Origin of the sequence: Burkholderia pyrrocinia (assembly GCF_022809715.1) — a bacterium.
GTDB lineage: Bacteria > Pseudomonadota > Gammaproteobacteria > Burkholderiales > Burkholderiaceae > Burkholderia > Burkholderia pyrrocinia_C.
This window is the reverse complement of the sequence record NZ_CP094460.1, coordinates 1,705,831-2,166,149: the sequence shown is the minus strand read 5'-3', so window position 1 is coordinate 2,166,149 and position 460,319 is coordinate 1,705,831. Positions and strand designations below refer to the sequence as shown.

398 protein-coding genes, 2 tRNA genes, 3 rRNA genes, 9 pseudogenes and 1 riboswitch (2 of these 413 only partly in view) are annotated in these 460,319 nt (G+C 66.9%); of the genes and pseudogenes, 219 read left to right on the top strand and 193 right to left on the bottom strand.

Features of this window, described 5'->3' with window-relative positions; all coding sequences use genetic code 11:
- The 4 genes from MRS60_RS26585 to MRS60_RS26570 form a co-directional block, all read left to right on the top strand.
- Positions 1–1,177, top strand: partial view of an MFS transporter gene (locus MRS60_RS26585; protein ID WP_034181474.1) — the 3' portion only. The gene continues 128 nt to the left of window position 1, outside the view; the window shows 1,177 of its 1,305 coding nt (coding positions 129–1,305); its start codon lies beyond the left edge, outside the window; the stop codon is at positions 1,175–1,177.
- Position 1,178: 1 nt separating this feature from the next.
- Complete coding sequence (locus MRS60_RS26580; protein WP_243565854.1) at positions 1,179–2,300, top strand: 2,3-butanediol dehydrogenase; 1,122 nt, start codon at positions 1,179–1,181, stop codon at positions 2,298–2,300.
- Entirely contained in the window at positions 2,278–3,000 is a 723-nt protein-coding gene (locus MRS60_RS26575) for an SDR family NAD(P)-dependent oxidoreductase (protein ID WP_243565853.1), read from the top strand. Before MRS60_RS26580 ends, MRS60_RS26575 begins: the two co-directional genes overlap by 23 nt.
- Positions 3,001–3,176: 176 nt before the next feature.
- Positions 3,177–4,268 carry a porin gene (locus MRS60_RS26570; RefSeq protein WP_217590349.1) on the top strand — a complete coding sequence of 364 codons (1,092 nt, stop codon included), beginning with the start codon at positions 3,177–3,179 and terminating at the stop codon, positions 4,266–4,268.
- A gap of 164 nt (positions 4,269–4,432) precedes the next feature.
- On the opposite strand, the gene MRS60_RS26565 is transcribed toward MRS60_RS26570, so the two are convergent.
- The 5 genes from MRS60_RS26565 to MRS60_RS26545 all read right to left on the bottom strand — a co-directional run bounded on the left by MRS60_RS26565 (position 4,433) and on the right by MRS60_RS26545 (position 10,339).
- Entirely contained in the window at positions 4,433–5,350 is a 918-nt protein-coding gene (locus MRS60_RS26565; protein WP_034181478.1) for a LysR family transcriptional regulator, read from the bottom strand.
- Positions 5,351–5,478: 128 nt separating this feature from the next.
- Positions 5,479–6,441 (bottom strand): porin, encoded by a 963-nt coding sequence (locus MRS60_RS26560; RefSeq protein ID WP_243565852.1) that lies wholly within the window; start codon positions 6,439–6,441, stop codon positions 5,479–5,481.
- Positions 6,442–7,081: 640 nt separating this feature from the next.
- On the bottom strand, positions 7,082–7,417 hold the full coding sequence (locus MRS60_RS26555; protein ID WP_081938459.1) for a DUF485 domain-containing protein: 336 nt from the start codon (positions 7,415–7,417) through the stop codon (positions 7,082–7,084).
- A gap of 14 nt (positions 7,418–7,431) precedes the next feature.
- On the bottom strand, positions 7,432–9,111 hold the full coding sequence (locus MRS60_RS26550; RefSeq protein WP_243565851.1) for a sodium:solute symporter family transporter: 1,680 nt from the start codon (positions 9,109–9,111) through the stop codon (positions 7,432–7,434).
- 70 nt (positions 9,112–9,181) lie between these two features.
- A complete protein-coding gene (locus MRS60_RS26545; protein WP_131946238.1) occupies positions 9,182–10,339 on the bottom strand; it encodes an amidohydrolase in 1,158 nt (385 codons plus the stop codon).
- 448 nt (positions 10,340–10,787) lie between these two features.
- On the opposite strand from MRS60_RS26545, the gene MRS60_RS26540 reads away from it, so the two are divergent.
- Complete coding sequence (locus MRS60_RS26540; RefSeq protein WP_034181481.1) at positions 10,788–11,360, top strand: AidA/PixA family protein; 573 nt, start codon at positions 10,788–10,790, stop codon at positions 11,358–11,360.
- Between the two features lie 137 nt (positions 11,361–11,497).
- On the opposite strand, the gene MRS60_RS26535 is transcribed toward MRS60_RS26540, so the two are convergent.
- The 5 genes from MRS60_RS26535 to MRS60_RS26515 all read right to left on the bottom strand — a co-directional run bounded on the left by MRS60_RS26535 (position 11,498) and on the right by MRS60_RS26515 (position 19,629).
- Positions 11,498–13,735 (bottom strand): TOMM precursor leader peptide-binding protein, encoded by a 2,238-nt coding sequence (locus MRS60_RS26535; RefSeq protein ID WP_243565850.1) that lies wholly within the window; start codon positions 13,733–13,735, stop codon positions 11,498–11,500.
- An 88-nt stretch (positions 13,736–13,823) separates the two neighbouring features.
- On the bottom strand, positions 13,824–14,186 hold the full coding sequence (locus tag MRS60_RS26530; protein WP_034181483.1) for a BMA_0021/BMA_0022 family TOMM bacteriocin: 363 nt from the start codon (positions 14,184–14,186) through the stop codon (positions 13,824–13,826).
- 17 nt (positions 14,187–14,203) lie between these two features.
- Positions 14,204–14,548, bottom strand: a complete 345-nt coding sequence (locus MRS60_RS26525) for a BMA_0021/BMA_0022 family TOMM bacteriocin (protein ID WP_243565849.1) — start codon at positions 14,546–14,548, stop codon at positions 14,204–14,206.
- Between the two features lie 33 nt (positions 14,549–14,581).
- Positions 14,582–18,631: a TOMM system kinase/cyclase fusion protein gene (locus MRS60_RS26520; RefSeq protein WP_243565848.1), complete on the bottom strand. Its 4,050-nt coding sequence runs from the start codon at positions 18,629–18,631 to the stop codon at positions 14,582–14,584.
- Entirely contained in the window at positions 18,628–19,629 is a 1,002-nt protein-coding gene (locus MRS60_RS26515; RefSeq protein WP_034181485.1) for an FHA domain-containing protein, read from the bottom strand. Before MRS60_RS26515 ends, MRS60_RS26520 begins: the two co-directional genes overlap by 4 nt.
- 806 nt (positions 19,630–20,435) lie before the next feature.
- Between MRS60_RS26515 and MRS60_RS26510 the strand changes: the two genes are divergently transcribed.
- The 3 genes from MRS60_RS26510 (at position 20,436) to MRS60_RS26500 (ending at position 22,450) form a co-directional block, all read left to right on the top strand.
- Complete coding sequence (locus tag MRS60_RS26510; RefSeq protein WP_034181810.1) at positions 20,436–21,146, top strand: PadR family transcriptional regulator; 711 nt, start codon at positions 20,436–20,438, stop codon at positions 21,144–21,146.
- A gap of 37 nt (positions 21,147–21,183) precedes the next feature.
- On the top strand, positions 21,184–22,005 hold the full coding sequence (locus MRS60_RS26505; protein ID WP_034181486.1) for a siderophore-interacting protein: 822 nt from the start codon (positions 21,184–21,186) through the stop codon (positions 22,003–22,005).
- Positions 22,006–22,216: 211 nt separating this feature from the next.
- Positions 22,217–22,450 (top strand): hypothetical protein, encoded by a 234-nt coding sequence (locus MRS60_RS26500; protein WP_034181811.1) that lies wholly within the window; start codon positions 22,217–22,219, stop codon positions 22,448–22,450.
- Between the two features lie 26 nt (positions 22,451–22,476).
- Here the strand turns inward: MRS60_RS26500 and MRS60_RS26495 are convergent, their stop codons facing one another.
- Positions 22,477–23,058, bottom strand: a complete 582-nt coding sequence (locus tag MRS60_RS26495; RefSeq protein WP_034181812.1) for an undecaprenyl-diphosphatase — start codon at positions 23,056–23,058, stop codon at positions 22,477–22,479.
- 438 nt (positions 23,059–23,496) lie between these two features.
- On the opposite strand from MRS60_RS26495, the gene MRS60_RS26490 reads away from it, so the two are divergent.
- Both MRS60_RS26490 and MRS60_RS26485 read left to right on the top strand, forming a co-directional pair.
- The gene (locus tag MRS60_RS26490; protein ID WP_034181487.1) at positions 23,497–24,237 is read left to right on the top strand and encodes an acetoacetate decarboxylase; all 741 of its coding nucleotides are present in this window, start codon (positions 23,497–23,499) and stop codon (positions 24,235–24,237) included.
- A gap of 50 nt (positions 24,238–24,287) precedes the next feature.
- Positions 24,288–25,073 carry a 3-hydroxybutyrate dehydrogenase gene (locus MRS60_RS26485; protein WP_105391308.1) on the top strand — a complete coding sequence of 262 codons (786 nt, stop codon included), beginning with the start codon at positions 24,288–24,290 and terminating at the stop codon, positions 25,071–25,073.
- A 49-nt stretch (positions 25,074–25,122) separates the two neighbouring features.
- Here the strand turns inward: MRS60_RS26485 and MRS60_RS26480 are convergent.
- Positions 25,123–25,263, bottom strand: a pseudogene (locus tag MRS60_RS26480) (RNA-guided endonuclease InsQ/TnpB family protein); the annotation flags it as partial.
- Positions 25,264–25,349: 86 nt separating this feature from the next.
- On the opposite strand from MRS60_RS26480, the gene MRS60_RS26475 reads away from it, so the two are divergent.
- Both MRS60_RS26475 and MRS60_RS26470 read left to right on the top strand, forming a co-directional pair.
- Entirely contained in the window at positions 25,350–26,567 is a 1,218-nt protein-coding gene (locus MRS60_RS26475) for a patatin-like phospholipase family protein (RefSeq protein WP_034181489.1), read from the top strand.
- 67 nt (positions 26,568–26,634) lie between these two features.
- On the top strand, positions 26,635–27,099 hold the full coding sequence (locus MRS60_RS26470) for a hypothetical protein (RefSeq protein ID WP_243565847.1): 465 nt from the start codon (positions 26,635–26,637) through the stop codon (positions 27,097–27,099).
- 141 nt (positions 27,100–27,240) lie between these two features.
- Here the strand turns inward: MRS60_RS26470 and MRS60_RS26465 are convergent, their stop codons facing one another.
- The gene (locus MRS60_RS26465) at positions 27,241–28,125 is read right to left on the bottom strand and encodes a LysR family transcriptional regulator (RefSeq protein ID WP_243565846.1); all 885 of its coding nucleotides are present in this window, start codon (positions 28,123–28,125) and stop codon (positions 27,241–27,243) included.
- A gap of 121 nt (positions 28,126–28,246) precedes the next feature.
- On the opposite strand from MRS60_RS26465, the gene argC reads away from it, so the two are divergent.
- Positions 28,247–29,185: an N-acetyl-gamma-glutamyl-phosphate reductase gene (gene argC, locus MRS60_RS26460; protein WP_243565845.1), complete on the top strand. Its 939-nt coding sequence runs from the start codon at positions 28,247–28,249 to the stop codon at positions 29,183–29,185.
- A gap of 174 nt (positions 29,186–29,359) precedes the next feature.
- Here argC and MRS60_RS26455 read toward each other — a convergent pair whose 3' ends face one another.
- On the bottom strand, positions 29,360–30,283 hold the full coding sequence (locus tag MRS60_RS26455; RefSeq protein ID WP_175749674.1) for a LysR substrate-binding domain-containing protein: 924 nt from the start codon (positions 30,281–30,283) through the stop codon (positions 29,360–29,362).
- Positions 30,284–30,399: 116 nt separating this feature from the next.
- Here MRS60_RS26455 and MRS60_RS26450 point away from each other — a divergent pair, with 116 nt between their 5' ends.
- Complete coding sequence (locus MRS60_RS26450) at positions 30,400–31,485, top strand: tartrate dehydrogenase (protein ID WP_072444984.1); 1,086 nt, start codon at positions 30,400–30,402, stop codon at positions 31,483–31,485.
- Positions 31,486–31,981: 496 nt separating this feature from the next.
- On the opposite strand, the gene MRS60_RS26445 is transcribed toward MRS60_RS26450, so the two are convergent.
- Both MRS60_RS26445 and MRS60_RS26440 read right to left on the bottom strand, forming a co-directional pair.
- Positions 31,982–32,461 (bottom strand): DUF1348 family protein, encoded by a 480-nt coding sequence (locus MRS60_RS26445; protein ID WP_105391305.1) that lies wholly within the window; start codon positions 32,459–32,461, stop codon positions 31,982–31,984.
- A gap of 65 nt (positions 32,462–32,526) precedes the next feature.
- On the bottom strand, positions 32,527–33,132 hold the full coding sequence (locus MRS60_RS26440; RefSeq protein WP_217590341.1) for a TetR/AcrR family transcriptional regulator: 606 nt from the start codon (positions 33,130–33,132) through the stop codon (positions 32,527–32,529).
- A 192-nt stretch (positions 33,133–33,324) separates the two neighbouring features.
- Here MRS60_RS26440 and MRS60_RS26435 point away from each other — a divergent pair, with 192 nt between their 5' ends.
- Positions 33,325–33,963: a GNAT family N-acetyltransferase gene (locus tag MRS60_RS26435; RefSeq protein ID WP_243565844.1), complete on the top strand. Its 639-nt coding sequence runs from the start codon at positions 33,325–33,327 to the stop codon at positions 33,961–33,963.
- The gene (locus MRS60_RS26430; protein WP_243565843.1) at positions 33,960–34,376 is read left to right on the top strand and encodes a hypothetical protein; all 417 of its coding nucleotides are present in this window, start codon (positions 33,960–33,962) and stop codon (positions 34,374–34,376) included. Before MRS60_RS26435 ends, MRS60_RS26430 begins: the two co-directional genes overlap by 4 nt.
- Positions 34,377–34,765: 389 nt before the next feature.
- Here MRS60_RS26430 and tdh read toward each other — a convergent pair whose 3' ends face one another.
- Together tdh and MRS60_RS26420 are read right to left on the bottom strand one after the other, a co-directional pair.
- Complete coding sequence (gene tdh / locus MRS60_RS26425; RefSeq protein WP_105391301.1) at positions 34,766–35,794, bottom strand: L-threonine 3-dehydrogenase; 1,029 nt, start codon at positions 35,792–35,794, stop codon at positions 34,766–34,768.
- 13 nt (positions 35,795–35,807) lie between these two features.
- The gene (locus tag MRS60_RS26420; protein ID WP_243565842.1) at positions 35,808–37,007 is read right to left on the bottom strand and encodes a glycine C-acetyltransferase; all 1,200 of its coding nucleotides are present in this window, start codon (positions 37,005–37,007) and stop codon (positions 35,808–35,810) included.
- A 161-nt stretch (positions 37,008–37,168) separates the two neighbouring features.
- On the opposite strand from MRS60_RS26420, the gene MRS60_RS26415 reads away from it, so the two are divergent.
- The 3 genes from MRS60_RS26415 (at position 37,169) to MRS60_RS26405 (ending at position 39,415) form a co-directional block, all read left to right on the top strand.
- The gene (locus MRS60_RS26415) at positions 37,169–37,780 is read left to right on the top strand and encodes a helix-turn-helix domain-containing protein (RefSeq protein WP_105391300.1); all 612 of its coding nucleotides are present in this window, start codon (positions 37,169–37,171) and stop codon (positions 37,778–37,780) included.
- Positions 37,781–37,910: 130 nt separating this feature from the next.
- Positions 37,911–38,288 carry a DUF2471 family protein gene (locus MRS60_RS26410; protein ID WP_034181502.1) on the top strand — a complete coding sequence of 126 codons (378 nt, stop codon included), beginning with the start codon at positions 37,911–37,913 and terminating at the stop codon, positions 38,286–38,288.
- A gap of 101 nt (positions 38,289–38,389) precedes the next feature.
- Positions 38,390–39,415, top strand: coding sequence for a tyrosine-type recombinase/integrase (locus tag MRS60_RS26405; protein ID WP_217590338.1), 1,026 nt, complete (start codon positions 38,390–38,392; stop codon positions 39,413–39,415).
- 138 nt (positions 39,416–39,553) lie between these two features.
- On the opposite strand, the gene MRS60_RS26400 is transcribed toward MRS60_RS26405, so the two are convergent.
- The gene (locus MRS60_RS26400; RefSeq protein ID WP_243566825.1) at positions 39,554–40,735 is read right to left on the bottom strand and encodes a DNA-binding protein; all 1,182 of its coding nucleotides are present in this window, start codon (positions 40,733–40,735) and stop codon (positions 39,554–39,556) included.
- Between the two features lie 1,822 nt (positions 40,736–42,557).
- Here MRS60_RS26400 and MRS60_RS26395 point away from each other — a divergent pair.
- On the top strand, positions 42,558–43,925 hold the full coding sequence (locus MRS60_RS26395) for a replication initiation protein (protein WP_243565841.1): 1,368 nt from the start codon (positions 42,558–42,560) through the stop codon (positions 43,923–43,925).
- Between the two features lie 105 nt (positions 43,926–44,030).
- Here the strand turns inward: MRS60_RS26395 and MRS60_RS26390 are convergent, their stop codons facing one another.
- Positions 44,031–45,092: a ParB/RepB/Spo0J family partition protein gene (locus MRS60_RS26390; protein ID WP_243565840.1), complete on the bottom strand. Its 1,062-nt coding sequence runs from the start codon at positions 45,090–45,092 to the stop codon at positions 44,031–44,033.
- Between the two features lie 23 nt (positions 45,093–45,115).
- The gene (gene parA, locus MRS60_RS26385; RefSeq protein WP_034181507.1) at positions 45,116–45,778 is read right to left on the bottom strand and encodes a ParA family partition ATPase; all 663 of its coding nucleotides are present in this window, start codon (positions 45,776–45,778) and stop codon (positions 45,116–45,118) included.
- Positions 45,779–46,757: 979 nt separating this feature from the next.
- On the opposite strand from parA, the gene arsC reads away from it, so the two are divergent.
- The gene (arsC, locus tag MRS60_RS26380) at positions 46,758–47,117 is read left to right on the top strand and encodes an arsenate reductase (glutaredoxin) (RefSeq protein ID WP_105391297.1); all 360 of its coding nucleotides are present in this window, start codon (positions 46,758–46,760) and stop codon (positions 47,115–47,117) included.
- 123 nt (positions 47,118–47,240) lie between these two features.
- Here arsC and MRS60_RS26375 read toward each other — a convergent pair whose 3' ends face one another.
- Positions 47,241–47,456 carry a zf-HC2 domain-containing protein gene (locus MRS60_RS26375; protein ID WP_034181509.1) on the bottom strand — a complete coding sequence of 72 codons (216 nt, stop codon included), beginning with the start codon at positions 47,454–47,456 and terminating at the stop codon, positions 47,241–47,243.
- Positions 47,434–48,033 (bottom strand): RNA polymerase factor sigma-70, encoded by a 600-nt coding sequence (locus MRS60_RS26370; protein ID WP_034181510.1) that lies wholly within the window; start codon positions 48,031–48,033, stop codon positions 47,434–47,436. Before MRS60_RS26370 ends, MRS60_RS26375 begins: the two co-directional genes overlap by 23 nt.
- A gap of 372 nt (positions 48,034–48,405) precedes the next feature.
- Here MRS60_RS26370 and MRS60_RS26365 point away from each other — a divergent pair, with 372 nt between their 5' ends.
- A complete protein-coding gene (locus tag MRS60_RS26365; RefSeq protein WP_243565839.1) occupies positions 48,406–48,960 on the top strand; it encodes an NADPH-dependent FMN reductase in 555 nt (184 codons plus the stop codon).
- A 66-nt stretch (positions 48,961–49,026) separates the two neighbouring features.
- Here MRS60_RS26365 and MRS60_RS26360 read toward each other — a convergent pair whose 3' ends face one another.
- Positions 49,027–51,270 carry a hybrid sensor histidine kinase/response regulator gene (locus MRS60_RS26360; protein ID WP_034181512.1) on the bottom strand — a complete coding sequence of 748 codons (2,244 nt, stop codon included), beginning with the start codon at positions 51,268–51,270 and terminating at the stop codon, positions 49,027–49,029.
- A gap of 470 nt (positions 51,271–51,740) precedes the next feature.
- Between MRS60_RS26360 and MRS60_RS26355 the strand changes: the two genes are divergently transcribed.
- From MRS60_RS26355 to MRS60_RS26345, 3 genes are read left to right on the top strand one after another with little or no spacing between them, the layout of a single operon-like run.
- The gene (locus MRS60_RS26355) at positions 51,741–52,109 is read left to right on the top strand and encodes a response regulator (protein WP_034181513.1); all 369 of its coding nucleotides are present in this window, start codon (positions 51,741–51,743) and stop codon (positions 52,107–52,109) included.
- Positions 52,102–52,728: a chemotaxis protein CheC gene (locus MRS60_RS26350; protein WP_034181514.1), complete on the top strand. Its 627-nt coding sequence runs from the start codon at positions 52,102–52,104 to the stop codon at positions 52,726–52,728. The genes MRS60_RS26355 and MRS60_RS26350 overlap by 8 nt, the downstream gene beginning before the upstream one ends.
- Positions 52,725–53,663, top strand: coding sequence for a GGDEF domain-containing protein (locus tag MRS60_RS26345; protein WP_034181515.1), 939 nt, complete (start codon positions 52,725–52,727; stop codon positions 53,661–53,663). The genes MRS60_RS26350 and MRS60_RS26345 overlap by 4 nt, the downstream gene beginning before the upstream one ends.
- 51 nt (positions 53,664–53,714) lie before the next feature.
- Here the strand turns inward: MRS60_RS26345 and MRS60_RS26340 are convergent, their stop codons facing one another.
- Positions 53,715–54,599, bottom strand: coding sequence for an alpha/beta fold hydrolase (locus MRS60_RS26340; protein WP_175749666.1), 885 nt, complete (start codon positions 54,597–54,599; stop codon positions 53,715–53,717).
- Between the two features lie 192 nt (positions 54,600–54,791).
- Between MRS60_RS26340 and MRS60_RS26335 the strand changes: the two genes are divergently transcribed.
- The 5 genes from MRS60_RS26335 to MRS60_RS26315 all read left to right on the top strand — a co-directional run bounded on the left by MRS60_RS26335 (position 54,792) and on the right by MRS60_RS26315 (position 60,215).
- Positions 54,792–55,124, top strand: a complete 333-nt coding sequence (locus tag MRS60_RS26335) for a hypothetical protein (protein ID WP_034181517.1) — start codon at positions 54,792–54,794, stop codon at positions 55,122–55,124.
- A 279-nt stretch (positions 55,125–55,403) separates the two neighbouring features.
- Entirely contained in the window at positions 55,404–56,252 is an 849-nt protein-coding gene (hpnD, locus tag MRS60_RS26330; RefSeq protein ID WP_034181518.1) for a presqualene diphosphate synthase HpnD, read from the top strand.
- Between the two features lie 13 nt (positions 56,253–56,265).
- Positions 56,266–57,519: a hydroxysqualene dehydroxylase HpnE gene (hpnE, locus tag MRS60_RS26325; RefSeq protein WP_243565838.1), complete on the top strand. Its 1,254-nt coding sequence runs from the start codon at positions 56,266–56,268 to the stop codon at positions 57,517–57,519.
- 11 nt (positions 57,520–57,530) lie between these two features.
- Positions 57,531–59,504 carry a squalene--hopene cyclase gene (gene shc / locus MRS60_RS26320; protein WP_034181520.1) on the top strand — a complete coding sequence of 658 codons (1,974 nt, stop codon included), beginning with the start codon at positions 57,531–57,533 and terminating at the stop codon, positions 59,502–59,504.
- Positions 59,505–59,558: 54 nt separating this feature from the next.
- Positions 59,559–60,215, top strand: a complete 657-nt coding sequence (locus tag MRS60_RS26315) for a phosphorylase (protein ID WP_432207851.1) — start codon at positions 59,559–59,561, stop codon at positions 60,213–60,215.
- Between the two features lie 111 nt (positions 60,216–60,326).
- Here the strand turns inward: MRS60_RS26315 and MRS60_RS26310 are convergent, their stop codons facing one another.
- Complete coding sequence (locus MRS60_RS26310; RefSeq protein WP_243565836.1) at positions 60,327–61,328, bottom strand: MlaA family lipoprotein; 1,002 nt, start codon at positions 61,326–61,328, stop codon at positions 60,327–60,329.
- Positions 61,321–63,954, bottom strand: coding sequence for an MMPL family transporter (locus MRS60_RS26305; RefSeq protein ID WP_243565835.1), 2,634 nt, complete (start codon positions 63,952–63,954; stop codon positions 61,321–61,323). The genes MRS60_RS26310 and MRS60_RS26305 overlap by 8 nt, the downstream gene beginning before the upstream one ends.
- A gap of 319 nt (positions 63,955–64,273) precedes the next feature.
- On the opposite strand from MRS60_RS26305, the gene MRS60_RS26300 reads away from it, so the two are divergent.
- Entirely contained in the window at positions 64,274–64,870 is a 597-nt protein-coding gene (locus tag MRS60_RS26300; RefSeq protein ID WP_034181524.1) for an MlaC/ttg2D family ABC transporter substrate-binding protein, read from the top strand.
- Positions 64,871–64,955: 85 nt separating this feature from the next.
- Here MRS60_RS26300 and MRS60_RS26295 read toward each other — a convergent pair whose 3' ends face one another.
- The 8 genes from MRS60_RS26295 to glcD all read right to left on the bottom strand — a co-directional run bounded on the left by MRS60_RS26295 (position 64,956) and on the right by glcD (position 76,064).
- Positions 64,956–65,600: a response regulator gene (locus MRS60_RS26295; RefSeq protein WP_034181525.1), complete on the bottom strand. Its 645-nt coding sequence runs from the start codon at positions 65,598–65,600 to the stop codon at positions 64,956–64,958.
- A 32-nt stretch (positions 65,601–65,632) separates the two neighbouring features.
- Positions 65,633–67,015 (bottom strand): cache domain-containing protein, encoded by a 1,383-nt coding sequence (locus MRS60_RS26290; RefSeq protein ID WP_034181526.1) that lies wholly within the window; start codon positions 67,013–67,015, stop codon positions 65,633–65,635.
- 174 nt (positions 67,016–67,189) lie between these two features.
- On the bottom strand, positions 67,190–68,755 hold the full coding sequence (locus tag MRS60_RS26285) for a sensor domain-containing diguanylate cyclase (RefSeq protein ID WP_243565834.1): 1,566 nt from the start codon (positions 68,753–68,755) through the stop codon (positions 67,190–67,192).
- Positions 68,756–69,320: 565 nt separating this feature from the next.
- Positions 69,321–71,495 (bottom strand): malate synthase G, encoded by a 2,175-nt coding sequence (locus MRS60_RS26280; protein WP_217590332.1) that lies wholly within the window; start codon positions 71,493–71,495, stop codon positions 69,321–69,323.
- 328 nt (positions 71,496–71,823) lie between these two features.
- Complete coding sequence (locus tag MRS60_RS26275; protein WP_105390632.1) at positions 71,824–72,228, bottom strand: GlcG/HbpS family heme-binding protein; 405 nt, start codon at positions 72,226–72,228, stop codon at positions 71,824–71,826.
- Positions 72,229–72,248: 20 nt separating this feature from the next.
- Positions 72,249–73,469 carry a glycolate oxidase subunit GlcF gene (glcF, locus tag MRS60_RS26270; RefSeq protein WP_243565833.1) on the bottom strand — a complete coding sequence of 407 codons (1,221 nt, stop codon included), beginning with the start codon at positions 73,467–73,469 and terminating at the stop codon, positions 72,249–72,251.
- Between the two features lie 19 nt (positions 73,470–73,488).
- The gene (glcE, locus tag MRS60_RS26265; protein WP_243565832.1) at positions 73,489–74,565 is read right to left on the bottom strand and encodes a glycolate oxidase subunit GlcE; all 1,077 of its coding nucleotides are present in this window, start codon (positions 74,563–74,565) and stop codon (positions 73,489–73,491) included.
- Positions 74,565–76,064 (bottom strand): glycolate oxidase subunit GlcD, encoded by a 1,500-nt coding sequence (gene glcD / locus MRS60_RS26260; RefSeq protein ID WP_034181532.1) that lies wholly within the window; start codon positions 76,062–76,064, stop codon positions 74,565–74,567. Before glcD ends, glcE begins: the two co-directional genes overlap by 1 nt.
- A 224-nt stretch (positions 76,065–76,288) precedes the next feature.
- Between glcD and glcC the strand changes: the two genes are divergently transcribed.
- Complete coding sequence (gene glcC, locus MRS60_RS26255) at positions 76,289–77,059, top strand: transcriptional regulator GlcC (protein WP_034181533.1); 771 nt, start codon at positions 76,289–76,291, stop codon at positions 77,057–77,059.
- A gap of 23 nt (positions 77,060–77,082) precedes the next feature.
- On the opposite strand, the gene MRS60_RS26250 is transcribed toward glcC, so the two are convergent.
- From MRS60_RS26250 to MRS60_RS26220, 7 genes are all read right to left on the bottom strand, one after another.
- Complete coding sequence (locus MRS60_RS26250) at positions 77,083–77,553, bottom strand: hypothetical protein (protein ID WP_131946696.1); 471 nt, start codon at positions 77,551–77,553, stop codon at positions 77,083–77,085.
- A gap of 22 nt (positions 77,554–77,575) precedes the next feature.
- Positions 77,576–77,884 carry a DUF4258 domain-containing protein gene (locus MRS60_RS26245; protein ID WP_165948068.1) on the bottom strand — a complete coding sequence of 103 codons (309 nt, stop codon included), beginning with the start codon at positions 77,882–77,884 and terminating at the stop codon, positions 77,576–77,578.
- 173 nt (positions 77,885–78,057) lie between these two features.
- Positions 78,058–78,909 carry a carbohydrate ABC transporter permease gene (locus MRS60_RS26240; RefSeq protein WP_034181814.1) on the bottom strand — a complete coding sequence of 284 codons (852 nt, stop codon included), beginning with the start codon at positions 78,907–78,909 and terminating at the stop codon, positions 78,058–78,060.
- A gap of 17 nt (positions 78,910–78,926) precedes the next feature.
- Complete coding sequence (locus tag MRS60_RS26235; protein ID WP_243565831.1) at positions 78,927–79,871, bottom strand: carbohydrate ABC transporter permease; 945 nt, start codon at positions 79,869–79,871, stop codon at positions 78,927–78,929.
- A gap of 54 nt (positions 79,872–79,925) precedes the next feature.
- On the bottom strand, positions 79,926–81,185 hold the full coding sequence (locus MRS60_RS26230; RefSeq protein WP_131946693.1) for an ABC transporter substrate-binding protein: 1,260 nt from the start codon (positions 81,183–81,185) through the stop codon (positions 79,926–79,928).
- A 63-nt stretch (positions 81,186–81,248) separates the two neighbouring features.
- Positions 81,249–83,234: a beta-galactosidase gene (locus MRS60_RS26225; RefSeq protein WP_243565830.1), complete on the bottom strand. Its 1,986-nt coding sequence runs from the start codon at positions 83,232–83,234 to the stop codon at positions 81,249–81,251.
- 9 nt (positions 83,235–83,243) lie between these two features.
- Positions 83,244–84,392 (bottom strand): ABC transporter ATP-binding protein, encoded by a 1,149-nt coding sequence (locus tag MRS60_RS26220; protein ID WP_243565829.1) that lies wholly within the window; start codon positions 84,390–84,392, stop codon positions 83,244–83,246.
- A gap of 189 nt (positions 84,393–84,581) precedes the next feature.
- On the opposite strand from MRS60_RS26220, the gene MRS60_RS26215 reads away from it, so the two are divergent.
- Positions 84,582–85,616 carry a LacI family DNA-binding transcriptional regulator gene (locus MRS60_RS26215; RefSeq protein ID WP_175749653.1) on the top strand — a complete coding sequence of 345 codons (1,035 nt, stop codon included), beginning with the start codon at positions 84,582–84,584 and terminating at the stop codon, positions 85,614–85,616.
- Between the two features lie 105 nt (positions 85,617–85,721).
- Here MRS60_RS26215 and MRS60_RS26210 read toward each other — a convergent pair whose 3' ends face one another.
- On the bottom strand, positions 85,722–86,363 hold the full coding sequence (locus MRS60_RS26210) for a GntR family transcriptional regulator (RefSeq protein WP_175749652.1): 642 nt from the start codon (positions 86,361–86,363) through the stop codon (positions 85,722–85,724).
- Between the two features lie 135 nt (positions 86,364–86,498).
- On the opposite strand from MRS60_RS26210, the gene MRS60_RS26205 reads away from it, so the two are divergent.
- Positions 86,499–86,975, top strand: coding sequence for an OsmC family protein (locus MRS60_RS26205; RefSeq protein ID WP_243565828.1), 477 nt, complete (start codon positions 86,499–86,501; stop codon positions 86,973–86,975).
- A gap of 120 nt (positions 86,976–87,095) precedes the next feature.
- Here the strand turns inward: MRS60_RS26205 and MRS60_RS26200 are convergent, their stop codons facing one another.
- Positions 87,096–88,046, bottom strand: a complete 951-nt coding sequence (locus MRS60_RS26200; RefSeq protein WP_034181545.1) for a LysR substrate-binding domain-containing protein — start codon at positions 88,044–88,046, stop codon at positions 87,096–87,098.
- Between the two features lie 114 nt (positions 88,047–88,160).
- Here MRS60_RS26200 and MRS60_RS26195 point away from each other — a divergent pair, with 114 nt between their 5' ends.
- The 8 genes from MRS60_RS26195 (at position 88,161) to MRS60_RS26160 (ending at position 97,955) form a co-directional block, all read left to right on the top strand.
- On the top strand, positions 88,161–89,912 hold the full coding sequence (locus MRS60_RS26195) for an IlvD/Edd family dehydratase (RefSeq protein WP_034181546.1): 1,752 nt from the start codon (positions 88,161–88,163) through the stop codon (positions 89,910–89,912).
- 79 nt (positions 89,913–89,991) lie between these two features.
- The gene (locus MRS60_RS26190; RefSeq protein ID WP_034181815.1) at positions 89,992–91,353 is read left to right on the top strand and encodes an MFS transporter; all 1,362 of its coding nucleotides are present in this window, start codon (positions 89,992–89,994) and stop codon (positions 91,351–91,353) included.
- A 50-nt stretch (positions 91,354–91,403) separates the two neighbouring features.
- A complete protein-coding gene (locus tag MRS60_RS26185) occupies positions 91,404–92,333 on the top strand; it encodes a dihydrodipicolinate synthase family protein (RefSeq protein WP_152855798.1) in 930 nt (309 codons plus the stop codon).
- Between the two features lie 25 nt (positions 92,334–92,358).
- On the top strand, positions 92,359–93,288 hold the full coding sequence (locus tag MRS60_RS26180) for a Gfo/Idh/MocA family protein (protein WP_105390617.1): 930 nt from the start codon (positions 92,359–92,361) through the stop codon (positions 93,286–93,288).
- Between the two features lie 73 nt (positions 93,289–93,361).
- Positions 93,362–94,375 carry an arabinose ABC transporter substrate-binding protein gene (locus MRS60_RS26175; protein ID WP_243565827.1) on the top strand — a complete coding sequence of 338 codons (1,014 nt, stop codon included), beginning with the start codon at positions 93,362–93,364 and terminating at the stop codon, positions 94,373–94,375.
- Between the two features lie 20 nt (positions 94,376–94,395).
- A complete protein-coding gene (gene araG, locus MRS60_RS26170; RefSeq protein WP_243565826.1) occupies positions 94,396–95,943 on the top strand; it encodes an L-arabinose ABC transporter ATP-binding protein AraG in 1,548 nt (515 codons plus the stop codon).
- Between the two features lie 31 nt (positions 95,944–95,974).
- Positions 95,975–96,994, top strand: coding sequence for an L-arabinose ABC transporter permease AraH (gene araH / locus MRS60_RS26165; protein WP_105390615.1), 1,020 nt, complete (start codon positions 95,975–95,977; stop codon positions 96,992–96,994).
- A 58-nt stretch (positions 96,995–97,052) separates the two neighbouring features.
- Entirely contained in the window at positions 97,053–97,955 is a 903-nt protein-coding gene (locus MRS60_RS26160) for an SMP-30/gluconolactonase/LRE family protein (protein WP_131946680.1), read from the top strand.
- An 87-nt stretch (positions 97,956–98,042) separates the two neighbouring features.
- On the opposite strand, the gene MRS60_RS26155 is transcribed toward MRS60_RS26160, so the two are convergent.
- Complete coding sequence (locus MRS60_RS26155) at positions 98,043–98,936, bottom strand: amidohydrolase family protein (RefSeq protein ID WP_243565825.1); 894 nt, start codon at positions 98,934–98,936, stop codon at positions 98,043–98,045.
- 170 nt (positions 98,937–99,106) lie between these two features.
- On the opposite strand from MRS60_RS26155, the gene MRS60_RS26150 reads away from it, so the two are divergent.
- The 7 genes from MRS60_RS26150 to MRS60_RS26120 all read left to right on the top strand — a co-directional run bounded on the left by MRS60_RS26150 (position 99,107) and on the right by MRS60_RS26120 (position 108,591).
- A complete protein-coding gene (locus MRS60_RS26150; protein ID WP_131946678.1) occupies positions 99,107–99,934 on the top strand; it encodes a p-hydroxycinnamoyl CoA hydratase/lyase in 828 nt (275 codons plus the stop codon).
- A gap of 42 nt (positions 99,935–99,976) precedes the next feature.
- The gene (locus MRS60_RS26145; RefSeq protein WP_243565824.1) at positions 99,977–101,428 is read left to right on the top strand and encodes an aldehyde dehydrogenase; all 1,452 of its coding nucleotides are present in this window, start codon (positions 99,977–99,979) and stop codon (positions 101,426–101,428) included.
- A gap of 91 nt (positions 101,429–101,519) precedes the next feature.
- Positions 101,520–103,418, top strand: a complete 1,899-nt coding sequence (locus MRS60_RS26140) for a feruloyl-CoA synthase (RefSeq protein ID WP_175749645.1) — start codon at positions 101,520–101,522, stop codon at positions 103,416–103,418.
- Positions 103,419–103,647: 229 nt separating this feature from the next.
- Entirely contained in the window at positions 103,648–104,142 is a 495-nt protein-coding gene (locus MRS60_RS26135) for a MarR family winged helix-turn-helix transcriptional regulator (RefSeq protein WP_034181557.1), read from the top strand.
- 286 nt (positions 104,143–104,428) lie between these two features.
- A complete protein-coding gene (gene mhpT / locus MRS60_RS26130) occupies positions 104,429–105,634 on the top strand; it encodes a 3-(3-hydroxy-phenyl)propionate transporter MhpT (protein WP_131946675.1) in 1,206 nt (401 codons plus the stop codon).
- Between the two features lie 67 nt (positions 105,635–105,701).
- A complete protein-coding gene (locus tag MRS60_RS26125; protein WP_243565823.1) occupies positions 105,702–106,841 on the top strand; it encodes a porin in 1,140 nt (379 codons plus the stop codon).
- Positions 106,842–106,869: 28 nt separating this feature from the next.
- Positions 106,870–108,591 carry a tannase/feruloyl esterase family alpha/beta hydrolase gene (locus tag MRS60_RS26120; RefSeq protein ID WP_243565822.1) on the top strand — a complete coding sequence of 574 codons (1,722 nt, stop codon included), beginning with the start codon at positions 106,870–106,872 and terminating at the stop codon, positions 108,589–108,591.
- A 198-nt stretch (positions 108,592–108,789) separates the two neighbouring features.
- Here MRS60_RS26120 and MRS60_RS26115 read toward each other — a convergent pair whose 3' ends face one another.
- Complete coding sequence (locus tag MRS60_RS26115; RefSeq protein WP_175749642.1) at positions 108,790–109,266, bottom strand: Lrp/AsnC family transcriptional regulator; 477 nt, start codon at positions 109,264–109,266, stop codon at positions 108,790–108,792.
- Positions 109,267–109,446: 180 nt separating this feature from the next.
- On the opposite strand from MRS60_RS26115, the gene MRS60_RS26110 reads away from it, so the two are divergent.
- Both MRS60_RS26110 and MRS60_RS26105 read left to right on the top strand, forming a co-directional pair.
- Complete coding sequence (locus MRS60_RS26110; RefSeq protein ID WP_034181562.1) at positions 109,447–110,679, top strand: diaminopropionate ammonia-lyase; 1,233 nt, start codon at positions 109,447–109,449, stop codon at positions 110,677–110,679.
- A gap of 29 nt (positions 110,680–110,708) precedes the next feature.
- Positions 110,709–111,890, top strand: a complete 1,182-nt coding sequence (locus tag MRS60_RS26105) for a M20 aminoacylase family protein (RefSeq protein WP_243565821.1) — start codon at positions 110,709–110,711, stop codon at positions 111,888–111,890.
- A gap of 20 nt (positions 111,891–111,910) precedes the next feature.
- On the opposite strand, the gene MRS60_RS26100 is transcribed toward MRS60_RS26105, so the two are convergent.
- Entirely contained in the window at positions 111,911–113,317 is a 1,407-nt protein-coding gene (locus MRS60_RS26100; RefSeq protein WP_051983730.1) for an amino acid permease, read from the bottom strand.
- Between the two features lie 606 nt (positions 113,318–113,923).
- Positions 113,924–115,282, bottom strand: coding sequence for an aspartate aminotransferase family protein (locus tag MRS60_RS26095; protein ID WP_243565820.1), 1,359 nt, complete (start codon positions 115,280–115,282; stop codon positions 113,924–113,926).
- A 508-nt stretch (positions 115,283–115,790) separates the two neighbouring features.
- On the opposite strand from MRS60_RS26095, the gene MRS60_RS26090 reads away from it, so the two are divergent.
- Positions 115,791–116,369: a CS1 type fimbrial major subunit gene (locus tag MRS60_RS26090; RefSeq protein WP_034181565.1), complete on the top strand. Its 579-nt coding sequence runs from the start codon at positions 115,791–115,793 to the stop codon at positions 116,367–116,369.
- Positions 116,370–116,631: 262 nt separating this feature from the next.
- Positions 116,632–118,632, top strand: coding sequence for a glycoside hydrolase family 28 protein (locus tag MRS60_RS26085; protein WP_243565819.1), 2,001 nt, complete (start codon positions 116,632–116,634; stop codon positions 118,630–118,632).
- A gap of 75 nt (positions 118,633–118,707) precedes the next feature.
- Here the strand turns inward: MRS60_RS26085 and MRS60_RS26080 are convergent, their stop codons facing one another.
- Together MRS60_RS26080 and MRS60_RS26075 are read right to left on the bottom strand one after the other, a co-directional pair.
- Positions 118,708–119,217, bottom strand: a complete 510-nt coding sequence (locus MRS60_RS26080; RefSeq protein WP_034181567.1) for a GNAT family N-acetyltransferase — start codon at positions 119,215–119,217, stop codon at positions 118,708–118,710.
- Positions 119,218–119,545: 328 nt separating this feature from the next.
- Entirely contained in the window at positions 119,546–120,178 is a 633-nt protein-coding gene (locus MRS60_RS26075; RefSeq protein ID WP_034181568.1) for a glycine zipper 2TM domain-containing protein, read from the bottom strand.
- 539 nt (positions 120,179–120,717) lie between these two features.
- On the opposite strand from MRS60_RS26075, the gene MRS60_RS26070 reads away from it, so the two are divergent.
- The 3 genes from MRS60_RS26070 to MRS60_RS26060 all read left to right on the top strand — a co-directional run bounded on the left by MRS60_RS26070 (position 120,718) and on the right by MRS60_RS26060 (position 123,702).
- Positions 120,718–121,917 (top strand): amidohydrolase family protein, encoded by a 1,200-nt coding sequence (locus MRS60_RS26070; RefSeq protein WP_243565818.1) that lies wholly within the window; start codon positions 120,718–120,720, stop codon positions 121,915–121,917.
- 70 nt (positions 121,918–121,987) lie between these two features.
- The gene (locus MRS60_RS26065) at positions 121,988–123,172 is read left to right on the top strand and encodes an amidohydrolase family protein (RefSeq protein ID WP_243565817.1); all 1,185 of its coding nucleotides are present in this window, start codon (positions 121,988–121,990) and stop codon (positions 123,170–123,172) included.
- 56 nt (positions 123,173–123,228) lie between these two features.
- The gene (locus MRS60_RS26060) at positions 123,229–123,702 is read left to right on the top strand and encodes a nuclear transport factor 2 family protein (RefSeq protein WP_243565816.1); all 474 of its coding nucleotides are present in this window, start codon (positions 123,229–123,231) and stop codon (positions 123,700–123,702) included.
- Between the two features lie 54 nt (positions 123,703–123,756).
- Here MRS60_RS26060 and MRS60_RS26055 read toward each other — a convergent pair whose 3' ends face one another.
- Positions 123,757–124,617, bottom strand: coding sequence for a LysR family transcriptional regulator (locus tag MRS60_RS26055; RefSeq protein WP_034181572.1), 861 nt, complete (start codon positions 124,615–124,617; stop codon positions 123,757–123,759).
- A 596-nt stretch (positions 124,618–125,213) separates the two neighbouring features.
- Between MRS60_RS26055 and MRS60_RS26050 the strand changes: the two genes are divergently transcribed.
- Positions 125,214–125,999, top strand: coding sequence for an ABC transporter substrate-binding protein (locus MRS60_RS26050; RefSeq protein ID WP_105390599.1), 786 nt, complete (start codon positions 125,214–125,216; stop codon positions 125,997–125,999).
- A 45-nt stretch (positions 126,000–126,044) separates the two neighbouring features.
- On the top strand, positions 126,045–126,893 hold the full coding sequence (locus tag MRS60_RS26045; RefSeq protein WP_131946603.1) for a phytanoyl-CoA dioxygenase family protein: 849 nt from the start codon (positions 126,045–126,047) through the stop codon (positions 126,891–126,893).
- A 92-nt stretch (positions 126,894–126,985) separates the two neighbouring features.
- Here MRS60_RS26045 and hutC read toward each other — a convergent pair whose 3' ends face one another.
- Complete coding sequence (gene hutC / locus MRS60_RS26040; protein ID WP_243565815.1) at positions 126,986–127,723, bottom strand: histidine utilization repressor; 738 nt, start codon at positions 127,721–127,723, stop codon at positions 126,986–126,988.
- 31 nt (positions 127,724–127,754) lie between these two features.
- Positions 127,755–128,297, bottom strand: a complete 543-nt coding sequence (locus MRS60_RS26035) for a helix-turn-helix domain-containing protein (protein WP_021158662.1) — start codon at positions 128,295–128,297, stop codon at positions 127,755–127,757.
- A gap of 134 nt (positions 128,298–128,431) precedes the next feature.
- Here MRS60_RS26035 and MRS60_RS26030 point away from each other — a divergent pair, with 134 nt between their 5' ends.
- From MRS60_RS26030 to MRS60_RS26020, 3 genes are read left to right on the top strand one after another with little or no spacing between them, the layout of a single operon-like run.
- Positions 128,432–129,211 (top strand): aldolase, encoded by a 780-nt coding sequence (locus MRS60_RS26030; protein WP_034181577.1) that lies wholly within the window; start codon positions 128,432–128,434, stop codon positions 129,209–129,211.
- A gap of 50 nt (positions 129,212–129,261) precedes the next feature.
- Positions 129,262–130,158, top strand: a complete 897-nt coding sequence (locus MRS60_RS26025; protein WP_034181578.1) for a dihydrodipicolinate synthase family protein — start codon at positions 129,262–129,264, stop codon at positions 130,156–130,158.
- Positions 130,155–130,859, top strand: coding sequence for an MOSC domain-containing protein (locus tag MRS60_RS26020; RefSeq protein ID WP_034181579.1), 705 nt, complete (start codon positions 130,155–130,157; stop codon positions 130,857–130,859). Before MRS60_RS26025 ends, MRS60_RS26020 begins: the two co-directional genes overlap by 4 nt.
- 25 nt (positions 130,860–130,884) lie before the next feature.
- Here MRS60_RS26020 and MRS60_RS26015 read toward each other — a convergent pair whose 3' ends face one another.
- Positions 130,885–131,649: an SDR family oxidoreductase gene (locus tag MRS60_RS26015; RefSeq protein ID WP_034181580.1), complete on the bottom strand. Its 765-nt coding sequence runs from the start codon at positions 131,647–131,649 to the stop codon at positions 130,885–130,887.
- 431 nt (positions 131,650–132,080) lie between these two features.
- Here MRS60_RS26015 and MRS60_RS26010 point away from each other — a divergent pair, with 431 nt between their 5' ends.
- Positions 132,081–132,788 (top strand): YceH family protein, encoded by a 708-nt coding sequence (locus MRS60_RS26010; RefSeq protein WP_243565814.1) that lies wholly within the window; start codon positions 132,081–132,083, stop codon positions 132,786–132,788.
- A 77-nt stretch (positions 132,789–132,865) separates the two neighbouring features.
- Here the strand turns inward: MRS60_RS26010 and MRS60_RS26005 are convergent, their stop codons facing one another.
- Both MRS60_RS26005 and MRS60_RS26000 read right to left on the bottom strand, forming a co-directional pair.
- The gene (locus MRS60_RS26005) at positions 132,866–133,303 is read right to left on the bottom strand and encodes a hypothetical protein (RefSeq protein ID WP_243565813.1); all 438 of its coding nucleotides are present in this window, start codon (positions 133,301–133,303) and stop codon (positions 132,866–132,868) included.
- Between the two features lie 16 nt (positions 133,304–133,319).
- The gene (locus MRS60_RS26000) at positions 133,320–133,874 is read right to left on the bottom strand and encodes a hypothetical protein (protein ID WP_243565812.1); all 555 of its coding nucleotides are present in this window, start codon (positions 133,872–133,874) and stop codon (positions 133,320–133,322) included.
- A 404-nt stretch (positions 133,875–134,278) separates the two neighbouring features.
- Here MRS60_RS26000 and MRS60_RS25995 point away from each other — a divergent pair, with 404 nt between their 5' ends.
- The 3 genes from MRS60_RS25995 (at position 134,279) to MRS60_RS25985 (ending at position 137,494) form a co-directional block, all read left to right on the top strand.
- Entirely contained in the window at positions 134,279–135,595 is a 1,317-nt protein-coding gene (locus MRS60_RS25995; RefSeq protein WP_243565811.1) for a lipase family protein, read from the top strand.
- Positions 135,596–135,785: 190 nt separating this feature from the next.
- Entirely contained in the window at positions 135,786–136,916 is a 1,131-nt protein-coding gene (locus MRS60_RS25990; RefSeq protein WP_105390591.1) for a 3-deoxy-7-phosphoheptulonate synthase, read from the top strand.
- Between the two features lie 149 nt (positions 136,917–137,065).
- Positions 137,066–137,494: a PRC-barrel domain-containing protein gene (locus tag MRS60_RS25985; RefSeq protein WP_034181586.1), complete on the top strand. Its 429-nt coding sequence runs from the start codon at positions 137,066–137,068 to the stop codon at positions 137,492–137,494.
- A gap of 208 nt (positions 137,495–137,702) precedes the next feature.
- Here MRS60_RS25985 and dapF read toward each other — a convergent pair whose 3' ends face one another.
- On the bottom strand, positions 137,703–138,533 hold the full coding sequence (dapF, locus tag MRS60_RS25980) for a diaminopimelate epimerase (protein ID WP_243565810.1): 831 nt from the start codon (positions 138,531–138,533) through the stop codon (positions 137,703–137,705).
- A gap of 269 nt (positions 138,534–138,802) precedes the next feature.
- Here dapF and MRS60_RS25975 point away from each other — a divergent pair, with 269 nt between their 5' ends.
- The 3 genes from MRS60_RS25975 (at position 138,803) to trhA (ending at position 141,917) form a co-directional block, all read left to right on the top strand.
- On the top strand, positions 138,803–140,881 hold the full coding sequence (locus MRS60_RS25975) for a carbon starvation CstA family protein (protein ID WP_034181588.1): 2,079 nt from the start codon (positions 138,803–138,805) through the stop codon (positions 140,879–140,881).
- 12 nt (positions 140,882–140,893) lie between these two features.
- Positions 140,894–141,100: a YbdD/YjiX family protein gene (locus tag MRS60_RS25970; RefSeq protein WP_006480280.1), complete on the top strand. Its 207-nt coding sequence runs from the start codon at positions 140,894–140,896 to the stop codon at positions 141,098–141,100.
- A 196-nt stretch (positions 141,101–141,296) separates the two neighbouring features.
- Positions 141,297–141,917 (top strand): PAQR family membrane homeostasis protein TrhA, encoded by a 621-nt coding sequence (gene trhA, locus MRS60_RS25965; RefSeq protein WP_034181589.1) that lies wholly within the window; start codon positions 141,297–141,299, stop codon positions 141,915–141,917.
- A gap of 106 nt (positions 141,918–142,023) precedes the next feature.
- Here trhA and MRS60_RS25960 read toward each other — a convergent pair whose 3' ends face one another.
- Positions 142,024–142,455 (bottom strand): nuclear transport factor 2 family protein, encoded by a 432-nt coding sequence (locus MRS60_RS25960; protein ID WP_131946596.1) that lies wholly within the window; start codon positions 142,453–142,455, stop codon positions 142,024–142,026.
- A 119-nt stretch (positions 142,456–142,574) separates the two neighbouring features.
- Positions 142,575–142,928: a DOPA 4,5-dioxygenase family protein gene (locus MRS60_RS25955; protein ID WP_131946595.1), complete on the bottom strand. Its 354-nt coding sequence runs from the start codon at positions 142,926–142,928 to the stop codon at positions 142,575–142,577.
- Positions 142,929–143,418: 490 nt separating this feature from the next.
- Between MRS60_RS25955 and MRS60_RS25950 the strand changes: the two genes are divergently transcribed.
- Both MRS60_RS25950 and MRS60_RS25945 read left to right on the top strand, forming a co-directional pair.
- On the top strand, positions 143,419–143,796 hold the full coding sequence (locus MRS60_RS25950) for a hypothetical protein (RefSeq protein WP_243565809.1): 378 nt from the start codon (positions 143,419–143,421) through the stop codon (positions 143,794–143,796).
- 214 nt (positions 143,797–144,010) lie between these two features.
- Positions 144,011–144,499, top strand: coding sequence for a hypothetical protein (locus MRS60_RS25945; RefSeq protein WP_105390579.1), 489 nt, complete (start codon positions 144,011–144,013; stop codon positions 144,497–144,499).
- A gap of 222 nt (positions 144,500–144,721) precedes the next feature.
- Here the strand turns inward: MRS60_RS25945 and hpnH are convergent, their stop codons facing one another.
- Both hpnH and ispH read right to left on the bottom strand, forming a co-directional pair.
- A complete protein-coding gene (gene hpnH, locus MRS60_RS25940; RefSeq protein WP_034181593.1) occupies positions 144,722–145,882 on the bottom strand; it encodes an adenosyl-hopene transferase HpnH in 1,161 nt (386 codons plus the stop codon).
- Between the two features lie 12 nt (positions 145,883–145,894).
- Positions 145,895–146,836 carry a 4-hydroxy-3-methylbut-2-enyl diphosphate reductase gene (gene ispH / locus MRS60_RS25935; protein ID WP_034181594.1) on the bottom strand — a complete coding sequence of 314 codons (942 nt, stop codon included), beginning with the start codon at positions 146,834–146,836 and terminating at the stop codon, positions 145,895–145,897.
- A 397-nt stretch (positions 146,837–147,233) separates the two neighbouring features.
- Between ispH and MRS60_RS25930 the strand changes: the two genes are divergently transcribed.
- The gene (locus tag MRS60_RS25930; RefSeq protein ID WP_034181595.1) at positions 147,234–148,421 is read left to right on the top strand and encodes a glycosyltransferase; all 1,188 of its coding nucleotides are present in this window, start codon (positions 147,234–147,236) and stop codon (positions 148,419–148,421) included.
- Positions 148,422–148,541: 120 nt separating this feature from the next.
- Here the strand turns inward: MRS60_RS25930 and MRS60_RS25925 are convergent, their stop codons facing one another.
- Together MRS60_RS25925 and hpnA are read right to left on the bottom strand one after the other, a co-directional pair.
- Positions 148,542–149,933 carry a phage tail protein gene (locus MRS60_RS25925; RefSeq protein ID WP_105390577.1) on the bottom strand — a complete coding sequence of 464 codons (1,392 nt, stop codon included), beginning with the start codon at positions 149,931–149,933 and terminating at the stop codon, positions 148,542–148,544.
- 108 nt (positions 149,934–150,041) lie between these two features.
- Positions 150,042–151,049: a hopanoid-associated sugar epimerase gene (gene hpnA / locus MRS60_RS25920; protein ID WP_034181597.1), complete on the bottom strand. Its 1,008-nt coding sequence runs from the start codon at positions 151,047–151,049 to the stop codon at positions 150,042–150,044.
- A 213-nt stretch (positions 151,050–151,262) separates the two neighbouring features.
- Here hpnA and MRS60_RS25915 point away from each other — a divergent pair, with 213 nt between their 5' ends.
- The 3 genes from MRS60_RS25915 to MRS60_RS25905 all read left to right on the top strand — a co-directional run bounded on the left by MRS60_RS25915 (position 151,263) and on the right by MRS60_RS25905 (position 154,019).
- Entirely contained in the window at positions 151,263–151,559 is a 297-nt protein-coding gene (locus MRS60_RS25915; RefSeq protein ID WP_034181598.1) for an acylphosphatase, read from the top strand.
- Between the two features lie 16 nt (positions 151,560–151,575).
- Entirely contained in the window at positions 151,576–152,475 is a 900-nt protein-coding gene (gene rarD / locus MRS60_RS25910) for an EamA family transporter RarD (RefSeq protein ID WP_131947986.1), read from the top strand.
- Positions 152,476–152,894: 419 nt separating this feature from the next.
- A complete protein-coding gene (locus MRS60_RS25905) occupies positions 152,895–154,019 on the top strand; it encodes an OpgC domain-containing protein (RefSeq protein WP_105390575.1) in 1,125 nt (374 codons plus the stop codon).
- 34 nt (positions 154,020–154,053) lie between these two features.
- Here the strand turns inward: MRS60_RS25905 and MRS60_RS25900 are convergent, their stop codons facing one another.
- Together MRS60_RS25900 and MRS60_RS25895 are read right to left on the bottom strand one after the other, a co-directional pair.
- Positions 154,054–154,260, bottom strand: a complete 207-nt coding sequence (locus MRS60_RS25900; RefSeq protein WP_105390636.1) for a hypothetical protein — start codon at positions 154,258–154,260, stop codon at positions 154,054–154,056.
- A 117-nt stretch (positions 154,261–154,377) separates the two neighbouring features.
- Positions 154,378–155,898 (bottom strand): peptide MFS transporter, encoded by a 1,521-nt coding sequence (locus MRS60_RS25895; RefSeq protein WP_243565808.1) that lies wholly within the window; start codon positions 155,896–155,898, stop codon positions 154,378–154,380.
- 789 nt (positions 155,899–156,687) lie between these two features.
- On the opposite strand from MRS60_RS25895, the gene MRS60_RS25890 reads away from it, so the two are divergent.
- The 7 genes from MRS60_RS25890 to MRS60_RS25860 all read left to right on the top strand — a co-directional run bounded on the left by MRS60_RS25890 (position 156,688) and on the right by MRS60_RS25860 (position 164,575).
- Positions 156,688–157,269: a cupin domain-containing protein gene (locus MRS60_RS25890; protein ID WP_034181602.1), complete on the top strand. Its 582-nt coding sequence runs from the start codon at positions 156,688–156,690 to the stop codon at positions 157,267–157,269.
- Between the two features lie 179 nt (positions 157,270–157,448).
- Entirely contained in the window at positions 157,449–159,062 is a 1,614-nt protein-coding gene (locus MRS60_RS25885; RefSeq protein ID WP_034181603.1) for a peptide ABC transporter substrate-binding protein, read from the top strand.
- Between the two features lie 11 nt (positions 159,063–159,073).
- Entirely contained in the window at positions 159,074–160,012 is a 939-nt protein-coding gene (locus MRS60_RS25880) for an ABC transporter permease subunit (RefSeq protein WP_034181604.1), read from the top strand.
- Between the two features lie 13 nt (positions 160,013–160,025).
- Complete coding sequence (locus MRS60_RS25875; RefSeq protein ID WP_034181605.1) at positions 160,026–160,928, top strand: ABC transporter permease; 903 nt, start codon at positions 160,026–160,028, stop codon at positions 160,926–160,928.
- A gap of 1 nt (position 160,929) precedes the next feature.
- Positions 160,930–161,922 (top strand): ABC transporter ATP-binding protein, encoded by a 993-nt coding sequence (locus MRS60_RS25870; RefSeq protein ID WP_034181606.1) that lies wholly within the window; start codon positions 160,930–160,932, stop codon positions 161,920–161,922.
- Positions 161,919–162,938 carry an ABC transporter ATP-binding protein gene (locus tag MRS60_RS25865; protein WP_243565807.1) on the top strand — a complete coding sequence of 340 codons (1,020 nt, stop codon included), beginning with the start codon at positions 161,919–161,921 and terminating at the stop codon, positions 162,936–162,938. Before MRS60_RS25870 ends, MRS60_RS25865 begins: the two co-directional genes overlap by 4 nt.
- 164 nt (positions 162,939–163,102) lie before the next feature.
- Positions 163,103–164,575: an OprD family porin gene (locus MRS60_RS25860; RefSeq protein ID WP_034181608.1), complete on the top strand. Its 1,473-nt coding sequence runs from the start codon at positions 163,103–163,105 to the stop codon at positions 164,573–164,575.
- Between the two features lie 54 nt (positions 164,576–164,629).
- On the opposite strand, the gene MRS60_RS25855 is transcribed toward MRS60_RS25860, so the two are convergent.
- From MRS60_RS25855 to MRS60_RS25845, 3 genes are all read right to left on the bottom strand, one after another.
- Entirely contained in the window at positions 164,630–165,625 is a 996-nt protein-coding gene (locus MRS60_RS25855; RefSeq protein ID WP_034181609.1) for a DedA family protein/thiosulfate sulfurtransferase GlpE, read from the bottom strand.
- Positions 165,626–165,779: 154 nt separating this feature from the next.
- Positions 165,780–166,049, bottom strand: coding sequence for a hypothetical protein (locus tag MRS60_RS25850; RefSeq protein ID WP_034181610.1), 270 nt, complete (start codon positions 166,047–166,049; stop codon positions 165,780–165,782).
- 278 nt (positions 166,050–166,327) lie between these two features.
- Positions 166,328–168,685 carry a phosphocholine-specific phospholipase C gene (locus tag MRS60_RS25845; RefSeq protein WP_243565806.1) on the bottom strand — a complete coding sequence of 786 codons (2,358 nt, stop codon included), beginning with the start codon at positions 168,683–168,685 and terminating at the stop codon, positions 166,328–166,330.
- Positions 168,686–169,271: 586 nt separating this feature from the next.
- On the opposite strand from MRS60_RS25845, the gene MRS60_RS25840 reads away from it, so the two are divergent.
- Positions 169,272–169,772, top strand: coding sequence for a GNAT family N-acetyltransferase (locus MRS60_RS25840; RefSeq protein WP_243565805.1), 501 nt, complete (start codon positions 169,272–169,274; stop codon positions 169,770–169,772).
- Here MRS60_RS25840 and MRS60_RS25835 read toward each other — a convergent pair.
- Entirely contained in the window at positions 169,756–169,986 is a 231-nt protein-coding gene (locus tag MRS60_RS25835; protein ID WP_243565804.1) for a hypothetical protein, read from the bottom strand. The two genes, MRS60_RS25840 and MRS60_RS25835, sit on opposite strands and share 17 nt — an antisense overlap.
- 82 nt (positions 169,987–170,068) lie before the next feature.
- On the opposite strand from MRS60_RS25835, the gene MRS60_RS25830 reads away from it, so the two are divergent.
- Positions 170,069–171,664: a thioredoxin family protein gene (locus MRS60_RS25830; RefSeq protein WP_243565803.1), complete on the top strand. Its 1,596-nt coding sequence runs from the start codon at positions 170,069–170,071 to the stop codon at positions 171,662–171,664.
- Between the two features lie 39 nt (positions 171,665–171,703).
- Here the strand turns inward: MRS60_RS25830 and MRS60_RS25825 are convergent, their stop codons facing one another.
- Together MRS60_RS25825 and MRS60_RS25820 are read right to left on the bottom strand one after the other, a co-directional pair.
- The gene (locus tag MRS60_RS25825) at positions 171,704–171,955 is read right to left on the bottom strand and encodes a DUF4148 domain-containing protein (protein WP_105390566.1); all 252 of its coding nucleotides are present in this window, start codon (positions 171,953–171,955) and stop codon (positions 171,704–171,706) included.
- Positions 171,956–172,352: 397 nt separating this feature from the next.
- Positions 172,353–173,756: a GntP family permease gene (locus MRS60_RS25820; protein ID WP_034181616.1), complete on the bottom strand. Its 1,404-nt coding sequence runs from the start codon at positions 173,754–173,756 to the stop codon at positions 172,353–172,355.
- A 317-nt stretch (positions 173,757–174,073) separates the two neighbouring features.
- Here MRS60_RS25820 and MRS60_RS25815 point away from each other — a divergent pair, with 317 nt between their 5' ends.
- The 4 genes from MRS60_RS25815 (at position 174,074) to MRS60_RS25800 (ending at position 176,874) form a co-directional block, all read left to right on the top strand.
- Positions 174,074–175,552, top strand: a complete 1,479-nt coding sequence (locus MRS60_RS25815) for a sigma-54 interaction domain-containing protein (protein ID WP_034181617.1) — start codon at positions 174,074–174,076, stop codon at positions 175,550–175,552.
- Positions 175,553–175,606: 54 nt separating this feature from the next.
- On the top strand, positions 175,607–176,134 hold the full coding sequence (locus tag MRS60_RS25810) for a BON domain-containing protein (RefSeq protein WP_034181618.1): 528 nt from the start codon (positions 175,607–175,609) through the stop codon (positions 176,132–176,134).
- Positions 176,135–176,195: 61 nt separating this feature from the next.
- Entirely contained in the window at positions 176,196–176,468 is a 273-nt protein-coding gene (locus tag MRS60_RS25805) for a hypothetical protein (RefSeq protein ID WP_081938468.1), read from the top strand.
- A 103-nt stretch (positions 176,469–176,571) separates the two neighbouring features.
- Positions 176,572–176,874 carry an H-NS family nucleoid-associated regulatory protein gene (locus MRS60_RS25800; RefSeq protein ID WP_131947988.1) on the top strand — a complete coding sequence of 101 codons (303 nt, stop codon included), beginning with the start codon at positions 176,572–176,574 and terminating at the stop codon, positions 176,872–176,874.
- Between the two features lie 314 nt (positions 176,875–177,188).
- Here the strand turns inward: MRS60_RS25800 and MRS60_RS25795 are convergent, their stop codons facing one another.
- Entirely contained in the window at positions 177,189–177,350 is a 162-nt protein-coding gene (locus MRS60_RS25795; protein WP_181152217.1) for a hypothetical protein, read from the bottom strand.
- Positions 177,351–177,446: 96 nt separating this feature from the next.
- Between MRS60_RS25795 and MRS60_RS25790 the strand changes: the two genes are divergently transcribed.
- Positions 177,447–179,804 carry a GNAT family N-acetyltransferase gene (locus MRS60_RS25790; RefSeq protein WP_243565802.1) on the top strand — a complete coding sequence of 786 codons (2,358 nt, stop codon included), beginning with the start codon at positions 177,447–177,449 and terminating at the stop codon, positions 179,802–179,804.
- Between the two features lie 652 nt (positions 179,805–180,456).
- Here MRS60_RS25790 and MRS60_RS25785 read toward each other — a convergent pair.
- Both MRS60_RS25785 and MRS60_RS25780 read right to left on the bottom strand, forming a co-directional pair.
- A complete protein-coding gene (locus tag MRS60_RS25785; protein WP_034181621.1) occupies positions 180,457–181,008 on the bottom strand; it encodes a hypothetical protein in 552 nt (183 codons plus the stop codon).
- 171 nt (positions 181,009–181,179) lie between these two features.
- Positions 181,180–182,001, bottom strand: coding sequence for an IclR family transcriptional regulator (locus tag MRS60_RS25780; RefSeq protein WP_105390563.1), 822 nt, complete (start codon positions 181,999–182,001; stop codon positions 181,180–181,182).
- Positions 182,002–182,665: 664 nt separating this feature from the next.
- Here MRS60_RS25780 and MRS60_RS25775 point away from each other — a divergent pair.
- Positions 182,666–183,514 (top strand): ureidoglycolate lyase, encoded by an 849-nt coding sequence (locus MRS60_RS25775; protein WP_131947976.1) that lies wholly within the window; start codon positions 182,666–182,668, stop codon positions 183,512–183,514.
- A 146-nt stretch (positions 183,515–183,660) separates the two neighbouring features.
- On the opposite strand, the gene MRS60_RS25770 is transcribed toward MRS60_RS25775, so the two are convergent.
- Positions 183,661–184,044 (bottom strand): VOC family protein, encoded by a 384-nt coding sequence (locus MRS60_RS25770; RefSeq protein WP_034181624.1) that lies wholly within the window; start codon positions 184,042–184,044, stop codon positions 183,661–183,663.
- A 254-nt stretch (positions 184,045–184,298) separates the two neighbouring features.
- On the opposite strand from MRS60_RS25770, the gene MRS60_RS25765 reads away from it, so the two are divergent.
- Positions 184,299–184,943, top strand: coding sequence for a CGNR zinc finger domain-containing protein (locus MRS60_RS25765; RefSeq protein WP_131947975.1), 645 nt, complete (start codon positions 184,299–184,301; stop codon positions 184,941–184,943).
- A 48-nt stretch (positions 184,944–184,991) separates the two neighbouring features.
- Here MRS60_RS25765 and prpR read toward each other — a convergent pair whose 3' ends face one another.
- On the bottom strand, positions 184,992–186,974 hold the full coding sequence (gene prpR / locus MRS60_RS25760; RefSeq protein WP_034181626.1) for a propionate catabolism operon regulatory protein PrpR: 1,983 nt from the start codon (positions 186,972–186,974) through the stop codon (positions 184,992–184,994).
- A 170-nt stretch (positions 186,975–187,144) separates the two neighbouring features.
- Here prpR and prpB point away from each other — a divergent pair, with 170 nt between their 5' ends.
- The 4 genes from prpB to prpF all read left to right on the top strand — a co-directional run bounded on the left by prpB (position 187,145) and on the right by prpF (position 193,415).
- The gene (gene prpB / locus MRS60_RS25755; protein ID WP_105390560.1) at positions 187,145–188,038 is read left to right on the top strand and encodes a methylisocitrate lyase; all 894 of its coding nucleotides are present in this window, start codon (positions 187,145–187,147) and stop codon (positions 188,036–188,038) included.
- Between the two features lie 156 nt (positions 188,039–188,194).
- A complete protein-coding gene (prpC, locus tag MRS60_RS25750) occupies positions 188,195–189,367 on the top strand; it encodes a bifunctional 2-methylcitrate synthase/citrate synthase (protein WP_034181628.1) in 1,173 nt (390 codons plus the stop codon).
- A 65-nt stretch (positions 189,368–189,432) separates the two neighbouring features.
- On the top strand, positions 189,433–192,027 hold the full coding sequence (acnD, locus tag MRS60_RS25745; RefSeq protein WP_175749615.1) for a Fe/S-dependent 2-methylisocitrate dehydratase AcnD: 2,595 nt from the start codon (positions 189,433–189,435) through the stop codon (positions 192,025–192,027).
- Positions 192,028–192,221: 194 nt separating this feature from the next.
- Complete coding sequence (gene prpF / locus MRS60_RS25740; protein ID WP_105390635.1) at positions 192,222–193,415, top strand: 2-methylaconitate cis-trans isomerase PrpF; 1,194 nt, start codon at positions 192,222–192,224, stop codon at positions 193,413–193,415.
- A 58-nt stretch (positions 193,416–193,473) separates the two neighbouring features.
- Here prpF and MRS60_RS25735 read toward each other — a convergent pair whose 3' ends face one another.
- The 7 genes from MRS60_RS25735 to MRS60_RS25705 all read right to left on the bottom strand — a co-directional run bounded on the left by MRS60_RS25735 (position 193,474) and on the right by MRS60_RS25705 (position 201,218).
- Entirely contained in the window at positions 193,474–194,412 is a 939-nt protein-coding gene (locus tag MRS60_RS25735) for an alpha/beta hydrolase (RefSeq protein WP_243565801.1), read from the bottom strand.
- Positions 194,413–194,667: 255 nt separating this feature from the next.
- On the bottom strand, positions 194,668–195,822 hold the full coding sequence (locus MRS60_RS25730; protein WP_105390556.1) for an acyl-CoA dehydrogenase family protein: 1,155 nt from the start codon (positions 195,820–195,822) through the stop codon (positions 194,668–194,670).
- 37 nt (positions 195,823–195,859) lie between these two features.
- A complete protein-coding gene (locus MRS60_RS25725; RefSeq protein WP_243565800.1) occupies positions 195,860–197,182 on the bottom strand; it encodes an MFS transporter in 1,323 nt (440 codons plus the stop codon).
- Positions 197,183–197,192: 10 nt separating this feature from the next.
- The gene (locus tag MRS60_RS25720; protein ID WP_034181634.1) at positions 197,193–198,245 is read right to left on the bottom strand and encodes a porin; all 1,053 of its coding nucleotides are present in this window, start codon (positions 198,243–198,245) and stop codon (positions 197,193–197,195) included.
- 90 nt (positions 198,246–198,335) lie between these two features.
- A complete protein-coding gene (locus MRS60_RS25715; protein ID WP_243565799.1) occupies positions 198,336–199,136 on the bottom strand; it encodes an enoyl-CoA hydratase/isomerase family protein in 801 nt (266 codons plus the stop codon).
- Positions 199,133–200,353 (bottom strand): CaiB/BaiF CoA transferase family protein, encoded by a 1,221-nt coding sequence (locus tag MRS60_RS25710; protein ID WP_034181635.1) that lies wholly within the window; start codon positions 200,351–200,353, stop codon positions 199,133–199,135. Before MRS60_RS25710 ends, MRS60_RS25715 begins: the two co-directional genes overlap by 4 nt.
- Positions 200,354–200,435: 82 nt before the next feature.
- Positions 200,436–201,218, bottom strand: coding sequence for a crotonase/enoyl-CoA hydratase family protein (locus tag MRS60_RS25705; RefSeq protein WP_034181636.1), 783 nt, complete (start codon positions 201,216–201,218; stop codon positions 200,436–200,438).
- 135 nt (positions 201,219–201,353) lie between these two features.
- On the opposite strand from MRS60_RS25705, the gene MRS60_RS25700 reads away from it, so the two are divergent.
- Positions 201,354–202,118 (top strand): IclR family transcriptional regulator, encoded by a 765-nt coding sequence (locus tag MRS60_RS25700; protein ID WP_034181637.1) that lies wholly within the window; start codon positions 201,354–201,356, stop codon positions 202,116–202,118.
- Between the two features lie 211 nt (positions 202,119–202,329).
- Positions 202,330–203,382: a CaiB/BaiF CoA transferase family protein gene (locus tag MRS60_RS25695; protein WP_034181822.1), complete on the top strand. Its 1,053-nt coding sequence runs from the start codon at positions 202,330–202,332 to the stop codon at positions 203,380–203,382.
- A gap of 67 nt (positions 203,383–203,449) precedes the next feature.
- Here the strand turns inward: MRS60_RS25695 and MRS60_RS25690 are convergent, their stop codons facing one another.
- A complete protein-coding gene (locus MRS60_RS25690) occupies positions 203,450–203,893 on the bottom strand; it encodes a PaaI family thioesterase (protein WP_034181638.1) in 444 nt (147 codons plus the stop codon).
- A 305-nt stretch (positions 203,894–204,198) separates the two neighbouring features.
- Between MRS60_RS25690 and MRS60_RS25685 the strand changes: the two genes are divergently transcribed.
- Positions 204,199–205,827 (top strand): methyl-accepting chemotaxis protein, encoded by a 1,629-nt coding sequence (locus MRS60_RS25685; protein WP_034181639.1) that lies wholly within the window; start codon positions 204,199–204,201, stop codon positions 205,825–205,827.
- On the opposite strand, the gene MRS60_RS25680 is transcribed toward MRS60_RS25685, so the two are convergent.
- Positions 205,800–206,909 carry an AGE family epimerase/isomerase gene (locus MRS60_RS25680; protein ID WP_243565798.1) on the bottom strand — a complete coding sequence of 370 codons (1,110 nt, stop codon included), beginning with the start codon at positions 206,907–206,909 and terminating at the stop codon, positions 205,800–205,802. The two genes, MRS60_RS25685 and MRS60_RS25680, sit on opposite strands and share 28 nt — an antisense overlap.
- 112 nt (positions 206,910–207,021) lie before the next feature.
- On the opposite strand from MRS60_RS25680, the gene MRS60_RS25675 reads away from it, so the two are divergent.
- The 4 genes from MRS60_RS25675 to MRS60_RS25660 all read left to right on the top strand — a co-directional run bounded on the left by MRS60_RS25675 (position 207,022) and on the right by MRS60_RS25660 (position 210,186).
- The gene (locus MRS60_RS25675) at positions 207,022–207,720 is read left to right on the top strand and encodes an MgtC/SapB family protein (protein ID WP_034181641.1); all 699 of its coding nucleotides are present in this window, start codon (positions 207,022–207,024) and stop codon (positions 207,718–207,720) included.
- A 92-nt stretch (positions 207,721–207,812) separates the two neighbouring features.
- Positions 207,813–209,240, top strand: coding sequence for a flagellar hook-length control protein FliK (locus tag MRS60_RS25670; protein ID WP_243565797.1), 1,428 nt, complete (start codon positions 207,813–207,815; stop codon positions 209,238–209,240).
- Positions 209,241–209,415: 175 nt separating this feature from the next.
- Positions 209,416–209,571, top strand: a complete 156-nt coding sequence (locus MRS60_RS25665) for a hypothetical protein (RefSeq protein WP_165948122.1) — start codon at positions 209,416–209,418, stop codon at positions 209,569–209,571.
- Positions 209,572–209,706: 135 nt separating this feature from the next.
- On the top strand, positions 209,707–210,186 hold the full coding sequence (locus MRS60_RS25660) for a GNAT family N-acetyltransferase (RefSeq protein ID WP_105390546.1): 480 nt from the start codon (positions 209,707–209,709) through the stop codon (positions 210,184–210,186).
- A 190-nt stretch (positions 210,187–210,376) separates the two neighbouring features.
- Here the strand turns inward: MRS60_RS25660 and MRS60_RS25655 are convergent, their stop codons facing one another.
- Both MRS60_RS25655 and MRS60_RS25650 read right to left on the bottom strand, forming a co-directional pair.
- The gene (locus tag MRS60_RS25655) at positions 210,377–213,205 is read right to left on the bottom strand and encodes a heavy metal translocating P-type ATPase (protein WP_243565796.1); all 2,829 of its coding nucleotides are present in this window, start codon (positions 213,203–213,205) and stop codon (positions 210,377–210,379) included.
- 179 nt (positions 213,206–213,384) lie between these two features.
- The gene (locus MRS60_RS25650) at positions 213,385–213,708 is read right to left on the bottom strand and encodes a type II toxin-antitoxin system HicB family antitoxin (protein ID WP_131947964.1); all 324 of its coding nucleotides are present in this window, start codon (positions 213,706–213,708) and stop codon (positions 213,385–213,387) included.
- Between the two features lie 516 nt (positions 213,709–214,224).
- Between MRS60_RS25650 and MRS60_RS25645 the strand changes: the two genes are divergently transcribed.
- Entirely contained in the window at positions 214,225–215,661 is a 1,437-nt protein-coding gene (locus tag MRS60_RS25645; protein ID WP_243565795.1) for a DUF1254 domain-containing protein, read from the top strand.
- A gap of 151 nt (positions 215,662–215,812) precedes the next feature.
- Complete coding sequence (locus MRS60_RS25640) at positions 215,813–219,640, top strand: DUF748 domain-containing protein (RefSeq protein ID WP_243565794.1); 3,828 nt, start codon at positions 215,813–215,815, stop codon at positions 219,638–219,640.
- Positions 219,641–219,697: 57 nt separating this feature from the next.
- Here MRS60_RS25640 and MRS60_RS25635 read toward each other — a convergent pair whose 3' ends face one another.
- Complete coding sequence (locus MRS60_RS25635) at positions 219,698–219,919, bottom strand: hypothetical protein (protein ID WP_034181647.1); 222 nt, start codon at positions 219,917–219,919, stop codon at positions 219,698–219,700.
- Positions 219,920–220,190: 271 nt separating this feature from the next.
- Here MRS60_RS25635 and MRS60_RS25630 point away from each other — a divergent pair, with 271 nt between their 5' ends.
- Entirely contained in the window at positions 220,191–221,867 is a 1,677-nt protein-coding gene (locus MRS60_RS25630; protein ID WP_175749604.1) for an alkaline phosphatase family protein, read from the top strand.
- 226 nt (positions 221,868–222,093) lie between these two features.
- Here the strand turns inward: MRS60_RS25630 and MRS60_RS25625 are convergent, their stop codons facing one another.
- Positions 222,094–222,990 (bottom strand): LysR family transcriptional regulator, encoded by an 897-nt coding sequence (locus MRS60_RS25625; protein WP_243565793.1) that lies wholly within the window; start codon positions 222,988–222,990, stop codon positions 222,094–222,096.
- A 162-nt stretch (positions 222,991–223,152) separates the two neighbouring features.
- Here MRS60_RS25625 and MRS60_RS25620 point away from each other — a divergent pair, with 162 nt between their 5' ends.
- The 8 genes from MRS60_RS25620 (at position 223,153) to MRS60_RS25585 (ending at position 229,610) form a co-directional block, all read left to right on the top strand.
- The gene (locus MRS60_RS25620; protein WP_034181650.1) at positions 223,153–224,004 is read left to right on the top strand and encodes an ABC transporter permease; all 852 of its coding nucleotides are present in this window, start codon (positions 223,153–223,155) and stop codon (positions 224,002–224,004) included.
- A gap of 7 nt (positions 224,005–224,011) precedes the next feature.
- Positions 224,012–225,043, top strand: a complete 1,032-nt coding sequence (locus MRS60_RS25615; protein ID WP_175749602.1) for an ABC transporter ATP-binding protein — start codon at positions 224,012–224,014, stop codon at positions 225,041–225,043.
- Between the two features lie 36 nt (positions 225,044–225,079).
- A complete protein-coding gene (locus MRS60_RS25610; RefSeq protein ID WP_243565792.1) occupies positions 225,080–226,168 on the top strand; it encodes an extracellular solute-binding protein in 1,089 nt (362 codons plus the stop codon).
- Between the two features lie 10 nt (positions 226,169–226,178).
- Positions 226,179–227,009, top strand: coding sequence for an ABC transporter permease (locus tag MRS60_RS25605; RefSeq protein WP_034181653.1), 831 nt, complete (start codon positions 226,179–226,181; stop codon positions 227,007–227,009).
- Positions 226,987–227,535, top strand: a complete 549-nt coding sequence (locus MRS60_RS25600) for an LOG family protein (RefSeq protein ID WP_175749600.1) — start codon at positions 226,987–226,989, stop codon at positions 227,533–227,535. Before MRS60_RS25605 ends, MRS60_RS25600 begins: the two co-directional genes overlap by 23 nt.
- A 68-nt stretch (positions 227,536–227,603) precedes the next feature.
- Positions 227,604–228,803 carry a porin gene (locus MRS60_RS25595; RefSeq protein ID WP_175749599.1) on the top strand — a complete coding sequence of 400 codons (1,200 nt, stop codon included), beginning with the start codon at positions 227,604–227,606 and terminating at the stop codon, positions 228,801–228,803.
- Positions 228,804–228,973: 170 nt separating this feature from the next.
- On the top strand, positions 228,974–229,168 hold the full coding sequence (locus tag MRS60_RS25590; protein WP_243565791.1) for a YqaE/Pmp3 family membrane protein: 195 nt from the start codon (positions 228,974–228,976) through the stop codon (positions 229,166–229,168).
- Positions 229,169–229,322: 154 nt separating this feature from the next.
- Positions 229,323–229,610: a helix-turn-helix domain-containing protein gene (locus MRS60_RS25585; RefSeq protein WP_034181657.1), complete on the top strand. Its 288-nt coding sequence runs from the start codon at positions 229,323–229,325 to the stop codon at positions 229,608–229,610.
- Positions 229,611–229,714: 104 nt separating this feature from the next.
- Here the strand turns inward: MRS60_RS25585 and MRS60_RS25580 are convergent, their stop codons facing one another.
- From MRS60_RS25580 to MRS60_RS25570, 3 genes are read right to left on the bottom strand one after another with little or no spacing between them, the layout of a single operon-like run.
- Positions 229,715–229,894 (bottom strand): hypothetical protein, encoded by a 180-nt coding sequence (locus tag MRS60_RS25580; protein ID WP_034181658.1) that lies wholly within the window; start codon positions 229,892–229,894, stop codon positions 229,715–229,717.
- Positions 229,866–230,873, bottom strand: coding sequence for a cytochrome d ubiquinol oxidase subunit II (gene cydB, locus MRS60_RS25575; protein ID WP_243565790.1), 1,008 nt, complete (start codon positions 230,871–230,873; stop codon positions 229,866–229,868). Before cydB ends, MRS60_RS25580 begins: the two co-directional genes overlap by 29 nt.
- Before the next feature lie 29 nt (positions 230,874–230,902).
- Positions 230,903–232,315 carry a cytochrome ubiquinol oxidase subunit I gene (locus MRS60_RS25570; RefSeq protein ID WP_243565789.1) on the bottom strand — a complete coding sequence of 471 codons (1,413 nt, stop codon included), beginning with the start codon at positions 232,313–232,315 and terminating at the stop codon, positions 230,903–230,905.
- 484 nt (positions 232,316–232,799) lie between these two features.
- On the opposite strand from MRS60_RS25570, the gene ltaE reads away from it, so the two are divergent.
- The gene (gene ltaE / locus MRS60_RS25565) at positions 232,800–233,813 is read left to right on the top strand and encodes a low-specificity L-threonine aldolase (RefSeq protein ID WP_243565788.1); all 1,014 of its coding nucleotides are present in this window, start codon (positions 232,800–232,802) and stop codon (positions 233,811–233,813) included.
- Positions 233,814–233,845: 32 nt separating this feature from the next.
- Here ltaE and MRS60_RS25560 read toward each other — a convergent pair whose 3' ends face one another.
- The 7 genes from MRS60_RS25560 to MRS60_RS25530 form a co-directional block, all read right to left on the bottom strand.
- Positions 233,846–234,754 (bottom strand): HTH-type transcriptional regulator ArgP, encoded by a 909-nt coding sequence (locus tag MRS60_RS25560; RefSeq protein ID WP_243565787.1) that lies wholly within the window; start codon positions 234,752–234,754, stop codon positions 233,846–233,848.
- Positions 234,755–235,008: 254 nt separating this feature from the next.
- Positions 235,009–235,743, bottom strand: a complete 735-nt coding sequence (locus tag MRS60_RS25555) for an immunity 52 family protein (protein WP_414857202.1) — start codon at positions 235,741–235,743, stop codon at positions 235,009–235,011.
- Positions 235,744–235,748: 5 nt separating this feature from the next.
- Entirely contained in the window at positions 235,749–236,327 is a 579-nt protein-coding gene (locus tag MRS60_RS25550) for a restriction endonuclease fold toxin 5 domain-containing protein (protein ID WP_243566824.1), read from the bottom strand.
- Positions 236,212–236,691 carry a hypothetical protein gene (locus MRS60_RS25545; RefSeq protein WP_243565785.1) on the bottom strand — a complete coding sequence of 160 codons (480 nt, stop codon included), beginning with the start codon at positions 236,689–236,691 and terminating at the stop codon, positions 236,212–236,214. The genes MRS60_RS25550 and MRS60_RS25545 overlap by 116 nt, the downstream gene beginning before the upstream one ends.
- On the bottom strand, positions 236,684–237,187 hold the full coding sequence (locus MRS60_RS25540) for a DUF4123 domain-containing protein (protein ID WP_243565784.1): 504 nt from the start codon (positions 237,185–237,187) through the stop codon (positions 236,684–236,686). The genes MRS60_RS25545 and MRS60_RS25540 overlap by 8 nt, the downstream gene beginning before the upstream one ends.
- 3 nt (positions 237,188–237,190) lie before the next feature.
- Positions 237,191–237,607, bottom strand: coding sequence for a PAAR domain-containing protein (locus tag MRS60_RS25535; protein ID WP_243565783.1), 417 nt, complete (start codon positions 237,605–237,607; stop codon positions 237,191–237,193).
- A 91-nt stretch (positions 237,608–237,698) separates the two neighbouring features.
- Positions 237,699–237,989, bottom strand: a complete 291-nt coding sequence (locus tag MRS60_RS25530) for a hypothetical protein (RefSeq protein ID WP_243565782.1) — start codon at positions 237,987–237,989, stop codon at positions 237,699–237,701.
- 413 nt (positions 237,990–238,402) lie between these two features.
- On the opposite strand from MRS60_RS25530, the gene MRS60_RS25525 reads away from it, so the two are divergent.
- Positions 238,403–239,473, top strand: a complete 1,071-nt coding sequence (locus MRS60_RS25525) for a rhodanese-like domain-containing protein (protein WP_105391115.1) — start codon at positions 238,403–238,405, stop codon at positions 239,471–239,473.
- Between the two features lie 126 nt (positions 239,474–239,599).
- Positions 239,600–240,259: a glutathione S-transferase family protein gene (locus MRS60_RS25520; protein WP_243565781.1), complete on the top strand. Its 660-nt coding sequence runs from the start codon at positions 239,600–239,602 to the stop codon at positions 240,257–240,259.
- Positions 240,260–240,359: 100 nt separating this feature from the next.
- Here MRS60_RS25520 and MRS60_RS25515 read toward each other — a convergent pair whose 3' ends face one another.
- The gene (locus tag MRS60_RS25515; protein ID WP_034181667.1) at positions 240,360–241,052 is read right to left on the bottom strand and encodes a phosphatase PAP2 family protein; all 693 of its coding nucleotides are present in this window, start codon (positions 241,050–241,052) and stop codon (positions 240,360–240,362) included.
- 29 nt (positions 241,053–241,081) lie between these two features.
- Here MRS60_RS25515 and MRS60_RS25510 point away from each other — a divergent pair, with 29 nt between their 5' ends.
- Positions 241,082–241,537 (top strand): hypothetical protein, encoded by a 456-nt coding sequence (locus MRS60_RS25510; RefSeq protein WP_243565780.1) that lies wholly within the window; start codon positions 241,082–241,084, stop codon positions 241,535–241,537.
- A gap of 24 nt (positions 241,538–241,561) precedes the next feature.
- Here MRS60_RS25510 and MRS60_RS25505 read toward each other — a convergent pair whose 3' ends face one another.
- Entirely contained in the window at positions 241,562–242,200 is a 639-nt protein-coding gene (locus MRS60_RS25505) for a 2-hydroxychromene-2-carboxylate isomerase (protein WP_243565779.1), read from the bottom strand.
- 143 nt (positions 242,201–242,343) lie between these two features.
- The gene (locus tag MRS60_RS25500; protein WP_243565778.1) at positions 242,344–243,162 is read right to left on the bottom strand and encodes an IclR family transcriptional regulator; all 819 of its coding nucleotides are present in this window, start codon (positions 243,160–243,162) and stop codon (positions 242,344–242,346) included.
- A gap of 172 nt (positions 243,163–243,334) precedes the next feature.
- Here MRS60_RS25500 and MRS60_RS25495 point away from each other — a divergent pair, with 172 nt between their 5' ends.
- From MRS60_RS25495 to MRS60_RS25480, 4 genes are all read left to right on the top strand, one after another.
- Positions 243,335–244,321 (top strand): hydroxymethylglutaryl-CoA lyase, encoded by a 987-nt coding sequence (locus MRS60_RS25495; protein WP_034181675.1) that lies wholly within the window; start codon positions 243,335–243,337, stop codon positions 244,319–244,321.
- On the top strand, positions 244,318–245,610 hold the full coding sequence (locus MRS60_RS25490; RefSeq protein WP_131946001.1) for a CaiB/BaiF CoA transferase family protein: 1,293 nt from the start codon (positions 244,318–244,320) through the stop codon (positions 245,608–245,610). The genes MRS60_RS25495 and MRS60_RS25490 overlap by 4 nt, the downstream gene beginning before the upstream one ends.
- Positions 245,611–245,692: 82 nt before the next feature.
- On the top strand, positions 245,693–247,000 hold the full coding sequence (locus MRS60_RS25485) for an MFS transporter (RefSeq protein ID WP_243565777.1): 1,308 nt from the start codon (positions 245,693–245,695) through the stop codon (positions 246,998–247,000).
- 1 nt (position 247,001) lies between these two features.
- Positions 247,002–248,132: an amidohydrolase family protein gene (locus tag MRS60_RS25480; RefSeq protein ID WP_243565776.1), complete on the top strand. Its 1,131-nt coding sequence runs from the start codon at positions 247,002–247,004 to the stop codon at positions 248,130–248,132.
- Positions 248,133–248,159: 27 nt separating this feature from the next.
- On the opposite strand, the gene MRS60_RS25475 is transcribed toward MRS60_RS25480, so the two are convergent.
- The 5 genes and pseudogenes from MRS60_RS25475 to MRS60_RS25455 all read right to left on the bottom strand — a co-directional run.
- Positions 248,160–248,636, bottom strand: coding sequence for an SRPBCC family protein (locus MRS60_RS25475; protein WP_034181826.1), 477 nt, complete (start codon positions 248,634–248,636; stop codon positions 248,160–248,162).
- A gap of 127 nt (positions 248,637–248,763) precedes the next feature.
- A complete protein-coding gene (locus tag MRS60_RS25470) occupies positions 248,764–249,249 on the bottom strand; it encodes an SRPBCC family protein (RefSeq protein WP_243565775.1) in 486 nt (161 codons plus the stop codon).
- Positions 249,221–249,439: pseudogene (locus tag MRS60_RS25465) on the bottom strand (transcriptional regulator); the annotation flags it as partial. The gene MRS60_RS25470 and the pseudogene MRS60_RS25465, both read right to left, overlap by 29 nt.
- A gap of 18 nt (positions 249,440–249,457) precedes the next feature.
- Positions 249,458–250,510: an RNA-guided endonuclease InsQ/TnpB family protein gene (locus MRS60_RS25460; RefSeq protein ID WP_243565774.1), complete on the bottom strand. Its 1,053-nt coding sequence runs from the start codon at positions 250,508–250,510 to the stop codon at positions 249,458–249,460.
- Between the two features lie 88 nt (positions 250,511–250,598).
- A pseudogene (locus MRS60_RS25455) lies at positions 250,599–250,748 on the bottom strand (ArsR/SmtB family transcription factor); the annotation flags it as partial.
- Between the two features lie 193 nt (positions 250,749–250,941).
- Here MRS60_RS25455 and MRS60_RS25450 point away from each other — a divergent pair.
- The 3 genes from MRS60_RS25450 to MRS60_RS25440 all read left to right on the top strand — a co-directional run bounded on the left by MRS60_RS25450 (position 250,942) and on the right by MRS60_RS25440 (position 253,144).
- On the top strand, positions 250,942–251,472 hold the full coding sequence (locus MRS60_RS25450) for a GNAT family N-acetyltransferase (RefSeq protein WP_243565773.1): 531 nt from the start codon (positions 250,942–250,944) through the stop codon (positions 251,470–251,472).
- 34 nt (positions 251,473–251,506) lie between these two features.
- Positions 251,507–252,292, top strand: a complete 786-nt coding sequence (locus tag MRS60_RS25445) for a YhfC family intramembrane metalloprotease (RefSeq protein ID WP_243565772.1) — start codon at positions 251,507–251,509, stop codon at positions 252,290–252,292.
- Positions 252,293–252,565: 273 nt separating this feature from the next.
- Positions 252,566–253,144 (top strand): hypothetical protein, encoded by a 579-nt coding sequence (locus tag MRS60_RS25440; protein ID WP_243565771.1) that lies wholly within the window; start codon positions 252,566–252,568, stop codon positions 253,142–253,144.
- Positions 253,145–253,162: 18 nt separating this feature from the next.
- Here the strand turns inward: MRS60_RS25440 and MRS60_RS25435 are convergent, their stop codons facing one another.
- The gene (locus MRS60_RS25435) at positions 253,163–253,747 is read right to left on the bottom strand and encodes a TetR/AcrR family transcriptional regulator (RefSeq protein ID WP_243565770.1); all 585 of its coding nucleotides are present in this window, start codon (positions 253,745–253,747) and stop codon (positions 253,163–253,165) included.
- A 340-nt stretch (positions 253,748–254,087) separates the two neighbouring features.
- On the opposite strand from MRS60_RS25435, the gene MRS60_RS25430 reads away from it, so the two are divergent.
- The gene (locus MRS60_RS25430) at positions 254,088–254,792 is read left to right on the top strand and encodes an SDR family oxidoreductase (protein ID WP_034181684.1); all 705 of its coding nucleotides are present in this window, start codon (positions 254,088–254,090) and stop codon (positions 254,790–254,792) included.
- Between the two features lie 46 nt (positions 254,793–254,838).
- Here MRS60_RS25430 and fabV read toward each other — a convergent pair whose 3' ends face one another.
- On the bottom strand, positions 254,839–256,041 hold the full coding sequence (gene fabV / locus MRS60_RS25425) for an enoyl-ACP reductase FabV (protein ID WP_243565769.1): 1,203 nt from the start codon (positions 256,039–256,041) through the stop codon (positions 254,839–254,841).
- Positions 256,042–256,201: 160 nt separating this feature from the next.
- Here fabV and MRS60_RS25420 point away from each other — a divergent pair, with 160 nt between their 5' ends.
- From MRS60_RS25420 to MRS60_RS25395, 6 genes and pseudogenes are all read left to right on the top strand, one after another.
- Positions 256,202–256,735, top strand: coding sequence for a GbsR/MarR family transcriptional regulator (locus MRS60_RS25420; RefSeq protein ID WP_034181686.1), 534 nt, complete (start codon positions 256,202–256,204; stop codon positions 256,733–256,735).
- An 88-nt stretch (positions 256,736–256,823) separates the two neighbouring features.
- Positions 256,824–258,143 (top strand): SDR family oxidoreductase, encoded by a 1,320-nt coding sequence (locus MRS60_RS25415; RefSeq protein WP_034181827.1) that lies wholly within the window; start codon positions 256,824–256,826, stop codon positions 258,141–258,143.
- Positions 258,140–258,610: a DUF2269 family protein gene (locus MRS60_RS25410; RefSeq protein WP_243565768.1), complete on the top strand. Its 471-nt coding sequence runs from the start codon at positions 258,140–258,142 to the stop codon at positions 258,608–258,610. The genes MRS60_RS25415 and MRS60_RS25410 overlap by 4 nt, the downstream gene beginning before the upstream one ends.
- An 81-nt stretch (positions 258,611–258,691) precedes the next feature.
- Positions 258,692–259,177 (top strand): annotated as a pseudogene (locus MRS60_RS25405) (DUF393 domain-containing protein); the annotation flags it as partial.
- Positions 259,174–260,673 (top strand): TIGR01777 family oxidoreductase, encoded by a 1,500-nt coding sequence (locus MRS60_RS25400; protein ID WP_243565767.1) that lies wholly within the window; start codon positions 259,174–259,176, stop codon positions 260,671–260,673. The pseudogene MRS60_RS25405 and the gene MRS60_RS25400, both read left to right, overlap by 4 nt.
- Positions 260,674–260,745: 72 nt before the next feature.
- Positions 260,746–261,369 carry a glutathione S-transferase family protein gene (locus MRS60_RS25395; protein ID WP_034181690.1) on the top strand — a complete coding sequence of 208 codons (624 nt, stop codon included), beginning with the start codon at positions 260,746–260,748 and terminating at the stop codon, positions 261,367–261,369.
- Between the two features lie 91 nt (positions 261,370–261,460).
- On the opposite strand, the gene MRS60_RS25390 is transcribed toward MRS60_RS25395, so the two are convergent.
- Both MRS60_RS25390 and MRS60_RS25385 read right to left on the bottom strand, forming a co-directional pair.
- A complete protein-coding gene (locus MRS60_RS25390) occupies positions 261,461–262,861 on the bottom strand; it encodes a serine hydrolase domain-containing protein (RefSeq protein WP_243565766.1) in 1,401 nt (466 codons plus the stop codon).
- A 191-nt stretch (positions 262,862–263,052) separates the two neighbouring features.
- Positions 263,053–264,234: a hypothetical protein gene (locus MRS60_RS25385; protein WP_175749573.1), complete on the bottom strand. Its 1,182-nt coding sequence runs from the start codon at positions 264,232–264,234 to the stop codon at positions 263,053–263,055.
- A gap of 285 nt (positions 264,235–264,519) precedes the next feature.
- Here MRS60_RS25385 and MRS60_RS25380 point away from each other — a divergent pair, with 285 nt between their 5' ends.
- The 5 genes from MRS60_RS25380 (at position 264,520) to MRS60_RS25360 (ending at position 268,721) form a co-directional block, all read left to right on the top strand.
- Positions 264,520–264,939 (top strand): HIT family protein, encoded by a 420-nt coding sequence (locus MRS60_RS25380; RefSeq protein WP_034181692.1) that lies wholly within the window; start codon positions 264,520–264,522, stop codon positions 264,937–264,939.
- 258 nt (positions 264,940–265,197) lie between these two features.
- On the top strand, positions 265,198–265,362 hold the full coding sequence (locus MRS60_RS25375) for a hypothetical protein (RefSeq protein WP_162836114.1): 165 nt from the start codon (positions 265,198–265,200) through the stop codon (positions 265,360–265,362).
- Between the two features lie 150 nt (positions 265,363–265,512).
- Positions 265,513–266,172: a methyltransferase family protein gene (locus MRS60_RS25370; RefSeq protein ID WP_243565765.1), complete on the top strand. Its 660-nt coding sequence runs from the start codon at positions 265,513–265,515 to the stop codon at positions 266,170–266,172.
- A gap of 379 nt (positions 266,173–266,551) precedes the next feature.
- Positions 266,552–267,007: a hypothetical protein gene (locus tag MRS60_RS25365; RefSeq protein ID WP_034181694.1), complete on the top strand. Its 456-nt coding sequence runs from the start codon at positions 266,552–266,554 to the stop codon at positions 267,005–267,007.
- Positions 267,008–267,884: 877 nt separating this feature from the next.
- A complete protein-coding gene (locus MRS60_RS25360; protein ID WP_243565764.1) occupies positions 267,885–268,721 on the top strand; it encodes a bifunctional allantoicase/(S)-ureidoglycine aminohydrolase in 837 nt (278 codons plus the stop codon).
- Positions 268,722–269,307: 586 nt separating this feature from the next.
- On the opposite strand, the gene MRS60_RS25350 is transcribed toward MRS60_RS25360, so the two are convergent.
- Entirely contained in the window at positions 269,308–269,877 is a 570-nt protein-coding gene (locus MRS60_RS25350; protein ID WP_243565763.1) for an AidA/PixA family protein, read from the bottom strand.
- Positions 269,878–270,170: 293 nt separating this feature from the next.
- Positions 270,171–270,931 (bottom strand): annotated as a pseudogene (locus tag MRS60_RS25345) (aminoglycoside phosphotransferase family protein).
- A gap of 237 nt (positions 270,932–271,168) precedes the next feature.
- On the opposite strand from MRS60_RS25345, the gene MRS60_RS25340 reads away from it, so the two are divergent.
- Together MRS60_RS25340 and MRS60_RS25335 are read left to right on the top strand one after the other, a co-directional pair.
- Positions 271,169–273,286, top strand: a complete 2,118-nt coding sequence (locus tag MRS60_RS25340) for a penicillin-binding protein 1A (protein ID WP_243565762.1) — start codon at positions 271,169–271,171, stop codon at positions 273,284–273,286.
- A gap of 8 nt (positions 273,287–273,294) precedes the next feature.
- The gene (locus MRS60_RS25335) at positions 273,295–273,906 is read left to right on the top strand and encodes a trimeric intracellular cation channel family protein (RefSeq protein WP_243565761.1); all 612 of its coding nucleotides are present in this window, start codon (positions 273,295–273,297) and stop codon (positions 273,904–273,906) included.
- A 21-nt stretch (positions 273,907–273,927) separates the two neighbouring features.
- Here MRS60_RS25335 and MRS60_RS25330 read toward each other — a convergent pair whose 3' ends face one another.
- From MRS60_RS25330 to MRS60_RS25285, 10 genes are all read right to left on the bottom strand, one after another.
- Positions 273,928–274,311: a VOC family protein gene (locus MRS60_RS25330; RefSeq protein ID WP_243565760.1), complete on the bottom strand. Its 384-nt coding sequence runs from the start codon at positions 274,309–274,311 to the stop codon at positions 273,928–273,930.
- A 105-nt stretch (positions 274,312–274,416) separates the two neighbouring features.
- Positions 274,417–275,247 (bottom strand): heme ABC transporter ATP-binding protein, encoded by an 831-nt coding sequence (locus MRS60_RS25325; RefSeq protein ID WP_243565759.1) that lies wholly within the window; start codon positions 275,245–275,247, stop codon positions 274,417–274,419.
- A 19-nt stretch (positions 275,248–275,266) separates the two neighbouring features.
- Positions 275,267–276,355 (bottom strand): FecCD family ABC transporter permease, encoded by a 1,089-nt coding sequence (locus MRS60_RS25320; protein WP_243565758.1) that lies wholly within the window; start codon positions 276,353–276,355, stop codon positions 275,267–275,269.
- A gap of 15 nt (positions 276,356–276,370) precedes the next feature.
- A complete protein-coding gene (locus MRS60_RS25315) occupies positions 276,371–277,303 on the bottom strand; it encodes a heme/hemin ABC transporter substrate-binding protein (RefSeq protein ID WP_432207838.1) in 933 nt (310 codons plus the stop codon).
- Positions 277,285–278,376 (bottom strand): hemin-degrading factor, encoded by a 1,092-nt coding sequence (locus MRS60_RS25310; RefSeq protein ID WP_105391078.1) that lies wholly within the window; start codon positions 278,374–278,376, stop codon positions 277,285–277,287. The genes MRS60_RS25315 and MRS60_RS25310 overlap by 19 nt, the downstream gene beginning before the upstream one ends.
- A gap of 49 nt (positions 278,377–278,425) precedes the next feature.
- Positions 278,426–280,696 (bottom strand): TonB-dependent hemoglobin/transferrin/lactoferrin family receptor, encoded by a 2,271-nt coding sequence (locus MRS60_RS25305; RefSeq protein ID WP_243565756.1) that lies wholly within the window; start codon positions 280,694–280,696, stop codon positions 278,426–278,428.
- A gap of 247 nt (positions 280,697–280,943) precedes the next feature.
- Positions 280,944–281,171, bottom strand: a complete 228-nt coding sequence (locus MRS60_RS25300) for a hypothetical protein (protein WP_034181704.1) — start codon at positions 281,169–281,171, stop codon at positions 280,944–280,946.
- Between the two features lie 210 nt (positions 281,172–281,381).
- Complete coding sequence (locus MRS60_RS25295; protein WP_243565755.1) at positions 281,382–281,765, bottom strand: DUF6232 family protein; 384 nt, start codon at positions 281,763–281,765, stop codon at positions 281,382–281,384.
- Between the two features lie 124 nt (positions 281,766–281,889).
- The gene (locus MRS60_RS25290; protein WP_011548992.1) at positions 281,890–282,150 is read right to left on the bottom strand and encodes a DUF2866 domain-containing protein; all 261 of its coding nucleotides are present in this window, start codon (positions 282,148–282,150) and stop codon (positions 281,890–281,892) included.
- 206 nt (positions 282,151–282,356) lie between these two features.
- Entirely contained in the window at positions 282,357–283,517 is a 1,161-nt protein-coding gene (locus MRS60_RS25285; protein WP_034181707.1) for a porin, read from the bottom strand.
- Positions 283,518–283,824: 307 nt separating this feature from the next.
- Between MRS60_RS25285 and MRS60_RS25280 the strand changes: the two genes are divergently transcribed.
- On the top strand, positions 283,825–284,631 hold the full coding sequence (locus MRS60_RS25280; RefSeq protein WP_105391074.1) for a MetQ/NlpA family ABC transporter substrate-binding protein: 807 nt from the start codon (positions 283,825–283,827) through the stop codon (positions 284,629–284,631).
- A 135-nt stretch (positions 284,632–284,766) separates the two neighbouring features.
- On the opposite strand, the gene MRS60_RS25275 is transcribed toward MRS60_RS25280, so the two are convergent.
- The 4 genes from MRS60_RS25275 to MRS60_RS25260 all read right to left on the bottom strand — a co-directional run bounded on the left by MRS60_RS25275 (position 284,767) and on the right by MRS60_RS25260 (position 289,096).
- Positions 284,767–285,882 carry a succinylglutamate desuccinylase/aspartoacylase family protein gene (locus MRS60_RS25275; RefSeq protein ID WP_034181709.1) on the bottom strand — a complete coding sequence of 372 codons (1,116 nt, stop codon included), beginning with the start codon at positions 285,880–285,882 and terminating at the stop codon, positions 284,767–284,769.
- A 197-nt stretch (positions 285,883–286,079) separates the two neighbouring features.
- A complete protein-coding gene (locus MRS60_RS25270; RefSeq protein WP_111019021.1) occupies positions 286,080–286,862 on the bottom strand; it encodes an ABC transporter substrate-binding protein in 783 nt (260 codons plus the stop codon).
- 226 nt (positions 286,863–287,088) lie between these two features.
- A complete protein-coding gene (locus MRS60_RS25265; protein ID WP_165948156.1) occupies positions 287,089–288,009 on the bottom strand; it encodes a LysR substrate-binding domain-containing protein in 921 nt (306 codons plus the stop codon).
- A gap of 139 nt (positions 288,010–288,148) precedes the next feature.
- Positions 288,149–289,096 (bottom strand): GlxA family transcriptional regulator, encoded by a 948-nt coding sequence (locus MRS60_RS25260; protein WP_131949152.1) that lies wholly within the window; start codon positions 289,094–289,096, stop codon positions 288,149–288,151.
- Between the two features lie 108 nt (positions 289,097–289,204).
- Here MRS60_RS25260 and MRS60_RS25255 point away from each other — a divergent pair, with 108 nt between their 5' ends.
- Both MRS60_RS25255 and MRS60_RS25250 read left to right on the top strand, forming a co-directional pair.
- Positions 289,205–289,513, top strand: coding sequence for a DUF3817 domain-containing protein (locus MRS60_RS25255; RefSeq protein WP_111019019.1), 309 nt, complete (start codon positions 289,205–289,207; stop codon positions 289,511–289,513).
- Complete coding sequence (locus MRS60_RS25250; RefSeq protein WP_243565754.1) at positions 289,510–289,911, top strand: CopD family protein; 402 nt, start codon at positions 289,510–289,512, stop codon at positions 289,909–289,911. The genes MRS60_RS25255 and MRS60_RS25250 overlap by 4 nt, the downstream gene beginning before the upstream one ends.
- Before the next feature lie 9 nt (positions 289,912–289,920).
- Here MRS60_RS25250 and MRS60_RS25245 read toward each other — a convergent pair whose 3' ends face one another.
- The 3 genes from MRS60_RS25245 to MRS60_RS25235 all read right to left on the bottom strand — a co-directional run bounded on the left by MRS60_RS25245 (position 289,921) and on the right by MRS60_RS25235 (position 293,323).
- Positions 289,921–290,514 (bottom strand): hypothetical protein, encoded by a 594-nt coding sequence (locus MRS60_RS25245; protein WP_034181714.1) that lies wholly within the window; start codon positions 290,512–290,514, stop codon positions 289,921–289,923.
- 213 nt (positions 290,515–290,727) lie between these two features.
- The gene (locus tag MRS60_RS25240; RefSeq protein ID WP_243565753.1) at positions 290,728–292,116 is read right to left on the bottom strand and encodes an NCS2 family permease; all 1,389 of its coding nucleotides are present in this window, start codon (positions 292,114–292,116) and stop codon (positions 290,728–290,730) included.
- 529 nt (positions 292,117–292,645) lie between these two features.
- Positions 292,646–293,323, bottom strand: a complete 678-nt coding sequence (locus MRS60_RS25235) for a TetR family transcriptional regulator (protein WP_243565752.1) — start codon at positions 293,321–293,323, stop codon at positions 292,646–292,648.
- A 48-nt stretch (positions 293,324–293,371) separates the two neighbouring features.
- On the opposite strand from MRS60_RS25235, the gene MRS60_RS25230 reads away from it, so the two are divergent.
- Positions 293,372–294,037, top strand: coding sequence for an O-methyltransferase (locus tag MRS60_RS25230; RefSeq protein ID WP_243565751.1), 666 nt, complete (start codon positions 293,372–293,374; stop codon positions 294,035–294,037).
- A 129-nt stretch (positions 294,038–294,166) separates the two neighbouring features.
- Here MRS60_RS25230 and MRS60_RS25225 read toward each other — a convergent pair whose 3' ends face one another.
- The 7 genes from MRS60_RS25225 to MRS60_RS25195 form a co-directional block, all read right to left on the bottom strand.
- Positions 294,167–294,685, bottom strand: coding sequence for a DUF3455 domain-containing protein (locus tag MRS60_RS25225; RefSeq protein ID WP_131949156.1), 519 nt, complete (start codon positions 294,683–294,685; stop codon positions 294,167–294,169).
- Between the two features lie 171 nt (positions 294,686–294,856).
- Complete coding sequence (locus MRS60_RS25220) at positions 294,857–295,861, bottom strand: aldo/keto reductase (RefSeq protein ID WP_175749557.1); 1,005 nt, start codon at positions 295,859–295,861, stop codon at positions 294,857–294,859.
- A 20-nt stretch (positions 295,862–295,881) separates the two neighbouring features.
- Positions 295,882–296,997, bottom strand: a complete 1,116-nt coding sequence (locus tag MRS60_RS25215) for an alkene reductase (RefSeq protein ID WP_243565750.1) — start codon at positions 296,995–296,997, stop codon at positions 295,882–295,884.
- A gap of 64 nt (positions 296,998–297,061) precedes the next feature.
- Positions 297,062–297,868, bottom strand: coding sequence for a 2,5-didehydrogluconate reductase DkgB (gene dkgB / locus MRS60_RS25210; protein WP_243565749.1), 807 nt, complete (start codon positions 297,866–297,868; stop codon positions 297,062–297,064).
- A gap of 150 nt (positions 297,869–298,018) precedes the next feature.
- Positions 298,019–298,981 (bottom strand): LLM class oxidoreductase, encoded by a 963-nt coding sequence (locus MRS60_RS25205; protein ID WP_243565748.1) that lies wholly within the window; start codon positions 298,979–298,981, stop codon positions 298,019–298,021.
- Between the two features lie 13 nt (positions 298,982–298,994).
- Entirely contained in the window at positions 298,995–299,318 is a 324-nt protein-coding gene (locus MRS60_RS25200; protein ID WP_034181830.1) for a MoaF-related domain-containing protein, read from the bottom strand.
- Between the two features lie 32 nt (positions 299,319–299,350).
- Positions 299,351–300,553 carry an MFS transporter gene (locus tag MRS60_RS25195; protein WP_034181723.1) on the bottom strand — a complete coding sequence of 401 codons (1,203 nt, stop codon included), beginning with the start codon at positions 300,551–300,553 and terminating at the stop codon, positions 299,351–299,353.
- A 101-nt stretch (positions 300,554–300,654) separates the two neighbouring features.
- On the opposite strand from MRS60_RS25195, the gene MRS60_RS25190 reads away from it, so the two are divergent.
- Positions 300,655–301,599, top strand: coding sequence for a LysR family transcriptional regulator (locus MRS60_RS25190; RefSeq protein WP_243565747.1), 945 nt, complete (start codon positions 300,655–300,657; stop codon positions 301,597–301,599).
- A 99-nt stretch (positions 301,600–301,698) separates the two neighbouring features.
- Here the strand turns inward: MRS60_RS25190 and zwf are convergent, their stop codons facing one another.
- Positions 301,699–303,174, bottom strand: a complete 1,476-nt coding sequence (gene zwf, locus MRS60_RS25185) for a glucose-6-phosphate dehydrogenase (RefSeq protein WP_034181725.1) — start codon at positions 303,172–303,174, stop codon at positions 301,699–301,701.
- A gap of 202 nt (positions 303,175–303,376) precedes the next feature.
- Between zwf and MRS60_RS25180 the strand changes: the two genes are divergently transcribed.
- Both MRS60_RS25180 and MRS60_RS25175 read left to right on the top strand, forming a co-directional pair.
- Positions 303,377–303,955 (top strand): TetR/AcrR family transcriptional regulator, encoded by a 579-nt coding sequence (locus tag MRS60_RS25180; RefSeq protein WP_105391060.1) that lies wholly within the window; start codon positions 303,377–303,379, stop codon positions 303,953–303,955.
- A 188-nt stretch (positions 303,956–304,143) separates the two neighbouring features.
- A complete protein-coding gene (locus MRS60_RS25175) occupies positions 304,144–305,019 on the top strand; it encodes an SDR family NAD(P)-dependent oxidoreductase (protein ID WP_243565746.1) in 876 nt (291 codons plus the stop codon).
- 36 nt (positions 305,020–305,055) lie between these two features.
- On the opposite strand, the pseudogene MRS60_RS35065 reads toward MRS60_RS25175, so the two are convergent.
- The 4 genes and pseudogenes from MRS60_RS35065 to MRS60_RS25160 all read right to left on the bottom strand — a co-directional run.
- A pseudogene (locus MRS60_RS35065) lies at positions 305,056–305,172 on the bottom strand (peroxidase-related enzyme); the annotation flags it as partial.
- A gap of 142 nt (positions 305,173–305,314) precedes the next feature.
- Positions 305,315–306,184 (bottom strand): NmrA/HSCARG family protein, encoded by an 870-nt coding sequence (locus tag MRS60_RS25170; protein ID WP_034181728.1) that lies wholly within the window; start codon positions 306,182–306,184, stop codon positions 305,315–305,317.
- A gap of 45 nt (positions 306,185–306,229) precedes the next feature.
- Positions 306,230–306,433: a hypothetical protein gene (locus tag MRS60_RS25165; RefSeq protein ID WP_432207837.1), complete on the bottom strand. Its 204-nt coding sequence runs from the start codon at positions 306,431–306,433 to the stop codon at positions 306,230–306,232.
- Between the two features lie 67 nt (positions 306,434–306,500).
- Positions 306,501–307,406 (bottom strand): alpha/beta hydrolase family protein, encoded by a 906-nt coding sequence (locus MRS60_RS25160; protein WP_243565745.1) that lies wholly within the window; start codon positions 307,404–307,406, stop codon positions 306,501–306,503.
- Between the two features lie 104 nt (positions 307,407–307,510).
- Between MRS60_RS25160 and MRS60_RS25155 the strand changes: the two genes are divergently transcribed.
- The 3 genes from MRS60_RS25155 (at position 307,511) to MRS60_RS25145 (ending at position 311,313) form a co-directional block, all read left to right on the top strand.
- Positions 307,511–308,431 carry a LysR family transcriptional regulator gene (locus MRS60_RS25155; RefSeq protein ID WP_243565744.1) on the top strand — a complete coding sequence of 307 codons (921 nt, stop codon included), beginning with the start codon at positions 307,511–307,513 and terminating at the stop codon, positions 308,429–308,431.
- 314 nt (positions 308,432–308,745) lie between these two features.
- Positions 308,746–309,936, top strand: a complete 1,191-nt coding sequence (locus MRS60_RS25150) for a M20 aminoacylase family protein (RefSeq protein ID WP_034181731.1) — start codon at positions 308,746–308,748, stop codon at positions 309,934–309,936.
- 54 nt (positions 309,937–309,990) lie between these two features.
- A complete protein-coding gene (locus MRS60_RS25145) occupies positions 309,991–311,313 on the top strand; it encodes an MFS transporter (protein ID WP_105391110.1) in 1,323 nt (440 codons plus the stop codon).
- A gap of 339 nt (positions 311,314–311,652) precedes the next feature.
- On the opposite strand, the gene MRS60_RS25140 is transcribed toward MRS60_RS25145, so the two are convergent.
- Positions 311,653–312,438 carry an IclR family transcriptional regulator gene (locus MRS60_RS25140; RefSeq protein ID WP_034181732.1) on the bottom strand — a complete coding sequence of 262 codons (786 nt, stop codon included), beginning with the start codon at positions 312,436–312,438 and terminating at the stop codon, positions 311,653–311,655.
- Positions 312,439–312,975: 537 nt separating this feature from the next.
- Here MRS60_RS25140 and pcaF point away from each other — a divergent pair.
- Positions 312,976–314,178, top strand: a complete 1,203-nt coding sequence (gene pcaF, locus MRS60_RS25135) for a 3-oxoadipyl-CoA thiolase (protein WP_131949166.1) — start codon at positions 312,976–312,978, stop codon at positions 314,176–314,178.
- A gap of 92 nt (positions 314,179–314,270) precedes the next feature.
- Here the strand turns inward: pcaF and MRS60_RS25130 are convergent, their stop codons facing one another.
- From MRS60_RS25130 to MRS60_RS25120, 3 genes and pseudogenes are all read right to left on the bottom strand, one after another.
- Positions 314,271–314,771, bottom strand: a complete 501-nt coding sequence (locus MRS60_RS25130; RefSeq protein WP_432207850.1) for a DUF523 domain-containing protein — start codon at positions 314,769–314,771, stop codon at positions 314,271–314,273.
- A 101-nt stretch (positions 314,772–314,872) separates the two neighbouring features.
- Positions 314,873–315,433: a GNAT family N-acetyltransferase gene (locus tag MRS60_RS25125; RefSeq protein ID WP_243565742.1), complete on the bottom strand. Its 561-nt coding sequence runs from the start codon at positions 315,431–315,433 to the stop codon at positions 314,873–314,875.
- A gap of 17 nt (positions 315,434–315,450) precedes the next feature.
- A pseudogene (locus MRS60_RS25120) lies at positions 315,451–315,813 on the bottom strand (class I SAM-dependent methyltransferase); the annotation flags it as partial.
- Positions 315,814–316,125: 312 nt separating this feature from the next.
- Between MRS60_RS25120 and MRS60_RS25115 the strand changes: the two are divergent.
- Both MRS60_RS25115 and MRS60_RS25110 read left to right on the top strand, forming a co-directional pair.
- A complete protein-coding gene (locus MRS60_RS25115) occupies positions 316,126–317,670 on the top strand; it encodes a methyl-accepting chemotaxis protein (RefSeq protein ID WP_243565741.1) in 1,545 nt (514 codons plus the stop codon).
- Positions 317,671–318,082: 412 nt separating this feature from the next.
- Positions 318,083–319,627, top strand: a complete 1,545-nt coding sequence (locus MRS60_RS25110) for a methyl-accepting chemotaxis protein (protein WP_243565740.1) — start codon at positions 318,083–318,085, stop codon at positions 319,625–319,627.
- 115 nt (positions 319,628–319,742) lie between these two features.
- Here the strand turns inward: MRS60_RS25110 and gabD are convergent, their stop codons facing one another.
- Positions 319,743–321,212 carry an NADP-dependent succinate-semialdehyde dehydrogenase gene (gene gabD / locus MRS60_RS25105; protein WP_243565739.1) on the bottom strand — a complete coding sequence of 490 codons (1,470 nt, stop codon included), beginning with the start codon at positions 321,210–321,212 and terminating at the stop codon, positions 319,743–319,745.
- Between the two features lie 85 nt (positions 321,213–321,297).
- On the bottom strand, positions 321,298–322,581 hold the full coding sequence (locus tag MRS60_RS25100) for a 4-aminobutyrate--2-oxoglutarate transaminase (protein ID WP_105391109.1): 1,284 nt from the start codon (positions 322,579–322,581) through the stop codon (positions 321,298–321,300).
- A gap of 126 nt (positions 322,582–322,707) precedes the next feature.
- Here MRS60_RS25100 and MRS60_RS25095 point away from each other — a divergent pair, with 126 nt between their 5' ends.
- Positions 322,708–324,216 (top strand): PLP-dependent aminotransferase family protein, encoded by a 1,509-nt coding sequence (locus MRS60_RS25095; RefSeq protein WP_243565738.1) that lies wholly within the window; start codon positions 322,708–322,710, stop codon positions 324,214–324,216.
- Positions 324,217–324,378: 162 nt separating this feature from the next.
- Here MRS60_RS25095 and MRS60_RS25090 read toward each other — a convergent pair whose 3' ends face one another.
- The gene (locus MRS60_RS25090; RefSeq protein WP_175749547.1) at positions 324,379–325,215 is read right to left on the bottom strand and encodes a DMT family transporter; all 837 of its coding nucleotides are present in this window, start codon (positions 325,213–325,215) and stop codon (positions 324,379–324,381) included.
- A gap of 105 nt (positions 325,216–325,320) precedes the next feature.
- On the opposite strand from MRS60_RS25090, the gene selD reads away from it, so the two are divergent.
- From selD to MRS60_RS25075, 3 genes are all read left to right on the top strand, one after another.
- The gene (gene selD, locus MRS60_RS25085) at positions 325,321–326,385 is read left to right on the top strand and encodes a selenide, water dikinase SelD (RefSeq protein WP_105391049.1); all 1,065 of its coding nucleotides are present in this window, start codon (positions 325,321–325,323) and stop codon (positions 326,383–326,385) included.
- Between the two features lie 70 nt (positions 326,386–326,455).
- Positions 326,456–327,046 carry a LysE family translocator gene (locus MRS60_RS25080; protein WP_243565737.1) on the top strand — a complete coding sequence of 197 codons (591 nt, stop codon included), beginning with the start codon at positions 326,456–326,458 and terminating at the stop codon, positions 327,044–327,046.
- Between the two features lie 282 nt (positions 327,047–327,328).
- Positions 327,329–328,408: a purine-nucleoside phosphorylase gene (locus MRS60_RS25075; protein WP_034181744.1), complete on the top strand. Its 1,080-nt coding sequence runs from the start codon at positions 327,329–327,331 to the stop codon at positions 328,406–328,408.
- A gap of 114 nt (positions 328,409–328,522) precedes the next feature.
- Here MRS60_RS25075 and MRS60_RS25070 read toward each other — a convergent pair whose 3' ends face one another.
- The 4 genes from MRS60_RS25070 to MRS60_RS25050 form a co-directional block, all read right to left on the bottom strand.
- On the bottom strand, positions 328,523–329,281 hold the full coding sequence (locus MRS60_RS25070) for a hypothetical protein (protein ID WP_034181745.1): 759 nt from the start codon (positions 329,279–329,281) through the stop codon (positions 328,523–328,525).
- Between the two features lie 13 nt (positions 329,282–329,294).
- Positions 329,295–329,906 carry a M35 family metallo-endopeptidase gene (locus MRS60_RS25065; RefSeq protein WP_243565736.1) on the bottom strand — a complete coding sequence of 204 codons (612 nt, stop codon included), beginning with the start codon at positions 329,904–329,906 and terminating at the stop codon, positions 329,295–329,297.
- Between the two features lie 715 nt (positions 329,907–330,621).
- A complete protein-coding gene (locus MRS60_RS25055; RefSeq protein ID WP_175749545.1) occupies positions 330,622–330,915 on the bottom strand; it encodes a DUF4148 domain-containing protein in 294 nt (97 codons plus the stop codon).
- A gap of 419 nt (positions 330,916–331,334) precedes the next feature.
- Positions 331,335–332,021 (bottom strand): response regulator transcription factor, encoded by a 687-nt coding sequence (locus tag MRS60_RS25050; protein WP_034181747.1) that lies wholly within the window; start codon positions 332,019–332,021, stop codon positions 331,335–331,337.
- A gap of 348 nt (positions 332,022–332,369) precedes the next feature.
- Between MRS60_RS25050 and MRS60_RS25045 the strand changes: the two genes are divergently transcribed.
- Positions 332,370–332,657: an H-NS family nucleoid-associated regulatory protein gene (locus tag MRS60_RS25045; RefSeq protein ID WP_243565735.1), complete on the top strand. Its 288-nt coding sequence runs from the start codon at positions 332,370–332,372 to the stop codon at positions 332,655–332,657.
- A 243-nt stretch (positions 332,658–332,900) separates the two neighbouring features.
- On the top strand, positions 332,901–333,608 hold the full coding sequence (locus MRS60_RS25040) for a hypothetical protein (protein ID WP_243565734.1): 708 nt from the start codon (positions 332,901–332,903) through the stop codon (positions 333,606–333,608).
- A gap of 24 nt (positions 333,609–333,632) precedes the next feature.
- On the opposite strand, the gene ceoR is transcribed toward MRS60_RS25040, so the two are convergent.
- The gene (gene ceoR, locus MRS60_RS25035) at positions 333,633–334,637 is read right to left on the bottom strand and encodes a putative multidrug efflux transcriptional regulator CeoR (RefSeq protein WP_096473390.1); all 1,005 of its coding nucleotides are present in this window, start codon (positions 334,635–334,637) and stop codon (positions 333,633–333,635) included.
- 457 nt (positions 334,638–335,094) lie between these two features.
- Between ceoR and MRS60_RS25030 the strand changes: the two genes are divergently transcribed.
- Genes MRS60_RS25030 through opcM form a run of 4 tightly spaced genes read left to right on the top strand, consistent with a single transcriptional unit; the run spans position 335,095 to position 342,003 of the window.
- Positions 335,095–335,955 (top strand): alpha/beta hydrolase, encoded by an 861-nt coding sequence (locus MRS60_RS25030; RefSeq protein ID WP_034181749.1) that lies wholly within the window; start codon positions 335,095–335,097, stop codon positions 335,953–335,955.
- Between the two features lie 32 nt (positions 335,956–335,987).
- Entirely contained in the window at positions 335,988–337,211 is a 1,224-nt protein-coding gene (ceoA, locus tag MRS60_RS25025) for a multidrug efflux RND transporter periplasmic adaptor subunit CeoA (RefSeq protein ID WP_243565733.1), read from the top strand.
- A gap of 45 nt (positions 337,212–337,256) precedes the next feature.
- Complete coding sequence (ceoB, locus tag MRS60_RS25020; protein ID WP_034181751.1) at positions 337,257–340,457, top strand: multidrug efflux RND transporter permease subunit CeoB; 3,201 nt, start codon at positions 337,257–337,259, stop codon at positions 340,455–340,457.
- A gap of 10 nt (positions 340,458–340,467) precedes the next feature.
- The gene (gene opcM, locus MRS60_RS25015; RefSeq protein WP_034181752.1) at positions 340,468–342,003 is read left to right on the top strand and encodes a multidrug efflux transporter outer membrane subunit OpcM; all 1,536 of its coding nucleotides are present in this window, start codon (positions 340,468–340,470) and stop codon (positions 342,001–342,003) included.
- Between the two features lie 93 nt (positions 342,004–342,096).
- On the opposite strand, the gene MRS60_RS25010 is transcribed toward opcM, so the two are convergent.
- From MRS60_RS25010 to MRS60_RS25000, 3 genes are read right to left on the bottom strand one after another with little or no spacing between them, the layout of a single operon-like run.
- Positions 342,097–343,092, bottom strand: a complete 996-nt coding sequence (locus MRS60_RS25010) for an NAD(P)H-quinone oxidoreductase (RefSeq protein WP_034181753.1) — start codon at positions 343,090–343,092, stop codon at positions 342,097–342,099.
- The gene (locus tag MRS60_RS25005) at positions 343,089–343,466 is read right to left on the bottom strand and encodes a carboxymuconolactone decarboxylase family protein (RefSeq protein ID WP_034181754.1); all 378 of its coding nucleotides are present in this window, start codon (positions 343,464–343,466) and stop codon (positions 343,089–343,091) included. The genes MRS60_RS25010 and MRS60_RS25005 overlap by 4 nt, the downstream gene beginning before the upstream one ends.
- Before the next feature lie 12 nt (positions 343,467–343,478).
- Positions 343,479–344,915: an NAD-dependent succinate-semialdehyde dehydrogenase gene (locus MRS60_RS25000; protein ID WP_059695390.1), complete on the bottom strand. Its 1,437-nt coding sequence runs from the start codon at positions 344,913–344,915 to the stop codon at positions 343,479–343,481.
- A 378-nt stretch (positions 344,916–345,293) separates the two neighbouring features.
- On the opposite strand from MRS60_RS25000, the gene MRS60_RS24995 reads away from it, so the two are divergent.
- Positions 345,294–346,229 carry a LysR family transcriptional regulator gene (locus MRS60_RS24995; protein WP_243565732.1) on the top strand — a complete coding sequence of 312 codons (936 nt, stop codon included), beginning with the start codon at positions 345,294–345,296 and terminating at the stop codon, positions 346,227–346,229.
- Between the two features lie 153 nt (positions 346,230–346,382).
- Here MRS60_RS24995 and MRS60_RS24990 read toward each other — a convergent pair.
- Positions 346,383–347,271 (bottom strand): annotated as a pseudogene (locus MRS60_RS24990) (LysR family transcriptional regulator).
- Between the two features lie 98 nt (positions 347,272–347,369).
- On the opposite strand from MRS60_RS24990, the gene MRS60_RS24985 reads away from it, so the two are divergent.
- Positions 347,370–347,810, top strand: a complete 441-nt coding sequence (locus MRS60_RS24985; protein WP_034181836.1) for a PACE efflux transporter — start codon at positions 347,370–347,372, stop codon at positions 347,808–347,810.
- A gap of 177 nt (positions 347,811–347,987) precedes the next feature.
- On the opposite strand, the gene MRS60_RS24980 is transcribed toward MRS60_RS24985, so the two are convergent.
- From MRS60_RS24980 to MRS60_RS24960, 5 genes are all read right to left on the bottom strand, one after another.
- Positions 347,988–348,839: an alpha/beta fold hydrolase gene (locus tag MRS60_RS24980; protein WP_243565731.1), complete on the bottom strand. Its 852-nt coding sequence runs from the start codon at positions 348,837–348,839 to the stop codon at positions 347,988–347,990.
- Positions 348,840–349,085: 246 nt separating this feature from the next.
- Positions 349,086–349,427, bottom strand: a complete 342-nt coding sequence (locus MRS60_RS24975) for a DUF3579 domain-containing protein (RefSeq protein WP_243565730.1) — start codon at positions 349,425–349,427, stop codon at positions 349,086–349,088.
- Positions 349,428–349,452: 25 nt separating this feature from the next.
- Positions 349,453–350,814 (bottom strand): sigma-54-dependent transcriptional regulator, encoded by a 1,362-nt coding sequence (locus MRS60_RS24970; RefSeq protein WP_175749538.1) that lies wholly within the window; start codon positions 350,812–350,814, stop codon positions 349,453–349,455.
- Complete coding sequence (locus MRS60_RS24965) at positions 350,804–352,687, bottom strand: sensor histidine kinase (RefSeq protein WP_243565729.1); 1,884 nt, start codon at positions 352,685–352,687, stop codon at positions 350,804–350,806. The genes MRS60_RS24970 and MRS60_RS24965 overlap by 11 nt, the downstream gene beginning before the upstream one ends.
- Positions 352,688–352,818: 131 nt before the next feature.
- Positions 352,819–354,183: a 2-hydroxycarboxylate transporter family protein gene (locus MRS60_RS24960; RefSeq protein ID WP_034181762.1), complete on the bottom strand. Its 1,365-nt coding sequence runs from the start codon at positions 354,181–354,183 to the stop codon at positions 352,819–352,821.
- Positions 354,184–354,592: 409 nt separating this feature from the next.
- Between MRS60_RS24960 and MRS60_RS24955 the strand changes: the two genes are divergently transcribed.
- Genes MRS60_RS24955 through MRS60_RS24930 form a run of 6 tightly spaced genes read left to right on the top strand, consistent with a single transcriptional unit; the run spans position 354,593 to position 360,825 of the window.
- A complete protein-coding gene (locus tag MRS60_RS24955) occupies positions 354,593–355,444 on the top strand; it encodes a MetQ/NlpA family ABC transporter substrate-binding protein (protein WP_111018977.1) in 852 nt (283 codons plus the stop codon).
- Between the two features lie 11 nt (positions 355,445–355,455).
- A complete protein-coding gene (locus MRS60_RS24950; RefSeq protein ID WP_175749536.1) occupies positions 355,456–356,868 on the top strand; it encodes an LLM class flavin-dependent oxidoreductase in 1,413 nt (470 codons plus the stop codon).
- 18 nt (positions 356,869–356,886) lie between these two features.
- Positions 356,887–358,062, top strand: coding sequence for a methionine ABC transporter ATP-binding protein (locus MRS60_RS24945; protein WP_243565728.1), 1,176 nt, complete (start codon positions 356,887–356,889; stop codon positions 358,060–358,062).
- Positions 358,055–358,711: a methionine ABC transporter permease gene (locus MRS60_RS24940; RefSeq protein WP_243565727.1), complete on the top strand. Its 657-nt coding sequence runs from the start codon at positions 358,055–358,057 to the stop codon at positions 358,709–358,711. The genes MRS60_RS24945 and MRS60_RS24940 overlap by 8 nt, the downstream gene beginning before the upstream one ends.
- A 54-nt stretch (positions 358,712–358,765) precedes the next feature.
- Positions 358,766–359,617 (top strand): hypothetical protein, encoded by an 852-nt coding sequence (locus MRS60_RS24935; protein WP_243565726.1) that lies wholly within the window; start codon positions 358,766–358,768, stop codon positions 359,615–359,617.
- Positions 359,614–360,825 carry an acyl-CoA dehydrogenase family protein gene (locus tag MRS60_RS24930; RefSeq protein WP_243565725.1) on the top strand — a complete coding sequence of 404 codons (1,212 nt, stop codon included), beginning with the start codon at positions 359,614–359,616 and terminating at the stop codon, positions 360,823–360,825. The genes MRS60_RS24935 and MRS60_RS24930 overlap by 4 nt, the downstream gene beginning before the upstream one ends.
- Positions 360,826–361,001: 176 nt before the next feature.
- Here the strand turns inward: MRS60_RS24930 and MRS60_RS24925 are convergent, their stop codons facing one another.
- Positions 361,002–361,466 carry an Lrp/AsnC family transcriptional regulator gene (locus MRS60_RS24925; protein ID WP_105391033.1) on the bottom strand — a complete coding sequence of 155 codons (465 nt, stop codon included), beginning with the start codon at positions 361,464–361,466 and terminating at the stop codon, positions 361,002–361,004.
- A 189-nt stretch (positions 361,467–361,655) separates the two neighbouring features.
- Here MRS60_RS24925 and MRS60_RS24920 point away from each other — a divergent pair, with 189 nt between their 5' ends.
- On the top strand, positions 361,656–362,282 hold the full coding sequence (locus MRS60_RS24920) for a LysE family translocator (RefSeq protein WP_105391032.1): 627 nt from the start codon (positions 361,656–361,658) through the stop codon (positions 362,280–362,282).
- A gap of 6 nt (positions 362,283–362,288) precedes the next feature.
- On the opposite strand, the gene MRS60_RS24915 is transcribed toward MRS60_RS24920, so the two are convergent.
- Complete coding sequence (locus tag MRS60_RS24915) at positions 362,289–363,137, bottom strand: helix-turn-helix domain-containing protein (protein WP_175749532.1); 849 nt, start codon at positions 363,135–363,137, stop codon at positions 362,289–362,291.
- Positions 363,138–363,339: 202 nt separating this feature from the next.
- Here MRS60_RS24915 and MRS60_RS24910 point away from each other — a divergent pair, with 202 nt between their 5' ends.
- Together MRS60_RS24910 and MRS60_RS24905 are read left to right on the top strand one after the other, a co-directional pair.
- A complete protein-coding gene (locus MRS60_RS24910) occupies positions 363,340–364,293 on the top strand; it encodes a DUF2167 domain-containing protein (RefSeq protein ID WP_243566823.1) in 954 nt (317 codons plus the stop codon).
- Positions 364,290–365,015, top strand: a complete 726-nt coding sequence (locus tag MRS60_RS24905) for a site-2 protease family protein (protein ID WP_072444600.1) — start codon at positions 364,290–364,292, stop codon at positions 365,013–365,015. Before MRS60_RS24910 ends, MRS60_RS24905 begins: the two co-directional genes overlap by 4 nt.
- Positions 365,016–365,089: 74 nt before the next feature.
- On the opposite strand, the gene MRS60_RS24900 is transcribed toward MRS60_RS24905, so the two are convergent.
- Complete coding sequence (locus tag MRS60_RS24900) at positions 365,090–366,466, bottom strand: MFS transporter (RefSeq protein ID WP_034181771.1); 1,377 nt, start codon at positions 366,464–366,466, stop codon at positions 365,090–365,092.
- 251 nt (positions 366,467–366,717) lie between these two features.
- Here MRS60_RS24900 and MRS60_RS24895 point away from each other — a divergent pair, with 251 nt between their 5' ends.
- Positions 366,718–368,295, top strand: coding sequence for an aldehyde dehydrogenase (NADP(+)) (locus MRS60_RS24895; RefSeq protein WP_131949191.1), 1,578 nt, complete (start codon positions 366,718–366,720; stop codon positions 368,293–368,295).
- 133 nt (positions 368,296–368,428) lie between these two features.
- Here MRS60_RS24895 and MRS60_RS24890 read toward each other — a convergent pair whose 3' ends face one another.
- Both MRS60_RS24890 and MRS60_RS24885 read right to left on the bottom strand, forming a co-directional pair.
- Positions 368,429–368,800 carry a type II toxin-antitoxin system VapC family toxin gene (locus tag MRS60_RS24890; protein WP_131949192.1) on the bottom strand — a complete coding sequence of 124 codons (372 nt, stop codon included), beginning with the start codon at positions 368,798–368,800 and terminating at the stop codon, positions 368,429–368,431.
- Positions 368,797–368,994, bottom strand: a complete 198-nt coding sequence (locus tag MRS60_RS24885) for a type II toxin-antitoxin system VapB family antitoxin (RefSeq protein WP_072444647.1) — start codon at positions 368,992–368,994, stop codon at positions 368,797–368,799. Before MRS60_RS24885 ends, MRS60_RS24890 begins: the two co-directional genes overlap by 4 nt.
- Before the next feature lie 262 nt (positions 368,995–369,256).
- On the opposite strand from MRS60_RS24885, the gene MRS60_RS24880 reads away from it, so the two are divergent.
- Complete coding sequence (locus MRS60_RS24880; protein WP_243565724.1) at positions 369,257–369,808, top strand: hypothetical protein; 552 nt, start codon at positions 369,257–369,259, stop codon at positions 369,806–369,808.
- A 199-nt stretch (positions 369,809–370,007) separates the two neighbouring features.
- Here MRS60_RS24880 and kdgD read toward each other — a convergent pair whose 3' ends face one another.
- The gene (gene kdgD, locus MRS60_RS24875) at positions 370,008–370,922 is read right to left on the bottom strand and encodes a 5-dehydro-4-deoxyglucarate dehydratase (RefSeq protein WP_034181775.1); all 915 of its coding nucleotides are present in this window, start codon (positions 370,920–370,922) and stop codon (positions 370,008–370,010) included.
- Positions 370,923–371,152: 230 nt separating this feature from the next.
- Here kdgD and garD point away from each other — a divergent pair, with 230 nt between their 5' ends.
- The 4 genes from garD (at position 371,153) to MRS60_RS24855 (ending at position 374,483) form a co-directional block, all read left to right on the top strand.
- On the top strand, positions 371,153–372,706 hold the full coding sequence (garD, locus tag MRS60_RS24870) for a galactarate dehydratase (protein ID WP_105391105.1): 1,554 nt from the start codon (positions 371,153–371,155) through the stop codon (positions 372,704–372,706).
- Positions 372,707–372,924: 218 nt separating this feature from the next.
- A complete protein-coding gene (locus MRS60_RS24865) occupies positions 372,925–373,317 on the top strand; it encodes a nuclear transport factor 2 family protein (RefSeq protein WP_105391026.1) in 393 nt (130 codons plus the stop codon).
- A 77-nt stretch (positions 373,318–373,394) separates the two neighbouring features.
- The gene (locus tag MRS60_RS24860; RefSeq protein WP_034181777.1) at positions 373,395–373,850 is read left to right on the top strand and encodes an RbsD/FucU family protein; all 456 of its coding nucleotides are present in this window, start codon (positions 373,395–373,397) and stop codon (positions 373,848–373,850) included.
- A gap of 195 nt (positions 373,851–374,045) precedes the next feature.
- Positions 374,046–374,483 (top strand): DoxX family protein, encoded by a 438-nt coding sequence (locus MRS60_RS24855; RefSeq protein WP_034181778.1) that lies wholly within the window; start codon positions 374,046–374,048, stop codon positions 374,481–374,483.
- Positions 374,484–374,582: 99 nt separating this feature from the next.
- On the opposite strand, the gene MRS60_RS24850 is transcribed toward MRS60_RS24855, so the two are convergent.
- Positions 374,583–375,893: an MFS transporter gene (locus MRS60_RS24850; RefSeq protein WP_243565723.1), complete on the bottom strand. Its 1,311-nt coding sequence runs from the start codon at positions 375,891–375,893 to the stop codon at positions 374,583–374,585.
- A 479-nt stretch (positions 375,894–376,372) separates the two neighbouring features.
- Entirely contained in the window at positions 376,373–377,509 is a 1,137-nt protein-coding gene (locus tag MRS60_RS24845) for a branched-chain amino acid ABC transporter substrate-binding protein (RefSeq protein ID WP_081938475.1), read from the bottom strand.
- A 648-nt stretch (positions 377,510–378,157) separates the two neighbouring features.
- Between MRS60_RS24845 and MRS60_RS24840 the strand changes: the two genes are divergently transcribed.
- Positions 378,158–378,952, top strand: a complete 795-nt coding sequence (locus MRS60_RS24840) for an AraC family transcriptional regulator (protein ID WP_034181780.1) — start codon at positions 378,158–378,160, stop codon at positions 378,950–378,952.
- A 69-nt stretch (positions 378,953–379,021) separates the two neighbouring features.
- Here the strand turns inward: MRS60_RS24840 and MRS60_RS24835 are convergent, their stop codons facing one another.
- Together MRS60_RS24835 and MRS60_RS24830 are read right to left on the bottom strand one after the other, a co-directional pair.
- Positions 379,022–379,285 carry a hypothetical protein gene (locus MRS60_RS24835; RefSeq protein WP_034181781.1) on the bottom strand — a complete coding sequence of 88 codons (264 nt, stop codon included), beginning with the start codon at positions 379,283–379,285 and terminating at the stop codon, positions 379,022–379,024.
- 288 nt (positions 379,286–379,573) lie between these two features.
- Positions 379,574–381,466 carry a bifunctional sugar phosphate isomerase/epimerase/4-hydroxyphenylpyruvate dioxygenase family protein gene (locus MRS60_RS24830; protein ID WP_243565722.1) on the bottom strand — a complete coding sequence of 631 codons (1,893 nt, stop codon included), beginning with the start codon at positions 381,464–381,466 and terminating at the stop codon, positions 379,574–379,576.
- A gap of 257 nt (positions 381,467–381,723) precedes the next feature.
- Here MRS60_RS24830 and aroQ point away from each other — a divergent pair, with 257 nt between their 5' ends.
- From aroQ to MRS60_RS24815, 3 genes are read left to right on the top strand one after another with little or no spacing between them, the layout of a single operon-like run.
- Positions 381,724–382,179 (top strand): type II 3-dehydroquinate dehydratase, encoded by a 456-nt coding sequence (gene aroQ, locus MRS60_RS24825; protein ID WP_034181783.1) that lies wholly within the window; start codon positions 381,724–381,726, stop codon positions 382,177–382,179.
- Positions 382,176–383,030 carry a shikimate dehydrogenase gene (locus MRS60_RS24820; protein ID WP_243565721.1) on the top strand — a complete coding sequence of 285 codons (855 nt, stop codon included), beginning with the start codon at positions 382,176–382,178 and terminating at the stop codon, positions 383,028–383,030. The genes aroQ and MRS60_RS24820 overlap by 4 nt, the downstream gene beginning before the upstream one ends.
- A 41-nt stretch (positions 383,031–383,071) precedes the next feature.
- A complete protein-coding gene (locus MRS60_RS24815; RefSeq protein ID WP_152859511.1) occupies positions 383,072–384,412 on the top strand; it encodes an MFS transporter in 1,341 nt (446 codons plus the stop codon).
- 112 nt (positions 384,413–384,524) lie between these two features.
- Here MRS60_RS24815 and MRS60_RS24810 read toward each other — a convergent pair whose 3' ends face one another.
- On the bottom strand, positions 384,525–385,634 hold the full coding sequence (locus MRS60_RS24810) for a 2-aminoethylphosphonate--pyruvate transaminase (protein WP_175749524.1): 1,110 nt from the start codon (positions 385,632–385,634) through the stop codon (positions 384,525–384,527).
- A 304-nt stretch (positions 385,635–385,938) separates the two neighbouring features.
- Between MRS60_RS24810 and phnS the strand changes: the two genes are divergently transcribed.
- From phnS to MRS60_RS24745, 13 genes are all read left to right on the top strand, one after another.
- Positions 385,939–387,030 (top strand): 2-aminoethylphosphonate ABC transporter substrate-binding protein, encoded by a 1,092-nt coding sequence (phnS, locus tag MRS60_RS24805; protein WP_243565720.1) that lies wholly within the window; start codon positions 385,939–385,941, stop codon positions 387,028–387,030.
- Positions 387,031–387,064: 34 nt separating this feature from the next.
- Positions 387,065–388,168, top strand: coding sequence for a 2-aminoethylphosphonate ABC transport system ATP-binding subunit PhnT (gene phnT / locus MRS60_RS24800; protein ID WP_243565719.1), 1,104 nt, complete (start codon positions 387,065–387,067; stop codon positions 388,166–388,168).
- Entirely contained in the window at positions 388,146–389,066 is a 921-nt protein-coding gene (gene phnU, locus MRS60_RS24795) for a 2-aminoethylphosphonate ABC transporter permease subunit (protein WP_034181789.1), read from the top strand. Before phnT ends, phnU begins: the two co-directional genes overlap by 23 nt.
- Positions 389,056–389,916, top strand: coding sequence for a 2-aminoethylphosphonate ABC transport system, membrane component PhnV (phnV, locus tag MRS60_RS24790; protein ID WP_217590878.1), 861 nt, complete (start codon positions 389,056–389,058; stop codon positions 389,914–389,916). Before phnU ends, phnV begins: the two co-directional genes overlap by 11 nt.
- On the top strand, positions 389,913–391,220 hold the full coding sequence (phnA, locus tag MRS60_RS24785; RefSeq protein ID WP_165948159.1) for a phosphonoacetate hydrolase: 1,308 nt from the start codon (positions 389,913–389,915) through the stop codon (positions 391,218–391,220). Before phnV ends, phnA begins: the two co-directional genes overlap by 4 nt.
- Positions 391,217–392,671, top strand: coding sequence for a phosphonoacetaldehyde dehydrogenase (gene phnY / locus MRS60_RS24780; protein WP_034181792.1), 1,455 nt, complete (start codon positions 391,217–391,219; stop codon positions 392,669–392,671). Before phnA ends, phnY begins: the two co-directional genes overlap by 4 nt.
- Positions 392,672–392,675: 4 nt before the next feature.
- Positions 392,676–393,227, top strand: coding sequence for a phosphonate degradation HD-domain oxygenase (locus MRS60_RS24775; RefSeq protein WP_243565718.1), 552 nt, complete (start codon positions 392,676–392,678; stop codon positions 393,225–393,227).
- Between the two features lie 506 nt (positions 393,228–393,733).
- Positions 393,734–395,266: ribosomal RNA gene (locus MRS60_RS24770) — 16S ribosomal RNA — on the top strand.
- A 62-nt stretch (positions 395,267–395,328) separates the two neighbouring features.
- Positions 395,329–395,405 (top strand) — tRNA-Ile (locus MRS60_RS24765).
- A gap of 88 nt (positions 395,406–395,493) precedes the next feature.
- Positions 395,494–395,569, top strand: a tRNA-Ala gene (locus MRS60_RS24760).
- Between the two features lie 282 nt (positions 395,570–395,851).
- Positions 395,852–398,726 (top strand): 23S ribosomal RNA (locus tag MRS60_RS24755).
- A gap of 120 nt (positions 398,727–398,846) precedes the next feature.
- Positions 398,847–398,959, top strand: a 5S ribosomal RNA gene (gene rrf / locus MRS60_RS24750).
- The 16S, 23S and 5S rRNA genes sit together here with 2 tRNA genes alongside, the layout of an rRNA operon.
- 547 nt (positions 398,960–399,506) lie before the next feature.
- On the top strand, positions 399,507–400,931 hold the full coding sequence (locus MRS60_RS24745; protein WP_243565717.1) for a DHA2 family efflux MFS transporter permease subunit: 1,425 nt from the start codon (positions 399,507–399,509) through the stop codon (positions 400,929–400,931).
- A gap of 276 nt (positions 400,932–401,207) precedes the next feature.
- Here the strand turns inward: MRS60_RS24745 and MRS60_RS24740 are convergent, their stop codons facing one another.
- From MRS60_RS24740 to MRS60_RS24730, 3 genes are all read right to left on the bottom strand, one after another.
- Positions 401,208–401,951 (bottom strand): 2OG-Fe(II) oxygenase, encoded by a 744-nt coding sequence (locus MRS60_RS24740; protein WP_034184978.1) that lies wholly within the window; start codon positions 401,949–401,951, stop codon positions 401,208–401,210.
- A 295-nt stretch (positions 401,952–402,246) separates the two neighbouring features.
- The gene (locus tag MRS60_RS24735) at positions 402,247–403,839 is read right to left on the bottom strand and encodes an inorganic phosphate transporter (protein WP_105393479.1); all 1,593 of its coding nucleotides are present in this window, start codon (positions 403,837–403,839) and stop codon (positions 402,247–402,249) included.
- Between the two features lie 222 nt (positions 403,840–404,061).
- Positions 404,062–404,607, bottom strand: coding sequence for a histidine phosphatase family protein (locus tag MRS60_RS24730; protein ID WP_243565716.1), 546 nt, complete (start codon positions 404,605–404,607; stop codon positions 404,062–404,064).
- Positions 404,608–404,657: 50 nt separating this feature from the next.
- A riboswitch (cobalamin riboswitch) is annotated at positions 404,658–404,795 on the top strand.
- A 33-nt stretch (positions 404,796–404,828) separates the two neighbouring features.
- Between MRS60_RS24730 and MRS60_RS24725 the strand changes: the two genes are divergently transcribed.
- Both MRS60_RS24725 and MRS60_RS24720 read left to right on the top strand, forming a co-directional pair.
- Positions 404,829–405,038, top strand: coding sequence for a CbtB domain-containing protein (locus tag MRS60_RS24725; protein ID WP_034184976.1), 210 nt, complete (start codon positions 404,829–404,831; stop codon positions 405,036–405,038).
- 13 nt (positions 405,039–405,051) lie between these two features.
- Positions 405,052–405,780 (top strand): CbtA family protein, encoded by a 729-nt coding sequence (locus MRS60_RS24720; RefSeq protein WP_034184975.1) that lies wholly within the window; start codon positions 405,052–405,054, stop codon positions 405,778–405,780.
- A gap of 22 nt (positions 405,781–405,802) precedes the next feature.
- On the opposite strand, the gene MRS60_RS24715 is transcribed toward MRS60_RS24720, so the two are convergent.
- Complete coding sequence (locus tag MRS60_RS24715; RefSeq protein WP_034184974.1) at positions 405,803–406,711, bottom strand: LysR family transcriptional regulator; 909 nt, start codon at positions 406,709–406,711, stop codon at positions 405,803–405,805.
- Positions 406,712–406,838: 127 nt separating this feature from the next.
- On the opposite strand from MRS60_RS24715, the gene metE reads away from it, so the two are divergent.
- A complete protein-coding gene (metE, locus tag MRS60_RS24710) occupies positions 406,839–409,133 on the top strand; it encodes a 5-methyltetrahydropteroyltriglutamate--homocysteine S-methyltransferase (protein WP_243565715.1) in 2,295 nt (764 codons plus the stop codon).
- A gap of 195 nt (positions 409,134–409,328) precedes the next feature.
- Here metE and MRS60_RS24705 read toward each other — a convergent pair whose 3' ends face one another.
- The gene (locus MRS60_RS24705; RefSeq protein ID WP_217591253.1) at positions 409,329–410,654 is read right to left on the bottom strand and encodes an MFS transporter; all 1,326 of its coding nucleotides are present in this window, start codon (positions 410,652–410,654) and stop codon (positions 409,329–409,331) included.
- A gap of 54 nt (positions 410,655–410,708) precedes the next feature.
- A complete protein-coding gene (speB, locus tag MRS60_RS24700; RefSeq protein ID WP_034180920.1) occupies positions 410,709–411,665 on the bottom strand; it encodes an agmatinase in 957 nt (318 codons plus the stop codon).
- Between the two features lie 139 nt (positions 411,666–411,804).
- Here speB and MRS60_RS24695 point away from each other — a divergent pair, with 139 nt between their 5' ends.
- Positions 411,805–412,716 carry a LysR family transcriptional regulator gene (locus tag MRS60_RS24695; RefSeq protein WP_034180919.1) on the top strand — a complete coding sequence of 304 codons (912 nt, stop codon included), beginning with the start codon at positions 411,805–411,807 and terminating at the stop codon, positions 412,714–412,716.
- A gap of 57 nt (positions 412,717–412,773) precedes the next feature.
- Here the strand turns inward: MRS60_RS24695 and MRS60_RS24690 are convergent, their stop codons facing one another.
- A complete protein-coding gene (locus MRS60_RS24690) occupies positions 412,774–413,238 on the bottom strand; it encodes an Lrp/AsnC family transcriptional regulator (RefSeq protein ID WP_131948150.1) in 465 nt (154 codons plus the stop codon).
- A gap of 133 nt (positions 413,239–413,371) precedes the next feature.
- Between MRS60_RS24690 and MRS60_RS24685 the strand changes: the two genes are divergently transcribed.
- The 3 genes from MRS60_RS24685 to MRS60_RS24675 all read left to right on the top strand — a co-directional run bounded on the left by MRS60_RS24685 (position 413,372) and on the right by MRS60_RS24675 (position 417,590).
- Complete coding sequence (locus MRS60_RS24685; RefSeq protein WP_034180917.1) at positions 413,372–413,992, top strand: LysE family translocator; 621 nt, start codon at positions 413,372–413,374, stop codon at positions 413,990–413,992.
- A 255-nt stretch (positions 413,993–414,247) separates the two neighbouring features.
- A complete protein-coding gene (locus MRS60_RS24680) occupies positions 414,248–415,840 on the top strand; it encodes a S53 family peptidase (protein WP_243565714.1) in 1,593 nt (530 codons plus the stop codon).
- Between the two features lie 73 nt (positions 415,841–415,913).
- Positions 415,914–417,590: a S10 family peptidase gene (locus MRS60_RS24675; RefSeq protein WP_243565713.1), complete on the top strand. Its 1,677-nt coding sequence runs from the start codon at positions 415,914–415,916 to the stop codon at positions 417,588–417,590.
- Between the two features lie 77 nt (positions 417,591–417,667).
- Here the strand turns inward: MRS60_RS24675 and nadE are convergent, their stop codons facing one another.
- From nadE to MRS60_RS24660, 3 genes are all read right to left on the bottom strand, one after another.
- Entirely contained in the window at positions 417,668–418,573 is a 906-nt protein-coding gene (nadE, locus tag MRS60_RS24670; protein ID WP_051983694.1) for an ammonia-dependent NAD(+) synthetase, read from the bottom strand.
- A gap of 247 nt (positions 418,574–418,820) precedes the next feature.
- Entirely contained in the window at positions 418,821–419,690 is an 870-nt protein-coding gene (locus MRS60_RS24665) for a DMT family transporter (protein ID WP_065501128.1), read from the bottom strand.
- Between the two features lie 239 nt (positions 419,691–419,929).
- The gene (locus MRS60_RS24660) at positions 419,930–420,115 is read right to left on the bottom strand and encodes a hypothetical protein (RefSeq protein WP_006480515.1); all 186 of its coding nucleotides are present in this window, start codon (positions 420,113–420,115) and stop codon (positions 419,930–419,932) included.
- Between the two features lie 216 nt (positions 420,116–420,331).
- Here MRS60_RS24660 and MRS60_RS24655 point away from each other — a divergent pair, with 216 nt between their 5' ends.
- Complete coding sequence (locus MRS60_RS24655; protein WP_034180913.1) at positions 420,332–421,090, top strand: DeoR/GlpR family DNA-binding transcription regulator; 759 nt, start codon at positions 420,332–420,334, stop codon at positions 421,088–421,090.
- Positions 421,091–421,195: 105 nt separating this feature from the next.
- Entirely contained in the window at positions 421,196–422,983 is a 1,788-nt protein-coding gene (locus MRS60_RS24650) for a phospholipase D-like domain-containing protein (RefSeq protein WP_105393487.1), read from the top strand.
- Between the two features lie 64 nt (positions 422,984–423,047).
- Here MRS60_RS24650 and MRS60_RS24645 read toward each other — a convergent pair whose 3' ends face one another.
- The 3 genes from MRS60_RS24645 to MRS60_RS24635 all read right to left on the bottom strand — a co-directional run bounded on the left by MRS60_RS24645 (position 423,048) and on the right by MRS60_RS24635 (position 426,821).
- Positions 423,048–423,722, bottom strand: coding sequence for a TetR family transcriptional regulator (locus MRS60_RS24645; protein WP_111018932.1), 675 nt, complete (start codon positions 423,720–423,722; stop codon positions 423,048–423,050).
- 115 nt (positions 423,723–423,837) lie between these two features.
- On the bottom strand, positions 423,838–425,106 hold the full coding sequence (locus MRS60_RS24640; protein ID WP_034180910.1) for an NAD(P)/FAD-dependent oxidoreductase: 1,269 nt from the start codon (positions 425,104–425,106) through the stop codon (positions 423,838–423,840).
- Positions 425,107–425,240: 134 nt separating this feature from the next.
- Positions 425,241–426,821 (bottom strand): amino acid permease, encoded by a 1,581-nt coding sequence (locus MRS60_RS24635; protein WP_243565712.1) that lies wholly within the window; start codon positions 426,819–426,821, stop codon positions 425,241–425,243.
- Positions 426,822–427,449: 628 nt separating this feature from the next.
- On the opposite strand from MRS60_RS24635, the gene amaB reads away from it, so the two are divergent.
- The 7 genes and pseudogenes from amaB (at position 427,450) to MRS60_RS24600 (ending at position 440,309) form a co-directional block, all read left to right on the top strand.
- On the top strand, positions 427,450–428,961 hold the full coding sequence (gene amaB / locus MRS60_RS24630; protein ID WP_034180907.1) for an L-piperidine-6-carboxylate dehydrogenase: 1,512 nt from the start codon (positions 427,450–427,452) through the stop codon (positions 428,959–428,961).
- A gap of 351 nt (positions 428,962–429,312) precedes the next feature.
- A pseudogene (locus MRS60_RS24625) lies at positions 429,313–429,633 on the top strand (aldehyde dehydrogenase family protein); the annotation flags it as partial.
- A 411-nt stretch (positions 429,634–430,044) separates the two neighbouring features.
- Entirely contained in the window at positions 430,045–430,641 is a 597-nt protein-coding gene (locus MRS60_RS24620) for a hypothetical protein (protein ID WP_243565711.1), read from the top strand.
- Positions 430,642–430,649: 8 nt separating this feature from the next.
- Positions 430,650–435,251 (top strand): calcium-binding protein, encoded by a 4,602-nt coding sequence (locus MRS60_RS24615; protein ID WP_243565710.1) that lies wholly within the window; start codon positions 430,650–430,652, stop codon positions 435,249–435,251.
- 102 nt (positions 435,252–435,353) lie between these two features.
- Positions 435,354–437,540, top strand: a complete 2,187-nt coding sequence (locus tag MRS60_RS24610) for a type I secretion system permease/ATPase (RefSeq protein WP_243565709.1) — start codon at positions 435,354–435,356, stop codon at positions 437,538–437,540.
- Complete coding sequence (locus MRS60_RS24605; protein WP_105390227.1) at positions 437,537–438,880, top strand: HlyD family type I secretion periplasmic adaptor subunit; 1,344 nt, start codon at positions 437,537–437,539, stop codon at positions 438,878–438,880. The genes MRS60_RS24610 and MRS60_RS24605 overlap by 4 nt, the downstream gene beginning before the upstream one ends.
- Positions 438,852–440,309, top strand: coding sequence for a TolC family protein (locus tag MRS60_RS24600; RefSeq protein WP_243565708.1), 1,458 nt, complete (start codon positions 438,852–438,854; stop codon positions 440,307–440,309). The genes MRS60_RS24605 and MRS60_RS24600 overlap by 29 nt, the downstream gene beginning before the upstream one ends.
- A 51-nt stretch (positions 440,310–440,360) precedes the next feature.
- On the opposite strand, the gene MRS60_RS24595 is transcribed toward MRS60_RS24600, so the two are convergent.
- On the bottom strand, positions 440,361–442,805 hold the full coding sequence (locus MRS60_RS24595; protein WP_243565707.1) for a DUF3772 domain-containing protein: 2,445 nt from the start codon (positions 442,803–442,805) through the stop codon (positions 440,361–440,363).
- 431 nt (positions 442,806–443,236) lie between these two features.
- Here MRS60_RS24595 and MRS60_RS24590 point away from each other — a divergent pair, with 431 nt between their 5' ends.
- The 4 genes from MRS60_RS24590 (at position 443,237) to MRS60_RS24575 (ending at position 448,851) form a co-directional block, all read left to right on the top strand.
- A complete protein-coding gene (locus MRS60_RS24590) occupies positions 443,237–444,655 on the top strand; it encodes an MFS transporter (protein WP_217590179.1) in 1,419 nt (472 codons plus the stop codon).
- A gap of 389 nt (positions 444,656–445,044) precedes the next feature.
- Positions 445,045–446,382, top strand: coding sequence for a hypothetical protein (locus tag MRS60_RS24585; protein ID WP_243565706.1), 1,338 nt, complete (start codon positions 445,045–445,047; stop codon positions 446,380–446,382).
- A gap of 215 nt (positions 446,383–446,597) precedes the next feature.
- Positions 446,598–447,710, top strand: coding sequence for a porin (locus MRS60_RS24580; protein WP_243565705.1), 1,113 nt, complete (start codon positions 446,598–446,600; stop codon positions 447,708–447,710).
- Between the two features lie 88 nt (positions 447,711–447,798).
- Positions 447,799–448,851, top strand: coding sequence for a nucleoside hydrolase (locus tag MRS60_RS24575; protein WP_243565704.1), 1,053 nt, complete (start codon positions 447,799–447,801; stop codon positions 448,849–448,851).
- Between the two features lie 27 nt (positions 448,852–448,878).
- Here the strand turns inward: MRS60_RS24575 and MRS60_RS24570 are convergent, their stop codons facing one another.
- Positions 448,879–449,790 carry a LysR family transcriptional regulator gene (locus tag MRS60_RS24570; RefSeq protein WP_034180899.1) on the bottom strand — a complete coding sequence of 304 codons (912 nt, stop codon included), beginning with the start codon at positions 449,788–449,790 and terminating at the stop codon, positions 448,879–448,881.
- Positions 449,791–449,884: 94 nt separating this feature from the next.
- On the opposite strand from MRS60_RS24570, the gene MRS60_RS24565 reads away from it, so the two are divergent.
- Together MRS60_RS24565 and add are read left to right on the top strand one after the other, a co-directional pair.
- Positions 449,885–451,234, top strand: coding sequence for an NCS2 family permease (locus MRS60_RS24565; RefSeq protein WP_034180898.1), 1,350 nt, complete (start codon positions 449,885–449,887; stop codon positions 451,232–451,234).
- Between the two features lie 44 nt (positions 451,235–451,278).
- On the top strand, positions 451,279–452,379 hold the full coding sequence (gene add, locus MRS60_RS24560) for an adenosine deaminase (RefSeq protein ID WP_243565703.1): 1,101 nt from the start codon (positions 451,279–451,281) through the stop codon (positions 452,377–452,379).
- A gap of 36 nt (positions 452,380–452,415) precedes the next feature.
- On the opposite strand, the gene MRS60_RS24555 is transcribed toward add, so the two are convergent.
- Both MRS60_RS24555 and MRS60_RS24550 read right to left on the bottom strand, forming a co-directional pair.
- On the bottom strand, positions 452,416–454,647 hold the full coding sequence (locus MRS60_RS24555) for a penicillin-binding protein 1A (RefSeq protein WP_243565702.1): 2,232 nt from the start codon (positions 454,645–454,647) through the stop codon (positions 452,416–452,418).
- 97 nt (positions 454,648–454,744) lie between these two features.
- Entirely contained in the window at positions 454,745–456,280 is a 1,536-nt protein-coding gene (locus tag MRS60_RS24550) for a PLP-dependent aminotransferase family protein (protein WP_243565701.1), read from the bottom strand.
- Positions 456,281–456,403: 123 nt separating this feature from the next.
- Between MRS60_RS24550 and MRS60_RS24545 the strand changes: the two genes are divergently transcribed.
- Positions 456,404–457,042, top strand: a complete 639-nt coding sequence (locus tag MRS60_RS24545) for an FMN-binding negative transcriptional regulator (RefSeq protein ID WP_131948135.1) — start codon at positions 456,404–456,406, stop codon at positions 457,040–457,042.
- A gap of 49 nt (positions 457,043–457,091) precedes the next feature.
- Here MRS60_RS24545 and MRS60_RS24540 read toward each other — a convergent pair whose 3' ends face one another.
- Positions 457,092–457,673: a thioredoxin family protein gene (locus MRS60_RS24540; RefSeq protein WP_243565700.1), complete on the bottom strand. Its 582-nt coding sequence runs from the start codon at positions 457,671–457,673 to the stop codon at positions 457,092–457,094.
- Positions 457,674–457,892: 219 nt separating this feature from the next.
- Here MRS60_RS24540 and MRS60_RS24535 point away from each other — a divergent pair, with 219 nt between their 5' ends.
- Together MRS60_RS24535 and MRS60_RS24530 are read left to right on the top strand one after the other, a co-directional pair.
- Entirely contained in the window at positions 457,893–458,633 is a 741-nt protein-coding gene (locus tag MRS60_RS24535) for a response regulator (RefSeq protein WP_217590186.1), read from the top strand.
- A complete protein-coding gene (locus MRS60_RS24530; protein ID WP_243565699.1) occupies positions 458,630–459,952 on the top strand; it encodes an ATP-binding protein in 1,323 nt (440 codons plus the stop codon). Before MRS60_RS24535 ends, MRS60_RS24530 begins: the two co-directional genes overlap by 4 nt.
- A gap of 20 nt (positions 459,953–459,972) precedes the next feature.
- Here MRS60_RS24530 and MRS60_RS24525 read toward each other — a convergent pair whose 3' ends face one another.
- Positions 459,973–460,319, bottom strand: the final stretch of a protein-coding gene (locus MRS60_RS24525; protein WP_243565698.1) for a metallophosphoesterase family protein. It continues 388 nt past the right edge of the window; the window shows 347 of its 735 coding nt (coding positions 389–735); the start codon falls outside the window, past its right edge — the gene reads right to left on this strand; its stop codon occupies positions 459,973–459,975.

Sequence of the window (460,319 nt, the reverse complement as noted above, 5' to 3'; positions counted from 1 at the left end):
GGCCGAACTGCACCTGACGAATGCGCAGCTCGGCATGGTGTCGTCCGCGCTCGCGCTCACGTGGGCGCTGTCCGGTGCCGCGACCGGTGCGTGGTCCGACGCGCGCGGCACGCGCAAGCCGCTGCTGATCGCGGCCGTGCTTGGCTTTTCCGTGTGCTCGGCGCTGTCGGGGTTCGTCGGCGGCTTCGCGAGCCTGATCGCATTCCGTGCGCTGATGGGCATCGCCGAAGGCCCCGTGCTGCCGCTGTCGCAGTCGCTGATGGTCGAGAGTTCGACGCCGAGCCGCCGCGGGCTGAACATGGGCCTTCTGCAAGGCTCGGCCGCCGGCCTGCTCGGCGCGATGATCGGCCCGCCGGTCGTGATCGGCATCGCAACCGCGTACGGCTGGCGCGAGGCGTTCTACGTATCGTGTATTCCGGGCTTCCTGATCGCCTTCTGCATCTGGCGCTGGGTTCGCGAAATGCCGCCCGGCGGCGCACGGCATGCGCAGGCCGACACCGTCGGCGCGGCAGCGGCGGGCGGCGCGGCCGTCAGCCGCTGGGCGCTGCTGAAGGAACGCAACATCCTGCTCTGCGTGTTGATCAGTTGCTTCTTCCTCACGTGGTTCGTCGTGATCATCTCGTTCGCGCCGGTCTTCCTCGTCGACAGCCGCCATCTTTCGCCGTCCGACATGGGCGTCGTGATGACCTGCCTCGGCGCCGCATGGGTGTTCTGGGGCTTCGCGGTGCCGGCGATCTCCGACCGGATCGGCCGCAGGCCGACGATGATCGTGTTCGCGCTGGTCGCCGCCGCGTGCCCGGTCGCGATGATTCACGCGAATTCGCTGTGGGCGCTCTGCGCGCTCGTGCTCGCGACCTACACGGGCCTTGGCTGCTTCACGCTGTTCATGGCGACGATCCCGGCCGAAACGGTGCCACCGCGCGCGATCGCCAGCGCGCTCGGGCTGATCATGGGCGCCGGCGAGCTGATCGGCGGCTTCGTCGCGCCGACCGTCGCCGGCTTCGCGGCCGACCGCTACGGCCTGCAGTTCGCGATGTGGACGTCGGCAACCGGCGCGATTCTCGCGTGCGTGCTGTCGTTCGGCCTCGTCGAAACCGCGCCCGCCGTGCTGCGCAAGCGCGCACCCGCCGGCGCCGCCGCGAACCGTCTCGATACGCAGAACCTCGGAGGACGCTGACATGCGTGCACTTCAATGGCATGGCCCGCGCGACGTCCGTCTCGTGGAAATCGACACGCCGCGCACGGGGCCGGGCGAGGTGCGCATCGCGGTCGCGTATTGCGGCATCTGCGGCAGCGACCTGCACGAATACGCGGACGGCCCGCACGCGATTCCGGTCGACACGCCGCACCCGCTGTCGCGGCGCACCGCGCCGCTGACGCTCGGCCACGAGTTCTGCGGCACCGTCGTCGAAGTCGGCGAGGGCGTGACGACACTGAACCCGGGCGACTGCGTCGCCGTCGAGCCCGAATATCGCTGCCACCAATGCGCATATTGCCGCTCGGGGTCGTACAACCTGTGCGTGTCGATGGGCTTCGCAGGCCTGATGGGCGACGGCGGGATGGCCGATTTCGCGGTCGTGCCGGCCTACATGCTGCATCGGCTGCCCGACGGCGTCAGTCTCGAACAGGCCGCCGTGATGGAACCCGCCGCCGTCGCGCTGCATGCGTTGCGCCGCGCCGAGCTCCGGCTCGGCGACACCTGCGCGGTATTCGGGCTCGGGCCGATCGGCCTGCTGCTGATCCAGCTCGCGAAGCTGCAGGGCGCGACGACCATCGTCGCGGTCGACGTGTCGCCCGAGCGCCTCGCGGCCGCCGCGCGTCTCGGTGCGACGCACACGTTCAACGCGCGCTCGCTCGACGCGTCCGTGCTGCGCGACGCGATCCGCGAGGCATCGGGCGGGCTCGGCGTCGATGCGAGCTTCGAGGCGGCCGGGTTGCCCGCCACGTTCGAAGCGGCGATGCAGGCGCTGCGCAAGGGCGGCCGCGTCGTAATGGTCGGCCTGATGCCGCATGCGGGCTTCGATGCGTTCCGCGCGGTCAACGACGAACTGACCTTCACGGCGAGCGTCGGCTACCGGCACGCATACGAAGACCTGCTGCGCATCGTCGCGTCGGGCGCGCTCGACCTCACGTCGATCGTCACGCGCACCGTGTCGCTCGAAGATGCCGTCGCCGACGGCTTCGACGCGCTGCTCGCCGATCGCACGCAGATCAAGATCCTGGTTTCCCCCGCGCAGCGGTGCGCCCGCCGCGCACACACCGTCGGGAGCATCGAGCATGAGTCGTCCGTTGGCGTTTGAAGGCAAGACCGTCGTCGTGACGGGCGGCACATCGGGCATCGGCGCGCGCACCGCATGGCGGTTCGCGCAAGCCGGCGCATCGGTCGTCGCGCTCGGGCTCGACGCCACCGGCCCGCATGCGCCCGTGCACGAGCGCATGCGGTGCATCGAACTGAACGTGACCGACAGCGATACGCTGACGCGCAAGATCGCCGCGCTGCCGCGGCTCGACGTGCTCGTCAACGGCGTCGGCATCAGCCGGCACGCGGACGAATACCGGATGGACCAGTTCGAGCTCGTGCTGAACGTGAACCTGACGTCGGTGATGCGTGCATCCGACGCCGCGCTGCCGGCGCTGTCGGCGCACGGCGGCAGCATCGTCAACATCGCGTCGATGTACACGTACTTCGGCAGCAAGGACCGGCCCGCGTACAGCGCGAGCAAGGGCGGCATCGCGCAGCTCACGCGCTCGCTCGCGCAGGCGTGGGCCGAGCGCGGCATCCGCGTGAACGCGGTTGCGCCCGGCTGGATCGACACGCCGCTCAGCAGCGGGCTGATGGCCGACAGTCAGGCCTCGCGACAGATCCTCGATCGCACGCCGCTCGGGCGCTGGGGTACGGCCGACGAAGTCGCGGAAGTGATCCTGTTCCTGTGCTCGCCCGGCGCGTCGTTCGTGACCGGCGCGGTCGTGCCGGTGGACGGCGGGTATTCGACGGTATAGCGCCCGGCGCACGGCGTGTCGGCGGGCAGGCAGTCGCTCCCGATGCGCCGTGCGCAGGCCATTCCCCTTCGGTTGCACCTGAATCGGAATCATCCCGGTTCAGGCTTATTCATATCAATCAGTAGTCCAATCAAAAATATCCGACTCGATCGGAAACATGTGAGGAGCATCGGGAGATGACGAAAAAGACCCTTCTGGCACTCGTGGCCTGTGCGATTCCGGCCGCGTCGTTCGCACAGAGCAGCGTGACGATGTTCGGGCTGATGGATGCCGGCATCAGCTATGTCAGCAACGAAGGCGGCCACGGAAACGCGAAATTCGACGACAACATCTTCTTTCCGAACCTGCTCGGTTTCGAAGGCAAGGAGGATCTCGGCGCTGGCACGCGCGCGATCTTCCGGCTCGTCAACCAGTATTCGCTCGGCAATGGGTCAATCATCGGCGGCGGGTTGTTCGCGCGGCAAGCCTACGTCGGGCTCGAAAACGATCGCTACGGCAAGCTCACGCTCGGCAACCAGTACGAGTTCATGGTCGATGCGCTGGCCGCCAGCGGCAACGAGATCGCGCAGGATCTCGTCGGCCTGTACGGTTTTCGCAACGGGCCGTTCGACCAGCTCGCGCTGCCGAACAACCCGACCGGCGCGTTCGACTGGGATCGCGTCGCAGGCAGCAATCGCGTCGCGAATTCCGTCAAATACACGAGCCCGTCGCTGTCGGGTCTGATCTTCGGCGCGCTGTACGGCTTCGGCAACGTCGCGGGGTCGATCGGCGCGAACAACACGGTCAGCGTCGGCGCGAGCTACGACAACGGCCCGTTCGGCGCGGGCGCGGCCTATACGAACCAGAAATACGGCGCGGCGGCCGGGATGACGCCGACCAGCGTGCGCAACTGGGGCGCGGGCGTGCACTACACGCTCGGCACGGTCACGGGGAAGGCGCTCTTCACAACCGTACGCAACGCGCAGAACGGCGCGGGCGTCTGGTCGGCGGAAGCGGGCGCGGCGTGGCATCCGTCGCCTGCGTGGGTGGTCGGCGCGTCGTACACGTACATGAAGGGCAACGACACGCTCGACAACGCGCATGCGCATCAGATCCTGGCGGCCGTTCAGTACTGGCTGTCGAAGCGCACGATGGTGTACGTGGCGGGCGTGCATCAGCGCGCAAGCCGCGGCAGCAACGCGCAGATCAACGGCGTGATGGATGCGAACGGCGCGTCGAGCGGCGCGCTGCAGTCGATCGCGCGGATTGGGTTCAGTACGCGGTTCTGAGAGGTTCATGGCCCGTACCCTGCGAAGCCGGCCGACTCGTGCTCCACCACCCACGTGTTCCCCCGGGCGGCGGCGATTGCCTGAACGTCGTCGTCCCCTGGGTCTCGCTTTCGGAAGCGCATGGCGACCGGCTTGGCTCCATGCGTGCGCACGCTCTCACGACGTCAGTTGGTCGCCGATTCTTCCGAGAATTTCTTGAACACGTCCCGCACCAACGCATTGATTCTGCCCATCGTGACCGACGGGGTCCTGCCCGCGAGCGCCACGATCCCTAAACGAGCCGAACCGGCCAGCGGCGGATTGAGCGGTATCTGATGCAGCCGGTTCGCCCGGACCGCTTCGTCGAAAACCGGAAGGCTGCCGAGAATGACGACTTCGCTCACCGCGGCCGCCGCTTCCAGTTCGCCGAAATCGTCGCTCTGGAGCTTGATGCGGTCTGCAATCGAAAATCCGAGATGCTGATGAAGGTCGTCGAGCGCATATCTCGACAGGTGCGTGCTGCCGATCGGATATTTCAGCAGCGCCTCCGGCGATACGCACGCCATGCCGCCAAGGGGATGCGTACGGCTGCAAAAGAACGCGGCCCGCCATCGCGGTAGCGGCATGATCTCGATTTCCGGCTGCTCCGTGAGTGACGCGATATCGCCGACGAACATGTCGATGCGCTCCGCCATCAACATGCCGAGCAGATCCGCGGTATTGCCTCGCTTGAGCACCACTCGTACGTTCGGCGCATTGACGGCCCCGAACGTCAGAATGGGTTGTCTGAGCAAAGCGGCCGGCGTCGCGCCCAAGCCAATGCAGATTTCGCCGAACTCCCCGCGCTCGAGCAGCGCGAGATCGCGCACGAGTTCCCGCATCTCGAAATCGATCCGACGTGCGCGATCGACGAATACCTTGCCGTACGGTGTCAGCGCGATGCCTTGTGCGCTACGGTCGAACAACGGAAATCCGAACTCCGATTCGATCGACTGGATGCTGCGGGACAACGCGGATTGACTCAGATGCACTTCCGCGCAGGCGCGACTGAAGGTCTGATATCGAGCGAGTGCAATGACATGTTGCAGTTTGCGAAGATTCATTGGAAACCCAGGACAGGAAACCCGGCATTCGAGGACAGCGGCCGCGCCCACGTGCGGCAAGTATAGTCGCCCCCTGCCCCTGTCCGATGCGAACGCGCAGACCTGACGCTCGGCAAACGGCGCCCACGTCAGAACTTGTGGTGAATGCCGACGCTCGCGCCGACCTGACTCTTGCCGGGCTGGCCCACGTTCGAATAGCTGTTGACACCGAATGCGCTGTCGCCGGAATTCAACATCGTGCCGACATGCGCATACAGAAACGTCGCCTTCGACAGCAGATACTCGGCCCCGCCGACGAACAGCGTCGGGTGTTCCGGTGCGCGCTGGAAGTCGTAACGGCCGCCCAGCACGTACCATTGAATCGTCGGCGTCGCGAATCCTTTCGCACTGCCCCAGTAAGCCGTACCGCGCGGCGTCAACTGCAGGTCGCCCAGCACGCGCGTGACGCCCGCGGAAAGCGTCACGCCGCCGACCGTACAGCGGAGCGCCGCGCTGTAGCGCTCATCGCTCCGCCCGGACGAATCGATGCCGCCGGTGCTCGTCCCCCGGCTCTGTTCGTACAGCACGCGCGCGGCAAACGTTCCGTGAACATATTCGAGCGCCGTGCCAACGTAACGGCCGGCCAGCATGTTGCCGGGCAGCTGTTGACCAAAACCGTACTCGGCCTCGACATTGAGGCCATGAAATGACTCCGACTGAAACTTCACCGCATTGTTAAGCCGCAGCGTCCCGAGCGGGATCAGATTCAGCGACAGCGTGGAATCGTTGGCGAAATACGTCGGGTCGTAGAGAACCGCCTTGTCGAACTGCACACTGTATTGGCGCCCGAACGTCAGCCGGCCATAGGGCGATCGAATCCCGACGCTCGACAGCCGGTTGAACAGCGTGCCCGGCGTCACGAGCGTCCCCTTGCCGAGGTCAAAGCCGTTCTCGATCTGGAAGACCGCGCCGTAGCCGCCGCCGAGGTCCTCGTCGCCCTTGAACCCGAACCGTGAAGGCAAAAATGCGCTGCCCAGCATGCCGAACGATGACTTACCCTCCCTTCCGGCATTGGTCAGGCTCTGCATGCCGATATCCAGAATGCCGTACATGACCACCGAACCCTGCGCGCGAACGTGACTCCCGCACGTTGCGCACACAAGCGTCAGCAAAGCCGCCGCCGATCTCCTCATCGATTTTTTCCGATTCATCTCGTTCCATCGCTTGATTTTGATTTCGTCCTGATCCGGGCAAGCTGACCTTCGGCACGGCCCATGCGCAATGCGTTTTTATTCGTATAACGAATTATCTGAAAGTCGAATTCGCCGTCGGGTACAGCGGGAAGCGCTAAAAGCCGGGAAGCTTGCAGGATCGCCTCAGACGGCTTCAATCCCGCGATGCATCGTAAGCAGCTAAAAAATCGCTATCCAATGAGATTCTTGTCGCCGGGCGATGCAGGATTTGCATGGCCGCCGGGCAACCGGGTGGCGATCTGCGCCGTAAAAAAACGCGTATCGGCTGTATCGCCGACACGCGCTCAAGGAGACACGGTTCTGATGCAGAGTGCGCGAATCACCCGGGAAAACCTCGGACTACCGGGAAGCACGACGGTCCAGAAGCCGATTCGGCCGGGCTGCTTCCGCTGGACAGCGCCGCGGAACCGCCTTCGCGCGGCGCATCCATCGGCACCGGTCGCCACACGTTGGCGCGCCGCGTGCCATCGTCGCGCATCCGGACGTGCGGGCTTCTCGCTCAGCCGGCAATCCGGCGAACGAGCGGGTCGATCCAGCGGCCGGCTATCCACACGTACGCTCCCGTCGCGATCGTGCAGAACCAGTACAGCCCGACGCCGACGACGATCCCGAACGTCATCGGCGAATCGGCGGACAAGGGCCGTGTCAGCACGCCCGGCACGAATGCGACGATCAGGATGTACGTAAAGTAGGCGCCCAGCACGAGCAGGCTCATGCCGAAGCTCAAGCGGGCGCGGCGCCGGATCAGACGGGTTACGTCGGGCGCATGCGCGTCGGCGCCTGCATTCGCGCCGGCGCCGGCCGCAATGGCCGTCGGGTGATTGACGTTCGACATGGTTGCTCCAGTGGTCAGTGAGTGTGGGCGGCGCTGATGCCAATCCCTGTCGCACTGCGGAACGTCTGCGCATCGAATCGCGTACGCTCCGCCGCCGCGCGAGCGGACGAATCGGTGATCGACGCGAGCCATGCGACCCCGAACGCCAGCGTCATCGAGAACAAGGCCGGGTTCGCATACGGGAAGAGCGCGACGTCGTGCTTCAGAATGCCCACCCAGATCGTCGGCCCGGTGACGAGGAGCCCGACCGACGACGACAGTCCGACCATCCCGCCGGCCAGCACGCCGCGCGTCGTCAATCCCCGCCAGAACATCGACAGCATCAGAATCGGGAAGTTGGTACTCGCCGAAATGGAGAACGCGAGTCCGACCAGGAAGCTGATGTTGAGGTTCTGCACGAGATGCGACAGGAGCAATGCGACCGCCACCAGCACGAACGTCGCCCAGCGAGACACCTTCAGTTCGCGCGCCGGATCAGCTTGTCCCCTGCACACGATTCGCTTGTACAGATCGTGCCCGACCGCCGACGCGCCCGAAATCGCGAGTCCCGCGACGACAGCCAGGATCGTTGCGAACGCCACCGCGGACATGATGCCGAGGAACACATCGCCGCCGAAGTAGTGGCTCAAATGCATCGCCGCCATGTTCCCGCCGCCGATCAGCGTGTGCGTCGCCGGGTCCACGAACGCCGGATTACGGAGCACGAACACGATCGCACCTGCGCCGATCACGACGACCGCGGTATAGAACCATGCGATGAGCCCGGTCGCGTAGAACGCCGATTGCCGGGCCGCTGCGCCATCGCGGACGGTGAACAGGCGGCTCAGAATATGCGGCAGGCCCACCATGCCGAAGATCAACGACATGCCGAGCGAAATCGCGTCGACGGGATTCGTGACAAGCCGGCTCGGCGCCAGCACGGCTACACCGGCCGGATGGGCTTGCACGACCGCGCTCATCAGCCGGTTCGCGCTGAAGCCGGTCGCCTGCAGCACCTTGAACGACAGATACGTGCCGATCGCGAGCATCAGCGCCGCTTTCACGATCTGCACCCACGTGGTGGCCAGCATGCCGCCGATCAGCACGTAGACCAGCACCAGCGCGCCGACCGCCAGCATCGCGACCATGTACGGCACGCCGAACAGCAACTGGATCAGCTTGCCGGCGCCGACCAACTGGATCACGAGGTAGAAAAGCACGATCACCAGTGAATTCACCGCGGCCAGGATGCGCACCGGTCGCTCTTCGAGACGGAACGCGACGACGTCGGCGAGCGTGAAGCGTCCGAGATTTCGCAATGGTTCCGCGACGAGAAACAACAGGATCGGCCAGCCGACCAGCGTGCCGACGCCGTAGATGATCGCGTCGTAGCCTGAACCGGCCATCATGCCCACCGCGCCGAGGAACGACGACGCGGACATGTAGTCGCCGGCGAGCGCGAAGCCGTTCTGTAACGGCGTCACGCCACCGCCCGCCGTATAGAATTGCGACACCGAGCGGTTACGGCGCGAAGCCCAGTACGTGATGCCGAGCGTCGACGCGACGAAAATCAGAAACGGCGCAAGCGTATACGCGCTCGCAACGCCCTGCGAGTGCGCACCGGCCGCGCACGCCGTGCCCGATGCGAGCACGGCGCACACGCCTGCCGACAGGACGGCCAGCATCCGCCGGGCACGGAACGTTGCGTGTCCCATGATGTTCTCCTCCAGTTTTTTTATGAATGTCCGGATCGCGCGACGTCGATGCAGTCGCACGGTCGTTTTGTCAGGCGGCGAGACGACGCCGCACGACTTCGTCGAATATCGCGACGCCGATCGGCGCCACGTCGTCGTTGAAGTCGTATTCGGGGTGATGGCACATATGCCCGCCCTGCCCGAGGAAGAAGTAACAGCCGGGCCTCGCCTCGAGAAAGCGCGCGACGTCGTCGCCGGCCATCAGCGGCGCCACGTCGGTCAACACGTTCGCGGCGCCGACCACCGCGGCCGCCGCATCCATGACGCACCGCGCCGGAGCTTCGGCGTTGATCGTCGGCGGCGTGCCGTGCGAAATATCGAGATCGATCGTGCAATCGTGCGACAGCGCGACGCCCGCGCAGATGTCGCGCAAGCGGCGATGCACGCGTTCACGCGCCGTCGGCGACAGCGCGCGCGTGGTGCCTTGCAGCGACGCGCGATCCGGAATGACGTTCGCCGTCGCACCCGCGACGAACTGGCAGATACTCAGGACCGCGCTGTCCAGCGGGTCGATCGAACGGCTGACGACGGTCTGCAATGCGGTCACCAGCAGCGCGCCGATGGCGATCGGATCGACGCTGCGATGCGGTGTCCCGCCATGACTGCCGGTCCCGCGAATCTCGATCGTGAAGAAGTCCACAGCGGCTAGTTGCGACCCCACGCGCACGCCGATTTTTCCGGGCTGGAGCTGCGGATGATTGTGCAGCCCGTAGATTTCGTCGAACGGGAACCGCTCCAGCAACTGATCGTCGAGCATCGCCTGGCTACCTTTGACGATTTCCTCGGCCGGCTGGAATACCAGCACGACCCGGCCCCTGAACTGGCGATGGTCGGCAATCCGCTTCGCGGCGCCGAGCAGGATCGCGGTGTGTCCATCGTGACCGCAGCCATGAAACAGCCCGTGATGGACCGAACGATAAAACGGTCGACCCTCTTCCTGGATCGGCAACGCGTCCATGTCTGCGCGCAACGCGATCGTGGGGCCCGGCCCACCTGTGCCGTCGATCACGCCGACCACGCCGGTGCGGCCGATGCCGGTATGCGTGTCGATGCCGAACGAGCGCAGCAAATCCGCGACGAACGCAGCCGTGCCGGTTTCCTGAAACGCGATTTCCGGGCGACTGTGGATCTGTCGGCGCCAGGCTTTCATGTCTTCGGACAGCGCGGCAATGGGCGAACTGATCTGCATGTAGCGACTCCTTGTATTGCTGACGCGCGGCAAGCGCGGCGGGGAAACGAACCCTTCGAGCAAGGTTCGACGTCCGGCCGATTCTAGAAATCGCAAAATGCGCAGTCCAATGCAAAGTTCCGGCACTTTCCATGCAGAGACTGCATAGGGCCGCGTCACCGGCGTCGGCGATATTTCGGTGACGGTGCATGCGGGCGGAGTTCCGGCGACGCTGACACAGCCGTACACCGGGTGCAGGATTCACATGCACGCGCCGCACGCCTCGCCATACGCGCACTGTAACCACGTGTAATCGATTTGCAGATCAATCCTCCGTACGCTGTCGATACTCTTCCGCCCGCCCGATTTCTGCACAGGCGCTGCTTCGCAGGATGGGAGAGATACCGGTGCCACGGGCGTCGTCGCTCAGCAGCGTGTTCTTCAACGATAAAACGTGAAAGGAACTGCCATGTCTCATAGCTTGGATACCTTCAAATTCATCGATGTCCTGATTGCGTTCGATGTCGATGAGATTCTGAAAAAGAACAACAACTCGCTCGGCACGGAGCCGGATAAGGCGACCTCGCTCGGAAACGACCCCGATTCCGTCTACATGATCACCCCGCTGGCGGATGCGGCGGATGGCTATAGCCAAGGCTCGGTGCAAGGCGTGTACCAGGGGGAGGCCGGCAGCAACTTGCTGCTCAAGGCCAATGCCGACGACGTGATTTACTGGCGCACCGTGTCTCTGACGTACACGGAAAGCTACAAGTGCTTCCTGTATCGCTTCAAAGCGATCACCCGCAACCTTCTGGGCGAAGTTTCGTACCACACCGAGAACGTCAACGAGCCTTACCCGGTACAGGGCTGGCCCGACAACAACAGTGTGAAAGCGGAGCAGCGCGCGGACTACTGGGCGCAAGCCACCGTGCTCGCTCCCGGCCAAGAGACCTATGCGTTCGTCGTCGCCATTTACGACCGGCGCGCGCAACTGAAGGGCTACGTCACCTGGGATGCCTACCTCACCATCAACAACCGGTGATCTCGAACCGGCGCCTCGACAAGACCGAAACGTGATCGGCGCGAGGCGCCCGGCAGCACCGGGCGGGAGCAATCGGCCCGCCCGCCGCTTTCCGCCGGCGAATCCATCCCGCCGCCATGAAAGGACAACCGGCCAAGTCAAAGAAACAGCAGTGCCGGATTCAGTTCCTGTTCGTCGCACGGCTGCGCGCGCCATCCCAATTCCACTGGAACCGAGTAAAGCCGTCGCGCACCAAACCGCGGCCAGAAATGGCACAACCCCGGCGCGATGACTTGCACCACGGACAAGCCGATGTCGGGCCGCGTCTTGTCGACGACGAGCACGTCGATGCCGGCCGCCACGATGCGCCCGACGCAATGCGCGAGCGCCGCCGGCAACGATGCAGCGTCGCTCGGCCGCCACGTCGAGTGCGCCGTGCAGCGCACGCCGTTCGCCGGATACAGGAATCCGGTTTCCGACAGTTTGTCGCGATCCCACGGGTGCGGCGCCTCCGCCGCGACATCGAGCAACTGGTTGACTTCGGTCAGCGCGCGCTGCACCGCGATTCGGCCGTCCGGATGGCAGCCGAAGCCGATCGAGAAGTGCCCGTCCTGCGGATTTTCCGCCAGCGCGGCCACGGTCGGCACCCCGAGATCGGTGGTGATGTCGAGCGCCCACAAACGCCACCCGAACGTCGCGTATTCACGCACGAGCGCATCGAAATACGGATCGTCGAAACTCGCGAGATCGACGCCGGGGCGCGGAATCCGGTTGTACCACCAGATCGCGACTGCATCGCGCTCGATCAATTCGAGCATGCCTTGCAAAATCGCCTCGTCGACGCTCGATCCCGCCGCGCAGCCGTTGGGATTGTGCACGCATGCGGCGGGCGCCCGCGCGCTGTCGGGCGTTTCCGCATAACAGTAGCTCAGCGGCACGAGGTGGCGCCTGCCATTCACGAGCGACCAGGCCGGCGTCCAGTCGATGACGTCGCGCGCGGTGAAACGCGGCGGCACCTGCTTTCGAACATCGCGCGTCAATGCATTGATCGCATCGCGCGTGTCGAATTGCCGTTCGCTGAACTGCTGAAGATCGTTCACGTGAATCGGCACGGCATCGCATGCCGGATCGGCGAGCAGGCTTTCGATGCTTCCGGTCAGTGTCGCCTCGTCGCCTTGATACACGCTGCTGTATCGTTCGAGCGCCTCGCATAGCGCGCTCACCCGGGCTTGTTCGTCGGTGCGGCCTTTGCCGGAGCAGATCCTGTCGAACCGGTTGCTGCCCGGTACGTCGGCCGGGCACACGAGAAAACCCGACGCATAGACCTTGCGCAGGCCCGCGTGTCGCTTCGGCATCGGGTGCAGATACGCGATCGCGCCGCTGACCGGCGATATCAGATGGGCGTAACGCTCGAACACCTGTTGCGGATCGGCGGTACGGTAGCCGCCGTCGGCACGCGCCAACGGCGCATGATCGGCGAGTTGCGGCGCCCGCGCCGCCTGCTCGCGCATCCACGCGGGATTGCCGCAGCACGGGCATTGCGGACGCTTCAGCACGCGGTGCCGCTCGGCGGCCAACGTGTCGATGCGCTGCGCCACGATATGCGTTTGCGACCGTTCCGAAACCGTGCGGTTGACCGCGATCTGCTCGACCGTCGCCGCCACGAGCGCCGCCGCTGCTGCTGCCCCGGCACGCGAGGCGGCCGGCGGCAGACGCGTCGCGTCGCTGCCGTGATGGCGCGCAAGCAGCGCCTCGACAGGCCGGTTGATGCGAATCCAGTAGCGCACGCATTCGATGCACGGCGCGTCGGCCAGCGCACCTCCGCCGGCCAGCAGCGGCCCGATCAGCGTCTGCACGCCACCGGCCGCCACGACGAGCAATGCCCCGCCGCGCGCCGCCACGCGGGCGGCGCACGCGGCGAGATCGTCGCGGTCGTGCGTATCGGTGATCGCGACGGTCAATTCGGCGTCCTGCACGACGTCGATGCCGGCCGTGTCGAGCGCGCGCCTGAGCGCCGCATCGTCGGCGCCGAACGCCTCGACCGCGACGCGCAGTTGCACGACGCGCGCGCAGGCCGCGTCGCCGTCGAGTCCGGTGCGCTCGAAGAAGCCGCGCGCCGCATCGTCGTCGTGCGGCGTGTCGGCGCGCACGTAGCCGCGACGCACCAGATGATCGAGCCGCGCGAGCACGTCCCATTCTCCGAACGTGCCGGCAAGCGATGTGACGATCTCGGCGATCGTCATCCGCGCCCGCAGGCAGGCGGCGATCCGCACGAAGATCGCGCCCGACAGCATCGCGCGTTTGAATTCGTCGACGACGAACAGCGTCTCGGGGCCCGCATCGAGCACGAGCAAATGCGGTTTGAAGCGCAACACGCGCGAAAGGTCATCAAGCATCGTCGGGTTCCGTGCGGCGGGTAAGCAAACATCGCGGCCCGGGCAGCCGGCCCGGGCACGCGACGGTGCGCGGCGCGACCGCGCCGGATCAGCAGCAGGTGAACAGGTAAGTCGACCCGGCGTCGCTGTACGCCGCGAGTGCAACGGCCTCTTCGTCCCGGCTCAACGGCTGTTCCGGTATGCCGACCGTCATCACGTTGCGCGGCAGGTGCCAGCTCCCGCCGTCCTTCCCGTTGTCCCTCCAGCCATGATCGCCGTCCGGTTCGACGACCTCGATGTCGATGATCCACGGACACTGGTAACCGAAGTATTTCGCGAGCGTGTCCAGCGGCTTCTCCAGCAGCTCGCCCTTGAAGTCCGGGTTTCGCCATGAAAGCGCGATCGCACGCAGATAGACCTTCTGAAACTCCAGCATCGATTCGAGCGTCGGATTAGCGTTTTCCTTTGCCATATCGGTTTCCCCTGAAGTCATTCCATGATGGTGATGTGGTTCGCGTTGTAGGCGGCCAGCGCCTGCGCGAATTGCTTCTCGTTCGCCGGCGCGGGCGGCAGAAACAACGTGAGCTTGTTTTTCTGGCCGGCCGTCCAGTCGCCGTTGACGCCCGGTGTCCAGGCCGACGACTTGGTCTGCACCTTCAGGTCGAGCTTGAACGGAAAGTGATAGCCGAAATGCTCGCGCAGTGCGTGGACCGGATCGGCCTCGAGTTCTTCGAGAAACGCCGGGGAATGCCACGCGAGGGCGATCGCCCGAATGACGGTTGCCCGGTATTCGAGAAACTGTTCGTACGTCGGTAATCGCAGATCCTTGCTCATCGGTATGTTCTCCTGATTGACGAATGGAACGACTTACGGCAACGACTGCAACATCGCTCCGGCGAGCCTGGCAATGCGGCCCATGCCCGCCGTTGTTGCAACTTCGCATGCGCGCCGGCACGCGGCCAGCGCGGCCACGCCGCCGCATCGCGGGTCGGCCTGGCGCAGGTACTCGCACTTCTTCAGCAACAGCTGTGCTTCGTAATACCGTTCTCCGGTCGACTCGCACCATGCGAGGCACTGCTCGATCTGCGCGAGCGCGGCGCGGTAGTCGCCGTGCTCGGCATCCAGCTCGGCAAGCAGCGACGCGTAGTAGGTCAGCCCGAGCAGGCCGCCCGACTGCCGCTGCGCATCGAGATGCGCGACGACGCCCGCGCGATCGCCTTGCGCCCACGCATGAATGATCGCGGCGTAGTGCCCGACCGCGCGCAGCCGATGCACGTCCGACAGACGCAGAATCGCTTCCGACAGCGTGCGGGCCGCGTCGCGATCGCCCGCCAGCTGGTACGTGCGTGCGAGGTACATCATCGTGACGCCGAGCGTCGGCAGATGGTCGAGGCAGGTCGCGCAATACACAGCGTTGCGCGCCATCGCGAGCGCGGCCTGCGGATCGTCGTCCATGCACCAGCGCACGCTCGCGAGCGACGCCATCGTCCACGCGCGCGTATCGAGCCCCAGGATGCGCCGATGGTCCGCGTCGCGCCGCACGTCGTAGCCGGCCAGCACCGCGTCGAACGCGGCGCGGGCGCGCGCATAGTCGCCGTCGACCCACAGGCTCATGCCGCGCATCGCGTCCGCCGCGACCTGGACGCCGGCATCGCCGCGCTCGGTCGCGAGCGCGTCGAGCCGCATGCCGATCCCGCGCACGGTGGGACGATCGCCGGCGACGTGATAGTAGGTCGACAGCGTCCATAGCGCGCTGATCTCGAGCTCCGGGTCGTCGAGCGTCTGCATCTGCCGCAACAGTTGCTCCGCATGCTCGCGCACCTGCGGGTCCGCCCAGCCGAACCGTGCCATCGTCGCGTGCGTCAACGTGGCGCGAATCCGCGCGCTGTCGTGCTCGCGTTGCGCGTAGTCGGCGTTGCCGAGCCAGTCGAACACGGTCTGCCCGTAGCGGATCGCGTCGTCGTACCGGGAACGTTCGAGTGCGCGGCGCGCCGCGTCGATGCCGTGAGCAACCGCGTCGGTGAAGGCACCGGCGCGCGCGAAATGCCCGGCGACACCGAACGCATGCGCACCGGCGCCGCGGTCGGCTTGCACGACCAGCGCGCGGCCGACGCGTGCGTGGTTGCCGCGCCGCACGGCGGGCGGCATCGATTCATAGGCCGCATCGCGAATCAGCGCGTGGCGGAACGAATAGAACACGCGATCGCGCCGATGTTGCGCGTACACGATCCGCTCTTCGAGCAGCAGCCGCAGATGCGCGTCGAGCGTGGTGCGATCGTGCGGCGATGCGTCGGCGAGCAATTGCGCATCCACCTCGAGCCCGATGGTCGCGGCGAGCTGCGCGGTGTCGCGCGCGTCGTCGATCCGGTCGAACGCGAGACCGAGCATGCCGCCCAGGCTGAGCGGAAGCGGATAAGGGTCCGTTGCCCGCAGCCCCGCGAGCGAGCCGTCCACGCCGTCCGCGCCGTTCATCGTCAGCTCGCGCGCGACGGCCTCGATGAACAGCGGGATGCCCGCCGTGCGATGGGCGAGCTGGTCGAGCCAGGCCGGATCGAGCACGCCCCGGCCCAGACACGCCGACATCAGGCGCTGCGCGTCGTCGCGCGGCAGGCGGCGCAGCACCACGCGTTCGGTCGCGCCGCGCCAGCGCCCGAGCTTGTCGGGGCGCGACGTAAACACGATGCCGAGCGCCGCCGCGTGCGGCGAGCGCTGCAGGTACGCAAGAAAGTCCTCGGTCGAGCGATCGATCCACTGGACGTCCTCGACAACGAGCAGTACCGGCGCACCGTTGCCGAGCGACACGATCAGTTGCCCGAGGACATCGAACAGCGCGTGCTGTTCGCGCGCACTCGACCACAGGAACCCCTTCGCATCGCAGGGCAGCCCCAGCCAGGTCGCGAGCGCGACACGGGCCGCCGCGTGATCGCATTCGAGCGGCGCGATCATCGCGTCGATCGCAGCGAGCGCGGGACCGGCCGGGCTGTCGGCGTCGATATGCCAATGCGCGCCGATGAATCGCAGGATCGGAAACAGCGCATGATTCTCCCGCTCGGGCAGGCACCCGCAATGCGCGAAGGCGTGGCCCTGAATCCGGACCGTGTCGCACAACTCGTGCACGAGGCGCGACTTGCCGATTCCGGCGTCGCCGACGACGAGCCGCGGCACACCGTGCGGCGCAGGCTCGCCGCGCATCACGCGACGATGCCGTGCAAGCATCTCCTGCCACGCGCGCAACAGCGCGTCGAGTTCGCGCGCGCGGCCGACCATCGGCGCCCGCATGCCGGCGTCGAGCGAATCGAACGGCGTATCGGCGCGACGCTCGCCGAGCAATTCATGAACCGGCTGCGGCACGAGGCCCGCCCGCGCCAGCCGCAACGAGGTCGGCCGATAGTCGGCATGCCGTTCGAGCGCAAGCCGCGCATCGTCGCTGATCAGGATCTGCCCGGGCCCGGCAAGCCGCAGCAGCCGCGCCGCCGCGGCGGGCGTCGAGATGCCCGACATGCGCGACGCATGAGCGAGAACCTGCCCGACGTGAATCGCGGCGGCCACTTCGACGCGCCAGCCTTCGCCGCCGGCCGTCGCCGGTACCGACAGCCGTGCACGCTCGGCCACCCGCACCATGTCGAGCGCCGCGCGCGCCGCACGGCGCGCCGGCCGGTCGATGTCGCCGTGCAGGCCGAAATGGAACAGCAGCGTGTCGCCGAGCCGTCCGTCGACCTGCGCGCCATAACCGACGGCGATGTCGGCGCACTTCGTCAGCCATTGCTCCTCGTAGCCGTCGAGCAAGTCGCCGTGATCGGTTCCGGCGTGGCGCCGCCGCCCCTCTCCGGAGATCGTCACGCAACAGCACAGCGTGGTGATCTGACGGTACTCGCCCACCGTTGCGATCGTCTCGCCGCGCGGCGCGAACGGGCGCGGACGCGTCTGCCCGCTTGCGCGGCCGGCATCGAACTGGCCGACGAGCGCGGCGAAGTTGAGCGCGCGAAACGGCTCCGCGAGTTCGTCGGCCGACGCGGCGCGCTGTTCCGGATTCTTGCTCAGCGCGCGCCGCAGTACCGAGCCGAGCGGATGCGACGCGATCGACCGAGGGAGCGCGACATCCACCGGGCTGAGCTGCTGATAGAGAATGTCGGCCACGCTCGCGCCGTGCATGACGACATCGCCCGTCAGGCATTCGATCACGATCAGACCCCACGCATACAGATCGCTCCTGGGCGTCGGCGGCTCGTTGCGCAATTGCTCGGGCGCGCAGTAGGGCGGCGAGCCGAGCACCTCGGTCGCCAGCGTCGAAGTCTGACGCGCGATGTCTTCCGTGCCGGGCAGCAACGCGCCGATGCCGAAATCGAGAAGCATCGCGTGCGGCCCGTCGTCGGCCATCGTGATCGCGATGTTCTGCGGCTTCAGGTCCCGATGCACGATGCCCCGCCGATGCGCGGCCGCGAGCGCGTCGAGCACCTCCGTCATCAGCCGGCCCGTGTCGACGGCCGACAGCGGCCCCTGCGCTGTGAGCCGATCGCGCAAGGTCCGGCCCTGTACCAGCTCGAATACGGCGAACAGCCGGCCGTCAGGCGCTACCCCCTTGTCCAGCAACGCCACGATGTTCGGGTGCCGCAGCGCTTCGCACAGGCTCGTCTCGCGCTGAAAGCGCACACGCCGGCGCGCGCGCTCTGTCGCGGTATGCGCGGCGTCGTCCCGCATCAGCTTGATCGCGACGTCCTGCCCCGTCTCGCCGCAGGTCGCGCGAAACACCACGCCATTGCCGCCTTCGCCGAGCAGCGAGCCGAGCCGGTAATGCCACTTGCCGGCAAGTTCCGCGAAAGGCGCGGCGGGCTGGCGCGGTTGTCGGGGTTCAAGTGCTTCCGGCACGACGGACGCGCGGGACGCGGTCGGCAACACGGCCGGTTCTCCCGTGCTCACGAGTAGTGGGCGACCGGGTCCGGCGCCGGACGATGCACGCCGATACGCGGCAGGGCGGCCGGCACCGACTGGCATTCGAGATGCTCGCCGCGCATGACGCGGAACGGAAAATCGCCGAACCGGACGCTGCCGCGCCGGCGCTCGACGAGCTGGCTCGCGTCCAGCCCCGGCAGGGCCGCGAACTGGCTCCGGGCGCGGTGAATCTGCACGTTGACATGGGACGTATCGATGCCGAGCATGCGCGCCAGCCGGTCGAGTTCGATCCAGCCTTGCGTGGCGGCGTCGTAGCCGGCCTGCATGTCGGCCGCGCGCGCCCGGGCGAGCGTGACGAGACTGTAGTGATGGGCGCGCTCGCCGAGATCGACCACGCCGCCGCGGACATGCAGCAGCATGCGCACGTGCTCTTCGTCGCGGCTGACGAAGAATTCGAGCAGTTGCGCCGGCGCGGCCGTATCCGCGGGCGCGGCGAGCATCATCGTCGAGCCGTTGCGCACGACCGCCAGGCGCCACGTGACGTCGCCGGTCGATACTTCATCGCCGTCATGAAGCGCGCGCGGCGGCAACGTGTCGTCGCACAGCCATTCGCCGGCCGGCGACCGGACGATCGTGACCGGCTGCGCGGCGCGTGCAGCCAGGATCTGGCGCGGCGCGAGCACGATCGGATGCGCGGCGCCTCGTATCGGCCACAGCGTATCGGCCGGATCGTCGAGCGCATCGACGCGCCACGGCGCGATACCCGCCCTGCCGAACCGGATCACGTCGCCTGGCTGAAGCACCGCGTGCTCGCCGTGGCGCAACGGCACGCCCGAAACCGACGTGCCGTTGCTGCTGTGATCGTGGAGCTCCCACCGCCCGCCGATCCAGCGGATAAGAGCGTGGACTCGGGACACCGATGCGTCCCGGATGACCGTGTCGCAGCGCGCGGCATCGCGGCCGAACACGTGATAGGCGCGGAGCAGGCACGCTTCTCCGGATGAATCGTTCTTGAGTATCGCCATGGTCGCCCCGCGTCGGATTCGCCCGGATCGCTCGAGTGACGCATCGGCGCTGCCGGGCGAGCAATTGATTCGATGATCGCGAACAATGTCGACTGTTCGCCGCTTCGTTACCTGATTTCTCGTCAGCTTCCTTTCGAATCGTTGCTCATCCGGCACCTGTTATTTCGGTCAATTGAATGGTCGACTGTTTTGTTGTTTTAAAATCGAGCAACTTGTTGAAAATCCTGCCAAATAAAATCACGCGCCGCAACCGGAATACTCAATCCCGGGTTTTATATTGCAATGCTTTACATTTTCGACGAATTATCGGGTTGCAAATAAAGGGTCGAAAATCTTCATCGGCGTGCAAGCCGCGACCGACATGCGTTGCCTGGATGAGATCACATTGAATGACGGGCCGGATTCAAACACCTTTGCCGCCGCGGAAATTTTGTTTGATGAATCGGAAATAAATTAAACCATTTCGGGAATTTAAATAATTACCGCCGACGTTTTTAAAATCAGCATTGCTTCATTTATTCCGACAGGCCGTTTCACCACGGCGAGTTTCTCGCAGTGTCATCGGTAGGCGAATGAGGCGGCATGGTTGTGCCTCACGATCAATGGCTCACGGCAACCGAGAAATCAGACCTTACGGCGATCGTCCGATCGGCTCGCCAAAGGGGTTGAGGGAACGCATCGACGAGAGCCCTCATCGCAAGCAGACGGACACGGTCGCCCCTCCATCCAACCCCAATAAATCCCCTTGACGCCCTATCTTTCGATATATATCTTTAGATATGTTTTACGACACACAGGACACGATCATGCGACACAACCCCTCCCGCGGCCATGCCCGATGCGACGGTCATGGTGCGCATGCCCGCCCTGACTGGTTCGCCGGTCTCTGGTACGCGATCGGCCGGCACCGTCGCGGCCACGATCCGTTCGGCGGCGGCCCGTTCGGCGGCCGTGGCGGGCGCGGCGGCTTTGGCGATTTCGGCGACGACGGCATGCCGCGCGGCCGCCAGTTCACGTCCGACGATCTCCAGCTGCTGCTGCTCGCGCTGGTCGCCGAGCAACCGAGCCACGGTTACGAGCTGATCAAGGCGCTCGACACGCGTTCGAACGGTTTCTACAGCCCGAGCCCCGGCATGGTGTATCCGGCGCTCACGTATCTCGAGGAAGTCGGCTTCGTCGCATCGCAGGCGGAAGGCAATCGCAAGCGCTATGCGCTGACCGAAGCCGGCCGCGCGCATCTCGACGCGCAACGCGAACGCGTCGACACGCTGTTCGCGCGCCTCACGCACCTCGCACGCAAGATGGAATTCATGCGTCGTGCGTTCGCCGGGGAATCGGCGGGCAACGACGCGCAGGACGAATCGCAGGCCGGCTGGCTGCCGGAGTTCGTCGAGGCGCGCGTCGCGCTCAAGCGGGCGCTGCTGCACAAGAGCGCAGCCGGCCCCGACGAACAGCGCCGCATCGCGGCAATCATGCGCCGCGCGACGGCCGAAATCGAAGGCGGCACCGGCGCGTAATCCGCGCCGCGCCGCCAAACCGAAGGAGAATGGATTGATGCAGAGCACATCCGAGCGCACCGTGACCCGCGTGCGCCATACCCTCAAATTCCGCCTGCTGCAGGTACTGCGCGTGCATGCCGTGACGCCGCATCTGCTGCGCGTCACGCTCGGCGGCTCCGATCTCGCGGATTTCGAATCCGCATCGTTCGATGATCACGTGAAGGTGTTTTTCCCGCCGCCCGGCGCCGAACGGCCCGCGATGCCGACGCTCGGCGCAAACGGCCCCGAGTTTCCCGAAGGCGAACCGAAGCCGGTCGCGCGCGACTTCACGCCGCGCCGCTTCGACCGCGCCGCGTGCGAACTGGATCTGGAATTCGTGCTGAACCATCCCGGCCCCGCATCGCAGTGGGCTGCGCAGGCGCGCGTCGGCCAATGGCTGGGTATCGGCGGGCCGCGCGGTTCGTTCGTCGTCCCGACCGGTTTCGACTGGCACCTGCTGATCGGCGACGATACGGCGCTGCCGGCTGTCGCACGGCGTCTCGAGGAACTGCCGGCCGGCGCGCGCGCGGCGGTCGTGCTGGAAGTCGCGGATCGCACCGCGCAGATTGCGTTCGATACGCGCGCCGACGTGCATGAAATCTGGCGCTTCCGCGCGGAAGCCGACGCGGCGAACGGCGACGTGCTGCTGAATGCGGTTCGCGACCTGCCGCTGCCGCCGTCCGGCGACGGCTACGTGTGGGCGGCCGGCGAAGCGCTGTCGATGCGCGCGGTGCGTCAGCACCTGACCGGCGAGCGCGGCGTCGACAAGTCGCGCATCCGTGCGGCGGCCTACTGGAAGCGCGGCGCCGCGGCCGTGCACGAAACGCTGGAAGATTGACGCGACGGGCACCCGGCATACGGGCACCCGGCATACGGGCTCCCGGCCACGGGCATCCGGCAGACAGGCTCCCCGGCCGGCGAACGGGTGATGCGACCGTGGCGCCGGCGCACCAACGGGCTTGGCATCGGCATCGCGGCTGGTATATATGTACGTCTGCGTCGCCGCTGTCACGCGACAGCCGCCGCAGCCCGTCCAGGAGCGCCCGGTCATGACAAAAGAAAGCCACGCTTCGCCTTTCCTTCGCAACCTGAAGATCGCCGGCTATTGCGGCCTCGCCGCGGTCGTACTCGCGCTGTTCGTCGCGATGTGCGCGATCCTGAAGGAAAGCGCCCTTGAGCGCGACGCCGCGCAGCATCCGGCCGATACGCCCGAACTGCACGATGCGGGCGGCGGCCCGTCCGCATCGGCCGAATCGGCCCACACGCCGGGCTCGCCCGGCTGACGGCGTCCTGCCCGACTTCCTTCCGCTTACGGCGCGTGCCGGCGCCCCATCACGACCGCGTGCACCGAATCGCCGAACCGTTCGAGCAGCGCGGTCACACGTTGCCCGTACAGGTGCGCAGCCAGCGCGCCGGCCGTGCCGACCAGCACGCCGCCCGCCATGTCGAACGGCCAGTGCACGCCCGCATAGATACGCCCCCACGCAATCGCCGCGGCCATCGCGGCCATCACGAACCCGGTGAGCCGGGTCGTGCCGCCGAGCATCAGGCCGACCGCCATGCTCCACGCGAACGTCATGTGATCGCTCGGAAACGAGCTGTCCGGCGCATGCGGAATCAGCTGCGCGCCGACGCCGGCCATGAACGGCCGCGGCGAGAACCAGAAATGCCCGAGCAGCTGCGCGAGTATGAGTGCCGCGCATACGCCGACGCCGGCTTCAATCGCCTGGCGCCGCGTCGGGCGCGCGCCGAAGATCCAGGTCAGCAGCAGCATCGCGGGCAGCGCATAGACGAGCCAGTCGGCGGCGAAGATCGCAACGCGGGCCACGCCCGGCTGCGGCGCATGCCCGGCGTTGATGGCGGAAAAGAGGGCGAGATTGAGGTTCTGCATGAATCCGGTTGCGTGGAGCGAAAGATTCGACCGGTTGCCCGGTCGGACACGAACGATGCTAGGGCGCGCCCGCTTAAGCGATGCTTAATGCGGCAGGCATGCGGGCCAGCGCGCGACCGCCGTGGCGAACGCACTTAGAGCGTGCAGTGCAATACAAGTTCACGAAATTGTCATATTCACGCGCGACCGTCTCCCGGAAAGGCTCACCTGACATCCCGTAAAGGCTCACCTTTTTCACATCGTGGCGTCATCGACGTGTGCGAGCATCGGGGCGCCGGGCGCCATCCACGCCGTTTGCGTCGTTCGTCTCAATATTTGCGCGGTAAATCCGTCGAAATCGGCAACAATTAATTCCAAATGCGGCATCGCACAACGGCAACGCACAGGCATACGATTACGAGCACTCATCCACGAAGCGATCAACAACAAGGAGTCCGCATGAAACCCAGCGATGTCCGATCGAAAGCGTTTGCGATGCCGTTGACCAGCCCTGCCTTCCCGATGGGCCCGTACCGTTTCGTCGACCGTGAGTTTCTGATCATCACGTATCGCACCGATCCGGACCGTCTCCGTGAAATTGTCCCCGAGCCGCTGCAGATCACCGAGCCGCTCGTGCATTACGAATTCATCCGCATGGCCGATTCGACCGGCTTCGGCGACTACACCGAAAGCGGCCAGGTGATTCCCGTCGAATACAACGGCCAGCCGGGCGGCTACACGCTCGCGATGTATCTCGACGATCACCCGCCGATCGCCGGCGGCCGCGAGCTATGGGGCTTCCCGAAGAAGCTCGCGTCGCCCACCCTGCACGTGAACACCGATCACCTGCTCGGCACGCTCGACTACGGCAAGGTGCGCGTCGCGACCGGCACGATGGGCTACAAGCACAAGGAACTCGACATCGACGAGCAGACGAAGCGTCTCGCCGGCCCCAATTTCCTGCTGAAGATCATTCCGCACGTCGACGGCACCGCGCGCGTATGCGAACTGGTGCGCTACTACATGCAGGACATCAAGATGAAGGGCGCGTGGACGGGCCCCGCATCGCTCGAGCTGGCGCCGCACGCGCTCGCGCCGGTAGCCGACCTGCCCGTGCTCGAGATCGTCGAAGCCCGGCACCTCGTCGCAGATTTGACACTCGGTCTCGGCGAAGTCGTCTACGATTACCTGGCTCAGTAACACGTCCGCAGTCCTTCTCCCTGTCAATCCTTTCACCACGGGAATTCGAAATGAGCAACCTGAATGGCAAGACCGCAGTCGTCACGGGTGCCGCGAGCGGCATCGGCAAGGAAATTGCGCTGGAACTCGCGAAAGCGGGCGCGGCCGTCGCGATCGCCGACCTGAACCAGGACGGCGCAAATGCGGTCGCCGACGAGATCAACAAGGCAGGCGGCAAGGCGATCGGCGTCGCGATGGACGTGACGAACGAGGAAGCCGTGAACAGCGGCATCGACAAGGTTGCCGAAACGTTCGGCTCGGTCGACATCCTCGTGTCGAACGCGGGCATCCAGATCGTCAACCCGATCGAGAACTACGCGTTCTCCGACTGGAAGAAGATGCAGGCGATCCACGTCGACGGCGCATTCCTGACGACGAAGGCCGCGCTCAAGCACATGTACAAGGACGATCGCGGCGGCGTCGTGATCTACATGGGCTCGGTGCACTCGCACGAAGCGTCGCCGCTGAAGTCGGCGTACGTGACGGCCAAGCACGGGCTGCTCGGCCTCGCACGCGTGCTCGCGAAGGAAGGCGCGAAGCACAACGTGCGCTCGCACGTCGTGTGTCCGGGCTTCGTGCGCACGCCGCTGGTCGACAAGCAGATTCCGGAGCAGGCGAAGGAGCTCGGGATCAGCGAAGAGGAAGTGGTGAAGAAGGTGATGCTCGGCAACACGGTCGACGGCGTGTTCACGACGGTGCAGGACGTCGCGCAGACGGTGCTGTTCCTGTCGGCGTTCCCGAGCGCCGCGCTCACCGGCCAGTCGTTCATCGTCAGCCACGGCTGGTTCATGCAGTAACGTCCTCGCCTCCCTGACGGGAGGCGATTCCCGCACCCGGCGGCGCACGTCCGCACCGGAACTTCCTGTTCCGCTCGAGCGTGTGCTTCCGCGTGTCGTTGCAGAAGTTCCAGACGTAGTTCACCGCACGGCTCCGTTTGTTCAGGAGTCCGTCGGGCGACTTCACGCGATAGCGGTAGACAAGGATCATACCGATCATTCCAACGATGGAATGCCGTCTGTCGACGTCACTCCTTTCCTCTCCGCCATCGATGGCGGGATTTCTCGGAGCAACTGATGAAACCGCATGCCCGTACAGAAAAGCAGGCCGTCGATGCGACGGACTTGCATCACGAAGCCGGCCCGCCGGCCACTGCGCGGTCATTGCCGTACGAAACGATCGCGCTCGTCCTGCAGGGCGGCGGCGCGCTCGGCGCGTATCAGGCCGGCGTGTTCGAAGGGCTGCACGAGGCGGGCATTCCGCTCGACTGGATCGCGGGCATCTCGATCGGCGCGCTCAACACCGCGCTGATCGCCGGCAATGCGCCCGAGCATCGCGTCGAGCGGCTGCGCGAGTTCTGGGAAACGATCTGCCAGCCGGCGTTCTTTCCGGCGATTCCGGCCGCGTTCGAATTCGCGCTGTTCAACAGCATCGACCAGATCCGCACGTTCTTCACCGCGTCGCAGGCTGCGAGCGCGATGATGCAGGGCCAGCAGGGCTTCTTCTCGCCGCGCTTCCCGCCGCCGCTGCCGGGCGTGTCCGACCATCCGGAAAAGATCAGTTGGTACGACACGTCGGCGCTGCGCACGACGCTGCTGAAGCTGTGCGACTTCGACCGGATCAATTCGGGCGAGACGCGCATATCGGTCGGCGCGGTCAATGTCGGCACCGGCAACTTCGTGTACTTCGACAACTCGCGCATCCGTCTCGCACCCGAGCATTTCATGGCGTCCGGCGCGCTGCCGCCCGCGTTCCCGCCGGTCGAGATCGACGGCGAGTATTACTGGGACGGCGGTGTCGTGTCGAACACGCCGCTGATGGAAGTGCTCCGCGCACGGCCGCGCAGCGACACGCTCGCGTTCCAGGTCGATCTGTGGAGCGCGCGCGGGCCGCTGCCGCGCACGATGGCCGACGTCGCCGAACGCACGAAGGACGTGCAGTATTCGAGCCGCACGCGTTTCGTCACCGATACGCTGCAGCGCGAACAGCGCTACCGCAACGTGCTGCGCCACGTGCTCGAGCAGGTGCCGGAAGAGCAGCGCAAGAACGACCCGTGGTGCGTCGAGGCCGACGCGATGTCGAGCGGGAAGAAGTACAACATCCAGCACCTGATCTATCAGCAGAAGGCGTACGAGCATCACTACAAGGACTATCAGTTCGGTCTGTCGACGATGCGCGACCACTGGTCCGCGGGTCTCGACGACATCCGCAAGACGCTCGCGGTGAAGGACGGCCTCGCGCTGCCCAACAACGACGCGGGCTTCGTGACGCACGACATTCACCGCCGCCGGTGATGCCGTGTGCGACGGATCGGTGCGATGCATGCACCGGTCCGTCCTCTTCTCCAATCTCCGATTCGACATGCCGATTTTCATCGCACTGTTCGCGCTCATCGCTTTGGGATGGGGCGCGGTTCACCTGTTTCACGTCATCGCCGCGCAGTTCGGCCAGCCGGTTGCAATCGTGGCCGCGGTGCTCGCTGGCGCGATCCTGATCGCGCTGGTCGCGTGGTGGATCAAGCGTCGCCGCGACATCGCACCGAATACCAGGGAAGAAGGCTGGACGCATATCGTGCATCGCGCGTGGGGCGAGTTGCGTGTGTCTGCGACGCAAGGGCTGCTGTGGCTGTCGCACGACGGCGCGGACGGTCGTTATACGCTGTCGCAGGTCGACGGCTGCCAGGCCGCGCCGATCGGCGGCCGCTGGCATCTCGTCGTGCACGTGCGCGACGCGGCGCGCAGCGAATGGAAGCTGCCGATGACGGACAAGCGCGATGCGCAGCGCTGGGCGCGTGTGCTGACGCTGGCGAAGGACAACCGGCTGTAACGGGCCACGGCCGCGAGCGGGCGCCGGCACGGGCTGCCCGCACGTAGACGCACTGGGCGACATGCCGAAGCAATCGGCGTGGCGCATGTTGCGTCCGACCGGTTCGCACCTGCGGCGCGCGTCCTGAACGGCGCTGCCTTCCTATCGTGCGCCGAGCGCCCATAACGCATCGAGCACGTGCTGCGTCGGCCGCTCGACCGGGCCGGCCCGATGGGCGATCCCTAGTTCGCGCCACAACGTCGGGCGCAACGGCCGCATGACGATACGTGCGTCGGGCAAAGGGGCACCCGCCTCGTGCGGCAGCAGCGTCGCGCCGTAGCCGGCGGCGACCAGGCTCTTGATCGCATCGTTGTAGTTGAGTTCGATGCGCGGCTCGGGCCGGTGGCCGCCGAGCGCGAACCATTCCGTCGTGAGCCGCGACAGACGCGTGGTCGCATCGTTGAGAATCAGCGGACGCGCGGCCAGATAGGCCGGCGTCACGCGAGCCGGGAGCCGCCAGTCCGCGGGCAGGAAAGCCATCACCGGATCACGCCGCCACGCGCGGATCGACAGCCCCGCGACCGACGCCTGCGGCAGCGCCACCAGCCCGACGTCGAGCGCGCCCTGCGCAATCCGCGCCAGGGTTTCCTGCGACGTGAGCACCGCAATCTGGACATCGATGTCCGGATGTTGCTCGCGCAGCCGGGCCACTGCCTGCGGCAGCAGGTGCGCGATCGCCCCGGTCGACGCACCCAGACGCACCCGTCCGGTCAGCCCCTGCACCTGACGCTGCACGTCGTCGAGTGTCGACTCGACCTCGGCCAGCAGACGGCGCGCCCGCTCCACCAGCACTTCACCGATGGTCGACGGCCGCACGTTTCCGCGCGTGCGGGACAGCAGCGGCACGCCGATGCGGCTTTCCAGTTCGGCTATGTGAAGACTGACGGTCGGCGGCGCGAGATGAAGCAGTTGCGCCGCGGCCGCGAAGGATCCCTGGTCGGCGATCGCGACCAGCGTGCGCAGGCGGTCCAGACTGATCTCCCGCATTTCCCACCTCTCGTTCAGGAAAACTGAATCCAACAATCAGTAAATTCAACTTTTCCTATTCTAGGCGTTCGGTGGACGATACGGTTTCTCCCGACGACCGAACGCAAGGAACGCGACCATCATGAGCCTCCCCACTGTCTATATCGACGGCGATCAAGGCACGACCGGACTGCAGATCCACGAGCGCCTGCGCGAGCGCAACGATTTGCAGCTGCTCACGCTGCCGGCGGCCGAACGCAAGGATCCCGTACGGCGCGCCGAGGCAATCAACGCGTGCGATATCGCAATTCTGTGCCTGCCCGACGCAGCCGCGCGCGAAGCGGTCGGCTTCATCCGGAATCCTGAGGTACGCGTGATCGACGCGAGTTCGGCCCATCGCACGCAGCCGGAATGGGTCTACGGCTTTCCCGAGATGGTCGATGGGCACGCGCAGAAAATTGCGCATGCGCGGCGCGTCACCAATCCGGGCTGCTACCCGACAGGCGCGATCGGCTTGCTTCGGCCGCTGCAACAGGGTGGCCTGCTGCCGCGCGACTATCCGGTGAGCATCCATGCCGTCTCCGGTTACTCCGGCGGCGGGCGGACCGCCATCGACGAATTCGAATCGGACGGGGCTTCGCGCGCGAAACCGCTGCAGGTCTATGGCCTCGCACTCGCGCACAAGCACGTGCCCGAGATCCAGCTGCATGCCGGGCTCGCGCACCGTCCGTTGTTCGTGCCGGCTTACGGCGCCTATCGGCAAGGCATCGTGCTGACCGTGCCGATCGAGTTGCGCCTGCTCCCGGCCGGCGTGACCGGCGAGCGGCTGCACGCGTGTCTCGCGCATCACTACGCGGACGCGCGTCACGTCGATGTCACTCCGCTCGCGGACACGCGCGCGATCACGCATCTCGATCCGCAAGCGCTGAACGGCACCAACGACCTGCGGCTCGGCGTGTTCGTCAATGCCGATCACGGTCAGGTGCTGCTGTCCGCCGTGTTCGACAATCTCGGCAAAGGGGCATCCGGCGCAGCCGTGCAGAATCTCGACCTGATGCTCGGTGCGTCGAGTGCGGCATGACCCGCCCGCCGGCACCGTCGAAAGCCGGCCCGGCGAGCGGATCGACAGCGCGGCGCAGCCGGCAATGCTTCTGTACGCGCTGCACGCTGCATGCTCGCGACGCCGTTCGCGAGCTGCGAAAGGGCGTCTGCCGATGCCCGCACACGCCCCCGTAAAAGCTCACCTTTGGCCGATTCAGGCCATATCGTCACCCGCAGCGGCATTCAGCCCGGCCAGCGTCTCCGCCAGAAAATCCACGCACACGCGCACTTTCGCCGATGCCGCGACGCGTTCCGGATAAACCGCCCAGATGTTCGCGGGCTGGATCGCGTCCGGCAGCACGCGGCACAACGCGCCGCGTTCGATCAGCGGCCCGGCTTCCCAGATCGAGCGCAACACGATCCCGCGCCCGGCCAGCGCCCATTGCACGGCCACCTCGCCGTGGTTCGTCGACAGTGCGCCGCCGACCTTCACCGTGGCCATTTCGCCGCGCACGTTCAGCCGCCAGACGCCGAGCGGGTGATCGCGCTCCTTGATCGCGAGACAGTCGTGCGACGCGAGATCCGCGAGCGAACGCGGCGTGCCGCGTCGTGCGAGATAGTCGGGCGACGCGCACAGCACGCGGTAGTTCGCGGCAAGGCGGCGCGCGATCAGGTGATCGGAGATTTCGTCGCCGATACGCACGTCGAGGTCATAGCCTTCGCCCGCGACGTCGACGAGCCGGTCGAACAGATCGAGCCGCACGTTCAGTTGCGGATAGCGTGCGGAGAAATCGAGCAGCGCCGGCGCGACGACGTGCCGGCCGAAGCCGAAGCTGCTCGAAATGCGCAGCGTGCCGCGCGGCACCGTGCGCGTCGTCGACACGTCCTCGACGAGATGATCGACGTCGTCGAGAATCTTCTCGGCGCGCGCGAACACGCGTTCGCCGGCTTCCGTGACCGTCACGCGGCGCGTCGACCGATGCAGCAGGCGCGTGCCGAGTTGCGCCTCGAGCAGCGCGATGCGCTTGCTGACGTAGGCGGGCGACACCGCGAGCTGCTCGGCGGCCGCGCTGAAGCTCGTCAGGCGGACGACCAGGCTGAACACGCGCAGGTCGTCGAGGTTCGGTGATTTATTCACGATTCGTGGAAAGTCGATTAACCTTTCGTGCGATTTTAATCCGAATGGAAATAAATAAAATGGCGTGACGTGCCACTGCATCCCCGGCAGCAGGCCGACCAGCCAAGGAGCTTTGCATGACCGACAGGACTTACAGAATTGCCGTGATCCCCGGCGACGGCATCGGCCGTGAAGTGATGCCCGAGGGCCTGCGCGCGCTCGACGCCGTGACCGCGCGCTTCGGCATCCGCTTCGACTTCGTGCAGATCGACTGGGCAAGCTGCGACTACTATGCGCAGCACGGCCAGATGATGCCGGACGACTGGAAGGCGCAACTGTCGGGCATGGACGCGATCCTGTTCGGCGCGGTCGGCTGGCCCGCAACGGTGCCCGATCACATTTCGCTGTGGGGCTCGCTGCTGAAATTCCGCCGCGAGTTCGACCAGTACATCAACCTGCGGCCTGCGCGCCTGTTCGACGGCGTACCGTCGCCGCTCGCCGGCCGCCGCCCGGGCGACATCGATTTCATGATCGTGCGCGAGAACACCGAGGGCGAATATTCGTCGGTCGGCGGCACGATGTTCGAAGGCACCGACCGCGAAGTCGTGATGCAGCAGTCGATCTTCACGCGTCACGGCACCGAGCGCGTGCTGAAATTCGCGTTCGAGCTCGCGCAGCGGCGCGCGAAGCGTCTCACCGTCGCGACGAAAAGCAACGGCATCGCGATCAGCATGCCGTGGTGGGACGCGCGCGCGGCCGAGATGGCCGAACGCTATCCCGAAATCGCCGTCGACAAGCAGCACATCGACATCCTGTGCGCGCGCTTCGTGCTGCAGCCGGACCGCTTCGACGTCGTCGTCGCGTCGAACCTGTTCGGCGACATCCTGTCGGATCTCGGGCCGGCCTGTACGGGCACGATCGGCATCGCGCCGTCTGCGAACCTCAACCCGGACCGCACGTTTCCGTCGCTGTTCGAACCCGTGCACGGTTCCGCGCCCGACATCGCGGGGCAGTACATCGCGAATCCGGTCGCGATGATCTGGTCGGCGGCGATGATGCTCGACTTCCTCGGCAACGGTGCGGGCCGCGAACGCGAAGCACACGATGCGATCGTCGCCGCGATCGAGGACGTGCTGCGCGCCGGGCCGCATACGCGCGATCTCGGCGGCAATGCGGGCACGCAGGAAGTGGGCGAGGCGATCGCCGCGCGGATCGCAGGCTGACGGTCAGGCCCGGCGCGAGCGATCGCGCCGGGCAGCGGCTTCACGAATCATCCGGCGGTGAGTAACACGCGATACGGTTGCGCACCCGTGCGGGTTCCGATGCGTGCACGCTGACGTCGAGCGGTGAGCAACGACACACTGCAACGCGCACTGCTTGCAGTGTCTTTCGTTGAAATCGATCCGATCGGTGAGTTGCACATCATGTTCACGCACACCGATCGCCAACAGACCGTCGATCCGGTTCGATCGGTGAGATGCATTACGTGGTGAAGCACACCGCTGCGCATCGATAGGTGCATCACGCGATATCGACATGAGCGACATGTCCGCTTCATCCGGAGCGATGCCGCTTCGATCTGCACGAAGCACACGGTCCGACGCGACATTTCACCTGGTCCCGAAAAATCTCACCTTCAGCGCACCGGCTCCCGAATTTCCTCACCATTGAGCACAGCCGATGCGTTAACCGATCCGCTGAACCGGCGCGGCGAGAACGTCACAGCCCGAGATCGGACAGCCCCGGATGATCGTCCGGACGGCGGCCGAGCGGCCAGTGATAGAGACGGTCCGCCTCGCGAATCGGCCGATCGTTGATGCTCGCGTGACGATGCGCCATCAGGCCGTTTTCGTCGAACTCCCAGTTTTCGTTGCCGTACGAGCGGAACCAGTTGCCGGCGTCGTCATGCCATTCGTACGCAAAGCGCACCGCGATGCGATTGCCGCCGAACGCCCACAGCTCCTTGATCAACCGGTAGTCGAGCTCGCGCGCCCATTTCCGCTGCAGCAGCCCGACGATCTCGTCGCGGCCGGTCACGAATTCCGCGCGATTGCGCCATTGGCTTTGCGGCGTGTAGGCGAGCGCCACGCGCTGCGGATCGCGCGTGTTCCATCCATCCTCGGCGGCGCGCACCTTCTGGCGTGCCGATTCGAGCGTAAAGGGCGGGACGGGCGGACGGACTTCGGGGGAAGCGGACATGGATTTGCTCCTGTTCAGGGTTCTGGCCGCGGACACCCGCGGCCGGTTCGGATTCGCTGCATCGACTACCGCGAAACGGTGTCGAGCAGCAGTTCGGCCGTCGCGCGCGCATCGCGCGCGGCATTGGTATCGCCGCTGACGAGCGCCACGCCGATCGCGCCGTCGATCAGCACGAGCCACTGACGCGCAAGGCGCGCGAGCCCGCGGCGCTCGATGCCCGTTGCGTCGGCATACGCGTCGAACCGCTCGCGCACGAATGCCAGCAGGCGCGCCTTGTGCATACGCGCGACGACGCGCACGGGATCGTCGGCATCGGGAATCTCGCCCGATGCGTTCAGGAACGCGCAGCCATGAAAGTCGGGCTGCCCGAACCAGTCGCGCAGCACGTCGAACATGCCGAGCAACTGCGTGCGCGGCGCGTTGCCGCGCGCACGGGTTGCATCGACGAACCAGCGCATCCAGCGCTCGTCGCGGCGTTCGAGCGCGGCGACCACCAGCGCCTCTTTCGATTCGAACTGCGAATAAAAGCTTTTTCGTGCCGCACCGGACCGCTTCACGATCGCGTCGACACCCGTTGCGTGGATGCCGCCCGAATAGATCAGCGCTTCGGCCGCATCGAGCAGCCGGTCGCGAACGCCCGGTTCGCCGGAAGTGTCGTGTCGTGTGTTCATGCGTTTACGGTAGAACGATCGTTCTCCGCCGTCAACTCCTGTGTGAAATGGCCATATCGGCGAAAGGGCTGAATCGTGGCCTGGCTGCACAGCGGCCTGCGACGCGACCCGCCGCGTTTACGACATTTTTTCTTGAAGTAGATGCGTGACGCTCACTACACTTCGGTCACCCTGTCTGGGCGAAAGGACATCATGCAGCGACCGGAATCCGCGCGCCCCGCGCGCGCCTATGCGGCTTATGCCAAGCGGCTCGATGGCCGCGTCGTCGTGCGGCGCTTCGATCCGCGCAGCGATTCGTACGACGCGCTGACCGCGCTGCTGCATCGCGCGTTCGCGCCGCTCGGCGCGCTGGGCTTCAACTGCCCGTGCGTCGACCAGCCGGCATCGGCGACACGCGAACGCGTGCTCACCGGCGAATGTTTCGTCGCGCTCGGCAACGCGCATCTGGTCGCGACGATGACGATGCATTCGCACGATCCCGATTCGCGCTGCGATCCGTATCGCAGCCGGCACGTCGCGACGCTCGGCCAGCTGGCCGTCGACCCCGTCTGGCAGCAACGCGGCATCGGCCGCTCGCTGCTCGCGTTCGCGCAACGGCGGGCGGCCGCGCGCGGCGCGACGCACCTCGCGCTCGACGCGCCGTCCGCAGCGGTCCGGCTCATCGATTTCTATCGTCGCGAAGGATTTCAACCGGTCGACGTGATGCGCTTCCCGGGACACAACTACGACAGCGCGATCCTGTGCAAATCCGTCGGCGTCGCGGGCGACCGCATGCGTGCCTGCGACACGGCGCAGATCGACGTTGCGCGGCAAGCCGGTGCGGCATCATGAAACACGAAGTGCAGAAGCATGATGGCGATGACGATCGCGCGCAGCTCGCTGTCCGGCAGGCACGCGTGCGTGCGGCGCTGCGGCTGCGCGGCGTGATGAAGCTGACGATCGTCACGATCGCGGCCGCGCATGCGCTGACGTTCGCGTTCGAAGGCCTGCTCGTCGCGGCCGGTTTCGCGCCCGAAACCGCGACGTTGCTGCTGTTCCGCTTCATGACCTGCGCACTCGTCAGCTTCTGGCTGCAAGCCGATGCGCTGCGCGCCTATCGGTATGCGGCGCAGCATGGGTTCGTCACGGTTTCGGGCACGCACGGCGACCTGATCGGCGTTGCACCGCAGTGCCCGAAGCGCTGGCTCGTCGTGTTGAATCTCCAGCTCGAGCCGCGATGGTTGAAGGGTGAACAAACCAGGTAGCGGTCCGCGCACCGCTCGAGGCAGATTGCGTTGCGTATGAGTGAGTCGTAACGAGGTTCACCGACTCACGGTTGACGTCCCGTTTCGGCACGGCATTGCATGCGGTGCGCAGGCAGCGATCGCTCGACAAGCGAAGCAGGGAAGCGTGCGGAAGAGGAAGAACAGGCGCCGATTGGCGTGATGGGGTGAAGCGAGGCGGGGGCTGACAGGTGAAGCGAACGCGCGATTGCAAGTCACCGATGATGCGCGATCGCGTCGCGATTCGACGCGCAAACACAGCTCCCGAATAATCTCACCTCAAGCCCGGATTCGCGCGTTCCGATCTCGACGACGCACGCGCAAACGAAAGCGGGGCAGGCGACAAACAAGCCGCGCTGCCCCTTCGGCACTCAGACCGTCCAGTCGAGAATCACCTTGCCGCTTTCGCCGGACAGCATCGCGGCGAAGCCTTGCTCGTAATCGTCGGCCTTGAAGCGATGCGTGATGATCGGCGACAGGTCGAGGCCGCTCTGCAGCATCGCGACCATCTTGTACCAGGTCTCGAACATCTCGCGGCCATAGATGCCCTTGATCTCGAGCCCCTTGAAGATCACCTGGTTCCAGTCGATCGCCGTCTGCGCGGGCGGGATACCGAGCAGCGCGACCTTGCCGCCGTGGTTCATCGCCTCGAGCATGCTCGTAAACGCGCTCGGCACGCCCGACATCTCGAGGCCGACGTCGAAGCCTTCGGTCATGTGCAGGTCGGCCATCACATCGCGCAGCGACTCGCGTGCGACGTTGACCGCGCGCGTCGCGCCCATCTTGCGCGCGAGTTCCAGCCGGTAGTCGTTGATGTCGGTGATGACGACGTTGCGCGCGCCGACGTGCTTCGCGATCGCAACGGCCATGATGCCGATCGGGCCCGCGCCGGTGATCAGCACGTCTTCGCCGACGAGGTTGAACGACAGCGCCGTGTGCGTCGCATTGCCGAACGGATCGAAGATCGACGCGAGATCGTCGGAGATCTCGGGCGGAATCTTGAACGCGTTGAACGCCGGAATCGCCAGATACTCGGCGAATGCGCCTTCGCGGTTCACGCCGACGCCGACCGTGTTGCGGCACAGATGCCGGCGCCCAGCGCGACAGTTGCGGCAGAAACCGCACGTGATGTGGCCTTCGCCCGACACGCGATCGCCGATCGCGAAACCGCGCACTTCCTGCCCCATCTCGACGATCTCGCCGACATATTCGTGACCGACATGCATCGGCACGGGGATCGTCTTCTGCGCCCAGTCGTCCCACTTCCAGATATGGATGTCGGTGCCGCAGATCGCCGTGCGGCGAATCTTGATCAGCACGTCGTTGTGGCCGACTTCGGGGCGCTTCACGCGCGTGAGCGTGAGGCCGGGGCCGCGCTCGAGCTTTGCCAGTGCTTTCATGGTCGCGCCTCCGTCAGACGATGCCGAGCGACTTGCCGACGCGCACGAACGCGGCAACCGCCTGGTCGATCTGTTCGGGCGTATGCGCGGCGCTCATCTGCGTGCGGATGCGTGCGCGGCCGCGCGGCACGACGGGGAACGAGAAGCCGATCACGTAGACGCCTTCGCCGAGCAGCTTGTCGGCCATGTTGGTCGCGAGCTGCGCGTCGCCGAGCATCACCGGGATGATCGGATGCGCGCCGGGCACGAGCGTGAAGCCCGCTTCGGTCATCTGCTCGCGAAAACGCGCGCCGTTCTCGCGCACGCGCTCGCGCAGCTTCGCGCCTTCGTCGCTGCCGAGCAGTTCGAGCACCTTCAACGATGCTGCGGCGATGCTCGGCGTGAGCGTGTTCGAGAACAGATACGGGCGCGAGCGCTGGCGCAGCAGTTCGACGACCTCGCGGCGCGCAGCGACATAGCCGCCCGATGCGCCGCCGAGCGCCTTGCCGAGCGTGCCCGTGATGATGTCGACGCGGCCTTCGACGCCGCAATGCTCGGGCGTGCCGCGGCCGTGCGCGCCGATGAAGCCGACCGCGTGCGAATCGTCGACCATCACGAGCGCGCCGTAACGATCGGCGAGATCGCAGATGCCTTTCAGGTCGGCGATGATGCCGTCCATCGAGAACACGCCGTCGGTCGCGATCAGCTTGTGGCGCGCGCCCGCCGCATCGGCTTCCTTGAGCTTCGCCTCGAGATCGGACAGGTCGTTGTTCCGGTAGCGGAAGCGCTTCGCCTTGCACAGGCGGATGCCGTCGATGATGCTCGCGTGGTTCAGCTCGTCGCTGATCACCGCGTCGTTCTCGTCGAGCAGCGTCTCGAACAGCCCGCCGTTCGCATCGAAGCAGCTCGAGTAAAGAATGCTGTCCTCGGTGCCGAGAAACGTGGCCAGCGCGCTTTCCAGTTGCTTGTGCACGGTTTGCGTGCCGCAGATGAAGCGCACCGATGCCATGCCGAAGCCGTCCTGGTCGAGGCCGGCTTTCGCCGCGTCGATCAGGCGCGGATCGTTCGCCAGACCCAGATAGTTGTTCGCGCAGAAATTGAGCACGCCGGCACCGCCGGCAAGCCGCACGGCCGCCGCCTGGGGACTCGCGATCTCGCGCTCGGTCTTGTAAAAACCGTCCGCGCGGATCTGGTCGAGCGTCCCGCGCACCTGGGCGAGAAAGGCATCACGCATCGCAAAGCTCCTGACAGGGATTCGCATTCCGCGGCGCGCCGTTCGTGGCGGCGGCGCAACGGCCTGCTACTGTTATAGTCGGTCGTTCGGTTGACCGCATTTATCCGATATTCCGAACTAGAATTCGAAATACCGAACAACTCTAAGCGAACGGAATCCAAATGGCAAGTTCCTCCGGATCGCGGCGCACGCCTGCCGGCGCCGCATCGCAGCCGCCGGCCGCCACGCCGCCGCGTGTCGGCGAGCAGATCCAGCGGCTGCGCAACGAGCGCAAGCTGACGCTCGACGACCTGTCGCGCGCGGCCGGCGTATCGAAATCGATGCTCTCCGAGATCGAGCGCGACAAGGCCAACCCGACGATCGCCGTCGCCTGGCGGCTGACCAACGCGCTCGGCATCACGCTCGACGAGCTGTTCTCGCAACCGAAAGCGCCGGAGACGATCCGTGTAGACGGCCCGCACGACATTCCGACGCTCGCCGGGCACGACGGCCGGTACCAGTTGCGTGTGTGGGGCCCGATCGACCTCGCCGGCAAGTTCGAGTGGTACGAGCTGACGCTGCCTGGCGGCGGCGCACTCGTATCGAATGCGCACGAACCCGGCACGCGCGAACACCTCACCGTGCTGCAGGGCGCGATGGAAATCGAAGCCGCGGCGGCCAGCCGGCGCCTGAAGGCCGGCGACACCGCGCGCTACCCTGCCGACGAGCCGCACGCAATCCGCAATCCCGGCAAGGCCGAAGCGCGGGCACTGCTGATCGTGATACATCGCTGACGGCGCGTATAGCTGGCCAAAGGGCCTGTTGCGGAAAATACTGTATGTTTGTACAGTATACGGACATTCCGCCATGCATGGGCCGGAGCCGGCGCACGGAGGCGCCCGCCCCGGTCGACAGGAGCCTGCGATGACAGAAGAACAAGATTTGGCCGCGCTCAGCTTCAAGGCTGCCGCACACGACCTCGAGCTGATCGTTCGCCATATTGCCGGGCGCTATATCCGCCAGCGCGTCCCGCTGACGTGGCGCCTGCTGCACGCGATCGAAGCCGAGGCGCTCGCCGATCTCGGCTTTGCCAGCCGGCACGAAGCCGGTATGCGTCAACTGTTCGAACGGCCGTCGGACATGGCGTTTCCCGAAACGGACGATCCGATCGACTTCGGGCGCTCGAATGCGCTGCCCGCCGTCTTTTCGTTCGCGGTTCTCGCATACGAAGCGGCGGCAACGTCGCATGACACGGCGCCCCGCGAGCGTGCTCACCGTCCGTCCAAGGCGTGGGGCGACTGACTGCCAACCCGGGCCGCCGCGCATGGCGGCCTGTCCAGCCTCTTGCTGCCCGAGACGTTGCGAAAAGGGCTACCATATACGCAACTAACGGAATAAATAACATGTCCCTTCCCGCCTCTCCCGACACTCCGGCACGCCCGGAAGAAAAGGATCTGTTCGACCGCGGTGCATCCGACTGGATCGTATCGCCCGAAGCCGCATTCGATGCGTGGCTGGCCATGCAGGACTATCGCCGCTCGTCGGCCGACGTCTATCGCACGCAATGGGGCGCGTTTCTCGCGTGGATGCGTTCGCATCAGAAAAATCTGGCAACGGTCGATACGGCCACGATCGCGAACTTCGTCGGCGAATTGCCGATCCGGAAAACCCAGCGATTGCGCTATCTGCGGCTGATCGAGCGTGTGCTCGACCACATCCGGCGCACCGAGTACGCATCGACCAACCCGGCCCGTTTCATTGCTCAGGATGGCGAAGCGAACTGGCGCAAGGCGCGCGACAACGAGCCGACCGGTTTCCTGACGCCGGCCGAACGCGCGACGTTGCTCGCGTATCTGTTTTCGCCGATCGGCGTATCCGGTTCCGCGTACTGGAAAGAGCGACGCGACCGCGCGCTCGTGGCCGCGTTTCTTGGCGCCGGCATTAAAACCGGCGAAGCGCGTGCGCTTACGATTAGTTGCGTCAATACGAGCGGAACGTCGCTGCAGATCCAGTCGGCGCACCCGGCTTACGCGCGCGAAACCCATCTGGCGTCGTTCGCGATCGCGCTGCTCGAAGCGTGGCTCACGGAGCGCAAGCGCCAGGACATCCCGGGCGAGCTCGTGTTCCCTGCGTCGCATGCCGGGCGGCCGATGCACAAGGCGACGATGCTGCGCGCCATCGATGCGATCGTCGAATCGGCCGGACTCACGTCGTCGCGCACCGCGCGCGCGAGCCCGCAGACGCTACGCAATACCTATGCGGCCGAACTGTTCGAAAACGACGTGCCGCCCGAACGGGTCGGCAAATGGCTGGGCTTCATGCGGCCGATCTCGTCGAACCGCCTGCATCGCGCATGGAAAAACTGGCGCGATGGCCTGACCGACAACAACGGTGACGGTGACGCGTCCGACAGCGACGAAACTCACTGATCCGGAAACGGCTGCTTACGCGACACGATCCGTGAGCAGCCTTGCCCGGCACAGCCTCACCGTTTCACGGCTCCCGAAAAACCTCACCTCAAGCGTCCCGGATCGTCTCACCTGTGCAGGTGCCGCCAGATCTTCTGGTCAGGTGTGCGCAAAACGCGCGATAGCTTCGAATCGGGACGGCCATGCGCCCGAAGCGTGCTCGCATTCCGGGCACGCCACTTCAAAACCCTCTTCGCTCTGCGACAGCTCCGGTTCGCCGTCGCAACGCGGGCACTGGGCCGGTACCGGAATCTCTTGATCCAGCGACGTGCCGATCGCGGCAAACGCGTCCGCATCCAGTTGCCCGGCATCGGCCAGGCGCCGGATCAGCGCGGCAATTTCCGGATTCATCCCGCGGCTCGCGCGCAACGAACTCGCGTCGCGCGTCGCACGTTCCAGTTCGTCGCTCTGGCTGCGCAACTGTTCTTCGAGCCGGTCGGCGCGGGCCTTGGCCGAGCTCAGTTGCTGCAGGAAATCGAATTCCTTCCGCTGGACGTCGCGCAAACCGCTCTGGTAGGTCGACGCCATGCTGCGCAGCGAGTCCAGCTCGACCAGCATCGGCTTGACGCGGCGTTCTGCGTCGGCCACCGCGTCCTTGATTTGCTGAGCGTAGTGCTCGGTGCGCTGCTGCAATTCGGCTTGCAGCGCATCGATGCGGTCGCGCAGTACGGCGTTTTGCGCCTGTTCGGCGTCGACGCGGCCGGCTGCGGCGGCCAGTTCCTTCTCCAGTCGGGCGACTGTGGTGAGCAACGTCGCTTCGCTTGCCGAACCGTGCGTTGTCTGTGATGCGAGCTGAACCTCGAGTTCGGTCACGCGCGCCTGCAGTTGCTCGTTCCGGGCTTCGCCGCGCGCGAGCGCGCTTTCGAGCGTCTCGTGGCGGACGGTTGCATCGCGCAACCGCTGTTCGGCGTCGGCAATGCCGGCGCGAACCTGTTCGCGGTCGCCATCGAGACTGTCGCGGGCCGCTTTCAACGCTTCTTCATAGAGTGCACCGAGCAGCGCGCCGGCTTTTTCCTCGACGGCCTTCGGAATTGCCGCACCGTCGAGCCGGATCTTGGATGCAGAACGGATGCGCTCCCAGAAATGATCGATGTCTTTCGGGATGTCGCTTGCGCTGCCGGTTTGGGTGAGATCGCGGACGTTGGCCGCCGACGGCCGGATGCCGAGATCGAAGAACAGGCGCTTGCACGCATGCAATGACAATTCCTGGCGCCGCGCACCGCTTGCACGCAGCGATTCCAGTTCGTCCCGAATGACTTGGCGCATTTCGTCCAGGGTCATGACAGAGCTCGTAAACATTGAAATGTGGCAATCATAACGAAATACGTATCTATTGATACCTGTTTCGGGTCGACGTTGCGAATTTACGTCGCTTCGCACAGAAATCAGGTCTGTGAGCTTATCTGGACGAACGTGGTCCAGAATTCCGTGAAACAAAGCGAAGAAAGTCAGCCAAGTCTTTGTAATGCAAGCGTTTTTCAGCAGACCCCGAAAATCGGCATTTGTTTCACATGACGGCGGATCCGATTCCCTGTGGGTGTTCAGGGTTTGGGGTCTCTGTGGAAAACTCGTCAGCCGATGCCTTGAGAGTATTAGAAGTAAACACCCTTGAACCCTTAGTTAAAAACGTTAACGCCATGGCACAGCCTTATGTAGCAAGGCTTTCCGGCCGGCAAGGTGAAGTTTTACGGGAGCCAAGGTGATCTTCTGCGGGAGCTGACGTGATGGGGTTCAGGGAGCTGCGTGAGCCCTTGCAGGAAAGGTCGTGAGCGGATTCGGGATCACAGTGAAACACGAGATTTCCCAAAGGTGAGGGTTTTCGGGGCCTCACAGCCACAGAACCCGTGCTGTGCCTGACTGCACAGTTTTCTGCCTGTGCAGACATAGGTGAGAATTTGCGGGACCCTCTTCGCGCCCCTATTCTGCCCATCTTTTAGGCAATTTTGGCGAAAGGTGAGGTTTCACGGGACTCCGCGGGAATTTGGTGTGAGGATTTCCGGGAAACGAACGCCATTTTGCACAGCAAAAGTGCTCTCCGGGGCCTGTGATGCACTAAAGGTGAGGCTTTTCGGGAGGGAAATCCGGGTTTTCCTGCCCTGGTCTCGCTGAGGTGAGCTTTTTCGGGGCATGGATCACAGGCTGTGATCGTGGTCACGGGTGAGCATTTTCGGGAACGGTATTTGCTCGAAAAATGGTCAAAGGTGAGGCTTTTCGGGACCTGTGAGCGGTCGGATTCGCCGAAAAGCCCGCCAGGACTGGAAGAAATCTCGTTTTTGCTGTGCCCCTTTTTGGCACAGGTGAGAATTTTCGGGAGCTGACATACGGTCGTCGTATGAAGGACTCCCGTCGAAAGGTGAGGTTTTTCGGGGGATGTCTGTCGGGCACAGCCAAATGCCTTCTGTGCATAAGTATCGGAAGGCATTGGAGTTTTTGATACCGCGACAGTTACGGTGAGGTTTTTCGGGAGCTCTTTCCGTGCCCGTTGCTGTGCCGCATTTTTTCAATGAGGTGAGCGTTTTCGGGAGACTCCGGTAGCCAATCCCACGTGTGCCGGACATTCGACGGCATCGAGATGAAAGGACAAGCTGTGCTCAAGGTGAGCATTTTCGGGACCCGGCTCGATTTGGGCGCTGTACAATGCGCGCCCGGGCCGGCAAAGCAGGTCCGATCGGGAGGCGCGGACCGGTTCCGACGGCGCGTTTCCGGGTGCTGGATGCGATCACGATCTCTCTGCGAGCCGTGCCTGTACATGCATACAGCCCGATGCGGCGCGGTCGGGGACGTCCCGTGAGGTGCGATCGCGACCCTGTGGCGAACTCACGGACGTGCAGTCGCAAAATTACGACAAATCGAAAGGTGAGCCGATACGGGAGCGAGTTTCGCACGTGTCATGCACAGGGGAAATTCTGTGAATCGGCGCATCCCGCGGCACGTCTGGACGAGTCCGGAACGCCGCAATTCCGGACCGGTGAGCGTTTTCGGGAGCGGTTGGGGTGAGTGCCATTTTGCACGCGCGCTTCACCGGCTATGGTGAGCATGTCGTTCTGGACGCACATCACCGCAGGCGCTATCCTTCCGGAAAACTTCTCCTCCGACCCGACGTATGGCCACGACGAAGCGCGCCAAGAAAACCGATGTGGATGTGGTGAGTGCCAGTTCAGCCGAGTTGCGCAAGGCCGTCGAGGCGATCGCAATTCAGCCGAAGAGCGGCAAGATCACGCTCCTGACCCGCAAGCTGTTCAACGTCCTGCTGGCCGTCGCGCAGCAGGCCGACGACTCGGGCGATACGTATCGCGCGCTGCTGTCGGATATCGTCGCAAACTCCGCCTTCGATTCGAACGACACCGCCCTGGTGAAGGAACACCTGCGCCGCATGGTGTCGGTGCAGGTCGAATGGAGTACGGGGACGTCGAGCCAGAAGCCGGGCCGCAAGTGGGGGATCTCGACGCTGATCGCCGACGCGGAAATTCTCGAGGATCCGGCGACCCGCCGCGTGTGGGTCGAATTCTCGTTCGCACCGAAGATTAAGAAAAAGCTGCTCGACCCAGTCCAGTATGCGCGCCTGAGCCTGCAGTTCCAGAGCCAGCTGCGCAGCAGCGCCGGCCTCGCACTGTACGAGATCTGCGTGCGCTATCTGACGAACCCGAGCCACCTGACGATGCGCGAGCCGTGGGAATGGTGGCGGCCGATCCTGTCGGGTACGCCCGACACCGAAGCCGGCGACGAGGCGAAGCGCGAGTACAAGTACTTCAAGCGCGACTATCTGCGTCCGGCGATCGCGGAAGTCAACGCGGTCACCAACATCTTCGTCGAGCTGATCGAGCACCGTGAAGGGCGCCGGGTCGCGGAGATCCAGTTCCGCGTGACCGAGCGCAAGCAGCCGATGCTCGCGCTCGACGAACACCCGAACGTGTTCGACAGCACGCTGGTCGACCGGATGGTGAAACTCGGGATCCCGCTGAAGGAAGCGCAGACGCTCTACGCGGACAGCGAAGAGAACCGGATTCGCGCCGCACTGCAAATGACCGAGCAGCGGCTGCGCAGCACGACGCTGCCGCCGGTGCGCAGCGCGCCGGCGCTGTTCAAGGATGCGTTGAAGAAGGGTTACGCGCCGCCGGTCGAGTCGGTCGACGCGCTGCCTGCCGGCACGCCGTCCGCGAAGGTTGCCGCGGCGCAGCCGGACGACCTGAAGGCACGCCTGCTGAGTGAATTCTCGGCGTTCCGCCGCAAGGAAGCGAAGGTGCTGTACGAGGAGCAGGGTGACGCCGAGCGCGAAGTGGCGCGCGAGTCGTTCGAGTCGGAGGCGCTGCCGACGATGGGCACGCATTTGCGCGACGACTGGCGCAAGCGCGGCCTCGATTCCAAGCTGGCCGAGACGGCCTTTTTCGACTGGCTGGCCCAGAAGACCTGGGGCGAGCCGACGGACGGCGACCTGCTGTCGTTCACGCTGAACCAGTCGCGGGCCGCCTGAAGCCCGCTCAGCAGGCCCGCTCAGGCTCGCTGACGGGCCTGCCGCCGGCCGTCTGCTCGGCCGGGCGGGCCCGGCGTCTTCACCAGGCCTTGCCGGCCGCTTCCATCACTCCGACAACAGCATCCGCTCGAGCTGCTCGAGGATCGCGTCGCGCTTGTCCTTCGGGAGGCCGCGCAGGCGCAATTCGATGCGGTCTTCGCCATACGACTTCAGGTCGCCGACCGACTTGCCGCCGAGCTTGATCTCGAGACGCTGCGCGTAGCGCTGACGGCCCGCGGCCTTCGGCGTCTCCTGCGCAGCGACGCGGCCCTTGACGATGTCCGACACCTGGCGCGTGCTGAGATCGTCCGACACGATCTTGTTGATCAGCCGCAGCGTGGCCTCGGTGCCGCGCGCATTGTGATAGCGGCCGACCTGATACGCCATGTTCGAACCGAAGCGATCGGGACGCGCGACCATTTCCTGCATGATGGCTTCCGGCAACTTGCCGATCGACAGCGCGACGGCCACCGTCGACTCGTCGAGGCCGAGATGCTCGGAGAGCTCCTTCTGGCTCTGGAAATGCTTGTCGTCGAGGAAGCGGCGCCACACGACGGCGTTGTCGAACACCGTCTGCGAATCGCGCTGGACGTTCAGATCGTAGCCGAGCTTGTAGCTCTGGATACCGATCGGCACGTCGATCACGATTGCCTTCACCGATTCCTTGTTTGCTTCCTTCAGCGCCCGCACGCGACGGCCGCCGTCGCTGACGAAATACGTGCCTGGATTGTCGTAATCCGGAATCACGTGGATCGCCTGCTGCTGCCCCTGCTTCGCGAGATTGACCGCGAGTTCGGCAATCGACGACTTCAGATAGAAGTGCCGCGGATTGAACGGGCTATGCTTGATCGCCTTCAGCGACAGCTCGATCACCTGCCCGGGGGCATAGCGGTTCTCGAGGCGCCATGCGCGATATTGCTGCGATTCGTCGATCGACGGATCGAGCGTGAGTTCGGGAGCGGGCGGCACCGCGATGTCTTTCTTCGCGGATTTGGTCGGTGCCGCGGCGGGCGTCTCGGACTTGACGATGCCGTCAATCGCATTGAGCCGATCGAGCGCCGTGCGCTTCTCGCTCGTCGTGATATCCGGGCGCGCTTGGAATCCTTTTGCAAATTGGGAAGGTTTCATGTGACTCCTTTGTGCGCATAAAGTCAGGGCAGCATGGCGACGATTTCGTCGGCACATGCGCGAATTTCGGCGGCGGCGAGCTTGCCGCCGCGATCGTTCATCTGCAGCACGGTCTGACCGAGCGCCATCGCCTGCTTGTACGCTTCCCGCGTCGGGATCTGCGTCTTCAGCAACGGGAAGCCGAGCTCCTCGAGTGCGCGCTTGAGCTCGCGGGTCAGCATGCGCTTCTCTTCGGTCTTGTTCAGCAGGAAAACCGCGCGGAGGTCTTCGTTCATGACCTGCGCCTGCTGGATCAGTTTGACCAGCCCGACGCTCGACCAGTAATCGGCCGGCGACGACGAAGTCGGGATCACCGCAATCGATGCGGCCAGCAGGACAACGCCGGATACCTTCTCGGTGATCGACGGCGGACAGTCGACGACGATGATGTCGTAGTCGTTGATGAACTTCTTGATCTCGCGATGGATCTGGCCGTCGGCTTCGGCAAGGTTGACGACCGGAAACGGAATGCCGGTGTCGCTGTCGCCGGATGCACTCGACCAGTGAACCAGGGTGTTTTGACGGTCTGCGTCGATAACGAGGATGCGCTTCCCTTTTTCATGGAACGCGGCGCCGAGGTGCATGGCAATCGTGCTTTTGCCTACGCCACCTTTTTGTTGAGTGACTGCAATGATTTCCGCGGCCAATTTTCACTCCTATTTTGGTCGTTGGAATTCTACAGGACGATATTTATATTTCAATGAAATTGTCGTTCGACAACTACGCGTTAGCCATTCGGGCTATCGGTTTATGCGCATAAACGGACCGGTGATGATCGGCGACGTATCGGATGGCGTGGATGATGTCTGCGGACGTTGACGAGCCACATGACGGTTGCGTCATCACGACGTGCGTCGTTGGTACGCGCAGTGAGTGCTGGCGAGATCGAAGTGCGCTGCTCTTTCGCGTGACGGTGGTGGGTGGTTGTGCCTGCGAGCGGGTGAGTTTGTGCGCATAAACTCTGCGGCGACCGCGGCAGACCAACCGTGCGGCAGGACAGCGAGGCATTCCCGAGCGCGGGCGTGATCTTGTCCGCCCCGGTCAGATATGCAACTCGGGAGGTGTGCCATTGAGCCTATGAGCATCGGCGTCGCGTCATACTGAGCCGCAACGTTTATGCGCATAAACCGCGGTCGATGGATGGCGAGTACCGTGCGATCACGTGCCTACCCCGCATCAATTCGGCAAGCCGGGATGCCCTGACACGGCAGTACATCGATGCGACCGATCGCTCCGGTGCAGTGACTGTCGACGCTCGTCGGCGCGATGAACTCCGATACCCTGCCGAGCGATCACGGGCTTTATGCGCATAAACCAATCGACGTACCACGCTATACCCTGCGCTCTTTGCCACCCGAAACACCCATCATGATGCGCCGGCTTGCGAATCCTTATCCTTGCCGCGAGATAGCGGGCCGCACGACTTTATGCGCATAAACACGTCACCCCGTTGAAGCCCACCCCCGACGCATCGCTTCGCCCGAGGCCCGTGTCGCTGGCAGCACCTTCCCGCCAACCAGCCTCTCCAAAGTATCGAGTCCCCACACCGCTACCCCCACTTGCCGCCCACGCCGAAACCCCCGATCCAGACTGGCTACAATACAGCCCTCTCCCATCCAGGCCTGAATGATGATCACGATCTACCACAACCCCCGATGCTCTAAATCGCGCGAGACGCTTGCGTTGGTCGAGACGCTGAACACGACCGGCACGCCGGTGAACGTCGTCGAGTACCTGAAGACGCCGCTGACGGTCGAGGAACTGGAAGCGCTGCATCGGCAACTCGGCCGCCCGGTTCGCGACATGCTGCGCGACGGCGAGGAGCCGTACAAGACACTGGATCTGGCACGTGCGGATTTGACCGATGCGCAAGCCTACGAGGCAATCGCCGCTCATCCGGTTTTGCTGCAGCGTCCTATCGTCGTTTATCGCGGGAAGGCAGCCATCGGCCGGCCGCCCGAATCGGTGCAGGCGCTGTTCGAATAATTCTTGTCCGGCGTATTTTTCTTATTGCATCATCCCGGCGTGCACGCCAGCAATCGAAGCAGGTCGGATCGCCGGGCAGCGCGCCACCCGCCGCCCGGACAATAGCGGCAACGCGGCCCGGATCTAGCCTGCCCCGGACGACGTGTCGTCGTCGCCCGGTTCCCGCCCCGCCGCCGCTTTCGCGGCCGTCCGCAGCAGTGCGATCTGCCCGCGATAGGCTCTGCAGCCACTGCAGGTCGGCAGGTGCACGCGCACCTGCAGGCGTTCATGCAAGGTCAGATGCCGGTCCAGCGCATCCGACAGCAATCGCGTCACGTCAGTACATTTCCCCGGCAGCATCTTCGGTCGTCAGTCCTTTTTCACTCAGGCAGGTTCGCAGGCGCGTGCGCGCCCGATACAGCAGCACGCTGCAATGATTCGTCGTCAGCGTCAATTCGCTGCAGATGTCCGTCATCTCGACGTCGAGGAATTCGCGCATCATGAACACCCGCCCGATCTGTTCCGGAAGGTGATCGAGGCAGGCCTGGAACAGCGCCCAGAACTGCTGCTGCTGCAACAGCGTTTCGGGGCGCGGCCATGGCCGCGGCTTCGCATGCGCGGCCCAGTGCCCGTTTTCCTTGAACAGCTCGCGATCGAGCACGGATTCGCCATCGAGCTCGGCGTCGAGTGCGGACAGGCTCACCGTCCGCTGCCGCGCACGCAGCACGTCGATCAGCTTGTTGCGCAGGATGCCGAACACCCAGGTCTTGTGGGCCGACAGCCCCGCAAAATCGCTCGCATGCGACCACGCGGCGGTCAGCGCTTCCTGCACGGCGTCTTCGGCCGCGTCGGCATCGCGGAGCTGGAGTCGCGCGAAGCGCAGCAGGTCGCGCCGCAGTTGCGCGAGATAAACGGGGTCGTCGTACGCGGACGGCATGTCGGGGTGGCAATGTCTCGAGGCGATCGCGCTTGCGCCACAGCACAGGGCGGGCGCATCGCGGTGCAAGCAGCTTACTGGGCGCGCTGCCGGCCTGCAACGTATGTTCCGTCACGAATTCGCGAAACCGGCCGGCGCGCTGCGCTATGCTTGCCGAAACCCGTGTCGCGCGTCGACGACGCCGCGCGGCGGGTGGTTTGTAACATCAGAACATAACGGTCGAGTTATCCACAATTTCTGTGGAAAACCTTGTGGAAAGTCGGCCGGACGGCCCCGTCGGGCGGTTCGCGGGCTGGCTTGCCTATAAACAGACCTTTGTCACCTGTTCGGAAGCAATCGAACCGATTCCTCACTCACCGGAAGGAGAACGTCATGTCCTATCGTATTGCGGTCGTCGTCGGCAGCCTGCGCCGCGCTTCGTCGAACCGCGCACTCGCGCACGCGGTGATCTCGCTCGCCCCCGCCGATTTTTCGTTCGAGTTCGTCGAGATCGGCGAACTGCCGCTGTACAGCCAGGACTACGACGCGGATTTCCCGGACGTCGCGAAGCGCTTCAAGCAGTCGATCGAAGCCGCCGATGCGCTGCTGTTCGTCACGCCCGAGTACAACCGGTCGATGCCGGGCGTGCTGAAGAATGCGCTCGACTGGGGCTCGCGCCCGTGGGGTTCCAACTCGTGGTCGGGCAAGCCGGGCGCGGTGCTCGGCACGTCGCCGGGCGCGACGGGCACGGCGCTCGCGCAGCAGCACCTGCGCAACGTGCTCGCGTACCTCGACGTGAAGACGCTCGGGCAGCCCGAGATGTTCATCAAGCACGACCCGGCGCGCATCGACGAGCAGGGGCAGATCGTCAGCGAGGACACCCGCAAGTTCCTGCAGGGCTTCGTCGACCGCTACGCGGGCTGGGTGCGCCTGCTGAAGGCGGCCTGACGACTTCGGCCCGATCGCGGCGGCCGTTCAGGCCGCCGACGCCGGCGCCGGCCCGCACGCAGCGGGTCACGTGCCGGTGTGCCGCGCGTCGCGCGCTTCGCGGATGCCCAGCAGGATCTCGTCGAGCAGCGCGATGTCGAACGGCTTCGACAGCACGCGGACGTTGACGGTGCGCGTGCGGTCGAGCTCCTCGGCATAACCCGTGACGAGAATCACGGGCAGCTTCCCCGGCCGCTTGTCGACCGCTTCGGCGAGGTCGATGCCGTTCAGGCGGCCCGGCATGTGGATATCCGAAATCACGAGGTCGAACGCGTCGTTCGCGGCCGCGCCTTCGATCAGGCGCAACGCGTCGTCGGCGGTGGGCGCATAGGTCACGCGGTGCCCGAGCAGCGAAAGCAGCGCTTCGGTGCCGGCCGCGACTTCGCTGTTGTCCTCGACGAGCAGCACGTGCAGCCCGGCGAGCGCGCTTGCGTCTTGCACGACGGCCTGCGGCCGCACGACGACGTCCTCGGCGCGCGCGCGCGGCAGGTAGAGGCGCACCGACGTGCCGGCGCCAACCGCGCTGTCGATCGTCGCGAGGCCGCCCGAGCGTTCGCAGAACGCGAACACCTGCGGCAGCCCGAGCCCCGTCCCCATCCCCTGCGCCTTCGTCGTGAACAGCGGTTCGAACGCGCGCGCAAGCACGTCGGGCGCCATGCCCGAACCCGTATCGTCGAGCGAGATCTGCACGAAATCACCGGTCAGCGGAAAGCCGTCCTCGCGGCGCAGCGTCACGTTGCGCGCGCCGACCGTGAAGCGCCCGCCGGTCGCCATCGCGTCGCGCGCATTGACCGCGAGGTTGATCACCGCGAGCTCGAGTTCCGCAACGTCGACGCGAATCGGCCAGACGCCGGGCTCGATCGCGACGACCAGCGACGATTTCGAACCGAGCGATGTCTTCAGCAGCTCGCGGCACGTGCCGACCCATTGCCCGATGTCGATCGTCTCGTTGTGCAGCGGCTGCTTGCGCGCGACGCCGAGGAGCTGGCGCGTGAGCGACTGCCCGTTCTTCAGCGCGCGTTCGATCGCGCCGAGTTCCTTGTCGAGATGCTGGACGCCGCGCCGCCGCGCGATCTGCACGTTGCTAGAGATGATCATCAGCAGGTTGTTGAAGTCGTGCGCGACGCTGCCGACGAGGTTGCCGAGCGCCTGCATCTTGCGCGACTGCCGGTACGCCGATTCGATCGAGCGCCGCATCGACGCTTCCGCCTGCCAGCGGTCCCACGCCTCCTCTTCCGCCTTCAGCCGCTTGAGCGACAGCCAGATCACGGACCACAGCGCGATCGACGGCGCGAACATCGAGATGAACAGCACGCTCAGGTGTTCGTACCATTCATGCCAGATCGCCGACGTGCGGTAGGCGCACGACACATAGACGGGATAGCTGCCGACCTGGCGGTACGCGACGATCTCGCTGCTTGCGCCGTCGTGGCGCACGCGCACGACGCCCGCGCGCGGATCGTTGCGCGCGTCGCCGAACGTGGCCGTGCGATCGGTATGCGCGAGCGACGGCGGCGGCGGATACGATGCGATCACCGCGCCGTCCGAGCGCGCGAGCGCCATCGTCATCGGCGTGCTCGCGCCGCCGAGCAGGTCGCGGTAGAACGCGTTGAAATACGACGATTTCAGCGCGATCGACACCATCCCGGCGAACGAACCGTCGCTATGGCGCCGCGCGACGCCCGTGTTGAACACGGGAATGTTCTCGAGCTTGAGCGGCCCCATCATCAGCCGCGAGATGTGTTCGATGACCTTGCCGTCGCGGATGCCGGCGAAGTCGTCGCGGTTCGCGATCGACGCATAGGGCGCCGGATAGTAGAGGCTGTTGGCGAGCAGCATCCCGCTCGCGCCGAAGATCGACACGGCGGCCACCTGCGGGTAGCCGCCGCCGATCGTGTTCAGCGCTTCGTGGATGTCGGATTCCCTGTTGCGTACGGTCGCGTCGTCCATGTCCTGCACGAGATCGACGATGCGCGCATCGAGGGTTTCGCTCAGGTCGAACACCTTGAGCGCGTGCTCTTCGGCGACGCGCACGGTGCGCATCGTCACGTCGCTCGCGGCGGCCTCGCGCGCCTTCAGATCGTTGTACGCCATCACCACCACGTAGATGCACGGCAGCACGATCGCCGCGACGAGCAGCACGATCAGCGTCACGCGGCGAACTGCGAAATCGTGCTCGGGCGCACCGGACGCGTAGGTGCCGTCGTCCTGCCAGTCGTCGGCGGGAGCGGAGGCGGGGGCGTGGGAGTCGGCAGGCCGGTCGGACGTCATCGAAGCAGCGGGTGAGGCAGAGGTGCCTGCCATCATAAACGAGTTGCGACGGCCCGCCGCACCGCGCCGTACGAGCACGATCCCGTCGATTCCAACAGGGGGAAATTGTCGGATTGAAAACGCGACGAATCCGGCAGCGCAAACGTACACAAGGAAAAATTTTGCGTACTTATCTCAAAAATGGTTGCGGCTGTTTTCGGAATGACGCGCGATCGGATCGATTCTGTTCGAAATGGTGAAAATGGCGAGTTGCACCGACTTCGGTTTACTCCGAGAATCGCGCCTTGCTTTCCCTATGACAGATATATGCGCCCGCCGGCGTTCGCCGCGCGGTGCGTCGCGCGCACCTGCGTCGCGGCGCCCGTGCACGGCCGCCAGGCGGTTGCCTGCGCCCGAACGCATGGCGCCTCAAGAAGTGCGCCGCGCGGCCGTTAACGCGAGAGAGACCACTCCGTATACCGCATCGCCCCATGCCTTTGCCGATTGTAATTGCCGACGATTCGCTGCTCGCTCGCAAACTTCTGACAAAGGCGTTGCCGGGAGACTGGGACGTTGACGTCGCGTATGCAGCGAATGGTCGCGAGGCCCTGGCGCTCTATCGTGACGGCAAAGCTTCCGTGATGTTTCTGGACCTGACGATGCCCGACATGAGCGGATATCAGGTCCTGGAGACACTGCGCCACGAAGATCTGAACACGTTCGTGATCGTGGTATCCGCCGATATCCAGCCGCAGGCGCAAGCACGCGTGCGCGAATTGGGCGCGATCGCATTCGTTGCCAAGCCCGTGACGTCGGACGCATTGCTGCCCATTCTCAAGGAGTATGGGTTGTATGCCTGAATCGGTGTTCACGGCGGAGCAACGCGACGCGTTGCAGGAAATCGCCAACCTTGCAATGGGCCGCGCCGCCGCGCGGCTTGCGTTGCTGCTCGGGCGCTTCATCGAGCTGTCGGTGCCGCGCGTGCGCGTCGTGAAAGCGGCCGACGCGGGCGACGCGCTGCGCGAGATGACGGGCATTCACGATAACGTGACCGCCGTGCGCCAGGGCTTCCGCTCCGACATCAAGGGCGAGGCGATCGTGCTGTGCCGCAGCGCGGGCGTCGCGCGGCTCATGACGATCGTCGACCGCACGTTCGGCGACGGCGTGTACGGCGGGATGGCGACGCCGGACGAGCTCATGTTCGACGTCGCGAACGTGCTGATGGGCGCATGCGTCGCGTCGATCCTCGACGAGCTCGGCCGCAAGCCCGTGTTCTTTCCGCCGGGGCTGCTCGGTTCGAACGTGTCGTTCGACGACGTATTCCAGCCGCCCGAGCTCGCGTGGAGCGTCGCGCTGCTGCTCGAGGTGAACTTCGGGCTCGAGGATCATGCGTTCCGTGCCCACTTCGTGATGCTGATGGCCGAGGATTCGATCCGGCTGATGGGCGACGCGCTCGACGCGTTGCTGTCCGCGCTATGACGGCCGCCGCGCCGTCGCTGAGCGACCTCGTGATCGAGCGGGTGGGCTTCGGCCTGTTCGTGCTCGACCGTTCGATGAGCGTGCTGATGTGGAATCGCTTCATGCAGGACCACAGCGGCATCCCGGCCGCCGACGTGATCGGCCGCAACCTGTTCGACTGCTTTCCGGACCTGCCGCGCGCATGGCTGTCGCGCAAACTCGAGAGCGTGTTCCAGCTCGGCAGCTTCGCGTTCAGCTCGTGGGAGCAGCGGCCCTACCTGTTCCGCTTCGAGCACGACCGGCCGATCACCGGCGGCGTCGACTACATGCAGCAGGACTGCACGTTCATGCCGCTCACGCGCGGCCGCGAGGTCGAGGCCGTGTGCGTGACGATCTCCGACGTCACGCATGTGAGCGTGATGCAGCGCGAGCGCGAGGAAGCGGTCGCGAAGCTGCGCGAACACGCGAATCGCGACGGCCTGACCGGCATCGCGAACCGGCGCTTCTTCGAGGCGCGGCTCGGCGACGAATTCGCGCGCTGGCAGCGCTACGGCGGCGACATGTCGGTGCTGCTGTTCGACCTCGATCACTTCAAGACGATCAACGACCGCTTCGGGCATGCGGCCGGCGACGCCGTGCTGCGCGAGACGGCGCGCCGCGTCGCGTCGATCGTGCGCGCGCAGGATACGTTCGGCCGTTTCGGCGGAGAGGAATTCGCGCTGCTGCTGCCGTGCACGAATCTCGACGAGGCGATGCTGGTGGCCGACAAGGTGCGCGACGCGATCGGCAGCTCGCCGGTCGATGCCGAGGGCGTCAGCGTGCCGGTGACGGCGAGCGTCGGCGGCGCGTGCGCGAGAACGGGCGCGCCGACCAGCGACGTGCTCGTCAGCGAGGCCGACGCCGCGCTCTATCGCGCGAAGCGGCTCGGGCGCGATCGTTCGGTCGCCTACGCGTAGGCGCGCCCGCCCCGCATCGCGCGAAGCGGCTTCGCCCCGCGCGTGCCGCGCTCAGCTTTTCGCGATGTCGGCCAGCACGCCGGCCAGCACGGCCGCCTCCGACACGAACGGCGAATGGCTGCTGTCGAGCTGGTGCACGTGGGTCGGGTTGCCGGGCGCGAACGCGTCGGCTTCGTCGATGAAGCGCTGCTGCAGCGCGGGCAGGATCACGCGATCCTGCAGGCACTTGATGTAGTGACGGTCGATCGCGCCCCAGCGCACGGCGGTCGTCGGGATCGCGGTCGCGAACGGCGCGGCCGGCACGTCGCAGGTCATCAGGTTCGCGACGGCCTCGAAATCGGCCTGCGGTGCGTCGTCGTACAGCGCGCGCTTCATCGTGTCGCGATACGCGGCGTCGCCGCTGCGCGGATCGATGCGCAGCGCACCGGCGACGCGCGGGCTCGCGAGCATCAGCGCGCCGAGCATCTCGCCCTTGTTCTCGGGCGCGCGCACGTAGTCGAGGCCCGGCACGCCCGAGGCCGGCATGAACGCCGCGAGATAGACGATCTTCGCGATCTTTTCCGGCGCGCGCTCGGCGGCCGCCGTGATCGCGAGGCCGCCCATGCTGTGCCCGACCAGCACGACCTTGCCGCGGCCGAGCGCATACGCGTCGTCGACGGCCTGCATCACCTGCGTCGCGTAATCGTCGAGCGTCGTGTTCGCGACCGGCGATGGCTCGGCGCCGAACGCGTCCTTGTCGAGCGGCCGTTCGAGATAAGACGCGGGGAAGCGGGCGTTGATGCCGTGCGCGGGCAGGTCGCGCGCGATCGACAGGTAGCCGCGCGCGGCCAGCGCGGTAGCGACGTGCGCGTAGCACCACGCGCCGTGCCAGGCGCCATGCACGAGCACGAACACGGGATGGTCGGCCTGCTGGGGGGCGGTTATGTTCGTCTCCATGGTGTTCGTGTTTTTTCGGGAAAGCTGTCATCTTAGACGAACCCGTGCGTATCCAAGCGCGAACGCATGGCACGATTGCGCGGTAACCGGCGATCCGTCCCTCTTGTCTCGCGCAGGCCACATTTCGTCCGGATCCGATATGAATTTGAGCCGAAGCGCGCTAATTTGTTGCTTTGCTCGCGATTGCGCCCCATGAACGTCGACTATCTCTTCTACCGGAAGCCGGACAAACCCGGCCCCTATTCGCTCGACGACCTGGGCGACATCGCGCCGCCGATCGGCCCTGGCGACCTGGTGCGCGCGGGGATCGCGCGCGTGTTCGAGCAGATCGACTGGCAGGAGTCGCCCGACGTGCCGGGCGCGTGGTTCGGCACGGGCGGCGCGGTATTCCAGTTCACCGTGGAGCCCGACGGTCGCGTGACGAGCTTCATGGGCTCGCGCCTCGAACGCCGCTCGATGCTGCAGCTCACCCGCGAAATGGGGCTCATTGCGCTCGACCTGCAGCGCGATATCGTTTACGGCTGACGGGCCGCTGGTGCCCGCTGATGCCATGTGGTGCCCGTTCCCGCCGAGGCCGGCCGCGCCGGCCCGCCAACGGCTCCCGGCGCCCCGCCGGGCATGGCGCGTGTCCGCCATCGAACTTCAAAGATTGCTATACTTTCGCCCAATTCCGGCTTCCGGCCGGTAATTTGTGCCTGTCTGTGTCGATCGTTCGCATATCTCGCACGCATTTGACACCCTGACCATCCCAGCCGGGCATGGCTTCTTCAATCGCCCCGCATGGGTGTCTCCGTGGAGCTTGTCTTGGCCGTTTCCAATTCCGTCGTGGACGAACAAGAAACCGACGCCGCTGCCGTCACATCGGGCAGCTCTTTCTATCTTGCGATGCGCATCCTGCCGGCCGTGCAGCGCGATGCGATGTTCCAGGTCTACGCGTTCTGCCGCGCTGTCGACGACATCGCCGACAGCGACCTGCCGCGCGCCGAGCGCACCGCGGGCCTCGATCGCTGGCGCGCCGACATCGACGCGTGCTTCGCGGGCCGCCCGCCGCGCCATCTGGCCGCGCTCGATCGCGAGATCCGCGCATTCAACCTGCAGCGCGACGACTTCCACGCGATGATCGACGGGATGGCGATGGACGCGGTAGAAGACATCTGCGCACCCGACGAGCCGACGCTCGACCTCTTTTGCGATCGCGTGGCGAGCGCGGCCGGCCGGCTGTCGGTGAGGATTTTCGGGATGCCGGAAGCCGAAGGGATCGAGCTGTCGCACCACCTCGGTCGTGCGCTGCAACTGACGAACATCCTGCGCGACATCGACGACGACGCGGCGATCAACCGCTGCTACCTGCCGCGCGAGCTGCTTGCGCGCGAAGGCATCGCGATCGCCGATCCGGCGACGATCGTGCGCGATCCGGCGCTGCCGCGCGTGTGCGCGACGCTCGTCGAGCGCGCGCTCGAGCATTTCCGCCAGGCCGACGCGGTGATGGATACCTGCCCGCGTGCGCAGGTGAAGGCGCCGCGCATCATGTCGGGCGCGTATCGCTGCATTCTCGAAGCCGCGGTCGCACGCGGCTTTGCCGCCCCGCGCGCGCCGCTGCGCAAGCCGAAAGCGCGCATGCTGATGATCGCCGCGCGCTACGCGCTGTTCTGAGTCGACCGAGTCGATGCCCAGAACCGTCCACGTGATCGGTGCCGGACTCGCGGGCCTGTCGGCCGCGGTCGAGCTGCAACGCCGAGGGCGGCACATCGTGCTGCACGATGCGCACGCGCATGCGGGCGGCCGCTGCCGATCGTGGTTCGACGGGACGCTGAACACGACGCTCGACAGCGGGCTGCATGTGGTCTTCGCGGGGCAGGCGGCCACGCAGCGCTACCTGCGCGCGATCGGCGCGGCCGATCAGCTGGTCGGGCCCGCGCTGCCTGAATTCCCGGTCGTCGACGTCGCGTCGCAGCAGCGCTGGACGCTGCGCTTCGGCAACGGGCGCTGGCCGTCGTGGCTGTTCGATGCCGCGTCGCGCGCGCCGGGCACGACACCGCTCGACTACCTCGCGCTCGCCCCGCTCGCGTTCGCGCGCACGGGCCGCTCGCTCGCACAGACGATGCGATGCGACGGCGTGCTGTGGGATCGTTGGCTGCGGCCGTATTGGCTCGGGATACTGAACGTCGAGCCGCGCCACGCGAGTGCCGAGCTCGCGCGCGCAGTGCTGTGCAGCACGTTTGCCGCGGGCGGCCCCGGCTGCCGTCCGCTCGTCGCGCGCCACGGGCTCGGCAGCGCATTCGTCGAACCGGCGCTGCGGATGCTGCAGCACGGCGGCGCGCAGATCCGGCTGAACTCGCGGCTCGACGCGTTCGAGTTCGGCGCGCACGGCAATGCGGTCGACGCGGCCGTGATCGGCGGCGAGCGCGTCGATCTCGCGCCGGGCGACGCGGTCGTGCTGGCCGTGCCGCCCGAGGTCGCGCTGCCGCTCGTGCCCGAACTCACCGCGCCGGATACATTCAGCGCGGTCGTGACCGCGTATTTCGCGGTCGAGCCGCCGGCCGGCAGCTCGCTGCAGACGACCGTCGTCAACGGCGTCGTCGATGCGGTGCGCGCCGGCGGCGGCCAGCTCGCGGCGACGATCCGCGATGCGGGCCGCTGGCTCGACATGCCGCACGACACGCTTGCGCGGCGGATCTGGGAAGACGTCGCGCGCGTGACCGGCGCGAACCCGGAAACCATCCCCGCGTGGCAGCTCGTCGTCGAGCCGCGCGCGGGCTTTGCGGCGGTGCCGTCGCAGGAAATGAAGCGTCCGGCCGTGCGTACGCGCTGGACCAATCTTGTGCTGGCGGGCGACTGGATTGCCACCGACTTGCCCGCCACGATCGAGGGCGCGATCCGTTCCGGCCAACTGGCCGCGGACGTGCTCCAGACGCAATAACAGAGGGACCGATGAACGATCTCACCGAAATGGCTACCCTGTCCGCCGGCATCGCGCCGGCCGGCGTCGACGCGGCCGTCGCGCGTGCGACCGACGCGCTGCTGGCCGCGCAGAACCCGGACGGACACTGGGTCTACGAACTCGAAGCCGATTCGACGATTCCCGCCGAATACGTGCTGCTCGTCCACTATCTCGGCGAGACGCCGAACCTCGAGCTCGAACAGAAGATCGGCCGGTATCTGCGCCGCATCCAGCAGGCGGACGGCGGCTGGCCGCTGTTTACCGACGGCGCGCCGAACATCAGCGCGAGCGTGAAGGCGTATTTCGCGCTGAAGGTGATCGGCGACGACGAGAACGCCGAGCACATGCAGCGCGCGCGCAAGGCGATCCACGCGATGGGCGGCGCCGAGATGTCGAACGTGTTCACGCGCATCCAGCTCGCGCTGTACGGCGCGATTCCGTGGCGCGCGGTGCCGATGATGCCGGTCGAGATCATGCTGCTGCCGCAGTGGTTCCCGTTCCACCTGTCGAAGGTATCGTACTGGGCGCGTACCGTGATCGTGCCGCTGCTCGTGCTGAACGCGAAGCGCCCGCTCGCGAAGAACCCGCGCGGCGTGCGCATCGACGAGCTGTTCATCGATCCGCCCGTCAACGCCGGGCTGCTGCCGCGCCAGGGCCATCAGAGCGCCGGCTGGTTCGCGTTCTTCCGCGTGGTCGACCATGCGCTGCGCGCGGTCGACGGCCTGTTCCCGAGCTATACGCGCGAACGCGCGATCCGCCAGGCCGTGTCGTTCGTCGACGAGCGCCTGAACGGCGAGGACGGCCTCGGCGCGATCTATCCGGCGATGGCCAACGCAGTGATGATGTACGACGTGCTCGGCTACGCGGAGGATCATCCGAATCGCGCGATCGCGCGCAAGGCGCTCGACAAGCTGCTCGTCGTGCAGGAGGACGAAGCGTATTGCCAGCCGTGCCTGTCGCCGGTGTGGGACACGTCGCTCGCGGCGCACGCGCTGCTCGAAACCGGCGATGCGCGCGCCGAGGAAGCCGTGCTGCGCGGCCTCGACTGGCTGCGTCCGCTGCAGATCCTCGACGTGCGCGGCGACTGGATCTCGCGCCGCCCGAACGTGCGGCCCGGCGGCTGGGCATTCCAGTACGCGAACGCTCACTACCCGGACGTCGACGATACGGCCGTGGTCGTGATGGCGATGGACCGCGCGCAGAAGCTCAGGCAGTCGGACGCGTACCGCGAATCGATGGCGCGCGCACGCGAATGGGTCGTCGGAATGCAGAGCAGCGACGGCGGCTGGGGCGCGTTCGAGCCGGAAAACACGCAGTACTACCTGAACAACATCCCGTTCTCCGATCACGGCGCGCTGCTCGACCCGCCGACCTCCGATGTGTCGGGCCGCTGCCTGTCGATGCTGTCGCAGCTCGGCGAGACGGCCGCGAACAGCGAGCCGGCCCGCCGCGCGCTCGACTACATGCTGAAGGAGCAGGAGCCGGACGGCAGCTGGTACGGCCGCTGGGGGATGAACTACGTGTACGGCACGTGGACCGCGCTGTGCTCGCTGAACGCGGCCGGCCTCGGGCCGGAAGATCCGCGCATGAAGCGCGGCGCGCAGTGGCTGCTGTCGATCCAGAACAAGGACGGCGGCTGGGGCGAGGACGGCGACAGCTACAAACTGAACTACCGCGGTTTCGAGCAGGCGCCGAGCACGGCGTCGCAGACGGCCTGGGCGCTGCTCGGCCTGATGGCGGCCGGCGAGGTGAACAACCCGGCCGTTGCGCGCGGCGTCGACTACCTGATCGCCGAGCAGAACGAAGAGGGTCTGTGGGACGAGACGCGCTTCACGGCGACCGGCTTCCCGCGCGTGTTCTACCTGCGCTACCACGGCTATCGCAAGTTCTTCCCGCTGTGGGCGCTTGCGCGCTACCGCAACCTGAAGCGCGACAACGCGACGCGCGTCACGGTCGGGATGTAACGCGTGGGCGCATCACGGCACAACGGCGCATTGCCCGTCATCGCGGTGACGGGGATGGCGTTCGAGGCACGCATCGCGCGCGGCGACGGCGTAGAGGCCGTGTTCGCCGCGCGGGCCGACCGGCTCGAGCGCGCGCTGGCCGACGCGACCGCGCACGGTTGCGCGGGCATCGTGAGTTTCGGCACGGCGGGCGGGCTTGCGCCCGACCTGGAACCCGGCGCGCTCGTGATCGCGAATGCGATCGACGGGCCGTTCGGCCGCGTCGAGACCGATGCGGGCTGGAGCGCGCGGCTCGTCGCCGCGCTGCACGACACGCCGGTATGGGCGCGCGTCACGCGCGGCACGATCGCGGCCGTCGGCGCGCCGGTCGTCAGCGCACAGGAAAAGGCGTCGCTGCACCATGCGAAGGGCGCGCTCGCGGTCGACATGGAGTCGCACATCGCGGCGGCCTTCGCGGCTGCGCGCGGCGTGCCGTTCGCGGTGTGCCGCGCGATTGTCGATCCGGCGTGGCGCACGCTGCCGAGCGCGGCGACGGCCGGCCTGCGCGACGACGGCAGCACGGCGATCCTGCCGATCCTGCGCGAATTGCTGAAGCAGCCGTCGCAGCTCGGCCCGCTGCTGCAGGTTGCGAGCGATGCGCGTGCGGCGCGCACGACGCTGATCCAGGCGCGGCACGCATTCGAGCGTGCGGGTGCGATGCGGATCGTCTGAGCGGCGCGCGCCGCATTTCTCTTTCCCTTCTCTCTCTCGTTTTTAGCGAACAAAAAAAGGGCGCTGCATGATGCAGCGCCCTTTGTCTTTGCGGCGGTCGCCGTTGCAGCGTTACTGCGCGGCCGGACTGCTCGCGGGCATTGCCGGCGCGGCCGGCGTGACGTCGGCGGCCGGCGCCGGCGTCGACGCGGAGCTCGACGATGCCGCTGCCGGCGCCGCAGCAGGTGCACTCGCGGGCATCGCATTGTCCGCACCCGGATCGTCGTACTGCGGCAACCCCGGCGCGGCCGGCGCGTTGTTCGGCGCGGCGCCCGATGCGCCATCCGATGCGCCCGGATCCTCGTAGTTCGGCAGCCCCGGCACGGCCGGCGTCGCGGCCGGCACGGCGCCCGATTCGCCCGGCTCGCTGTAGTTCGGCAGTGTGGCCGACGACGACTGGCTGCGATACGTCAGCGACTTGCGCTGCTGCAGGTACGCGTCGCGCACGAACGAATACGGATCGAGCGCGGCCTGCTTCAGCAGGTCGGTCGCGCCGAGCAGGTCCGAACGCGCGCTGATGAACTGCGCGATGTACATCGGGTTGCGCGCGGCCGGCTCGATGTAGTTGAGCAGGTTGAAGCGCACGTCCACCGCACGGCCGACGCCGTCGCGGATCGTGCTCGGCCCGAACACGGGCAGCACGAGGTACGGGCCGGACGGCACGCCCCAGCGCGCGAGCGTCAGGCCGAAATCCTGGTGATGCTTCGGCAGCCCGGCCGGCGTCGCGATGTCGATCAGGCCGGCGACGCCGAACAGCGAGTTCATCGTCACGCGCATCAGATCCTGCGTCGCATCAGTGATGCGCAACTGCAGCAGGTTGTTCGCCATGTTGCCGAGATCGCCGAGGTTCGAGAAGAAGTTGCTGATCGCGGTGCGCACGGGCGTCGGCGTGATCTTCTGGTAACCCTTCGCGATCGGCACGGCGATGTTGGAATCGACGGTGTCGTTGATCTTGTACATCGTCCGGTTCATCGGCTCGAACGGGTCGTTGGGATTGCGGTTCGGTCCCGTCGCGCAGCCGGTCAGCATCGCGCTGGCGGCGACGGTCGCCGCGATGATTCGCACCTTATTCATTGATTCCTTGCGATTGGTTCTTGGCGCGTTTGACGCGCGGTTTGCCCATCAGGACGGGCTGGAACACCACGGCGCCGATCAGCGTGCAGGTCAGTGCCAGCGCGAGCAGCTTGCCCATGCTCGACGTGCCCGGGTGGTGCGACAGCCACAGGCTGCCGAATGCGGTCGCCGTCGTCGCGGCGCTGAACAGCACCGCATGCGTGAGGCTCGAGTGCAGCAATCCCGTCTGCCCCGCGCGCCACGCCATCACGAAATACACCTTGAACGCGACGCCGACGCCGAGCATCAGCGGCAGCGCGATGATGTTCGCGAAGTTGAGCGACATGCCGAGCACGACGCACATCTCGAGCGTCACGACACCCGACACGAGCAGCGGCACCAGCGTGCGCAGCACGTCGCCGAAGCGGCGCAGCGTGACCCACAGCAGGATCGTGATCGAAATGATCGACCACAGCGCCGCATGCAGGAACGCGTTGATGATCGTGTCGGCCGAATGCAGGATCGAGATCGGCCCGCCGGTCGCGCCCGGTTCCGCGGCCTTCACGGTCTGCGCGAAACGGCGCAGCATCGTGTCGTCGTTCGGGTCGACGCCCTTCGGCACCTTCGGCGAGATCTGCACGAGCGCGTGGCCGTCCGGCGCGACCCAGTCGCGCACGAGCGGCGGCGGCAGTGATTCGCGCGTGATGTCCTGCGGCTGCAGCAGCGCGGCGAGCTGGTTCAGCGCGATGCGCAGCGTATCGGAGAATGCGCGCTCGGCGCGGTCGCGCGTCGCGCTGTCGGCGGCGGCAAGCTTCGCGAGCGACGCGGACAGGTGTTGCGCGGCGGCCGCGCCCGGGCCCGGGTGATCTTCCGCCGCATAGCCGAGCAGATCCGACACGCGCTTGAGCGCGGCGACGCGCTGCGCGTCGGTCGCGGGCGGCGCGGCCGGCTGCGTCAGCGCAGGCAGCAGGTCGCTCGCGGCCGCGGCGATCGCTGCGCGCTTGGCCGGCTGGTCGGCGGGAATGAAGGTCGACAGCGTGGTGGTGCGGCGGACTTCGGGCAGCGCGTCGAGACGCTTCGCGGCCGCATCGGCTTCGGCGAGCGACGGCGCGAGCAGCGTGACGTCGTTGACGGCCGCTTCGGGCGAATCCTTCAGCGCGAGCAGCGTCGCCATCGATTCGCTGTTCGGATCCTTCAGGTGCAGCGGGTTGAAGTCGAAGCGCAGGAACGCGAGCAGCGGCAGCGCGCCGATCACGACCGCGAGCGTGCCGATCAGGATCGGCTTGCGATGGCGATCGAGGAAATCGTCGACCGGCGCGAGCCACGGGAAGCCCGGCGTCTTCGATTCGCCCGGCGGCGCGAACAGGCGCAGCAGCGCGGGCAGCAGCGTGAGCGTGGTCAGCAGTGCGACGAACATCCCGACGCCCGCGATCAGGCCGAGTTCGGACACGCCGCGATAGGCGGTGGGGATGAACGAGAAGAAGCTCGCCGCGACGGCCGCCGTGGCCAGCGCGAGCGGCATGCCCATCGAGTGCGCGGCGCCGATCAGCGCGTGATCGATGCGCTGGTCGCGGAAGCGTTCCTCGCGGTACTTCACGCCGTACTGGATCGAGAAATCGACGCCGAGGCCGACGAACAGCACCATGAACGCGACCGAGATCATGTTCAGCGAGCCGACCATCGCGAGGCCGAGCGCGGCGGTTACGACGAGGCCGACGAACAGCGTGACGAGCACCGAGCCGATCATCCGCTTCGAGCGCAGCGCAAGCCACAGGATGACGAGCACGGCGAGCAGCGTGAGCACGCCGTTGAGCGCCGCGCCGTCCTCGACCGATGCGAATTCGTCGTCGGCGAGCGGCTGTTCGCCGGTCAGGCGCACGGCCGCGCCGTAGCGCTTTTCGAGGTCGAGCGAACGGGCAGCTTCGCGAATCACCTGGCTGGTTTCCGCGCCGGCCTTCAGCGCGCCGTAGTTGACCACGGGCTGCACGGTGACGAATGCACGCGCGGGCTGCCGCGCCGAATCGCTGTCGACCAGCGCGCGCCACGAGAACGCGGCCGGCTTGCCGGCCAGCACGTCGTCGACCGTCGCGGCGCTGCGCGCGAGCAGCTTCGCCATCGCCGGCAGTTTCACCTGGCCGGTCAGGAGCGGCTGGCCGAGCGTGGTGGCCAGCGTCGTCGCGAGCCCGGTGAGGCTCGGGTTCTTCGCGAGTTCGTTGACGAGCGGGCGCGCGCTCGCGAGCTGCGACGTCGTATCGGAGACTTCCTGCGGCGACAGGAACAGCAGCCCGTTATGCTCGAAGAACGGCCCGCCGCCGGGCTCGGCGACCTGGCCGATGCGGCCGGCTTCGGCCTGCTTCTGCAGCGCTTCGGTCAGCGCATGCGCGGCGGCATTCGCGAATTCGGGCGCGGGCGCTTCGACGACCGCGAGGATCGTGCCGTTGCGTTGCGGGAACGCTTTATCGACGGCCTGGCCGAGCGCAGCCCATTGCGGTTCCGCATCGACGAGCTTGCTGATGTCGGTGTTGATCTTGAAATGCTGCGCGACGTAGACACCGCTGAGGACAGCGATGACGAGCGATAGGACGACGACCCAGACGGGACGGCGCACCGACCACGCAACGAGTCGGACGATGAGATTTGTCACCATGTGGCGGTGGGGAGCGGCTGGCAAGGGCAAAGTAGCCAAGTATACCGGCGCGGCGTGGCGACTGACGTGACGTTGCGGGTTTCGGGGCGGGAAGGAGATTTGTTCGCGGCGGCGGAATCGGCGCGGGCGGCCGGCCGGTTTGTCGGTAGGCATTTACATAATCGGTGCTGCGCCGCCTGTTGCCCGTGCCTGTGACAAATGCCGCTGAAAGGTAACAGTCGGTCACGGCGCGGCAGCCGGGCGTCAGGCCCGGTATACTTTGCTGCACCGGCCGATGCAAGGAGCCGGTCGTTTTTTCCCATCGAGTGCGAATAATCGTATGAAACGTCATCTGTTTGCTTTCGTCGCGGCCGCCGCCGTGTCGGTTTCCGCTTTCGCGCAGAGCGCGCCGGTCGATATCGTCCGCAATGCGGTCGAGGGCACCGTTACCGCGATGAAGGCCGATCCGGCCGCACGCGGCGGCGACATGGCGAAGGTCACGCAGGTCGTCGAGCAGCGCTTCCTGCCCGCGACCAACTTCGAGCGCACGACCCGCATCGCCGTCGGCGACGCATGGAAGCAGGCGACGCCGCAACAGCAGCAGGAGCTGTACAAGCAGTTCAGGCTGCTGATGACGCGCACCTACGCTGCGTCGCTCGCGCAGCTCGGCAGCCAGGACGCGAAGTTCTCGTTCAAGGCCGGCGGCGCGTCGGGCGCCGACGCGCTCGTGCAGTCGACGGTGACGACGCCGGGCGACAGCCAGTCGGTCGGCTATCGGCTCGGCAAGGTCGGCAACGACTGGAAGATCTACGACATCGACATGTCGGGCGCGTGGCTGATCCAGGTCTACCAGGGCCAGTTCAAGAGCCAGCTCGCGTCGGGCGGGATCGACGGGCTGATCGCGTATCTGCAGAAGCACAATTCGCGGACGAACTGACGGCCGCTGCGCGGTCCGCAGTCCGGATGCATGAAGGGCGCCCTCGGGCGCCCTTTTTCGTTGCGGATCGCGGTGTCGCGCTACCCTACCGCCGCCGATGCTCGACCGCGAACTTGATCAGCTCGGCCTGCCCTTCGATCTCGAGCTTGCGCTTCAGATTGAGCCGGTGCGTTTCGACCGTGCGCACCGACAGCCCCGTCTGCTGCGCGATCTGCTTGCTCGACAGTCCCTCGGCCAGCGCATCGAGAATGTCGCGTTCGCGCGGCGTCAGGCGATCGAGCGGCGACGCGGTCGCGCTCGCGTGGATCATCCGCGCGGCGAGCCCTTCGCTGAAGAACGTCTGCCCGGCCAGCACCGCGCCGATCGCGCGGACGATCTCGCTCGCGGGCGAATCCTTCAGCAGGTAGCCGCTCGCGCCGGCACGCACGGCCTGCGTCACGTATTCGAGGTTGTCGTGCATCGACAGCATCAGCACGCGGATGCCGGGAAAGCGCTCGTGGAACACGCCCGCGAGCGTGATGCCGTTCATCCCGTTCATGCCGACGTCCATCAGCGCGAGATCGGGTTCGAGCGACGCGGCGAGCGCGAGCGCCTCGTCGGCGTTGCCGGCCTCGCCGACCACGGACAGGTCGGCCGCTTCGAGCCGCATCCGCAAGCCGTCGCGCACGAGCGGGTGATCGTCGACGAGCAGCAGTCGGGCGGCGGGCCGGGCGGTGTCGGGGGCGCTCATGCGTGAAAGGTCTCCTGTTATGGGGCGCGTCGTCACGCGGCGCTGCGCAGCGGCACGCGCGCGGCGACGATCGTGTGGCCGACCTGCGACGTGATCGTCAGCATGCCGCCGAGCGCGTCGAGGCGTTCGCGCATGTTGCGCAGGCCGATGCCGCGGCGCGCGTCGGCCTGCGAGCGTTCGGCGTCGAAGCCGCAGCCGTTGTCGGCGATGGTCAGCGTGACGGATTGGGCGCCGACGTCGAGCGTGACGGCCGCGCGCGACGCCTGCGCATGATGCACGATGTTGCTGAGCGCTTCCTGTGCGATCCGGAACAGCGCGGTGTTGACGGCCTCGGGCAGCGGCCGCGTGCCGCTGTGCGCGACCTGCGTATAGCCGATGTCGATGCCGCTTTCGGCGCCGAGTTCGCGGACCAGCTGCTCGAGCGCGGCCGCGAGACCGAGATCGTCGAGCATCGACGGACGCAGCGCATGCGAGATGCGCCGCACTTCGCGCAGCGTATCGCCGAGCCGCCCGACGCCCGACACGAGCGCCTGCTCGGCCTCGGGCACGCGCGACGTGCCGCGTTCGAAGCGCGCGAGCGCGGATTCGAGCATCAGCTTCGCGGACACCATCATCTGGCTGATCCCGTCGTGCAGTTCGCGCGACAGTCGTGCGCGCTCCTGCTCCTGCGATTCGACGACGCGCTGGGCGAGCAGCTTGAGCTTCGCGTCGGCGCTGCGCGACTCGCTGACGTTCAGCACCAGCGCGCACACGGCGATCGCCGCCGCGCCGGTGAGCGCGATCGCGGTGAGCCAGCTCATCGTGCGCTCGATATTGGCGGACGCGCGCGCGTCGATGCGCTGCAGCGCGGTGTCGACGTCGTCGAGATAGATGCCCGTGCCGACCATCCAGCCCCAGCGTTCGAGCGCGACGACGTAGCCGAGCTTCGGCGCGACGCGGCCCGTCGACGGCCGCTGCCATGCGTAGCGCACGTAGCCGCCGCCGTGCGACGCCGCGCCGATCAGCTTCTGGATCGTCAGTGCGCCCTGCGGATCGCGCATCGACCAGAAGTTGTGACCGACGCGCTCGGGCTCGCGCGGATGCATCAGCGAATTGCCGTGCAGGTCGTACACGAAGAAATAGCCGTCGGGCCCGAAATCCATCTTCTGCAGCATCGCGAGCGCCTGCGTGCGCAGCAGCGCGTCGTCGCGCGCATTGCGGCCGCTCGCGTCGTAGAGCGGCATGATCGCGCTCGTCGCGAGCTCGACGTAGTGCTTCAGCTCGACTTCCTTGCTCGACAGGTATGCGGCCTGGATCGTCGCGTGCTGCGTGCGCGCGAGCGAGGTCGCCTGCTGGCGCACGCCGAAGCCGATGCCGGCGATCGCGAGCAGGAACGGCACGATGGCCAGAAGGAAGATCTTTGCCTTGAGTCTCATGGTGGTGCGAAGCGGCCGCGAACCGGTGTGGCCGGCCAGGTGCGGCCGGCCAGGTGCGGGCCGGCCGGGCGCGTCAGCCGCGCGGCGGCGTATCGAGCCGACATTGTCGACGATTTTGCACGCGGGCGGCTGCGACCGGGCGGCCGCCCCGCCGCGGCTCGGGTGTCCGGGCGCTCAGGCCCGCCGCGACTCGAGATTGTCGGGAGACGCGGCCGTCAGGACGACGATGCGGTTGCGCCCGCCTTCCTTCGCGCGATAGAGCGCATCGTCGGCGAGCTTCAGCGCGGCCTGCATGTCGTCGTCGAGTTCGGGATAGCTCGTCGTCACGCCGATGCTCACCGTCAGGCGGCCGGCCGTGCCGGCGTCGTGCCGGATGCCGAGATCGAGGATGCCCGTGCGGATCGTCTCGGCGATCGTCACCGCGCCGTCGGTGTCGACGTCGGGCAGCACCACGACGAACTCCTCGCCGCCGTAGCGCGCCGCATAGTCGGCCGGGCGGCGCAGGCAGCCGCCGATGCAATGGCCGACCGCGGCGAGCGCGTCGTCGCCGGCCTGGTGGCCCTGCGTGTCGTTGTAGTGCTTGAAGTAATCGACGTCGATGAACAGCAGCGACAGCGCATGCTGCGAGCGCGCGGCGCGGCGCCATTCGCGCGCGAGCGTGACGTCGAGCATCCGGCGGTTGTCGAGGCCCGTGAGGCCGTCGGTGCGCGCGAGCGCCTGCAGCTCGGTTTCCGCGCGATGGCGCTTGCGCAGCTGCACGTCGAGCAGCAGCGACAGGCCGACGAAGCCGATCGCGAGCGCGACCATCGCGGAGCCGATCGGAATCGCACGGTCGTACCACGCGGCGTAGGTGTCCGCTTCCGAGCGCGCGACCATGACGATGAGCGGCAGGTGATCGAGGTGCCGGAACACGTACAGGCGCCGCACGCCGTCGATCGTCGCGGTGTCGGCGAAGCTGCCTTCGCTGGCGGTCATGAAATGCCGGAACGTGCTGGCGCGGCTGATGTCGCGGCCGACGATCTTCGGGTCGTACGGTTCGCGCGCGAGCATCAGGCCGCGCGTGTTGATCAGCGCGACCGAGCCGCGGTCGCCGAGCGACAGGCGCGAGAACAGGTTCTGGAAATATTCGAGCCGGATCGACATCACCGCGACGCCGCCGAACGACCCGTCGGGCTTCGTGATTCGCCGGCTGAGCGCGATGCTCGGCGAGCCGCCGCGCAGCCGCGAATGGTACGGGTTGCTCACGTACAGGCCGACGTCGGGGTGGTCGCGGTGGATGGTGAAATACGGCTCGTCGCCGAAGTTGACCTTGCGCGGCACGTCGCTCATGCCGTCGACCTCGATGTCGCCCTTTGCGTCGAGCACGTAGATGCCGCCGAGGTACTTGGCCGTCGTCGCGCGGTCGAACAGCACCTGGCGGCGCAGCGGCATCGGCAGCGCAGTGACCGCGGGGTCGTTCGCGCCGTCGACGACGGCCTGCAGCGACAGCGAATAGATCTCGATGTTGCGCTCGATGTCCCACGACGCCATCAGCGCGAGGTTCTGCTGCATCGTGCGCGAGCGGTCGCGCGCGTCGATGCGGCCTTCGTACAGCAGGATCCCGCACAGGAGCAGCAGGACCAGCGCGATCAGCAGCCCCGTGTAGAAGATCAGGTGCGGCAGCAGGAACCGGCGCAGATGAGCGGCGACACGGCTTGTCCGGCCGGATTCGCTGGGCATTGCGTAGTCGGTTTCTGCCATGGTCCGTGGATCGATGGGCATCGTCGCCAGGCGGCGGGCCGATGCGATTGTTCGTATGACGTGTCGGCAGCGATCCGATGCGCGGCCCTTCCGGCGCCTCTTTCTCTCCCGGCGGAGAAAATGGACACCGATTATCGGTAATCGCAGCCAGATATACCGGTAAATCCTGAATTCATTGGTGGCATCTGCCGCGATTCGACGATCCGACGAATCGGGCGGCGCGGATTCAACGGAGTATAACGCGCGCATTCGCGTGCGCGGAAAATGTTGCGACCCGTTGATCAGGGTCAAATTACCGTGAGATCCCGGGCTTGCAAATATTGGGCAGAGCGTTACTGCGCAAGGTTTTGGCGCGTGGCGGGTGCAAGCGTGCGGCGTACGGCCGCTGATTCAGGTGGATTAACGGCCGGCGCACGCGAAACTTGAAAGCGCGCGATATGTTCCGATTATCGGTTTCAACATACGGTTTCAACGGTCGCGCGAACGTAAAAATGAAAAAACGGGCGGCGATGAGGGCCGCCCGTTTCGCGGAGCCGGCATGCGGGACGGGCCCGCATGCGCATGCTCAGGCGCCGTGCTGTTGCGCCTTGAACGCGAGCCGGAACCGGTGCAGCAGCGGCTCGGTATAGCCGCTCGGCTGCGACGTGCCCTGCAGCGCGAGCGCGCACGCGGCCTTGAACGCGGTCGACTGGTCGTAGCCGGGCGCCATCGGGCGATAGTTCGGGTCGCCGGCGTTCTGCTGGTCGACGACGCGCGCCATCCGCTTGAACACGTCGAGCACGAAGGCCTCGGTGATCACGCCGTGGCGCAGCCAGTTCGCGATGTGCTGGCTCGAAATGCGCAGCGTCGCGCGGTCTTCCATCAGGCCGACGTCGTGGATGTCGGGCACCTTCGAGCAGCCGACGCCCTGTTCGACCCAGCGCACGACGTAGCCGAGGATGCCCTGCGCGTTGTTCTCGACCTCGCTCAGGATCTCGTCTTCGCTCCATTCGGCACGCTCGACGACCGGCACGGTCAGCAAGCCTTCGAGCAGCGCGTCGCGCTCGCTCGCGTACGGCGTCTTTTCGAGCGCCTGCTGGACGGCCTGCACGTCGACGAGGTGGTAGTGCAGCGCGTGCAGCGTCGCGGCGGTCGGCGACGGCACCCACGCGGTGTTCGCACCCGCGCGCGGATGCGCGATCTTCTGCTCGAGCATCGCGTGCATCAGGTCCGGCATCGCCCACATGCCCTTGCCGATCTGCGCGCGGCCGCGCAGGCCGGCCGACAGGCCCGCGAGCACGTTGTTGCGCTCGTACGACGTGATCCAGGCCGATGACTTCATGTCGCCCTTGCGGATCATCGGGCCTGCTTCCATCGCGCTGTGCATCTCGTCGCCGGTGCGGTCGAGGAAGCCGGTGTTGATGAATGCGACCCGCGCGGCGGCCGCCGCGATGCACGCGGCGAGGTTCACGCTGGTGCGGCGCTCCTCGTCCATGATGCCCATCTTCAGCGTGTTGCGCGGCAGGCCGTACAGATCCTCGATGCGCGCGAACAGCGTATCGGCGAACGCGACTTCGACCGGGCCGTGCATCTTCGGCTTCACGATGTAGATCGAACCCGTGCGCGAGTTGCGCTTCGCCTTCAGGTCGTGCAGCGCGCACAGCGTCGTGACGACGCCGTCGAGGATCCCTTCCGGAATCTCGTTGCCGTCGCGGTCGAGCACCGCGCCGTTGGTCATCAGGTGGCCGACGTTGCGCACGAACAGCAGCGAGCGGCCGTGCAGCGACAGCGTGCCGCCGTCGGGCGTCGTGTAGTCGCGGTCGGCGTTCAGGCGGCGCGTGAAACTCTTGCCGCCCTTCGCGACTTCCTCGACCAGCGTGCCCTGCATCAGGCCGAGCCAGTTGCGGTAGAGCTGGACCTTGTCGTCGGCGTCGACCGCCGCGACCGAATCCTCGCAGTCGATGATCGTGCTGACTGCCGCTTCGAGCACCACGTCCTTCACGTTCGCGAGATCGGCGCGGCCGATCGGCGTCGACGCGTCGATCTGGATCTCGATGTGCAGGCCGTTGTGCTTCAGCAGGATCGCGGACGGTGCGCCGGCTGCGCCCTGGTAGCCGACGAACAGCGCCGGCTGTGCGAGATGCACGACACCCTTCGCGGTTTCGACGGCGAGCTGGCCGTCCTGCACGCGATAGCGCAGCGCGTCGCCGTGCGAGCCGCTCGCGAGCGGCGCCGCGTTGTCGAGCACGTTGCGCGCGTAGTCGATCACACGCTGGCCGCGCGTCGGGTTGTAGGTCGCGGTGCGTTCGGCGCCGCCGTCCTCGGGCAGCGCGTCGGTGCCGTACAGCGCGTCGTACAGGCTGCCCCAGCGGGCGTTCGCGGCGTTCAGTGCGTAGCGCGCGTTCGACAGCGGCACGACGAGCTGCGGGCCGGCCTGCGTGGCGATCTCGCTGTCGACGTTCGCGGTGGCTGCCGCGACGTTCGACGGGACCGGCACGAGGTAGCCGATTTTTTCGAGGAACGCGCGATAAGCGGCGTGGTCGCGCACGGGGCCGGGGTGCGCGCGGTGCCAGGTGTCGAGTTCCTGCTGCAGGCGGTCGCGTTCCGCGAGCAGTTCGCGGTTGCGCGGCGCCAGATCGTGCACCAGGGCCGAGAAACCGCTCCAGAATGCGGCCTTGTCGATGCCGGTGCCCGGCAGTGCTTCGTTTTCAATGAACTGGCTCAGCGCTGGCGCGACTTGCAGTCCTGCTTGGTCGATCATCGTTATCCTCCCGGGGAAAAATGCGCGCGCGGCTAGAGGGCCTGCTCACGCTAATAACGGGCTTGCGAACGAGCCTTGCCGGTCGTAGTGCAAGGAGCAAGGAGCGCCGTTTGGCCGAGCCAAACAAGCGACGCGCGACGCCGCAATGCGGCCGGCAAGGCTCGTTCCCGTGATTTAAAAAAACCATTTGTGGGGCTGGCCACCAGAAGGGCCGATCGCTGCGTCATGCTCCTTGCGAATACGTCGAGTATTCGCTTCGTCGCAGTCCTTGCGCTCGGCCCTTCTGGTGGCCAGCGCAAGCCCGTTATTAGCGTGAGCAGGCCCTCCTTTATGTCGCGACGCTTTGTGTGCCGACGCGGGCGATCTGCGCGTCCTGCTCGGACTTTACGCCAGACACGCCGATCGCGCCCGCAATCCGGCCGCCGACCGTGACCGGCACGCCGCCTTCGAGCAACCCCGTCAGCGGCACGCTGAGAAACGCGGTGCGGCCACCGTTGATCATATCCTCATAAGCCTTCGTCTCGCGACGGCCGAGCGCCGCTGCGCGCGCCTTGTCCTGCGCGATGGTCGCGCTGGCCGGCGATGCGCCGTTCAGCCGCGCGAACGCGAGCAGGTGGCCGCCGTCGTCGACGACGGCGATCGACACGGCCCAGCCGTGGCGTTCCGCTTCCGCGCGGGCGGCGGCGAGCATGCGGTCGGCATCGGCGAGTTCGAGTTCGGGTTTCGTCTGCATGGATGTCCTCCGGAACCAGGTCAGTTGATCAGTCGGTTGTCGACGAGCTCGATCCAGTGGCGCACGGGCGTGCGGCCCGCGCTGTTCAAGTGAGTCTGGCAGCCGACGTTGGCCGTGACAATCAGGTCCGGCCGCACGGCTTCCAGCGCATCGAGCCTGTTGTCGCGCAGTTTCGTCGCGAGTTCGGGCTGCGTCAGCGAATACGTGCCGGCCGAGCCGCAGCACAGGTGGCCGTCGGCGACATTCGTCAGATCGAAGCCGAGCCGCGTCAGGATGCTTTCGACCGCGCCGCCGAGACGCTGCGCGTGCTGCAGCGTGCACGGGCAATGGACCGCGACGCGGCGTGGCGTCGCATCGGCCAGCGCATCGAGCGGCTCGGCCGCGATCACCTCGGCGAGATCGTGCGCGAGCGCGCTGACGCGGCGCGCCTTCTCCGCATAGACGGGGTCGGAGCGCAGCAGGTCGCCGTATTCCTTGACGAACGCGCCGCAGCCGCTCGCCGTCAGCACGATCGCTTCGGCGCCGGCTTCGATCGCGGGCCACCACGCGTCGATGTTGCGGCGTGCGCGGGCGAGGCCGGCGTCCTGCGCGTTCAGGTGATATTCGGTCGCGCCGCAGCAGCCGGCCTCGCGCGCCGGGCTCACGCTGATGCCGAGCCGGTCGAGCACGCGCGCGGCGGCCGCATTGGTGTTCGGCGACAGCGCGGGCTGCACGCAGCCTTCGAGCATCAGCACGCGCCGCGCATGACGCACGGCCGGGCGCGGCGCGGCCGCGGGCACGGCGGCCGGGATCTTGTCCTGCAGCGCGCCGGGCAGCAGCGGGCGCAGCGCGCGGCCGGCCTTCAATAATGCGGCGAACGTCGCCGGGCGCGGTACCACGTGACGCAGCCCCGCGCGCAGCAGGCGCTCGCGCGCGGGCCGCTGCGAGCGCTTCTCGGCTTCCGCGCGGCCGATGTCGAGCAGCGTGTGATAGCGCACGCCGGACGGGCAGGTCGTCTCGCAGTTGCGGCAGGTCAGGCAGCGGTCGAGATGCCGCTGCGTGCGCTCGCCGCACGGCTCGCCTTCAAGCAGTTGCTTGATCAGGTAGATGCGGCCGCGCGGCCCGTCGAGCTCGTTGCCGAGCACCTGGTAGGTCGGGCAGGTCGCATTGCAGAAGCCGCAGTGCACGCACGCGCGCAGGATCGCTTCCGCTTCGTCGGCCCGGGCGAGGGTCTTGCTTGCTTCGCTGAGATTGGTTTGCATCGGCGGGTCGCTTCGAAGGTCAGAGGTCGGCGTACAGGCGCCCGGGATTGAAAATCGCGTGCGGGTCGAGTTGCGCCTTGAGCCGCCGGTGCACGCGCAGCAGTGCGCTCGGCAGCGGCTGGAACGGCTCGTGTGTCGTGCCCGGCGTGAAGCAGGTCGCGTGGCCGCCCCATTGCGCGGCGAGCCGCTGCACGTCGGCCGGCGCGGCGTCGCTCTTCAGCCAGCGCTGCGCGCCGCCCCAGTCGGCGAGCAATGCGCCGGGCAACGCGTCGAGCGGTGCGGCGGCCGGCACCGACACGCGCCACAGCGGGCGCGGATCGTCGAAGAACGGCAGCGCGAGATCGCGCAGCCGTGCCCAGAACGCGTCGTCGATGTCGTCCATCCGGTCGCCGCCGATCGTGTCGCGCGCGGCCTTCACCGAGCCCTCGCCGCCTTCGATCCGCACGCGCAGCACGCCGTCCGCGTGGCACGCGCCCGCGAGCGGCAGCCCCGCGCGCCGCCACGCGGCGACGCGCTGCATGGCCTCGCCAGCGGCGAGCGGCAACGCGAGATCGCACGTCGCACGCGGCTTCGGCAGCACCTTCATCGATACCTCGGTCACGACGCCGAGGCAGCCGAAGCTGCCGGCGAGCAGACGCGACACGTCGTAGCCCGCGACGTTCTTCATCACCTCGCCGCCGAAGCGCAGGTGCTTCGCGTGGCCGGTGATCACGCGGCAGCCGAGCACGAAGTCGCGCACCGCGCCGGCCCACGGACGGCGCGGCCCCGACAGCGCCGCCGCGAACATCCCGCCGACCGTTGCCGCGCCGCCGAACGCGGGCGGCTCGCACGGCAGCATCTGGCCGGCCGAGTCGAGCATCGCTTCGAGATCGGCGAGCGGCGTGCCCGCGCGCGCGGTGACGACGAGCTCGGTCGGGTCGTACGCGACGACGCCACGATGCGTGCGCACGTCGAGCGTGCGGCCTTCGACGGGGCGGCCGAGGAACGCCTTCGTGCCGGCGCCGCGGATGTGCAGCGGCTGGCGGTCGTGGATCGCGGCGTCGACCTGGGCGACGAGCGCTGCGCTGTCGTCGATCGATTCGATTTCGCGTCGCATCAGAAGCGCTCCAGTTCGGGAAACGGCAGCTTGCCGTGATGGACGTGCATCGCGCCGAATTCGGCGCAGCGGTGCAGCGTCGGGATGTTCTTGCCGGGATTGAGCAGCCCCTGCGGATCGAATGCGGCCTTCACCGCGTGGAAGAACGTGATTTCGTCGGCGTTGAACTGCACGCACATCTGGTTGATCTTCTCGCGTCCGACGCCGTGCTCGCCGGTGATGCTGCCGCCCGCCGCGACGCACAGCTCGAGGATCCGGCCGCCGAGCGCTTCCGCGCGGTCGAGCTCGCCGGGCCGGTTCGCGTCGAACAGGATCAGCGGGTGCATGTTGCCGTCGCCCGCGTGGAACACGTTCGCGACCGGCAGCCCGTATTCGGCAGACAGCGCGGCGATCCCTTCGAGCACGCGCGGCAGCTCGCGGCGCGGGATCGTGCCGTCCATGCAGTAGTAGTCGGGCGACATGCGGCCGACCGCGGGGAACGCGTTCTTGCGGCCGGCCCAGAAGCGCTGCCGCTCGGCCTCGTCGCGCGCGACGCGGATCTCGGTTGCGCCCGCGTCGCGCAGCAGCGCGGCGACGCGTTCTGCATCCTCGTCGACGTCGCTCGCCGCCCCGTCGAGCTCGCACAGCAGGATCGCCTGCGCATCGACCGGGTAGCCCGCGTGGATGAAATCCTCGGCCGCGCGGATCGCGAGGTTGTCCATCATCTCGAGGCCGCCGGGAATCACGCCCGCGCCGATGATCCGCGCGACCGCCGCGCCCGCCTCGGCGACGTCGTCGAAGCTCGCCATCAGCACCTTCACGCACGGCGGTTTCGGCAGCAGCTTCACGGTCACTTCCGTGACGATGCCGAGCATGCCTTCGGAGCCGGTGAACAGCGCAAGCAGGTCGAAGCCCGGTGCGTCGAGCGCGTCGGCGCCGAGCGTGAGCGTGTCGCCGTCGATCGTCAGGATCTCGACCTTCAGGATGTTGTGCACCGTGAGCCCGTATTTCAGGCAGTGCACGCCGCCCGCGTTTTCGGCGACGTTGCCGCCGATCGAGCACGCGATCTGCGACGACGGATCGGGCGCGTAGTAGAGGCCGTGCGGCGCGGCCGCCTGCGAGATCGCGAGGTTGCGCACGCCGGGCTGCACGCGCGCGGTGCCGGCGTCGGGGTCGATGTCGAGAATCCGGTTGAACTTCGCCATCACGAGCAGGATGCCTTTTTCGAGCGGCATCGCGCCGCCCGACAGCCCCGTGCCCGCACCGCGCGCCACCACCGGCACGCCGTGCGCGGCCGCGACGCGCAGCACCGCGCGCACCTGCTCGACCGTGTCGGGCAGCACGACCGCGAGCGGCACCGTGCGGTACGCGGCGAGGCCGTCGCATTCGAACGGCTTGAGCGCCTCGCGTTCGTGCAGCACGTCGAGGCCGGGCGCCGCCGCATGCAGCGCGGCGACGAGCGTGTCGCGGCCGACGGTCGCCAGCGGGCCGTCGATCCGTTCGTCGTAGATGAAACTCATCGGTCTGTCTCCGTCTCCACCATGCGGGCGGCCGCGCGATGCGCGACACGCCGGATGGACGGGATTCTTGGCGGGCCAGGCGCGCCTGTCCAGACGTCTTCCAGGTGGTCGTACCAGTTTTTGTGAAGGCATTCGAATGCCGCCATGCGGAGAACCAGAAAACCGAATCAGGACAAGGGTTCGTGCGAAAATCGGGGATATTCGTCCAAAGTGGTCGTACCAGTATGGAAATGCAGGATCGAGAGGGGCCGGCGCGGCGCGTGGCCGACGTCGTCGCCGAGCGGATCGAGAAGCTGATCGTCGACGGCGTGCTGAAGGCCGGGCAGGCGCTGCCGTCCGAACGGCGGCTGACCGAGAAGCTCGGCGTATCGCGCACGGCCGTGCGCGAAGGAATGAAGCTGCTGCACGCGCGCGGGATCATCGACACGATGCACGGCAAGGGTTCGTTCGTCGCGAGCCTGACCCCGCAGCGCGAAATCACGCCGATGATGCATCTGCTCGGCTCGCAGCCGCGCACGCTGTACGACCTGTTCGAGGTGCGCGGGATGCTCGAGGCCGAGGCCGCGCGGCTCGCCGCGTTGCGCGGCACGTCGGCCGACTTCATCCTGATCAAGCGCCGCTACGACGAAATGACGGCGGCCGACGCGCAGGATCTCGACCCCGCCGCGCGCGCGAAGCTCGATCACGCGTTCCATCTCGCGATCTGCGAGGCGTCGCACAACCCCGTGCTCGTCAACACGCTGCAGTCGCTGACCGACCTGCTGCTCAGTTCGGTGTTCGCGTCGGTGAACAACCTCTATCACCGCGAGCCGCTGAAGAAGCAGATCGATCGGCAGCATGCGCGGCTCTACAACGCGGTGACGGGGCGGCTGCCCGAGCAGGCGCGCAAGGCCGCGAGCGAACATATCCGCCAGTGCGTCGAGTATCTGCGCGAGATCGAGCAGGAGGAGCAGCGGCTCGTGCGTTCGACGTTGCGGCTTGAAGGGTGGACTTAGGCGCGTTGGTTCTTGTCCGGCGATCAGGTTGCCGTGCAGTCGGCATCGTCCTGAGCTTCGAGCCTGGATGCCCAGCCTGACTTGGCTTCTTTCAGCACGATTCGCTGCTTTTCAGCGCGCTCGATCGCGTTGATGCGCTCGATTGCCGATGCGATAGGAACATTGCCGTCCGCGTGTGCGAGGTACAGCAGGCGAACCAGTTTGTCGGCCCAGCGCGGCACTTTGCCCGACTTCTCCCAGCGGGCGACCGCCTGCTCGTTGTTGCCGAGCAGCTTGGCCAGTCCGCTCTGCGATTGCATCAGGCCGGCACTGCGCACATACCGAAACTCGACGCCGGTGAGCGGAGCGGGTTTTTTCGCGAGCGCGAGACAGATCGCGGTGCAGAGTCCGTCCAGATCGTTGATGGACACGCCATCGCCATAGGGTGTCTTGTGCAGCGTATATCCGTTCGCCAGCCATACATTTTTCAGGCCACCGTCGGTGTAGTGATACATATCAGCCCCTTGGTGCGTCAATTCAGCGTTTGGTGACTTCCATCACGGTGATCACCGTGAGGTGAGGAGCGGGATGATCCACGAGTACGGCCACGCCGACATTGACGCCCGATACATATCGCTCCATCACACAGCGCAGGCCCGATGCCCGCATGTCCGGTTCAGGCTCGTTCACGATGACGCCCTTGCGCAACGTTTCCAGCACCATCGGATCGTTGATCTTCCGCTGCCGCATCCGGTCGCGTGCATGGCCGACGAACACGATGTTCGCTGAAACGGCCGCACATACCCGGATGTGCTTCTCGAGCTGTCGTTTGGATGGTTGCCCCAATCGCACACCTATCATTTTGATAGGTTGGAGTTTACGCTGTCTGATGCGTGTTGGGGATAAATTTTGGCTATTGGGCTCAGTCCGCCTGGCGTCACGCAGTCGAAAAAAAGCCCGCCGAAGCGGGCAACCTCACGATGCGGAGGGGGAGATACGAAAACGCGAGCGGCGCGCGTTCAGCCTTTCGTCGCGCCGAACGTGAGCCCCGCGACGAAATGCTTCTGCATCGCGAAGAACATCGCGACGGAAGGCAGCGCGGCGAGGATCGAGCCGGCCGACACGAGGTTCCACGACGTCGTCCACTGCCCCTTCAGCGCCGCGACGCCCGCGGTGATCGGTGCGGCTTCATCACCTTGCGTGAGGCACAGCGCCCAGAAGTAGTCATTCCACACGAACGTAAAAACGAGAATCGCCAGCGCAGCCAACGCAGGCCGGATCAGCGGTAGCACGATCCGCCAGAACACCGTCCATTCGCCCGCGCCCTCGATGCGCGCGGCCTCGATCAGCTCGAACGGCAGCTGCTTGATGAAGTTGCGCAGGAACAGCGTGCAGAAGCCGGTCTGGAACGCGACGTGGAACAGGATCAGCGCTTCGACGGTATTGAACACGCCGAGCCGGAGCGACAGGTCGCGCACCGGAATCATCAGCACCTGCACCGGCACGAAGTTGCCGGCGACGAACGTGCCGAACAGCGCGGCATTGCCGCGAAACCGGTAGGTCGCGAGCGCGAAGCCGGCCATCGACGCGAGCGCGATCGAGCCGAGCACGGACGGCACGGTGATCTGCACGCTGTTCCAGAAGTAATGCAGCATCGGCGACGTCGTCAGCGCGTCGCGATAGTTCTCGACCATCGCGAAGTGTCGCGGCCAGCCCCAGTAGTGCCCTTCGACCAGTTCCTCGGTCGAGCGCACCGACGTGACGAACACCGCAATCATCGGCAGCAGCCAGATCAGCAGCGCGACGGGCAGCGACAGCTTGTACAGCCGGCGCGAGACGGGCTTCCATTGGGCAACGGGAGTCGGAAACATGATGGCCACCGGTCGGGTTATTGCTCGTTGCGCAGCATGCGGCGCAACTGGAACACGATGTAGACGAGCATGATCGCGAACAGCACGACCGCGATCGACGCGGAATAACCGAGCCGGTAGTACTTGATCGCCTGGTCGTACATGTAATACGCAAGCACGGTCGAGCTCTCGAACGGGCCGCCGCTCGTCATTACCGAGATCAGGTCGAAGCTGCGCAGCGCGCCGATCACCGTGACGACGATCGCCATGAAGGTGGTCGGCCGCAGTTGCGGCAGCACGACGTGCCACAGCAGCGCGAAGCCGCGCGCGCCTTCCATCCGCGCCGCCTCGATCTGTTCCGGGTTGACCGACGTGAGGCCGGTCAGGTACAGGATCATGCAGTACGCCGTTTGCGGCCACAGCGCGGCGAATACGATGCCGAGCGTCGCGTAGCGCGCATCCCCGAGCACCGGGATGCCGTGCCCGGCGAGCAGCGCGAGCAGCCCGAAGGTCGGATCGTAGAACCACGAGAAGATCAGGCCGACGACCACGCCGGATAGCACGAACGGCGCGAAGAACAGCGATTTCACGAGCCGGATGCCGCCGACCGCCTGGTTCAAATACAGCGCGAGCGCGAGGCCGAGCGGCGGCGCGAGCATGAACAGCGCGAGCCAGATCACGTTGTTGCGCAGCGCGGTGTAGAACGTCGGCGCGTGCAGCAGTTCGACGTAGTTCGCGAGCCCGACGAAGCTGCGCTCGGTCATCCCGTCCCAGTTGTACAGGCTCAGCGACAGCGTCGACATGATCGGCCAGATCACATAGACGGCAACCATTGCGCAGGCCGGCGCGAGAAAGAGCCACGCGGCGCGCCGTTGCCGCCGCACGGCAGGCGACGGGCGGCGCGCGGGCAGCGCGGCGGCGGATGCTCCGCGCGGCGGCGGCGCGGCGCCGGCGGGCTGGGTGGACGTGATCGGACTGGACACGGCAAGCCTCCTATACTGACGCGGCGGCACAGGGCCGCCGGCTGGGTCACGCGGTCACTTCTTGTAGATCCGCTTGCGGGTCTGTTCGAGCTGCGCAAGCACCGTATCGAGCTGCGCGGGATCGGCCAGGAACTGCTGCATGCCCTTCATCCCCTCGTCGGCCATTTCCTTCGTCATGTCGCGATCGTAGAACTGCGCGACGCCGCCCTTCGTGTCGGCAAGAATCCGGAAGCCGATGCGCGAGATCGGATCGGCCGGCTCGGGCGACTTGCTGTTGGCCGACAGCGAGCCGAGGCCCTCCGCGAGCTTCGCGCCCATCTCGGGCGTTTCCACGAAGGCGAGGAACGTGTGCGCGTCGGCCTTGTTCTTCGCTTTCGTCGGGATGTGCAGCGATTCGACCGGACCGTCCTCGGCGGTCGGCACCTTCGGGTCGATGATCGGGAAGCGGTAGTAGCCCATTTCCTGTTTCACGTTCGGCGGGAAACCCGCCGCGATGAAGGTGCCCATCAGCATCATCGCGGCCTTGCCCTGGAACAGGAACGGCTGCGCGCCGTCGAGATCGTAGGACAGCGCGTTGTCGATGAAGTAGCCGGCATCGATCAGCGATTTCCACGTCGTGTAGACCTTCTTCACGCGCGGGTCGGTGTACGGCACGTCGCCGGCCATCAACTGCTGGTGGAACGCGTTGCCGTTCACGCGCAGGTCGAGATAGTCGAACCAGCCGGCGAGCGTCCACGCGTCGCGGCCGCCGAGCGCGACCGGTGTGATGCCGGCCGCCTTCAGCTTCTTGCACGCATCGAGAAACTGGTCCCAGGTCTTCGGCTCGTCGGCGATGCCGACCTTGCGGAACAGGTCCTTGCGGTAGAACAGCCCCCACGAGTAATAGACGGTCGGCGCCGCGTACTGCTTGCCGTTATACGACGATGCGTCGCGCGTCGACGCATACATCGCACCCCAGCCGTTCTTCGTCCAGTCGCCGCTCAGGTCCTCGAACAGCCCGCGTTTCGCGTAGTACGCCATCCGCTCGCCCGCGTGCCAGTTCACGACGTCCGGCGCGACGGTCGTGAGCCACGCGGGGAGCTGCACCTTGTACGCTTCCTCGTCGACGAAGGTCGCCTTCACGTCGATGTCGGGATGCGCCTTGTGGAACGCGTCGAGCGTCGACTGCCAGACCGCGCGCTGGCTGGCGCCCTTGAACGCGATGTTGACGGTCAGCGTGCCGGCGCTCGCCGGCGCGGCGGCACCGAACGAAGCGAACGCGATGGCGGCGGCCGCGGCGAGCCGGGCGGCGGCGCGAAGGGGGCGATGTGTCATGGTTGTCTCCATTCCTGTGTGTCGTTGTGCGTGACCGGCGCGTCGCGGCGCCAGTGGCGGGTGCTACGAACGGCTTCGATACACGGCGACGCCTTGCGGCTCGACCTGCGCGGCGCCGAGCACGAACGCGGACGGCGGCACCGCGTCGATCGTGTGCGGCGTGCTTCCATAGTTGAATACGTAGGTCAGGCCGCCGCGCCGGCTTACGCGCACGCCGTCGCCGAGCGGCGTCGGCGCGAGGCCCGCTTCGGCCGCGACATCGGCGAACAGTCGCGCGGTGGTCGCGTCGTCGAACAGTGCGGCCCAGTAGTGCAGCGCGCCATGCGACACGCAGGCCGGATGACCGTCGGCGAAGCGTGCACGCACGACGCTGCGCGTGTCGTCGTGCAGCTCGACGAAGTCGCGCCAGTGGCGCGCATCGCCCGCGAGCGGCGAGCCGTCGCGCAGCGTGCCGTCGATCCGTTCGGTCACGTTCGGCCGCAGCGATTCGACGCGCCACACGCGGATCGGCAGGATCGACGCGAGCGGGCCGGGCGGCAGCGCCGGCGGAATCTGCAGATCGACGGTCTTCGAGCCGGTGCGCGGCCCGAACACGGCATGTGCGCCCGATGCGGCGAGCCGTGCCGCGAAATCGTCCGGCACGATCGGCAGCGGCGGCACGACCACGAGCCGATAGCCGTCGAGCGGCGCATGCACGGAGACCACGTCGACGTCGAAGCCGAGCGAGCGCAGCGCCGAGTAGTACTCGAACGCGAAGCGCGGGTAGTGGAAATCGGCGCCTTGCGGCTGCACCTCGAACAGCCACTTCGCCTCGTAGTCGTAGATCAGCGCGACGGGCGCGCGCACCGGAGCGTCCGCATCCGCGCCGGCATCGTGCACGGCCGCGATCTCGCGCGCGACGCGTTGCGCTTCGCGGCCGCCTTCGTCGAGCTGGTCGTCCGGCGTGTGCAGGCCCGCATGCATCTGCTCCTGCGCGAACGGCGCCTGCCGCCAGCGGAAGTACGACACGCAGCCGGCGCCGTGCGCGAACGCCTCCCAGCTCCACAGGCGCACCATGCCCGGCAGCGGCGCGGGGTTCCAATGCGCCCAGTTCACGGGCCCCGGCTGCTGCTCCATCACCCAGAACGGCAGCTTCGACATGCCGCGATACACGTCGTGATTGAACGACGCGAAATCGGGATGGCCGGTGCGCAGCCAGCGCGCCTTCACGTCGGGCGCGAACCATTGCTCCTCGAGTGCGCCGAGCGGATAGCTGTCCCACGTCGCGATGTCGAGGTCGCGCGCCACCTCGTAGTGGTCGAACTCGGTGAACAGCTGCATGAAGTTGTGCGCGACGGGCCGGCCCGGCGAGTGCGCGCGGATCACGTCGACCTGCATCCGGTGATAGCGCGCGACCTCGTCCGACGCGAAGCGCCGGTAGTCGAGGCGATGCGACGGATGGGCCTCGGTCACGGTGCCGACGGGCGCATCGACTTCGTCGAAGTTGCGATACTCCATGCTCCAGAACACGGTGCCCCACGCGCGGTTCAGCGCGCCGATCGTGCCGTAGCGCGCCTTCAGCCATTCGCGAAAGCGCACGAGCGCGGCCGGCGAGTAGCTGACGACCGTCTGGTGGCAACCCAGCTCGTTGTCGGTCTGCCAGTAGCGCACGGCCGGGTGGCGGCCGTAGCGTTCGGCGACCGCCGTGCAGATCTGGCGCGACGCTTCGAGATAGGTCGGCGACGAGAAGTCGTAGTGGCGGCGCGAACCGAACGCGCGCGGCCGGCCGTCCGCGCCGATCGCGAGGATGTCGGGATGACGGTCGACCAGCCATTTCGGCGGCGTCGCGGTCGGCGTGCACATCACGATCTCGAGGCCGGCCGCGCCGAGCACGTCGACCGCGCGGTCGAGCCAGCCCCAGTCGTATTCGCCCGGCGACGGCTCGATGCGGCTCCATGCGAATTCGGCGATCCGCACCTGCTCGATGCCGAGCGCTTTCATCCGGCGGGCATCGTTCGCCCACATCGATTCCGGCCAGTGTTCCGGGTAATAGCAGACTCCGAGGCGCATACGCGATCCTTAAGCGTAGTGATGGACGTTGACGTCGGCACACGCGGGCACCGCGCGGCCGTCTTCGGTGAAGAGATGGCAGGCCGCGGCCGGCGCATGCACGTGCACGCGTTCGCCGCTGTGCACGTGTGCGTCGCCGGGCAACTTCGCGATCAGCGGCGTGCCGCCGGGCTGGTCGAGATGCACGTAGGTTTGTTCGCCCAGGCGTTCGACGAGCGCGACGTCGCGCACGAGCGTCGTCGCGTCGCGTGCGGCGCCGAGCGTCAGGTGCTCGGGGCGAATGCCGAGCGTCACGGTTGCGCCGGCGTGGAGCGCGGAGCCGTCGCGCGGCAGCGTGAAGGTTTCGCCGGAAAGCGCGACGGTGACGGTCGTGCGGCGGGCATCGGATGCGGTGACGACGGCCGGCAGGAAGTTCATGCGCGGCGAGCCGATGAAGCCGGCGACGAATCGGCTGGCCGGATGGTGATAGAGGTCGAGCGGTGCGCCGACCTGCGCGATGCTGCCGTGCTGCGCGGTATCCGCGCCGGCGTGCAGCAGCACGATCTTGTCGGCGAGCGTCATCGCTTCGGTCTGGTCGTGCGTCACGTAGACGACGCTCGCGCGTTCGAACTGCCGGTGCAGCCGCGCGATCTCGATGCGGGTCTGGCCGCGCAGCGCCGCGTCGAGATTCGACAGCGGCTCGTCGAACAGGAACACGCCGGGCTCGCGCACGATCGCGCGGCCGATCGCGACGCGCTGCCGCTGGCCGCCCGACAGCGCCTTCGGCTTGCGGTCGAGCAGCGTGTCGAGCTGCAGGATGCGTGCGGCATCGCGCACCTTCCGGTCGATCTCGGCTTTCGGCACGCGCGCGAGCTTGAGCCCGAACGCCATGTTCTCGTAGACCGTCATGTGCGGAAACAGCGCGTAGCTCTGGAACACCATCGCGACGCCGCGCTCGGCGGCCGGCACGTCGTCGACGCGGCGGCCGTCGATCGACAGCTCGCCCGCGCTCAGGTCCTCGAGCCCGGCAATCATGCGCAGCAGCGTCGACTTGCCGCATCCGGACGGCCCGAGGAACACGCAGAACTCGTGCGCGCCGATCTCCAGATCGACGTCGCGAATGACCGGCGCGTGATCGCCATAGGCTTTCTGCACGCGTCGCATCGAGATGCTCGCCATTGTCTCCGCTCCATGTTCTAATGCGCCGTCACACATGGTTAAGCGCTTAATCATCGCGATCAAAAAAAGAGGCGATGCGATCGCGGCCGAGTCGCGCCCGATGGTCGGGCGGCAAGGTGTGCGGCGATAGTGCGCCGCTTCGGTGAGCGAAGCAAATACTGGATCGACGTCTCATATAGTGAGCAAATGATGGCGACACTGGATGAAGTTGCGCGCCGCGCCGGCGTGACGGCCGCGACGGTATCGAACGTGCTGCGCGACCGCGGACGGGTGGGTGAGGCCACGCGCGCGCGGGTGCTGGAAGCCGTGCGGGCGCTCGGATATCGGCCGCATCTTGCCGCGCGGGCGCTGGCGGAAGGGCGCGCGCCGACGGTCGCGCTGATGGTGTCGAGCATCGCGAACCCGTTCTATCCGGAGTTCGCGCTGGCGGTCGAGCGCGCGGTGCGCCGCAACGGACAGTTCCTGATCGTCTGCAATACGAACGAAGATCCATTGCAGGGGCGCGCGTACCTCGACCAGATCGCCGGCACGATCTCCGAAGGCATTCTCGTGACCAACGCGAACCTGCACCTGCCGGATCTGCTTGACGTCGCGCGTCGCGGCGTGCCGGTCGTGCTGTGCCTGTGGGAGCGGCCCGACGCGCCGCCCGACGGATTGCCGTGCGTGGCCATCGATTTCCGCGAAGCGGGGCGGATTGCGACGCGGCATCTGCTCGAACTCGGGCACGAGCGCATCGGCGTGATCGTCGGCGGAGCAGCGAGCGGCGTGCAGGCGGCGCGTTACGACGGCTTCGTCGACGTGATGCGCGAAGCGGGGCTCGACGCGTCGATCGTCGCGGCCGAGCACGATTCGATCGAAGGCGGCGTGCGCGCGGCGGGCAGGCTGCTCGACGCGCATCCGCGGCTGACCGCGCTGGCCGCCACCAACGACCTGCCGGCGATCGGCGCAATGCATGCGGCGGCCGATCGCGGCAGGCGCGTGCCCGACGACCTGTCGATCGTCGGCATTACCGACATCCATCTGGCAAGCGACACGCGGCCCACGCTGACGACCGTCGCGATTCCGACCGCCGAGGCTGCCGGCCTCGCGGTCGAACTGCTCAACGCGCTGCGCGAGGTGGGCGGCCGGATCGACGATGCGTCGCGCGTGCGGACCGCGTCGCTGCCGCGGCTGGTGGTGCGCGGTACGACAGGCCGCGTGCCGAGTGGGCGCACGACGCGGTAAATATCGCGCGTGGTTGCACAGAGTGCTTCGAGTTTGCCGACGCAATCGACGCGGCCCGGCGCGCAGCCGCGTGCGGTGTGAAAAACCGCAAACGCAGCGCAGGCCTCAACCGCCTTCGACGAGCCGCATCACGATGCTTCTGGCCGATTCGAGATGCGCGACCGTCATCGAACGGGCGGCGCGCGCATTGCGCTCGCGGCACGCCTGCAGGATCTCCTCGTGCTCGACCTGGAACGACGGCGTATCCGCGAGCAGCGTGGCCTGCAGGCGCTCGTAACGTTCGACCTGGCTGCGCAGTTCGCCGATCGTCTTCAACTGCCGCGCGTTGCCGCAGCACGAATACAGCAACGCGTGGAATTCGCGGTTCAGTTCTCCTTGCCGGCGCGGCACGGCCGCGTCGCCGAGCAGGCGATGGACGAGTTCGGCGCGCGCGAGCGTTTCGTCGTCGAGCCGCTTCACGCTCCGGTAGATCGCGTCGCCTTCGAGCAGCGCGCGCAGATCGTAGATCTCCTGCACGTCCGACGCGCTCAGCATGCGCACGACGGCGCCGCGATTCCTGAAGATGTCCAGCAATCCTTCGCGTTCCAGGCGCTGGATCGCTTCGCGCATCGGAATCCGGCTGATGCCGAAGCGGTCGGCCAGGTCGCGCTCGACGAGCCGCTCGCCGGCTTCCAGTTCGCCGTTGACGATCATGTCCCGCAGCGATGCGGCCACCGCGTCCGCCGTGGAGTCGAGTTTGGCTTCCATGCCTGGGTGTTCCTCACTTCAATTTGGAATAATGGTATACCAAACGGAATTCCGGTGCCAAAATGGCGGCCATTGGCGGGCTTCATAAAATGAAATCGGGCCCGGTGGAAGCAACCGACATCAATGGAGAGCGAGATGGCATCTGGCGAACACAAGTATCGCGTCGCAGTGCAGTGGACGGGCAACCGCGGCACCGGCACGTCGGGGTATCGCGAGTATGGCCGCGATCATGTGATCCGTGCCGGTTCGAAGCCGGACATTCCCGGTTCGTCGGATGCGGCCTTCCGCGGCGACGCGTCGCGCTGGAACCCCGAAGACCTGCTGCTGGCGTCGGCATCGGCGTGCCACAAGCTCTGGTATCTGCATTTGTGCGCCGAGGCCGGTATCCGCGTGCTCGCGTATGTCGACAACGCGGAAGGGACGATGCTCGACAGTCCCGAGCAGGGGCGCTTCACCGAAATCGTGCTGCGCCCGCACGTGACCATCCAGACCGGCGACGATCGCGAGCGGGCGGAACGTCTGCATCACGATGCGCACGCGAAGTGCTATATCGCGAACTCGGTCAACTTCCCGATCCGCTGCGAACCAGTGATCGAGTTCGCAGCGGCGTGACGCGTTGGCGATGGAAAGCACGATGAAGCTTTTCTACTATCCCGGCAATGCAGGCATGGCGCCCCGCTTCGTGCACGAAGAAGAAATCGACGCGAGCGGGCAGCACCCCCCGCCACCGCGTCACAGCGAGACGCCGTAAACCTCCCGCGCAGCCGCCCGGATCGCATCGGCCATCACCGTGACGGCCGGCGAATGCAGCCGGTCGGTGCGCGTGATGATCCCGAAATCGTCCATCCGGCAATCCATCTCCAGCGGCAGCACCGTGACGATCCCGTGTCGCGCGTAGTAGCGCGCGACGTCCTCGGCCAGCACCGCGATCATGTCGCTCTGTTCGAGCAGCTGCGTGATGAACAGCAGCGCAGACGTTTCGACCAGGTTCGCCGGCGGCGCGAGGCTCGCACGCTGGAACACGAGTTCGAAGCGATGGCGCAGCACGCTGCCGGCCGGCGGCACGACCCATGCGGCGCGCTGCACGTCCGCGAGCGACAGCGGCGCCTGCGCGAGCAGCGGATGGCCGGGCCGCACGACCGCCGCCACCGTTTCGCCGATCAGCGGCTCGTAGCGCAGCCGCAGCTTGTCGTGTTCGGCGGAGAGCCGGCCGAGCACGATGTCGATCTTGTCCTGCGCGAGATGTTCGAGCAGCACGTTGCTGGTGTCGATCTCGACCGACACGTGCAGGCCCGCATGCGTGCCCTTCACGGCGGCGACGGCCGGCGGCACCAGCCGCAGGCCGGGCGACGTGATCGCGCCCACCGCCACATGCCCGAGATGGCCGGCCTTCAGCGCGGCCAGTTCCTCGCGCGCCTGGTCGAGGCTGCCGAGCGCCGCGCGCGCGTGGCGGATCAGCGCGTCGCCGTACAGCGTCGGCCGCATCCCGCGCGGCAGGCGCTCGAACAGCACCGCGCCGATCGATTCCTCGAGTTCGCGCAGCAGCTTCGACGCGGCCGGCTGCGTCATGTTCAGCGCGGCCGCCGCGCGATGAATGCTGCCTTCGTCGGCGAGCGCGACGACCAGCAGGAGCTGGCGGGTCTTCAGGCGGCTGCGGTTGCCCCACGGGCTGGCGTCAGTCATCGTACGGGTTTATATCGATATCGGAATCGATATCGTAATCGCTCAAAACGTCATTAGCGAGTTATCAAAATTCTGCCTAGACTGCGCCGGTATCCCGTCACCACAGGACTGACGATGTCGGCAACAAAACCCAGGCTGCGCTCCACCCAATGGTTCGGCACGAATGACAAGAACGGCTTCATGTACCGGAGCTGGATGAAGAACCAGGGCATCCCCGATCACGAGTTCGACGGCCGGCCGGTCATCGGCATCTGCAACACGTGGTCCGAACTGACGCCGTGCAACGCGCACTTCCGCAAGCTCGCCGAGCACGTGAAGCGCGGGATCTCCGAGGCGGGCGGTTTCCCGGTCGAGTTCCCGGTGTTCTCGAACGGCGAATCGAACCTGCGGCCGTCGGCGATGCTCACGCGCAACCTCGCGTCGATGGACGTCGAGGAGGCGATTCGCGGCAACCCGATCGACGCGGTCGTGCTGCTCGCCGGCTGCGACAAGACGACGCCCGCGCTGCTGATGGGCGCGGCGAGCTGCGACGTGCCGGCGATCGTCGTGTCGGGAGGGCCGATGCTGAACGGCAAGCTCGAAGGCAAGAACATCGGTTCGGGCACGGCCGTGTGGCAGCTGCACGAGGCGCTGAAGGCCGGCGAGATCGACCTGCATCACTTCCTGTCGGCCGAAGCCGGCATGTCGCGCTCGGCCGGCACCTGCAACACGATGGGCACCGCGTCGACGATGGCGTGCATGGCCGAGGCGCTCGGCGTCACGCTGCCGCACAACGCGGCGATTCCGGCCGTCGATTCGCGCCGCTACGTGCTCGCGCACATGTCGGGCATCCGCATCGTCGAGATGGCGCTCGAAGGGCTCGTGCTGTCGAAGGTGCTGACGCGCGCCGCGTTCGAGAACGCGATCCGCGCGAACGCGGCGATCGGCGGCTCGACCAATGCGGTGATTCACCTGAAGGCGATCGCCGGCCGCATCGGCGTGCCGCTCGAACTCGAGGACTGGATGCGCATCGGCCGCGACACGCCGACGATCGTCGACCTGATGCCGTCGGGCCGCTTCCTGATGGAGGAGTTCTATTACGCGGGCGGGCTGCCGGCGGTGCTGCGCCGGCTCGGCGAAGGCGGGCTGCTGCCGAACCCCGACGCGTTGACGGTGAACGGCAAGTCGCTGTGGGACAACGTGCGCGAAGCGCCGAACTACGACGACGAAGTGATCCGCCCGCTCGACCGGCCGCTGATCGCGGACGGCAGCATCCGCATCCTGCGCGGCAATCTCGCGCCGCGCGGCGCGGTGCTGAAGCCGTCGGCGGCGAGCCCCGAGCTGCTCAAGCATCGCGGCCGCGCGGTGGTGTTCGAGAACCTCGAACACTACAAGGCCACGATCAACGACGAAGCGCTCGACGTCGACGCGAGCTCCGTGCTCGTGCTGAAGAACTGCGGGCCGCGCGGTTATCCGGGCATGGCCGAGGTCGGCAACATGGGGCTGCCGCCGAAGCTGCTGCGCCAGGGCGTGAAGGACATGGTGCGGATTTCCGACGCGCGGATGAGCGGCACCGCGTACGGCACGGTCGTGCTGCACGTCGCGCCGGAGGCTGCCGCCGGCGGGCCGCTCGCGGCGGTGCGCAACGGCGACTGGATCGAGCTCGACTGCGAGGCCGGCACGCTGCATCTCGACATCACGGATGACGAACTGCAGCGCCGCCTGTCGGACGTCGATCCGACCGCGGCGCCGGGCGTGGCCGGCCAGCTCGGCAAGGGCGGCTACGCGCGGCTGTATATCGATCACGTGCTGCAGGCCGACGAGGGGTGCGACCTCGACTTCCTGGTCGGCACGCGCGGCGCGGACGTGCCGAGCCATTCGCATTGAGCGGCGCGCGAGAAGCGAAGCACAGGTGAAGCAGGGCAGACCGGCGACGACGCCGGCGCAGCCCACCCATGGAGACACGATGACGACGACGCAGCACCCGTCCGCGACACCGGCCGCGGCTCAATCCGGCCCGTCGGCCGCCGTCGACGAACGGCAGTTGATGCGCACGCTCACGCGCAGGCTGGTGCCGTTTCTCGCGTTGATCTACGTGGTGGCCTATGTCGACCGCACGGTCGTCGGCTTCGCGAAGCTGCACATGAACGCGGCCGTCGGCCTGAGCGACGCGGCGTACGGGCTCGGCGCGGGCCTGTTCTTCATCGGCTATTTCCTGTGCGAGGTGCCGAGCAATCTCGCGCTCGGCCGCTTCGGCGCACGCGTGTGGTTCGCGCGCATTCTCGCGACGTGGGGCGTGATCACGATGGCGATGGCGCTCGTGCAGGGGCCGGCCAGCTTCTATGCGTTGCGTTTCCTGCTCGGCGCGGCCGAAGCCGGCCTGTATCCGGGCATCCTGTATTTCCTCACGCAGTGGTTTCCGATGCGCGGCCGCGCACGCGTGATCGGGCTGCTCGTGCTCGCGCAGCCGATTGCCGGCATCGTGACGGGGCCGCTCGCGGGTTGGCTGCTGTCGACGCACGGGCTGTTCGGGCTGTCGAACTGGCAGACGCTGTTCGTCGTCAGCGGCCTGCCGGCCGTGCTGCTCGTGTGGCCGACGCTGCGGCTGCTGCCCGAAGCGCCGGACCGCGCGCGCTGGCTGAACGATGACGAGCGGCGCTGGATCGCGCGCCAGCTCGCCGCCGATCGCGACACGTACCGCCCCGACGCGCACCGCAATCCGCTCGCCACGCTGGCCGACCGGCGCGTGCTGCTGCTCGCGGCGCTGTTCCTGCCGTTCCCGCTGTGCATCTACGGGCTGTCGCTGTGGCTGCCGACGATCATTCACGCGTTCGGCGCGGGCGACGCGGCCACCGGCCTGCTGTCCGCCGTGCCGTACCTGTTCGCGGTGGTCGGGCTGCTGGTCGTGCCGCGTCATTCGGATCGCACGCGTGAACGCTACTGGCACATCGTCGTCGTGTCGGCCGCCGCGGCGCTGACGATGGCAGCGAGCGCATGGGTGCGGCAGCCTGCACTGCAGTTCCTGTTCATCTGCCTCACGGCGTTCTCGCTTTACTCGATCCAGGCCGTCGTATGGGCGCTGCCCGGCGAATTCCTGAGCGGGACGAGCGCGGCGGTCGGCATCGCCGCGATCAATTCGCTCGCGAATCTCGGCGGTTACGTCGGGCCGTACGGCATCGGCCTGATCAAGCAGGCGACCGGCAGCCTCGCGGCCGGCCTGTATTTCCTCGCGGCGACGCTGCTGTTCGCGGTGCTGATCACGTTCGTGGTCCGCGCGACGCTGCGCGCGCCGCAGCCGGCCGCGGGCGCGCTCGCCCGCGAATCCTGAACGCATTGTTTTCCGGCTGAACGCCGCTTCGACCGACGCAGGACCGAACCATGACATCGAGCAGCACGCCGCGCTATCGCGGCATCTTCCCCGTCGTCCCGACGACGTTTTCCGACACCGGCGAGCTCGACCTCGCGAGCCAGAAGCGCGCGGTCGATTTCATGATCGACGCGGGCTCGGACGGGCTGTGCATCCTCGCGAACTTCTCCGAGCAGTTCGCGATCACCGACGACGAGCGCGACGTGCTCACGCGCACGATCCTCGAACACGTGGCGGGCCGCGTGCCGGTGATCGTCACGACGTCGCACTACAGCACGCAGGTGTGCGCGGCGCGCAGCCTGCGCGCGCAGCAGCTCGGCGCGGCGATGGTGATGGCGATGCCGCCGTATCACGGCGCGACGTTCCGCGTGCCCGAAGCGCAGATCTTCGATTTCTATGCGCGCGTGTCCGACGCGATCGAGATCCCGATCATGATCCAGGACGCGCCCGCGAGCGGCACCGCGCTGTCGGCGCCGTTCCTCGCGCGGATGGCGCGGGAGATCGAGCAGGTCGCGTACTTCAAGATCGAGACGCCCGGTGCGGCGAACAAGCTGCGCGAGCTGATCCGGCTCGGCGGCGATGCGATCGAGGGGCCGTGGGACGGCGAGGAGGCGATCACGCTGCTCGCCGATCTCCATGCGGGCGCGACCGGCGCGATGACGGGCGGCGGGTTTCCGGACGGCATCCGGCCGATCCTCGAGGCATGGCGCGAAGGGCGCCACGACGACGCGTACGCGCGCTACCAGGCGTGGCTGCCGCTGATCAATCACGAGAACCGCCAGTCCGGGATCCTCACCGCGAAGGCGCTGATGCGCGAAGGCGGCGTGATCGCGTGCGAGCGGCCGCGGCATCCGATGCCGGAACTGCATCCGGACACGCGCGCGGAACTGCTCGCGATCGCGCGCCGGCTCGATCCGCTCGTGCTGCGCTGGGCACACTGAGCGATTCGCGAAGGAGGAACGCACCATGAGCAAGCAGGTTTCGCTGGGCGTCGTCGGGATCGGCAAGATCGCGCGCGACCAGCATCTTCCGGCGATCGCCGCCGAACCGGGTTTCGCGCTGACTGCGTGCGCGAGCCGCCACGCGGAAGTCGCCGGTGTACGCAATTATCAGGATCTCCGCGCGCTGCTGGCCGCCGAGCGCGAACTCGACGCGGTGTCGCTGTGCGCGCCGCCGCAGGTGCGCTACGCGCAGGCGCGCGCGGCGCTCGAAGCCGGCAAGCACGTGATGCTCGAGAAGCCGCCGGGTGCGACGCTCGGCGAAGTGGCCGTGCTGGAGGCGCTCGCGCGCGAGCGCGGCCTCACGCTGTTCGCGACCTGGCATTCGCGCTGCGCGAGCGCGGTGGAGCCCGCACGCGCGTGGCTCGCAACGCGCACGATCCGCGCGGTGCAGGTGCGCTGGAAGGAGGACGTGCGGCGCTGGCATCCGGGGCAGCAGTGGATCTGGGAGCCCGGCGGCCTCGGCGTGTTCGATCCGGGCATCAACGCGCTGTCGATCGTCACGCGGATCCTGCCGCGCGAGCTCGTGCTGCGCGAGGCGACGCTGTTCGTGCCGAGCGACGTGCAGACGCCGATCGCGGCCGAACTCGATTGCGCGGATACCGACGGCGTGCCCGTGCGCGCGGAATTCGACTGGCGGCACGGCCCGGTCGAGCAATGGGAGATCGCGGTCGATACGGCCGACGGCGTGCTTGCGATCAGTCGCGGCGGCGCGCAATTGTCGATTAACGGCGAGCCGGTCGAGATCGGCCCCGAGCGCGAGTATCCTGCGCTGTACGCGCAGTTCCGCGCGCTGATCGCGCGTGGCGAAAGCGACGTCGACGTACGGCCGCTGCGGCTCGTCGCCGACGCGTTTCTGTTCGGCCGGCGCGTCCAGACCGACGCGTTCGGCCGCTGAACGTGCCGGCGCGCTTCGCCGCGACCGCGCACGACAAATGATGAAGATCCAAATCGATACCAGGAGACACCACATGACCCGCACGACTCACACGATTCGCCGACACACCCTGCGCGCGCTGCTGGCCGCGCTTTGCATCGCACCGCTCGGCATGCAGGGCGCCGCGCGCGCCGACGCGCCGCTGAAGATCGGCTTCCTGGTGAAGATGCCCGAGCAGGCATGGTTCATCAACGAGCAGAACGCGGCATCCGCGCTCGGCCAGAAGGAGAATTTCTCGGTCGTGAAGATCGGCACGCCCGACGGCGAGAAGGTGCTGGCCGCGATCGACAACCTCGGTTCGCAGGGCGCGCAGGGCTTCGTGATCTGCGCACCCGACGTGCGCCTCGGCCCGGCGATTGCGTCGCGCGCGAAGCGCTACAACATGAAGTTCGTGACGGTCGACGACCAGCTCGTCGATTCGAGCGGCAAGCCGCTCGCGAACGTGCCGCACCTCGGGATGTCGGCGACCAAGATCGGCAACCAGGTCGGCCAGGCGATCTCCGACGAGATGAAGCGGCGCGGCTGGAAGCCCGAGGAAGTCGGCGCGCTGCGGATCACCAACTACGAGCTGCCGACCGCGAAGCTGCGCACCGACGGCGCGACGCAGGCGCTGCTCGCGAACGGCTTCCGCAAGGAGAACATCTTCGACGCGCCCCAGAAGACGACCGACGACGAAGGCGGCTTCAGCGCGGCCGCGCCGGTGCTCGCGCGGCATCCGAACGTGAAGAAATGGGTGGTCTACGCGCTGAACGAGGAAACCGTGCTCGGCGCGGTGCGCGCGACCGAACAGCTGCACATCCCGGCGGCCGACGTGATCGGCGTCGGCATCAACGGCGCGGGCGAAGCGTTCGCCGAGTTCCAGAAGAAGGAGCCGACCGGCTTCTACGGGACGATCGCGGTCAGCTCGACGAACCATGGCAAGGACAGCACGCAGAACCTCGTCGACTGGATCCGCAACGGCAAGACGCCGGCGGCCGATACGCAGACGAGCGGCAAGCTGATGACGCGCGCGAACTGGCAGGCCGTGCGCGCCGAGCTCGGTATCTGAGCACGCGGGGCGAAAACGCAATGACGACGCAGACGATGACGGCCGTGTCCCGCAGCGACGACGCTGAAGCCGGCGCGGCCGCCGGCCCGCTGCTCGCGCTCGACGGCATCACGGTGACGTTCCCGGGCGTGCGCGCGCTCGACGCCGTGTCGCTGTCGGTGCGCGCGGGCGAAGTGCACGGGCTGATGGGCGAGAACGGAGCGGGGAAATCGACGCTGCTGAAAGTGCTGTCCGGCGTGAACCAGCCGCAGTCCGGCACGCTGACGCTGAATGGCACGGTGCAGCGTTTCGCGTCGACGCGCGCCGCGCTCGAGGCCGGCATCGCGATCATCTACCAGGAGCTGCATCTGGTGCCCGAGTTGACGGTCGCCGAGAACCTGATGCTCGGGCAGTTGCCGAGCCGGCTCGGCGTGGTCGACGAGCGCGCGCTCGCCGCGCGTGCGCTCGATGCGCTGGAGCGGCTCGGCGAGCATATCGATCCGGGCATCCCGGTGAAGTATCTGTCGATCGGCCAGCGCCAGATGATCGAGATCGGCAAGGCACTGATGCGCGACGCACGCGTGATCGCGTTCGACGAACCGACGAGCTCGCTGTCCGCGCGCGAGACCACGCAGCTGTTCCGGATCATCCGCGCGCTGCGCGCGGAAGGCCGCGCGATCATCTACGTCACGCACCGGATGGAGGAAGTCTACGAACTGTGCGACCGCGTGACCGTGTTTCGCGACGGCCGCCGGATCGATACGTTCGATTCGGTCGCCGATCTCGACCGCGACCGGCTGATCGGCTGCATGGTCGGCCGCTCGATCGAGGACGTGTACGGCTACCGGCCGCGCGCGGCCGGCGACGTGCTGATCGAGGCGAAGGGGCTGGCGGGGCCCGGGCTGTCGGAGCCAGTGTCGTTCACCGCGCGGCGCGGCGAGATCGTCGGCTTCTTCGGGCTCGTCGGTGCGGGCCGTTCGGAGTTGATGAAGCTGCTGTACGGTGCGGTGCGCCCGAGTGCCGGGCACGTCGAGCTGGGCGGGCGGCGCGTCGCGTTTGCCAGCCCGCGCGACGCGGTGCGCGCCGGCATCGCGCTGTGCCCGGAAGACCGCAAGCAGGAAGGCATCGTCGCGATCGCGTCGGTGGCCGACAACCTGAACATCAGCGCGCGCCGGCATTTCAGCCCGGCGCGCATGCTGCTCGACGCGCGGCGCGAGCGCGAGCTCGCGCAACGCTACATCGAGCGGCTCGCGATCAAGACCCGCGACGGCGACACGCCGATCGGCGCGCTGTCCGGCGGCAACCAGCAGAAGGTCGTGCTGGCGCGCTGGCTGGCCGAGCGCATCGACGTGTTCCTGATGGACGAGCCGACGCGCGGCATCGACGTCGGCGCGCGCGCGGAAATCTACAACCTGTTCTACGAACTCGCGGAAGCGGGCCGCACGGTGATCCTCGTGTCGAGCGATCTGGCCGAAGTGATCGGCGTGTCGGACCGGATCATCGTGATGAAGGAAGGACGGATCGCGGGCGAAGTGGAGAAGGCGCAGGCGACGCCCGATGCGCTGATCAAGCTCGCGCTGCCGCGCTAGCGGCGTGCTGTTCAACCGGAATGAAAGAGACATGAGCCAGGCAATGCAACCCCAACGTACTTCCCCGTCCCCCGATGCCGCTGCCGCGCCCATGAGGGCGCACGGCGGCGTGTGGCAACTGATCAACCGCTCCGGCATCGTGATGGTGTTTCTCGTGCTGTTCGCGACGCTGTCGCTGACGGTGCCGGACTTCCTCACGCCGCGCAACATCCAGGGCCTGCTGCTGTCGGTCACGCTGATCGGCTCGATCGCGGTGACGATGATGTTCGTGCTCGCGCTCGGCGAGGTCGACCTGTCGGTCGCGTCGATCGTCGCGTTCTCGGGCGTCGTCGCGTCGACGCTGATCACCGCGACGCACAGCGTGCTGTTCGGCATCGTGGCCGGCGTGCTCGCCGGCGGCGCGGTCGGGCTCGTGAACGGCGTGCTGATCGCGCGCTACCGGATCAACTCGCTGATCGTCACGCTCGCGATGATGGAAGTCGTGCGCGGGCTCGCGTTCATCACGTCGAGCGGCGACGCGGTGATGATCTCCGAGGAACGTTTCTTCGAACTCGGGTCCGGCTCGTTCCTCGGCATCTCGTATCCGATCTGGAGCAACATCATCGGCTTCGTCGTGTTCGGCTTCCTGCTGCGCAAGACAGTGTTCGGCAAGAACGTGCTGGCCGTCGGCGGCAACGGCGAGGCCGCGCTGCTCGCGGGGCTGCCGGTGATGCGCATCAAGATCACCGTGTTCGTGCTGCAGGGGCTCGTGACGGGCTTTGCCGGCGTGATGCTCGCGTCGCGGATGAGCCTCGGCGATCCGAAGACGTCGGTCGGCCTCGAGCTCGGCGTGATCTCCGCGTGCGTGCTCGGCGGCGTGTCGCTGACGGGCGGCGTCGCGACGATTTCCGGCGTGCTGGTGGGCGTGCTGATCATGGGCTCCGTGCAGGATGCGATGAGCCTGCTGAACGTGCCGACGTTTTACCAATATCTGATACGCGGCGGAATTCTGTTGCTCGCGGTGCTGTTCGACCAGTATCGTCGCAACCAGCGGCGCGCGATGAAGATCTGACCGGCAGCGCGTCGCCCGCGAAAGCGATGGATATATGCGACAGATATCGGGAGACGGCATGCAACAGACTCATCCGGCCGCGTCGGCGACGCTGCTGGCCGACAGCCGCAACACGCTCGGCGAAGGCGCGACGTGGTGCGATGCGACACACGCGCTGTACTGGACGGACATCGAAGGCGCGCGGTTGTGGCGATGCCGCGCGGACGGTTCCGACCTCGCGCACTGGCCGATGCCCGAGCGGCTCGCGTGTTTCGCGCTGACCGACGATCCGGACGTGCTGCTCGTCGGGCTCGCGACGCATCTCGCGTTCTTCGACCTGCGCAGCGGCGCGTTCACGCGGATCGTCGACGTCGAATCCGACCTGCCGACCCGGCTGAACGACGGGCGCTGCGATCCGTTCGGCGCGTTCGTGTTCGGGATGAAGGACGAAGGCGGCGAGCCGCCGCGCGCGGTTGGTGGCTTCTACCGGCTCAATCCGGACCTCACGCTCGAACGGCTCGCGTTGCCGCCGGCGGCGATCGCGAACAGCATCGCGTTCTCGCCGGACGGCTCGAAGATGTATTTTTGCGATTCGCTGGTGCGCGAGATTTTCGTCTGCGATTACCGCGCGGGTGGCGACGTCGCGAACGTGCGGCCGTTCGCGCGCCTGACCGATGCGGACGGCGACCCGGACGGCTCGACGATCGATCGCGACGGCGGCCTGTGGAACGCGCAGTGGGGCGGACGGCGGGTGGTGCGCTACGGGCCGGACGGCGTCGAGACGGAGCGCGTCGACGTGCCGACCGCGCAGCCGAGCTGCGCGGCGCTCGACGGCGAAGGCCGCCTGTACGTGACGAGCGCGCGCGTCGGGTTGAGCGACGACGCGCTGGCAAGCGACGCGCATGCGGGCGGCGTGTTCGTCGCGCAGACGCGGCATGCGGGGCTGCCGACCGCGCGGTTCATGCCGAAGCGCGCAACCTGAACGCTACGGCGCGGCAGGCGGACGCGGCATCGGCGCATGACCGCGCCGGCCGCCGCGCCTCGATCGGCGCATTCATCACTCGGCGCGTCACTCGCGCGGCGCGTCGAACTCCAGCCCCAGCAACGCGACCGCGTTGTCCTTCAGAATCAGCGGGTGCACGTCGGGCCGAAACCCGGCGCCGTGGAAATCCTCCAGCCATCTATCCGGCCGTATCAGCGGAAAATCCGACGCGAACAGCACCTTGTGCCTGAGCAGCGTGTTCGCGTACTTGATCAGCTCCGGCGAGAAATATTTCGGCGACCATCCCGACAGATCGATGTAGACGTTCGGCTTGTGCAGCGCGATCGACAGCGCCTGCTCCTGCCACGGCCACGACGGGTGCGCGATCACGATCTTCATGTCCGGAAAATCGGCCACGACGTCGTCGAGATGGATCGGTTCGGAGTACTTCAGACGCAGCCCGCCGCCGCCGCGCATGCCCGATCCCATCCCCGAATGACCGCTGTGGAACACGGCCGGCAGCCCGCGTTCGGCGATCACCTCGTAGATCGGATACGCGAGCCGGTCGTTCGGAAAGCATCCCTGCATCGTCGGGTGGAACTTGAAGCCCTTCACGCCGTGTTCTTCGATCAGGCGGCGCGCCTCGCGCGCGCCGAAGCGGCCCTTGTGCGGGTCGATGCTCGCGAACGCGATCATGACGTCGGCGTTGTCCTGCGCGAATTGCGCGATCTCCTCGTTCGGAATGCGGCGCCGGCCGATGTTCGTCTCGCAGTCGACGGTGAACATCACGAAGCCGATGCGGCGCTCGCGGTAATACGCGATCGTCTCCGGAATCGTCGGCCGGCGGCCCTGCTTCAGCACCGTGCCGAAGTACTTGTCGGCCGCGTCGTCGAATGCCTTCGCGAACAGGTCGGGCGGCTGGCAGCACGACACTTCGGCATGCACGTGCGTGTCGATGGCGATCAGGTTGCGGATGTCCAAGCGTGTCTCCTCATGTCGTGAAGCGCAGGCGCCGCGCGGCGCGAAACCGCGCGTTAGTGCCCGTTTAGGGGTTTGTCCCGAGCCGCTTCCATTCTACTTTACATATCAGGCTACCTGATAGTAAATTGGCGTGGAGTCGCGTAGGGCGGCACTGTCATTGGAGAACGAAGATGAGTTACGAAGGTCGCTGGAAAACGGTGAAGGTCGCGGTCGAGGGCGGGATCGCGTGGGTCACGCTGAACCGTCCGGACAAGCGCAACGCGATGAGCCCGACGCTGAACACGGAGATGATCGACGTGCTGGAAACGGTCGAGCTCGACGCCGAGGCGCAGGTGCTCGTGCTGACCGGCGAGGGCGATGCATGGACGGCGGGGATGGACCTGAAGGAGTATTTCCGCGAAGTGGACGCGGGCCCGGAGATCCTGCAGGAAAAGATCCGCCGCGACGCGAGCCGCTGGCAGTGGCAACTGCTGCGCATGTATTCGAAGCCGACGATCGCGATGGTCAACGGCTGGTGCTTCGGCGGCGGCTTCTCGCCGCTCGTCGCGTGCGATCTCGCGATAGCGGCCGACGAAGCCGTGTTCGGCCTGTCGGAGATCAACTGGGGCATCCCGCCGGGCAACCTCGTCAGCAAGGCGATGGCGGACACGGTCGGGCATCGCGAGGCGCTGTACTACATCATGACCGGCGATACCTTCACCGGGCCGCAGGCCGCGAAGATGGGGCTCGTCAACAAGAGCGTGCCGCGTGCGCAACTGCGCGACGAAGTGCTTGCGCTCGCCGCGAAGCTGCTGGACAAGAATCCGGTCGTGATCCGCAATGCGAAGCACGGCTTCAAGCGCTGCCGCGAACTGACGTGGGAGCAGAACGAGGACTACCTGTACGCGAAGCTCGACCAGGCGAACTATCGCGATCCGGAAGGCGGCCGCGAGCAGGGCCTCAAGCAGTTCCTCGACGACAAGAGCATCAAGCCGGGCCTGCAGGCGTACAAGCGCTGACGCGCGACGCGGCATGCAACCGGACTGAGCGGAGACAGCGAAATGCACGAAGTGAGTTTGTTGATCGACGGCGTGTCGCGCGGCGCGTCGGACGGCGGCACGTTCGACCGGATCGATCCGGCAACGGGACAGGTGGCGTCGCGCGCCGCCGCGGCGACGCTCGCCGATGCGGACGCCGCGGTCGCGGCGGCCGCGCGCGCGTTCCCCGCGTGGGCGGCGCTCGCGCCGACCGAGCGCCGCCGGCGGCTGCTCGCGGCGGCCGACCGGATGGACGCGCGCGCCGGCGAATTCATCGAGATCGGCCGTGCCGAAACCGGCGCGATGGCGAACTGGTACGGCTTCAACGTGATGCTCGCGGCGAACATGCTGCGCGAGGCCGCCGCGATGACGACGCAGATCGACGGCGCGGTGATCCCGTCCGACGTGCCGGGCAATCTCGCGATGGCCGTGCGCCAGCCGTGCGGCGTCGTGCTCGGCATCGCGCCGTGGAACGCGCCGGTGATCCTCGCGACGCGCGCGCTCGCGATGCCGCTCGCGTGCGGCAACACGGTCGTGCTGAAGGCATCCGAAGGCTGCCCGGGCGTGCACCGGCTGATCGGCAGCGTGCTGCATGACGCGGGGCTCGGCGACGGCGTCGTCAACGTGATCACGCATGCGCCGCAGGACGCACCGGCGATCGTCGAACGGCTGATCGCGAACCCGGCGGTGCGGCGCGTCAACTTCACCGGGTCGACGCGCGTCGGCCGGATCGTCGCGACGCTCGCCGCGCAGCACCTGAAGCCGGCGCTGCTCGAACTCGGCGGCAAGGCGCCGGTGCTCGTGCTCGACGACGCGGATCTCGATACGGCGGTCGATGCGGTCGCGTTCGGCGCGTTCTTCAACCAGGGCCAGATCTGCATGTCGACCGAGCGCGTGATCGTCGACCGGAGCGTCGCCGATGCGTTCGTCGAGCGGCTCGTCGCGAAGGCGCGTACGCTGAAGGCGGGCAATCCGGCCGCACCGGGCGTCGTGCTCGGCACGCTGGAAAGCGCGGCGGCCGCGCAGCGCATCGCGGCGCTGGTCGCCGACGCGCGCGCGCACGGCGCGGCGTTGCCGCTCGGCTGCGAAGTCGACGGCGCGGTGATGCAGCCGACGATCGTCGACGGCGTCACGCGCGACATGAAGCTCTATGCGGACGAATCGTTCGGGCCGGTCGTGACCGTGCAGCGCGTCGACGGCGACGAAGCGGCGCTGGCGGCCGCGAACGACAGCGAATACGGGCTGTCGGCCGCGGTGTTCAGCCGCGACATCGCACGCGCGATGCAGGTCGCGAAACGGATCGAGTCGGGCATCTGCCACATCAACGGCCCGACCGTGCACGACGAGGCGCAGATGCCGTTCGGCGGCGTGAAGGCGAGCGGCTACGGCCGGTTCGGCAGCAAGGCGTCGATCGCCGAATTCACCGACCTGCGCTGGATCACCGTGCAGACCGCGCCGCGCCACTACCCGATCTGAGCGGGCCGCCGCGCAGCGGCAACGACAACGACACAATGAAGTTCCCGCCGCGCGCTGCGAGCGCGCCGGCGGAACCGACTGGAGACAGACCTTGGATGCGGATCCGACCCAACTGCACGGCATCGCCGCCGCGCAGCCCGCCCCCGCCGGCTACCGCCCCGTCGCGATCGGCGCGGCACCGCCCGACATCGCGCAACGCGACGGCTGCTGGACCCTGCGTGCATCGACCGCGCTCGGCGCGTATCCGCGCCGGCTGACCGACCGGCTCGTCAGCGGTGCGCAGGCGCACCCGGACCGCTGGCTCGTCGCGCGGCGCGGCCCTGACGGCGCGTGGATCGGCATCAGCTATGCGCAGATGCTCGAACGCGCACGCGCGATCGGCCAGGCGCTGCTCGATCGCGGGCTGTCGGCCGAGCGGCCGGTCGCGATCCTGTCCGGCAACGATCTCGAACACCTGCAGGTCGCGTTCGGCGCGCTGTGGGCCGGCATTCCGTATGCGCCGCTGTCGCCCGCGTATTCGCTCGTGTCGAGCGACTACGGCAAGCTCCGCCATGCGCTGGCGCTGCTGACGCCGGGGCTGGTGTTTGCCGCCGACGGCGATGCATTCCGCGCCGCGCTCGATGCGACGGTGCCGCCCGACGTCGAGCGCGTGGTCGTGTCGGCGGCGGACGGGATGCGAGGCGTCACGCGCCTCGCGTCGCTGCTCGACACCGTGCCGGGCAGCGTCGATGCTGCACACGATGCGATCACCGGCGATACGATCGCGAAATTCCTCTTCACGTCCGGTTCGACGCGGCTGCCGAAGGCGGTGCCGACCACGCACCGGATGCTGTGCAGCAACCAGCAGATGCTGCTCGAAACGTTTCCGCAATTCGGCATCGAGCCGCCGGTGCTGGTCGACTGGCTGCCGTGGAACCACACGTTCGGCGGCAGCCACAACGTGGGGATTGCGCTGTACAACGGCGGCACGCTGTATATCGACGACGGCAAGCCGGTCGCCGGCAAGTTCGACGAGACGCTGCGCAACCTGCGCGAGATCGCGCCGACGGTGTACTTCAACGTGCCGAAGGGCTGGGAGGAACTGACTGTCGCGCTCGAAACGGACGCGGCGCTGCGCGCGACCTTCTTCTCGCGCGTGAAGATGTATTTCTTCGCGGGCGCGGGGCTGTCGCAGGCCGCGTGGGACCGGCTCGAGCGCGTGACGCTCGCGCACTGCGGCGAGCGGATCCGGATCATGGCCGGCCTCGGGATGACCGAGGCCGCGCCGTCGTGCATGTTCACCACCGGGCCGATGTCGGGCGCCGGCTACATCGGCCTGCCCGCGCCCGGCTGCGACGCGAAGCTGGTGCCGGTCGACGGCAAGCTCGAGGCGCGCTTTCGCGGGCCGAACGTGATGGCCGGCTACTGGCGCGCAGGCAGCGACGACGCGCGCGAGGTGTTCGACGACGAAGGTTATTACCGCAGCGGCGATGCGGTGCGCTTCGTCGACCCGCAGCGTCCGGAGATCGGGCTGATGTTCGACGGCCGCATTGCCGAGGATTTCAAGCTGTCGACGGGGACCTTCGTGAGCGTCGGGCCGATGCGCGCGCGGATCGTGTCGAACGGCGCGCCGTATGTGCAGGACGCGGTCGTGACCGGAATGAACCGCGACGACGTCGGCGCGATGATCTTTCCGCGCATCGACGATTGCCGCCGCCTCGCCGGCGCGGGGCCGGACGCCGACGTGCGCGCCGTGCTGCAGGCGCCGGCCGTGCGCGCGTTCTTTGCGGACCTGCTGCAGCGGTTGAACCGCGACGCGACCGGCAGCGCGACGTTCATCACGCGGCTGTGCCTGCTCGACACGCCGCCGTCGCTCGATCTCGGCGAAATCACCGACAAGGGTTCGATCAACCAGCGTGCGGTGCTGACGCAGCGCGCGGCGCTGATCGAAGCGATGTATGCGCACGACGCGGCCGATGCGGGCGTGATCGTTGCAGGCGCGGCGCGCTGAGGTCGAGCGTCGTGCCGCACCGCCATGCGGCGGCGGTGCGGCACGCGGTCGGCACGGCAGCGCGGCGGCGCTTTCCTGGTCGATCAGCGGGTAAACCACGATCGAAACCGCCGAATCGGGTCTGTGTTGCGTACAGTGCGCCGATCGCCGCGATGCGGGCGATGCGAGCGTGCCCGCCATGCGGGCCGCGTGAGGTAAGATGGCCCGCGATCTTCCTCCCGACACCTTCATGAGTTCGACACCCGTCAAACCGGCCGGCGCGAAACGCGCTGCCCGTGCCACCGAGGCCAAACCGCCCATGCGTGCCCAGCAGCGGCTGACCTACCTGATCGGCAATCTCGATCGGCTGCTGCGCCGCCAGATGAGCGATGCGCTTGCACCGCTCGGCGTGACGCTCGCGCAATACACGGCGCTGTCGGTACTCGAGGCGCGCGGCGCGCTGTCCAATGCGCAGCTCGCGGTGCGCTCGTTCATCACGCCGCAATCCGCGAACGAGGTGATGGTCGCGATGGCGGCCCGCGGCTTCGTCACGCGCGAGGCCGATCCGAATCATGGCCGCGTGATCCTGCTGCGCCTGACCGACGAAGGCTCGGCGATCCTGCGCGAATGCGAACGGGTGCTGCGGCCGCTCGAGCGCCGGATGCTCGGCGACGACCTGACCGCCGCCGACGCCGCGCAGGTCCAGCGCACGCTCGAGCTGTTCGTGCGCAACCTGCGCGACTGAGCCGCGCTTTCGTTTCTTTCGTCGTTCCGCACGGCCTTGCCTGGCCGGCTTCCGCGCACGTTGCGGGTTAACACCGGCGCATCACACACTTGAAATATCAGGTTACCTGTTATTAAATCATTCCGTCCTTCGATGGGATGACGGTCCGCACGACCGGCTGGTCGCGCGGATTTTATTTCGGACAATGAATCAGGCTACCTGATAATGTCTGATGCATGGTCCGATCACGACAAAGACACCGCGCATGCGTTTCGGCATGACGCGCAGTACAAGGTTTGGAGACGACATGGACACTTCCGTTGCCGAGAGGCCGGCCGTCGCGACGACGCTCGGTCTGTGTTTCGCGATCGCGCTGCTCGAGGGGCTCGACCTGCAGTCGGTCGGCGTCGCCGCGCCGCGCATGGCTCACGAGTTCGGGCTCACGGTTTCGCAGATGGGGCTCGCGTTCAGCGCAGGCACGTTCGGCCTGCTGCCGGGCGCGATGCTCGGCGGGTGGCTCGCCGACCGGATCGGCCGCAAGCACGTGCTGATCGCATCGGTCTGCCTGTTCGGGCTGCTGTCGATCGCGACCGCGCACGTGTCGAGCTTCGCGATGCTGGTCGTCGTGCGCGCGCTGACCGGCCTCGGCCTCGGCGGCGCGATGCCGAACCTGATCGCGCTGTCGTCCGAAGCGGCCGACGCGCGCTCGCGCAGCAGCGCGGTCGCCGTGATGTACTGCGGCATTCCGTTCGGCGGCGTGATCGCGTCGTTGATCGGCGTGCTGCTGGCCGGCGACACCGAATGGCGGCACATCTTCTACGTCGGCGGCGTCGGGCCGCTGCTGCTCGCCCCGCTGCTGCTCGCGCTGCTGCCGGAATCGCGTGCGTTCCTCGACGTCAGCGCATCGGGCGCCGCGCGCCCGAGCGTTGCGCACACGCTGTTCGGCGGCGCACGCACGGGCACCACGCTCGCGCTCTGGCTCAGCTATTTCTGCACGCTGATCGTGCTGTATTTCCTGCTGAACTGGCTGCCGTCGCTGATGGCGGCCAAGGGGCTCGCGCGCAGCCAGGCCGGGATCGTGCAGATCTTCTTCAACATCGGCAGCGGCCTCGGCGTGCTCGGCATCGGCATGTCGATGGACCGGATGCGGCCGTCGCGGGTCGTCGGCGGCATGTATGCGGGGATCGTGCTGTCGCTCGCCGCGCTCGCGATCGCGCCCGGGATCGTATGGCTGTCCGCCGCGGCGTTCGCGGCCGGGATGTTCGTCGTCGGCGGCCAGTCGGTGCTGTATGCGCTGGCCGCGATGTACTACCCGACCGCGATGCGCGGCACCGGCGTCGGCTCCGCGGTCGCGGTGGGCCGGCTCGGCTCGGTGGTCGGCCCGCTCGCGGCTGCCCAGCTGCTCGCGATGGGCCGCAGCGCGTCGGTCGTGATCGGCGCGAGCATTCCCGTCACGCTGGTCGCCGCCGTCGCGGCGCTGGTGCTGATCCGCAGGCCGCAGGCACACGACTGAGTTTGTTTACTTTCACCCACGAGCGCCGGCAGAGCGCGATATCGACGCAGGTCTGGAGACACCAACCATGAAGCACACCAAAGCCTTGCTGGCAGCCGGCGCTTGCGCGCTGGCCGCGACGAGCGCGCACGCGCAATCGAGCGTGACGCTGTACGGGATCATCGACACCGGCGTCGAATACGTGTCGCACGCGAATGCGGCCGGCGATCACGTGGTACGGATGCCGGGCGTGACCGGCGAGATGCCGTCGCGCTGGGGCCTGCGCGGCAGCGAGGATCTCGGCGGCGGCTACCAGGCCGTGTTCGTGCTCGAAAGCGGCTTCAACGTGCGCGGCGGCGATCTCGGCCAGGGCGGTCGGCTGTTCGGCCGGCAGGCATTCGTCGGGCTGAAGGGCGGCTTCGGCACGCTCGCGTTCGGCCGCCAGTACACGATGACCTACCTCGCGTTGCAGGGCGCGGACATCATCGGCCCCGATATCTACGGGCTCGGCTCGTTCGACGCGTACGTGCCGAACGGCCGCGCCGACAACGCGGTGACTTACCTCGGCACGTATCGCGGCGTGACGTTCGGCGCCGCCTATTCGTTCGGCCGCGACGGCGCGGGCACCGGCAACTCGCCGGGGCAGGGCACGTGCGCGGGGCAGGTGCCGGGCCACGCGGTCGAGTGCCGCAACTGGTCGGCGATGCTCAAGTACGACAGCGCGTATTTCGGCGCGGCGGCGTCGTACGAGGAGCAGCGCGGCGGCACCGGCGCGGCCGCGAACTTCTTCGACGGCGTCGCGCCGGTCGCCTTCACGAGCAGCGCGGGCAAGGACGCGCGCGTGCACGTGAGCGCGTATGCGCAGGCGGCGGGCGCGCGGATCGGCGCGGGCTGGATCGGGCGGCGCGTGTCGACCGGTTCGCCGGCTGCGCCCGGCGCGCATTCGGATCTGTTCTTCGTCGGGGCGTCGTATGCGGTCAAGCCGGACTTCATCGTCGACGGCGAAGGCTACCGGATCGTCAACAGTGCGCACGACACGCGCGCGACGATGGCAACGCTGCGCGCGACCTACCTGCTGACGAAGCGCACGTCGGTCTACGCGCAAAGCTCGTATCTGTGGAACAGCGCGCATGCGCGCTACGCGGTCAGCGGCGGCGGCCCCGGCACGACGCCCGGCGCGGGGATGGGGCAGCTCGGCGCGATGGTCGGCGTCAAGCACATGTTCTGATCCGGCAACCTGACGAACGGGAGGTATCTTGAACAGAAAATCTGCATTCCTCTGCATTGCACCGATCTCCGCGGCGATGCTCGCCGGTTGCGGCGGCGACGATTCGGTAAGCTCAACCCCCACGCACCTGAGCGCCGCGACGCCGGCCGCGATGGCGCAGACCTGCGACGCGCTCGCCGCGAAGCTCGCGTATGCGAACACGTCGTTCACGTCGGTTGCGACCGCGGCCGCCGGCGCGCTGACGGTGGCCGGCAAGCCGATCGCCGAGCACTGCGTGATCGAAGGCAAGATGAACGAGCGCGTGAGCACGGTCGACGGCAACACTTATGCGATCGGCTTCGAGATGCGCTTGCCGAAGGCGTGGAACGGCCGCTTCTTCTACCAGGCGAACGGCGGCCTCGACGGCAACATCGTGACCGCGACCGGCGAGATCGGCGGCGGCGGGCCGCTGACCGATGCGCTGAACCAGGGCTTCGCGGTGATCAGCTCGGATTCCGGGCACAGCGGCGCGCAGAATCCGCTGTTCGGCCTCGATCCGCAGGCGCGGATCGACTACGGCTACGGCGCCGTCGATGCGCTGACGCCGATGGCCAAGCAGGTGATCCGTCTCGCCTACGGGAAGGCGCCCGACCGCAGCTATTTCGGCGGCTGCTCGAACGGCGGCCGTCACGCGATGGTCACGGCGGTGCGCAACCCGGCCGACTACGACGGCATCATCGCGGGCGACCCGGGCTTCCATTTGCCGAAGGCGGCGATCGGCGAGATGTACGGTGCGCAGCAGTTCGCGAAGATCGCGTCGGCCACCGGATCGAACGGGCTGCCGGATATCCGCAGCGGCTTCACCGACACGGAGCGCCGGTTCGTCGGCGCGAAGATCCTCGACAAATGCGATGCGCTCGACGGCGTGGCCGACGGGATGGTGCAGGACGTCGCCGCTTGCCAGGCGCACTTCAGCGTCGAAGCCGATATCCCGACCTGCGCGAACGGCACGCGCACCGGCGCATGCCTGACGACCGCGCAGAAAACCGCGCTCGGGAACGTGTTCGCGGGTGCGCGCAACAGCGCGGGCACAGCGCTTTATGCGAGCTTTCCGTACGATCCGGGCGTAGCCGGCGTTGGCTGGGCCGCGTGGAAGCAGTCGAACTCCATCACGCTCGATCCGGCCGCGATGGCGTTCACGTTCATGTCGCCGCCGAAAAGCACCGCGACGCTCGCGAACCTGCCCGGTTTCGCGCTCGGCTTCGACATGGACAACGACGCGCCGGCGATCTTCGCGACCAGCGGCGTGTACACGCAATCCGCGTGGTCGTTCATGACGCCGCCCGACGAGACGAACCTGTCCGCGCTGAAGGCGCGCGGCGCGAAGCTGCTCGTCTATCACGGCACGGGCGACCCGGTGTTCTCGTCCAACGACACGAGCGACTGGTACCAGCGGGTCGCGCAGGCGAACGGCGGCGATGCGTCGAGCTTCGCGCGCTTCTATCCGGTGCCCGGGATGAACCACTGTGCGGGCGGGCCGGCGGCCGACCAGTTCGACATGCTGACGCCGCTCGTCGCGTGGGTCGAGCAGGGGCAGGCGCCCGCCGCGATCGTGGCTGCCGCGCGCGATGCGACGAACGCGTTGCCGAGTGCGGATGTGCCCGCATCGTGGGGGGCGGGGCGTACGCGCCCGCTGTGCCCGTATCCGCAGGTGGCGCGCTACAACGGCTCCGGTGACGTGAACTCGGCGGCGAGCTTCAGTTGCCGCTGACGTAGCCGTGGATGGGATGCGCCCGGCGCGTGCAGTCGCGCGCCGGGCGTTTCGCTGCCGCACGCGACAGCCGGATTCACTCGCCGGGTTCGATCGGCACGGCAAGCTTCAGTTGCCGCTGACGTAGCCGTGGATGGGATGCGGCCGGCGCGTGCAGTCGCGCGCCGGGCGTTTCGCTGCCGCACGCGACAGCCGCATTCACTCGCCGGGTTCGACCGGCACCTCGAGCCCGACCTTCACGCGGCTCATGCTCACGAGCGTCTTGAACCGCTTCACGTTGTTGTTCGCGAAGAACAGCTCGCGCGTGAGCGCGTTGTACTGATCCATGTTGCGCACGGCGAGGATCAGCACGAAATCCCATTCCCCCGTCACGTAGTAGCACTGCTGGATCTGCGGGCAAAGCTCGAAGGTCCGCTTCATCGCGTCGAGCAGGTCGATCTGCTCGCTCTCGACCTCGACGTTCACGACGATCGTCAGCGGATGATCGACTTTTTCAGGCGCGACGATGGCCGTATAGCGCTCGATCACGCCGTCTTCCGCGAGACGCTTCAAGCGCCGGTTCACCGCCGCCGTCGACAGATTCACGCGTGCGCCGAGTTCGCTTTGCGGCGTCTGCGCGTCACGCTGCACTTCCATCAACAGCTTGCGATCGAACGCATCGAGTGGGGTCGTCATGATGGTGCGCGAAACCTCGAAAAAATGAGAAATTTTTGCGTCCGGGCAGCCGATTTGGCGATTTTATTGACCGGCATACGCAATATTATTTTTCGGACCGACGGCGAACGCAATCCGCGCTTGCCCGATCCGACCCACCCGACGGACCGCCGGCGCGGTCCTGCTCCGGAGCCTTTCGCCATGCTGATCGACAACCCCCGCGCGTCGCGCGCCGCCTATCCCGACGCGCTGCGCCGCGTGATGAACATCGCGTCGGCCGACGAAAGCGGCGCGTGGCTGTCGCACTGGCCGCTCGTCGGCAGCGCGCGCACGCCGCTGCGCGCGCTGCCCGACCTCGCCGCGCGGCTCGGCGTCGCGAGCGTCAGCGTGAAGGACGAGTCGTGCCGCTCGCCGCTCGGCAGCTTCAAGGCGCTCGGCGCGCCGATCGCGCTGGTGCGGCTCGTGAAGCGCCTGCGGCGCACCCACGATCTCGATCCGCACGGGCTGGTCACCGGCCGCTACGCAGCGCAGCTCGCCGACCTGACGGTGATCAGCGCGACCGACGGCAATCACGGTCGTGCGCTGGCCGCGGCCGCGCGCGCGATCGGCTGCGGCTGCGTGATCGTGCTGCACGCGAATGTCGACGCCGAGCGCGAACGCGCGATCTCGGCGTACGGCGCGCGGATCGTGCGCATCGCGGGGAACTACGACGAGTCGGTCGTCTGCGCGGCGCAGCTTGCGCAGGCGAACGGCTGGTACGTCGTGTCGGATACGTCGTACGACGGCTACGAAGCGATTCCGCGCGACGTGATGCAGGGTTACGGCGTGATCGCCGCCGAGGCTGCCGAGCAGGCGGCGCAGGACGACGGGCGGCCGTTCACGCACGTGTTGCTGCAGGGCGGCGTGGGCGGCCTCGCCGCGGGCGTGGCGAGTTACCTGTGGGAGCGCGATGGCGCGCAGCGGCCGCATTTCATCGTCGTCGAGCCGCGCCAGGCCGATTGCCTGTACCAGAGCGCGCTCGCGGGGCGCGCGGCGAAGGCGACCGGCAGCGTAGATTCGGTGATGGCCGGGCTCGCGTGCGGCGAGGCGTCGCCGCTCGCATGGGATTTCCTCGAGCTGTGCATCGATCATTTCATGCTGATCGACGATGAAGATGCCGTGCAGGCGATGCGCGGCCTCGCGGCCGGCAGCGAACGGGACGTGCCGCTCGTCGCCGGCGAATCGGGCGCGGCCGGTATTGCGGGGCTGGAAGTGCTGATGCGCAACCCTGCGCTCGCGCGGCAGGCGCGGCTCGACGCAAGCTCGCGCGTGCTGGCGATCAATACCGAAGGCGCGACGGCGCCGTCCGTGTACCGGCGCTGCGTCGGCGACACGGCCGACGCTGTGCTCGCGCGGCAGCGCGACTGGCTGAACCGCGCGGCGGTAGCGGCCTGAACGACCAAACGACCGACGAGGCAAGCGCAATGGATGCAATCGACGCAATCGAAGAAAGCACGCTGCAGGGGCGACTGAAGGCCTGGCGCCAGCATCTGCACCAGCATCCGGAGACGGGTTTCGAAGAGGTGAACACGTCCGACTACGTCGCGCGCATTCTGACGACGCTCGGGCTCGACGTGCATCGCGGCATCGGCGGCACGGGGCTCGTCGCGAACCTGACGGCTGGCACCGGCACGCGCGCGATCGGCATCCGCGCGGACATGGACGCGCTGAACATCGCCGAGCACGCGCCGGGCCGCGAACACGCGTCGCGCACGCCCGGCAAGATGCATGCGTGCGGGCACGACGGCCACATGTCGATGGTGCTGGGCGCGGCGCAACTGCTGGCCGAACGGAAGGACTTCGACGGCACGGTGCGCTTCATCTTCCAGCCGGCCGAGGAGCATGGCCGCGGCGCGAAGGCGATGATGGCCGACGGGCTGTTCGAGCGCTTTCCGGTCGACGCGATCTTCGGCGCGCACAACATGCCGGGCATGCGCGCGGGCACGTTCTCGACGCGCGCGGGCGGCATCATGGCGAGCGAGGACAATTTCGTGATCCGAATCGACGGGCGCGGTACGCATGCGGCGCGCCCGCACATGGGCATCGATCCGATCGTGATCGGCGCGCAGATCGTGCTCGCGCTGCAGACGATCGTGTCGCGCAATCTCGATCCGGGCCGGCAGGCCGTGATCTCGTGCACCGAATTCATCACCGACGGGCTGCGCAACGTGCTGCCGTCGACCGTGACGATCAAGGGCGACACGCGCAGCTATTCGCGCGACGTGCAGGCGCTGCTGGAAACCCGGATGCGCGAGATCAGCGAAGGGATCTGCCGCACGCACGGCGCGGCCTGCACGTTCGACTACACGCACGAGTTCGCGCCGACGGTGAATTCCCCGGAGTGGGTCGACACGGCCGTGCAGGCCGCCGCGCATATCGCAGGCGCCGGCGCGGTGAATGCCGACGTGCAGCCGATGATGATCTCCGAGGATTTCGGCGCGTTCCTGCAGGCCGTGCCCGGCAATTTCGTGTTCATCGGCAACGGCGACGCGGCCGATCGAGGCGGCGTGCCGTTGCATAACGCGACGTACGATTTCAACGACGAGATCCTGCCGGTCGGCGCGCGCTACTTCGCGGAAGTGGCGCGGCTGGCGTTGCGGTCCTGACGATACGCGTCGTGCAGAGGTCAGGCGCGCTGGCGCTCACTCCGCCGGGTTGAGCCCGCATTCGACGGCGCCGCGGATTCGAGCTTCAGCCCATAGTAGAAGGCGACCAGCAGCGCGAGCCACGCCGGGCCGACGAGCAGTGCGACGCGCGTGTCGGGGAAGTACGCCATCAAGCCGATCACGAATGCGAGGAACCCCAGCGCGAACCACGAACCGTAAGGCCAGAACGGCATGCGAAAGCCGAGTGTGCGCTGTTCGCTCGGTGCGAGGGACTGGCGGAATTTCATCTGCGTAACGAGAATCACGCCCCAGGTCCAGATCGCGCCGAACGTGGAGATGGACGTGACCCAGACGAAGACCTTCTCGGGAACGAGGTAGTTCAGCAGCACGCCGGCCAGCAAGGCGGCCGCCGAGACGAGAATCGCCCGGCGCGGCACGCCGCCGGCGGTCGTCACGCCGAACGCGCGCGGGGCATGCCCCTGCTGCGCCAGGCTGTACAGCATGCGGCCGGTACTGAAGATGCCGCCATTGCACGACGAAAGCGCGGCAGTCAGCACGACGAAGTTGATGATCCCGGCGGCGGTCTTGATGCCGAGCCGCTCGAACGTCATCACGAACGGGCTGCCTTGCGTGCCGATCTCGTTCCACGGGTAGATCGACAGGATGACGAACAGCGCGCCGCCGTAGAAGATCACGATGCGCCAGAACACGGAGTTGATCGCGTTCGGAATGGACTTTTGCGGATTGGCCGCTTCGCCCGCCGTCAAGCCGATCATTTCGACGCCGAGGTACGCAAACATGACCATTTGCATCGACATCATGACGCCCTGCATGCCGTTCGGGAGAAAGCCGCCATGCGCCCACAGGTTCGAGATGCCGGTCGGCACGCCATGATTGCCGTAGCCGAACACGATCATGCCGAGACCGACGGCGATCATCACGACGATCGTCACGACCTTGATCAGCGCGAACCAGAATTCGAGTTCGCCGTATGCCTTGACCGTCAACAAATTGACGGAGCCCATCATGCCCAGTGCAGCGAGCGCCCAGATCCAGCGCGGCACGTCGGGAAACCAGATACCCATGTAGATGCCGACCGCGGTGATTTCCGCGATGCACGTGACCAGCCAGAGAAACCAGTAGTTCCATCCGGTGAGGTAGCCGGCGAGCGGGCCGAGATAATTGCGCGCGTAGCGGCTGAACGATCCGGCAACGGGCTCGTGCACGGCCATTTCACCCAGCGCGCGCATGATGACGAAGATGACCGCGCCGCCGATGATGTAGGAAAGAATGATGGCGGGCCCCGCCATTTTGATTGCGTTGGCCGAGCCGAGAAACAAGCCGACGCCGATAGCGGCGCCGAGTGCCATCAGGCGCATCTGCCGTTGTCCGAGACCTCGATGTAGATCTGATTCGTTTCGTTGCATCAGGACACTCTCTTTGAATTTGAGGGAAGGGAAAGGTGGCGCGACGGGTTCGCAAGCGCGGAACGACTCTGCCGGATTCGCGCGCGATCGAGATGGCCGCGGTCAGCCGTGCCGGCCGCTTTCGGTGCGGGGCCGGGCAGGCGCGATGGTCGGGGCGGTTGTCGGTTAACGATGAAACGGATGAAACGCGCAAGCGAGTCGGTACGCGGCGCGAATGGGAAATAGGGAGTGCGAATGAATGGAAAGGATCGGGTATTGCATCGAGCTGCGTCTCCATCAAATAGGGAAATCGGCTCTCTGATGGAGCCTTGTGTCGACGGTTATGCTAGCGGCGGAGGATGAGTTGTTGTTATCGAAAAATTGACGATTTCAGGAAAAAGTACTGGCGGCCGGCATTTGTGAACAAACTCTGACTGTCGATAAATCGATCTTCCAGTTTATTGCACGGCGGGCACGTAGCCCCGCCGTCATGTTTCGGCCGACCGCTGCTCCGGCGCGTGCCCGACAGCATGCCCGGCATGCAGGTCGATCCGATGGATCTGCCGAAGTAATCACCGGGAGCAGGCGTCCGGCTCGCGCGTGCCGGCGAGCCGGACGCGCGTCACGTCACACCAGTTCGCCCAGGCACGCGTCGAATTGCGCGACGAGTGTGTCGACGTCGTCGTTCGTCGTCTGCGGGCACACGAGCATCATGTTGTGGAACGGCGTGATCAGCACGCCGCGATTCAGCAGATACAGGTGCACGATGTGTTCGAGCTCGCTGTCGAGTTGCGCGCCGGCAAGCGTGCCGTTGCGCGGCGGCACGGGCGCGAACAGGAATTCGGTGCGTGCGCCGATGCGCGTCACGCACCACGGCAGTCCGTGTTTCGCGATCGCCTGTTCGAGCCCGGCGGCCAGCCGTGCGGCGAGTTCGAACATGTGCGCATACGCGGCGTCGGTCGCGACTTCGGCCAGCGTCGCGCGCATCGCATGCATCGCGAGCATGTTCGCGGTGAGCGTCGTGCCGATGCCCGAATGGCCGGGCGGCGCGTTGAGCTTCGCCTGCTTCGCGCGTTCCGCGAATTCGGCGCTGAACCCGTACACTGCGCACGGCACTCCGCCCGCGATCGGTTTACCGACCACCAGCATGTCCGGTTCGAGATCGTGCGCGACCGCGTAACCGCCCGGGCCGCTGCTGATCGTGTGCGTCTCGTCGATCACGAGCAGCGTGCCGTGGCGGCGCGTCAGTTCGCGCGCCGCATCCCAGAAGCCCGGATCGGGCAGCACCATGCCGATGTTCGTCATCGCGGGCTCGGCGAGCACGCATGCGACGTCGCCATGCTTCAGCGCCGCCTCGAGCGCGTCCAGATCGTTGAATTCGACGACGCGCGTGTTCGCGAGCAGGTCGTACGACTGCCCGAGCAGGCTGTCGCGCTGCACGGGGCGGCCGTCGACGAGATCGACGAACACGTCGTCGACCGTGCCGTGATAGCAGCCGTTGAACACGACGATCGTGTTGCGGCCGGTGGCCGCGCGCGCCCAGCGCAGCACGAAGCGGTTCGCGTCGCTCGCGCTCAGCGCGAACTGCCAGACCGGCAGCCGGAAGCGGCGCGCGAGCTCGCGCGACACCCACGCGGCGTCCTCGCTCGGCAGCATCGTCGTGTAGCCGCGCGTGGCCTGCTCGACGAGTGCGCGTGCGACGGGTTCCGGCGCATGGCCGAACATCGCGCCTGTATCGCCGAGGCAGAAATCCACATAGCGATGGCCGTCGACGTCGGTGAAGGTCGCGCCGCGCGCTTCCTTCACATACAGCGAGAACGGCGTCGACCAGTCCTGCATCCAGTGCAACGGCACGCCGAACAGCAGGTGCTCGGACACTTCCGCGGACAGGGCGCGGGACGCCGGCATGGCTTCGGTGAACGCACGGCGCTCGCGTTCGAACAGTGCGCGGGCGCGGATGAGGTCGACTCCGTGGCGGGAAGGCAAGTGGGGCTCCGGGGCAGTGAAGATGAGGAAACGATAGCGCAGGCGGCGGGGGGCTGAACAGGGGCGGAATTACCGAGGCGATCGGAAGCGCGAATATCCGTTGCGACCGACGATGACATTGCCGCGCCTGAAAGCAGGCGTTTTCCGCGCGAGTGTTATTTGATTTGGAGATGGCACTGGTAAATGGAAGCCGAAAAGAACCGTGAAGGTTTCCATGGATATTTATCCGGACTTTCGTGGCCTATCGTTATTGCACGCCGTGGCGCGAGGTGTTCGTCAGAGTCGGTCGTTGCTGGCTGACGGGGGAGTCTGATACGCGGTTGCGAATGCATCCGGTCGACTCGATCGGTCGCGTATACGGCTGAGCATTTCGAATTCCGCAGGGATTTGCTTGTTAATTTCGAGATAAGCGAATACCGGATTTTCCTGAAATGGCGGGATCGCGAGCTCGAAGCGGGCCGGCTTTTCGGCGATCGGATTTCAATCATCCAGAATGCGGGGCAACACAATGAAGATCGGAAAACATCTTGCCGCACTCGCCGTGTGCGGCGCATTGACCGGCATCGCTCACGCAGGTCCGACGTCGCCGCAAGCGGTCGTCAAGAAGATCACGCTGACGGCGCATATCGGCGACAGTCTGTTCGTGTCGAAACCGGACAATTCCGCGTGGTACGACGTGGTCGAACTGAACGCGACGGACCGTGCGCGGCAGAGCTTCGCCACGACGCTGCCGATCCGCGTGCGCACGACGAACCCCGATATCAACGTCACGCTGTTGCAGCCGCTGCGGCTGTCGAACGGTCGCGACGAGATGGCCAACGCGAAGGTCGTGCTGACGGGCAAGGCGGGCGACGCGGAAATCGCATCCGGCGCCGCTCGCACGCTCACGCTGGTGAAACCCGCGCGCGACGGTTTTGACGGCTACGACGAAACCCGCAACCTGAAAGTCAGCGCCCATCTGCCGGCCGTCAGTGGGGCGGCCTCGACCAACGGGAGTTACCACGGCGATCTGGTGCTGATGTTCGAACCGGCAGCTTCGGCCGGGCGCGAGCCGGCACCGGGTGCGGTAGCGGCGGCAGGCGAGTAGGTCGGTGCCCCGGCGGACGTCGTCGGCCGGGGCGTTTCAGCTGAGGTTTTTGCGCATAAACATACGACAACATATCTCTAACGATGCGTTCTCTGATGTGAGTGGGTGCACACATCAGCGGCATTAACTCAGTAAAAACAGGGTAAACGACAAATACGTGTGCGGCTTCGATCGCATTTAGACTGCGCGTTGTAGTACGACGACGTATAAATAGCGATCCGCCGTCCGGCGCGTCGATACCCCATACACTGAAGGAGCGCCCATGGCCGCAAACAGCCGCCGTTCGTCTTCGTCTGCCCGATCGCCGTCGTCGAAGCCGGTGTCGCGCCGCGCATTCATCGGCTGGAGCGGCGCGCTCGCCGGCGGCGCCGTGCTCGGCGGACCGCTCGCGGCGACCCGGGCCTTTGCGGGAGGCCACATGCCCAATGCGTCGGCGGTCGATCTCGTCTGGGGCGAGCATGGCGCGGCGGCGCGCATCGCCGCATCGCTCGCGCATGTGTCGCGGCTCGCGCTGCGCGGGCGCGACTTCGACGTGACGCATTACGGCGCGCGCCCGTGCGCGACGGTCGCGCAAACGTCCCCGTACACGAACGTCGCGAAATCGCCGGTGAGCCCGGGTTCCGAACTGACGACCGCGCCCGGCGCGTTCGATTCGCGCCCGGCGTTTCTCGCGGCGATCGACGCGTGCCGCCGCGAAGGCGGCGGGCGCGTGGTCGTGCCGCCCGGCAACTGGTACTGCGCGGGGCCGATCGTGCTGCAGAGCAACGTCACGTTCCACCTGAGCGCGAACTGCACGATCTACTTCAGCCCGAACCCGGCCGACTACGCGAAGGACGGCCCGGTCGATTGCGGCGCGAACGGCCGGCTGTACTACAGCCGCTGGCAGGCGAACGATTGCCTGAACTACGGCGCGCCCGTCTACGCGCGCAACGCGACGAACATCGCGCTGACGGGCGAAGGCCCGACGTCGGTGCTCAACGGGCAGGCGATGACGCCGTTCTCCGGCAGCGGGGCCGGCAGCATCTGCTGGTGGACCTACAAGGGCTCGTCGGGCGCGTACGGCGCAGGCGCGTCGGTGCCGAGCCAGGCCTATGCGAATCCGAACAACGTCGACCTGCGCATCGTCGCGCCCGCGATTCCCGACGCGCTCTACGCGCTGCTCACGTCGCCGGTCACGCCGTGGCAGCTGGACCAGAACTACCTGCCGGCGCTGTCCGAGGCCGGTGTGCCGGTCGAGAAACGCATCTTCGGCCTCGGCCACTACCTGCGGCCGTGCATGGTCGAATTCATCGGCTGCACCAACGTGCTGATGGCGAACTACCAGACGCAGAACACGCCGTTCTGGCAGCACCATCCGACCGCGAGCCGCAATGTCGTGATTCGCGGCGTGACGACCAACAGCATCGGCCCGAACAACGACGGTTTCGATCCGGACGCGTGCACCGACGTGCTGTGCGAGGACTGCACGTTCAACACCGGCGACGACTGCATCGCGATCAAGTCCGGCAAAGACCGCGACACCGAATACGGGCCCGCGAAGCGGCACCTGATCCGCAACTGCACGATGAACAGCGGGCACGGCGGCATCACGCTCGGCAGCGAAATGGGCGGCGGCGTCGAGCAGATCTATGCGACCAACCTGTCGATGCTGAACGCGAATTGGCAGACCAACCCGCTGAACATCGCGATTCGCGTGAAGACCAACATGAATCGCGGCGGCTACGTGAAGGACTTCCACGTGAAGGGCGTGACGCTGCCGAACGGCGTGACGCTGAAGGGCGGTGGCTACGGCAGCGCACTGCTCGCGGGCAGCCCGGTCAACGCGAGCGTGCCGCTCGGCGTCGTCACGCCGTCGGCCGGCAACCCGTCGGCTGCGCAGGGCGGCATCGTCACGTTCGACTGCGATTACCAGCCCGCGAACGACGCGGTGCGCACGCGCGCGCCGGTCGTGCAGAACGTGACGATCTCGGATGTGAAGGCGAGCAACGTGACGCTGAACGGCGTGACCGCGTCGTGTTTCCAGGCGATCGTCGCGCAGGGGCCGGTCGCGTTCGACTACAACGGCACGCCGCCCGCGCCGGCCGTGCAGCCGATCTCCGGCGTGACGATCAGCAATTGCGACTTCGGCACGCCGGTCGCGTCGGGCACGCCGACGGTCACGTCGCCGGGGCCGATCTATGCGTTCAACGTGAGCGCGCTGACGCTGACGAACGTGACGATCGCCGGGCAGGCCGTCAACACGACGATTACCGACAAGCGGTGACTTGAGGTGAAGTGAAGGTAAAGGGCGTTCGCGGGCGGCAGTCGATGCCCGCGAACGCAAGCATGATTGAACGCGTCAAGCCAGCGTCTTGACCATGTGATGCTCGTCGTAGAACCGCCCGTCGACGAACAACGAACGCGGTTCCGTGCCGAACCGGACGAACCCCTGCGACGCATACAGCCGCTCCGCGGTGCTGTTGGCCTCGTTCACGCACAGCATCAGCTGCTTGCACTGCCACGCGTGCGCCGCATGCTCGGTCGCGCTCTCGAGCAGCGCTTGCGCGATGCCGCGCCCGCGATACGCGGGATCGACGAACACGCCCCAGATCGTCGCCTTGTGCGCGATCTTCGCGCGCGCATCGCGGCGCACGCCCGTGATGCCGACGAGCGTGTCGCCGTCGAACGCGCCGAACACGGCCTGCGCGTGCGTCGGCGTGATGCGCGCGGCGAATTCGCCGACCGGCACCTGCGATTCTTCGTCGAGCGTGGGCAGGAAAGACGTGGGCGCGGTGTCGACTGCGCGCAGGCGAAGGGTCTGGAAACGGGCGGCGTCGGTCGCGTCGAGCAGGCGTGTCGTGATCGTCATCGAGGGGATTCCTGTGGAGGGCTGTGCATGCCGGCGCGGGTTGCCGCGGCCGCGCGATGCATCGTGCCTATGCTAATCGGAATCCGGATGACGTGTGGCGGCGTTCGATGCGTCGTGCATCCCGGCCGCGCCTTGGTCCTCGGATCGCGTCGCGCTGGAGGCTGACGCGAAGGTGGAGGGACTGCGAGAGTACCGGCGGCGCGTCATGCGCGTCGCGCCGGCACGAGGGATGAGGATCACGTGAAGCAGGCGTGCCGGCGCGCCGAACAGGCACACGACATCGAACGCGCCGGATGCGCCCGCTCAGGTCAGGCGCACCGAATCGGCATCAATACCGCGACAACTGATTGCCGTTGATCTGCACGCGATCGCCCGGCCGCAGGTTGCCCGGCGACTGCACGTCGAACGAACGCGTCGAGCCGTCGCTGACCTGCACGTCGATCCGGTAGCTGCTCGGCGGTTGCGCCGCGCCCATCTGCTGGCCGATCTGGTTGCCCGCGACCGCACCGCCGAGGGCGCCGATCACGGTGGCGGCCTCGCGGCCGTGACCGCGGCCGACCTGGTTGCCGAGCACGCCGCCGATCAGCGCGCCGACGACGGTGCCGGCGACGCCCGACGGGCCGACCGAGCCGCTGACCGGCCGGATGTTCGCGACCGTGCCGTACTGCGTGCCGTAGCCGTTGCCGTACTGGTTGCCGTATTGCTGTTGCTGATTGCCGTACTGGTCATACGGCTGCGACCCGTATTGCGGCTGGTTGCCGTATTGATCGTACGGTTGCTGCTGCACGTAGCCCGGTTGCGAATACGCGGGCTGCGCATAGCCGGGCGTCGCGTATTGCTGCTGCGGATAACCTGGCTGCGCGCCGTAATAGCCCGGCGCGACGCAGGCGGTCAGCGGAAGCGCCGCCACGGCGACGAGCGTGGCGAACAGAACGGTCTTCGTGGAAGGAATGCGCATCATGATGTTTCCTGCATCGGCAACGTGTTCGCCGGCGGAACCCGGACGGGTGGCGAACTCGGCGTGAGTATAAGTAATGGCCGGATGCGCGTCCGGTGCGGCCGGGTAACAACGTGTAAAGTCTGTTGCCGCGTAAATCGCGGCTTGCGCGGGGCAGTTGCACAACGCCCCGGCAATGGCGGCGGCGCCCGTTCGGCAGCTTCGACGACGCGCACCGACAGCGGTCCGGCGGCGTATCTTTCGAGGCGGTCGGCCCTTCGATTCCGGCACCCCAAACCTCGGCTTCCGCGACGCCTCCCGACGGGCCATCGGCATGCAGGCCGTCTCCGACGAGATCGGACCCCGCCGCCGCACCTTGCTGGCGTGGCGTCTGTGCCGCCCATCGCGAAATCGAATGCGCGGCATCGCGACATTTAATTGGCCTCGGGCGGTGGCGTCCGATATCGTGGCCGGATTCCCTGCCAACGGTCGCGCCGCGCCGGCTGCGGTTCCTCCCCCTGTCCGCGCCGGTGTCGCGCAGCGACCGCCCCACATTCCGAGCCATGACCGATCGTATCTTCATCAACGCCGTCGACGCCGGCGGACAGCCCATCAACCTCGTCGTCCGCGACGGCCGCTTCACCGCGATCGGCGCCGATTGCACGGCCGCGCCCGGCGCTCAGGCGATCGACCTCGACGGCCGCGTCGTGCTGCCCGGCTTCGTCGACGGCCACATCCACCTCGACAAGAGCTTCGTCGGCGATCGCTGGGTGCCGCACGAACCGGTCGGCTCGCTGCGCGAGCGTCTCGCGGTCGAGAAGCGCCAGCTCGCGGCTGCGCCGCCGATCGTCGAGCGCGCGAACGCACTGATCGCGCAGGCCGCCGCATTCGGCACGGTCGCGATGCGCAGCCACGTCGACGTCGACGCGACGACGGGCCTGTCGAATCTGCAGGCCGTGATGGCCGCGCGCGAACAATGGCGCGGGATCGTCGACATCGAACTCGTTGCGTTTCCGCAGGCCGGCGTCGTGACGTGCCCGGGCACCGCCGACATTCTCGACGCGGCCGTGCGCGAAGGTGCGGACGTGGTCGGCGGGATCGATCCGACGACGCTCGACGGCGATGCGGACGGCCAGCTCGACATCGTGTTCGGCATCGCCGAGAAGCGCGGCGCGAAGATCGACATCCACCTGCACGAGCCGGGCGAGACGGGCATCGCGCAACTGCTGCGGATCGCGGCGCGCACGCGCGCGGCGGGGCTCGGCGGGCGCGTGAACGTGAGCCATGCGTATGCGCTCGGCGAAGTCGGCTACGACGACGTCCAGCGCACGGCGGCGGCGCTTGCCGAAGCAGGCGTGTCGATCCTGACGAACGCGCCGGGAGACTGCGCGTTTCCGCCGGTGCGGCAGTTGCGCGACGCGGGCGTGCACGTGTTCGCGGGTAACGACAACATCCGCGACGCGTGGTGGCCGTACGGCAATGGCGACATGCTGCAGCGCGCGATGATGGTCGGCTATCGGTCGGGCTTCTACACCGACGAAGCGCTCGGCGTCGCGCTCGATATGGCGACGCACGCTGGCGCGCGCGTGATCGGCAAGGAGAACTATGGAATCGCGGTCGGCTGCGACGCGACGTTCGTCGCGGTGCGCGCGCCGAATGCGGCGGCGGCCGTCGCGGGCGTGCCGGCCGAGCGCTGGGTGTTCCGCCGCGGCGAAAGCGATACGGGTGCGCCGTTCGCCCCCGCGCTGCGCTTCACGCGCTGACCGACCAGACCGCGGGCAGCGCGTGAAGTGCCGTGCCCGCCTCGCACTGACCGACCACCCCGGAACCGACATGACGAACCTGCTGATCCGCAATGTCCGCACGAGCGCCGACGCTGCGCTCGACATCCTGATCGAAGGCGATCGCATCGCGCGCGTCGGCCCGTCGCTCGACGCGCCCGCCGGCTGCACGATCGAGGACGGCGCGGGCGCGCTCGCGCTGCCTGGCCTCGTCGAAGGCCACACGCACCTCGACAAGACGCACTGGGGGATGCCGTGGTATCGCAACCAGGTCGGGCCGCGCCTCGTCGACCGCATCGAGAACGAACGGCACTATCGCGCGACGAGCGGCCATGACGCGGGCGCCGCGTCGCTCGCGCTGGCGCGCGCATTTCTCGCGGCCGGCACGACGCGCATCCGCACGCACGTCGACGTCGATACCGAAGCCGGGCTGCGGCACCTGCACGGCGTGCTCGCGACGCGCGAGACGCTGCGCGGGCAGGTCGACATCCAGATCGTCGCGTTTCCGCAATCGGGCGTGCTCAAGCGGCCGGGCACCGACGCGCTGTTGTCCGACGCGCTCGGCGCCGGCGCCGACCTGCTCGGAGGGCTCGACCCGTGCGCGATCGAAGGCGATCCGGTCGAGGCGGTGGACGTGCTGTTCGCGATCGCCGAGCGCCACGGCCGCGGGCTCGACATCCACCTGCACGAGCGCGCGTCGATGGGCGCGTACTCGCTCGACCTGATCCTGCAGCGTACGGCCGCGCACGGCATGCACGGGAAGGTCACGATCAGCCACGGGTTCTGTCTCGGCGATCTTGCCGAACGCGAGCGCGATGCGCTGCTCGCACGGATGGCCGAACTCGGCGTCGCGATCGTCACGACCGCGCCGGCGGATGTGCCGGTGCCGCCGGTGGCCGCGTGCCGCGCGGCGGGCGTGACCGTCATCGGCGGCAACGACGGCGTGCGCGACACGTGGACGCCGTACGGTTCGCCCGACATGCTCGAACGCGCGATGCTGATCGGCATGCGCAACGATTTCCGTCGCGACGACGCGCTCGAAGTCGCGCTCGACTGCGTGACGCACAGTGCCGCGCGCGGTTGCGGTTTCGTCGACTACGGGCTGCAGCCGGGCAGCCGTGCGGACGTCGTGCTCGTCGGTGCGCTGACGTTCGCCGAGGCGGTCGTCGCGCGGCCGGTGCGGCGTCTCGTCGTGTCGTCGGGGAAGATCGTCGCGCGCAACGGCGCGCTGGTCTGAGCGCCGTGTCGCGCCGGTATGATCCGGTTTTCAGCCGGATTTCCCGGGAGACGACGATGCGACGCACGACAGCGGCACGGGCCGCACGATGGATGGCGGCGGCCCTGTTCGCCGTGAACGCCGCGCATGCGGTGGCGGCCGGCCCGAACGACGCGCAGCAGGAAACCAATCGGCGGACCGTGCTCGCGTTCTACGAAAAAGGCCTGAACGACAAAGACGCGGACGCCGCGCTCGCGTATGTGGGCGAACGCTACGTGCAGCACAACCCGAACGCGGCCGACGGCCGCGACGGCTTTCGCAAGTTCGTCGCGTTCCTGCGCGACAAGTATCCGCAGTCGCACAGCGAGATCAAACGCTCGTTCGTCGACGGCGACTACGTGATCCTGCACGTGCACGCGGTGCGTGAACCCGGCACGCGCGGCAGCGCGATCATGGACATCTTCCGGCTCGAGAACGGCAAGATCGTCGAGCACTGGGACGTCAACCAGCCGGTGCCCGAACAGGTCGCGAACGGGAACACGATGTTCTGAGTTGTCCGGAGCGTGCGGCCCCTTCCTCCATCCTGAACGAACCCCGCCGCGCGTCTATTCCTCGTGCTCCAGCATCGCCGCGAGCGTTTTCGTCAGCTCGCTGACCATCGGGTCGGCCGTCGGCCGATGCAGGATGGCGATGTCCATGTGCTCGATCGGCGCGAAACCCTGCTTCGCGGTCAGCACGGTGTGCTCGTCCGTCACCACGCGCGCCGGCAGCACGCTGATGCCGAGCCCGTCGGCGACGGCGGCCTGGATGCCGCTCAGGCTCGACGTCGTGAAGCTGATCCGCCAGCGGCGGCCGCGTTCCTCGATCGCCTTGATCATGTCGTCGCGATAGAGCCCGCGCGGCGGAAACACGACGATCGGCACCGGGTCGAGATCGATCGACGGATGCTTCGCGCTGTCGATCCAGCGCAGCTTCTCGGGCCAGCGCACGACGGCCTCGCGGCTGTCGCGCCGCTGCTTGATCAATACGAGGTCGAGCTCGCCTCGGTCGTACGCGGCGCTGACGTCGCGGCTCAGTCCGCACGTCACTTCGAGCTTGACCTGCGGATGTTCGCGATTGAACGCGGCGAGCGCATGGGTCGTGCGGCCCGCCGCGAAATCGTCGGGCACGCCGAGCCGGATCGTCAGTGCGACCGTCGCCCCCGACAGCGCTTCCTGCATCTCGTCGTTCAGCGCGAGCATGCGCCGCGCATAGCTGAGCACCGTCACGCCCGCATCGGTCGGCCGCACGTCGCGCGTGCCACGGTCGAGCAGGCGGTGCCCGGCGATTTCCTCGAGCCGGCGCACCTTCTGGCTGACCGTCGACTGCGTCGAGTGCAGGCGCGCGGAGGCGGTCGTGAAGCTGCCGCAGTCGGCGACCATCACGAGCGCGCGCAGCAGGTCGAGGTCGAACAGGGGTCTATTCATTTATGCACTTTTGCGGATTCGACTATTTCATTCTCAAATGCGTGCGACGACTTTTAACATGGTCGGATGTCGCAGGCAATCGCGGTTTCGCCGGACTTGGTGCGGCGTCGCGGGTGAAGTGGGCACGCTGCTCGAGCGCGGCGCGCAGGTCGATGCGCGCGACGGGCAGGGTCGCACGGTTGGGCAAATTTTCGTCTCGGGGGATTTTCGTCGCGGTATAGGTCGCATCATCAATACAGCCGAATCCGTATCGGACAGGACTTCACGCTACCCGCCAGTATAGACATCGCCATCCCGCCGATATCGGTAAAAACACGCTCTTTGGCAGGCATGCGTCGCACAGGGTAAACACCCGAAACTCCCGGCAATGCAGCCAAAATTCAAGCCCCATCCCTTCCTTCTCGCCCCCGCCCGTCCTCAATCCCCCTCACCCGCGTTCCCAGCGCTTGCGCTCAAAAATCAAGCAGTCTAGACTGCATCGCAGTTTCATCGAAGTCCCCGTCTTTCGCGCACCGCGCTGCGCCGGCATCCCGGCACGGTGCCATCCACCGGACGCCGGCGCTCGCCCGCCGCGTCGAGACCATCAAGGACCCGCCATGAACCGCACTGCAAAGCTCTTCGTTACCGCGCTGGCGTTTGCGCCGCTCGTGTCGTTCGCGCAGGATACGTCGACGATCCGCTGGGGCATCGATCCCACGTATCCGCCATTCGAGGCGAAGCAGCCCGACGGCTCGCTCGCCGGCTTCGACATCGACCTGCGCAATGCGATCTGCGAGGAACTGCGTGCGAAGTGCGTGTGGGTCGAGCAGGGCTTCGACGGGATGATTCCGGCGCTGCGCGCACGCAAGTTCGACGTGATCATGTCCGCGATGACGGCCACCGACGAGCGGCTCAAGCAGATCGACTTCTCGAACAAGCTGTATGCGTCGCCGGCCGCGCTCGTCGCGCCGGTCGGCTCGAAGCTGCTGCCGACCGCGGCGTCGCTCGCGGGCAAGCGCATCGGGATCGACCAGGGCACGACGCAGGAGGCGTACGCGAAGGCCGAATGGGCGACCAAGGGCGTGACGATCGTCTCGTACCAGAACCAGGACCAGGTGTACCAGGATCTCGTCAACGGCCGCCTCGACGCGACCTTCCAGGACAAGACGCAGGCCGGCTACTCGTTCCTGAAGACATCGCGCGGCAAGGGTTACGCGTTCGCGGGCCCCGACGTGACCGACGCGCGCATCACCGGCTACGGCGTCGCGATGGGGCTGCGCAAGGGCGACGCCGACATGAAGAAGCGGCTGAACGACGCGATCGTCGCGATCCGCGCGAACGGCACGTACCAGAAGATCGCCGCGAAGTACTTCGATTTCGACATCTACGGCGCGAAGCCGTGAGCGCCGCACCGTGACCCCGTGATTCACTCAATCGACAGGCAAACCATGACGAGTATCCAGGACCGCGTCGCGCAAGCCGTGACGCCCGAACTGATCGCCGCGTTCCGCGAGGAAGGCGCGGTCTGCATCAAGGGCATCTTTTCGCCCGACGAAGTGGCCGCGCTCCGGGCCGGCATCGACGCGAATCTCGCGCAGCCGAGCGAGCGCGCGAAAGTCGCGAGCAGGCCCGACGATCCGGGCTGGTTCTTCGAGGATTTCTGCAACTGGCAGCACAACGAAGCATACCGCGACTTCATCGTGCGCTCGCCGGCGCCGTCGGTGGCCGCCGCGCTGATGGGCACGGAGCACGTGCGGCTGCATCACGACCACCTGCTCGTGAAGGAACCCGGCACGCGGCAGCGCACGCCGTGGCACCAGGATCAGCCGTACTACAACATCGAAGGCGACGACAACGTCAGCATGTGGATTCCGGTCGATCCGGTGCCGCTCGAATCGACGCTGGAATTCGTCGCGGGCTCGCATCGCGGGCCGTGGCTGATGCCGCGCACGTTCATGGACAAGGAGGCGAAGTGGTTTCCGGAAGGCAGCCTCGCGGACCTGCCCGACATCGAAGCCGATCGCGCGGCGTTTCCGATCCGCCACTGGGCGCTCGAGCCCGGCGACATGGTGTGCTTCCGGATGCTCACGCTGCATGCGTCGGGCGGCACGCAGAATCGGCGGCGCGCGTTCTCGATCCGCTTCGTCGGCGACGATATCCGTCACGCGCCGCGCCGCTGGAAAACGTCGCCCGATTTCCCCGGGCTCGCGGAGCAACTGCCCGACGGCGCGCCGCTCGAACACCCGCTGTTTCCGGTCGTGTGGTCGCGTGGTGCGGGGCAGGCCGGCGCGATCTGACCGGCGCATTTAACGAGCGCGGCGGGCGTTTCCGGACGAAACGGCCGCCGCGCGTTTTTTTGTGTATCAGCGTGTCTGCGTGTGACGAAGGATCAGGTCGGGTGGCGCCCGGCGCCCGGCTTGAAGCGCGAGCCGAGCCGGTAGCGGTTGCCCGGATGCAGGAAATGCACGAACGTGACGGGCAGCCCGTCCGTCCAGGTGCGGCGCGTGAGCGTGAGGCACGGCTCGTCGGCGCGCATGTCGAGCAGCCGCGCCTGTTCGGCGGTCGGCAGCGACGCGTCGACGACGTGCTCGATTTCCAGTTCGTAGTGCGACACGTTGTTGTACAGGTACTCGGATGGCGGCTCGACCTGGAAATCCTGGTCGATGAAACCGGGCGCGGCGGCCGGGTTCACGTAGCGATCCTCGAGCTGGATCGGGCGGCCATTTTCCTCGTGCACGCACACCACATGAAAGACCGGCGTGTTGACCGGCAGGCCGAACGCGGCCGCGACGTCGAACGATGCGGGCTCGCTCGACCGGCTCAGCACGCGGCAGCGGTATTCGTGCCCGCGCGCGCGGATTTCGTCGCGGATATGCGCAATCATCAGCAGGTTCGACTGCGGCTTCGCCTCGGCGACGAAGGTGCCGACGCCCGCGATGCGCTTCAGCACGCCCTCCTCGGTCAGTTCGCGCAGCGCGCGGTTGACCGTCATGCGCGCGACGCCGAACTGCGCGGCGAGATCGAGCTCGGACGGAATGCGGTCGCCGGGGCGCCAGTCGCCCGACTCGACGTTCTGGCGAACGAGCGTCTTGATCTGCTGGAACGGTGCGGTGGCCTTTGTGACCATCGGAAGATCCTTGCGCGGAAAAGTGACGAGTCTAGTCGTCGTGGCTGACGATGACCAGGATCTCCGCCTGCGCGGCGCCGAGGCTGCGCGTGCGGTGCGGGATGAGTGCGTTGAAATAGACTGAATCGCCGGTCTTGAGTTGCACCGTCTCGTTCGGAAACTCGATTTCGACACGCCCCTTGTGCACGAACAGGAATTCCTCGCCTTCGTGCTCGCGGAACGTCGACGCGACGAACTCGTGCGGCGGGTGCACGACGAACGGCAGCATCTTCTTCGGCGCGACGCCGGCCGCGATGCTTTCGAAGCGGTGCGCGTGGCTGTCGGCCGCGGCGCCCATCGCCGTGCGCTCGCCGGCGCGCGTGACGGTGATCAGCTCGCGATTGCGGCTTTCCGAGAACAACTGCTCGACGTCGACATTCAGCGCCTTCGACAGCTTCAGCGCGACCGCGATCGACGGCACGCTCAGGCCGCGCTCGACTTTCGACAGGTAGCTCTTGGTGAGGCCGGTCTCGTCGGCCAGCACATCGAGCGTCCAGCCCTTCTGTTTTCTGAGCAGCTTCAGGCGAATCGTCATGGGGCGCCAGGTGTCCTTCGAAAAACCGATTGTAACGCATGACACTGTGTGTCATATAATGGATCGAGTGTCACAAACCCCGGTGGAAACGACTTCGGGCGACGCGACACATCCGACCCATTCAGGAGGCGAACATGGCGGAAACGCTGAATTTGACGAAAGAGGCGCTGGTCGCGCTGGCGGAGCGGCGTCTTGAGAACGAGGTGGGCGACAGCGGCTGGTCCGCGCGGCAGAAGCTCGCGCTCACGTGCCGGATCCTGTTCGACGCGGGCCACGATTCCGGCCTGGCCGGGCAGATCACCTGTCGCGCGGGCGACGCCACGTACTACACGCAGCGGCTCGGGCTCGGCTTCGACGAAATCTCGGCTGCGAACCTGCTGCGCGTCAACGAGGATCTCGACGTCGTCGACGGAGAAGGCATTCCGAACCCGGCCAACCGGTTCCACACGTGGATCTATCGCGAGCGCCCGGACGTGAACTGCATCATCCACACGCATCCGGCGCATGTCGCGGCGCTGTCGATGCTCGAGCAGCCGCTCGTCGTGTCGCACATGGATACCTGCCCGCTATACGACGATTGCGCGTTCCTGAAGGACTGGCCCGGCGTGCCGGTCGGCAACGAGGAAGGCGAAATCATCTCGAAGGCGCTCGGCAGCAAGCGCGCGATCCTGCTGTCGCATCACGGCCAGCTCGTGGTCGGCAAGACGATCGAGGAAGCGTGCATCCTCGCGCTGCTGATCGAGCGGGCCGCGAAGCTGCAACTGCTCGCGATGTCGGCCGGCGAGATCAAGCCGGTACCGCCGGCGCTGGCGCGGGAAGCGCACGACTGGATTTCGAAACCGAAGCGCGATGCGGTGACGTTCGACTATTACGCGCGCCGCGCATTGCGCACGCATCGCGACTGCATTGCTTGAACGAGCGCGTCGCTTCCGTCGCGCTCACTCATCATTGAGGAATACACAACATGTCTATCCTGCTGCAAGGCATCATTGCCTACCCGGTCACGCCGTTTTCCGTCGACGGCGGCGTCGACCTGAAAACGCTCGATGCGCTGATCGAGCGCCTGATCGCCGACGGCGTTCATGCGATTGCCCCGCTGGGCAGTACCGGCGAGAGCGCGTACCTGTCCGACGCAGAATGGGAGGCGGTTGCCACCGCGTCGATCCGCGCGGTGCGCCGGCGCGTGCCGACCGTCGTCGGCATCTCCGATCTCACCACGGCGGGCGCGGTGCGCCGCGCGCGCATCGCCGAACAGGCCGGCGCCGATGCGGTGATGGTGCTACCGGTGTCGTACTGGAAGCTCGGCAACGACGAGATCGTCGCGCACTACCGCGCGATCGGCGACGCGATCGGCATTCCGATCATGCTGTACAACAACCCGGCGACGAGCGGCGTCGACATGTCGCCCGACCTGATCGCGACGATCTGCCGGACCGTCGACAACGTCACGATGGTCAAGGAGAGCACCGGCGACATCGGCCGGATGCACCGGCTCGCGCAGTTGAGCGACGGCACGATCCCGTTCTACAACGGCAGCAATCCGATGGCGCTCGCCGCGCTGGCCGCGGGCGCGGCCGGTTGGTGTACGGCCGCGCCGAACCTGAACGCCGCGTTGCCGCTCGCGCTGGTCGACGCGATGCGCGCGGGCGATCTGGCGCGCGCCAGGTCGGCCTTTCATGCGCAGTTGCCGTTGCTGCAGTTCATCGTCAACGGCGGGCTGCCGGTGACCGTGAAGGCAGGATTGCGCCTGCGCGGCTTCGACGCCGGCGAACCGAGGAAGCCGCTGCTGCCGCTTGGCGAAACGCGCACGCGCGAACTCGAACGCCTGCTTGCGGCACTGGCGGATGGTGTGCCGGCATGAACGATGAAGCACGGCCGGCGATCGCGGTTGCCATCGGCGCGGTGCGGATCGGCACGAGCCGGCCGCTGGCCGGCACGCCGCACGCGAGCGCGATCGACAAGCGGCCGGTCGATTCGCGTCTGTGGCTGGGCGCGCTCGGCTTTGCCGGCGACGAGCAGGCCGATGCGCGGCATCACGGCGGGCCGGACAAGGCGGTTCACCACTATGCGCACGATCACTATGCGTGGTGGTCCGCGCAGATCGGCGCGCGCGACGTGCTCGCTCGACCGGGCGCGTTCGGCGAGAACCTGTCGACGCATGGCGTGACCGAGCACGACGTGTGCATTGGCGACGTGTTCGCGCTGGGCGGCGCCGTGCTTCAGGTGACGCAGTCGCGGCAGCCGTGCTGGAAGCTCAACGCGCGCTTCGATCATCCGCGGATGGCCGCGCTCGTGCAGCAAAGCGGCCGGACCGGCTGGTACTACCGCGTGCTGCACGAAGGCTGGGTGGCGCCGGGCGACGTGCTGGCGCTGCATGAGCGCAGCTTTCCGCAATGGCCGTTGTCGACGGTGCTCGATGTGCTGTACCGGCGCACGCTCGACATGGCCGCGCTCGACGCGCTGTGTGACGTCCCGGTGCTGCCGCCCGGCTGGCGCAAGATGCTCGAAAAGCGCCGGACCGAGCGGCAGGTCGAAGACTGGACGAAACGGCTCGAGGGATGACGGGCAGTGGCCCGTGGCTCACGGCTTACCTGGCCGGCAATTCCCGCACGTCGGCCGTCGGCGTGGAGCCGAACGCATCGCTCAGCGCATAGCCGATCAGTTGACGTGCGGCCGCCTCGGGCGTCGCGAGCGCGCCGCTCGACTTCAGCTGGTCGAACTTCTCGCGCATCGGGAAGCTGTCTTCGCTGGTCGAGCGGATCGTCGCCTGCATGCCCGTATCGACGACACCCGGCGCGACGCTGCAGATTCGCAGCGCGTGGTTCGCGTCGAGCGCGACCGCGCGCGCATGGTGATCGAGCGCGGCCTTGGTCGCGCAGTAGATGCTCCAGCCCGCGTACGCATTGCGCGCCGCACCGCTCGACAGGTGCAGGATCCGGCATTCGGTCGTGGCGGATGCCGCCTGCGCGAGCGCGGCCGACAGCATCAGCGGCGCTGCGACGTTCAGGCCGACCGCGCGCGCTACGATCGCCGGGTCCTGCGCGGCGAGCGGGCCGATCGGATCGACGATACCCGCGTTGTTGAACAGCAGCACGATCGATGCGCCGTCGACGAAGCTGCGCAGCGTGTCGCCGGCCAGCCAGGTCGCGACGGCCGACGCGTCCGACAGGTCGAGTTCGACTTCGGCGAAGCGGTCGCCGGCTTGCGATGCGAGCGACGGATGACGGCTGCGCGACACGCCGAGCACGGCGATGCCTTCCTGCAGCAATTGTTCGGCGAGCGATGCGCCGAGACCGCGCGTGTGTCCGGTGACGATGGCGCGCACGTGCGGCGCGGAAGAGGATGCAGTCATGGTGGCGAACGGGTGATTGGGTGAAAAGGTGGGCGGTGTCTACGAGCGGCGCGCAGGCGCGGCAGCAGTGCGTGTTGGGCGGGTGATGCGTGGTACTGGCGTGCAGAGGCGGTTGCGCTGCGCCGCGGATGTCCGCGTGAACGCCTATCGTAGCGCCGGCATGCGTGCCGCGCAAACGCGGGCATGATTCCGTGACTGCGCCGCGGGCTGCGGCGTGTGTGGAGCGCGAATTCGCGAGTGCCGTACGCGTGCATCGTCGCTTGGCACCGGGAGGCTAATACGTTGGACGAAAGCGACTGCGGCAAGTGCGCGCGCCGGCACGGCGAGCAGCGCCGGGCCATGCGTCGCGAGCTATCATATGGCTCGCCCGTTCGCGATGCCGGACGGGCCGCGACCGTTTCCCCTCACCTGCTGCACGCTGCGAAGCCACCATGAACACCACGCCGGATACGCCCACGCCACACGCCCTTCGCGAACTCACGCCTCTCGAGGCCCGCATTCTCGGCGTGCTCGTCGAGAAACAGCACACGGTGCCGGACACCTACCCGCTGTCGCTGAATGCGCTGACCGCGGGCTGCAACCAGAAAACCGCACGCTCGCCGGTGATGAACGTCAGCGAGGACGAGGTCACGACCGCGCTCGACGGGCTGAAGCACCTGAGCCTCGTGATGGAAGGCAGCAGCAGCCGCGTGCCGCGCTTCGAGCACAACATGAACCGCGTGCTCGGCATCCCGAGCCAGGCGATCGCGCTGCTGACCATTCTGCTGCTGCGCGGCCCGCAGACGGCCGCCGAACTGCGCCTGAACAGCGCGCGCCTGCACGGCTTCGCGGATATCTCGTCGGTCGAGGCGTTTCTCGACGAACTCGCGGCGCGCGCGCAGGCGCTCGTCGTCCGGCTGCCGCGTGCGCCGGGCGCGCGTGAGAACCGCTGGATGCACCTGATGTGCGGCGAGGTGAACGTGGCCGACTTCGCGAGCGCGGATGGCGGCGGCGCGGATTCCGTGCCGCCTTCCGAATTCGAGGCGCTGAAGGCCGAACAGAAACGCCTCGCGGATGAAGTGGCACGACTGAATGCGCTGGTTCAGCGGATGGCCAGCGAACTGGGGATCGACGTCGACGCGCAGGGCGACGTGGGCTGATCCACCGCGCGACGCGACGCGGTGCCGGCGCGTGCACGCGCGCAGTGCAGCGGGCATCGGTCGCCGCGACGCCATCGCTACCAGCGGCACCCCGATTGCGGCGAAACGTCGACATCCAGCGCCCTGCCGAACGCGGTTTTCTTGCCGGTGCGCGCATTGGTGTAGATCATCGAATAGATGTTGGCGCCCTGCGACATCATTTCGTATCTCCCGTTGATCTTGCCGTCGACCATTTCGACCCAGGTTGTCGTGAACTGGTGCGGACGGTCTTCGGCGAGCACTTCGTCCTCTTCGTGTTCGATCACCAGCGGGAGGGCCGTTTTCGATTTCGCGTTCCGGACCATGCCGCCCGTCCAATTGACCGCATCGTCGTAATAGGTGCGCATCTCGAAGCGCACGGGTTTGTCGCCGTCCGATGTGAAACAGAACACTTCGGTGGAAACCTTGGCGAGCGCCGGCAACGAAATACAGAGCAGTACCGCGGCAAGAGCTTTTTTCATGATGGTGGTGTGCAAGAGATAAAGCGGCTTTTTAACCGACACTGATCCGCGTAGCCCCCGCATCGACGAGCCGGAACAGCAGATCCTCGACAGCCGTCTCGGGCGCGGAACCGAGATCCGCATTGACGCGCCACCCCTGTTCCGTGCGAACCGGTTCCGACAGGTAGTGAACGATGCCATGCAGCTCGTCTTCGGCCGGCGTGTTCTCGTCGTCCACATCGAACCACGCGAAGAACCATGTCTTGAGCGCGTCGATCGCCGCGCTTTCGTCGAGGCCGTCGGCCTCGATCGCGGCCCAGTCCCACACGAACGGGCGGATCGACACGGCCGCCGTTTCGAGGTCGAACGCGAACGGCTCGAAATCCAGTTGCGAGGTCGAATCGACCATCGACGGCTGGCCGGCCGCGTCGCCTTCGGCCGGGATCGTGTCGGCCCGGCACGGCAGCGCGAGCGGCCCTTCGGTGGCCAGCGCGCCGTCGGCCTGCCGGTAGGCCGGTTCGACGATCACGGCCGGTTGAGCTGCCGCTTTCGCGAGCAGGTCGATATAGGGTTGGCGGATGGCACGGAGCAGTTCGGATACGGTCATCGTGGCGTGTCGGTTGGGCAGGAAACGATCGGTCACAGGCAGGCGGTGCGCCGCGCGACCCGCATCGCACGACGGGCCGCTTCGGTAACGGACAGCCGTGATCGTACGGCACTTCATCCGGGTGCGGGCAGTCGGCCGAACGGCCGGGGCGCCCGCATCGCGTTGCGGCGGATTTAGGCGTTTACCTTCAAACAACGGAAAACGCACATCGAACGCGTTCGCGTTGTGCTTCAATTCATCCGGTTTGTACTCCTACTAAAATTACAGATTCAAAACAAACCGGATCATTCATTCACAGGAGACAGTCGATGGCACGGAAACGGTTTTGAAGCGGCAATCGCGATGGTCTGCAACACCGCCGAACTTCCTTCGATGAAAGCAGGATATCCAAGGGGCCTCCACCCATGTCCTCCAGACGTTTGATGATTGCCGCGGCCGCCGTGTCCGCTGCACTGGCCTTCGCCGCACCGCTGGCCAGCGCCGGTACGCCGACCGTGTCCGATCCGTTCTATACGTACACCGGCGCCACGCCATTGGCATCGATTCCACCGGGCACGGTGCTGAAGACGCGCAACGTCACCTATCACGTGGCCGGCATTCCGACCGCGCTGACCGCGCAGCAGTTGCTGTACCGCACCAACAACGCGCGGAACCAGCCCGTCGTCAACGTGACGTCCGTGATCCGGAGCGCGGTCAGCAACGGCCAGGCCATCTCGTACCAGTCGGCCTACGATTCGCTGAACCCGTACGACGAACCGTCGCAGGTGATCGCCGGCGACCGCGACGTTACCAAGGTCGTCAACGTGGGCACGTTGTTCTACAGCGCGGAATCGATTCCGCTGTCGACACTGCTGCTGCTGGGCTACAACATCATCGTGCCCGATACGGAAGGCCAGACGGCGGACTTCGCCGCCGGCCCCGAATACGGGATGACGACGCTCGATTCGATCCGCGCGGCGCTCAATACGCCGTCGACCGGCCTGAATCCGTCGAGCAAGGTCGCGATGATCGGCTATTCCGGCGGGGCGATCGCGACGAACTGGGCCGCGCAACTCGCGCCGAGCTATGCGCCCGACATCAACAGGCAGCTCGTCGGCGCGGCGGAAGGCGGCGTGCTGGTCGACCCCGCGCACAATCTGCGCTATGTGGATGGCAGCATCGTCTGGGGCGGCGTCGCCGCGGCCGCGCTCGCCGGGCTGTCGCGCGGATACGGCTTCGACCTGACGCCCTATCTCAGCGACACCGGCGTTGCCGTGTTCAAGGACATCCAGAGCCAGTCGCTCGGGTACATCCTGCCGAAGTACACGGGCCTGCATTGGGCGACGCTGTTCAAGCCGCAATACGCGAACGACATCAACAGCATTCCGGTGTATGTGACGTATGCGAACAAGGTGAATGCGGGGCTGGCCGCGTCGCCGACGATCCCGATGTTTATCGGCCAGGGCACGGCGGGCGCGCTCGACGGCACGTTCGGCAGCCAGGTGGGCGACGGCGTGATGCTTGCGTACGACGTGCGCGCGCTTGCGCAGAAGTTCTGCGCGAGCGGCACGCCGGTCACATACACCGAGTATCCGCTCGAACATGTGGGCGCGATCGCGCCCTGGGTGGCCGGCATGCTGCCGTGGCTCTACGACCGCTTCAACGGGAAAGCCGCACCGAGCAACTGCTGGCTGACGGCGCTGCTGCCGAGCAATTCGCTGGCGCCCGAGACGCCGCACTAGACGCGCGGGGCGACGCGGTGAAGGGCAGGGCGATCCGCTGCGGATCGCCCTTTTTGCATCCCGCGCCTGCCGTCTGTCGCACGACCCTGACCGCCGTCACATGCATTCCCCCGCCACACCCGGCTGCCGCCTCTCCCGGGTGCCATAATCGAGCCTGCACATCATTCCAGACGTCCCCCGGAGAATCACCATGCAGAACCTCGACAATCCTTCCCACGATCGCGAGGTAGGCAGCGCCGACGCGACGCAGGACACCACGCGCATCGACGACGTCCGCATCGGCGCCGTGCGTCCGCTGATTTCGCCGGCGCTGCTGCTCGACGAGTTGCCGGTGCCGGCCGCCACGCAGACGCTCGTCGAGGATACGCGCCGCGCGATCGGCGACATCCTGCACGGCCGCGACGACCGGCTGCTGCTCGTCGTCGGCCCGTGCTCGATCCACGATCACGACCAGGCGCTCGACTATGCGCGCCGTCTGAAAGTTGCCGCCGATGCGCTGAAGGACGACCTGCTGATCACGATGCGCGTCTACTTCGAGAAACCGCGCACGACGGTCGGCTGGAAGGGCTACATCAACGATCCGCGCCTCGACGGCAGCTTCCGCATCAACGAAGGGCTGCGCGCCGCGCGGCAACTGCTGCTCGACGTCAACGCGCTCGGCCTGCCGGCCGCGACCGAATTTCTCGACCTGCTGAGCCCGCAGTACATCGCCGACCTGATCGCGTGGGGCGCGATCGGCGCGCGCACGACCGAGAGCCAGAGCCATCGCCAGCTCGCATCGGGGCTGAGCTGCCCGATCGGCTTCAAGAACGGCACCGACGGCGGCGTGCAGGTCGCGTCGGACGCGATCGTCGCCGCGGCCGCGAGCCATGCGTTCATGGGGATGACGAAGATGGGGATGGCCGCGATCTTCGAGACGCGCGGCAACGACGACGCGCACGTGATCCTGCGTGGCGGCAAGAGCGGCCCGAACTACGATGCCGCGCATGTCGAGGAATGCTGCGCGGTGCTGCGCAAGGCCGGGCTGCGCGAGCAGGTGATGGTCGACTGCTCGCACGCGAACTCGAACAAGTCGCACGAGCGGCAGATCGACGTCGCGCAGGATCTCGCGCGGCAACTGTCGCAGGGCGAGCACCGGATCGTCGGCGTGATGGTCGAGAGCCATCTCGAGGCCGGACGGCAGGATCTGAAGCCGGGCGTGCCGTTGCAGTACGGCGTGTCGATCACCGATGCGTGCTTGAGCTGGACGCAGACGGAGCCGGTGCTCGACGTGCTGGCGGAGGCGGTGCGGCATCGCAGGGTGTATTCGCGGAATGCGTGATGGGGCGGCGCCGACATGAGTGCTGCGTCATCGCGTTCGATGCAGCATCTCGCGAGTGGCGCTAACATGGGCCGGTGCGATGTGTCGCGCACGCAGGCGGCTAGGCCGGCCGCGGATATCGACAACAATTCACCGGAGTGCATAAAAGCATGGCGTTCTACAAAACCCTCATCGCAGCAACCATCCTCGCATCGAGCGTCAGCGCACACGCGCAGATCGCCGGCACACAGCCGCTCAGCGTCACCGTCGAGCAATCGCAGGCGCTGCTCGAAGGCTGGAGCGTGAAGAAGAGCGTGCTCGGCAAGGCCGTCTACAACGACGCGAACCAGAAGGTCGGCACCGTGCGCGACCTGATCGTCGCGCCGGACGGCTCGGTGTCGGCGGCGATCGTGTCGGCCGGCGGTTTCCTCGGCGTGGCCGCGCATGACGTCGCGGTGCCGATCGCGTCGCTCGACGTGCGCAACGGCAACATCTACCTGCCGGGCGCGACGAAGGATGCGCTGAAGGCGACGCCGGCGTTCCAGTACACGAAGGTGCCGTCGCCGCCGAAGCCGAAGAAGATCGACGACAAGCACTGATCGATGCAGCCCGGCGCGCGCTGCGCCGGGGCAGTCCGACCGCGGGCGATGGCTGCTCCCGCGCGTCGGCGCGATCGTCGGAGGCCGGACGCTATATCATGGCGGCGAACGGATTGCGTCGACGATCGATGACGACGCGGCTGCGTTGCCGCAGTGCATCCGGCGCGAATCGGTATCGCGATTCACGCCGCAGCACGAACGCCGGCGATCAGCTTGCCGGCATCTTCCCGTCCACCCACACCCCGTCGAAACCGAACGCGACCGGCCCGCTCAGGAACACGCTGCCGGTGCCGTCCCATTGAACGGCGACGTCGCCGCCGTCGCATTCCACCCGCACCGTAGGGTCGAGCAGCCCGCGCCGGATGCCGTTGACCACCGCGCCGCACGAACACGAGCCCGAACCGAGCGGCACGCCGCCGCCGCGCTCCCAGATGCGCAGGCGGATATGCGTGCGGCTGACGACCTGAACGAAATGCACGTTGGTTTTCAGCGGAAACAGCGGATGCGTTTCGATTGCCGGGCCGAGCGTTTCGATATCGATCGCATCGAGATCGTCGACGAAGAACGTGCAGTGCGGATTGCCCATGTTGCACGCGGCCGGTGCGCCGGGCAGCGGAAGGGCGAGCGTGTCGACGGCTTCGGCGACGGGCACGTCCCGCCAGCCGACGCGCGGCGTGCCCATCTCGACCGTGATCAGCCCGTGCGCATCGTGCGAACAGAGCAGGCGCCCGCGGTTGGTGCGCAGCACGACCGACGCCGCGCCGGTTTCCCGCATCAGCTTCCACGCGACGCCGCGCGTCGCGCTGCCGCAGGTATCGAGCGCCGAGCCGTCGGGGTTCCAGAACGCGACGCGGGCGGCCGCGTCGTCGCAGTCGGATAGCACCGCGAGCTGGTTGAAGCCGATGCCGCGATGCCGGTCACCCATGCGCCGTACGAGGTCGCGGTCGATCGCCTGTGTGTATTCCCGATCATCGCCGCGCAGGTCGACGATGACGAAGTCGTCGCCATTCGCGTTCATCTTCTGAAATCGGATCGGCATGGCGGTTCCGGAATCGAGGCAGGCGAACACTGTACGTGGCTTGCCGGGCGCGATCAATCGCGACCGGATAAGGTATATGCGGCACGCTCTACGTAATTCTACGTAGCCCCGCATACGTAGTTATCCGCTTGTAAGCCGCCCCCGTCGCACGGAATACTACGGCCCATTGCCGCGGCCTTTGCAAGACCGCGGCACGACGCATCGACGTCACGCGTGTGCGGCCACTTCGCCGCATGCCATCAAAACCACATTGGAGACCAGGAGACGCCATGAATCGGGCTTCCAGTACCCTGCTCTGGATCGCGGTCGCGCTGCTCGGCGCGTTCTCGTTCGGAACGATCGCACTCGCGCACGGCGAGCGCGTCAGTGCCCTCTGGATCGTGATCGCCGCTGTCTGCGTGTATCTGATCGCGTATCGCTTCTACAGCCGTTTCATCGCCAGCAAGGTCATGCAGCTCGACGGGCTGCGGATGACGCCGGCAGTCAAGTACAACGACGGCCTCGACTACGTGCCGACCAACAAGTACGTGCTGTTCGGCCATCACTTCGCCGCGATCGCCGGCGCGGGGCCGCTCGTCGGGCCCGTGCTCGCCGCGCAGATGGGCTACACGCCCGGCATGCTGTGGATCCTGGCCGGCGTCGTGTTCGCCGGCGCGGTGCAGGACTTCATCGTGCTGTTCATCTCGACGCGCCGCGACGGCCGCTCGCTCGGCGATCTCGTCAAGATGGAGCTCGGCACGGTGCCCGGCGTGATCGCGCTGTTCGGCGCGTTCCTGATCATGGTGATCATCCTCGCGGTGCTCGCGCTGATCGTCGTGAAGGCGCTGACCAATTCGCCGTGGGGCACGTTCACCGTCGCCGCGACGATTCCGATCGCGCTGTTCATGGGCGTCTATACGCGCTACATCCGTCCGGGCCGCATCGGCGAAGTGTCGATCATCGGCTTCGTGCTGCTGATGGCGTCGATCGCGTTCGGCCAGACCGTGCACGATTCGCCCGCGCTCGCCGCATGGTTCACGTTCAGCGGCACGCAGCTCACGTGGATCCTGATCGGCTATGGCTTCGTCGCATCGGTGCTGCCGGTGTGGCTGCTGCTCGCGCCGCGCGACTACCTGTCGACGTTCCTGAAGATCGGCACGATCCTCGGCCTCGCGATCGGCATCCTGGTCGTCGCGCCGGAACTGAAGATGCCCGCGCTGACGAAGTTCGTCGACGGCACGGGCCCGGTATGGTCGGGCAACCTGTTCCCGTTCCTGTTCATCACGATCGCATGCGGCGCGGTGTCGGGCTTCCACGCGCTGATCTCGTCGGGCACGACGCCGAAGCTGATCGACAACGAAACCAACGCGCGCTTCATCGGTTACGGCGCGATGCTGATGGAATCGTTCGTCGCGATCATGGCGCTGGTCGCCGCGTGCGTGATCGAGCCGGGCATCTACTTCGCGATGAACGCGCCGGCCGCCGTGCTCGGCTCGACGCCGGAAGCCGTCGCGAACACCGTCACGCAGTGGGGCTTCGTGCTGACGCCCGACATGCTCACGCAGACCGCGAAGGCCGTCGGCGAAACGACGATCATCGCGCGCGCGGGCGGCGCGCCGACGCTGGCCGTCGGCATGGCGCACATCCTGCACCAGGTGATCGGCGGCGAAGCGATGATGGCGTTCTGGTATCACTTCGCGATCCTGTTCGAGGCGCTGTTCATCCTGACGGCCGTCGACGCCGGCACGCGCGCGGGCCGCTTCATGCTGCAGGATCTGCTCGGCACGTTCCACCCGGCGCTCAAGCGCACCGAGTCGCTGCCCGCGAACCTGGTCGCCACCGGGCTGTGCGTGGCTGCGTGGGGCTACTTCCTGTACCAGGGCGTGGTCGATCCGCTCGGCGGCATCAACACGCTGTGGCCACTGTTCGGCATCTCGAACCAGATGCTCGCCGCGATCGCGCTGGTGCTCGGCACCGTCGTGCTGTTCAAGATGAAGCGCGAGCGCTATGCATGGGTGACGATCGTGCCGACCGCATGGCTGCTGATCTGCACGCTGACGGCCGGCTGGCAGAAGATTTTCGATGCGAACCCGAAGGTCAGCTTCCTCGCGCACGCCGCGAAGCTGCAGGCCGCGGTGGACGAAGGCAAGGTGCTCGCGCCGGCCAAGTCGATCGCGCAGATGAAGCGGATCATCTTCAACGACTACATCGATGCGGCGCTGGCCGGGCTGTTCATCTTCGTCGTCATCAGCATCGCGGTGTACGGCGCGATCGCCGTGCTGCGCGCGCGCCGCGAGTCGAAGCCGACCGTGCGCGAGACGCCGTACGAAGCGATGCCGGCCGCGCAGGCGCTCGGCAGCGGACGTTAAGGGGAGGCCGCGATGTTCAGCGATCTTGGCAGCGACCTGCGCAGTGCGGGGCGTTACCTCGGGCAGGCGTTGCGGCTGATGGTCGGCCTGCCCGACTACGACACCTACGTCGCGCACATGCGTGAAACCCATCCGGACCGCGAGCCGATGACGTACGAGGAATTTTTCCGCGAGCGTCAGAATGCGCGGTACGGGTCGGGAGCAGGGAAGTGCTGCTGAACCGGGCCGGTGAAACGGTTCGGTGATTTACAAGGAAGCGCCGCGATGGATTTCGCGGCGCTTTTTCTTTGGCGGGGTGGGCGGTGCGCCTGTCGCGGGTATCGCCGCGTCGTTTGCCGGCGCGCAGCACGGCAAGGTCCGGTGGCCGGTATCATAGAACTCATTTTTCCCCGGTGGATCCGCAGGAGAACACGTCGTGCATGTCGGTGAGCGTTTCAACAGCATTTCCCATCTCGTCGGCGCGGTGCTGTCGGTGGCCGGCCTCGTGGCGCTCGTGACGATGGGCGCGCTCGAAGGCGACCCGTACAAGGTGGTGAGCTTCAGCGTGTACGGCGCGATGCTGATCCTGCTCTACGCGATCTCGACGGCGTACCACAGCGTGCGCAACCCGCGCCTGAAAGCGATCCTGCAGAAATGCGACCATTCGGCGATCTACCTGCTGATCGCCGGCAGCTACACGCCGTTCACGCTGGTCACGTTGCGCGGCCCGTGGGGCTGGTCGCTGTTCGGCGTGAGCTGGGGGCTCGCCGTGCTGGGCATCGTGCAGGAACTGACGCTCGGGCGGCGCACGCGCATGCTGTCGATGATCCTGTACGTGCTGATGGGCTGGCTCGCGCTCGTCGCGGTGCGCCCGCTGATCCATGCGCTGCCGCCGGTGGGCACCGCATGGCTCGTGGCCGGCGGCGTGATCTACAGCGCGGGCATCTACTTCTTCATCAACGACGAGCGTATTCGCCACGGGCACGGTATCTGGCACCTGTTCGTGCTGGCCGGCAGCCTGTGCCAGTTCGTCAGTGTCGCGATGTATGTCGCGTGAGCGCAATGCGGTGTTGACCCTGTGACGACGCGCCACGGGCGCGTCCGGGGAATGCGCTATCGGCGCGCGGCGGTTTGCATGGGCGCGGCCCGCTCGCCGGCGGCCGTCATGCGCGGTCGGGCGCCGGCGTCGCGGCTTGCAGCGCGAGAAAGCCGACCCATCCCCAGTACACGCGATGATGCGCGATCAGCCCGTCGTGCAGATCCATCACCTCGACGAGATCGACCTGGTCGCCTTCCGGCGTTTCGCGCGGATATTCCCATGTGAGCTGGCGGCCGTTCGAGAAGAACAACCCGGTCCGGTACCAGCGTCCGAGCCGGTTGCCCGGATTGCGCAGGCCGGCCGCGAAGAACTCGCCGATCGCGGCCTTGCCGTGCAGCACGCCCGAGCCGTGGTCGGGCAGCGCAACGACGACGAGCGGCGTTTCGAGCACCGCGTCGTCCGCGTACAGCGAAATCAATGCATCGAGGTCGCGAGCGACAACGGCGGCATGCCAGCATTCATGGATGCGCCGGGCATCGGCGTCGGTGTATGTCATGGCGGGTTCCCTGAAGTGTCGATAACGGAACCCACTGTATTGGCGCGACGCCGCGAGACGTTTCACGTCGGCCCGAAACGTGGATGCGGCCCTGGTTGAAGGCGGCCGCGCGCCAGACCTTATCCGGCCAGCGCGTCGAGATTCAGCACATACGATTTGCCGATCCACACCGCGCAATCGCGATGGTCGCGCAGGTCGTCGCCGGTATTCGGATGCAGGAAGATATCGAGCGCGCCGTGGTTCAGCACGAGCCACGGCACGATGTCGTCGAATCGCGCGGCGTCGAACGCGATCTGGTACGACCAGGCCGGATGCGGGCCGACGAGGCGTTCGTGAAAGCGGCCGAGTTCGATGACCGCGCCGAGCCGTTCGTCGACGACCTGGCGAAACGCCCAGGCCGCGTCGCGGCTGGCCGCATCGAAATAGACGTGCGCGTGCCAACTGTCGATGGCGGTGGTGTCGAGGGCAGCCATGGAAGGACTCGATAAAAAAGGGAATGCATGAGGCGCCGTGCGAAACGGCCGATGCATGATTATCGCGCGTCCTTGCCGTATGCGTCGTGTCGCGATCCGGCAATCCGAAGCCGATGATTTGTCCTGTATCAGAAGAATCGTTTGATCCGATGAAACCGGGCTTGTGGTATCCGCATGCGCGATATCACGCGGGAAGCCGCGCCGGCACGTGCGCTGGCCGGGGTGGCACAGGCAACACATCATTTCGGAAATTGAAAAGGCGGTGCGCGCGTCGTTTCGGATCGCCCGCAAAAATACAATCAGGTAATTGAATGAAATAAGGAAATTCCGGTTCGGCGGGATTCGCGAATGACGCAGATCGCATGCCGAATGCGAAGCCGAAAATATCAATTGCGAAATCGGCTATTCAAGCGGAATGCGGCGCGACATACGATGGTTTCAACGCATCGACGATCGCGATCGATGCGGGGACAACCATCTGGAGGCCACCATGCGATCCCTCGTTCCCGTTGCTGTTCTTTCCTGCGCACTCGTTGCGCTGCCCGCCGTCAGCTTTGCGCAATCGGCCGGCTCCGACTGGCAGTCGAATGCCGCGCGGCTGAGCTGGTCGGCGGCGCGCGCCGAAACCGACGCGCAACTGATGCAGATGACCCGTGCCGGCTATCGCGCGACGACGGCCGGCAACCAGAACTATCCGCTCGCGATGCAGCGTGCACTCGAACGTGTCCACAATCCGGCGCCCGACCGGTCGCGCGAGGAGCGGGCTGCGATGGAAGCGCGCGCCGCGCGCGACGCGCAGGGCGGCCATCCGGTCAAGGCGTTCTTCGTGAAGACCGCGTACTACCTGAAGGGCGAGAACACGTTCTGATGCAGGAGACGCGCATGGCTTGCCCGACCCGATTCGCCGACGTCGTGCGCGCGTCGGCGCCGAGTTGGTTGCCGGATGGGCGGGCAACGCCGCAACGCCGCGCCGCGCGACGGCGTGCGAAGCTCAACCACGATGCAGGCCGCGGCACGATCGCCTGCCGTGCCGCGTGGCCGGATTTCGCGGCGAGCGACGCTGCCGCCGGCGAGCACGAATCATGAAGACCGGCCGGAAGAACCGTCGCCACGTGCCGCTGACCCGCGAGTGGCTGCTGCCGCTGCCGCCCGCGCATGCACGCGACATCTCGCTGAAATGCCACATGGCGCTCGTCGCGCTGCGCGGCGAGCATGGCAACGAGGCGCTGCTGATGCGGTTGCGCACGAGCGTCTATCTGGTGTTCCTGGCGATCGACGACGCGGTGTGCGCGGACGCGGACATCGACCTGTGCGTCGACGCTGAGCGTGCGCTCGATGCGGGCGTGGCGCGCGCGGCGCAAAGCGGCGCATGGGCGCTGCGCGACGACGAGTGCGCGGTGCTCGAGCGCGTGCTGGTGGCGCACGACACCTGCGTCGCGACGCTCACGCGGCATCGGCTCGCCGAGCTGTGGCGTCACGTCTGCATGTTCGCGACGAGCGGCCAGCCGGCGCTCGTCGCGAGCGCGGCGGAGAAGATGCGCGCACACGCGGCCGAATCGCTGGTCGCGTAGTGCCGCGACAGGTTTCACGGGGAGGATGGAGGAGACAGGGCCGGCCGCACCGGCGCGGCCGATGCAATCGCGCGACGTCGACGATTGCGCGGCCGCCGCGGCAACGTGGTGCGGGCACAATCCAGCGGCCCAAAACAAAAGCGCCACGGAGCGAACTCCGTGGCGCTTCATTCATGCCCGCGTGCCGGCGCGGAGGCGCAGCCCCCGCGACGCGAAACGCGCTTAAGCGGCCGTTGCCGGCTTCGCCGGCTTCTGCAGCTTGCCCTTGCCGGCGCGCTGGATTTCCTCGAGCTTGATCTCGACGTGGCGCGAGAACACGTACTCGGCCGGACGCTGCTTCGCGATCGAGATGTCCGGTGCGAACGGGCCGTCGGTCTTGATGCCCTTCGTGCTCACGCGCAGCGCCTTCAGCGGATGCGCGATCGTGTCCATCACGGCCGTTGCCTCGAAGCCGCAGTGGACCATGCAGTCAGCGCACTTCTCGTAGTTGCCGACGCCGTAGTTGTCCCACTCGGTCGTTTCCATCAGTTCCTTGAAGGTCTTCACGTAACCTTCGCCGACCAGGTAGCACGGCTTCTGCCAGCCGAACACCGTACGCGCCGGGTTGCCCCACGGCGTGCACTTGTACGTCTGATTGCCGGCCAGGAAGTCGAGGAACAGCGACGACTGGCTGAACGACCAGCGCTTGCCGCCTTCGCCGCGCTTCAGGATTTCGCGGAACAGGTTCTTCGTCTTGTCGCGGTTCAGGAAGTGCTGCTGATCCGGCGCGCGCTCATACGCGTAGCCCGGCGACACCGTGATGCCGTCGACGCCGATCGGCCCCAGCGTGTCGAAGAACTTCGCCACGCGCTCGGGCACCGCGTCGTTGAACAGCGTGCAGTTGATGTTCACGCGGAAGCCGCGGCGCTTCGCTTCCTTGATCGCCGCGACGGCCTTGTCGTACACGCCTTCCTGCGACACCGAGTGATCGTGCGCCTGCTGGTCGCCGTCGAGGTGGACCGACCAGACGAAATACGGGCTCGGCGCGTAGTCGTCCATCTTCTTTTCCATCAGCAGCGCGTTCGTGCACAGGTACACGAATTTCTTGCGCTTCATGATGCCCTTGACGATTTCCGGCATCTCCTTGTGGAGCAGCGGTTCGCCGCCGGCGATCGACACGACGGGCGCGCCGCACTCGTCGACGGCCTGCAGGCATTCCTCGACGGACAGGCGCTGGTTCAGGATCGGATCCGGATAATCGATCTTGCCGCAGCCGTTGCACGCGAGGTTGCAGCGGAACAGCGGCTCGAGCATCAGCGCGAGCGGATAGCGTTTGTTGCCGGACAGGTGCTGGCGCACGATGTATGCGCCGACACGGACTTGCTGGAGCAGCGGAATAGACAAGGGATGTCCTCCTTAAACTTCGCGGGCGACAGCTTGCGTGAGCTTCGCCGGCAGCTTGAATTCGACTTTTTCCTCACGGCCCGCCATCGTCGCGACATCGACGGGCCCCAGCGCGCGCAGCGCGCCGATTACATCCTCGACCATCTCTTCGGGCGCCGACGCGCCGGCGGTCAGGCCGACCGTCTGCACGCCCGCAAACCATTCGGCTTTCACTTCCGAGCCGTCGGCGACGAGATAGCTCGGCACACCGCTTTCGGTGCCGATCTCGCGCAGGCGGTTCGAGTTCGAGCTGTTCGTCGCGCCGACGACGAGCAGCACGTCAACCTGTTCGCTCAGCTCGCGCACGGCGGCCTGGCGATTCTGTGTGGCATAGCAGATGTCGCGCGTGTCCGGGCCGACCAGGTCGGTGAACCGGCGCTGCAGCGCTTCGATGATGCCGCGCGTATCGTCGACCGACAGCGTGGTCTGCGTGATGTACGCGACCGGCGTATCGACGGGCAGCGTCAGCGTCGCGACTTCGGCTTCGCTCTGCACGAGGATCACCTCGGCCGGAATCTGGCCGATCGTACCCTCGACTTCCGGGTGGCCCGCGTGGCCGATCAGGATCAGCCGGCGGCCCGCCGCGACATACTGGCGGCCCTGCACGTGCACCTTCGTGACGAGCGGGCAGGTCGCGTCGAGCACGTCGAGCCCGCGCGTTTCCGCATCGCGCTCGACCGTCTGGGCGACACCGTGCGCGCTGAAGATCGCGACAGCGCCGTGCGGCACCTCGTCGAGTTCCTCAACGAATCGTGCCCCTTTATTACGCAGGTTTTCGACGACATGCCGGTTATGAACGATCTCATGACGCACATAGACCGGCGCGCCGTGCTGTTGCAGCGCGCGATCGACGATCTCGATCGCACGGACAACCCCCGCACAAAAGCCGCGGGGCTGGGCAAGGATGACTCGCATAAGTGAGCGAACTCCGACGACAGACGCCGGGGTTCGAGGAGCTGGCACCAACTCGATCGCCCCGGCTTGATGTTATGAAGGCAGGAACGAACCGGCCAGACCAGGCCCCGGAACCCCGAATTAATCGCGCATTTTAACCCTATCGGGAAGTCCTTGCTCTGGTGCCGTGTCGTCCGTGTTGCAATTGCGGGAGAGCCGCGTCGGCGCTGGCGCGCGCGGAACCCAGTAAACTACGCGGTTTCGCGGGCGGCCGCTCCGGCTGCCCGGCGTCGCGCTCATTTCAAGGCCATTCGATGACCGTCGATTCTTATGCGTATTGCCCGGCCGCCCGCGCGGTTTCGGGCGTTTTGTTCCTGACCCCCATTCAACATGCCGGTGTCCGGCCGGAGGCGCGCCGATGATGCTGGCGATCGCTTTCCTGGTGTCTGGCCTGTCGCTGATGATCTGGATCGTGCTGCTCGTCGCGCGCGGCGGCTTCTGGCGCGCGGTGCCGGCGCGGCCGCTGCCGCCCGACGCGCGCGGCGCCGCGGCCGACGCCGGCTGGCCGGCAGTCGTCGCGGTCGTGCCGGCGCGCAACGAGGCCGACGTGATCGCCCGCGCGGCGACTTCGCTGCTCGAGCAGGATTATCGGGGCGACTTTCATCTGATCATCGTCGACGACCACAGCGACGACGGCACCGCCGACGCGGCCCGTGCGGCGGCGCTCGCGATCAACCGCGCCGACCGGCTGACGGTGCTGGCCGCGAAGCCGCTGCCGGCCGGCTGGTCGGGCAAGGTGTGGGCTCAGTCGCAGGGGATCGCCGCGGTGCAGACGCTCGGCCTGCCGGCCGACTACCTGCTGCTGACGGATGCCGACATCGGCCACCCGCCCGATGCCGTCGCGCAGCTCGTCACGCGCGCGCAGGCCGAGCACCGCGATCTCGTGTCGCTGATGGTGCGGCTGCGCTGCGATTCGTTCTGGGAAAAGGCGCTGATCCCGGCGTTCGTGTTCTTCTTCGCGAAGCTCTACCCGTTCTCGTGGATCAACAATCCGCGCAACCGGACGGCCGGCGCCGCGGGCGGCTGCATGCTCGTGAAGCGCACGGCGCTCGAGGAAGCGGGCGGCATCGAGTCGATCCGCGGTGCGCTGATCGACGACTGCAGCCTCGCCGCGCAGATCAAGCATCGCGGCAGCGGCCGCCATCCGATCCGGCTCGACCTGGCCGACCGCAGCGTGTCGCTGCGCCCGTACGACAGCTGGCGCGACATCTGGAACATGATCGCGCGCACCGCGTTCACGCAGCTGCACTATTCGCCGCTGCTGCTGGCCGGCACGCTGCTCGGGATGGCGATCATCTATCTGGTGCCGCCCGTCGCGGCGCTCGCATACGGTGCGCGCGCGTGGCCGGCGTGGCTCGCGTGGGCGTCGATGTGCGCCGCGTATGCACCGATGCTGCGCTACTACCGGCGCTCGCCGCTGTGGGCGCCCGCGCTGCCGCTCGTCGCGCTGTTCTATGTCGGCGCGACGTTCGCGTCCGCGTGGCGCTACTGGCGCGGCAAGGGCGGCCAGTGGAAGGCGCGCGTGCAGGCGCCGGTGGATCGCTGAGCGTTTTGCGCGCCGTTGGCGCGCGTCCCGGGACGCTGCCGTTGCGGCGGCCGGAAAGCAAACAGCCCGATCGGAAACCGGTCGGGCTGTTTTGTTTTCGGCGGTGCTGCTTGCCGGTGCTTACCGCTGGGTCAGCATCATGTACATCTGGACCACGACGTCCGGCGAGAACGTGAACGGAACCCAGCCGTAGCCGGTGTGGCGGGCGACCAGCAGGCGGTCGCCGTTCGACTGCTTCTGCACGGCCATCATCGGGTTCTTCGTCGTCACGAAACGCCAGCCGGCCGGGATGCCGGGCGGCGGCTCCGGCTGCATCGACGCGCGCGCATGCGCGAGTTCCTCGATCAACTGACCGAGTTGCTCCGGATGCAGCGTGATCGATTCGCCGTTGATGGTCAGCGTGAGTTCGTGCTGCGACGGACGTGCCACGTGCAGCGTCGCCTTGTCGGCCGGGGCGGCGGCGGCTTCGGCTTCGGTTTCAGTCGCGGCTTCGGCTTGCGCCGGCGCAACGATCGCGGTTCCGGCGTCGGCTGCTGCATCGGCCGCAGCCGGCGCGGATGCGTTCACAGCCGGTTCCGCCGTCGGCGTGCCTGCCGGTGTCGGTTCGACGGCTTCGGCGGCAACGGCCGGGGCGGCAACTGCGTTTGTCGCGGCTTCGTTGACGACGGCCTCGACCAGCGCCTCGGCGTCGGCGACGGCCTTCGCGTGGTGCTGTGCGGCGGCTTCGGCCTGCGCGATCGCTTCGGCATGGCGCTGCGTGAGGGCTTCGGCCTGCGCGGTGGCGTCGGCGTGGCGCTGCGCGGCGGCTTCGGCCTGCGCGATCGCTTCGGCGTGGCGTTGCGTGACGGCTTCGGCCTCGGCGGCCGCATCGGCATGACGCTGCGCGGCGGCCTGCGCTTCGGCGATCGCTTCCGCGTGACGCTGCGCGAGCGCTTCGGCCTCGGCGATCGCGGCCGTGTGGCGCTGCGTGGCCGCTTCGGCTTCGGCGGCCGCTTGCGCGTGACGCTTCGCGGCGGCCTCGGCTTCGGCGGTCGCTGCCGCATGGCGCTGCGCGGCCGCATCGGCTTCGGTCGCGGCGGCGTCATGGCGTTGCGCGGCGGCCTCCGCTTCGGCGATCGCCGCTGCGTGTCGTTGCGATGCGGCTTCGGCATCCGCGTGACGTTGCGCGAGTGCTTCGGTCCGTGCGGTGGCTTCCGTATGGCGCTGCACGGCGGCTTCGGCTTGCGCGGCGGCATCCGTATGACGGTGGGCGGCGGCTTCGGCGGCGGCGGCGGCTTCCGCGTGGCGCTGCTGCGCGGCTTCGGCGTCGGCGGCTGCCGCCGTATGGCGCTGCGCAGCGGCCTGCGCTTCGGCTTCCGCGGCAGCGTGACGTTGCGCCGCGGCCTGGGCTTCCGCTGCTGCGGCGCGCGCGAAGGCTTCCGCGCTGCGGGCCGCCTGCTGCGCGGCGTGGTGATCGTGGAGGAGCTGATCGACGCCCGCGTTGAGCGAATCGATCTGATCGTTCAGGTTCATGCGTGTCTTCTCTGCGTAAGACCCGCGATTTTACCCGCTGCGCCGGTGCCGGTCCGCGCGCGACGTGTAACAAAGTGCGCAAGGCGGCGCGCCGCGCGCCGCTTTGTGTTATTTCAGGTACCCCGCCGAGCGGAACCAGTCGAGCGCATCGCGCAGCCCTTCGCGGTACGGGCGCGCACGGTAGCCGAGCTCGCGCTCGGCCTTCGCGGACGTGAAATACATCTTGTTCTTCGACATCCGCAGCCCGTCCACGGTGACGAACGGCTCCTTCTTCGTGAACTTCGCGACCGCTTCGGCGCCGACCGCGAGCGGGTACAGCGGCCAGCGCGGCAGCGCGATCGTCGGCGCCTTGCGGCCCGTCATCTGCGCGATGTCGGCCAGCATCTGCTGCAGCGGCAGGTTCTCGCCGCCGAGGATGTAGCGCTCGCCGATCCGGCCGCGTTCGAGCGCGAGGAAGTGGCCGTGCGCGACGTCGTCGACGTGCACGAGGTTCAGCCCCGTGTCGACGAACGCGGGAATCTTGCCGAGCGCGGCTTCGACGATGATGCGGCCGGTCGGCGTCGGCTTCACGTCGCGCGGGCCGATCGGCGTCGACGGGTTGACGATCACGGCCGGCAGCCCTTCGTCGGCGATCATCCGCTCGACCGCGCGTTCCGCGAGCACCTTGCTGCGCTTGTAGACGCCGATCGCCTGCTCGGGCGTGAGCGGCCGGTTTTCGTCGGACGGGTCGCCCGCGCTCGTGACCTTCAGCGTCGCGACGCTGCTCGTGTAGACGATCCGCTCGACGCCTTCGGCGCGTGCCGCGCGCATCGTCGCGACCGCGCCTTCGAGGTTCGCGCGCTCGATCTCGTCGGGATCGGGCGCCCACAGCCGGTAGTCGGCCGCCACGTGCAGCAGGTAGCGCACGCCGCGCAGCGCGGCGCGCATCGACGCCTCGTCGCGCATGTCGCCGGTGACGATCTCGGCGTCGAGATCCGCGACGTTCGTGCGCGGGCTGGTCGGGCGCACGAGCACGCGCACCGCATAGCCTTTCTGCTGCGCGATGCGCGCGACGGCCGAGCCGACGAAACCGGATGCGCCGGTGACGAGAACGAGATCGCGGGAGGTATCAGTCATGCGTTTCCTTCAGGGCGCGCGCGAGCGGCGCGGCGGTTGAGCGTCGGCGAGATTGTACGTGGTCGGCGCGTGCGGCGACGCAACGCCGGCGCCCCGGCGGGCCGTGCTTCCGTGGCGGCGCGGTGGCGGCGCGCGGCCGGGCCGCCGCACGCGTGTGCGAAGCGGCCGACGCGACTACAATGCCGGGCTTGAATGCAACGGGAGGGCGACGCGATGAGCCGCAATGAACTGGACGAACGGATCGAGACCTACTACGTGCGGGTGCGCGGCGTCGTGCAGGGCGTCGGCTTCCGTCATGCAACGGTGCGCGAGGCGCATTCATTGAAGCTGCGCGGCTGGGTCGCGAATCTCGAGGACGGCAGCGTCGAGGCGATGATCCAGGGCCCCGGCGCGCAGATCGACCGGATGCTCGCGTGGCTGCGCCACGGGCCGCCGGCCGCGCGCGTAACCGAGGTGACGTTCGAGGAACGCCGGACCGAAAGGCGCTTCGATCGTTTCCAGCAGCAGTAACAGGCGCACAACAACCATGACGGGGTATCCGGACGCCGGGCGCGGCCTCATGCTGTCGGTGATGGCATCGACGCTGTTCGCGCTGATGTCGGTTTACGCGAAGCTGCTCGCGCCGCTCACCGGGCTCGACATCTTCGCGTGGCGCGTGTTGTGGACCGCGCCGGGCGCGCTCGCGCTGATCGCGTTGCGCGGCCGCTGGCCCGCGCTCGCCGACCTCGCGCGGCGCGGCATGCGCGACTGGCGTCTGCTGATCGCGCTGCCCGCGAGCGCGGCGCTGCTCGGCCTGCAGTTGTGGCTGTTCCTGTGGGCGCCGCTGCACGGCCGCATGCTCGAGGTGTCGCTCGGCTATTTCCTGCTGCCGCTGACGATGGTGCTCGTCGGCCGCTTCTACTATCACGAACGCCTCGACCCGCTGCAATGGGCGGCTGTCGCGTGCGCCGCGCTCGGCGTCGTGCACGAAGTGTGGGCGACGCGCGCGTTCGCGTGGCCGACGCTCGTCGTCGCGCTCGGCTATCCGCCGTATTTCGTGCTGCGCCGCCGGATCAACGCGGATTCGCTGGCCGCGTTCGCGATCGAGATCGTGCTGTTGTGCCCGGTCGCGTTCGCGATGGTCGCGGCGAGCACGACGCGCGTCGCGAGCAATCCGGTGCTGTGGGTCGCGCTGCTGCCTGGGCTCGGCGTGCTCAGCACGCTCGCGCTCGCGAGCTACCTGAAGGCGAGCCGGATGCTGCCGATGGCGCTGTTCGGGATTCTCGGCTACGTCGAGCCCGTGCTGCTCGTCGCGGTGTCGCTGCTGCTGCTCGGCGAGACGCTGAGCGTCGCGAAGCTCGCGACGTATGGGCCGATCTGGGTCGCCGTCGCGCTGACCGCGTGGCACAGCGCAATGCTGATGCGACGCTTGCCCGCGCGCAGATAAGTTTCGATCTCGATCCTGATCGTGGTGCGGCGGCCGCACGGAACGTGCCGCGCATCGTGTATCGCTCGACGATCGAACCGCGGTCGAACCGTGATCGAACGCATCGATGCTGACCGCAAACTGGCGTCGCGCTGGCGTCAATCTGGCGGCGCTGCCCGCTTCATATCGCCGGTCTCGCGCTTGTAATCGAACAGAAGATTCGGTTGCACTTTGTTACTTAGGGTCTCCCCGGATCGGCCATTAGACTGGCCTGACCGACTTCCCTTCGTATGCAGCTTTCCAATGAACGGTCATCCCCGTGCCTGGCCGGCCGGGTTGGCGCGATGCGGGCATACGCGCGTCGCCGCTGATCGCGCTCGCCTTCTCCTTCCCGATGCATTCCCAGGCGCCGATTGCGCCGCCGTTTCGCAGGTGCGCTCATGTCGTTGAGCATGCCGTCGTCCGCCGCGGCCCAGCCGTCGCGCAGCGGCCGCCTGATCGAAGTCGATTTCTTCCGCGGGCTCGTGCTGTTGATGATCGTCGTCGATCACATCGGCGCAAGCGTGCTGTCGCGCGTGACGCTGCACGCGTTCGCGCTGTGCGACGCGGCCGAGGTGTTCGTCTTTCTCGGCGGCTTCGCGACCGCGAGCGCGTACGGCGCGATCGCCGAACGGCAGGGCGCGCGCGCCGCGCAGCGCCGGTTCGTGCGCCGCGCGATGCAGATCTACCGCGCGTTTCTCGCGACGTCGACGCTGATGCTCGTCGTGTCGGCCGTGCTCGATCACTACGGGATCGATGCGCCGAACCTCGCGCTCGACGACGTCAGCGTGATGCTCGCGTCGCCGCTCACGGGCCTCGCCGAATTGCTGACGTTCCAGCGCCAGCCGTATCTCGCGTCGGTGCTGCCGATGTACGTGCTGTTCGCGCTCGCGTCGCCGGTGCTCGTGCCGTTCGCGCGCCGCCATCCGTGGCTGCTGGTCGCGCTCGGCGTCGCGTCGTGGCTGGCGGCGGGCTGGCTCGGCCCCGAACTGCTGGACACCGACGGCTTCCGCTGGAGCTTCAACCCGTTCGCATGGCAACTGATGTTCGTCGCCGGCGTGCTCGCGCGCTGCCAGCCGTTCTACCGGCGCATCGCGCTCGGGCGGTGGGGCGCCGCGGCGACCGGCGTCGCGTGCGCGGTCGTGCTCGGCTGTGCGAGCTACAAGCTGTTTTCCGGGCTGCCGCTGCCCGAAGGCGTGCTCAAGCGCGATCTCGCGCTGCCGCGCGTCGTGAGCTTCGCGGCCGTCGCGTGGCTGATGGCCGATTGCGTGCGCTACGGCTGGATCGCGCGGATCGCGCAGGGCGTGCGGCCCGTCGTCGCGATCGGCCAGCGCGGGCTGATCTGCTTCGTCGCGGGCGCGGCGATTTCGCTCGTCATCGATTCGCTGCTGCACCCGGTCGCGCACGGCGCCGATCTGCGGCACGTCGGCGTGGGCCTCGTGGCCGACGCATGCGCGCTCGGGCTGATGATGGCCGTGGCCGGTTCGGGAACGTGGATCGCGCGGTGGCGCAGTGCGGCCGCGTGAGCGGCGCGTGCGGCACGCAACGTGCCGCGCGGCGTCAGTGAGGTGAGCCGATACGGGAGCGGGGAACGGCGGTTGCGTCGTCGGATTCGGCGTCGTCGCGGTCGTCCGGCGCCGGGTCGTCGTGCTCCGCGAGTACCGCGTCGGCTTCGGCCGCGGCGCGGGCGGCGCGAATCGCGGTGCAGCGCTGAGCGTGCCGGATGTCCGACAGTATCCTCAGCAGCCGCGTGGTCTTGCTTTTCATGATCTTCTCCCGCCAGTGCGCATCGCGACGGATCGGATGCGTTTCCACCAGTGTAGGACGCGATCGCGCAACCGGCAGGGGAATGTGGCGTGCATGCCGCACGCCAAGGGATAGTACTTACTGGGCCGCGGTGACGGCCTGCGCCTGCAGCGCTTCCTCGCGACGCTCTTCCGCGCAGCGCTGATGCTGGCGCGACAGGCGGTTCATCAGCGGCAGCAGCAGCAGCGCGAGCAGCATGCCGATCGCGGCGAGCCAGCCGAGCTTCTCGAACAGCGACAGGTACAGCGGCAGCGATTCGGTGGCCGGCAGCTCGTGCGACGGCATCTGCGCGAAGTTCGCGACGACGCTGCCGAGATACTGCGACACGCCCGTCGCGACGAAATATGCACCCATCATGAAGCCGCTCATGCGCGCCGGCACGTAGCGGGCGATCATCGCGAGGCCGAGGCCGCTCACCAGCAGTTCGCCGAGCGAGTAGAGGCCGTAGCCCCACACCATGAACCACGACGACACGCGGCCGTCGACCGCGTAGCGGCCGCTGATCGTGAACACCAGGTAGCCCGCGGCGACCGCGCCGAAGCCGAGCGCGTACTTCGCGGCGACCGGCAGGTCGCGGCCGCCCTTCGCGACGGCGTTGTAGACCCACACCAGCACCGGGCTCAGCAGCATGATCCAGATCGGGTTCAGCGCCTGGAACTGCGCGGCGCTCCACGTGAACAGCGTCGTGCCGAACAGGATGAAGTGCGGATCGACGTTGCGCAGCGCGAACAGCGTCAGCGACGTCGACATCTGCACGTAGAAGATGAAGAACAGGATCACCTGGCCGATCAGCACGAGCGCCGCGATCAGGCCCGCGCGTTCCGAGCGCTCCGACTTCGCGATCATGTACGCGAAGATCGCGAGGATCGCGAACGCTGCCGTCCACACGCTGGCGACCGCGAGCTGCTTGTGCTGCAGCACGTACAGCGTGATCAGCGCGAGCGCGACGCCGCCTGCCGCGACCGCGCCGAGGCGCTTCCAGCGGATCGGCTGTTCGTCCGGCTGAGAGCCGACATGCGCGAGCGTGCGGTGCATCAGCATGAAGTTGAGGATCGCGAGCAGCATGCCGCCGCAGCAGACCGCGAACGCGGCGTGCCAGCCCCAGTGATCCTTGATCCACGGCGTCGCGAGCATCGACACCGTCGAGCCGATGTTGACCGCCATGTAGTAGATCGTGAACGCGCTGTCGATGCGCGCATCGTCGCCTTCGTAGATGCGGCGCACGAGGTTCGCCGCGTTGGCCTTGAACAAGCCGTTGCCGACGACGATCACGCCGAGCGACGCGTACATGTACGTCAGGTGGTCGTTCGGTACCGCGAGCATCAGGTAGCCGGCGCACAGCACGGCCGCGCCGATGATCATCGTGCGGCGGGCGCCGAGCACCTTGTCGCCGATCCAGCCGCCGATCGACGGTGCCGCATAGACGAGCGCGGTGAACGCACCCCAGGTCAGGTTCGCATGGCTGTCGGTGAAACCGAGCCGGTCGACCATGAAGAGGACCAGGAGCGCGGCCATGCCGTAGTAGCCGAAGCGCTCCCACATTTCGATGAGGAAGACCGTCGTGAACGATCGGGTTTGTGAAACAGGTGAATGCATCATCAATCTCGGTTGAAACGGACGGCACGGATCACGCGTCGTCTTGGGTCTAACTGGCGCCTGTGCACAATGGGCCGGGTAGGCCTGGCATCGGCGATGGAACAGTCGGGCTCAGGGCCCGTTCCGGCTAATAACGGGCTTGCGAACGCTCCTTTCCGGCTGCAGTGCAAGGAGGGCGGAGCGCCGTTTGGCCACGCCAAACAAGCGACGTCCGACGCCGCAATGCGGCCGGAAAGGTGCGTTCCCCAAATCTAAAAAATAAATTCATTCCACGGGCTGGTCACCAGAAGGGCCGATCGCTGCGTCATGCTCCTCACGAATACGTCGAGTATTCGCTTCGTCGCATTCCTTGCGCTCGGCCCTTCTGGTGACCAGCGCAAGCCCGTTATTAGCCGGAACGGGCCCTAGCCCGGGCCGGAGGCGAACACCGCCCGATGAGGCGGGGAACGACCCCGACCGGCGCGCGAGTGGTAACGTTCGCCGGTCCGGTGCGTCCGGTATGCGCCACTTAGGGAAACTCCCGATATGGCAGCAACTTTCAGGAAGATTCGTCTCATCATCTATTTGTAAACTTCTCGGCGGGCCCTCCGAAGATTCCCGGAGAGCCGCTTGCAGCTTGCCTGTGAAGCCGGCGAGTCTGGCAAGATAGCGCGTCGTTTCGCTCGCTTCGTGCCCTGTTTAGTGCACCGGGCTCAACACCGAAGGCATGTGCGAACCTGAAGACTAAGCTATATCGATCTAACTTAGTTATTTTCCATCAAACATTTTTTGACGATCACTTTTCGGCCTGCTATGGTTCCCCCCACTGAAAACTCGCGGTCAGCAGACGCTGCCGCCGTACTGGGCAGCAAGATTCGCGCGTTGCGCCAACGACTCAAGCGCACGCTCGACGACACCGCTACCGCCGCGGGGATTTCGAAGCCGTTTCTGTCTCAAGTCGAGCGCGGGCTCGCGTCGCCGTCACTGACGTCGCTGGCCGGCATCGCGCACGCGCTCGGTGTGACGGTGCAGTACTTCGTGGATACGCCGAGCGAGGAACGCTCGGTCTGCCGAGGCGAGCAGTTGCGCTTCTTCGGGTTTGCCGATTCGGCGAACCTGTTCGCGCGGCTGACGAACGTATCCGAAGGGCGACAGCTCGAGGCGATCCTCGTGAGGTTGCCGCCGGGGCAGAAGCGGTCCGAGGTGACGACACATGCAGGAGAAGAGTTCCTGTATGTGATTGAAGGGGAAGTCTCTCTGACGCTGGAAGGCAAGACGTTCGTCCTGCAGGCCGGCGACAGTTCGCACTATCAGTCGACGGTCCCGCACAGCTGGGTCAACACCGCGAAGATCGAGTCGGTGGTGGTCTGGGTCGGTACACCGAGGCTGTTCTAACGCACAGGTATTCCTTCGTTTCCAAGACGGGATGCCTGTCGAAAGAAACGTAAGGAATACTAAGATGAAATACGGGAATCACGGGCCTCCTCAATCGCTGCACCCGTCAGCGTCTCACGCGTAAGCCGCGGCATTCGCCGCGCGACGCTCACCGAACCCACTTTCTCAAGACTGCCACGATGAAATCCTTGCATGCCATGTCGGCCGTGCTGGCCGCGCTCGCCCTGACGACGCCCGTCGCCCACGCCGTTACCGTTCCGTCGAACGTCGCGCTCGCTCCTCAACAGGACCTGACGCGACAGGTGCCCGCCGAAGTCGAGTCGCTCGACCCCGCGCACATCGAATCGTGGACCGGCAACACGATCGGCCTCGACCTGTTCGAAGGGCTCGCCCGCATCGATGCGGCCGGCCAGGTCGTGCCGGGCGTCGCGCTGTCGTGGGAGCGCAAGACGCCGCAGACGTGGATCTTCAAGCTTCGTCACGACGCGAAGTGGAGCAACGGCCAGCCGGTGACGGCCGCCGATTTCGTCTACGCGTGGCAGCGCCTCGTCGATCCGAAGACGGGCTCGAAATACACGATCCTCGTCGAGTTCGTGAAGAACTCGAAGGACATCATCGCCGGCAAGGCCGCGCCGTCGACGCTCGGCGTGCGCGCCGTCGACCCGTACACGCTCGAGGTGACGACCGACGTGCCCGTCGCGTTCTTCCCGGAGCTGACCGCGATGGTGCCGCTCGCGCCGGTGAACAAGGACACGGTGACGAAACTCGGCGACGCGTGGACGCGCCCGGGCAACATCGTCAGCAACGGCCCGTTCCAGCTGGTCGACTGGCAGCCGAACAACCGCATCGTGATCACGAAGGACGCGAAATACTGGAACGCGCCGAAGGTCGTGATCAACAAGGTCACGTACCTGCCGATCGAAAGCGACGAGACTGCGATGCGCATGTACCAGGCCGGCCAGATCGACTACAGCTACTCGATTCCGTCGGGCATTTTCCAGCAGGTCAGCAAGCAGTTCGGCGGCGAACTGCGCCCGGGCCTGCAGCTCGCGACGTACTACTACTACCTGAACAACAGCGATGCCGCGCTGAAGGACAAGCGCGTGCGCCAGGCGCTGTCGATGGTGATCGATCGCGACGTGCTCACGTCGAAGCTCACGCAGGCCGGCGAGAAGCCGATGTACGGGCTGATGCCGAACGGCACGAAGGGCGTGCAGCCGTTCACGCCGGAATGGGCGTCGTGGCCGATGGCCAAGCGCGTCGAGACCGCGAAGAACCTGCTGAAGCAGGCCGGCTACTCGGACGCGAAGCCGCTGTCGTTCACGCTGACGTACAACACCAACGACCTGCACAAGAAGGTCGCGCTGTTCACCGCGTCGGAATGGCGCACGAAGCTCGGCGTCAACACCAAGCTCGAGAACGTCGAGTTCAAGGTGCTGATGAAGGAGCGGCATGACGGCAAGGTGCAGATCGCGCGCGACGGCTGGTTCGCCGACTACAACGACGCGATGACCTTCTTCGACCTGATCCGCTGCGGCAGCTCGCAGAACACCGTCGGCTACTGCAACAAGCAGGCCGACACGCTCGTCGACGAAGGCAACCAGAAGCTCGACGACAAGGCGCGCGCGGCGCTGCTCACGCAGGCGCACGACGCGGCGATGAACGACACGCCGATGGTGCCGCTGTTCCAGTACTCGGCTGATCGTCTCGTCAAGCCGTACGTAGGCGGCTATTCGCTGAAGAACGTGATCGACATGCGTGCTTCGCAGGACATGTACCTGATCAAGCACTGAGCGGAGCGATCATGCTGGCCTACGCTTTGAGGCGCACGTTGTGGGCGGTGCCGACGATCCTCGCGGTCATCACCGTCTGCTACCTGCTGCTGCATTTCACGCCCGGCGGCCCGTTCGATACGGAGAAGCAGCTGTCCGCCGCGACGCTCGCGAACCTGAACGCGAAGTACCACCTCGACGAGCCGCTGTGGAAGCAGTACCTGCTGTATCTCGGCTCGCTGCTGCACGGTGATCTCGGCCCGTCGTTCCGCTACGTCGACTGGTCGGTGAACGATCTCGTGAAGAAGGCGCTGCCCGTGAGCCTCGGCGTGGGCGGCGTGTCGATCCCGCTCTCGATCGTGTTCGGCGTGCTGCTCGGCACCGTCGCGGCCGTGCGCCGCGACAGCTTCATCGACCGCTTCGTGATGCTGATCGGCAACTTCGGCAACGTCGTGCCGCCATTTGTGCTCGGCCCCGTGCTCGTGTGGATCTTCGCGATCCTGCTGAAGACGTCGGCCGGCAACGGCTGGCTGCCGGCGGGCGGCTGGGGCGACGGCGGCTGGCAGTACCGGCTGCTGCCGATCGTGCTGCTGACCTTCATCAACGTGTCGCTGCTCGCGCGCGTGATGCGCGGCTCGATGATCGAGACGCTGTCGAGCAACTTCATCCGCACCGCGCGCGCGAAGGGCCTGCCGGGTTCGACGATCGTGCTGCGCCACGCGCTGAAGCCCGCGCTGATGCCGGTCGTGTCGCTGTTCGGCACGGTCTGCATCACGTCGATCACGGCGGCCGTCGTCACCGAATCGGTGTTCGCGCTGCCGGGGCTCGGGCAGCTCGTCGTGAACGGTGCGATCAACCGCGACTACACGCTGGTGCTCGGCCTCGTCGTGCTGACGACCGTCTGCGCGGTGCTGTTCAACCTGCTGGTCGACCTCGCGTACGCGTGGCTCGATCCGCGCATCCGTTATTGAGCGAGGCACTGCGATGACTCCGACTACTCCCGTCGTCGGGCTGCCCGTGCAGACCGACTCGCCGCCGCGTTCGCGCTCGCCGCTCGCGCTTGCGATGGCGCGCTTCCTTCACAACCGCGCGGCCGTGTTCAGCCTCGTGCTGCTCGCGCTGGTCACGCTCGCGTGCTTCGTCGGCCCGTGGCTGCTCGCGGCCGATCCCGCCGCGAGCGACTGGGGTTCGATCAGCCTGCCGCCGACCTGGGCGAACCAGCACTGGTTCGGCACCGACGAGCTCGGCCGCGACCTGCTGGTGCGCACGCTGATCGGCGGCCGCGTGTCGATCGAAGTCGGACTGCTCGGCACGCTCGTGTCGGGCCTGTTCGGCGTCGCGTGGGGCGCGACCGCGGGCTTCGCGGGCGGCCGCGTCGACTCCGTGATGATGCGCATCGTCGACATGATGTACGCGATCCCGTACCTGCTGATCGCGATCCTGATGATGACCCTGTTCGGCCGCTCGTTCATGCTGGTCGTGCTGACCATCAGCGCGTTCTCGTGGATCGACATGGCGCGCGTCGTGCGCGGCCAGACGCTGTCGCTGCGCAACCGCGAGTTCGTCGATGCGGCGCGCGCGATCGGCGTGACGCCGGCGTCGATCGTGCGGCGCCACGTCGTGCCGAACCTGCTCGGCGTCGTCGTTGTGTACGCAACTGTTTCGGTGCCGAACATCGTGCTGACCGAATCGGTGCTGTCGTTCCTCGGCCTCGGCGTGCAGGAACCGATGACGAGCTGGGGCGTGCTGATCCAGGACGGCGCGCAGAAACTGGAATCGATGCCGTGGCTGCTGCTGGCCCCGGCCGTCATGCTGTGCGTGACGCTCTACTGCGTGAACTTCGTTGGCGACGGCCTGCGTGACGCGCTCGACCCGAAGGATCGCTGAGATGGCTGCATTACTAGAAGTCGACAACCTCGGCGTGCGCTTCGAGCGCAAGGACGCGCCGCCGATCGACGCCGTGAGCGGCGTGTCGTTTTCGCTCGAAGCCGGCAAGACGCTCGGCATCGTCGGCGAATCGGGCTCCGGCAAGAGCCAGACCGTGATGGCGCTGCTCGGCCTGCTGGCTGGCAACGGCACGACGACCGGCACCGCGCGCTACCGCGGCGACAACCTGCTCGAGATGGATACGCGCGCGCTGAACGCGGTGCGCGGCGACCGGATCGCGATGATCTTCCAGGATCCGATGACGTCGCTCAATCCGTTCCTGACGATCGAGCGGCAGATGACCGAGACGCTGCAGCTGCACCGCAAGCTGTCGCGCAAGGAAGCGACCAAGCGCGCGATCGAGGCGCTCGAATCGGTGCGCATTCCCGACGCGGCGCGGCGCATCCGCATGTATCCGCACGAGTTCTCGGGCGGCATGCGCCAGCGCGTGATGATCGCGATGGCGCTCTTGTCCGAGCCGGAAATCCTGATCGCCGACGAGCCGACCACCGCGCTCGACGTGACCGTGCAGGCGCAGATCATCGACCTGCTGCGCGAGCTGAACCGCGAGCGCGGCACCGCGATCGTGCTGATCACGCACGACATGGGCGTGGTCGCCGGCCTCGCGGACGACGTGATGGTCATGTATGCGGGCCGCACCGTCGAATACGCGCCGGCCGATTCGATCTTCGCGGCGCCGTCGCATCCTTACACGATCGGCCTGCTCAACGCGCTGCCGCGCCTGACCGACGCGGACGATGCGCCGCTCGTCGCGATTCCCGGCAACCCGCCGATGCCCGGCACCGCGCCGGCCGGCTGCGCGTTCGCGAAGCGCTGCACGTATGCGGACGAACGCTGCGGCGCCGCGCGCCCCGCGCTCGAAACTTATGGCGCCGCGGGCGCGGTGCGCGCATGCCACCGCCCGGTGGCCGATCTGGCGGGAGGTCTGCGATGAGCGTCAATGAACGCCGCAATGGCGGCGCGACGGACGACACGCTGCTGTCCGTCGACGATCTGAAGGTGCATTTCCGCGTGCCGCTCGGCGGCTATCCGTGGTCGCCGAAGGGCACGCTGCGTGCGGTCGACGGCGTGTCGTTCGACGTGAAGCGCGGCGAGACGGTCGGGCTCGTCGGCGAATCGGGCTGCGGGAAGTCGACGCTCGCGCGCGCGCTGATCGGCCTCGTGCCGATGACGGCCGGCACCGTGAAATGGCGCGGCGAAGCCGTCGTGCCCGATCACCTGCGCGGCACCGCGATGCGGCGCGAAGTGCAGATGATCTTCCAGGATCCGCTCGCGTCGCTCGATCCGCGCATGACGATCGAGCAGGTCGTCGCCGAGCCGCTCGTCACGCACCACGCCGGCCTCGGCCGCACCGAGGTGCGCCGCCGAGTGGTCACGATGCTCGAACGCGTCGGCCTGAACGCGCATCACCTGCTGCGTTATCCGCACGAATTCTCCGGCGGGCAGTGCCAGCGGGTCGGCATCGCACGCGCGCTGATCGGCGAGCCGAAGCTCGTGATCTGCGACGAACCTGTCTCGGCGCTCGACGTGTCGATCCAGGCGCAGATCGTGAACCTGCTGCGCGACCTGCAGCGCGAACTGTCGTTGTCCTATCTGTTCGTTGCACACGATCTCGCCGTGGTGAAGGCGATCAGCCGGCGTGTGCTCGTGATGTATCTCGGCCGCGTGATGGAGTTCGGCACGCGGCATGACGTGTACGGCGTGCCGCAGCACCCGTACACGAAGGCGCTGCTCGATGCGGCGCCGACGCCGGAGCCGGCGCGCGAGCGTGCTCGCCGTCCGATGCTGCTGGCGGGCGAGATGCCCTCGCCGCTCAACCCGCCGTCGGGCTGCGCGTTCCGCACGCGCTGCCCGGTCGCGATCGACGCGTGCGCGCAGGACGTGCCGCTGCCGGAAGTGCGGCAGGGGTCGGCGGCGCGTGTCGCGTGCATCCGCGCGGGCGCGGCGTGATTTGAAGTAACGCAGCAAATAAAACCAGGCAGGTCAACAGGGGTAGGTACGGCGCGAACGATCTTCGCGCCGCGGGTACAGGCGCGTCCTTAGCCGGGCACGCCGGGGGGCCGGGAGCGGATCGCAACCGGCGTGGACGATATCAACACAAGACGAGAATCACGATGAAAAAGCAGAAGACGATCGGGACGGCATCGAAGATGCTGCTTGCATGGGGACTGCCGGCGCTCGCCGGCGTCTCGCTGACGGGCGTCGCGCACGCCGACGACGCAGCCCCCGCGCCGCTGACGGTCGCGCAGGCCGCGCCGGCCGCCGGCACGGGCACGGCCGTTGCGCAGGCAACGACCCCGAACGCCGTTATCAACGCCGAGGCGACCCAGGCCGTCACGCCGCCCGATGAGCCGTCGGCCCAGTCGAAGTCGAAGGGCTTCATCGCCGACAGCCACCTCGACTTCCTGTTCCGCAACTATTCGGACGTGCTCGACAACAAGGGCGGGCCGCATCGCCACGCGTGGGTCCAGGGCGCGATGGCGAACTTCGAGTCGGGCTACACGACGGGCCTGATCGGCATCGGCTTCGATGCGTCGCTGTATGCGGCACTGAAGCTCGACGGCGGCGCGGGCGCAGGCAACATGGTGCACGTGGCGAAGGGCGGCGGCGGGTCGAACCAGCTCGCATGGGCCTACCCGGGCATCTACGACATCAAGGCGCGCATCTCGAACACGGTGGTCAAGTACGGTTTGCAGGCCGTCGACAACCCGTTCATGGAGCAGCACGACAACCGTGCACTGCCGCCGACGTTCCTCGGCGCGACGATCGTCAGCAATGAATTCAAGAACGTGATGCTCGAGGCCGGCAGCTTCACGAAGACCGATGCGCGCGGTCATACGACGCTCACCAACCTGACGACGCAATACGGCGGCACGCGCGTCAATCGCCTGTCGTATGTCGGCGGCACGTGGGATTACTCGCCGAACGGCGAAGTCGCGCTGTACGCGAACCAGGCCGACGACGTGTGGCACCAGTACTACGCGTCGGTGAAGCACAGCATCGGCAGCCCGCAGACGATCAAGTGGACGGGCTTCGGCAACGTCTATTCGACGCACGACACGGGCGATGCGCTGCAGGGCAAGATCGACAACAATGCATACAGCCTGTCGGTGGCTGCGCAGCACGGCCCGCACGAACTGCTGCTCGGCTTCCAGCAGGTGCTCGGCGACCAGTTCTTCGACTACCTGAACGAAACGAACGGTATCTTCCTGACCAACTCGATGGACGTCGACTACAACGCGCCGCACGAAAAGTCGCTGCAATTGCGTTACACGTTCTACGGCAAGGAAGCGGGCCTGCCGGGCTTCAAGGCAATGGTCTGGGGCGTGACGGGCTGGGGTGCGGACGGCAGCGCGGGCGCGGCGAACGACCCGACCAAGTCGAGCATCTACTGGAGCAACGGCGCGCCGGTGCAGGGCCGTCACCACGAGTTCGGCTTCATCCCGTCGTACACGTTCCAGAGCGGCAAGCTGAAGGACACGAAGGTCACGTTCATCGCGATGTGGCACACCGGTTCGATGCACTCCTCGGACGCGACGAACAAGGAGTACCGTCTGGTCGTGAACCTGCCGCTGCACGCGTTCTGATCGAAGGGGGGCGCACGTCCCCCGCATCGCGCGGCCGGCCTGCGAGCAGTGCGATCAGGCCGGCTTGTGCAACCCCGCGACCGGATCGTTCGCGACGGGCATCTCTTCCGCGAGCGACGTGAGCTGGCGGCCCGTATCGCGCCATGCGTCGAGGCCGCCGCGCAGCGCGAGCGCATCGGTGAAGCCTGCGTCGAGCAGGCGCTTCGCCATCAGCGCGGCCGTCACTTCGTTCGGACACGAGCAGAACACGACGAACTTCTGCGTGAGCGGATAGCGCGCGGCGATGTCGCCGATCTGCCGCTCGTCGGCGAACTGCGCACCGGGAATCGTGAACGGGTCGAGCTTGCGGTGCTCGGGCGAGCGCACGTCGAGCACCACCGGTGCGGTGGCGTCGCGCAGCAGCAGGTCGAGTTCGTCGACGCCGATCCGTGCGTTCGCGAGCTGGCGGATCAGCGCGCGGCGGCGCATCCAGCGCACGGCCGCATAGATCGCCAGCAGCGCGACGATGACCAGCAGCACCGCGCGGCCGAGGTGGCTCGCGCCGGCGAACAGCCAGTCGATCTGCCGGTAGAACACGATTCCGGCCACCAGTCCGACGATCGTCCAGACCGCGGCGCCGAGCGCGTCGTAGCCGGCGAACGTGCGATAGCGCGTGCCGAGCGCGCCGGCCATCGGCACCGATACGAGCGACAGCCCGGGAATGAAGCGCGCGACGGCGAGCACGCGCACGCCGTAGCGGCCGAAGAAGCGCTCGGTCTTTCTTACACAGGTATCGCGCGACAGCGACAGCCGGCAGATCGTCTTCAGCGTCGTGCCGCCGTAACGCCGCCCGGCGACGTACCAGACGGTGTCGCCGATCAGTGCGCCGAGCACCGACAGCGCGACCACCGTGACGAGCTGCGAGCCGATCATCGCCGGATGCATCGCGGACATCGCGCCGAACAGCACGAGCGTCGGCATCGCGGGCACCGGCAAGCCGATGGCCGCCGCGAGCACGTTGGCGAACACGAGAAGCGGCCCGTACTGGGCGACGAGGTCACGGAGGAGCATGACGGCAGGCCGAAAAGGAAATGCGTGGGCAGGAAACGCAGATGGGCCGATTATCGGCCATTTTCAAGGCAGCGGCGGGAATGACGCAAAGCGCCTGACGGCGGCAGGGGAATGCCGGTGAGCCGGCGCGTTGCGCGCGGCTCACCGTGCGAAATCAGGAGGGGGTACGGGCGAGCGACGCGGCGCCATGGTTTTCGCCGGGCAGCTCGGCGCCGTGCGAGCGGATCGCCGCGATCAGTTCGGCCGGCGTGATCTCGTAGCGGACCTCGCGGTGGATGCCGGGCTTGCGTTCGTCGATCTCGATCAGCAGCACGCTCTTGCCGTCGCCGGTTGCTTCGAGCCGGAGCGAACGCAGTTGGCGGCCGTCGGTCGCGTCGTGTTCGGTGAGCAGGGTCATTGCCCCGGATGAGCCGGTTGTGCGCATCGAACCTATCCTCGTGTCGTGGGTGCCGTAACGGCGAAGATGCGTTTGTTGAATACAGCTTGTCGCAGTTTAACGCGAACGGGCCGCGACACGGAGCATTTTCGTTGGGGCGAAATGAGGGTTGTACCGCACATCCTTCTGATGTTTGACCCGCGCCGGGCGGGCGTTTCAGCCCGATCGCGCGCGGCCGCGGCCGGCGCCTCACCGGCATTCTTGGCCGGGCCTGCGCGGGCGGCGACACGCGGTGCAACACGCGTCGCCGCATCGCCGCGGCGGCGTCAGAAGCGGTCGGCCAGCCCCATCGCCGGGTCGCTGACCGAGTGGCGGCCCGTTTCGACGCGGCCGGCCACGCGGCGCGAGAAGCTCGCGTCGCTGTCGGCGGTGACGATGAAGTCGTACCAGTGGCCGGTCGAATCGAGCTTCCAGTGCAGCTCGGACTGGTCGCCGGCGTGCACCGTGACGGTCCACGTGGTGTCCGTGCCGTTGCCATTGCCGTAATAGTGGCCCTGGTTGTTGCCGCCCTCGTTGCCGTGGCCATGACCGCGATCGTCGTTCGCGCCGCGGCCGGGCAGCGGCCCGTAGACCTGGTTCGACTTCACCGTGAAGCGCACCGTGCCGCCGCCGTCGTTGCGCAGCCGCAGGTGGAGGTTGCCGCTCGCGCCCGCATAGCCGACGCGAACTTCCGGACGAGGCGCGCGGGCGCCGGCCAGGCGGCTCAGGTCGCCGGTGAAGCGGCGGTGATAGCCGTTCGGGCCGAGCACCCACAGGTCGTATTTGCCGCCGTTGTCGGCGCGCGCGGCCCAGTCGCCGTGCAGTGTCTTGCCCGGCTCGACGACGTAGCGCCGCGGCAGGCGGTCGAGGTGCAGCTTGTCATAGACGTGAAACACGGCGGCGGCGCGGCCCGTGTTCGCGAACTTCAGCGTGACCGTGCCGGTGCCGGCATCGGTGCGCGCGCTCGCATGCAGCTCGTACGGCAGCGCGCGCGACGGGCGCACGCCGGTGGCCTGCGCGGGCAGCGCCGGCGCGGCCGGCGGCACGATCTTCGGCGCAGCCTGCTGCGCGGCGCTCAGCGCGTCGACCTGGCTTTTCGTCGTATGGCCCGCGAGCGTCGGCAGCGGCTCGTTGTTCGGCGAGCGGAAGTTGAACGCGCTCGTCAGGTCGCCGCACACCGCGCGGCGATACGCGCTGATCTGCGGTTCGGCAACACCGAAGCGCTTCTCGAGGAAGAGCAGCGTCGACGTATGGTCGAACACCTGCGAATTGACCCAGCCGCCGCGGCTCCACGGCGACACGACCCACATCGGCACGCGCGGGCCCGGGCCGTACGGGCGGCCGTCCGCCGCCGGCTGGCTCGACGTGGCCGGCGCGAAGTCGTGGTATTCGACGGCGACGTCGGCGTCCCGCAGCGTATGGCCGCCCGCGAGCGTGCCGTCGGCGTTGCGCGACGGCACGGCCGGCGACGGCATGTGGTCGAAGAAGCCGTCGTTCTCGTCGAAGTTGACCAGCAGCACCGTCTTGCTCCACACCTCCGGGTTCGCCGTCAGCGCATCGAGCACGGCCTGCACGTACCAGCCGCCCTGCGCGGGGCTCGACGGTCCCGGGTGTTCGCTGTACGCGGACGGCGGGATGATCCACGACACTTCCGGCAGCTTGCCGTTGCGGATGTCGTCGCGGAATGATTCGAGAAAGCCGTACGGCATCGTGTTGCCGAAGCCCTTCGCGAGCGGGCTCAGCGGATCGTCGATCGCCGGATCGTAGAACGCGCCGGCCGCCGTCACGGGCTGCGTGATGTCCGTCGACGCGACGTACGAGGGCCGGCGCGCGGCCGGCATCTGCTCGATCGCCGCGCGCCAGTGGCGGAAGCTCATCATCTCGTTGCAGCCGAAATTGTCGATCAGGCTCTGGTAGACCTTCCAGTTCACGCCGGCCTGCTGCAGCCGGTCGGCATAGGTCGTCCAGGTCCAGCCCTGGCTCGACGGGCCGATGTCGTTGCCGCCGTTGAACTGGTTGTTCAGCGCGGCGATCTTTACGCGGCTGCCGTCGGCCGGGCTGATGCCGTTCGGGCCGTTGGTGCCGCTCCAGTAGAACAGGCGGTTCGCGATCGTGCCGGTGTGCATCCCGCAGTGGTAGTGGTCGCACAGCGTGAACGCATCGGCGAGCGCGCGCTGGAACGGCACTTCCGCCGCGTCGTAATAGCCCATCGACAGCGGCGTTTTCGCATCGGGCCAGCGGTTCATCCGGCCGTGATCCCATGCGGCCTGCGCATCGGCCCACGCGTGCGGCGTGCCGCCCGCGCGCTGCGCGTTGCCCTGGCTCGCGTCCAGGTGATACGGCGTGCAGGTCGTGGCGGGCGTCGCCTTCGTGTACGTCTGGTAGAACACGTCGCGGCCGTTCGGCGACGGCACCGCGAAGCGGTCGCCGTAGCCGCGCACGCCCTTGAACGTGCCGAAGTAGCTGTCGAATGCGCGATTCTCCATCATCAGCAGCACGACGTGCTTGACGTCCTTGATGGTCCCCGTTTCGTGAAATGCGGGAATGGCGAGCGCGCGGCGGATGCTCGGCGGAAACGCGGACAGCGCGGCGGCGGCGAGGCCGGAAGTGGCGGTCTGCTGAAGGAATTTGCGGCGTGACGTCATGGCGTTCGGATCCTGTGATGGTGGGAGCGTTCGTGACTTCGTCTGGATGCGCCCGTGCGTCGTCCCCTTGGGACGATCCGCGACGCGTGTGCGTGCGAGTACGTCGGCCGCGCGTGGCGGAGCTGCGCGCATCGCGCGACGTGTGGCGTCGAGCGGTGTCGCGGATGCATCGGCCGTCGTCGCGGTCCTGCGCGCCGCGCGCTCGTGATGCGCGGGCAGGACGTCGGCACACACCGGCCCGGCGCATGCCGGGCTGGGCGGCGCCCAGTCTAGGGAGCCGACATGACGTCGACGTGATGAAGAGATGACATCGCATGTCGTGCGCGTGACGTTGTGTGCGCAACGATTATTCCGGGTGCGATGCGTGGCGGAAGCGGGTAAGGAATTACCGATCGCCGCGTGCGGAACCGGTCATATTTTTCCGAATCGCAGCCTGCGGCGTGATCGTGTGTCGTTGCAGATACAACGGCATCGCGCGACGACGTGTCGCCCATGTTTCAAATGCATGAAATCGGCTAAGCTCGAAACGTTGCTGCGCGTGTGCGCAGTCCGCGCCGCCGGCGCGACTTTTCGGACCGGCCCACCCATGACCGACATCAAGATCCGGCACAGCGAGACGCACGACGTCGACGCGATCCGGCAGATCGCCGCCCATCCCGCGGTGTACATGAATACGTTGCAGCATCCGTTTCCGTCGCTCGAGAAATGGCAGCAGCGGCTCGAAAACGCGCGCGAGCGCGGCGTGAGCCTCGTCGCCGAAATCGACGGTGCGGTGGTCGGCCACCTCGGCCTGCATCCCGAGCCGAATCCGCGCCGGCGCCATGCGGCGGGGCTCGGCATGATGGTCGACGCGGCCCGTCACGGGCGCGGCGTCGGCAGCCGGCTGCTCGCGGCCGCGATCGATCTCGCGGAAAACTGGCTGAACATCACGCGTCTCGAGTTGACCGTGTTCACCGACAACCGCGCGGCAATCGCACTCTACGAGAAGCACGGTTTCCGGATCGAAGGCGAATCGCCGGGCTATGCATTGCGCGACGGCGCGCATGCGGCCGTGTATCACATGGCGCGGATCAAGCGCCGGCAGTGAACGGCCGGCCGGCGCGGGCGTGACGAAACGCGTGGCCACGGTGCCGCGCGTCATATTCATTCGAGAATTCGTTCGTTTTCCGCAGGCTGCGCCGGTCGTATCGTTGATCGATTTGCCGGTCGCTTCGGCCGGCGTGCGCTTTTTTCGCGTCGATGCGCGTGCCATGCGCCGCCGCATTCCGGCGTGCGTCTCGCCGCACGTCGGTGCGCTTCATCGTTTCATGAACATCGCTTCATGGTCATCGTTTCGCACGACACATCTTCCCGCAACCGTCTCTTTCAACGGAACCTGCCTCGATGAAAACCGCTCTCCGGAATCTGACTGCCGCCTGCCTGTTCGCCGCCGCGGGCGCGGCGTTTGCCGCTGCCGCGCCTTCGGGCGCCGCGGTGGCGAGCGCGTCGCCCGAAGGCGCGCATCTGCCGCCCGGCATCGCGTGGCAGCACGGCGATGTCGATGCCGCATTCGCGCTGGCGAAGCGCACCGGCAAGCCGCTGCTGCTGTACTGGGGCGCGGTGTGGTGCCCGTCGTGCAACCAGGTGAAGTCGACCATCTTCAGCCAGCAGGCATTCAAGACCCGCTCGTCGTTTTTCGTGCCCGTGTATCTCGACGGCGATACCGAAAGCGCGCAGAAGCTCGGCGAGCGTTTCAAGGTGCACGGCTATCCGACGATGATCCTGTTCCGCCCCGACGGCACCGAAGTGACGCGGCTGCCGGGCGAGGCCGATCTCGACCGCTACATGCAGGCGCTGTCGCTCGGGATGACGGCCGCGCATCCGGTGCGGCAGACGCTCGCGACTGCGCTGAAGAACGGCGCGTCGCTGACGCCGGACGAATGGCGCCTGCTGGCCGACTATTCGTGGGACACCGACGGCGCACTGCCGGTGCCGGCCGATCGTGTCGCCGAGACGCTGCAGTCGCTCGCGCAACGCGCGCGGGCGGCCGGCGCGAAGGCCGAATCGGCGCGTTTCGCGCTGAAGTCGGCGGTGGTCGCCGCGTCGGACGATCCGGCGCAGGCCGGCGCGCTCGACAAGGCGGCGCTCGCCGATTCGCTGCGCGCGGTGCTGCACGATCCCGCGCTGGCGCGGGCCGATTCCGACGTGCTGGTCGCGGCGCCTGCACGCGTGGTCGCGTATCTCGGCGGCGACGACGCGCAGCGCGCGAAATTGCGCGGCGCGTACGACACGGCGCTCGCGCGCTTGTCGACCGACACCACGCTGTCGTCGATCGACAAGCTGATGGCGCTGCACGGCCGCGTGCTGCTTGCGCGCGGCGACGCGCGCAAGGGCGCGCCGCTCGCTGCGCCGGCGCTGGCCGACACCGCGCGCAAGCAGATTGCCGCGTCGGTGCAGGGCGCCGCGAATGCGTATGAACGGCAGGCACTCGTCAGCGAAGGCGCGGACACGCTGACCGACGCGGGGCTGTACGACGAGTCGGATGCATTGCTGAAGGCCGAGCTGCCGCGTTCGTCGACGCCGTATTACTTCATGTCGGGGCTGGCCGCGAATGCGAAGGCGCGCGGCGACAAGGCCGCGGCGCTCGACTGGTATCGCAAGGCATACGACTCGGCGAGCGGGCCGGCGACGAAGCTGCGCTGGGGCGCGACCTATTTTGCGAATGCGGTCGAACTGGCGCCGGACGACTCGGCGCGTATCGAAGGGATTGCCGCGAGTGTGCTCGCGCAGGCCGACAAGACCCGGGACGCGTTCTATGGCGCGAACCTGCGCGCATTGACGAAGGTCGTCACGCAATTGAACCGCTGGCGCAGCGGCGGTGCGCACGATGCGTCGGTCCGGTCGGTCGTGAAGCAGTTCGACGGCGTATGCGGGAAGCTGCCCGGGAGTGATCCGCAGGCAGCGGCGTGCGCGAAGCTGATCCAGTCCGTGAAGGCGTAACGACGCACGCGCACATCGTCGAGCGGGCCGGACGATAGATTACCGGCCCGACTCCGACGACGCGCCGCGATCGCTGCCGTATCCGGCGTCGTGCTCGCGGGCAATCTTCGCTTCGGCGGAAACGATGCTGGCCGGATAGAACCAGTCGCTCGACTGGAAGCCGGCCTGCTTGAGCGCCTTCACTTCGGCGTGGACCTGTGCGCGCGTCAGCGGCTGGTTCGACTGCGCTTGCGCGGCGAGCGGGGCCGATACGGCCAGGGCAAGGGCAACGGCTTGGATCAGGCGCTTCATGATCGGGACCTCCAGGATTTCGATGATTCGCCGCGCTTCGTTCGTCGAAGCGCCGGGCGACGTTGGAACCAGTGTAGGCCGGGGCGGGCGCGCGAAAAATGCGATCGCGCCCAACGCAGTGTTTTGCTGCGGGTAACAATGGGCAGGCGGTGGCGGGCGATGCCGGATGTCGACTTGACGGGAGTGACGGGCGAGGGGCGCCACGCGAGCCGCGCGGCGGTGCGGAGCCGACCGGTTCCGGCGAGCGGGGAAATGAAATCGGACCGGATGCGAACTCCGGAATCCATTCCGGTTCGCATGCGGTCCGATCGTGACAGGCCAGTCGGGCTTGCGGAGGCCTGCACGGCGATGCGGCAGGCCGGAAGGCGGCGTACGGGACGCCGCCTCATGCAGGCACTTACACGAGCCCCGTCGTGTAGTACACCGCGATCACGAAGAACACCGCGAGCGTCTTGATGACGGTGACCGCGAAGATGTCGCGATACGACTCGCGGTGCGTGAGGCCCGTGACTGCGAGCAGCGTGATGACCGCGCCGTTGTGCGGCAGCGTGTCCATGCCGCCGCTCGCCATTGCGACGACCCGGTGCAGCACGTCCATCGGAATGTTGGCTGCCTGCGCGCCCTTGATGAACAGGTCCGACATCGCGGCGAGCGCGATGCTCATGCCGCCCGACGCCGAGCCCGTGATGCCGGCGAGCGAGCTGACCGACACGGCCGCGTTGACGAGCGGGTTCGGGATGCTCTTCAGCGCATCGCCGACGACCAGGAAGCCCGGCAGTGCGGCGATCACGCCGCCGAAGCCGTATTCCGACGCGGTGTTCATCGCGGCGAGCAGTGCGCCGCCGACGGCGGCTTTCGAGCCGGCCGCGAAGCGGTCGCTGACGCGATTGAACGCGGTCAGCACGACCAGCACGATGCCGAGCAGCAGTGCCGCCTCGACCGACCAGATCGCGACGACGGTCTTGATCGACGTCGTCACCGGCGTGTGCACGCCCGGCAGCACGTCCGGCGCGACCGTGTACGACGCGGCGCCGTACCACTGCGGGATCAGCTTTGTGAACAGGAAGTTCGACACGCCGACGAGGATCAGCGGCAGGATCGCGAGCGCCGGGTGCGGCAGCGACGTCGCCTCGACGCGCTCCGGCTCGTTGACGAGCGACGTGCCGTAGCCTTCGCCCTTCGCCATCGCCGAGCGGCGGCGCCATTCCAGATAAGAGAGGCCGACGACGACGATGAACAGCGAGCCGATCGTGCCGAGTGCCGGTGCGGCCCACGCGGTCGTCTTGAAGAACGTGGTCGGGATGATGTTCTGGATCTGCGGCGTGCCGGGCAGCGAATCCATCGTGAACGAGAACGCGCCGAGCGCGATCGCGCCGGGCATCAGCCGCTTCGGAATGTTGCTCTGGCGATAGAGTTCGGCCGCGAACGGATAGACCGCGAACACCACGACGAACAGCGACACGCCGCCATAGGTGAGCAGCGCGCACACCGCGACGATCACCGCATTCGCGCGCGAGCGGCCGATGTAGCGGATCGCCGCATGGACGATCGACTCGGAGAACCCGGACAGTTCGATCACCTTGCCGAACACCGCGCCGAGCATGAATACCGGGAAATACAGTTTGACGAAGCCGACCATCTTCTCCATGAAGATGCCGGAGAAGACCGGTGCGACGGCGGCGGGTTCGGTCAGGAGCACCGCGCCGAGCGCGGCGATCGGCGCGAACAGGATCACGCTGTAGCCGCGATACGCGGCATACATCAGGAACGCCAGCGCGGCGAGGACGATCACGAAAGACAAGGGGAGTCTCCTAATGGCTTTGGTTGTTGTTCGATCGCGCGACGCGCCGCGGACCGGCTCAGGTTCGTGCAGGTTTCGTGCCATCGGCCGGATTGCGCCGCCGGACATGGGTCCGGCGGAGACCGGCGGGCCCGCGCCGGTCCATGTCTGACGATTCTACAGAAAACGTCTCCATCCGGAGACGATCTGGCCATCCGGCCAGCCCGTGAAACCGGGCAGGGCTTTCCCGGACAAGCCGTTGTGGCGTGTCTCCGGAGTGAGATAATCCGTCTCGTTTCGGAGACATCCGGTCGAAAATACATGGAGACGAAGACACGATGATGAACGACTGGGCCCGCCTGCCCGTCAACTACGGCGACGTGCTGCGGCGCGCCGCCGAGTCGCTGTTCCGGACCTTCGAGGATTCGAGTGCGGGCACGGTGGTCGTCGATCGCGACGCGCGCGTCGTGTGGATGAACGAGCGTTACGCGGCGCGCTTCGGTTTCGCCGATCCGCAGCAGGCCGTCGGCCTCGACTGCGAGGCCGTGATCCCGAACAGCCTGATGCGCGAGGTCGTGTCGACCGGGCAGCCGATCCTGCTCGACATCATGGAGACGGGCCGCGAGCCGCTCGTCGTCACGCGCCTGCCGCTGAAGAACGAGGCCGGCGAGACGGTCGGCGCGATCGGCTTCGCGCTGTTCGACCAGTTGAAGACGCTTACGCCGATCTTTTCCCGCTACGTGCAGCTTCAGCAGCAACTGATCGCGACGCAGCGCTCGCTCGCACAGGCGCGCCGCGCGAAATACACGTTCGCGAGCTTCGTCGGCACGAGTGCCGCGAGCCTCGAAACCAAGCGCCAGGCGCGGCGGGCCGCGCAGGTCGATTCGCCGGTGCTGCTGCTCGGCGAGACGGGCACCGGCAAGGAGCTGCTCGCGCACGCGATCCACGCGGCTTCGGCGCGTGCGCTCCAGCCGCTCGTGACCGTCAACGTCGCCGCGATTCCCGACACACTGCTCGAAACCGAATTCTTCGGCGCGGCGCCCGGTGCGTACACGGGCGCCGACCGCAAGGGGCGCGTCGGCAAGTTCGAGCTGGCCGATCGCGGCACGCTGTTTCTCGACGAGATCGGCGACATGCCGCTGCCGTTGCAGGGCAAGCTGCTGCGCGTGCTGCAGGACAAGGAGTTCGAGCCGGTCGGCTCGAACCGGATCGTGCGCGCGGACGTCCGGATCATCGCCGCGACGTCGGCCGACCTGCCGGCGCTCGTGGAGGCCGGGCGTTTTCGCGCGGATCTCTACTACCGGCTCAACGTGCTGACGATCCACGCACCGCCGCTGCGCGAGCGGGCGTCCGACATCGCGGCGCTCGTGTACGCGACGCTCGAGGAACTGGCCGCGCAGCACGGACGCGCCGCGCACTGCGAGCTGACCGACGACGCGCTGCGGATGCTGTGTGCGTATCCGTGGCCGGGCAACGTGCGCGAGTTGCGCAATACGCTCGAACGCGCACTGATGCTGTCGGACCGTTCGGTGATCGATGCGCGTGCGCTCGCGCCGTTCCTCGGGCCGGTACGCATATCGGCGGACGGCGCATCGCCGGCGCAGCGTGTTGCCGCAGCGCCGGTCGAGCGGGGCGCGGGTGGCGCATCCGGTGCGCCGGTCGCTTCGTATGCCGATGCATTGGCGGCGTGGGAGCGCCAGTTCCTGATCGATGCGCTGGCGGCCTGTGACGGCAAGGTCGTGGAAGCCGCCGCGCGCATCGGGATCGGCCGCGCGACGCTGTACAAGAAGCTGGCGGCGCTGGGCATCGACCGGTAGGCCGATCGGCGGCGCCGATGCGGCGGGAGTTGAAGCATCGAACAGGAGAGCACGATGAAGCGGATCGGTATCGCAGGTTGGCTGACCCTGTTGCTGGCAACCTCCGCGCTCGCGCAGTCCGGCGACGCGGACGCGCCCGAGGCGCGACGCAACTGGTACAACGACCCGTTCGTCGCGCTGTCGCAGGACCTGGCCGAATGCCCGCTGCCGCTCGGCCCGTGGATGACCCGCGCCGAGATGACGGACGACGCGCATTACCGCGCCGAGCGCGGTACCACCTGCTGGCTCGCGCATCGCTGCACGAAACCGAATTCGTATATGTATGACGCGCCGATCGCCGATGCCGCGAAGGCGCACTTCGCAGGCTCCGATCGCCTGCACGGTACGAGCCTGTGGATCACCGTGCAGCGGCGTTTCATCTATGTCGAAGGATGCGCGGATACGGCGTTCGATCGGCAGGCGCTGCAACGCGAACTCGAGGCGCTTCCGGACGTCGAGCAGGTGTTCGTTCGCATCACCGACGATCCGCGCCGGAGCTTGCCGTACAAGGCGCGCGGGCAGCCGGGCCGCACGCCGAACTGACGACGGAAGGGCCGCGCATGGCATACTCGCGACATTCAAAAAATGGTTGACGGGAAGAATAATGAAACACATGCTTGCGTCGGTCTGTCGGTGGCCTCGGGTGGCCGGGTTGTTGGCTCTGGTTGCAGGGCTCGGCGGGTGCGGTGGCAGCGCGCCGCTGTTCACTTCGGACGGGCGCCCGACCACGCAGGTGCAATGCACCGGCAGCGGCTGGAGCAATTGCACGGACAATGCCCGGGCCATGTGCAACGGGGATTTCGAAGTGATCCAGCAATCGACTGATGACACCGTGCGAAATCTTCTCTTCGCATGCAAGAAGAAAAGCGGTTATTGATCCCGAAATGACCGGCCGAGGAGACCGCGATCGGGCGAAGCGCTTTTCTGTTTGCTTGGAGTCGTCTATTTTTCACGAATAACACTCACGGAGTCCCATCCATATGGCGACCTACAGGCAACTGACCGCGCAGCTCGAACGACTTCAGCAAAAGATCGACAAGGAACGCGAAAAGGCGATTGCCGACGCGATTGCCGATATCCGCGCGAAAATCGACGAATACGACATCACGCCGGAAGAGCTCGGTTTTCGTCCGGCAGGTACCGGCGCCGCCGCTACCTCGAAGCCGAAGCGCACGTTGCCGCCGAAATACCTGAATCCGAAGACGGGCGAAACCTGGAGTGGCCGCGGGCGCGCGCCGGCGTGGCTCGGCAAGAATCGCGCACGTTTCCTGATCAAGGACTGACTCCCGAAAATCCTCACCTTTCGTGCGTTGACCGACGGTGCGAACGGCCATGCGGCCGTCGCACCGTTTTGTTTTGGTGCCGTCGCCGTGCGATTCCCGCTGACGAATTGCAGTGCAATGCCGCACGATTAACGGATCACGTTTTGCGAATTCGCCGCGATTCGGCTGCTTATCGCGGTGAATTCCGGTAAACAACCGCGCAATTGCGCAGTGCATGCGCATTGGCATTCGCCATTTCCGCGGTGCCCGCCTGCCGCGGATTTCCATCACCTTTCGCGTGTTTGCGCGTTGTGCCGTGCAATTCCCGAAGATACTCACCATGGCTCCTGTAAATCCTCACCTTTGAGGAAGCGGCAGCGTTGCGCCATGTTGCTTGCGGCTTGCAGCGATGTCGCGTCGCGCTTGTGTTGCAGATCGATGGTGCGAGCGTTGACGTTCGTCGGGTAGTCGGCCGTTCGGCATATAGGCAGCCGCATGCGCTTCGCCTATGCTTGGGGTTCGCGTCGAGCGGCGCGCGGCCTGTCCGTGCCGCATGCCGCTCGGGCCGTCTTTCGTTACCGCAGGGAGCCGATGTGACCGTTCGCCATCTCGATGCGTTGTTCCAGCCCAAGTCCGTTGCGGTCGTCGGCGCGTCGTCGCGCGCGGGCAGTATCGGCGCGATGGTGTGGTCGCGCGTGCTCGACGGTGCGTTCGACGGGCCCGTGTGGCCCGTCAATCCGAAATATCGCGAGCTGGACGGGCTTACGGTCGTCTCCGACGTCGACCGGCTGCCCGCGCCGCCGTCGGTAGCCGTGATCTGCACGCCGCCCGCGACCTGGGCCGGCATCGTGCGCAAGCTCGGCGAACTCGGCACGCGCGTCGCGGTGATCGTCGGTGAGGCGCGCACGGATGCCGATCGCACCGCACTCGATCGCACGCTGAAGGCGGCGAAGCCGTTCGTGCTCCGTATCGTCGGGCCCGGCAGCCTCGGCGTGCTGTCGCCCGCGCGGCATGCGCATTTCGGCGCGCCGGCCTATACGGCGCGCTCGGGCGGCGTCGCGTGGGTGTCGCAATCGAATGCGTTGACGAACGCGGCGCTCGGCTGGGCCGATGCGCGAGGCCTCGGCTTTTCGCATGTCGTCGCGCTCGGCAGCGAGTCCGACGTCGATGCGGGCGACGTGCTCGACTATCTGGCGAGCGATCCCGGCACGCGCGCGATCCTGCTCGAACTCGATACCGTGCGCGCCGCGCGCAAGTTCATGTCGGCCGCACGTGCGGCCGCACGCAACAAGCCGGTGCTCGCGTTGCGCACCGGGCGCGCCGATCCCGGCGACGCGCTCTATACGGCGGCGTTCCAGCGCGCGGGGATGGTGCGCGTCGATGCGCTCGACGATCTGCTCGACGAGATCGAGACGCTCGGCGTCGGCCGTGTCACGGCGCGCGGCGCGGCGACGCTCGTGACGAGCGATGCGGGCGTCGCGAAACTGGCGGTCGATGCGGTCGCCGAGGTGCGCGACGTGCTGTCCGACTGGTCGCCGGCTGCAACCTCGGCCGTGTCGGCCGCGCTGCCGCATCTGGCTGCGCCCGGCAATCCGCTGACGCTGGGCGACGACGCGCGCCCCGAGCACTTCGCCGCGGCGATCAAGGCGCTCGCGCCGTTCCCGCAAACGGGCACGCTGTTCGTCGTCCATTCGACGTCCCACAGCGCGCCGGCCGATTCGGTTGCGCGCACGCTGATCGAATCGCGGCAGTATGCGCATCGCGGCATCCTCGCGTGTTTTTTCGGCGCGGTCGACGCGGCGACGCGCGATGCGCTGCACGCGAACGGCATTCCCGTACACACGACACCGCAGCGGCTCGCGCGCGCGTATGCGCGTCTCGTCGACTACAACCTCGGGCGGCAACTGCTGATGCAGACGCCCGAGGGCACGCCGCTGCAGCCGGCCGAGTGCGTTGCGTCCGCACAGGCCGACGCGCGCCGGATGGTCGAAGCCGGCCAGCATGAACTGGCCGGCGAAGCCGCGCTGCGCTGGCTGTCCCATTTCGGCCTGCAAGGCGAGCAGGCGGGCGAGCCGGCCGGTGCGAAAGTCGTCGATGTCACGGTCGACATGTACGACGATTCGAACTTCGGTCCGGTGTTTCGCTATGCCGTGCCGCCTGCGGACGGCGTGTCGGCGCCATTCGTCGTCTACGGCCTGCCGCCGCTGAACACCGTGCTCGCCCGCGCGGTGATGGAGCGCTCGCCATATGCGCGCCGCACGCCCGTCGAGCCGACGCTCGACGCGTTGACGGCGCTGTCGCAGGTCGTCTGCGACGTGCGCGAAGTCGTCGCGATGTCCGTCACGCTGCGTGTGTTGCCCGATCGCGCGCAGGTGATCGCGCCGCGCATCACGCTGGCCACGGGGCGCAGCCGGCTTGCGATCATGCCGTATCCGCGCCACCTCGAGCAGACGCTCGAGTGGCGCGGCGAGACGGTGACGATCCGTCCGATCCGTCCGGAAGACGAGGCCGCGCATAACGAACTGCTCGGCGCGATGACGCCGGACGATCTGCGAATGCGCTTCTTCGGCGCGGTGCGCGGCTTCGATCATTCGCAGGTGGCGCGCATGACGCAGATCGACTACGACCGTGAGATGGCCCTCATCGTGTCGTACACCGATGTGTCGGGGCGCGACCATACGCTCGCGGTCGTGCGCGCGGTCGCCGATCCCGACAACGAGACGGCGGAGTTCGCGATCGCGGTGCGGCCCGATCAGAAGGGCAAGGGGCTCGGCCGGCTGCTGATGAACCGCATCATCGACTACGCACGCTCGCGCGGAACCGCATGGATGATCGGCGAGGCGCTGCGCGAGAACTCGGCGATGATCTCGCTCGCGAAGTCGTGCGGTTTTGAGGTGTCGACGACGGAGGAGCCGGGCGTCGTGGGTTTCAGGATGAAGTTGCAGCCGTAGCGTTCGTCGGCTGCGTGAAGCGCGGCGCGAGCGCATGCAGTCGATGGCGCCAATCCTTCACCGTGTTGTGCCTGTTTTCATTCAGAGGTGCAAAAAATTCGAGCCGGCATCTTGTACGAAACGCCCAAACGTATCGGGCTCGTTCGCTACGTCGATATCGACGCACGCATGGCGCCCGGAGGCGTTTGCTGTGTGCCGCATTATCGGCTCCGCACAGCCGTTTCACCCGATGCGTTCACGCGTATTCGCAACCGTGTTCCGGCCTCGCCAGTTCGGAATCACCGCAAAGGTGAGACTTTTCGGGAGCCGCGAGTGAGCTTTTCCGGGGAAGCGTGGTGAGCCGATACGGGGGCGTTCGGTGAGCCTTCCCGGGAACGGCCGGTGAGCACCTGCGGGAGACGCTGGTGAGCCTTTCCGGGACGCGTTGGTGAGGGTCTGCGGGAGATGTCGGTGAGGACATTCGGGAGACTTTGGTGAGGGTCTCCAGGAGCCTTGGGTGAGCTTTTTCGGGAGGTGTTGGTGAGCGTTTGCAGGACACCAGGGTGAGACTTTTCGGGAGCGTGCGGATGCACGGCACCCGCGAGCGCGGCGCCGGCCAATGCCGGCGTCACATACGGGTGCGGGCACGCATGAACCGTGCCCGCGATCAGATTCAGGCAGCGAGTTTCGACGCCGCGTCGTTCACCTGGTCGCGCGAAATCGCGAGTTCCTCGAGGTGCGGATCGGCATAGACGGCGCCGGTTTCGCGCTCGAGGCGGGCGATCGTCAGCGCGCAACGCGCGGTGTCCTTCGGCATCGCGATGAAGCGCTTGACCGACTCGCCGGACGTGAATGCTTCGAACAGCGCGCCGCGCACGTCGTCCGGAAGCGTCTTGGTCCACTGGTACGGCTTGCCGTTGAACGTAATCGACGGCGGCAGCGTGCGTTCCTTCTTGGTCGCCGTGATGAGCCCGTAAGTGCGGGCCGCGTCGCCGATCTGCTCGGGCGAGAAGAGCTCGTCGGGCGTGATGTCGAACTGCTCGATGTAGTTCTCGATCGCCTGCATCGCGGCGGCACGATCGTCGCGCTTCTTCTGCGCGCGCGCGACGATATCGCGCAGCTCGTCCGCCTCCTCGGGCGTGATCGTGAAGCTTGCCTGCTTCTGCTGAAGTTCGGAGAAACGCTGGAATTCTTGATCGTTCAGAAGTTTGGCCATGACATCCATCGGACACGACGGCCGCGACAACCGGCCGCCGTAGTTTTTGAGAGGGCCGCTATTCTAGCGTAGCGCCGTGAGCGCACGATATGGCGCCGTGGATCGTGCACTGCACTGGTGTCGCGCGCGACCGGGCAGGCGCAACCGCGCCGGCCCCGTGCGCTTCGTTGAACCCGCGCGTCAGCAGGCCTCGATGCGGCCCATCGACAGGTGGGCGGCCGTGTCGCGCAGCCCTTCGACGGCGACGTCGACGGACGGCGCCGTGTGCGCATCGATCCGGCGCATGTACGGGCAGGTCAGTACCGCGATCGCATGGCCGGACGGCCCGAGGATCGGTGCGGTCAGGTCGGTCACGCCGTACGCCTGGCGGCTGTCCTGGCGCAGATAGCCGGACTGCCGGATGGACTGGCACGCATGCGCGAGTTCCTGCTCGTTCAGCGGCGCTTCGCCCCTGACCTTGCGATGCTCGGCCAGCATGTGCGCGCGCTGCTCGGCGCCCTGGAACGACAGCATCACGCGCCCCGACGCCGTATCGGCGAGCCCGACGCGCGAGCCGAGCCGGACCGACACGCCCCACGGGCCGGGCCCGTCGACCTGCGCGATCACGAGCAGGTTGCCGCGATCGTAGACCGACAGGTGGCACGACTGTTCGGTGGCATCGGCGAAGCGCTGCATCGGCGGCAATGCCTCGGCGATCAGCCGGTTCATCGGCGGATGCCGGTGCGCGAGCGCAAACAGCTTGAGGCTGAGCGTGTAGCGGTCGCCGCCGCTCGAGCGCATCACGTAGCGGCGTGCGACGAGGCGTTCGAGCATCCGGTAGATTTCGCTCGCGTTGCGGCCGAGTTCCTTCGTGATTTCGGTGCGGGTGAGTCCTTCCTTCTGCTCCGACAGGAGTTCGAGAATGTCGAGGCCTTTGTCGAGCGCGGGCGCGCGATAGCGGTCGCTTGCGGCCATCGATTCCCGTGCGTCGCAGCCGGGAAGCAGGTCGTTGGTTGTTTGCATTTTTAGTGTGAGGTTGGGGGATTACCGTCGATCGGTTGGCGACGCACGCTGGCCGGTTCTGCACGCGCATAAGTCGGCCCCGCGTATGGCGATGAAAACCATTTATACGAGCTTAGCAATAAACATACAGTGTGCAATGCAGCGTCCATTTACCGATCATTACCTGACAAGAACGGATTGGCAAACGTTTCCGATGACAGGGGCACCCCGAATAGCCAGTATTCATGTGCCGATGGCAGGCAACGGCGACATGCGCGGCGGATCGCTTTGCGTTGGCGCGTCCGATGTTGCGCCGCAGTGTCTGCAGGCGCACCAATAGTCGGTATCCGTCGCGCGTCATTTCACGGTGCGCGGCCGATGGTACAAAGGCTTGCGGGCCAGCGACGGTGCGGCCGCGCGTGAAGTCGGCCGGCATCGGCCGGCACGCGTCGCGGGTGCCGGGCCGTCGTCGCCGATGCGCAGACCGGCGGCCGCCCGTTCGATGCGCGCCGTGCTTTTCGTGCGGCGCCGCGATCGCTGCGTCCGCGCGACCCTCGCGCGTCGACGGCAGGCCGGATGCGGCGCCGACGCGCGCAATCGACGATCGACAATCAGTCCGGCGCGCGGCCGCGAATGGCCGCGTCGGCCGGTATCCTGTCCCATTCGACAACAGAGGTTGACCACGATGAAACTGCTTCGCTATGGCCCGTCCGGCCAGGAAAAGCCCGGTATTCTCGACGCGGACGGCCGGATTCGCGACCTGTCTGTGCACGCGCCGGATCTTGCCGGCGATGTGCTGTCCGACGCGGGTCTCGCGCGGCTGCGCGCGATCGATCCGGCCACGCTGCCGCTCGTGTCCGGCGAGCCGCGCATCGGCGCGTGCGTCGGGCACGTCGGCAAGTTCATCGGCATCGGCCTGAACTATGCCGATCACGCGGCCGAAGCCGGCATGCCGGTGCCGAAGGAACCGGTCGTGTTCGGCAAGTGGACGAGTTCGATCTGCGGCCCGAACGACGGCATCGACATCCCGAAGGGTTCGGTCAAGACCGACTGGGAAGTCGAATTGGGCGTCGTGATCGGCGCGCGGTGCAAGGACGTCGACGAAGCGAGTGCGCTCGATTACGTCGCGGGCTACTGCGTCGTCAACGACGTGTCCGAGCGCGAGTGGCAGATCGAGCGCGGCGGCCAGTGGGACAAGGGCAAGGGCTTCGACACGTTCGGCCCGATCGGTCCGTGGCTCGTGACGCGCGACGAGGTGCCCGATCCGCAGCGTCTCGACCTGTGGCTCGAAGTCGACGGCCACCGTTATCAGAACGGCAACACGCGCACGATGGTGTTCACCGTCGCGCAGTTGATTGCCTATCTGTCGCGCTGCATGACGCTGCAGCCGGGCGACGTGATCACGACCGGCACGCCGCCGGGCGTCGGCATGGGCATCAAGCCGTCGCCGATCTTCCTGAAGGCCGGCCAGATGGTGCGCCTGGGGATCGAAGGGCTCGGCGAGCAGTTGCAGCACACGCGCGGCGCACAGTAACCGCGCGAGCCGAGATCCCGTCGAGCGACCGCTGCAGGCGGTCGCCGGAAACCGGACGCCGACGTTGGCGTGTCAAAGCCCAGGGCCCGATTCCGCGCAATGCGGAATCGGGCCCTTGCCGTTTGTACGCGGTGTACGCGGGCGGGTCACACGACGTTGTCGAGTTCGCAATGCGCTTCCAGCCGATACCCGTCGGGATCGACGACGAACGCCGCGTAGTAGCCGGGGCCGTAGTGTTCGCGCTTGCCGGGCCCGCCGTTGTCCTGGCCGCCGTGCTCGAGCGCGGCGCGGTAGAACGCGTCGACCTCGACGGGCGAAGCGGCCTTGAACGACAGGTGCAGCCCCGATTCGGGATCGGCGGCGACGGGGCGGGCAGCGTGCTGCAGCCACAGCTCCGGTTCGGTCGTGCCGTACCCGATGGATCCGTCGTCGCTGTACAGCCGCTTGTAGCCGAGCGCGCCGAGCGTGCTGTCGTAGAACGCGCGGCTGCGGCCGATGTGGGCAACGCCGAAGGAAAGGTGATCGATCATCTGTTGGCTCCTTGAACTGAAGGGACGTCAGTGCAGCAAACCCGCTTACAAGCACCATGCCAGCCGCTTGTAGCGGAGCGCGCCGAGCGTGCTGTCGGAGAACGCGCGGCTGCGGTCGTTGTGGATAACTCCGCAGGAAAGGCGATCGATCATCTGTGGCTCCTCGAACTGAAGGGGGGGCGTCAGTGCAGCAAACCTTTTCGTAACCACCATGCTGGTTATGTTAGAAAGCGTCCGGACGCTTGTCAACCGGCATGGTGGTTAGATACGATGGCGCCATGAGCGATACGCAACCTTCCGTCACGATGGACTGCCTGATTCCGGCGCCGCCCGAAACCCTGAGCATCGATTTCGCGAACACGCTGTACTGGCGTGGCAGCGAGGCGCCGACGGAAACCTTCGGAACGATGGACGACCTGCTGTCGTGGTGCCGCGAGCAGGCCGGCGTGCCGGCCGGCCTGGCCGACCGGTGCTGTGTGCGCGGCGTGGAGGAAGGCGAGCCGGCGATGCTCGCGCGTGCGCTCGCGTTGCGCGAGGCGTTGTACCGGCTCTTTCATGCACAGGCCGAGCGGCACGAGCCGCAGGCCGACGATCTTGCGCTGCTCGGCGGCTTCCTGGCTGAAGCGTCGCCGCGCGTCGCGCTGACGCGTGTCGACGGCGGTTATGCGTGGCGGATCGGGGATGCTGGAGCAACGCTCGCGGGGCTGCTGAGCCCGGTGCTGTGGTCGGCGATCGACCTGCTCGGCGGCGCGCGGCTTGCGAAGGTCAAGCGATGCGCGAACGACGCGTGCCAGTGGCTGTTCATCGACGACAGCAAGAACGGCAGCCGCCGCTGGTGCTCGATGTCGTCGTGCGGCAATCGCGCGAAGGCGTATCGCCACTACCACAAGGCCGACTGACGAGCCCGTTCTGGCATGCGCCTGCGAGCGCGCCGAACCCGAACCTTTTTATTTCGCCGACAACTTCCGCCACAGCGTCGTCTTGCTGATGCCGAGCATCGCGCATGCGCGGTCGCGGTCGCCGCCGCACGCGTCGAGCACCGCGCGGATCTCGTCGGCTTCCGCGCGGCGGCGGCGCGCGTGCAGCGTCTGCGCATCGTCGGTGTCGATGGCGTCGGGCGGCGCCGCGAACAGCTCGGGCGCGATCGCCTGCAGCGCGTCGGGATCGAGCGCGGCGCACGCGGCGGCCGGATCGTTTTCATCGGCTTCCTCGGCGAGTTCCACCGCGATCCGCTCGATCACGTTCTGCAGTTCGCGCACGTTGCCGGGCCACCGGTAGCGCGCCAGCGTTGCCTGCGTCGCGCCGAGCACGCGCGCGGCATCGCCGGCGTCGCGCAGGCGTTCGGCGAGGCGCGGCTCGCGCCGCGCGGCCTGCACGAGCAGCGTCGCCGCGAGCGCGGGGATGTCGGCCGCGCGCTCGCGCAGCGGCGGCAGGCCGACGTTCAGGATGTTGAGCCGGTAATAGAGATCCGCGCGGAACGTGCCGGCCTCGACGGCCGCGAGCAGCGGACGATGCGTCGCGGCGATCACGCGCACGTCGATGCGGATCGGCTCGGTCGAGCCGAGGCGGATCACCTCGCGCTCCTGCAGCACGCGCAGCAGCCGGCTCTGCAGCGACGGCGGCATTTCGCCGATCTCGTCGAGAAACAGCGTGCCGCGGTGCGCGGCCTCGAACAGGCCGGTCTTGCCGCCGCGCCGCGCGCCGGTGAACGCGCCTTCCTCATAGCCGAACAGCTCGCTCTCGAGCAGCGCTTCCGGAAACGCGCCGCAATTGACCGCGACGAACGGGTAGCTGCGCCGCGCGGACAGCGCGTGCAGGCTTTGCGCGATCATTTCCTTGCCGGTGCCGCTTTCGCCGAGCACGAGCACGGTCGCGTCGGATTTCGCGTAGCGGCGCACGAGGTCGCGCACGCGCGCCATCGGCGCCGATGCGCCGATCACGTCGTCGAGCGCATAGCGCGCCGCGAACTGCTGGGTGGTCGGCTGCGAACGCAGCGCACGGTCGAGCCGTTCGACCGCGCGCGATTCCTGGAACGTCAGCACGCTGCCCGACGTGACGCCGCGATCGACGAGCGGCCCGCGATGCACGACGTAGCGCACGCCGCGCACGGTCGCGAGCGCGTCGCCGTCCTCGCCGCGCAGCGTGCGCAGCTCGGGCCGCAGGTCGACGAGCGCTCGGCCGACGGCCGCCGCGGGTTCGACCCCGAGCGCCGACGCGAGCCGCTCGTTGATCGCCTCGACGCGGCCGCGCGCGTCGAGCGCGACCACGCCGTCGCGCAGGTGCTGCAGCAGGTTGTCGAGCCGCTGGCGGCGGAATGCCTCGGCGTGCGTCGCATACGCGACTTCGAGCGCCGTATCGACGGCCTTGCGCACCGACGCATGCGAATACAGGAACACCGCACCCATGCCGGCACTGGCCGCGAGGTCGGTGACGAGGCCGGGGCCGACGATCGTCTCGATGCCGCGGTCGCGCAGGTCGTGCACGCAGGCTTCCGCTTCCTGCGCGGACTGATATGACGCAAACTGCACGTCGAGGCCGTACGCGGCGACGAAGCGGCGCACTTCGGGCGGCGTTTCCCCGGCGCTGACGAGCGCGATCCGCGACGCGTCGCGCCGGGCGCGCGCAAGCGCCTGCATCACGTCGAAGCCGGTCGGCGACACGACCACGACCGGCACCTGCGCACGCGTCTTCAGGAAGGCGCCGTTCGAGCCGGCCGCGACGATCACGTCGGGCCGCGCGGCGCCGGCCTCGGCGATCGCGCTGAGCGCATCCTCATACGCGCGCGTCACGATGCGCACGTCGGCGCGTTCGTCGAATTCGCCGGCGATCTCGCGAAAGAAGTCGCGCAGGCGGCTGATGCCCATCGCCCAGATGCGCGGGCGCGCCGCGCGATCGGCCGGGTCGACGGGCTTGGTCGAGGAGAGGTCCATGACGGTCGATTATGCGCGCGGGATTTCATTTTTGAAACATGAAATTGCCGAATTGAAATCGCCGGGCGCTGCATCGCCCGCGCCGGTTGCTTAAGAATCAGTGGGTTAGCGACGTTTCGCGAGCTGGCCCGGTCCTTGCTGTTATCGGGCATTCCTTCAGGAGGCCGTTCATGAGCAACACGCATCTTCAGAGCGCCGGCGCGAAATTCCGCGCGGCAGTCGCGGCCGAGCAGCCGCTGCAGGTGGTCGGCGCGATCACCGCGTACGCGGCCAAGATGGCGCAGGCCGTCGGCTTCAAGGCCGTGTACCTGTCGGGCGGCGGCGTCGCCGCGAACTCGCTCGGGATCCCCGACCTCGGCATCAGCACGATGGAAGACGTGCTGATCGACGCGAACCGGATCACCAACGCAACCGACCTGCCGCTGCTCGTCGACATCGATACGGGCTGGGGCGGCGCATTCAACATCGCGCGCACGGTCCGCTCGTTCATCAAGGCCGGCGTTGCTGCCGTGCACATGGAAGACCAGGTCGGCCAGAAGCGCTGCGGCCATCGTCCGGGCAAGGAAGTCGTGCCGGCCGACGAAATGGTCGATCGCATCAAGGCCGCGGTCGACGCGCGCACCGATGACCAGTTCGTGATCATGGCGCGTACCGATGCGGCCGCTGCCGAAGGGATCGATTCGGCGATCGAGCGCGCGGTCGCGTACGTCGAAGCCGGCGCCGACATGATCTTTCCGGAAGCGATGAAGACGCTCGACGACTACCGCCGTTTCAAGGCGGCCGTGAAGGTGCCGATCCTCGCGAACCTGACCGAGTTCGGCTCGACGCCGCTGTTCACGCTCGACGAACTGCGCGAGGCGAACGTCGACATCGCGCTGTACTGCTGCGGCGCGTATCGCGCGATGAACAAGGCCGCGCTGAACTTCTACGAGACGCTGCGCCGCGACGGCACGCAGAAGGCGGCCGTGCCGACGATGCAGACGCGCGCCGAGCTGTACGACTTCCTCGGCTATCACGAATACGAGCGCAAGCTCGACGAACTGTTCGCGCAGGGCAAGAAGTAACGCGGCCCGCGCGCCGGGGCATGGTTCCCGGGAAGCTTTGCATGGGACCGAACCAGGCGCCAAAGCGCCAAGTGCGGTCGACAGCTTTGCATGGGACCGGACTAAGCGCTGAAGCGCCAAGTCCGGTCGACACGATACATATTGGAGAACGGAAACATGAGCGAGACGAAAGACGCAGCAGCACCCGCCGCCGCAGGCGCATTCAAGCCGAAGAAGTCGGTGGCGCTCTCGGGCGTGACGGCCGGCAACACGGCGCTGTGCACGGTCGGCAAGACCGGCAACGACCTGCACTACCGCGGCTACGACATTCTCGATGTGGCCGAGTCGTGCGAATTCGAGGAAATCGCGCACCTGCTCGTGCACGGCACGCTGCCTAACCTGACCGAACTGGCTGCGTACAAGACCAAGCTGCGCGCGCTGCGCGGCCTGCCGAGCGCGCTGAAGGCGGCGCTCGAGCAGATCCCGGCATCCGCGCACCCGATGGACGTGATGCGCACGGGCGTGTCGGTGCTCGGCACCGTGCTGCCGGAGAAGGACGATCACAACCTGCCGGGCGCGCGCGACATCGCCGATCGCCTGATGGCGTCGCTCGGCTCGATGCTGCTGTACTGGTATCACTTCTCGCACAACGGCAAGCGCATCGAGACGGAAACCGACGACGATTCGATCGGCGGCCACTTCCTGCACCTGCTGCACGGCAAGACGCCGTCGAAGTCGTGGGTCGAGGCGATGCACACGTCACTGATCCTGTACGCGGAGCACGAATTCAACGCGTCGACGTTCACCGGCCGCGTGATCGCGGGCACGGGCTCGGACATCTACTCGGCGATCACCGGCGCGATCGGCGCGCTGCGCGGGCCGAAGCACGGCGGCGCAAACGAAGTCGCCTATGAAATCCAGAGCCGCTACAGCTCGCCGGACGACGCCGAAGCGGACATCCGCCGCCGCGTCGAGAACAAGGAAGTCGTGATCGGCTTCGGCCACCCGGTCTACACGATCTCCGATCCGCGCAACAAGGTGATCAAGGGCGTCGCGCACAAGCTGTCGAAGGAAGCGGGCGACACGAAGCTGTACAACATCGCCGAGCGCCTCGAATCGGTGATGTGGGAAGCGAAGAAGATGTTCCCGAACCTCGACTGGTTCAGCGCGGTGTCGTATCACATGATGGGCGTGCCGACCGCGATGTTCACGCCGCTGTTCGTGATCTCGCGCACGTCCGGCTGGAGCGCGCACATCATCGAGCAGCGCATCGACAACAAGATCATCCGCCCGAGCGCGAACTACACGGGCCCGGAAGACCTGCAGTTCGTGCCGATCGAGAAGCGCTGATCGGGCGCCCGAGGGGAGGCCGGTCGGCTTCCCCCGCTCATGAATTCCCAGCTTTCCCCCACATCATGAATACCGCCAACCGCAAACCCCTGCCCGGCACGTCGCTGGACTATTTCGACGCGCGCGCCGCGGTCGAAGCGATCGCGCCCGGCGCTTACGACACGCTGCCGTACACGTCGCGCGTGCTCGCCGAAAACCTCGTGCGCCGCTGCGATCCGGCAATCCTCGCCGATTCGCTGAAGCAGATCATCGAGCGCAAGCGCGAGCGCGACTTCCCGTGGTTCCCGGCGCGCGTCGTGTGCCACGACATCCTCGGGCAGACGGCGCTCGTCGATCTCGCCGGCCTGCGCGACGCGATCGCGGACGGCGGCGGCGACCCGGCGAAGGTGAACCCGGTCGTGCCCGTGCAGCTGATCGTCGACCACTCGCTCGCCGTCGAATGCGGCGGCTTCGATCCGGACGCGTTCGCGAAGAACCGCGCGATCGAGGATCGCCGCAACGAGGATCGCTTCCACTTCATCGAGTGGACGAAGAAGGCGTTCGAGAACGTCGACGTGATCCCGCCGGGCAACGGCATCATGCACCAGATCAACCTCGAGAAGATGTCGCCGGTGATCCAGGCGCAGGATGGCGTCGCGTATCCGGACACCTGCGTCGGCACCGACAGCCACACGCCGCACGTCGACGCGCTCGGCGTGATCGCGATCGGCGTCGGCGGTCTCGAAGCGGAGAACGTGATGCTTGGCCGCGCGTCGTGGATGCGCCTGCCCGACATCGTCGGCGTCGAGCTGACCGGCAAGCGCCAGCCCGGCATCACCGCGACCGACATCGTGCTCGCGCTGACCGAGTTCCTGCGCAAGGAAAAGGTGGTCGGCGCGTACCTGGAATTCCGCGGTGCGGGAGCCGCGAGCCTCACGCTCGGCGATCGCGCGACGATCTCGAACATGGCGCCCGAATACGGCGCGACGGCCGCGATGTTCTTCATCGACGGCCAGACGACCGACTACCTGCGCCTCACCGGCCGCAGCGACGAGCAGGTGAAACTCGTCGAGACCTATGCGAAGGCGGCGGGCCTGTGGGCCGATACGCTGGACAACGCGCAATACGAGCGCACGCTGACGTTCGACCTGTCGAGCGTCGTGCGCAACATGGCCGGCCCGTCGAACCCGCACAAGCGGCTGCCGACGTCGGACCTCGCCGCGCGCGGGATCGCCGGCCAGTGGGAAGAGAAGGCGGGCGAGATGCCCGACGGCGCGGTGATCATCGCCGCGATCACGAGCTGCACGAACACCAGCAACCCGCGCAACGTGATTGCCGCGGCGCTGCTCGCACGCAACGCGAACGCGCGCGGCCTCGTGCGCAAGCCGTGGGTGAAGAGCTCGCTCGCGCCGGGCTCGAAGGCGGTCGAGCTGTATCTGGAAGAAGCGAACCTGCTGCCGGAACTCGAGAAGCTCGGCTTCGGCATCGTCGCGTTCGCGTGCACGACCTGCAACGGGATGTCGGGCGCGCTCGACCCGAAGATCCAGCAGGAGATCGTCGATCGCGACCTGTACGCGACGGCCGTGCTGTCCGGCAACCGCAACTTCGACGGCCGCATCCATCCGTATGCGAAGCAGGCGTTCCTCGCGTCGCCGCCGCTCGTCGTCGCGTATGCGATCGCCGGCACGATCCGCTTCGACATCGAGAAGGACGTGCTCGGCCACGACCAGGACGGCAAGCCGGTCACGCTGAAGGACATCTGGCCGACCGACGAGGAGATCGATGCGATCGTCGCGTCGAGCGTGAAGCCCGAGCAGTTCCGCAAGGTCTACGAGCCGATGTTCGCGCGCAGCGCCGATGCGGGCGAGCGCGCGGCGCCGCTGTACGACTGGCGGCCGCAGAGCACGTACATCCGCCGTCCGCCGTACTGGGAAGGCGCGCTGGCCGGCGAACGCACGCTGCAGGGCATGCGCCCGCTCGCGGTGCTCGGCGACAACATCACGACCGACCACCTGTCGCCGTCGAACGCGATCCTCGCGAACAGCGCGGCCGGCGAATACCTCGCGAAGATGGGCTTGCCCGAAGAAGACTTCAACTCGTACGCGACGCACCGGGGAGACCACCTGACCGCACAGCGCGCGACCTTCGCGAACCCGACGCTGATCAACGAGATGGCGGTGGTCGACGGCGCGGTGAAGAAGGGCTCGCTCGCGCGCGTCGAGCCGGAAGGCAAGGTCATGCGGATGTGGGAAGCGATCGAGACGTACATGAATCGCAAGCAGCCGCTGATCGTCGTCGCCGGCGCCGACTACGGCCAGGGCTCGTCGCGCGACTGGGCCGCGAAGGGCGTGCGGCTCGCGGGCGTCGAGGCGATCGCCGCCGAAGGCTTCGAGCGGATCCACCGCACCAACCTGATCGGGATGGGCGTGCTGCCGCTCGAGTTCAAGCCCGGCACGAACCGGACGACGCTCGGCATCGACGGCACCGAGACCTTCGACGTGATCGGCGAGCGCAAGCCGCGCGCCGACCTGACGCTGGTGATTCACCGCAAGAACGGCGAGCGTGTCGGGGTGCCGATGACGTGCCGGCTCGATACGGCCGAGGAAGTGTCGATCTACGAAGCCGGCGGCGTGCTGCAGCGCTTCGCGCAGGACTTCCTCGAATCGTCGCAGGCGGCGTGACGGGAAGGCGGTAAAGGCGGTTTCGCGCGCCGTGGCGGCGCGCGGAACGAAGGGGCCGGTTGTCGCGGCGGCGCAGGGGCGCCGGTCGCGCGGCCGGCCCGATTCGGTTTGCTGCGCATGGCTTCGGCATGCGAAGCATCGGGCGGGAAGCGGCGCCGACGCGCCGGTTCCGGCCGACCTGGGATAAAACGGACATGGCTCACATTCCTCAAATCAGGATTCCCGCGACCTATATCCGCGGCGGCACCAGCAAGGGCGTGTTCTTCCGGCTGCAGGACCTGCCCGACGCGGCGCAGGCGCCTGGCGCCGCGCGCGACGCGCTGCTGCTGCGCGTGATCGGCAGCCCCGATCCGTACGGCAAGCAGATCGACGGGATGGGCGGCGCGACGTCGTCCACCAGCAAGACGGTGATCGTGTCGAAGAGCACGCGCCCCGGCCACGACGTCGACTACCTGTTCGGGCAGGTCGCGATCGACAAGGCGTTCGTCGACTGGACCGGCAACTGCGGCAACCTGTCGGCGGCGGTCGGCCCGTTCGCGATCAGCGGCGGGCTCGTCGATCCCGCGCGCGTGCCGCGCGACGGCATCGCGACCGTGCGGATCTGGCAGGCGAACATCGGCAAGACGATCGTCGCGCACGTGCCGGTCACGAACGGCGCGGTGCAGGAGACGGGCGACTTCGAGCTGGACGGCGTCACGTTCCCGGCCGCCGAAGTGCAGCTCGAATTCATGGATCCGGCCGCCGAGGAAGAGGGGGCGGGCGGGTCGATGTTCCCGACCGGCAACCTCGTCGACGATCTCGCGGTGCCGGGCGTCGGCACGCTGAAGGCGACGATGATCAATGCGGGGATCCCGACGATCTTCGTCGAGGCGGAGGCGATCGGCTATACGGGCACCGAGCTGCAGGACGCGATCAACGGCGATGCGAAGGCGCTCGAGAAGTTCGAGACGATCCGCGCGCACGGCGCGCTGCGCATGGGCCTGATCGATACGCTCGACGAAATCGCGACGCGGCAGCACACGCCGAAGATCGCGTTCGTCGCGAAGCCCGCCGACTACGTCGCATCGAGCGGCAAGCGCGTGAACGCGGGCGACGTCGACCTGCTGGTGCGCGCGATGTCGATGGGCAAGCTGCATCACGCGATGATGGGCACGGCGGCGGTCGCGATCGGCACGGCCGCGGCGATCCCCGGCACGCTCGTGAATCTGGCGGCGGGCGGCGGCGAACGCAACGCGGTGCGCTTCGGGCATCCGTCGGGCACGCTGCGCGTCGGCGCGGAAGCGCAGCAGCAGGAGAACGGCGAGTGGACCGTCACGAAGGCGATCATGAGCCGCAGCGCGCGCGTGCTGATGGAAGGCTGGGTGCGGGTGCCGGGCGACGCGTTCTGATCGTTGCCGGTTGTATCGGTGGAAATGCGGGCGGCTGCGGCCGCCCGCGTCGTTTCGGCTAGCCGTGCAGGAAGCGGCGCAGCGCGTCGTGGCTGAGGCGGCGTGCCGTTTCGGAGAGTCGCGCGTCGGGCACGATGTCGAAACCGTGCACGCCGCCGGGGAGCACGTGCAGTTCGGTCGGCACGCCGGCGCGGAGCAGCCGCCGCGCATAGTCGAGGTTTTCTTCGAGGAACAGGTCGAGCGAGCCGATCGACAGGAACGTCGGCGGCAGGCCGTCGAGCTTTTCCGCGCGCGCGGCGGCGGCATATGGCGACACGCCGTCGAGGCCCGGCGCGTGGCCGAGCAGCGACGTCCAGCCGAACCGGTTGTTGGCCGCGTGCCAGACGAACTCGCCGGCATGCGGATGCGGCATACGCGTACAGGTGCGGTCGTCGAGCATCGGGTAGATCAGGTGCTGGAACGCGAGCAGGTATTCGCCGCGGTCGCGCGCCAGCAGCGCCAGCGCGGCGGCGAGCCCGCCGCCTGCGCTTTCGCCCGTCACGCCGATGCGTGCCGGGTCGATGCCGAGCGTTTCGGCATGGCGGAAGGTCCACGCGAGGCCCGCGTAGCAATCCTCGATCGCGCCGGGGAACACCGTTTCCGGCGCGAGACGGTAGTCGATCGAGATCAGCACGCAGCCGAGCTGTTTGACTGCCTGGCGATGAATGGCCTCCAGGTCCTTCGCCGCGCCGCGCACGTAGCCGCCGCCGTGCATGTGGACGATCGCCGGGAGCGGTCGCGCGGCGTCGTCGGGCGTGTAGATGTGGAGCGGGACGTCCGGCGCGCCGGCGGGGCCGGGCACGGCGCGGCGCTCGAGCGTGCTGCCGGCCGAGTCGGGCGGCGGTAGCGGCAGCACGCGCTCGCGCGCCTGCGCGAGGTTGTCGGCGCTGAGCGTGACGGTCGGCCACACGTCGAGCAGCGGGCGGATTTCGGGATCGACGAGATGCAGGGTGTCCAAGCGGTTGCTCCGTGATTGGGTGGCGGCGATAACGGACGAACCGGCGTCGCCGCAGCGGGGCTCGGGGGCCGGCATGCCGCCGCGATCATGTCCTTCCGGCAGGCCGCAGCAGGCGGGCGGTGCCGCCGGATGCATGTGATGTGCGGCACGACAGTGGGCTGACATTGCCGCCGACGAGCAAGTTCCCGCGGTGGCGCCGACCGGCGCGACATCGTCGTCGTGATGCGTCGTGCGCGGCCCGCGCGGCGCGGATGCCTACAGCACGCTGCGTGCAACGACCCAGCGGTGCACCTCGCTCGGGCCCTCGAAGATGCGCATCAGCCGCGCTTCGCTCGCCATCTGCTGCAACGGCAGTTCCTTCGTCATGCCCATCGCGCCGAGCGTCTGCATCGCGTGATCGATGACGGTCCACGCCATTTCGGTCGCGAACACCTTGACCATCGAGATCTGCGTGCGCGCATCCTGCCCTGCATCCACCCGTGCGGCCGCTTCATAGGTCATCAGGCGGCACGCGTGGATGCGGGTCAGCGCATCGGCCACCCACCACTGGACGGCCTGGCGCTCCGCGAGCAGCACGCCGAACGTCGTGCGCTGCTTCGCGTATTCGCACAGCAGCGCGACCGCGCGCTCGGCGCGGCCGATGCACCAGGCCGCCATCTCCAGCCGCCGGTTCGACAGCCGCCCCTGCATCGGCACGAAGCCTTCGCCTTCGCGGCCGAGCAGTTGCGTGGCGGGAAGGCGGCAGTTTTCCAGCACGATCTCGTAGGTGGACAGCCCGCCGATCATCGGAATCCGGCGCTCGATGATGAAGCCCGGCGTATCGCGCTCGACGATGAAGGCCGAGATGCCGCCGCGCTTGCCCTTGCTGCGGTCCGTCAGCGCCATCACGATCGTCCAGTCGGCTTCGCTCGCGTGGCTGATCCAGATCTTGCGCCCGTTCAGCACCCAGCCGTCGCCGTCGCGCTCGGCAGTCGTCGACAGCGTGCTCGGGTCCGAGCCGGCACCTGGTTCGGAGATGGCCATCGCGGAGCGCGTGACGCCGCGCGCATAAGGGTCGAGATAGCGGGCGCGCTGCGCGTCGTCGGCCGCGTCGCACAGCATCCTCAGGTTCGGTGAATCGGGCGGCAGCACGTACGGCGTCACGGTCGTGCCGATCGCTTCGTTCACGCCGACCATCGCGACTGCCGACAGGTCCGAGCCGCCGGCGTCGAGCGGTGCATCGAGCCCCCACAGGCCGAGCTGCCGCGAGCGTTCGTCGAGCCGCGCGCGCTCGTCGGCGAGCAGCACGAAGCGCTGGCCGTCCGCCTCGCGCGCCATCACGGCCGTTTCGAGCGGAATCAGCTCGTCGTTCACGAAGCGCGCGACGAGGTCCTTGATCATCCGGTGTTCGAGTTCGAGTTCGAAGTTCATGTGCGGATCAATGAGTGAGTGAAGGAAACCGGCGCGGTCAGCGCGCGGCTGGAAGCGGCGCCGCCCGCGCGCGCAGCGTGCCGAGCAGCGCCACGCAGCCGGCCGCGAGCAGCGCCGCGTTGAAATAGAGTCCGCCGCGCATCGACCCGGTGACCGTGTTGAGCACGCCCATCAGGAACGGGCTCGCGAACCCGCCGATCGCGCCGGACATCGTGATCGCCGCGATCGCGACCGCCATCGAGCGCTTGGGCAGCGCGAGCCCCGGCAGCACCCAGAACGCGGGCAGCGCCGCAGCGTGCGCGGCGACCGCGATGCAGAGCGCGATCATCAGGTGCGGCGTGCCGTCGACGCTCGCCAGCCCGGCGAGTGCCGCCGCGCAGGCGAGCATCGCGACCGCGCCGTGCCCGCGCCATTCGCGCCGGCGCTCGGTGCGCCAGCCCATTCCGAGCATGCCGACGATGCCGCACAGGTAGGGCAGCGTGGACAGCAGCCCGATCTGCATCGCGCCATGCAGGCCGCCGCGATGCAGGATCACGGGCATCCAGAACACGAGCGCGTAGCCGGCGGCCGCGATCGCAAAATTGGCCGCGCACAGCAGCCAGAAATCGCGGTGCGCGAGCAGCGGCCGCGCCGTGTCCGCATCCGGCGTGCCGGCTTCGGCATGCGCGTGTGCGGCGCGCAGTGCGGCCTTGTCGGCATCCGACAGCCAGCGTGCGTCGTCCGGCCGGTCGTCGAGAAACCGCAGCGCGACGATGCCGATCGCGCTGCTCGGCAGCCCTTCCACGAGGAACAGCCATTGCCAGCCGCTCAGGCCGGCTGCGCCGTCGAAGAACGTGAGGATCGCGCCCGACACGGGCCCGGCGATGAGCCCCGCGAGGTACAGCGCCGTCATGAAGAGCGCGAACGCCTTCGCGCGCTGCTTCGGCGGATACCACGCGCCGAGATAGAACAGGATGCCGGGGAAGAAGCCGGCCTCGAACACGCCCAGCAGGAACCGGCACGCATAGAACTGCGCGGGCGTCGTGACGAACATCGTCGCGGCCGAGCCGAGCCCCCACAGCACCATGATTCGTGCGATCGTCCTGCGCGCGCCGATCCGCACGAGCAACGCGTTGCTCGGAATCTCGAATGCCATGTAGCCGATGAAGAAGATGCCCGCGCCGAGCCCGTAGACGGCGTCGGAGAAGTGCAGTTCGGCGGCCATCTGCGCGTGCGCGAAGCCGATGTTGATCCGGTCGATGAACGACAGCGTGTAGCAGAGGATCAGGAACGGCAGCAGCCGGCGCGAGATCCGGCGGTAGAGCGCCCGCGTCGCGCCATCTTCGACGGCGGTCGGGTGGGTGGAAAGGGTCTGGGTCATGGGCACTCCGTCAGAAGCGGTGAACGATGCCGAGCGCGAACACCTGCTCGGTGCCGCCCGGTTGCGGCTGCAGGCCGGCGACGACCGTGTTGCGTGCGTTGCCGCCGTTCTTCAGGTAGAGATAGCGCGCGTAGAGCGAAGTCCGCTTCGACAGCGGATGGTCGTACCCGACGCCGAGCGCGGTCGCGTCGTTCGCCGAGCCTTTCACGTCGCGGCGCACGACCGACACGAGCACGCGATCGAGCGCGCCGACGTTGATCGATGCGCCGACGCTCGCGGTCGAGAACGCGGGCAGGTTCGGCGCCGTGCTGACGCCATGGAGAAACGCGGCGTACAGCTTGACGCGCGCGAATGCGTAGTTGGCCGCGAACACGTAATGGCGGGTCGTCGACGGGTAGACGACGGGCGACAGGTTGCCGGCCGACACGTCGCCCTGGAAGCCCGCGCCGAGATAGAGCCCGCCGATCCGGTACTGAAGCCCGGCGCCATAGTTGCGTCCGGCCTGCGTGGACAGCGCGTTCGGCGTCGGAAAGCCGTACGTGGCCATCACGCGCAGGCCGTTCCAGTCGGGGCCGAGATACGACGCCGCCTGGTTGAAGCGCGGAATCGGCGGCGTCGTGTTGCTCGTGATCGTGTCCGTCGACGTCGCGAGCAGCGCGAGCGGCGACATTCGCTCGTTGAGTCCGAACGGATCGCCGTCGTACACGACGTAGAACGCAGGCGTGTATTGCCGGCCGAGCCGGAGGTCGCCGTAGCGGGTGCTCTGCAGCGACACGTATGCCTGCCGGTAGAACAGCGTGCCGCCCTGGAACGATCCGTCGGCAGGCGAGAAGCCGCTTTCCAGCACGAACTTCGTCGACGTGCCGCCGCCGAGATCCTCGACGCCCGTCAGCCCGATGCGGCTGGTCGCCGATCCGCCGCCGCTCTGCCGCACGCTCGACAGGCTGCCGATGCGATCGAATTCGACGTAGCTGTCGACGATCCCGTACAGCGTGACCGACGACGCTTGCGCCGGCGACGCGCAAAGCACGCACGCGCCGACCAGGAATGCTTTCCGTTGCATGAAGGTGTCTCCGTTCCATGTTTTTTTTTGGCGCGCCCGCGTTCTGGGAGCGGTTGCGCGCGTCGTGTCGCCCGTTGTGCCGCGTCGGGCTCAGCGGCCCTTGAATACCGGCTTGCGCTTCTCGAGAAACGCGCGGGCGCCTTCGATCCGGTCCTCGCTCGCATAGACGTCGGGGCCGACGTCCAGCCGCAGCGCCGCGGCAACCGGCAAGCCCTGGCTGCGTGTCGCGGTTTCCTTGATGCGGCGGATCGTGAGCGGCGCGTTCGCGGCGATCGTCAGCGCCAGTTCGCGCACCGTGTCGTCGAGCGCGGCGCCGGGTACGACGCGGTTCAGCAACCCGGCGCGCTGCGCTTCGTCCGCGTCGAAGCGGCGGCCCGTGAACAGCAGCTCCATCGCGACGGCGCGCGGCAGCATGCGCGGCAGCAGCACGCTCGCGAAGTTCGCGCCCATGCCGACCCGCGCTTCGGGCAGCGCGAAATACGCGTGATCGGCGGCGATCCGCAGATCGCAGGCGAGCGCGATTTCAAAGCCGCCGCCGACGGCGAAGCCGTTGATGGCCGCGATGGTCGGCTTGCGCAGCTCCAGGATCAGCTCGTGCACGTTGCGTGCGAGCCCGCGCATCGGCCGCATCCCGCGCATCTCGGGATCGCCGAGATCGATGCCCGCGCTGAAGGCGCGTTCGCCGGCACCGCGGATGACGATGACGCGAATCGCCGGGTTGTCGTCGAGCGTGACCAGTTCGTCGCACAGGCGCCGGATCGCTTCGGCGGACAATGCGTTGGCGACGTGCGGGCGATGGATCGTCAACCATGCGATGCCGTCGTCGTCGTTGCGCAGGATCGACGGGGCGTCGTTGTCCGTCAGCGAAGAAAACGTGCTCGACGTGGTCATGACGTGCTCCCGGTCGCGGTTGCGCGCGTGTCGTGGAGCACGCCCGCCTGCCGCAACGCATCCCGACGGGCCGCGTCGATGCCGAACGCATCGAGCACGGCGTCGGTGTCGGCGGCGAACGGCCGGGGCGGCCGGCGTATCGATCCGGGTGTGCGGGAGAGTTTGGCCGGGATGCCCGCGCCGGTGTACGCATCGGTATTGACGAACATCGCGTTGCGCGCCGCCTGCGGATGACCGAATGCATCGGCCACGGTGTTGACCGGCCCCGTCGCGACGCCCGCGTGCAGCAGCCGTTCGACGACGTCGTCGGCGCTCAGTTCGGCGGTCAGTTGCCCGAGCAGCGTATCGAGCGCGTCGCGATGCGCGACGCGCTGCGCGTTGGTCGCGAACCGCGGATCGCGCGCAAGCTCGGGCACGCCGAGCGCTTCGACGAGCCGCGCGAACGTGCGGTTGTTGCCGGCGCCCGTCGCCACCGGCTTGTCCTTGCACGGATAGACGCCGTACGGTGCGATCGCGCCATACACGTTGCCGGTCGCGACGGGAACGTCACCGGTTGCCATCCAGCTCGTGCTGACCGGGTGCAGCATCGACAGTGCGGTGCTGAACAGGTCGATGTCGACGTGCTGCCCGAGACCGGAGCGCGTCCGTTCGACCAGCGCGAGCAGGATGCTCGACACGGCGCTCAGGCCGGCCGCGAAATCGACGACCGGAAACGGCACCTTGAGCGGCATGCCGCCCGGTTCGCCGTTGATCGACATGAAGCCGGCCAGCCCTTGCGCGACGGCGTCGTAGCCCGGAAACCGCGCGAGCGGGCCGTCGGTGCCGTATCCGGAGATCGAACAATGCACGAGGCGCGGGAAGCGTTCGCGCAGGCAGTCCTCGTATCCGATGCCCCAGCGTTCGAGCGTGCCCTGCTTGAAGTTGTCGACCAGCACGTCGGCCGTCTCGAGCAGGCGGAACAGCACGTCGCGTCCGTCGGGATGCGACAGGTCGAGCGCGAGATTGCGCTTGTTGCGGTTGAGCCCCCAGTAGTAGCTGGAGATGCCGCCCGGCATCGCGGGCCCCCAGTCGCGCGTCTCGTCGCCTTGCGGCGGTTCGATCTTGATGACGTCCGCGCCGTGGTCCGCGAGCGTCTGCGCGCAGAACGGCCCCGCATAAACGCGGCTCAGGTCCACCACGCGCACTCCCGCGAGCGCGCCTTCGTTGTTGCTGGTCATGACGATGTTTCCTTCGATGTGGGATTCGATGGTCCGGCATGCCGGCACGCGCCGGCCGCACGGCGTTCGACGCGCCGCCGGTTCAGCCGCGCGCGGCGAACAGCGCGTTCACCGCCGCGCGATGTTCGGGTGTGGCGTGCGCGAACGCCTGGTACGAGGCCGACAGGTCGAGCAGCGTGTCGAGGCTCGCGTGCCGGCCTTCGCGCAGCAGCCGCTTGGTCAGGCGCAACGCGGTGCCCGAGTGGCGGGCGATGCGGCCGGCCAGTTCGTGCGCGTGCGCGAGGAGGTCGCCGTCGGGAACGACGCGCGACACGAGCCCGCAGCGCAGCGCCGCCTGTGCGTCCAGCGCGTCGCCCGTGAACGACATTTCCGCGGCGACGGCGGCGCCGACGATCTGCGGCAGGAACCACGCGCCGCCGTCGCCCGGCACGAGGCCGAGCGTGATGAAGCTCTCGGCGAAGCGTGCGCTGTCGGCGGCAATGCGGATGTCGCACATGCATGCGAGATCGGTGCCGGCGCCGATGGCCGGGCCGTTGACCGCCGCGATGGCCGGCACTTCGAGCTGCTGGAACGCGTGCGCCACGCGCTGTATGCCGCGGCGATAGCTCGTCCGGATCGCCGCGAGATCGTGCGGGTCCGATTCGATGAACGCGCGCATCGTCTTCACGTTGCCGCCCGACGAAAACGCCGCGCCGGCGCCGGTCAGGATCAGCACGCGGATCGATTCGTCGCGGTTCGCGTCGTCGCAGCATTCGGTCAGCGCGTCGATCGCATCGGTGTCCGAAATGGCGTTGCGGGTTTCGGGACGGTTCATCGTGACGGTCAGGATCGGTCCCTGCCGTTCGCGGATCAGAAAGGCTGCCATGGTGTCTCCGTGAGTTCTGTGCCGCGGGACTTCACGCCGCGGGTCGAAGCCTAGTATCGTCACGACGGTTGGCGGCGGGAAATTCCATTCCACATATGTGGAAGGCCCCGTCCCGGTTGCGTGCGGAGAGGCGGGATGAGCGGAAACGTGGTCAAGAGCGCGGCGCGCGTGTTCGAGGTGCTGGAACTCTTCAGCACATTGCAGCGGCCGCTGAGCGTGCGCGAGATCGCCACGCGCTGCGGCTATCCGGGGTCGAGCGCGGCGGCGCTGCTGACCAGCATGAAGGCGCTCGGCTATCTCGCGTACGACGACGCGACGCATGCCTATGCGCCCACCGCGCGGCTCGTCAATCTCGGCGAAGCGCTCGTCGATTCGGCGGCAGGCAGCCGGCGACACTGGCACGCCGTCGCGATGCGACTGGCGGCCCGCACGCACGAGGCGGTCGTGATCGCGGTGCAGAGCGATCTGTACGTGCAGTACATCGACGCGGTCGCGGGTTCCCATAGGATTCCGATCCAGTTCTATGCGCCGATCGGCACGCGCCGCGAGATCTGCATGTCGAGCCTCGGCTGGGCGCTGCTGAGCATCCAGCCGGACAGCACGATCCGCCGGCTCGTGGCGCGCAGCATCCGGCGGTTCGGGAAGTCGGGCAGGACGATCGACGAGGACATCGTGCTGGACAAGGTCGAGCAGACGCGCCGGAACGGCTATTCATATTCGGCGCATACGGTGACGCAGGGCGCCGCGATGGTCTCGATGGTGATCGCGGACGGCTGGAACGGTCTGCCGCTGGCGATGGGCGTGGCCGGGCCTGTCGAGCGGATCGACGCGCATCGCGACGCGATCGTGCGGGCGATGCGGGAAGCGCTGGCCGAGCGCGCCGACGAGGCGGCCGGCTAGCCGCGCGAGGCCTGCTCGCGCGCCGGGCCTTGCCGGCATCGGGCGCGTGCCGGTGCCTGACGGCGATCGAGGGCGCGCGATGGCGATGCGGCCGGGACGTCGGTCCCGTGTATCGGCCCGGTCATCGTTCGTGCCGCGCCCGTCGCACGCATTCGCATAGAATCGATGCGTTTCCTTGCCCCTGTCCCGGTTGCATTTCAGCGAGGTCGCAATGCCATTGAACGCGCCGCTTGCCGGCATCCATATCGTCGAATTCGAAGGTCTCGGCCCCGGCCCGCTCGCGGGCTGGATGCTCGCCGGGATGGGTGCGCGGATCACGCTGATCGCGCGCCCATCCGGCCGCACGAGCGCGCCGGACGCGCTGCGGGGCCGCGACGGCGACCTGCTGCGCGAAGGCAAGGCGATCGTCGAGCTCGATTTGAAGGCGGCGGCCGGCCGCGACGCCGCGCTCGAACTGATCGCGCAGGCCGATGCGCTGATCGAGGGGCTGCGGCCCGGCGTGATGGAGCGGCTCGGCCTCGGGCCCGAAGATTGCGCACGCCGCAACCCGAAGCTCGTGTACGGGCGGATGACCGGCTGGGGCCAGCACGGCCCGCTCGCGGCCGCGGCCGGGCACGACCTGAACTATGTCGCGCTGACGGGGCTGCTGTCGCTATCGGCACCGAACGACGGTAGGCCGGGCCTGCCGCCGACCGTCGTCGGCGATGCGGGCGGCGCGCTCGGGCTCGCGTTCGGGATCGTCTGCGCGCTGTTCGACGTGCGCGGCGGCGGGCCGGGGCGCGTGGTCGACGGCGCGATCGTCGACATCGTGTCGATGCTCGGTTCGCTCGCGCTGTGGGCGCGTGCGAACGGGCAGCTCGACGGCGCGCAGCCGAGCCTCTTTCATGACGCGCCGTTCTACGACGTGTATCGCTGCGCGGACGGCGAATGCGTGACGATCGGCGCGCTCGAGCCGCCGTTCTATGCGCTGCTGGTCGAACGGCTCGGGCTGACCGACGTCGATCCGGCGTCGCAGTACGACCGCGCGCGCTGGCCCGCGCTGAAGGCGCGTTTCGCCGACGTGTTTGCGCAGCAGCCGTCCGCGCACTGGCGCGCGCTGCTCGAAGGCACCGACGCGTGTTTCGCGCCGGTATTGAGCGTGGCCGACGCGGCGCGGCATCCGCACAACGCGGCGCGCGGGATCTATCGGACCGACGAGAACGGCAACGTGCGGGCGCGCGTGGCGCCGCGGTTTCTGCCGCTGACGGCAGACGACGCGGGTTAGCGGCGCGGAGGCGCGCCGTTGCGCGGTATCGGATGCCGACCGCTCGGGCCGTGTTCAGGCGGTTTCATCAGGCCGTTTCTTCAGGCGTATCCGGCATCTTGCCGTCGCCGACGCGGTTGATCGTGCCTTGCGCGATCGCGACGAGCCGCTCGTGATCGCCGTCGATGACGAACACATGACACTGGCAGGTTGCCTGGTGCCGGCCCGCGTAGACGAGCTTCGCGCGGGCGACGAGCGTGCCGTTCACGGCCGGCCGCAGGTAGTTGATCTTGTATTCGGCCGTGATCACGCGCGGGCCGAGCACGAGCGCGCCGGCGAACGTCAGCGCGTTGTCGGCGAGATAGCTGATGACGCCGCCGTGCACGAAACCGTGCTGCTGCCGCAGCTCGTCGCGCACGTGCAGGCACAGCGACACCTCGTTGTCGCCGATATGCATCAGCTCCGTGCCCAGCAGCATGCTGAACGGTTGCGCACGCAATGCGCCGCGCGCGTGGTCCGTGATGTCGGTCATCGCCTTCCCTCGAAATGAGTGCCCGCTTGCGCTGAACTCTAGGAAGGGGGCTGAGGATAAGCAAGGAAATTCGTCCGCGATTCCTGCAATTGCCGGCGCGATGTGACGCGATTATTGCGTCGAATGCAGGAGATGTTCTTGTTTGCGGGCGATTCGACGGGAATGCGCGAGCGAAGCGCGTCACTGGCCCGCGTTGCTGGCCGCACCTCGCCGGCCGCACCTGAGTACCCGCTCCTAAAGTCCGACGAAGAAATGCCGCTAATGCCGGGGCATTGCCTCATCGTCCGCTCTCCAGGAATCTCCCCATGTTCGGAAAAATCAAGCTCGCGTCGGGTCTGCTCGGCGTGTTGACCGTGTTTTGCCTCTTCCTGTTCGCGATCGAAGCGCTCGGCTTCCGGGCGCTCGCGTCGACGCGCAGCGGCGTCGACGATCTGTCGAACGTCGCGATCGCGCAGGTCAACGCGGCCAACCAGGCGACCGAGCACCTGCTCGACGCGCGCATCAACCTGTCGCGCGCCGGCACGCGGATGGTGCGCGGCGGCCCGAAGCCGGAGGACATCATCCGCCATGCCGGCGCTTCGCTTGCCGACGCGGACAAGGCGTTCGCCGCGCTGACGGCCGCGCAGCCGGTCGACGACACGAACCGCACGCGCGTCGCGGCGCTCGCGGAGCGCTATCGCGCGCTGCGCGGCGCGCTTGGCGAACTCGTGCAGTTCCTCGACGCCGACAACATCCAGGCCTTCCTCGACCAGCCGACGCAAGGCATCCAGGATGCCTACATCGCCGAACTGCATCGCTTCGCCGAATACGGCAGCGCATCGAGCCGCACGGCGCTCGACACGATCGACGGCGGCATACTCTGGTTCAAGTCGGTCGGCATCGCGCTGCTGGTGGCGATGCTCGCGGCGAGCGCGGCGATCTACGCAGCCGCGCGGCGCGCGGTCGTCGCGCCGCTGGATGAAGCGGGCCGCCATTTCGAGCGGATCGCGCAGGGCCGGCTGGACGAAGCCGTGCGGGCGGGCGGCGTATTCGAGATCGACCGGATGCTGCGCGGCCTCGCCGCGATGCAGACGAGCATCGCGGGCACCGTGCGCACGGTGCGCCACGCGTCCGATGCGATCCACCTCGGCGCGGGCGAGATCGCGGGCGGCAACGCCGACCTGTCGGCGCGCACGGGCACGCAGGCCGCATCGCTCGAGGAAACGGCCGCGAGCATGGAGGAATTGACCGCGACCGTCCGGCAGAACACCGACAGCGCACGCGCGGCCAGCGCGCTGGCCGACGCGGCGCTCGAAGCGACGAGTCACGGCGGCGGCGTGGTCGACAGCGTGATCGACCGGATGCGCGGCATCGCGCAGAGTTCGGGGCGGATCGCGGAGATCATCTCGGTGATCGACGGCATCGCATTCCAGACCAACATCCTCGCGCTGAACGCCGCGGTCGAGGCCGCGCGGGCCGGCGAACAGGGGCGCGGCTTCGCGGTCGTCGCGGGCGAAGTGCGCTCGCTCGCGCAGCGCAGCGCGCAATCGGCGAAGGAGATCAAGGTGCTGATCGAGGATTCGGTCGCGCAGATCAACGGCGGCGCGGAACTCGTCGAGCGCGCCGGCGATGCGATGCGGACGGTGTCGGCATCGATCACGCGCGTCGTGCAGACGATGTCCGAGATCACGGCCGCGTCGGTCGAGCAGAGCGTCGGGATCGAGCAGGTGAACCAGGCCGTCACGCAGATGGATCAGCTGACGCAGCAGAACGCGGCGCTGGTGGAGCAAGTCGCGGCGGCGGCTGCGTCGCTGAACGACCAGACCGCGCACCTGATGCAGGCGGTGTCGGTGTTCGAACTCGGCGATGTGCGCGGCGAACGCGCCGCACGTGGCGAACGCGCGGCGCCGTCGTTTGCCGACGCGGGTTACGAACCGGCCGGCAGCGCCGCGTAGGCGGTCGCGAGATGGTAGGGCGTCGTCGACGGCATGTCGGCGCGCGACACCTGCCCGTCCGCCGTCTTGCACTCGAACCAGCCGCGCGGATGCAGGAAGCGCGCGGCGAAGCGCTCGATCTGCTGCGCGAGCGGCGCGGAGGCCGGCGTGCCGCCGTGCGTCGCGAGCGCGCGCAGGTACTCGGTCTGCGCCCAGATCCGCTGCGTGCCGTCGATGCACGCGCCTTGCGCGTCGAGCGCCGCGCAGACGCCGCCCGTCTGCGCATCGACGCCGTATTGCTCCGCGAACGTGAACGCGCGCGACAGCGCGTCGGGGAGCCCGGTCTGCGCGAGCCGTGCGCCGGCCGCATCGACCAGATAGAACCACTCGAATTGATGGCCGGGCTCGAAACGGTTGTCGGCCGCCCCGAGCGGCAGCTCGGCCACGCAGCCGGTTGTCACGTCGACGAACGTGCGCTCGACGGCCTGCGCGGTGCGTGCGAGCGCGTCGTCGAACGCCGCGTCGCCGAAGGCGTCGGCGGCCGCGAGCCACGCTTCGGTCAGGTGCATCAGCGGATTCTGCAGCGCGCCGCTGCCGGATGACGAGAAATCGGCGTGGCGCGCCGCATCGAGCAGCGCGTCGCCGTGGCACGGCGCGAAGCGGTCCTGGATCAGCGCGGCGGTTTCTTCGGCCACCGCGCGCGCGGCGGCGTCGCCCGACGCCGCATGCCATGCGGCGCACGCGAACACGATGAACGCATGCGTATAGAGATCCTTGGTGGTATCGAGCGGCGCGCCCTGTGCGTCGACGCTGTAGATCCAGCCGCCGTGGCGCGCGTCGCGGAAGCGGCTGCACAGCGCGTCGAACAGCGTGGCCGCGTGTGCCGTGTCGCCGGCCTGCGCGAACACGAACAGTTGCCGCGCGCAGGCCATTGCGCGATAACGGGTGACGGGCAGCGGCGCGTGGGTGGCCGGATCGACGGCCTCGAACGGCAGCCGCAACGTGTGGTCGAACCCTGAACCCCGCCAGATCGGCAAGACGACGTGCGCGAAATGGTGGCGCAGCTGGGCGGCCTGGGCGGAAGCGGAGTCGGAAACGGACATGACGGGGTTGAGCGCTTGGTTCGAAACGTGTCGGCGCGGCCCGGATCGGCGCGGCCGGGGCCAAGGATAAAACATTCCGCGCGGCCGGCACCAGAAAAAGGAGATAAATCGGATGCTCAGCAACCTGGAACTCGTGATGCGGCTCGTTCTCGCGGCGGCGCTCGGCAGCGTCATCGGCTTCGAGCGCGAGCGCCTGTCGTGGGCGGCCGGCCTGCGCACGCACATGCTCGTGTGCGTCGGCTCGACGCTGATCATGATCGTGTCGGCGTTCGGTTTCGCCGACGTGCTCGGCAGCAGCGAGCACATCGTGCTCGATCCGTCGCGGATCGCCGCGCAGGTCGTGTCGGGTATCGGCTTCCTCGGCGCGGGCTCGATCCTGCTGCGCGGCGAGATCGTGCGCGGGCTGACGACGGCCGCGAGCCTGTGGTCGGTCGCCGCGATCGGCCTCGCGGTGGGCGGCGGCCTCTACGTCGCGTCGATTTCGGCGACGATCATCATCCTGATCATCCTGGCCGGCATCAAGCCGCTGGAGCGGCGCTATTTCACGGTGCGCCAGCGGCGCCAGCTTGCGCTGACGGTGGTGAGCGGCGCGCTGACGTTCGATTCGCTGCACGCGGCGCTCGGCCCCGACAGCGCGCGCGTGAAGCAGTTCATCGTGCAGCGCGCCGACGACACGGGCGAGCACGACGAGGTGCGCATCGCGCTCGCGCGGGTGTCGGAGCTCGAATACCGGGCGATCTGCGACAAGCTGCGCGCGTTGCGGGGCGTCACGCGTTTCGAGGAAGGGAACGGGTTGTCGGGCGACGAATAGGCTGAATCGGTTGCGGGGCGTGCGACAATGGCCGGCCACCGATTCCGTTCGACTTCCGGTTCCGCGCTCGCGGGGCCCGCTATCCGATCTCCATGACCGAATCCGTTTCCACGCCTCGCTCCCGTTCCCGTTCCAATCGTTCGTCGGCCCGTTCCCGCCAGCGCTCGGCGGCTGCCGCGGGCAGCACGTCCGCGAGGGCGACGTCGCGGCCCGGCAGCGCGCCGGCCGGCGATGCGCCGCGGGACGAACTGACGCTCGACCTGTTCGGCGATCCGGTGCTCGAGCCGGGCGAGCGGGTGCCGGTCACGGCGCGCGACGAAGCGGCTGCGGAAGCCGAAGCGGCGGCCGGTGTCGCGGACGATGCGGCCGCCGGGCGGCAGGCCTCGCTGGACGGGTTCAGCGCGCCGGAGGCTGCGAGTGCGGCGGGACATGCGGAAGCTGACGGCGCGGTGAAGCCGGAAGTCGCGGTGGCGACCGGCGGTGTTTCGGCGCCAGAAGGTGGCGCTACTGTGAAAGCGGACGGTGTGACTGCGGCTGATGGCGTTGCGATGAAGGTCGACGATGTGCCTGCGGCCGATGGCGTTGCAACGAAGGCAGCCGATGTGCATGCGGCCGATGGCGTTGCAACGAAGGCGGCCGATTTGTCTGTGGCCGATGGCGCCACAGTGACGGCAACCGGGCTACAAGCGGCAGATGTCGCCGCGGCAAAGACGGCCGATCGGCAAGCGACTGATGGCGAAGGCGCGAAAGCTGCTGTCGAAGCGGCGGCCGGCGTCGCGGCCGTCAAATCCCGCGAAGGGCGATCTTCCGGTGACGCAGTGAAGGAGCGCCGCTCGTCGTCGGGCGGCAAACGCCGGGCGGCTGCCGGCGCAAGCGACGCGACGCCGGTGCAATCCGCGCCGGTTGCGACGAGCGTCGACAAGGCGCCGGACGCGACCGGATCGAACCCGGCGCCGGACGCCGCTTCGACAGTCGAGCCGCAGACGCCGGCGCAACCGGTCGAGCCGGCGACCCCCGCGACCCCCGCGAACATCCGTGACGCTGCCCCGACCCACGCCTCGCCGTTGCCGGTCACGCAGCCTGTCGCTTCGGCCGCGTCCTTCGTGACGAAGCCGTCGTCGGAACGCACGCAGCCGGCAGCGCCGGCCTTCGATCCTGACACGCACCTGCGTCCGCTGACCGACCGGCTCGCCGCGTTGCAGGCCGACATGGACGGTTTGACGCGCGCGGCCGATCGCGAGATGCGCCGCGTCAACCGCCTGTTGCTGGCGCTGGCCGTCGTCGTGCTGGCGGGGCTCGTCGCGCTGATGCTGCAAACGCGGCAGATCGCGCACCTGAAGCAGGACGCGGCCGCCAAGCAGCAGCGGATCGATCGCCTGGCGGCCGATCTGTCGACGCAGCAGGCGACGTTGTTGACGCTCGAGGAGCACCACGAAGCGCTCCTGTCGCAGGTCGACCGGCTTCAGCGCAATGCGAACCGCGACGCGGCCGTCGCGAAGCGTGCCCGCCGCACGCGCTGATCGTTCCGACCCTATCCTGGAAGCCCGACGGGGCAAGGATCGCCGTTCCGCGCCTGCGATCGGTGGCGGCGCGCGTGCGGCAAACTGATGCGGTGTACTGGCAGAGTTCAGGGAAAACCCTTAGAATGGAGTCCATCTAAGGGAAAACCCTAGACACAACCGTCAGGAGTCTCACATGAGCTTCATCCTTGCCCTGCTGCAAAAGATCGACGACCTGTTCGTATCGCCGCACCTGCCGCTCGACGCCGAATACTCGTACGCTGCACGTCATGTCGAAGCCGAGCGCGTGCGCCGTGCGCATCTCGTGCCGATCGTCCTGTATCGTCGCTGATTCGCTGATTCGCTGATTCGCTGATTCAGCGCGGCGCCTGCCGTACCTGCCTGCCCGCTTTCCGCCGCCGCATCGCGCGCCGGCGCGACGGTCCCGCTACACTGGAAGTCTGATTCCCTTCACGGCGACCGGGCCATGCTGCAGATGCGGCCGATGACGGCCGGCGAATTCCACGCGTACCGCACGCGAGCCATCGACGGCTACGCGCGCGATCTCGTTTCATCCGGACAAAATGCTGTCGAAGACGCGGCCGATCGTGCGCGCGCCTGTTTCGACACGCTGCTGCCGGACGGCCTGCGGACATCCGGCCAGACACTCGTCATGCTCATCGACGGCGCCACCGGCGACGCGGTGGGCGACCTCTGGTACGCGATCGTGCCCGAAGGGCCGAACCGAACGCTGTTCATCTACGATCTCGACATCGTCCCGTCCCGGCGCCGCCAGGGCTGGGCCACGCGCGCGCTCGATGCGCTCGATGCCGAGGCGCGCCGGTACGGCATCACCGAGATCGGGCTGTCGGTGTTCAATCACAACACGGCGGCCCGCGCGTTGTATCGTGCGTGCGGCTTCGCGCCGATCACGACGACATTGATCAAGCCGGTTATCCCGGGCTGAATCCGCTGGCCCGCGCTGCGTCGTCACGTGCGACCGATTCCACACACACCGCTGACGGCCGACGCAAACCACCCTCCCGATCCTTTCTGTTCGCCGAACGCCGAACGCCGAACACCGAACGCCGAACGCCGAACGCCAAACGCCAAACGCCAAACGCCAAACGCCCATTCGGCTAGTTCACCAGCACGCCTCAGCGCGCCCGCCCTTTCCATCTCCGCAGCAGCAGTGCGTTGGTCACGACGCTGACGCTGGAAAACGCCATCGCCGCGCCCGCGATCACGGGGTTCAGCAAGCCGAGCGCCGCGAGCGGCACGCCGACCAGGTTGTAGACGAACGCCCAGAACAGGTTCTGCTGGATCTTCCGGTACGTGCGTTTGGAGATGTCGATCGCGTCGGCGACGAGCGCCGGATCGCCGCGCATCAGCGTGATGCCGGCCGTGTGCATCGCGACGTCCGTGCCGGTCGCCATCGCGATGCCGACATCGGCCGCGGCGAGCGCGGGCGCATCGTTGATCCCGTCGCCGACCATCGCGACGATCCCGCCGTGCGTGCGCTTCAGTTCGGCGACGACGCGCGCCTTGTCGTCGGGCAGCACCTGCGCATGTACTTCGCCGATGCCGAGCGCCGCCGCGACGGCCGCCGCGCTGCCGCGGTTGTCGCCCGTCACGAGCACGCTCGCGACGCCTCGCGCCGACAGCGCCGCGATCGCGGCGCGGGCGCCCGGCTTCACGGTGTCGCCGAACGCGATCAGCGCGAGCAGTGCGCGCGGTGCATCGGTGCGCATCAGCCACGAGATCGTGTTGCCCGTGCGTTCGAGCTCGGCCGCGCGAGCGTCGAGCGCCGGCGGCACTGCCAGGCCGAGCTCGTCGCGCCAGCGCGTGCTGCCGAGCGCGAGCAACTGCCCGCCGACACGCGCTTCCACGCCGCGTCCGGCCACCGCGCGCGCATCGGCTGCGACGGCCGACGGCGCTGCAGCACCGTGCGAGCCCACGTCCGCATCGTGCGCGGCGACCACGGCGCGAGCGAGCGGATGGTCGCTCTGGCGCTGCACCGCCGCCGCGAGCGCGAGCGCTTCGTCGCGCGGCATGCCGACGGCTTCGAACGCCGTCACGGACGGCTTGCCTTCGGTCAGCGTGCCGGTCTTGTCGAACGCGATCACGGTGGCGCGCTGCGCGAGCTCGAGCGCCTGCGCGTCCTTGATCAGCACGCCGTGCCGGGCCGCGACGCCCGTGCCGGCCATGATCGCGGCGGGCGTCGCGAGGCCGAGCGCGCACGGGCACGCGATGACGAGCACCGCGACCGCGTTGAGGATCGCGGTTTCCGTCCCGGCGCCGGCGATCAGCCAGCCGACCAGCGTCAGCAGCGCGATACCGAGGATTGCCGGTACGAACACTTCGCTGACGCGATCGACGAGCCGCTGGATCGGCGCCTTCTCGGCCTGCGCGGATTCGACGAGGCGGATGATGCGCGCGAGTGTCGTCTCCGCGCCGATCGCGGTGGTTTCGACGACGAGCGCGCCTTCGCCGTTGATCGAGCCGGCCGTGACGGCGTCGCCGTCGTCCTTCGGCACGGGCAGGCTTTCGCCGGTGATCAGCGATTCGTCGATATGCGAGCGGCCCGACACGATCCGGCCGTCGACCGGCACGCGTTCGCCGGGGCGGATACTGACGTTCGTGCCGACGCGCACCTGCGCCAGCGGCACGTCGCGTTCGACACCGTGCTCGACGACGCGCGCACGGTCGGGACGCAGCGCGTTCAGTGCGCGGATCGCCTCGGTGGTCTGGCGCTTCGCGCGCGATTCGAGCCATTTGCCGAAGCGCACGAGCGTGACGATGACGGCCGACGCTTCGAAATACAGGTGGCCGGGATGCGCGGGATCGCGCAGCAGCATCCACAGGCTCAGCCCGTACGCGGCCGACGTGCCGAGCGCGACGAGCAGGTCCATGTTGCCGGCGCGCGCCTTCACCGCATGCCAGGCCGCGCGGTAGAAGCGCGCGCCGAAGCCGAACTGCACGATCGACGCGAGCACGAGCTGGAGCCAGCCGGGCAGCATCAGGTCGATGCCGAACGGCGCGACGAGCATCGGCGCGACGAGCGGCGCGCTCAGCACGGCCGACCAGATCACGAGGTTGCGTTCGCGAACCGCTTCGCGGCGCTTGCGGGCGTCGGGATTCTGCGCGGGGCTGGCCGATTGAGCGTCTGCGCCGGGCGTTGCATCGGCCGACGGCGCGGCGGCGAGCGATGCGCGGTAGCCGGCCGTCGTGACCGCCGCGATCAGCGTGGCGGCGTCGAGTGCGCCGGCGCCGTGCACCGACGCGCGCTCGGTTGCAAGGTTGACCGATGCGCGCGCGACGCCCGGCACGGCGGCCAGCGCCTTTTCGACGCGGCCGGCGCAGGATGCGCAGGTCATGCCGCCGATGTCGAGTTCGAGATCGGTGGAGGCGGCGGATTCTGCCGGCCGGACGGCGATGGCGGCGGCGCCGGCGGCCGGCGTCGCGCCATAGCCGGCCTGTTTTACGGCTTCGACGAGCCGCGCGGCGGAAACGTCGGCCGCGGCATCGACCGTGGCGTGTTCGGTCGCCAGGTTGACCGACGCCCGCGTGACACCCGGCACCTTCGCCAGTGCCTTTTCGACGCGCGACACGCACGACGCGCAGGTCATCCCGTCGATTTCGAGTTCGATCGCGGCCGCAGCCGCAGGAAGCGCTGCCGCCGAAACGGGCGGCGTTTCGGCGCGCAGCCCATGCGCCGCAGGCGCGGTCGCGACGGCTTCGACCGCCGCTTCACGCACGGCCGCGCGGTAGCCGGCTTCACCGACCGCGTCGACGAGCCGGCCGGGTTCGACCGATTCCTGCGCGGTCACCGTCGCCGTATGCGCGTCGAGATCGACCGCCGCATCGACGACGCCCGGCACGGCGGCCAGCGCGCGCTGCACGCGGCCCGTGCAGCCGCCGCAATGCATGCCGTCGACGCTCAGTTCGATGGTTTGCAGCGCTGCGGAGGCAAGTGGTTCAGTCATGTTGGATTCCCCAAAAGCGCGGTTCGTGCCGCGAATGATCCCAGTATCAACATTCCCATGATGGGAAGGTCAAGGGGGCGACGCTTTCGATGCGCACCGGTTGTTACGGCCCGGAAAAGCCAACGCCCGGCTTCCAGACGGGCAGCCGGGCGGTCATGCATTTGCGCTCGATTGCGCGATCAGGCGCAGAGCTTGGCGCTAGCGAGACGATTCAGGCTGACGCCTTGTTCGGCGGCCTGGATCACCAGCGCGCGGTGCGCCTGCGGAGGGATGCGAACTTTGAATTCACCGCTGTAGGTTCGATCGGCGATCGGCTCGGGCACCTTCTCTCCGTTCGCGGCCATGTCGCGCACGACATTGGCGACGAGCCGGCGAATGCCGGCCAGCGCGCCTTCCGGCGTTTCGTCGAGCCATGAAAGAGACGGGAACTCCGCGCAGAGGCCGACATGCTCCCCGTCCTCCGGGGACCACGTTACGCGGTACGTAAAGTGGTCTTGGGTCATGATTTCTGTTCCTTCAGTCGATCGATCGCGTCGAGAACCTGCCGCACCCGATACGCCTTTGCTTTCCCGCGATCATTCTGGATATTCAGTCGTGGATCGCCTTGCCACGGTGTCTTGAGGTGGCATGGCTTGAACCGGATTGGCGGGCTCGCGCCTCATTTGCTCGAGGATCTTCCATTCGCTTGCCGTAACGGATGGTGTCAATAATGACACCATCCGTCAATCCGAACCGCGGGCCTCTCTGCCTCGGGATCGTTCCAGCACGTGTCGGCGTCGCTTCGATAATCCATTTTTTTGGCGAATTGCGCGAAATGTTTCGAATTCGTCGACAGTGCGATTACCGTTCCGTCCTCTATTCGGCATATTGGGGGATGTCCTTAGGCGCTATGATACCGGCCTGATACCAGCGCCCACCGTAGCGAGACGGTCATGCGGGCAAGCTGACGTGCCTTGTTTTCGCCGTTCGCGAGTCGAACAAGGCGTCGACTGAAAAGAACGATATTCGGCCAGTAATCGATGATTGAAAACCAACGAGAATCAGTTTCTCTGCGGCGCGCGTGCGCGTCGCTGGCCATGGCGGCGTTGCTTGCGGGATGCGCATCGCAACCCGATGCGATCCAGCGGAAAACCGGCTGGATGCGTGCGGAAGTCGCCGACTCCTATATCTATGCGTATCCGCTCGTGCTGATGGACGTCGCGAAGGAAGCGGCGACGGGCGGCGACGGCGCGCAACCGGGGCAGGCGCCGCTCAACACGCTGCGCCACGCGCAGGCGCTGCCGCCGGTCGGCGCGGTCAATCCGCCGCTGCCGGGCGTCGACACGCTCGACTCGACCGGCTGGCTCGACGTCGCCGCCGAACCCGTGCTCGTCACGCTGCCCGACACGCGCGGCCGCTACCGGGACGCGCGCGCGCTCGACATGTGGACGAACGTGCTGTGGTCGTCGTCGAGCGTGCCGGCACGCGGTGCCCGCGGCGGCGCGCGATCGCAAACGATTGCCTTTGCCGCGAAGGACTGGCAGGGCACGCTGCCGAAGGGCGTGCAGCGCGTCGACGTGCCGTCGGGCAATGCGTGGCTCGAAGTGCGGCTGCAGACGAGCGGCGGGCGCGATCTCACGAACGTGAAGAAGCTGCAGCGTGCGATCCGCGTGGTGCCGCTGTCCGTTTACACGGGCGCCGCGCGCGGCGCGTCGGTCGCGGTCCATGCGGGCAGCGCGCCGTCCGAGGCGGTGGGCGGCGGCACGCCGGCCGAGCAGGTGGCCGCGCTCGACCCGAAGGCGTTCTTCGCGCGCTTCGCGCAGGCGCTGCAGGACAACCCGCCGCCGGCCGACGACGCGCACGCGCAGGAATTGCTCGGCGACATCGGCGTGTCGGCCGGCTACCCGGTGCTGTGGACGGGCGACCGCCTCGCGGCCGCGACGGCGGGTGTCGCCGAGGCGCGCGCGCGGCTCGCGACGCCGCCGTCGAACCTGCTGAACGCGAACGGCTGGAGCTGGATCGGCGACACGGCCGGCAAGTACGGCCAGGATTACGCGCTGCGCGCGTACGCGGCCTACACGCAGTTCGGCGCCGCGACGCGCGACGACGAAACGCTCGCGGTCGTCCGCGTGGACAGCGACGGCCATGCGCTGAACGGCGCGAACCGCTACGTGCTGCATTTCGCGCCGGGCGCGCTGCCGCCGGCGCGCGCGTTCTGGACGCTCACGCCCTACACGACGAACGGCGCGCTGCCCGACCTCGGCGCGGCGCGCCGCTCGCTCGGCGATCGCGACCGGCTGCGCCGTAACCACGACGGCTCGATCGACATCGTCGTGTCGGCGTCGCCGGGCGGTGCGGATGCGGGCAACTGGCTGCCGGCGCCGCGCACCGATTTCGCGCTCGCGTTGCGCCTGTACGCGCCGAAGGCGCAGGCGAGCGACGGCTCGTGGATGCCGCCCGTCGTCGTCCGGAAATGAACGGATGACCGGCGCCGTTGCCCGACCCGCGGGCGCGGCGGCGGCGCCCGACCTCCGTACCGTTACCTCCTGAGCCTATACTTTCGGGATAGCGTGCGCGGCCGCCCGGTTTTCCGGTGCGGCCCGGCATCCATTCCCGAGATATTCAAGCATGGCAAGCGCAGACAAAGAAACCGTATCCTCGACCCTCCATGCCCTCGGCGGCGTTGCACGCTCGCGCCGGACCCGACGTATCGGCATCGGCGTACTGATCTTCCTCGTTTTATTCGGACTGCTGGGGTTCTTCGCGGCACCGCCGCTGATTCGCCATGTCGCCGAACAGCAACTGAGCAAGCAGCTCGACCGGCCGGCCACGATCCAGCGCATCGCGCTGAACCCGTACACGCTGAATCTCGAAGCCGACGGCATCCGCCTCGGCGAGCGCGGCGGCCAGGGCGACTTCATCGACATCGGCAAGCTCGTCGTGAGGCCGTCGTGGTCGTCGCTGTTCCGCGGCGCGCCGATCGTCAACGAAATCCGCGTCGATTCGCCGCGCTTTCACATCGTCCGCTACGACGCGCAGCGCTTCAATTTCACCGACCTGATCGAGAAGTTCTCGACGCCGTCCAAACCTGAAAGCAAGCCGACGCAGTTCTCGGTGTCGAACATCCAGGTGAACGACGGCCGGATCGATTTCGACGATCGCCTGCTGAACGAAAAGCACGTCGTCGACAACTGGATGCTCGGCATTCCGTATATCGCGACGCTGGCGTCGAAGACCGATATCTTCGTCGAGCCGAAGCTGCGCATGCGTTTCGACGGCAGCCCGATCGCGATCGACGGGAGGACCAAGCCGTTCGCGCAGTCGCGCGAGTCGGAGATCGCGCTGAAGTTCGACCGTCTCGACGTGCCGAAGCTGATCTCGTACGTGCCGGCGAAGCTGCCGGTGGCCGTGACGAGCGGCCTGCTGAGCAGCAACCTCACGGTCAATTTCGTGATGAGCGGCGAGAAGCCCGCGCTGCGTGTATCGGGCACCGTCGACCTGAACGACGCAAAGGTGACGGACCACGCGTCCGCACCGCTGTTCGCCGCGCGCGGCGTGCACGTCGCGGCGGCCAGCCTCGAGCCGCTGCGCAATGCGATGCACTTCGACGAGATCCGGATCGACCAGCCGGTGGTCGACCTGTCGCGCGACAAGCAGGGCGTGCTGAACGTCGAGAAGCTCGCCGCGCAACCGGGCGCCGCACCGAAGGCCGAAGCCGGCAAGCCGGCGGCGTCGGGGGCCGCAGCCGCTTCCGGAATCGCCGCCGCGGCAGCCAGCAGTGCGAAGGCCGAAACCGCCGCAGCAGCAGCCAGCGGCGCGAAGGCCGAAACCGCCGCCGCCGCTGCCGCGAAGGAGCCGCCGCCGCTCGACCTGACGATCCGTCATTTCGCGATCGACGGCGGCACGGTCAACGTCGACGACCGCGTGCCGGCGACGCCGACCGCGCTGTCGCTGACGAAGCTCGCCGCGACGCTCGACGGTTTCTCGCTGCAGGGCAAGACGCCCGCGAAGTACACGTTGTCGACGTCGCTGTCGCGCGGCGGCGACGTGACGGCCGAAGGCGCCTTCAATCTCGCGGCGCAGCAGGCCGGCACGAAGCTGACGGTCGCCGCGCTCGCGCTACCGGCGCTGCAGCCGTACCTCGGCGAGGCGACGCGCGCGCGCGTGCTCGACGGCACGCTCGGCGCGACCGTCAACGCACAGGCCGACTGGGGCAAGACGCCGCTCGCCGCGCAGGTCGCCGACAGCACGGTGAGCCTGAAATCGCTGAAGGTCGCGACGCCCGACGCGAAGGCGCCGGCGATCGTGCTGCCCGACGCGAGCGCGAAGATCACGAAGGTCGACGTCGCCGCGCGCACCGCGGAGATCGCGAGCGTCGACGCGAGCGGGCTCGCGCTCGACGTGCAGCGCCTGAAGGACGGCAAGATCGATCTCGCGGCGCTGGCCGAACCCGCGCAGGCATCGGTGCCGAAGCGCACGGTCGCGCGCAAGGCCGAGGCCGCCGCGCCGTCGTGGCACTACCGGATCGACGCGCTGAACGTGAAGGATTCGTCCGCGAACTTCACCGACCTGTCGACGCCGCGCCCGGTGAAGCTGGCGATCAAGCCGCTGGAACTGTCGGTGCAGAAGTTGAGCGACGACCTGACCAAGCCGCTGCCGGTGCAATTGAAGGCGACGCTGAACCGCAAGGGCTCGCTGAACGTCGCGGGCGACGTGACCGCGCAGCCGCTGAAGCTCGGCCTGAAGATCGACGGCAACCGCCTCGACGCGGCTGCGTTCGAGCCGTATTTCGGCAGCGTGCTGAACGCGACGATTGCGAGCGCGCTGCTCAACGCGAAGGGCAACCTGACGTTCGCGCAGGTGAAGGACACGCCGCGCGCCACCTATCGCGGCGACGTCGCGCTCGTCGACGTGCGGATGCTCGACAAGGCGACGTCCGACCCGTTCGCGGGCTGGCGCTCGCTCGCGCTGTCGAACCTGAAGGCGAACTACGATGAGAAGGGCACCGACGTCGACGCCGCGCGCGTGACGTTCTCGAACTTCTACGGCCGCGTGCTGCTCGATGCGCAGGGGCGCCTGAACCTGAAGGACGTCGTCGCGAAGGAGTCGGGCCCCGCGCAGTCGCTGACGCGCGACGCAAGCAAGGGCGAGCCGGTGCCGCTGTCGCCGCAGGCCGCGTCGGCGCCGGCCGTCGCGCAGGCAGCCTCGGCTGCATCGGCCGCGTCCGCGCCGGCGGTCGTGAAGGCCGCACAGCCGCCGCAGCACCCGGTGCGGATGCATTTCGGCGAACTGTTGCTGCAGAACGGCCGCGTCACGTACACCGACAACTTCATCAAGCCGAACTACACGGCGAACCTGATCGCGATCAAGGGCACGGTCGGCGCGTTCGGCACGGATTCGACGACGTCCGCGCCGGTCGATGTCGCCGCGAACCTGGCGGGCAACGGACCGATCTCGATCAAGGGCTCGGTGAACCCGCTGATCGAGAAACCCGCGCTCGACCTCACGGCGACCGCGCACGACATCGAGCTGACCAACCTGACGCCGTATTCGGCGAAGTACGCCGGCTATCCGATCACGAAGGGCAAGCTCAACGTCGACCTGCACTACCAGCTCGCGAACGACCAGTTGACGGCGAACAACCACATCTTCATCGACCAGCTCACGTTCGGCGACCACGTCGAAAACGACACGGCGACGAAGCTGCCGGTGAAGCTCGCGATCTCGCTGCTGAAGAACACGCGCGGCCAGATCGACGTGAACCTGCCGGTGTCGGGTTCGCTGTCGAATCCGGAGTTCAGCATCGGCGGGCTGATCTGGCACGCGGTGCTGAACCTGATCGCGAAGGCCGTCACGTCGCCGTTCACGCTGCTCGCGAATGCGTTCGGCGGCAGCGGCGAGGATCTCGGCTACGTCGAGTTCGCGCCGGGCACGTACGCGCTGACCGATGCGCAGCAGCAGAAGCTCGACACCGTCGTGAAGATGCTGACCGAGAAGCCGTCGATCCGTCTCGACCTGATCGGCCGCGTCGATCCGGCGAAGGACACGCCGGGGCTGCGCGACGCGTATGTCGACCGGCTGGTGCGCCAGCAGAAGCTGAAGGACGTGGTCGGCCAGGGCGAGAGCATCGATCCGATGTCGGTGAAGGTCGAGCCGGCCGAATATTCCAAATACCTGACGCGTGCGTACAAGGCCGCCGACTTCAAGAAGCCGCGCAACCTGGTCGGCCTGCAGAAGACGCTGCCCGATGCGGACATGAAGCAGGCGCTGGCCGATCACGCACCGGCCGACGACAACGCGCTGCGTGCGCTCGCGCAGCAGCGCGCGCAGGCCGTGCGCCAGTACCTCGAAGGAAAGATCGATTCGAGCCGCGTGTTCGTCGTCGCACCGAAGCTCGATGCGAAGGGCATCGAGGACAAGGGCGCGACGACCCGCGTCGACTTCGGGCTCCAGTAAGCCGTCGCTTCATCCGCTGCCGCCGCGTCCGCACCAGCCGGGCGCGGCGGCTTTTTTTCAGCGCGCGACGATCGCCGGTTCGCGCTTGTCCAGTTCCTTCCTCGCGGCCAGCGGCAGACGCGCGTCGTCCCACTGCGTCAGCCATTCGACTTCCTTCGCGGTAAATACCTGTCCGTAGTTGCGCAGCGCGTACTGCAGCGCGTCGACGACGTGATGGCGAATGATTTCGGGGGTGCGTGCATCGTCCAGCACGAACCGGAGAGCTTCCAGGGTCGACATAGTCGTGCTCCGGGTCAGGGAAAACCCTTTATCACACGCCAATAGTCGCGGGCCAAGCCGAAAAAAAATCCGGCCGCGCACGCCGGCGCACGGAGCGGACCTGCGTTGCGCGACGCGCAACCGCATTGCGACCGCTTCATGTCACTTGCGTTTGGTTACGTTTGACAGAGAACAGAAAGCCCCGCTTCATCCGACCGCCGCACGATCCGGCGATATTTTGCGCGCCTGATGGCAAGTCACGCAGTTCAACATCAATCGACGAGGTGGGGTGATGATTTCGTTCTTCGGTAAGCAGCGGAAGATGGCCGCGATGGTGGCGGGCGCGCTGGCGCTCGCAAGCATGGGCGCGTACGCGGCGCAGCAGGACGGCGACAGTCAGGGCGGGAACGACGGCCACGCGCGCCGCGTCGTGAAGCACGTGCTGCTGATCAGCGTCGACGGCCTGCACGAGCAGGATCTCGCGCGCTGTATCGGCGCGAACACGTGTCCGAACATCGCGGTGCTCGCCAAGAGCGGCGTGACGTACACGAATGCGTACACGCCCGGCCTGTCTGATTCGTTCCCGGGCCTCGCGGCGCTCGTGACGGGCGGCTCGCCGAAGACGGCCGGCCTGTTCTACGACGTGTCGTACGACCGCAACCTGTATGCGCCGAGCGACACGACGTGCTCGGGCAAGCAGGGCTGGAACGTCGTGTTCGACGAAACGACCGGCATCGACGCGATCAACGGCGGCAAGCTCGTGCACCTCGACGGCGGCGGCGCGTTCAACCCGCAGGCGATCCCGCATGCGCGCGTGGGCGGCCAGTGCGTGCCGGTCTATCCGCACAACTACCTGAAGACCAACACGGTGTTCGAGGCCGTGAAGGCCGGCGTGCCGAATGCGCACACCGCGTGGGCCGACAAGCACGCGTGGGGCTACGACTGGCTGAACGGCCCGTCAGGCACCGGCGTCGACGATCTGATGCGCACCGAGATCAACTCGATCGACCCGGCGACGAACACCGCGTACACGGACGTCTACTCGCACACCGCGCGCTTCGACAACCTGCACGTGCAGGCGCTGATCAACCAGATCGAAGGCCGCGATTCGACGGGCACCAAGAGCGCGCCGGTGCCGACGCTGTTCGGCGCCAACTTCCAGACGCTGAGCGTCGCGCAGAAGTCGCCGGTCGCGAAGGGCGGCGGGTATCTCGATGCGGATTTCACGCCGAACGGTCAGGTCGCGAATGCGATCACGTATGTCGACAACTCGATCGGCCATGTCGTCGCGGCGCTGAAGCAGGCCAACCTGTACACGTCGACGGCCGTGATCGTCACGGCGAAGCACGGCCAGTCGCCGACCGACCGCACGAAGCTCGTGAAGAACGGCGACACGCTGACGAAGCTGCTCGAAGCGAACAACTACCTCGACCCGAACGGCAACTTCGGCCAGAACAACACGTCGACGGGCAACCTGAACGACGGGTCGGGCCTGGTCGGCACGGGCTTCGTGCAGACCGACGACGTCGGCCTGATCTGGCTGCGCGACCGCAGCCAGCGCACGGCCGTCGTGCAGACGCTGAAGGCGAACCTCGGCTGCAACGCGCCGGGGATCTGCGCGGACGGCTCGCAGGCCTACATCCTGTACGGCGCGGCGCTCGCCGACCGCTTCGGTGATCCGGCCAACGGCCGTACGCCGGACATCATCGTCCAGCCGAATCCGGGCGTGATCTATACGTCGAGCACGAAGAAGGACGAGGAGCACGGCGGCAACGCGCCGGACGACAGCCACCTCGGCCTGCTCGTGTCGTACCCGGGCATCCATCGCGCGCGCACCGTGAACGATCTGGTCGGCACGAAGCAGGTCGCGCCGACGATCCTCGAGCTGCTCGGCGCCGATCCGCGCCTGCTGCATGCGGTCGTGGCCGAGAACACGCGCGTGCTGCCGGGGCTCGGTATCGGGCGTTGAGCGTGACGGGCGGCGTGGCGCTGCGCTTCCGGCGCCGCCGTGCCGCCCGAGCCTGCCGGGACTGCCGGGACTGCCGCCTGGGCTTGCCCGGCTCCAGCCGCCTGAGCCTGTCCGGCCATGCCGCCCGGGCTTGCCCGGTCCCATGCCGTCCGAGCCTGTCCGGCCATGCCGCGCGGGCTTGCCCGGTCCCATGCCGCCCGAGCCTGTCCGGCTACGCCGCCCGGGCTCATTCGTTCGCGCATTCGTCGAGCATCCATTCCCTGAAGCGCCGCAACGCAGCGCTCGTCTCCAGGCGCTCCGGCGCGTAGCACAGGTAGTGCCCTTGCGCGTCGACGTCGACGGGGGCGTCGAACGGTTCGACGAGCGCGCCGGTTGCGAGCGTGTCGACGATCAGGAAGCGCGGCACGAGCGCGAGCCCGAGCCCGGCCTGCGCGGCCTGGATCAGCACCGAATACTGTTCGAAGCGCGGCCCTGACAGCGCGTTCATGTGGGCCGCGCGATGGCGCTCCGCCCACATCGACCACGCGATCTCCGCCTGCTCGTGCACCAGCCGCGGCGCGGATGCCGCGTCGGCCGGCGTGCGCAGCGCATGCCGCGCCGCGAATTCACGGGAACAGACCGGCACGAACGTCCGGCCGTCCAGGTAATCGCAGCGCACGCCTTCCCATGCGCCGTCGCCATAGCGGATCGCCGCGTCGAGTCCGAACGGAAACACGTCGCCGTGGGCCAGATGGCGGCGAAAACTCAGCGTGACACCCGGCGCGACGGCCAGGAAGCGCGCGAGCCGCGGCACCAGCCACTTCGTCGTGAAGGTCGGCACGCTCGCGATCGTCAGCAGATCGCTGTTCTCGCGCGCGCTCAGCAATTCGATCGACGCGTTGCCGATCTCGCGCAGCGGGCCGATCACGCGCGCGTGATAGACCTGCCCGGCCCGCGTGAGCGTGAGATTGCGCCCCTCGCGCACGAACAGCTTGACGCCGAACAGCGCCTCGAGATTCGCGATCTGCCGGCTGACCGCGCTCGGCGTCAGGCCGAGCTCGCGGGCCGCATACGAGAAATTCAGGTACTTCACGGAACTCGCGAACGCGTGCAGCTCCGCGATGTTGGGAAACAGGTGCTTCACGGCGAACTATTCCTTGCGCGCACAGATCGATGCGGGCGTTGTACGTTTTTTTCATGACGATGCCATGTCGGATCCGCACACTGCGTCCGTCACGACAATGCATGTCGGCCCTGTCCGGCGGGCGTTGCGTGACCCGTTCCGTATCCGCCAGCGAGTTTCGCCATGCATCCGCCATCCGCTCCGGCCCTTGCCGAAGCTATTCCGATTCGTCGTAACAAACGGCCGCGCGCGTTGGCGGGACGCCTGCTGCTGCAGGCATTCGTCGCGGCCTTCGCGCTGTACCTCGCGTTGCCGATCGCGCTGCTGCTGATCGGCTCGGTCGGCCAGTCGTGGACGAACACGCTGCTGCCGTCCGGCATCACGTCGCACTGGTTTGCGGATCTGGCCGCGAACCGCAGCTTTACCCGCGCATTCGGCGTGAGCCTCGTCGTTGCGCTCGCCTGCTGTGCGATCAATGCCGTGCTGGCGCTGCCGCTCGCGTATGCGCTGCATCACCGCGCACTGGCCGGCCGCGGCTTCGCGGCGCGCGTCGTGATGCTGATGCCGATCGCGGTGCCGGCGCTGACGCTCGGGTTCGGCTATATCGCGATCTTCAGCGGCGATGCGCTGCCGTGGCTCGGCACGCTGCCGCTGATGATCGCCGCGCACGCGGTGCTGACGCTTCCGTACTTGCTGCAGACGCTACTGAGCGACCTGCGCCACCTGGGGCTCGCCCATCTCGAGGCGTGTGCGGCGACGCTCGGCGCGACGCCGCTGCGCCAGTTCTTCACGATCGTGGTGCCGAACCTGCGGCACAGCCTGTTTTCCGGCCTCGTGATGGTCGCCGCGCTGTCGATCGGCGAATTCCAGATCTCGAACCTGATCGCGGGTTTCCGCTATCGCAACTATCCGATCGTGCTGCTGCAGGCGTTCTACGGCGCGTCGGGGATGGCCTGTGCGGCGACCGTCGTGCTGCTCGTCCTCGCCGTGCTCGCGACGCTCGCCTCCGTCTTCACCGTGCAACGCCTGAAGTGAAACCGTCATGAGTCTCGATTTCGAAAACGTCAGCTTTCAGTATCCGGGCGCCCGTCACGGCGTCGACGCGGTCACGTTGTCCGCGGCCCAGGGCGAACTGCTCGCCGTGATGGGCCGCAGCGGCTCCGGCAAATCGACGCTGCTGCGCCTCGCCGCCGGGCTGCTCGACGGCTACCGCGGACGCATCGCGATCGTCGGCCGCGACATGGCCGGCGTGCCGGTGTGGCAGCGCGAGATCGGGATGGTGTTCCAGCACTACGCGCTGTTTCCGAACCTGTCGGTCGTCGACAACGTCGGCTATGGCCTGAAGATGCGCGGCATGACGGCGGCACTGCGCCGCCGCCGCGCGCTCGAGATGCTCGAACGCGTCGGCCTCGCGGCGCAGGCCGACCGCAGTACGGCGCTGCTGTCCGGCGGCCAGCAGCAGCGCGTCGCGCTGGCCCGCGCGCTCGTGATCGAACCGAAGCTGCTGCTGCTCGACGAGCCGCTCGCGGCGCTTGATGCCGGCATTCGCCACCAGTTGCGCGACGAGATCCGCGCGCTGCAGCGCGCGTGCGGCGCGACGACGCTGCTCGTCACGCACGACCAGGACGAGGCGCTCAGCATGGCCGATCGCGTGGCGATCGTCGACGGCGGACGCATGTTGCAGGCCGGCACCCCGCGCGACCTGTACGAGCGTCCGGCGACCGCGCAGGTCGCCCGCTTCGTCGGCCATTCGACGCTGCTGCGCGGCCGCGTGCTCGCGCACGGCGCGGTCGACGTGCGGTTCGCCACGCTGTGCGCGGATACGGGCGCGCACCGGCCGGGCGACACGGTCGACGTGCTGGTCCGGCCGGAACACCTGCAGCCCGATCCGCCCGAACACGTCGCGAACCGCATCGACGGCCGGGTCGGCGAGGTGCGCTATTTCGGCGCGACGCAGCGCTTCGACTTCGTGCCGGCCGGCGCGAGCGACGCGCTGCTCGGCGAAGGGCGCGAGCTTCCGGCGCGCTGCGTGTCGATCGAGCCGCGCCACCTGCTCGTGCTGCCCGCCGCGTAAGTGCGGGCGACCCTATTCATTCAACGGAGAATCACGATGTCTGCACGCCGCCACTTCCTTATTGCGACGCGCCGCCGCCTGCTGGCGCTCTGCGCGTTCGCGACCCTCGCGCCGGCGCTGGCCCATGCCGCGCCGCTGTATCCCGGCGAGGAAGCGTTGTACGAGAAGGCCGCCGACGAAGGGCTCGTCGTGTCGTTCGATACGGGCCCGGAATGGGCGAACTGGAAATCGCTGTTCGCCGAATTCCGCAAGCGCTACCCGAAGGTCGAGATCACGTACAACGACATCGGCTCGGCGGCAACGGTCGTCGCGCTCGACAAGTCGCGACGTCGTCCGCAGGCCGACACCGCGTATTACTTCGCGGCGTCGGCGCTCGATGCGACGGCCAAGGACGTCGTCGCGCCGTTCAAGCCGGTCAATTTCGACAAGCTGCCGCCGGTGTTCCGCGCAGCCGACGGCCGCTGGTTCGCCGTGCACTCGCTGAACATCGCGTTGCTCGTCAACCGGAAGCTCGTGAAGAACGTGCCGCTGCGCTGGTCCGACCTGCTGAAGCCCGAATATCGCAATGCGGTCGTCTATCTCGACCCGCGCTCGACCGGGCAGGGGCAGGTCGCCGTGTTCGCCGCCGCCTATGCGAACGGCGGCAGCGTCGACAACCCGAAGCCGGGCGCGGATTTCTTCGGCAAGCTGAAGCAGGCGGGCAACGTGCTGCGCGTCGAGGGGACGACGCCGTACGCGAAGTTCGTCAAGGGCGAGATTCCGATCCTGATCGGCTACGAGAACGACGGGCTCAAGGCGAAGTACACGGACGGCATGGGCGACGCGGCCGACGTCGTGATTCCGCAGGACGGCAGCGTATCGGCGCCGTACGCGATGAGTCTGGTGAAGAACGGCCCGAACCCGGCCGCCGCGCAGTTGTGGCTCAACCTCGTGATGAGCGATGTCGGCCAGGCGCTGTTCGCGCAGGGCTACGTGCGCCCGGCCGTGCCCGGCACGCCGGTCGCGCAGGAGGTTGCCGCGAAGCTGCCGAACGCGCCGCAGGTGCGTCCGCTCGATGTCGCGAAGGCCGCGACGCGCAAGGCCGAGGTCGACCAGCTCTGGTCGCAGGCCACGCTCGGCAAGTAAGGGGAACGGGATGCGGGTCTCGTCCATGCAGCGCGGCGTCCTGCGCCGCTACGGCGCGGTGCCGGCGGCCGGGCTGTTCGCGGTGTGCTTCGCGCTGCCGCTCGCCGCGCTCGTCGGCGCCGCGTTCGACGGCGGCGGTCGTGCGTTTGCCGCGGTATTCGGCGATCCGCTCGTCGCCGACGCCATCGTGCGTTCGCTGGCGCTCGCGATCGGCGCCGGCACGCTGTCCGTCGCGGTCGGCGTGCCGGTCGCGTTCGTGCTGGCCGGGCAGTCGCCGGCGCGCCGCCGCTGGTCGCTCGCGCTGCTCGGCGTGCCGCTGGCGTTCTCCGGCCTCGTGATCGCATACGGCTTCATCCTCGTGTTCGGCCGCGCCGGTTTCGTGACGACGCTGCTGGCGTCGCTCGGCGCGGATCCGACCGTGGTCGGCGGCGCGATCTACACGATGCCGGGGCTCGCGTTCGCGTACGCGTACTACCTGATCCCGCGGGTCGCGCTGATCCTCTACCCGGCGCTCGCGAATCTCGACCGGCGGCCACTCGAGGCGGCGCTGACGCTCGGCGCACGGCCGTGGCGCGCGTGGTTCGACGTCGCGTGGCGCGAGCTGTGGCCGTCGATCGCGTCGGCGTGGTGCCTCGTCAGTGCGATCGCGCTCGGCACGTACGGCACGGCGCTCGCGCTGGCCGGCACGCAGATCAACATCCTGCCGCTGCTGATGTACCTGAAGCTGTCCGACGGACAGACCGATTTCTCGCAGGCCGCCGTGCTGTCGATCGTGCTGACGGCGCTCTGCACCTGCGTTCTTGCATTGGGGGAAGGACTTGCACGGCAACGACATCATTGAATGGTCGAACCAGGCGCGCGACGCGCTGGAGCAACTCGCGCAACGGCAGCGCGGCGCGACCCGGCACCGGATGCCGGTCGGCGTGATCGGCCCGCGCGATGCGACGGACGCCCAGCTTGCCATCGCCGAGCGAATCGCGCACGGGCTCGCGGCGGCGGGCGTCGCGATCGTCGGCGGCGGCAAGCAGGGCGTGATGGAGGCGGCCGCGCGCGGTGCGCATGCGGCAGGCGGCTGTGCGATCGGGCTGCTGCCCGAGGACGATGCGCAGCACGCGAATCCGTATCTGACCGTCGCGCTGCCCACCGGGCTCGGCATCACGCGCAACGCGCTGATCGCTCGCGCGTCGCTGTGCCTGATCGCGGTCGGCGGCGGGCTCGGCACGTTGTCCGAGATCGCGCTCGGGCTGCAATGGGGCAAGCTGGTGTTCACGATTTGCGACGCGCCGCAGGTGGCGGGCGTCGAGAACTTCGACGAAGCGGACCTGCTCGTCGCGCGGGTCGCGCAGTGGCTGTCCGGTTCGGCGTAGGCCGGCATTCCGGGTAACCGGATGCATCGTTTCGGGTGGTATCGATTTAATAAATAGGAATCCTCTACATGAAGAAGATCACTTTTGCGCTTTGCGTTGCCGGCGGCCTCTGCACGGCGGCGCATGCGCAAGGCACCGTCGCGCTCTACGGGATCGTCGACGCGGGTTTGGGGTACACGAGCAACCAGCGCGTCGCGACGAGCAAGGGGTCGCTCGGTTCGCCGGTCGCGTATCGCGGCGCGTCGAGCTACAGCTTCGCGAGCGGCACGTGGTCCGGCAGCCGCTGGGGGCTGAAGGGCAAGGAAGATCTCGGCGACGGGCTCGCGGCCGTCTTCCAGCTCGAGAGCGGCTTCAACATCGGCACCGGGCAGCTCGGCCAGGGCGGGCGGATGTTCGGCCGCCAGGCGTGGATGGGGCTGTCGAGCACGCGCTACGGTACGTTGACGATGGGCCGCCAGTACGATCCGATCGTCGATTTCGTCGGCTCGATCGGGCCGGGTTCGTTCCTGACCGGCATGGGTGCGCATCCGGGCGATCTCGACAACATCGACAACCAGTCGCGCGAGAACAATTCGGTCAAGTACGTGAGCCCGTCGTTCGGCGGCTTCACGTTCGGCGGGCTGTACGGCTTCGGCAACCAGGCAGGCAGCGCGAAGAACCAGAATACGTGGAGCGTCGGCGGCCAGTACGTGAACGGGCCGTTCGCGATCGGTGCGGCCTACCTGTATGCGACCAACGCATTCGGCGCGAACGGCGGCGCATGGACCGGCTCGTACGACGGCACGTTCGGGTCGTCGATCAACGAGGGTTTTGCGTCGTCGAAGAGCATGCAGATCGTCGCGGCCGCGTCGACCTACCAGATCGGCGCGGTGACGCTCGGCCTGTCGTACAGCAACACGCAGTATCGGGCGGGCGCGTTCTCGACGTTCCGGGGCAACGCGACCTACAACTCGGTCGGCGGCACGGCGTCGTGGCAGGTGTCGCCGGCGCTGCGCGTCGCGGCCGGCTACGACTTCACGCGCGGCAGCTCGGTCGGCGGTGAAGCCGCGCCGAAGTATCACCAGTTGAACCTGGCGTCGTACTACTACCTGTCGAAGCGGACCGCGCTCTACGGTCTCGTCGGCTACCAGAAGGCGAGCGGCAAGACGCTCGACCCGTACGGCAATGTCGTCGCCGCGACGGCGTCGGTCGGCGACGTCGGCAACGGCATCTCGTCAGCGGGCAACACGCAGACGCTCGTGCGGGTTGGTATGCGGCATACGTTCTGATCGTCGCACGATCGCACTCCGGCGAATTCGATTGGCCCTCGCATGTTGCGAGGGCTTTTTTTCGTCCGGTCGATCACCCGGAGCATGCCGGGCCCGGACTTGAAATGAGGGGAGCAACCCGCCATATTGGCAGCGCATGAACTTTCAACGACGCCTCCAGAGGATTCCCGATGCGCCTTCTGCTTGCCCTGCTGCTGCCGTGGTTCCAGTTTTTCACGATCGGCCGCCCGATCGCCGGTGTGATCTGCCTGATCCTGCAACTCACGATCGTCGGCTGGCTGCCGGCCGCGATCTGGTCGGTATATGCGCTGAGCCAGTACAAGACCGATCAAAAGATCGAGGCGGCGCTGCGCGAGCGGCGGTAAGTCGGAGTTGCAATTCCGGGCGTTTCTTCCCGCCAGGTGCAACGTCAAGGATTCCTGTTTCGGTAGATATCTACATAATTTGCGCGCAGCCGTGTGCGCAATTTGTATAGATTTCTGCTGGAATGATTGTGTTCAACGGACGGGAGGCGACACGATGGACAAACGCTATAACGCAATGTCGCTTCCCGAACAGCTTGCGCTGCGGCGGCAAGCGATCGAGGACGTTCTCGCGCATCCCGACTGGTCGCTGCGCGAATCGGTGCGCCATCTGAAGCAGACGATGCGGCTGACGAGCGCGGAGATGGCGAAGCTCGTCGGCGTGTCGACGAAGACGATTCAGGATATCGAGCAGGGCCGCAGCGACGGGACGGTTCAGACGATGAACCGCATATTCGGCATGCTGGGATTGAAGCTCGGCGTCGTGCGGCGGGCGCCTCAATAACGCACTCGGAGGAAGCGGCCGCGCAGCGCGTATCCATCGGGCGATCGATGCGCGCCGCGCCCGGGCCACGCGCGTGGCGCGATCGCCCGGCCGGCACCCTGACTTCACTTCACCGCAAACAGCGTCAGGTTCATGAAGATCTTGAACGCATAACCGAGCGTGACGGCGCCGACCACGCCGCCCGCCCACAGCACGACGAACCACATCCAGCCGCGCATCCGCGGCCGGGGCGCCTCGGGCGGGCGATCGGCGGAATCAGTGGTGGTAGTAATGCTGGTCTTCATGGCGCACCTTGCCTCGGAATACCCAATAACCCATCGTCGTATAGGCGATGATGATCGGGAGAATAACCGCTGCGCCGACCAGCGTGAAGGTCTGGCTGGAACGCGGCGCCGCCGCTTCCCAGATCGTCATCGTCTGCGGAATCGCATACGGGAACAGCGTGACGAGCAGGCCGACATAGCCGAGCAGCACGAGCGCCAGCGCGAGCACGAACGGCGTCATGTCGTGCCGGTCGCGCACCGCGCGCCGCATCCACACTGCGCACCCGGCGACCAGGAACGGCACCGGCAGCAGGCGCCAGAACAGCCCCGTATCGAACCAGCGCTGCGCGATGGCCGGATCCTGCAGCGGCGTCCACAGGCTGACGACAGCGATGAAGCCGAGCAGCACGACGGTCAGCGGCCACACCACGCGATGCAGCCGGCGCTGCAGGTCGCCTTCGGTCTTCGCGACGAGCCAGCAGCAGCCGAGCAGCGCATAGGTCACGATCAGGCCGAGGCCCGTCAGCAGGCTGAACGGCGTGAGCCAGTCGAACGCGTCGCCCGCGAACACGCCGTCCTTCACGGCGATGCCCTGCAGGAACGCGCCGAGCGCGATCCCCTGGAAGAACGTCGCGCCGGCCGAGCCGCCGATGAATGCGAGATCCCACAGTTGCTTGGTGCGTCGCGCCTTCGCGCGGATCTCGAACGACACGCCGCGGAAGATCAGGCAGACCAGCATGAAGATCAGCGGCAGGTACAGCGCCGACAGCACGGTCGAATAGACGATCGGGAACACCGCGAACAGCCCGGCGCCGCCGAGCACGAGCCAGGTCTCGTTGCCGTCCCACACGGGCGCGACCGTGTTCATCATCAGGTCGCGTTCCTTCTCGTCCGGGAAGAACGGGAAGACGATGCCGATGCCGAGGTCGAAGCCGTCGAGCACGACGTACATGAAGAGCCCCAATGCGATGATCGCGGCCCAGATTACGGTGACGTCCATAGGTTTTCTCGTTTGCGGATGGGGTGGGCTCAGACGGTCTCGATCAACTCGTCGACGGCCGACATCGGGCGGCGCGCGGTGTGATCGGGGCGCGTGTCGGGCGTGTCGTCGTGCTTCGCGTCGGGCAGCGCGGGGCCGGCCTTCATCAGCTTCAGCATGTAGTACACGCCGGTGCCGAACACGAGGAAGTACACGATCACGAACGTCATCATCGACAGGCTGACCTGCTGCACCGACAGCGGCGACACGGCCTGCGCGGTGCGCATCACGCCATACACGACCCACGGCTGGCGGCCCGCTTCGGTCGTCACCCAGCCCGCGAGCAGCGACACGAAGCCGGTCGGGCCCATCACGAGCGCGAAGCGCTGGAACCACTTCGATTCATACAGGCGGCCGCGGCGGCGCAGCAGCCACGCGAGCGCGGCGAGGCCGATCATCGCAAAGCCGAGGCCGACCATGATCCGGAAGCTCCAGAACACGACGGTCGAGTTCGGGCGGTCCTCAGGCGGGAATTCCTTCAGCCCGCGAATCTCGCCGTCCCAGCTGTGCGTGAGGATCAGGCTGCCGAGGTGCGGCACCTTCACCGCGTAGCGGGTCGTTTCCGCCTTCATGTCCGGAATGCCGAACAGGTTGAGCGGCGTGCCGCCCTTCTCGGTTTCCCACAGCCCTTCGATCGCGGCGATCTTCGCGGGCTGGTGCTTCAGCGTGTTGATGCCGTGCTGGTCGCCGATCAAGGCCTGCAGCGGCGCGAGTACGAGCAGCAACCACAGCGCCATCGAGAACATCTTCTTCACGCCCCTGTCGCGGCGGCCCTTCAGCAGGTGCCATGCACCCGTCGCGGCCACGACCAGCGCGGCGACGATGAACGCGGCGATCGCCATGTGGAACAGGCGGTACGGGAACGACGGGTTGAAGATGATCGCGAACCAGTCGGTCGGCACGACGCGGCCGTCGACGATCTCGAAGCCCTGCGGCGTCTGCATCCAGCTGTTCGACGCGAGGATCCAGAACGTCGAGATCAGCGTGCCGATCGCGACCATCAGCGTCGCGCCGAAGTGCGCGCGCGGGCTCACGCGGTTCCAGCCGAACAGCATGATGCCGAGGAAGCCGGCCTCGAGGAAGAACGCGGTCATCACCTCGTACATCAGCAGCGGGCCGGTGACGGCGCCGGCGAAGCTCGAGAAGCCCGACCAGTTGGTGCCGAACTGGTAGCTCATCACGACGCCGGAGACGACGCCCATCCCGAACGCGACCGCGAAGATCTTCGACCAGAACAGACAGAGGGTCTTGTAGTACTGCTTGCCGGTCTTGAGCCAGCGATATTCGAGCACGGCGATGAAGCTGGCAAGGCCGATGCTCAGCGCCGGAAAGACGATGTGAAAGGAGACGGTGAACGCGAATTGCAGGCGGGCCAGATCGAGGGCCGAAAGTGCGGTGTCCATACCAGATGACCGAAGCTGACGATACCCGCCGGCGGGTGCCGGCGGACCCCGGCCGACAGGCGGCGGGGTTGGCTGGAGTATGTGCCGCGATGTTGCACCGCGAAATGCGCCAACTCGTCGCAGATGTCCAGCCTGCCGCGCGCGATTCCGGGATAAATCGTTGATTCGTATCAAGAAGGCCGTTCGCGGCGCGTGCGGCCGCGGCGTGGCGGTCTGACGCACGTGCGGCAATATGGCGCGTCGCGTCATCGGAACGGTTCGATCCGCACGCCCGTACCGTGCGGAACCCCCGGCGTGCCGCCGTGCGCGGCCGATCCGTTTCGACGCGTTAGCGTGTAACGCGGGTGACGCGCGGGAGGGGCGTGGCAGGTGGGGGCCGCGGCTCGACCGTCGGCACGCGCTGCGTGAATTGCGTACACTCTGAGTCTCGTTTCGGCAGGGCCGGGCGCATCGGTTCCGGTCCGCGTTCACTCAGGGCACGAAGATGATCGATTTACGCAGCGATACCGTGACACGTCCGAGCCAGGCAATGCTGGCCGCGATGACTGCCGCCGAAGTCGGCGACGACGTATGGGGCGACGACCCGACCGTGCTGCGCCTGCAGGCGGCCGTGGCCGAGCGGACCGGCAAGGAGGCCGGCCTGTTCTTCCCGAGCGGCACGCAGAGCAACCTGGCCGCGCTGATGTCCCATTGCGAGCGCGGCGACGAGTACATCGTCGGCCAGCTCGCGCACACCTACAAGTACGAAGGCGGCGGCGCGGCCGTGCTGGGCAGCATCCAGCCGCAGCCGATCGAGAACGCGCCGGACGGCACGCTGCCGCTCGCGAAGATCGCCGCGGCGATCAAGCCGATCGACAATCACTTTGCCCGCACGCGTTTGCTCGCGCTCGAGAACACGATCGGCGGCCAGGTCTTGCCGGAAGGCTATGCGCAGGAAGCCGTCGCGTTCGCGCGCAGCCGCGGGCTGTCCACGCACCTCGACGGCGCGCGCGTATGCAACGCGGCCGTCGCGTCGGGGCGCCCGATCGCCGAGCTGTGTGCACCGTTCGATACCGTATCGATCTGCTTCTCGAAAGGGCTCGCCGCACCGGTCGGCTCGGTGCTGGTCGGCAACCGTGCGCTGATCGAGCGCGCGCAGCGCTGGCGCAAGGTGCTCGGCGGCGGGATGCGGCAGTCGGGCATTCTCGCGGCGGCGTGCCTGTATGCGCTCGACCACAACGTCGAGCGGCTCGCGGACGATCATGCGAACGCCGCGCATCTCGCGGCAGGCCTCGCGCGCATCGAATCCGTGAAGGTGCTGTCGCACGCGACGAACATGGTGTTCGCGCAATTTCCCGAAGCCGATTGCGCGCCGCTCGAGGCGTGGCTCAAGGAGCGCGGGATTCTCACGCAGATGCTGTACGCGTCGCGCTTCGTTACCCACTGTGATGTGTCGCGCGCGGACATCGATACGTTCGTCGGCGCGGTCGGTGCGTATTTCTCGCAGCGGCGCGCGTAACCGCCGCGAGCCGGGCCCGTCACCGGCTCATGTCATTTCTGCAGCGGCGCGAGCAACCGGCGCGCCGCTTCGACCACCCGCGCGGACAGCGACGCCATCGTCGGCGACTGCACGGTCCACGCGTGCCAGTACAGCGTGACGTCGGTCGGATGCGCGGGCGCAAGATCGACGAGCCCCTGCGCGTCGAGCGGCGCGGTGCCGATCAGCGGCTCCGGCACCATCGCGTAGCCGAGCCCGTGCCGCACCGCCGCGAAGTGCGAATGGGTGCCCGGCACGTAATGGCACGGGTATGCACCTTCCGGCAACCCGAACTTCTCCTTCAGGAACGACGACTGCAGCGTGTCGCGCCGCGAATACGCGACGACGGGCGCGTTGCGTGCGCTCGTGCGGTTCAGCCCGCGCGGAAACCAGCGCGCCGCGAACGCGGCGGCCGCGAGCAGCCGGTAGCGCATCGTGCCGAGCGGCGTCGCGATGCAGCCGCGCATCGGCTTCGGCTCGGTCGTCACGCAGCCGACCGCCATTCCGCTTTCGAGCAGCGCGAACGTGTGGTCCTGATCCTCGACGATCAGCTCGAACAGGATCCGCTCGCCCGCGAGCACGGAAGTCAGCGCGGGCAGGAACCACGTGCCGAGGCTGTCGGAATTCAGCGCGATCGTCACGGAGATCGGCGATTCGCGCTCGGTCGCGAGCGTGCTTTGCAGGTCGGCCTGCAGCAGCGCGACGCGGCGCAGGTGCTGCAGCACGCGCTGCCCGGCCACCGTCGGGCGGCACGGCCGCGTGCGCAGCACGAGCGGCGTGCCGAGGCTCGCCTCCAGCGCGCGGACCCGCTGCGTGACGGCGGAGGCGGTCACGTGCAGGCGCACGGCCGCCTGCTCGAAGCTGCCCGTGTCGGCGACGGCCAGCAGCGCGGCGGCCTGCTTCGGATCGATCGTCAGCGACATGTATCAGATGGGCAGAGACGGATTGTGATGCTCAAAACGATGAACTCCTGCTAGTCATGGCGTTGCGGCCGATCATGACGCTTGGCGATCCAGTGTGGCATGGAAATCGGTCATACCTTGGGACCAAACTGTGACCGATTCGGCATGTCGTGCCAGATGGTCGGGCGCAAGGTGCGCATACCGGAGAACCATGTCGTAGCTTGAGGCTGTCCTAACCGACGATGCCAGCGCGGACTCCCGCGCCGGCATCGTGCTTACAGATCAGCGAACGCGGGCAGAAGGTCCTGGTCGACGAGCCGAATCTCGATACGGTTTGCAATGTCGACGTGTTCGGAGTTGTCCACTGAAAAAACGGCATCTGGGACGCTCACAATGATCGTCCCGGTCTGCTTCCGACCGGCTTCGGGAACTGGAATCAATTCGCGTGCTTCCGGGACTTGCTGAGCCGTGAGGAGCTTCGGGAGATATAGCATCCAGCCAACGCCAGGCTTGTCATCAAACACCTGCCGGGGAAAATACTCTCGTGGTGAAACAGAGACGTACATCGGGTCATAAACCGAGACGATCGCGGCCACTATCTTGGCCGCCCCCTCATAGCTGTGCTCGTCCGCCGAGACTGCGCTCTGTGCCGGTAGCCCAATTTCTACCTCGCTGGGCCGCCTCTTCGCATCGATGCCTAACTTCAACCTCGCGCTGTTGGCCGCGTCCATCTGACCATTCCAGAAGCCAAATACTTTAGGAAGGTCCATCTTTTTTTCGTACCGTTGCGCCAAGACTGCCAAAACGGCTGTCGAAGGTATGCCGGGCGCTTCATACATGGGATACAGACGGGCTTCTTCCTCGGTATCCGCCTTCAGCCACCACTGCCCTAAACGTTCGTCCTCGCGTGACATGGCCTCAACCACCGGCCATAGACGGACAAGATGAGCCGCAAAATCGCCAGGCTGGGCGAAATCGGCAGGGCTACGAAATTGCGTAACTATTTCCATTTTTGTCAGGGCACCCATTCTGATTCGACGCGAAGACGGGCAAGCGGCGTTCTCATGTAGTTCCAAGTCCGCTCCGTCTGAAAATACCATTTCAACCTTGCAGGAGGATGATCGTCTACAACCGCGGCCTGAGCTCCAGCCTGCTCCTCCATGTCATCAAAGGTCTTGGTGTACGGTACATCGTCCTTCTTCAAGAACTGATCGTACTTTCCCTTCGCTTCTATCAACAAACAGCTTTCCGGTCGAAAGCCGTCGAAGTCGCGCTGCCAGACCCACTCCATGCTCCAGGCCTCTTCAACGCTATAGGGGAACCCCGTAATTCGGCCTTGATATTCTCGGGAGTTGTCACTCATGCTCCAGTTGCGGCGCTGCATGCTCCCCGCCTCAGGTGGGCACTTCTTGCAGCTCTCGCCCGTGCGCGGAATCGCCCGTACGTCCGGTTTTGCCTTGCTTTCGTCCTTTGGGGTATCACCCGACAGACTCCCAGTTCCCGCCACTGCCGCCCCGCCCAATAAGGCGACGCCAGCTCGCGCCAATACTGGTCCAAGCTCCACTGCCGCTGCTTCGATTATCGGTACTACCAATCCCGCCATTTCGAGATCCCCCGTTGTATTCCGGATGTTCGATGCGCCACTTGATGACGCGAAGGTAATCGTGAAAGCGTTCGTCGGCCGATCGGCCGGGGCGCGTTATCCATGCGCGCGTCGCAGGTTTCTCGTAAAACTTCGGTGCGTATGCCTCGATTCGAAGAAACACCGCGATGTTCTCGTCGGACTGGATACCGAGCCGGCGAGCCTCGACGTATGCATTCCAGAGGCGCGCAGGCAGCGTGCTGTCGTCGGCTAGTTTCGGGTCCGCTATGACGAGATCCTGCCGGGTGCGTTCGACATATCCGCGCGCATCGATCTCGGCAAGGCCGGCGATCTGTTCGCTTGTCAGTTCAAGCATGCGGGTGTACTCCCCTTAGTTTTCCATTCACTTCGACGAGCCAGTTGAACGTCGGCACGAAAAACTGCATGCGCTGCGTGAATTCCATCAGCGACGCGACGTCGGCCATGATGCGGGCATCGTAGAAGCGGAGCAGGGCAGTGCGCCCGTCCGGCAAGCGTACGTCGAGGCGGTTGCGCAGCTCGTCGGCGAGCGATTCAATCGGAAATGCGCTGATTAGCCAGGACACGCCCGGGGAACTGTTGGCCATCGCAGAAAGCGTGCGGCGGGTATTGCCGGATGCGAGCTCGTAGTCGACTAGCCACGGTCCGGCATCGGCCAGCGACGAGTCGGGAGTGTTGTCGAACAGGGCGGCGGCCGACTGTGATCGTTGCGGGGATGAACCGTTGGCCGCGTTGGCGTAAAGAAGGCCGTCGACAAGCGCATACAGGTGCACTTGCATGGTCAACTGCTGTTGCCGCTTGAGGAAGAATGCTTCGATCGAATTTCCGGTCATGTGCTACCCGCGCGCGATCATCGTCGCGGCATTCTCGGCCGCAGTTTTCAGGCATTCGAGGCAGAGCGTGGGCGAGGGGGCAAGTGCCGCTGCAGTAGCTGGGACAGCCGAAACTGCGCCGCCTGTCGTTGCTTCGCCAGCTCCGACGTCGTCGAGCGTCGCGGTCGACTGCGATGCGATCAACGTCGCTCCGCACGCGGTTTTCATACCCTCAATGGCGGTTTCTCGTCCATCAAAGGTGTGCGGGTATCTCCGCCCTGTGGCGGGTAGGATCGGAAAACCCCCCTTGCACTGCGGGCAAAGTACCTTGTGCCCGACACCGGCAATGGGTTTCCCGTCAATGGTTGCGGTCGCGGTGCCCTCCAGCACGCGGCCACCATGCGTCGTCGTGTCGCCGACGCAGATCATGGCTCGGGCCATATGTTCTCTCGTAGGTGTGGTTTTCGTATGAATTTACCATTTCCGGGGAGAGAGACCGGTCGTTGGCGATCTCGCAGTCAGTCAACTATTGTCAATCGAAGCGAGTGCCGTCGATCGTGCGACGAAGCTGGTCGAGTGCGAACAAGTCAGGGGGGCCGTTCTTCTTCAGTTCCAGTTCGGCGGCGCAGTCCATTTTTTCCATGAGCCGCATTGTTCGGCGCACATGGACTACTTCCAGCACAAACCGCTGCTCTAGCGTCAGCGTCCGATTTTTCTTGAAATTGGCCGAGCTCCACGCTTCGCGCAATTCAGAGCGGGCCTTTTTCGTGCTATTCGAGCCGAGATTCCGCTGATTGGGAACCTCGCGTCTCTGATGCGCCATTGGCTACCGCTGCGTTGCGTGTAGCGTCTGGAGTGGAACGGGGACGAGAACAGGCCGTAGTGTAAGGCAGTGCGCGCCGCCATCCGGACGCGGCGAATCGTCCCGCCGCGCGCCATTCGTCGTCGGAATCGGTTGCCGCGTATGGGATGCCGGCGGCGCGTGCATTTTGATCTACGCTATATGGATGTGTGAAACGCGGCAGGTGCGATGCCGGTTGTCCGGCGTCGATGCCCTCATGCCGACGCCGGTGCCGGACGACGATGCGTAGCAGACGCAGCCGCGAACTTTCGGGTCATGCGGCGCGGCAGGCATACGGACGGGGCGGCACTCGCATCCACTTGCCCGCGCGTCGACGACCCACGGCACGTGGGCCGCACAACACCAACCTGAACAGGCGACGGAGCAACTTCGCGATGATCTTCCGGCAACTTTTCGACCCGCAATCGTCGACATACACGTATCTGCTCGCCGACAGCGCGTCGCGCGAAGCGCTGCTGATCGACCCTGTATTCGAGCAGGTGCGCCGCGACGCGGCGCTGCTCGACGAGCTCGGATTGCGGCTCGTCGCGACCGTCGACACGCACGTGCATGCCGATCACGTGACGGGCGCATGGCTGCTGAAGCAGCGCACGGGCAGCGCGATCGCGATCTCGGCCGCGAGCGGCGCGCAGGGTGCCGACCGCTACCTGAACGACGGCGACCGCTGCGCATTCGGCTCGCGCTACCTGACCGTACGCGCGACGCCCGGCCACACGAACGGCTGCATCAGCCTCGTGCTCGACGACGAATCGATGGCGTTCACCGGCGACTGCCTGCTGATCCGCGGCACGGGCCGCACCGACTTCCAGCAGGGCGACCCGCGCGCGCTGTATCGCGCGGTGCACGGCCGGCTCTTCACGTTGCCGGCCGCGTGCCTGCTGTATCCGGCGCACGACTATCGCGGGCTCACGGTGACGAGCGTCGGCGAGGAGCGGCGCTTCAATCCGCGCCTCGGCGGCGATCTCAGCGAAGACGATTTCGCCGGCTACATGCGCAACCTCGGGCTTGCGCACCCGCGCCAGATCGACGTCGCGGTGCCGGCGAACCTGCAGTGCGGCGTCGCCGCGAACGCACCCGCTGCGCAGGCATCGCCCGACTGGGCGCCGCTCGTCTATACGTTCGCCGGCTTCTGGGAAATCGATCCGCAATGGCTCGAGGATCATCTGCCGGCGGTGCAGGTCGTCGACGTGCGCGAACCGGACGAATTCACCGGCCCGCTCGGCCACCTGCCCGGCGCGATGCCGATTCCGCTCGGCGAACTGGCCGCACGCACCGGCGAGATCGCGCGCGACCGGCCGGTCGTGACCGTGTGCCGGGCCGGCGGGCGATCCGCGCAGGCGAACGTGATCCTGCAGAAAGCCGGCTTCGACACGGTCGCGAATCTCGGCGGCGGGATGCTGCGCTGGCGCGCCGAAGGGCGCGTCGTGATGGACGGCCGGTCGTAGCGCGTCGAGGCCGCGCAAAAAAAATTCCGGACCGATGTCGAAACGGCCGGTCGCCGTTCGTCGTCAAGGTATCCGAGATCATGTGGCGCCGCATGCCGCGGCGCCGATACCCTGAGAGGCCGCACGATGATGCCGACGCTTTACGCCCATCCGTTTTCGTCCTACTGCCAGAAAGTGCTGACCGCGCTGTACGAGAACGGCACGCCGTTCGAATATCGCGTGCTCGCGCACGACGATCCGAAGCCGATGCAGGAGCTGACCGCGCTGTGGCCGCTGAAGCGTTTTCCGGTGCTGGTCGATGCGGGCCGCACCGTGGTCGAGGCGTCGATCATCATCGAGTATCTCGGCCTGAACCATCCGGGCCCCGTGCGCCTGCTGCCCGACGATCCGCACGCGGCGCTCGAGGTGCGGATGATGGATCGCTTCTTCGACAACTACGTATCGACGCCGCAGCAGAAGGTCGTGCACGACGCGCTGCGGCCGGAGGCCGAGCGCGATGCACGGGGTGTCGCCGATGCGCGCGCGATGCTTGAAACGTCATATGCGTGGCTGGACCAGAAGATGGCCGATCGCGAATGGGCGGCCGGCGACCGCTTCAGCGTCGCCGATTGCGGCGCGGCACCGTTCCTGTTCTACGCGGACTGGACGCACCGGATCGATCCGTCGTTCGCGAACGTGATCGCGTATCGGAAGCGTCTGCTTGCGCGGCCGTCGTTCGCGAGAGCGGTCGACGAGGCGCGGCCGTTTCGCTCGTTCTTTCCGCTCGGCGCGCCCGATCGAGATTGATTGGCGCGGCCGTCGCTCGGCGCGCAGCAGTCGCGCATGGCCGGCAGCGCGTGCCGGGGCGACGGAAAGAAAGCAGCGGCAGCATCGCGGCGCCCGCCCGTCACATCGTGTGCGTGGCCGACTGCGCGAGCGTCAGCAGTTCGTCGAACTGCGTGATCAACTCGAAGCACAGCAGGAACGCGAGCGTATAGGCCGGCGCGGGGAAGCGCCGGATCATCTCCAGCACCTGCGGCGCGAAGCGCGACCGGATCGCGTCGCGCGTCAGCAGCCACGCGATCGCGATGCCGATCGCGGCGCCCGCGATCAGGTCGGTCGGGTAGTGAAAGCCGAGATAGGCGCGCGGCACGCAGATGAACACGACGGAATACAGCAGCGCGAACACGCCGGCGCGGCGCGCGATGATGAAGATGCCGGTCGCGATCGCCATCCACAGCATCGCGTGATCGCTCGGAAACGAACTCCACGCCTGCAGCGTCGCCGCGCGCAGTTCGGCGGACGGGAAGTGCAGGTGCAGGTCGGGGTTGTAGATCGGCCGCACGCGGAACGGCAGCACCTGCGCGAGCAGCCGGCCGATCGCGAGCGCGATGAGCCCGCTCGCGACCGTCGCGATAACCAGTTCGCGTTGCCGCTCGCGGTTCGGGCCCGGCTGGAACCACAACCAGCACAGCACGGGAATGAGCACGAAGCCCTTGAACGTGTACAGGCCGGCGATTACGCGGATCGCGTGATTCATCAGCGGGCCGAACGTCACGTGGGTGAGGAAGATCTGGATCGTGGTGTCGAAATTGTTCATGTTCTGTGACCCCGGCGGGCGCGCAGTGCATGACGTGCGGCCGGCAGGATCTGGAAGCGCGCTCGTACCGGAGCGCAACGGGGGGCAAGTATGTCACCCGTTATTTCGAAGAAAATGCAAAAAAATACCGGGAATCCCCTGATAAAACGGGGCTGCGCGGTGGGGCCGGATGGCGGAGTGCCGAGCGGCGGGGGCACGGTCGAATCGTCCGAAGTTTGTGCGTCGATGCGCGCGATCGCCGGAAAAATAATTTGTTGAACTGGACAATTCTGCAGGCCGGTGCGGACCTTGCGCCGGAAGAACGAATGCGGGTGATGCCCTGTGCGAATCTGTCAGGCCACGCAGCACGATGCATGCGCCGGTCGAAAATAAAAAGAAAAGGCGGGCAAGCCCTGTGGGCCTGCCTTGGCTGCGCGATGCGCCCGTGCGGCCTCGCGATGATGCGCGAGGCCGTGCCGGGGCTCGTCGAAGGGCGCGAAGTCTGACCTTGGGCGGCGCGGGCCGCGCCGTCAGCCGCGCCGGATTCCTTCGGGCAGCGCGCTGATGCGGCGCACCTCGGGCGAGTCGAGCCACGCGCGCGACGTAGCGCAGTCGGCGAACATGTCGGTCGCATCCTCGCCCCAGAACAGGTCACCGTCGAGTTCGAAAGTCGGCACGCCGAATACGCCGTGCGCGATCGCACGATCGGTGTTCGCGCGCAGCGCGTCCTTCACCGGCTGCGCTTCGACGGCCGTTACGCCCTCGGGAAAACCGACGGCTTCGCACAGAGCGGCGAAGCCTTCCGGCGTCGACACGTCATGACCGTCGCGCCAGATATGCCGGAAGATCCGCCGGATTGCATCGAGCGAACTGCCCATCGCGATCGCGAGGCGCAGCGGCTTGATCGGGTTGAACGGGTGGGCCGGCGGCATCCGGAACGGGATGCCGAGCTTGTCCGCGCGATATTGCGCGTGGCGATAGGTGAAGACGCGTTTCGCCGCAATCTCCGCCGGCGCTTTCTGGCCCCAGTGCGCGAGCAGCGCGCCGAGCACGATCGGCCGCGGCTCGAACGCCGCGGCGGGCGGCAACCGGTCGAACTGTTCCTGCTGCAGGTAGGCGAACGGCGAAACGAAATCGAAATACCAGGTGGCGGTGCGCGCGGCGTTCATGGCGGATGCCCCTCTTGTGCATGGCCGGTTGACGGTTGCAAGCATGGTGCGCACACGGGCGGCGTGCGATGCGTGCATCGGCGGCCAGTGTCGCACGCGGCCGCCGTTTGCGCTGTCGCGCTTCCGGACGCGCGCGCGGCCGACTAGGCCCCCGCGGCGTCGTCCGCTGCCGACGCGAGCCGCGCGAGGCTGTCGCGCACGGCGGCCGCGTCGTAGCGTGCGCCCGCGCCGCCGAGTGCGACGGTCGCCTTCTGCGCGAGCGGCAGCAGCATCGCGAGCGCCGCCGCCATCGCGGGCGCGGCGGCGAGCCGCGATTTCGGGCCCGACACGGTCAGCGCGCCGACGCATGCGCCGGCAGCATCGAACACGGGCGCGGACGCCGACGCCGTCTCGGGGTCGCGCTCGCCGTACGACGCGGCCCACAGTCGTTCGCGCACGTCGTTCCAGCGTGCGTCCTGCGTGTCGGTGAACGCCAGCAGCACCTTCCCGGACGCGCCCTGGCCAACCGGAAACTCCTCGCCGACGCGAATCGACACGCGCACCGCGCGTGCGGGCTCGACGCGGTAGAGCACCGAACGCATGTCGCCCTGGCGCACATAGAACGACGCCGTTTCCCCGAGTTCGCGGCTCAGCGTCTCGAGCAGCGGCTCGACCACCGGGCCGACCCGGAACGAGCGCTGGTACAGCGCGGCGAGCCGCAGCGGCTCGTGTCCGATCGCGTACTGGCCGTCGTCGAGCTTGCGCATGAAGCCGCCATGTTCGAGCGCGGCGAGCAGACGCAGGATCGTGCTCTTGTACAGCCCGGTGCGGCGCGACAGTTCGGCGAGCGACAGCCGGTCGTCGGTCGGTCCGAATGCACGGAGGATCGCGAACGCGCGGTCGAGCACGGCGACGCCGCTGGAGGCTTCCTCGGCCGACGAATCGGTCCCGTCGCCGGCGTGATCTGCTTGAGTCGTAGGCACTGCCTGCTTCCTTCGGATGATGGTCGGTCGACTATATCGTTCTGCCTGACAGAATTCAAGTTCCAGAAAATCGCAATTTTGCGGGTATACCCCGCTTACAGCCCATTCGGCACGCACCTAAAGTTCTATCAAACAGAACTAGATTCTTTCAGATAGAACGATGAGGTATCGAATGAGCGTTTCCGAATATCCGAAGGTGCTGGTCAGCGAGGTCGGGCCGCGCGATGGCCTGCAGAGCATCAGGACCGTGATGCCGACGGCCGGCAAGCTGCGCTGGATCACCGCGCTGGCCGCGGCCGGCCTGCGCGAGATCGAGGTGGGGTCGTTCGTGCCGGCCAGGCTGTTGCCGCAGATGGCCGATGTGCGCGAAGTCGTCGCGCACGCGCTGGCGATTCCCGGGCTGCACGTCGCCGCGCTCGCGCCGAACCTGCGCGGCGCCGAGGGCGCATTCGACGCGGGCGTGCACAAGCTGACGCTGCCGGTATCGGTGACGGAAGCGCATTCGCTGGCGAACATCCGCAAGACGCCCGCGCAGATGATCGACGAGGTGCGCGCGATCGTCGCGCTGCGCGATGCGCGGTTTCCGTCGGTGCAGATCGAGGCGGGCGTGTCGGTCGCGTTCGGCTGCACGATCGCGGGCGCCGTCAGCGACGACGAGACGATCGCGATGGCCGTCGCGATGGCCGAGTGCGGCGTCGACGAAATCGGGTTGTCCGATACGAGCGGTTATGCGAACCCGGCGCAGGTGCGCCGGCTGTTTGCTCGCCTGCGGCGCGAAGTCGGCGACAAGGCGGGCGGCGCGCATTTCCACAACACGCGCGGGCAGGGGCTTGCGAACGTCGTCGCGGCGCTCGATGCGGGCGTGACGACGATCGACGCGAGCCAGGGCGGCCTTGGCGGCTGCCCGTATGCGCCGGGCGCGACCGGCAACATCGTCACCGAGGATCTCGTGTTCCTGCTCGAATCGATGGGAGTCGACACGGGCGTCGACGTCGACGCGCTGCTCGCCGCGCGCGCGATCCTGCACGACGCGCTGCCGTCCGAGGCGCTGTACGGCCACGTGCCGGACGCCGGGTTGCCGAAGGGCTTCCGCTATGCGGACGGCCGCTCTCCGACAGCCGCTCAACCGGAAGGATGCCTGACGGGAGTCGCGCAATGAACGGCCGGCTACCTGCTGCGGCACTGCCATACCAAGGCGTGCGCGTGATCGAGATGACGCACATGGTGATGGGCCCGACCTGCGGCATGCTGCTCGCGGATCTCGGCGCGGAAGTCATCAAGATCGAACCGATCGCGGGCGACAGCACGCGTGCGCTGCGCGGCTCCGGCGCGGGCTTCTTCGGGATGTTCAACCGTAACAAGAAGAGCCTCGCGGTCGACGTGAAGGATCCGCGCGGGCTGGAAATCGTGCTGCGGCTCGTCGGAACGGCGGACGTCTTCAGCGAGAACTTCAAGAGCGGCACGATGGACCGGCTCGGCCTCGGTTATCCGGCGCTGTCCTCGCTGAATCCGCGCATCGTGTACGTGTCGCACAAGGGCTTCCTGCCGGGGCCGTACGAGCATCGCACCGCGCTCGACGAAGTCGTGCAGATGATGGGCGGCCTGGCCTACATGACGGGCCCCGAGGGCCGGCCGCTGCGCGCGGGCTCGAGCGTGAACGACATCATGGGCGGCATGTTCGGCGCGATCGGCGCGATGGCCGCGCTCGCGCAGCGCGAGCGTACCGGCCGCGGCCAGCAGGTGCAGAGTTCGCTGTTCGAGAACAACGTGTTCCTCGTCGCGCAGCACATGATGCAGTTCGCGGTGACGGGGCAGGCCGCGTCGCCGATGCCGAGCCGGATTTCCGCGTGGGCCGTCTACGACGTGTTCCCCGTGAAGGACGGCGAGCAGATCTTTCTCGCGGTCGTGTCGGATACGCAGTGGGCGCTGTTCTGCGATGCGTTCGGCTTTGCGGCGCTGAAGGACGATCCGCGCCTCGCGACCAACAACCTGCGCGTGCAGGCGCGCGAGTGGCTGCTGCCCGAACTGCGCTCGCGGCTCGCGCCGCATTCGGCCGCGGAGATCGGCGCGATCTTCGAATCGATCGGCCTGCCGTACGCGCCGATCACGAAGCCGCAGGACCTGTTCGACGATCCGCATCTGCTGGCGACCGGCGGCCTCGAAGCGGTGACGCTGCCGGCCGACGCGAGCTGCGCAGGCCGGCCGGTTGACACACGCACCGCGCTGCTGCCGCTGACGCTCGCGGGCGAGCGGCTGCGGCTGCGCTCGGCGCCGCCCGCGCTCGGCCAGGACACGCACGCGCTGCTCGGCGAGCTCGGCTATGCGCCGGACGACGCGCGTGCGCTGATCGAAGCGGGCGTCGTCGCGGGGCAGTACGGCGCGGACGGTGCGGCGCACGGCGACGGGCCGGGCGGCGCGCCTTCGCCGAACGAAGTGGCGAGCGCATAGCGCGGCCGCGATTCATCGAACGAACAAAGGCACCCGGCCGCGCCACGCGCGGGCGCGGATTGCCGTATCCACGGAGACAACCATGACATCCGCTTCCCCGGCGCTGGCCGCCGATCGCGAGACCGACGCGTCGGTCGAGCAACGGGCCGTGCGCAAGGCCGCATGGCGCTTCATCCCGCTGCTCGCGCTGGCTTACTTCTTCAACTACCTCGATCGCACGAGCGTCGGGTTCGCGGCGCTCACGATGAACCGCGATCTCGGGCTGACCGCGACGCAGTTCGGCTGGGGCGCGGGGATCATGTTCGCGGGCTACTGCGTGTTCGAGGTGCCGAGCAATCTCGCGCTGTACCGTTTCGGCGCGCGCCGCTGGCTCGCCCGCATCATGATCACGTGGGGGCTGATGGCGGCCGCGACCGCGCTCGCGACCGGGCCGACGAGCTTCTACGCGATCCGGCTGCTGCTGGGCATCGGCGAGGCCGGGTTCTTTCCGGGCGTGATCTTCTTCCTCGCCGTGTGGTTTCCGGCGAACTACCGCACGCGTGTGCTCGCATGGTTCACCGTGTCGACGCCGCTGTCGTCGCTGATCGGCGGCCCGTTGTCGACGTGGCTGCTGCAGCTCGACGGCGCGCTCGGGCTTGCCGGCTGGAAGTGGATGTTCATCGTCGAAGGGCTGCCTGCGTGCGCGCTCGGTTTTATCGTGCTGAAGCTGCTGTCCGATTCGCCGGCGGATGCCGCGTGGCTGTCGGACGACGAGCGTACCGCGCTGCAGCGCGCGTTCGAGCGCGAAGGCGCGGCCGCCGGACGGAAGAAGCAATTCGGCGTCGCGCTGCGCGACGTGCGCGTGTACGTGCTCGCGCTGATCTCGTTCGGCTTCACGATGGGTTCGTACGGGATCGGCATCTGGCTGCCGCAGATGCTGAAGGCGCACGGCATGTCGACGATGCAGACCGGCTGGTTGTCCGCGGTGCCGTACTTCTTCGCGACGGTCGCGCTGCTGTGGTGGGCGAAGCGTGTGGATCGTCGCGGCGGCCCTGTCGCGAACCTCGCAATCGGGCTGTTCATCGGCGCGGTGGCGCTCGGCGTGTCGACGCATTTCCTGACGCTCGTCCCCGCGCTCGTCGGCATCACGCTCGCGCTGATCGGCACGATTGCCGGCCGCACGATCTTCTACACGCTGCCTTCGCGCTTCCTGTCCGGCCAGGCCGCGGCCGGCGGGCTCGCGCTGATCAACTCGATCGGCGCGCTCGGCGGCTTCGCGGGCCCATATCTCGTCGGCTACCTGAAGGACAGCTTCGGCACCTTCACGGCCGGCATGCTCGGCCTCGCGATTGTCCTCGCGATCACGACGCTGCTCACGTTGTCGCTGTACGCGTTCGACCGGAGCGAATGACATGGACACGACGATTTCGATCAAGCGACGCCGGCTGCTCGGCGCGGCCGCCGCGTCGCTCGCGCTGCCCGCGTTCGCCGATACGCACGCACCGGCCCAAGATGGAGCTTCCCGCATGACGACGCAAGGCAACTATCTCGCGGTCCGCCCCGACTGGCTCGCGTCGGCGCTCGAACCCGCGCTCGAGCCCGACCTGCCGATCGTCGACGCGCATCATCATTTCTATGAACGGCCGGGCTGGATCTACATGCTCGACGACTATCTGCAGGACGCGCGCTCGGGCCACAACATCCAGGCGTCCGTCTACATGCAGGCGCAGACGCGCTATCGCGATTCCGGCCCCGCCGAACTGAAGCCGGTAGGCGAGACGGCCTATGTCGCCGGCGTGACCGAGCCGCTGCAGCACGGCCCTCCGGCCGTCGCGAAAGGCATCGTCGGCCACGCGGACCTGCGGCTCGGCGAACGCGTGCGCGACGTGCTGGAGGCGCATCTCGAAGCGGGGCGCGGGCGGTTTCGCGGGGTTCGGCACCTGACCACGTGGGATGCCGATCCGACGCTCGCGAATCCGCTGTCGGCGGTGCCGCGCGGGCTGCTGCTCGATTCCGCGTACCGGGCCGGCGTCGCGCAGCTCGCGCCGCTCGGGCTTTCGTATGACGCGTGGCTGTTCTTTCCGCAACTGCCCGAGCTGTTCGATCTTGCGAAGGCGAACCCCGATACGCGGATCGTCGTCAATCACTGCGGCGGCGTCGTGCGGATCGCCAGTTATGCAGACAAGCGGCCCGAGGTGTTCGAGCGCTGGCGGGCGTCGATGCGCACGCTCGCGCAACTGCCGAACGTGTACGTGAAAGTCGGCGGGCTCGGGATGCGCATCAACGGGTTCGATTTCGAGAAGGGCGCGCGGCCGCCGTCTTCCGAGCAGCTCGCCGACGCGTGGAAGCCGTGGATGCTGACCTGTATCGAAGCATTCGGCGCGGAGCGCTGCATGTTCGAGAGCAATTTCCCGGTCGACAAGGGTTCGTATTCGTACGTGAACGGCTGGAACGCGTTCAAGCGGCTGACCGCGCATGCGAGCCCGGACGAGCGCGATGCGCTGTTCCGCGGCACGGTCACGCGCGCTTACCGGCTCGGCTGACGCGCGTCACGGCACGCCCGCGCGTGCTCACCCTGCCTCGACCAGCGCCGCGAGCTTCGCCAGCGCCATGCGCCAGCCGGTCTCGTTGTCGGCGACCGGCACGCCGGGCGGTATCCCGTCGTGCACGGCGTCCACGCGCGTGCCGTCCGCTTCGTCGGACAGCGTGATCGTGATCGTCATTGCGCCGCGCAGCATCGGATCGTCGGTCTCGAACACGTCGATCTCGACGATCTGCTGGTCCGGCACGAGCGTGACGAAGCGGCCGTGGTAGGTATCGGTGCGCGCGGTGGTCTTGCCGGTGTCGGCCGACGGCGCGTCGTAGCTCAGCGACACGCGCAGCGCGCCGCCTTCGCGCGCGTCGTACGCATGCACGCGGCACGTCATGCCGTCGGGCACCTTCCATTGCTCGACCGCGTGCGGATCGAGCAGCGCGCGGTAGACGCGTCCGCGCGGTGCGTTCAGGTGCCGGCTGACCCGGGTCGAATGCGTGTGCGTATGCAACATGTCGCCTCCCGCGGAGCGCGCGCGACGGTGCACGCCGGATGCCGGCGTGTCGTCGTGCTTCCTTCAGGAATCGTAGGCGCGGGCGGGGCGGCTTGCAATGACCGCGCACTCGCCCACGTTCAGCCGTTCAGCGCAGCGTGGCCGCGAATGCGTCGAGCTGCGTGATGCAGGTGTTCCAGCCCTCGAAGAAGCCGAGCGCTTCGTGGCGCTCGCGCGTCGCGGCATCCGGATGCATCACGCGCGCCTCGTAGCGGCTGCCCGCAGCGTCGTCGGCCGTCGTAATGATTGCCGTGAAGCCCAGCCACGGCACCTGAGGCCGCCAGCCGCCCGCGAGCATCGACGTGAACGCGATGCGCGCTTCTGGCACGATTTCGAGGAAGCAGCCGGGATTGTCGCTCGTGCCGCCATCGGGGCCGCGCATAAACGTATGGAAGGCGCCGCCCGGCCGCAGGTCGAACGCGCGCACCTCGGTGGTCCACGGTTTCGGGCACCACCATTCCTTCAGCAGTTCGGGGTCGGTCCACGCACGCCACAGCGCGTGGCGCGGCGCGTGCAGCGTGCGCGTGATGACGAGATCGTAGGCTTCAGCGGGTTCGACGTGGCTTGCTGACATCTTGCTCCTCCTGGTGACGGCGTTCGACGAATTCGTCGAGACGATCGGATCGCGCTTCCCACAGCGCACGCTGCGCGGCGAGCCATTCCTCGGCCTCGGTCAGCCGGCTGGCGACCAGCGCGCAGGTGCGCGAGCGGCCGGTTTTCCGGGTCTGGACGAGGCCGCTGCGCTCGAGCACGGCGACATGCTTCTTGACGTCCTCCTCCGTCTAAAGGCGGAGGATTCCCACACCTGGCGATGCACGTCCGCATCGGAGAATGTTCAATGCAGCGTTGATATCGCGATCATGCTCGACACCACAGTTGCTGCACTTCCACTCCCTTATTCTCAGTCCCGCGATACCTTTCGGCCGCGTCGTGCTGTCTGTCGACCCGCACGCCGAACAGGACTGGGTAGAACCGCTTTCGTCGACTTCCTCGAACGTGGCTCCGTGCGCGATCGCTTTGTAACGGAGCCTATTTCGGAAGGACGACCAGGACGCGTCGTAGACGCTTTTCGCCATCCTGGTTCTGGCGAGCTTGGCGGCCGACACATTGCCGACCGCGATGTAGTCGAAGCGCCGCACCAGATCGAGCGCGAGCTTGTGCTGGAAATCGGCGCGGGCATTCGCCACCTTGGCGTGCAGCTTCGCGATATGCCGCTTGTGCTTGCGTGCCCGCTGCGCCTTCGCCAGCTTCTCAACCGCACGTCGACCGAACCGGTCGTTGAGCAGCTTCTCGCCGGTCGAAAGTGTGACGAAGTCTTTCAGGCCGAGATCGATGCCGACACCGGAACGGATCGGGCGCGCCTGAACATCGGGTATCTCGATCACGATATTCAGGAACCAGTTGCCGCGCGCATCCTGCGCGAAGTTGGTGCCGTCCTTGATCTTGCCGTCGGGCAGCGGGCGACTGCTGAACACGCGGAAGGTGTAGCCGGCGAAGCGGAATGCGTCGCCCTCGCGCTTCAGGTCGCGGCCCTTCAGCGGCACCCAGCCCAGCGATTTCCTGCCGCGATAGCGCAGGTAGGGCCGACGGTGCTGGCTGCGCGACTTCGCGTATTGCTCGCACGTTGCGTTGACCGTGCCGGAGTGGACGCCGAGTTCCTTGCTGCTGCCGGTCGTCAGCACGTTCAGGTCGAACCCCGTCGGCCACTTCTTGCGCCACTTGAGCGCGTGTTTCTGCGTGTCGTTGCAGAAGTTCCAGACGTAGTTCACCGCACGGCTCTGTTTGTTAAGCAGTCCGTTGAGTGACTTCACCCGGTAGCGGTAGACAAGAATCATACCGGTGATGCTAACCCGTGGAAGAAGCGGCCTGTCAACAGCACTCCTTTCTTTCCCACCATCAATGGCCGGGTTTACCGGAGCAAATCCTGACGAACGATGGCAGCGCGGTGTCGAACGGCGCTGCCAGTTCAGAGATGGTGCGCCCGCCGCCGCCGAGTGCGCTGACTATCGCGCAGCGTGTCGGATCGGCCAGTGCTTGGAATACGTCGTCGATACCGGGTTGAAAGTTTGCCATGCGGCAAAGCAAAGGCGAAGCAGCGGGAATTTTCGTCGCGTACGATGATGGGGCGGTAACATGCGCCGACCGGGCGCCGCGTTGCCGAAAGCCTGCCGCCGTCGCGTGAGCCGCGACGATCGGCCGGTGTTCCTTTTGATCCCGGCATACGCCGCGCTCACGCGGTGCGGCACGCCTGACCACCGGAGATGGCATGACCGAACCTGTTACCGTCCGCCGCGTCGGCGCGAGCGATGCGAGGGCCTGCGTCGATGCGCTGGCCGACGTGCTGATCGATTGCGTCGAGGGCGGCGCGTCCGTCAGCTTCATGTTGCCGATCGAGCGGCCGACCGCCGTCGCATTCTGGACGCGCGTGGCCGACGGCGTGGAGAACGGTGAACGCATCCTGCTGGTCGCCGAGGACGCCGAAGGCCGGATCGTCGGCACCGTGCAGGTCGTGACCGCGCAGCCCGAGAACCAGCCGCATCGCGCGGATATCGCGAAGATGCTGGTGTCGCGGCACGCGCGCCGGCAGGGCGTCGCCGCGCGGCTGATGGCGGCGGCCGACGCGGCCGCGCGCGACGCCGGCAAGACCGTGCTCGTGCTCGACACCGTGACGGGCGGCGACGCCGAGCGGCTGTACGAGCGGGCCGGCTGGCTGGGCGTCGGCGTCGTGCCGAACTATGCGCTGATGCCCGACGGCGCGCTCTGCGCGACGACGTTTTTCCACAAGCAGCTCGCGTAGCGGTGCGCGTTGGCGCCGCTCATCGGCATCCGCCATGCATCCCGTCGCACCGGCTCTCCTGTTCGTCGCGCTCGCGGCCGGTGTCGTCGCGTTGCTTGCGCCTGTGTTGTTCGCGGTCGCGTGGCGACGTCGCACGCAGGTACCGTTGCGCGTGTTTTTCTACGGCATGCTGACCTTCTTCGTGTTCCAGCCGGTGCTGCGCATGTCGTGGCAGGTTCCGCTGTACCGCTGGCTCGCTCACGACCCGCGCTGGCATGTGCCGATGCTGGTGTTCGCGGCGCTGACTGCCGGGCTTTTCGAGGAATTCGGGCGCTGGGTCGCGTTCCGGTATCTGCTGCCGAAGCGGCGCGACGCACAGACGGCCGTGATGCTCGGGCTCGGGCACGGCGGGCTGGAGGCGATGCTGCTGGTCGGCGTCGGGTTTCTCGCGCTCGGCACGGGCTACCTGCTCGCGCACGCGGGCGTCGTCGTGCCTGAGGGCGTGCAGTCGCTGATCGGGTCGCAGTTCGCGGGCATGACGCTCGCGTCGCCGTTTCTCGCGCTGCTCGAACGCACGAGTGCGCTGGCCGCGCATGTCGGGCTGTCGCTGATCGTGCTGCAGGCATTCGTACGCGGCGCGAAGCGCTGGCTCGCGTATGCGATCGCGATCCATTTCATGTTCGACCTCGTCGCCGTGCTGCTGACGCGGTACGGGCATGTCGATACCGTGCTGGTCGAGGCGCTCCTGTTCGCGTGCAGCGCCGCGATCCTGTGGCGGGCCATTCGCTGGAGCCGGTGGGAGAAAGGCGCCAGCGACGCGCGCACCGGCCACGCCGCGTGACGCGCGTCGCCCGTTTCGGCCGTGCGGCGTGGTTCGGTCGCCGGATCGTGGGCCCGTCCCCGGTTCGCCGCCGGCTGGCGAGGCTCAAGGTCATGCCAGCCGTGACGATGGCGATGCCGGCGAGCGCCGGGGCGTGTCCCCGGTCGCGCTGAGAGTCGAGAGCAGGGCGGTGCCTGAAGCCGGTCAGAAAGAAAAACAGGGTCGGCAACCATGCCGGTCCGATATATTCACGCAAGTAGAACTCCAACAAAACGCCACGGAACCGCCGCCTCGATGAAACGCTCGCATGTCGCTTTCGCCCTCACGGGCCTGCTCGTCGCACTGCCGATTGCCGCGTACGCGCTCGTCAAGCCGTTGCGCATCGTCGCGCCCGCGCTGATCCCCGGCGTGTCCTGCCCACGCGCCGACATCTGCACGGACGATGCAGCGAAGCTCGGCGACGCACAGCAGCTCTATCGCGACGGCTATGCGCGCGCGGCGGCGGCCGTCGGCGGGTTCCGCGCCGCGCCGCGCGTCGTGTTCTGTTCGACGCGCGCGTGCGCCGACGCATTCGGCCTCGGCCAGCGCGCGGCGCTGACGCTCGGCAATTTCGGCGTGGCCGTGGCGCCGCGCGGCTGGCAGACCTACTTTCTCGTGCACGAGCTGATCCATCACCGCCAGGCCGAAGTGCTCGGCAATCTGGCCGTCGCGACCAAGCCGCGCTGGCTGATCGAAGGGATGGCGTATTCGCTCAGCGAAGATCCGCGCCATCCGCTGACGGAGCCGTTCGAATCGTGGCGCACGCGTTTCGATGCGTGGCATGCGGCGCTGGGCGGGCAGCCGCTGTGGGATGCCGCGCGGGCGGTCGAATAGCGCAGGAAGCGCGTTTCGTTACGCCGGCACGGCCGGACCGGCACGTCCATCGATGAGCGTATCCCGTGCCGCGTCGAGAATCTCGTCGGCCAGCACGGGATCGGTGCCGGCGATCGCACGCGACAGCACGAGCGCCCCGACCATCTGGCTGAAGACCGCGAGCGCGTCGCGACGCGTCTGCTCCGGCGTTGCGCCTTCGGTGGCCACCATCCGTTCAAGCCGGTCGAGATACGCGGCGAGGCCGTGCGCGTAGCACGCGCGCGCCGCCTCGGTCAGTCGCGGCGCGTCGCCCGCGAAGCCGGACAGCGGGCACCCGGCCTCGACATTGTCGCGATGCGCCGCCGACAGATACGACGCCACCTGCGCGGCGAGATTGCCGGCGTTCGGCGAATCTTCACGGTCCTGCATCGCCTTTTCCATCACCTCGGCAACCAGCGCATCCTTCGACTTGAAGTGGTTGTAGAAGCCGCCCTGCGTGAAGCCGGCTTCCTTCATCAGCTCCGTCAGCCCCACGGCGTCGACGCCGCGTACGCGGAACAGCCGCTCGGCGGCCGCGACGATCGCGCTCCGGTTCTCGGCAGCCTGCTGTCTTGACACGCCCATCGATCCCTCCCCGATTCTGCTGATCGCGTCGATTGAAAAACACAATGGCGATCACAATTGACATGCCCGGGCGGCACGAACACAATGCACCGCAAAGACAATGGTGATCGACATTGATATCGAGTGTAGCCGACTTGGCGGGCAGTGCGAAGCCACGGCCGGAACGCGGATGGAAGTTGGTCGAGGTCTTTGGCGCCGCAGGGTGACGGGCAGCGGACGGCTCGCCGTCTGCCTCCGGCGGCGCAGCGATTCGGTACGCAATGGCAGCCTCGTTTTCCACCGGATCTCACGCGCGCGACGAGCCGGCGCGCAGGCGATTCATCATGTGAAAGGAACGATCATGAAGATCGAAGGTGCAGTCGTTTTCGTGACAGGTGCAAACCGCGGGCTCGGGCTCGAGTTTGCGAAGCAGGCGCTCGCGAGAGGCGCGCGGAAGGTCTATGCGGCGGCGCGTGATCCGGCCACCGTGACGCTGCCGGGCGTCGTGCCCGTGAAGCTCGACGTGACCGATCCGGCGGCCGTCGCCGCGGCGGCCGACGCGGCGCGCGACGTCACGCTGCTGATCAACAACGCAGGCATTGCGCGGCTCGGCAGCCTGACGGACGACGGCGCGCCCGACGCGCTGCGCGATCACTTCGAAACCAACGTGTTCGGGATGCTGGCGATGTCGCGGGCGTTTGCTGAAACCCTCGCCGGCCATGGCGGCGGCGCGATCCTGAACATCCTGTCGGTCGCGAGTTGGGTGAACCGGCCGATCCTGTCGGGCTACGGCGTGTCGAAATCGGCCGCGTGGGCGCTGACCAACGGGCTGCGCCATTCGCTGCGCGAGCAGCACACGCAGGTCGTCGGGCTGCATGCCGGCTTCATCGACACCGACCTGACGCGCGGCCTCGACGTGCCGAAGGCCACGCCGGACGACGTCGTGCGCCAGGCCTACGACGCGATCGAAGCGGGTGCGGAGGAAGTGTCGACCGACGAGTTCACGCGGCAGGTGAAGGCCACGCTGTCGTCGGGCGTCTATCTGGAAGAACCGGCGCCGCGTTGATGCCGCCGGGAAGTTCGACCCGCCGCCCGCGCGGCGGGTCCGGCCGTCAGACCGTCGTGTCAATGATGCCCGGGATCTTCACGTCCGGGTTCACGTCCGCGTCGTAGTCGACGCCGGCGATCTCGAAGCCGAACAGCCGCAGGAAGTCGGTCTTGTAGCCGGCGAAGTCGGTCAGCTCGTACAGGTTCTCGTTCGTCACCCGGTCCCACAGCGCGACGACCTTCGCCTGCACCTGCGGATCGAGTTCCTTGTAGTCCGCGCGCAGGCGGCCTTCTTCGTCGACGTGCGGCGTCGTGCCGTACAGGCTGTCCTTGAGGAGCCCGTACACCTGCTCGATGCAGCCTTCGTGCGTGCCGGTTTCCTTCATCACCTTGAACAGCAGCGACAGGTACAGCGGCATCATCGGGATCGCCGAGCTGGCCTGCGTGACGACGGCCTTCAGCACCGACACGCGTGCATCGCCGCCGTGCGCGGCCAGCTTGTCGCGGATCGACAGCACCTTCTTGTCGAGATCCTTCTTCGCTTCGCCGATCGAGCCGTTCCAGTAGATGTCGTGCGTGATCTGCTCGCCGAGATACGTGAACGCGGTCGTCTTCGCGCCGTCGGCCAGCACGCCGGCTTCATCCAGCGCGTCGATCCACATCTGCCAGTCCTCGCCGCCCATCACGGCGACGGTGCCGTCGATCTCTTCCTGCGTGGCGGCCTCGAGCACGGTCTCCTGGATCACTTCCTTGTCGGTGTTGATCCCGCGGAACGACACCGACTTGCCGATCGGCTTGAGCGTCGAGCTGATCGTTTCGCCCGTCTTCGGGTGCGTGCGGCGCGGCGCCGCGAGGCTGTAGACGACGAGATCGACCTTGCCGAGATCCTGCTTGATGGTGTCGATCGTGACCTGCTTGACCTTGTCCGAGAATGCGTCGCCGTTGATGCTGCGCGCATAGAGCCCCTTTTCGGCGGCGAATTTCTCGAACGCGGCGCTGTTGTACCAGCCGGCCGTGCCGGGCTTCGATTCGCTGCCGGCACGCTCGAAGAACACGCCGAGCGTGTCCGCGCCCGAGCCGAATGCGGCCGAGATCCGGGCGGCGAGGCCGTAGCCGGTCGACGCGCCGATCACGAGCACCTTCTTCGGGCCGTTGGCGATCGGGCCGTGCGAAGTCACGTAGTCGATCTGTTCCTTGACGTTGGCTTCGCAGCCGACGGGATGAGTCGTCACGCAGATGAAGCCACGCACGCGCGGTTTGATGATCATTGGAACCTCTTGTCAGAAAGGCGGAAACGGCCTGAAATCGGAAAAATCCCGCGCATTGTAAAGGAAGCGGCCGATCGCGGGCGCACGCGGCCGGAAGGTGCCGGATCATCCGGTTATTTCTCTCTTGACAGAAATAACTGAAATGAATAAATTTCCCGACATGGAACTCACACCGATTGCCGAACGATTCATTCTCCACTGGGGCGAAATGGGCTCGCGGTGGGGCGTCAACCGAACCGTCTCGCAGATTCACGCGCTGCTCTACCTGGCCGGCCGGCCGGTCGCGGCCGACGAGATCGCCGAGACGCTCAACGTCGCGCGCTCCAACGTCAGCACGAGCCTGAAGGAGCTTCAGGCGTGGCGGCTCGCGAAGGTCGTGCACGTGCTGGGCGACCGCCGCGACCATTTCGAGACGTCGACCGACATCTGGGAACTGTTCAAGCTGATCGTCGAAGGGCGGCGGCAGCGCGAGATCGAGCCGACGCTCACGGTGCTGCGCGATTGCCTGACGAGCCCGGAGATCGCCAACGAGAGCCGCGAGACCGAACAGCGCATCCGCGACACGCTGCAGTTCGTCGAGACGCTGACGACCTGGTCGGACGAGATGCTGCGGCTCAAGCCCGATACGCTGATGAAGGCGCTCGGCATCGGCGCGAAGATCAGCCAGACGGTCAGGCGCAAGTCGCCGAAGTAAGCGGTAGCGGAAGTGCGGGCAGGCAGCCCGCTTTTTTCGGGGTTGTTATTTCTGTCTATACAGAAATAACTGTAAAGATAGGATGGAAATGAACGCAGTCTTGCCGTCTACCTGCCAGAGCGACCGCACCGGGGAACGCAGCATGACCGTCCTCGTTTGCGGCGCGAACGGCTTCATCGGGCGGGCACTGTGCGCGCAGCTCGAAGCCGGCGGCCATCGCGTGCTGCGCGGCGTGCGCGATGCGGCCGGCCCGCGCGACGTCGGGATCGACTTCGCGAAGGACGTCGATCCCGACGCGTGGCTGGCGCGGCTGGAGGGCGTCGACGTGGTGATCAATGCGGTCGGCATCCTCGCCGATCGACGCGGCGCGACGCTCGACGCCGTGCATTGCGCCGCGCCGTGCGCGCTTTTCACAGCGTGCTGCCGTGCGCGCGTGCGGCGCGTGATCCAGATCTCGGCGCTCGGTGTCGAGCGCGGCGATACGCGGTACTTCGCGAGCAAGCACGCAGCCGACCGCTTCCTGCAGACGCTGCCGATCGACTCCCGGATCGTGCGTCCCGCGCTGGTCTACGGCGCGGCCGGTACGTCGGCGCGGTTTTTCCGGATGCTCGCGAGCCTGCCCGTGCATGTATTGCCGGCGGGCGGCCATCAGCGGCTGCGCCCCGTGCATGTCGACGATCTCGCCGAACTCGTCGCGCGGCTGGTGGCGCAGTCGTTTGATTCGCCGGCGGCCGGCAACCAGGTGATCGACGTGGTCGGCAACGACGAAGTCGAATACCGCGAGATGCTGGCCCGCTACCGCGCCGCGCTGGGGTTTCCGCCGGCCGCGGGCGTGACGCTGCCGGGCCCGCTGGTCGGCGCGGCGGCCGCGCTGCTCGGCATGCTGCCGGGCGCGATGTTGACGCGCGACACGTGGACGATGCTGCGCGGCGGAAACACCGGCGATCCGGCGGCCGCGACTGCCGTGCTCGGCCGGCCGCCGCGCGGCATCGGCGGTTTCATCGGCGCGGACGCGGCCGCGCTGCGGAACGACGCGCTCGCGATGTGGCGGCGCCCGTTGCTGCTGGGTGCACTCGCGATCGTGTGGATCTGGACGGCCATCGCAAGCGCGTTCATTCATCCGCTGCACGCGAGCCTCGCGTTGCTTGCGCATGCGCACCTGACGGGGCTGCCTGCGCTGGTCGCGCTCTATGCGGCAAGCGCGCTGGATTTCGCGTTCGGCATCGCGACCGTCGCCGCGCCGTCGCGCCGCCTGTGGGTTGCACAAGCCGTGCTGATCGTCGCGTATTCGGCCGTCATCGCGGTCACGATGCCGGGCCTGCTGGCCGAACCGTTCGGCCCCGTGCTCAAGAACGTGCCGATTCTCGCGATCCTGTTGATCCTGTTTTCAGAAGAAGAACACGCATGAATACCTATCTCGTCGTCAAGGCGCTGCATATCCTGTCCTCGGTGCTGCTGGTCGGCACGGGGTTCGGCACCGCGTTTTATCTGTTCTTCGCGAACCGCACGCGCTCGGTGCCCGCGATCGCGGCCGTGTCGCGGCTCGTGGTGCGCGCGGACTGGTGGTTCACGACACCGGCCGTGATCTTCCAGCCGGCGTCCGGGCTGTGGCTCGCGCATACGGCCGGCTGGCCATGGCATACGCCGTGGCTCGTCGCGTCGATCGTGCTGTATGCGATCGCCGGCGCGTGCTGGCTGCCGGTCGTGTGGCTGCAAGTCGAACTCGCCGCGATGGCGAAGCTCGCTTACGTGAACGGCGACGCCGCGTTGCCGGAGCGCTACTGGCGCTATGCGAAGCGCTGGGAGCTGCTCGGCTATCCGGCGTTCTTCGCGATGTTGTCCGTCTACTTCCTGATGGTGCTCAAGCCGGCGTAAGTGCGTCGTGTCTGAAAACAGTGGACCGATCGATTCATGATGTTTTCGGTAAAGGAAGGAGTACAGATCATGAGCATCAGGGAAGGGGGGCCGACCATCGGCGACGTTGCAGGACGCGTCGCACCTCGCCCTGCGTCCGACAACGCGCGCCGTATCGTCGTGCGCTGGATGTATGCCGCGGCGATCGTTCACCTGCTCGTCGGCATGGCCGTTCCATGGCTTGCCGGCGCACCGTTTGTCGATGCGTATCACCGCGGCATCGAGCTGCATTTCTGGGCCGGTGCGGCACCGGAACCGGCGCGTGCGCAGCAGATATGGTGGATGTCGCTGATCGGCGCGACGGTGCAGTGCGCGTCGGTCTGGATGCTCGCGCTCGTCCACCTCGGCAACCGGTTGCGCAGGCGGGAAACGTGGGGATGGCTGCTGGCCGGCGTGTTGATCTGGGCGCCGCAGGACATGCTGTTTTCATTGCAGGCCCGTGTATGGGGCCACGTGGCGATCGACGCGGCCGCACTCGTCGCGATGATTCCGCCGCTTGTCTGGCTGTTGACGAGGGATACCGCATGAACACCTTGCCTGCCTTCGACTGGGCGCTGAACCTGCTGATCGTGCAGGGCGCGATGGGCGCATTCGATACGCTTTATCACCACGAACTCACGCAGGACCTGCCGCACAGCCCGCGCGCGCGGCTCGAGCTGGCGATTCATGCGGTGCGTTCCGTGCTCTACGGCCTCGTGTTCGCATCGATCGCGAACGTCGCGTTTCACGGCGCCTGGGTCGCGGCGATCGCGGCGGTGGTGCTCGTCGAAGTGGTGCTGACGTTGTGGGATTTCGTCGTCGAGGACCAAAGTCGCAAGCTGCCGGCGACCGAGCGCGTGCTGCACACGCTGCTGGCCGTCAACGGCGGCGCGCTGTTCGGGATGATCGCGATGCAACTGGCCGTCTGGGCGCACGAAGCGACCGCGCTGCACGCGCTCGATCTCGGCTGGCGCGGCTGGCTGCTCAGCCTGTTCGCCGTCGGCGTGACGGTATCGGGTATCCGTGACGGGATTGCCGCGTGCCGGATCGCGCGACACGCTCCGGTCGCCAATCCGTTCGCGGGACAGCCGCCCGGCAACGTGCTCGTCACCGGCGGGACCGGCTTTATCGGCGAAACCCTCGTGAACCAACTGCTCGATGCGGGGCATACGGTCACGTTGCTGGCGCGCGATCCGCTGCGCGCGGCCTACCAGTTCCAGGGCCGCGTGCGCAGCGTGACGTCCGTCGAACAGTTGCAGCCGCACGAGCGCTTCGACACGGTCGTCAATCTCGCGGGGGCGCCGGTGTTGGGCGCACGCTGGAGCAAGCGTCGGCAGGCGCTGCTGCTCGCCAGCCGCGTCGGCGTCACGCAGTCGCTGATGCGCTGGGTCGAGACCGCCGAGGTCAAGCCGCGCACATGGATCCAGGCATCCGCGATCGGCTACTACGGCGTGCGGCCGGCCGACGAGCGGCTCGACGAGCGCAGCAGCGCCGGCACCGGCTTCATGTCCGAGCTGTGCCGGCAGTGGGAGTTGTCCGCGCAGCCGCTCGAGCGCCATGGGGTACGCGCGGTGGTGCTGCGGCTGGGCGTCGTGTTCGGCCCCGGCGGCGCGTTGCGCCCGATGCTGCTGCCGCATTACTTCGCGATGGGCGGACGCTTCGGCGACGGCGCGCAGGTCATGAGCTGGATTCACCGGGACGACGTACTGCGGATCGTCGCGCGCGCGATGTCGAACGCGGGCATGCACGGCGTCTACAACGCGGTGGCGCCCGGGGCATTGACCCAGCGCGAGTTCGTGCAGGTCGTGACGAAGGTGCTGCGCCGCCCCGCATGGCTGCACGTGCCGGCCGCGCCGCTGCGCTGCGCGATGGGCGAGATGGCCGAGCTGCTGCTGGACGGGCAGCGGGTGATGCCGGCGCGGCTGCATCAGGACGGCTTCATGTTCCGGTTCCCGACGGCGGAGCACGCGCTGCGCGACCTGACGAACCGGCCGCACGCCGATTTCGCGGGCCCGGCCTGTTGTTTTCCGCAACGTCGTGTATAAATTCGACGTGACCGCGTTCGGGACGTGTCGTGCGTCCCGAACGCTCCGCATCCGACCTCACAAGGAGACTGCATGCTGCACATCCTCGGCAAGATCCCGTCCATCAACGTCCGCAAGGTGCTGTGGCTGTGCACCGAGCTGAACCTGCCGTTCGAACAGGAAGACTGGGGTGCGGGCTTTCGCACGACCAACGATCCGGACTATCTCGCGCTGAATCCGAATGCGCTCGTGCCCGTCATCAAGGACGACGATTTCGTGCTCTGGGAATCGAACACGATCATCCGCTACCTCGCGAACCGCTATGGCGGCGACGCGCTCTATCCGGCCGAGCCGCAGGCGCGCGCGCGGGTCGATCAATGGATCGACTGGCAGGGCGCGGACCTGAACCGTTCGTGGGTGGGCGCGTTCCTCGGCCTCGTGCGGAAATCGCCCGATCATCAGGACCCGGACGCCATCGCGCAGTCGATCGCGGGCTGGACGAAGCACATGCGCGTGCTGAACGCGCAGCTCGAATCGACCGGCGCGTTCGTGGCCGGCGGCACCTTCACGCTCGCGGACATTCCGATCGGCCTGTCGGTGAACCGCTGGTTCGGCACGCCGTTCGAGCATCCGGATTTCCCGGCGGTGTCGCGCTATATCGAGCGTCTCGCGACGCGCGAAGGCTTCAAGACCTACGCCGGCAGCGCGAATCCGTGACGCATCGCAGGTAGCGCGCGGCGCGGCGGCGTTGCAATCGCCGCCGCGTCATCGCCGGCGTGCATGGGCCAGCGGGCTCGCAGGCCTGGCGTCACGCGCCGGGCGCCGGCACCGCGTCGAGCACGCGCGCGAGAAACGCGTCGTGGTTCCACGCGGATTCCGGCCGCGACAGCCCGAGCCGCACGACCACCAGCTGACGGCTCGGCACCACGCTGACGAACTGGCCTTCATGGCCGACCGCATGAAACGCGTCGGCCGGCATCGCGTTCGCATGCGGATCGAGATCGTTGAACGGCTCCGGCACCTTGACCCACAGATGCGCGCCGAATTCCCGGCGCGGCGACTGCGGCGTCGCGCGCGTCAGGTAGCGCACCCAGCCCGCCGGCAGCAGCCGCTGCCCGTTCCACTCGCCGTCCTGCAGCAGAAGTTGCCCGAAGCGCGCCCAGTCGCGCGCGCTCGCATACATGTACGACGAGCTGCCGAGCGTGCCGGACGCATCGGGCTCGAACACCGCGCTGCGCATCCCGAGCGGCGCGAACAGCGCGCGGCGCGGAAACGCGAGGTAGTCATCGTCGCTGCCGCCCATCGCTTCGCGCATCACGCGCGCGATGATCGCGCTCGTGCCGCTCGAGTAGTACCACTGCGTGCCGGGTGTCGCGGCGAGCGGCTTCGCCGACGCGAACCGAGCGGTATCGGGCTGCGTGAACAGCATCACGGCGACGTCGGACAGCGGGTCGTCGTAGTCCTCGTTGAATTGCAGGCCGCTCGTCATCCGCAGCAGTTCGTCGAGCGTGATGGCCGCGCGCGGGTCGCCGCTGGCGCGCCATTCGGGCAGCAGCGCCGACGCGTCGGGCGACAGCTTGTGCTGTGCGACGAGCATGCCGACCAGCGCGGCCGTCACGGTCTTCGTCATCGACCAGCCGGGCAGCGGCGTGTCGGCCGTGAAGCCGGGCGCATAACGTTCGGCGATCACCTGGCCGCGCCACATCACGACGACCGCGCGCGTGCGCCGCGGCCGCGCCGGATCGGGTTCGTCGAATGCGCGGTCGAGCGCGGTCTGCAGCTTGTGCGCGTCGATGCCGGCGGGCGGCGCGGCGGGTGCGGGCTGCGCGGGCGGCGGGTCGGGGAGAACGGGCAACGCGGCCGGCAATGTGGCAGACGACGGCCCGAGCGCGAGCGTGCAGCCGAGCCCGGGCCGGAAGTCGGCTTCGCGCCCGGCGAAGCCGGCGAAGGTCGCCATCGTACGATGATGGTCGGGATCGAGCGACGGACGCACCAGTTTCAGCAGCGGATGCACGCCGGCCATGATGTCGACGTCGATCACGGACGCGGCCGGGCGGCCCGACACGAACACGCCGGAGCACAGCGCCTTGGCGGCATAGCCGGTCGCGATCGGCGCAAGCCGCGACAGCATGTATCCGGCATAGCCGACCGCGGCCAGCAGCACGAGGGCCGCGCCCCGTCGGATCAACGTCTTGATGGGTGTCGTCATGCGCGAGCGTCCTCGGTTGTCTGCAGGCGGGCGATGAACCGGCAGTGTCGCAGGTTCGGGCAAGCGGTGGCAATCGCGGGTGCTTGCGACGCCGGGTGGCGTCGGTCGGGCGGAGGTTGCCCGGCGTGTGTGAATCGTATGTGTCGATCGCGCATATGGACGGGCCGCATGCGGCCCGTCCACGTGGTGCGTCATTGCGCGTTGTTGTTGTCGTTGTCCAAACGCAGTGTCCAGACCGTCGCGGTATTCGTGTTGTCGTCGACAGCCGCGAATTGCGGCTGGCCTTTGCTGCCTCGCCCGAATGCAAGGCCGAATGCCGCGCCCGGCACGATATCGACCTGCATCTGCGCGACGAAGCGCCCGTCCACCGTGAATTCGACGATCTCGCTCGGTTGCAGCGGGTCCGGATTGACCGCGTCGCCGTTCGCGGTCACGAGATGGCCGTTCGGCGCGAGCGCCAGCGCGAGCGGGCCGTGCAGGTGCTTCGTGTCGAAGTAGATCATTCGTCCGACGCCGCCGTTGCGATTCGTCGACGCGGCGTTCTGGATCGCGAACACCGCGTTGTCGCCGGTGGACGCGACATACAGGACGTCGATGTTCGGGTCGTACGCAAGGCCGGTCGGGCCGACGACGAGTGCATTCGGATCGGTCCGGTTCACGTAGCCCGACGCGATGATGCGCGAACCCGGCAGCATCGTGACGCCGTCGTTGCCGATCGCCAGTTCGATCCGTGCGACCGTGCCGTTCAGTACGTTCGACACGAACGCGGTCACGCGCTGGCCGCGATCGATCACGGTCATGTCCCACGGCCCGTCGAGCAGCGTGGCGCTGACCAGTTGCGTGACGAGATTGCCCGCCGGATTGATGACGAGCAGCGAGCCCGGCGCGGCCACGGTCTTGCCGTCCGGTGTCGGCACGTTGCCGACCAGCACGAAGCCGCTGCGCAGCACCGCGAGCGCAGTCGTCAGGCCGAGATTGCGGCCCTGGAAGAACGTCGCCGGCGTATTGCCGGGCGACAGCTTCACGATCGTCGTGCCGGTGCCTTGCAGGTTCGACGCCGCGTTGAAGTTCGACACGACGACGTCACCCGGTTTCAGCGGGCTCCAGGTCGGCACGCCGCGTGGCACGAACGCGATGCCGTACGGATTGAGATCGCCGTTGGCGGGCACGGTCGATGCGGTGACCGACGAAGGCGGCAGGATGATGTCGTTGCCGCCGGCCCACGCGAACGTCGACGACAAGGCGGCCAGCCCGGCGGCGCAAGCCGCACGGCATAACGTGCGCGCCAGCGCGTGCGAGGCGCGCGCGTATGCCGGCGGGTGCGCGGCGAAGACGGGCGGGGCGGGGGAACGACAGGAGGGGAGAGGGTCCATGGCATGACTCCGGTTGATGAACGCGAGCAGTCATCCCGGCTGCCGGCCAGCGCAGCCGACGGGTGTCCGGCACGGGTTCGCGATCTTGCCGCGCGAACCCGCGCTCGAAATAAACGGATGGCGACGGCTGCTTATTCCAACCGGCTGTGCACGTTGCATGCGCGCCGGCATCGATTGTTCGCTGCAATGGCGACACGGCCTGACAAGTTGAAATCCTGCGCGCCGAAGGCCGATAATCGTCCGGCATCGAACGCTCACCCACTTCAACCGTTATCGGAAAACGCCATGTCCTACGACAACAACAACCCGTTCGCCAGGATCCTGCGCGGCGAACTGCCGTGCGTGAAGGTCGCGGAAGACGACGCGACCCTCGCGATCATGGATCTGATGCCGCAGGCCGACGGCCACGTGCTCGTGATCCCGAAGGAGCCGGCTGCGCAGATCTTCGAGCTGTCCGGCGACGCGGCCGCGGCCGGCATCCGCATGACGCAGCGCGTCGCGGCAGCCGTGCGCGCGGCGCTCGAGCCGGACGGCGTGTTCATCGGCCAGTTCAACGGCGCGGCGGCGGGCCAGACGGTCCCGCACGTGCACTTCCACGTGATCCCGCGCTGGGAAGGTGCCGAGTTGCGGATGCACGCACGCGACATCGCCGACGCGGCGACGCTCGAATCGATCGCGCAGCGCATTCGCGCGCGTTTCGTGTAACGGATCGACGGCACGCGGCGCGGCACGGCGGCTGAGAATCGGCCGGCCGCCGCGCCGCCATCGCCTGTTTCGGCGGTCACGCGAAGTAACACGTGTAACCGCCGGCGAAACTCGGCTCGGCAAGCCCGGCGCTAGACTCCGCGCATTACTTCATCGAGCGACAGGAAGAGCGGATCGCCTCTTCGTGCCGGCCGCCGCCCCTCGCGGCGGCATGGTCTTCGCAAGGTGTCATTCGTCTTTCGCGCCGGGAATCGAGCCATGTCCAGACTTCTCATCACGCTTGCCCTGATCGGCGGCCTGTCCGGCTGCTACGTCGCGCCGCCGTACGGTTACGCGCCCGCGCCTGCCTACTACGGCTACGCGCCGGCGTATTACGCGCCGCCCGTCAGCGTCGGGATCGGCGGCAACTTCCGCATCCGCTGATCGGGTACCCGGCGCGGGCCTTGCCCGCACCGGTTCGTTGCGCTTCGCCGGAAGATTCGCGCGGATTCGCGCGCCGCATGACGACGGCACGCTGCGCATCGTGCGCGCGGTTCCTATACTTCACAGGAAAGTGCATCCTGTGAGGCAGCCATGTCCATCACACGCAAGGCCGTTGTCCTGTCGGGCGTAGCCACGCTCGTCTATCTCGGGCTCGCCGTGCTCGGTTTCGGCGGGTTCGCCGCCTTTTTCTCGCATCCGCCGCTGATCGTCATCGTCGTCGCGACACTCGCGATGGCCGTCGTCGTGATGTTCACCGAAGGCAACCTGAGCGCCGGCGAGCGCGAGAACCGCGACAACCGCTGGGTGCTTGCGGCATTCGCGGTGAGCGGCTTCCTGCTCGCGTATCTGCCCGCACTGACCGACCGGCTCGACGTCTGGACCTTCGGCGGCGATGCGGTGCGATGGTTCGGCGTCGCGCTGTACATCGCGGGCGGTGCGCTGCGCATCTGGCCCGTGTTCGTGCTCGGCAAGCGCTTCAGCGGGCTCGTCGCGATCCAGCCGGGCCATACGCTCATGACCGACGGCATCTATCGCCGCATCCGCAATCCGAGCTATCTCGGCCTGCTCGTCAATTCGGTCGGCTGGGCGCTCGCGTTCCGCTCGGGCGTCGGCGTGCTGCTGGTCGCGCTGATGACGGTGCCGCTCGTCGCGCGCATCCGCTCCGAGGAAGCGCTGCTGCGTTCGCAATTCGGCGCCGAATACGACGCATATTGCGCGCGGACCTGGCGGCTGCTGCCCGGCGTGTACTGACCCCTCATCCCATTCCCCTGACCATCGTTTCGGCGCGCGCTCACGACACGTGCCCGATGTGTTGCCACGTGTGTCTCGAACGTGCGACGTTGCACGTGGCCAGCCTGCCGTTCCACAGGGCCGGACCCTCGCGGAAGTCAATGCCGGCAAGGGTTTCAGGCGATTTCGGGAAGAGCGTTCGACGTCCGTTATTCGTAAACAACTTGTTACCAGAATGTCCACGGCAGGGGTGTGGGACCGATGCTATTCTTCGCCGCAAGCTCAATGAAATGAATTGGTCCGGGGTTCGGCACAATGCCTGAACCGACATCGATCGATTCAGATCGTCGTACCGAGCGGACCTTCGATAACCAGATTGCGAACAAGGAAGAATACGGGAATGTGGAAGAAAATCGCCCCCGCTCTCGTCGTCGCCGCGCTGACCGGCACGACTGCACTGCCGGCACTGGCCGGTGACTTGAACAACGCGCTTGGCGGCGCGCTCGGCGGGGTTGCCGGCGCAGCGGTCGGCGGCGCGGTCGGCGGCAGCACCGGCTCGGTAATCGGCGGCGCCATCGGCGGCGGCGCGGGTGGCGCGGTGACGTCGAACCGTCGCGAGCGCACCGGCGCGATCATCGGCGGCGCACTCGGCGGCGGCGCAGGTACCGCGGCAGGCAACGCGATGGGCGGCCGCACCGGCGGCCTGCTGGGCGCGGCGGTCGGCGGCGGTGCGGGCGCGGCGCTCGGCGGCAACATGTCGCGCAGCTCGTACGAACGCGATTACGGCGATCGCGGTTATCGCGGCGATCGCGGCTATCGTCGCCACAAGCATCATCACCACCGCGACTGGGACTGATCGCCGCTGGCGCGGCACGGTGCGCGATCTGCGCACCTTCGCGCCGACGGCGTCGGCACCCGACGCGAGAATCGGCCCGGCGGCCTGCCGGGCCGCAATCGCCGGCTAGCCCGGCGACCCTTTCCGGCTCCATCAGCCGCTGCCATACGCCCGATCGACGGGCCGGCAATTTCTCTCCTCGCCGTATTCCCCCGCTTCCCGACTACATAGCCTGCCGCGCCTGAATGCGCCGGCGCAAGATCGGCGAACGCCATTACGCAGATTCCGTTCGACACGTCTGCCGGTTCCAGCCTGACGATGGTTCGCGACCGGGGCGGAGTGCTTCGCGGCCACGCGTGCATTGACCATCCTCGATCTGCGTAACCAGATGTATCGCGGCCCGCGCGTGCAACCAGTGTTGCCGCGATCGGATGCGTCGCATCCCCAACGTCCGGGCAATCGTTCGCGTCACCCCCGACCGTGAGGATTTCCCTGATACGCGGCCCGTCGCGCTACACCGCTCACCGCGCATCGCACGCACCGGCGGGTAGTGGGAAATCGAATGGATAGCATCGCAACATTTAATTGGTCGATCGCGCTCGGCTTCGCTATCGTCAGCGATGCCCGCGTACGGAATCGAACCGAGCCATCCGCCGCGTCTCGCCTCGCCGCATGATCGCGAGCGCCGCGGCCCGGCCGCCGGACCCACCGGCATCGGTCGCCGCGTCCGATCAACCGGACGGATCCGTCGCGAAGCCTGGCCGACCGAACGAAGGCGCGTGCGCTTTCAAGCCACCCCGGCAACGATGTCCCGCCGCCGCAAGCGCGCCCCACGCGCATGCGTGCCGCCCGACGCCGTTTGCGCCCGGGGCCGGACCAACCCATTGCCTGGATGCATATGTCTAAGACAACGTATTACGCGCCGCACGGCGGCCACCCGCCGCAGACCGATCTGCTGACCGATCGCGCGATGTTCACCGAAGCGTACGCGGTGATCCCGAAGGGGGTGATGCGCGACATCGTCACGAGCTGGCTGCCGTTCTGGACGAACACGCGCCTGTGGGTGATCGCCCGCCCGCTGTCGGGTTTCGCCGAAACCTTCTCGCAGTACATCGTCGAAGTGAACCCGGGCGGCGGCAGCGACAAGCCGGAGCAGGACAAGAACGCCGAAGCCGTGCTGTTCGTCGTCGAAGGCGAGGCCGAGCTGACGCTGCAGGGCTCGAAGCACGTGCTGAAGCCGGGCGGCTACGCGTTCATTCCGCCGGGCGCGGACTGGACGCTGCACAACGTCAGCGATGCCGCGGTGCGCTTCCACTGGGTCCGCAAGCATTACCAGGCCGTCGACGGCATCCCGCTCCCCGAAGCCTTCGTGACCAACGAGCAGGACGTCGAACCGATCCCGATGCCGGGCACCAACGGCGCGTGGGTGACGACGCGCTTCGTCGACATGAGCGACATGCGCCACGACATGCACGTGAACATCGTGACGTTCGAGCCGGGCGGCGTGATTCCGTTTGCTGAAACGCACGTGATGGAGCACGGCCTGTACGTGCTCGAAGGCAAGGCCGTCTATCGCCTGAACCAGGACTGGGTCGAGGTGGAAGCGGGCGACTTCATGTGGCTGCGCGCGTTCTGCCCGCAGGCATGCTATTCGGGCGGCCCTGGCCGCTTCCGCTACCTGCTGTACAAGGATGTGAACCGTCACATGAACCTGACGCTGAATCTCGCGCGCTAAGCGCCGCGCCAGTAGTCGAATGGGAAAGCCCGCCGGTGCATGCCGGCGGGCTTTTTTCAGGTTCATCGCGGATTACCGGGGAACGCGAGGCAGACTGTCGGCGATCGGCCGATTCCGTTGGAATACTCGGCTCGGACGACGTCCATAACTCACTTGCACTTGCGATGAGGTTCGGTTGAATCGATGCGCCTGACTTCGAAGAAGCTTTCGCCTCTCATCGCATGGCTACACCGCCATCGCAATCATCTCGTTGCCGAGCGGCGCCAACCGTTTAGCCATTCGTCGCAGGTTTTGCGCAGTTGTTGCCAACAGGAATTCGTCCTGCACTCCGCTCAGCTCTCGTGGCCTCAGCGATCGAGCTTCAGATGCGCGAACAGCATCTCGACCTTCTTTCGCTCGCGGCGCTATTGTTTGAACTCCGGTGTGCCGATAGCTTCCGCGCCACGTCCCGAGCATTTTCGTGAACGCGCGCGCAATCTTGCGGAACGGCATTGCAAGGAACCTTATCGACTCGAAATTGGGGCGGCTTCATGTTCAGCGACTGCCGGAGAGATATCGCCGCCCCTAACGTCAATTGGATTCCGGTTCAAGCGTGGCAGGTAACTTTCGGGTCCCACTGATAATATCCAATCTTGCCGATATTTCCAGTTCTGCGATCAACCTCCATTAACGCAAACACTACAATATAATTATCTGTTCCAGTGCCAATAACAGAAGAATCGATACGGTTATCCAAAAACTGCTTAATATCGTAAGGTTCACCTTTGTCAATGTTGTAACCCAAATAAGACCCCGGGACATCAAACGGAGAGTCCTTAAAATGAAGGACATGTAGGATCCCATTAGGTTTGATCGCAACTAGGGCTCCCGCATGGTTGATGTTTCCACTGAAGGAGAGACCGCGCCAACGGACGGTATCGCCGGTAAGGCCATAAATCGTGAGATCCGGTGTCGCGTTTGTTTTGGGCTCCACATACTCCTCAGGAGCAACCAGATACGCATATTTTACTGATTCTGGCCCGTGTTTGATCCACGTGGCGGCCTGAGGAGTATTGTTATTCTTTATTGGATAATCGTGCAGAATTAACTCGACGTCAAACAATGCAACAATTTCGATTGTTGCGGGTGCGCCAGCGAGAATTTCGCGATGTCCCATGGTTTTCTCCGAAGTAAATTTGTGTCAAAGCAAAGGTGCTTGCAGCACCCATTTCTCTTCTGGATTTAAAATCTTCTCGATCGAAGAATTCGAATCTTTCCAAAGAGTTCTAGCAGCGTAGGCGGAATTGGCGCGCGAATCGATTACACTCGATTACAGTCCGATGTGGCCGATAGAGGAGTATTGCCCACTAGCAGATTCCGCGCGATTCGCAGCAGTGGGGCGGACAGCGACATCCACGGAAATCCGCGAAGAACCTTTTTTCATGGACGGTGCGGCCGGCGTCGTGCTCGCTACAGGCCGAGCGCGGTCGCGGCCAGCGCCGCGACCTGCAGCCGCGTATCGGGCGGCAGGCCGTCTTCCATCAGCCATACGGCCGACAGGCCCGCCCACGCGAGAATCCACTGCAGCAGCCGGCGGCGGTCGAGCTGCGCGGCGTCGGCCACGCATGCGACGCGTTGCTCGAAGCGCATCGGGTCGACCGCGATGTCGTGCGCGGGATTGCAGAACAGGTTCGCGTAGTCGAACGCGCGATCGCCGCGCAGCCCCTTCGGGTCGATCGCGAGCCAGCCGCGTGCGCCGAAATGCAGGATGTTGCCGTGATGGATGTCGCCGTGCAGGACGACTTCGTCGACGGGCTGCGCTGACAGCAGCGCGCGCGCCGTTGCGGCCGATCGGCGCAGCACGTCGTTGGCCGCGGCATCCGACAGCAGTGCATGGAACCAGTCGTGCAGCGGCACGACCGCCGGCGGCTCCGGCGCACGATGCGCATCGCGTCGTCGTCATGACCCGAAGCCGAAAAGCCGGCCAGCGACGGTGCCGGCTGCGCGCGTTCGAGCAGGATCGCGTCGCTGTCGTGCTGCCACACCTGCGCGGTGCCTTGCCCGTTCCACCAGGTCATCAGCGCGTTGCCGCGACGCTCTTCGTCGCACGTGGCGACCTTCAGCATCGCCGGCCGCGCGTGCCAGAGAACGGGCAGCAGGCCGCCGCTCGCGGTCAGGATCGGGCCGCCGTCGGGAACGAGGCCCCACAGGCCGAGGTATCGATCGAACATCACGCGATGGTACAGGCGAACCGGACCGCATGCCGCACGGTTGGTCCGACGGTGCGCCGCAGGCCGCATGCGTTGCGCGAACGGGCCCGGCGCGCTTTCCTAAATAAAATTCAGCCTGCCAAACTTTGGCTAAAGAATGTTCCGGTTTCGCGCCATCCCTTCGACAATGCGCGCCTTCTGCGATCGGCAGGCGCCTGTCGCGCACCGGCCGTCGCGGCATCGAAGAAGGAGCCCGACATGACCGAACACACCGCTTCCCCTCCGCCGCAATCCGCGCCGCCGCGCCGCCGACGCGTGTGGCGCACGCTCGCGGGCGCGCTGCTCGGCCTGACGCTCGCGTGCGCGGGCATCGGCGCATGGACCATCCAGCGCATCTGGACGCAGTTGCCGTCCGTCGAGCATCTGGCCGTCTATCGTCCCGCGCTGCCGCTGCGGATTTTCTCGCGCGACGGCGATTTGCTGGCCGAATACGGCATCGAGCGGCGCGAGTTCGTGCCGCTCGAACGTATCCCGCCGCTGATGCGGCAGGCGCTACTCGCGGCCGAGGACGCGAAGTTCTACCAGCACGGCGCGGTCGATGTCGGCGGCCTCGCGCGCGCGACGTTCGCGAACGTCGTGACGGGGCAGCCCGGGCAGGGCGGCAGCACGATCACGATGCAGGTCGCGCGCAACTTCTACCTGACGCGCGACAAGGTGCTGAGCCGCAAGCTCGCCGAGATCCTGATGGCGGCCAAGCTCGAACGCGAGTACAGCAAGGACAAGCTGCTCGAGCTGTACATGAACGAGATCTACCTGGGCGAGCGCGCGTACGGTTTCGCGGCGGCCGCGAACGTGTATTTCGGCAAGCCGCTCGATGCGCTGAGCGCGGGCGAGGCGGCCGTGCTCGCGGGGCTGCCGAAGGCGCCGTCCGCGTTCAACCCGGTCGTCAATCCGGCGCGCGCGACCGCGCGGCGCAACTATGTGCTCGGCCGGATGCATGCGCTCGGCCAGCTCGACGACGCGACGTACCGCGCGGCCGTCGACGCGCCGATCGCGCTCGCGACCACGCCGCCGCCCGGGATCGTCGCCGCGCCGTACGTTGCCGAGCGCGCGCGCCGCATGATGGTCGAGCGCTTTCACGACGATGCCTATACGCTGGGCCTCGACGTGACGACGACGGTGTCGATGCGCGACCAGCGCGCGGCCGAAGCATCGCTCGAGCGCACGCTGAGCCGGCAGCCACGCGCGAAGCGCGATGCGCGCAACGGGCTCGAAGGCGCGCTCGTATCGCTCGATGCGGCCACCGGCGACATGCTCGCGCTCGTCGGCGGCGCGGATTTCAATCGCAACGTGTTCGACCATGCGCTGCAGGCATATCGCCAGCCTGGCTCGAGCTTCAAGCCGTTCGTCTATTCGGCGGCGCTGGAGAAGGGCTACTTTCCCGGCGTGCTCGTCGACGATACGCAGCGCACGCTTACCCATGAGGAAACCGGCGCGCGACCGTGGCGTCCGCGCAATTTCGGCAATCGCTACGAGGGCTTCATCCCGGTGCGGCGCGGGCTCGTGCGCTCGAAGAACCTGGTCGCGGTCAGCCTGATGCAGGCCACCGACGCGCGTTACGTACAGCAGCACGCGGTGCACTTCGGCTTCGACGCGCAGCGCAATCCGGCGTCGCTGCCGCTCGCGCTCGGCGCGGGCGCGGTGACGCCGCTCGAACTCGCGAGCGCGTACGGCGTGTTCGCGAACGGCGGGACGCGGATGGAGCCGCGCCTGATCCTGTCGGTGAAGCAGCGTCACGGCGGCGCGATGTACGAGGCGACCGCGCCGGCAGGCGAGCGTGTCGTGTCGGCGCGCAACGCGTTCGTGATGGACAGCATGCTGCGCGACGTCGTGCGGGCCGGCACCGCGCGCGGCGCGCTGGCGCTGCACCGCGACGACGCGGCCGGCAAGACGGGCACGTCGAACGGATCGAAGGACGTGTGGTTTGCCGGCTACTCGTCGGGCATCGTCGCGGTCGCGTGGCTCGGCTACGACACGCCGCGCCCGATGGGGCGTGCGACCGGCGCGACGCTGGCGCTGCCGGTCTGGCTCGACTACATGAAGACGGCCGTCGACGGGCGTACGCCGGTCGACGCTTCGCCGCCGCAGGACGTCGCGCTCGTCGATGGCGACTTCGTCTACGCCGAATACACGCGCGGCACGTGCACGGCCGACGTGCCGTCGTATATCCGCAGCCGCTTCGCCTGCGGCGGCGCGGCGGTGCAGGGCGCGTCGGACGCGCCTGCCGACAGCGGCAAGCCCGACGAGCCGATGCCCGCCGCGGTCGATGCGGCCGAGCGCGAACGCGTGCTCGACTTGTTCCGGACCGACGACTGACGCGCGCGATGCATATCCTCTATCTGATTGCGATCGTCGCGGAAGCGATGTCGGGTGCGCTGATGGGCATGCGGCGCGGGATGGACCGCTTCGGGCTCGCGCTCGTCGGCGCGGTGACGGCGCTCGGCGGCGGCACCGTGCGCGACGTGTTGCTCGGCCACTATCCGCTCGGCTGGATCGCGCATCCCGAATACCTCGTGATCACGCTCGTCGCGGCGACCGTCGCGTCGTGGGTTGCCCGGCATGTCGCGCGGATGAAGACGCTGTTCGTCACCGTCGACGCGATCGGCCTCGCGGCGTTCACGATCATCGGCTGCGACATCGGCGCGTCGACCGGCACGGCGCCGATCATCGTCGTGCTGGCCGGCGCGATCACCGGCGTGTGCGGCGGGATGCTGCGCGACCTGCTGTGCAACGAGATGCCGCTGATCCTGCGCGAGGAGCTGTACGCGAGCGTCGCGTTCGTCACGGGCACGCTGTATGTCGGGATCCAGCATCTCGGCATCGATGCGGGCTTCGCGACGGTGATCGCGCTGGCGGCCGGATTCTCGATGCGAATGCTCGCGGTGCGGCTCGGGTGGAAGATGCGGACCTTCGGCGCGACGGATGTCGAGCGTTGAGCGCGGCTCGCGCGCAGGCATTCAGTCCGGCTGCATCACCTGAAAGACGTTGCTCTCCGGATCGAGGCCGTCATACATCCGGTACGCGAAGCCGTCGTAGCGCTTGAGATCGCGCACGGTCACGCCATCGCGGGCGAGCCGGTCGCGGTGCGCGTCGATATCGGCATCGATCGAGAAGACGAGCTTCACGGTGCTTGCATCGGCATTCGCATGGACGGACGAGACTGCCTGGCGAAACGCCGGGCCCGCCAGATGCAGCGCCAGTTCGATTGCGCCCGCGTCGAGCACGACCCATTCACCGTCGATTTCCTCGATGACGGGCAGGTCGAAATACCGCTGGTAGAACGCCTTCAGCAACGCGACGTCGCGGACGTACAGGATGATGCGGGTCATTGGAAGCGGCACGAGAGGCTCCTCGAAGGGGATGCGCGAATGATGTTGGGTAAACGTCGCAGTTGAAGGCAGCGTAGGACATCGAGCGACGCAACGACCGTGCAGTATTTGCCTACGCTACGCAGGCACCATCACCGGCGGCGTACCGTCGCCGGTTTCCACCATCTTCACGGCGAATCCGTAGCACTGCGCGATATGGGCGGGCGTCATCACGTCGCGCGGCATGCCGTGCGCGACGATCGTACCGTCGGCGAGCATCGCGATCGTATCCGCGTGTCGCGCGGCGAGGTTCGGGTCGTGCACGATCGCGAGCACGCCGAGCCGCCATTCGCGTGCGACCGCGCGCACGGTATCGAGCAAGCGGTGCTGATGCGCGAGATCGAGCGCGGCGGTCGGCTCGTCGAGCAGCAGGTAGCGCGGGCCGTTTGCCGCACCGTCGTCGTCCGGCCACAGCTGCGCGAGCACGCGCGCGAACTGCACGCGTGCGAGTTCGCCGCCCGACAGCGTCGTGACATCGCGACCGACGAGCGCTTCGGCACCCGCGCGTTCGAGCGCGCGCCACGCGATGTCGCGATCGCGGTGCGCGATCACGTGCCGCGCGCCGCTGCGCCGCGCATGCGGATAGCGGCCGAGCAGCACGATTTCGTCGACGCTGAACGGGAAGGCCGGCTGCGCAGCCTGCGGCAGCACCGCGCGCAGGCACGCGAGCCTTGGCGCGTCGATACGCGCGAGCGCTTCGCCGTTCAGCGTGATGTCGCCCGTCACGCGCACGCCGTTCGGTGCGACGCTGCCGGTCAGTTCGCCCGCGAAGGTCTTCAGCAGCGTGCTCTTGCCCGCGCCGTTGCGACCGAGCAGCGCGGTCACGCGGCCGGGCTCGATCGACAGCGACAGGTCGCGAAGGATGGCGTTGTGTCGGCGGGCGACGTCGAGATGGTGGGCGGTCAGCATGGTCGTCGTGATGGGATAGTTACCCGCCGAGCGCGCCGCGGCTTTTCCACAGCAGCGCGAGGAAGAACGGCGCGCCGAGCAGCGCGGTCAGCACGCCGAGCGGGATTTCGGCGGGCGCGGCGACCGTGCGCGCGGCGAGATCGGCGGCGAGCGTCAGCAGCGCGCCGAGCAGCGCGGCGCCGGGCAGCACGACGCGCTGGTCGGGGCCGCACGCGAGTCGCACGCAATGCGGCGCGACGAGCCCGATGAAGCCGATGATGCCCGCGCACGACACGAGCGCGCCGACCGCGAGCGCGACCGCGACGAGCACGCGCCGCTTCAGCCGCTGCACGGGCACGCCGAGATGCAGCGCCTCGGTTTCGCCGAGCTGCAGTGCGTTCAATGCATTGCGTTCCCGTACGAGCAGCACGCAGCCGATGGCGACGCACGGCGCGACGGCCGCCAGCGCGGACCATTGCGCGCCGCCGAGGCTGCCAAGGCTCCAGAAGGTCAGCGAGCGCAGCTGCGCGTCGTCGGCGACGAACGTGAGCAATCCGATCGCCGCGCCGACCAGCGCGTTGATCGCGATGCCGGCGAGCAGCAGCAGCGGCAGTGCGAGCCGGCCGCGCGATGCGGCGAGCCGGTAGACGAGCGCCGCGACCGCGAGCGCGCCTGCGAAGGCCGCGACGGGCAAGGCGGCGGCGCTCACGTGCGCGGCAAAGAGGGCGGGGCCGAGTACGATCGTCGTCGTCGCGCCGAGTGCGGCGCCGCTCGACACGCCGACGAGCCCCGGATCCGCGAGCGGATTGCGGAACAGCGCCTGCATCGCGGCGCCGGTCGCGCCGAAGCCGCCGCCGACCAGCAGCGCGAGCGCGACACGCGGTGCGCGGATGTCGAGCAGTACCGCGCGTGCCTGCTGCGCGGCTGCATCGCCGGTCAGCGCGGCCCACGCCTCCGCGAGCGGAATGCGGTACGCGCCGACGCACAGCGCGACGACGGACATCGCGCACACGAGGCACGCGAGCGCGGCCAGCGCGAACGGCGCGAAGCGGCGCGACGTGCCGATGCGCGCGGCACCGGAGCGCGACGCGGGCGACGGTGCAGGGAAAGTCGAACCGTGAGCGGGCATCGGGGCGGTCCGGAATCAGGCGAGCGCATCCGACAGGCGTCGGTGCAGGGTCGTGACGGCGAGCGGCAGGCGCGGGCCGAACCCGAGCAGGAACAGTGCATCGAGCGACACGACGCGCTGCGCGCGGCCGGCCGGCGTCGCGCCGAAGCCGGGCGTGGCGAGCAGCGCGGCGCGGCCGCCGACGGCCGCGAGCCCTTCGTCGGAGATCAGCACGACGTCGGGTGCGGCGGCCGCGAGTGCCTCGGTCGTCAGCGGCTTGTAGTGATCGAAGCCCTGCATCGCGTTGCGCGCGCCCGCATAGCGGATCATCGCGTCGGCGGCCGTGCGCTGGCCGGCGACGAGCGCCTGGTTGCCGGTATGGTTCAGCACGAACAGCACGCGCGGCGGCTGAGTGCCGCCGGGGGCGCGTACAGCGACCGCGTCGCGCGCGGCCTGCCAGTCGCGATCGAAGCGCTGCAGCAGCACGGCGCCCGCATCGCGCACGTCGAGCGCCTGCGAGACGCCGGTGATCTTCGCGCGCACCGACTCGACGTCGTGGCGTTCGGCGAACGTCGTCACCGCGACGCCGGCGTTTTTCACCTGAGCGATCGCGGTGGGCGGGCCGGCTTCCGCCGACGCGAGCACGAGATCGGGCCGCAGCGACAGCAGCCCCTCGGCCGACAGCGCGCGCTGATAGCCGACTTTCGGCAGGCGCTTCGCGGCGTCGGGATACGTGCAGGTCGTGTCGGCGCCGACGAGCCGGTAGCGCGGCGTCTCGGCGCCGCCGAGCGCGAACGCGGTTTCCGCGAGCGCGCCGCCGATCACGACCACGCGTTTCGGCGCGACCTGCGCAGCTTGTGCGAGCACGCTGCACGGCAGCGCGCCCGCGAGCGCGCCGGCCGCCGCGCTCGCCAGCACCGCGCGGCGCCGCGGATCGAACGATCGCGCGCTCACCGCGCATCCCCGCATGCAGCCGGCGGCAGCGTCGCGACGAGCGTGCGCCAGTCGTCGCGTTCGACCTTGCCGGGCTTGCGCTCGCCGAACAGCAGCGCGACGTGGTCGCCTTGGCGGTCGAACAGTTCGAGCGACGTGACGATGCCGTCGCTCGTCGGCTTCTTCACGACCCATGCGGCGGCGATCAGGTCCTCGCGCACGTGCAGGTTGAAGCCCGGATCGAGCACGTTGATCCATGCGCCGACCTCGCGCACGTTCGCGACGGGGCCCGTATGGATCTGGATCATCCCCGCATTGCCGACGAACACCATGATCGGCTGGCCGCTTTGCGCGGCCCGTTCGAGCACGTGGCGTAGCGCATGCGCGGTTTCGACCGGATATGCGTATTGCGGATCGGCGAGGCGCAGCGCCTGCATGCGGCTCACGCCGAAGCGCTGCGTGATGCCGAAGAACTGGTGCGTGTCGGTCATCGCATCCCACGCGGCGCGGAAGCCCGCGACGTCGATCTCGGTGTCGGCGCGCTCGGGCGTCTTCGGCGCGGCGGGCGCGACGTCGAGGCCCGGCTCCTGCGACGGTGCGCGCCAGCGTTCGATGAATGCGTCGTACGCGGCGTGGTCGCTGTGCGCGCGCAGGTAGACCTTGTGGATCGCGCGGCCCTGCGCGTCGAAGAACTGCAGGCTCTTCAGCGGGCCGTGAGCGGTCTCGTCGCGCACCGCGAACGCCGACACCCAGTGGCGATAGAAGATCCGCAGGTCGATGTCGCCGAGCGCGAGTCCGACAGGGCCGTCATGGCTCATCTGCGCATATTCGCCGTCCTTTTCGTGGACGGCCGTGTCGTTGCGCGTGAGCGCCATCACGCGGCCGAGGCGCGGCATTTCCTCGAACATCGCCGGAAAGCGCGCGTCGAGCCGCACGACGTGCTCGCCGACGAATGCGGCGAGCGCCTCGCCTTCGCTGACGCCGAGCGCCTGCGCGACGTCGCGGTTGCGCAGCTGGCGCTCGGTCTTGAGCTTGATGAACGCGTCGCGCAGTGCGGCGGCCGCGCGGGCCGGGCCGGCCGGTTGACCGGGAAGGGCGGATTGCATCATGTCGGACTCCTTCAAGTAACGGTTGGGGTGGCAGCGCGGGCGTCGCGCATCAGAAATCCACTTTCATGCTGACGGCGACCGTGCGTCCGGGCGACGTATATGCATCGAGCACCTGCGAATCGGCCGCGATGCCGCGCACGTCCGACCAGTTCCAGTACTTGCGGTCGAACAGGTTGCGGATGCCGATCGTCGCGCTCACGTGCTTGTTGAAGCGGTAGCCGCCGCGCAGGTCGACGACGAATGACGACGGCGGCGTGAAGCACGCCTTGTTCGAACAGTCGGATTTGTCGATGTCCTTGTCGCGCTTGGCGGCCTGGAACAGCAGGTCGGTCTGCACGAACCAGCGCTCGCCCGGCTCGTAGCGCACGCCGAACACGGCCGAGAACGGGTTGACCGTGTTGAGCGGCTGGCTCGCTGCGCCGTCGTTCTGCGTCGAGCCCTTCGTGAACGCCATCGCCGTCTTCAGCGTGATGCCGTTCGGCATCGCCCATTCGGCGCGGCCTTCGAGGCCGTGGATGCGCGCGTCGGCGAAGTTCACGTACTGGAATACGGACGGGTCGGTAGGCCGGTTGCTGCCGGCGATCGTCGTGCGCGAGATGAAGTTGCGGTAGCGGCCCGTGAACGCGGCCGCGCTGTAGCGCACGACACCGTAGCCGGTGCCGGCCTTGCCGCGCAGGCCCGCTTCGAACGTGTCGCTCGTCTCGGGCTTCAGGTTCGGGTTGCCGATCGACGTGTAGCCGTACACCGGGTTCGAGAAGCTGCTGTTGACCTGGTCGGGCGTCGGCGCGCGGAAGCCGTGCGCGTACTGCACGTACGGAATGACGGCAGGCGTGATCTCGTAGAGCACGGCGACGCGCGGCGACAGTTCGTTCGCGCTCGTCGACACGGCCTTGCCGGTGAACAGCGGATCGTTTCCGGTCGGGCTCAGCCGGTATGTGTCGAAGCGCAGGCCCGGCGTGACGAGCAGGCGGCCGTAGCCGATCTGGTCCTGCACGAACGCGCCGAACAGCGTGTAGTCGGTGTCGGGGAATGCCTTGTTCGGGAATGCTTCGCCGACGCCCGGCACGGTGCCGTCGCGCAGGTTCGTCACGCGCGACAGGCTGCCGTCGACGCCGTACAGCAGCTTGTGCGCGAGCGGGCCGGTCGCGAAGCCGCTTTCGGCAAACGCGGAGCCGCCGAACGTGCGTTCCTTGTACTGGTTGTCGCGCGAACGCGATTTCAGCGGCGCGCCGCGCGTCTCGAACGCGTACTGGTCCTGCTTCGCGTCCTGGTAGTAGAACTGCACGTGCGCGGTCTGGAACCAGCGGAACGCGTCGTCGCGGAAATCGTAGTCGACGCTGAAGCGGTTGCGCTCGAGCCGGTCGTTCGTCGTGAGGCCGAGCGTATTCGGCGGATTGATCGCGGACAGCACGTCGGTGCTCACGCGCCGCTGCACGGTTTCGGCCGTGAACTTGATCGTGTCGCGCGCGGTGGGCGTCAGCACGAGCTTGCCGAGCAGCGATTCGGAATAGACGTCCTGCGGGTTCGACGTCGTGCGCAGCGTGCTCGCCGAGTTGTTGCTGCCGCGCGTGTCGACCTCGTGGCCGCGCCGGCCATCGGCGATGATCATCCCTTGCACGCGGTCGTTGCCGCCCGCGGCCGACACGGTCGCGCCGATGCTGCGGTCGGCCGAGTCGTAGCTCGGCCGGAACGAGAAGTAATAGGGCTTGTGGTAGATCGACAGCAGGTCGCGAGGATCCTTCGTGATGAAGTTCACCGCGCCGGTCAGGCCGTCGCTGCCGTAGAGCGCCGAGGCCGGGCCGCGCAGGATCTCGATGCGCTTGAGCGTGTCGAGATCGGCGTAGTCGCCGCGCCCCGCTTCGAGCGGCCCGAACGAGAACGCGTTCGGCAGGCGGATGCCGTCTTCCATCAGCAGCACGCGATTGCCTTCGAGGCCGCGGATGTTGATGCTCGAATCGCCGTCGCGGCCGCCGCCGAGCGCGGCGCTGCCGGGCCGATACGCGGTGCGGCGCACCGTGATGCCCGGCTCGTAGCGCAGTGCATCCTTGATGTTGGCGGCCTGCTGTTCCTCGAGATCGTCGTCGGTGATCACCGACACGGACGCCGCCGTGCGGCTCGCGGCGGTGGCGGTGCGGGTGGCCGTGACGGTGACGGGGTCGAGCAGCGCCGCATCGCCGCGCGCGGACGCGGCGACGAGGACGGCAGGAGGCGGGGTGGCGCCTTGCGGCGGCGAATCGGCGTGAGCCGGGGCGGCGGACAGGCCGAACGCGCCGAACAGCGCGGCGCAGATCGGCCGCCGCGCCAGCGGATAGCAATGCACAGGTGGTCTCCCATTGACGAAAACAAGCCCGAAGGCTGGCTGGGTGACGCGTTCACCTGGCTGGCCCGTTCGCGCGCGGGATGCGGCGAACGGCGAATTGAAAGAAGAAACTGATAACTTTACCAGTGTAAATGAGAATCATTATCAATACAAGAAAGGAAAGCGGCCCGTGCGGGCGAGCGCTTGCCTGCGCGGCTCGAGCCAGCCGCGGCGGGAAATTCGGGAGAAACGCGCAGGCGAGCGAGCGCTAGGCCAGCGCTTCGATGCGGATCAGCAGGTTGCGCGCATGCGCGATGAACGCATCGTGCGTTGCGCGATCGCTGTGGCTTTCGAGGCCCGCCTGTTCGGCGAACGCGATCTGTTCGGTGTAGAGGTCGACGAGCGCGCGGCGTTCGTCAAGGGGAAGCGCACGGATCATCGACACGAGCAGCAGTTCCTGCGCGCGAAGCATGCCGGACAGCAATTGGACGTTCATGCCGACCTCCTCGGACGATGCGGCGGCGGGCCGCTCTTTCCATACTAGGCGGTCGGCGTACGCAGCGCAGGCGCGGAGCTCACGGTGATGACGCGGAAAGCCGATTCGATGAAGACGACTCGGACCGACGCTGCGATGCGCCGCGCGAGCCGAAACGTGCCGCGCGTATCCGCGGACCGCGAACCGGAGCGTGCAGCGATGCGAACGGAATCAGCCGGCAGCCGTCGCGGCCTGCGCGTCGCGCACGACCTGCGCGACGCGTTCGACGAACTCGGCGTCGACGCTCGACAGCGCTTCGCGCTTGCCGTCGGGCATCTCGACCATCAGGCGATACGTGATGTCCTGCGTGGCCCATGCGAGATAACCGACGACGGCGAGCATCACGCCGACGACGAGCGCGGCGCTCGATGCGCCGATGCCGCCCGCGATGGCGGCGGCCGCGCCGATCAGCGAGATCAGCGACGGAACGACGCGGTTTTTCGGAATCTTGACGACGTCGACGTGGCGGATGTCACGCAGCGCGAATACCTGCCCGGCGGCCGACAGGCCGTTGCGCGTGATCATGACGCCGCGTTCGTTGAATGCGTTTTCCATCGTGTGTTGCGTGGACGAAAACGCGCAGCGTAGCAGGTTTCGTTGCCGCGTCAAACGAGACCGACTGCCGCACGATGCGTGCGGGGCGGCCGAAACTCGGGAAGCGGGTGGAACAGGGAGCCGTTCAGAACTGCAGGCGGCCGTCGCCGTAAAGCCGGCCCGGCACGTGCGACGCGACGACCTCGGCGATCTCTTCGTCGGTCGATTCGGCCGGCACGATCTGGCGCCGCGCGGGCGCGTCGAGATGCATCGTCCATTCGACGAGCCGGTACGGGCGGCCCCATGGGCGCTGCATTTCTACCGATACGCGGCAACTCTGGACCGGCAGCGAGTGTTGGCACGTCAGAATCGCGTGCAGATGGCTGAAAACGGTATCTTCGATCATCATGGCCTCCGATCCTGTCTTGTTGGCAATCGATGGCGGCGCCGTCGGCATTTAAAAAAAAAGCCGCCGATGCTCAGGCGGCCAACAGGGGGGGTGAGAGCATCCTCTCAGCCCAGAATTAAGCGAAACTTAAAAGCAGATAAAAAAGCGCCCCGCGTGGAGCGGGGCGCTTCTTGCCGTCGTGATCCGCGAGTTAAGCGGATGCTTTAGAACTTGTGACGGATGCCGACGCGAGCGGCGAGCTGGTTCGACGAGCCGTTGCCCGACGTGTTGAAGTAGCTCGTGCTCGAACCGATCTGCGCCTGCACGTTGTTGCCCGACGCCTTCTGGTAGACGACGAGGCCGTACACGTCCGTACGCTTGCTGAGCGCGTAGTCGAGCGCCAGGTTGCCCTGGTTCCAGTGCGCCGAGCTGCCGCTTTGCGTTGCGTTCGTGTACGTGTAGCCGGCTGCTGCCGACAGGGCCGGCGTGATCGCGTACTTCAGGCCTGCTTCGTATGCGTTGTAGAACGTGCCCGATGCGCCGCTCGCGAGCGGGGTGAACTGCGTGCGCGTCCACAGCAGCCATGCGGTCGCCGGGCCGAAGATGTAGCGGCCGCCGACGCCATACGTGCGCAGGTCGCGGATGTTGCCCGTGCTGATGTTCGCGATCGTCGTCGAGAACGCCGGCGTCGACTGGCTCGGGAAGCGGATGTCCGTGTATGCGGCGCCGAGGGCGAACGGGCCGTTCGCGTAGTTCAGGCCGAAGCTGTATGCGCGCGACGAGCCTGCCGTCGTCGTCGTGCCCGACGTCGTGGCCGGTGCGCCGGCGAAGTCGGTCGAGTTCGAGAAGCCGTACAACGCGCCGAACGTGAAGCCGGCGTAGTTCGCGCTCTGGAACTTCACCGAGTTGTTGATGCGGCTGGACGTGAGCTGGTCGACGTCGTTCACGTGGTACGCGTAGTTACCCGCGACCGTGTTGCCGCCCGTCGAGTAGTTCGAGCCGAGCACGTCGGTCGAGAACGAGTACTGGCGGCCGAACGTGACCGTGCCGTATTGCGACTGGCTCAGGCCGACGTAAGCCTGGCGACCGAAGATCGCGCCGCCCTGGCCGATCGTGCCGTTGCCGCTGTTGAAGCCGTTTTCGAGCACGAAGATCGCCTTCAGGCCGCCACCGAGGTCTTCGGTGCCGCGCAGGCCCCAACGGCTGCCCTGGGCAACGCCGTCGTCGTACTTGAACAGCTTGCCCGAGCCGCCGTTGGCGGTCTTGCTGTGGTTCACGTAGCTGATACCGGCATCGATGACGCCGTACAGGGTCACGCTGCTTTGCGCGTGTGCCGTGCCGGCCGTTGCTGCGAGGGCGGCGATGGTCAACAGTTTCTTGTTCAAAGGATTCTCCGAGCGAATAAATGGCGTGTCCAGTTGCGGTTCCGGCGCTCTCTGTGGGCGCTTTCACGGACCGGCGGCAACTTTATCGGCGGGCCACGTAATGAATATGACAGCGACTGTCATATGAAGAATGTGTGGCGCCGATGCGACATTGGATTCTGCCCGGTTGTATAGCGGGGAGTTATACCGATTTCGGCTGAGATTCGATCCGGATCGGGAATATGCACATGAAATAAGCTTGGTTGGCGGTGTTCGGGCCCCGTGCCACGATCCGAGCTTCAACAACGACACGGGACAAGAGGACACCATGCGACGTTCGATCCTGACCGGCCTCGGCGCACTCGCCGCGGCGCTGGCATTCGCGGCGCCCGGCGCGCACGCCGACCCGCAAACGCTGAAGATCGGCACGATGAGCGGCCCCGACGCGCAGATCTGGACCGAAGTGACGAAAGTGGCCGCGCGCGAAGGGCTTGCGATCAAGGTCATCGAATTCAACGATTACGTGCAGCCGAACGCGGCGCTCGATTCGGGCGACCTCGACGCGAACGGCTTCCAGCACCAGCCGTTCCTCGACAGCCAGATCAAGCAGCGCGGCTACCGGATCGTCAACGTCGGGCTCACCTATACGGCGCCGATGGGCTTCTATTCGAAGAAGATCAAGTCGCTGAAGGACTTGCCGGTGGGCGCGAAGGTCGGGATCCAGAACGATCCGTCGAACGGCAACCGCGCGCTGCTGCTGCTGCAGAAATACGGGGTGATCAAGCTGAAGCCGGGCGCCGGCACGAACGGCGTGAACGCGACGCCGCTCGACGTGGCCGAGAATCCGAAGAAGATCAAAATCGTCGAACTCGATGCCGCGCAGTTGCCGCGCGCGCTGCCCGATGTCGATGCTGCGTCGATCAACACCGACTACGCGGTGAAGGCGGGGCTCACGCCGGTGAAGGATGCGATCGCGATCGAGGATCTGCGCGGGCCGTATGCGAACCTGATCGCGGTGCGCGCGCAGGACAAGGACAAGCCGTGGGTGAAGAAGCTCGTCGCGGCCTATGAATCGGACGACGTGCGCAAGTTCATCGACCAGAAGTTCGGCGGCGCGATTGTGCCGGCATTCTGAACGTTCACGCGTGCCGCCGCCCGGCCGGATCGCCGGGCCTGTCGGAAAGCAAATCGCCCGCGCAAGCGGGCGATTTCATTGGTGCGTGTTGGAACGCGTCGATGCGCGCCGTTACCGGGCGCGCAGGCCGAGCGCTCAGGCCGACAGCAGCGAACCCGTGCGGATCGCGGTCGCGCCGGCAATCCGCGCGACTTCCATGCCGGCCGTCGCGAAGCGCACGATCTGGCGCGCATACAGCACGCCCGACACGCTGCTCTTCAGCGTGACGACGCGATCGGTCAGCGGATCGACGATATCGGCCACTTCCTGGCCGGCCTCGATCATCGCGCCGACCGGCGTGCGGAACACGATCACGCCGGACACCGGCGCGACGAGCGGATCGGTGCCCGCGAGCGGCGTGGCCGGATGCGCGAGCGGCGGCAGCGGCGCCGGCGTGCCGTCGACGATGCCGCGCTCGGTCAGGTATTCGACGATCGCCTGAGAATCCTTTTCGGCGAACTCGTACGACACGTCGCGTTCGCTGCGCAGTTCCACCGTGACGGAAATCGCGCCGTTCGGGATCGGGAAGCGGTCGCCGAAGCGGCTGCGCAGATCCGACCAGCAGAAGCTGTGGATCTCGTCGAACGGGTTGCCGACCGAATTCAGCGCGAGCAGCGACGCCTGCGCGTCGAGGTAGCGCGACAGCGGCTCGACGTCCGGCCACAGATCGGGATTCGTATAGAGGTGCATCACCGCATCGCTGTCGCAGTGCAGGTCGAGCACGATATCGGCGTCGAACGACAGTTTCTGCAGCGCGAGGCGCTGCGAGTCGAGCTCGGTGCGCGGCTTCTGCTCGTCGAGCGCTTCGCGCATCGCGGCGCGCACGGCGACGAGGTTGCGCTGCGCGTCGTGCGTGAGCCGGCTTTCGACGCGCGGCAGCACGAGCGCCGCGAGATCGTAGAAATTGCGGTTGAAGTTCTGCATCGAGCCGAGCTCGAAGCGGCCGAGGTGATCGCCGAACACGTGTTGGGACAGGCCGATCGGGTTCGGCACGGGCACGATGACGACTTCGCCGCGCAGCTTGCCGGCCGTCTCGAGCGCGGCGATCTTGCGGCGCAGCAGCGCGGCGACCAGCATGCCGGGCAGTTCGTCCGCGTGCAGCGACGACTGGATATAGACCTTCTTGCCGCCGCGCGGGCCGTAGTGGAAGCTCGTGATCTGGCGTTCGGTGCCGACGGCGGGGGAAATCAGCGGATGGGTCTGCGTTTGCATGATGAGGGGAGTGCGGCGCAGCCGCGAATGATCCGGTGTGCGTGGAAGATCGATTGTACGTTGCCTGCGTCGCCGCCATCAAACCGGTGCCGGAGCACGCTGATTTTCCTTGAGAATCATGGGGTTGGTGCGGAAAAAAAACGGGCTCCTCGCGGAGCCCGTTTGCGTCGAAGCGAATTGCTCGCTTGCTTGCCGTATTACTTGCCGTAGACGTCGAAGTCGAAGTACTTCTTCGCGATCTTGTCGTACGTGCCGTCCTTGCGCATGCCGGCGATCGCGCTGTCGATCTTTGCCTTCAGGTCGGTGTCTTCCTTGCGCAGGCCGATGCCGGCGCCGTTGCCGAGCGTCTTCGGATCGTCGATATCCTTGCCGGCGAAATCGAAGCCCGCGCCGCGCGGCGTCTTCAGGAAGCCGATCTCGGCCTGCACCGCGTCCTGCAGCGCGCCGTCCAGACGGCCCGCGATCAGGTCGGCATAGACCTGGTCCTGGTTCTGGTAGGGGACGACCTTCACGCCCTTCGCCGCCCAGTAGGTCTTTGCGTAGGTTTCCTGGATCGTGCCCTGTTCGACGCCGATCGACTTGCCCTTCAGCGATTCGGCCGTCGGCAGCAGGCCGGCGCCCTTCTTCGCGACGAGGCGCGTCGGCGTGTTGAACAGCTTCGACGAGAAGCCGATCTGTTCCTGACGCGCCGGCGTCATCGACATCGACGACAGCACGCCGTCGAACTTGCGCGCCTTCAGTGCCGGGATCATCCCGTCGAAGTCGTTTTCGATCCACACGCACTTCGCGTTCATGCGGCGGCAGATTTCGTTGCCGAGGTCGACGTCGAAGCCGACCACCTTGCCGTCGGGGCCTTTCGATTCGAAAGGCGGGTAGCTCGCGTCGACGCCGAACCGCACGGTCGTCCAGTCCTTCGCGTACGCGCTGCCGGCCGATACGGCAAGCAGGGCCACGGTCACAGCCGCAAGAATCTTTTTCACTCGGTGACTCCTCGTTTTGTTCGATGGGTGCGCGGTTGTGCCGCGCCGTAAGCCTTCGGTCCGGCACGGCTTCGTGCCGGACTGTCCGTTTCGCCCGCCCGATGCGGGCGCGCGACGTGCGGAGATTATCAAGACAAAATACCGGCAGGGCGCCTAGGACAAGCCCCGATACCGGGCCCGGCGGCAGCGCGCGGACGCGCGCGACCGTTTCAGACACAGGAACGATTCAGCCGAGCGTTTCGTTGACCGCCCGCTGCAGGCACGTGACGAATTGCGAAACGGCGGGCGTGGGCAGCATGTCGCGCCGCGCGATGATCGACAGGTCGAAGCGCGGCATGCTTTCGTCGAGTTCGGCCGTGCGGATGCCGAGCGGCGCGACCATCGCGGCGAGCGGGCGCGTGAAGCAGCCGATCACGTCCGAGCGCGCGACGAGCCCGAGCGTCACCGCGAACGACATCGGCGATCTCAGCAGGCGTTTCGGCAGCGGCAGCCCGCGCGCCTCGAACATCCCGACCATCACGCTGTGCGGAAACTGCTCGGCGCCGACGGTGACGATCCACTCGGCGTCGAGCAGTTCCTCTAATCGGCGCGCATGCGCGAGCGGGTGGCCTTCGCGCATCACGACGGTGAATTCGGTCGACAGCAGCGGCGATTGCGTGAAATCGCGGTCGAGCGCGGGCACATGGTGCATCGCGGCGATATCGAGCGTGCCGTTGCGCAACTGCGCGAGCGCGTCGGGCACCGTCACTTCCTCGAGATGCAGGCTGACGTTCGGCATCGACCGGCGGAACGCCGTCACCGCGTGCGGCAGCGCCGTCAGCGCGATCGACGGCATCGTGCCGACCGCGACGCGCCCCGACATCTCGCCTTTCACCTGCTCGACGGCCTCGACCGTGCGGCGGATGTCGCCGAGCAACTGCTCGGCGCGCGGCAGCAGCGCATGGCCGCAGGCGGTCAGCTCGACGCCGCGCACGCTGCGCGCGAGCAGTTCCGCGTTGAGCGCCGTTTCGAGTTCGCGGATCGTGTGCGTGATCGCGGGCTGCGTGACGCCGAGTTCGCGCGCGGCGGCGCGCAGGCTCTTGAGATGCGCGGCGGAGACGAACGCCTGGAGCTGTGCGATGTTCAGGGGATTGCGGATGCGGGTCATCGGTCGGGTCCGGTTGGCGCGAAAGGAGCTTTGGCGGGCGAGATGGCGGGGGCGGCGGCCTCCGGTAGCGATCCTGACGATTGTGCGCGCGGGTTCACGTCGCCGGGGCGAAGCGTCGGGTGCCGATGCGCAGCGAGCGTCATGCGCCGGACCGCGCGCGGAACGCGTGACGATACCGCTGCGGCGACGTGCCGACGATGCGCGCGAACCGCTCGCGAAACGCGGTGACCGAACCGAACCCGGCCTCCGTTGCCACATGTTCGATCGACAGCTCCGTGACTTCCAGCAATTGCTGCGCATGCCTGACGCGTGCGGTCTGCAGCCATTGCCGCGGCGACGTGCCCGTCTGCTCCTGAAAGCGCCGCGTCAGCGTGCGCACGCTCGTCGACGCCTTGCGGGCCATCGCGTCGAGCGTGAGCGGCTTGTGCAGGTTGGCCTGCAGCCAGTCCATCAGGCTCTGCAGCCCGTCGGTGCCGGCCGGCCATTCCGGCGCGATGAACTGCGCCTGCCCGCCTTCGCGCACGCGCGGCGCCACCGCGTAGCGTGCGGCGTCGACGGCGACCGCCGCGCCGTAGTCGGCCTGGATCATGTGCAGGCACAGATCGAGGCCGGCCGCTGCGCCGGCCGACGTCAGGATCTGCCCGTTGTCGATGAACAGCACGTTCGGGTCGACCGTCACGTTCGGGTAGCGGCGCGCGAGTTCGCCGGCCGCCAGCCAGTGCGTCGTCGCGCGCAGGCCGTCGAGCAGCCCGGCTTCCGCGAGCACGAACGCGCCGCTGCAGATCGACGCAATCCGGCAACCGCGCGCGGCCGCCGCGCGCAGGGCCGCGATCACGCGGCGCGACGTAGGCGCAAGCGGCACGGACGTGCCGGGGACGACGATCGTGTCGGCGTCGGCGAGCGCATCGAGACGAAACGCGGGCCGCAGTTCGAACAGGTCGCCGGCGACGCGCGCATGCTCGCTGCACACGCGCACGCGGTACGCATGCTCGACGCCGGGCGAACGCACGCGCGCGAACGTGTCGCATGCGACGCCCAGATCGAACGGGACGACATCGGGCAAAGCGAGGACGGCGACCGTATGCATGGCGTTCGAGGCCGTGGCCAGAATCCGTTTAAAGATGGCATTCTAGCCAATGGATCGGGCCCGTACCACACGCCATAATTGCGGCTGACCAACCTTGGGGGCCCATCGATGAAACAAGACGATCGCAATGCGTTGCGCAACCTGCAATACCTGTCGCTGCTGGAGGCGACCACGCTCGTCGTGCTGGTGTGCATTGCGGTGCCGCTCAAGCATCTGGCCGGTTATCCGGTGGCGGTATCGATCATGGGCCCGATTCACGGCATCGCTTTCGCGATGTATGTGTGGGCGGTCGTCGGCACCGCGTCGAGCGGGCTGTGGAGCAAGGGCGACGTCGCGCGGCTCGTGCTGTCGGCCGTCGTGCCGTTCGCGGGGCTGGCGAGCGCCGGTTGGATCGCGCGCAGGAGGCACGCGCAATGATCTACCTGCTGCTCAAGGCCGCGCACGTCGTCGCTGTCGTCACGTTCGTCGGCGGGCTGCTGATGTTGTCCGTCGGCGTCCGTATCGCCAACCTCGCCGTGCATCGCGCGGTGCGGCGCTGGGATCGTTCGGTGACGGCGCCCGCGCTCGCACTCGTCTGGATCACGGGGATTGCGATCGCGCTGAGCGGACACTGGTTCGGCGCTGCGTGGCTGTCGGTGAAGCTCGCGGTCGTCGCCGCGCTGTCGGCGCTGCACGGGATGCTGGCCGGCACGTTGCGGCGCATGGAGCGCGACGATCTCGTCGTCGTGCCCGCGCAATGGCTCGGTCAGGCAGCGGGCGCTGTCGTGGTCGCGACGGGGATCGTCGTCGGCCTGGTCGTGATCAAGCCGTTTTGATGCGTTGGCTTATGCCAGCGCCGTTTCGACCGTCGCCAGCATGCGGCGACGGATCCACCCGCTCCCCAGCCGGATCGCGAGCCAGTACGGCGTAAACAGCCGCCGCGTCCGTGCGATCGGGCAGTGGATGAAGGTTTCGGTACGCAGGATGTACGCACCCGATGCCAGCCCGACGACTTCGAACCGGAGCACCAGCTTCGCGTCGCGTGGGTCGTCGTGGCGGACGAAGGCCGTTGCATCGGCGATGGCGCGCACGTCGGTCGTCGGGCGCCAGAAGCGTCCGACGAGACCGAGCGACAGCGACGTGTCGTCGCGGTGAAGCAGCGTGAACGTGTGGAAACCGAAACGCGCGCGTTCGCCTCGGGCCGGCCCGTTGCGAAGCGTGTCGACGATGGCCGTCGGGAATTCGCGCACCGTCATCAGTGCATCGATGACCGGATCGGCGCGCATGTCGAGCGACGCGACCGCGTCGATGATGCGGGCCGGCGACGCATGGATCGGCCGCGATTCGTGCACTTCGTGGAAGCCGAACGACGGGATGAACGGCGGCTTGCGCGCCGAGGTCCGGGTGCTCGATTCGGAGACGATGCCGAGCGCGTTCATGGCGGCTCCTGAAGGCAAAGCTCGATCGTAGCACCGGGCGCGAATTCGCGCCGCGCCGCTTCGGCGATGCGCATCGCACCGCGCCGCTTCGACAAAAAAAGCCCGGAAACTCGCGTTCCCAGGCCTGGAGACCATCAACGATGATGGTGGAGGAGACGTTGTCGCCCCGATGCGCGCCGTCTTTCTGCCGGCGACGTCGCGCATGATCCGCGGTCAGATTGCCCAGCCGCCGAGATAGAACGTGACGAGTACGGCCGCGATCAGCACGGTGCCGACGTTGAGCTTGCGGAATTCGCCGCTCGCAATGCGGCCGATCACGAGTGTCGAGAAGCCGAGCATGATGCCCGTCACGATGTTCGCGGTCAGCACGATGAACACCGCGCACACGAGGCCCGACATCGCGTCGACCATGTCGTCCATGTGCAGCTTGCTCACGCTGCCCAGCATCAGCAGGCCGACGTACATCAGCGCGGGTGCGGTGGCGTACGACGGCACGAGGCCCGCGAGCGGCGAGAAGAACATCACGACGAGGAACAGCAGGCCGACCACGGCCGCCGCGAGGCCCGTCTTCGCGCCGGCGGCCACGCCGACGCTCGACTCGATGTAGGCCGCCGCCGGCGCGCCGCCGAGGAAGCCGGAGAAGATCGAGCTGAGCGAATCGGCGGTCAGCGCGCGGCCGCCGTTGATGATGCGGCCGTTCTCGTCGAGCTGGCCGGCCTGCCCGGCGACCGCGCGGATCGTGCCGGTCGCGTCGAACACGGCGGTCATCACCAGCGCCAGCACGCTCGGCAGCACGGCCATCGACAGCGCGCCCTTGATGTCCATCGCGCCGATCAGCGATGCATGGCCCGGTGCGCTCAGCGACGGCAGCGCGAAGATGCCGTGGTATTTCACGGCCGGGTCGAACACGAGGCCGAACGCCGAGATCGCGATCACGACGAGCAGGATGCCACCCGGCACGCGACGCTTTTCGAGGCCGAAGATCGCGGCGAGGCCGACGACCGACATGATGACCGGGAATGCGGTGATCTGGCCGAGCGAGACCGGCAGGCCGGCGCCCGGATTCTTGATCACGAGGCCGACGTCGTTCGACGCGATCAGCAGCAGGAACAGGCCGATGCCGATGCCGGTGCCGTGCGCGACGCCCGCGGGCAGATTGCGCAGGATCCACGAGCGCACGCCGGTGACCGAGATGCCCGTGAACACGAGGCCCATCAGGAACACGGCGCCGAGCGCGACCGTCGGATGCAGCCCCTTGCCGAGCACGAGGCCGAACGCGGTGAACGCGGTCAGCGAGATCGCGCAGCCGATCGCGATCGGCAGCTTCGCCCACAGGCCCATCAGCAGCGAGCCGAACGCGGTGGTGAGGCAGACCGCGACGAATACGGCGCTCGTGTCGAAGCCGGCCTTGCCGAACATGCCGGGCACGACGAACACGGAATAGACCATCGCGAGGAACGTGGTCACGCCGGCAATGATTTCGCGGCGCTGCGTGCTGCCGCGCGACGAAATGCCGAAGTACCGGTCGATGACTCCCGTGGTGCCAAAGTCAGTTTCTTCCGCGCCGACGCCGACCGTCGGCTGCACCGGGGTATCACTCATGAGCTTGCTCCTTTATCAGCATGCTGAAACGGCCCGTAGCGAACCGTCGTCAGGGTGTCTCGAATCTGGTTGGAATTGTCGGCAACGTCGTGGGGACGAATGACGCGCGATCCGTGTCGTTACGCGCGAATCGAAACGATCGCGAGCGTGTCGCGTCGTACGATGCGCGGTGTGGTCGACCCCGTCACGTGTGCTTTGCCGTAGCGAAGGTTAGGCGAACGGCTCATCACGTCCCATTGGGGGAAGAGCATGCAGCGCATGTCGCAGCGCTTATATCGGCGTGAAACGGGGCTTCGTCGTGCCGGAACGCGTGTATACGCCTAGTTCGAATCCGTTAAGGCGACTATTTGAATGCGGGGTCGGCGGGCTGGGTCGAAGCGGGAGGTGCCTCGAATATTGCAAATATCTTTCATTGCGGCCGCGAAGGCCGGTGGAAATGGGGGTGCGTGACGCGATTCGCGGGCGCGGGCAAACTGTATCCGGACGATACGGCTGCCGTGAGCATGTGCTTCTTGCGTCCTTCCATGCGTCAGCTGTGCGCGAGCTGCTCGAGATACGCGCAGAACATGTCGGACATCGCGACCGAATAGGCTTCGATTTCTGCCGGCGTGCGCTCGGTTTCGGAGAACGCTTTGCCGCCCGTCGTGAGCGTCGTCTTGATCAGCTCGCAGGCGAGCGCATGGGTGGTGTCGGACACGTCCGGCAGCGCTTCGCGCATGAACGCGCTGAAGATCCGGTTGCCCTCGGCCTTCACTTCCTGCGCCTCGGGCGCGTCGCGATAGAGCGGCGCGGCGTCGTCGAGTGCGATGCGCATGCTCGCCTCTTCGCATTCCGAACGGATGAACGCGTGGACGGCAGTGCGCAGCCGCTCGGGCGGCGTCTTCTGCGTGTCTTGCAGTATGCCGCACAGCATCTCGGTCGTTTGCCGCCATTCGTCGTGCTGGAGCCGGAACAGCACGGCCGCCTTGTTCGGGAAGTACTGGTACAGCGAACCGACGCTCACGCCGGCGCGCTCGGCGACGCGCGCCATCGTGAAGCGCTGCGCGCCTTCGCTGGCCAAAACCTGAACAGCGGCCTGGAGGACGTCCTCGACGAGGCGGGTCGAGCGCGCCTGCTGGGGCTGTTTGCGCGTGGCGATCCGGGTGTTTCGGCGGTCGGTCATGAGCGGTTTGCCAATGCGAATAGTAAAACCTGAATAGTTCGTCATATTCTAATCGGGTGCAACGACGCACTCAACCCGATACCGGAGATTCGCATGACCACCCTGATTCTCGACCCGCTTGCCTCGCTGCTGGAGCGCCTGTTCGACGAGGCCGACGCGTCGTCGCCCGCGACGAGCCCGGACTTTGCCGACCTGTCGCACGACGAGCACGCGCGACTGATGCGCAGCAAGACCGACTACGCCGATTTTTATGCGCGCCTGAAGGATTACCCGCTCGCCGTATCGCGCGAGACGGGCACGCTGCTGTACATGCTCGCGCGCAGCCGCGGCGCGCGGGCGATCGTCGAATTCGGCACGTCGTTCGGCATCTCGACGCTGCATCTCGCGGCCGCGCTGCGCGACAACGGCAGCGGCCGGTTGATCACGAGCGAGTTCGAGCCGTCGAAGGTCGTGCGCGCGCGGGCGAACCTGACGGCCGCCGGGCTTGCCGATCTCGTGGAGATTCGCGAAGGCGATGCGCTGCGCACGCTGGCCGCCGATCTTCCGGATACGGTCGACCTGCTGCTGCTCGACGGCGCGAAGGCGCTGTATCCCGAGATACTCGCGCTGGTCGAACCGCGGCTCGGGACGGGTGCGTTCGTCGTCGCCGACAACGCGGAATACAGCCCCGACTACCTCGCTTATGTGCGCGCACCGGAAAACGGCTATCTGTCGGTGCCGTTCGGCGGCGATGTCGAGCTGTCGATGCGGATACGCTGAGCACGTCGCAGCCGTAACGATGGCACGGACGATTTCATGCTTCCATTCATCAAAGATAGGAAAACTGATTAAATGGATGCGTGACGGCGGGTGGCAGGATGGCGCCCGGCGCTTCAGGCGCCGTACGCGTCACTTCAGGAACACATAGCGCGCAAAGTACGGGAAGCGGCCGATCGCATGTTCGGTCGCGCACGTTGCGGCCGGCGGCGTGCCGCCCGCGGTATCGAGCCGCTGCACGAAGCGCACGCCGGCCAGCGTGCCGGTTGCAGCCGGCGTTGCGGCGAGCAGCAGTTGCGGAATGCTGTTCGGGCGTGCGCTCGGCGCTTCCGCGAGTTTCTTGCCGGTAATGCGGCTGCCGTCGAGCGCTTCCCACGACGGCCCCGCGCCGTGTCGGACGACGAGCGTGCCGCCGGCGTCGAACAGCATCGCCTCCGGGCGCTGGAATGTCCACGCGAGCCGGTGTTCATTGTCGTATTCGCATGCGTAGATCTGCACGCCGGTCGCGGTGGTCGACAGTACCGGCGTCGCAGGCTCGGGCGGCGCGAGACCGGCCGCATCTTCGGCGTAAGCCGGCAACGTGATAGCCGCGAAGGAAAGGCCGGCCGCGAGGGCCAGCCGCATGTCGCGTTTCGGGGAGCGGCTTGGCATGGCGGGGCGTCCTTTCAGGTCGGGTGACGGTCGTGCGGAGTCGATCCCGTAAACGCTAGACGCCGATTGCGCAGGCTGCAATGTGGAAATGGCAATCGCGGCGATAGTCGCCGCGATTGCGACCGAACGGCTATGCGCGGCCGCTCGTCGCGGCGGTCGCGCGCAAGCGGCTCAGGCCGCGCCGGCCGGCGTCGGCGCGTGTTCGGCGATCAGGTGCTCGGCCTTCAGCTCGTCCCACAGTTCGGACGGAATCGGCGCCGCGGCCAGCCGCAGGTTCTCGTCGATGCGATCGGGCCGGCTGGCGCCGGGGATCACGGCCGCGACGGCCGGGTGCGCGAGCGAGAACTGCAGCGCCACCGCGCGGACGTCCACACCGAAGCGTTCGACGATCTGCCGGATGCGCGCGACGCGATCGAGCATGTCCTGCGTCGCCGGCTGATACTCGAAGTGGGTGCCGCCGGCGAGCACGCCGGAATTGTACGGACCGCCGACGATGATGCCGAGCCCGCGCGCGACGCTTTCCGGCATCAGCCGTTCGAGCGCGCCCGCATGGTCGAGCAGCGTGTAGCGGCCGGCGAGCAGGAAGCCGTCGGGATCCGAGCGTTCGAGTGCGAGCTCGCACGGCTCGACGCGGTTCACGCCGAGGCCCCAGCCCTTGATGACCTTCTCGTCGCGCAGCCGCGTGAGCGCTTTCGCCGCGCCCGACATCGCGACGTCGAACACGTCGAGCCAGCGCTCGCCGTGGAAGTCGATGGCCGGATCGTGGATCCACACGGTGTCGAGCCGGTCGGTGCGCAGCCGTTCGAGGCTCGCTTCGATCGAGCGCAGCGTGCCGTCCTCGGTGTAGTCGTAGACGATCTTGTTCGGCAGGCCATGGCGGAACAGTCCGCCCTTCTCGCCGAGATCGCGCTGCGACGCGTCCTCGTGTTCGTCGAGGACCAGCCGGCCGACCTTCGTGCCGAGCGAATATTCGTCGCGCGGACGGCCTGCGAGCGCTTCGCCGAGGCGCAGCTCGGCGAGGCCGGCGCCATACAGCGGCGCGGCGTCGAAGTAGCGGATACCGTTTTCCCAGGCCGCGTCGACTGTGGCCAGTGCTTCTTCGTTCGGGATGTCGCGATACATGTTGCCCAGCGGCGCCGTGCCGAAACCCAGGCGGGAAGGGAGCGTGATTCTCATGTCGGATTCCTGTGGATCGTTCACGCGGCGGCTTGCGCGAGCGTCGGATAGTCCGTCAGGCCCTGTGCGCCGCCGCCGAACAGCGTGTTGCGGTCGTGCGGCGTGAGCGCGGCGCCGGTGCGCAGGCGCTCGGGCAGGTCGGGGTTCGCGACGAACGGGCGGCCGAATGCGACGAGGTCGGCCCAGCCGGCGGCGATCGCTTCGCGCGCACGCTCGGCGGTGTATGCACCGGCGTAGATCAGCACGCCCGGGTACGCGGCGCGCAGTTGCCGCTTGAATTCGACCGGCATCAGCGGTGCGTCGTCCCAGTCGGCTTCCGCGATGTGCAGGTAGCCGACGCCGAGTTCGCCGAGCAGCTTCGCGGCGGCGAGGTAGGTCGTTTCCGGATCGTCGTCGACGCAGCCGTTCAGCGTGGTCAGCGGCGCCAGGCGGATGCCGACGCGCGACGCGTCGCCGGTGCCTTCGATCAGCGCCTGCGCGACTTCGCGCAGGAAGCGCAGCCGGTGTTCCAGCGAGCCGCCGTACGCGTCGGTGCGCGTGTTCGCGTTCGAATCGATGAACTGGTTCACGAGATAGCCGTTCGCGCCGTGCAGCTCGACGCCGTCGAAGCCGGCTTCGATCGCGTGGCGCGCGGCGGCGCGGTACTGGCCGATGATCTCGCTGATCTCGTCGACCGTCAGCGCGCGCGGCTCGGACGCCTGCACGAAGCCCGGCGTGCTGCCGTCTTCACCGGCGATGAACACGTTCACGCCCTTCGCCTGGATCGGCGACGACGACACGGGTTGCCGGCCGCCGAGCAGGCTCGTGTGGCTGAGCCGGCCGACGTGCCACAGCTGCGCGAAGATGCGGCCGTGCGCGGCATGCACGGCGTCCGTCACCTTGCGCCAGCCGGCGACCTGCGACGGCGTGTGGATGCCGGGCGTCCACGCGTAGCCCTTGCCGAGCGGCGCGATATAGGTGCCTTCGCTGACGATCAGGCCCGCACTCGCGCGCTGCGCGTAATACGCGGCCATCAGTTCGTTGGCTTCGTCGCCGGGCTGGCTTGCGCGCGAACGCGTCATCGGCGGCATCACGATGCGGTTCGGCAGCGTCAGCGCGCCGAGTCGCAGCGGTTGAAAAAGCGGGTCCTGGGTCATGATGAATTCCTGTCGGTGCCGCGGCCGGCTGGCCGCAGACGGGTCGATCGAGAGTGCGGCGCGCTTAGTCCCATTTCGGCGCGAGGCCGGCCGGGTCGACTTCGCGGCCGTTGCGGTCAAGCGTGGCGATTTGCGCCATGTCTTCGTCGGTCAGGCGCAGCGTCTGTGCGAGCAGGTTGCTCGCGAGGTTCTCGCGCTTCGTCGACGACGGAATCACCGAGTAGCCGAGCTGCAGCGCCCACGCGAGTGCGACCTGTGCGGGCGTCGCGTGATGACGTTGCGCGATCGCGCCGATCACCGGGTCGCCGAGCACCTTGCCGTACGCGAGCGTCATGTACGACGTCACGTGGATGCCTTCGCGGTTCAGGAACTCGACGAGCTTGCGGTTCTGCAGGTACGGGCTCAGTTCGATCTGGTTCGTCGCGATCGCATCCTTGCCGACGGCCGCGATCGCTTCCTTCGTCAGTTCGATGTTGAAGTTCGAGATGCCGATCCGGCGCGTGAGGCCCTTTTCCTTCGCATCGGCGAGCGCGGTCATGAACGTGTCGAGCGCGACGCCGTTGTCCGGGGCCGGCCAGTGGATCAGCGTCAGGTCGACATGGTCGGTGCGCAGCTTGCGCAGGCTTTCTTCGAGGCTCGGTACGAGCTTGTCCGGCGCGTAGTTGTCGACCCAGATCTTCGTCGTGAGGAACAGGTCTTCGCGGCGCACGCCCGATGCGGCGATCGCTGCGCCGACTTCGGCTTCGTTGCCGTAGATCTGCGCGGTGTCGATCGCGCGGTAGCCGACCTCGAGGCCGTTGCGGACCGAGTCGATGACGACCTGGCCTTGCAGGCGGAAGGTGCCGAGGCCGAATGCGGGAATCTTGCTCATCGTGTGCTCCAGGGAGAGGGGAACGGTTGCGGTATGCGAGTCATTCTGGCGTTTGAGACTGATGAGATAAACGCCTTTAGAGGTCAAAAATATTTGATTTGAATTCAAATATCGGTTGAGAGCCGGGCCCGCTGCGGGCCGATGCCGGCCTTATGCGACGCGTGTTTGCGCGCTCGCGCTCGTGTTCGCATTCGCATGGAACGCCGGCAGCACCTCCGCTGCGATCTCGGCCATCGTCTCGTCGAGCGGACGGCGGTTGCGGCGGAAATGCAGGCCGATGTGCCGCACGCCGGCGTCGCGCATCGCCGCGAGTTCTTCGGTCAGTGCGATGCGTCCCGCGCGGGCGCCGAAGCGGTGCCGCTGCAGCGGTTCGTGCGGGTCTTCCGCGAGGTCGAGGTGGATGAAGCTCACGTACGGCTTGTCGCCTGCCACGGCGCGCCAGTTCGCGGCGCGCTGCGCGTGGTCGGCCGGCGTGCCCGGATACGCGAGGCAGCCGTCCATGTGCTCGCCGATCCACGCGGGCGTCTGCTGTGCGAGACCCGCGACGAGCAGCGGCACCGGCGAACGGGCGGCCGGCAGCACGTCGAGGCCGGGCGGCAGATGCCCGCGCGCGCCGTCGCGCAGCAGTGCGATCTGGTCGCGGAAATTCGCGCCGCGCGATGCGAAGTCGCGGCCGAACAGCGGATATTCGACCGGCCGGTCGCCGCTCGCGACGCCGAGCAGCAGGCGGCCGCCACTCAGTTCCTGGATCGTCGCGGCCGATTTCAGCGTCAGCAGCGGTTCGCGCAGCGGCAGCACGACGGCCGCCGTGCCGAGCAGGATGTCGCGCGTGATGCCGGCGAGGTAGCCGAGATACGAGAACGTTTCGAACACCTGCGCGGCGTCGCCGAACGACGGGTCGTACACCGGCACGTCGCGCACCCAGAGCGCGCGGAAGCCGAGCGTGTCGGCCAGTTGCGCGAGCTCCGCGTGGATGGCGAGGTCCGGCACGCCGGGGCGGCGGCCGTCGTGTTGGCGCTTCGCGTCGCCGGCCGGCGACCAGTCGTTGTCGAGCGGCAGTTCGATGCCGACGCTGAAGCCGCCGTCGGCGAGTTTGTCGAGTGAAGTGGACATGGTCGGGCTCCGTTCAGACCGCGCGCAGGCTGCCTTCGAGCCGGTAGAAATCGAGCGACGACGCGGTGAAGAACGAGCGCGACGTGCCGGCGGCGAAATCGTCGATGTGCACGACCGTCGCGCGGTCGGCTTCCTGCCACGAGATCGCGTAGGTTTCGCCGGCGATGTGCTGCCACGTGCAGGCGACTTCGCCCTTCGCGCCGGCGTATGCGCCTTCGGTGATCTCGTAGCGCATGCGGCGGCCGTCCTCGTCATACGCGTTGAGCGCGGCGAGGCCGTCGTAACGGACTTCGAATGTCTTGCCGGCGAACGGCGGACGCTGGGTCGATGCGTTCATGCTGATCAGCTCCTGCAAAAAGGGTGTGACGTTCAATGGGCGAGTTCGACGGGTTCTGCCGTGCGTGCCGGCAGCCCTTGGTGGCGGTCGAGACGGCCGCTCAACGCGGTGAGCGCGAACGCGCCGAGCGTGACGACCGCGGCGATCCACGGCGTGTGGCCGAGGCCGACGTTCGCGACGATCAGGCCGCCGAGCGACGAGCCGCCGGCGACGCCGAGATTGAACGCGGCGATGTTGAAGCCCGATGCGACGTCGGTGGCGTCCGGCGCGAAGTGGCGCGCCTGCTTGACGACGTACACCTGCAGCCCCGGCACGTTGCCGAACGCGACCGCGCCCCACGCGAGCATCGTCAGCACCGCGAGCCATTTGACGTGGATCGTGAAGGTCAGCGCGAGCAGCACGATCGCGAGCAGCAGGAAGATCCGCTTGAGCGCCTTCACGGGGCCGACGGCGTCCGCGAGCTTGCCGCCCCAGACGTTGCCGAACGCGACCGACACGCCGTAGCCGACGAGCACGAGGCTGACCTGCGACGGCGTGAAGCCGGCGATCTGTTCGAGCAGCGGCGCCATGTACGTGAACGCGATCAGCGAGCCGCCGTAGCCGACGGCCGTCATCGCAAAGACGAGCAGCAGGCGCGGCTGCGTGAGCACGCGCAGCTGGCGGGCGAGCGGCGCCGGCGGCGTTTGCGGCAGGGCGCGCGGCACGAATGCGACCGCGCCAAGGAACGCGACGAGGCCGAACAGCGCGACGATCAGGAACGTCGCGCGCCAGCCGAAATGCTGACCGATGAAGGTGCCGAGCGGAATGCCGGCGACGAACGCGACGGTCATCCCGCTGAACATCGTCGCGATCGCGCTGGCCGCCTTGTCCTTCGGCACGAGCGTGGTCGCGATGATCGAGCCGACCGAGAAGAACACGCCGTGCGCGAGGCCGGTGAGGATGCGCGCAACGATCAGCGATTCGTAGCCGGGCGCCTGCCATGCGACGAGGTTGCCGACGGTGAACAGCGCCATCAGCGCGGCGAGCAGCGTCTTGCGCGGCACGCGGCCGGTGAGCGCGGTCAGGAGCGGCGCGCCGATGGCGACGCTCAGCGCGTACAGGCTGACGAGCAGCCCGGCCGACGGCAGGCTGACGCCGAGGTCGGCGCCGATCGTCGGGATCAGCCCGACGATCACGAATTCGGTGGTGCCGATGGCAAACGCGCTGATGGTCAGCGCTAGCAGGGCGAGTGGCATGATGGGATCCTGGTTCCAGTAAGGATGGATCGCAGTGTGCCGCCTTTACTTTTGCGGAAAAACTGGTCTATAAACCAAATTGTTTTGATTTCAGATCAACAATGAAAGTCACGCTCGACGAACTCCAGGCCTTTGCCGCCGTGGTCGACACCGGTTCGATCACCGCTGCCGCCCAGCAGCTCGACCTCACCGTATCGGCAGCGAGCCGCACGCTCGCACGGCTCGAGGAGAAGCTGAAGACCACGCTGCTGCGCCGGACCACGCGCCGGCTCGAGCTGACCGAGGAAGGGCGCGCATTCCTGCAGGACGCGCGCGCGATCATCGAATCGGTCGAGAACGCGGAAGAGCAGATGCTCGCGCGGCGCGAGATGCCGTCGGGGCGCCTGCGCGTCGATGCCGCGACGCCGTTCATGCTGCACGTGATCGTGCCGCTCGTGCGCGGCTACCGCGAACGCTTCCCGAAGGTCGAGCTGGAGCTGAACAGCAACGAAGGGATCATCGACCTACTGGAGCGGCGCACCGACGTCGCGATCCGGATCGGCCGGTTGAAGGATTCGACGCTGCACAGCCGGCGCATCGGCAACAGCCGGCTGCGCATCCTCGCGAGCCCCGCGTATGTCGAAGCGCACGGCCAGCCGCGCAAGGTCGAGGATCTCGGCAAGCACACGCTGCTCGGCTTCACGCAGCCCGAATCGCTGAACGTGTGGCCGATCCTCGGCACCGACGGCGAGCCGTGCCGCATCGAGCCGGGCATCTGGTCGTCGAGCGGCGAGACGCTGCGGCAGCTCGCGCTGGACGGCGCGGGAATCGTCTGCCTGTCGGATTTCATGACCGCGCAGGATCGCGAAGCGGGGCGGCTCGTGCAGGTGCTCGCGCGCCAGACGCTTGACGTCGAGCAGCCGATCCATGCGGTGTACTACCGCAATACCGCGATTTCGTCGCGGATCGCGTCGTTCGTCGATTACATGATCGAGGTGCTGGGCGGCGGCAGCAGCGGCAGCGATGCGCCGGCCCGGCGCAAGGCCGCGTGGCTGGAGCCGCGCTAGCGGCGGCGGGCGGCTTGCGGGGGAAGAAGGGAAAGACGGGGCGGGCATACGCCCCGATTGGCCAGGCGTGCCGCGCGGCGGCACGCCGTCGTGTTGCGGTTACGCCTCTTCGGACCAGGACATGCCGTCGCGCGCGAGCAGCGCCGACGAGGCCGCGGGCCCGAACGTGCCCGACGTGTACAGGCGCGGCCGGTCGCCGAGCTGCTTCCAGCCGTCGAGGATCGGCTCCACCCACGACCATGCGGCTTCGAGCTCGTCGCGGCGCATGAAGTGCGTGAGGCGGCCGCGGATCACGTCGATCAGCAGCCGTTCGTACGCTTCCGCGCGCCGTTCCGGAATCGCCTGCTGCAGGTCGAGGTTCAGGCTCACGGGCACCATGTTCATGCCGCTGCCCGGTTCCTTCGCGAGCATCTGCAACTGGATCGACTCTTCCGGCTGAAGCTGGATCACGAGGCGGTTGCCGTAATGGCGCGGGCCGGTCGGGATGATCGAGAACGGCATGTCCGCGAACTCGATCACGATTTCCGACTGGCGGCGCTGCAGCCGCTTGCCCGTGCGCAGGAAGAACGGCACGTTCGCCCAGCGCCAGTTGTTGATGTGCGCGCGCAGCGCGACGAAGGTTTCCGCGCGGCTGTCCGCCGGCACGTTGTCTTCCTCGAGATAGCCCTTGACCGGCTGGCCGTCGACCGCGCCGGCCGTGTACTGGCCGCGCACCGTTTCGCGCGCGACGTCCGACAACGTCATCGGCCGCAGCGAGCGCAGCACCTTCAGCTTTTCGTCGCGCACCGCGTCCGGGTCGAGCGACACGGGCGGCTCCATTGCGACGATGCACAGCAGCTGCAGCAGGTGGTTCTGCACCATGTCGCGCAACGCGCCGGTATGGTCGTAGAAGCCCGCGCGGCTGCCGACGCCGACCGTTTCCGCGACCGTGATCTGCACGCTGCGGATGTTTGGCGCCTGCCACAGCGGCCCGAAGATCGGGTTGCCGAAGCGCAGCACCATCAGGTTCTGCACGGTTTCCTTGCCGAGATAATGGTCGATCCGATAGATCTGCGATTCCTCGAAGTGCTTGCCGACCGCATCGTTGATCGCCTTCGCGGATGCGAGATCGTGGCCCAGCGGCTTTTCGAGGACGACGCGCGAGCGCGCGTCGACGAGGTGCGCGGCCGACAGGTTGTCGCAGATCGTCGTGAACAGCTCCGGCGACGTCGACAGGTAGAACACGCGGATCGCGTCGCCGCGCGCCGCTTCGGCGAGCCGCAGGTAGTCGTCCGGCGCGTTCACGTCGATCAGCACGTACTTGAACAGGTCGAGGAAACGGCTCCATGCATCGGCGTTGAACGCCTTCTCGTCGATGAACGGTCGCGACTGCTCGTCCATGAACTTGCGATAGCCGTCGATGCCCCAGTCGCGGCGGCCGACGGCGATGATGCGCGTTTCGGGCGGAAGGTTGCAGTGCAGGTGCGCCATGTACAGCGCGGGCAACAGCTTGCGGGCGGCCAGGTCGCCGCCGCCGCCGAAGATGATCATGTCGACGGGCCGGTCGGCCGCGGTCTGGGTAGGCTGATTCGTCATGAGTGGTTCGCGGTTTGAAACGGGGAACGTGAAACGAACGTCGAAGGCATCGGGCGCCGATGTGCCGGCACCGGTACGGCAAAACGATAATAGTGCACGGTTTTGATGGATTGCGTGTGCGTTCCCCCAAGATGTAACAGGGCTTGCGTTCCGTCGGGCGGCCTGATTATGATTGAGCGCTCACTCATTAAAGGAATCGAACGTGGCCCGACCGCGCAGTCCCGACAAGCACGAAGCCATCCTCGCCGCCGCCGCCCGCGCGCTTGCCGAGGACGGCGCGACCGCGACGACCGCGCGCATTGCGCGGCTCGCCGGCGTGGCGGAAGGCACGGTGTTCACGTACTTCGAGACCAAGGATGCGTTGCTGAACGCGCTGTACCTGAGCCTGAAGGCCGACATGCGCGAAGCGATGATGGTCGGGTTTCCGGAAGGCGCGCCGGCCGAGCAGGCCGTGCGGCATGCGTGGAACGGCTATGTATCGTGGGGTGTCGCGAATCCGGACGGGCGGCGCGCGCTGCAGCAGCTCGGCGTGAGCGGGCGTATCGACGACGCGCATCGCGCGGCCGGCGCCGAAGGCTTCGGCACGATCCGCTCGCTGCTGCGGGAGCAGATCGTCGCGTCGCGCGGGCTGACGGCCGACGAAGCGCACGCGTTCTGCGCGGCGCTGTTTACGTCGATCGCGGAAACGGCGATGGAGTCGGTTGCGCGCGATCCGGCGCGGGCCGATGCGTATCGCGAAGCCGGGTTTCGTGCGTTGTGGGCCGTGCTGCACGCGGTGTGAGCGTGAGACGAACGATGTGACGGAAGAGTTGGCCGTCGCGACGGCACAGGCGGTGCGTGCGCCGCACGACGGAAGGCGGGACGGTTTCAGGCAGGGCGACGCATCGCACGAATCATCGATGCATCGCCCATATTAATGAGTGAGTAATCATTCATTTTCATGGTTTCATCTTTTCGAGGAGTGGAAAAATGTCGAAAGTCTGGCTGGTAACAGGGGCCGCGCGCGGCCTGGGGCGAGCGATTTCGGAGGCCGTGCTGGCGGCGGGCGACCGGCTGGTGGCCGGTGCGCGCGATCCCGCGCGGCTGGCCGATCTGGCCGAGCGTCATGGCGACCGGCTGCTGCCGGTGGCGCTCGACGTCACCGACGAAGCGGCGGCCGCGCGGGCCGTCGCGGCGGCACGCGAAGCGTTCGGCCGCATCGACGTGCTGGTGAACAACGCGGGCTACGGCCATACGGCGCCGTTCGAACAGATGGGCGCCGACGACTTCCGCGACCAGATCGAAACGAACCTGTTCGGCGTGATCAACCTGACGCGCGCGGTGCTGCCGACGATGCGCGCGCAGCGCGCGGGGCACATCTTCCAGGTGTCGTCGGTCGGCGGGCGCACGTCGACGGCCGGTTTGTCCGCGTACCAGGCGGCGAAGTGGGCGGTCGGCGGGTTCAGCGACGTGCTGTCGAAGGAAGTCGCGCCGTTCGGTGTGCGCGTGTGCACGCTCGAGCCGGGCGGGATGCGTACCGAATGGGCCGCGCAGGCGAAGCGCAGTGTCGACGGTCTGCTGCCCGACTACCAGCCGTCGGTCGGGAAGATTCTCGAGTTGCTCGGCGCGTATGGCGGCCACGAGGTCGGCGATCCGGTGCGGATCGCGAAGCTGATCGTCGAGCTGTCGCGTCGCGATGACGTGCCGATGCGCCTGCTGCTCGGCGGCGATGCGCTGTTCGTGTGCGAACAGGCGGAAACGCAGCGCGCGGAAGAGGCGGCGCGGTGGCGCGACGCGACGCTGTCCACGCAGTTTCCGGATGCGAAGCTGCCGGCGGGGCTGGAGGCGTTGAAGGCCGGCAAGTGAGCGAGCGTCGTTCGTGTGGCCGCCGCCGGCGTGCGCTCAATGGCCCAGCGCGTGCAACTGCGCGTTGGGCCGCATGTTCGTCACGTTCGCGAGGCGATTCGACATGCCGACGAATGCGGAGATCGACGCCATGTTCCCGATATCGTCTTCAGTGACGGCCGTTCCATGCAGTCAACGGCCTGACTCCTGCCTATAGCGGCGAATCTGGCGATCCTCATTCGAGGACCCAGGTGTTCGCCTGCGCGGGTTCGACGATCACGACGATCCTGCAAGATGAGCGACGGGTTGCTGAGTTCTAGATTGGCTTGGTGTTCGACGATGTATCGCGTTGTCCAACGAGCCACTTGTCAAAAGTACGCACATCCGGCTGGCGCGCCAGCAGCGCCGGGATATCGGCGCGGTAGCCGGCCACCCCGAACCACTCGAACATTCTGCGAACGTCAGAGGGCAATGGACGTAACAGCAACCTGGGCAGCGGGAACGGCAGCCCGGCCGACCAGCCGTGCTGCCTGAAGGCCGTGACGATCTGCGCACGAGTCAACTCCGCGCCGGCGATTTCTTCGGACTTGCCGAGAAACTTGCCTGGTTGGGCGAAGGCCTGCGCAACCCAATTACCAATGTCGACCGTTGCGATCATCTGGAGCGGCTTCGTCGCGGGCACATAGCTGCGCAACAGTGCCAACAGCGCGGCTCGTAGCACGGGCTTACTGAAGTTGTCCATGAAGAACACGGGACGGACGATGCTGGCTGGCAGGCCAATGCTGCGAATGTGCTCCTCGACCAGCCACTTGCTTTCAAAATGCGCGACGCCCGAGCGCCGATCGGCGCCTCCCACCGACGCATAGATGAAGTGCTCGACCCCTGCCGCGAGCGCGGCATCCGCCACGGCTATACCCCGGCGAGTCTCGACCTCCGCACCTTGCTCCGAGCCTTGAACTGAAAAAACGCCATGGGCGCCGACAAAGGCGGTCCGCAAAGAGGCGGGGTCGTCCATGTCGGCCGCGGCGATCTCGATGCCGTCCGCGGCCAATTGCAGCGCCACGTCGGAGTCAGGATTTCTGGAAAGCGCGCGAATGTGCCACTGGCCATCCGCTCTCAGCGAGCGGACCACGGCACCGCCTTGTTGCCCCGTGGCACCGAGCACGACGATGGTTCCGAAAGTCATGGTAGGGGAATCGATTGTTTAAGGAGTATCCATCCCACGCTGACGTCAGATCGACCGTAGCGCATTGCTCTGTTTGCCCTCGGAACGAAGTTGATGTCCGATGCGGCGGATCTCGGCCTCGCCCAGTCGTAGCGCCTCGATGCTGGTGTGCACGGAGTAGTGGCCGAGCACGGGTGCGTGAGGGTGCTGCGTGGCCGAGCCGAGCACGAACCGTGTGTCGCCCTCGGCGACCAGCTCGATGACATACACACGCCAAAGTCCTCGAAGGGCATGTCGGCATGCCTCGACGACGTCGCGCGCTCAGGATGAAACGGGTTCAACGCATATGCTTGTCGAACCATTCGATCATTTGTTCCGGACGTTCGGACAAGTAGTTGTAGCCGTCCCAGCGTCGGGTGCTGCCTTCGATCCAGAACAGCTTCTTGTCGGCGACGGGGATGTTGTCGAAGATCGACTGCACGTCGGCCGGCTTGGTCAGCGCGTCGTCGCGCACCTGGAGGAGGAAGGCTGGCGCCTGCCAGTGCTTGGCGTATTCCAGCGGCGACACCTGATCGATCTTGAAGCTGGTGATCAGTTGTACTTCACGGTCAACGACGTCGAACTGGTCCGCGAGCCCCATGTGCCCAAGGTTGCGCTCGACCATGGCGCGCATCGAGATCGGTTGCAGGGCAACCAGGGCCTGTACGTCGGCAAAGAGCTCCGGGTGTCGGGTTCTCGCGACGAATGTGGCGTTAGCGCCCATGCAGCGACTGAGCAGACCCTGCTTCATGTTGCGGGTGTCCGGGCGGGACTTGACGTACTTCAGCGAACCAGCCACGTCGCGGGATTCAAACAGCCCCCAGGTGAAGATGTCGCCATTGGCGCCGCCGCTGTGGCCGTGGTTGCGCGCGTCGTAGGTCAGCACGTTGTAGCCGGCCTCATGCAGGTGCTGGTACTCCCGCATGTAATTGACCTCGATGTCATTGCCGGGGACGAATTGCCACCGGGGAAGGTGCGAAGGGAAGCCGTAGCGATTCATGGGCATCGGGTGGTTGGCGATGACCAGCTTGTTCGAGCCCGGGCGGGGAATCCACCATGCCTCCAGCGGGGTGCCGTCCAGCGACGGGAACGTGACGTCCTCGTATGCCATCCCGTACTCATCCGGCGTGTGCAGGATCGGTGCCCGAACCGGGCTGCTGAGACCTCTGGCCAAACCTTGAATCATTTCCGAAACATCCGGCATGACAGTTTCTCCTTCTCTTTCCGTTTAGCGGTGTCTTTCCACTCCGCCAAGATACGGTGCGGCCATTTGTTGCACAAGCTATGGATTTTTGACATCATCGTTCCATGAATGGAACAATTGACCTCAACCAGCTCGTGGTCTTCGTTCGGGTTATCCAGGCGGGAAGCCTGAGCGAAGCGGCGCGACGCATGGACCTGCCGAAGTCCACGGTGAGCCGAAAGATCTCCGACCTTGAGGAGCGGGTCGGCGAGCGACTCATCCAGCGGACGACGCGCAAGCTGAGCCTCACCGAGGCCGGCCGCGTTCTATTCGAACGTGTCGGCCCCGCCATGAGCGACATCGAGGAGGCCGAAAGCGCAGTGGCGGGAATGCGTGGGACGCCGCGCGGCGTGCTGCGGATCGCGGTTCCCATGTCGTCCAGCACGCTGGGACCGATCGTCGCCGAGTACCTCGTTCGTCATCCGGAGGTGGCAGTCGAGATGGTGTGCTCCGATCGTCTCGTCGATCTCGTGGAGGAGCGCTTCGATGTGGCCATTCGAGCGGGTGCGCTCGTCGATTCGACGCTCGTCGCGCGCAACCTCGGAACGGCGAAGTCCATGCTCGTTGTGGCGCCCGAATACAGCAAACGTCATGGCGTTCCGAAAACACCTGCCGAACTGACGAGCCACGCATGTGTCGCGTTCGGCGGCGGAGCGACGCCGCACGTCTGGACTCTGGAATCGAGAGGCAAACGTGTCGAGGTCCGTATCCGGCCGAGACTGACGGTCAACGACATGGAGATCGCCCGCGAGTCCGCCCTTGCGGGCGTGGGGATCGCATGCCTGCCTGAGCTCTTCTGTGCCGACGACGTCCGCAGCAAGCGCTTGCTGCACCTGCTCGCCGATTGGTCCTTCGCACAAATCCCCGTGCATGCGCTCTACCCGACGAGACGTCATCTTTCGCCAAAGGTGGTCGCCTTCGTCGACCTGCTCGCCGCGCGGATTCGGTTAGATGATGGTGCGCGGCTTTCACGGCCACGCTCGTAATCACGTCACCCGTGAAGAGATGTCGCAGGAAGGCGGGCACGCTGCCGGAAGGCGTGTGGATACGCCATGTACCACGGACGTACTGGGCCTGCGTCGGAAAACGATATCCGCATCTGATCGAAAGTTGTCTTCGTATCCAATCGGGAGCTACACAAGCCCACTCAATACTCCGCACTAACCCTGATAAAAAATTCTTATCGCGGTGAAAAATTCCGCATCTTATTGAACGGATATCGGCTCGATATAGTGGCTCGCTTTCCCGCACGCACCGTCCGCGTGCGGCTGACACGCTGACAATCAGCAGGAGCCGCTTGATGACCACCGACGTCCGATTCACCGAAATCGAGGATCTGATGCCCGCCGCCGGCGGGCTGCGCGAGATCCGTCACCACATCCATCACCATCCCGAACTCGCGTACGAGGAGCACGACACGGCCGCGCTCGTCGCGGACAAGCTCGAGCAATGGGGCTGGCAGGTGACGCGCGGGGTCGGCAAGACAGGCGTCGTCGGCACGCTGCGCGTGGGCGACGGCGCGCGCAGCATCGGCATTCGCGCGGACATGGACGCGCTGCCGATCGTCGAGGCGACCGGCCTGCCGTATGCGAGCGGCACGCACGGCAAGATGCACGCGTGCGGCCACGACGGCCACACGACGATGCTGCTCGGCGCCGCGCAGCATCTCGCGAAGACGCGCAACTTCTCGGGCACCGTGCACCTGTATTTCCAGCCGGCGGAAGAGCACGGCGTCGACAGCGGCGCGAAGAAGATGATCGACGACGGCCTGTTCGAGCGCTTCCCGTGCGATGCGGTGTTCGGCATGCACAACCATCCGGGCGCGGCGCCCGGCGTCTTCCTCACGCGGCGCGGCCCGTTCATGTCGGCGGGCGACAAGGCGATCATCACGATCGAAGGCGTCGGCGGCCACGCGGCGCGGCCGCACCTGACGGTCGATCCGGTCGTCGTCGCGGCGAGCATCGTGATGGCGTTGCAGACGATCGTCGCGCGCAACGTCGACCCCGCGCAGCCGGCGGTCGTCACGGTCGGCTCGATGCACGCGGGCACCGCGAACAACGTGATCCCGAACGGCGCGCGCCTCGAACTCAGCGTGCGCTCGTTCAGCCCCGACGTGCGCGCGCTGCTCAAGCGCCGCATCGTCGAGCTGGCCGAAACGCAGGCCGCGAGCTACGGCGCGAGCGCGAACGTCGAGTACATCGAGGGCTACCCGGTCGTCGTCAATACGGATGCCGAAACGGATTTCGCCGCGCAGGTCGCGCGCGAGCTCGTCGGCGATGCGCACGTGGTCGAGCAGACCGACTTGCTGATGGGCAGCGAGGATTTCGCGTTCATGCTGCAGCAGCGGCCGGGCTCGTTCGTGCGGCTCGGCAACGGCGAAGGCGAGGACGGCTGCATGGTGCACAACCCGAAATACGACTTCAACGATCGCAACCTGCCGATCGGCGCGGCGTTCTGGACGCGTCTCGTGGAGCGTTACCTGGGGCGGTGATCGCGGTGGCGCGCGGCCGGCGCTTCCGGCCGTATTGAGAAGGAGACCGGAATGATGCAGAAAGACCATCTCGCACTGCAACCCGCACCGGCGGTGGCCGTCGAAGCAGGCGCGCCCGCGGTGACGCAGCGCGGCGCGATCACGGCGGCCGTGATCGGCAACTGGCTGGAATTCTTCGATTTCACCGTGTACGGCTTTTTCGCGGTGCTGATCGGCAAGCTGTTCTTCCCGTCGAGCGATCCGACCACGTCGCTGCTGCTGTCGGTCGCGACGTTCGCCGCCGGCTTCTTCACGCGGCCGCTCGGCAGCGTCGTGCTCGGCGTCTACGCGGACCGCAAGGGGCGCAAGGCCGCGCTGAACCTGACGATCATGCTGATGGCGCTGGGCACGGGCCTGATCGCGATCGCGCCGACGTATGCACAGGCCGGCATGGCCGCGCCGCTGCTCGTCGTGTTCGCGCGGCTGATGCAGGGCTTCTCGCAGGGCGGCGAATTCGGCGCGGCGACCACGACGCTGCTCGAACAGGGCGGCACGTCGCGCCGCGCGTTTCGTGCCAGCTGGCAGCTCGCGACGCAGGGCGGCGCCGCGCTGATGGGCTCGGGCTTCGCGGCGCTGCTGTCGAACACGATGACGAAGGATGCGCTCGAAAGCTGGGGCTGGCGGCTGCCGTTCCTCGTCGGCGTACTGATCGCGCCGGTCGGCATGTATCTGCGCCGCCGGCTCGCGGACGATGCGCCCGGCGACAGCCATCACGGGATCGAGCGCGGCGTGCTGCACGAGCTGTTCTCGAAGCACACGCGCACGGTGCTGCTGCTGATGCTCACGGTGATGGGCGGCACGGTGTCGACCTACATCCTGACCTTCTACATGCCGACCTACGCGATCCATACGCTCGGCCTGCCGATGAAGCTGTCGATGTTCGTGGGCGTCGCGTCGGGCTGCGTGATGCTGGTCACGTGCCCGCTGTTCGGCTGGCTGTCGGACCGGATCGGCAGCCGGCGCCTGCCGATCTTCGTCGGCCGCGGCGTGCTGGTCGTACTGCTGTTCCCGGCGTTCTGGCTGATGAACCATCATCCGACGCTGTCGGTGATCCTGCCGCTGACCGCGCTGATGCTGCTGTTCTATTCGCTCGGCTCGGCGTCGGAGATGGCGCTGATGTGCGAGTCGCTGCCGCGCCATGTGCGCGCGACGGGCATCTCGATCGCGTATGCGCTCGCGGTGACGATCTTCGGCGGCACCGCGCAGTTCATCGCGACCTGGCTCGTGAAGACGACCGGCAGCAAGCTCGCGCCGGCCGGCTACGTGGCCGCGTGCGTGGTGCTGTCGCTGATCGCGGTCGCGATGCTGCGCGAGACGGCGCGGGAGTCGATGGACTGACGCGCGGCGCGACGGGCAACTGGTGGCGGGCGGCGGGCGGCGGGCGGCGGGCGGCGGGCACGCTGTCCGATGGGCTCCGTGCAATTTCGTTCTCGTCAAATTGACCGGGCTTCCGCGCGTCACTAAATTGTGCAGCGCGGGGTTCGCTCCGTGTTCCGTGAGAAGAACGTTGCAAGAGGGTCAGAGAATTGAGCGGGCGGCCGAGGCTGCCCGTCTTTTTTTGCGAGTTGTGGTGTCGCCGATACGGCAATCGAGCCGGATGCCTTGTTGCCGCGGTTTGCCGGGAAGCCCCGCGTCGAAACGGTTCGTCGGCGCGCTACGTGTGGGTCGACCCGTCGCTCACCCCCGCCGCGCAACCAGTTCCGACACCGTCTGCGCGGCCTGCTGCAGCGGCCCGAGAAACTCCTTCACCATTTGCTTCGCGGTATGCCGCTGCGCGTTGCCGCTGATGTTCATCGCCGCGATGATTTGCCCGCGCCGGTTGCGGATCGGCGCGGAGATGGACATCAGGCCCACTTCGAGTTCCTGGTCGACCACGGCCCAGCCTTGCTGGCGCACCTGTGCGATCGTCGCCTTCAGTTCGCCGAGGTCCGTGATCGTGCGCGGCGTGTGCGCGCGGATGTTGCTCTGCGCGAGCGTTTCGTCGAGCGCCGCGTCGTCGAGCGCGGACAGCAGCACGCGGCCCATCGACGTGCAGTACGCGGGCAGCCGGCTGCCGATCGACAGGTTGATCGTCATGATCTTGTGCGTCGGCACGCGCAGCACGTAGACGATCTCGGTACGGTCGAGCACGGCAGCCGAGCAGCTTTCGTGGATCTGCGCGGACAGCTGTTCCATCACGGGATCGGCGAGATTCCAGAACGGCATCGACGTCAGGTACGCGAAGCCGAGCTCGAGGATCTTCGGCGTGAGCCGGAACAGCCGGCCGTCGGCGTCGACGTAGCCGAGCGTCTGCAGCGTGAGCAGGATCCGGCGCGCGCCCGCGCGCGTCAGGCCGGTAGCCGACGCGACCTCGGTGAGCGTCTGCTCCGGACGCGCCGCGTCGAACGCGCGGATCACCGCGAGGCCGCGCGCGAACGACTGCACATAGGAGTCGCCGGGTTTCTGAGTGTCTTCGGTTGTCATGGGCGGTTGGAATATCGTGCAGCCGAGAAGATAGCGCATGGGGCCTGACACGCCAACCGCATGGCGGACCGGGCGCTTGACAGGTCGTCCCCGCACTCCCTATGATGCGTTGAACGTTCGATACACGATCTTATGTTCGTATATAGAACATTTAAGCGCATCCCGGCGGGTTATGCAAGGGGCGCGCCCCGTTCATTTCCCAGCCTTGCATGTGGCCGGAGCCGGCGCTGGCGCGCCAACTCTGATCGACCGCCGTGGGGCTGGAGTAAGCGCTGAAGCGCTAACTCGAGTCAACCACGCCATGGGATCGGACTAAGCGCTAAAGCGCCAAGTCCGATCGACCGCCGTGGGGCTGGTGTAAGCGCTGAAGCGCCAACTCCAGCCATCCACGCCATGGGATCAGAGTAAGCGCTAAAGCGCCAACTCTGATCGACCGCCGTGGGGCTGGAGTAAGCGCTAAAGCGCCAACTCCAGCCAACCACGCCATGGGATCAGAGTAAGCGCTGAAGCGCTAACTCTGATCGACAGGAGACATTGATGACCGAAGCTTTTCTGTGTGATGCGATCCGTACCCCTATCGGCCGTTACGGCGGCGCGCTGTCCGGCGTGCGCGCCGACGACCTGGGCGCGGTGCCGCTCAAGGCGCTCGTCGAGCGCAACCGCGACGTCGACTGGACGGCGATCGACGACGTGATCTACGGCTGCGCGAACCAGGCCGGCGAGGACAACCGTAACGTCGCGCGCATGTCGCTGCTGCTCGCGGGCCTGCCGCAGGGCGTGCCGGGTTCGACGATCAACCGGCTTTGCGGCTCCGGGATGGATGCGGTCGGCGTGGCTGCCCGTGCGATCAAGTCGGGCGAGGCCGCGCTGATGGTCGCGGGCGGCGTCGAGAGCATGACGCGCGCACCGTTCGTGATGGGCAAGGCCGCGAGCGCGTTCGCACGCCAGGCCGACATCTACGATACGACGATCGGCTGGCGCTTCGTCAATCCGCTGATGAAACAGCTTCACGGCGTCGATTCGATGCCGGAGACGGCCGAGAACGTCGCGGTCGACTACAACATCAGCCGCGCCGATCAGGACCTGTTCGCGCTGCGTAGCCAGCAGAAGGCCGCGCGTGCGCAGCAGGACGGCACGCTTGCCGAGGAAATCGTCGCCGTCACGATTCCGCAGAAGAAGGGCGATCCGGTGGTCGTGTCGCGCGACGAACATCCGCGCGAGACGTCGCTCGAAACCCTCGCGAAGCTGAAGGGCGTCGTGCGCCCGGACGGCTCGGTGACGGCCGGCAACGCGTCGGGCGTCAACGACGGCGCCGCTGCGCTGCTGCTCGCGAACGAGGAAACCGCGAAGCGCTTCGGTCTCACGCCGCGCGCACGCGTGCTGGGCATCGCGACGGCCGGCGTCGCGCCGCGCGTGATGGGCATCGGCCCCGCGCCGGCCACGCAGAAGCTGCTCGCGCGGCTCGGCATGACGATCGACCAGTTCGACGTGATCGAGCTGAACGAGGCGTTCGCGTCGCAGGGCCTCGCGGTGCTGCGCATGCTCGGCGTCGCCGACGACGATCCGCGCGTGAACCCGAACGGCGGCGCGATCGCGCTGGGCCATCCGCTCGGCGCATCGGGCGCGCGTCTCGTGACGACCGCGATGTACCAGCTTCATCGCACGAACGGCCGTTTTGCGCTGTGCACGATGTGCATCGGCGTCGGCCAGGGCATCGCGATCGCGATCGAACGCGTCTGACCCGCGTGACGCGGCGAAGCGGCCGGACATGCGCCGCTTCGCCGTTCCCCGAACAATGCGCGGCACGGCAATCGTCGTGCCGCGCATCGTCGTTAACCGGCCTGCGATATCTGCCTGAGGCGTGCGTCGAGCGCGTCGATCTCGGTGTCCGCGAACACCTCGATGCCGTGCTGGCGAAGCAACGCCGCCGTGACGCCGGCCCCCGCATGCCGCCGGTTCGCGAAACTCCCGTCATGAATGAAGGTGCTGCCGCACGACGGACTGCCGTCGGCCAGGATCGCGAAGCGGCAATCGTGCGCGCGTGCGAGCGCCAGCGCGGTTTGCGCGCCGGAGACGAATGGCGCCGTCACGTCGGTTCCGTTCACGTCGACGATGCGTGCCGCGCCCGACAGCACCCGCTGCCCCGATGCGCCGTCCGCGATTTCGGCGGGCGGGCGCGGCACGCTGAAGCCGCCCGCCAGCTCGGGGCAGACGGGCACGAGACGCCCTTCGCGCTGCCACCGTGCGAGCGCCTCGTGCGCGGCGGTTTTGGCCGAGCCGTTGTAACGCACCGGATGACCGATCACGCACATGCTGACGAGGATTTTCGGCATGGCCTGCGGCTGCGGTTCGTTCTGCAATTTCGCTCTCCGTGTCGGCCGATGGCGGCTGTGGCAAAGCGGGAAATTCTACGCGTCACCCGCATGCCGGGGCGTCAGGCCGTCGGCCCTTCCAGATGAATGTCTTCCGGCTCGAGCGCGTACAGCGCCGGGTCGGGCAACGCGCTGACCGTGAAGCCGAGCCGCAGGTAGAAGTCGATCGTGCGCTGCGACGGCGTCGCCGACACATACAGGCGTTCGGCGCCCATCGCGCGCGCCTGCGCGTGGGCCGCGCGGTAGAGCTGTGCGCCGAGCCCGCAGCCCCGCCAGTCGCGGCTCACATGCAGGAACTTCAGTTGCAGCATGTCGTGACACGGGCCGACCGGCCGGCTGTCGACGACGACCGCCGCGACCAGCCGCGCGCCGTCGAACATGCCGCGGAACCAGCCGCCGCGATCGTGGCAGTCGACCAGGATCGGCGTGTAGTGATCGGCTTCGCCGGCGGGCCAGCCGGCGACATCGTAGAACTCGGGAACGAGATGCAGCGCGCCGTCGCGCAGCACATACAGGTGGTCGATGATCTCGCGCCGGTCGATGGTCCACACGAGCGGCACCTCGTCGCGTGCGAGCGTGCGTGCGCAAAGCGCGTCGCGTTCGGCGATGGTACGGCGCGTCATGCGGCCGCCCGGTGCGGGGCGATCCCGCGCGCCCGTGCGTTCTGGCCCGGCAGCCAGCAGATCGCACCGTACGACGTGGACACGCGCTCGAAGCGCTCGCCGCGCGCAGCGGCGACGGGCATCCGGTCGAGCACGTCGGCGCGCTCGAACCGCGCGGGCTGGCCTGCGTCGGCCGGCAGTTGCCGCGCGAAGCCGATCGCTTCGTCGGCGATGTCGACGCCCGTCGCGTCCGCGCCGTCTCCGAGCAGTTCGCGTTCTTCCGGAAACAGCGTCGAGCCGCCATGGCGGAAAGAGTCGGCCTGATCGCCTTTATGGCTGTTATGCGCGACCGTCGCCGTATTCCATGGCAGCCGATTCAGTTCGTGCAATGCCTTTTTCATCGAATTCGAATATTGGGTGAATTGAGCAGAATAGACCGAATTATTTCGCCATTCGCAACGGATGCCGGTATTGGCACGCCGTGCGGCGAGTTGTGACATGCGGACCGGCGTGCGCGGCGATTATCGCCGGATTATTTGATCGAAATCATGATGCAGGCCGAATTGCATATTTTGTGTGAGGAAAGGGTAAGGTTTCCCGCCGGATTGCCGACAGTAAAAACGAAGACCGTCGTAAAGCGATAAACCGTTTTTCGGCTACTGAGCGCAATTTCAGCGCGACGCGGACGACAGATCCGCCTTTCGGAGCCTTGCATGCGCAACAACCAGCCCGTTACCCAACAAGAATTCGATTTTCCCGACGACGTCACGCTGATGTCGACGACCGATGCCGACGGCACCATCACGTACGCGAACACGACGTTCGCGCAGGTGAGCGGCTTCTCGAACGAGGAGCTCGTCGGCCAGCCGCACAACGTGGTGCGCCACCCGGACATGCCGAAGGAGGCGTTCGCCGACATGTGGGCGACGCTCCGGCGCGGCGAGCCGTGGACCGCGCTCGTGAAGAACCGCCGCAACAACGGCGACCATTACTGGGTGCGCGCGAACGCGATCCCGGTGATGCGCAACGGCGAGCCGCAAGGCTACATGTCGGTGCGCACGAGGGCGCCGCGCGACGAGACCGAGTCCGCCGATGCGCTGTATCGCGCGTTTCGTGAAGGCAAGGCCGGCCGGCGCCGATTCCACAAGGGGCTGGTCATCCGCACCGGGCTGCTGCGCATTGCGTCGCTGTCGCAGACGATGTCGGTGCGTGCGCGCGTTCATTCGGCGCTGTGCGTGCTGGCGCCGGCCGTCATCGGCGCAGGCTGGGCATGCGGGCTGGCCGGCGCCGGGCTCGCGGCGTTTGCCGGCGTGACAGTCGGCGCGGCGGCGGCAGCGGGGCTGTGGCTCGACGCACAGATCGTGCGGCCGCTGCAGCAGCTGCACGACCAGGCGCTGAACGTCGCGACCGGCGAGAGCCGGCGCGGCGTGCGGATGAACCGCGTCGACGAGATCGGCATGACGCTGCGCACGCTCAACCAGCTCGGGCTGATGTTCCGCTGGCTCGTCGACGACGTCAGCGAACAGGTGCACAACGTGCAGCGTGCGAGCAACGAGATCGCGCAGGGCAACAACGACCTGAGCGCGCGCACCGAGCAGGCGGCGTCGAGCGTGCAGGAAACGGCCGCGTCGATGGCCGAGATGACGGCGACCGTCGACAGCAACGCGGAAACCGCGCTGCAGGCCAACCGGCTCGCGGTGTCGGCGAGCGATGCGGCCGGGCGCGGCGGGCAGGCGGTGAGCGAGGTCGTCGCGACGATGAACGACATCACCGATAGCTCGCGCAAGATCGCGGACATCATCGGAGTAATTGACGGGATCGCGTTCCAGACCAACATCCTCGCGCTGAATGCGGCAGTCGAGGCCGCGCGTGCGGGCGAACAGGGGCGCGGCTTTGCGGTGGTCGCGGGCGAAGTGCGGGCGCTCGCGCAGCGCAGCGCGAACGCGGCGAAGGAGATCAAGACGCTGATCGGCGCGAGCGTCGAGCGGGTCGAGTCGGGGGCGCGGATCGTCGACGGCGCGGGCAAGACGATGGAGGACATCGTCGCTCAGGTGAAGCGCGTGTCGGACCTGATCGCGGAGATCAGCTCGTCGACGGCTGAGCAAAGCACGGGGGTTGCGCAGGTCGATCAGGCGGTCGTGCACCTGGACAACATCACGCAGCAGAACGCGGCGCTCGTCGAGCAGAGCACGGCGGCGTCGGAGAGCCTGAAACAGCAGGCGACGCGGCTGGTCGATGCGGTGAACGTGTTCAGGTGATCGTCGGGGGCGCGCGCGATGTGCGTGCCCGATCAATGAATGGCGGCCATCGCCTGCCATGTGCGTTCGGGTTTTCCGATTCAATCGAAATACGCAAAACGAGAAATATTCGTATTTCATATTTTGCGTTTATGCATTGAATCGAGCCGAAGGGATTACCTGCAATGATCAGACGAATACCCGTCAAACCGTTGCCTGGCCTGGAGTTTAATTTCATCAATAAACAAATTATTTGGTGAAACCCGTTGATGCACATTTAATGCATATTTTTGCGAATTCGGCATAATGTTTTTGCCGAATTTGCCGAAAGTGCAGGAGCATGACCCACGCGCTTGCGGATCGACTGCAATGCGCGGGGTCGCGAATCAATCGACAAGCGGGCGCAAGATCCGCTACCCGGAGCTCCACAACCATGCGCAATAACCAGCCCGTCACGCAACGCGAATTCGATTTCCCCGACGATGCGACGCTGATGTCGACAACCGATGCCGACAGCCATATCACGTACGCGAACGCGGCATTCATCCAGGTCAGCGGATTTTCTCCCGACGAGATCGAAGGTCAGCCGCACAACGTGGTGCGCCACCCGGACATGCCGAAGGAGGCATTCGCCGACATGTGGGCGACGCTCAAGGGCGGCGAGCCGTGGACCGCGCTCGTGAAGAACCGCCGCAAGAACGGCGATCATTACTGGGTGCGCGCGAACGCGGTGCCGGTGATGCGCAACGGGCAGCCGAAGGGCTATATGTCGGTGCGCACGAAAGCGTCGCGCGACGAGATCGCCGCTGCCGAGGCGCTGTACAAGGAATTTCGCGAAGGGCGCGCGGGCAACCGGCATTTTCACAAGGGGCTGATCGTCCGCAAGGGCATGGCGGGTTTCACGTCGCTGTTCCAGACGATGTCGGTGCGCGCGCGGCTCCATGCGTCGCTGTGCGTACTCGCGCCGGTGATGGTGGCCGGCGGCTGGGCATGCGGGCTGGCCGGCGGCCCGCTTGCGGCGTTCGCGGCGGTAACGGCAGGCGCCGCCGTTGCCGCGGGCCTGTGGCTCGATGCGCAGATCGCGCGGCCGCTCATGCAGTTGCGCGACGAGGCGTTGCGCGTCGCGACCGGCGAGAGCCGCAGCGGCGTGCGGATGAACCGCGTCGACGAGATCGGGATGACGCTGCGCACGATCAACCAGCTCGGATTGATGTTCCGCTGGCTCGTCGACGACGTCAGCGAACAGGTGCACAACGTGCAGCGCGCGAGCAACGAGATCGCGCAGGGCAACAACGACCTGAGCGCGCGTACCGAACAGGCATCGACGAGCGTGCAGCAGACGGCCGCGTCGATGGCCGAGATGACGGCGACCGTGTCGAGCAACGCGGAGACGGCGCTGCAGGCGAATCAGTTGTCGGTATCGGCCAGTGAAGCGGCCGGGCGCGGCGGGCAGGCGGTAAGCGAGGTCGTCGCGACGATGAACGACATCACCGACAGCTCGCGCAAGATCGCGGACATCATCGGCGTGATCGACGGGATCGCATTCCAGACCAACATCCTCGCGCTGAATGCGGCGGTCGAGGCCGCGCGTGCGGGGGATCAGGGGCGCGGCTTCGCGGTGGTCGCAGGCGAAGTGCGGGCGCTCGCGCAGCGCAGCGCGAACGCGGCGAAGGAGATCAAGACACTGATCGGCGCGAGCGTCGAGCGGGTCGAATCGGGTGCGCGGATCGTCGACGGCGCGGGCAAGACGATGGAGGACATCGTCACGCAGGTGAAGCGCGTGTCGGACCTGATCGCGGAGATCAGCTCGTCGACGGCCGAGCAAAGCACGGGCGTCGCGCAGGTCGATCAGGCGGTCGTGCACCTGGACAACATCACACAGCAGAACGCGGCGCTCGTCGAGCAGAGCACGGCGGCGTCGGAAAGCCTGAAACAGCAGGCGCAGCGGCTCGTGGATGCGGTGAACGTGTTCCGCTGATCGCGGGGAGGAGAGGCGACGCGGGCGCGGCGGAGAGGGGCACCGGCCCGCGTCGGACCGCCCGGTTCCGGCCGGGCGGTCAGCGCCCGTCACCGAAGCGACAGGCGCTGAACCGTTACACCGCGAGGCAGAGGTACTTGATCACGACGTAGTCGTCGATGCCGTAGTGCGAGCCTTCGCGGCCGAGGCCCGACTGCTTGACGCCGCCGAACGGCGCGACTTCGTTCGAGATCAGGCCCGTGTTCACGCCGACCATCCCGTATTCGAGCGCTTCGGCGACCTTCCACACGCGGCCGATGTCGCGGCTGTAGAAGTAAGCGGCCAGACCGAACTCGGTGTCGTTCGCGAGGCGGATCACCTCGTCGTCGCTGCCGAACTTGAACAGCGGCGCGAGCGGCCCGAACGTCTCTTCCTTCGCGACCTTCATCGCCGGCGTGACACCCGTCAGCACGGTCGGCTCGAAGAAGCCGTGGCCGAGCGCGTGGCGCTTGCCGCCCGTCACGACGGTCGCGCCCTTCGCGAGCGCGTCCTCGATGTGTGCCTCGACCTTCAGCACGGCCGCTTCGTTGATCAGCGGGCCTTGCGTGACGCCCGGCTCGGTGCCGCGACCGACCTTCAACTGGCCGACCGCCGCCGCGAGCTTCTGCGCGAACTGGTCGTACACGGCTTCATGCACGTAGAAGCGGTTCGTGCACACGCAGGTCTGGCCGCTGTTGCGGTATTTCGATGCGATCGCGCCCTGCACGGCCGCATCGAGATCGGCGTCGTCGAACACGATGAACGGCGCGTTGCCGCCGAGTTCCAGCGACACCTTCTTGACCGTCGCCGCGCATTGCGCCATCAGCAGGCGGCCGACCGGCGTCGAGCCGGTGAACGACAGCTTGCGCACGATCGGGTTCGACGTCAGTTCGCCGCCGATCGCCTTCGGGTCGCCCGTGACGACGCTGAACACGCCGGCCGGCACGCCCGCGCGCTCGGCCAGCACGGCCATTGCGAGCGCGGAGAACGGCGTTGCCTCGGCCGGTTTCACGACGATCGGGCAGCCTGCCGCGAGCGCCGGGCCGACCTTGCGCGTGATCATCGCCGCCGGGAAGTTCCACGGCGTGATCGCCGCGCACACGCCGATCGCTTCCTTCGTCACGACGATGCGCTTGTCGCTCGCCGGCGTCGGGATCGTGTCGCCGTACACGCGCTTGCCTTCCTCGGCGAACCATTCGAGGAACGACGCCGCATAGCCGATCTCGCCCTTCGCCTCGGCCAGCGACTTGCCCTGCTCGGTCGTCAGGATCAGCGCGAGGTCGTCGGCGTTTTCCATCATCAGGTCGTGCCACTTGCGCAGGATGACCGCGCGTTCCTTCGCGGTCTTCTTGCGCCACGCCGGCCATGCGGCGTTCGCGGCGTCGATCGCGTGACGCGTCTCGGCCGTGCCCATCGCCGGCACGGTGCCGAGCAGGCCGCCCGTCGCCGGATTGCGGACTTCGAACGTCTCGCCGTTCGATGCGTTTTGCCATTCGCCGTTGACGTACGCCTGCTGGCGGAACAGCGACGGATCTTTCAGTGCCGGGGTTTCCTGAACCGTGCTCATGTGTATGTAGCCTGCGTTGAAGATGAAGGACGAAACGGCCGCCGCCGTCCTGACGACGGCGGCGGCACATTCGGTTGACGGGAACTCAGGCCGGCACGCCGACCGTTTCCTTCAGCACTTCCTCGAGGATCACGAGCGCTTCGTCGAACACGGCCTGCGGGATCGTCAGCGGGAACAGGAAGCGCACGACGTTCGAGTACACGCCGCACACGAGCAGCAGCAGGCCGCGCTCGAGCGCACGCGCCTGCACGCGCTTCGTGAATTCCGCGTCCGGCTCGCCCGAGCCCGGCTTCAGGAACTCGACCGCGACCATCGCGCCCGGGCCGCGCACGTCGGCGATCTGCGGCACGTCGGCCTGCAGCGCGTTCAGCTTCGCCTTCAGCACGTCGCCGAGTTGCGTGGCGCGCTCGCACAGCTTCTCTTCGTCGATGATCTCGAGCACCGCGTGCGCCGACGCGACCGCCAGCGGGTTGCCCGCATACGTGCCGCCGAGGCCGCCGGGCGCTGCCGCGTCCATCACGTCCGCACGGCCGACGACGCCCGACAGCGGCATGCCGCCCGCGAGGCTCTTCGCCATCGTGATCAGGTCGGCCAGCACGTCGTAGTGCTGCATCGCGAACAGCTTGCCGGTACGCGCGAAGCCGGTCTGGACTTCGTCGGCGATCAGCAGGATGCCGTGTTCGTTACAGATCTTGCGCAGCGCGCGCACGAATTCGGCCGGCGCCGGGTTGAAGCCGCCTTCGCCCTGGACCGGTTCGAAGATGATCGCGGCGACGCGCTTCGGATCGATGTCGGCCTTGAACAGCATCTCGATCGCCTTGATCGAGTCGGCCGTCGTCACGCCGTGCAGCGCGGTCGGGTACGGGGCGTGGAACACGTCGCCCGGGAACGGGCCGAAGTTCAGCTTGTACGGGGCGACCTTGCCGGTCAGCGCCATGCCCATCATCGTGCGGCCGTGGAAGCCGCCCGAGAATGCGATGACGCCCGGACGGCCGGTTGCTGCGCGCGCGATCTTGATCGCGTTCTCGACGGCTTCGGCGCCGGTCGTGAAGAACGCGGTCTTCTTCGGGAAGTCGCCCGGCGCGCGTGCGTTGATCTTCTCGGCCAGCTCGACGTACGACGCGTACGGGACGATCTGGTAGGCGGTGTGCGTGAAGCTGTTCAGCTGATCCGAGATCGCCTTGACGATCTTCGGGTGGCGGTGGCCCGTGTTCAGCACCGCGATGCCGGCGGCGAAATCGATGAAGCGGCGGCCTTCGACATCCCACAGTTCCGCGTTCTCGGCACGGGCTGCGTAGAAATCGCACATCACGCCGACGCCGCGCGGGGTAGCGGCGTTCTTGCGGGCCTGCAGGTCGGCATTCTTCACGGTCATCTCCTTGATGTTCTTTCCGGTGAGTAGAAAATCGGGCGCGTTGACAGCCCATGGAGGCGACTATAATCACATTTGGCTCTGACAATCAGAGCCATTTCAATAAATATTCAGGAGCCAATCATGCGCGCGAGCGTGTTGTCGGACTGGCTGGCGCAGCGCCTCGTGCGCGGCGGCGAACAGCCGATCTACCGGCAGCTTCACCGGTTGCTGCAACAGGCGATCCTGTCGCGCGAACTGCCGGCCGGCACGCGCGTGCCGTCGTCGCGATTGCTGGCCGCCGAGCTCGGGATCGCGCGCAACACGGTCACGCAGGTTTACGAACAGCTTGCGCTCGAAGGTTATGTGAACTCGGCGACGGGTCGCGGCACCTTCGTCGCCGACAGCGCGCCGGACGAGATCGTCGGGGCGCCGCCCGACGCGGCGGCCGGCCCGGCCGCCGTGGTGCCGTCCGCGCGGCGGCTGTCCGCACGCGGCACGCGGCTGGTCGAAGGGGCCGGCGTGTCGAAGCGCCAGGGCGGCGCGTTCATGCCGGGCGTGCCCGATGTGTCGCGATTTCCGGCGCGCGTGTGGACGCGGCTGCACAACAAGTACTGGCGGCGCCTGCGCCCCGACCTGCTGACCTATGCGCCGGGCGGCGGGCTCGCGCTGCTGCGCGAGGCGCTGGCCGACTACCTGCGCACGTCGCGCTCGGTGCGCTGCACGCCCGAGCAGATCGTGATCACGACCGGCATCCACCAGTCGATCGACCTCGCGGTGCGGCTCCTGACCGACCCGGGCGACGCGATCTGGACCGAGGATCCGTGCTACTGGGGCGTGCGCAGCGTGCTGAACGTGTCGGGGCTGACCACGCGGCCGATCCCGGTCGACGACGAAGGCATCGCGCCGTCGGCCGCCGATCTCGCCGAACCGCCGAAGCTGATGCTCGTCACGCCGTCGCACCAGTATCCGCTCGGGATGGTGATGAGCCTCGCGCGGCGGCGGATGCTGCTCGAATACGCGCGCCAGCACGGCTGCTGGATCATCGAGGACGACTACGACAGCGAATTCCGCTACGGCAGCCGGCCGCTCGCGTCGCTGCAGGGCCTCGATACGGCCGGGCAGGTGATCTACGTCGGCAGTTTCGGCAAGACGCTGTTCCCCGGGCTGCGGGTCGGCTACCTGGTCGCGCCGGAACCGCTCGCGGAAAGCTTCGCGACCGCGAGCGCCGAGCTGTATCGCGAAGGGCAGTTGCTGCAGCAGGCCGTGCTCGCCGAATTCATCGCGGAAGGGCATTTCGTGTCGCATATCCGCAAGATGCGCACGCTGTACGGGCAACGCCGCGAGGTGTTGCTCGATGCGGTCGCGCGCCGCTACGGCGACACGCTGCAGGCGCTCGGCAGCGACGCGGGGCTGCATCTCGTCACGCAATTGCCGGAAGGTGTCGACGATCGCGCGGTCGCGCAGGCCGCGCTCGAACGCAATATCGTCGTGCGGCCGCTGTCCGGCTATTACGCGGATCGCGGGCGCGCGGCGTCGGGGCTGCTGCTCGGCTATGCATGCGTGCCGGAGGACGAGATCGCGCCGGCATTCGCGACGCTCGCCGAGGCGATCGACGAGCGGGCGTTCGGCGGGGTGGCGGTGGCGGCTTGATGGTTGATGGTCGATGGTGTCGATGGTGTCGCTGCGTCGCGGAGCAGTGCGAGTCGTTCGCCACCTTCTCCCCGCGGCGCGGATAGAAAGGCACGGGCGGGCGGCGAGATGTGCGGGCCGCATCCCGGGCGTCGGCGCGACGAAGGTCGTCGGCCCGTGCGCCTACAACCGGATCAGCGCCGCACCCGCCACGACCAGTGCACACGCGGCGAGCCGCTGCGCGCCGGGCCGCTCGCGCATCACGAACCAGCCGATCGCGACCGCGAAGATCGAACTCGTTTCGCGCAGCGCCGACACGGTCGCGACCGGCAGGTGCCGGTACGCGAGGATCACGATCGCATATGCGGCGAGCGAGATCGTGCCGGCGATCGCCCCCTGCTTGAGCGCGGTGCGCGAGCCGAGCACCGCGCGCGGGCCGCCGCGCAGCGCGCAGACGAGCACGAGCTGCGGCACGCTCCACAGCAGGTACACCCACGCGATGTAGCCGAGCGCGCTGCCGGACACGCGCGAGCCGATCCCGTCGCAGATCGAATACGCGGCGATGAACACGCCCGTGAGCAGCGCATACGGCACGCCTTCCCCGGAGAACCTGAAGCCGCGGCGCAGCGCGAGCGACATGATGCCGAACGACACGAGCGCGATGCCGGCGAAGCCGAACGGCGTCGGCCGCTCGTGCAGCACCGCGAACGCGAGCACCGATACGAGCAGCGGCGACATCCCGCGCGCAATCGGATAGATCTGCCCGAACTCGCCGCTGCGGTAGGCGCGCGCGAGCGTGAAGCAGTACGCGACCTCGAGCGCGGCAGATGCGGCGACATACGGCCAGGCGGCGGGCACCGGCGCGGGCAGCAGCACGGCGCCGGCGATGCCGAACGCGAGATACGGCAGCGACATCGTGCCGAGCTGGACGAGCCGGTCTTCGCTGACGTGCAGGAACGCGTTCCAGATGGCGTGCAGCAGCGCGGAGCACAGTACGAGGCCGATGAACAGGTGATCCATGAATGAAGGGGCGGACGAAGGCAGGCGCCGACAATTATGTGGGTATCGGGCGCGCTCGCGCGGAATTGTCGATAATGGAGTGTTGTTATTCACCGGATGCCGACAATGACCGAAGCCACCCAAGCCCAGCCTGCCGTTCCGCGCCTCACGAGCCTGTCGCACGGGGGCGGCTGCGGCTGCAAGATCGCGCCGGGCGTGCTGTCCGAACTGCTGAAGCGTGCGACACCGCCCGCGCTGTTCCCGGACCTGCTGGTCGGCACCGAGACGTCCGACGATGCGGCCGTCTACCGTCTCAACGACGAGCAGGCGATCGTCGCGACCACCGACTTCTTCATGCCGATCGTCGACGATCCGTTCGACTTCGGGCGCATCGCGGCGACCAACGCGCTGTCCGACGTCTACGCGATGGGCGGCAAGCCGATCCTTGCGCTCGCGCTGGTCGGGATGCCGATCAACGTGCTGCCGCACGAGACGATCGCGGCCGTGCTGCGCGGCGGCGAATCGGTGTGCGCGGACGCCGGCATTCCGGTTGCGGGCGGCCATTCGATCGATTCGGTCGAACCGATCTACGGGCTCGCGGCGATCGGCGTCGTGCATCCGTCGCGCGTGAAGCGCAACGCGGCCGCGCGCGCGGGCGACGTGCTCGTGCTCGGCAAGCCGCTCGGCGTCGGCGTGCTGTCGGCCGCGCTGAAGAAGAACCAGCTCGACGCGGCGGGCTACGCGCAGATGGTCGCGACGACCACCAAGCTGAACCGGCCGGGTGCCGAGCTTGCCGCGCTGCCGGGCGTGCACGCGCTGACCGACGTCACGGGTTTCGGGTTGCTCGGCCATACGCTCGAACTGGCGCGCGGCGCGCATCTCACCGCGCGCGTGCACTACGCATCGCTGCCGTGGCTCACGGGTGTCGAGGCGTTCGTCGCCGACGGCGTGTTCACCGGCGCATCCGGCCGCAACTGGGCCGCGTACGGCACCGACGTGCGGCTCGCCGACGGCCTGCCGGCCGTTGCACAGGCGCTGCTGACCGATCCGCAGACGTCGGGCGGCCTGCTCGTCGCGTGCGCGCCGGAAGCGGTCGACGAAGTCCTCGCGTGCTTCCGCGCCGACGGCTTCGACCGCGCGGCCGTGATCGGCGAGATGGTGGACGGGGCGGCGCGGGTCGAGGTGGCTTGATCACCGCTCTTCCTGCGGATATTTTGCTGCCGCTGGAATCGATGCCTTTCGTTGACGGCGTCGAGGATCGATGAGCGACTTCCTGTTCGGGCTGACGATCGCGCTGTCGGTCGGGCCCGTCGCGCTGATGATCGCGAACTACGGGATGCGCGCCGGCACCGCGAGCGGCGTGCGCGCGGCGGTGGGCGTGGCCGCTGCCGACGGCTGCTATGCGGTCGTCGCGTTTACGATCGGCGCGATGCTCGCGAGCACGCTCGCGTCGCACCTGCCGCTGTTCCGTGTCGTCGGTGCGCTCGTGTTGCTCGCGATGGGCGCGCGGATGCTGTGGCAGGCGCTGACGGATCGGCGCCGCACGCTCGACGGCGATGCGCCGCCGCCGGGCAATCGCCCGTTCACGTCGATGTTCTTCGTCACGCTCGCGAATCCGCTGACCATCCTGCTGTTCTATGGCTATGCAACGGCTGCCGCCGGTGCGCATCGGCACTGGCTTTTCGGCGCCGCATGCGTGTTTGCCGGCAGCCTCGCGGGGCAGCTCGTGTTCGCATTCGGCGGCAGTGCGATCGGGCGCGTCGTGAAGTCGCCGGGGTGGCTTGCGGCGAGCCATGTGGTTGCCGCGCTGGTCGTGCTCGGTTATGGCATCGCGGGGCTCGTGCGCGTGTAGCGGTTCGGGAGCCGGCCGAAGGCGACGTCGACGGGGTGATCCGCAGAGGTAGGTCGGCAGGTTTTCGTTCCTGCCAACCGGATAGCATTCCTGATGGTTGTCGTGCACGGCGATGGTGCGAAACCGACGACGCACCTCGCATTGCGCAACACGCGCACCGTCGCACGAAACACGGCCAGCCGTTTCGTAGCCGGGTTCCGCATCGCGCGGGCCCGTTCTATACTCCTTCGCGCAGTCTCCGAGAGCCGTTCTCACCCAACATCATCGAAACAAGGGACGCCGATGCTGACTCGCTCCATTCTTTCCGCCGCCGCATTCTCGCTCGCGGCCTGTGCGACCGCGCCGTCGATCGCGCAGGACAACCAGGGCAACAACGCGGGCAACACTGCATTTGCCGAGACCGGTGCACAGGGCCGCCCGGTCAAGGTCATGATCATCACGATGTTCGGTCCGGAGGGCCAGGCCTGGCTCGACCGGATCGGCCCGTGGCGCGACATCGCCGTGCCGGGCCTGTCGCCCGACTATCCGGCCGTCCACTGCAACAAGCAGGACGTGTGCGTGGTGACGACCGGCATGGGCTATGCGAACGCGTCGGCGACGATCATGGCGCTCACGTTCTCGCAGCGCTTCGATCTGCGCCGCACGTATTTCCTGATCTCCGGTATCGCGGGCGTCGACCCCGCGCAAGGCACGGTCGGGTCCGCCGCGTGGTCGAAGTACCTCGTCGATTTCAGCCTGCAGTGGGAACTCGATGCGCGCGAGATTCCGTCCGGCTGGAACACGGGCTTTCTCGGCATCAACACGAAGAGCCCGAACGACAAGCCGCCGCTCGACTACCGCACCGAAGTGTTCCAGCTCAATCCGCAACTGACCGACGCCGCGTACGCGCTGTCGCGCAACGTCGTGCTCGCCGACAGCGCGCAGGCGCAGGCCGCGCGCGCGAAGTTCACGTATGCGCCGGCGAACCGGCCGCCGACGGTGATCCAGTGCGACACGTCATCGGGCAACACGTGGTTCTCGGGCACGCTGATCGGCGAGCGCGCGCGCCAGTGGACGAAGATCCTGACCGACGGCAAGGGCACCTACTGCATGACCGCTCAGGAAGACAACGCGACGTACGAAGCGCTCAAGCGCGCGGCGAGCGTGAAGCGGGTCGACCTGTCGCGCGTCGCGGTGCTGCGCACGGGGTCCGATTTCGACCGGCCGTATGCGGGGCAGACGAGCGCCGACAACCTGCTGAACTACGCAGACCAGGGCGGTTTCGCGCCGGCGACCGAAAACCTGTACCGCGCGGGCAATCCGCTCGTGCAGGACATCGTGACGCACTGGGGCGAATGGCGCGACGGCGTGCCGCGCAGGTAAGTAGGTGTAGCGACGCGCTGGAGTCGCTCGATCATTCACGCGTAGCCGGGCTCCGGGCGAGTCAATATCGCCTGGAGCGGCCGGATTGGGGCGCGCGGGACCGGCTGCCGAGGATCACGGCCCGGGTTGCGTGAGCTTGAGTTCGATGCGCGTATATTCGGGCCCCAATAACTGCATGGTCGCAGTCTCACCGTGCTCGTCCGTCATGCCGATGTATTGCGTTGCACTGGTGCTGATCCGGTAGCAGATGTGCATCAACGGCTTCTGGTCTTGATTTCGTAAAAGCAAGGTCTGGTTGCGTGTGTGTGCGGTCCAGCGTTCCGTTGTCACAAAACGCGCCGATGTGGGCTCCCGGCTGTCGCCGCACGAGAAGCGGGTCGAGTCGGGCTGGGGCCCTGGTGTCTCGGGTGTCAGTGCATAACTGGCGACACCGGGCGTACTTGCCGAATTGCAGAGACTCTGACACCCTGCGGGCGGGCATTTCGGAACGAACTGGACCCACAACTGCTTCCTGTCGTCGGGATCGAGCTTGCCGTTCCTGCGCGATACGATTCGCTCACCGACGTAAATGTCGTTGGGCGACATACCGAGTTGTACGAGAAACGATTTCATCTGCGCACCGCGTTGCCGCGCGAGTCGATTGGGGCGGTTTTCCCAATCGTAGGCCGTCGCGTCGATCGAGGCCGCCGCCCCTTCGCGCGTCCATTCCCTGGCGGTCAGGTAGTGTCTGACGACGGCGAGTCGGTCGCTGTTGGCGATCTCGGTCGAATTCAGCGGCAGTTCCATGCTGTCGGTCAACAGGATCTTGCACGCATTGGCCTGTATCGGGAGTGACAGGAGGGCACCGAGTATGACAAGGAGGGCATGTCGCATGAGTTGCTCCGATTCAACGCGCCAGAATGAACCAGGCGATGTTGTCTGCGTTGCGGATCGCCATGCCCGGGTAGCGTTTCGCGAACTGTGCGCAGGCCGAGCGACCGTATGCCGCTGGATGGTCGCCCGCATCGAAAGTGTCTGCAGAATGGGCGCATTCGTGAACGATGGTCAGTTGCTGCGAGGAGAGGTTTCCGGCTGATCGCTCGGGTAGCGAGCAAAACGGGAGATTGATGGCGATGGTATGAGTCGCGGTGTCGGGGCGACAAACATGCGCGACCTCGGCGTCGAGATGTTTCATGTTCGGCAGACATCCTGTTGCGCGGTCGGCATCGGAACCGATGCGGACGAAATTTCCTGGGCCGAGACTAGCCATCACCCTGGCAAGGGCGTCGAGCCCCGACGTTAGTCTGCGTCTTGTATCGATATTTGCCGAGCCGAACCACTCGATGACTCGCGCTTCCGTGGCCGGATTCCATCGCATCAGTTCCATGCGCCGTCGCAGTGTGATCTCGACTGCTTCGTCCCGCAATTCAAGTATCCGTTTCCTGAACGCTGAATCGGTCATGTTCGGACAGATTGGCGGTCCGTCGAGTGATATACCGAGCTTTGACGACGCTGTCATAGGCACTCTCCATATGGATATCATTTGGAGTGCTGATGCTAAGTGCCTGAAGTAGACCGATGATGCACCAGATTTGGGTTGACGGAACGAATGAGGTTTGGGAAGTGTGAATTGAAGGCAGGAAAGACGGCAGTTTCTTCCGGCGAACAGGTGTTCTTTCGCTGGCTCAACCGGCCTGGTGATCTGGATTGAGCCGCGTGGACATGCGATATGCGGCCGAAAGACCATCGAGTATGACGGCGAGCGCGAACCGACAGACTAATCAGCCCGTGTCAATCGATGTGTCGGGCATTGATGCGACTTGGTCGTTGGATTTACCTTGGATAACGTCACCAATTGTGTCGCTACAGTGGTTGCTGTGACCGCGGCACAAATGCGCCGCAGTGGTCGACGCGCCATCCCCGGCGACCGAAAACCTGTACCGCGCGGGCAATCCGCTCGTGCAGGACATCGTGACGCACTGGGGCGAATGGCGCGACGGCGTGCCGCGCAGGTAACGGGCGGACGTGGCCGGACGACGACTCAGCCGGCGGTCAATGCGAGTGCGGGGCCGAACGGAACGGCGTCCAGATCGGCGTGGTGTCGTCCCAGTGATCGAGCGGCGAAGGAAGTTGGTCGTTCATCATGTGCTCCTGCAACTAACTGACTCGGCGAGTCGTCGATGGGTGGTTCGCGACGCCGCGCACGGGGCGACCCGCTGCGCGGCGTTGCGCGTTTACCGGCCTCCGCCGGCGAGCTGGTTGCTTTCCGGCATCGAGCGATACGGGCCTTGTGCGAGTTCGAGCCCTTGCGGATACGAAGTCGCCTTGCGCAGGTACGCGAGCGTGCCGTCGCGGCGCGCCTGTTCGACTTCCGCGCTCACTTCGGCGCGCGTGCGCGGACCGTTGTGCTGCGTGTACCACGACGTGTTGCCGTAGTCGCCGGCGTGCGGCGTGCCCGAATCGGCGAAGGCCGGTGCGGACACGGCGAGTGCGAGGGTGACGGCGGAGAGAAGGGTGCGGCTGTTCATGACGTAACTCCTGTATCGAGATAGGCCGGCGCTTCAGTGCCCGGCTCGGATCCCGTGTTTGCATTGCGTCGGAGTCGGCGCCTGCTCCAGGGATCGGTTCGATGCGCAACGGTGTGCGCGACAGGGTTTACTCTAGGGGCCGGCAGCAGCGCGATAAATGGCGCTGCCGCGAATTGAATTGTCGTCAGGTTGGAACAATCGTTATCCGCACGGACCGTGAGGATATCGTCGCGAGCCTTGTGCCGCGGGGCTGCAGGCCGCTGGCCATGCGGGGCGGCGCGCCATGTGCGCGGCGCGGTCTTCCGCGCTGGCGCACTGATCCTTTGCGCGTGGCGGAACAATGGCGGCGCGGAGCATGCGGTGCGCGGCGGGAACCGGTCGTCGGGCCGGCCCGACGCATCGCAGCGCGCATGCGCGAGTCAGATCGCTTCGAGACGATAGCCGAGCGTGTAGACCGCGCTGAGCCGCACGCCGTTCGACGGCTGGAGCGCCAGCTTTATCCGCAATCGATAGATGTGCGTGTCGAGGCTGCGGGATACGCGGGTCATGTCGCGGCCCCACAGCGAAAGGATCAGCGCATCGCGCGGCATGATGCGCCCGATGTTACGAAACAGCAGCACGGCGAGATCGAATTCGCGCGGCGTCAGCTTGATCTGCGTGCCATTGAGCCGTACCGTCCGTGCCTTCGTATCGATCCGGTAGCCGCCGATATCGAGGGTGTCCAGCGGCGCACCGCCGCTGTGATACGCGCGCCGCAGCAACGCGTTGGTGCGCGCCAGCAGTTCGAAATGGCTGATCGGCTTGACCATGTAATCGTCGGCGCCGGCATTGATCGCGGAGAGAATCTCGTCCTCTCGCGCGCGATGCGTCAGAAACAGGATCGGCAGGCGCCCGCCGATGCGTTCCCGCGTCCATTTCAGCACCTCGAACCCCGACAGGCCCGGCACTTGCCAGTCGAGAATCAGCAGGTCGACCACCGCGTTCTCCAGATGGCGGATTGCCTGGAAGCCGTTGCCGACCGCATGCACGTGGTGTCCCGATTTCTCCAGTATTTCGGTGATCGCTTCGACGTATGCGCTGTCGTCCTCGAGATATAGAACATTCATGTTTTGCACTCCTTTGTAAGCGAGCAGGTCGATCGTGCTGCGTCGAGCGTGGGTGGAAGGGTTCTTATGTCCCGTGTGAGGCCGAGTGGCGACCGGCGAATTTCCGCGCATGTTCGCATCGTTACGTCAGGAAATTGTCAACAATTTTGAACGCATAAGGCGGCTGCTATAGCGGCGAAATCGCTTTCATTGGTTCATGTGAGATCAATTAATAACCACTATTGTTGACAAATGTTGTCAATGCAAAACGGTGGCGCGATTACGCTTCGATGTAGCGGCACCGCCTCGGTGGAGTTCCGGCGAAGGGGCGAGTTTGGGGAACATCGCATGCTGATATACAAGTCATTCATGGAAAAGAAGGCCTTGCTCGAAGAGCAACTGCAACGCGAGCGTCTCGCCATATCGGAGGTCGTGCTGCTCGAAGTCCGGCGCTGTATCGAGGAATTCGGGTTCACCCACAACGAGGTGTTTCCGGCCGGTGCGGCCGGCCTCAGGAAGCGCCGGGCAAAGTATTTCGACCCGCGGACCGGGCGGACGTGGTCCGGCGTGGGCCGGGAGCCGGCATGGTTGCGTGGTCAGGATCGCAACCGGTTCCTGATCGATGCGATATCGCCCATTAAGTCTGAGGATTCCTGATCATTGAATTTTTTGAAGATGCGTCATGTCGGTCTCGGGGAGCTTCGACGCGGCGGCCTGTCATCGGTGTCGCGGCGTGTTCGGAAGATCGATCGCGCAATCACCCCGGGATGACGAAGCGAAGCGGATGGAACCAGTTCCATCTGAAATATTACATTTCGATTGTGACAGTTCTAGTGACGAACATCGGTGTCCAAATTTTTTCCCGGCCGGACTGAAGGGCGAGATCAGGAGCGAATTCGTATGAGCGATCGAGCAGCGCAACAGCACGGCGAGGCGTTGGCGCCCGAGCGCGTGTTTGTCGGCATCAGCGTGACGTACGAGACGGTTGAGGTCGGCGTCTCGTCGCTGAGGGTGATCCTCGGCTACCGGAACGAGACGTTCGGCATCGAGTCGATGACCGATGCAATCGCCGGATTGGCTCCTGCGCGCGTCGTGCTGGAGTCGTCCGGCGGCGCCGAAGTCGAGGTGGCTTGCGCGCTGCAGGCCGCGCGACTGGCGGTGGCCGTTGCCTATCCGCATCAGGCCCGCGATTTCCTCGCGGGCGCGGTCGAGATTCCGCTCGACCGAAAAGGGGCGCGCGCCCGTTTGCTGACGGAACTGGCCTGCAAGTTCGATCAGCATCCGTCGTGCGCCCAACTCGTCGAGCCGTTGTCCGACCCGCAACTACTGTACGTGCAGGCACTGGTGCAGCGCCGCCGGCAACTCGCGCGCGCGCTGATCGCGGAGTATCAGCTGCTCACGTGCTCCCAGGCGAACGTGCGCAGCAGCATCGAGCAGACGATCGCGTTCATGGAAAACCAGATCGGCGTGATTGATCGCTTTTGCGCGCGGCACGTGAGCGCGCAGCGCGCGCAACTGGCGCGGGCGATGGCGCGCGCGAAGCGGCCCGGCCGCGGCGCACCCGGCATGGGGGCCGCGGAATTCATGCGTGCGTGGAGAGCGAAGTGAAAAAAGGGCCCGGGTACGCCGGACCTACGCGACCCACTCGTTGATGACCGGCGTATCGAGCGCCGGTGCGCGTTCGGCTTCCTCGAACGTGCGCTTGCTGCACGTCGCGTCGAGGCTGCCCTTGCCGCTCAGCAGCGGGCAGCGGTCGAACACTTCGGCGATCCAGTCGACGAACACGCGCACCTTCGGCGACAGATGGCGGCTGTGCGGATACACGACCGAGATCGGCATCGGCAGCGGCTTGATGCCGGGCAGCACTTCCTTGAGCCGGCCTTCGCGCAGGTGTGGCAGCACCATGAAGAGCGGCGGCTGGATCAGCCCGAAGCCTTCGATCCCGCAGGTCACGTACGCATCCGCGTCGTTTACCGACACGATGCTTTCCATCTTGATCTCGGTTTCCTTGCCGTCGATCAGGAACGACCAGTCGATCGTGCGGCCGGTGCGGCTCGAGAAATAGTTGACGGCCTTGTGCTGGCTCAGGTCCTCGATCGTCTTCGGCTCGCCGAAGTGCTCGAGATACGAGGGCGCGGCGACCGTCACGCCTTCGAACAGGCCGACCCGGCGCGCGACGAGCGACGAATCCTGCAGCGCGCCGACGCGGATCACGCAGTCGACGCCTTCCTGCAGCAGGTCGACCGGGCGGTCGGACAAGCCGAGCTGCAGGTCGATGTCCGGATAGCGCGTGTGGAATTCGCACAGCGACGGAATCACGAGCAGCCGCCCGATCGAACCCGGCATGTCGATACGCAACTTTCCGTGCGGCTTCCGGTTGTTGGCCTGGAAGCTCGCTTCGGTTTCCTCGACGTCCGCGAGGATCCGCACGCATCTTTCGTAGTACGCGGCGCCGTCCGGCGTCAGCGACAGCCGGCGCGTGGTCCGGTGCATCAGCCGCACGCCGAGGAACGCTTCGAGATTCTGGATGATCGTCGTGACGGACGCCCGCGGCAAGCTGAGCGTTTCTGCCGCCTTGGTGAAGCTGCTTGTATCGACGACGCGAGTAAACACCTGCATGGCCTGAAGCCGGTCCATCACAACCTCCGCAATCTAGGGTCTGCTTGTATATGGAACGCGCATGCGTTGCCACGAGAACGGCCGCTCGCGAGGCGCGCGACGCCGCGAATACTGACGTATCGCCAAGGAGCGCAACGCGGCGAGCGGCCGTTCTCGTGGCAACCCCAAATTAAAAAAAACATGTCACGGGAATGCCCGAAATCGCCCGTATGGCGGCGTCGCTCGTCGCTTGTTTGGCTCGGCCAAACGGCGCTCCTCACTCCTTGCCCTACGAGCGATTTCGGGCATTCGCATGTGCGTTCCATATGCAAGCGGACCCTTTTGCCGCCGGAACAAAGAGGCTGCGCTACCTCGTGGGTGAACGCAGCCTCGGATTGTTCGGGGTCGTTGAATTGTGTTGCCGGATTATAGGCATTTATCCCAATGTCTGCCGGACCCAGAATTCGTTCCATCTCGAAATGGATGCTGCATCGTCATGGACGCTTCTGAATTCAGCAAATTCCTGAAAGCCGCAATGCCTGCTCAAGCCTTGGCGGGCGCGGCGCTGACGGTCGCCGAAGTGGAAATTCCCGGCTACGCGCAGGACATCGTGCTGCGCCTCTACCGCCGCCCGGACAAGACCGGGTTGCCGGTAGTGCTTTATTTCCACGGCGGCGGTTTCGTCCGCGGTTCGCTCGAAGACGCTGATTTCGCCGCGCGTTTTTTAGCAGAACGCTTACCAGCTCTCGTAGTGTCGGTCGATTATTCGCTCGCACCGGCCTTTCCTTTTCCGGCCGCGCCGGAGGATGCGTATCGCGCGGCCGTGTGGGCCGCGACGCGCGCCCGCGCGTTCGGCGGCAATCCGAAGAAGATCGGTGTCGCGGGCCACGACGCGGGCGGGCAGCTCGCGAACTGTCTGGCATTCATCGCACGCGACCGCGGCGAAGTGTCGATCGCCGCGCAGGCGCTGTTCGGGCCGATGCTCGACCCGAGCATGACGCGCATCGGCGACGCCGAGCGTCTCGCGTCGGACATCACCGCGCGCGAATGCGCGGCCTGTTATCGCGCGTATCTGCCGCAGGCCGCACAGCGCATGCACCCGTACGCGGCGCCGATCGAATCGGTGCGCCTCGCGGGGCTGCCGCCGACGCTCGTCGTCACCGCGCAGAACGACGTGCTGCACGTCGAAGCGGAGAAATATGCGGGCTGCCTGATTTCGTCGGGCGTGCTCACGCAGGTGATCCGCTATCCGGACATCACGCACGCCGCGCTCGCGACGCACGAAGCCGCATTCGAGGAAGCCGTGCGCTTCTTCCAGTGCCGCTTCCAGGCGCGCCAGCCGAACCGTTCCGAATAACCAGAACCAATCCACGTTTATTGGAGATCCACATGGCCATCCTACGCACCTCCCGTTCCCGAATCGCGACAGCGGCGATCGTGACGCTCGCCGTCGTCGGCCTCGGAACGTTCGGCGCAATGCGCGTGAACGCGAACGCGAACGCGCCCGAAAAAGCGGCCGCGCCGCTGCCCGAAGTCGATGTCGCGACCGTCGTGCCGCAGACCGTGACCGACTGGCAAGGTTATTCGGGCCGCCTCGAAGCGATCGAGAAGGTCGACGTACGTCCGCAGGTGTCGGGCACGATCGTCGCGGTGAATTTCAAGGACGGCGCGCTCGTGAAGAAGGGCGACGTGCTGTTCGTGATCGACCCGCGCCCGTACCAGGCCGAAGTCGACCGCGCGGCTGCGCAGCTCGCGGCTGCCCAGGCCCGCAACGGCTATGCGCAGACCGACTGGCAGCGCGCGCAGCGGCTGATCGGCGACAACGCGATCGCGAAGCGCGATTACGACGAGAAGCAGAACGCGGCCCGCGAGGCGACGGCGAACGTGAAGGCGGCCGATGCCGCGCTGGAAACGGCGCGCATCAACCTCGGCTATACGCGGATCACCGCGCCGGTGTCGGGCCGCGTGTCGCGCGCGGAGATCACGGTCGGCAACGTCGTGTCGGCCGGTGCGGCGGCCGCGCCGCTGACGACGCTCGTGTCGGTGTCGCCGATCTATGCGTCGTTCGATGCGGACGAGCAGACCTACCTGCAATACATCAACGGCGCGCGCGACGGCCGCAAGGTGCCGGTCGAGCTCGGCCTCGCGAACGAAACCGGCTACTCGCGCAGCGGCGTGATCGATTCGGTCGACAACCGGCTCGACACGTCGTCGGGCACGATCCGCGTGCGTGCGCGCTTCGACAACGCCGACGGCGCGCTCGTCCCGGGCCTCTACGCGCGCGTGAAGGTGGGCGGCAGCGCGCCGCACCAGGCGCTGCTCGTCGACGACGCGGCGATCAACACCGACCAGGACAAGAAGTTCGTGTTCGTCGTCGACCAGCAGGGCCGCGTGTCGTACCGCGAAGTGCAGCAGGGGATGCAGCACGGCAACCGGCGCGTGATCGTGAGCGGGCTTTCCGCGGGCGACCGCGTGATCGTGAACGGCACGCAGCGCGTACGGCCCGGCGAGCAGGTGAAGCCGCACATGGTCCCGATGACGGGCGGCGATGCGCCGTCCGCGCCGCTCGCGAGCACCGCGAAGCCGGCCGCACCGGCGAAGGCGGATTCGTAAGCGGCCCGCCGCTTCGCATCCGCGTTCAACCAGACAGAGCCAGAAATGAACATATCCAAATTCTTTATCGACCGGCCGATCTTTGCAGGAGTCCTATCGGTGATCATCCTGCTCGGCGGGGTGATCGCGATGTTCCTGCTGCCGATTTCGGAATATCCGGAAGTCGTGCCGCCTTCGGTGATCGTGAAGGCGCAGTACCCGGGAGCGAACCCGAAAGTGATCGCCGAGACGGTCGCGTCGCCGCTCGAGGAGCAGATCAACGGCGTCGAGGACATGCTCTACATGCAGTCGCAGGCGAACAGCGACGGCAACATGACGATCACCGTCACGTTCAAGCTCGGCACCGATCCGGACAAGGCCACGCAGCTCGTGCAGAACCGCGTGAACCAGGCGCTGCCGCGCCTGCCGGAAGACGTGCAGCGGCTCGGCATCACCACGGTGAAGAGCTCGCCGACGCTGACGATGGTCGTGCACCTGATCTCGCCGGACAACCGCTACGACATGACCTACCTGCGCAACTACGCGCTGATCAACGTGAAGGATCGCCTGTCGCGGATCCAGGGCGTCGGCCAGGTGCAGCTGTGGGGTTCGGGCGACTACGCGATGCGCGTGTGGCTCGATCCGCAGAAGGTCGCGCAGCGCGGGCTGTCCGCCGAGGACGTCGTGCAGGCGATCCGCGAGCAGAACGTGCAGGTCGCGGCCGGCGTGATCGGCGCGTCGCCGTCGCTGCCCGGCACGCCGCTGCAGTTGTCGGTGAATGCGCGCGGCCGTCTGCAGACGGAAGACGAGTTCGGCGACATTGTCGTGAAGACGACGCCGGACGGCGGCGTCACGCGCCTGCGCGACATCGCGCGGATCGAGCTCGACGCGTCCGAATACGGGCTGCGCTCGCTGCTCGACAACAAGCCGGCCGTCGCGATGGCGATCAACCAGTCGCCGGGCGCGAACTCGCTGCAGATCTCGGACGAAGTGCGCAAGACGATGGCCGAGCTCAAGCAGGACATGCCGGCGGGCGTCGACTACAAGATCGTCTATGACCCGACGCAGTTCGTGCGTTCGTCGATCAAGGCCGTCGTGCACACGCTGCTCGAAGCGATCGCGCTGGTCGTGATCGTCGTGATCGTGTTCCTGCAGACCTGGCGTGCGTCGCTGATTCCGCTGATCGCGGTGCCGGTGTCGATCATCGGCACGTTCTCGCTGCTGCTCGCGTTCGGGTATTCGATCAACGCGTTGTCATTGTTCGGGATGGTGCTCGCGATCGGGATCGTGGTCGACGATGCGATCGTCGTCGTCGAGAACGTCGAACGCAACATTGAAAGCGGGATGAACGCGCGGCAGGCGACCTACAAGGCGATGCAGGAAGTGAGCGGGCCGATCATCGCGATTGCGCTGACGCTGGTCGCCGTGTTCGTGCCGCTCGCGTTCATGTCGGGCCTGACCGGCCAGTTCTACAAGCAGTTCGCGATGACGATCGCGATCTCGACGGTGATCTCGGCGTTCAACTCGCTGACGCTGTCGCCGGCGCTGTCCGCGATCCTGCTGAAGGGCCATGGCGACAAGGAAGACTGGCTCACGCGCGTGATGAACCGCGTGCTCGGCGGCTTCTTCCGCGGCTTCAACAAGGTGTTCCATCGCGGCGCGGAGAACTACGGCCGCGGCGTGCGCGGCGTGCTGTCGCGCAAGACGCTGATGCTGGGCGTGTACCTCGTGCTGGTGGGCGCGACCGTGCTGGTGTCGAAGGTCGTGCCGGGCGGCTTCGTGCCCGCGCAGGACAAGGAATACCTGATCGCGTTCGCGCAGTTGCCGAACGGTGCATCGCTCGACCGCACCGAGAAGGTGATCCGCGACATGGGCTCGATCGCGCTGAAGCAGCCGGGTGTCGAGAGCGCGGTGGCGTTCCCGGGGCTGTCGGTGAACGGCTTCACGAACAGCTCGAGCGCGGGCATCGTGTTCGTCACGCTGAAGCCGTTCTCCGAACGGCACGGCAAGGCGCTGTCGGCCGGTGCGATCGCCGGCGCGCTGAACCAGCAGTACGGTGCGATCAAGGACTCGTTCGTTGCGGTGTTCCCGCCGCCGCCGGTGCTCGGCCTCGGCACGCTCGGCGGTTTCAAGATGCAGATCGAGGATCGCGGCGCGGTCGGTTATGCGCGGCTCGCGGATGCGACCAACGATTTCATCAAGCGCGCGCAGCAAGCGCCCGAGCTGGGCCCGCTGTTTACGAGCTACCAGATCAACGTGCCGCAGCTCAACGTCGATCTCGACCGCGTGAAGGCGAAGCAGCTCGGCGTGCCGGTCACCGACGTGTTCAACACGATGCAGGTGTATCTCGGCTCGCTGTACGTGAACGACTTCAACCGCTTCGGGCGCGTGTACCAGGTGCGCGTGCAGGCCGATGCGCCGTTCCGCCAGCGCGCGGACGACATCCTGCAGTTGAAGACGCGCAACGACAAGGGCGAGATGGTGCCGCTGTCGTCGCTCGTCACGGTGACGCCGACGTTCGGCCCTGAAATGGTGGTGCGCTACAACGGCTACACGGCGGCCGACATCAACGGCGGCCCGGCGCCGGGCTTCTCGTCGGGTCAGGCGCAGGCCGCGGTCGAGCGGATCGCGCACGAGACGCTGCCGCGCGGCGTGCGGTTCGAGTGGACCGACCTCACGTACCAGCAGATCCTCGCGGGCGATTCGGCGATGTATGTGTTCCCGATCAGCGTGCTGCTCGTGTTCCTGGTGCTCGCTGCGCTGTATGAAAGCCTGACGCTGCCGCTCGCGGTGATCCTGATCGTGCCGATGAGTATTCTGTCGGCGCTGACGGGCGTGTGGCTCACGCAGGGCGACAACAACATCTTCACGCAGATCGGCTTGATGGTGCTGGTGGGGCTGTCGGCGAAGAACGCGATCCTGATCGTCGAATTCGCGCGCGAGCTCGAACACGACGGCAGGACGCCGCTCGAGGCCGCGATCGAGGCGAGCCGGCTGCGGCTGCGCCCGATCCTGATGACGTCGATCGCGTTCATCATGGGCGTCGTGCCGCTCGTCACGTCGACGGGTGCGGGTTCGGAGATGCGCCATGCGATGGGTGTCGCGGTGTTCTTCGGGATGCTCGGCGTGACGCTGTTCGGGCTGATGCTGACGCCGGTGTTCTACGTCGTGCTGCGTACGCTCGCGGGCGGCAAGATCCACGTCGCCGGCAAGGACTCGGCCGGGTATGGCGTGCCGGCCCAGGGCGTACCGGCTTCGGATGCTTGAGGATAAGAAGATGGACAACATGCACAACACGAATGGCCTGATGCGCTTCGCGAAGGTGGCGGCCGCGAGCACCCTGCTCGCGACGCTGCTCGCCGCGTGTGCGGTGGGCCCCGACTACAAGCGCCCGGATGTGTCGACGCCCGCCGCGTTCAAGGAAGCGCCGACGCTCGCCGCGGGCGAACAGGCCGGCACGTGGAAGACGGCCGAGCCGTCGGACGGCGCGCACCGCGGCGAGTGGTGGACGGTGTTCGGCGACCCGGTGCTCGATTCGCTCGAGACGCAGGCGCTCGCCGCGAACCAGAACCTGAAGGCGGCGGCCGCGCGTGTCGAGGAAGCGCGCGCGGCGACGCGTTCGGCGCGCTCGCAATGGTTCCCGCAGGTCGGCGCCGGCTTCGGGCCGACGCGCGAAGGGCTGTCGTCGGCGTCGCAGTTGCAGCCGCAAGGCACGGGCCCGACCAACGCGACGCTGTGGCGCGCGCAGGGCACGGTGTCCTACGAGGCCGACCTGTTCGGCCGCGTCGGCCGCAACGTCGAGGCGTCGCGTGCCGACCAGGCGCAGAGCGAAGCGCTGTTCCGTTCGGTGCAGCTCGCGCTGCAGGCGGACGTCGCGCAGAACTACTTCGAACTGCGCCAGCTCGACTCGGACCAGGACCTGTACCGCCGCACGGTGGAGCTGCGCGATCAGGCGCTGAAGCTCGTGCAGCGCCGCTTCAACGAAGGCGATATCAGCGAGCTCGACGTGTCGCGCGCGAAGAACGAGCTTGCCAGCGCGCAGGCCGATGCGGTCGGTGTCGCGCGCCGGCGCGCGGCTTCCGAGCATGCGCTCGCGATCCTGCTCGGCAAGGCGCCCGCGGATTTCGCGTTCAAGGAAACGCCGATCGTGCCGGTCGGCGTGAAGATTCCGGCGGGCCTGCCGTCCGCGCTGCTCGAACGCCGCCCGGACGTGTCGGCGGCCGAGCGCGCGATGGCGGCCGCGAACGCGCGGATCGGCCTCGCGAAGTCGGCGTACTTCCCGAAGCTCGACATCACGGGCGCGTTCGGCTATGAGGCGTCGACGCTCGGCAACCTGTTCCTGTGGTCGAGCCGCACGTTCCTGCTCGGGCCGTTCGCCGGCACCGCGCTGACGCTGCCGCTGTTCGACGGCGGGCGCCGTGCGGCCGGCGTGCAGCAGGCGCGTGCGCAGTACGACGAGCAGGTCGCGAACTACCGGCAGCAGGTGCTCGTCGCGTTCCGCGAGGTCGAGGACAATCTCGCCGATCTGCGCCTGCTCGACGACCAGATCCGCGCACAGGATGCGGCCGTCAATGCGTCGCGCCGCGCGGCGACGCTGTCGCGCACGCAGTATCAGGAAGGCCAGGTCGCGTATCTCGACGTGATCGACAGCGAGCGGTCGGTGCTGCAGTCGCAGTTGCAGTCGAACCAGTTGACCGGTGCGCAGGCCGTGTCGACCGTGAACCTGATCCGTGCGTTGGGCGGCGGGTGGGGGCCCGCGCCGACGGCGGTCGGCGATGCGGCGTCCGTCAAGGCGGAAGTCGCCGCGCGTTGAGCGCGAACGGCGGGCGAATCGTCGCTCGCCGGCAGTGAAGCGAAGAACCCCGGCGTGCAGGCTCTGGTCTGCATGCCGGGGTTTTTTATGGCGTCAGGCGTTTTCGCTCATCGACAGGATGATCTTGCCTACGTTCACGGCGGACTCCATCCGTCGATGAGCCGCCGCGGCATTGGCGAGAGGAAACACGCTGTCGACGACCGGTTCGAGGCCCGCGCCTCCCGCAAAGCGGTCCAGCCAATGTTCGCGAAATCGCCGAACCATCGCGTGTTTCTCGCGCGGGTCGCGCGACTTCATCACCGTGCCGATGATTTGCAGATGACGGTACAGGATCTGATCGAGCGCAACGCTCACGTCACCGCCGCCGCCGAGTATGCCGACCTGCACCAGCCGGCCGCCGTTTGCCAATGACGCGACATTCCGCGAAAAATACGGCGCGCCCACGAAGTCGATGACGACGTCGACACCGCGTTTGCCAGTCCTGCTTGCGACGACTTCCGAAAAATCCTGCGCCTTGTAGTCGATCGCATGGTCCACGCCGAGTTGAACGATCCGTTCCAGTTTCGAGGCTTCGGCGGTCGCGAATATCGTCGCGCCGGTTGCGTAGGCGAGCTGGACCGCCGCGGAACCCACCCCGCCCGCCGCTGCGTGAATCAGCACCGAATCGCCACGTTGCAAGCGGCCCAGATGCAACAACGCTTCGTGCGCAGTGACGAAAACTTCCGGTATGGCAGCCGCGTGCACGTAGTCGATCGTTGCCGGAATGGGCATCGCCATTCTCCAGTCGATGCGCGCCAGTTCCGCATAGGCCCCGCCGCCGACGACGCCCATTACACGATCACCCACCTCGTAGCCCTGCACGGAGCTTCCCGTCTCGATCACCTCGCCGGCGATTTCGAGCCCCATGAGGGTGGAGTCGCCGAAATTGGGCCGGCCGTATCCGCCTCGCCGATGTGTCAGATCCGCGCGATTCACGCCCGCGGCATGAACGCGTACCAGTAGATCGTCGGGGCGAACCTCGGGTGCCGGGACTTCGGCCAATTGGAGAACCTCGGCCTCGCCGAATTCCTTGAATGTGATGGCTTTCATTTCACACCTTCCTGTGCCGGAGCTGAATGACCGGCGAGATCGTCGGACCGAGGTTGTGCGCCCAGCGTTGCCTGCGCCACGGCGGAAGCGGAAATCGCTGCGGGAAACCCGGCGTAGAACGCGAGGTGAGTAATTGCCGCGGAGAGCTCTTCGCGGGTTACGCCGTTCGTCAACGCGCGCCGCAGATGCGCCGGCAACTCGTCGAGATGGCCCCCCGCGATCAGGGCGGCGACGGTCACGAGGCTGCGATCGCGCGGCGCGAGCGACGGATCGCTCCAGATGCGCGGATAGAGCGTGTCGTCGACGAATGCCGAGAGCGTCGGCGTGAAGGCCCGCGCGGCCTCGCGTGGACTGTCGAAATGCGTATGAGACATGGCGATACTCCTTCAAGCCTGGCTGATGAACTTGTGCGTGAGGTAGTACTCGATGCCCTCGGTGCCGCCTTCCGAGCCGTGGCCGCTTTCCTTCATGCCGCCAAACGGCAGTTCGGTCGACACGATGCGGTACTGGTTGATGCCGATCATCCCGGCTTCGAGACCGTCCGCGACATCAATGGCCGTGCGCGCGCTGCGCGTGAACGCATAGGCGGAGAGCCCGTACGGCAACCGGTTCGCTTCGGCGAGCCCGTCGGCGAGGGCATCGAAGCGCATCAGCACCGCGATCGGGCCGAACGGTTCTTCATGCATCACGCGCGCGTCCTTCGGTACGTCGGCGAGGACCGTGGGTTCGAAGAAATATCCTTCGCCCTCGATGCGCTTTCCGCCGGCGAGGACCCTTGCGCCACGTTCCACCGCATCGGCGATGAGTTCTTCCATCTTGGCAAGCTGGCGCGGATTGGCCAGCGGCCCGACCTGCGTGCCGGCATCCATGCCATTCCCGACCTTGAGGGCCTGGGTGGCGCGCACGAAGTGCCCGACGAACGCGTCGTAGACTTCGCGCTGGATCAGGAAGCGCGTCGACGAGATGCAGACCTGGCCCGTACCGCGAAAGCGGTTCGCCGCACCGTCGACCGCGGCCTTCTCGACATCCGCGTCGTTGAATACGAGGACGGGCCCGTGGCCGCCCAGCTCCAGCGTGATGGGTTTGACGCCTTCGGCGGCACGCGCCGACAGCAGGCGGCCGATCGGTACCGAGCCCGTGAACGTCACCTTCCGGATGACCGGGGAAGCGATCAGATGCTTCGACACCTGGTCGGGCACGCCGAATACGACTTGAAGCACGCCCTTCGGCAAACCGGCGTCGTCCAGTGCACGTGCCAGCGCGAGCGCCGTTGCGGGGCTTTCCTCGCCGGGTTTGATGATGACGCTGCATCCGGCGGCGAGTGCGGCGGAGAGCTTGCGCGCCGGGGTGATCGCGGGAAAATTCCATGGCGTGAATGCGGCGACGGGCCCGATTGCCTGTTTTTTCACGAGCTGTTGCACGCCCGGGCGGTTGGATGGCACCACGCGGCCGTCGATACGGCGAGCCTCTTCGGCGAACCATTCGAAATAGTCGGCGGCACGCAGGACTTCGTCGCGGCTTTCTGCCAGTGGTTTGCCTTCCTCGAGCGTCATGACGGTAGCGATGTGCTCGGCGCGCTCGCGCATCAGTTCCGCCGCACGCTTCAGAATGCGCGCGCGTTCGGCAGGCACGGTGTTGCGCCAGACGTCAAAAGCCGGTGCGGTGGCCTGCAGGGCGCGATCCAGATCGGCTGCCGTCGCCAGCGGGACGCGCCCGATCTCGATTTGCGTGGCGGGGTTGATCACCGGCGCCGTTTCGCGTTCGCTCGCACCGATCCATTCGCCGTTGATGAAAAGATGAAGCGCGTCGTAACTGATGTCCATGGTAGTAGCCTTTATGGTTAGGATTGCGATTAAATATGTGTTCGCCACGAGCCGGACAGGGGAACCTGCGCCACGCCGTGTCTGGATGATTCGCCGTGGCGGGCCGAGCTCGGGTTTGATACTTCCGCGTTCTGATTGCCTGACTTCGGGACCCAGTCTAGGCGTGAAGCGGGCGGCAACTTAGAGGGGCCGGAAAGAATGAATCTTGTCTCGGGAGAGAAAATCCCCCTGCCAGCATGAAAGCGCATTGAAAGGATGCGCGAAAACGACAGGGGATTGCGCGCTGACTGCACGAAGCAGGCGCGGGCCCTATGATCAACAGGCTCGCGCGGGCCGAAACGCAGCGATTCGGCGATCAATTCAAAACCAAGGTGCGTAATGGACAAGGTTCACACCATGTCGGTGTTTGCGAAGGTGGTCGAGATGGGCAGTTTCACGGCTGTCGCAAACCACCTCGATACGACGGTCGGCAACATTTCCCGAGCGGTCTCGGTACTCGAGGACAATCTCAACACGCGGTTGCTGCAGCGCTCGACGCGACGGCTCGTCGTCACCGATGCGGGGCGACGTTTTTACGAGCGCAGCGTTGCGATCCTCTCGGACATCGAACGGGCAGAAGCGGAAGCGCGCGATGCGCTGCTGGAGCCGCGCGGCATATTGCGCGTGCATGCGGTGCCGGGATTAGGCCGTCAACTCGTTTCGCAAGCCGTGCTTGCCTATCGGAACGCATACCCGGAGGTATCGGTCGATCTCATGCTGTCGCAGCGGATGCCGAACCTGCTCGAAGAGCAACTCGACGTGGCGATCGTGATTGCGCGCACGCTGCCGGACTCGGCGTATGTGAGCCAGAAGATCGGCGTCAGCCATTGCATTCTGGCGGCGTCGCCCGATTATCTGGCACATCGTCCGGCTCCCGCGTGCGTGGAAGACCTCGTCGACCACACATGTGTGCTCCTGAGCACGGTCGATTACGCGCCCGACGAATGGCGTCTGCAAGGCAGGGTCGGCGAGGCGGTGTATCGTCCGGCGGGATCGCACTTCAGCGTCAACGACATGGATGCGATGTCCACGGTACTGCGCGAGGGCGCGGGGATCGGGCTGATCGCCGCCTTCTCGGCAATCGACGATTTGCGTAAGGGATCGCTCGTTCGCGTGCTGCCTGAATTCCACACCGCTCAGCGCAACGTCTATGCGGTGTATTCGTCCCGTCAGTTCGTCGACGCGAAGATCAAACGGTTCATCGATGTCCTTAAGTTGCGGGTAGGCGACCGGTTGGAGGCGTATGCGGAGGAGCTCGCCATCACGGTCGTATGACCCGCCTCACGGTCGGCATGATCGGACAAGTCGAGCGATGACCGGGAACGCGTTTCTGGCGCCGAACGCGCGCGAGGGTGGCCCATTGATTGCAACTAACGGTCAAGTCGTCCGGCGTTGACGGACGGTGTGGCGACGCCATCGCCGCACCGCTTAATGCGGACTGTCTTCAGACCGCAGTGCCCGCAAGAGTTCCCCGGCGGCCTTGCCGAGCCCCGTATGTTTCGGCCGCCGCAAATACACAGGCAGCGGCAGCCCGTTGCGAATGTTCGCGAACACGAGCGGTGCGAGTTCACCGTCCGCCACATACCGGTCGATGATCGATTCCGGCAAGTTCGCCCAGCCATGACCGGCCTTCACGAGCGCGATCGCGGTCGCCATGTCGGTCACCTTCCACGTGCGGTTGCCGATAAGCGGCCGCACGTCGGTGAGCGGCCGCTCCGGATCGGCGATCACGATCTGCCGAAACCCCGACAAGCGCTCGATCGCCTCCGGATGCGCGGCTTCTGCAATCGCCGGATGGCCGGGCGCGGCGACCGCGATCAGCGTCTCGGTCCACAGCGCGTGAATCTGTTCCTGCGGATGCAGGTCGAGCCCGCCGTACGCGACGCACAGATCGACGGCGCCACGATGCAGCGCGTCGACGATCGCGTCCTGCGGCTCCGTGACGACGCTGATCGCGAGCGCCGGATATTTCGCGGCGACGGCCGTCAGTGCGCGGGCGACGGGTGCGCCGTCGAGTTCCGCCGCGAGCCCGAGCCGCAGCGTGTCCTCGACGCCTTCCGACAGGTGCTGCGCATGCGCGCGCAGCGCGTGCAGCCGTTCGGCGATCGAGCGTGCATCGGGCAGCAGCGCGGCCATTGCAGCGGTCGGCGTCGGTTCGCGCGTGCCGCGATCGAACAGCACGAGATCGAGTTCGGCCTCGAGGTTCGCGATCGCCATGCTGACCGCCGACGGCGTGCGGCCGAGCGCGCGCGGCCGCCGAGAACGAGCCTTTGTCGATGACGGTCAGCAGCATGTCGATGTGGTCGCTGGTCAGCACGTGCGGCCTCCTGTCAGAAAAATTGAAAGGACCTGACTTTGGCGGACAGGGTACCCGCTGCTAGTCTCGCCACCTTGTTCGATTCGAAGGGGATGTTCATGCAAGGCTGGAAGCGACGCATAGTCTACGTCGTGATGTTCGAGGTGCTCGGCATCCTGATCGCGTCGACGGTGCTCGGCGTGCTGAGCGGCGCGAGCGCCGAAACGAGCGGCCTGCTGGGCGTGATGATCTCGACGACGGGCGTCACCGTCAATTTCCTGTACAACCTCGCGTTCGAGGCGTGGGAGCGGCGGCGCGCGGCGACGACGCGCACCGTGGGGCGGCGCGTGCTGCACGCGGTCGGGTTCCAGGTTGCGCTCGTGACGTTCCTGATTCCGCTGATCGCGTGGTGGCTCGACGTGTCGCTGGTGCAGGCGTTCCTGTTCGACGCGGTGCTGATCGTGTTCTTCCCGATCTTCACGTTCGTGTACAACTGGTCGTTCGACAGCGTGTTCGGGCTGCCGGATGCGGTGACGCGGAAGGCCGACGCGGCTGCGTGATGCAATGCGCCGCGCCGGTGTCCGGCACGCGGACGTGGATCGTTCAGAGGTGTCTGGATCCGCGCAGCGGATGCGCCGGTGACGTGCGGCGGGCGACAGGAAAGCGATGCGGGGCGGGCCCGCACCGTTTCCGGATGAAACTGGGAAAACCGGGCGGAACGAACGCCGCCCGTGAACTTACGCGGCGACGAACTCGTGCACGTAACGGTTGAACACGGCGGGGCTCGCTGCATTCATCCCGTGCGACGCGCCGGCGACGGTCTGCCGTTGCGCATCGCCGATCCACTGCGACAGCGTGTCGACGTTGTGGCGGAACATCTTCGGGCTGCGCTGGCCGTCGATCAGCAGCGTGCGGCATGCAATATCGCCGGCCGTGTGCTGCGAATACGCGGGCAGCGGGTCGCGCAGTTGCTTCGGCAGCGTGCTCGCGTTGTCGATCGCCATCGTGCGGAAGCGCGACGTGCTCTTCTTCCACGCGCCGGGCAGGCTCACCGAATCGACGAACATCTCGAGACCCGACTCGACGTCGCCTTGCCCGATCAGGTTCACGGCCTTCGTGCGCAGCGCGATCGCGGCGGCCGGCAGCGCGGCTTCGCGCACGCCCGGCTGTTGCAGCGGGCCGCCCGGATCGGCGAGCGTCAGCGATTCGACGAGTTGCGGATGCTGGCGCGCGACGTTGAACGCGACGCTGCCGCCACGCGAATGGCCGACCAGGTGCACGGGGCCGAGATCGAGTGCGTCGATGAATTCGGCGAGCTCGTCGACGTGGTTCTGCCAGCTGAACTCGTCCTGGATGCCCGCTTCGACGGCCGGCCAGTAGTGGCTGAGGCTCGGCGCGATGCAGCGGTAGTGGGCCGACAGCGATGCAAGCTGCGGATCCCAGTAGCGGTAGTCGCACAGCGAGCCGTGCACGAACACCATCGGCGCGCCGCTGCCCCGCTCGACATACGGCAGGCTGATGCCTGACGAAAGCGTCGCAAATTGCAGGTCGGGGTTCGCGAGCACGGACGGCTCGATTCGCATGTTCATGACTGAAAGACTCAAAGGTGCGTCAACACGACGCAACTATGCATCACGGCGACCTGCAAGGAAAACGCATAATTTTCATCGTGACGATCAATTTTATTGATGGCTCGGCTGAAAACCCTTGTCGGGGCGTGGTCATGCATCGAAGCCTTCAATAATCTGACGATTGATTTCGGCGGAGAAAGGGCATGCGGTGGCCTGCGCGCACGCGCAAACGCACCGGAAAGAGGGGGGGCAGGGGGCTGCGCGTCAGCGCATCGTCAACGCGGGTGCAGTCTGAAGCTCGACGGGAAGGTCATTATCGGCCGCGAACTGCATCGCGAAGTCGAACGCGTCCGCGCACACGCCGCGCAATTCGTCCGACACGAACAGGCATTTGACGCCGCCGTCGACGACCGGCATCGCGAGCCGCGACAGCGCGCACGGATAGCCGGGCCGCCGTTCGCCGACGAACATCGTGATGACGCCGGCTAGGCGTTCGGGCCAGTCGCTGGGGCGGAAGGTCTTCTGCGCGCGCGTGACGCCACGGATCAGGTGGCCGTGGGTTTGGCCAATGAGGCGGCCGTGTTCGGTGACTTCGATGCGATCCATGCTGTGGTGCGTGTCCTTGTCCGCGTCATTCGCCGCCGTCGGCCGCCGCGTCGCCGCGCGCGGGAATCCGCAGGTTGCGCAGCTTGTGATAGAGCGTCTTCTTCGGCATGCCGAGCGCGACGCTCGCATCCGCAACGTTGCCGTGGTGACGCTGCAGCATGTCCTCGATCAGCATCCGTTCGAAATACGCGAGCTGTTCCGCGAGCGTGCCGCCCACGGCTGGCGCGCCGCCCGACGACAGCAGGCTGTCGCCGGTCAGCCCGAGCACGAAGCGGTCGGCCACGTTCTGCAGCTCGCGCACGTTGCCGGGCCACGCGTGCGTCATCAGTTCGGACACCTGCGCAGCCGTGACGACCGGCGCCGGCTGCCCGAAGCGCCGCGCGGCCGCGAGCACAAAATGCTCGAACAGCAGCGGCACGTCCTCGCGCCGCTCGCGCAGCGGCGGCAGCTCGATCTGCGCGACGTTGAGGCGATACAGCAGATCCGCGCGAAAGCGCCCGTCGGCCGCGAGTTCGGCGAGATCGGCCTTCGATGCGGCAACCACGCGGCAATCGACCGGAATCAGCTCGTTCGCGCCGAGCCGCTCGACCACGCGCTCCTGCAGCACGCGCAGCATCTTGATCTGCAGCGAAATCGGCATCGTCTCGATCTCGTCGAGGAACAGCGTGCCGCCGTGCGCCCACTCGATCTTGCCGATGCGCTTCTTGATCGCACCGGTGAACGCGCCGGCCTCGTGGCCGAACAGTTCGCTCTCGAAGATCTGCTCGGGCAGGCCGCCGCAGTTCAGCGCGACGAAATGCGCATCGCGCCGGCCGCCGAAGTCGTGCAGGCTGCGCGCGATCAGTTCCTTGCCGGTGCCCGTTTCGCCGGTGATCAGCACCGACACCGACGTATCGGCGAGGCGCAGGATTTTCTTGCGCACGTCGGCCATCGCAGGCGACTTGCCGAGCACGTACGCCTCGATGCCCTGCCAGTTGTTGAGCGCCGCGCGCAGCCCCTGCACCTCGAGCGTCAGGCGGCGCTTCTCGACCGCGCGGGCGACGCGGCCGGCGATCACGTCCGACGAGAACGGCTTCTCGATGAAGTCGTACGCACCGACCTGCATCGCGCCGACGGCCGTCGAGATATCCGCGTGGCCGCTGATCAGCACGACCGGGATCTGCGCATCGACGGCCATCACGCGGTCGAGCAGCTGCAGCCCGTCGATGCCCGGCATCCGCACGTCCGACACGATCACCACCGGCGCGCCGGGCGCGACGTGCGCGAGTGCGTCGGCGGCCGACGCGAACGCGTCGACCGGGAACCCGGCGAGCGCGACGGCCTGCTCGACGCCGATCCGGACGTTTTCATCGTCCTCGACGACCAGCACCCGAATCTCATCTTCCATGCTCTGTCCTTTGCAGCGTCGCCGCCGCGAATTCGATACTGAACTGCGCGCCGCCTTCGTCGCGGTTCGTCGCGGCGATCTTCGCGCCGAACGCCTCGACGATGCGCGACGTGATCGCGAGGCCGAGCCCGAGGCCCTGGCCGCGCGGCTTGGTCGTGACGAACGGCTCGAACAGGTGCGGCAGCACGTCGGGCGCGATGCCGGCACCGCTGTCGGCGATCGTGAAGCGCACGCGGCCGGCTGCGTCCGCCTCGGCCGCCTCGATGACGATGCGGCGCACGGGCGCATCGTGCACCGCGTCGAGCGCGTTGCCGAGCAGGTTCACGATCACCTGCTGCAACTGGCTCGATTCGGCCGACACCGCCGTGCCGGGCGCGATGTGCACGTCGAGCCGCACGCCTTCGTCGCGGATCCGCGCGTCGTAGATGAGCCGTGCATGTGCGACAGCCTCGTTCAGCGACACCGCGACGCGCTCGACGTCGGGCTTGCGCGCGAAGGTCTTCAGCTCGCCGGTGAGCACCGCCATGCTGTCGACGAGCTTGCCGATCCGTTCGAGATTGGCATCTGCCTGCGCCGGCTGGCCGCGCGCGAAGAACGTGCGCGCGTTGTCGCACAGCGTGCGGATCGCGACGAGCGGCTGGTTCAGCTCGTGCGTGAGGCCGGCGGCCATCTGCCCGAGCACCGCGAGCTTGCCCGCGTGCACGACTTCCTGCTGCGAATCGCGCAGCCGCTGCTCGGTGCGCTCGCGCTCGTCGATCTCGCGCTGCATCCGCTCGTTCGCGGCCGTCAGCGCGGCCGTGCGCTGTGCGACGGTCAGTTCGAGCCGGTCGTTCGCGCGGCGCAGCGCATCCTGTGCGCTCAGCCGCGCGACGATCGCCCGGCGGCGCTGGATCGCGTAGCCGGCCAGCAGCGCGGCGATCAGGAACGCGCCCGTGACGAACACGAACGCCGTCTGCTGCTGGCGCCGCGCGCCCGCGATGTCGAGCAGCACCATCAGCGAATCGCCGGCCTGCGGCGCGGGCCGCGACATCACCAGATAGCGCGTGCTGTGGCCGGCGCGGCGCGGATCGGGGAACGCGCCGAGCCACGCGGCCGCGCTGCGGTCGCCGATGCGGCGGTACGGCAGCGCGTCGACGGTACGGCCCGCGTATTGGCGCGACGCCTGGATGTCGTGCTGCTGCTGCGCGGTGATCGGGCGCAGCGCGGTGAATTTCCATGCGGGTTCGGTCGAGATCACGACCACACCGTTGCTGTCGACGACCATCGCGGCGACGCCCGGCGCGCGCCATGCCGATTCGAGCGAATCGACGCTGATCTTCACGGCGGCTACGCCGATCGGCACGCCGTCGTCGCGCACCGCGCTGGCGAAGTAGACGCCCGGCACGCCCGTGTTGGTGCCGATGCCGAAGAAGCGGCCGCTGCCGCGCGCGAGTGCATCCTTGAAGTACGGCCGGTACGACACGTTGGTGCCGACGAAGCTGATCGTCTCGTTCCAGTTGCTGGCGGCGATCACTTCGCCCTGCAGGTCGATCACGTCAACGGCGCCGCTGCCCGCATCGCGGTTCACGGCTTCGAGGTACGTGTTCACCTTGTGCACGAGGTCGGGCGCGTCGTGCGGCGCGGCCTTCAGCATCGCACGCACGCCGTCCTGCCGCGCGACCAGGCCGGGCAGGATATCGAAGCGGCCGAGCTCGCTTTTCAGGCTCGACGCATACAGGTCGAGCCGGTGCGCGCCGGTTTCCTCGAGCGCGTCGATCGCGCGTTCCCATGCGAAATCGACGGCCGCAGCGGCCACGCCGACATACAGCACGGCGGCCGACGCCCAGCCCCACCACGGGATCCCCTTGAAGCTTTTCTGCACGTTCGCCCTCATCGAAACCCGCAACCGGTCGTCCGCAACCGGCCGTCCGCAACCGGCCGTCCGCAACGACGCGCGCCGCGCGCCGGCAAGGCCGGCGGCGGCGCGTGCAAAGCAGCCGGCGCGACGAGGCGCGCTGCGGTGCGTCACCCGAAGTGCGCGACCAGGATCAGCGTGACCGTGACGACGATCGCGCCGCCGATGCGCGTCGCGATCTGCGCGAACGGCATCAGCTGCATCCGGTTCGCGGCGGTCAGGATCGCGACGTCGCCGGTGCCGCCTTGCCCGCTATGGCACGCGTTCACGATTGCGGTGTCGATAGGGTACATCTTCATCAGGCGGCCGACCACGAAACCGGTGCCCATCAGCGTCGCGACGGTCGACACGATGGTCACGACGTTGACGATCGTGAACGCGGCGGTCAGCTTGTCCCACGGCGTCATCGCGACGCCGATCGCGAACAGCAGCGGATACGTGACGGCGGTCGAGAAGAACTTGTAGACGACGAACGCGCCTTCCTGCAGCGGCGGCGACACCGCGCGCGCGAGCTTCACGAGCACCGCGAGGAACAGCATCGCGACCGGTGCGGGCAGGCCGAACAGCTTGTGCGCCATCAGGCCGACGAGGTACAGCGTGATCGCCGTGATGCCGGCGCCCGCGATGTGCGTGACGTCGACGTGGCCGCGGATTTCTTCGTTTTCCGGCGTCATGTCGCCGCTTTCGCCGACCTGCAGGCGGCCGTTGCCCGTCAGGTGCGGCAGGCGCTTGCCGAGCATGTCGAGCGCGCCCGACAGGATGATCGCGGTCAGGCTGCCGAGCATCACCGGCGGCAGCACCATCGCGAACATCTCGCCTTGCGGCAGGTGCATCAGTTCCGAATAGCCGATCGACAGCGGAATCGCGCCTTCGCCGACGCCGCCGGCCATGATCGGCACGACGATGTACAGCAGCGTGTGGCGCGCGCCGAGGCCGAGCGCGGTGCCCACCGCCGTGCCGACGATCGCCGCGGCGACCGAGCCGACGGCGAGCGGGACGAAGATCTTCGCGAAGCCCTGGATCAGCACGCGACGATCCATGCTCAGGATGCTGCCGACGATGATCGACGCGATGAACAGGTACAGGAAGTTGGTCGACTTCGTGAATTCGACGGTCAGGTTCAGCACCGGCTTCGGCAGCAGGTGGTAGTACGTGAGCGCCGACGGCACGAAGGTCGCGAAGATCGCGGCCGCGCCGATGTTGCGCAGCAGCGGCAGGCGCTTGCCGAGTTCGGCGCACGTGAAGCCGAAGAACGCGAGCACGGCGATCGCCATCGAGATTTCGCCGGGCACCTTGCCCGTCACCGCGAAGCCGACGATCAGCCCGAACAGGATCACGTAGACCGGCAGCGGGATGATGCCGATGCGGATTTCCATCAGCTTCCACCAGCCTTCCGGCCAGAAGCGTGCGCGCGTGGCGGGACCGGCTTCGGCAATCGGCTCGGGATGGGACGGGGTATGGATAGAGGTCTGCAAGACGTGTCTCCTGATGTTGGAATGCCTGCTTTGCTTCGCGGCATCGTGTGCCGACTATTACGCAACCTCCGTGCCAAGGTGTCGGCCTGTCGGCATGTTTGCAGATCATTGATTCATAAGGGATTTGTATCGTCTGCGGAAAGAATGATGCGAAGGCCGTTCCGAGATTTCGGAATTCGCGCGGCGGGCAGGCCGAGATTTCGGCCGGATGGCCGGCCGCGCCCGATCGCCCGCCATATCGCCGCGCGCGATTTTCTTCGCACAATCGCTTCGTAGACCGCCCCTCCGCCGCTCTCTATCATCGGCTGATCCTTTTCCGATGCGACGACGACTGTCCGGAGAACGCCCGCGCGTTCGCCGCGGCGTCGCTCATCCGTCGATACCGTCTTTGGACAGGAGAGTGGTTTCCATGCTGCATGCCGTTTTTTCCGCCCGCTTTTCCTCCGGCCGCTTCGCGCGGCCGGCCCGCCTGCTGGCGGCCGCGCTGCTCGCCGGGTTGTTCGGCGTCGGGCTGCTGAACGGCGCGCGCGCCGACACCGCGCCGCTGAAGGTCGGCATCTCGACCAGCCCGCAGATCGAAGCGCTGAAGATCGCCGCGAAGGAGGCGAAGGCGCAGGGGCTCGACGTGAAGATCGTCGAGTTCACCGACTGGAATACGCCGAACGCGGCGCTCGCGAACAAGGACATCGACGTCAACTACTTCCAGCACATCCCGTTTCTCGAGAACGCGAACAAACAGGGCGGCTACAACTTCGTGTCGATCGCACCCGGCACGATCATGAAGATCGGCCTCTATTCGAAGAAGGTGAAAAGCTTTGCCGAGCTGAAGGACGGCGCGCGCGTCGCGATCGCGAACGATCCGGTGAACGGCGGGCGCGGACTGTTGCTGCTGCAGCGCGCGGGGCTGATCACGCTGAAGCCGGGCGCCGACTATCGCGCGACGACGCACGACATCGTGTCCAACCCGAAGCACCTGAAGATCATCCCGCTCGAAGCGTCGCAGCTCGCGCGTTCGCTCGACGACGTCGATCTCGCGCAGGGCTACCCGAGCTTCATCAAGCTCGCCGGCACGACCGACCCGAACAGCGCGCTGCTGTTCGACGGCACCGAGAACAAGATCTTCGCGATCCAGTGGGTCGTGCGGCCCGACAGCGTGAACGACCCGCGCATCCGCAAGTTCATCGCGATCTACCAGCACTCGCCGGCCGTGCGCAAGGCGCTCGACAACGCGTTCGGCTCGCTGTACGCGATCGCGTGGTGACGGAGGCGAACATGACGACGGCGAACCGGAAGAAGATCCTGCTCAACGCATTCAACATGAACTGCGTCGGGCACATCAATCACGGGTTGTGGACGCATCCGCGCGACCGCTCCGCGCACTACACCGATCTCGACTACTGGGCCGATCTCGCGAAGACGCTCGAGCGCGGCAAGTTCGACGGGATCTTTCTCGCGGACATCGTCGGCGTGTACGACGTGTTCGGCGGCGGCCCCGACGCCGCGCTGCGCGAATCGGTGCAGGTGCCCGTCAACGATCCGCTGCTGCTCGTGCCCGCGATGGCGCAGGTCACGCGCCATCTCGGCTTCGGCGTGACCGCGAACCTGACCTACGAGCCGCCTTACCTGTTCGCGCGCCGCATGTCGACGCTCGATCACCTGACGAAGGGGCGCGTCGGCTGGAACATCGTCACCGGTTATCTCGACAGCGCCGCGCGCGGGATGGGCCTCCCGCAGCAGATCGGCCACGACGACCGCTACGAGCGCGCGGACGACTACATGGACGTCGTCTACAAGCTGTGGGAACAGAGCTGGGACGACGACGCGGTGATCCGCGATGCACAGGCACGCGTGTTCGCGCAGCCGGGCAAGGTGCGGCGCGTGAAGCACGACGGGCCGTTCTATTCGGTCGACGCGATCCACCTGAGCGAGCCGTCGCTGCAGCGCACGCCGGTGCTGTACCAGGCCGGTTCGTCCGCGCGCGGCGTCGAGTTCGCGGGCCGGCACGCGGAATGCGTGTTCGTGAACGGGCAGAGCAAGGCCGCCGCGCGTGCGGCCGCGCTCGACATCCGCGCGGCCGCCGCGCGGCAGGGGCGCGATCCGGCGTCGATCCGGATCTTCGCGGGCGTGAGCGTCGTGACGGCCGAAACCGAGCGGCTCGCGCGCGAGAAATTCGACGAATACCGGCGCTACGCGAGCCCCGAAGCCGGCCTCGCGCATTTCGCGAGCTCGACCGGCATCGACTTCGCGAAGTACGGCCTCGACGAACCGATCTCGTACGTGAAGACCGATTCGATCCAGTCGGCCGTCGACGCGATCTCGCGCAAGAGCACGACCGGCACGTGGACCGTGCGCCGGATGCTCGAACAGATGTCGCTCGGCGGTCGCTATGCGCCGATCGTCGGTTCGCCGTCGCAGGTTGCGGACGAGCTGCAGTCGTGGATCGACGAGACCGGCATCGACGGCTTCAACCTGACGCGCACCGTGATGCCCGAGTCGTTCGAGGATTTCGTCGACTGGGTCGTGCCCGAGCTGCAGAACCGCGGCGTCTACAAGGAAGACTACGATCCCGCGCCGACGCTGCGCGAGAAACTGTTCGGCGCGGGCGCGCGCCTGCCTGCGTGGCATACCGGCGCGCAGCATCGGCCGGCCGCCGCGGCCGAACCCGCGCATCCCGCGCATGCCTGAACGTGACGGAGCGAAGCGATGACGCAATTGTTCGATACGCTGGGTTTCATCGACGCATCGGCCGCGCACGCCGGCGCCGCAGCGACGGTGCATGAGGCAACGGCTGCGCCTGCCGATGGCGTGGCCGTGTCGCTGGAGCAGGTCGGCAAGGTGTTCGCGACGCCGCGCGGCCAGGCCGCCGCGCTGCGCGACGTGACGCTCGACGTGCGGCGCGGCGAGGTGTTCGGGATCATCGGCCGCAGCGGCGCGGGGAAGTCGACGCTGCTGCGGCTCCTGAACGGCCTCGAACGGTCGAGCTCGGGCCGCGTGCGCGTGCAGGGCGTCGACGTCGGCGCGCTCGACGAGGACGGCCTCGTCGCACTGCGCCGCCGCACCGGCATGGTGTTCCAGCATTTCAACCTGCTGTCCGCGAAGACGGTATTCGAGAACGTCGCGCTGCCGCTGAAGATCGCCGGCGTGCCGAAGGCCGAGCGCGTGCGCAAGGTCGACGCGCTGCTCGAACTCGTCGGGCTGACCGCGAAACGCGACGCGTATCCGGCGAGCCTGTCGGGCGGGCAGAAGCAGCGGGTCGGCATTGCGCGCGCGCTCGTGCACGATCCTGAGGTGCTGTTGTGCGACGAGGCGACGTCGGCGCTCGACCCCGAGACGACGCAGTCGATCCTCGCGCTGCTCGCCGACATCAACCGCCGCCTCGGGCGGACGATCGTGCTGATCACGCACGAGATGGAAGTGATCCGCGCGGTGTGCGACACGGTCGCGGTGATCGAACAGGGCGAAGTCGTCGAAACGGGCCCGGTATGGCGCGTGTTCGGCGATCCGCGCCACGGCGCGACGCGCGCGCTGCTCAGCACGCTGGTGCACGACCTGCCGGCCGAGCTGGCCGCGCGCGTGCAGCCGCTGCCCGAGCAGGCCGCGTTGCCGGACGGCGCGCAGATCGTGCTCGACGTTCGTTATACGGGCGAGAGCGGCGGCGAGCCGGACGTCGGCGCGCTCGCGGCGGCGCTCGGCGGCTCCGTGCGTTTCCTGCACGGCGGGATCGAGCGGATTCAGGGGCATGCGCAGGGGCGGCTCGTGATCGCGGCTTCGCCCGGCGCGAACGATGCGGGCGCACAGTCTGCGCGCGGCGCGGTTGCCGCGTTGCTCGAGCGTGCACGCCGCCATGCGAATCACGCGGAGGTGCTCGGCTATGTTTGAACTCTGGTGGCCCGAACTGCTCGACGCGATCCGCGACACGCTGTCGATGGTCGCCGCATCGGCCGCGATCGCGGCGCTGATCGGCGTCCCGCTTGCGGTGATCCTCGTGACGACCGCGCCCGGCGGCATCTACGCGCGACGCGGCGTGAACGCGGTGCTCGGCGCGCTCGTCAACGTGTTCCGTTCGACGCCGTTCATCATCCTGCTCGTCGCGTTGCTGCCGTTCACGCGCGTGCTGATCGGCACGACGATCGGCGTATGGGCGGCCGTCGTGCCGCTGTCGATCGCCGCGATCCCGTTCTTCGCGCGGATCGCCGAGGTGAGCCTGCGCGAAGTCGATCGCGGGCTGATCGAGGCCGCGCTCGCGATGGGCGCGAAGCGCCGCCACATCGTGTGGCACGTGCTGCTGCCCGAGGCGCTGCCCGGCATGCTCGGCGGCTTCACGATCACCGTCGTCGCGCTGATCGGCTCGACCGCGATGGCGGGCGCCGTCGGCGCGGGCGGGCTCGGCGATCTCGCGATCCGCTACGGCTACCAGCGTTTCGACACCACCGTCATGGCGACCGTGATCGTGATCCTGATCGCACTCGTTTCGGCCGTGCAAATCACGGGCGACCGCCTGGTCCGACGCGTGACCCGGCGTACCTGAGCAGTGCCACAAGCACTCGCTCGCTTCATTCATGATCCTGAGAGAGCAATACCTATGACCTTGCCCATCGGCGCGCCGCGCGAATGGAACGGAGAATTCGAGGAAGCGCTGTTTCTCGACGTGGCGCGACGCCATCGTCCCGGCTTCCCGACCAAGCTGACCACGCCGCCGCGCGAGCCGTCCAACGCGGACGAACTGGCCGCCGTCGCCGACTACTACACGAAGATGGCGTCGCACGACCTGTTCATCGTGCAGGTCGTCGCGAAGGCGATCGACACGCTGTTCCGCGACGATCCGCATTTCCAGCTGATCCTGTCGCGCCAGCTCGGCGACGACGGCGCGCATGCGGTGATCGGCCGCGAGCGCGTGACCGAACTGACGGGGCGCGATCCGCTGCCGGAAGTCGACCGGCTCGTCGCCGCGCACTGGGCGCGCATCGGCGATATCGCGGTGCGCGACGTGGCGGGTTTTCTCGCGTTCGAATGGCATTACGAGCTGCACATCCTCGCGAAGCTGTGGATCCAGCGCAAGACCGGCCGCATCGGCGACGGCGCGATGCGCGAGCACGGCGAGAACCGGATCCGGCCGGACGAGGAGTGGCATCGCGTGCAGATCGTCCAGTGGTGGTTCGACAAGCTCGCCGCGCTGCCGGCGGCGGAACGCGACGCGCTGATCGATCGCGTGATCGAGGCCGACGAGGAAACGCAGGCTCGGCTCGACGGTTATCTGCACGACGAGTACGCGCATACCGCGCATGTGTTCGGCGCGGATATCGCTGAATACCGCGCGATCTACGACGACTGGCGGCGCGAGATCCTGTCGCGGTTGACCGGCAGGCGCGAACTCGGGAAACTCGTGCCGTTGTCGGACGCCGTCTCGACCCAGGAACAGGAAGCCGTCGCATGAACGATCCACGCGGCCCGGCGACGCTCGCCGCGGCAACGGATGTGTCAGCAATCGATCGGGACGCACTTGCACGCGTTATCGACGCACTGCGTGCAACCGCCGCCGCACGTGACCGCGCGGGCGGTCACGCGGCGCAGGAGAAACAGTGGCTCGCCGACGCGGGCCTGCTGACGCTCGCGGTGCCGCGCGCGTTCGGCGGGCAGGAAGCCGCGTGGCCCGCGATCTACGACGCGATCCGACAGATCGCGCGAGTCGACAGTGCGCTCGCGCATCTCGTCGGGTTCCAGTGCCTGCAGGTGGTGAGCGTCGACGTATGGGGCAGCGCCGCGCAGCGCGAACGTTATCTGCGCGGCACGGTCGAGCAGCGCTGGTGGTGGGGCAATGCGGTCAATCCGCTCGACACGCGTCTCGTTGCGACCGCGACGCCGGACGGCGGCTACCGGCTCGACGGCGTGAAGGGCTTCTGTTCGGGCACGCGCGGTTCGCAGCGGATGACGGTGTCCGCGCACGATCCGGAAACCGGCCGCACCGTGTTCGGCGTGGTGCCGACCGATCGCCCGGGGATCGCGGTCAACGACGACTGGGACCCGATCGGCCAGCGCCAGACCGACAGCGGCAGCGTGCGCTTCGACGGCGTGACGCTCGCGCCGGACGAGGTGCTGCACCGTTCCGAGACGCCGCCGACGCCGCGCGCGACGCTGCGCACGCTCGTGTCGCAGCTCGTGCTGACGAATCTGTTCGTCGGGCTTGCGGAAGGCGCGCTGACGGAAGCGCGCGATTATGTGCTGAAGCATGGCCGGCCGTGGATTCACTCGGACGCCGCGCAGGCGAGCGACGATCCGTACACGCTGCAGCGCTTCGGCGACATGCGCGTGCGGGCCGTTGCCGCGGCGGCGCTGGCCGATCGCGCGGCCGGCGCGTTGCAGCACGCGTGGGCGCGGCACGATGCGCTGACGTCGGATGAGCGAGCGGAGGTGGCGCTCGCGGTATCGGACGCGAAGATCGTCGCGCAGCGCGCGGCGCTCGACAACGGCGAGGCGCTGTTCGACGCATGCGGCGCGCGTGCGACGGCTGCGTCGCTCGGCCTCGACCGTTTCTGGCGGAACGCGCGCACACATACGCTGCACGATCCGCTCGACTATCGGCTGCGTGACGTTGGCCGGTTTGCGCTGAAGGGAGAATTGCCGCCGGCGTCACTCTATACGTAAGTGAGCGCGTGCTCCGTCATTGCTCGACGGAAGCGCGGCCTTCCGGCGGCACGGGGGCGTAGGCCAATGTTCTATCGGCTGACATGCGCAATGCCGCTGCCGCCTTCGGTGGGTGCCGAACCGGTGCCTCGGCGGCACCGCGAAGCGCAGTGGCAGGCCGTCACGTTTCTGGATGCCTAGATCGGCAGGCGGACCGTCTGCTTGATGCGCTTCAGCGGAATCTCGGTTTCGACGTTGCGTACGCCTTCGATCTGCGTGAGCGTTTCCATCTGGAAGCGTTGATAGTCATCGAGATCCCGGGCGATGACGCGCAGCAGGTAGTCGTAGCTGCCGGCCATCAGATGACATTCGAGTACTTCGGGCGCTTGCTCCATTTCGCGCGCGAAGCGCTCGACCGTCGTCTTGTCCTGGCGCTCCAGCGTGACGCGCACGAACGCCGTAAACCTCAGGTCGACGGCGACGGGGTTCAGCAGCGCGACATAGGCGTCGATGACGCCCTGCTCCTCGAGCAGGTGAACGCGACGCAGGCAGGGCGTGGCCGAGAGTCCGGCCTGTTGCGCGAGTTCGGCATTCGTCTGGTTCGAATTCTGTTGCAACGCACGCAGAATGCGCCGGTCGATCGCGTCCAGCTTGGTTGACATTTTTGACTATCGTGAATGTGAATATTAGAGAATAGCTCCAAATTTAGTATTCGAAGTAGCCAAATACGCATCCAATCTCCACCGGAAGGCACCGATAATCTGACGACCGGCCGGCCTGTGCAACGCGCTGGCGTCGCACACGGCGCGCGCGATTCCCGTCCCCCGGCAATCCCCTTCAGGAGATCTCCCATGCTGCACGTATCCTGGCTGCCGTTCATCGCCACGTCCCTTCTGATCATCGTCACGCCGGGCCAGGACATGGTTCTCGTGATGTCGCGCACGCTGTCCGGCGGCATGCGCGCGGGCCTCCTGACCGCGGCGGGCGTCAGCGTCGGGCTGCTCATGCACACGATGCTCGCGACGCTGGGGCTGGGCGCACTTCTTCAGGCATCCGAATGGCTGTTCACTGCGCTGAAAGTGATCGGCGCGCTGTACCTGCTGTACCTCGGCATCACGCTGCTGCGTTCGTCGGGCGAGCTGGCGCTCGCAAGCAGCCGTGGTGCGCCGGAATCGCGGCTGCGCACGTTCGCGCAAGGCGCGCTGTCCAACGTGTCGAATCCGAAGGTCGCGCTCTTCTATCTGGCGTTCCTGCCGCAGTTCGTCTCCGCGGGCGCCGCGCATCCGATGCTGTCGCTGTTCGTGCTGGGTGCGACGTTTGCCGGCCTGACGTTTCTCGTCAAGGGGCCGGTCGCGCTGTTCGCCGGCCTGCTGTCGGCGTCGATTCGCCGCAATCCGCGCATCCTGACCCGCATGCACCGCTTCAGCGGTGTGGTCCTGTTGGCGCTGGGTGTAAAGCTGGCATTTGAGCGCCGCTGAGGGCGATCATTGCGCTGCCAACGCGTCCGCCAGCTTCCGCATCGCGTCCACCGTTTCCGGATTCGCCGGAAAGAACGCCTCGATCGCGAGTTCCGACAGCGTCACGTCGACCGGCGTGCCGAACACCGTCGTCGTACTGAAGAACGTCAGCTCGCCGCCCGCGGTGCGCAGCCGCAGCGGCACGGCAATATCCGCGAAGTCGGTGCGCGCGTGCGCGTCGTCGCGCTGGCCGGCCGGCGCCGGATACGCGGCGAGCTCGTCGCGCAGCGCATGCAGCGTGCGGTCGCCGCTCGCATCGATCTGCCGCTGCAGCCGATGCAGGATGTGCGCGCGCCATTCATGCCAGTTGACGATCTGCGACGCGAGGCCGTCCGGATGCAGGCTCAGCCGCAGCACGTTGACGGGCGGCTGCAGCAGCGACGGATCGGCCTGCGCGACCAGCGCGCCGAGCATCCGGTTCGCGGCGAGCAGCGTCCAGTGGCGGTCGACCGCTAGCGCCGGGTATGGCTCATGGCCGCGCAGCACGGCCTCGACCGCATGGCGTGCGGCATCCAGTTGCGGATCCGAGAACGGCCGTTCGCGAAACAGCGGCGCAAAGCCGGCCGCAACCAGTAGCGCATTGCGTTCGCGCAGCGGCACGTCGAGCCGCTCCGCGAGATGCAGCACCATCTCGCGGCTCGGCTGTGCGCGGCCCGATTCGACGAAGCTCAGGTGGCGCGCGGAGACTTCCGCGTCGAGCGCGAGCGCCATCTGGCTCAGGCGCCGGCGCTGGCGCCACGTGCGCAGCAGCGGGCCGATGCCGGACGCGCGGCCGGCGGACGGGGAGGGCGAATGGAGGGCGGCGGTCGGGTTCATGCAGCAGATGATAGGCAATCCCGCGCACGTTGGGCATTACCTGCGACGTAAGCATCGCGCCGTTCCCCCCGGGCGCCCCCGGCGCTGCGTTACCATAGCCTCCGTGCCACCTGAGAGGCGATTCCGGACCCGCGACAACAACGCATGGGCCGGTTCCGCGCACGTTTACAACAAGGCATTCCAGGGGAATCCAACAATGAAAATGAAAACGCTTGCCGTCCGGCTCGCCTGCGTGGCGACGCTCGCACTCGCCGCGACCAGCGGCCATGCGCAGACCGAAGCTGCGCAGGTGGAAATGAGGGCCGCCGCCGCGGCCGCCAACGAGGCCGTCGTCAAAGGGCCGGCCGACATCGACGTGAAGCACGAAGCCGTGCTGAAGCTGAAGGCCGGCGAGTCGTTCGTGCCGGCCGCCGAAGCCGGCCGCTACCTGCGGTCGATGGGCAACTCGGTCGACGAATCGAAGCTGGTCGGCCTCGTGCTGCCCGACGATCCCGACGCCGACTGGATTTCGGTCGTGTCGTTCGAGCCGAGCGGCTACATCCGCGACGACGACGCGAAGGACTGGAAGCCCGACGAACTGCTGAAGAACCTGCAGGCCGGCACCGAGGAAAACAACCCGGCACGCAAGGAACGCGGCCTGCCCGAAACCGAGGTGGTCGGCTGGGCAAAAGCGCCCGCGTACGACGCGGCCACGCACCGGCTCGTGTGGTCCGCGATCATCCGCGACAAGGGTGCGGCCCCGAATGCCGCGAACGACGGCGTGAACTACCGGACGCTCGTGCTCGGCCGCGACGGCTACCTGTCGCTGACGATGGCGTCGACGCTGGCCGATCTGCCGAAGTACAAGGCATCGGCCGACGGCCTGCTGTCGAACATCAGCTTCAACGACGGCAAACGCTATGCCGATTTCAACAAGTCGACCGACCATGTCGCCGAGTACGGCCTCGCGGCGCTGATCGTCGGCGTCGGCGCGAAGAAGCTCGGCCTGCTCGCGCTGATCGGCGCGTTCGCGGTGAAGTTCTTCAAGATCGGCGCGGTCGCGCTGCTGGCCGGCGGCGCGGCGCTGAAGCGCTTCTTCGGGCGCAAGCCGAAGCCGGCCGCGGTGCCGGCCGTCGCCGATGCTTCCGACGTATCCGGCGCGGAGCGCAAGGAATGACGAAGCTGTTGCTGCTGATCTTCGGCGGCCTCAAGCTCGGCAAGGTACTCGTTTCGGCGGGCACCATGCTGGCGTCGATCGCGGTCTACGCGCTGTTCTACGGCTGGCGGTTCGCGGCCGGTTTCGTCGCGCTGCTGCTGGTGCACGAGGCCGGCCACTACCTGGCCGCGCAGCGGCGCGGGCTCGACGTCGGGCTGCCGACGTTCATCCCGTTCGTCGGCGCATGGATCCAGCTGAAGGAGATGCCGCACGACGCGGAAACCGAAGCGTACGTCGGGCTCGCCGGGCCGTTCGTCGGCACGCTCGGCGCGCTGGCCTGCTACGCGGCTGCACGCCACTACGACAGCAACCTGCTGCTCGCGCTGTCGTACACGGGCTTCTTCCTGAACCTGTTCAACATGATTCCGCTGTCGCCGTTCGACGGCGGGCGGATCACCGCGGTGCTGTCGCCGCGCATCTGGTTCGCGGGCGTGCCGGTGCTGATCGCGCTGTTCGTGTATCGCCCGAGCCCGCTGCTGATCGTGATGGCGATCCTCGCGCTGCCGCAGCTGAAGCGCGCGTGGCGCTACGATCCCGATGCGCCGGAGAACCGTGTGTACTACGCAACGTCGATCGAGACGAAGACGACGTACGCGCTCTGCTACGTCGGCCTGCTCGCGTTCCTCGCGCTGATGACGTCCGGCGTGCACGACATGCTGCGCGTCGTGCATTCCGCGACCTGATGCAAGAACGGCGGCCGCTGTTACGCGGCCGCCGTCGTCTTCCATCCATTTCCGCCGAAATTTTCCGCCGAAGTTCACGCGTCGCGATGGCGCAGCTCGACCCGCTTGATGTCCTTCACGATCACGAGATAGCTGAACACGGTGACGAGCGCGTTCAGCCCGACGAACACGAGCGCGCCGTTGAACGAGCCGCTCGCGCCGACCAGGTAGCCGATCGCGATCGGCGCGACGATGCCGGCCGTGTTGCCGAACATGTTGAACAGGCTGCCCGACAGGCCGATCGCTTCCTTCGGCGCGGTATCCGCGACCACGGCCCAGCCGAGCGAGCCGATCCCCTTGCCGAAGAACGACACGGCCATCAGCACGATCACGAGCGCTTCGCTGTCGACGTAATTGCAGCCGATGATGACCATCGACAGCAGCATCCCGCCGACGATCGGGATCTTGCGCGCGAGCGTCAGCGACACGCCGCGGCGGATCAGCGCGTCCGACAGCATCCCGCCGAGCACGCCGCCGAGAAACCCGCAGATCGCGGGCAGAGACGTCATGAAACCGGCCTTCAGCAGCGACATGCCGCGCGCCTGCACGAGGTAGATCGGGAACCACGTGAGGAAGAAGTACGTGAGCACGTTCACGCAGTACTGGCCGAGATACACGCCGATCAGCATCCGGTTCGACAGAAGCTGGCGCACGTAATACCAGCCGGCGACGCGGCTGCCTTCGGACGCCGGACCGGTGCCGCGCGACTTCGATCGCACGAGGCCGCCGCCCTGCTCGATATGGTCGAGCTCCGCGCGGTTCACGGCCGGATGGTCGGCCGGATCCTTCATCACACGCAGCCACAGGAACGCAAGCGCGATGCCAGCGAGGCCGAGCCACAGGTACACGTGATGCCAGCCGTACGCATGCGTGAGCCACGCCATCAGCGGCGAGAACACCACGGCCGCGAAATACTGCGCGGCGTTGAAGATCGCCGACGCGGTGCCGCGCTCGGCGGTCGGAAACCAGCTCGCGACGACCTTCGCATTGGCGGGGAACGCGGGCGCTTCGGCGATGCCGACCGCGAAGCGCATCGCGAACAGCGCGGCGACGGCGAACGCGGCGCTGCCGCCGAGGCCGATCGTGCTCTGCAGCAGCGTGAACGCCGACCACAGGAAGATGCTCGCCGCATACACGCGCCGCGCGCCGAAGCGGTCGAGCAGCCAGCCGCTCGGCAGTTGCGCGAGCACGTACGCCCAGCTGAACGCCGAGAAGATGTAGCCCATCGTCACCGGATCGATGCCGAACGCCTTGCGGATCGGCGTACCGGTAATCGACAGCGTCGCGCGGTCCGCGTAGTTGAGCGTCGTGACGACGAACAGCATCGCCAGGATCCAGTAGCGCACGGCAGTCCGGCGCGCGGTGCGCGCGAGGTCGACCGGGAGATCGCGAGGGGTGGTCTGATTGGGCATGTTAATGTAGTACGTCGTCGTATGACATGGGCGGAAGTTTATGAGCAATGCCCGGATGCAGAAACCTCGGGTTTTCCCTTTGACGAGCGATGCCAGATAGTGAGAATGCCGTGATAAGGTTGACTGGAAGAGGATTTCAGGTGCGCCATGGGACGGCCGGAAGTCGGCGCGAACGATGAATTGACGTCGGCAGACATCGTATCTGTTGAGCTACAATGAACAATCCATTCCCGAACCACGGAGCACACCCCATGCAACTGACAGGAGAGATGCTGATCGGCGCCGAAGCGGTGGCCGGCTCGGCCGGACCCTTGCACGCGTTCGACCCGACGAAGGGCGCACAAATCGATGCGCCGGCGTTCGGCGTCGCGACGCAGGCCGACGTCGACCGCGCGTGCGAACTCGCGCGCGACGCGTTCGATGCGTACCGCGCGCAGCCGCTCGCGGCCCGCGCGGCGTTTCTCGACGCGATCGCGGATGAAATCGTCGCGCTCGGCGACGCGCTGATCGAGCGCGCGCACGCCGAAACGGGCCTGCCCGTCGCGCGGCTGCAGGGCGAGCGCGGCCGCACCGTCGGCCAGCTCCGGCTGTTCGCGCGCGTCGTGCGCGACGGGCGCTTCCTCGCCGCGTCGATCGATCCCGCGCAGCCCGCGCGCACGCCGCTGCCGCGCGCGGACCTGCGGCTGCAGAAGGTCGGGCTCGGGCCCGTCGCCGTGTTCGGCGCGAGCAACTTCCCGCTCGCGTTCTCGGTGGCCGGCGGCGATACCGCGTCGGCGCTCGCGGCCGGCTGCCCGGTGATCGTGAAGGCGCACGAAGCGCACCTCGGCACGTCCGAGCTGGTCGGCCGCGCGATCCGCGCCGCCGTTGCGAAATGCGGGATGCCGGCCGGCGTGTTCTCGCTGCTGATCGGCCCCGGCCGCGTGACCGGCGCGGCGCTCGTCAGCCATCCGGCGATCCAGGCCGTCGGGTTCACCGGTTCGCGGCAGGGCGGCATGGCGCTCGTGCAGCTCGCGAACGCGCGCCCGCAGCCGATTCCCGTCTACGCGGAAATGAGCAGCATCAACCCCGTCGTGCTGTTCCCGGCCGCGCTCGCCGCGCGCGGCGACGCGATCGCGACGGGCTTCGTCGATTCGCTGACGCTCGGCGTCGGCCAGTTCTGTACGAACCCCGGCCTCGTGCTCGCGATCGACGGCCCCGATCTCGACCGCTTCGAAGCCGTCGCCGCGCAGGCGCTCGCGAAGAAGCCGGCCGGCGTGATGCTCACGCGCGGCATCGCCGATGCGTATCGCAGCGGCCGCGGCAAGCTGGCCGAGCTGCCGGGCGTGCGCGAAATCGGCGCGGGCGAGGCCGCGCAGACCGAATGTCAGGCGGGCGGCGCGCTGTACGAAGTCGGCGCGCAGGCGTTCCTGGCCGAGCCGGCGTTCAGCCACGAGGTGTTCGGGCCGGCGTCGCTGATCGTTCGCTGCGGCGATCTCGACGAAGTCGCGCACGTGCTCGACGCGCTCGAAGGCCAGCTCACGGCCACGCTGCAGATGGACGCCGACGACAAGCCGCTCGCGCGCCGGCTGCTGCCGATCCTCGAACGCAAGGCCGGGCGCCTGCTCGTCAACGGTTATCCGACCGGCGTCGAGGTGTGCGATGCGATGGTGCACGGCGGGCCGTTCCCCGCGACGTCGAACCCCGCCGTCACGTCGGTCGGCGCGACGGCGATCGAGCGCTTCCTGCGGCCCGTGTGCTACCAGGACTTCCCGGACGACCTGCTGCCCGAAGGGCTGCAGGAAAGCAATCCGCTCGCGATTCCGCGTCTGCGGGACGGGAAGGCGGAGTGACGGGCCGGATCGATTGAGGGCACGATACCCGGTGGTTGGTGCGCTGGGGCAGAGAAGCAGAAAGGCGGAAGTGGCCGGTGGGCCGCTTCCGCCTTTTTGCATGACGGGTGTTCGTGCCGTCGATCTCGTCGGGTCAGTGGGCGGGATGAGCGGCGAGCTGCAGGCGGTCGGTTGCGGCCAGCAGGCGCCGGTCGCGTGTCCACAGCTTGCTGCCGCTGGTCAGTCTGACTGAAGCGAGCAGGTGCGCGTCGACGTAACCGATGCCGAGTCCGTGAAGCGGCACGACGTCGATCATGCGTTGAACTTCGTCGTCGGTTGCCGAGGTGGCAGCGGGGAGGTCGCGCAGCGCGTCCAGCACGGTCTGGCGATCGCGCAGGCTGCCGAGCGAAAGCTCGCCGACGACGAACGGATGGATCAATACCCGCTCGGCTTCGAGCAGCGTAGTGAGCGCTGCATCGCCGGCTCGCAGATGATCGATCCAGACGGACGTGTCGACAAGAATCATGCTGGCTCCGACGGGCGGCGCGGCACGGGTTCGAGATCGGGTTCGGTGCCGCCGAGACGAGCCAGCCGTCGAGCGCTTTCGCGGGCAATCAGCGCGCGCAGTGCTTCTCTTACCAGCGCCGACTTTTCGGTGACGCCGGTCAACTGCTGCGCTTTGGCGAGCAGGGCGTCGTCCAGGGATAAGGTGGTGCGCATGATCGACTTCCGAAAAAATGATGCATCAATTATGTCATCAATTGATGTCGAATGTGATGCCTTGCGCTGACGGAGGAGTTGACCGGGCGTCGTGCCGGTGCGGCACGGGGGCAGGCGGGCGGCGGCACCGGGTGCGCCAGACTGTCGTCGATCTTGCCGTCTTCCGCGTCGCCGGAATTTCTCCTACAGTAGCGAAGCCCCGGACCACCTGGTCCGCGGGCGAGCCTGAGAGACCGACAAAAGACAACGAGGGAACCCTCCGATGAACATCAACAAGCGTGGCGATCACCTGTTCGCGGCCGGATTGTGGAAAGCGATCGGCGACGTCGCGAAATCCGTGCGCACCCAGATCGGCCAATACAGCGAAGGGCGCGTGCTCGCGAACGCGTTGCTGGAATTCCAGCGGGACCTGGGCGGCAGCGAATTCGACCTGACGGTCAACCAGGGGCGGCTCGTCACGGGCGCCGACGCGCATTCGCTCATGTTCGGGCAGGCCGTCCGACGTTTCCGGCAGGACATGGAAGCGCTCGTGTTCGCGCTCCAGTACCGGCGCAGCATCGACGAACGCGATCAGGGCCTGCGCGCCGAAGCGTTGACGCAGGCGAACAGCCAGCTCGCGACCGCGAAGCAGTCGGCGACGATCACGGTCGGCCGGTTCTTCGACGCGGTCGTCGATCGCGACGTGCTCGGGCAGATCCTCGACGGCGAATCGAAGGCGCGTGCGCGTACGGGCGCGCAGGACCAGATCGAAGCAACGCGGGTCAAGCTGGGGAACGTGCGCTACCGGATCGTCGGGATCATCGCGCAGATGTGACGGAGGCGGCCGGCCCGCGAAGCGGGTGGCGTCAGGCGGAGCGGCGGGGCCAGCACGCATCGCGGCGGATGCGTGCACGATTACCGATACAAACGGCCGCGGCAGGGGTCAAACCTGCCGCGACACAAAAACGTTGCGCACTGCGTAACGGCGAGCCGGCCGAGGCGCCGACAAAAGGCGCCACGCCGGCCACGCCCGCTTACTGCGGGCCCATCTTCCTGATCAGCACGTCGAGTTCCGCCGCTTCTTCGTCGGTGAGGTCGACGAGCGGCGCGCGCACGGGGCCCGCGTCGTGGCCGACGAGCTTCGCGCCCGCCTTCACGATGCTGACCGCATAACCCGCGCGGCGATTGCGGATCTTCAGGTACGGCAGGAAGAAATCGTCGATCAGGCGGCCGACCGTCGCATGGTCGTCCTTCGCGATCGCTTCGTAGAATTCCATCGCCGTCTTCGGGATGAAGTTGAACACGGCCGACGAGTACACCGGCACGCCGAGCGCCTTGTACGCGGCCGCATAGACTTCGGCCGTCGGCAGGCCGCCGAGGTACGCGAACCGGTCGCCGAGGCGGCGGCGGATCGTGACCATGCTTTCGATTTCGCCGACGCCGTCCTTGAAGCCGATCAGGTTCGGGCAACGGTCGGCGAGGCGCTCGAGCATGTCGGCGTTCAGCTTCGAATTCGCGCGGTTGTACACCACGACGCCGATCTTCAGCGCGCGGCACACCTGCTCGACGTGGTCGGCGATCCCTTCCTGGCTCGCTTCGGTCAGGTAATGCGGCATCAGCAGCACGCCGCTCGCGCCGAGGCGCTCGGCTTCCTGCGCATATTCGATCGCGACGCGCGTCGCGCCGCCCGCGCCGGCGAGGATCGGCACCTTGCCCTTGCAGGTTTCCGTCGCGACGCGGATCACGTCCGAATACTCGCGCTGCGTGAGCGAGAAGAATTCACCGGTGCCGCCGGCCGCGAACAGCGCGCTCGCGCCATACGGCGCCAGCCATTCGAGGCGCTCGGCATAGGTGGTCGGGCGGAAGTTGCCGTCGGCGTCGAAGTCGGTCAACGGAAACGACAGCAGGCCGTGGGAAATGATTTGTTTGAGTTCTTGCGGTGAAGTCATGGTTGGGTCGTCCGTCTAGCGCGAGTGCTGGGTTCGTCGGGAACGGCATACGGGCCACATTGGCGATGTCGTTGTATGTCATCGTACAACACGGGGAAAGGTGGCGCAAGCGGTTTGCTGGCTGGTCGATAGTAGGGTCTTTCCGGATAAGGGTTTACGCAGAATCCCCGGTTGGGGTTGAATGTCGTATGATGACTAACGATATGACCGGTCGCTTCCAGGAAATTCCGATGACTGCTTCCCCTCTCTACATCCGCGTGCATCCGGACGACAACGTCGCGATCGTCGTCAACGACGGCGGCCTGCGCGAAGGCGCGACGTTCGCCGACGGGCTGACGCTGCGCGAAGGCGTGCCGCAGGGGCACAAGGTCGCGCTTGCCGACCTCGCGGCCGGCGACCCGATCGTCCGCTACAACGTGGTGATCGGCTATGCGCTGACCGACCTGCGGCGCGGCAGCTGGGTCAACGAGCGCACGATGCGCATGCCCGAGCCGCCGGGGCTCGACGACCTGCCGCTCGCGACGCGTGCCGCGCCGCCGCTGGCGCCGCTCGAAGGCTATACGTTCGAGGGCTTCCGCAATGCCGACGGCTCGGTCGGCACGCGCAACATCCTCGCGATCACGACGACCGTGCAATGCGTGTCGGGCGTCGTCGAGCATGCGGTGAAGCGGATCAAGGCCGAGCTGCTGCCGCGCTATCCGAACGTCGACGACGTGGTCGGGCTCGAGCATACGTACGGCTGCGGCGTCGCGATCGATGCGCCCGACGCCGACATCCCGATCCGCACGCTGCGCAACATCAGCCTGAACCCGAATTTCGGCGGCGAGGTGATGACCGTGAGTCTCGGCTGCGAGAAGCTGCAGCCCGAGCGCCTGCTGCCGCCCGGCACGATTCCGGTGGCCGCCGACGGCGCGACCGACAACGGCGGTGTCGTGTGCCTGCAGGACGCCGCGCACGTCGGCTTCAACTCGATGATCGACTCGATCATGACGATGGCCGAATCGCATCTCGAGCGGCTGAACCGCCGCCGCCGCGAGACGTGCCCCGCGTCGGATCTCGTCGTCGGCGTGCAGTGCGGCGGCAGCGACGCGTTCTCGGGGCTCACCGCGAACCCGGCCGTCGGCTTCGCGGCCGACCTGCTCGTGCGCGCGGGCGCGACGATCATGTTCTCCGAGGTGACGGAAGTGCGCGACGGCGTCGCGCAGCTCACGTCGCGCGCGGCGAACGAGGATATTGCACGCGAGATCATCCGCGAAATGGACTGGTACGACCGCTACCTGCAGCGCGGCCGCGTCGACCGCAGCGCGAACACGACGCCCGGCAACAAGAAGGGCGGCCTGTCGAACATCGTCGAGAAGGCGATGGGTTCGATCGTGAAGTCGGGCAGCGCGCCGATCGCCGGCGTCGTGCGCCCGGGCGATCGCGCGCGGCAGAAGGGGCTGCTGTATGCGGCGACGCCCGCGAGCGACTTCATCTGCGGCACGCTGCAGCTCGCGGCGGGGATGAACCTGCACGTGTTCACGACCGGCCGCGGCACACCGTACGGTCTCGCGCAGGTGCCGGTGATCAAGGTCGCGACGCGCAGCGATCTCGCGCGCCGCTGGCACGACCTGATGGATCTCGACGCCGGGCAGATCGCGACCGGCGCGGCCACGATCGAGGACGTGGGCTGGGAACTGTTCCGGCTGATGCTCGACGTCGCGAGCGGCAAGCGCCGCACGTGGGCCGAGCAATGGAAGCTCGCGAATGCGCTGACGCTGTTCAATCCGGCGCCGGTGACCTGACGCGCGCGGTGGTGACGGCAGACGATGCGGGCGCCTTCTGGCGCCCGTTTTCGCTGTGGCGGCGGGTTCGCGATGCGGCGCATGCGTGTCGTACGCGGCCGGCACGAATTCCTTACCTCGCACGTAATCGACCGCCCGCGCGAGGCCGGCGACGATAGCTGCACGCGGACACGAAACGTTCGCGACATCGTCCCCTCATCGACACAAGGAGCCTCGCAATGAACACCGCCCAATCCGCCCAGTCTGCTCAAGCCGACCTGATCGACCGCTACTTCGACGCATGGAACGAACCCGACGTCGCGCGCCGCCGCGCGCTGATCGATGCAACCTACGCGAGCGATGCGACCTATCGCGATCCGCTGATGGCCGGCGACGGCCACGCGGGCATCGACACGATGATCGCGGCCGTGCAGGAGCGCTTTCCCGCATACCGCTTCCGCCGCACGACCGACGTCGACGCGTTCGGCCAGCATCTGCGGTTCTCGTGGGCGCTCGTGTCGCCCGACGGCGCGGCGATCGTGAAGGGCTCGGACTTCGGCACCGTCGACGCGTCGGGCCGTCTCGCATCGGTCACGGGTTTCATCGACGAAATGCCCGTCGCGGCGTCGTGAAGCGAGCGATACCTGCCCGGCGGCGACAGGGATCGGGTAACTTATGCGTTCATTCCCGATCCTGGAGACAAGCCGACATGCTGAAGAATCTCGACCCGCTGCTGCACGCCGACATCCTGCACACGCTGCGCGCGATGGGCCACGGTGACGAAATCGCGATCTGCGACGCGAATTTCCCGGCGGAATCCGTCGCGGAGCACACGGTGGTCGGTCGCGCGCTGCGGATCGACGGCGCCGATTCGGCGCGCGTCGCGCGTGCGGTGCTGTCCGTGCTGCCGCTCGACACGTACGTCGACACGCCTGCATGGCGGATGGAAGTCGTCGGCGACGCGGCTGCAGTGCCGCCCGTGCAGCGCGAGGTGCAGGCCGAGATCGACCGCGCGGAAGGGCGCGCGGTGCCGCTCACGGGCGTCGAGCGTTTCGCGTTCTACGAGCGCGCGCAGCAGGCGTATGCGGTCATCGTCACCGGCGAACTGCGCGGTTACGGCTGCTTCATCTTCAAGAAAGGCGTGCTGTTGAGCGACGCGGGCTAAACGCTTTTTTCGTGCCGCCGCAAGCGGGCCGCGCGACCGCTGCCGTGTAAAGATTTGCTACAACCTTTTTCTTGGACACGGCCGAAAGACCCTCTATGCTGGCCCATTTGCCGCAGGCCCAGCAGGGCCGCGCGGCCCCCGAGCTTCACGGGCGCGCCCCGTGCGGCCGGCCGAACTGCATACGAGGAGAGAGGCATGACGCGTTCCGTCGATTCCGGCGTCATTTTTTTCGCACGCCTGGCGCTGGCGGCGTTGTTCCTGTGGGGCGGCGTGATGAAGCTGCTCGGCTACGGCGATTTCGTCGGTTACCTGCATGGGTTGAACGTGCCGTATCCGCAGGTCGTCGCGCCGATCGTCGTCGCGATCGAGGGGCTCGGCGGCCTGCTGCTGATCGTCGGCTACAAGGTGAAGCCGCTCGCGCTGCTGATGGCGTTCTATACGGTCGCGACCGCGATGGTCGGGCACAATTTCTGGGACGCGACGGACGCCGCGGTCCAGCACGACATGGTGATCCATTTCTGGAAGAACATTTCGATCGCCGGCGGTTTCCTGCTGCTGTTCGTCACCGGCGCCGGCGGCGCGAGCATCGACGGCCTGCGCCGGCCGAGTTCGTCGTACGGCGGCCTGCGCTGACCTCGCGCGCGTCGTTGCGCTGAAGCAAAACAAAAGGGCCGAATCCCGCACGCCGCGGGATTCGGCCCTTTGTTCATGGAACGGGCGCGTGCGCCGCGTTCAGTGCGCGTCCTTCACGTCCTGCGCATCCTTCGAGAACTGCACGGCGATCGCGCCGAGCACGCAGATCGCCGCGACGTACACCACCGGCGCGAGCGGATTCGACTTCATCATCAGCGACACGATCACCGGCGTGAGGCCGCCGAAGATTGCATACGCGACGTTGTACGAGAACGAGATGCCCGAGAAGCGCACGACGGCCGGGAAGCTCTTGACCATCACGAACGGCACCGCGCCGATCGTGCCGACCATGAAGCCCGCGATCCCGTAGTAGAGCGGCAGCGTCGACGCGTCGGCCGCGACCTGCACGAACAGCAGGTAGTAGCACGCTGCCAGCCCGAGGCCGCCGATGCCGAGCACGCGCTTCGCGCCGATCCAGCCCGCGAGCGAACCCGCGGTGATGCAGCCGGCCGTCAGGCACAGCGTCGCGACGCTGTTCGCGAACAGCGTCGTCGCGGGCGTCAGGTGGAACTGCTTCTGCAGCAGCGCGGGCGTCATCAGGATCACGACGACGATCGCCGCCGACAGCATCCACGTGAGCAGCATCGACACGATCACCGCGCGGCCGTGGTCGCGCAGCACGGCCTTCAGCGGAATCTCGGCCGCGAGCGCCTTCTTCGCCTTCATTTCGGCGAACACCGGCGTTTCATGCAGCCAGCGGCGCAGGTACACGGAGAACAGCCCGAACACGCCGCCGAGCAGGAACGGGATGCGCCATGCGAAAGCACCGACTTCGGCGCTCGAGTAACGGCTGTTGATGCCGGCCGCGACCAGCGAGCCGAGCAGGATGCCGGCCGTGAGGCCCGCGGTCAGCGTGCCGCACGCATAACCGATATGGCGCGATGGCACATGCTCGGACACGAACACCCACGCGCCCGGCACTTCGCCGCCGACCGCCGCGCCCTGCAGCACGCGGAACAGCAGCAGCAACACCGGCGCGAGGATGCCGATCGAGTCGTAGGTCGGCAGCAGGCCCATCAGCAGCGTCGGCACGGACATCATCAGCACGCTCAGCGTGAACATCCGCTTGCGGCCGAACAGGTCGCCGAAGTGCGCCATGATCACGCCGCCGAGCGGGCGCGCGAGATAGCCGGCCGCGAAGATGCCGAACGTCTGCAACTGGCGCAGCCAGTCGGGAATGTCGTGCGGGAAGAACAGTTGTCCTATCGCCGGTGCGAAGAACACGAAGATGATGAAGTCGTAGAACTCGAGGGCGCCGCCGAGTGCGGCGAGGCCAAGGGTCTTGTAGTCGCTGCGCGTGAGCGCGCGTTCGGCGGCGCGAGGCACGCCGCTCAATTCGGAAGCTTGCATGGTCAGGACGATCGGTTTTCGAATGTAGTTGTCGGTGCTGCGTCTCCAGGGCCCGCTATCGGCATGGACTGACAAGGCGCGGCTTGCGTCGTCGAAGCGTGCCGGGTGCCGGATGGGGCACGAAACACGCATCGCCGCACCGGGATGGGGCGCGGCGCAGACGAAGCGTCAAAGCGGGTGGGGGGATTCTACAGGAGCGCGAAATGCGCGAGCGCGGGCGCGCGCCGAGGAGGGCTTCGGACCATGAAGCCGAAGCGCGCGCGGCGCGGGCGGCCGGTGAGCCGCTTCCCGCGCCGCACGGGGCAGGGTCTAGTGCAGTGTTCGGCGCTAATCGGCACTTATGAGCCGCGCTTTCGCGCCCGTGGCGGCGTTGCAAATCCTCGCGATGCCACTGGGCATCGCTGCGGTTTGCGCCTTGCCACGAACGCGAATCCGCAGGCTCATAAGCACCGCTTAGCACCGAACACTACACTAGCGTATCAGTTGCCGGCGATCGTATCGACCGGCTTGAACGCGCCGTGCTCGACCTTGTAGATCGTGACCGGCGCATCCTTCAGGTCGCCCTTCGTGTCGTACGCGATGCTGGGGGCCGACACGCCCTTGACCGACACCTTGCCGAGATACGGCGTGTACACCTTCGGGTCGGTCGAGTTCGCGTCCTTCATTGCGGTGAGCAGCGCGATCGTGCCGTCATACGAGTACGGCGAGTACGTGATCACGTCTTCGTTGAAGCGCGCCTTGTAGCGTGCCGCGTAGCCGGCGAAGCCCGGCATCTTTTCCTTCGGCAGCCCGCCCATGTAGACGATCGCGCCTTCGGCCGCTTCGCCGCCGACCTTCAGGAACGTCGGCGAGCGCGACATCTCGCCCGTCACGAACGCTGCCTTCATCCCGAGCTGGCGCATCTTGCGGATCATCGGCGACGATTGCGCGTCGCCGCCGCCGTAGAAGACCGCGTCGGGATTGACGCCCTTCAGGTTGGTCAGGATCGCCGAGAAATCGAGCGCCTTGTCGTTCGTGAAATCGCGCTTGACGATCGTGCCGCCCGCCGCCTCCACGGCCTTCGCGAATTCGTCGGCGATGCCCTGGCCGTAGGCCGTGCGGTCGTCGATGATCGCGATGCGCTTGAAGCGCAGCGTCTTCACTGCGTACGTGCCGACGATGCGGCCCGCCTGCGCGTCGCTCGTCAGCAGCCGGTAGGTCGTCTTGTAGCCGCGCGCCGTGTATTGCGGCGACGTCGCCATCGAGATCTGCGGCAGTCCGGCACGATCGTACAGGTCGGACGCCGGAATGCTGGTGCCCGAGTTGAAGTGGCCGATGATCCCGCGGACGTTGTCGTCGATCAGCCGCTGCGCGACGGTCGTGCCCGTGCGCGGGTCGGCCTGGTCGTCCTGCGAATCGAGCTGGAACGTAACGGGCTTGCCGCCGATCGTCGGACGCGTCGCGTTGAAGTCGGCGATCGCGAGCTGCACGCCCTTCTGCATGTCCGTGCCGTAGTTCGACTGCGGGCCGGTCAGCGGTGCGGCGAAACCGATCTTGACGACGTCGGCGGCGATGGCGTGTGTGCCCGACAGTGCGCAGGCGGCAGCCAGCGCGACGTGCGATACCTTCAGCTTCACTTTCACTTCCCCTTGATGGCGTGGTTGGGCCGCCGCCGGCTAGCGGGCCGGCGCCGGTAAACCGGGCGAGACGGTTCGGTCGGCCGGCCGATGCGCAGGCCGTACCTGCTCGCTGCGTGCAGCCCGGGCTGTGCCGGAATCGGCGTGCGCGGCGGGTGATGCGGCGGGCCGTGCGCGCCGATTGCTGCAGCGGCGCGGGGTCGTCTCGTGACCGTGAAGCGAAGTCTAGGTAGCGAAAATGCGCGCGTCTTGCGCGTTCGGTGCGCGGCCGGCGACGATATCGGCATATCGTCGATAACCCTGATATATGCTGAAATCGTCATGTCGAATGCGCAATCGCGCCAAGACGCTGCCCGTCCGCATTTTTAGGATGGTGGATCCGGGCGCGCAGTGCCGGTGCGCCAATGCGGCAGGTCGGCATCGGCGCATGCGTGACTGCATGCGGCGGCGCAAGCGGATTCGCGGCCGGCCGCCGTACCCGCGGCGCGGTAGTTGCGCGCGCAACGTCTGTCGCTTGCCGATGCCGGCCGATCGGCGGCGCGATGCGACGGCTGCCGCCAGCTTGCCCGCCCCCGCGATCGGCGCGACGCGATTGAAGGGGCGCTCCTATAATCGACGCCATCTGCCACTCGCTTCGCGGATGCCGGGATGACGACCTTGCTTGCCGTACCGCCCATGAGCCTGTCCGACACGTTGCGCTACCAGCCCGACAACGCCGATTTCGGCGCGATGCTCGCGCACTTCCGCCTGCTCGAACCGGTGTTCGATGCGCTGCCGGACGTCGCGTTCTTCGTGAAGGATGCGAGCGGCCGCTACGCGCTCGTCAACCGCACGCTGGCGATGCGCTGCGGCTACAAGGACAAGCGCGACCTGCTCGGCAAGACCACCGACGAAGTGTTTCCGCGCCGCTTCGGCCGCAGCTATTTCGAGCAGGACATGGCGACGATCAACGCCGGCCAGCAACTGATGGACCAGCTCGAGCTGCACCTGTATCCGGGGCGCCAGCCGGGCTGGTGCCTGACTTGCAAGGAGCCGCTGCGCGACGCCGCGGGCAAGGTGGTCGGCCTCGCGGGCATCTCGCGCGACCTGAAGGCGCACGAGGGGTCGCATCCGGCCTACAGCAAGCTTGCCGACGTGGTCCAGCATATCCAGGATCACTACGTGCAGCCGCTGAACCTGAAGCATCTCGCGCAGATGGCCGGGATGTCGGTCGCGCAGCTCGAACGCTATTTCCACAAGGTGTTCCACCTGACGCCGCGCCAGGTGCTGCTGAAGACGCGGCTCGATGCGGCCACCGCGCTGCTCGTCACGCACGACAAGGTGACCGACGTCGCGGCGCTATGCGGCTATACGGATCACAGCGCGTTCACGCGCCAGTTCAAGGCGACGGTCGGCGTGACGCCGACGGAATACCGGTTGATGCTGCAGGAGCGGGCGGGGTGACGCGAGACGCCGGAAGGGCCGGCGTGTCGCAGGGATCGGGGCAATGCGGGGAAGCGGGGAAACGGCAGCTCAGCGGTAGCCGAGCCCTTTCAGGACGGCCGTGCCGTCTTCGGTCAGCCGGAAGCTCGGGGCTGTATCGGGATCGAGCTTGACCATCTCGACGAGACCGGCTTCCTGCAGCGCAGGCAATTCGGCTTTGGCGTTCGCGCCGATCGGCGCATGCAGCAGCACGAGCAGCGTCGCGATTTCGTGATGACTGAGCAGGCGGCGCAGCATCGTCTTCTTTGCAGGGGGCGCGGCCTGGCGGCCCGCGGGTGCTTCTACGGCGCTCATCGCTTTCCTCCTTTTCGAGATAACCATCGGGTACTGGTTGCGGATGGTGCCGTCGAAGACTTAAGCGATTCTTAAAACGGTGGTGTGCGACGGGATGCTGCGTTGCGGTACGGGTTACCGTATGTAACGTCATACGGAGCGCGGCTCCCGGCCGGGTCGCGGTCAGCCGCGCGGGCTGGTGCTCAGCCGCTCGATTCGCCACGATGGTGCACGCGGGATGCGTGCCCTTTGAGGCGGACGCGGGCCGCGACGTGATCCGGCCCCAGACTCCCGATTCGCGTCCTTCCGTTATTTCCTGCGCTGCGCCTGCGCGGCGAGCCGCACGGCCGCGTTCGTCGCGCCGTAGCCGTCGTATCCGCCGCGCCGCTCGACGATCTCGAGCGAGAAGCGGTTGTCGACCAGTTCCGTATACGCGTGCAGGAATTCGCCGCCGTGCTCGTCGCGGTCGTACAGCAGGTGGTGCGCGCTCAGCGTGTCGATCAGTTCGTCCGGCAGCGCGTAGCGCGCGGCGAGATCGTCGTAGTAGTTCGGCGGAATGCGCAGGAACGGCACGCCGTCGGCTGCGAACGCGGCGATTGTCTTCACGATGTCGTCGGTGCGGAACGCGACGTGGTTCAGCCCGGTGCCGTGGTAACGATCGAGCGATTCGGCGACGGCCGTATGACGGTCGACCGACGCGTTCAGCGCGATCCGCACCGAGCCGTCGGCGCTGCGCACCGCGCGGCTGCGCATCAGCCCGTACGGATCGGGCACGAGCCAGCTGCGCTCGGCCTCGAAGCCGAACGCCGTCTTGAAGAACAGGATCCATGTGTCGAGCGCGTCGGCCGGCAGCGCGAGGCACACATGGTCGATGCCCGTCAGCGGGCCGACTTCGGTCGGGCCGTCGATGTCGGTCAGCACGAAGTCCGATTCATACAGCGTCGGCGCGTTCGGCGCTTCGTCGACGAAATACTCGAGGCTGCCGTCCGGCGCCTGCACGCTCGGCAGCACGCGCTCGTTCGGCCCGACGCGGCCGGAGAACGGTGCGTAGCCGAAGCCGGCCGCGCGTTCGAACGCCACTTTCGCGTCGTCGACGCGAAACGCCGACGCGCACAGCGACAGCCCGTGCTGCTGGAAGAACACATCGGCGAACGAATCGCGCTCCGCGTTCAGCACGATCGACGCGGCGCCGTGCTGGAACAGCGTCACATCCTTCGAGCGATGCCGGCCGGCGAGCCGGAAGCGCATCCTGCCGAGCCATTCGCCGACGGTCGCTGCCGCCTGCGCGTCGACCGCGAATTCGATGAACTGGAACCCGACGTGCGCGGGCGGCGCCGGCGGCGCGAAGAGCGGCTGGCTGGCGGCCGGCACACGGCCGTCCTGCGCAAGCCGCGCGCGTGTCAGTTCTTCCAGATAGAGCAGCGAGCGATGGCCGTCGGCGGCCGTGATCGCGGTCGGCGCCGCGCGGAAGCCGTCGTTGAAGATCTCGAGCGACAGCGGCCCGGTGTAGCCCGATTCGATCACGCGCGCGGTGAAGCGCGCGAGGTCGAAGTCGCCCTGGCCGGGGAACGAGCGGAAGTGGCGGCTCCATTCGAGCACGTCCATCGCGAGTTTCGGCGCATCGGCGATCTGCACGAACGCGATCCGGTCGCCGGGAATCTCGGCGATCGCATCCGGCGAATCGTCGAGCGACAGCGTGTGGAAGCTGTCGAGCGCGAGGCCGAGATGCGGGCTGTTCACCGCATTCACGAGTTTCCACGCATGGCCGTACCGGTTCACGACGCGGCCCCACGCAAGCGCTTCGTACGCGGCGACCACGCCGGCCTCCCGCGCGGCTTCGGCGAGCGCGCCGAGCTGGTCGACGAGCAGCCCGTCGTCCGCGATCGTGTCGACCGACACGTTGCTGCAGACGAGGATGCGATCGGTGCCGAGCGCGTGCATCACGTCGAACTTGCGCTTGATGCGATCGAGGTTGCGTGCGAGTTGTGCCGCGCTCACGCCCTCGAAGTCGCGAAACGGCTGGAACAGCACGATGTCGAGGCCGAGATCGGCAGCCATGCGCCGGACGTCGGCCGGCGATCCGTCGAAGTAGACGAGGTCGTTTTCGAAGATTTCGACACCGTCGAAGCCTGCGGCCTGGACGGCGGCGAGCTTCTCGGCGAGCGTGCCGGACAGTGACACGGTGGCGATCGAGCGCTGCATGGGCGAATCCTGCGGGTGAGCGGGGCATGGCGTCGGTCGAACCGGCCCTGAATGAACCAGTCGTTGAGTTCCGGGCGCGCGCCATATCCCGAATTTACTGGGTAAGTGACATGAATTATACAAACTAACTAGGTGGTACAAACTAGCGAAAACCCGAAAAGACATTGCGCTTGCGCTAGCGCACACTAGCGCCGAATCTTGACGTCAGGGGGCGAAGTCGGCTAGCGATTCGCCCCCGTTTTAGGAGCAGAATCACCATGAGCAAGCACAAGGTGCTGGTGCTGAACGGCCCGAACCTGAATCTGCTGGGGACACGCGAGCCCCATATCTACGGCGCGGAAACGCTCGCCGACGTCGAGCAGCGCTGCCGCGCGGCGGCCGACGGGCTCGGGCTGGAGATCGACTTCCGCCAGTCGAACGCGGAGCACCAGTTGATCGACTGGCTGCATGCGGCGCGTCACGACACGCACGGCATCGTGATCAACCCGGCCGCCTATACGCATACGTCTGTGGCATTGGCCGATGCGCTGTCCGCGATCGCGAAGCCGGTGATCGAAGTGCATATCTCGAACGTGCATCGCCGCGAGGCGTTCCGCCACCATTCCTATGTGTCGGCGGTCGCCGAAGCCGTGATCTGCGGCTGCGGCACCGAAGGCTACGTGTTCGCGCTGCAGCGTCTGTCGACGCTGTTTGCGCAGGGAGCCGCGCGATGAGCCGCCCGTCGTTTCTGATCGGCCTGATCGGCCAGGGCATCGGCGGTTCGCTGTCGCCCGCGATGCATGAGGAAGAAGGCTTCCGCCAGGGATTCGGCTACGTGTACCGGCGCATCGATCTGGACGTGCTCGGCGTGACCGCCGACGCGCTGCCGGAACTGCTCGATGCCGCGCAGCGGATGGGCTACAACGGCCTCAACATCACGCACCCGTGCAAGCAGCGCGTGATCGAACACCTCGATGAGCTGTCGGACGATGCCCGCGCGCTCGGTGCGGTGAACACCGTGCTGTTCAAGGACGGCAAGCGGATCGGCCACAACACCGACTGGTCGGGTTTCGCGAAGTCGTTCCGCCGCGGGCTGCCCGACGCGTCGCTCGAACGTGCCGTGCAGCTCGGCGCGGGCGGCGCGGGCGCGGCCGTCGCGCATGCGGCGCTGCAGATGGGTGCCGCCGAACTGACGATCTTCGACGTCGACGGCACGCGCGCCACGGCGCTCGCGGGCGAACTGCAGCAGCGCTTCCCGGCCGCCCGGGTCACGCCGGGCAGCGATCTCGCGGCCGCGATGCACGCCGCGACCGGCCTGATCCATTGCACGCCGACCGGCATGACCAAGCACCCGGGCCTGCCGCTGCCGGCCGAGCTGCTCCACGCGGGCATGTGGGTGGCCGACATCGTGTATTTCCCGCTCGAAACCGAGTTGATCCGTGCCGCGCGCGCGGCCGGCTGCGCCACGCTGCCAGGTGGCGGGATGGCCGTCTACCAGGCCGTCGACGCGTTCGAGCTCTTCACCGGACGCACGCCCGACCCCGAGCGAATGTTCGATCACTTTCAGTCGCTCGTCGCACGCTGACCCTTCTACCGACTAGCTGAAAAATAGACCAGGAGACAACCATGCAGCACACCACCCACACGAACGCCGCGTCCGCGGCGGCCGGCACGGTCCGGCGCACCTCGGCGCGCTACAAGATTCTCGCGCTGCTCGCGATCGGCACGATGATCAACTATCTCGACCGTACCGTGCTGGGGGTGGCTGCGCCGCAGCTCACCAAGGAGCTCGGCATCAACGCGGCCGTGATGGGCATCATGTTCTCCGCGTTCTCGTGGACGTACGTCGCGATGCAGGTGCCCGGCGGCCTGTTCCTCGACCGCTTCGGCAGCAAGATCACCTATTACTGGTCGATGACGCTGTGGTCGCTGTGCACGCTCCTGCAGGGCTTCGTGCCCGGCGTCGGGACGCTGCTCGCATGCCGGCTCGGCCTCGGCGTGACGGAAGCGCCGTGTTTCCCGACCAACAGCCGCGTCGTCGCGACGTGGTTCCCGCAGAACGAGCGCGCGATGGCGACGGGCACCTATACCGTCGGCGAGTACATCGGCCTCGCGTTCTTCAGCCCCGTGCTGTTCGCGCTGATGGGCGCGTTCGGCTGGCGCTCGCTGTTCTGGGTCGTCGGTGCGGTCGGCATTGCCTTCGGTCTCGTCTGGTGGAAGTTCTACCACGAGCCGCGCAACCATCCGGGCGCGAATGCGGCGGAACTGGCCTATATCGAGGCCGGCGGCGGCCTCGTGCACGCCGCGCGCAAGGCCGGCGACAAGGACGGCAAGGCCGCGCAGACGAAGTTCAGCTGGTCGATGGCCGGCAAATTGCTGAAGAAGCGCCAGCTCGCGGGCATCTGCCTCGGCCAGTTCGCCGGCAACTCGACGCTCGTGTTCTTCCTGACCTGGTTCCCGACCTATCTCGCGACAGAGCGCCACATGGGCTGGCTGAAGATCGGCTTCTTCGCGATCATGCCGTTCATCGCCGCGTCGGTCGGCGTGATGTTCGGCGGGATCTTCTCCGACTGGCTGCTGCGCCGCGGCAAGTCCGCGAACCTCGCGCGCAAGCTGCCGATCATCGCCGGCCTGCTGCTCGCGTCGACGATCATTCTCGCGAACTACGTGCAAAGCAACGAAGCCGTGATCGCGATCATGTCGGTCGCGTTCTTCGCGCAGGGGATGGCCGCGCTCGGCTGGACGCTCGTGTCCGACATCGCGCCGGACGGCCTGCTCGGCGTGACCGGCGGCATCTTCAACTTCGCGGCGAATCTGGCCGGCATCATCACGCCGCTCGTCGTCGGCTTCATCGTTGCGTCGACCGGCTCGTTCGTCGGCGCGCTCGTGTTCATCGGCGTGATCGCGCTGGTCGGCGCGCTGTCGTACATCTTCGTCGTCGGCGACATCAAGCGGATCGAGCTGTAAGCACCAACTCCACGCACATCTCGTGTGTTCGCCCGGCGGCCGGTTGGCCGCCGGGCTTTTTTGTTGGTGCGCCGGCTGATGCGCCGGCTTGTGTCCCGGCGCGCGTGTCGCGTTATGCGCGCTGCACGGCGATTCCGAGCGATTCGACCGCCTGCGCGATCGCCGCGACCGCGCGCCGGATATCGTCGGCATCGATCGCGCCGATGCAGCCGACGCGGAATGTCTCGAGCTGCGTGAGCTTGCCCGGATACAGGATGAAGCCCGCGTCGCGCACCGCGTCGTAGAAGCGGCGGAAATCGTAGGCCGGATGGTCGGGCGCGTGGAACGTGACGATCACGGGCGCCTGCACGCTCGCGTCGAGAAACGGCACGAAGCCGAGCGCGCGCATCGATTCGACCAGCGTCCGGCAGTTCTCCGCATAGCGCGCGCCGCGCGCCGGCTGGCCGCCTTCGGCGAGGTACTGGTCGAGCGCGGCGCGCAGCGCGGCGATCACGTGCGTCGGCGGCGTGAAGCGCCACTGGCCGGTTTTGCGCAGGTATGAATATTGATCGTGGAGATCGAGCGCGAGCGACCGCGAGTTGCCTTCGCTCGCGTCGAGCGTGTCGCGCTGCACAATCGCGAAACCCATCCCCGGCACGCCTTCGAGGCATTTGCCGCTCGCCGAGATCAGTGCATCGATGCCGCTGTCCGCCAGCGCGATCGGCAGCGCGCCGAACGAACTCATCGCATCGACGATCAGCCGCTTGCCGTGGCGCCGGCACGCGGCCGCGATTGCGTCCAGCGGATTCAGGATGCCGGCGCTCGTCTCCAGGTGCACGAGCGCGACGTGCGTGATGCGCGGCTCGCGTGCGAACGCGGCCTCGACCGCGGCCGCGTCGACGGCCGCGTCCTCGCCGAACGGCAACGCGATCGCGTCGATGCCGAGCCGGCCGAGGATCTTCAGGATGCGCGCGCAATACGCGCCGTTGTCGGGCACGAGCACGACGCCGTCGCGCGGCACCAGCGTGCCGAGCGCGGCCTCGACCGAGAACGTGCCGCTGCCCTGCATCGGCACGCACACGTAGTCGTCGTCGCCGCGCGCGATCGCGACGAGGTCCGTGCAGACGCTGGCCGTCAGCTGGTTGAAAGCAGTGTCCCACGACCCCCAGTCATGTTGCATTGCGTGGCGGGTTGTGGCGGACGTGGTGAGCGGGCCGGGCGTGAGAAGGATCGGATCTGGCATGGTTTTTCTCCAGCAAAGGGCGAACGAAACGCCGGGCGGCATTTCCGGATGACTTGCATGATATTGGCAAAATGTGTCATTTTTTGGAAATTGTGGCACTCGTCACGGGTTTGTCATTGAACGCTGTGATCCTTCGGTTGCCGCGCGAAACCAACCGCAGCGCGGCGGCGAGGCGGGCCGCTTATCGGCCTGCCCGGAGATAACAGGCCTTGCATGGGGCCAGAGTAAGCGCTGAAGCGCTAACTCTGGCCGACAGCGCCGGACATGCCCCGGCCGTTTGGTGTTCCGCCTACGGAGAAGTGAGATGACACTGCAGAATTCCTCGCGCGCCGCTGCCGGCGCGCTCCGCAAGCTCGCGCTGGCCGCCTGCGCCGCCGGTCTGCTGCAAGGTGCCGCGCTGCCGGCGCATGCGGCGAACGCGGTCGTGCTGTATACGGCGGACGGTCTCGAGAACCTCTATCGCGATGTGCTGCCGGCCTTCGAGAAGAAGGAAGGCGTCAAGGTCAACATCGTGACGGCGGGTAGCGGCGAGGTCGTCAACCGCGCGAACATCGAGAAGAATTCCCCGAAGGCCGACGTGATCGTCACGCTGCCGCCGTTCATTCAGCAGGCCGGCCAGATGGGCCTGCTGCAGGCGTACCAGAGCGTGAACTACAAGAACGTGCCGGCGATCGCGAAGGCCGAGGACGGCACGTGGGCGACCTTCGTGAACAACTACTTCTCGTTCGCGATCAACCCGGACGTCGTGAAGAACCAGCCGAAGACGTTCGCCGACCTGCTGTCGCCGAGCTATGCCGGCAAGGTCGCGTACTCGAACCCGGCCACGGCCGGCGACGGGATGGCCGTGCTGATCCTGACGACCTCGCTGATGGGCGAGGACAAGGCATTCGACTACCTCGCGAAGCTGTCGCAGAGCGTGAAGTTCCACACGAAGGGCACGGGCTACCTGAACGTGCTGCTGTCGCGTAACGAGATCAGCGTCGCGAACGGCGATCTGCAGATGGACCTCGACGATGCCGAACACGGCGCGCTGTCCGTCAAGCCGATCTTCCTGGCCGCGAAGGACGGCGACCAGCCGACCACGTTCCAGCTCCCGTACGGCATCGGCCTGATCAAGAGCAGCCCGAACCAGGACGCCGGCAAGAAGCTGATCGACTACCTGATGTCGACGGAAGTGCAGTCGAAGGTGCCGGACATGTATGGCATCCCGGGCCGCACGGACGTGCCGCTGGCCGGCAAGAACGGCGAAGCGGTCAAGAAGGCGATCGCGGGCGTGAAGCTGATCCCGGTCGACTGGGCCCAGGTGATGGCGAAGAAGCCGGTGTGGATCGAGCGCTGGAAGAAGGACGTGATCGGCAGCTCGGGCAAGCAGCTCGACGTCGTCAAGCCGAAGTGATCGGCGCACGCCGCCTGTATCAGCGAGCAAGAGGATGAACCCGGTGGAAACCACCCTGACCCATCCCGGCGCATTCGGCGCCGCCGAACCGCACGCGACGCTGCGGTCCGGCGCGCCGGGCGGCGTGCAGATCCAGCACCTGAGCGTGCGCTACGGCGCACGCACGGTGCTGGAAGATCTGTCGCTGTCGATCGGCGCCGGTGAATTTCTGACCGTGCTCGGCAAGAGCGGCTGCGGCAAGACCACGCTGCTGCGCTTCATCGCCGGGTTCGTGAAGGCCGACGGCCTGACCGGCACGCTGACCGTTGCCGGACGCGACCTGACCTATGCGCCGCCGCACAAGCGCAATCTCGGTCTGCTGTTCCAGAATTACGCGCTGTTCCCGCACCTGTCGGTGTTCGAGAACGTCGCATTCGGGCTGCGCGCGCGCGGGATGGCGTCGTCGGAAGTGACGCGACGCGTCGCCGACGCGCTGAAGCTCGTGCAGCTCGGCGATGCGGGCCACCACCTGCCCGCGCAGCTTTCGGGCGGAATGCAGCAGCGCGTCGCGCTGGCCCGCGCGCTCGTGATCGAGCCGGACGTGCTGCTGCTCGACGAGCCGCTGTCGGCGCTCGACGCCAACCTGCGCGCGTCGGTGCGCAGCGAACTGAAGGCGCTGCACGAGCGCCTGCCGAACCTGACCGTCGTCTGCGTGACGCACGACCGCGACGACGCGCTCGTGCTGTCCGACCGCGCGCTGTTGCTGCGCGACGGCCGCGTCGCGCAGCTCGGTACGCCGCAGCAGCTGTACGACGCGCCGCGGGACGGCTACGTCGCGCGCTATCTCGGCCCGGCGAACCTGCTGCCGCCGCACGTGATTTTCCCGCTCGGCGATCCGCGTCACGAAGTGCGCGACAAGGTCGCGTGCGTGCGCCCCGAGCGCCTGACCGTGATGCCGCTCGCGGCCGGTGGCCTGCACGGCACGGTGTCGTCCGTCGAATGGCAGGGCGCGGACCTGTCGATCGCGGTCGTGATCGACGCGGCGCCCGACGAACCCGTGCGCGTCACGATGCAACGCGGCCGTGGCGCTGCCCCCGAGCGCGGTGCACGCGTTTCCCTGCATTGCGAGGCAGACGATGTCATCCTTATCGAGCCCTGAAGCGGGCCTGTCGCCGCACGTGCTCGCGTCGGCCGCCGCGCACGCTGCCGTCGCGCGGCGCCGCAAGCGCATGGGCGACCTGCACCTGGCCGCGCTCGCGGTCGTCGTGCTGGGCCCGCTCGTCGTCTATCCGCTGGTGCGGCTCGTACTGCTGAGCGTATCGGGCGATCACGGGCTGAGTTTTGCCGCATACCGGACCTTCTTCGGCAACCCCGACACGCGCAACGTGCTGTTGACGACGCTCGGCGTGCTGTTCGCGAGCGCCGGCACCGCATCGGTGTTCGGCGTGCTGCTGGCCGCGCTGCTGTTCTTCAAGCCGTTTCCGGGCGCATCGCTCGTCACGCGCTTCCTGGAACTGTACGTCGCGTTTCCGTCGTTCCTCGTCGCGTTCACGCTGATCTTCCTGTACGGCTCGCAAGGGTCGATCGGCATCGCGCTGCAGCACCTGTTCCATCTCGAGAATCCCCCGCTCGATTTCCTGTTCGGCATCGGCGGCGTGATTCTCGCGCAGACCGTGTTCTATACGCCGTTCGTCGTGCGGCCGACGCTCGCGTCGTTCGCGACGCTCGACCTGCGGCTGATCGAAGCCGCGCGCAGCCTCGGCGCGCCCGGCTGGATGCTCGCGCGCCGCGTCGTGCTGCCGATCGCATGGCCGGGCATCGCCGCCGGCACCGTGCTGTGTTTCCTGCTGACGCTGAACGAATTCGGGATTCTGCTCGTGCTCGGCAGCGCGCGGCTCGTGACGCTGCCGGTCGCGATCTACAGCAGCGCGACCGTCGATCTCGACCTGCCGACCGCGTCGGCCGGCGCGGTCGTGATGCTCGCGCTGTCGCTGGCGCTGTATACGGTTTATCGCCGGGTGAACCGGCGTGCGACGGGAGGGAATGATGTCCGCTGAATTCCGTATCGGGCAGGCCGTGCCGCGCCACCGGATCGGCTGGAGCGACGCGCTGCTCAAGCATGCGTCGCGCGCCGCGCTTGCGCTGGCCGCGTTCGCATGCTTCTGGCTGTTCGTGCTGCCCGTCATCGTCGTCGCGCTGTCGAGCGTGGCGACGCGATGGTCGGGCACGATCTTGCCGGCCGGCTACAGCCTGCGCTGGTTCGAGCGGCTCGGCTCGCCGGAATACGACGCGCTGCTGACGAGCCTCGAAATCGGCTTCGGCGTGTCGGCGATCGGCACGATCCTCGGGCTGTGGCTTGCGCTTGCGCTCGAAGGGCGCGACCGGCGCGGCCTCGGCGCGGTCGTCGACGCGCTCGTGATGGTGCCGAACGGCGTGCCGAGCGTCGTGCTCGGGCTCGCGGTGCTGATCGCGTATCACCAGAAGCCGGTCGACCTGTCGAGCTCGGCGGCGATCGTCGTGCTCGTGCAGCTCGCGCTGATTTTGCCGTTCTGCTATCGCTGCGCGGCCGCCGCGCTGCGTCCGGAGCTGACCGTGCTGCGCGAAGCTGCGGCGAGCCTCGGTGCGCCACCAGCGATGGTGCTGCGCCGCGTGCTGCTGCCGCAACTCGTGCCGGCGCTGCGCGCGAGCCTCGCGCTCGGCTTCGCGCTGTCGCTCGGCGAGCTCGGCGCCACACTGACGGTTTATCCGCCCGGCTTCGCGACCGTGCCGATCGTCGTGATCGGCCAGGTCGAGCGTGGTTATTACCTTCCGGCATCGGCGCTGTCGCTGCTGATGCTCGGCGCGTCGCTCGCGGCGCTGCTGCTGATCGCCGCGCGTGTGCCGCGCGGCACGCGGGCGGCATCATGAACGCCGCGTTCGCATTGCGCCGTCCCGATGAAGCGTCGGCGGCCGGCGTATCGCCGGATCTCGCGGGACGCTCGGTCGACGTCAACGGCCGGTGCTACCGGCTGCCGGTCGAGCCGACCGTCGTCGTCTGTGTCGACGGCTGCGAGTACGACTATCTCGAACGTGCGGTGGAAGCGGGCGTCGCGCCGTTCATTGGCCGGATGATCGCGGAAGGCACGGCGTGGCGCGCCGATTGTGTCGTGCCGACCTTCACCAACCCGAACAACCTGTCGATCGTCTGCGGCGTGCCGCCGTCGGTCCACGGAATCTGCGGCAACTATTTCTGGGACGCGACCGCCGACGGCGGGCGCGGCGCCGAAGTGATGATGAACGACCCGGCCTATCTGCGGGCCGGCACGCTGCTCGCGGCGGCGTCCGACGCCGGCGCGCGGGTGGCCGTCGTGACGGCGAAGGACAAGCTGCGCCGGTTGCTCGGCTGGCAGCTGAACGGCATCTGCTTTTCCGCCGAGAAGGCCGCGCAGGCGAATCTCGCGGAAAACGGCATCGCCGACGTGCTCGACTGGGTCGGCCTTCCATCGCCGGATGTCTACAGCGCGGCGTTGTCCGAGTTCGTGTTCGCGGCCGGCGTGCGGCTCGCGCAGACGCGGCAGGTCGACCTGATGTACCTGTCGACCACCGACTACGTGCAGCACAAGTGCGAGCCGGGCAGCGCCGGCGCGAACGCGTTCTACGCGATGATGGACGGTTACCTCGCGCAGCTCGACGCGCTTGGCTGGGCGATCGCGCTCACGGCCGACCACGGGATGAACGCGAAGCACGATCCCACGACCGGCCGCCCGAACGTGATTTATCTGCAGGATGCGTTCGACGGCTGGTACGGTGCGCAGGCCGCGCGCGTGATCCTGCCGATCACTGATCCGTATGTCGTGCACCACGGCGCGCTCGGTTCGTTTGCAACCATCTACCTGACGCCAGGCGTCGACCGGGCCGAGGCGATGTGGCGTGTCGGCGGCCTCGACGGTGTCGAGCTCGTGCTCGACAACGCGGAAGCCGCCGCACGCTTCGAGCTGCCGGCCGACCGGATCGGCGATCTCGTCGTGATCGGCCGCCGCGACATGACGCTCGGTACGCGCGAGCGCGAACACGACTTGTCGGGCCTCACGGTGCCGCTGCGTTCGCATGGCGGTGTGTCGGAACAGGAGGTGCCGCTGCTGTTCAATCGCCGTATCGAGCGGGACGATCCCGCGCGTCGCCCGCGCAACTTCGACGTGTTCGATTTCGTGCTGAACCGGATCGCGACATGATGGTCCACCCCCGGCAAGACCATCCCGAGTTTCGCGCCGAGGCGCTGCGCTGGTGCGGCACGCGCGCGACACGCGAGCGCACCTTCGATATCGACGATCCTTATACGGGCGCGCGGGTCGGTACCGCGCCGCTCGCCAGCGTCGACGACGTGCGCGCCGCGTTCGATTACGCGATGGCCTACCGGCCGAAGCTCACGCGCTACGAACGTTCGCAGATCCTCGAACGCGCGGCCGCGCTGCTGCGCGAGCGCACCGAGGAAGCGTCCGACCTGATCACGCTCGAATCCGGGCTGTCGAAACAGGATTCCCGCTACGAGATCGGCCGCGTTGCCGACGTGCTGAAGTTCGCGGCGGTCGAGGCGCTGCGTGACGACGCGCAAAGTTTCTCGTGCGACCTGACGCCCCACGGCAAGGCGCGGCGCGTGTTCTCGCAGCGGCAGCCGCTCGACGGCGTGATCGTCGCGATCACGCCGTTCAATCATCCGATGAACCAGGTTGCGCACAAGATCGCGCCGGCGATCGCGACCAACAACCGCGTGATCGTGAAGCCGTCGGAGAAGGTGCCGCTGTCGGCGTTCTATCTGGCCGATCTGCTGTATGAGGCCGGACTGCCGGAGCCGATGCTGCAGGTGCTGACCGGCGATCCGCGCGAGATCGCGGACGAACTCGTTACGCATCCGCATGCATCGCTGATCACCTTCACCGGCGGCGTTGCGATCGGCAAGGCGATTGTCGCGCGGGCCGGCTACCGGCGCATCGTGCTGGAGCTGGGCGGCAACGACCCGCTGATCGTTCTCGAAGACGCCGATCTCGAACGTGCGGCATCGCTGGCGGTGCTCGGTTCGTACCGGAATTCGGGCCAGCGCTGCACGGCCGTCAAGCGGATGCTGGTGCAGCGCTCGATCGCGCCCGCGTTCACCGAGCTGCTCGTCGAGAAGACGCGCGCGTGGAAGTACGGCGATCCGTTCGATCCGGCGAACGAAATGGGCACGGTGATCGACGAGGCGGCGGCGCGGCTGTTCGAGGCGCGGGTCGACGAGGCGGTTGCGCAGGGTGCGCGCCTGCTGACCGGCAACGTGCGGCGCGGCGCGCTGTATGCGCCGACCGTGCTCGACAACGTCGATCCGTCGATGACGATCGTGCGCGAGGAGACCTTCGGTCCCGTATCGCCCGTCATCACGTTCGACACGATCGACGACGCGATCCGGATCAGCAACGGAACCGCGTTCGGGCTGTCGTCGGGCGTCTGTACGGACAGCACGGCGGCTGTCGTGCGGTTCGTGAACGAACTGAACGTCGGCACCGTGAATGTATGGGAAGTGCCCGGATACCGGATCGAGTTGTCGCCGTTCGGCGGGATCAAGGATTCGGGGCTCGGTTACAAGGAAGGTGTTCAGGAGGCGATGAAGAGCTTCACGAACCTGAAGACGTTTTCGCTGCCTTGGGAGTGAGCGAATGGCATTGACGGTGGAAGAGATCCACGGGCTGTATCGCGAGCACGGCCATGTGGCCTATAGCGGTGAACCCGTCACGCAGCTCGAGCATGCGTTGCAAAGCGGATTGCTGGCGGAAGAGGCGGGCGCTGACGAAGCACTGGTTGCGGCGGCGTTCCTGCACGACCTAGGGCATCTGCTGAATCGCCAGGGCGAGACGCCGAGCGCGCGCGGGATCGACGATCTGCATCAGTATTACGTGCTGCCGTTTCTGCGACCGCTGTTTTCCGACGCGGTGCTGGAACCGATCCGGCTGCACGTCGATGCGAAGCGCTGCCTGTGCCGCACGGACGCTGGCTACTTCGAGAGCCTGTCGCCGGACTCGGTGCGCAGCCTCGCGCTGCAGGGCGGCATCTTCAGCGAAGAGGAGACGGCGGCGTTCCTGCAGCGCCCGTTTGCGGAGGACGCGCTGCGTTTGCGCCGCTGGGACGATACGGCGAAGGAAGCAGGGAAGGTGACGCCGGATCTCGATCACTATATGGAGATCGTCGCACGGCAGGTGCGCGTGACCTGACCGTTTCGTTGCTTCTATATATGACCCCGCACGCGGCAGCGTGCGGGGTCATATATTTTTTGCGAAACCCCTTGCGCGATTGACGCGGGGTGCATAGAATCACGCCTCTTTCGCGCTAACGGAAACGCGGCGCGGGAGAGGGAAGCGATGCTGTTGTGGGGTTGGTGGTAGCGAGCCCGAGCAGCACACGAAGATGAACCCCGCAGTCGCAACGAAGCAGTTAAAAAGTTGTTGACGAGCTGCGAAACACGGTTCATAATTTCGCTTCTCTGCTGCTGAAAACGCAGCGCTGCTGAGAAACGCGAAGTTCCTCGCAGAAACGCTCTTTAAAAATTAACAGCCGATAAGTGTGGGCGCTTGATGGCAGCGAGCTGATCCTCGGATCAGAAAGCGAAAGTATCAAGAGTCTCACACTAAAGTAAGTCAGGTTTATGAAGCAATTCATATACCTGTCAGCTTTGAGTGAGCGACCGGTTCTTAACCGAACCGAAAACAGTAACAGGTTTAAACTGAAGAGTTTGATCCTGGCTCAGATTGAACGCTGGCGGCATGCCTTACACATGCAAGTCGAACGGCAGCACGGGTGCTTGCACCTGGTGGCGAGTGGCGAACGGGTGAGTAATACATCGGAACATGTCCTGTAGTGGGGGATAGCCCGGCGAAAGCCGGATTAATACCGCATACGATCTACGGATGAAAGCGGGGGACCTTCGGGCCTCGCGCTATAGGGTTGGCCGATGGCTGATTAGCTAGTTGGTGGGGTAAAGGCCTACCAAGGCGACGATCAGTAGCTGGTCTGAGAGGACGACCAGCCACACTGGGACTGAGACACGGCCCAGACTCCTACGGGAGGCAGCAGTGGGGAATTTTGGACAATGGGCGAAAGCCTGATCCAGCAATGCCGCGTGTGTGAAGAAGGCCTTCGGGTTGTAAAGCACTTTTGTCCGGAAAGAAATCCTTGGTTCTAATATAGCCGGGGGATGACGGTACCGGAAGAATAAGCACCGGCTAACTACGTGCCAGCAGCCGCGGTAATACGTAGGGTGCGAGCGTTAATCGGAATTACTGGGCGTAAAGCGTGCGCAGGCGGTTTGCTAAGACCGATGTGAAATCCCCGGGCTCAACCTGGGAACTGCATTGGTGACTGGCAGGCTAGAGTATGGCAGAGGGGGGTAGAATTCCACGTGTAGCAGTGAAATGCGTAGAGATGTGGAGGAATACCGATGGCGAAGGCAGCCCCCTGGGCCAATACTGACGCTCATGCACGAAAGCGTGGGGAGCAAACAGGATTAGATACCCTGGTAGTCCACGCCCTAAACGATGTCAACTAGTTGTTGGGGATTCATTTCCTTAGTAACGTAGCTAACGCGTGAAGTTGACCGCCTCGGGAGTACGGTCGCAAGATTAAAACTCAAAGGAATTGACGGGGACCCGCACAAGCGGTGGATGATGTGGATTAATTCGATGCAACGCGAAAAACCTTACCTACCCTTGACATGGTCGGAATCCTGCTGAGAGGTGGGAGTGCTCGAAAGAGAACCGGCGCACAGGTGCTGCATGGCTGTCGTCAGCTCGTGTCGTGAGATGTTGGGTTAAGTCCCGCAACGAGCGCAACCCTTGTCCTTAGTTGCTACGCAAGAGCACTCTAAGGAGACTGCCGGTGACAAACCGGAGGAAGGTGGGGATGACGTCAAGTCCTCATGGCCCTTATGGGTAGGGCTTCACACGTCATACAATGGTCGGAACAGAGGGTTGCCAACCCGCGAGGGGGAGCTAATCCCAGAAAACCGATCGTAGTCCGGATTGCACTCTGCAACTCGAGTGCATGAAGCTGGAATCGCTAGTAATCGCGGATCAGCATGCCGCGGTGAATACGTTCCCGGGTCTTGTACACACCGCCCGTCACACCATGGGAGTGGGTTTTACCAGAAGTGGCTAGTCTAACCGCAAGGAGGACGGTCACCACGGTAGGATTCATGACTGGGGTGAAGTCGTAACAAGGTAGCCGTATCGGAAGGTGCGGCTGGATCACCTCCTTTCCAGAGCTTCTCGCAAAGTTGAGCGCTCACGCTTATCGGCTGTAAATTAAAGACAGACTCAGGGGTCTGTAGCTCAGTCGGTTAGAGCACCGTCTTGATAAGGCGGGGGTCGTTGGTTCGAATCCAACCAGACCCACCATTGTCTGACGTGTCGGTGATCGTTAGCGCTTTGGCGCTTACGAGTACCCCAAGCCGACCGGCTCACACCTGAGGTTCTCTGTACATATGGGGGCATAGCTCAGCTGGGAGAGCACCTGCTTTGCAAGCAGGGGGTCGTCGGTTCGATCCCGTCTGCCTCCACCAATCTTCAATGACAAGCGTTCGACGTAGTCGAACTTTTGTCATTGGCGATTGAGCCAGTCAGAGTGATATGTAGTAGGTATCGGCTGTCGTTCTTTAACAATCTGGAAGAAGTAAGTAATTTGGATAGCGGAAGCGTCTTGAGATGGACGTGAAAGTTATCCGGGTTGTGATTGTATCGATGTATCTCAAGATGATTCGAACTCTATGTTTGACTCAATTGGAATACGGCACAACGCGAGAACTCAACCTGTAACGACTGTCGACGAGACAGACTCGTTATAGGGTCAAGCGAACAAGTGCATGTGGTGGATGCCTTGGCGATCACAGGCGATGAAGGACGCGGTAGCCTGCGAAAAGCCCCGGGGAGCTGGCAAACAAGCTTTGATCCGGGGATGTCCGAATGGGGAAACCCACTCCTTTTGGAGTATCCATGGCTGAATACATAGGCCATGAGAAGCGAACGCGGTGAACTGAAACATCTAAGTAACCGCAGGAAAAGAAATCAACCGAGATTCCCAAAGTAGTGGCGAGCGAAATGGGATGAGCCTTGCACTCTTTATTTGTATTGTTAGCCGAACGCTCTGGAAAGTGCGGCCATAGCAGGTGATAGCCCTGTAGGCGAAAACAGTATGAAAGAACTAGGTGTGCGACAAGTAGGGCGGGACACGTGAAATCCTGTCTGAAGATGGGGGGACCATCCTCCAAGGCTAAATACTCGTGATCGACCGATAGTGAACCAGTACCGTGAGGGAAAGGCGAAAAGAACCCCGGGAGGAGTGAAATAGATCCTGAAACCGCATGCATACAAACAGTCGGAGCCTCGTAAGGGGTGACGGCGTACCTTTTGTATAATGGGTCAGCGACTTACGTTCAGTAGCAAGCTTAACCGTATAGGGCAGGCGTAGCGAAAGCGAGTCCGAATAGGGCGTTCAGTTGCTGGGCGTAGACCCGAAACCAAGTGATCTATCCATGGCCAGGATGAAGGTGCGGTAACACGTACTGGAGGTCCGAACCCACTAACGTTGAAAAGTTAGGGGATGAGCTGTGGATAGGGGTGAAAGGCTAAACAAACTTGGAAATAGCTGGTTCTCTCCGAAAACTATTTAGGTAGTGCCTCGTGTCTCACCTTCGGGGTAGAGCACTGTCATGGTTGGGGGGTCTATTGCAGATTACCCCGCCATAGCAAACTCCGAATACCGAAGAGTGCAATCACGGGAGACAGACATCGGGTGCTAACGTCCGGTGTCAAGAGGGAAACAACCCAGACCGCCAGCTAAGGTCCCCAAATATAGCTAAGTGGGAAACGAAGTGGGAAGGCTAAAACAGTCAGGAGGTTGGCTTAGAAGCAGCCACCCTTTAAAGAAAGCGTAATAGCTCACTGATCGAGTCGTCCTGCGCGGAAGATGTAACGGGGCTAAGCTATATACCGAAGCTGCGGATGCGTGCTTTGCACGCATGGTAGGAGAGCGTTCCGTAAGCCTGCGAAGGTGCGTTGAAAAGCGTGCTGGAGGTATCGGAAGTGCGAATGCTGACATGAGTAGCGATAAAGGGGGTGAAAGGCCCCCTCGCCGTAAGCCCAAGGTTTCCTACGCAACGTTCATCGGCGTAGGGTGAGTCGGCCCCTAAGGCGAGGCAGAAATGCGTAGCTGATGGGAAGCAGGTCAATATTCCTGCACCATTGTTAGATGCGATGGGGGGACGGATCGCGGAAGGTTGTCCGGGTGTTGGAAGTCCCGGTCGCTGCATTGGAGAAGGCGCTTAGGCAAATCCGGGCGCGCAATTCAAGGGTGTGGCGCGAGCTCCTTAGGGAGCGAAGCAATTGGAAGTGGTTCCAAGAAAAGCCTCTAAGCTTCAGTCTAACGATGACCGTACCGCAAACCGACACAGGTGGGCGAGATGAGTATTCTAAGGCGCTTGAGAGAACTCGGGAGAAGGAACTCGGCAAATTGGTACCGTAACTTCGGGATAAGGTACGCCCTTGTAGCTTGACTGGCCTGCGCCAGGAGGGTGAAGGGGTTGCAATAAACTGGTGGCTGCGACTGTTTAATAAAACACAGCACTCTGCAAACACGAAAGTGGACGTATAGGGTGTGACGCCTGCCCGGTGCCGGAAGATTAAATGATGGGGTGCAAGCTCTTGATTGAAGTCCCGGTAAACGGCGGCCGTAACTATAACGGTCCTAAGGTAGCGAAATTCCTTGTCGGGTAAGTTCCGACCTGCACGAATGGCGTAACGATGGCCACACTGTCTCCTCCCGAGACTCAGCGAAGTTGAAGTGTTTGTGATGATGCAATCTACCCGCGGCTAGACGGAAAGACCCCATGAACCTTTACTGTAGCTTTGCATTGGACTTTGAACCGATCTGTGTAGGATAGGTGGGAGGCTATGAAACCGGAACGCTAGTTTCGGTGGAGCCGTCCTTGAAATACCACCGTTTGTTTGAGGTTCTAACCTTGGCCCGTGATCCGGGTCGGGGACAGTGCATGGTAGGCAGTTTGACTGGGGCGGTCTCCTCCCAAAGCGTAACGGAGGAGTACGAAGGTACGCTAGGTACGGTCGGAAATCGTGCTGATAGTGCAATGGCATAAGCGTGCTTAACTGCGAGACCGACAAGTCGAGCAGGTGCGAAAGCAGGTCATAGTGATCCGGTGGTTCTGTATGGAAGGGCCATCGCTCAACGGATAAAAGGTACTCTGGGGATAACAGGCTGATACCGCCCAAGAGTTCATATCGACGGCGGTGTTTGGCACCTCGATGTCGGCTCATCTCATCCTCGGGCTGTAGCCGGTCCCAAGGGTATGGCTGTTCGCCATTTAAAGAGGTACGTGAGCTGGGTTTAAAACGTCGTGAGACAGTTTGGTCCCTATCTGCCGTGGGCGTTGGATATTTGAAGGGGGCTGCTCCTAGTACGAGAGGACCGGAGTGGACGAACCTCTGGTGTACCGGTTGTCACGCCAGTGGCATCGCCGGGTAGCTATGTTCGGAAGAGATAACCGCTGAAAGCATCTAAGCGGGAAACTCGCCTTAAGATGAGATATCCCTGGGGACTAGATCCCCTTGAAGGGTCGTTCGAGACCAGGACGTTGATAGGTCAGGTGTGTAAGCGCAGTAATGCGTTCAGCTAACTGATACTAATTGCCCGTAAGGCTTGATCCTATAACAAGTCTGTTTTACAGACAGCGGTTGAATGACCGCGATGTGCTGATACGCACAACCCCAAAATTACTGCTTCTTCCCGATTGGTCGCGTTGCGAAGCAGCGCGACAACCCTCTTTGCCTGATGACCATAGCGAGTCGGTCCCACCCCTTCCCATCCCGAACAGGACCGTGAAACGACTCTACGCCGATGATAGTGCGGATTCCCGTGTGAAAGTAGGTAATCGTCAGGCTCCCTAAGCCAAGAACCCCCGCCCAAAAGGCGGGGGTTTTTGCATTTCAGCGGCGGAAATGCGGGGCACGCCAAGCAACGGCGGCGCAGTCGGAGCCAGAGCCGGAGTGCCGATGGCATCGATTTGCGCAGCTACCGTTCTCGAGCGATCCGCAGTTCTGCGCCGCTGAATTTTTCAGGTGTCTTCTTCTACGCATCGTATCGATGCACCTTCAGCCGGTGCCTAGCGCATGTCGGCACATTCAAAGATGATGTTGTAATGGTCGCTGATGGGCGACGTTCATCGATGATGCTCGATAAATGGCGTGTTTCTGCGAAAGACATCCATCCTCCCATGCTTCGCCTCGACCTGTCCGAGGACGTCACTCGGCGAGCGCAGCACGAAACCGTCCCCGAAATCTATGCGCATAAAGTCCATTCGTGTGACATGAGTCGGCGAAGCGAAGGTAAAGCCCTTCAGGGTAATATCGCCATTCGCCCCCGATCCCGGTGCTTGTCTGCACCTATTGGCGGTCGGTGTTTTCCGCATTCCGTCTCCTGCACCATTCATGACTGACAGCCCTGCCCAAGGTGGTCGGACGACCGACTTCTTGCCGTACCTCGTCGCCGCAACGTTCTTCATGGAGTACCTCGACACGACCGTGATCGCGACCGCGCTGCCGCAAATGGCGCAGTCGTTCGGCGTCGGGCCGAATGCGCTGAGCCTCGGGATGACGGCCTACATGCTTGCGCTTGCAGTGTTCATCCCGATCAGCGGTTGGATCGCGGATCGATATGGATCGCGCACCGTGTTCGCCAGCGCGATCGTCGTCTTTACGGGCGCGTCGGTGCTGTGCGGGCTGTCCGATGGCGTGGTGACGTTCACGGCTGCGCGGCTGCTGCAGGGTGTCGGCGGGGCGATGATGGTGCCGGTCGGACGGATGATCGTCGTGCGTAGCACCGAGAAAGCAAAGCTGATGCGTGCGATCGCGACGATCACGTGGCCGGGCATCGTCGCGCCCGTCGTCGGGCCGCCGATCGGCGGCTTCATTACCACCTATGCGTCCTGGCGATGGATCTTCCTGTTGAACGTCCCGTTCGGCATCGCCGCGCTCGTCTGTACCTGGCTGATCGTCCGGAACACGCGGGCCGACGAGCAGCGGCCGCTCGACTGGGTCGGCTTCGTACTGGCCGGCGGAGCACTGACCTGTCTGTTGATCGGTACCGAGGCGGCCGGCCAGCAGGATGTCCACTTCACACGCGCGGCCGTCCTGGTCGGCGCGAGCGTATTGTTCGGCATGGCCGCGTGGCTGCATGCGCGGCGTTGTGTGCATCCGCTGCTCGATTTCACGACGCTGAAGGTGCCGACGTTCTCGGTGACCGTGATCACCGGCTCGATCACGCGGATGGCGATCAACGCCGTGCCGTACCTGCTGCCGCTGCTGTTTCAGATCGGTTTCGGGCTGTCGCCGTTCCAGTCCGGTTTGCTGCTGCTCGCGAGTGCGCTCGGCAATCTCGGCATGAAGGCGGGAACGTCGTGGATCCTCGACCGCTACGGTTTCCGGCGCGTCGCGCTCGTCGACGTGACGCTCGTCGGCATCTTCACGATCGTATGCGGCTGGCTGACCGCATCGACGCCGCTGACGATCACGCTGTTCGTCGTATTCGTCTACGGGCTGACGCGGTCGATGCAGTTCACGACGCTCGCGACGCTGGCCTATGCGGATATCCCGGCTCACCAGACGAGCGCGGCCAGCACGTTGTGGAGCGCTGCGCAACAAATGACGATCGGGATGGGGATCGCGTTCGGCGCGTTGTCGCTGCGGCTCGCGGCGTTGGTGCGTGGCGATGCGGCCGGCATGCATTACGTGCTCGACGATTTCCGCTGGGCTTTCGTCGCAGCGGGCGTGCTCGCACTGCTGACGTTGCCGGGCTACGCGCGATTGGCCGCCGATGCAGGCGATCGGCTGCGGGCGAATGTGGCGCGAGGGTAGGACGGACTGCTAATCGCGTTTGTGTCGCGACAGGTGAGTGTTTTGGTTTCCTGTCGCTCGCCAGCAACGTCGAATCGTCTTGGCTGGGATGACCTGACGGGGAGCGAAAGCTGTCATCCGTCAAAGTGGACGAGCGGGCAGATCGCGCGGCGATGCGTGGCCGTAACGTCCGCGGAACGATTACACGCGACTGGCGTGACAGACGCGCGGTGTTTACCGCGCGAACCCGTCGGCGTGATCAACCGCACGACCATATCGCGCTCGTCCCGATTACCGTCATTGCGCATCATGGAAGATGATGCCGACCGTGTGGCGATGGCCGCTTCTGATCCGGCTTACGCCGTGGCGCAGATTGACGCGATAGACGCCGCGCGTTCCCTGCACGGGCCTGCCGTGCACGGCGAAGATCACTGCGTCGCCTTGCGTCAGCGGCACCACTTCCGCACGCGACTGCATGCGTGGCCGCTGTTCCGTCAACACGAATTCCCCTCCGGTGAAATCGCGGCCCGGCGCCGACAGCAGGATCGCGACCTGCAGCGGAAACACGTGCTCGCCATACAGGTCCTGATGGAGACAGTTGTAGTCGTCGGCACCGTATTGCAGGATCAGCGGCGTCGGTCGTGTCTGTCCCGCCGCGTGGCAGCGATCGAGGAAGGCCCCATGGTCTTTCGGATAGCGAACGTCGATCCCGAGTGCCTGGTTCCAGCGATTCGCGATCGGCGCGAGATGCGGATAGATCGTCGCACGCAACTCGGCGACGATCGCAGGCAGCGGATAGGCGAAATACTTGTATTCGCCGCGCCCGAATCCATGCCGCGCCATCACGATGCGTGAACGATAGAGCGCATCCCGCGTATAGAGCGATGCGAGCGCATCGCACTCGCTTGCCGAGATCAGGCCCGGCACGCGCGCGCATCCGTAGCGATCGAGTTCGGCATCGACGGTCGTCCAGTCGACTGTGTCGACGCGTTGCGCGATGTCCAGCGATTCGACGGCAGGTTGCAGATCGGCGATGTTCACGGGCGTACCTCGTTTGTCAGTAGTGTGGCGCCGTGCGGTCGCGCGGAATACTCAGGAAACATCGCGTGCGCGGTTGAGTCCACGATAAAAGTTGATGAACCCAGTCTAGCGACGTTCCTGCGCCGGCGCGCTCCAGATCTTGCGCTCCAATTCGGAAAAGGAAGAGGGGGAAAGCTCGCGACGTGGCATGGGCGCACGCGAATGTGTCGACGTCGGAGCGCGGAAGCGAAGAAGCGAGGGTCGAATTTCCAACAGCAGGCGGCCGGCTTCCGCCGGCCACCCGCAGTGGCCCCGATCAGGCCAGCGACCGGAACAACCAGTAGAGCCCGCCCGCAAGTGCGATCGACGCCGGCAGCGTCAGCACCCACGCGAGTACGAGGCTGCGCACCGTGCTCCATTGCAACCCGGACCCGTTCGCCGCCATCGTGCCCGCGACGCCCGACGACAGCACGTGTGTCGTCGAAACGGGCAGCCCGTACACGTCGGCGGCGCCGATCGTCAGCATCGCGACGAGTTCGGCCGACGCGCCCTGTCCGTACGTCAAATGCTGCTTGCCGATTTTCTCGCCGACGGTCACGACGATCCGCTTCCAGCCGACCATCGTGCCGAGGCCCAGTGCGATCGCAACGGCGACCTTCACCCAGGTCGGAATGAACTTGGTCGCGTGGTCGAGCTGCTTGCGATAGTTGTCGATCGCGAGCTTGTCGTCGGCGGCAAGCGCGGGCTGGCCCGACTTCTCGATCAGGCGAATTGCTTCGGATACCAGATACATCGTGTTGCGCACGTTGTCGACGTCGCGCTGCGGCACGGCTGCCATCGAGCCCGACGTGCCGACCGCGGTCGCGAGCGATGTCGACAACTGCTGTACGGCCGGCAGCACGGCGGGCGTCAGCTCGCGACGCTGCACGTAGTGCTCGACGTCGGCGCGCGGGTTCGCGGACGGCGCGACGCCATTCGTGTATTTCCCGAACGTCGCGGCGGCCTGGTTCGCGACCGCAACGAAGGTTTGCGATTCGGCAGGCGTAACGGCCTTGTTCAGCGCATACGCGGTCGGCACCGTGCCGATCAGGATCAGCATGATGAGGCCCATCCCTTTCTGCCCGTCGTTCGAACCGTGCGCGAACGACACGCCCGTGCAGGTCAGGATCAGCAGGCAGCGAATCCAGAACGGCGGCGGCTGATCCTTCGGCGGCTCCTTGTACAGCTCGGGAATCCGCACGACGGCCTTCAGCACGAGCAGCAGCAGCGACGCGCACAGGAAGCCGACGATCGGCGAGAGCAGCAGCGACTTGCCGACGCCGAGCGCCTGGCCCCAGTCGACGCCGCTCGTGCCCGACGGCCCGTGCATCAACTGGTTCATCAGCCCGACGCCGATGATCGAGCCGATCAGCGTATGCGAGCTCGACGAAGGCAACCCGAAATACCAGGTCGCGAGGTTCCAGACGATTGCGGCGATCAGCAGCGCGAACACCATCGCGAAGCCCGCGCCGCTGCCGACCTGCAGGATCAGCTCGACAGGCAGCAACTGCAGGATGCCGAACGCGACTGCGCCGCTCGAAACCATCACGCCGAGGAAGTTCCACATGCCGGACCAGATCACCGCGACGTTCGGCGTCAGCGAGTGCGTATAGATCACGGTGGCGACCGCGTTCGCGGTGTCGTGGAAACCGTTGACGAATTCGAAGCCGAGCGCGATCAGCAGCGCGGCGCCGAGCATCAGGTACGGGAATAGCGATCCTTCGCGGACCGGCGACAGATCGTCGATCAGGTGCGTGGCGATATAGACGGCGCCGATCGCGAGCACCAGCAGGAAGAAGGCATAGCCGACCTGCCGGTTGCGCTCGAAGGAGCCGCGATTGTTCGCGGCGGACGAAGCAGGTTGATTCATGACGGTATCTCGTGAGGGAACCGCGTCCGATCCTAGCCGCGGGCAGCAGTCAGTTTGATGACAATCGGGATGACGAACGGGTTGTCTTACGGCGGCGTAAGGTGAACGTCGGCATGCGACCGAGATGCGACACGTCGGCCCGTATCGTGGCTCACATAGTGAACACGACACGGCTGGGACTTACGCATCGGTGTCGCGCCGATCGTCGTTCGTCATCAACGCCTAGCCGTGCGGCGACGCAACGAAGGTCGTGCACGACAGCGGCGCGACGTCGATGCGGGTTGCAGCGTCGGGATCCATCCGCAGTGCGTGTGCGACGGCCGCGCGAACGATCGCCGCATGCGTGATCGCGACGATGTCGCGGCCGGGCGGCAGCGCGTTCAACCATGCTCCGACGCGGCGAACGGCGGCTTCGAACGATTCGCCGCCGTGCGGCGACGCAGACGGATCGGCGATCCATGCGCCCAGTTCGTCCGGCAGGTCGCGCGCGAGGTCGTGCAGCCGCTTGCCGCGCCAGTTTCCGTAGTCGATGTCGCGCAGCGCGTCGTCGACGTCGGCATGCAGCCCGAGCGCATCGGCGGTCTGCCGCGCGCAGCACGCGGGGCTGCACAGCACGAGCGAGCCGGCGACGCCTGTCCACCGGGCGCGCAGCGCAGCGGCGTCCGCGAGCCCGTGTGCGTCGAGCAGATCGTCGTCGGGAAACGCGCCGGTGCGCATCGCCCGGGTCGATGCGTGTGCGATCAGGCGCAGCGAGGCATGCATGTTCATGTCGGTTTTCGGATGGGCCGGGGCGGGTGTGCGGTCGTCCGCGACCTTCACTTCAATACGCGGACTTTCGCGCGTACAATTCGCCCGATACGAAACGCGGAAGCCGGTGCAATTCCGGCGCGGTCGCGCCACTGTAACCGGGGAATCCCGATCCCGGAAGCCAGACCTGCCTTCGTACCCATCCAACATTTGTCGGGGCGCGATTCCCCTGAGGTGCATCCATGAGCGAAGCAGTGCTGAAGCCGGTTGTCGTGCCGGCACCCATCCCCGTCCGTGAACTGTTGCCGTGGGCCGTGTTCGTCGGCCTGATGCTGCTGCTCGCACTCTATTTCGTCGGCGCGGAACAAGGCGCGACGTCGCTCGTGCCGGGCATGTACGTGCACGAATTCGTCCACGACGGCCGCCATCTGCTCGGCTTTCCCTGCCACTGACGCGGAGTACACGATGGTCGGAAAGCTGCTCATGCGCGGGATGCTCGCAGGCATCGCCGCGGGCCTCCTCACGTTCGGTTTCGCGAAAATCGTCGGCGAACCGCAAGTCGATCAGGCGATTTCCTTTGAAGAAAAGCTCGAGGCCGCCAAAGGCGACGTGCCGGAGCACGAGCACGAGCTGGTCAGCCGCGACACGCAGGCCGGCCTCGGCCTGTTGACGGGTGTCGTGACCTACGGCGCGGCATTCGGCGGGCTGTTCTCGCTGGTCTTTGCGTATGCATACGGGCGAGGCGGCCGCCTTCCGGCGCGGCCGCTGGCCGCGTGGCTTGCGCTGGCGGCATTCGTCGCGCTCGTGATCGTGCCGAACATCAAGTACCCGGCCAATCCGCCGTCGGTCGGCGATCCCGACACGATCGGCCATCGCACGGGCCTGTTCTTCCTGATGATCGCGATCTCGATCGCGACGATGGCGTTCTCGGTCAGCGTGCGCCGCCATCTGCTGGCGAAGCTCGGCCAATGGAATGCGTCGATCGTCGCGGGGCTCGTGTTCATCGCGATCATCGCGGCCGTGCAGTTCGGACTGCCGTCGATCAACGAAGTGCCGGCCGCGTTCCCGGCCGACGTGCTGTGGAAGTTCCGCGTCGCGGCCATCGGCATGCAGGCGATCATGTGGACGACGATCGGCCTGCTGTTCGGCGCGTGGGTCGAGCGCGGCGAACGCATCGGCATGCGCGCCGCCTGACGCGCATTGCAACGGGGCGCGCCTAGCGCAGCATGCGCGGCGCGCTCCACGTCGATTCGCGCGCCAGCGCGACGAACGCGGCCAGATAGTCGATCGATGCGTCCGCTTCGCGGATGCCGAGGAAGATCTGCTTCGCGATCCCCTGCTTGCCGAGCTTGACCGGCACGACCGGCATCCGGTCCGCGTATTCGTCGGCGAGCCATCTCGGCAACGCGGCCACGCCGCGCCCGCTCGCGACCATCTGCAGCATGATGTCGGTCGTCTCGATCGACTTGTGGCGCCTCGGTACGATGCCGGCCGGCGTCAGGAACTGGTTGTAGATGTCGAGCCGGTCGGTTTCGACCGGATAGGTAATCAGGATCTCGTCGGTCAGTTGCTCGGGCGTCACGTAATCGGCATTTGCGAACCGGTGTGAGTCGGCGACCACCAGCACCTGCTCGTAGTCGAACACGGGATCGAAGCGCAGGCCCGGCTTGTTCAGCGGATCGGGCGTGACGAGCACGTCGATGTCATAGCCGAACAGCGCACCGATGCCGCCGAACTGGAAGCGCTGCTTCACGTCCACGTCGACGTCGGGCCAGCGCGACAGATACGGCGACACGACCTTCAGCAGCCACTGGTAGCACGGGTGGCACTCCATCCCGATGCGCAGCGTGCCGCGCTCGCCCTTCGCGTACTGCCTCATCCGCTCCTCGGCGAGCTCGAACTGCGGCAGCAGCCGGTTCGCAAGTTTCAGCAGATAGTGACCGCCCTGCGTGAGCCGCAGGCCGCGACCTTCACGATCCCAGATCGGCGTGCCGAGCTGCTGCTCGATTTTCCGGACGGTGTGGCTGAGCGCCGACTGCGTGAGATGCAGCGCATTGGCGGCTGCGGTCAGCGAGCCCTGGCGCTCGACTTCACGAATGACGACGAGATGGAATCGTTCCAGCATGGATATCGCTCGCGCTACGGATGCATGAATGAATTTAATGGATGAATGAAATAATGCCATTTTATTTCATGGTTTGAAATCCCTATCATGGCTGCCGGATCTTCTATTTCATCTGGACGGCAGCTTCATGGTCAGCACACACAACCTCGGTTTTCCGCGCATCGGCGCGAAGCGCGAACTCAAGTTCGGTCTCGAGCGCTACTGGAAGGGCGAATCGTCGCGCGACGAGCTGAAGGCGCTCGGCGCCGAATTGCGCCAGCGCCACTGGAACGAACAGCGCGATCTCGATCTCGCGCCGATCGGCGATTTCGCGTTCTACGACCAGGTGCTCGACATGAGCTTCATGCTCGGCAACCTGCCCAAGCGCGTGCAGGCTTTCCACGGCGACGTGCTCGACAACTATTTCCGTGTTGCGCGCGGCCGTTCGGCGCAGTCGGCGCAAGAGCATGCGGCGTGCTGCGGTGGCGTCGCGGCCGGTGAAATGACGAAATGGTTCGACACGAACTATCACTACATCGTGCCGGAATTCCACGCGGACACGAACTTCTCGCTCGACCCGTCGCGCCTGCTGCAGCAACTGGCCGAGGCGAACGCGCAGGGCGTGAATGCCAAGCCGGTGATCATCGGCCCCGTCACGTATCTGTGGCTCGGCAAGGCGAAGGACGATTCCGATCGTCTCGCGCTGCTGCCGAAGCTGCTGCCCGTGTACGGCGCGCTGCTCGACACGCTGACCGCGCAGGGCGTCGAATGGGTGCAGATCGACGAACCGATTCTCGTCACCGAGCTCGACGCCGAATGGCGGCAGGCGTTCCGCACTGCGTATGCGGTGCTGGAGACGCGTCGCATCAAGCTGCTGCTTGCCACGTACTTCGGCCAGCTTCAGGACAACCTGACGCTCGCGAGCTCGCTGCCGGTCGACGGGCTGCATGTCGACGCGATCAATGCACGCGACGAAATCGACGTTCTGGTGCGCGAGCTGCCGGCCGAGCGCGTGCTGTCGGTCGGCGCGATCAACGGCCGCAACATCTGGAAGACGGACCTGAGCGCGACGCTCGACTGGCTCGAGCCGCTCGCGAAGCAACTGGGCGAGCGCCTGTGGCTCGCGCCGTCGTGCTCGCTGCTGCACGTGCCGGTCGATCTCGCGAGCGAGGAGAAGCTCGACGCGGAGATCCGTTCGTGGCTCGCGTTCGCGCTGCAGAAGCTCGACGAGCTGAAGGTGCTCGCGACCGCGCTGAACGAAGGCCGCGACAAGGTGGCCGATGCGCTTGCCGCGAACGCCGCCGCGATCGATTCGCGCCGCCGCTCGCCGCGCGTGAACAACCCGGCGGTGAAGGCCGCGATCGCACGCATCGACGCGCAGCTCGGCAACCGCGTGAGCCCGTATACGCAGCGTGCACCGAAGCAGTCGGCGCGACTGAACCTGCCGGCCTTCCCGACGACGACGATCGGCTCGTTCCCGCAGACCGCCGAAATCCGCCAGGCGCGCAGCCAGTTCAAGGCAGGTGCGCTCGATGAAGCCGGCTACCGCACGGCGATGAAGGCTGAAATCGAACGCAGCGTCCGCGAACAGGAGTCGCTCGAGCTCGACGTGCTCGTGCACGGCGAAGCCGAGCGCAACGACATGGTCGAATACTTCGGCGAGCAGCTCGACGGCTACGCGTTCAGCCAGTTCGGCTGGGTGCAGTCATACGGTTCGCGCTGCGTGAAGCCGCCGATCCTGTTCGGCGACATCAGCCGCCCGAAGGCGATGACGGTCGAATGGATCGCGTACGCGCAGTCGCTGACGAACAAGCCGATGAAGGGCATGCTGACCGGCCCCGTGACGATCCTGAACTGGTCGTTCGTGCGCGACGACCAGCCGCGCTCGGTGTCGTGCTACCAGCTCGCGCTCGCGATCCGCGACGAAGTGCTCGATCTCGAGAAGGCCGGCGTGCGCGTGATCCAGATCGACGAGGCCGCGCTGCGCGAAGGGCTGCCGCTGCGCCGCGCGCAATGGAGCGAGTACCTGAAGTGGGCGGTCGAGTCGTTCCGCATCACCGCGAACGGCGTGCAGGACGATACGCAGATCCACACGCACATGTGCTATTCGGAGTTCAACGACATCATCGCGTCGATCGCCGACATGGACGCGGACGTGATCACGATCGAGACGTCGCGCTCGGACATGGAGCTGCTCGACGCGTTCGACAGCTTCAGGTATCCGAACGAGATCGGGCCGGGCGTGTACGACATCCATTCGCCGAACATCCCGACGCAGGATCACATCGTCGGCCTGATGAAGAAGGCGGCCGAGCGGATTCCGGCGGAGCGTCTGTGGGTGAATCCGGATTGCGGCCTGAAGACGCGCCAGTGGGCGGAAGTGATTCCGGCGCTGACGAACATGGTCGCGGCGGCGAAGGCGCTGCGCAGCCAGGTGCAATAGCAAGCGCTGCGCCTGTCGCGACGACTGCGTCCGTCCGCACGGCCGGTTCTGCAGCGGGTTCGGCGACAAGCGCAACGCGATGCTCACCGTGCGCTCGGCCTTTCGGCGGGGAAATGAAAAAGGGCGGCGCGGTTGCGCCGCCCCTTGCATGCGACGACCGGGCAGGCGAGTGAAGCAGCCTGCCCGTTGCGGACGTTACGCGGTGCGCGCGCCGCGCGGCAGCGGCTCGTTCGCCTTGCCGGGCGCACCGGCATCGTCGATGCCGACGCGGCGCGAGATCAGCCACACGCACAGCGAAGACAGGATCGCGGCACTCGTATACTGGATCGCGAGCGGCCACCATTGCGGCGCGACGTTCTGCGCGATGATGGTCGCGACGAGCGGCGTGAGGCCGCCGGCGAGCGCGCCGCACACCTGGTATGCGATCGAGATCGCCGTATAGCGGATCCGCGCGACGAAGATGCCGCTGACGAAGCCCGCGACCACCGAGTAGTAGCCCGATTCCGCGAGCGTCGCGAGGCCGACGCCGACCGTGATCGATAGCGGCGTGCCCATATGCACAAGCGGCAGCATCACGAACGGGACGATCGCGGCCCATGCGCCGGTGATCAGCAGCACGCGCGTGGTGCCGAAACGCTGCGCGAGGAATGCAGCGGCGAGTTGCACGATGAACTGCAGCACCGCGACGATCGCCATGCAATGCAGCACCATCGACCGGTCGAGCGACAGGAACTGCGTCGCATAGCTGATCATGAAGATGTTGCTGAAATACACACCGGCGATGCCGTACACGTTCGCGCCGATCGCGAGCAGCAGCAGCGGCCAGTACTTGAGCGCTTCGCGCAGCGGGTTTTGCGCGGTGTTGCCGCTCTTCCTGACTTCCTCGAACTCGGGCGACTCGGACACGCTCGCGCGGATCACGAAGCCGACCACCAGCAGCACGGCGCTCGCGAGGAACGGCACGCGCCAGCCCCAGCTCATCATGTCGTCCTTCGACAGCGTGCTGATCGCGCCGAACGCGAGCATCGACAGGATCAGGCCGCTCGCGCTGCCGAGCTGCGCGAACGACGCGAAGAACGTGCGCTTGCCTTCGGGCGCATGCTCGCCGGCGAGCAGCACCGCGCCGCCCCATTCGCCGCCGACCGCGATGCCTTGCAGCACGCGCATCAGCACGAGCAGGATCGGCGCGATCACACCGGCTTGCGCATGGGTCGGCAGCAGGCCGATCGCGACCGTCGACACGGCCATCAGCATCAGCGTCGCGAGCAGCGAGCGCTTGCGGCCGAAGCGGTCGCCGAGATAGCCGAACATCACGCCGCCGAGCGGCCGCGCGAAGAAGCCGACCGCGAACGAGCCGAACGATGCGAGCAGGCTGACGAAGCGGTTTTCGCCGGGAAAGAACAGCGGCCCGAACACGATGGCGGCGGCGGTCGCGTAGCTATAGAAGTCGTACCACTCGATCGTGGTGCCGACGAACGAAGCGAGCGCCGCCCGCTTCGGTTGCTTGACGGAAGTCCCCATCTTTGTGTGTGCTCCTCTGGAATCCTCTGATTTGGAATAGGTGGCGGCGCGGGATCAGTCGCGGTACTTGACGCCCGGCAGCACGCACAGCAGCTCGTACGCGAGGTTCGCGCCGAGCAGCGCGGTGGTGCCGAACGGGTCGTACGGCGGCGCGACCTCGACGAGATCGCAGCCGACGATGTTCAGCCCCTTCGCGCCGCGGATGATCTCGAGCGCCTGCGGCACCGTGAGGCCCGCGATTTCCGGCGTACCGGTGCCCGGCGCGTAGGCCGGATCGATGCCATCGATGTCGAAGCTGATGTAGACGGGCGTGTCGCCGACTCGGGCGCGCACTTCTTCCATCAGCGGCGCAAGCGACTTGTTCCAGCATTCCTCGGCCTGGACGACGCGGAAGCCCTGCTCGCGGCACCAGTCGAAATCCTCGGCCGCGTAACCGGTGCCGCGCAGGCCGATCTGCGTGACCTTGTCGCCGTGCAGCAGGCCTTCCTCGACCGCGCGGCGGAACGGCGTGCCGTGCGCGATCTTTTCGCCCATCATCGTGTCGTTCACGTCGGCATGCGCATCGACGTGGATCAATGCAACCTTGCCGTGCTTGCGGTGGATCGCGCGCAGGATCGGCAGCGCGATCGTATGGTCGCCGCCGAGCGTGATCGGCTTGCAGTCGTGCTCGAGGATCGCGTCGTACGCGGCTTCGATACGCGCGATGGAATCGTGCAGGTTGTAGGGATTGATCGCGACGTCGCCGATGTCGGCGACCTGCAGCGAATCGAACGGCGCGGCGCGCGTGGCCATGTTGTACGGGCGCAGCAGCACGGATTCGGTGCGGATCTGGCGCGGGCCGAAGCGCGCGCCGGTGCGATTGGACGTGCCGAGGTCGAACGGCACGCCGACGAAGCATGCGTCGAGGCCTTCGGCGCTCGCCACGTGCGGCAGGCGCATCATCGTCGCGATGCCGCCGCAGCGCGGCATTTCATTGCCGCCGAGCGGCTGGAAATGGGTGTGGTCGTTCATGGGGCGCCTCTTCCGATGTGGGGTTGCCGTATCATTCGACGCGGCTTGGCGCACAGTTTTACGCGCTCCGCCGGGAAAGAAGAATGCGAAGATATCGACGTTAACATCGATCTTCATCGATGTATGGAAGGGGAAGTGCGTGCTGGGGAATCTGTCGACCCTCGATCTGCGGTTGATCCGCGTGTTTCTCGCGGTCACGGACGCGGGCGGCGTATCGGCCGCGCAGGCCGTGCTGAACGTCGGGCAGTCGACGATCAGCGCGCAGCTGGCGTCGCTCGAGACGCGGCTCGGCTACCGGCTCTGCGAGCGCGGCCGCAGCGGTTTCCGGCTCACGCCGAAGGGCGAACGGTTCCATGCGATGAGCCGCAAGCTGCTCGCGGCGCTCGACGAATTCGGGATGGCCGCGCGGCACATGGACCGCCAACTGGTCGGCACGCTGAACATCGGCCTGATCGGCCATACGCCGGTGAGCCAGAACGCGCGGATCGCCGAGGCGATCGCCGCATTCCGCACGCGCGACGAGGCCGTGCGCTTCTCGATCTCCGTGCGCGCGCCTGGCGATCTCGAGGAGAAGCTGCTGAGCGACGAGATCCAGATCGCGGTCGGCTACTTCTGGCACCGCGTGCCGTCGCTGCACTACACGCCGCTGTTCATCGAGCGCCAGGTCGCGTATTGCGGCCGCGGCCATCCGCTGTTCGACGGCGCCGGCACGCTGACGCCGGCCGACGTCGCGGGCTTCGAATGGGCGTGGCGCTCGTATCCGCTGCCGGAAGCGCAACTGTCGACGACGCCCGACCGCGTGACCGCGACCGCCGACAACATGGAGGCGGTCGCGCTGCTGATCCTGTCCGGCCACCACCTCGGCTACCTGCCGCAGCACTTCGCGGCGCCGTACGTCGCGCAGGGGCTGCTCGCGCCGCTCAATCCGGAGCAACTGCGCTACGACGTGACGTTCCACATGGTCGTCGCGCGCAACGGGCGCGGTGATCCGCTCGTGGAGGCGTTTCTCGAGGATCTCGAACGCGCGCACCAGGCGCCGGACATCGCGTGACGCCGGCGCCGCCGGCAATGTGAACGAGCGTTACATCGGCGCGGACCGCCGCGCGCATCACGGCACCGGCAACCCCGCGTCGTGCTTCACCTCGCGCAGCGACAGCGCCGATTCGATCGACGTCACGCCGGGCAGCATCCGCAGCGAGTCGCGCAGGAACGTGCCGTAGTCGTCGAGGTCGCGCGCGACCACCTGCAGCAGGTAGTCGGCCGTGCCCGCGACGTTGTGGCACGCGAGGATCCGCTCGATGCCCAGCACTTCCCGTTCGAACCGGTCGGCGACCTTGCGGTCGTGCGTCGCGAACCGCACCAGCACGAACGCGACGACGCCGAAGCCGAGCGCCTGGCGCGACAGTTGCGCGCGGTAGCGCTCGATGTAGCCGTCGCTTTCGAGACGTTTGAGGCGCCGCGCGCAAGGCGTCTCGGACAGGCCGACGGATTCGGCGAGACGCGCGATCGGCACGCGGCCGTCGCGCTGCACCGCAGCGAGGATCGCGCGATCGGTTTTGTCGAGTTCGGTCATATTGGCGGAATCCTTGTTCTGATTTTGAGATTGTGGCGGATTCCGCTATGAATCGCCAATTCCGGGCCAAAGATGGCCAATAATCCCTCCTTCTTCAGCGGCAACATATCGTCATTGAAGGAGGGGGCAGAACATGATTTCCACGCATTTGCTGTTGATCTATCTCGCCGCGCTGGCGGCCATTTATGCGGTGCCGGGGCCCGACATGGCGCTCGTGCTGCAGACCAGCATCGGCCGCGGCGTGCGGCCGGGGATGGCGGCGGCGGCCGGCCTGTCGCTCGCGCGCAGCGCGCACGTGACGCTGTCCGCATGCGGCGTCGCGGCGCTGATCCGCAGCGCGCCGTGGCTGTACGAGGTGATTCGCTACGGCGGCGCGCTTTATCTCGCATATGTCGCGATCCAGGTGTTCCGTTCGCCGGTGTTCGCGCTCGGCGAAGGCGACGCGGCGGCGGGCGAGCTGCGGCAGTCGTTCGTGAAGGGACTGCTGACGAACCTGCTGAACCCGAAGGCGCTGCTGTTCTGCTCGGTGCTGCTGCCGCAGTTCGTGCGGCCGGAGGCCGGGCCGGTCGTCTGGCAGATGCTCGAACTCGGCGCGCTGCTGGTCGCGGCGGGCGTGTGCTTCGACCTCGCTTGCGTGTTCGGCGCGTCGCGCATCGCGGCGTGGATGCGCGCGCATCCGCTCGCGCAGACGGTGCAGCGCTGGACGTTTTCCGCGGCGCTGATCGGTTTCGCGCTGCGCCTGTCGATGGACTGAGCGCCGCTGCCTTGCCGCCGCGCAGGTCGACGGGCCGCGCGGTGCCGCTGCGCCGATCGGCGCAGGCCGCGCGCAATGCCGGCCTTCATGCGCATCCCCGCCGCAGAAGGGCATGCGCGCAAATCATCTGACTGTTCTAAACTCCTTTTAATTTCGCGCTGCTGCGAACCGACTGACCGAACGGAACCGACTTCCGCCGGCTATGTCCGATTTCCTGGCTGTTCCGTGCAACGCGGTACCAAGGAGGGTCTGAACATGGCAAGGCATCTTCACGCCGACCGTGAACCCCGAATCGTCGCCGAGTCCAAGTGCCTCGGCCCGTGCGATCCGGCAGAACGCATCCACGTCACGATCATGTTGCGGCGGCAGGAAGAAGGGCAACTCGATACGTTGGTCCAGCAGCTCGCCACCGGCGACGCACAGGCGAAACCGCTGTCGCGCGACGCGTTCGCGCAGCGTTTCTCCGCCAATCCCGACGACATCCGCAAGACCGAGGACTTCGCGCGCCGTCACCAGTTGACGGTCGATCGAGTCGATCCCGTCGAAAGCGTCGTCGTGCTGTCCGGCATGATCCAGCAGTTCGAAGCGGCGTTCGGCGTGAAGCTCGAGCGTTTCGAGCATCGTTCGATCGGCCAGTATCGCGGCCGCTCGGGCCCGATCACGCTGCCCGACGATCTCGGCGACGCCGTCACGGCCGTGCTCGGCCTCGACAGCCGCCCGCAGGCGCGGCCGCACTTCCGGCTGCGCCCGCCGTTCAGGCCCGCGCGCGGCGGTACGGCGGGCGTCACGTTCACGCCGGTCCAGCTCGCGTCGCTGTACGGCTTCCCGGCCGGCGACGGCGCCGGGCAGTGCATCGCGATCGTCGAACTCGGCGGCGGCTACCGTGCGGCCGACATCCGGCAGTATTTCAGCGGGCTCGGCATCAAGACGCCGCCGACGCTCGTCGACGTGAACGTCGGCACCGGCCGCAACGCGCCGTCCGGCGACCCGAACGGTCCGGACGGCGAAGTCGCGCTCGACATCGAGATCGCCGGTGCGATCGCGCCGGCCGCGAAGATCGCGGTCTACTTCGCACCGAACAGCGACGCGGGCTTCATCCAGGCCGTCAACGCGGCCGTCAACGACAAGACCAACAAGCCGTCGGTGATCTCGATCAGCTGGGGCGGCCCGGAAGCGGTCTGGCAGGCGCAGTCGGCGCAGGCGTTCAACCGCGTGCTGCAGGCGGCGGCCGCGCAGGGGATCACCGTGTGCGCGGCGTCGGGCGACAGCGGCTCGGGCGACGGGCTGCAGGACGGCGCCGATCACGTCGACTTCCCCGCATCGAGCCCGTACGTGCTCGGCTGCGGCGGCACGCAGCTCGACGCGCTGCCCGGGCAGGGCATCCGCAGCGAGGTCACGTGGAACGACGAGGCGTCGGGCGGCGGCGCGGGCGGCGGCGGCGTCAGTACGCTGTTCGACCTGCCGGCGTGGCAGCAGGGGCTCGCCGTCACGCGCGCCGACGGCAGCCGCACGCCGCTCGCGAAGCGCGGCGTGCCGGACGTGGCCGGCGATGCGTCGCCGCAGACGGGCTACGAGGTATCGGTCGCCGGCACGGCTACCGTGATGGGCGGCACGAGCGCGGTCGCGCCGCTGTGGGCCGCGCTGATCGCGCGGATCAATGCGGCGGCCGGCGCATCGGCCGGCTGGGTCAATCCGGTGCTGTACAAGAATCCGGGCGCGCTGCGCGATATCACGAAAGGATCGAACGGCACGTATGCGGCGGCGTCGGGCTGGGACGCATGCACGGGCCTCGGCAGCCCGGACGGCGCGCAGCTCGCCGCGATTCTCGCGCGCAAGCCGTCGAGCTGACGCGTCGGCACACGCCTTTTCGTTCGACGCGGGTGTCCTGCCCGCGTCTTTTTTCACCTCCAGGAGCAGCACGATGGGCATCGATTCCGCATCTTCCGGCGGCGTGTATCCGCTGCATCACGGCGACCACAATTCGCATGGCGTGCCGCCGACCATCAATCCGGTCGCGCTGAGCCACGGCCGCGACCAGCCGTTCTTCGATCCTGTTGCGTACGGCAACGGCCCCGACGATTCGGTGACCGACACGACCGAAGCGGCCGCGATCACGCATCACACGATCCTGATCGACGGGAAGCGCATCGCGTACACGGCGACGGTCGGCCATCTCGTGACGGTCGACCCGAGCAGTTCGCAGCCGGCCGCGAAGATCTTCTACGTTGCGTTCACGGCCGACGGCGCGAAGGAGGAAACGCGGCCCGTGACGTTCTTCTACAACGGCGGGCCCGGTTCGTCGTCGGTGTTCGTGCTGCTCGGCTCGTTCGCGCCGAAGCGCATCAAGACGTCGATGCCGAGTTTCACGCCGCCCGCGCCGTACCAGATGGAAGACAACCCGGACAGCATGATCGACCACAGCGACCTGGTGTTCATCAACCCGGTCGGCACCGGCTATTCGGCGGCCGTCGCGCCGAACAAGAACCGCAACTTCTGGGGCGTCGACCAGGACGCGGATTCGCTGAAGCAGTTCATCAAGCGCTACCTGACGAAGAACAACCGCTGGAATTCGCCGAAATACCTGTTCGGCGAATCGTATGGCACCGCGCGCAGCTGCGTGCTCGCGTACAAGCTGCACGAGGACGGCGTCGACCTGAACGGCGTCACGCTGCAATCGTCGATCCTCGACTACCGGCAGGCCGGCAACCCGGTCGGCGCGCTGCCGACCGCCGCGGCCGACGCGTGGTATCACAAGAAACTCGGCGTCACGCCGGCGCCGGCCGATCTCGGCGCGTTCGTCGAGGAAGTCGCGCAGTTTTCGCGCACCGACTACCTGAACGCGCTGCGCAAGGCTCCGCATGCAGACCCGGCCGCCGTGCAGAAACTGTCGCAATACACGGGCATCGACACGGCGACGCTGCAATCGTGGAGCCTCGACATCGCCGGCTACGACGCGCGCGGCAATTCGCTGTTCCTGACGACGCTGCTGCATGCGCAGGGGCTCTCGCTCGGTTCGTACGACGGCCGCGTGACCGCGATCTCGACGGGCATCGCCGGCAAGATCGACCCGAACTCGGGCGGCAACGATCCGACGATGACGGCCGTGACGGGTGTCTATACGGCGATGTGGAACAGCTACCTGAACGAGCAGTTGAAGTTCACGTCGAATTCCGCGTTCACGGACCTGAACGACCAGGCGTTCCGGAACTGGGATTTCGGCCACATCGACCCGACCGGCGCGCAGCAGGGCATCGATGCGCAGGGGAACGTGATCCTCTACACGGCCGGCGATCTCGCCGCGGTGATGGCGCTGAACGTCGACCTGAAGGTGCTGTCGGCGAACGGCTTGTACGATTTCGTCACGCCGTTCTACCAGACCGTGATCGACCTGCAGCAGATGCCGCTCGAGGATCAGAAGGTGCGGCAGAACCTGTCCGCGCGTTTCTATCCGTCGGGGCACATGGTGTATCTGGACGGCGGTTCGCGCACCGCGCTCAAGCGCGATCTCGCGACGATGTACGACGTGACGGTCAGCGATACGGGCGCGCGGATGCGGATTCGCGCGCTGCAGGCGAAGAAGACGGGCGGGCACGCGTAGCGTTGCCCGTCGTTTGGTTGCCGCGCGTCGCCGCTACGGTGCGCGCGGCGGTCAGGTTCCGGCGCGGGGCTGGCCGGTCACGCGGCCGCAGCGCCGGATTGCGACGCGGCGGTATTTTCGCGTGGGTGGCCGGCTTGCGCGGTCGGCCAGTCGAACGGCGTGTACGGCAGCGCGCGCTTGTGGCGCGAACCGTCGTAGAAGCGCAGCACCGTTTCGTACACATGGTCGCTGACCGGCTTGCCTTCGAGGAAATCGTCGATCTCGTCGTAGCTGACGCCGTATGCGTGCTCGTCGGGACGCAGCGGGCGCAGTTCTTCGAGATCGGCCGTCGGCACCTTCATCACGGTCGCTTCGTCGCCGCCGAGCGCGCGGGCAACTGCGCGCACGCGGCGCTTGCTGAGGCCCGCGAGCGGCAGGATGTCCGCGCCGCCGTCGCCGAACTTCGTGAAGAAACCCATCAGCGATTCGGCCGCGTGATCGGTGCCGATCACGATGCCGCGCCGTGCGCCGGCCACCGCGTACTGCGCGATCATGCGCTCGCGCGCCTTGATGTTGCCGTGCACGAAATCCTGTTGCGCGGGCGTGTCGAACGCATGGCCGGATGCGACCAGCGACGCGAGCATCGCATCGGCGGCCGGTTTCACGTCGACGGTCAGTTCCTCGTCCGCGCGCACGAACGCGAGCGCGCGCTGCGCATCGGCTTCGTCGTTCTGCACGCCGTTCGGCAAACGCATCGCGATGAAGCGCGCATCGTAGTCGTCGGCGCGCAGGCGTTCGACCGCCAGTTGCGCGAGCCGCCCGGCCGTCGACGAATCGACGCCGCCGCTGATGCCGAGCACGTAGGTCCGCAGGCCGGTCGAACGAAGGTATTGCGCGAGGAAATCGACGCGGCGGGCGATCTCGGCCTCGGCGTCGAAGTGCGGGGCGACGTTCAGTTCGGCAATGATCGCGCGTTGGCGGCTGGCGTAATCGGCGGATGTCATGAAGGTGGTTCCGGAACGAAATGCAAGGCGCCCATCATAAGCGCAATCGCGGCGGGGCGCCGCGCCGGGCGTGCGATCCGGCCGTCTGGCGTTGCTTCGGCGAGACGCGCTGCGTCGCCGTGGTGCATGGTGCGCCGGGCGGGTGCGGGATGCCGCGGGACGGGGGGCCGTGAGGCCGGCTTCGATGAGTTTGAGCTTGCCGGCAAGCGTCGGCGCGGCCGCACGGCCGCGCGCATGTGCGCCCGCGTCAGCGCCGCGCGAGCACGACGCCCGCCAGCGCGAGCGCGAAGCCGAACAGCTGGATCGCCGCGAGCGTTTCGCCGAACAGCAGGTAACCCTGCAGCGCGGCAAGCGGCGGCGCGAGGAACAGCAGCGACGTCGCGCGCGCCGCGTTGCCGCGCCGTAGCATCCACATCAGCATCGTGACCGCGCCGCCGGACAGGAACACGACGCCCCACACGAGCGACACCCACAGCGCCGGCGCGCCGATCCAGCGCGTTTCATGAAGCAGCACGACGAAGATCGCCGCGACGATCGCCGCGCCGAAGTTCTGCACGGCGACCGCGGTGCGCAGGTCGCTCTGCGCGAGCTTGCCTTTCTGGTACAGCGAGCCGGCGGTGATCGACCCGACCGCGAGCACCGATACGGCGACCACGAACCACGCAGGCGCCGCACCCGGCGGCGGCGCGACGCCGCCCGCGACCTTCGGCGCCAGCACGAGCGCGACGCCGGCGAGCCCGAGCGCCATCCCGAACCAGCCGCGCGCGGGCAGGCGCTCGTTGAACAGCGGGACGGCGAGCACGGCGGTGGCGAGCGGCTGCAGCGCGCCGAGCAGCGCCATCACGCCCGCGTTCAACCCTTGCGCGACGGCCCAGTAGCTCGCGCCGAGATAGACGCCCTGCAGCAGCGCGCCCGCGATCAGGTGGCGCGGCCACTCGCGGCGGGCCGGCCACGGCGCGCGCGCGACGAGCGCAACCGCGCCGAACAGCGCGGCCGTACCCGCGAAACGCGCGAGCAGGAACAGGTTGGGATCGGCGTAGGGCTTGATTGCCCGTGCAACGATGAAGCCGGTGGACCACAGCGCGACGAAAGCGGCGGCGACGATCGAGGTAAGCATGCGAGGCGGGCCGCGATGCGGCCGGACGGAACCGTAAAGTCGGCCAGTATCGCGGGAAGCGGCACCGGCGTCTTGTCGAATCCTGCACTCGGACCGCGCATCGTGCGAATGCGCCGACGGTCGTTGGGTGCCGGGCATCCGGCTTCCGCCGCGGGCCGGCTATCGGCGGGCGCGAGCGGGGCGCGGACGGGTGGGACGCCGCACCGCTTGCGATGAGGGCAAGCGCGAAGCTGCGGAGATCAGTCGATCGAGAACGTGTCGAGCGGCTGGTTGGCGCGCGCGTCGGTCGCGAAGCGCGCGGCGAGCTGCTCGTAGAGCCGGCGCGCCTCGTCGAGCGTCAGGTCGATCCAGTACGGATCGCCGGCCGCATCGTTGAGTCGTTCGGGCGGAAACTGGATTTCGATCACGCTGCCTTTGCGATACATGGTGCGAGCCCCTTTGCTTGGTCTGTCGTTCGGCGAAGCGCAAAGTGTAGCAACCGGCGGCGTGCCGATTCGCGCGCGTCAGGCAATACAGAATTTCGCTTTCGGGGAATGCGGCCGGCCGCCCGGCCGCGTTTCGCGCCGCAGTCAAATACCGGTAAAGCGGCCGTAATACAATGGCCAGCTTACCCATTACCAGTCGCCCCGGGCGCACACGCGATGCTGGCGGAACAACGTCATCAATACATTCTGTCGGAGCTCGGACGGTCGGGCGCGTTGTCGGTCGCGGAACTCGTGCGCTCGCTCGACGTGTCGCGCGAGACCGTGCGGCGGGACCTGAACGCGCTCGCCGCGCGCGGCCTGCTCGTGATGACGCACGGCGGTGCGCTGGCCGCCGACCGCCGCGAACCGAGCCTGTCCGAGCGCGAAGCCGCGAACGCCGAAGCGAAGCGCACGATCGGGCGGCGCGCGGCCGAATTCGTGCCCGACGACGCATCGGTGCTGATCGATTCGGGCAGCACGCCGCATGCGGTCGCGCTTGCGCTCGCCGACCGGCACCGGCTGTCGATCTACACGAACGACTGGCGCACCGCGTTCGTGCTCGCGCGGCGCAACGGCAACCGCGTGACGCTGCTCGGCGGCGAGCTGTCCGACGACGAAGACGCAACCTTCGGGCTCGACACGATCCACCAGCTCGCGCAATACCATGTCGATTTCGCGTTCGTCGGTGCCGGCGGCATCACGGCCGACGGCGAGTGCACCGACTACTCGCGGATCGCGGCCGAAGTGCGCAGCCGGATGATCGCGGCGGCCGGCACGGCGATCATCGTCGCCGACCATTCGAAATTCGGCCGCGTGACGCCGGTACGGATCAACGGCGCGGCCGCCGCGCGCTATCTCGTGACCGAACGCGCACCCGACAAGGCCGTGCGCCGCGCACTGACCGTGCGCGGGATCGAACTGCTCGTGTGCGACTGACGCGCTTCCGACATACAAGGTTCATCGGACCGTCATCCTGCGGGAAGAACCTCTGCCGACACTGACCCATTCATTTCGACCGGCCTCGCGGCCAGGGAGCAACGAATGACCGTCAGCGTGCGCAGCTATCTTTCCCCCACTCTCGTCCTGCTGGCCTTCGACTGGGCCGATGCGCAGTCGCGCAACGATTTCCTCGGCTTCGCGATCCGGCGCACGCCGGGCTTCTGGTCGGCCGACGGCAAGACGCGCGCGCCGGACAGCTGGCTGCCGAACCGGCTGACGTTCGACGGCCCGGCCGCCGACACGCAGGGCGACGCGCCGACCGACCAGGCGCCGATCCAGAAATTCATGTGGTGGGACGCGCGCATCGATCCGCAGGACCGCGGCGCGTCGTTCCGCTACGACGTGTATCCGGTCGTCGGCACGCCCGACAATCTGCAGGTGCTCGACGCGCAGGTCGGCGTGTGCGACGTCGTGTTGCCCGCGCATATCGAGGACGGCATCGGCACGTGGTTCAACCGCGCGGTGGTGAGCTCGCAGGCGTTCGCGAAGCAGGTCGCGGCGCTGGGGCTCGCGCCGCATGCGGCACCGAGCGATGCGCAGGCGCTGAAGCTGCGCACGTGGCTCGCGAACGACATGGAGCAGGTGTTCGCGGAGATGCTCGACCCCGCGTCGCGCGCGGCGTCGGCGGTCTATCACCTGACCGACACGCTGTGGGCGCTGCCCGCGTTCGAAGCATTCGGGCGCAAGCACGGCGACGCGTCGCTCGCGATCGTCTACGACGCGCACACGACGGCGCGCAAGGGCCAGCCGCCGCTGCCGTCGCCGAACCAGCCGGCGGTCGACGCGCTGCAAGGGCTTGCGACGCTCGCGCCGCGCGACAGGACGCACATCATGCACGACAAGTTCATCGTGACCGATGCGCCGTCGAACCCGGCGCCCGCACGCGTGCTGACCGGTTCCGCGAACTTCACGACCGAGGGGCTGACGGAGCAGGCCAACGTGCTGCATGCATTCGACTCGCCCGCGCTCGCCGCGCTGTACAACGATCGCGCGCATGCGCTGGCCGGCAATCCGTCGATCGCGGAGACGGCGCGGCTGTCGCCGGGCTGGTCGGTGCCGATGACGATCGGCAGCGCACAGGTGCGGCTGGCGTTCTCGCCCGAACCGGCGGGGCAGCGCACCGAGATCGACACGATCGTCGCCGCGATCGCGGCCGCGAAGCATTCGGTGTCGTTCTGCCTGTTCATGCCGACCGACGCGGCCTTGCGCGACGCGTGCTTCGCGGCCGGCGACCGCGGGCTGATGATGTTCGGGCTGGTGAACAAGATCAACATCGGCAGCGCGACGAAGGCCGATGCCGCGCAGCAGGCCGGCCAGCCGCTCGATGCGGCGACGCTCGCGAACCTCGAGCTGTATCACCGCAGCCGCAACAACCACGACGTGATCGATGCCGAGTACTTCTCGCCGGCGACGGTGCCGCAGGGCTTCGAGCCGGAATTGCGGCAGTTTCCGGGCGAGCCGGCGCCGGCCTATCCGCCCGTCGTGATCCATCACAAGTTCATCGTGATCGATGCGGAAGGCGCGAATCCGGTCGTGTATACGGGCTCGGCGAACATGAGCCGCAATTCCGAGCAGTACAACGACGAGAACCTGCTCGAGATTCGCGACGAGCGGATCGCGGCGATCTATCTGGCGGAATTCCTGCGGCTCTACGAGCACTATCGCGCCCGTGCGCTGGCGATCGGTGCGAAGCAGCACGGCGCCGGCACGGGCACGCATGCGCGGCTCGCGCTCGCGCCCGATTCGAGCTGGGCGAAGAAGTATTACGTGGCGGGAAGCCCGGAAGAGAAGGCGCGGATCGCGCTGGCGTCGACCGCGTCGACGGATTGATGCGGGAAGGGCACGGTTGCTTCATGCCCCGGGGGCGCTGCCCGGGAGCCCGGGCAGCCGTCGCTTACGCGGCGACGTAGCGCAGCACGGCGTCGGTGATCGTGTCGCGATGCCGCGCGCGCAGGCGCGGCGCCGACGGGTCGCGGCCGAACGCGGCGCCGAACGTGTAGCGGTTCGACACGCGGTGGAAGCAGAACGAGCTGATCAGCAGGTGCAGGTCGAACGCGTCGATGTCCTTGCGGAACGCGCCGCTTGCCGCGCCGCGCTCGACCAGTTCCTCGAGCGTCTTGATGATGCTGACGTTGCGGTTCTTGAACGACTTGAGCTGCTCGAGATACTTCGCGCCATGGATGTTCTCGATCGACACGAGGCGGACGAAGTCGCGATGCTTGTCGTGATAGTCGAACGTGAATTCGACGAGGCGGCGCATGCCTTCGCGCGGCTCCATGTCGCCGACGTGCAGTTCCTGCTCGAGCGCGCGGATGTCGCCGTACACCTTCTCCAGCACGGCCTCGTACAGGCCTTCCTTGCTTTCGAAGTAGTAATAGAGCATCCGTTTCGTCGTGTTCGTGCGCTCGGCGATCGCATCGACGCGCGCACCGGCGAGGCCCATCGCGGAAAATTCCTGCGTGGCGACATCGAGGATGTTGCGCTTGGTTTGCTCGGGATCGTATTTGCGCCGCGCGTCGGACGCAAGCGCGCGGCTTTCGGACGTGGCGGCCTTGCTTCCTGCTTTCATGTGAATTTGTTCTGGCTTCGCGGCGGCTTGGACGAGGCATTCTAGCATGTGGGAAATCCGCGTCCTGCCGACCTTCCGCTCTAATCGGCGGGCAGTTGCGGCCGCCGCGGGGCGCTCAGCGGCGGCAGGACGCGAGCGCGTCGCGGGCCTGATATGCCGTGTACGTGAGCTGCGCGGCGGCGAGGCCCGCCAGCCCGAACGTGCGCGTGAGCCCGAACGCGGCGAAGCCGTCCGGCACCGGCCGGCCTTCGGCCAGCGCGGCCGCGAGCGTTTCGCCGGCGACCGTGGTCGGCGCCATCCCGTGGCCGCCGAACGCGATCGCGTGCCACACGCCGTCCGCGTCGCGGCCGATCTGCGGCATCTTGTGCCGCGCATAGCTCATCAGCCCGCCCCACGCGTAGTCGACCTTCACGTCTTCGAGTTGCGGATACACGCGCAGCAGGTCGCGCCGCAGCAGGCGAGCGATCGCGTCGGGGCCGCGGTCGAGCACCGAGATCCGGCCACCCCACAGGATGCGCGTGTCCTTCAGCGGGCGGTAATAGTCGAACGCGAAACGCGTGTCGTAGATCGCGTACGGCGCGTCGATCGCGTCCGGCAGCCGCGCGCCGAGCGGTTCGGTTGCGATCACGTAGGTGGCGATCGGCAATACCGCGCGTTCGATGCGCGGCGACACGCCGCGCGCGTAGCCGCCGCCGGCGAACACGACGTCCTTCGCGCGCACCGCGCCCTGCGCCGTGCGCACGACGTACCCGGCGCCTTCGCGTGCGATGCCGAGCGCAGCCGAGCGCTCGTACACGCGCGCGCCGCCGTGCGATGCGGCCGCCGCGACGCCGAGCACGTACTTGAGCGGATGGAAGTGGAATGCGTTCGGCTCGAACAGGCCGCCGTAATAGCGCTGCGTCTTCAGCCGCGTGCGCAGCGCGTCCGTCGACACGGGTTCCCAGTCGACGCCGAGTTCACGCTTCATCAGCGTACGCACGCTGTCGAGCCGGGAAGGATCGTCGAACCAGTTCGCGAGCATCACGCCCTCATCGACGATGTCGCAGTCGATCCCGTAGCGCGCGATCCGCGCGCGGATCAGGTCGACCGCATCGACGGTGAGCCGGTACAGCCGGCGCCCTTCGTCGCGGCCGAGCGTGCGCAGCAGGTCGGCGTTGTCGAGGCTGTAGCCGCCGAATACGAAGCCGCCGTTGCGGCCCGATGCGCCGAAGCCGACCCGTTCGCTGTCGAGCACGACGACGTCGCGCACGCCGCGCTCGACGAGGCCGAGCGCCGTGCACAGGCCGGCGAGGCCGCCGCCGACGATGCAGACCTGCGTGTCGATCGGGCCGGTCAGTTGCGGGTAGGGCTGGCGGGTAACGGTGGCTTCGTAGAAGTTCTGCATGCGATTTCGTTGACTCTTGACGGCGGAAAAACGGACGGCGCGCGTCGATCTTGCCTGAACGCGCGCGCCGCGTCGAATGGGGGCGCAGGGCGCCGGCTGCCACGACCGGGCAGCGGCCGGCGCGAGGCGGGCCGTCAGGCGCCCGGCGCCGGGTTGGCCGGGCGGGCGACGTAGCCCGCGTAGCCGGTTTCGGCCTGCGGTGCCGCTTCGGGCGTCGCGTTGCGTTCGATCCACGGCGCGATCTCCATGTCCTCGTAGCGCACCAGGCGGCATTTGCGCACGAGCGCGTAGCCGAGCCAGATCGCGAGGAAGAACGGCAGGCCGATGTAGGTCGCGGCGATGCCGGCCCAGTCGACCTTGTCGGCGAGGAACGCCTGGTAATCCTGGCCGAGCGCGACGACTGCGCACAGCGCGAATGCGAACAGCGGGCCGAACGGGAACCACTTCGACCGGTACGGCAACTGGTCGAGCCGATAGCCCTGCTTGAGGAAGCCCTTGCGGAACCGGTAGTGGCTGACCGCGATGCCGAGCCACGTGATGAAGCCGGCCATGCCCGACGTGTTCAGCAGCCACAGGTAGACGGTCTTGTCGCCATACAGCGACGTGAGGAAACACAGTGCGCCGACGACGGTCGTCGCGTACAGCGCATTGCGCGGCACGCCGCCCGGCGACAGCTTCGCGAACAGCTTCGGCGCGCGTCCTTCGACCGCGAGGTTGTAGAGCATCCGCGTCGACGCGTACATGCCCGAGTTGCCGGCCGACAGCACGGCCGTCAGGATCACTGCGTTCATCACGCCGGCCGCGAATGCGAGGCCCGCGTGGCGGAACACCAGCGTAAACGGGCTCACGCCGATGTCGGTCACGTCGCTCTTCAACAGGCTCGGGTCGGTATAGGGAATCAGCACGCCGATCACGAAGATCGCGAACACGTAGAACAGCAGGATGCGCCAGAAGATCTGCTTCACCGCGCGCGGGATCGTCGTGCGCGGGTTCTCCGATTCGCCGGCCGCGACGCCGATCATTTCGGTGCCCTGGAACGAGAAGCCCGCGATCATCGCGACGCCGAGCATCGTCGCCCAGCCGCCGGCGAACGGCGCGTCGCCGATCGTGAAGTTGCCCCAGCCGGCGCTCGGGCCGCCCTGCATGATCCCGAAGATCATCAGCAGGCCGACGCCGACGAACGCGAGCACCGTCAGCACCTTGATCAGCGCGAACCAGTATTCGGCTTCGCCAAAGCCGCGCACCGACAGCGCGTTGAGCGCGAAGATCAGCGTGAGGAACAGCGCGCTCCACCAGACGCCCGGCACATGCGGAAACCAGTAATGCATCACGAGCTGCGCGGCGACGAGCTCCACCGCCAGCGTGACGGCCCAGCTGTACCAGTAGTTCCAGCCGAGCGCGAAGCCGAAGCCTTCGTCGACGAACTTCGCGCCGTAGGTCGCGAACGAACCCGACACGGGCATGAACGCGGCCATTTCGCCGAGGCTCGTCATCAGGAAATAGACCATCAGGCCGATCACCATGTACGCGAGCATCGCGCCGCCGGGGCCGGCCTGCGAGATCGACGCGCCGGACGCGACGAACAGGCCCGTGCCGATCGAGCCGCCGATCGCGATCATTCGCAGATGGCGGGCCTGCAGCGCGCGGTGGAGGGACGGCTTCGCGGGCGGCGAGCCGGACGGACGGGGCGAATCGGGGCGGGCATCTGAATGCATGGCGGGCGCTGGGCGCTGTCTCCGGGATTGTTTTTCGGCGACGAAGCGCGACGCGTTGCCGGCCGGGCAGCGGTGGTGCTTCGCGGGAACGGGCCGGATGAGCCGGGCCGCGATGCGTGTCGCGTTCGTCTGTCGTCCGGCTGCCGTAGTGGCGGCCGGCGGCGCGCCGGGTGCGTTGCACCTCGACGTCGCACCGATTGTGTGTGCCCGATGCACGAGCGGCAAACGATATTTCCGAACAGGGTGATGCGGCTTTGTCATCAACTTGCATCGCGTTGGGACGCGTCTGGCCGCCCTGCTACGGGCTTTGGAAACGTCCCGTATCGGCACTGAAAAGCATCGGTCCGGGCCGCCGAGGTGTTGCGTTTTGGGAATGAAGTCGTGAGTTAATATCAATAGCGGCCCGACTTGTGGCCGCCGACAATGTGTTTCATGGATCGTGCCTCGCGAGGCTGGGGCGCGCCGTCCGGCCGGGCTTTCCGGCGGCGGCGCAGCGCGATGCGCCGTGCGGCGCACCGGGCCTGCCGAGCTGCGCATCCGCTTGCACAGGGCGCGCGAACGCGCTCCAATCGAATCACGCGGGCGGCGCTGCCGCCGCACCGATCAATCTGTCCCTGAAGAGGAAGTGATGCAATTCAACGACATTCTTGCCGCGCTCGATATCGATCTCGCCCAGTGGAAAGGCAATGCGCTGACCGCGCGTTCGCCGCTCGACGGCGCGACGCTCGCGACGCTGGCCGTCGACACGCCCGCCGACGCCGAGCGCAAGATCGACGCCGCGCACGACGCATTCCTCAAGTGGCGCACGGTGCCGGCGCCGGTGCGCGGCGAGCTCGTGCGCGTGTTCGGCAATGTGCTGCGCGAGCACAAGGCCGCGCTTGGCCACCTCGTCACGCTCGAGGCCGGCAAGATCACGTCGGAAGGCCTCGGCGAAGTGCAGGAAATGATCGACATCTGCGATTTCGCGGTCGGCCTGTCGCGCCAGCTTTACGGCCTCACGATCGCGTCGGAGCGCCCGGGCCACCGGATGATGGAAACGTGGCACCCGATCGGCGTGTGCGGCGTGATTTCGGCATTCAACTTCCCGGTCGCGGTGTGGGCGTGGAATGCGGCGCTCGCGTTCGTGTGCGGCGACCCGGTCGTGTGGAAACCGTCGGAGAAGACGCCGCTTACCGCGATCGCCTGCCACGTGCTGCTCGGGAAGGCGCTGCGCGAGTTCGGGAAGACGCATCCGGGCGTCGCGCCGGAAGGGCTGAGCCAGCTGGTGCTCGGCATGCGCGATGTCGGCGAGGTGCTGACGGCGTCGAAGAAGGTGCCGGTCGTCAGCGCGACGGGCAGCGTGCGGATGGGCACGGAAGTCGCGAAGGTGCTGAGCCAGCGTCTCGCGCGCGGCATCCTCGAACTTGGCGGCAACAACGGGATGATCGTCGCGCCGAGCGCCGATCTCGACCTCGTCGTGCGCGCGGTCACGTTCGCGGCGGTCGGCACGGCCGGCCAGCGCTGCACGACGCTGCGCCGCTTGATCGTGCATCGCAGCATCGTCGAGCAACTGCTGCCGCGCATCGAGAAGGCGTATGCATCGGTGAAGGTCGGCAGCCCGCTCGAAGAAGGCACGCTGGTCGGCCCGCTGGTCGATCGCGCATCGTTCGACGCGATGCAGAAGGCGCTGGCCGATGCACGCGAGCAGGGCGGCGAAGTGAAGGGCGGCGAGCGCGTCGACGTCGGTCACGCGGATGCGTACTACGTGCGTCCGGCGATCGTGCGGATGCCGAAGCAATCGGCGGTGGTCGAGCGCGAGACGTTCGCACCGATCCTGTACGTGATGGTCTACGACAACTTCGAGGATGCGATCGACGTGCACAACGCGGTGCCGCAAGGCCTGTCGTCGGCGATCTTCACGAACGACATGCGCGAGGCCGAGCAGTTCATGTCGGCGGCGGGCAGCGACTGCGGGATCGTCAACGTGAACATCGGCACGAGCGGCGCGGAGATCGGCGGCGCGTTCGGCGGCGAGAAGGAAACGGGCGGCGGGCGCGAGTCGGGTTCGGATGCGTGGAAGGCTTATATGCGTCGCGCGACGAATACGATCAACTACAGCCGGCAACTGCCGCTGGCGCAGGGGGTGAAGTTCGACGTGTGATGTCGCGCGGCGCGCGTGGCGCCGCTTGACGATGAAACGGGCCGGTTGCCGCGATGCGGTGCCGGCCCGTTGTGTTTGGGGCGCTCGGGAATCGTGCGCGTCGGCGTCAATCGGAATTACCGACCCGGGCCGGCGACGAACGCGCGGTGTCCGGGGACGATGTCGTGAGCCTTCGCATCGAGCGCGGACAGACTGTTCGAGTCGAATACGCGCCGGCGCGCAACGTCCGTTACTTCTCCACCGTCGGCATGTTCTGCACGACCAGCATCTGCGGGCTCGACAGCGTGATCCCCGCCGCACGCAACTGCTTCAGGATCTCGAACAGCAGATCGCTCTTCGTCGAACTCGCGATTGATGGTCTACGACAACTTCGAAGATGCGATCGACGTGCACAACGCGGTGCCGCAAGGCCTGTCGTCGGCGATCTTCACGAACGACATGCGCGAGGCCGAGCAGTTCATGTCGGCGGCGGGCAGCGACTGCGGGATCGTCAACGTGAACATCGGCACGAGCGGCGCGGAGATCGGCGGCGCGTTCGGCGGTGAGAAGGAAACGGGCGGCGGGCGCGAGTCGGGTTCGGATGCGTGGAAGGCGTATATGCGTTGCGCGACGAATACGATCAACTACAGTCGGCAGCTGCCGCTGGCGCAGGGGGGGGAGTTCGACGTGTGATGAGGGAGCGTTGTTGACGTGTATTGTGTGCTAAGTGTATATAGTGACTGACAATACGTCATTATTTTGTTGTTAGCGGAAAAGCCGGCCAAAGTGCCGGCTTTTTTGTTTTTTGCTGGAATTGATTGGGTTGCAGGTTTGAACAGTAGATTTGGTGAATGGATCAATCGATGTGAAGCCGTGAGATAGGGATCAGACAAGTACGGAATTATTTTCGTTGTTTCGTATATGTATGAAAATTAAGCGTTTGCTTGTTTTCTTTCAATTCTTTCTATATCTTCGCGACATGGCATCTCGCGGTTCGGTGACGTGATGTGGGGCTGTCAGTCGATCGTATGTTTATATTTTGATTAGGTATCCATACAAAAATAAGCGCGAACCAAGATAATGTGCTATTGCCGATAGTGGGAAGTGGATGATCGACGTCGAGGGTCAACGTTGGGTGAGGGTGATGTCGTGAGGAAGATTTTTGTTTTATCCGTGCTTTCTGTTTTTGTCTCTGCTTGTGCAATTAATTCCGTGGAAGATTACCCGGTCAGATCTCCAAAGAATTTTTTGATCGATGTCAAGGCCGTTGTGGATTCTGGTGATCTTGAGAATGTTGGATTTGTTGCGAAGCGGTTAAGGATTGACTACAAAGTTGACCTGAGGGAACCAGTTCGCGATAGGAATGGATCGATTGAGGGGTATGGGGTTGATGTGAAACGCATAGCATCCTCTAAAGAATACGAGAAGAAAAGGGGTTTTGATTATGGAATATTCTGGCCTGTGAAGGGGGAGTTTTATAGAGCAGGATTATCGCTCCCGATTGATGCTGGGGCGATATGTATCACGCCATACGATCTGCTCGAAGTATTCGGTGATGTTGAAAAATATCCGGTTTCTCATCGGACGTGGTGGGCGTACATGTATGAAAGGAAGGATATAGACGCCAGGGTGGTTTTTTCTATTGACCGTGGTGGTTGTATTAGTGGTGTTTATATTTCGATGAATCGCGAGAGAAAGTGAGGCGGATAATGAAGATAACTGGTCGTGAAGAATTGTTTCGAGATGTGAAGTTGGGGCAAGAAACTATTGATCTGATCAATAAGAGTCCGCTTCTCGTGGATCAAATAATTAAATACAACGAAGGTGTTGTGAGTAAAGAGTTGGCGCCAATTAAGGTTGACGCAGGTGAGCGGGGAATATTCTGGGATCATCGGCGGCCAGCGATTGTGTTTGGGAGTTATGGTGAGGTGGCGTTCGATGGACTCGATCCACGTGTTTTGGTCGGCATTTTGAGTCACGAGATTGGTCACTATATCAACGATGCACGCGATCAAGCTCGGGAGCGGCACCATGCAACTGAGATGCGGGATGACTATCATTTGTCAGCGATGGTGGGAGTGACAAAAGAGGCCGCGGCTGCCTATAACAACTGGTTGGTATCCCGGGAGATCGCGAAAAACGGAAGTGTGTTGATTCCCGTACTGGGCGATCGCCCGGACCACGACACAGCCCCTGGATTTGACCTCAACAGCGCGCTGACCAAAGTCTACGACGCAAACATCGGGAAAATGCCTGCCGACGTGCTGGAGAAGGTCATGATCGAGGTGGCGGGAAACTATCTGGCTCGAGCACGCCCTGGAGCGGATCCGGATACCACGTACTATGAGCAAAACGGAGTGGCTTACGGAGCGATGGGCAAACGTTTGTCTCAAGCACCTGTCGCGGGCGTGAGTTATTCGCTGGACCTGGCGACGGGTTTTATCAAAACCACGACGCTGACATTTTCTACCGGTGTGAAACAGATCAACCAGTACGTCAGTGGGGCACTGGGTACTGCAACGTTGTACGGGCCGAACGGCCAGATGACGGAATATGTAAGATACGCGACGAATGGTGCCAGGCTTCAAGAGACTCACTATGCCGATGATGGTCGAGTCACTACCACCAAAACCGACACCAACGGCGACGGCGTCTTCGACAGCATCAAAACCGAGACCCGTGTCAGCGATGGCGCAAGCGTAGTCCGCGAAGACACGAACGGCGATGGAATCGCCGACCGCAACATCGTTGTGAGCAACGGCCGTCGCTACGACCTGTCGAACGTGCGCGATGCATTCATTGCCGACAGCCTGTTGTCACGCTATCGTGCCACCGGCCTGCTGAGCGGCACGAGTTATCTGGACCTGAGCCAGATTATTTCCCGGACGCTGACCTATGGCGGAAAAAACGACTATGGGTTCACGATGCCGCCAGGCTGGCAAAACCCGATCGGCGCATTCTACGAAGCGAAAAGCGTCGCACTGGATGCGGCTGTATCGATTGCAAACAAGACCCCGGTGCTGCTCGATGCTCAGCGGCGCGGCCTGAGCGCGGCCGCGCTTCGATCGCTCGACGCCAATCGCGACGGTAAGCTTTCAGGTGCGGAATTGAACGGGCTGCAAGTCTGGGTCGATACCAATGAAGATGGCATCGGCGACGCGGGCGAATTTCGAACGCTCGGGCAGGCAGGGATTTCCGAGATCCGCGCTATCGACTACGACATCCTGACCCGCGGCAACGATTGGTATGCGGCGGGCCCTGTCGCTGCGCCGTCGAAGGGCAGCGACGTTGCGGGCCAGCCCGGGAAAATTTTTCTTGCCCCCGCCGTTCCGTTTTCAAACTATCGGGCATTGCGCGACACCGACAACACGTACTGGATCAATTCCAGTCAGTTCATCCACTTCGTTGCGAGTCGGATAAAGGTCAACAACGGCAATCGAACCTATCTCGTCGGAACCGATGGCAACGACGTATTCGACGCGAACTACTACGCCGCATACGGTCACTGGATCAACAGCGACCTGCTCGAGAACTTCCTCGCCGGCGGCGGCGACGATGTAATGGGTGGCAGCTTGCGCAACGACAATCTTTGGGGCGGGGCGGGCAACGATAAGCTGTTCGGCTATGACGGCGACGACCGGTTGTACGGCGAAGAAGGCAACGACGAGCTTCAGGGTGGTGCAGGGAGCGACGTGCTCGACGGGGGCTCCGGCAACGATTCCCTGTTCGGCCAGGCCGGTAACGACATCATGAACGGCGGCGATGGTGACGACATCATGATGGGCTTCACCGCATTGAACGAAGCCAAGCAGACACTTGCACCGGGCGAAACGGACGACGACGTCATGTACGGCGGTGCCGGCAACGACCAGATGTGGGGAGGCCTCGGCAACGACTACATGGACGGCGGTGATGGCGCGGACCTCGTCTGCGGTGGTCAAGGAAATGACACGGTGTACGGCAGTGCGGGCGATGACGAATTGCACGGTAACGAAGGCAACGATCGGCTTCTCGGCGAAACCGGCCATGACCGGATATTCGGCGAAGCCGGCGACGACGTGATCTGGGGCGGCGATGGTGACGACGTCCTGGTCGGATTCACCGCCAGCAACGACGCGAAGCAGTGGCTCGCCGACGGCGAAACCGACAATGACACGCTGTATGGCGGCAACGGAAACGACGCACTGTACGGCGGCCTCGGCAACGACTACCTCGACGGCGGCAACGACGACGATTTCCTCGATGGTGGCGAAGGCGACGATAGGCTCTTCGGCGGCACCGGAAACGACGAGCTGAACGGCGGCAACGGCAACGACGCGCTGTCGGGGGAAACCGGCAACGACAAGATCTTCGGCGGCGCGGGCAACGATACGATCTGGGGCGGTGATGGGGACGATATTCTCGTCGGCTTCACTGCCACCAATGACGCGAAGCAGTCTCTCGCCGCGTGGGAAACCGACGACGACACGATCTACGGCGGAGCCGGCAACGACCTGATTCTCGGTGGCCTCGGCAACGATCTGCTTTATGGGGAAGCGGGCAACGACGAAATTCAAGGCGGAGACGGCCACGACCGGCTGTACGGCGGAGACGGCAACGATCGTCTGTTCGGTCAAGTCGGGAACGACATCCTGTACGGTGGCGCAGGCGACGATTTGCTGGTGGGCTTCACCGGTGACAACGAGGCGAAGCGGACGCTAGGCCCCGGCGAGACCGACAATGACTATCTCTACGGTGGAGAAGGCAACGACACGCTCCTTGGCGGTCTGGGCGACGACTATCTCGACGGTGGGGCCGGCGCGGATCACATGGAAGGCGGCGAGGGCAACGATACTTATATCGTGAACAGCGTCAATGACGTGATTCTCGAATACGCAAACGAGGGTTACGACACGGTAATCAGCAGCGCAAACTACATTCTCAACGCCAACCTTGAAGAGTTGAGACTCGTCGACGGATTCAACATCAATGGCACGGGCAATGCGCTCGATAACCGAATCGTCGGCAACAGCGCAGACAACATCCTCGATGGCGTTACCGGTGCCGACACGATGATCGGCGGAAAGGGCAACGATACCTACTACGTCGACAATGTTGGCGACCGCGTCGTCGAATTCGCCGGCGAGGGCATCGATACGGTGCAGAGCAAGATCAGCTATACGTTGGGCGAACACGTCGAGAACCTGAACCTGCTGGATTTCGGCAAGCCGGAACAAGGGCTCGTCGATGGCGTGGCCGTTCACGTCTACGGGTACCCGAAAGCCAACGAACTGGATTACATGCAAGGCGATGCGGTGCCGAGGTTCCAGGGAACGTGTGCGCTGACGTCGATCGCGAATTTGCTTACGCAGACCGGTACGCCGACTACCGAGGGAGACGTCGTTCGGCGCGCAATCGACAACCAATGGGCCGTCACCACTCCGGCTGCAACGGATTACCAGCGAGGCGGATCGAATTACGTTCAGCAACAGGCACTGCTCAAGAGTTACGGTATTGCAAACAACCTGCTTGCCGGATACGACGAGCATGCGGTTGCGAATCTCATCCGCAGTGGTCGTGGCGTGATACTGGCGCTGAACTCGGGTCGGCTTTGGGAAGACAATGCTTATCTCGATGGCGGCGGCGCGAATCACGTCGTAACCGTGACGGGCGCGGTTTATGGAGACGCTGATGGCGAGCTCAAAGGCTTCTATATTGCCGACTCGGGCCGCCGGCGCGTCAGCGACATGACGCGCTACATCAGCCTTCAGGAGTTCCGGGCGGCCGCCAACGTACCGAATGCCTACGCGATCTACACGGCCGAGGCGCTGAAACTGTGGAACGAGGACATCGACGGCACGGGTAACGCACTCGACAACACGATCATCGGCAACCGGGGCAACAACGTGCTGGATGGCGGTGCCGGCAATGACATTCTGGTCGGTGGCCTGGGCAACGATACCTATCGATTCGGTCGCGGGTCCGGCCGCGACACGATCCGGGACGACGACGAAACGCTCTGCAACAGCGATGTGATCAGCATCGGCGCAGGCGTATCTGCGGATCAATTGTGGTTCCGTCACGTCGGCAACGACCTGGAGATCAGTATCCTTGGCACCAGCGATACCGCGACGGTTCGGGACTGGTACCTGGGTTCACGGTATCAGATCGAGCAGATCCGGGTAGACGACGGTCGGACACTCGTCAACGCCGATGTCGAGAAGCTGGTACAGGCCATGGCGGTATGGTCGCCGCCGGCCGCGGGGTCGGTCACGCTGTCCCCTGAGCATCAGGCCGCGCTTGCGCCGACGCTGGCGACGAGCTGGCGTTAATTCCGGTTCCCGAAGGTCGATCCGTCCGGTTGCACATTACGTGCGACCGGACGGCCTGCTGCCGGCCGTATCGCATTTTCTTCCTCGCCTCGTGTTCCCTTCATGGACAGTTCCATTCTCCGGCCTCCGGCGTCGTCTCCGACGCAGGATGTCGACTCCGGTCTCGCCGTCGTTCTGACGATGGCCAGCCTGCACGGCATCGCAGCCGACGAAGCCGCGTTGCGACATGAATTCGGCTTCGGCCGTTTCGATACTCAAACAATCCTGCGAGCCACGCGTTCCCTCGGCATGACGGCCAGGGCCGTTCAACAGAACATCGAACGACTGGATCGGGCGCCTTTGCCCGCGGTCGCGCGGGCGAAAGGCGAAGGTGGCTATTTCGTGGTCGCGCAGTACCAGGCCGCGGATGGAACACGTGCGCCTCGAATGCTTGTCCAGTTTCCGGGTGAGGCACCTGCCGTCCTGACCCGCGAGCGTCTTCTGGATATCTGGACCGGCGAGCTCATCTATTTCACGAGCAAGAGCAGCATTGCGGGTACCCTGGCGCGCTTCGATTTCAGCTGGTTCATTCCGGCAATCGTCACGTACCGGAAGCTGCTGGGAGAAGTTCTCGCGATCTCTCTGGTGTTGCAGTTGATTGCGCTCGCCACGCCGCTCTTCTTCCAGGTGGTGATGGACAAGGTGCTGGTCAATCACGCGATGAAGACGTTGAACGTGATCGCCGTGGGGCTGATTTGCGCGACGCTGTTCGAAGCGGCGCTTTCGGGGATACGAACCTGGGTTTTTGCGCATACGAGCAGCAAGATCGACGTCGAGCTCGGCGCACGGCTCTTCCGTCATCTGTTGGCATTGCCGCTGGCGTGGTTTCAGGCGCGCCGTGTCGGCGATTCTGTCGCCCGTATTCGCGAGCTGGAGAACATTCGCGCGTTCCTCACCGGCAATGCCGTGACGCTGGTGATGGACCTCGCGTTTTCGTTCGTTTTCCTCGGGGTGATGCTCTGGTACAGCGCGTGGCTTACGTTGATCGTCGTTGTTTCGATTCCACTCTACGTGCTGTTGTCGGTCGTGTTTACGCCGATCATTCGGCGGCGTCTGAACGAAAAATTCAATAAGGGCGCCGAGAATCAGTCGTTCCTCGTTGAAACCATCAGCGGGATCGATACGGTCAAGGCGATGGCGCTCGAACCGCGCTGGACGGATCGATGGGACCGTCAACTGGCCGCTTATGTGAGTTCGGGCTTGTCGGCGACCAACGTTGCCACGATTGCAAGCGGCGGCGTGACGTTGATCAGTAAGCTGGTGACCGCGGCGATCATGTGGCTGGGCGCCACGCTGGTGATCGACGGCAAGTTGACCGTCGGCGAGCTCGTCGCGTTCAACATGCTGGCCGGGCAGGTGTCCAGCCCGATACTGCGTCTCGCTCAGCTGTGGAACGACTTTCAACAGGTAGGGATTTCGATGGGGCGCCTCGGGGATATCCTCAACACGGCGCCCGAAACCGCAGCCAAAAAGACGCGAGTACCCCGTCTCGAGGGCGCGATCGAATTCGACCAGGTATCGTTTCGCTACCGGCCGGATGCGAGCGATGTCATCCGGCAGATCTCCGTCAGGATCGCGGCGGGCGAGGTCATCGGAATCGTTGGCCGCTCCGGGTCGGGCAAAAGCACGCTGACCAAGCTCGCGCAGCGGCTCTACGTGCCGGATCGCGGGCGAGTGCTGGTCGACGGGCACGATATTGCAGTGATCGATACGGCGAGTCTGCGCCAGCAGATTGGCGTTGTTCTGCAGGAAAACACGCTGTTCAATCGTTCGGTGCGGGACAACATCGCGCTGGCTCGACCCACTGCGTCGATCGACGCAGTGATCGATGCAGCGAGGCTGGCCGGCGCACACGAGTTCATCTGCGAGCTTCCGGAGGGTTACGACACGCTCGTCGGCGAGCATGGCACGGGGCTCTCGGGCGGCCAGCGGCAGCGCATCGCCATTGCTCGCGCATTGATGACCGATCCACGCATCCTGATATTCGACGAGGCGACCAGCGCGCTCGACTACGAATCAGAAGCCGTCATACAGGCCAACATGCGGGACATCTGCGCGCGGCGTACGGTGCTGATCATTGCGCATCGGCTCTCGGCGGTGCGCGATGCCGACCGGATTCTCGTGATGGATCGCGGGCAAATCGTGGAAAGCGGCACGCACGACACACTGCTGCGCACGCAGAATGGAATCTACGCACACCTGTATTCGCTGCAACAGGGCGGTCGCGACGTAGCAAAGGCACGGATATGAGCATGCGACAGCAGGCAGGGGCCTGGCGTGAACTGGTCGGGCGTTACCGCGATGTCTGGCGCCACTGCTGGAACCAGCGCCATCGGATGACGCTGCCGACATTCAATGCGAACGAGGCCGAGTTTCTGCCGGCGGCGCTGTCTGTCCAGGCGACACCTGTCTCGCCGGCAGGCCGGTGGGTCGCGCGCATTCTCATCCTGCTCGTAACGACGGCGATCGTCTGGTCGTATTTCGGGAAAATCGACATTGTTGTCGACGGCGGCGGCAAGATCATTCCATCCTCCCGGACCAAGACGCTGGCGGCGGTCGAGGTTGCCAGCGTGCGAGCACTGCACGTGCGCGACGGACAGGTCGTGAAGGCTGGCGACGCACTGATCGATCTCGATACGCGCGTAATCGACGCCGAACGTCAACGGGCGGACGGCGACCGGCTGAATGCGGTACTGCAAGCCGAGCGTGCGCGGGCGTTGATCGACGCGATCGACACGGGGCGACAGCCTCGACTGGCGGGTGTGGAGGGCGTGTCGCCCGAGCGCCGGCGCGAGGTCGAGCGGCACCTGCTGGATCAATGGCGCGATTTCGTCGCGCGACGGGACCGTCTCGACAGCGAAATACACAGGTACGGTCAGGCCGCTCCGCTTGCGGCGCGTCGTGCGGACGATTACGCCAAGTTGATGGAGACCCGTGACGTTGCGGAGCATGCGTGGATCGAGGCCGAGCAGCAGCGCATCGATACGGCGGGACAGCTTGCGGATGCTCGTCACCAACGCGCGGCTCTCGTGGCAGAGACGCGAAGGAATACCCAGGATGCGTTGAACGATGCGCAGCGTATCGTGGACGCGTCGTCGGGCGACATGCGGCGTGCGGAGGCACACGGGGAACTGCTGCGCCTGACCGCGCCGATCGACGGAACCGTCCAGCAGCTTGCCGTCCATACCATTGGGACAGCGGTGCCGGCCGCACAGCCGCTGATGCAGATCGTGCCGCGAGAGGGGGCGGTAGAAATGGAAGCATTCGTCGACAACCGGGATATCGGCTTCGTCGAGGAAGGGCAGGCCGCCAGCGTGAAGATCGATGCATTCGAGTACACGAAATACGGCACGTTGTCGGCGAAAGTGAGTCATGTCTCGCGCGATGCGATAGACGACGACAAGAAGGGACTCGTCTACTCGGTCAGGATCCTGCTTGATCGTTCGGCGCTGGTGGTAGACGGTCGCGAGATCGCACTGTCGCCGGGTATGTCGGGTAGTGCCGAGATCAGAACCGGTACGCGGCGGGTGATCGAGTATGTGCTGTCGCCGTTGCTGCAGCATGCGCGGGAGAGTTTGCGTGAGCGCTAGGAGCTTGAAAGATGGCGTGTGTCCGTGGATCTTCGGCCTGATGTTGGTTTCAATTGCATGCAATGCCGAAACACGCGGGATTCCGGATGGCCTGGCCGATCCGTTGCTGACCCGTCCACCGGTGCTGGATGCGGGGCAGCGATTACCGGGCGATGACATGCCAGTTGTATGCGCTTCGACGACTGGCCCGGCGAAGCCGCTGACGCTCGGTGATGCGGTTGATCTTGCGCTATGCCACAACCCCCGTATTCGAGCGGCGTGGGCATCGATCAAGATCCAGGCCGCTGCGGTGGGTGAGGACAGATCGGCATGGCTCCCCACCGTCAACGGGGCGATCAGCCAATTGACGACTTATAACCGGTATTCCGATGCACCATCGATGAATACGCGCGGCGTCGGTCGAACGTCGAACGCGACGTTGAACTGGCGGCTACTCGACTTTGGTGGGCGAGCAGCAAACAGCGCGGCGGCACAGCAACTGCTGACGGCAGCGCTGGCGGGCCACGACGCAGCGATGCAAAAGGCGGTCGTGGATGTCATCGGGAGCTATTTCGATGTTCAGAATGCTCAAGCGGCGTTTGCAGCGCGTACCGAGTCCGCGACTTTGGCGGAATCGACGCTGCGTGCGTCGCGTAAGCGGCTGGCCATGGGCGTTGCATCCCGAGCAGACGTATTGCAGGCGGAAACTGCGTTGGCCAAGGCATTGCTCGCTGCCCGACGAGCGGGCGGGGAGGTGGCTCGGGCCCGCGCCGAACTGGTCTTTGCGACCGGTCTGCCCGCCGGCACGCGGGTCGAGGTCGAGGAGGCAGTCGTACCGGTTGCGCTGGACGCGGAGCGCCAGCTAAGCGACTGGCTTCGCGCGGCCGAAAGTTCTCACCCCGAGATCCGGGCGGCGCGGGCCAAATGGAAGGCTGCGCAAGCGAAGGTCACGGCCGTGCGGTCCGACGGAATGCCGACCCTAGATCTAAGCGGCACGCTGTCGCGGAACGGATATCCGAATCAGGGATTGCAGTCAGTGCGGGCGACGCAAACCAGCATCGGCCTGACTTTGACGATTCCGTTCTTTGACGGCTTTTCTCGTACGTATCGGATTCGCGGCGCGCAGGCTCAGGCCGAACTGGCACAGGCACAGCTTCTCGATACGCAGCAGCAGATTCTGCGTGACGTGCTGAAGGCCCATGCCGACGCGGAGACGACGGCGGACAACCTGGATGCGTCTGCACGCTTGCTGGCTGCCGCGGAAGCGGCGCTGACGTCGGCGCGCAATCGTTACGCGTTCGGCGCAGGAGATATTCTGGAACTGCTGTCGGCACAAGCCGCGCTTGCCGATGCCCGCCAGGAACGGGTGCGAACGCTGGCCGAGTGGGAGGCGGCACGGCTGCGGCTGTTTGCCAGCACTGGCGTCATCGGACGATGGGCATTTCGGTAGTACTGGAGACGGTCGTCGCGATAGCCGCAGTACGCGACCGGCCGTCTTTGTTCACTTCTCCACCGTCGGCATATTTTGCACGACCAGCATCTGCGGGCTCGACAGCGTGATCCCCGCCGCGCGCAACTGCTTCAGGATCTCGAACAGCAGATCGCTCTTCGTCGAACTCGCGATCCGCGGGCTCGACACGTAGCCCGTCACGCTCAGCGTGATCCCGTCCGGCGCGAGCTGGCTGAACGTCACCGACGGCGCCGGTTTCTCGAGAATCGCGTCATGCGTGCGGTACGCATCGAGCAGAAGGTCGCGCACCTGCTCGGGATCGGTGTTCAGCGGGAACGTCAGCACCAGCGTCGCGACGCCCTGCGTGCTGTTGCCCATCGTCACGTTGCGCAGGTTTTGCGAGATCAGTTGCGAGTTCGGCACGATCACGGTCGAGCGGTCGCTGAGCTGGATCTCGGTCGCGCGCACGTTGATGCGGCGGATGTCGCCTTCGACGCCCGCGATGCTGATCATGTCGCCCACCTTCACCGGACGCTCGGTCAGCAGGATCAGCCCCGACACGAAATTCTTCACGATCTCCTGCAGGCCGAAGCCGATACCCACCGACAGCGCACTGACGATCCACGCGAGGTTGTTCCACCTGACGCCGAGCAGGCCGAGCGTCATCAGCACGAGCAGCACGTAGCCGACGTTGGTGAACAGCGTGATCAGCGACACGCGCATCCCCGTGTCCATGCCGAGCGCGGGCATGAACTCGCCGTCGAGCCAGCGGCGCAGCGAACGCAGCAGGTAGAAGCCGATCGCGAAGCCGATCACGGCGTTCAGGATCCGGTCCGGCATGATGTTCAGGCTCTGCAGCCGCTGGCTGCCGATCATCGCGATCGCGCTGTCGAGCAGGTCGCTCGGCGTCGTGCCGAAGCCGCCCGTCAGCAGCGCGATGGCCGCGATCAGCATCAGCAGGCTCGTGCCGAATCCGGACAGGACCGTGCGGGCCTGGTCGAGGTGCCGGTCTTCGAGCGCGAACAGGTTCTTGATCTGCTGGCCCGTCGACAGGCTCGCGGAGAACAGGCTTTCGCTCGCGTCGCGCGTCAACTGGATCAGGATGTAGGTGGCGCACAGCACGATCTCGAACCACACGAGCTCGTAGGTGATGAATCGCGCGACCGTGATGTAGCCGATCAGGAGTGCGACCAGCGACACCACGATCGCCAGCGTGACGCCGGCGTGGATCAGCCCGGCGAGCGTGGAGCGCTGCTCGGGCGCCTCGCCAGCCGCCGCGAGCGCGCTGCGCGCGCGGTTCGAGCGCAGCAGCGACGCGCCGACCGTCAGCGCGACGACGAGCGATACGATGCCGCGGCCGAACAGCGTGACCGACAGGCTGGTGTCGACGATCCGGTTGATCGATTCGAGCGTGCCGGACATCAGCAGCAGCGCGGCCAGGATGCCGGGGAACGGCCTCATCGCGAGCGCGACGGGATCGGCGAGCGCCGGCAGGCGCCACGACGGATGCTTCGTGCAGAGCAGCGCGCGGCCGAGCCCGGCGATCAGTGCGCAGGTCGCGGCAAGCTTCGCGAACTGGTCCCACAGATCGGTCAGCGACGGCGTGAGCTCGTAGTGGCGCGCGACGGCGAGGTAGAGGATCTGAACGGCAAAGGCGGTTGCCAGGAATGTCGACAACGCGGTCGACAGCGCCAGCGCGCTGCGGCGCAAGCGGGTGGGCGGCAGGCGGTTCAGGCAGATCCACGCGAGCCCGCGCTCGATGAGCCGGCGGCCGCCGAGCCACATCGCGAACGAGGCGATCAGCAGCAGCGTGGTGATCGCCCGTTGTCCGGGCACCCACGACGAGCGCAGCATGTCGCGCAGTTCGTCGTTGAAATCCTCGAGCCGCTGGATGTCGTCCGGCGACCGCTGAAATAGCGGCAGCCAGAATTGCGCGCTGAAGATGCCGCCCGAACGGAACGCGAGCTGGTTCTTCAACTGGCTGCGATGCAGCTTCGCGAACTGCTCGGTCAGGTTCGCGAGATTGGTCTTCTGGTCGGCGGCCTGTTTCAGTGCCGCGTCGAGTTGCGTCTTGCGCGCGGTCAGTGTCGCGCGCTGCTTCGCGACGGCCGGTGTTTCCGGCGCGGCGCCCTCGGCAGGCGCCGGGCCGAGCACGTCGAGTTGGGCCTGGACCTGCGTACGCTGCGGAGCGAGCTCGCTCTGCAGCTTCGCGACGTCGGTGCTCAGCTCCTGCGTCGCTTCGTCGAGCGCGTCCAGTTCCTTGCTGTTGGACGCGGTCGAAGTCTGCTGCTTGATGCGGTCCTGTTCGGCCTGCATCTGCTTGAGCTGCGCGACGGCGTCGTTCAGCGAGATGGCCGGCACGGACGCGTCGGTGCCGCTCGCCCCCGGGGCGGAAGCGGCCGCCGGAAACGCCGACGCGGTCGCGATCGCCGCGAACTGCAGCAATGCGATCAGCGCGATCCGGCGGGCGTACGTGGATAGTCGTTGTATGAACATGGAATGCTTACGATTTGCCGACAATGCCGGTCGCCGAAAGGCGCCCGGAAGCCGGTAGTTGGCCCGGTAGCATGTTACCGGGGCGCGGAACGCGTGGTTGTACCGATTGCGTACCCCGTTTGCAGCGATTCCGGCGGCGCGTGCCCGCGCGAAACGGCGCGGCAGGCCCGTACCGTCGGGCCGGCGCCGCCGAGGCTCGGCACGGGCGGCGCCGGATCGTCGTTCCGACGCTTTTTCCATACCCGACAGACGGTTACGCAATTTACATATTGTCCGGCGCGAAATCGGGGTGTCCGAATCTGGTCGGTGCGGGCAGCGCGGCCGGCCCGCAGGACGGGCGTGCCGGTACAATGCAGCGATTCGCCCGACGGCGGCTCGACGGTCGCCGGACAACAACACACAACACGACACGATCAGGAGACGCGCCCAAGATGGCCTCAACGGACAGCCTTTCGCAGGCACCTGCCCAATCCCCATCCGTCGATCCCGGCTCGATCTCGGCCCGCCTCGACCGCCTGCCACCCACCCGCAGCGTCTGGAAGCTCGTCGTACTGCTGAGCCTCGGTTTCTTCTTCGAACTCTACGATCTGCTCTACAGCGGTTACGTCGCGCCCGGCCTCGTGAAAAGCGGCATCCTTTCGGCGACGACGCACGGCCTGTTCGGCACCACCGGCGTCGCGAGCTTCATCGCCGCGCTGTTCTCCGGGCTCTTCATCGGCACGATCGCATGCGGCTTTCTCGCCGACCGCTTCGGCCGCCGCGCGATCTTCACGTGGTCGCTGCTGTGGTACACGGCCGCCAACGTCGTGATGGCGTTCCAGGACACCGCGACCGGGCTGAACTTCTGGCGCTTCGTCGTCGGTCTCGGGCTCGGCGTCGAGATGGTGACGATCGGCACGTACATCTCCGAACTCGTGCCGAAGCAGATCCGCGGCCGCGCATTCGCGTGCGAGCAGGCGGTCGGGTTCGTCGCGGTGCCGGTGGTCGCGTTCCTCGCGTATCTGCTCGTGCCGCATGCGCCGTTCGGCCTCGACGGCTGGCGCTGGGTCGTGCTGATCGGCGCGCATGGCGCGCTGTTCGTATGGTGGATTCGCCGCGAGCTGCCGGAAAGCCCGCGCTGGCTCGCGCAGCAGGGCCGGGTCGACGAAGCCGATCGCATCATGCGCGCGCTCGAAGCGAAGGTCGAGGCCGAATACGGGCGGCCGCTGCCGCCGCCCGCGCCGGCCGAACCCGTGCCGCCGCGCGGCAGCTTCCGCGACATGTGGGTGCCGCCATATCGCAGCCGCACGATCATGATGACGATCTTCAACGTGTTCCAGACGGTCGGCTTCTACGGCTTCGCGAACTGGGTGCCGACGCTGCTGATCAAGCAGGGCATCACGATCACGTCGAGCCTGATGTATTCGAGCGTGATCGCGCTCGCGGCGCCGATCGGCCCGCTGATCGGCCTCGTGATCGCCGACCGCTTCGAGCGCAAGTCGGTGATCGTCGCGATGGCGGCGGCGATCGTCGTCTGCGGGCTGCTGTTCAGCCAGACGACGGTGGGCGCATTCCTGATCGTGCTCGGCATCGGCCTCACGCTCGCGAGCAACATCATGTCGTACAGCTTCCACGCGTATCAGGCCGAGCTGTTCCCGACGTCGATCCGCGCACGGGCCGTCGGTTTCGTCTATTCGTGGAGCCGCTTCTCGGCGATCTTCTCGTCGTTCGTGATCGCGGCCGTGCTGAAGGGCTTCGGCACCTTCGGCGTGTTCGCGTTCATCGCGGGCGCGATGGCGATCGTGATGGCCGCGATCGGGCTCATGGGGCCGCGCACGAAGGGCATCGCGCTCGAAACCATCTCGAAGTAGTCGGTGGTTGCGCACGCGTGTCGCATGGTTCGTGCGGCATGCGTGCGATGCGGTTTTCTCGGAGGGAAACGGCATCGCCAAAATGGTTTGGCATGCGAATTTGTTTCGTGGAAACATCGTTGCGGGCGGAACGCACAAACCCACCGGGCGCATGTTTTGAAACATCCAACTTATAAGGTTGACACGCGACGAAGCCGCAAGCGGAAACGAGTTGAAACAAAGCGTGACGAAGCGCAAATCCGCCGCGAAACCGCGACTTTCGCCGCTGCCGATTCCTGCGCTGGCGCGTAGAATGAAGGGCCTGACGACTCATTAGCCGCCATCGGACCGCACGCGTTGCATCAGCGAACGGCTCCACCGCGAAGAGGCGTCGGCGCCGGGCGCACGCGATGTGCCGGACGTGTCGATGGCTCGCGCGGAAGATGCGCCGCTCGCAACAGCAGCATGCGGCGGCCGGATCGGCCGATGGCTTCGAACATATGATGCTTTCCAGCCTGACGCGGCAATTTGCGAAGCCGCGTTGCCGTACCCGCGCTGTCGCCGCGTATGTGTGGCTCGCTGCCATGCTGCCGATTGCCGCTCTTGCCTGGCGGCCTGCCTTTGCGGCATCCGGCGCTCCGTCGTCTGCTGCTACGTCATCCTCATCAGTTGCATCGCCGGCGTCGGCGGCTTCCCATGCGCATCCGGCGTCGCACGCGCATGCATCGTCGGGTGCGTCGGCCGCGCAGCCCGCGCCTGCGGCATCGCATGTGCATCATGCGGAGCCTGCCAGCGCGGCATCGGGCACATCGGCGGGTTCCGCCGCGTCCGTCGCAGCGCCTGCATCGGCGGCTTCCGCCGCGTCCACTGCCGAACCTGCGTCGGCCGCGTCCGCCGTACCGGCCAGCGAGGCCGAGCCGCCCGTGCCGACCCCGCCGCGCCGGCATCCGCCGCTGTCGGCCGACGACGCGAAAAGCGCGACGGCACGCGCGATCGACATGCGCAAGCGCTTCACGCAGGAAGTGACGCGGCGCCTGAACGTACCCGTAAGCGAGCAGCGCGCATACGGCGAGCGGCTCCAGAAGGCGCTCGCCGATGCGGACCTCGGCGACCTGGCCGGCGAATACGTTGCGATGGTCGACCGCGCGCCGAACGTGCAGGCGCTTTTCATCTACTTCCGCGCGACGCCGGCCAATGCGTGGCTGATGATCGGCGCATCGCCGGTCGGCACCGGGCTGCCGGGCAAGTACGATCATTTCGTGACGCCGCTCGGCGTGTTCCATCACTCGCCCGACAACATGGATTTCCGTGCGGAAGGCACGACGAACGACAACGGCATTCGCGGCTACGGCCGCCGCGACATGCGCATCTACGACTTCGGATGGGAGGACGGCGAGCGCGGCTGGGGCAAGGGCGGCGTGTCGCCGATGCGCTTCCAGATGCATGCGACCGACCCCGACCGCCTCGAACCGCTGCTCGGCATCCGGCACTCGAAGGGATGCGTGCGGATTCCCGCGTCGCTGAACCTGTTCTTCGACCGGCACGGCCTGCTCGACGACGACTACCAGGCGCGCGTCGAGGCCGGCAGGTCGCTGTGGGTGCTGCGCCGCGACCGCGACATCACGCCGATCGCGGGCCGCTACCTGGTCGTGATCGACAGCGCACGCAAGACGCGCCCGGCGTGGTCGCCGCTGCCGGGGCGCAACGCGTGGTCGAAGCTGCCGAAGGGCGGTGACACCGCGGACTGACGGCCGCCCCGGCGGGCACGGGAGGCACGGGAGGCACGGGAGGCACGGGAGGCACGGGAGGCACGGGAGGCACGGGAGGCACGAGGATGAGAATAAATCCGTTTTATTGACACATAAGAAAAGCAAACTTTTATTATCCGATCCGGGTTCGTATAGTCGAGGCCAGTTTCGCGGAACCCTGCCGCGCCTGGACCACCACCGATCACACGACCCGCATGAAAACTCTCTACAAGCTCGCTCCGCTCGCGATGCTCGGCGCCTTCGCGACCCATGCCGGTGCGCAAAGCAGCATCACGCTGTACGGTCTGATCTCGGCCGGCGTCGGGTTCGCGACGAACCAGGGCGGCAAGAACGCCTGGCAGGCGCTGTCCGGCACGAACCAGAACCCGCGCTGGGGGTTGAAGGGCAAGGAGGATCTCGGGCAGGGGTTGTCCGCGATCTTCCAGCTCGAGAACGGCTTCAACGTGATGACGGGCACGGCCGCGCAAAACGGCCGAGAGTTCGGGCGCATGGCCTACGTCGGCCTTGCCGACCGCACGTACGGCTCGCTGACGTTCGGCCGCCAGTACGACGCGATCCACGACTACATCGGGCCCGTGATCATCGCGAGCAACGGCGTGAACATCGGCGACAACGACAACGGCTACAACGACATCCGCGTGCAGAACTCGGTGAAGTACGTGAGCCCCGTCTACTACGGCCTGAAATTCACCGCGCTGTACGGCTTCAGCAACGCGACGGGCTTCGCGAACAACAGCGCATACAGCTTCGGGCTCGGCTACGAGCGAGGCGCGCTGCGCTGGAGCGCGGTCTACGCGCAGTACAACCATCCGTACAGCAGCACGAACCAGGACGGCGCGATCGCGAACGACTACGCGTCGCCGCTGCTGATCTTCAGCAGGAGCGCGATGACGCCGGCGGCGTACGCGAGGCGGCAGCGGATCGCGGGCACGGGCGGCTTCTACACGATCGGCCGTGCACAGTTCGCGGCGATGTTTACCGACGTGCGCTACGATTACCTCGACAATTCGCACCTGCACCTGCAGAACCTCGGCGTGAACATCGTCTACACGATGACGCCGCAGCTTTTTCTCGGCGCTGCGTATGCGTTCACGAACGGCAAGTACGACGTGATCGACAAGCGTCCGAAATGGCACCAGGTGAACCTGCAGGCTGACTATTTCCTGTCGAAACGCACCGACGTCGCGCTGACGGTGATCGCGCAGCAGGCGGCCGGCGACGCGGACCATGCGCAGATCTTCGCGTACGCGCGCTCGACCGGCACGCGCCAGATGATGGCGACGCTCGGCGTCAGGCACGTGTTTTGAGCGCCCCCAAACCTGCCGCTTCGAGCCAGGCCCCCCGAGGGGGTCAAGAAAACTTGGGGCGGCCCGGCGTTTTCTTGAGAGCCCGACCATGACCCATCCGATCGCATCGCGCCGCACCTTCCTGAAACTGTCCGCCGCGCTGGCCGGCACCGCGCTGCTGCCCGAAACGGGTGCGTTCGCCGCCGGCGGCGACGCCGCGCGCCGCACGGTGATCATCGATACCGACCCGGGGCAGGATGACGCCATCGCGATCCTGTTCGCGCTCGGCGCGCAGGACCGGCTCGACGTGCGCGCGCTGACCGCCGTCGCGGGCAACGTGCCGCTCGACCTGACCGAACGCAATGCGCGAATCATCCGCGACTGGGCCGGCCGCACGAAGACGCTGCCCGTCTACGCGGGCTGCCCGCGCCCGCTCGTGCGCGAGCTCGTGACGGCCGCGAACGTGCACGGCAAGACGGGGCTCGAAGGCGTCGAACTGCACGAGCCGCGCGCGCCGCTCGCGACCGGCCACGCGGTGTCGTACCTCGTCGATACGCTGAGCCGCGCGGCGCCGAACAGCGTGACGCTTTGCGCGCTCGGCCCGCTGACGAACATCGCGACAGCGCTGGTCGAAGCGCCGCAGATTCGCGGCGCGCTGCGCGAAATCGTGCTGATGGGTGGCGCGTTCTTCGAGCGCGGCAACATCACGCCGGCCGCCGAGTTCAATATCTACGTCGATCCGCAGGCGGCAGAAGTGGTGTTCGGCAGCGGCGTGCCGATCGTCGTGCTGCCGCGCGACGTCGCGGTGAAGGCGCCGATCACACCGGCGCGCGTTGCGCCGTTTCGCGCGCTCGGCAACCGCTGCGGCGCGATCGTCGCGGACATCATGACGGCCGAGCTCGCGTACAACAAGAAGCGGCGCGGCGTCGACGACGCGCCGATGTACGACCCGACCGCGGTCGGCTATCTCGTCGATCCGACGATGTTCAACGGACGCAAGGTGAATGTCGTGATCGAGACGACCGGGCAGTGGACGCTCGGCGAGACGATCGTCGACTGGAACGGGCGCAGCGGCCGCGCCGCGAACGCGACATGGATCAACGAGGTCGACGCGGACCGCTTCTACGCGGCGCTGGTCGAGCGCATCGCGAAGCTGCCCTGAACGCGTGACGTCGCGCGGCGAACGGAATCAGATGTGCTTGGCGATCCACTCGCGGCACGCGCGCACGTGCGGGCCGCGATCGTCGGCGGCGAGCGAGATCAGCGAGATTGCGCGCGTGACGCGCGGTTTGTCGACGCGCAGCGCGACGAGTTCGGGATCGTGCAGATGCATCGTGTAGAGGCTCGGCAGCACGGCGGTCGCGAGGCCGTTGCGCGCGAGCGCGTAGAGCGGCTCGGTGTATTCCATCCGGTACGTGACGTTCAGGCGCAGCTTCTCGGCGCCGCCGGTGCGATGCAGCGATTCGCTGACGCTGCCGCGCACGAACACGGCCAGTTCGCGATCGACGAGCTTCGCCCACGTAACGCTCTTCGCGCGGGCAAGCGGATCGTCGTGCCGCACGACGATCACGATCTCGTCCTCGAACAGTTGCCGGTAGCGCAGCGTGCCGTCGTCGCTGTCCGGTTCGCGCACGCCGATGCCGAGATCGGCGACGCCGTCGCGCACGGCTTCGACGAGCGCGCTGTTCGGCAGGTCGGTGAGCGTGAAGCGCAGCGTCGGATGCGTGCCGCGCAGCGTGTTGAGCGCGGGCAGCAGGCGGCCCGCGACCGACGGGATGAACGCGATCCGCACGGTCTGGATGCGTTCGCCGATGAGCCGCGTCATGTCGTCGAAGGTGCCGCGCGCCTGGTTGAGCAGGCGTTCGGCGAGCGGCAGCACGGCTTCGCCCGCGGACGTCAGCGTGAGCCGGTGCGCGGAACGCGCGAACAGGCGCCCGCCGAGCAGGAACTCGATCTGGCGGATCGACGCGGTGAGCGCGGGCTGCGTGAGCGACAGCGCCTGCGCGGCCTGCGTGAAGCTGCGTGCGTGGGCGAGCACGACGAAGTGCTGGACCTGCCGCAGCGTGAGCGCGGGCAGCAGCGACGAGCGGTCGGACGACATCGGGCAATAACGGTCGGGATGCGGTACGCGGCAGTATAAGACCGTGCTGCATGAATCGGCACAGGACAATATTCGGAATCACAGGAGAACCACCATGTCAGCGACTGACACGATGCCGGCGCGAGCGCCGGCCAACTGGCTCGAACGCCGCTTCGCGCTCGCCGCGCGCGGCACGAGCGTGCGCACCGAGACGATCGCGGGCGTCACGTCGTTTCTCGCGGCCGCGTACCTGCTCGTCGTGATCCCGTCGCTGCTCGCGACAGGCGGCATGGAGCGCGGCGCGGCGACGACCGCGACGATCGTCGTGTTCGTGCTGTTCACCACGCTGATGGGGCTCTATGCAAACCTGCCGTTCCTCGTCGGCCCCGGCATCGGCGGCTCGGTGATCGTCGGCGTGACGCTCGCGACGACGGAACACGTCGGCTGGCAGACGGGCCTCGGCATCGCGTGCGTGTCGGGCGTGCTGTTCTTCCTGCTGACGATCCTCGGCGCGCGCGGCGTCGTGGTGCGGCTGATTCCGGTGCAGATCAAGCTCGGGCTCGGCGCGTCGATCGGGCTGTTCGTCACGATGCTCGGCCTGCGCAATGCGGGGATGGTCGTCGCGAACGCGAAGACCAACGCGTTCGCGCTCGGCGACTTCTCGCGGCCGGGCGCGCTCGTCGCGCTGATCGGCCTGGCGGTTGCGGTCGTGCTGCAGGCGCGCAAGGTGCCCGGCGCGATCCTGATCGCGATCCTCGCCGCGGCTGCGGCCGGCGTGCCGCTCGGCGTCACGCACCTGCCCGCGTCGTTCGTGTCGCTGCCGCACAGCATCGCGCCGATCGCGTTCAAGCTCGATATCGGCAGCGCGTTGAGCCTGGCGGCCGCGCCGTATCTGTTCGCGTTCTTCGCGGCGGAATTCTTCTCGACGCTCGGCACCGCGCTCGCGGTCGGCGCGAAGGCGAACCTGCTCGACGAGCACGGCAACCTGCCGGACATCAACCGGCCGTTCCTCGTCGATTCGCTCGCCGCGACGATCGGGCCCGTGTTCGGCATCCCCGCGTTGACCGCGCTGATCGAATCGGCGGCGGGCGTCGAGGCCGGCGGCCGCAGCGGGCTGTCGTCGCTGGCCGCGGCCGTGCTGTTCGCCGCGATGCTGCTGTTCGTGCCGGTCGCGCTCGCGATCCCGAAGGAGGCAACCGCACCGGCGCTGATCCTGATCGGGCTGTCGATGTTCGCGACGATCCGCCATACGCATTTCGACGACTTCACCGATGCGCTGCCCGTGATGTCGATGGTGCTGCTCACGCTGATGTCGAACAGCTTCGGCACCGGCATCGCGGGCGGGCTGCTGTGCTACGTGCTGGTCAAGCTGCTGGCCGGCCGCTGGCGCGACGTGTCGTGGGGGCTCGTCGTGCTCGCGATTCCGCTCGGCTATTACTTCTGGACTGTCGTGAAGCCGCACTGAGAGACGGCTTTCGCGACGCAACCGCAATACCCAAAGAGAAAGACATGAAGGGAACACCAGGCAACGTCCCGGCCGCGCGCACGGGCATCGAGATCACGCCGGCCCATCGGGCCTTCTTCCACGCGCTGCCGAAGGTCGAGCTGCATTGCCACCTGCTCGGCGCGGTGCGGCACGACACGTTCGTCGCGCTCGCGGAACGCAGCGGTGCACCGATCGAGCGCGCGGAGATCGATGCGTTCTATGCGCGCGGCGACAAGCCGGTAGGCGTGCTGCACGTGCTGCGCGCGCTCGACCAGTATCTGCTCATGCAGCCTGACGATCTGCGAAGGATTGCATACGAGTATCTGGAGGATGCGGCCGCACACAACGTGCGGCATGCGGAATTCTTCTGGAATCCGACCGGCACGGTGCGCGTATCGGGCATCGCGTATGCGGACGCGCAAGCTGCGATCGTGACGGCGATCCGCGATGCCGCGCGCGATTTCGGGATCGGCGCACGCCTGATCCCGAGCATCGACCGCGAGCAGGATCCCGATGAGGCCGTAGCGATCGTCGAATGGATGAAGGCGAATCGCGCGGATGAAGTGGCGGGGCTCGGGATCGACTATCGCGAGAACGACCGGCCGCCGGAACTGTTCTGGAAGGCGTATCGCAACGCGCGTGAGGCCGGTTTCCGCACGACCGCGCATGCGGGCGAGTTCGGGATGCCGTGGCGCAACGTCGAGACGGCGGTCGACCTGCTGCAGGTCGACCGCGTCGATCACGGCTATACGATCGTCGATAACCCCGAGCTGTGCGCGCGCTATGCGGAACGCGGGATCGTCTTCACCGTCGTGCCGACGAATTCGTACTATCTGCGCACACTGCCGCCGGAGCAATGGGCGGAGCTGCATCCGATGCGCAAGATGCCGGGCCTCGGGCTGAAGATCCATCCGAACACCGACGATCCGACGCTGCACAAGGTCAACCCGAGCGAGGCGTGGGAGCTGATGTTCAGCCATTTCGGCTTCACCGTTGCCGAGCTGAAGCAGTTCATGCTGAACGGGATCGACAGCGCGTGGGCGGACGACGCGACGAAGGCCGCGTGGCGTGCGGCGTGGGCGCCGGAGTTCGATGCGCAGGCGGCCACGCTCGCGGCGGGCTGAGCGCAGTTGTATGTATATGTTCCGCCGGCGGCACGCTCAGCGGAACAGCTTCAGCCAGTCGAACAGGCCGGGATGCGGGCGCCGCCTCGGCGCCGGCGCCGGTGCGCCGCGCGGCCGGAAGTCGGGCGAGAACTGCGCACGCGGATCGATCGCACGCGCGCGCAGCGCCGCATCGTAGAAACTGCCGACGATCGGCAGCGCGCTGTGCGCGCCCGCACCCCAGTAGTCGCTGCGAAGCGTCACGCTGCCGTCGTCGAAGCCGACCCATGCGCCGGCCACCAGTTGCGGATGCATCAGGATGAACCAGCCGTCCGTGTTGTCCTGCGTCGTGCCCGTCTTGCCGGCGACATCCACGCGAATCCCGTAGCGCGAGCGGATGTCGGCGCCGGTGCCGCGATCGACGACATCGCGCATCACGTCGACGAGCGTCTGCGCGGCAGGCGCCGGCAACGCGCGTTCGGGCGGCGCGCTGCCGAATGCGGCGAGCACCTTGCCGTCGCGATCCTCGATGCGCGTGATCGCCTGCGGCGCGACGTACACGCCGCGGTTCGCGATCGTGCCGTACGCGGACACCATCTCCTTCAATGTGACGGGGCTCGTGCCGAGCGCGAGCGACGGCACCGCGTCGAGCGGACTGTCGCGCACGCCCATCGCGCGTGCGAGCTGAGCGACCTTCGCGGCGCCTTCCTGCTGCATCACCTGCGCGGTGATGCGATTGCGCGACAGCGCGAGCGCGTCGCGCAGCGTCATCGGCTCGCCCGTCGGCGGCTCCTCGTCGGTCGGGCGCCAGACCGCGCGGCCGTCGATCGGGATCGCGACCGGGCGGTCGATGAACGTATCGCCCGGCCGCATGCCGTCCGCGAACGCGGCGCCATAGACGAACGGCTTGAACGTCGAGCCCGGCTGGCGCCGCGCCTGCGCGACGTGATCGAACGGCTCGCTGCCGAAATCGGGGCTGCCGACCCATGCCCTGATCGCACCGTTGCGCGGATCGATCGCGACGAAGCCGGCCTGCACCTGCGTCTTGCGTTCGCACAGCGCATGCATGAACTCGCGATTCGCGCCGAGCTGCTTCAGCGCCGCTGCATCGGCGAGCCCCGCGTCGCGGGCGCTGCGATAGTCGGGTGTCTGGCGGATGAAGCCGCGGAACAGGTCGTTGCGCAGCCCGCAGCCGGACGGGCCGCGCCATGCGCTGTCGGCGATCGCCTGCAGCCGCTCGGTCTGCTGCGTCAGCGCCTGCGTCGCCATGTCCTGCAGCCGCGCATCGAGCGTCGTACGCACGACGAGGCCATCCGAGTAGAGGTCGTAGTTGTTGCGGTCGGCCCACGCGATCAGCCACTTGCGAAGCTGCACCGCGAAGTGCGGCGCGAGGCCGGGCTGCGCCGTCTGCGGCTCGAAGTCGACGCGCAGCGGCTGGCGCTGCAATTTCGCGAGCTGCCGCGGCGACAGCATGCCCATCGTCGCCATCCGGTCGAGCACGATGTTGCGCCGCTGTACCGCGCGTTCCGGATTCAGCACCGGGTTGTAGTAGCTGTTGCCCTTCAGCATCCCGACGAGCGTCGCGCTTTCGGCGATGTCGAGCTGGTTCGCCGATTTGCCGAAGTAGGTGCGCGCGGCCATTTCGACGCCGAACGCGTTGTACAGGAACGGCACGGTATTCAGGTAGGTTTCGAGGATCTCGTCCTTGCTGTACACCGTCTCGATCTTGAACGCGGTGATCAGCTCCTTCACCTTGCGCGTGAGCGTCAGCGAGCGGCCGACTTCGTCCGGGTACAGGTTGCGCGCGAGCTGCTGCGTGATCGTCGAGCCGCCCTGGCGCGCGCCCGAGAACGTATGCAGCCCGGCCGCGATCGTGCGGCGCCAGTCGATGCCGTGATGCGCGTAGAAGCGGTGATCCTCGGTCGCGATCAGCGCGTCGACCATGTGCGGCGAGATCTGCTTGAGCGGCACCCATTCGCGGTTGACGGGCCGGAACTCGGCGATCAGCTCGCCGTCGGCCGACAGCACGCGCGCGGGGCGATCGATGCGTGCCTTGCGGATGTCGCCGATGCTCGGCGTGAACGGAACGAACGCAAGCAGGACCAGCAGGCCCAGCACCGGTATCGCGGTGAGCGTCAGTGCCACGCCGCGCCGCGTCGGATGACGCAGGCGATGCAGCACGCCGGCGCACAGCGCGCGGGTGCGCGAACGGCAGGCGGCGGCGAGCGGCGCGACACGGGCGCGGCAGCGGAGCCACGCGTCTCGAAGAAACGGCACGAAGCGATTCACGGCGGCAGGGGCGTGGACGGAAGAGGCGCGATCCTAGCAAACGGCGCACGCTTGCCGGCGGCCGAAACGGCTGTTTGCTTGCAGGATTTACAGACGATTACGTTTGTTGCCTGCGGACAACCTTTTGCGGCGCGACCGGCCGCGAATCTTCCGACGAAACCACGTCCGCGAGCCGCTGCGCGGCCGCCTCCATCTGCGCACGACCGAACCCGCCGAAGCCGAGCACAAGCCCCGGTCTGGCCGTGCCCGGCGCGAACATCGGCGACACCGCGCGCACCGCGACGCCGGCCTGCGCGGCGCGCGCGACCACGTCGAGATCGTCGATCCCTTCGGCGAGCCACAGCACGACGTGCATCCCCTGGTCGCCCGGCTGCACCCATGCGCGTTCGCGCGGCAGCCGCGCGCCGAGCGTGTCGATCAGCAGCGCGCGCTGCTCCGCGTACACGCCGCGCACGCGGCGGATGTGGCGATCGAGATGGCCTTCCGCGATGAACGCGGCCAGCACGTGCTGGTCGGCGGTCGGTGCATGGCGATCCATCAGCACGCGCGCGCCGCAGAACGCGGGCACGAGATCGTCGGGTGCGATCACGTAGCCGAGCCGCAGCGACGGAAACAGGATCTTGCTGAACGTGCCGAGATAGATCACGCGGTCGGGGTCGAGCCCCTGCAGCGACGGGAACGGATAGCCTTCGTAGCGCAGCTCGCTGTCGTAGTCGTCCTCGACCACCCATGCGTGATGCGTGCGCGCCCACGCAAGCAGCGCGTTGCGCCGCGCCATGCTCAGCGGCATGCCGAGCGGGTACTGGTGCGACGGCGTGACGAATGCGGCCCGCGCATGCGGCGCCAGGCGGATGCCCGCGTCGACGTCGATGCCGTCGGCGTCGACCGGCACGCGGACCATCGCGTCGCGTCGCCCGGTGCTTTCGAGCAGCGCGGTGATGCCGCGATAGGCCGGATTCTCGACCCACGCCTGGTCGTCCGCACCGAGCAGCACCTGGCTCGCGAGATGCAGCCCCTGCTGCGTGCCGCTCGTGATCACGACCTGGTCGGCCGTGCAGCGCACCGAGCGCGACCGGCGCACGTAGCCGGCGATCGCTTCGCGCAGCGGCAGCGCGCCTTGCGGATCGGCATAGCCGGACGGCGCGCCGGCGCCGCGTGCGCGCAGGCGGTTGCCGAGCCGGCGCCAGATGTCGTCGGGCGCGGTGAGACCGACCGGCACCGAGATCGCGAACGGCAGTGCCGGCAGCGGACGGAATTCGCGGGCGATCCGCGCGAAGGTCGCGGTCGGCTCCGGCAGCCCGGCGTGGGCCGGGCGCCTGCGTTGGGCGGGCGGTTCGGGCTCGTCGACGGGCGGCGGCTCGGCGAGTGCGTGCGCGACCCGCGTGCCCGCGCCGCCGCGCGATTCGAGGAAGCCTTCGGCGACCAGCTGCGCATACGCGTCGACGACGGTGCCGCGCGCGACCTGCAGCGCGGCCGCCAGCAGCCGCGTGGATGGCAGCGTATCGCCCGGACGGACATCGCCGCGGCGCACGGCGTCGCGCAGCGCCTGCGCGAGCTGGCGGCTCAGGTCGCCGGCCGCGCGGTCGAGCGCGCCGAGCGACGGGATTTCGATGTTCCGGGCCGTTCTTGCCATGATTCTGGTCTGCTGAAAATGTTCCAAACCGGCTCTACAGCATAAACCAGTTTGGGGTAACAATTTGCGCAAGACGGGCCAGCGCCCGAGCCATTTCAACCGCCGCACGACCGTGGAGCCGACATGTACGTCCCCGCCGATTTCAACGAGCCCAACCCCGACGCATTGCGCGAACTGATCGTGCAGCATCCGTTCGGCAGCCTGATCACGCACGGGAAGAGCGGACTCGACGCGAACCACATCCCGTTCGAGCTGCTGCCGGGCGACGGCGGGCTCGGCGAGCTGCATGCGCACGTCGCGCGCGCGAATCCGGTCTGGCAGGACGTTGCGAACGGTGACGAGGTGCTCGTGATCTTCCACGCCGGCGACGCGTACATCTCGCCGAACTGGTATCCGAGCAAGCACGTCGCGCACCGGCAGGTGCCGACCTGGAACTACGTGGTCGTGCATGCGCACGGCCGCATCACGGTGCGCGACGACGAGAAGTTCGTGCGCAGCGTGGTCGCGCGGCTGACGCGCACGCACGAAGCGTCGCAGCCGGTACCGTGGAAGATGGGCGACGCGCCGGCCGATTATCTCGACACGATGCTGCAGGCGATCGTCGGGCTGCAGATCGAGATCACGCGGCTCGTCGGCAAGCGCAAGCTCGGGCAGAACAAGGCGGCCGAGGATATCCGCGGCGCCGGCGACGCGCTGATCGCGGACGGGAAGCTCGCGATCGGGGAAGCGATGCTGGCGGCGGCCGACGCGAAGCGCGAGTGAGCACATCGAGATACGCGTGGGCGAGAGCCCGCGCTCGCGTACCGGCTGGTTACTGCGTGCGCGTCGTTCCCTTCATCCCTTCTCCCGCCTGCGCGAGCGCACCGCGGATCGCCGCCTCGGTCTTGTCGTAACCGCCTTCGCCATAACGCGTATAGACGACCTTGCCGTTCGCATCGATCAGGTACAGCGCGGGCCAATACTGATTCCCGTACGCGCGCCACGTGTCGTAGCGGTTGTCCTGCGCGACCGGGTACTGGATGCCGAAGCGCTTGATCGCATCGGCGACGTTGCCCGCGTCGCGCTCGAACGGATATTCGGGCGTATGCACGCCGACCACGACGAGCCCCTGGTCGCGATACTTCCGATACCAGTCGTTCACGTACGGAATCGTATGAATGCAGTTGATGCACGAGTACGTCCAGAAATCGACCAGCACGACCTTGCCGCGCAACTGGTCGAGCTTGAGCGGCGTGCTGTTGTGCCAGCGGTCGATGCCGGTGAAATCGGGTGCCGGCGTGCCGGCCAGCGGCGCCTGCATGCCCGCGTCGTCGCGGGTGCCGGCGAAGGCGGCGAGCCCGGCCGTGGCGGCGAGGGCGATGACGAGGGTGGCGGTCTTGAGGCGGGGCAGCATGGCGTTCTCCTGATCGGGAGGCCGCCGCTCGGAGCGGCGGCCGGACGGGTTTCGACAGGCCCCATTAGGCTGCGCCGACGTATCCGAGATATGTCCGGCAAGCCGCGCGTGTGCAATGTTGTGTGTCGTCACGGCGGCGCGATACATTGGGATACAAACACATGCCCGCCGTGCGGTATAAAAGCGGACAACACCTGCCGAACTACCCGACACCGACTCATGGACAAGATCGACCACGTGCTGATCGTCGACGACGATCGCGCGATCCGCGAACTGATCGCGGGCTACCTGGAGAAGAACGGCATGCGCGTGTCGCTGGCCGCGAACGGCCGCGAGATGCGCAACGCGCTGGACGACGGCGCGCCCGACCTGATCGTGCTCGACCTGATGCTGCCGGGCGAGGACGGCCTGACGCTGTGCCGCGACCTGCGCTCCGGCAAGTTCCGCACGGTGCCGGTGCTGATGCTGACCGCGCGCGGCGAGGAAACCGACCGCATCATCGGCCTCGAGATGGGCGCCGACGACTACCTGGCCAAGCCGTTCGCGGTGCGCGAGCTGCTCGCGCGGATTCGCTCGGTGCTGCGCCGCGCGCGCATGCTGCCGCCCGGCATGCAGGTGACGGAAACGGCCGAACTGCTCGCGTTCGGCGAATGGCGGCTCGACACGACGGGGCGCCACCTGCTCGACGCCGAAGGCACGCTGGTCGCGCTGAGCGGCGCCGAATACCGGCTGCTGCGCGTGTTCCTCGACCATCCGCAGCGCGTGCTGACGCGCGACCAGTTGCTCAACCTCACGCAGGGGCGGCAGTCCGACCCGTTCGACCGGTCGATCGACCTGCTCGTGAGCCGGCTGCGCCAGCGGCTGCGCGACGGTGCGCGCGAACCGCGCTACATCAAGACGCTGCGCAACGAGGGCTACGTGTTCTCGTCGGCCGTGACCGCCGTCGACGGTACGTCATGAGCGCGCGCACGCTGCGGCACTGGCCGCGCTCGTTGTTCGCGCGACTCGCGCTGATCCTGTGCGTGGGCCTCGCGCTCGCGCAGACGCTGTCGTTCTGGCTCACGGTGACTGAGCGCGACCAGGCGACCACCAACCTGATGATGGGCTACATCGAGCGCGAGGTCGCGAGCTCGGTCGCGCTGCTCGACCACCTGCCGCCCGCCGAGCGCGCCGCGTGGCTGCCGCGCCTCGCGCGGCGCAGCTATACGTTCATCCTCGGGCCCGGCGAAACGGGCACGCCGCCGGAAGCGCGGCTGTCGGCGCGCGTCGAGCGGTCGATTTCCGACGGCATCGGCGGCGACTACCCGCTGACCGCGAACGCGCTCCCCGGCGACCGCGAACATCTGCAGGTGCACCTGCGGCTGACCGACGGGTCGCCGCTGACGATCGACATTCATCCGATGTCGACGGTGCCGCTGTCGGGCTGGCTGCCGGTCGTGCTCGTGCTGCAGCTCGCGGTGCTGGCCGCGTGCTGCTGGCTCGCGGTGCGGCTCGCGACGCGTCCGCTCAACCAGCTCGCGCAGGCCGCCGACGCGCTCGGCCCCGACCTGAAGGGCGAACGCCTGAACGAAGACGGGCCGTCCGAGGTCGCACGCGCCGCGCGTGCGTTCAACGCGATGCAGGACCGCATCGCGCAGTACATGGCCGAACGCATGCAGATCCTCGCGTCGATCTCGCACGACCTGCAGACGCCGATCACGCGGATGCGGCTGCGTGTCGACGTGATGGACGACGACGTGCAGGGCACGAAGCTGCGCCAGGACCTGATCGAGATGGAGCATCTGGTGAAGGAGGGCGTCGCGTATGCACGGACGCTGCACGGCACCGAGGAAGCCGCGCGCCGCATCGATCTCGACGCGCTGCTCGACAGCATCGTGTACGACTACACGGATGCGGGGCAGGACGTCGCGCTGCACAGCCGCGCGCCGCTCGCGCTCGTCACGCGGCCGAAGGCGCTGCGCCGCATCGTCGGCAACCTCGTCGACAACGCGCTGAAGTTCGCGGGCGCGGCCGAGATCGACGTGCACGCCGCGCCGGACGGCGGCGCGGTCATCGCCGTGCTCGACCGCGGGCCCGGCATTCCGGACGATCAGCTCGACGCGGTGTTCGAGCCGTTCCGGCGCGTGGAGACGTCGCGCAACCGCGACACGGGCGGCACGGGGCTCGGTCTTGCGATCGCGCGGCAACTGGCGCTCGCGATGGGCGGCACGCTCACGCTGAACAACCGGCCGGACGGCGGCGGGCTGGAGGCGAGGCTGACGCTGAGGAATGCGGGGTGATGCGAGACGGCGCGGGTATGTCAGCACCGGCCGGTGCGCAGCGCGACGGTCCAGTCGTCGCGCCCGCGCGATGCCGCGGTGGCGGCGGCCGTGTGCCAGTCGTATTCGACCGCACGAAATTCGACGTTCCAGCCGGCCGCCGTGCGCGACACCATCGCGTAGCGCGCATGCGGCGAGCCTGTCTCGATCCGGTGCGGATGCGGCCGGTCGTCCGTGTACGCCTGCAGCCCGACGCTGCCCGGGTTGACGATCAGCCGGCCGTCGGCGAGCTTCGCGGTGCGCGGCACGTGCGTGTGGCCGCACAGGATCAGCGACGCCGGCGCGTCGCCCGCGCGCTGCGCGATTTCGTCAGGCGTGGCCGCGCGGC

Coding starts and splice junctions, on each gene's coding strand:
- MRS60_RS26580 (WP_243565854.1), top strand. CDS start 1,179: ATGCGTGCACTTCAATGGCATGGCCCGCGCGACGTCCGTCTCGTGGAA.
- MRS60_RS26575 (WP_243565853.1), top strand. CDS start 2,278: ATGAGTCGTCCGTTGGCGTTTGAAGGCAAGACCGTCGTCGTGACGGGC.
- MRS60_RS26570 (WP_217590349.1), top strand. CDS start 3,177: ATGACGAAAAAGACCCTTCTGGCACTCGTGGCCTGTGCGATTCCGGCC.
- MRS60_RS26565 (WP_034181478.1), bottom strand. CDS start 5,350: ATGAATCTTCGCAAACTGCAACATGTCATTGCACTCGCTCGATATCAG.
- MRS60_RS26560 (WP_243565852.1), bottom strand. CDS start 6,441: ATGTACGGCATTCTGGATATCGGCATGCAGAGCCTGACCAATGCCGGA.
- MRS60_RS26555 (WP_081938459.1), bottom strand. CDS start 7,417: ATGTCGAACGTCAATCACCCGACGGCCATTGCGGCCGGCGCCGGCGCG.
- MRS60_RS26550 (WP_243565851.1), bottom strand. CDS start 9,111: ATGGGACACGCAACGTTCCGTGCCCGGCGGATGCTGGCCGTCCTGTCG.
- MRS60_RS26545 (WP_131946238.1), bottom strand. CDS start 10,339: ATGCAGATCAGTTCGCCCATTGCCGCGCTGTCCGAAGACATGAAAGCC.
- MRS60_RS26540 (WP_034181481.1), top strand. CDS start 10,788: ATGTCTCATAGCTTGGATACCTTCAAATTCATCGATGTCCTGATTGCG.
- MRS60_RS26535 (WP_243565850.1), bottom strand. CDS start 13,735: ATGCTTGATGACCTTTCGCGCGTGTTGCGCTTCAAACCGCATTTGCTC.
- MRS60_RS26530 (WP_034181483.1), bottom strand. CDS start 14,186: ATGGCAAAGGAAAACGCTAATCCGACGCTCGAATCGATGCTGGAGTTT.
- MRS60_RS26525 (WP_243565849.1), bottom strand. CDS start 14,548: ATGAGCAAGGATCTGCGATTACCGACGTACGAACAGTTTCTCGAATAC.
- MRS60_RS26515 (WP_034181485.1), bottom strand. CDS start 19,629: ATGGCGATACTCAAGAACGATTCATCCGGAGAAGCGTGCCTGCTCCGC.
- MRS60_RS26510 (WP_034181810.1), top strand. CDS start 20,436: ATGCGACACAACCCCTCCCGCGGCCATGCCCGATGCGACGGTCATGGT.
- MRS60_RS26505 (WP_034181486.1), top strand. CDS start 21,184: ATGCAGAGCACATCCGAGCGCACCGTGACCCGCGTGCGCCATACCCTC.
- MRS60_RS26500 (WP_034181811.1), top strand. CDS start 22,217: ATGACAAAAGAAAGCCACGCTTCGCCTTTCCTTCGCAACCTGAAGATC.
- MRS60_RS26495 (WP_034181812.1), bottom strand. CDS start 23,058: ATGCAGAACCTCAATCTCGCCCTCTTTTCCGCCATCAACGCCGGGCAT.
- MRS60_RS26490 (WP_034181487.1), top strand. CDS start 23,497: ATGAAACCCAGCGATGTCCGATCGAAAGCGTTTGCGATGCCGTTGACC.
- MRS60_RS26485 (WP_105391308.1), top strand. CDS start 24,288: ATGAGCAACCTGAATGGCAAGACCGCAGTCGTCACGGGTGCCGCGAGC.
- MRS60_RS26475 (WP_034181489.1), top strand. CDS start 25,350: ATGAAACCGCATGCCCGTACAGAAAAGCAGGCCGTCGATGCGACGGAC.
- MRS60_RS26470 (WP_243565847.1), top strand. CDS start 26,635: ATGCCGATTTTCATCGCACTGTTCGCGCTCATCGCTTTGGGATGGGGC.
- MRS60_RS26465 (WP_243565846.1), bottom strand. CDS start 28,125: ATGCGGGAGATCAGTCTGGACCGCCTGCGCACGCTGGTCGCGATCGCC.
- argC (WP_243565845.1), top strand. CDS start 28,247: ATGAGCCTCCCCACTGTCTATATCGACGGCGATCAAGGCACGACCGGA.
- MRS60_RS26450 (WP_072444984.1), top strand. CDS start 30,400: ATGACCGACAGGACTTACAGAATTGCCGTGATCCCCGGCGACGGCATC.
- MRS60_RS26445 (WP_105391305.1), bottom strand. CDS start 32,461: ATGTCCGCTTCCCCCGAAGTCCGTCCGCCCGTCCCGCCCTTTACGCTC.
- MRS60_RS26440 (WP_217590341.1), bottom strand. CDS start 33,132: ATGAACACACGACACGACACTTCCGGCGAACCGGGCGTTCGCGACCGG.
- MRS60_RS26435 (WP_243565844.1), top strand. CDS start 33,325: ATGCAGCGACCGGAATCCGCGCGCCCCGCGCGCGCCTATGCGGCTTAT.
- MRS60_RS26430 (WP_243565843.1), top strand. CDS start 33,960: ATGAAACACGAAGTGCAGAAGCATGATGGCGATGACGATCGCGCGCAG.
- tdh (WP_105391301.1), bottom strand. CDS start 35,794: ATGAAAGCACTGGCAAAGCTCGAGCGCGGCCCCGGCCTCACGCTCACG.
- MRS60_RS26420 (WP_243565842.1), bottom strand. CDS start 37,007: ATGCGTGATGCCTTTCTCGCCCAGGTGCGCGGGACGCTCGACCAGATC.
- MRS60_RS26415 (WP_105391300.1), top strand. CDS start 37,169: ATGGCAAGTTCCTCCGGATCGCGGCGCACGCCTGCCGGCGCCGCATCG.
- MRS60_RS26410 (WP_034181502.1), top strand. CDS start 37,911: ATGACAGAAGAACAAGATTTGGCCGCGCTCAGCTTCAAGGCTGCCGCA.
- MRS60_RS26405 (WP_217590338.1), top strand. CDS start 38,390: ATGTCCCTTCCCGCCTCTCCCGACACTCCGGCACGCCCGGAAGAAAAG.
- MRS60_RS26400 (WP_243566825.1), bottom strand. CDS start 40,735: ATGACCCTGGACGAAATGCGCCAAGTCATTCGGGACGAACTGGAATCG.
- MRS60_RS26395 (WP_243565841.1), top strand. CDS start 42,558: ATGGCCACGACGAAGCGCGCCAAGAAAACCGATGTGGATGTGGTGAGT.
- MRS60_RS26390 (WP_243565840.1), bottom strand. CDS start 45,092: ATGAAACCTTCCCAATTTGCAAAAGGATTCCAAGCGCGCCCGGATATC.
- arsC (WP_105391297.1), top strand. CDS start 46,758: ATGATGATCACGATCTACCACAACCCCCGATGCTCTAAATCGCGCGAG.
- MRS60_RS26375 (WP_034181509.1), bottom strand. CDS start 47,456: ATGCTGCCGGGGAAATGTACTGACGTGACGCGATTGCTGTCGGATGCG.
- MRS60_RS26370 (WP_034181510.1), bottom strand. CDS start 48,033: ATGCCGTCCGCGTACGACGACCCCGTTTATCTCGCGCAACTGCGGCGC.
- MRS60_RS26365 (WP_243565839.1), top strand. CDS start 48,406: ATGTCCTATCGTATTGCGGTCGTCGTCGGCAGCCTGCGCCGCGCTTCG.
- MRS60_RS26360 (WP_034181512.1), bottom strand. CDS start 51,270: ATGACGTCCGACCGGCCTGCCGACTCCCACGCCCCCGCCTCCGCTCCC.
- MRS60_RS26355 (WP_034181513.1), top strand. CDS start 51,741: ATGCCTTTGCCGATTGTAATTGCCGACGATTCGCTGCTCGCTCGCAAA.
- MRS60_RS26350 (WP_034181514.1), top strand. CDS start 52,102: ATGCCTGAATCGGTGTTCACGGCGGAGCAACGCGACGCGTTGCAGGAA.
- MRS60_RS26345 (WP_034181515.1), top strand. CDS start 52,725: ATGACGGCCGCCGCGCCGTCGCTGAGCGACCTCGTGATCGAGCGGGTG.
- MRS60_RS26340 (WP_175749666.1), bottom strand. CDS start 54,599: ATGGAGACGAACATAACCGCCCCCCAGCAGGCCGACCATCCCGTGTTC.
- MRS60_RS26335 (WP_034181517.1), top strand. CDS start 54,792: ATGAACGTCGACTATCTCTTCTACCGGAAGCCGGACAAACCCGGCCCC.
- hpnE (WP_243565838.1), top strand. CDS start 56,266: ATGCCCAGAACCGTCCACGTGATCGGTGCCGGACTCGCGGGCCTGTCG.
- shc (WP_034181520.1), top strand. CDS start 57,531: ATGAACGATCTCACCGAAATGGCTACCCTGTCCGCCGGCATCGCGCCG.
- MRS60_RS26315 (WP_432207851.1), top strand. CDS start 59,559: ATGGCGTTCGAGGCACGCATCGCGCGCGGCGACGGCGTAGAGGCCGTG.
- MRS60_RS26310 (WP_243565836.1), bottom strand. CDS start 61,328: ATGAATAAGGTGCGAATCATCGCGGCGACCGTCGCCGCCAGCGCGATG.
- MRS60_RS26305 (WP_243565835.1), bottom strand. CDS start 63,954: ATGGTGACAAATCTCATCGTCCGACTCGTTGCGTGGTCGGTGCGCCGT.
- MRS60_RS26300 (WP_034181524.1), top strand. CDS start 64,274: ATGAAACGTCATCTGTTTGCTTTCGTCGCGGCCGCCGCCGTGTCGGTT.
- MRS60_RS26295 (WP_034181525.1), bottom strand. CDS start 65,600: ATGAGCGCCCCCGACACCGCCCGGCCCGCCGCCCGACTGCTGCTCGTC.
- MRS60_RS26290 (WP_034181526.1), bottom strand. CDS start 67,015: ATGAGACTCAAGGCAAAGATCTTCCTTCTGGCCATCGTGCCGTTCCTG.
- MRS60_RS26285 (WP_243565834.1), bottom strand. CDS start 68,755: ATGGCAGAAACCGACTACGCAATGCCCAGCGAATCCGGCCGGACAAGC.
- MRS60_RS26280 (WP_217590332.1), bottom strand. CDS start 71,495: ATGATCGACCAAGCAGGACTGCAAGTCGCGCCAGCGCTGAGCCAGTTC.
- MRS60_RS26275 (WP_105390632.1), bottom strand. CDS start 72,228: ATGCAGACGAAACCCGAACTCGAACTCGCCGATGCCGACCGCATGCTC.
- glcF (WP_243565833.1), bottom strand. CDS start 73,469: ATGCAAACCAATCTCAGCGAAGCAAGCAAGACCCTCGCCCGGGCCGAC.
- glcE (WP_243565832.1), bottom strand. CDS start 74,565: ATGCGACGCGAAATCGAATCGATCGACGACAGCGCAGCGCTCGTCGCC.
- glcD (WP_034181532.1), bottom strand. CDS start 76,064: ATGAGTTTCATCTACGACGAACGGATCGACGGCCCGCTGGCGACCGTC.
- glcC (WP_034181533.1), top strand. CDS start 76,289: ATGGAAATGCAGGATCGAGAGGGGCCGGCGCGGCGCGTGGCCGACGTC.
- MRS60_RS26250 (WP_131946696.1), bottom strand. CDS start 77,553: ATGTATCACTACACCGACGGTGGCCTGAAAAATGTATGGCTGGCGAAC.
- MRS60_RS26240 (WP_034181814.1), bottom strand. CDS start 78,909: ATGTTTCCGACTCCCGTTGCCCAATGGAAGCCCGTCTCGCGCCGGCTG.
- MRS60_RS26230 (WP_131946693.1), bottom strand. CDS start 81,185: ATGACACATCGCCCCCTTCGCGCCGCCGCCCGGCTCGCCGCGGCCGCC.
- MRS60_RS26225 (WP_243565830.1), bottom strand. CDS start 83,234: ATGCGCCTCGGAGTCTGCTATTACCCGGAACACTGGCCGGAATCGATG.
- MRS60_RS26220 (WP_243565829.1), bottom strand. CDS start 84,392: ATGGCGAGCATCTCGATGCGACGCGTGCAGAAAGCCTATGGCGATCAC.
- MRS60_RS26215 (WP_175749653.1), top strand. CDS start 84,582: ATGGCGACACTGGATGAAGTTGCGCGCCGCGCCGGCGTGACGGCCGCG.
- MRS60_RS26210 (WP_175749652.1), bottom strand. CDS start 86,363: ATGGAAGCCAAACTCGACTCCACGGCGGACGCGGTGGCCGCATCGCTG.
- MRS60_RS26205 (WP_243565828.1), top strand. CDS start 86,499: ATGGCATCTGGCGAACACAAGTATCGCGTCGCAGTGCAGTGGACGGGC.
- MRS60_RS26200 (WP_034181545.1), bottom strand. CDS start 88,046: ATGACTGACGCCAGCCCGTGGGGCAACCGCAGCCGCCTGAAGACCCGC.
- MRS60_RS26195 (WP_034181546.1), top strand. CDS start 88,161: ATGTCGGCAACAAAACCCAGGCTGCGCTCCACCCAATGGTTCGGCACG.
- MRS60_RS26190 (WP_034181815.1), top strand. CDS start 89,992: ATGACGACGACGCAGCACCCGTCCGCGACACCGGCCGCGGCTCAATCC.
- MRS60_RS26185 (WP_152855798.1), top strand. CDS start 91,404: ATGACATCGAGCAGCACGCCGCGCTATCGCGGCATCTTCCCCGTCGTC.
- MRS60_RS26180 (WP_105390617.1), top strand. CDS start 92,359: ATGAGCAAGCAGGTTTCGCTGGGCGTCGTCGGGATCGGCAAGATCGCG.
- MRS60_RS26175 (WP_243565827.1), top strand. CDS start 93,362: ATGACCCGCACGACTCACACGATTCGCCGACACACCCTGCGCGCGCTG.
- araG (WP_243565826.1), top strand. CDS start 94,396: ATGACGACGCAGACGATGACGGCCGTGTCCCGCAGCGACGACGCTGAA.
- araH (WP_105390615.1), top strand. CDS start 95,975: ATGAGCCAGGCAATGCAACCCCAACGTACTTCCCCGTCCCCCGATGCC.
- MRS60_RS26160 (WP_131946680.1), top strand. CDS start 97,053: ATGCAACAGACTCATCCGGCCGCGTCGGCGACGCTGCTGGCCGACAGC.
- MRS60_RS26150 (WP_131946678.1), top strand. CDS start 99,107: ATGAGTTACGAAGGTCGCTGGAAAACGGTGAAGGTCGCGGTCGAGGGC.
- MRS60_RS26145 (WP_243565824.1), top strand. CDS start 99,977: ATGCACGAAGTGAGTTTGTTGATCGACGGCGTGTCGCGCGGCGCGTCG.
- MRS60_RS26135 (WP_034181557.1), top strand. CDS start 103,648: ATGAGTTCGACACCCGTCAAACCGGCCGGCGCGAAACGCGCTGCCCGT.
- mhpT (WP_131946675.1), top strand. CDS start 104,429: ATGGACACTTCCGTTGCCGAGAGGCCGGCCGTCGCGACGACGCTCGGT.
- MRS60_RS26125 (WP_243565823.1), top strand. CDS start 105,702: ATGAAGCACACCAAAGCCTTGCTGGCAGCCGGCGCTTGCGCGCTGGCC.
- MRS60_RS26115 (WP_175749642.1), bottom strand. CDS start 109,266: ATGACGACCCCACTCGATGCGTTCGATCGCAAGCTGTTGATGGAAGTG.
- MRS60_RS26110 (WP_034181562.1), top strand. CDS start 109,447: ATGCTGATCGACAACCCCCGCGCGTCGCGCGCCGCCTATCCCGACGCG.
- MRS60_RS26105 (WP_243565821.1), top strand. CDS start 110,709: ATGGATGCAATCGACGCAATCGAAGAAAGCACGCTGCAGGGGCGACTG.
- MRS60_RS26100 (WP_051983730.1), bottom strand. CDS start 113,317: ATGCAACGAAACGAATCAGATCTACATCGAGGTCTCGGACAACGGCAG.
- MRS60_RS26090 (WP_034181565.1), top strand. CDS start 115,791: ATGAAGATCGGAAAACATCTTGCCGCACTCGCCGTGTGCGGCGCATTG.
- MRS60_RS26085 (WP_243565819.1), top strand. CDS start 116,632: ATGGCCGCAAACAGCCGCCGTTCGTCTTCGTCTGCCCGATCGCCGTCG.
- MRS60_RS26080 (WP_034181567.1), bottom strand. CDS start 119,217: ATGACGATCACGACACGCCTGCTCGACGCGACCGACGCCGCCCGTTTC.
- MRS60_RS26075 (WP_034181568.1), bottom strand. CDS start 120,178: ATGATGCGCATTCCTTCCACGAAGACCGTTCTGTTCGCCACGCTCGTC.
- MRS60_RS26070 (WP_243565818.1), top strand. CDS start 120,718: ATGACCGATCGTATCTTCATCAACGCCGTCGACGCCGGCGGACAGCCC.
- MRS60_RS26065 (WP_243565817.1), top strand. CDS start 121,988: ATGACGAACCTGCTGATCCGCAATGTCCGCACGAGCGCCGACGCTGCG.
- MRS60_RS26060 (WP_243565816.1), top strand. CDS start 123,229: ATGCGACGCACGACAGCGGCACGGGCCGCACGATGGATGGCGGCGGCC.
- MRS60_RS26055 (WP_034181572.1), bottom strand. CDS start 124,617: ATGAATAGACCCCTGTTCGACCTCGACCTGCTGCGCGCGCTCGTGATG.
- MRS60_RS26050 (WP_105390599.1), top strand. CDS start 125,214: ATGAACCGCACTGCAAAGCTCTTCGTTACCGCGCTGGCGTTTGCGCCG.
- MRS60_RS26045 (WP_131946603.1), top strand. CDS start 126,045: ATGACGAGTATCCAGGACCGCGTCGCGCAAGCCGTGACGCCCGAACTG.
- hutC (WP_243565815.1), bottom strand. CDS start 127,723: ATGGTCACAAAGGCCACCGCACCGTTCCAGCAGATCAAGACGCTCGTT.
- MRS60_RS26035 (WP_021158662.1), bottom strand. CDS start 128,297: ATGACGATTCGCCTGAAGCTGCTCAGAAAACAGAAGGGCTGGACGCTC.
- MRS60_RS26030 (WP_034181577.1), top strand. CDS start 128,432: ATGGCGGAAACGCTGAATTTGACGAAAGAGGCGCTGGTCGCGCTGGCG.
- MRS60_RS26025 (WP_034181578.1), top strand. CDS start 129,262: ATGTCTATCCTGCTGCAAGGCATCATTGCCTACCCGGTCACGCCGTTT.
- MRS60_RS26020 (WP_034181579.1), top strand. CDS start 130,155: ATGAACGATGAAGCACGGCCGGCGATCGCGGTTGCCATCGGCGCGGTG.
- MRS60_RS26015 (WP_034181580.1), bottom strand. CDS start 131,649: ATGACTGCATCCTCTTCCGCGCCGCACGTGCGCGCCATCGTCACCGGA.
- MRS60_RS26010 (WP_243565814.1), top strand. CDS start 132,081: ATGAACACCACGCCGGATACGCCCACGCCACACGCCCTTCGCGAACTC.
- MRS60_RS26000 (WP_243565812.1), bottom strand. CDS start 133,874: ATGACCGTATCCGAACTGCTCCGTGCCATCCGCCAACCCTATATCGAC.
- MRS60_RS25995 (WP_243565811.1), top strand. CDS start 134,279: ATGTCCTCCAGACGTTTGATGATTGCCGCGGCCGCCGTGTCCGCTGCA.
- MRS60_RS25990 (WP_105390591.1), top strand. CDS start 135,786: ATGCAGAACCTCGACAATCCTTCCCACGATCGCGAGGTAGGCAGCGCC.
- MRS60_RS25985 (WP_034181586.1), top strand. CDS start 137,066: ATGGCGTTCTACAAAACCCTCATCGCAGCAACCATCCTCGCATCGAGC.
- dapF (WP_243565810.1), bottom strand. CDS start 138,533: ATGCCGATCCGATTTCAGAAGATGAACGCGAATGGCGACGACTTCGTC.
- MRS60_RS25975 (WP_034181588.1), top strand. CDS start 138,803: ATGAATCGGGCTTCCAGTACCCTGCTCTGGATCGCGGTCGCGCTGCTC.
- MRS60_RS25970 (WP_006480280.1), top strand. CDS start 140,894: ATGTTCAGCGATCTTGGCAGCGACCTGCGCAGTGCGGGGCGTTACCTC.
- MRS60_RS25960 (WP_131946596.1), bottom strand. CDS start 142,455: ATGACATACACCGACGCCGATGCCCGGCGCATCCATGAATGCTGGCAT.
- MRS60_RS25955 (WP_131946595.1), bottom strand. CDS start 142,928: ATGGCTGCCCTCGACACCACCGCCATCGACAGTTGGCACGCGCACGTC.
- MRS60_RS25950 (WP_243565809.1), top strand. CDS start 143,419: ATGCGATCCCTCGTTCCCGTTGCTGTTCTTTCCTGCGCACTCGTTGCG.
- MRS60_RS25945 (WP_105390579.1), top strand. CDS start 144,011: ATGAAGACCGGCCGGAAGAACCGTCGCCACGTGCCGCTGACCCGCGAG.
- ispH (WP_034181594.1), bottom strand. CDS start 146,836: ATGCGAGTCATCCTTGCCCAGCCCCGCGGCTTTTGTGCGGGGGTTGTC.
- MRS60_RS25930 (WP_034181595.1), top strand. CDS start 147,234: ATGATGCTGGCGATCGCTTTCCTGGTGTCTGGCCTGTCGCTGATGATC.
- MRS60_RS25925 (WP_105390577.1), bottom strand. CDS start 149,933: ATGAACCTGAACGATCAGATCGATTCGCTCAACGCGGGCGTCGATCAG.
- hpnA (WP_034181597.1), bottom strand. CDS start 151,049: ATGACTGATACCTCCCGCGATCTCGTTCTCGTCACCGGCGCATCCGGT.
- MRS60_RS25915 (WP_034181598.1), top strand. CDS start 151,263: ATGAGCCGCAATGAACTGGACGAACGGATCGAGACCTACTACGTGCGG.
- rarD (WP_131947986.1), top strand. CDS start 151,576: ATGACGGGGTATCCGGACGCCGGGCGCGGCCTCATGCTGTCGGTGATG.
- MRS60_RS25905 (WP_105390575.1), top strand. CDS start 152,895: ATGTCGTTGAGCATGCCGTCGTCCGCCGCGGCCCAGCCGTCGCGCAGC.
- MRS60_RS25900 (WP_105390636.1), bottom strand. CDS start 154,260: ATGAAAAGCAAGACCACGCGGCTGCTGAGGATACTGTCGGACATCCGG.
- MRS60_RS25895 (WP_243565808.1), bottom strand. CDS start 155,898: ATGATGCATTCACCTGTTTCACAAACCCGATCGTTCACGACGGTCTTC.
- MRS60_RS25890 (WP_034181602.1), top strand. CDS start 156,688: ATGGTTCCCCCCACTGAAAACTCGCGGTCAGCAGACGCTGCCGCCGTA.
- MRS60_RS25885 (WP_034181603.1), top strand. CDS start 157,449: ATGAAATCCTTGCATGCCATGTCGGCCGTGCTGGCCGCGCTCGCCCTG.
- MRS60_RS25880 (WP_034181604.1), top strand. CDS start 159,074: ATGCTGGCCTACGCTTTGAGGCGCACGTTGTGGGCGGTGCCGACGATC.
- MRS60_RS25875 (WP_034181605.1), top strand. CDS start 160,026: ATGACTCCGACTACTCCCGTCGTCGGGCTGCCCGTGCAGACCGACTCG.
- MRS60_RS25870 (WP_034181606.1), top strand. CDS start 160,930: ATGGCTGCATTACTAGAAGTCGACAACCTCGGCGTGCGCTTCGAGCGC.
- MRS60_RS25865 (WP_243565807.1), top strand. CDS start 161,919: ATGAGCGTCAATGAACGCCGCAATGGCGGCGCGACGGACGACACGCTG.
- MRS60_RS25860 (WP_034181608.1), top strand. CDS start 163,103: ATGAAAAAGCAGAAGACGATCGGGACGGCATCGAAGATGCTGCTTGCA.
- MRS60_RS25855 (WP_034181609.1), bottom strand. CDS start 165,625: ATGCTCCTCCGTGACCTCGTCGCCCAGTACGGGCCGCTTCTCGTGTTC.
- MRS60_RS25850 (WP_034181610.1), bottom strand. CDS start 166,049: ATGCGCACAACCGGCTCATCCGGGGCAATGACCCTGCTCACCGAACAC.
- MRS60_RS25845 (WP_243565806.1), bottom strand. CDS start 168,685: ATGACGTCACGCCGCAAATTCCTTCAGCAGACCGCCACTTCCGGCCTC.
- MRS60_RS25840 (WP_243565805.1), top strand. CDS start 169,272: ATGACCGACATCAAGATCCGGCACAGCGAGACGCACGACGTCGACGCG.
- MRS60_RS25835 (WP_243565804.1), bottom strand. CDS start 169,986: ATGAAGCGCACCGACGTGCGGCGAGACGCACGCCGGAATGCGGCGGCG.
- MRS60_RS25830 (WP_243565803.1), top strand. CDS start 170,069: ATGAAAACCGCTCTCCGGAATCTGACTGCCGCCTGCCTGTTCGCCGCC.
- MRS60_RS25825 (WP_105390566.1), bottom strand. CDS start 171,955: ATGAAGCGCCTGATCCAAGCCGTTGCCCTTGCCCTGGCCGTATCGGCC.
- MRS60_RS25815 (WP_034181617.1), top strand. CDS start 174,074: ATGATGAACGACTGGGCCCGCCTGCCCGTCAACTACGGCGACGTGCTG.
- MRS60_RS25810 (WP_034181618.1), top strand. CDS start 175,607: ATGAAGCGGATCGGTATCGCAGGTTGGCTGACCCTGTTGCTGGCAACC.
- MRS60_RS25805 (WP_081938468.1), top strand. CDS start 176,196: ATGAAACACATGCTTGCGTCGGTCTGTCGGTGGCCTCGGGTGGCCGGG.
- MRS60_RS25800 (WP_131947988.1), top strand. CDS start 176,572: ATGGCGACCTACAGGCAACTGACCGCGCAGCTCGAACGACTTCAGCAA.
- MRS60_RS25795 (WP_181152217.1), bottom strand. CDS start 177,350: ATGCGGCTGCCTATATGCCGAACGGCCGACTACCCGACGAACGTCAAC.
- MRS60_RS25785 (WP_034181621.1), bottom strand. CDS start 181,008: ATGGATGTCATGGCCAAACTTCTGAACGATCAAGAATTCCAGCGTTTC.
- MRS60_RS25780 (WP_105390563.1), bottom strand. CDS start 182,001: ATGCAAACAACCAACGACCTGCTTCCCGGCTGCGACGCACGGGAATCG.
- MRS60_RS25775 (WP_131947976.1), top strand. CDS start 182,666: ATGAAACTGCTTCGCTATGGCCCGTCCGGCCAGGAAAAGCCCGGTATT.
- MRS60_RS25770 (WP_034181624.1), bottom strand. CDS start 184,044: ATGATCGATCACCTTTCCTTCGGCGTTGCCCACATCGGCCGCAGCCGC.
- MRS60_RS25765 (WP_131947975.1), top strand. CDS start 184,299: ATGGTGGTTAGATACGATGGCGCCATGAGCGATACGCAACCTTCCGTC.
- prpR (WP_034181626.1), bottom strand. CDS start 186,974: ATGGACCTCTCCTCGACCAAGCCCGTCGACCCGGCCGATCGCGCGGCG.
- prpB (WP_105390560.1), top strand. CDS start 187,145: ATGAGCAACACGCATCTTCAGAGCGCCGGCGCGAAATTCCGCGCGGCA.
- prpC (WP_034181628.1), top strand. CDS start 188,195: ATGAGCGAGACGAAAGACGCAGCAGCACCCGCCGCCGCAGGCGCATTC.
- acnD (WP_175749615.1), top strand. CDS start 189,433: ATGAATACCGCCAACCGCAAACCCCTGCCCGGCACGTCGCTGGACTAT.
- prpF (WP_105390635.1), top strand. CDS start 192,222: ATGGCTCACATTCCTCAAATCAGGATTCCCGCGACCTATATCCGCGGC.
- MRS60_RS25730 (WP_105390556.1), bottom strand. CDS start 195,822: ATGAACTTCGAACTCGAACTCGAACACCGGATGATCAAGGACCTCGTC.
- MRS60_RS25725 (WP_243565800.1), bottom strand. CDS start 197,182: ATGACCCAGACCCTTTCCACCCACCCGACCGCCGTCGAAGATGGCGCG.
- MRS60_RS25720 (WP_034181634.1), bottom strand. CDS start 198,245: ATGCAACGGAAAGCATTCCTGGTCGGCGCGTGCGTGCTTTGCGCGTCG.
- MRS60_RS25715 (WP_243565799.1), bottom strand. CDS start 199,136: ATGACCACGTCGAGCACGTTTTCTTCGCTGACGGACAACGACGCCCCG.
- MRS60_RS25710 (WP_034181635.1), bottom strand. CDS start 200,353: ATGACCAGCAACAACGAAGGCGCGCTCGCGGGAGTGCGCGTGGTGGAC.
- MRS60_RS25705 (WP_034181636.1), bottom strand. CDS start 201,218: ATGGCAGCCTTTCTGATCCGCGAACGGCAGGGACCGATCCTGACCGTC.
- MRS60_RS25700 (WP_034181637.1), top strand. CDS start 201,354: ATGAGCGGAAACGTGGTCAAGAGCGCGGCGCGCGTGTTCGAGGTGCTG.
- MRS60_RS25695 (WP_034181822.1), top strand. CDS start 202,330: ATGCCATTGAACGCGCCGCTTGCCGGCATCCATATCGTCGAATTCGAA.
- MRS60_RS25690 (WP_034181638.1), bottom strand. CDS start 203,893: ATGACCGACATCACGGACCACGCGCGCGGCGCATTGCGTGCGCAACCG.
- MRS60_RS25685 (WP_034181639.1), top strand. CDS start 204,199: ATGTTCGGAAAAATCAAGCTCGCGTCGGGTCTGCTCGGCGTGTTGACC.
- MRS60_RS25680 (WP_243565798.1), bottom strand. CDS start 206,909: ATGTCCGTTTCCGACTCCGCTTCCGCCCAGGCCGCCCAGCTGCGCCAC.
- MRS60_RS25675 (WP_034181641.1), top strand. CDS start 207,022: ATGCTCAGCAACCTGGAACTCGTGATGCGGCTCGTTCTCGCGGCGGCG.
- MRS60_RS25670 (WP_243565797.1), top strand. CDS start 207,813: ATGACCGAATCCGTTTCCACGCCTCGCTCCCGTTCCCGTTCCAATCGT.
- MRS60_RS25665 (WP_165948122.1), top strand. CDS start 209,416: ATGAGCTTCATCCTTGCCCTGCTGCAAAAGATCGACGACCTGTTCGTA.
- MRS60_RS25660 (WP_105390546.1), top strand. CDS start 209,707: ATGCTGCAGATGCGGCCGATGACGGCCGGCGAATTCCACGCGTACCGC.
- MRS60_RS25655 (WP_243565796.1), bottom strand. CDS start 213,205: ATGACTGAACCACTTGCCTCCGCAGCGCTGCAAACCATCGAACTGAGC.
- MRS60_RS25650 (WP_131947964.1), bottom strand. CDS start 213,708: ATGACCCAAGACCACTTTACGTACCGCGTAACGTGGTCCCCGGAGGAC.
- MRS60_RS25645 (WP_243565795.1), top strand. CDS start 214,225: ATGATTGAAAACCAACGAGAATCAGTTTCTCTGCGGCGCGCGTGCGCG.
- MRS60_RS25640 (WP_243565794.1), top strand. CDS start 215,813: ATGGCAAGCGCAGACAAAGAAACCGTATCCTCGACCCTCCATGCCCTC.
- MRS60_RS25635 (WP_034181647.1), bottom strand. CDS start 219,919: ATGTCGACCCTGGAAGCTCTCCGGTTCGTGCTGGACGATGCACGCACC.
- MRS60_RS25630 (WP_175749604.1), top strand. CDS start 220,191: ATGATTTCGTTCTTCGGTAAGCAGCGGAAGATGGCCGCGATGGTGGCG.
- MRS60_RS25620 (WP_034181650.1), top strand. CDS start 223,153: ATGCATCCGCCATCCGCTCCGGCCCTTGCCGAAGCTATTCCGATTCGT.
- MRS60_RS25615 (WP_175749602.1), top strand. CDS start 224,012: ATGAGTCTCGATTTCGAAAACGTCAGCTTTCAGTATCCGGGCGCCCGT.
- MRS60_RS25610 (WP_243565792.1), top strand. CDS start 225,080: ATGTCTGCACGCCGCCACTTCCTTATTGCGACGCGCCGCCGCCTGCTG.
- MRS60_RS25605 (WP_034181653.1), top strand. CDS start 226,179: ATGCGGGTCTCGTCCATGCAGCGCGGCGTCCTGCGCCGCTACGGCGCG.
- MRS60_RS25595 (WP_175749599.1), top strand. CDS start 227,604: ATGAAGAAGATCACTTTTGCGCTTTGCGTTGCCGGCGGCCTCTGCACG.
- MRS60_RS25590 (WP_243565791.1), top strand. CDS start 228,974: ATGCGCCTTCTGCTTGCCCTGCTGCTGCCGTGGTTCCAGTTTTTCACG.
- MRS60_RS25585 (WP_034181657.1), top strand. CDS start 229,323: ATGGACAAACGCTATAACGCAATGTCGCTTCCCGAACAGCTTGCGCTG.
- MRS60_RS25580 (WP_034181658.1), bottom strand. CDS start 229,894: ATGAAGACCAGCATTACTACCACCACTGATTCCGCCGATCGCCCGCCC.
- cydB (WP_243565790.1), bottom strand. CDS start 230,873: ATGGACGTCACCGTAATCTGGGCCGCGATCATCGCATTGGGGCTCTTC.
- MRS60_RS25570 (WP_243565789.1), bottom strand. CDS start 232,315: ATGGACACCGCACTTTCGGCCCTCGATCTGGCCCGCCTGCAATTCGCG.
- ltaE (WP_243565788.1), top strand. CDS start 232,800: ATGATCGATTTACGCAGCGATACCGTGACACGTCCGAGCCAGGCAATG.
- MRS60_RS25560 (WP_243565787.1), bottom strand. CDS start 234,754: ATGTCGCTGACGATCGATCCGAAGCAGGCCGCCGCGCTGCTGGCCGTC.
- MRS60_RS25555 (WP_414857202.1), bottom strand. CDS start 235,743: ATGGAAATAGTTACGCAATTTCGTAGCCCTGCCGATTTCGCCCAGCCT.
- MRS60_RS25545 (WP_243565785.1), bottom strand. CDS start 236,691: ATGCTTGAACTGACAAGCGAACAGATCGCCGGCCTTGCCGAGATCGAT.
- MRS60_RS25540 (WP_243565784.1), bottom strand. CDS start 237,187: ATGACCGGAAATTCGATCGAAGCATTCTTCCTCAAGCGGCAACAGCAG.
- MRS60_RS25535 (WP_243565783.1), bottom strand. CDS start 237,607: ATGGCCCGAGCCATGATCTGCGTCGGCGACACGACGACGCATGGTGGC.
- MRS60_RS25530 (WP_243565782.1), bottom strand. CDS start 237,989: ATGGCGCATCAGAGACGCGAGGTTCCCAATCAGCGGAATCTCGGCTCG.
- MRS60_RS25525 (WP_105391115.1), top strand. CDS start 238,403: ATGATCTTCCGGCAACTTTTCGACCCGCAATCGTCGACATACACGTAT.
- MRS60_RS25520 (WP_243565781.1), top strand. CDS start 239,600: ATGATGCCGACGCTTTACGCCCATCCGTTTTCGTCCTACTGCCAGAAA.
- MRS60_RS25515 (WP_034181667.1), bottom strand. CDS start 241,052: ATGAACAATTTCGACACCACGATCCAGATCTTCCTCACCCACGTGACG.
- MRS60_RS25510 (WP_243565780.1), top strand. CDS start 241,082: ATGACGTGCGGCCGGCAGGATCTGGAAGCGCGCTCGTACCGGAGCGCA.
- MRS60_RS25505 (WP_243565779.1), bottom strand. CDS start 242,200: ATGAACGCCGCGCGCACCGCCACCTGGTATTTCGATTTCGTTTCGCCG.
- MRS60_RS25495 (WP_034181675.1), top strand. CDS start 243,335: ATGAGCGTTTCCGAATATCCGAAGGTGCTGGTCAGCGAGGTCGGGCCG.
- MRS60_RS25490 (WP_131946001.1), top strand. CDS start 244,318: ATGAACGGCCGGCTACCTGCTGCGGCACTGCCATACCAAGGCGTGCGC.
- MRS60_RS25485 (WP_243565777.1), top strand. CDS start 245,693: ATGACATCCGCTTCCCCGGCGCTGGCCGCCGATCGCGAGACCGACGCG.
- MRS60_RS25480 (WP_243565776.1), top strand. CDS start 247,002: ATGGACACGACGATTTCGATCAAGCGACGCCGGCTGCTCGGCGCGGCC.
- MRS60_RS25475 (WP_034181826.1), bottom strand. CDS start 248,636: ATGTTGCATACGCACACGCATTCGACCCGGGTCAGCCGGCACCTGAAC.
- MRS60_RS25470 (WP_243565775.1), bottom strand. CDS start 249,249: ATGTCAGCAAGCCACGTCGAACCCGCTGAAGCCTACGATCTCGTCATC.
- MRS60_RS25460 (WP_243565774.1), bottom strand. CDS start 250,510: ATGATTCTTGTCTACCGCTACCGGGTGAAGTCACTCAACGGACTGCTT.
- MRS60_RS25450 (WP_243565773.1), top strand. CDS start 250,942: ATGACCGAACCTGTTACCGTCCGCCGCGTCGGCGCGAGCGATGCGAGG.
- MRS60_RS25445 (WP_243565772.1), top strand. CDS start 251,507: ATGCATCCCGTCGCACCGGCTCTCCTGTTCGTCGCGCTCGCGGCCGGT.
- MRS60_RS25440 (WP_243565771.1), top strand. CDS start 252,566: ATGAAACGCTCGCATGTCGCTTTCGCCCTCACGGGCCTGCTCGTCGCA.
- MRS60_RS25435 (WP_243565770.1), bottom strand. CDS start 253,747: ATGGGCGTGTCAAGACAGCAGGCTGCCGAGAACCGGAGCGCGATCGTC.
- MRS60_RS25430 (WP_034181684.1), top strand. CDS start 254,088: ATGAAGATCGAAGGTGCAGTCGTTTTCGTGACAGGTGCAAACCGCGGG.
- fabV (WP_243565769.1), bottom strand. CDS start 256,041: ATGATCATCAAACCGCGCGTGCGTGGCTTCATCTGCGTGACGACTCAT.
- MRS60_RS25420 (WP_034181686.1), top strand. CDS start 256,202: ATGGAACTCACACCGATTGCCGAACGATTCATTCTCCACTGGGGCGAA.
- MRS60_RS25415 (WP_034181827.1), top strand. CDS start 256,824: ATGAACGCAGTCTTGCCGTCTACCTGCCAGAGCGACCGCACCGGGGAA.
- MRS60_RS25410 (WP_243565768.1), top strand. CDS start 258,140: ATGAATACCTATCTCGTCGTCAAGGCGCTGCATATCCTGTCCTCGGTG.
- MRS60_RS25400 (WP_243565767.1), top strand. CDS start 259,174: ATGAACACCTTGCCTGCCTTCGACTGGGCGCTGAACCTGCTGATCGTG.
- MRS60_RS25395 (WP_034181690.1), top strand. CDS start 260,746: ATGCTGCACATCCTCGGCAAGATCCCGTCCATCAACGTCCGCAAGGTG.
- MRS60_RS25390 (WP_243565766.1), bottom strand. CDS start 262,861: ATGACGACACCCATCAAGACGTTGATCCGACGGGGCGCGGCCCTCGTG.
- MRS60_RS25385 (WP_175749573.1), bottom strand. CDS start 264,234: ATGGACCCTCTCCCCTCCTGTCGTTCCCCCGCCCCGCCCGTCTTCGCC.
- MRS60_RS25380 (WP_034181692.1), top strand. CDS start 264,520: ATGTCCTACGACAACAACAACCCGTTCGCCAGGATCCTGCGCGGCGAA.
- MRS60_RS25375 (WP_162836114.1), top strand. CDS start 265,198: ATGTCCAGACTTCTCATCACGCTTGCCCTGATCGGCGGCCTGTCCGGC.
- MRS60_RS25370 (WP_243565765.1), top strand. CDS start 265,513: ATGTCCATCACACGCAAGGCCGTTGTCCTGTCGGGCGTAGCCACGCTC.
- MRS60_RS25365 (WP_034181694.1), top strand. CDS start 266,552: ATGTGGAAGAAAATCGCCCCCGCTCTCGTCGTCGCCGCGCTGACCGGC.
- MRS60_RS25360 (WP_243565764.1), top strand. CDS start 267,885: ATGTCTAAGACAACGTATTACGCGCCGCACGGCGGCCACCCGCCGCAG.
- MRS60_RS25350 (WP_243565763.1), bottom strand. CDS start 269,877: ATGGGACATCGCGAAATTCTCGCTGGCGCACCCGCAACAATCGAAATT.
- MRS60_RS25340 (WP_243565762.1), top strand. CDS start 271,169: ATGACCGAACACACCGCTTCCCCTCCGCCGCAATCCGCGCCGCCGCGC.
- MRS60_RS25335 (WP_243565761.1), top strand. CDS start 273,295: ATGCATATCCTCTATCTGATTGCGATCGTCGCGGAAGCGATGTCGGGT.
- MRS60_RS25325 (WP_243565759.1), bottom strand. CDS start 275,247: ATGCTGACCGCCCACCATCTCGACGTCGCCCGCCGACACAACGCCATC.
- MRS60_RS25320 (WP_243565758.1), bottom strand. CDS start 276,355: ATGCCCGCTCACGGTTCGACTTTCCCTGCACCGTCGCCCGCGTCGCGC.
- MRS60_RS25315 (WP_432207838.1), bottom strand. CDS start 277,303: ATGCGGGGATGCGCGGTGAGCGCGCGATCGTTCGATCCGCGGCGCCGC.
- MRS60_RS25310 (WP_105391078.1), bottom strand. CDS start 278,376: ATGATGCAATCCGCCCTTCCCGGTCAACCGGCCGGCCCGGCCCGCGCG.
- MRS60_RS25300 (WP_034181704.1), bottom strand. CDS start 281,171: ATGAACGTCCAATTGCTGTCCGGCATGCTTCGCGCGCAGGAACTGCTG.
- MRS60_RS25295 (WP_243565755.1), bottom strand. CDS start 281,765: ATGGAAAACGCATTCAACGAACGCGGCGTCATGATCACGCGCAACGGC.
- MRS60_RS25290 (WP_011548992.1), bottom strand. CDS start 282,150: ATGATCGAAGATACCGTTTTCAGCCATCTGCACGCGATTCTGACGTGC.
- MRS60_RS25280 (WP_105391074.1), top strand. CDS start 283,825: ATGCGACGTTCGATCCTGACCGGCCTCGGCGCACTCGCCGCGGCGCTG.
- MRS60_RS25275 (WP_034181709.1), bottom strand. CDS start 285,882: ATGCAAACGCAGACCCATCCGCTGATTTCCCCCGCCGTCGGCACCGAA.
- MRS60_RS25265 (WP_165948156.1), bottom strand. CDS start 288,009: ATGACCCGCATCCGCAATCCCCTGAACATCGCACAGCTCCAGGCGTTC.
- MRS60_RS25260 (WP_131949152.1), bottom strand. CDS start 289,096: ATGCATACGGTCGCCGTCCTCGCTTTGCCCGATGTCGTCCCGTTCGAT.
- MRS60_RS25255 (WP_111019019.1), top strand. CDS start 289,205: ATGAAACAAGACGATCGCAATGCGTTGCGCAACCTGCAATACCTGTCG.
- MRS60_RS25250 (WP_243565754.1), top strand. CDS start 289,510: ATGATCTACCTGCTGCTCAAGGCCGCGCACGTCGTCGCTGTCGTCACG.
- MRS60_RS25245 (WP_034181714.1), bottom strand. CDS start 290,514: ATGAACGCGCTCGGCATCGTCTCCGAATCGAGCACCCGGACCTCGGCG.
- MRS60_RS25240 (WP_243565753.1), bottom strand. CDS start 292,116: ATGAGTGATACCCCGGTGCAGCCGACGGTCGGCGTCGGCGCGGAAGAA.
- MRS60_RS25235 (WP_243565752.1), bottom strand. CDS start 293,323: ATGACGAACTATTCAGGTTTTACTATTCGCATTGGCAAACCGCTCATG.
- MRS60_RS25230 (WP_243565751.1), top strand. CDS start 293,372: ATGACCACCCTGATTCTCGACCCGCTTGCCTCGCTGCTGGAGCGCCTG.
- MRS60_RS25225 (WP_131949156.1), bottom strand. CDS start 294,685: ATGCCAAGCCGCTCCCCGAAACGCGACATGCGGCTGGCCCTCGCGGCC.
- MRS60_RS25220 (WP_175749557.1), bottom strand. CDS start 295,861: ATGAGAATCACGCTCCCTTCCCGCCTGGGTTTCGGCACGGCGCCGCTG.
- MRS60_RS25215 (WP_243565750.1), bottom strand. CDS start 296,997: ATGACCCAGGACCCGCTTTTTCAACCGCTGCGACTCGGCGCGCTGACG.
- dkgB (WP_243565749.1), bottom strand. CDS start 297,868: ATGAGCAAGATTCCCGCATTCGGCCTCGGCACCTTCCGCCTGCAAGGC.
- MRS60_RS25205 (WP_243565748.1), bottom strand. CDS start 298,981: ATGTCCACTTCACTCGACAAACTCGCCGACGGCGGCTTCAGCGTCGGC.
- MRS60_RS25200 (WP_034181830.1), bottom strand. CDS start 299,318: ATGAACGCATCGACCCAGCGTCCGCCGTTCGCCGGCAAGACATTCGAA.
- MRS60_RS25195 (WP_034181723.1), bottom strand. CDS start 300,553: ATGCCACTCGCCCTGCTAGCGCTGACCATCAGCGCGTTTGCCATCGGC.
- MRS60_RS25190 (WP_243565747.1), top strand. CDS start 300,655: ATGAAAGTCACGCTCGACGAACTCCAGGCCTTTGCCGCCGTGGTCGAC.
- zwf (WP_034181725.1), bottom strand. CDS start 303,174: ATGACGAATCAGCCTACCCAGACCGCGGCCGACCGGCCCGTCGACATG.
- MRS60_RS25175 (WP_243565746.1), top strand. CDS start 304,144: ATGTCGAAAGTCTGGCTGGTAACAGGGGCCGCGCGCGGCCTGGGGCGA.
- MRS60_RS25170 (WP_034181728.1), bottom strand. CDS start 306,184: ATGACTTTCGGAACCATCGTCGTGCTCGGTGCCACGGGGCAACAAGGC.
- MRS60_RS25160 (WP_243565745.1), bottom strand. CDS start 307,406: ATGCCGGATGTTTCGGAAATGATTCAAGGTTTGGCCAGAGGTCTCAGC.
- MRS60_RS25155 (WP_243565744.1), top strand. CDS start 307,511: ATGAATGGAACAATTGACCTCAACCAGCTCGTGGTCTTCGTTCGGGTT.
- MRS60_RS25150 (WP_034181731.1), top strand. CDS start 308,746: ATGACCACCGACGTCCGATTCACCGAAATCGAGGATCTGATGCCCGCC.
- MRS60_RS25145 (WP_105391110.1), top strand. CDS start 309,991: ATGCAGAAAGACCATCTCGCACTGCAACCCGCACCGGCGGTGGCCGTC.
- MRS60_RS25140 (WP_034181732.1), bottom strand. CDS start 312,438: ATGACAACCGAAGACACTCAGAAACCCGGCGACTCCTATGTGCAGTCG.
- pcaF (WP_131949166.1), top strand. CDS start 312,976: ATGACCGAAGCTTTTCTGTGTGATGCGATCCGTACCCCTATCGGCCGT.
- MRS60_RS25130 (WP_432207850.1), bottom strand. CDS start 314,771: ATGCCGAAAATCCTCGTCAGCATGTGCGTGATCGGTCATCCGGTGCGT.
- MRS60_RS25125 (WP_243565742.1), bottom strand. CDS start 315,433: ATGACGCGCCGTACCATCGCCGAACGCGACGCGCTTTGCGCACGCACG.
- MRS60_RS25115 (WP_243565741.1), top strand. CDS start 316,126: ATGCGCAACAACCAGCCCGTTACCCAACAAGAATTCGATTTTCCCGAC.
- MRS60_RS25110 (WP_243565740.1), top strand. CDS start 318,083: ATGCGCAATAACCAGCCCGTCACGCAACGCGAATTCGATTTCCCCGAC.
- gabD (WP_243565739.1), bottom strand. CDS start 321,212: ATGAGCACGGTTCAGGAAACCCCGGCACTGAAAGATCCGTCGCTGTTC.
- MRS60_RS25095 (WP_243565738.1), top strand. CDS start 322,708: ATGCGCGCGAGCGTGTTGTCGGACTGGCTGGCGCAGCGCCTCGTGCGC.
- MRS60_RS25090 (WP_175749547.1), bottom strand. CDS start 325,215: ATGGATCACCTGTTCATCGGCCTCGTACTGTGCTCCGCGCTGCTGCAC.
- selD (WP_105391049.1), top strand. CDS start 325,321: ATGACCGAAGCCACCCAAGCCCAGCCTGCCGTTCCGCGCCTCACGAGC.
- MRS60_RS25080 (WP_243565737.1), top strand. CDS start 326,456: ATGAGCGACTTCCTGTTCGGGCTGACGATCGCGCTGTCGGTCGGGCCC.
- MRS60_RS25075 (WP_034181744.1), top strand. CDS start 327,329: ATGCTGACTCGCTCCATTCTTTCCGCCGCCGCATTCTCGCTCGCGGCC.
- MRS60_RS25070 (WP_034181745.1), bottom strand. CDS start 329,281: ATGCGACATGCCCTCCTTGTCATACTCGGTGCCCTCCTGTCACTCCCG.
- MRS60_RS25065 (WP_243565736.1), bottom strand. CDS start 329,906: ATGACAGCGTCGTCAAAGCTCGGTATATCACTCGACGGACCGCCAATC.
- MRS60_RS25055 (WP_175749545.1), bottom strand. CDS start 330,915: ATGAACAGCCGCACCCTTCTCTCCGCCGTCACCCTCGCACTCGCCGTG.
- MRS60_RS25050 (WP_034181747.1), bottom strand. CDS start 332,021: ATGAATGTTCTATATCTCGAGGACGACAGCGCATACGTCGAAGCGATC.
- MRS60_RS25045 (WP_243565735.1), top strand. CDS start 332,370: ATGGAAAAGAAGGCCTTGCTCGAAGAGCAACTGCAACGCGAGCGTCTC.
- MRS60_RS25040 (WP_243565734.1), top strand. CDS start 332,901: ATGAGCGATCGAGCAGCGCAACAGCACGGCGAGGCGTTGGCGCCCGAG.
- ceoR (WP_096473390.1), bottom strand. CDS start 334,637: ATGGACCGGCTTCAGGCCATGCAGGTGTTTACTCGCGTCGTCGATACA.
- MRS60_RS25030 (WP_034181749.1), top strand. CDS start 335,095: ATGGACGCTTCTGAATTCAGCAAATTCCTGAAAGCCGCAATGCCTGCT.
- ceoA (WP_243565733.1), top strand. CDS start 335,988: ATGGCCATCCTACGCACCTCCCGTTCCCGAATCGCGACAGCGGCGATC.
- ceoB (WP_034181751.1), top strand. CDS start 337,257: ATGAACATATCCAAATTCTTTATCGACCGGCCGATCTTTGCAGGAGTC.
- opcM (WP_034181752.1), top strand. CDS start 340,468: ATGGACAACATGCACAACACGAATGGCCTGATGCGCTTCGCGAAGGTG.
- MRS60_RS25010 (WP_034181753.1), bottom strand. CDS start 343,092: ATGAAAGCCATCACATTCAAGGAATTCGGCGAGGCCGAGGTTCTCCAA.
- MRS60_RS25005 (WP_034181754.1), bottom strand. CDS start 343,466: ATGTCTCATACGCATTTCGACAGTCCACGCGAGGCCGCGCGGGCCTTC.
- MRS60_RS25000 (WP_059695390.1), bottom strand. CDS start 344,915: ATGGACATCAGTTACGACGCGCTTCATCTTTTCATCAACGGCGAATGG.
- MRS60_RS24995 (WP_243565732.1), top strand. CDS start 345,294: ATGGACAAGGTTCACACCATGTCGGTGTTTGCGAAGGTGGTCGAGATG.
- MRS60_RS24985 (WP_034181836.1), top strand. CDS start 347,370: ATGCAAGGCTGGAAGCGACGCATAGTCTACGTCGTGATGTTCGAGGTG.
- MRS60_RS24980 (WP_243565731.1), bottom strand. CDS start 348,839: ATGAACATGCGAATCGAGCCGTCCGTGCTCGCGAACCCCGACCTGCAA.
- MRS60_RS24975 (WP_243565730.1), bottom strand. CDS start 349,427: ATGGATCGCATCGAAGTCACCGAACACGGCCGCCTCATTGGCCAAACC.
- MRS60_RS24970 (WP_175749538.1), bottom strand. CDS start 350,814: ATGGAAGATGAGATTCGGGTGCTGGTCGTCGAGGACGATGAAAACGTC.
- MRS60_RS24965 (WP_243565729.1), bottom strand. CDS start 352,687: ATGAGGGCGAACGTGCAGAAAAGCTTCAAGGGGATCCCGTGGTGGGGC.
- MRS60_RS24955 (WP_111018977.1), top strand. CDS start 354,593: ATGCTGCATGCCGTTTTTTCCGCCCGCTTTTCCTCCGGCCGCTTCGCG.
- MRS60_RS24950 (WP_175749536.1), top strand. CDS start 355,456: ATGACGACGGCGAACCGGAAGAAGATCCTGCTCAACGCATTCAACATG.
- MRS60_RS24945 (WP_243565728.1), top strand. CDS start 356,887: ATGACGCAATTGTTCGATACGCTGGGTTTCATCGACGCATCGGCCGCG.
- MRS60_RS24940 (WP_243565727.1), top strand. CDS start 358,055: ATGTTTGAACTCTGGTGGCCCGAACTGCTCGACGCGATCCGCGACACG.
- MRS60_RS24935 (WP_243565726.1), top strand. CDS start 358,766: ATGACCTTGCCCATCGGCGCGCCGCGCGAATGGAACGGAGAATTCGAG.
- MRS60_RS24930 (WP_243565725.1), top strand. CDS start 359,614: ATGAACGATCCACGCGGCCCGGCGACGCTCGCCGCGGCAACGGATGTG.
- MRS60_RS24925 (WP_105391033.1), bottom strand. CDS start 361,466: ATGTCAACCAAGCTGGACGCGATCGACCGGCGCATTCTGCGTGCGTTG.
- MRS60_RS24920 (WP_105391032.1), top strand. CDS start 361,656: ATGCTGCACGTATCCTGGCTGCCGTTCATCGCCACGTCCCTTCTGATC.
- MRS60_RS24915 (WP_175749532.1), bottom strand. CDS start 363,137: ATGAACCCGACCGCCGCCCTCCATTCGCCCTCCCCGTCCGCCGGCCGC.
- MRS60_RS24910 (WP_243566823.1), top strand. CDS start 363,340: ATGAAAACGCTTGCCGTCCGGCTCGCCTGCGTGGCGACGCTCGCACTC.
- MRS60_RS24905 (WP_072444600.1), top strand. CDS start 364,290: ATGACGAAGCTGTTGCTGCTGATCTTCGGCGGCCTCAAGCTCGGCAAG.
- MRS60_RS24900 (WP_034181771.1), bottom strand. CDS start 366,466: ATGCCCAATCAGACCACCCCTCGCGATCTCCCGGTCGACCTCGCGCGC.
- MRS60_RS24895 (WP_131949191.1), top strand. CDS start 366,718: ATGCAACTGACAGGAGAGATGCTGATCGGCGCCGAAGCGGTGGCCGGC.
- MRS60_RS24890 (WP_131949192.1), bottom strand. CDS start 368,800: ATGATTCTTGTCGACACGTCCGTCTGGATCGATCATCTGCGAGCCGGC.
- MRS60_RS24885 (WP_072444647.1), bottom strand. CDS start 368,994: ATGCGCACCACCTTATCCCTGGACGACGCCCTGCTCGCCAAAGCGCAG.
- MRS60_RS24880 (WP_243565724.1), top strand. CDS start 369,257: ATGAACATCAACAAGCGTGGCGATCACCTGTTCGCGGCCGGATTGTGG.
- kdgD (WP_034181775.1), bottom strand. CDS start 370,922: ATGACTTCACCGCAAGAACTCAAACAAATCATTTCCCACGGCCTGCTG.
- garD (WP_105391105.1), top strand. CDS start 371,153: ATGACTGCTTCCCCTCTCTACATCCGCGTGCATCCGGACGACAACGTC.
- MRS60_RS24865 (WP_105391026.1), top strand. CDS start 372,925: ATGAACACCGCCCAATCCGCCCAGTCTGCTCAAGCCGACCTGATCGAC.
- MRS60_RS24860 (WP_034181777.1), top strand. CDS start 373,395: ATGCTGAAGAATCTCGACCCGCTGCTGCACGCCGACATCCTGCACACG.
- MRS60_RS24855 (WP_034181778.1), top strand. CDS start 374,046: ATGACGCGTTCCGTCGATTCCGGCGTCATTTTTTTCGCACGCCTGGCG.
- MRS60_RS24850 (WP_243565723.1), bottom strand. CDS start 375,893: ATGCAAGCTTCCGAATTGAGCGGCGTGCCTCGCGCCGCCGAACGCGCG.
- MRS60_RS24840 (WP_034181780.1), top strand. CDS start 378,158: ATGACGACCTTGCTTGCCGTACCGCCCATGAGCCTGTCCGACACGTTG.
- MRS60_RS24835 (WP_034181781.1), bottom strand. CDS start 379,285: ATGAGCGCCGTAGAAGCACCCGCGGGCCGCCAGGCCGCGCCCCCTGCA.
- MRS60_RS24830 (WP_243565722.1), bottom strand. CDS start 381,466: ATGCAGCGCTCGATCGCCACCGTGTCACTGTCCGGCACGCTCGCCGAG.
- aroQ (WP_034181783.1), top strand. CDS start 381,724: ATGAGCAAGCACAAGGTGCTGGTGCTGAACGGCCCGAACCTGAATCTG.
- MRS60_RS24820 (WP_243565721.1), top strand. CDS start 382,176: ATGAGCCGCCCGTCGTTTCTGATCGGCCTGATCGGCCAGGGCATCGGC.
- MRS60_RS24815 (WP_152859511.1), top strand. CDS start 383,072: ATGCAGCACACCACCCACACGAACGCCGCGTCCGCGGCGGCCGGCACG.
- MRS60_RS24810 (WP_175749524.1), bottom strand. CDS start 385,634: ATGCCAGATCCGATCCTTCTCACGCCCGGCCCGCTCACCACGTCCGCC.
- phnS (WP_243565720.1), top strand. CDS start 385,939: ATGACACTGCAGAATTCCTCGCGCGCCGCTGCCGGCGCGCTCCGCAAG.
- phnT (WP_243565719.1), top strand. CDS start 387,065: ATGAACCCGGTGGAAACCACCCTGACCCATCCCGGCGCATTCGGCGCC.
- phnU (WP_034181789.1), top strand. CDS start 388,146: ATGTCATCCTTATCGAGCCCTGAAGCGGGCCTGTCGCCGCACGTGCTC.
- phnV (WP_217590878.1), top strand. CDS start 389,056: ATGTCCGCTGAATTCCGTATCGGGCAGGCCGTGCCGCGCCACCGGATC.
- phnA (WP_165948159.1), top strand. CDS start 389,913: ATGAACGCCGCGTTCGCATTGCGCCGTCCCGATGAAGCGTCGGCGGCC.
- phnY (WP_034181792.1), top strand. CDS start 391,217: ATGATGGTCCACCCCCGGCAAGACCATCCCGAGTTTCGCGCCGAGGCG.
- MRS60_RS24775 (WP_243565718.1), top strand. CDS start 392,676: ATGGCATTGACGGTGGAAGAGATCCACGGGCTGTATCGCGAGCACGGC.
- MRS60_RS24745 (WP_243565717.1), top strand. CDS start 399,507: ATGACTGACAGCCCTGCCCAAGGTGGTCGGACGACCGACTTCTTGCCG.
- MRS60_RS24735 (WP_105393479.1), bottom strand. CDS start 403,839: ATGAATCAACCTGCTTCGTCCGCCGCGAACAATCGCGGCTCCTTCGAG.
- MRS60_RS24730 (WP_243565716.1), bottom strand. CDS start 404,607: ATGAACATGCATGCCTCGCTGCGCCTGATCGCACACGCATCGACCCGG.
- MRS60_RS24725 (WP_034184976.1), top strand. CDS start 404,829: ATGAGCGAAGCAGTGCTGAAGCCGGTTGTCGTGCCGGCACCCATCCCC.
- MRS60_RS24720 (WP_034184975.1), top strand. CDS start 405,052: ATGGTCGGAAAGCTGCTCATGCGCGGGATGCTCGCAGGCATCGCCGCG.
- MRS60_RS24715 (WP_034184974.1), bottom strand. CDS start 406,711: ATGCTGGAACGATTCCATCTCGTCGTCATTCGTGAAGTCGAGCGCCAG.
- metE (WP_243565715.1), top strand. CDS start 406,839: ATGGTCAGCACACACAACCTCGGTTTTCCGCGCATCGGCGCGAAGCGC.
- MRS60_RS24705 (WP_217591253.1), bottom strand. CDS start 410,654: ATGGGGACTTCCGTCAAGCAACCGAAGCGGGCGGCGCTCGCTTCGTTC.
- speB (WP_034180920.1), bottom strand. CDS start 411,665: ATGAACGACCACACCCATTTCCAGCCGCTCGGCGGCAATGAAATGCCG.
- MRS60_RS24690 (WP_131948150.1), bottom strand. CDS start 413,238: ATGACCGAACTCGACAAAACCGATCGCGCGATCCTCGCTGCGGTGCAG.
- MRS60_RS24685 (WP_034180917.1), top strand. CDS start 413,372: ATGATTTCCACGCATTTGCTGTTGATCTATCTCGCCGCGCTGGCGGCC.
- MRS60_RS24680 (WP_243565714.1), top strand. CDS start 414,248: ATGGCAAGGCATCTTCACGCCGACCGTGAACCCCGAATCGTCGCCGAG.
- MRS60_RS24675 (WP_243565713.1), top strand. CDS start 415,914: ATGGGCATCGATTCCGCATCTTCCGGCGGCGTGTATCCGCTGCATCAC.
- nadE (WP_051983694.1), bottom strand. CDS start 418,573: ATGACATCCGCCGATTACGCCAGCCGCCAACGCGCGATCATTGCCGAA.
- MRS60_RS24665 (WP_065501128.1), bottom strand. CDS start 419,690: ATGCTTACCTCGATCGTCGCCGCCGCTTTCGTCGCGCTGTGGTCCACC.
- MRS60_RS24660 (WP_006480515.1), bottom strand. CDS start 420,115: ATGTATCGCAAAGGCAGCGTGATCGAAATCCAGTTTCCGCCCGAACGA.
- MRS60_RS24655 (WP_034180913.1), top strand. CDS start 420,332: ATGCTGGCGGAACAACGTCATCAATACATTCTGTCGGAGCTCGGACGG.
- MRS60_RS24650 (WP_105393487.1), top strand. CDS start 421,196: ATGACCGTCAGCGTGCGCAGCTATCTTTCCCCCACTCTCGTCCTGCTG.
- MRS60_RS24645 (WP_111018932.1), bottom strand. CDS start 423,722: ATGAAAGCAGGAAGCAAGGCCGCCACGTCCGAAAGCCGCGCGCTTGCG.
- MRS60_RS24640 (WP_034180910.1), bottom strand. CDS start 425,106: ATGCAGAACTTCTACGAAGCCACCGTTACCCGCCAGCCCTACCCGCAA.
- MRS60_RS24635 (WP_243565712.1), bottom strand. CDS start 426,821: ATGCATTCAGATGCCCGCCCCGATTCGCCCCGTCCGTCCGGCTCGCCG.
- amaB (WP_034180907.1), top strand. CDS start 427,450: ATGCAATTCAACGACATTCTTGCCGCGCTCGATATCGATCTCGCCCAG.
- MRS60_RS24615 (WP_243565710.1), top strand. CDS start 430,650: ATGAAGATAACTGGTCGTGAAGAATTGTTTCGAGATGTGAAGTTGGGG.
- MRS60_RS24610 (WP_243565709.1), top strand. CDS start 435,354: ATGGACAGTTCCATTCTCCGGCCTCCGGCGTCGTCTCCGACGCAGGAT.
- MRS60_RS24605 (WP_105390227.1), top strand. CDS start 437,537: ATGAGCATGCGACAGCAGGCAGGGGCCTGGCGTGAACTGGTCGGGCGT.
- MRS60_RS24600 (WP_243565708.1), top strand. CDS start 438,852: ATGCGCGGGAGAGTTTGCGTGAGCGCTAGGAGCTTGAAAGATGGCGTG.
- MRS60_RS24595 (WP_243565707.1), bottom strand. CDS start 442,805: ATGTTCATACAACGACTATCCACGTACGCCCGCCGGATCGCGCTGATC.
- MRS60_RS24590 (WP_217590179.1), top strand. CDS start 443,237: ATGGCCTCAACGGACAGCCTTTCGCAGGCACCTGCCCAATCCCCATCC.
- MRS60_RS24585 (WP_243565706.1), top strand. CDS start 445,045: ATGTGCCGGACGTGTCGATGGCTCGCGCGGAAGATGCGCCGCTCGCAA.
- MRS60_RS24580 (WP_243565705.1), top strand. CDS start 446,598: ATGAAAACTCTCTACAAGCTCGCTCCGCTCGCGATGCTCGGCGCCTTC.
- MRS60_RS24575 (WP_243565704.1), top strand. CDS start 447,799: ATGACCCATCCGATCGCATCGCGCCGCACCTTCCTGAAACTGTCCGCC.
- MRS60_RS24570 (WP_034180899.1), bottom strand. CDS start 449,790: ATGTCGTCCGACCGCTCGTCGCTGCTGCCCGCGCTCACGCTGCGGCAG.
- MRS60_RS24565 (WP_034180898.1), top strand. CDS start 449,885: ATGTCAGCGACTGACACGATGCCGGCGCGAGCGCCGGCCAACTGGCTC.
- add (WP_243565703.1), top strand. CDS start 451,279: ATGAAGGGAACACCAGGCAACGTCCCGGCCGCGCGCACGGGCATCGAG.
- MRS60_RS24550 (WP_243565701.1), bottom strand. CDS start 456,280: ATGGCAAGAACGGCCCGGAACATCGAAATCCCGTCGCTCGGCGCGCTC.
- MRS60_RS24545 (WP_131948135.1), top strand. CDS start 456,404: ATGTACGTCCCCGCCGATTTCAACGAGCCCAACCCCGACGCATTGCGC.
- MRS60_RS24540 (WP_243565700.1), bottom strand. CDS start 457,673: ATGCTGCCCCGCCTCAAGACCGCCACCCTCGTCATCGCCCTCGCCGCC.
- MRS60_RS24535 (WP_217590186.1), top strand. CDS start 457,893: ATGGACAAGATCGACCACGTGCTGATCGTCGACGACGATCGCGCGATC.
- MRS60_RS24530 (WP_243565699.1), top strand. CDS start 458,630: ATGAGCGCGCGCACGCTGCGGCACTGGCCGCGCTCGTTGTTCGCGCGA.